This window comes from Bacillus sp. A260 (assembly GCF_009861435.1).
In the GTDB taxonomy this organism is placed as follows: Bacteria; Bacillota; Bacilli; order Bacillales; family Bacillaceae_G; genus Bacillus_A; species Bacillus_A cereus.
Genome location: NZ_CP046398.1, coordinates 1939880 through 2401252 on the forward strand (window position 1 = coordinate 1939880; position 461373 = coordinate 2401252).

Genomic DNA, 461373 nt, shown 5'->3' on the forward strand with positions numbered 1-461373 from the left:
AGATGATTGCTAATGTAGGCGGAGAGATTACTTATACTGACATAGCAAACCTAACAGGGTACAACTTGAGAACGGTAAAACGCCACGTAGAAGAGTTAGTCTTGAAGGGTTACCTCCATATCAAGCGAGGAGTACACGCAAACTCGTACTACATCGGCAATGACATGAGAGCGACTAACAAGCCTAAGAAGAGTATTCGCTTTGTGGAAACATTCGAGTGGAAGAATGGCATTGAAGATATCTCTGGAGAGGTTACTATAAAGGATGTTGTCTCTGAGACGCACATCACTACTTACAATATCGAGAACTTGTTGGATTGTACCAGAGAGTTCAGCTGTGAGGTGGGTAGTCCTTTCTACTGACGGCATACTACAGGAAGAGCTGGTTAGTCAAGATTAAACAAAAGGGAGAGATGGAGAGAATGACAAATAACTTACAGGTAACTAACCAAGAGGTAAACTACATTGATAGCTTAGAAGTTGCTGAGATGGTAGGGAAACAACATAAGCACCTATTAAGAGATATTGATAAATACTTAGAGGTGTTTTTAACCAACCCAAATATGGACTCGTTAAAATACTTCGTAACAGCTAAGTACCTCGACCTCAAAGGTGAACCGAGAAGGAAATATCTTCTTACTCGTAAAGGGTGCGAGCTAGTAGCTAACAAGATGACAGGTGAGAAGGGTATTCTCTTCACAGTAGCCTACATTGATCGCTTCCACGAGATGGAAAAGGCTATTGAACAGCCAGCTCTACCGACCACCTACAAAGAAGCGCTACTGCAGTTAGTCGAACAGGTGGAGGCTACAGAGAAGTTACAAGCTCAGTTGAACGAGCAGGCACCAGCTATCGAGTATCACGACAAAGTATTGTCAATTGAGGGCTTCATGACTATAGATGAGACAGCTAAAGAACTCGGTCTCAGAAGTGCCCAGCAGCTAAATCAGATGTTGAAAGACAAAGGAGTTATCAAACGATCAGGCAGAGGCTCATGGTTGCACCGAGCAGGATATGAATACTTGGAGGATGGCTACATCAATTACAAGCCTATTGAGAAGAAGAAACTACAGATGCTTGTTAGCCAGAAAGGTGTCAAAGAGTTCGCTAGATTGCTAGACCTGATTTAATCCCCTAACCTTATTGCTTCACAGGCTACCCCTTAGCCGACTCAATACAAAATAAGCCCAAATTAAAAGGAGAAGATGACAAATGATGAACACTTTTAAAAACTTATTAGCAGGTAACACAAAGGTAAAGACAGAGGAGCAAGCAAACAAAGAGGTTGAGAAGTTACAAGTTCAAGAGAATGACCTACAAGGAAAACTCCAAGAAGCACAAGCAGGACACGCCAAAGTATCGGCCGCACTAGACATTATTTCAGCCAGCCTAATCATTGATGAGACAGATAAGGTAGCTTTAGCCAACAAGAAGAAAGGTGAGGCTAAGCTAGAGGTGTTAACAAAAGAGATCGAATCTACGCAGTCTAAACTTGCAGAGATTAGCTCGAAGAAGCAAGAAGCGATTAAGGAATTGTATCGTTCTCGTGGAGAGAAAGCTCGTAAGTACAATGTAGAGCAACGACGCAACATGGTAGTTGCTGGCCGATTCAACAATGTATTCCGATTAGAGGATGCCCTACGATTGGTTACTGTCTATGATGCAAAAGGATACGACTTAGGAGTTGAATACGGAGTAGGCGCTACAGACAGTTTAGATCCTCGTAGTGAAGATTGGAATTTTATTGCAGACATGAATAACGAGGACGCTGCTGAGGCAGACAAACAAGCTGAAGTTATTTCTCGAGAGTTAGAAGAAGCTATCCTGTCAGTCTTCAAGAAACATAACATTGAGCTTGGACAACAGACGCTAGTTAACTTATCGAGAATCTAACCTCAGTAGGTTCCTATATAAGTAACACTCAGAGTCGGATGCTGAGTTAGCAATCGCTGAAGCTAGTATGGTGGAGGTTGCTAACTCGGTAGATCGACTCCACCAGAAAGCTACACGACAGATGAACAGCCGTAGCTCAGAAAGTGGCTTTCTCATACAGATTAAATAAGCGAGGAGGAAACGAACATGAACCCAAATCAACGAGTAGCACAAATGAAACTAGAGAGACGATTCAAAGAGTTTAACGAAAAGATTGACCGAATGAACAAACAACTTGAGGAAGACAAGCGAGCATTTGCTGAACAGAAGAAAGCTAACGAGAAGGCTAAGTTCCAAAAGGAATACGATGAGTACCTAATCAGCATCGGCAAGAAAGAAAAACCTATCGAGATGAGCAGGGAAGACCGAGCTTATTACGATAAGTATATGGCTAGCCTAGGTCTAGGCCAGAGGAAGAAATAATATGGCTAAAAAGAAATTAAGGAAGGATCTCCAAAAGTACATAGACAACATTAAATCAGGTCTAGTTAACGGAGATCTTAAAAAGGATTCTGAGGAGATGGCACTCGTTAAGGAGTTTCTCAAGAAGGAATCGTCTATATGCGGAGCTATCAAGGGTAGCGGAGAAGTGTGTGCTCGTATTCCTTCTAATGAGAAGAATCTGCGTTGCTGTTTCCATGGAGGTAAAAGCACAGGAGCAACTACAGAGGAGGGAAAAAACAAAATGAAAGAAAACTTAGCTAAAGGGAGGCAGCCTATACATGGGTTGTATCAGAAAGACTTCTTAGCAACATTAACCGAGGAGGAAAAGGACTGGTATAGCGACACTATGGAGTGGTACAAGAACAACTATGAAGACTTAGATCCACTAGACATTGCTAAACTTGACCTAGCTCTAATCAATACACTGAAGAGCTGGAGAAAGAATGGTAAGTCAATGAGTTATGCAGTTAATGAGAAAGTCTCAATGGTTGACTTTGAGAACAGAGCTATCAAGTTACTTGACGACTTAGGTATGTCTCGTAAGTTTAAGAAGTCTCGTGAGAACTCATCTAACTCTACGAACGTAAATGTATTCAATAGCTTGTTTGATGGGATGGAAAAATAAGAACTAGTGAGGACGGCTCTCTCTAGCCTACTTTGCAGGTGGGCTTATTTGTCGTTCTCATAAACATAAGGATGTGATTATCATAGCGAGTGTAATTGATATTATAATTCAAGCTCAAGATAGAGCGAGTAGTCAGTTTAGACAAACCTCATCAGAAGCCAAGAAGATGGCAGCCATCATAGGTGGAATCACGATAGCGGCAAGTGCAATGACTCCAGCTCTGTTGGGTGGATTAGGAGCAATCGCCTCTCTATTCGGTACTGCCGGTATAGCGGCTGCTGGGTTTGGTGCTCTAGCGTTTACTACCATAAGTAAAACTGTAGAGACAGCAAACCAATTAGAGGAAGCCCAACTCAAGGCTAACGCTGCCCTGATAGCAGGTGACACCAAAGGTTATGCCAAACAGATGGCTCTGGTGCAGGCTATCATGGAAGATCTCACCGAGGAGGAAAAGAAAGCTGTAGTAGCTATCAACAACCTCAGTGATGCTTGGCGAGAGATGGAAAATAAGATGACTCCTACTACGTTAAATCTCATAGCTAACTCCACAGATTTTCTTCGATTGACAATGACTAAATTGTTCCCTTCTTTCCAAGGAGTCGGACAATCATTCTCCAACATGATAGGCAAAATGAACGAAGGTATCACTCAAGGTAAAGCTGATAAGTTCTTCGAGCATATGAATACCTTCGCGGTTCCGATGTTCGAAATGGTAATGAAATCTGCCGGTAATATCCTCAAGGGGTTCAGCGACATCATGATAGCATTCACTCCACTAGGTATGGACTTAGGGAATGGCATGGTAGATCTGACTCAGAAGTTCGCTAACTGGGCAGCAGGGTTACAATCGAATACAGCCTTCCAAGACTTCGTTAATTTTGTTAAGACGAGTACGCCAGTCATTATGCAATTCATAGGCAACTTAGTGTTAACTCTGTGGGATATCATCCAAGCGTTAGCGCCAGTATCTATACAAGTATTCGAGTTAGCTAATAGATTCATGGAGTGGGCTAGGGAGTCAGGCGCTCTTAATACTGCTTTAGGTCTAGTGAGCGATGCTATCCAGTTCGTAGTAGATAATGCTAATTGGTTAATCCCTCTAGTAGCTGCTCTCTGGGCAGGGTTTAAAACATTCAGCATTCTTATTAGTGTAGCTACATGGATTGATGATACAGGAAAGGCTATCAATAAGGTAATTGAGATAGGTAAATTGTTTGGTTCGTGGATACTTGACGCTATCAAGTTGCTAGGTCGGTTGAGTATGACGCTGTTGGCTTCTCCTTGGTTCTGGGTGGTAGCAGCTATTGCAGCGGTAATTGCTATTGGTGTTCTCTTGTATCAAAACTGGGATGAGGTTAAGAAGTATGCTCAGGAGTTATGGGACAAGGTTAAGGATGCTTGGAACGGAATGACTAAGGCTATTGGTGATGCTCACGATCAGATGATTGATGCTGTTAAGAAGTGGTGGAATGAAACTAAGCAGAAATGGAACGAGACTGTAGACCATGCTAAACAGAAAGCTCAGGAGATGAAAGATAAAGTCGTTGAGAAGTATGAGGAGTTAAAACAAGAAGCTATCCGAAAACTACAAGACATCCTCAACGATAATGCCAAGAAGTGGACTGATATGGCTAACAGTGTTAAAAACAAAGCTCAAGAGATGAAGCAAGGAGCTATAGATAAATACGAGCAGATGAAGACTGACGTAGAAAACAAATTGAGACAGATGGTTAGTGACGCTCGTCAGAAGTGGGACGATCTTGTTCAATCTGCTAAAGACAAAGCTAGCTCTATGGGTGACGCTGCCAAGGATATGATGAAGTGGTTTAAGGATGGCCTTACTCAAGGGTTTGACGATGCTAAATGGAAAGTATCTGATGGAATGAGAAATATAGTAGACAAGTTCACTGGGTGGTTTAAGGACTTCTATAGATCAGGTAAAGGATTGCTTTCAGAGTTTACTAGCGGTATCACATCAGGCTTCTGGGATGCTGCTGATGCGGTAGCTAGAGGAATGAAAAACATCCGAGCTTACTTACCGTTCTCTCCTGCGAAGAAAGGTCCACTTAGTGACCTAGACAAATCAGGTGAAGCATTCTTCCCTACTTGGTACGAGGCAGCGCTAACTCAGGTATCAGCTATGGAGCGTGCTGTAGGAGGTGCTTTCCGAGGTGTAGCTAAAGAGGCTAATGTAGCTCTAGCAGGTACAGGCTTGGAGGCATTCACCGGAGGAAAGACGGCTATCACAGTTACCCACAAGCACGAGCATAATGTTAATGGCACTGTAGATGTAGACGGAGATGCTTTAAGAAGCACTGTAGAGCAGAGAGTCGCAAGAACAGCTTATGAGCAAGGCGTGAGCGGAATGGACTACACAGGTTTACAACAATCAATTAGAAAATACTAAGGAGACTTCGGTCTCCTTGGTTATTAAAAGGAGAGATGGACAATGAATTACTTTTGTATAGAGGTAGCTTACAAGCAAAACAATGAGAGATTCCTAGATAACCGTATGTTCCAAACTGAGGACGATATCAACGAGACGATGGAAGCCTACTCAGTGGCAACCAAACGAGCATACGAGAAAGCATTCGTTATTACTCAGTGCGATCTCATTAGTGTTACTCCTAGAGAAGTAAGCGAGATTGAATACAAAAGACACGCACTCTCCAGAGAAGGCAAGCGAGACCTTAACCTACAGAAAAGGGGTGTTAGACGATGAATTACTACCAAGTGAATGTTAACTTTATTGAGAACGGCGAACATATGGAAACTCAACAGTGTGTGGCTATGAAGGGTAACCCAGTATTGGCTGCAGTCCAACTGAGAGGAAACACAGAGAGGTTAGTGAGGGAGTCTATCGAGCCACTAGGAGGAACGCTCAACAGCGTTCGTACTCGTAAGGTATCAAGAAAGTATTTTGAATCCAACAAAGAACTAGTAATCTTAGAGGGAGGTCATTAATATGGCTACAGTGGTTGAAGTGAAGCTGGCTAAGTGGGGCAAGCGAGCTCTACTTGGTGAGATATCTGGCTAGAGAGTAGTGCTTGGTTGCTTGGGTAACTTCTATGCTGTACTCGATGTAATGCTGTAGCTGCAGAGGTGGCACTCTCATAGGTCGGTCGCCTAAAGGGTTACAAACAGACAAAAAGGAAGGTAAAACTAATGAGTGTACCACAGAAAAAGTCGAGGCTAAGTAAATTAGACCTAGAGAGTCGATCTCACAGGTGGAGATTGTATTTGTTTATAGCTCTAACGTATATAGTTTTAGCTGGCTCTATATGGTTTGGGTTGCAGAGTTTAGCATTATTACTCCCCATACTATTCACGATAGGGATGCTAACAAGATAGCCGTTTTAGGTTGTCTCATTTTTTTATGTCCATAGGGGAGGGTGTGCCTGTGAGAGGTAACCCTTCAGATAAAATACACATTTGTAACATAGGGTATTACCCCGGTAGACCAATCTCACATAGGGTATTCCCTTTGTTGGGTGACGACTCTATAATCATTTATGAGAGGTGGTGATAAGATGATAACTATGCTGAAATATAAAGACACTTTAAATCAAACTCTAGAAGTAGAGTTTATCTTAGGTTCAATTTATTTTACAATTAAGGATGAATACAGACGTTATGTCCATTGTATATTCTCGGGTGGAAGATCTCGTGAATTTGTGAGAATCTTAAGTGATGGAGAGATGGCTGAGGTGTTAGATCTTGGAGGAGATTCGTTGAGAGTTCGTCCTTTGAGAGATGACTATCTCGCTATTGAAATTGAATCGAAGGGGATGGAAAAGGGGTTTGTGTTAGATAAACATCAAGCCCAAGAGTTATCTAATTGGTTTCAACGAGTGCACAAATTATAATTTCAATTACCGTAATGATATCGATGAGGAAAAACAAAAGAGCCGACTCGATGAGAGTCAGCCCGAGGGGGAGTGTCCTAGAGGTTTTAGTTTCGTCCCCCTTAGTTATTATCTTCTCGATCCCACACTCTTAGTTTCCCCTTTTCGAATATCATGACTGCGAAGTCAATCTCGCCAGTTTCCTCACCGTCACCATCGTAGGTTACGTCTGTGTAGCCGTTAGAGCTGGTACGCTCTCCGTTGCCGCCCACAAGATCAGCAACCTCTGAGAGTGTCATCCCTTCCTCTAAGGAATTGTATTCCTCTTCGGAGATTGTTGAACTGTTGCAGGCGCTAAGTAGGATAATACTGGACAGGAAAACAACCGTTCGTTTTTTCATTGGTATTCCTCCTCAGTTATTTCGTTTAAATTAAAACTAAGAGTTTTAGAGATTTTGCCAGCTCGTAAGATAACTACATACGTAAGGCCTAGTTGGAATGTATCTACTTTGCAAACTTTATTAGTGATACGAGATAGTGAGTCTTGGAAGTTGGACACTAAAGTATCGATCTCCTCCATAGCGATATCTAAATTAGTTGGTTGAATAGTATTTGTTGTCATAAAAAATCTCTCCCTTTAGTTTTTATTTGTTTACACGAGATAGGTAATACTTACAGGTGTACAATCATGAGTGAAACGATGTAACCGGCTGCGCAAAGAAAGCTTATACTACCGCCAGCTACCAAGGTTGATGTAACCCACTCTTTAGGTTTCAACTTATTCGCCTCCTGTGGGGTCGAACCTTTACAGCTATTCCTGCTCGTGATAATATAGGGAGGAAAGAGCCTTATAGGTTCGACTGAATTGCGTAGCCTTGTTCGGTATACTCGCCAAAGTATAACTACCGAGTAGGGCTATTTTGTTTTGTATAGTTCTAGGTTAGTCGGTTAACTTCTTGCCAGCATACATTCGAGTTAACATTTTATCGATCTTATTAGCTTTATCTACTGTGTTAATCTTGTTGAGTTGATTAAAAGCTGTATAAAACCTCTTAGCATCCTCGATGGATTCCAGTTCATAGAAGTCTTTGACTTTGCCGTAAAACTTTTGTTGCTTACTTTCCAATTTCCTTGCTCACCTCATTCCCTGAGTGGCTTAATTATATATTAATTAAAAGTTCTAGAACCGTCAATGCTTTTATGAAAGTTTTTTAAATCCATTTCTTTGACTCACAATTTATCCTTACAACCAATTATATTATCTATCTATTTTGGGTTGCCAAAGTAAGCTTGAATAAGTGTAAAGCTATTTAGAGTGCGTACGAGCTTATTACACGTTAAATAACTTGTTTAGGTGCAAACGTAATAAGTTGGATAATAAAAACTCATACAAGGGAAAATAGAGCTTCGTTTTATGAGGTGGCTCGAAAATGGAGATGTTATTTTACATCATATGGCATTCAATCGAGCATATACCTAATCAGTTGCCAGACCGTTAGACACAACACACCGAGGACTATCTCTAAATTTGATCATCGTACAAGAACCAGATGTAATGACACCCCTAGTAATCAATCGGGCATAGCTAAATAGAGATACCTTCTATGTTAAAGAGCTATAAGACAGCAACCAGATAGGAGGGAATATTACTTACAGTAATCCTACTGAAGGAAGTTGAAAAGTTTGCATTTAAGAGATCGCTGAGCAGTAGATAACTTCTGAGCCAGAACTCCATAGAAATAACCATTAAAATCACGTACACGTTTAGATTTGCTAGCAAGAATGCTAGCTCGTAACCCTGAGATAGCTACCTCTACAGTATTAACTAAATCGGGTGCGTACTTTCGAGCAGCCAATTGAACACGACTCCATAGTTTGTACACCTCAGTTGCATCAAAGCAGGAGATAGCCAAGCTAGCGAACTCGGTAGGAACATCAGCAGCAATTAAGTCATCTATGCCTAGATCGTCTACGTATGTATTATCTTTAGAGCTTTTAGTTTTGTAAGTAATTGTATCTGTATGAGAAGGATGCTCCTCAATGTACTCAGGAGTAGGCTCTGCAGCTTCCTCGCAAGGTGACTTAACAAGGTGACTCTCATAGGGATTGATCACTGTTATTGAAGCGCTATATCCACCTTTAACAGGCTTGAATTGGTTGATACGAGTAATGATTCCTAAATCAGATAAACCCTTGAGAGCACGCTGTATAGTGCGCTTAGAGTAACCTGTGAGATCAGCTAAAGAGTCTACTTTGAGGTAGCTAACTCCTATGAATTTGCATGAGTAACAAGCAAGCTTCCATAACACTGTGTACTCTGATTCTTTAAGTTTGTACGCTGACAGGTATTCACTAATAGAATTGTCCATCTCAGTAATTGAATTAAAAGATTGGTATTTTCGTAGTTCCTTCATAGTAAATAATCTCCTTAATAGGAGTTACTTGCAGAGTGTACCTTAGGATAGTACAATATAAGCAAATAGCTCCATAGTTATTTTGTGAAAGAGTCCTGTCTGGCCGCCAAACTAGAGCAGGACTCTTTTGTGTTTACTTATAGGTCGAACCTATTGAGAGGGTTATACTTATCATTGGATTCAGCTAACGAGTTACCGAAAGCATGTAGGTAAACTTCAGTAGTTCTTATCTGGGAGTGATGCATAAGCTTACTCAAGGTGTATATATCCATGCCAGCTCTTAAACAGTTGCTCGCATAGGTATGCCTAAACATGTGAGCTGTAGTTTTGAAACCCATGCGTGAAGACAATCTGGTGAACATTAACTTGACAGCGTTCACTGTGAGTGGATTACCTCTGTGGTCATTAAACACATGAGCAGGCAACTTAATGTAGTACTTCTCACAGAATAATCTCCACTCGTACAACTCCCGAGCTACCTTATCCGTTAACGGAGTAGACAGGCTCTTACGATTCTTCCCGAAGATAGTGATAGTCTTATTGAGTAGATCTACGTAATCCCACCTCATGGATACCAGCTCGCCTAGTCTTATGCCTGTACCTGCAAGGACGACTATTATGGTATGACCTCTGTAGCTATACAACGTGTTTTCTCGAGAGCGCATCCTCCTGTAGTATCTAAGCATTTGCTTAATCTGTTCATCGGAGTGCACCTTGATGGCCTTGTCCGTCTTAGCAGGCTTAATCTTGTTAGTGGGATTGCTACGGATCTCTATAATGTCCTCATCCTCTAGGTATCTAAAGAATGTTTTCAAGTGCTGAAGCTTACCATTACGAGTAATTACTGTGTTTCCTCTCTCCTTGGAACAGTAGAGGAGGTAGCCCTTTATAATTTGTGGAGTAATATCCTCGATGTTAATGATCTCCTTCTCAGCAACGAGCCAGCGAGAAAACTCATTGAGTGTATCTCCGTAGCTCTGTATTGTCCTAGGAGCTAGCCCACTGAGTTCTTTATCCTCTAGGTAATCCTTAACCATAAATCTAAGTAGTGCCATTTAGTTTCCCCCTTGAGTACGCACAAAAAGACCACCTCCATAGGCTACTTGTGAGTAACCTAGAAAGTGGTCTCTTGTGAGAATATTGTTTCTGTCATAGACAACCATTCAGCTTGACCTTGTGAGGCTTGTCCTGCCTCGGGTGAATTAACTCGCCTGTCCTACCATAGCGGATAATGAATTTTCAGCGGAAGTAGAGGCGGATGCGATGATCACGCCATCTTTTTCAATATAGTATGTGCGTCCTGTATTTGTTTCGATAGCCTGCCTTAATATTTTCTCTGATTCATTGGTAGTCGGAAATTCAGCGATGTCACTTCGTAATTTCATAATTCGTTCTATATCATCTAGTGAGGCAAGTTTAATTGTTTCATGAATTGGTGTGCTAGGTAAGTTGTTGTCATTTAGACATTCGCAAAAATACATTTCATTTTTAGTACCTAGTTGTATATTTGAAGCAGTTTCAAATTGTTCTACGATAGTTGACTTACCAGAGAGTTTAAGTGGCTTATATGCGGAAAGAAGTGCCTCATAATCAGTGGTAATAAATTCTTCTTTACTATAGGGTATAAATGAATCGTGGAATCGGAGTAGAATTGATTTTAATGTTCCATTCTCTTTAAATACTCCCCATAATTCTTGAAAATCTGTGTCATAACCGAAAGCTTCAATATCTCCAATAATAAACAAGTTAAGGGCTGCTTCTTCTTTTAGATAAGCGAATACTTGTTCATGATCTTTCTTTGTTAATTTTCGCATCATAACGAATCGACCTCTTTTTTTATTTTTCTAAATATTACAACTTGAGTTTTTTGAAATCAATATAAAATTTTATGTTTAGTTCACAAACTTTCGGAAAAACTAGGAAAGATATGACAAAGGAGGTTATGAACGGTGGATCATCCAATTCAAGGGTTAATGAAAGCAGCAATGGAAAATTTAAAAGAAATGGTCGATGTAAATACGATTGTTGGAGAGCCTGTTCAAACGGCTGACGGTGGTGTAGTGTTAACGGTTTCTAAAGTAGCGTTCGGTTTTGGAGCAGGAGGTTCTGATTTCCAAACGAATGATGGACAAAGAGCGAACGGTAACCCTGCATTTGGTGGCGGTAGCGCGGGTGGTGTTTCTATTACACCAGTAGCATTTCTTGTGGTGAATAAAGATGGAGTAAATATTCTGCATCTACAAAATGCGACACATTTAGCAGAAAAAATGATTGAATTAGCTCCACAAACAATTGATAAAATTCAATCGATGTTCCAAAAAGAAGAAAAGAAAGAGGGAAATCATCATCCTCAAAACCCTGATGAAATCCTTTAAAAACGCCTGCTTATGAGCAGGCGTTTTTTCTTGTAATCACTATGTAATAAAACACATGAAATTGTAAATAGTTTTTGAAGTTTTTTCTATGTTTCTAAAATTTTTCATGTTAAAATATGCTATAGAATTGAAACATATAAAACGAAGGTGGCTAGGTGCTTTGTCTGGAGGATCTGACCAAGTAAAGAATATGATATATATTAATGGTAATCGTCGAGGTCATTGTTTTATTACATCAGGAATTACGTTTAAAGAGTTTGCGAGTAACATCCCTTCACCGCTTCATCAAGTGTTGCTTTTGAAGCACAACTTTGAATGGACGGATTTTCATTATCATACTTTATTTGAATATGTTGAGGAAGAAAATATACATAAGTTAATTCAAGCAGAGATTGATGAATTTGATGAATTTTGTTGGGTAGATTTTGATGATGCAAGCGATTTAGATGAATTAGAGCCGAAAGAAATTGCAGAATTATTATATTTGGCTCACAAAAAAGAACCACTTGCAAGAACATTCTTTCCGTTACTGAAAAATCGATTTGTTTATTTTTCACATGATGACGGATGGTACAACAAAGTGTATTATCGTAGAATTGCTGATTTTGTAGGAATGTTAAGTAAAGTCATTCCGTATAAACTCGGTGCTTTCGGTAAGAAACGTTTTTCTTTCTTCCAAAAATCAAAAATTTTCCCAGCGATTTCAAAAGAATTGATTATGGGACTTATTCCACTCATGGAAGATGGTCTTTACATAGATCTAGCAGGGAAGATTGAGTCAAGAAGAGGTCTTGAAATTCCGGTATATGTAGTTGGTTCGTATGAAAGTACGGATGAGGTGTTAGATAATATCGATGAATTGAAAGAGGAAGCAACAGAAACAGGTTGGCTCATTTTTGATAAGAAAGAACAAGAGTGGCAATGGGTTGTTGACTAAGAAAACTTGGCGTATGAAGTCAAGTTTTCTTGTCATTTGAAAGGAGTACAAATGAAGAAATATTATACAATTGTGGGTATTATAAGTATTATTCTCGTGGCAATATTACTTATAACTTGTCCGAAAGAATCAGATTTTAAAGTGTATGTACAGGATAAGTATGCGTTGAATTGTAATGAGAGTAGTTTTGAATGCACGCAAAATGTAGATGGTAAAAAAGAAAAACTACAATTTGAAAGTACAGATGCACGAAATGGTGTATTCTTTATGACTGTAAAGCAAACATTTAAAACAGAAGCTGGTGTTTCAAAAGAATATAGCGGAGTAGGAATGTTTGGTACATTTCTTTTTGTTTCAGAGAAGACTTTCTAGTAATAGAAGGTCTTTTTTTTATGCTTATGTTCATATAGATGAAGTAAGACAAGCATAGGAGGGGTATTGATGAAGAACACATGTATTGTTTGTGGCGGTGAGGAGTTTTTTTCCTCAACGTTATATGCACGTACGAAACAAGATTGGGCATATGCACCAAACATGTATCGATTTGAAAAAGTATTTATTGAGCATCGAGATGAAGAAAATTATCCAGTGTTTCAAGAAATTACAGCGAAACATTGTTGTGGATGCGGTCATATTATGTTGTATCATGAATGAACACACCAAGTATGACTTGGTGTGTTTTTTTAAAACGCTGACAAAGCAAGCGGATAAAGTAAAGTAAATAAAACAGAAAAACTACCAAAACCAATGGCTGTATATCCAAGTGTTCTTGCTCCGAAATTGACAGCTAATAGGCCAACTAAAATTGCTAGGGAGCCGAGCGTAACTGGATAAAAAGCAATGGAGAATAACGAAAGAAATAAAGCGACATAGCCTACCATTGCACCGGTATTTGTACCTTCTATCTCATTTGCAATTTCTTTACGCTTATGTCTAATTGGAATGCCAGCTGGTGATATTTCAGCTGCATACTCTTCGTTTTTTTCACCACTTTTAAAATGATGATTTCTCTTTCTTCGCATGTACATCCCTCTCTTTCAATTGGGTGTATCTATAGTATCTTTCAAAATGAGAAGAGCATGAGTATGAGTTAAACCCAAGTAAAGCAAAAATTGGAGAATACGCATTCCATCGTTAACATATCCATCTCCTATTGAAGATAAAGTGTGGGATTTTTTCCACTAGGACTGATTATCAGCCAGCAACAATTGGATTTTTATGAGCAGTTCTCTCCCATTAACTGATCCGCATCCATTGAATTTTGAGGTAGGTGTCTTACTGCAAGCGGGATAAAACAGGAATTTTGGAAAATGATGTAGAATGAAATGAGTGATAAAGCGTGAAGGTAGGGGAATGTATGACGAAATTTAATTGGCATGAATCAGCAGAAAAGAAATGGGATAGTAGTGCGGAGTTTTGGAATCAAAATAGTCAAGAGATGTGGGATAGCGGGAGTAGGAGCACAATTATTCCGTTTTTTGAACAGTATGTGAAGAAAGACGCACAAGTGCTCGATGTTGGATGCGGTGATGGGTACGGTACATATAAATTAAGTCGCGCAGGCTATAAAGCAGTGGGAGTAGATTTATCGGAAGTGATGATTCAAAAAGGTAAGGAGCGCGGAGAAGGACCAAATTTATCTTTTATAAAAGGAGATCTTTCTGCATTACCATTTGAAAATGAGCAATTTGAATCAATTATGGCAATTAATTCTTTAGAATGGACGGAAGAGCCATTACGAGCATTAAATGAAATAAAGCGTGTGTTAAAGAAAGATGGATATGCATGTATTGCAATTTTAGGACCGACAGCAAAGCCACGAGAGAACAGTTATCCTCGCTTGTACGGAAAAGACGTTGTTTGTAATACAATGATGCCTTGGGAATTTGAACAGTTAGCGAAAGAACAAGGTTTTGAAGTTGTAGATGGCATCGGCGTATATAAGCGCGGAGTAAATGAGAAGATGTTAGGTCAACTACCTACAGAGTTGCAACAATCGTTAACATTCTTATGGGTATTTATGTTAAAAAACGTATAAAGAAATGAAAGAATTTTTAGGAGGTAAATAAGTGCAGAAAATACAAAAAACTGATACAATATCATCAGAACCAATTAAAGGGGGACTAGGGTATATGACAACTACTACAACAGTGAAATCCGATATTGAAATCGCACAAGAAGCGAGTATGAAGAAGATTCAAGAAATTGCAGCTGATTTAAATATTTTAGAAGATGAATTAGAGCCATACGGTCATTATAAAGGTAAGTTATCTCTTGATATTTTTAAGCGCTTACAAGATGAGAAAGACGGTAAAGTTGTTTTAGTAACAGCGATTAACCCAACTCCAGCTGGAGAAGGTAAATCAACAGTAACAGTTGGTTTAGGTCAAGCTTTTAACAAAATTGGTAAGAAAACAGTAATTGCACTTCGTGAACCATCTCTTGGACCAACGATGGGATTAAAAGGCGGAGCAGCAGGTGGCGGTTTTTCACAAGTCGTACCAATGGAAGACATTAACCTTCACTTTACTGGAGATATCCATGCGATCACAACTGCCAATAACGCATTAGCAGCGTTTATTGATAATCATATCCAACAAGGAAACACACTTGGAATTGATACACGTAAAATCGTTTGGAAACGCTGTGTTGACTTAAATGATCGTGCCCTTCGTAACGTAGTAATTGGTCTTGGTGGACCTGTACAAGGTGTACCACGTGAAGACGGTTTTGACATTACAGTAGCATCTGAAATTATGGCCGTGTTCTGCCTTGCAACAGATATTCAAGACTTAAAAGCGCGTCTATCTCGCATCGTAGTTGCTTATAACTTTGCAAATCAACCTGTAACGGTTAAAGACTTAGGTGTAGAAGGTGCTTTGACACTATTATTAAAAGACGCATTAAAACCGAACTTAGTACAAACGTTAGAAAATACACCAGCTATTATTCATGGCGGACCATTTGCGAATATTGCTCACGGTTGTAACAGTGTTATCGCTACGACAATGGCAGCAAAATTAGGTGATTATGTTATTACAGAGGCTGGATTCGGTGCTGATTTAGGCGCTGAGAAGTTTTTAGATATTAAAGCTCGTGCAGCTGGCATTAAACCAGAAGCAGTTGTTATTGTTGCGACGATTCGTGCGCTTAAAATGCATGGCGGCGTTGCAAAAGATCAATTAAAAGAAGAAAATGTAGATGCATTAGCAAAAGGTATGGAAAACTTACAGAAGCATGTTGAAACAATTCAAAGCTTCGGTGTGCCTTTCGTAATTGCAATTAATAAATTCATTACAGATACAGATGCAGAAGTTACATACTTACAAGAGTGGTGTAATGAGCGTGGCTATGCAGTATCCTTAACAGAAGTTTGGGAGAAAGGTGGCCAAGGCGGAGTTGATCTTGCTGAAAAAGTACTAAAAGAAATCGAAAAAGGTGAAAACAACTACGCACCACTTTATGAATTAGAATTACCATTAGAAGAAAAAATTCGTACAATTGCTCAAAAAGTATATGGCGCAAAAGATATTGAATTTGCTCCGAAAGCACGTAAGCAATTAGCTCAATATGAAGGAGAAGGTTGGAGTAATCTACCAGTTTGTATGGCGAAAACACAATACTCTCTTTCTGACGATGCAACAAAATTAGGTCGTCCATCTGACTTTATCGTTACAATTCGTGAGCTAAAACCATCTATCGGTGCAGGCTTTATCGTTGCGTTAACAGGTACAATGTTAACAATGCCAGGTCTTCCAAAACAGCCAGCAGCACTTCAAATGGATGTAAATGAAGATGGAAAAGCAGTAGGTTTATTCTAAAAGGTTGTAATTCATCTCGTTTATCTGTAAACTATATATACATCAAGTGGCGCCTTTCCATCGAAAGGCGCCTGTTTTTTGGAGGAAATTATGTTTGATCCAACTGCTTTTGACAATTTAAAAGTAATCGTAGAAGGTGCTGTGTATGATTTTGATCTACATGGAGATATTCTTGTAACAGATCGAAAAGATATGATGGATCTTGCTTCATTAAGTCGTATATATCATATCTCATTTCAATTAACAGAACCGTTTGAACCATTAGTAGAAGCAACATTTTCATTATCTGTGGATGCAAAGAACTTGTCTGGTGAAATACTAGAAGTGCCTCAGTTTACACCAGGTTGTGAGATGAAGCTAGCATTTTCATTCCCGTTAGAACAACCAGAAGTAAAATGCGAAGAAATTGAAACATTAATGCGTTCTATATGGGGAAAAGAAAGAATGATTATGCAGAAAGTTTCATACGAATATAATAAGCAAGCGATTTCATATCATAATAAGGTAGAGGTTCTATTTCAAAAAGCGATTACAGAAGACCATGTTGATGATTTAATAGCTGTTATTTCACACATGATAGAAACGGTGCGAACAATACAGCATTTTCTTCAAAAATAGAGATAAAGGAGAAAAACAAATGATAAAAGATATGCAACCATTTTTACAACAAGCTTGGGAGAAGGCTGGTTTTAAAGAGTTAACTGAAATTCAAAAACAAGCGATTCCAACTATTTTAGAAGGACAAGACGTTATAGCTGAATCTCCAACTGGAACAGGAAAAACATTAGCGTACTTATTACCCCTTTTACATAAAATTAATCCTGAAGTAAAACAGCCACAAGTTGTTGTTTTAGCGCCAACACGTGAACTTGTAATGCAAATTCATGAAGAGGTTCAAAAGTTTACAGCAGGAACTGAAATTTCAGGTGCATCTTTAATTGGTGGTGCAGATATTAAGCGCCAAGTTGAAAAATTAAAGAAACACCCAAGAGTAATTGTCGGTTCACCAGGCCGTATTTTAGAATTAATTCGTATGAAAAAGCTAAAAATGCATGAAGTAAAAACAATTGTATTTGATGAGTTTGATCAAATTGTAAAGCAAAAAATGATGGGCGCAGTGCAAGATGTAATTAAATCAACGATGCGCGATCGTCAATTAGTATTCTTCTCGGCGACAATGACAAAAGTGGCAGAAGATGCGGCACGTGATTTAGCAGTGGAACCACAATTAGTACGTGTAACACGTGCAGAATCAAAAAGCTTAGTTGAGCATACGTATATCATTTGTGAGCGACGCGAAAAAAATGATTACGTAAGAAGAATTATGCATATGGGCGATGTAAAAGCAGTTGCGTTCTTAAACGACCCATTCCGTTTAGATGAAATTACTGAGAAATTGAAATTCCGTAAAATGAAAGCAGCAGCTCTTCATGCAGAAGCAAGTAAACAAGAGCGTGAAGCGACAATGCGTGCTTTCCGCGGAGGGAAATTAGAAATTCTACTTGCTACTGATATTGCAGCACGCGGTATCGATATTGACGATTTAACACACGTAATTCATTTAGAGTTACCAGACACAGTAGACCAATATATTCACCGCTCAGGACGTACTGGACGTATGGGTAAAGAAGGAACTGTCGTGTCTCTTGTAACACCACAAGAAGAGCGTAAATTACTACAATTTGCGAAAAAACTAGGCATCGTATTTACGAAGCAAGAAATGTTCAAGGGATCATTTGTAGAAACGAAACCGAAAGCACCAAAGAAAAAGAAACCAGCATTTACTGGGAAGAAAAAGCCTAGATAAATGATAGGGAAGGCGTAACTATTTGTAGTTACGTCTTTTTTGTTTGTAAACAAGCGATAATGGGAATTGTATTAGTGTTTTTAATGTGCCTATCATATATATGCTTCTACTGGGAGTATCGAAAAAAGGGTAGTTTATTTATTTGGTTTATACGAGGAAATAATATAAAAAAAGTCGAATATTAAACTGACACGAAATAATAAAAAGAAGGTACACATATGGATAGGAAATTAGGAATGTTTTTAAATACGAAACATATTGAAGTAAACGAAGGAATACAAAAAGCAAGGGAATGGGATTTAGAATATATTCAATTATATGCTATGAATAAAAACTTTAACTTAGCTAATATCTCAATGGTAGAATGGAATGCTTTAAAGAAAAGCTTATCTTTTAATGGAATAAAGATTCCATCATTAGCAATTAGTTTTGGAGAAAATGGAATTATGGGAATAGAAGCTGAGAGTGCAATAGATCAGTTTAAATATATTACTGACAGATGTTTGGGGCTTGGGGCAAAGATCATAACAGCTCATATTGGAAAAGTTCCAGATGATGAAAAAAGTGCCTACTATGATAAAATGCTACGTGTTTGTAATGAAATAGGGGACTTAGCGTTCAGATTTGGAGGCTTCTTCGCCATTGAGACGGGATCTGAAAAAGCAATAGTATTAAAACGATTTTTAGAAACTGCAAACTCGAAAGGACTAGCTGTTAACTTTGACCCAGCAAATTTAATAAGTGATGTAAATGAAAATCCGGGAGAAGGTTTGTTACTACTAAAAGATTATATAGTACAAACTCATATTAAAGATTGTACAAAGGTGAAAAGCGATAGTTCAAGTAAGTATATTGAAGTCGCAGCAGGGAATGGTGAAGTAGATTTCGATATATTCTTCAAAGTATTAGATAAAATTGGATTCGACGGATATAACATGATTGAAAGAAATGATTATTTTGATGAACTGGATGGGATGAGTCAGTCGATAAATTTTGCAAAGAAGTACATACCAACTCAAAAGGAATAACGATAGTATTTGTAGAAAGCTACATAGAATATAAAAACCATTAGGGGGAAATGTAATGATCCATAAAGTAGGACAAATTATGTTATATGTAAATAATCAAGATGAGGCAGTAAATTTTTGGACGGAAAAGGTAGGGTTTCATGTAGTAGCAGAGGAAGATAACAAGCAAGGAATGAGATGGATTGAAATTGCTCCGACTAACGGTGCAGAAACGAGCATTATATTACATAATAAAGAAGTTATTTCTAAAATGAGCCCAGAATTGAATCTTGGTACACCGTCCTTAATGTTCTTCTCAGAAAATCTTGATCAATTATATACAGATTTAACAAACAAAAATGTTACTGTTGGAGAAATGGTAACTATGCCTTCTGGTAAAGTGTTTAACTTTGCTGATAGCGAAGGGAATTATTTTGCGGTTATGGAGAAGAACCAATAATAATATTGCTATGTGAAAATCCCCCTCAAATATATTTGAGGGGGATTAAATTTTTGAAGTGGATTTTTCATTAGAGAGTTGTTTAATAAAAAATACTCCTTTTTCAATCGCTGTCTCAATATAGCCAACGATTTGGTCAAACGTAAATACTTGTAAGTCTTCATGCAAATGTTGCTTTGGATACAACATATCTTCAAAAAGATACTTTCGAAAAGCTAAAACGTTTTCTTTAGAAACCTCTTCAATATCCACAATGTGAGCCTCTTGATTGAGAAGAGAGAAAAGCTGTTGTTCTTGATCGTAATGATGAAGCAACTTTGCATTTAACAATTTAAAATCGTTATAGTACAGGGGTGCGATAGTTTCGTCATTCTCTATTCTATTTTTTAGCCAAGATAGAAAAAATCCACTTAGCCAATTATCATCGGCAATGAGATGGGTATAATAGCCTAAAACAAATGGGGAATCTATATGTGATTCATATTTATGAAAAAATGAATCATAATCTATTCTTCTCGTATAGTTCTTCGTTGTACCGGCATAAAAATGTGAGGTTCCTTTTTCTTTTTTTGAATGAACAGCATCAGGGGCTACAGCTCCAAGTAAGAAAGAAGTCTTATCGTGAATAGATAGTTTCTCAGCAATACCGTTAGCGATAATAACATGCATAATTCGTGATCCCATGAATGCCACCTCTGTTTCCAGTATTCATTTCAGGAAGAGGACTGAACAGTTAGTATTACTTTCCCTGTACTTTTTCTACTTTCGACCCATTCATGTGCTTTCCCTGCATCTTGAAGTGGAAAAGATTTCGTAGCCTTAATTTGTAAACGTCCGTCACGCAAATAACGGAAAACTTCATTTGCAGTTTCTTGGAGCAGTTCAGGACGCTTTTTTCGTGTGGTTCCAAAGCTAAAACCGAGTATAGAGCGGCAACTTGCATGTAAATCTTTCGTTTGAAAGTTACCAATTTCACCGCTAGCATTACCGAAATGAACGAGGCGACCGTAAAAAGCAAGGCAGTTTAAACTTCTTTCAGAAACAGTTCCAGAAATAGAGTCCAAAATAATATTCACTCCTTCTCCATTTGTCAGCTCATTGACTTTCTCTACAAAATCTTCAGTTTGATGACAAATTACATAATCAGCTCCAGCATCTAAAGCGATTTTTCTTTTCGTTTCACTTCCGATAGTACCGATAACTGTTCTAGCCCCTAATAGTTTTGCAAGTTGAATTGCGGTAGTACCAATCCCGCCAGCAGCTGCATGAATGAGTACAGATTCACCCTTTTGAATTCTTGCAACATTTGCGAGTAAATTATAGCTTGTAAAGGATACGATTGGACAAGCGGCTGCAGCTTGAAAGTCAACTTCATGGGGAAATACGAAAGTAAGATTTTCATTTGCAACAACGTATTCTGCGTAAGATCCATTTTGAGGAAAAGCAATGACACGTTGTCCAGGGTGAATATTTTTCACATGAGAACCGACACGTTCTACAATACCAGTGGCATCTATACCTGGAATAAAAGGTAGTGCTTTATTTCCTTTTTTGCCATAACGTGATTTAATATCAGCGAAATTTACACTAGTAGCAACTACGCGAATTAAAACTTGATCTTCTGAAATAGCCGGTATATCAAAATCTGTATATTTCATCACTTCAGGACCACCGAACGACGTTACAACGATAGCTTTCATTATATGTCCTCCTAAATTTGACTATATAAATTATTTTAAATCTTTATCAGAAATTGGAAAATTATATAATAGTTATGTGTGGTTATAAGTGAAGCTTATGAACTCAGTGGATCATTATATTAATTTATATAAAAAACTTTTTCGGAAAAATCGAACGAAATATGAATTACCTGCCAATATATAGTGTAAGACAAAGGAGGGCTGGAATATGAAGGGTGAAATAGATTACGCACATTTAATTCAATTAACTTTATCAGGCAATAAAGAAGCGTATAGCGAATTGTATGATGTAACGATTCAAGAAGTATATAAAACAGCACATTTTTTAATTGAAGATAAAACGGATGTAGATGATGTCGTTCAAGAAGTATACATACAGCTATATGAATCGCTTCGTAAATATGATAGCGAGAAGCCATTTCGCCCTTGGCTAATTGGGCTTGCGATTAAACAAATTCATTCTTATAGAAGAAAGAGGTGGATGCGACTACGAATTATAAAAAAAGCAGAAGAGCAAAGAAAGCCAGTGCAAATTGATTTTTCTAACGATGTTGTAAGTAAAATATCAAACCAAAAACTAATCGAACTCATTCATAAATTACCGTATAAATTGAAACAAGTTATTATCTTAAGATACTTACACGATTATTCACAAGAAGAAGTAGCACAAATATTACATATTCCAATCGGTACAGTGAAATCTAGAATTCATGCGGCATTAAAGAAACTACGTCAAAAAGAGCAAGTAGAAGAAATTTTTTTAGGAGAGGTAGGGAATGTGAAATGAGTTTAGATTGTAGAGTTAGGGAATCTATACAAGAAGAAGCAAAGGGTATTGTTGCCCCGCCGGATTTAAAAGAAAAAGTAATCGTGCAAATAAAAATGAAGCACGGCGGGAGTAAGAGGAAGAAACGCCTTATCGCAGGAGTACTTGCAGCAGCTCTTTTAATCCCGACGACAGGTTTTGCGTACCAATCTATTATGGCGGATGGTATATATGGATCTTTTGAGAATTTAAAAAAACATGCGGGAGCAATGACATTAGAAACGTATATGCGTTTTAATGCAAAATTATCAGAAGCGAAAGATGAAATGGGTGCGAAGGAATATGAAGAGTTTACAAAAGAACTGAAAAAATTAACTAATGCAAAGCTTGCGTACGGAGATTCGAACGGTAATATAGATTATGATGGATTATCACCAGCAAAAAGAGAAGAAATGAAAAAGGTAAGTATGGGCCTTCAACCATACTTTGATAAATTAAATGGTCATAAATCTAGTAAAGAAGTATTAACGCAAGAAGAGTTTGATCGCTATATGGAAGCTTTAATGACACATGAAATAGTACGAGTGAAGATAAAATCAACTGGTGCAATAAAAATAGAAGAAGTACCTGAGGCGTACAAAGAAAGATTTATTAAAGCGGAGCAGTTTATGGAGTATGTAGATGAAAAGGTGAGATAAGTAAAAAAACTCAAAGCTTTAGCTTTGAGCTTTCTTTATTAAAAGAAAATAGAGCATTCAATTATATTTTTTCATCGTTGCATTGTCCTTTTGTATAAAACAATCTAAAAGGGAATAACCAGCTATTAAACTAATAATCGTAACAAAAGTTGTATTTATTAGAATAATATTAACTAAATAAGGTAGGTATTCGGCAAGTGGTGAAAAGAGTAGTGCTGGGGAAAAGGAAATGAATAGTGTAGGCACTGTAATAGCAATAAATTTATCCGGTTGAAAGCTCCAGTTTTGTTTACTCGTTTCGCGATTAATAGATTGAAGGAATCGTAATAAAATGCCAACTATAAGAGGGAAGAGTGTAAAGTAGAATAATCTTGGATAAACGTTAAAGTTCACTTGTGCATCTGTATCTAAATAAAATTGAATTTTTACTCCTACAAATAATAATAAGACGATAAATAATGTGAAGCAGAGGTATAGCATCAATTTTTGCATTATATTCCACCATCCTTTACTCAAAATATATTCAAAAAAAGAAGAGATATACAATAACTACTGTTGTATATCTCTTCTTTTACTGTTAGTTAATAGTGGAGTTTGCTTTTTCTTGCTTCGTGAAATAATCAATAATGCCCATTGCGCTAATTTCTATATCTAAATGTAAAATATTATAAACGGAATGATCTGATGGAACGTTTAACTTTGTAAGATGAGAAGAGATTTTATCCATTAACAAAGTTTGTAAAGCTTTAGTCGCTTCATCGAAATCATTATACTTGTCAAAGACTTCCTTACCAGTCTGAACGAAAATAGGTAGCCAATGTTCCAATTGATTGTATACTTCTGTAACATGAGAGGATGCGCCGTAATGACCGAAATAAATAGTATCTACATTCATGCTTTGAATGTGATTTTTAGAAGCAATCATCGCATCTGGTTGGAATTGTGAAGGGGACGTTGATGGTAGATATAACTCTACATCAACGTCTGCGAGTTCTCTATAATAAATTCCAATTGTATCGCCAGTAAAAATCCCGTTTGTTAATGAATCGTGAATGCTAATATGGTGCTTCGCATGTCCTGGTGTATCATAAAATGTAAGGGTGCGGTCTTTTGCAATTTTTAACGTATCACCATGTTGTACAATATGAACACGTTCTTCTTCAATTGGAAGAATTGGGTAAAAGAGTTTATCGAAATCTTCTTTGTAGACAGCTTTTGCACCTAAAATAAGTTTTGTTGGATCAATCATATGACGAGCACCACGAGAATGCACATATAACGTAGCATTTGGACACTGTTCCATCATTAAACCAGCTGCGCCAGCGTGATCTAAATGCACATGTGTAACGATAATGTTTTTAACATCGTTTAAATCAATATGTAATTGTTGTAAGCCGTCTAAAATATACGGAAGAGAAGGGGCTGCACAAGTTTCAATTAAAGTAATATCGTCACCTAATAAAACGTACGTACCTGTTCGTTCATTATGCTGTAAATCGAAATCATCAATAAGATATAGGTGAGAAGATAATTGCTCTACTTTTTTCATAGTTACCACTCCTTATATACTGCATGTTTTTATTATACGCTAAAATAGAAAAAAGGCAGAAAACGAAGCTCGTCTTCTGCCTTTTTGTAATATTATTATTTCGTTTGTTGTTTATTAATAGACATAATGAACAGTCCAACAATCCCGCCTACTAATGGAAGCATAATCTCTCCTGCTAAATTAAAGTAGGAGCTTAAGAATAAACCATTTACATCGATTACCCAGCCAGTAACATACAATAACATCATATATAGTACGAAATAAAACTCGCGATTTGAAATCGTTTCATGTTGTGCAGTTTTCATAATGAACACCATCCTTTTTTTTATAATGGAATATAAACTGTCACATTTTGTTCACATTTCAATTGTAAAACTTTCCATCATAAAAGTCTAGTAGTTTGTGTCGAATTTTCGAACAGAAATAAAGCGCTATCATTACAACTTATAAGTACGTAATAAGAGCTGTATATTCACGAATGTAGTATAGTATAAACATAGAATGATAGTGAAGAGAGGGGCAAAGACAATGACAGTTTATGATTTTTCAGCTAAAACAATTACAGGTGAAGAAAAATCGTTAAAAGATTACAAAGGAAAAGCACTTCTTATTGTCAATGTAGCTAGCAAATGTGGTTTCACACCACAATATAAAGGATTACAAGAGGTATATGATAAATATAAAGACCAAGGACTAGAAGTACTCGGTTTCCCTTGTAACCAATTCGGGGGACAAGAACCAGGTACAGAAGCGGATATTACTAGTTTTTGTGAATTAAACTACGGTGTAAACTTCCCAATGTTTGCAAAGGTTGATGTGAAAGGTGATAAGGCTCATCCTTTATATACATACATGACAGAACAAGCACCAGGTTTACTCGGTATGAAAGCAGTGAAATGGAATTTTACGAAGTTTTTAATCGGAAAAGACGGGAAAGTAGTAGGGCGTTTTGCGCCGCAGACGAAGCCGGTAGATTTAGAAGTTGAGATTGAGAAGGTACTTGGAGAATAATTAGGAGTTTCACTTTATTAAAAAACGCCTCAAAGAACAATGTAGTTCTTTGAGACGTTTTCTTTAAACTCACATTTTCAAGATTAAATAACTGTATCAAAGCCATCTGATTTAGGCAGAGAAGCTGCTTTTTTCATAAGCACTTCCCATAAGTGTACAGATTTCTTCCATTCTTCTGCAGCCTGCTCCTGTTTATACATAGCGTTCTCATAACTGGCAGTAAGTTGTTGCATATCGGCCGAGTTGTAAAGTGTATCGATATGGAGAGCGTATTCTCGGAATGTTTGACTTTCACTCCGTGGTATGCCAATTCTCGCAAATTGTTTTAAAAGTGCACCGTAAGCTTTTTGATAAACAGCATCATTTTTTCGGTATTTATAGAAATGAATAATAAGAAATGTCATCCATTTCATTCTAGTGGTGAAGAGAATGTATCCTATAATACTAATTAGTATCGTAGAGAGGAATACGTACCACCAAGAAAAACTAGTTTTAGAATTTGTGACCTTTTTAGTAGAAGCTTCTTCTGTATTTTCTATTAAACTTTTAAGTTTTGCTTCATTATTTCGTTGTTGTATTTGCTCGTTATTAGAATTATTTGCTTCGCTATTTTGTGAAATAGGAGCAGGCGTATTATTTATAAAATTATAGGGATTGGTAAATCCTTTTGTTGGTTCGAATGGAATCCATCCGTATCCTGGGAAATATACTTCGACCCAAGAGTGTGCGTTATCGTTCGTGATTGTATAAACATCCGCACCTTCTGCAGAGGCAAGTGTATTGTCAAGAGTTCCTTCTGTATAGCCTTTTACCCAGCGAGCAGGAATCCCGGCAGAACGAAGTAGTACAATCATAGACGTCGAAAAATTATTACAGTAGCCGCTTTTTGTATCGAAAAGGAATTGATCTACATAATCTTGGCTTTTGGCAGGGAATAAGACATTCGTTGATTCGTATGTAAAAGAGTTGTCTGTGAAGTAATTTTCAATAGCTAATACTTTATCATATCGGTTGTCTTTATCATTTGTAAGATTGACAGCCAAGTCTTTTACGCGCTGTGGTAATGACTCGGGAAGTTGTGTGTACTTTGTCATAAAATAAGGGTTTGTTTCTTGACCTTCATTTGTTTTTACAGCTTTCAAGTTTTCTATGGAAAACTCAGGAATCTCATATGTTACTTTATACGAATGTAAAGTAGTAGAAGAGTCTTCATTCATTGTATAAATTTTTTCTGAAAACGGGTCAACACTGTATGATACATCAGAAGAAGCCTCAACTGATACTAATCCTGCTGGATAGGTAAGGTGAGGGTAACTTTTTTGCATGGTAATTGTTGCCTCAGTCGTTTCCGTTTTTGTATTTTGTTCGTACCAGCTTACGACGTCGTTTTTATTTTTAAAAGAAATCTTTTTCGGATTTTCAGAAATTTCCCAGCCTTTTCCTGTATAGAAATCTTTTGTTTCTACTCTCCAATAGTGTTTGTTTTGCGTTCGTGCTGTGAAAACAATTGTAGGATCCGCCTTAAAAGGACCACCTAATCGCGAGTCATCTAAACCATACCCAATTGTAGAAACTTTTTGTTCTTTACTTGCTTCAGATGTGTTGAGTTTTAAAAAATCCATTGGGTTTGGCCATTGAGGGCCAAATTTTGGAGCAAAGTATGCGATGGTTGCTAATAATACAATAAATATTGTAAGTGGTCTAAGTAATTTTGAGATTTCCCTAGCATAATTTTGTAAGTGTTCACGCTCTTTTATTCGTTCTACTTGAAGAAGACTAAGCATAAAAAATCCGATGACAACAGTTCGAATAATAGCGTAGTTTGCATTGTATAAATGTAAGTTATGAAAAGTTGCGATATAAATAATAGTCAATACAAGAAATAGAAACCCACGTTTTTTATGAATAATCCAAAATGAAGTGAAAGAACTCAAAAACCAAAATGAGAGAAAAAATAAAACGGTCGGAAAAACTGGAGAAATATCTAGTAAATTCCCTTGGAAAAATAGGGAGGAATTTCGAGACATATCAGAAAAGAATGTTGTTAGCCAAGATAGATTTATAAAAGCATTTTTATAATATAGGGAATGAATGATAAATAGGACTGTGACAATTTTTATTGGAATCTGCCACCTCGTCTGAAAAAAAGAGAGAGCGAAGCAAATTCCTATAAATGTTACGAAAATATCTAATCTACCTACATTTGTAATGCCTATAAGAGGTCTTAGCCATTCTAGTAAAAGAAGAAATACACATGCATGCATAAAGAATCTGTTCGTATCCCACTTGTATTTTGTTTGTAATGTTATCATTTGCTCACCTCAAAAAACACGTTTGTATACCGGTTTTCATAAACCGTGTTTACAAATATTTGTCGTTTTTTTAGAGTTTCTATTATACTGATTTCTCGGTGTGAAAGTTGATTCGCTTTTTCTTTCACGACAAAAACCATACATTTTCTATTTTTTATAGCAGCACAATCAGCCGCCTTTTGAATATCGGGAGAAAGATTACTGGTCACGAGTATAACCGTGACGGGCTCATAAATTTTTCTTAGTTCCATGTCTACACTCTGGGAGAGCGGGAATACACTGTCTGCTTGCACTTTTGCTAAATGACAAAGGATTTGTTGTAACTGCGTATCTCCATTGTCTAAAGGGAAGATAGTTTGTTCTTTTCCGATAGACACGAATGATGCTGGTGAATTTTGTTTCAAGACAGCCCTTACGATAGAGGCAGTAAATGTGACGACTGATTCGAATAGAGGAGACTCGGTTCTGTCTATGAATATCATGACATTATGGCTGCGCTGCTGTTCAAACTCTTTTGTCATAATATTGTTTGTTCGTGCAGTTGCTTTCCAATCAATCCATGAAAAGCGATCACCAGGTTTATAGTCTCTGACACCGACAGAGATTGTAGAGTCTTTTGCTGAATTTATATTTGCTGAAAGCGCTCCTTGTTCGAAATGATTTTCCAATTGTCGATATGCTATATCTACATACTGGGGATAGACTAAAAATGTATCTGGAACTGAAAAAGTTACTTCTTTCTCTATCATGCCGAATAAATCGCCGGTTTTGACACGAACGCTTGAAAAAGTGTGCTCGCCTCTAGGGATTGTGTCAATAACATATTGAAACGAAATATTTCGTTTCAATCCTGGGAAGAGTACTACCTTATTCATCTTTGTTTGTTTACAACTTATAAATTGTGGTGGCAGTTCATCTTCTATAACTAAATAAAGTAAGGGAAAAGGAAATTTTCTTTTTATTGTAATCGTGCTTACAAATTGTTCTCCTACTACATATCCATTCTGGTTTGTTATTCGCTTTACTTCAGCGTCCCGTAAAGCGTAGAAGGGGAGTAGTAGCGAATAAAGAGCAATGGGAATTATGCTGTAAAACAAAAACCAACTGACAAACCCGCCTTGAAACATAGCGTATATAAATGTTAAGACTAGGCATAAAGGGAGTAGCAATAACTTCATAACGTGATATAGCGCTCGCAGCATTCGTTTTATCAAGGGTTCATCGTCCTTTGAGTAGGCACGGTAGTTCGTGCAACGATTTTTCCGATAACTTGTTCTCCTGTTATTCCTTCAAATTTTGCTTCCATTTTTAGAATGAGTCTATGTGCTAAAACGTAAGGAGCTAAAAATTTAACATCGTCTGGAATAACATAATTCCTGCCATGGATAAATGCATAAGCTTGTGAAGCTTTCATTAAAGCAATCGAGCCACGTGGACTTGCACCTAACTGTATAGAACTGTACGTACGAGTCTGATTAACAAGCTTTACAATGTAATGCTTAATTGCTTTGTCCATACTTACTACCCGTACGCTTTGTTGTAAATAAAGTAATTCTTGTATTGTAGTAATGGTTTGTAATTGAGAGAGTGGATTTGTTTTTTCCATCCGATTTAAAATTTCAAATTCTTCTTCTGGTGTAGGATATCCCATTTTTAGTTTCAATAAGAAACGATCGAGCTGAGCTTCTGGTAGAGAATATGTTCCTTCATATTCGACCGGATTTTGTGTAGCCATGACAAAGAACGGCTTTGGTAAAGGTCTTGTAATACCATCTATTGTAATATTGCCTTCTTCCATACATTCAAGTAAAGCAGATTGTGTCTTTGGAGATGTACGATTAATTTCATCAGCAAGTACAAAATTCCCCATAATTGGTCCAGGCTTGAACTCAAATTGGAGCTCTTTCGGATTATAAATAGAAACTCCTGTTACATCTGACGGCAATAAATCAGGTGTAAATTGAATTCGCTTATAATCAGCATCAATGGATTTAGAAAGAGCACGTACTAGCATTGTTTTCCCGACACCAGGAACATCTTCTAATAGCACATGACCTTCAGCTAAGAGAGCTGTCAAAGCTAAGATTGTTTCTTTTCGTTTTCCGACCATTATTTTTTCAATATTATTGATTATTTTTTCTACAGTGGGATGTAATGAATCAAGCTGGGGCATCGTAATCCTCCTAATGTTATTATCGTTTTCTAATCAATTTAGTGGACATATTTCTAATTCTATATGTAGATAGTAAAGGTCTAACTTAAATTCTGAGAATATTCAGATTATTTATTTCAATTACATCTAGTATAATTGTTTCCGTAACTAAGGGCAATACAGTAAATAATGATTTGTAGTTTTATGTAAAATAAGACTCGATATAAAATAATAACATTGGGAAAAATATTTTTACATACAATTTATACTCTTTTCCTTATGGCAGTTTTGAAATAATATCAAAACTCTTTTTCTTTTGCAAAATAGTCGATACCTCAAAATACCATTCTCCTAATAATTAAGATTAACCATAATCTTCACAACGGAACACAAGATTTTCTCACAAACTTATTTTCTACTGAATTTTTGACAATCTCTTGAACTGTGCGAAATGTCACATCTGTATTTTACAACCTCTCTTATAGTAAGGGTATGTAAGAGAGACGTATTAAAGGAGTGAACAGTATGAAGAAAAAACCTTCAGCACTAATGAGACGTTTAAAATATTTTTCACCAATAGATCGTTATAACGATAATCATACACAAGAAACATATGAAGATCGCGAATGGGAAAATGTGTACAGAAAGCGTTGGCAGCATGATAAAGTAATTCGTTCTACACACGGCGTGAACTGTACTGGTTCATGTAGCTGGAATATATATGTGAAAGATGGAATTGTGACGTGGGAAGGGCAAGAGCTTAACTATCCAACGACAGGTCCTGATATGCCAGATTTTGAACCGCGAGGCTGCCCACGTGGAGCAAGTTTTTCTTGGTACATTTATAGTCCACTTCGTGTGAAATATCCGTATGTACGTGGTGTTCTTTGGAGTGTGTGGCAAGAGGAATTACAAAATAATGAGTCACCATTAGATGCTTGGAAAAGCATTGTGGAAAACCCTGAAAAAGCACGAAAGTATAAGCAGGCACGTGGTAAAGGGGGATTCATTCGTGCGAATTGGGATGAAGTGTTACAACTCGTTTCAGCTTCATTATTATATACAGTAATGAAATACGGTCCAGACCGAAATGTTGGTTTTTCACCAATTCCAGCTATGTCGATGTTAAGTCATGCTGCAGGCAGCCGCTTTATGCAACTTATGGGTGGACCAATGCTTAGTTTCTATGATTGGTACGCAGATTTACCACCAGCTTCTCCGCAAATTTGGGGCGATCAAACAGATGTACCAGAAAGTAGTGACTGGTATAACTCTGGTTACATTATGACATGGGGTTCAAATGTACCGATGACGAGAACACCAGATGCTCACTTTTTAGCAGAGGTTCGATATAAAGGAACGAAAGTCGTTTCTGTCAGTCCTGACTTCGCTGAATCTACAAAGTTTGCAGATGATTGGATTAGTGTGAAACAAGGTACAGATGGTGCACTTGCGATGGCAATGGGGCATGTGATCTTACAAGAATTTTACGTAGATAATCAAGTGGAATATTTCACAAAGTATGCGAAGCAATATACTGATTTTCCTTTCTTTGTCACATTGAAACAAAAAGGAGATCAATTCGTTGCTGATCGTTTCTTAAACGCTGCTGATATTGGACGCGAAACGAAGTTAGAAGAATGGAAACCTGTTCTTTGGAACGAGAACACGAATGATTTTGCAACACCTCATGGCACAATGGGCTCACGTTGGGATAACGAAAAGAAATGGAACTTGCGTTTAGAAGATGAAGAAACAGGTGAAAAGATTGATCCACGTCTTTCTTTACTTGGAATGGAAGAATCGATTGGAACGGTACAAATTCCGTACTTCTCTGATGATGGAAACAAAGTATTAGAACGTACAATTCCAGTGAAAAAGGTTATGACAGAAGAAGGCGAAGTGTTCGTTACAACTGTATACGACTTAACGTTAGCAAATTACGGTGTGAACCGAGGGCTTGGCGGACAAGAGCCGAAAGACTTCAATGATGACGTTCCGTTTACACCTGCATGGCAAGAGAAAATGACAGGAGTAAAACGTGAGCTTATTATTCAAATCGCTCGTGAGTTCGCACAAAATGCTGTTGATACGAACGGTCGCTCAATGATTATTGTCGGAGCTGGTATTAACCATTGGTTTAACTCTGATACGATTTATCGCGCCGTTTTAAATCTTGTACTTCTCGTTGGGGCACAAGGTGTAAACGGCGGTGGCTGGGCGCATTACGTTGGGCAAGAAAAATTACGACCAGCAGAAGGATGGCAAACAATCGCGATGGCAAAAGATTGGCAAGGGCCACCAAAATTACAAAATGGTACATCTTTCTTCTATTTCGTAACAGATCAATGGCGCTATGAAGATACACCAGTTGGACATTTAGCATCACCAGTGGAAGGAAACGCTCGTTATCAACATCACGGTGATTATAACGTTTTAGCGGCGCGACTTGGTTGGTTACCTTCTTATCCTACATTTGAGAAAAATGGAATTGAACTATATAAAGAAGCTGTTGCTGCTGGTGCAACAACACAAGAAGAAATCGGAAAATACGTTGCACAAAAACTAAAAGAAAAAGAACTGAAATTTGCGATTGAAGATCCAGATAACAAAAATAACTTCCCGCGCAACTTATTCGTATGGCGTGCGAACTTAATTTCAAGTTCCGGTAAAGGGCACGAATATTTTTTAAAACATTTACTAGGTACAACAAACGGATTAATGAATGACGATAGTGATTCATTACGACCAGAAGAAATTAAGTGGCATGAAGAAGCACCAGAAGGGAAGCTTGATTTACTTATTAATTTAGATTTCCGTATGGCTGGAACAGCACTGTATTCTGATATCGTATTACCAGCTTCAACTTGGTACGAAAAACATGATTTAAGTAGTACAGATATGCATCCATTTGTGCATCCTTTTAATCCAGCAATCGGTTCACCGTGGGAAGCACGCTCTGATTGGGACATTTTCACTTCACTTTCTAAAGCTGTGTCAGATTTAGCGAAGAAAATTGATTTTGAACCAATGAAAGAAGTTGTTGCAACACCACTTCTTCATGATACACCGCAAGAATTAGCGCAACCACTTGGCAAGATTAAAGATTGGAGTAAAGGTGAATGTGAACCAATCCCGGGTAAAACGATGCCACAAATTCATGTTGTCGAAAGAGATTATAAAACGATTTATGACAAAATGACTGCGCTTGGACCGAATGTCGGAAAACAACCGATTGGTACGAAAGGGATCTCTTGGTCTGCGGAAAAAGAATATGAGCAATTAAAGAGCAAATTAGGAGTTGTTCGAACGGATTCTATCGCGAAAGGTTGCCCAGACATCAAAGAAGCAATCAATGCTGCTGAAGCGGTATTAACACTATCTTCTACAACAAACGGTCATATGGCAGTAAAAGCATGGGAAGCACTTGAAAAACAAACAGATCTAAAATTACGTGATTTAGCAGAAGAACGTGAAGAGGAATGCTTCACATTCGAACAAATTACAGCACAGCCGAAAACAGTAATTACTTCTCCAGCATTTACAGGTTCAGAAAAAGGTGGACGCCGTTACTCACCGTTTACAACAAATGTGGAACGTCTTATCCCTTGGAGAACGATAACTGGTCGACAATCCTTCTACTTAGATCATGACATGATGAAAGAATTTGGTGAAACGATGGCAACATTTAAACCAATTCTGCAACATAAACCGTTCCGTAAATCACGGCCCGAAGTAGAAGGGAAAGAGATTACACTAAACTATTTAACACCGCATAATAAGTGGTCGATTCATAGTATGTACTTCGATTCATTACCGATGTTAACGCTATTTAGAGGTGGTCCAACTGTTTGGATGAATAAAGAGGACGCTGCTGAAGCGGGTGTTGCAGATAATGATTGGATTGAGTGCTTTAATCGTAACGGTGTTGTTGTAGCGCGTGCTGTTGTAACGCATCGTATACCGAGAGGAATGGCGTTTATGCACCATGCGCAAGATCGTCATATTAACGTACCTGGTACGAAATTAACAAGTAACCGGGGGGGAACGCATAATAGTCCAACTCGAATTCACGTTAAACCAACACATATGATTGGTGGATACGGTCAATTAAGTTATGGATTTAACTATTATGGTCCGACTGGGAACCAGCGCGATTTAAACGTTGTAATTCGCAAACTGAAGGAGGTAGATTGGCTTGAAGATTAAAGCACAAGTCGGAATGGTTATGAACCTAGATAAATGCATCGGTTGCCATACTTGTAGCGTAACGTGCAAAAACACCTGGACAAATCGTCCAGGTGCTGAATATATGTATTTCAATAACGTAGAAACGAAACCTGGCATTGGTTATCCGAAGCAATGGGAAGATCAGGAGAAATATAAAGGCGGCTGGGAATTGAAAAATGGTGAAATTCAGCTGAAATCTGGTTCGAAAATGAAACGTCTTATGAACATTTTCCACAATCCAGATCAACCAACAATTGATGATTACTTTGAACCTTGGAATTATGATTATGAAACATTAACAAATAGCCCACAGCGTAAGCATCAACCAGTTGCTCGTCCGAAATCGGCAATTACAGGCGAATTTATCGACAAAATTGAATGGGGTCCAAACTGGGAGGACGATTTAGCAGGCGGACATATAACAGGATTACAAGATCCGAACGTAAAGAAAATGGAAGAAGAAATTAAAACTGATTTTGAAAACGTCTTTATGATGTATTTACCACGTATATGCGAACATTGTATGAATCCATCGTGCGTATCATCTTGTCCATCTGGTGCAATGTATAAACGTGAAGAAGACGGGATTGTACTTGTGGATCAAAATGCATGTCGTGCTTGGAGATTCTGCGTATCATCTTGTCCATATAAAAAAGTGTATTTTAACTGGCAAACGAATAAAGCTGAAAAATGTACAATGTGTTTCCCACGTATTGAGGCTGGTATGCCAACAATTTGTTCAGAAACATGTGTAGGACGTATCAGATATATTGGGGTAATGCTATATGATGCTGATAAAGTAAAAGAAGCAGCGTCTGTTGAAGACGAAAAAGATTTATATGAATCTCAGCTTACTGTTTTCCTAAATCCAAATGATCCAGAAGTGGCGGCTGAAGCGAAAAAACAAGGCATTCCTGAAGAATGGATTAAAGCGGCACAAGAGTCACCAATCTATAAAATGATTATCGATTGGAAAATTGCTCTACCTCTTCACCCAGAGTATCGTACAATGCCAATGGTTTGGTATATCCCGCCGCTTAGCCCAATTATGAATATGGTGGAAGGGAAAGGAAGTAACTGGAAAGCAGAAGAGATTTTCCCTGCTATCGATAATATGCGTATTCCAATTCAATATTTAGCGAATTTACTCACTGCAGGAGATGAATCACACATTCGTCTTACATTGAAGAAAATGGCTGTTATGCGAACGCATATGAGAGCGCTGCAAATTAATAAAGAGCCAAATGAAGCTGTATTAAAAGAACTTGGTTTAACAAAACAGGATGTAGAAGATATGTATCGTCTTCTTGCTATTGCGAAATATAAAGATCGCTTCGTCATTCCGGGCACTCATCGTGAACAAGTGGCAGATTTATATAGCGAACAAGGAAGCTGTGGTTTAGCATTCGCAGGTGGTCCAGGCTCTTGTATGACAATTTCTTAAATAAAGGGGGCAGAAAAATATGAAACAAAGTTTACAAACTGCTTTTTCTTGTTCTTCATTCCTTCTCTCCTATCCTGAACTAGGGTGGAGGGAAGCTTTAACTGAATTACTAGAAGAGATTGAAGCGATTGAACAGGACGATGTTAAAGCTTCACTTGCAACATTTATAAAACAAGCGCTAAATAAAACGAATGATCAATTGATTGATAGTTACGTATATACATTCGATTTTGGTAAGAAAACAAATATGTATCTTACTTATATGAACACTGGTGAACAAAGAGAAAGAGGTATTGAATTACTGGAGTTAAAACAGCATTATAAAAAATCAGGTTTTGAAGTAACAGATAAAGAATTACCTGATTATTTACCGCTATTGCTTGAGTTTTTTGCAAATGCAAATGAGCAAGACAGTGAACCAATTATGAGTAAATACAAGGAGAACATACAAGCATTACACGTTCAGTTAAAAGAAGCAGGTAGTATGTATGAACCAATTCTTGCGGCTGTTCTACTCGCTATCGATACATGGGGTGTACAGACAAATTAGAAAGGAGAGTTGTTAAAATGATGGATCAATTTCTATGGGTATTGTTTCCCTATATCATTTTTGCAATCTTTATCGGTGGACATATTTTTAGATACAACTATGATCAATTTGGATGGACATCAAAATCTAGTGAACTATTAGAAAAGAAAATGCTCCGAATCGGAAGTCTATTATTCCACTTTGGGATTATGTTCGTAATTGGCGGTCATGTTATGGGGATTTTAATTCCAGAAGCTGTATACCGTTCAATAGGTATTTCTGAGCATATGTATCATGTAGTAGCAATTAGTTTTGGGCTTCCGGCAGGTGTTGCTTCTATCATCGGTTTAATTATATTAACGTACCGCCGCGTAACTGTAAAACGTATCATTGCAACGAGTACAAAGGGAGATTATATTGCGCTTATTTTATTACTTATCGTAATGCTAGCAGGACTTTCTTCAACATTTTTAAATATCGATTCAAAAGGATTTGATTATCGTACAACAATTGGCCCTTGGTTCCGAAGCCTCTTTATTTTCCAACCGAAAGTTGAATATATGATGGAAGTACCAGTATGGTTTAAAATTCATATTCTTGCAGGGATGGGTTTATTCGCAGTATGGCCATTTACAAGACTAGTACATGTATTTAGTGCCCCAATTAAATATGTAAGCCGTAGTTATGTAATTTACAGAAGACGTATTCCTAATGAATTGAAAAAATAATACTGCTGTAAACGGATAGGAGCTAATGGTTAAAACGAAACGAGGTCTAATATGGAAGGCCTCGTTTTTGTTTACAGAGGGAATAACCGTTAATAAATGGCTTAAATTGAAAAAAGATTAGCATCTAAATAAGACGCTAATCAATACTACAAACAGAAGCAGAACAATCTTCACAAGCAATTTCACATTTTAAAAATTGTAAATCGTGTATTGTAATCTTTCCTTTATGAATAGAAATTGTACCTTGCTTTTTTAATTCATTTAACATTCGATTTACACTTTCACGTGAAGTTGCACAGAAATTAGCAAGTTCTTGATTCGTTAATGGTAAATCGATGAGAATACCATTTTCCTTTAAAACACCATAACTATTTGTCATTCGTATGAGAGTAGAATATAGGGCACCTTTTTTGCCATGTAATACTAAATCTCGGAACTTCGTTTGCATTCTTCTTAAATGTTCACTAATCCATTTCATAAATTCAAATACAAGAGCTGGTTTTTGGAGTAATTCTTTTTCTAACGCTTCACGCTTTATAACGCCTACTTCAACATCTTCAAGGCATTTTGAATTTAATAAATACTTCGCATTATCCGTGAACAATGTTAATTCTCCAATAATGTCGTATGCCGAACAAATTCGAAGTGTTAGTTCTTGTCCGTCAGCACTAAGTTTACTAATTTGTACTTTTCCTGAGTGGATGATATAGAGTTCGGTTGCCTCCATACCTTCCTGAAAAATAAAACTACCTTTTTTAATTTGCATTTTATATTCAACAGATGCAAGTAATTCTTTTAAATCTTGAGATAATGTCATACTGTTTGCCACAGTGATCACCTTTCTTCTTATAAGCAATACATTTCCTATTTTGAGTGTAAATATGATGAAAATGCAAGAGCTATTTTAAAAATAAATTGAAATTTCAATGACCGTAAGGGGAAGAGATTTTCAGTTTTTAGTTTGAAAAATTCAATAGACAAAGTAGATGAGATTAAAGATGTGAACAAAATTCGAACGGATTTGTGAAAAAATTTTGAATGGGGAAAGTAATGTGAGAAAAGTCACATTGAATATGTAGCTTCTTTTTTATAATGAAGGCAAATAAAAAAATGAAAGCTTACTAAGGATTGTAGCAGAAAAGAAGGGATAGAGATGCACGAGAACATGAAAGATTCTTTAAAGCGGCCACTTCAAGATTTACGTATTTCAGTTATTGATCGTTGTAATTTTAGGTGTACATACTGTATGCCTGCTGAAGTGTTCGGACCTGATTATGCTTTTTTACAGGAAGAGCTTTTATTAACGTTCGATGAAATAGAAAGATTAGCGAGATTATTTATAAGTATGGGAGTAAATAAAATTAGGCTTACTGGCGGTGAACCTTTATTGCGTAAACACTTACCGACGTTAATTGCAAGACTTGCAAATCTAGAGGGCTTACAAGATATTGGACTCACAACAAACGGTATTCATTTAGCAAAACAAGCAAAGGCGTTAAAAGAAGTGGGATTAAAGCGTGTAAATATTAGTTTAGATGCGATAGAGGATTATGTCTTCAAAAAAATTAATGGACGAAATGTAAGCACAAAACCTGTATTAAAAGGAATTGAAGAAGCAAAGAAGGTAGGGTTAGAAGTAAAGGTAAATATGGTCGTAAAAAAAGGAATGAATGATAGTCAAATTCTTCATATGGCTCGTTATTTTAAAGAACAAGAAATTCAGCTCCGTTTTATAGAGTTTATGGATGTGGGCAGTACAAACGGCTGGAACTTTGAACAAGTTATTACGAAGGAACAATTAATAGAGAAAATTAATCGTGTATATCCAATTGAGCCCGCTCAGCCTCGTTACTTTGGAGAGGTTGCGAAATTGTATCGATATGTAGGGAGTAATGCAGAAGTGGGATTTATTACTTCTGTTTCTGAGTCATTTTGTTCTTCTTGTACGAGAGCACGTATTTCGGCAGATGGTAAGTTTTTTACGTGCCTATTTGGAGAAAAAGGAACGGATTTGCGAACGCTTCTTCGAGAAAATATTTCTGATGCCTCACTATTAAAAATTTTACAACATACATGGCGATATAGAACAGATCGATATTCAGATGAAAGAACGGTTGAGAGTGCAAGTAAACGTCCAAAAGTTGAAATGTCTTACATTGGTGGATAGTGAAAGGAGGATTTCTTATGCAAGAGCGTTATTCAAGACAAGTGTTGTTTTCTGGAATTGGTGAAATGGGACAAAGAAAAATAAGAGAAAAGCATGTGCTCCTAATCGGTGCGGGTGCACTAGGGGCTGCGAATGCAGAAGCACTCGCTAGGATGGGAATTGGGAAATTGACAATTGCCGATCGTGACTATGTCGAATGGAGTAATTTACAACGGCAACAGTTATATACAGAAGAAGATGCAAAACAATGCAAACCAAAAGCAATTGCAGCGGCAGAACATGTAAGAAAGATTAATTCTGAAGTGGAAATTGTACCAGTTGTAATGGATGTCACAATGCAAGAAATAGAAGAGTTAACAAAAGAAGTGGATCTCATTATAGATGCCACTGACAACTTCGATACGCGCCTACTTATAAATGATATTTCACAAAAAGAAAATATACCTTGGATATACGGTGGATGCGTTGGAAGTTACGGTGTAACGTATACAAGTCTTCCAGGAAAAACACCATGTTTTCGCTGCTTAATGGATCATCCGATGGGCGGTGCAACATGTGATACAGCGGGAATTATTCAGCCAGCTGTACAGATGGTTGTTGCTCACCAAGTGACAGAAGCAATGAAAATATTGGTGGATGATTTCGAGACGCTACGAGGAACAATGTTATCATTTGATATTTGGAACAATCAATTTCTCTCATTAAAAGTAAATAAACAGAAAAAAAGTACATGTCCATCTTGCGGAAATACACGTACGTACCAAAGTTTAACATTTGAATCACAGGTGAAAACGGAGGTGCTATGCGGACGGAATACAGTTCAAATCCGTTCAGGAATAAAGAGAGTTCTAAATTTAAACGAAATCCAAAAAAGATTACAAAAAATTGTACATGTCCAAAAAACGCCGTACTTACTATCATTTCTAATTGATGAATATCGTTTCGTTTTATTTACAGACGGTAGGGCATTTATTCATGGGACAAATGATGTGAAAATAGCAAAACGATTGTACGCAAAATATATAGGATGAACAGAGAGAGTTTCCCCCCTTATTAAAACGAGGTGAAAAAGAATGTTAGCAAAACGTATACCGATTCCAGTGGCAGAAGCAGTTGCACGAGTAATGAAATATGCTCATCAAGGTGAAACAGAAGAGGTTTCTCTTATAGAAAGTTACGGAAGAACGCTTGGAGAAGATGTTATTGCAGATCATGATGTCCCGCATTTTGATCGCTCTCCGTACGACGGGTTTGCGATTCGAGCAGAAGATACGAAAGAAGCAAGTAGTAGTAACCCTATTCAGTTTGAAGTAATTGGTGAAATTGGAGCAGGGGTTGTTTTTACAGAAGAAGTGAAAGCATTTCAAGCTGTCCGTATTATGACAGGAGCCGCAATTCCGAGAGGGTGTAATGCGGTTGTTATGTTAGAACTAACGGAAGGATTTGAAAAAAACGAAAAGACTTATATGACATTAAAACGCTGTTTCGCAGCCGGTGATAACATTTCTTTTAAAGGTGAAGATGTAAAACAAAATACTATCCTTGTGAAAGAAGGGACTGTTATTAACCCGGGAGTTGCAGCGCTTCTTGCTACGTTTGGTTATAGTACGGTATATGTTATAAAACAACCAGTGATTGGAATTGTAACGACGGGTAGCGAACTGCTTGAAGTACATGAAAAATTAAAGCCAGGGAAGATTCGAAATAGTAACTCCTATATGATAGCTGCTCAAATTGAACGAGCAGGGGGGATTGTACAGTATTATGGGCAATTCGCTGACGATTTTGAGACGTGTTATAACACTGTAAAAAAGGCGATAAAAGAAGTTGATATATTAATTACAACTGGTGGTGTTTCAGTAGGAGACTATGACTATTTACCTGCCATCTATGAGAGATTACGAGCTAATGTACTTTTTGACAAAATAGCGATGCGACCAGGAAGTGTGACAACTGTAGCTGAGGTAGAAGGAAAATTACTATTTGGTCTATCTGGTAATCCTTCTGCTTGTTATGTCGGTTGTGAATTATATGTTAGACCAGTGATTGGAAAATACTTGCATAGGGAAGATTCGCACATATATCGTGCAGAGGCAATTTTACAAAAAGACTTTCCGAAAGCAAACCCATTTACTCGTTTTGTAAGAGGGAGAGTGGAAATTGTAGATGGGCAATTACAAGTTACACCAGTTGGTTTAGATAAATCTAGCGCAATTTCTTCACTTGCAGAAGCGAATGCATTTATCGTTTTGCCAGGGGGAACGAGAGGATTTAAAGCTGGAATTACTGTTTCGGTACTGTTATTAGAATCAAACAACGGAAGTGAGTGGCCGTGGGAAGAGCCGCTTCGATCATACAAGTAATAGAAAAAGGGATTGCTAACTTATATAAAGATAAGAGGTGCAAAATGACACATACGTATTATGAAGTAATTGATACACCTATTTCAATTGAAGAAGTTACAAACAAAGTAATTCGTCGTGAGTGTGGTGCGGTTACTACTTTTATTGGTACTGTTAGAGAATTTACGAAAGGTCGACGTACACTTTGTTTAGAGTATGTAGCTTATAAGACAATGGCGGAGAAACAGCTTGAGAGAATTAGCATTGAAGTAGGAGAGAAGTGGCCGGGGACATATGTCGCTATTACACATCGCATTGGTACATTACAAATTTCTGATCTTGCTGTCGTTGTCGCTGTGTCTACACCACATCGGAAAGCTGCATATGAGGCGAACGAATATATTATGGAGCGTATAAAACAAATTGTTCCTATTTGGAAAAAAGAGTTTTGGGAAGATGGTGAATCATGGATTGGTGATCAGTTAGAGAAAACAGCATATGGTAATGGCCAGCCTGGAAAGGAGATGAGAATATGATTGAAGTACTATTATTTGCACATTTGCAAGAAGGAGCAAGTAAGCCGGCTTTGCATATAGACTATGAAAATATTACGGTTGCGGAATTAAAGGAAGTCCTCACTAAGAAATACAACATAGCAATTTCAAACGAGATTATGGTCGCGATAAATGAAGAATACGCAAATGAGGATGACATCATCCAAATTGGTGATGTCGTAGCAATGATTCCGCCAGTAAGTGGTGGTTGATTCTTTTCAGCCTAATGATGTTAGGACGTGATTGGGCTGGAGAGAATGAATTTAACTATGCATACATAGGAGGGAACAGGATGAAAAGTCCTAATTTTCAATTAAGTTTACAAACTTCTAATCTAATTATCGGTTTTATGGTATGGGTCATTTTATCATCATTAATGCCTTATATTAAAGCGGATATTCCATTAACTGCGGGACAAATTTCTATGGTCACAGCAGTACCTGTTATTTTAGGCTCTATTCTTCGTATTCCAATTGGTTATTGGACGAATCGTTTCGGAGCAAGAAAATTATTCTTTATTAGTTTTATTCTATTATTATTTCCTGTTTTTTATATTAGTGTTGCCAATTCTATGATGGATTTAATTATTGGTGGATTATTTGTAGGAATCGGTGGTGCTGTATTCTCTGTAGGAGTAACTTCTTTACCAAAATACTTTCCGAAAGAGAGTCACGGTTTTGTAAATGGTATTTACGGTGTCGGTAACGCCGGAACAGCAATTACTTCGTTTTTAGCACCTGTCATTGCAACTTCAGTTGGCTGGAGAACGACAGTACAATGTTATTTAGTTTTACTTGCAGCGTTTGCACTTATGAACTTTTTATTAGGTGATCGTAAAGAGAAAAAAGTGAATACACCACTAATGGAACAAATAAAAGGTGTATATAAAAATGAGAAACTTTGGTTTTTATGTATCTTTTACTTTTTAACATTCGGATCATTTGTCGCATTTACAGTATACTTACCAAACTTTCTAGTATCTCACTTCGGATTAGAGAAAGTAGATGCAGGTATGCGGACAGCCGGATTCATCGTACTCGCAACAATTATGCGCCCGATTGGTGGTTGGCTCGGTGATAAGTTTAATCCATTTAAAATATTAATCTTCGTATTTATCGGTTTAACACTTTCAGGTATTATTTTATCGTTTATGCCAAGTATGAACGTGTATACATTTGGTTGCTTACTAGTAGCATTTTGTGCAGGGATTGGTAATGGTACAATCTTCAAACTCGTTCCAATGTATTTCTCAGAACAAGCTGGTATTGTAAATGGTCTCGTATCAGCTTTAGGTGGACTAGGAGGATTCTTCCCACCGCTAATTTTAACATTACTATTCCAATTAACAGGTCATTATGCAATTGGATTTATGGCGCTATCAGAAGTCGCACTTGCTTGTTTAATCATTACAGTATGGATGTATAGCCAAGAGAAATTGTTAGTGATGTTAAAGAATCATTAATAAGGAAAAAGAACCATCCCAAAGTATATTGGGATGGTTCTTTTAGTAATAGGCTTCAACATGTTTTTATTGATATCTCAATAAACGCTTGTTTTCTATAAGAATGTGTTTTTAAAATGAAGAACAGAAGGCTTATGGAATTTTATTTTAAAATATAGAAGTCAAAAGTTATTCAATTAAAGGGTAGATTAGTGAAGGAAATCTTAAATCTATTCTAAAGATCGAACTTATTTTTAGAATGCAAATATTTAATTGAATCGGGATGTTTAGATGAAAAAAATATAAGTCCACTCAAGATAAACAAGCATCAGGTGTGTTAGGTGGTTTAAGCGACAAGTATGGGATTGATGTAAGTATTCTTCGCATAGTAACTGCAGTATCAGATTTTTTTAGGGCCAAATTTTTGGTAAGGCTAACGGATATTGTGAAAAAAGTACTACACTAAAGAATACAGTTTAGTTCGATAAGATAAAATTATGAATTTGTATAAATAATCCATAATTTTCTTTATGAGTTATATTTGATATGTTAAAGAAAAGAGAGGGGAGGGAAATGAAATAAGAATTTTTGATGAGTATTTTCATATTATCGATTTCAGTTTTCTGATTATTGAGAACTAAGGGTGTTTTCCGATGAATGAAATGTGTCCACATTTAGTAAAGCGTTTAATCCAACTAAAATATATTTAGAATGAGGTTTTAAATGTTTGTATTTATTATATTAGACGTAATATTACCGATATTAATATTGATGCTAATTGGTGCAAGCTTACAAAGAAAGTTCCAATTTAACTTAAAGCAGCTATCTACACTTATTACTTATTGCTTAATGCCAGCGGCTGTATTTGTGAATATATATGATATTCGTATAGAAACAGGTTTTTTGCTCCAGATAATATACTATTTAATGCTTTATAGTCTGAGTCTGATCATAGTAAGTCATTTCATTTCAAAAATATTAAAGTTAGAAAAAGGAGAAAGTGCAGCTCTAAAAAATAGCATTTCGTTAATGAATTCCGGTAATTATGGGTTACCAGTAAGTCAATTGATTTTCAGTCACAATCCAGTGGGGGTTTCCATTCAAATTTTTATTGTTATTTTCCAGAATCTTTTAACTTATTCATATGGGATATATAACTTACTATCAGCAACAAAAACAATCGGAGGTATTATTCAATCATTTCTAAGACTGCCTGTATTTCATGCGCTCGTATTAGGGGTTCTCTTTCAATCTTTTAAAATTCAAATACCTAATTCTATCTTGCTACCTCTTAATCAGCTTGCGAATGGTTTTGTTGCAATAGCACTCATATTGCTAGGGGCACAATTATCTAACATTAAACTTAATTTTTCCATCGAGTCATAACATGGGCTTTAATTGGAAGGTTACTGATGGGACCATTATTAGCACTTGCCGTAATATACATACTAAACATCGATGGTATTGTTGCACAATCATTATTTATTGCAAGTTCTTTTCCTACTTCAAGGAATACATCAACCATTGCTATGGAATATCAAATAGAGCCTGAATTACATGCACAAATCGTTTTATTTTCAACACTTTTCAGCATTATTACAGTAACTGTCGTTATTTATTTGTCATATATTTTGTTTTGAATATACGTGTTAAAACGAATAGATTTGAGGCGGTAAATGATGGCGGAAATCCCATAGATATGAGAAGAAAACAGTCTATGATATATTGGGTATCGTTTACAATTGTACCATGTCTGATAATCAAGTAGCTTAATTCAAAAAAAGGAAACTCGTTGCGGGTGATTTCGTATGAAAATCTTTAAAGCATCTACATATAGACTTGCGAAAAAAGACACAATTTCGCTTATAATTGACGTTACATGAGCTTAGTTTGATAGCGGTGGGGTGGAGTGTCAAGTAAGAAAATTTTCTTTATTGATTTTATGCGGTTTTTCCGCAAAATTGTAACTAAGGGGGATTCCAAGTTGAGTAAACAGAATATCAGCACAACAGTTTCAGGAGATATAATTGTTACCCATCTAGTTGGCAATATAAAAACAGATGATGTGTATGAATGGTTTAATGGTTTTGAGCGGGTTTGTCAGCAATTCATTTCTGAAGGGCGGAAATACAAATTGTTGGTGGATAGAAAAGGATACACGCCAAATCATTTTTCTGTTCAAAAAGTATGGAAAGAGAAGTTCTTCAATGAAATCATTTTGAATAACAGTAAGGCAATTGCATTTCTCCTTGAAGAGGGGGAGATAATGGATTATTTACAACAATCTAATACGAAAGAATCTGTGAGATTTTTTGATGATTATGAACAAGCGCTAATTTGGTTGAATGAATATCCAATATAAAACCTGTATTGAAGCAGTTGCTCTCAAGCAACTGCTTTTTTGTCCGTAATTGTTGCCGTTATTTTTCTTCACAGATTCTTGTCCAATTGTTTGTCTGATCCTAAAAAACGAAACTAAAGCAAAAAGAACAAACGCCTCTAAAAAACGTTTGTTCACAGTTAATTCCTATTTTAGCTAAGTGATAGATTACATTTTATGAGTACGAGAAAGTCTTTTTATAAGTTTAGGAAGGACAGAAGTTAATTCCTGTTTCATACGCTTCGTAAACGATGGGTCCTTACCTGAAGTCGAAATAGTGACAACATATTCATCATTTCGAATGACACCAGGTGTGTGAAACGATGATGCTGTACCATCACTTACAACGTTAACCCACTGGAAATCATGAGCGGCCTGTTTGACCATCATATTTACAGCATGTTGATTTGTAGCTGCATAAATTAGATGAGCATCTTTAATATCATCATTACTAAAAGTTTTTTGCTTCCAAGTAATATAAGGAAGTTCTTTCATTTCCTCGCAAATCTCGGGGCTAATAACGGTGACGAAAGCGCCTGTATCTTTTAATCCAGACGCTTTTCGATATGCAATTTTACCTCCACCAATGATAACGACCACTTTATTTTGCAGATTAAACATAAGAGGGTACATGTTATACATATATGTATTCCTCCATTCGTTCTAACAATGTTAATTTCATATATGTATCAAACTGTAGGCAATTACAAGTCGTCACGTGATCGTATTTTTTTGTATACAACTTAATTTTTTGAAGCAATAATCCGGTAAAGAGAAGGTAGGGCATGACATATACATGGGATGCAGTTGATGTTATAGTCTTTAGCTCAGCAGTAAAAGAGGGCGTTCCTTTCGTTAAAAAGGAGCATGATACTGGTAGACTGAGTTTTTGTTCGACAGCTGCTCCGATTTGTTGTAACTCATGTATCGGCTGGAAATCACTACTACCTCTCCCTACGAGTAAAACACTACTACCTTGCATTGGCATAGTTTCACGTATTCTTTTCACTACAAGTTCAACCATATGCGGATGCGTACTAAAAGGTTGTACAACTGAAAATGAGATATGTGGATATTGATTTTTCATTTTCGCTATCTCCAAAGGAATATCACGTTTATAGTGAGCTGCTGCAAATAATAAAACAGGTACAATCATTATTTCAGTTGCGCCCTCTATTATCGTTTCTGTAACTGCATCCGAAATAGTAGGTGTCGTTAGTTCTAGAAAAGCTAATTTTTGAATTCTTTCGTTTCGTTCTTTCATAACAGATTGAATAAATTGAATGAATTGTTCATTACCTTCTTGTAGCCGGCTCCCATGTCCAACATATACAATTCCTTTCATTGTCTCACCATGTCTTTCTTCATAAGAGTTTCTTGTAATTGATGATCTACGTTATGAAACCCAACTTTATTTGCATAGTGTAAAGTTGGAACGTCGGTATACGAGAATGGGAGAGTAAGAATATTGATAAAGCCAAGGCGTTTTATTTCTGCTAGAAACGTATCAATAGAAGCACGACCTTCAAATACAATGCTATCCCATGAGAATTCAGAAAGAATACGTGAATGAATTTCATCGAAGCGATGATCAATTGTGTACTCATGAGTCATCATATAGGAACCAGCACCAATTTTTTCTTGAATAACAGCAATTCGGTTAATGTTTCGTCCTAAATAAATCGTTGAATTCGAAGAAAATTGCGCAGGTTTACTGAACAATCCATATTGCATGAGCTTTTCTTGAATAGAAAGGTTCATATACTGAAGTTCTGCCTGTAAGGAACGAATATCTTTATGATATTTACTGCATGATTGCATTAAGATGTCTACACTGTCAGCGGAACAAAATACAAGACGATCAACGTTAAAAATCTTATTGATTTGTTCAGAGGTTACTGTATATTCTTCCTTTTTGAAAGTTGGAATTTGATATATTTCTGCACCAGCTTCTTGTAACCTTTGCTTCATTACACTTGTTTTATTTGTTGAGGATGTAAATAAAACTTTTTTACCATGTAATGGTTTACGTTCTTTCCAAGCGATTTGATTACGTAAGGAAACAACATCACCAACAATTGTCATAGAAGGATTAGAAATATTTTCGTTTTTAACAATAGAAACAATGGTAGACAGTGTCCCTGTGACAACGCGCTGTTTACCAGTTGTACCCCATTCAATGACTGCTACTGGCGTATCTTCTTTCTTTCCTGCTTGTCGTAAGTTTTCGCAAATTGTAGGTAAGTTTTTTATACCCATGTAGTAGGCAATCGTATCGCTATTGTGAGATGAATTATATTTTCCATGATCGGTTAAAGGACCTTTTGCATGTCCGGTTAGTAAAGTAACGCTATTACTGTAGTTACGGTGGGTAAGGGGGATACCTGCATAGCTACTAGCGGCGATGCTAGATGTAATGCCTGGTACAATTTCATATGGAATATTTGCTGCTGCTAAAGTTTCTGCTTCTTCACCAACACGACCAAAAATAGATGGATCTCCGCCTTTTAATCGGACAACAATTTTTCCTTCTTTTGCAAATTGAAGAAGGTGGGCGTTAATCATTTCTTGTCGTATAATATGATTCTTTGGCATTTTTCCGCAATACATAAGTTCACATGTTTGTTTTGTATAGCTAAGGAAGAAAGGGTTTAGTAAACGGTCATATAAAACAATATCTGCACGTTTTAAACACTCTATCGCTTTCTTTGTAATAAGCCCTTCATCACCAGGTCCTGCACCAACTAAATATACATATCCGTTCATATAATTGCACCTCATCTAGTTTTATTTAAAAGGAAGCCAGGGGGAGGCTTCCTTTTGTAAATTACATATTTATATAAATATCACCATTAATAATTTCTACATCGTACGTTTGAATACAACCGTCATCAGGTTTTTGAACTTCACCTGTTAGTAATGAAATCTTCCAATCATGCAGTGGACAAAAGACGAATTCTCCAGACACAAGCCCTTCTGCTAACGGTCCGTTTTTATGAGGACAACGATTTTCTACAGCTCGAATATCGCCATTTGAAAGGCGGAATAGAGCGATAGACATACCTTTCATTTGCACTTCTTTACCGATTTGAATAGCAAGATCTTCCGCACGCATAACTTTTATTTTTTCTTTCGTTTGTATCATTTAGATCACAGCTCCTTATTTCACAGTTTCTACTTCATACATCGCTTTTAATGATTTCGTTTCTAGTGCTTGTCCCCATGCTTCCGTATATGTTCTACGAGCTGTTTGGAAACGTTCATTTAACGTAGTAACCATACTTGCATCTTGTAGTATTTCTTTTATATGATCGAAGCCTAAACGTTCTGTCCAGTAGGCGGTACGCTCTCCGTAAATACCAGTTTCACGATAATATTGCATGTAAGCTGCAGCGATGCGAAGGACATCATCTTCAGTAGGGACAATCATTACAAAATCAGCTTCACGTACTTCTGTACCACCATTTCCGCCAATATAAAGTTGATATCCATTTTCGACACAAACAACGCCAAAATCTTTCGTCAGTACTTCCGCACAGTTACGCGGACAACCGGTTACACCCATTTTCATTTTATGAGGTGTATCTACCATTTCTAATGATTGTTCAAGGAGCATACCAAGTCCTAATGAATCTTTCGTACCGAAACGGCAAAAACGAGAGCCAACACATGATTTTACATTACGAAGAGACTTTGAATACGCATATCCAGAAGTCATATGTAAGTCAGCCCATACGTTAGGTAAATCTTGTTTCTTGACACCGTATAAGCCAATTCGGCTTGCACCTGTAATTTTCACAAGTGGAACATCATACTTCTTCGCAACTTCAGCAATTTTCATTAAATCATCAGCTGTTGTAACGCCTCCGTACATACGTGGAATAACAGAGAATGTACCATCGTGCTGGATGTTACCATTCATTCTTTCATTAACGAAACGGGACGATTTATCATCTTCATATTCTTCTGGAATCGCCATACGTAAATAGTAGTTTAAAGCAGGGCGGCATTTCGAACAGCCGTCTTCATGTGCAAAACCAAGAACATTTCGTACTTCTTTTGGAGATTTTAAGGCTTTTTCGTGAATGGCTGCTACGACTTCATCACGGGATAAAGGTGTACATCCACACATACCGGCAGATTGCGCTGAGGCATCAAAAGCATCTCCAAGTGTATGAGATAAAACTTGTTCCACAAGTGGACGACATTTACCACAAGAACCTGCGGCTTTCGTACAGCCTTTAACTTCTTCAAAAGTCGTTAACTCTTGTTCTAAAATGGCGTGAACGATTGAACCTTTCGTAACACCATTACATCCACAAATCGTGTCATCCGCACTCATTGTAGCAACGTCAAATTCACTTTCTTCACCAGCTTTGTGAAGAAGGGAAGCTGGTGTATATTCTTGTATATCTTCTTCCTTCTTTAACATGCTAAAGAGACGTGTACCGTCAGCTGTGTCACCATATAAAACGATACCGACGACTTTATTATCACGAATTAATACTTTTTTATAGGAACGTTTACATTCATCAAAGATTGATATTGCTTTCGTTTGATCATCTTCATAAATTTGACCAGCAGAGAATAAATCACAACCTGCAACTTTTAATTGCGTACCGACGATACTGCCCGAATATCCATCAGTTTGTAAATTTGTTATATGTTTTGCTAGTATCGCACCTTGTTCATAAAGAGGAGCAACAAGTCCATATGCGATACCGTCATGCTCTGCACATTCTCCAACTGCATAAATGGACTCATCATTTGTTAGCATATAGTCATTGACTACAATACCGCGATTTACAATTAAACCAGCATCTTTTGCTATTTGCGTATTTGGGCGTATTCCGACAGCCATTACGATTAAATCACAATCTACAACTTCACCATCTTCAAATTGAATGCCCTCAACATGGTCTGTACCAAGAATTTTTACAGTTTTCTTTTCCATTAGAAATTTCATGCCTTGCGCTTCTAAATCTTCGCGTAATAGAGAAGCTGCTTTCGTATCTAGTTGTTGCTCCATTAAGTTTGGCATTAAATGAACAACATGTACGTCCATCCCTAAGTCAATAAGACCTCTTGCGGCTTCTAAACCAAGTAACCCACCACCAATGACAACAGCCTTTTTCTTTTCATTAGCGGTATCAATCATAAATTGTGTATCTTCAATTGTTCGAAATCCTGTTACACCAGGGAGAGTGGAACCTTCTACAGGCAAAATAAAAGCACTAGAACCTGTTGCGATAATGAGTTTGTCATATGTAAGAGTACGATTCTTTTCTGTAATAATAATTTTTTCTTCTCGGTTAATACTTTGAACTTTTTCATTTGTATACAAAGTTATTTCGTTTTCTTCATACCAACTGTATTCATTCATAATGATATCTTGCATATTTGTTTTGCCTTGTAAAACATGAGAGAGCATAATACGGTTGTAGTTTGGATGAGGTTCATCTCCAAAAATAGTAATCTCATATGAATCACTATCATGTTTTAATATTTCTTCCATACAGCGTATGCCAGCCATACCATTTCCGATCATAACTAAACGTTTTTTCATTTTCGTTTCCCCTTTTTCTGTGAAATGTTGAACAAAGGATTATGTTTTTATTATAGAAAATCAAAAAAGGAAGAGATGTGATGTTTATCACATTTTTATAATGATTCACAAATTGTTAAAATTCGGATTTATTCGAGAGGGATGTGTATAGTCTTTACCAAATGAAAGAGCAGGACATAAGTATGTATACTCATGTCCTGCTCTTTATTTATGCTCTCGTAATGGCACGTGGAAATAAAATATTATTTTCTAAATGAATGTGCTCAAATAAATCAGACTCTAGCGCTTCAAGACGTTGGTAAACAAGTCGATAAGTACCGCAAGCTCCTTCTGGAGGAGTAAAGTCATTTGTAACTTTACGAAGTTCTTTAATAATGTTGCCTGCGTGGTTATGTTCATTTTCCAACTCATCTACTACTTTACGTAATTTCACATAGTTTTCGTCAATTGGATTTTGTTCTAATTCTAAAATTAATGGGAAATCTTCTGTTTCTTCTTTAATTAAATGCTGTTCTAATTCCATCTTTAATTCGTGAAATAGCTTATGAATTTGAGCTAAGTGAGGCTGACTTGCTCCGTGGACGCGTAATACTTTCGTCACATACGGACTTAACTGTGGTAATTCTTCATTTAAATAGCGATGATGCTTATTTATAACATAATCAATCAATTCACGATAAGAAGCATTTTTCCAATCAATTTCAGATTCATTTAATCGTTTCGTATTATTATAAAGTGTATTTAATTCTGTAAGTACTTCTGTTGCTGATAAATTTCTTTCATGAATTGCATCAATAAGTGGTTTATTACCACCACAACAAAAGTCTATTCTATATGATTTAAAAAGATTACTAGCTTTCGGAAATTGTGTAACAATCTCACCGACAATAGAAGTTTCAGTAAATGTATGTTCCATATGAATGCCTCCATAAAGTTTAAATGTAATATCTGAATTAAGAATAGCGATAAATTAAAATCTATGTAGTGATTGAAATCACTTATTCTGTGTCGTTTTTGAGAATAATAAGAAGAATGTTATTAAAATAAGGGGGAAAGTAATAAGTAGTAATATTTTACGGTAATAAAAAAGAAGCTTATTAGAAGCTTCTTTTTTATTACTATTTTTCACATGCAACTCCATCGCCATCACGATCAAGATGTGAGTCATAACCTGGTTGTCCTTTATATAGAGGAGCTTTCCCGGCAGCTCTAACTGCGGCACAATTTTTGTAATATGCACTACTAGTATTTCCTGAAGCGGGTTGTGTTTGAGCTTGCTGTGCTTTTTGCTCTTCTTGTTGTTTACGAGCTTGTTCATCAGCCTGACGTTTTTGCTCTTCTTGTTGTTTACGAGCTTGTTCATCAGCCTGACGTTTTTGCTCTTCTTGTTGTTTACGAGCTTGTTCACCAGCCTGACGTTTTTGCTCTTCTTGTTGTTTACGAGCTTGTTCACCAGCCTGACGTTTTTGTTCCTCTTGTTGTTTACGAGCTTGTTCATCAGCCTGGCGTTTTTCATCCTCTTGCTTACGAGCTTGTTCTTCGGCTAGACGCTTCTCATCTTCTTGCTTTTGAGTTTTTTCGTCCGCCTCTTTTTTTTCTAGATCTTTTTTCTTTTCGCTATCTTTCTGTTCCTCATTGTTAGAAGCAACTTTTGTACTAGTTGCTGTCGTTTTTTCAGAAGAAGGATCTGAAATACCTGATAGCGCAACAAAAATGACAAATAATACGGCTGTAATAATAAATTGTTTTTTCGCTACACCTGTTTTCTTAATAACAGATAAGATTGCTAGAACAAGGAAGAATATAAATAGAATGAAACTTAAAGTAGAAAAAAACTCGACGACGGGGTGTTCCGATTTTGTTGTACCGGCCGTTATTAATATAATAGAAATCATAAAAAAAATAACGGTAGGACGTCCATATTGTTTTGCTTTTCCATTTTTCTTAAAGAATGAAATAATACATAAGATTAAAAGAATAAAAGCAATAAAAAATAGAGCTGCACCAATATTACTCAAAATCACCATTTTCATACCTCCATTTGTAAGATTTTTCTTATTGATTATATAGGAACTTATTGAATATTACACGTTTTATATAAATTTAAAAAATTAATATTTTTACTAGACTTATAAACATTTATTTTGTATATAAGGAAAAATAGATATATTTCCTATTACGTTTTGAAAGAGATTTCATAAATTATAGTATATCGATTGAAAGGAGGAGATTTGAATGGAATTTCAATTGTTGGTAACTTGTATATTACAAGAAGGTAATGCTTACTTTTTAGTAACGAAGGTAGACGATGTTATTACGTTAAAAGTACCGATTACTGCGGGAGTAGCAGGTTTATTTTTAGCTTTAGGTGTACCAAGATGTTCTTAATTTAAATCTCTATAGTAGAAGGGGAAGGGACATGCCTTCCTTTTCTACTATTACATAATATAATTATGTAAACTTAAATATCATATTTGTGATAGCACGTTTGAAATGGACATGCATATACTATAATGTTTCATTGGATGTTAGCGGTGAAAGGTAGTTTTAATAAGTGCATCCAGTGATGTTTTTAAGTTATGAAAATAAAAGAGGTGCTATTATATATGAAAAGAAAAACATTGGATATTCCAGTTACATTGCGAAGAGAGTGGTTTTTAATAGAGTTAGCTCATTTAACGAAAAAATATGGAATTGAAATTGCAACTAGCAAAATGGAAGCTGCACCGTTTTTAAGAGATCAAGTTACGGAGTCAAAGATAGGGGAAGGGCTACAATATGATAAATATGATGATGAATATATAATTGAAAATTAAAGGGTAACAACAAAATTAAATTAATTTATAACAAAGTATAAAATAAAGCAGATTCTAAATATAGAATCTGCTTTATTATGAAGTACTTGTAGTCAACTAACCTCTTTCTAGTGTTTTTCCTACATATTTCTCTTGCGTTATTCCAAAAGATTCACGAAGAATGCGAGCATAATCTTTAGATTCTATTGGTCGTTTATTTTTAGTGCCTTTAAAGGTTTCTGTATAATTTTTATTTGTTAATGATATGTGACCATAAGTAGTTAATTTACAAGTGATAGCCCCTTTATTAAAAGGAGATTCTTTATGCTCTACAATCACTTTTTGAATGTTATTCACTTTTTTCTCATCTATTGGATCTACAGTGAAAGCATAGCCTATTTTCCATTCGTTTGAAGGTTCAGATTGTAAGAAACTTGTAGATTCCCCGTTAGCTCCTTTTCTCATTTCTAAAATATGCGTACCTTTTCGAGTATTTCGCTTACGAATTCGATATTCTCCTGTTTGAGAGGAGATGACTTCTCCGTTAAAAGGGACTGGATGTAAAGGGAGATGAGATGCAAAACCTGCATCCACAACATAATCTTTATCCTCATGACTTAATATGATAATGACATGACCATCATCGGGTTTCCATTTATTATCGTACAGATCATAAACAGTACCGGCTACTTTGTATACTTGAAACCCACAATCAATTAAAAAATAATACAATAAGGAGTTTAATTCATAACAAAGTCCACCTCGTTTTTGAATAAGTAACTTTTCTATTAAGTTATCTTTTGAGATATTTTTAATAGTACCAGCCATAATATCAAGATTTTCATAGGGGAGAATCATTCCCATTTTTAAGAGAATTTCATCTAAATCATCAAATGTTATTTCTTTTGCAGGAATTTTTAAGCGTTTAAAAAACTCCTTTTGTAAATTGGTCATCATAAAGTATTCTCCTTTCTTTTTACAGAATTTTCTTCTGCTCACCGATAGGTTAGTACTTCTAAAAAGTTAATTCAAGTGCGCGGAAATTATCATAATATATGTTTCTGGAAATGTGATTGTTTTTTCTGAAATTTCAGTTTAATTTTAAATCGTAGGAAAGTCTTATAATATAAGCTCCTTTAAAATTAGTTTGTATTTAATGAAAAGAAAGTACAGATCTTTATTATATTTTTAAATAACTAACTAGTAATAAAATGTTTTTTTACTAAAATTTTTTCAAGATTTGTATGCTTTATATAAACAATATTGATTTAAAAAATATCTGGATGTAGCTAAGTAAACAATTATTGAGAAACTTTTTTGTCGTATTCTATCAAAAGGAAGAGGTAGAAACAAAGAGAATAACGAGAGTTAAGAAAGAGGGTATACAACTAGTAACCTTCTAAAAATAGGGCTAACATCTTTTTAAAATAAAAGATTAGCTATTATTAAGGAAGGGAAAATATAAAATATTATAAAGAACACCTTCTTTCAAAAAAATAGGGGGAGTAATATGCGACTGATGAGAAGATGTGTGGCCTTACTAATTGTATTTTTTATCATGGCTCCAACGATTAGCACAAATGTACAGGCAGAAGTTGTAAAAGAGCTTGGAAAGGGGTTTCCTGATACAGAAGTATTCACACCTGGAGAATGGTTTTTAGGCCAAAAACCTGCTAATTATGATGAGAATAAACCGCCAATTCTCTTTGTACAAGGAAGAAATGGTAATGCTGATAGTTGGTATGGAAAGACAGTATATCATGATATAAATGATATGTATGATTATGCTTTAAAAGCAGGCTATCAAACAGTGTTTATACAATTGTATGATGCTGCGGGGAAAGGTTCGGCTAGTCAGTGGGATAACGGAAAATTGTTAGCACAAAAACTGGAAGAAATATATAATCATTTCGGTAAAAAAGTTAATATTGTAGCGCATAGTAAAGGTGGTATTGATACACAAGCCGCATTAGTTGAATATGGTGCGAATCGATTTGTTGGAAATGTTATTACACTTGCTACACCGCATCACGGCTCAAATTTAGCAGATTTGTCATATAGTTGGTGGGCAGGGTGGCTTGCTTCTATATTAGGTCAAAAAGATGATGGTACGTACTCGTTACAAATAGGTGAAATGGCAAAGTTTCGTTCAATAATAGATAACAACCCAGCAGCTAAATTAAACCGTTACTATACGGCTACTGGAACTAGCTGGGGGCCAACATTTTCTGCATTATCTATGGGTGGGTTATATTTATCATCGTACGGTTCAAATGATGGACTAGTAAATGAATGGAGTGCCAAGCTATCGTACGGTACACATTTATTTACAGATTCCAGATTTGATCATGACAATATAAGAAAAGGATCAGCTGTTTTTGCACGAATTGAACCATATTTACGTACGACAAATGTGGGATTACCAGCTTTAGTAGCATCCAGCACTAGTTCAAATGAAAATCTAGAACAATTAAATACAACTTCAAATCAAAATATTTTAGGAGGCGAATTACCACAAAATCAGTGGATAGAGCAAAGTATTTCTGTTGATAAAAAGGCTGAAGGAATAGTTTCTGTACTAACTGCTTCTTCTGATGTTGAAGTACAAATGGTATCTCCAAAAGGAAAAATCTATGCAAATAAAGATAGCGCTATAACTACTAGTGAAGGCGAATCTTTCTTTAATGGGGCGACAATTAGAACATTTAAGTTTGATAAATTGGAAGTAGGCGAATGGAAAATCAAAATGATGGCGAAGCAGTCGAAAGATGCATATTTAGTTGTAAGCGATTACAAGGATGGCGCGCCATTTGTTCTTCAAATGCCTACAAAAGTTAAAGTAAATAAACCTGAGTATAAACTGAAAAAATCACCTGTAGCACCTGAAATGAAAGGGGATCTTTCCATAACAGTAAGAGTCGTTAATAAAGAAGGTAAGTTAGTCTCTGAATTTAATGAATTACAAAATGTTAATACAAATACATTTACAGGTGCTTTGAAAGATATAAAACAACCGGGAGTATATAACGTTACGATGGATATAAAAGGGATGAATAAAGAAGGAAAATCATATAATCGTACGATTGTTAAGTCGGTTTATGTAGAGAAATAAGGAAGAATAAATAAGTATAATAAAAAAGTGCAGAAATCTTGTGTTAGAAAGAATTCTGCACTTTTTTTGCGTGATGAAAGATAATAAAAGTCGAAGAAAACTGTTATTCAATAAAAAAAGATGCTGAAATAGCATCTGAATGTAAAGAAATAATATTAACTTAGTTTTGTAACTGTTAATTCAACTGAATTTATACCATTGTCACAAGTTGCAATACTTTGACGATTAAAACCACTATTATTTCTAAGTTGAAGAGTTGAATTAGCAGGCACTGTAACAATCGTTTCGCCAACAAGTTGAAGACATTCGTTATTTGATGAAGTATTCATTTGAATAGCGAAGTCACCTTGACTATTAGCAAGTGGATTGTTATTTAAAAATATGGTTATGACTGGGATATGTGGAAATACAGGATTTAAAGTAGTATTAATACTGGAAATGAACGAAACTCTATAATCACCAGCTTGTCTAAAGTGTATAGTAGTGGGATTTAGTAAGGAAACGCCTCCTGCTAAAGGTCCAACGTGATTAAATGGAAAAGGATCGCCAAAAGGAACAGTTATAAATTCAGTTTGCCAAAAAGTTCCGTATGCAGGACAGCTGCGTTTATGTGAATGGTCACATGAACATTTTTTATACGAGTTTGAAGAATGATAGTATGAACCCAATATATTACCTCCTATTCTTAATAAATTTAAACCACATAGTAGTTTATGAAGGTGAATCACAATTGGCGTGTATGCTTGTACTATAAAAGGAGATAGATGTGGAATATAAAGTGGTCAAATGATGAAATGTAGTATTTGGGTATTACCTGTAACACCTTTTGAAGATGATAAGGTTCATAATTTGATAGAAAAATAAATGGAATTTCTAAATAGATTGAAGTAACGAGGAAACGTTTATCCCGCTATTTTCCGAGCAGTAAGACTCCCATCTCAAAATTCAGCGAAAGCAAAGAAGTTAGGTGGGGATGAACAAAACCCCCACTCATTAAAGTTTCACTTTACTATATTAATTTCATCTGACAAACAGCAATATTATCTTTCGCTGTATGGATGTTATCATTTGGTGAAGTTATGGCATTTAACTGTATGTATATTAGGTTATTTAGTTTATTTTTTTATTTGCGTAGCTGAGCAGGAAGAAGTCAGAAAATATAGAATAATGTACATATGAAGCATCGTTTGTTTTTGGTGTGAATAGTAATTAAAGATACGCTAAAATATTTAAAATTGTAACGAAAGAGAGATTAAATAATAGAGGGAGCAACTTACATGGAAAATATATTAAAGGTATCTTCAAAATCAAGCCCAAATTCAGTCGCGGGTGCAATAGCGGGTGTACTAAGAACAAGTGGTAATGTGGAAATTCAAGCGATTGGGGCTGGAGCTATAAATCAAGCGATTAAAGCAATTGCGATTGCAAGAGGGTTCGTCGCTCCAAGTGGTATTGACTTAGCCTTCGTACCAGCATTTCAAGAGATTTCTATCAATAATGAAGATAGAACAGCGATTAAATTAATTGTAGGTCCTAGAAAGAAAAGGTCTTAGTGGAAGAGAGTGTTACTATAAGGGGAAAAGACCAATAGACTTCCCATGTTAGATACGTTATTTTATGTAACCGATCCTTGGGTGTGGACATGGCATTATGCCGGACGCATGTCTGTTAAGTTTTCCTTAAACTTAGCGAGTGTTCTAGATACTTAAAAATGCCAAATCCTTTGTGACATAAGGGATTTGGCATTTTTGATGTTTTTAAAAATAAACAACCCTAAAACTGCTCATTTAGAAGATTTAGTTTTAGTAGCGGCCATTGAACGTTTTTATGATAGTTTACCTGATAAATAGAAGAGTTTACCAATGAAAAGTAACTGGGGGATTCAAAAAATGAATCAAACTATTTTAGAGAAAGTCCTAAAATTTCGGGATGATAGGAACTGGAAGCAGTTCCACAATCCTAAAGATTTAGCTATTTCTCTTTCTTTAGAGGCGAGTGAGTTGTTGGAGAATTTTCAGTGGAAAAGCAGTGAGGAAGCTGTAGAAACAAAAAAAGAAGACATGAAAGATGAGTTGGCAGATCAATTGGATATTGACTTAGAAGAGATTATTATAAACAAAATAGAAAAAATAATAAAAAATATCCAGTAGAGAAATCTCGAGACTCTAAAAAGAAATATAATGAAATTTAAAAAAGGTGGAATTAAATATGTTATATCTTTTTACTGCAAGTAATGATAGTGCTATAAAAAATTTGGAAGCTACTATTGAAAAAATATATCCTATTTCTACATGTTTAGCAGATTTAGATGCCGATACAGTAACTAAACTTAAAGATAATGAATTACATGAGAATGTATGTATGTGGGGAGCAACTCCTGGTTCTTCAAATGTTGATAGATGGGAAAAGTTAAAAGAGGGTGACGGGATTTTAGCATATTCTAAAGGGGAATTTAAGTTTTTCGGGACAATTTTTGCTAAGACTCATAACCCAGATGTGGCTAGAAAAATTTAGAAAACAAACGATAAGGATGAAACTTGGGAATACATCTATTTTATTAAGGACCTAAAACCTGTAAACATTAAAGCAATCGAATTCGCAGCTTTCTTTGGCTACAAATTGAACCATACACCACAAGGATTTACTAATATTGATTCGGATTTTAGTAAAGTAAAGATTGCAGAAGAAGAGAAATCGGAAAATCGAAAAAAAACTAAAATGGAATCTGGTAGGGAAGTATGGCCTCGTGATCCGAAAAAAGCTAAACAAGCTATTAAACAGGCAGAATTTAAATGTGAAATAGATGACACACATGAAACATTTGTATCGGAAGCCAGCCGAAAAAATTATATGGAGGCCCATCATCTAATACCGTTAAGAATGCAACATGATTTTGAAAATAGTTTAGATGTTGTTGGAAATATAGTTAGTATATGTCCGAACTGTCATAGGTTGATTCATTATGGAAGAGACAAAGATAAGAAAAAAGTTTTAGAACTTCTCTTTGAATAAAGAAAAGATTCTTTGAAGAAGTTCGGTATTGAGGTATTTCTCAAAGAGCTATTTGGATACTATGGAATTCTAAAATAAGAATATTCATAGCTATACGGAAGGTAGAATGTTTCATACTTAAACATAGGTATTATTGTGATGGAAATTTAAATTTCGTCTTTTGAAAGTATCAATAATTTGTATTATTTTTATAGGGTTATATATTTTTCTTTTGCTCTGCTGTATAGCAGAGCTCTTTTTTTGTCGTACAAAAGCCACCTATATATGTGAAGTGCACCCCAATTGTTAGGCTGTGTCTAACAATTGGGGTGCACTTCAGTCCTGTCGGGCGGCTTCTTTTAATTTATATTCACCAATTCATCAAACTTAAACTTAGTATTCAAACCAAAAGCATCTGTACAATATATAGTTTTCGTCATCGGTTCAATATGTAATACATTTATGTACATGTCTTGCACCATTCCATCACGATAGTATGAGATATGTATTTCTTCTTCCTCGTGAAAAGATTGCATTAACGCTCTTTCTATTCGTTCCATAGTATCTTGTGTTAAAAAAGGTTTAGGTACTTTATATTGTTCCTCAAACATTCTATGTATTTCCTCGTATTGCTCCGGTATTGAAGCAAACGGATTCCATTTCACCATACCTCTTCCACATACTACAGGAAAGCCGTTATATTCCATGATGTAATACCTCACTTTTGTTTTTTTAACTCCACTACAAACAAGCGTGTGTTCTTTTTTGGGGTTTGAAAAGGGACCATTTTGTTAACATGAATATTCAAAAATAATTTTTTCAAGTTAGAATATTCAAAAACTTATTTATGCAAACAAGCATGTCATGATAACATTTAACAAAAGGGGGTAGAAGTAGATGAGTGTTGACATTATTTCTAAAGAAGAAATCACAAAATTATTAAACGACTGGTATCAAGCTATGATTTCACAACGTGTATTACAGTCTCAGAAAATAAAAGAAGATATTGCAAATAAAATCAATAATATTAAGGAAGACCAAACAATATTAGTCTACTACGCTTTATTGAATGCACGGTATAAACTGCTAATTCGGGATATGGATAGTACAAAAGATATTCTGGACAAAATCGAGCCTTTACCAGAGTCTACAGAAACATTTTTAGAGTACTATCATCATTTATTTAAAGCAATTTACGCTATTAATAAAGCAAACCATAGTGAAGCAAGAATGCAATTTGAAAAAGCTGAAACGTTTTTAGAGTACATGCATGATGAAATTGAAAAAGCTGAATTTAATTATTGGCTTGCAGTCCATTACTATCACGTATTAAAACCGATCCTAGCAGTTCAATTTGCTACAAAGGCGAATGAAGTATTTTCAATTAGTCCAGGGTATGAATTAAAAACTACAGCATGCTTAAATACTTTAGGAATGGCACACATTCGACTAAATGAATTCGAAAGTGCAGAGGAATATTTACTTTCAGCACTAGGTACCTTCCAAAAATCTAATGATGAACTTCTTATTAAACGAGTTAAGCATAATTTAGGACTTTTATACGCAAGTCAAAACATGCCAGAGTTAGCAATTAAACACTTAGAGGATTCATTAGAAAATAACGCTAAAACTATGTTTCTTTTAGCAAGAGAACATTTTAAGTTAGGTTATAGTCATATCGCTAATGAATATATTGAGAATGGCTATAAGATTAGCGACTTATGTTATCGTCATCATTTCCGAATTTTAAAAGCAGTACATAACTATGTACCGCAAGAAGAATTAGAAAATGTGGTTATAGAAGGTATTTCGTATTTTGAAAAAGAAGAATTATATGATTGGGTAAAAGAATATGCTTCTCTTTTAGGTGAAATATTCTATGGTTCAGAAAATCACAGAAAAGCAAGCAAGTATTTGCACATCGCTTTAGATGCAGACAAAAAGAGCATAGAAAGAAGGGCGCTAAAATGAAAAAAGCAATCTTATTAATGATGATGTTATCCGCTGTTTTTACTTTTGGTCTTACTAATGCAAAAGACATACCACAAAACGAAGCAATTGAAGTGTTTATGGATCATGGAGAACATATTTAAAACCTAAGGAAGAGGGCGCTTATAGTGTCCTCTTTTTAATATCTATTATTTATATAATGAGGTTGCAGGTACGTCTTTTGGTTATTGTTTGATAAACGTAAGATGTTTCTAAAAATGTGTATACAAAGGTGTATTTTTGTACTGTATATGTTCACGTACTATATAAAAAAGTATAAAAATCTATAAAAATAATTATTTCAATAAAATTTGTTTTAGATATTAAAAAGTGCCAAAACCCTTGTGGTATAAGGGGTTTGGCACTTTTGTGTTTTTTATATTTTATCAAATAAACAACCCTAAAACTGCTCATTCTTCTCCCAAGATTCAACGATATAATGAGCAATCGTCGGATTGAAGCCTTTACCAACTAAAAACATAATTGCAGCAACTTCTGTTAATGCGTGTTCGTGTGATGTATGTTTTGCTTCATTTAAACCGTAATCTACCCATGGTTTTACGAAATCTAGTACAGGTTTCTTGAAAGGTAAAAATTGTGTACCGACAACTTGTTGAATTTGTTGTTGTGTTGGTTCAGTAATTGGTCCAGGTGGTAAGATTTGTGGTTGTGTAATGTCTAGTGTTGGTCCGGGCGGTAAAATTTGTGGCTGAGTTGGATCTATTGTTGGTGGTTTAGGTGGTGAGACACGTGCGTCGTAGTTTGGTTGATACATTTGTTGTTGATATTGCGGTTGTTGTGGTTGAGTTGTGTATGGGTTTTGTGGTGCTGCATATGGATTTTGTTGATATTGTTGTTCTTGGTTTTGTGGTGCTACATATGGATTTTGTTGATATTGTTGTTCTTGGTTTTGTGGTGCTGCATATGGATTTTGTTGATATTGTTGTTCTTGGTTTTGTGGTATTACATATGGATTTTGAGGATATCGCTGTTCTTGATTTTGTGGTGCTGCATATGGATTTTGAGGATATTCATAATTTGGACGTGTGTCATATGGATTTTGTTGAAATTCAGTTTCTTGGTTTTGCGTTGTTGCATATGGGTTTTCGTCATATTGTTGCTCTTGCTGTTGTAACTCTTGTTCTTCGTATTGTTCTGTGTATCTCTGTTCTTGTTGTTGAGGATACAATGGTTGCCTTGGATAAGGCGGTTGATTATTATAGAACATGTTTATTCCTCCTTCATGATGATGCCTACCACCTAGTGTATGGGCGGACAAGAAAATATGTGATGAAAAAATGCGGGCGTGTTACAATAAGTAACTGGGTGAAGATAAAATGACAAAACAAGAAAAAATTCAAAAAACAATTACTTTTGTAAAACATATTTTAGAAAAAGATGCGAGTGGGCATGATTGGTATCATATTGAACGTGTACATAAAATGGCGATTTCTTTATCTGAGCAAGAAGGTGGAAATCGTTTTATAATTGAAATGGCAGCATTACTTCACGATGTGGCAGATGAAAAGCTAAATGAAAGTGAAGAAGCAGGAATGAAAAAAGTTTCTGATTGGTTAGAAGAGCTACGTGTTGAAGAAGAGGAAAGTAAACATATTCTTCATATCATCGCCAATATGTCTTATAAAGGTGGCCATGGCGGCACAGTAGAGTCACTTGAAGGGAAAATTGTTCAAGATGCGGATCGTTTAGATGCTCTTGGTGCAATAGGAATTGCTCGTACATTTGCATATGGCGGGGCGAAAGGGAGATTAATGTATGACCCAACTATTCCACCGCGTGAAGAAATGACGAAAGAAGAGTATAGAAAAAATAATGATCCATCTTTAAATCATTTTTATGAAAAACTTTTGAAATTAAAAGATTTAATGAATACGAATGCAGCAAAACAAGAGGCTGAAATTCGTCATCTTTATATGGAACAGTTTATTGAACAATTTATGAAAGAGTGGAATGCACAAATATGAAAATGTTAACTGTGGAGAACTTATCAAAATCATATGGAGAAAAGCCGTTATTTGATGGATTATCATGTAGTATTACAGAAGGACAACGTGTCGGAATTATTGGTGTAAACGGAACAGGTAAATCGACATTATTAAAAATTATTGCGGGATTAGAAACTCCTGATACAGGTGATATGACGCATTCACGAGGGTATACAATTAGTTATTTATCACAGCAACCAGAGTTTGATGAAAAACTGACAGTATTAGAGCAAGTGTTCCATGGTGATACACCTTTAATTCGTCTTCTTCGTGATTATGAAAAAGCACTATTAAATATTGAAAAAGATCCAAGTAATGAAAAAGTGCAGGAACAATTATTTGCAGTGCAGCAACGTATGGATGCAATGAGTGCATGGGAAGCAAATGCAAATGCGAAATCTCTTTTAACGAAATTAGGAATTACGGACTTCACTGCAATTGTTGGGAATTTATCTGGTGGACAGAAAAAACGTATCGCAATGGCACAATGTTTTATTGAAACACCGGATTTATTAATTTTAGACGAGCCTACGAACCATCTTGACCACGAGACAGTTGAATGGTTAGAAGAATATTTAGCGAGATATACAGGTTCGGTATTACTTGTAACCCATGATCGTTATTTCTTAGATCGTGTGACGAATCGTATTTTTGAATTAGATAATGGTAAACTATATAGCTACGAAGGAAACTATAGTACATTTTTAGAAGCGAAAGCACTTCGTGAAGAGCAAGAATTGGCACAAGAATCGAAACGCCAAAATTTATATCGTCGTGAACTTGCTTGGATTCGTCGTGGTGCAAAAGCCCGTTCTACGAAACAAAAGGCGCGTATTCAGCGTTTTGATGAGCTAAAGGCACAAGAAGGACCAGCTGCAAAACAGTCAGTTGATATTGCACTAAGCGGAAGTCGTCTAGGAAAGAAAGTACTTGAGTTAAAAGATGTAACGAAAAAATTTGGCGATAAGACGGTATTACATAATTTTAATCATATTGTGAAACCGGGTGATCGTATCGGAATTATTGGGGCGAATGGAAGTGGGAAATCTTCCCTATTAAATATGCTTGCAGGTAAGTTATCTCCTGATAGTGGTGAAGTGGAAGTAGGACAAACTGTAAAAGTTGCTTATTATACGCAAGAAAATGAAGAGATGAATTTAAATCAGCGTATGATTGAATACATTAAAGAGATTGCAGAAGTTATTCATACGACAGATGGAAAAGTAATTGGTGCATCTCAAATGTTAGAACGTTTCTTATTCCCGACGCATTCACATGGTACACCACTTGGTAAACTATCTGGTGGTGAAAGAAGACGTTTATATTTATTACGTATTTTAATGGGAGAACCAAACGTACTTTTACTTGATGAACCTACGAACGATCTAGATACACAAACATTAACAGTACTAGAAGATTATTTAGAAGATTTCCCAGGTGTCGTTTTAACTGTATCGCATGACCGTTACTTCTTAGATAAAGTAGTAGATGAACTGTTCATCTTTACTGGCGGAGGCGAAGTGCGTGAGTTTCTAGGTAGTTATACAGATTATTTAGAAATGGAAAAAACGAGAGAACTTATGGAGAAAGCGGAAGTTCAAAAAGAGAAAAAAGTTGTAGAAGAAGCTCCAAAACAACAACGTAAACGTAAACTTTCATACAATGAACAGCGTGAATGGGAAACGATTGAAGATACAATTGCCGAACTTGAAGAGAAAATTGAGTCAATTGGAGAAGAACTTGCGAAAGTTGGATCTGACTTCACAAAGGCACAAGAATTATCTGAAGCACAGCAGAAAACAGAAGAAGAGCTAGAAAAAAAGATGGAAAGATGGAGTGAACTATCAGACATCGTTGAAGGATTAAAATAAAAACAAGCTGCATATATTGAAAAGTAAAGAGAAAAACTTTACACTATTGGTAGAACCTATTTTAGGAGGGAAAAAATGAGAACATCTAATCCAATGTTGAAAAAAGAGGCATTCCGTAAAGAGGGAGCAAGTGCTTCTGCGATGACGATTGGCGGAACAGTAGGCAAAACGTTCATTATGCTTATCTTGCTACTTGCAACGTCTGTCTATTCATACATACAGATGATGCAGGGGACGATGAAGATGCCAGTATTAATTGGTGCTTTAATCGTTGCGGCAATCATCGCATTTGCGTCTATGTTCTTCCCGCGTATTTCACCTTTTGGTGCACCAATCTATGCAGCGGTAGAAGGGGTTGTGTTAGGAAGTATTTCAGCAGTTTATACAATGAAATTTGGCGATTCTATCGTTTTAAATGCTGTATTACTAACAATCTCAATTCTATTTGCAATGTTAGTGTTATATGCAACACGCGTAGTAAAAGTAACGGATAAATTCCGTACAGGCGTGATGGCAGCAACACTTGGAATTATGGTTATGTATTTAGTCGTATTTCTACTAAATATGTTTGGTGTAACTGTTCCATACATTCACCAAGGTGGTACAATCGGTATTATTATTAGTGCAGTTGTTATTGTAGTTGCTGCATTAAACTTATTACTAGATTTCGATTTAATCGAAAATGGTGTACGTAGTCAAGCTCCGAAATATATGGAGTGGTATACTGCGATGGGATTAATGCTTACATTAGTATGGTTATACTTAGAAATTCTTCGTTTCGTTTCGTACTTTACGAAAAATGACTAATAAAAAAATCCTGCATGAAAAATGCAGGATTTTTTTATTTTCAAAGATATATTGAATGTATGGTATAATATGGATGATAGCAACTTGAAGTGAAGGAGATGGAATATGATGAAAGAGAAGAAGGGGATTATGAAAAAACTATTTTCTAAAAGTTTTTTCATAGAACTAGATGAAGCTTTAACGTATCCATCATCAAAAGTTATTACTTCAGCGATTGAAGGATATGCAACTGAATGCAATGAAAGACTAAAATTTGAGAGTAAAGTTAAACCGATTACTTTCTACTTAGAAAATGCAATGTACCGTGCTGAAATAAAGATGGCTCGCGGAGGATATTACATATCTTGTACTGAAGTGTAATAAATTTTGAAACCATACATGTTTGAACTATGTATGGTTTCTTTTTTTGTTTTGTAAGGTCTAAAATAATACTTTTTACTTACGGATATATCATTTTGTGCTTTTTACCATTCAAACATTTCTCCTTACAATGAAGAAAAACATGTGAGGTGGTATAACTTATGATGAATCGAGTTGTATTAATCGGTAGATTGACAAAGGAGCCAGAATTATACTACACAAAACAGGGCGTCGCTTATGCACGAATATGTGTTGCGGTGAATAGAGGATTTCGAAATAGTTTAGGTGAACAACAAGTCGATTTTATTAATTGTGTCGTTTGGCGCAAATCGGCTGAGAATGTAACTGAATATTGTAAGAAGGGGTCGCTCGTTGGGATTACAGGGCGTATTCAGACTAGTAATTACGATGATGAACAAGGCAAGAGAATATATAGAACTGAAGTTGTGATTGAGAGTATTACCTTTTTGGAGAGAAGGCGGGAGGGGGCATTGTAATAAAAGGTGATTTTAAGTAATAGCTTCGGAAAAAATTGTGGAAAGTATTTTAATAAACTTAATGGATAAAAAATAAAAATCATCGGAAACGAAAGCTTTTAAAATCCCGTTCCTAATTTAAAATGTAAAAAGAATGAAATAGTATGGTAGCGGGAAGAAAGTAGTAAAATTAAGCATCCGAGTAGGAGTATAGAGTGATAACATGTTACAATACAGCTAAGAACATGCAATAAAGGAGAGTTTTTTACGTGAAGATTAAAGCAATTGAACCGACGCCAAGTCCAAATACAATGAAAGTTATTTTGAATGAAGTATTACCATCAGGAGCACGTAATAATTATACAAATGAAAATAAAGAACAAGCACCAATGCAAGTGCAAGAAATTTTGAAAATTGAAGGCATTAAAGGTGTATATCATGTAGCCGACTTTTTAGCAGTGGAGCGAAATGCGAAGTATGACTGGAAAGTTTTATTACAACAAGTTCGTGCTGTTTTCGGCGAAGAAGTATTGGAAGAAAGTGAAGAACAACAACTTGCTCATTTTGGAGAAGTGAAAGTGTTTGTTCAAATGTTCTTTACAATTCCAATGCAAGTAAAGTTAACAGATGGAACGACGGAAGAACGTGTTGGTTTACCAGATCGTTTTAAAGAATCAATTATGAAAGTGCAAATGTCTGCACCAAACGTTGTAAAAGAGCGTAAATGGGTAGAACAAAGTACACGTTACGGTAATTTTGAAGAAATTGGGAAAGAAGTAGTGGAAGAGATTGTTGCTGCTTATTCAGAAGAACGTGTAAATGAAACGGTTAAAGAATTATTAAATCAAGCGGGTGCTGTTGAAGTAACGATTCAAAAGCGTGAGCCATATAAAGTAACAGAAGAGATGATGAAAGATTCTGACTGGAAAAACCGTTTTGCAGCATTAGAACAAATGGATCCTACTGAAGAAGATATTCCAGTGTTGAAGATGGCGTTAGACGATGAAAAAGTTTCAATACGCCGCTTAGCAACAGCGTATTTAGGTATGGTAAAAGGTGATGAAGTATTACCGTTATTATATAAAGCGTTGTTAGATCGCTCTGTAAGTGTTCGCCGTACTGCAGGAGATTGTTTATCGGATGTAGGTGATCCGGCAGCGATGTTCGTTATGATTAAATCTCTGAAAGATCCAAGTAAATTAGTACGCTGGCGTGCAGCGATGTTCTTATTTGAACTTGGAGATGAAAGTGCGATTCCAGCATTAAAAGCAGCGCAAGATGATCCAGAGTTTGAAGTAGCGATGCAAGCACGTCTAGCATTAGAGCGTATTGAAGGCGGAGAAGAAGCAAAAGGTTCTGTATGGAAACAAATGACGGAGTCACGTAAAGGGGAATAATGTATGATTGTTTTCTATGATAGTTGGTGTCCGATGTGTACGGCCGTTGCAGAACGTACGAAAAAATTAGATAAAAAGGGTAAGATGAAATTTGTTTCATTTCGAAATGAAGATGTAGTTGAGAAGTATGAGCTTTCTCAAGAACTACAAAGTAAGATGGAACAAAGACTGTATATTTTTAAAAATAATAAGTGGTATGACGGTATTCAGAGCATAGATGTATTAGCAAAGGCCGTTCCATCTTATTGGTTTGCAGTTCCTTTTATAAAGCTATCTATCGTACTTGGTTTTGGAAGTAAAGTATACGATTATATCGCTAATAATAGAAAACTTGTTCCAGTGGGACATTGCCGCGGTGGGGTTTGTGAAATCCCTACAAAAAAATGAAATCATCGTTATCTTTCTTTTGCACCTATTAATAGAGCGTGATATGATGAATTTGGAATGAAAGTTGAAGGAGAGATTACAAGATGTCAAATGCTTATGAAGAATACATGCGCCAAATGGTAATCCCAATGCGCCAAGAGTTAGTGCGTTCTGGGTTTGAAGAGTTAACTACAGAAGAAGCTGTAACAGAATTTATGGAAAATACATCAGGTACAACTTTAGTAGTTGTAAACTCTGTTTGTGGTTGTGCAGCTGGTTTAGCACGTCCATCAGCAGGTCAAGCGGTTGTTCGTGCTGAAAAACAACCTGATCATCTTGTAACTGTATTCGCAGGTCAAGATAAAGATGCTACTGCAAAAATGCGTGAATACTTCGGAGAAATTCCTCCATCTTCACCATCTATGGCATTATTAAAAGGAAAAGAAGTTGTTCACTTCATTCACCGTCATGAAATTGAAGGTGCAACTATGGACGAAATTATTACGAACTTAGAACAAGCTTTCGAAAAGAATTGCTAAAGAAGGGGGAGAGTAAATCTCCCTCTTTTCTTTATATAGAGGTGAAACAATGATCGTAACAACAGCAGGAAGAACGAATAAAGAAATGACAGATTATGCAAACGAGGTAGCAGCAGAATTAAATGCTTCTTTCGTTAAACGTAATGACATACCGGTACATAAGCTACATGAGCAGTATGAACAAGATGTGCTTGTCGTTGGGAAGAACCGATTAGCTATTTATCCAAAAGGTACGGAAGAATCGTTTTTCTTTCATCCGAACTCAGCGATGTTTCGTGTGAAAAGGTTAATGCGTGGAGAACACGATCCGTTTGTACAAGCTGCTAAATTAGAGAGCGGAATGACAGTGTTAGATTGTACGCTCGGGATGGCATCAGATAGTATTGTAGCTAGTTATGTTGTTGGGGAAAGCGGAAAAGTAACAGGACTTGAAGGCAATGAGTATATGGCTTATATTATGGAAAATGGTTTGAAAACATGGTCTTCATCTGTTTCTGAAATTGATGAAGCAATGCAAAGAATCCAAGTAAAGCAAACAGAGCATTTTTCATTTTTAGCGCAATGTGAAGACAATAGTTACGATGTCGTTTACCTTGATCCGATGTTTGAAGAAACTGTCATAGAATCCGATGGAATTAAAGGATTAAAACACTTCGCTTTGTATCATGATATTACTGACGAAACAATTGCGGAGGCAAAACGAGTGGCGAGAAAACGTGTCGTTTTAAAAGATCATTTTCGTAGTTCTAGATTTGAAAAACACAATTTTTATGTATACAAAAGAAAAAGTGCTAAGTTTCACTTTGGTGTAATTGACCCTTGCTAATTGTTTGAAAAGATGTATAATAAGCAATAATTAATTAAATATACTGTCTGTGATGAAGAGAGTAGTCTTTTTTAGAAGGAAAGCGAGCTAGGGATGGTGTGAGCCTAGTACGGAAGAAAAAGATGAAGCGCACTTCGGAGATGCTTCTTGAACGAATAGTAGAGAAAGCCGAGGCCCCCTGTCCTCGTTATAAACGGGAAAGTGGTTCGTAACGAACAACAAGGGTGGTACCACGGGTTAAAACTCGTCTCTTTTTTAGAGACGAGTTTTTTGTGTTTTAAAAAATAAGGAGGTTGTATCATGGATTATAAAATGCAGTTTGCGGAAAGTTTATCTAATATTTTCACGAATGAATTAACGCAAAAACAAATTTTAGATTTAATTGAAACACCGAAACAAGATGAATTTGGAGATGCAGCGTTCCCATGCTTTTCATTAGCGAAGCAATATAAAAAAGCACCAGCTCTTATCGCAAAGGAAGTTGCTGAGAAATTCAATGATCCGTTTTTTACGAAAGTAGAAGCCGTTGGTCCTTATGTAAATGTATTTTTCAATCGTGAAACTGTAAGTGATGCAGTATTAAAAACAGTTTTAGCGGAGAAAGAAGAGTTCGGTCAAAACCACTTTGGCTGTGAAAAAACAGTAGTAATTGATTATTCCTCTCCTAATATCGCGAAACCTTTTTCGATGGGGCATTTACGTTCTACAATGATAGGAAATTCGCTGAAACATATCGCTGAAAAATGTGGCTATGAAGTTGTAGGGATTAATTATATAGGAGATTGGGGAACACAGTTTGGAAAGTTAATTACGGCTTATAAAAAATGGGGAAATGAAGCAGTAGTTAAAGAAGATCCAATACGTGAGCTATTTAAGTTATATGTCCAATTCCATGAAGAGGTAAAAGACGACGAAGAACTAGAAGAAGAAGGACGTGCTTGGTTTAAGAAACTAGAAGAAGGTGATGAAGAAGCGGTAGAACTTTGGAATTGGTTCCGTCATGAGTCCCTTAAAGAATTTTCGCGCATTTATGAACTTCTCGGCGTAGAATTTACTAATTTTCAGGGAGAAGCATTTTATAATAATTTAATGGAAGATTTTATTGGGATTTTAGAAGAACATGAGTTGCTTGAAGAATCAGAAGGTGCATTAGTCGTTAATTTAGAAGAAGAAGGAATGCCGCCTTGCTTAATTAGAAAATCAGATGGTGCGACGATTTATGCAACGCGTGACTTAACGGCAGCTTTATATCGTCAAAACACTTATGGGTTTGATAAAGCGCTATATGTTGTTGGTCCAGAACAAAGCTTACATTTCAATCAATTTTTCACCGTATTAAAAAAACTTGGCTATACTTGGGTTGATGGTATGGAACATGTACCGTTTGGCTTCATTTTAAAAGATGGTAAGAAAATGTCGACACGTAAAGGAAGAGTTATTTTACTTGAAGAAGTACTCGAAGAAGCAATCGAACTTGCAAAACAAAATATTGAAGAGAAAAATCCAAACTTAAAACAAAAAGAAGTAGTAGCAAAGCAAGTCGGTGTTGGTGCAATCATCTTCCACGATTTAAAAAATGAGCGTATGCACAATATTGAATTCTCATTAGAAAACATGCTGAAATTTGAAGGAGAAACAGGCCCGTACGTACAGTACACACATGCACGTGCTTGTTCTATTTTAAGAAAAGAAAGTGTAGAATTTGAAACATGTACATTTGCTTTAAAAGACGATCATAGCTGGAGTGTCGTAAAATTACTAAATAAATTCCCGCAAATAATTGAAGCAGCTTTCAATAAAAATGAGCCATCGATTATTTCGAAATATATATTAGATGTAGCACAATCATTCAATAAATATTACGGTAATGTTCGTATATTAGAAGAGAGCAAAGAAAAAGACAGCAGACTCGCATTGGTTTATGCTGTGACGGTTGTATTAAAAGAAGGATTACGTTTACTTGGGGTGGAGGCACCTGAGGAGATGTAACATAGTAGTAAACTGACAAACTGGGTCTAGTATAAACCTGGTTTGTTTTTTTATTGGATATATATTTTTTTTGCAAAATCAATTAAAATCTTTTTAGAGAGGGTGATTCATATTGATTCGAACTTTTATTTTACAAATTCCTTGTCATAGAAGATTAGATAGGAGTTTTTTTAAACTACAAAAGTACATACCTTTATGTGCACGTTGTACAGGCATGCTTATTGGTATTTTAATGTTTCCAATTTATTTTTATATGACACCTTCATTTCTTTTGGCAATCATACTATCATTTTTCGCTCAAATTCCGTTACTTATCGATGGGTTCACCCAAAAGTGGAAATGGAGAAATAGCTCAAATTTGCTAAGAATAACTACTGGTGTATTAAGCGGTAATGGTATGGGATTATTCATTTCCTCTAGTGTTATATGGATATTATCTTAAGATATATAGTAATGGAGGTATTTACATAGATGTTCTGGATTTACTTAATTCTAATTTTTATTTCAGGCGGAAGTGGAATTGGTTTTATGACTCAAAATAACTATACAGAAGCAATAATAGCTTTTGTTATTTGTATACTATTGTTTGGGCTACTGTATTATTATCTTAAAAGAAACAAAAGAAAGAGAAAAGCAGATTGTGACGATTTAGACTGTACGGATTGTTTTGATTGTGATTGTACTTGTTAAATTTTTCTTCCAAATAAAAAGCTAGTGTATTATTAAAAATACACTAGCTTTTTGCTTTGAAATTTTAAGAAAAGTGTAGGAATACGACTATTCTATAGAGAATTTTAGTTTTGTATATTTAAGGAGTACCCTGATTCTCCAGATGAAGGATTAGCCTTTTTAAGTAAAATACCTATTATAGATGAAGAAGCAATTTGGGAAACTGATATAGATGAATCAAATTATTGTGCTATTCGAATCATGTTTACATATAAAGGTTGCAATTTAGGAGTTACGAATGTTCATTTAAATTGGAAATCTAATAGAAAAAGACAAGAACAAATGAATGCCGTGAATAATTGGATTACAAATAAAGTAAGTGATTACGAATTATTATGTGGTGATTTTAATGATGATCCATATTCAATGGTGCATCAATACTTAATTCGGAAGCATTGGATAGATGTAGCTCAGTTTAAAGAAATCGAAGAGAACATGATAGCTCAACCAACTTTAGATTATAGAAAGAATCCGAATTTAAAAGGTGATGTAAAGCAAGAAAAAAGATATGATTGGGTCATGATACAAGAAAATGCCGCAATTGAATTTCCTACGATTGAAAACGTATCTATATTTGGGGATTCGGTACTAACTTCAACTGGTGTGTTTCCTAGTGATCATTACAGTGTTTTTGTAGAGTTGAAATTTAATGAATGAGAAAAATGTCATTTTTTGTTGGTAAGTCGATATTCACCGTATAATCGCCGATATAATTTCATGTACTGTTTTTAACTAACAAAAGATAGGATACACATGTTACGTTATTCTATATAATCAAACAAAATACAGAGAAAGACAATCATTTTTACTATATTTTGTTATAAATTTGAATAATATTAATTAATACCATCCATTATAAGAGATTTTAGTTGAATACATACTATATGGTGTGTAAAATCTAAGCAAGTAGCAGTATAAATATAAATTCGAGGTGAATGCATGCTAGATTTTAAGCAGTTAGAAACTTGTTTAAAAGACAAGAGATTTGTAGATGGATTACAGGAAATAAATAATGAAATTGCATATATAAAAGAAACGAATACTTTATCCTATGTGAAGAATTGGCTTGCCAATATTCCTTCGCATAAGGAGTTCGATATATTAATTCGCCTTACTGATGAAGGGCTTATGCACCAATACAGTTCATTCCTCATTCGTTACGCTTATAAAAAATTCCCAAATATGAGAACGCTCTCTTTATATTGTGATGAGTTAATTGATGAGCGGAAAATTCTTGAAGCAGAGCAGTTGTTAAAATCTTCTTTAGAAGAGTTAAGTAAAGAAGAAATAGATGCAGATTTTTTAGCGAAAACATATTTTACGTTAGTACGATGTCTTTTAGAAATGAAACGAAACGAAGAAGCGTTAATGTATATGCAAAAAGCAGAGGAGTACAGTGCGCGCGCAGTGTTTGATAAATGGGGCTACGTTTATATGCATACAGGTGAATGGGAGAAAGCGGAAGAACAATTTATTGCTGGCATGCAGCATGAAGATTGTGAAGAGTTATCTACCTATTTATTATCACAATTGTATGCGAATAAAGGAGAACAAAAACGCGCGATACAGTTAATCGATGATGCGATTGTAAAATTCCCACAAGTACCATATTTTCATTTTGAGAAGATAAAGTATTTATTAGATTTAGAGCAATATGAAGAGATGTTAGCGGTAATAGATAACATAAATACTCAGCTGCCATATCATGCCTATAATACTTACTTTGTACATTTACGTGCAGAAGCACTGTACAAAATGAATAAATTTGCAGATTTACAAAAACTATTAAAAGAAGAAAAGAGTTTAAAAGAATCTTTATATCATAATTTAGAAAAAAATCCGGATGGAAAAAAGGTTCACTTGCCGATAGTTCCAATTGTACAAAAGGATAATTATTGTGTTCCGACAAGTTTAGAGATGATGTTGCGTATATGGGGAGAGAAACGTACACAAGATGAAATAGCAGAGTTTATTTTTGATATGACAGGATCGAAGTTTTCAGATACTGTTTCTTATTTAGAAGAATTAGGTTATGAATATCGTTATTTTAAAGGGAACGAAGAGAATTATAAGAGACTGATTGACGAAGGAATTCCTGTTTTATTAAGTATAGATATTGAGCATGCTTCACACGTACAAGTTCTATCTGGATATGATGATACATTGCAAGCTTTCTATGTTCAAGATCCAAACTTTATAGAACCAGTTCTTGTGGAATATAGTAAATTACAAGAAAAATATCGTTATACAGGCTGTTTAGCAATCACGTTTGTTCCGAAAGAAAAGAAGGAGCAACTAGCGTTTCTAAGTGAGGAAGAAAATCGTTACTTTAAATCTATTTTTTCTCTTACGGATCATTTAGATGAACATGACAAAGAGGGAATTAGTAACTTAGTACAATTTTTAAAAGAAACGAGTGATAATCCAAATACGTGGTTATATACGATAAAGCACTTAGATGTTGAAGTAGATAAAGAATTTATTTTATATTGTATCGATAAGTTAATGGAAAAGTTTCCGAACTCGGACTTTGTTAAATTGCATGGTGCACAATGTTTTATTCGTCTTCAAGAAGTAGAGAAAGCGGAGCAAATGCTGACAAGCGTTGAGAAGAAAAATAATCGTGCTTTATATCATTTAATAAACGGAAGATATGCGTTTGAACAAGAAAGTTATCTAGAAGCGATTTTAAGCTTTCGTTTATCGTTACAATTAGATGCAGATCAGCCTATTGCTTGGAGTTTTCTCGCTTTATCCTATATGTATATTGATCAATCTGAAAAAGCATTGCAATACTCTCAAGTTGCATTAGAGCGTAGTCCTGAAAGGTTCACTTTAACAAATCACGGTTTAATATTAATAGATTTAGAAAGATATGAAGAAGCATATGAAATCTTTAATGACTTGTTAAAAGAGTATAAATATGAAGCGCATGTATGGTATGAACGAGCGAGATGTGCACATCAACTAGGGAAATTATATTTAGCAATAAAAGGGCTTAAAGTAGCGATTCATTTGGATAGTAATGCACCTTACATTTATACGAAACTTTCGGAAATATACGAATCTGATTTGAAGGATGAGGAAAGTGCGAAAGAAATTTTATTAAACGGTATTGAGAATTGTGATGATAAAGCACCTCTTTACGTAAAATTAGGTGATTATCATTTTCAAAATGATAGCTTGGAAGAAGCAGAAGTATTGTATAAGCGTGCTTTAGAAGAAAATGATGAGGATGTTTATTCTCACTTCGGACTTACACAAGTTTATATGGCAAGAGAACAATATAAGGAAGCAAAAGAATATATACTTGGTCTTGAGAAGCAAATTGAAAAGAGCCAAGATTTCCTCATGAATGCAGGAATGGTTTTATGGGATGCTGAAATTGAACTTGGTGGAAATGAAGAAGGGTTTAAAGTAGCACTATCTAAGTTAGAAAATGGTATAAAGAAAAGTGATTATAATGTAGTAAGTGCGTTAGATGAATATGTGAATCGAATTAAAGGAACGGAATTTGTACAACGAGGTATAGCATTTTTAAGAACGTTACACAAAGAAAGAAATGAAGTAAGTGAGTACGGTTGTTATGCAGGTATTTTATATGAATCTATTGGACAGTACGGCCAAGCGATGAAAAGATATAATAAGGCGATAGAACAAATGGAAACGGCATTACCGTATTACCGAATTGGTGAAATACTTATGGCATTAGGGCAATTGACGGAAGCAAAACAAGCGTATGAAACATGTTTAGAGCTTGATGGGAATTTCGTAGGTGTACATTTACAGCTTGCGGAAATATACGAAAAAGAAGAAAACCGTTCTAAAGAACAAAGTCATATGGTTCAGGCGATGAAAGAAGAGCCGTTGCATATTAATATGGAATATTTAGCACAGCTTTCAGTAGATATGAATCTTCAGGAAGAATTGCTGACTGAACTAGAACAATTAGCGGACGAAGTACCTGAAATATGGCGTTTAGATGCGATTGCGTATGTGTACGGAGCGATGAATGAAATAGATAAAGAACAAGCACAGGTTGAATACGCACTACAATTAGATGGTGAGCATATAGAAGTTCTATATCATTATGCAAAAGTATTAGTGAAAAAAAGAAATGTAAAAGCAATTGAAGTTGCAATGAAAGTAATACAAAAAGATTTTGATAATGAACGTATATTTGATGTTTATGTAAAAGCAGTAGAGCAACATAAAAAATTGTCTAACATACGAGATTTTCTTCATACGTTAAAGGTGAAAAAAGCAGAAAGGAGTACAGCATTCATGTATGCTGCAGCTGCGGTTACGGAAATATGGATTGAACGCCAGCTGCATGAACAGCCAAAACGATCTATCATTACGAGAGCTTTTTATCGTATGAAAAATCGTGCGAAAGAAATTTCAATGGTTACTATGATAATTGATTTATATGAAATCTCTTTAAAGTTAAATCCGAAAAATAGTATGGCAGCACAGCGATTTGCGCTATTTTATGAGAATGTAGAGATGAATAAAGAAGCAATAGAGATTCTGCACACGTCACTAGAAAATAAATGGGATTATGACGTAGCGAAGCAACTTGTAAATCTTTTCGTTGAGTGCGAGGAAGAAGATATGTTAAGAGATGCTTTGGAATTAACGAAACAAATGGTTCGAGAACTACCAGATGATTATGATACTCTTCTTCTGCAAGCACAAGTATTCTTTAAAGCAGGGGAAGAAAGAAAAGCAGAAAAGATTATCTTACAATTAACAGAGCAAACACCGTTTGTAAGTAGAGCATTTCTTGCTTTAGGAGAAATATATCAAAGTCAAGAAAGGTTTGAAGAGGCAATTCATGTATTAGAAAATGCTTCTATACATCATCCAAATGAAACAGCAATTCTTCTTTCTTTAGCATCTTCATATCATGGTGCCGGCCAAACGATACAGGCAGAAAAAATAACAAATGAAGTATTAATAATTGACGCGAGTGATTTGTTAGCAAGATATGATCGTGCTTGTTATTTAGCGCAGTTAAATAGAAATGAAGAGGCGAAGGAAGAGCTTGAATTTGTCCTTCGTGAGGATGAATCGGGATTCTTTGCTGAACTTATTGAGGATGATGAAAATTTAGCAGCATTGCGAGAATTTGAAAAGTAATTGTATAAGAATAGGGAAAAAAGATAAGGATATATTTTGAATTAGTTGACAATTAGTTGCTAAATGGCATAAAATAACTTTTAACAAAGTATACAAATCTGAAGACGAGAAAGAGTAAAATAGTGAGCTGTTCTCCAGAGAGCCGGTATATTGCTGAAAGCCGGTGTGCAGACGTTATTTGAAAATCATCTCCGAGGAGCCGAGGCTGAAAGTAAGTAAGCCCGGACGGATGTCTACCGTTACAAAGAACACGTATGATAGTACGTTGCTAAGTGCTATTAGTGAAAATGCTAATAGAATTAGGGTGGTATCGCGGGTAAACCCGTCCCTACTTTATAGGGACGGGTTTTTTGTGTGCTTTAAAATATTCAAAGGAGTGATTGTATATGGAAAAAGTAGATGTAAAAGAATCAGCTGTAGGAAGAGAAATGCGAATTCGCAAACAGTGGAACGAACAAAATATTTTCGAACAATCAATTCAGAATCGAGAAGGCGCACAGTCTTTCGTATTTTATGAAGGACCACCAACGGCGAACGGACTACCGCATGTAGGTCATGCACTTGGACGAACAATTAAAGATTTAGTAGCAAGATATAAAACGATGGCTGGTTATAAAGTGTTAAGAAAAGCGGGATGGGATACACATGGTTTACCTGTAGAATTAGGCGTTGAGAAGCAACTTGGTATTTCTGGTAAACATGAGATCGAAGAATATGGTATTGAACCATTTATTCAAAAGTGTAAAGAGAGTGTTTTCACATATGAGAAGCAGTGGCGTGAATTCACTGAAAGTATTGGTTATTGGGTAGATATGGATGATCCATATGTAACTTTAAAGAATCCATATATCGAAAGTGTATGGCATATTTTGGGGACAATCCATGAAAAAGGATTGTTATATAAAGGACATAGAGTTTCACCATACTGCCCAAGCTGCCAAACCTCATTGAGCTCACATGAGGTTGCACAAGGGTATAAAACAGTAAAAGATTTAAGTGCAACTGTGAAGTTTAAAGTGAAAGATAGTGAAAATGAGTATTTCTTAGGTTGGACCACAACACCTTGGACACTTCCAGCAAACGTTGCGCTTGCTGTCCATCCAAATATGGAATACGTTAAAGCAAAACAAGAAAGTCATGTATACATTGTTGCGAAAGAACGTGTACAAGAAGTATTAAAAGAGAACTATGAAGTATTATCTGTTCATAAAGGCGAAGAATTATTAAACACATCTTATACAGCGCCATTTCCGATGAAAGAAGTTACAAATGGTTACCGCGTTATTGCAGCAGATTTTGTAACGGGAGATAGTGGTACAGGACTTGTTCATATTGCTCCAGCATATGGAGAGGACGATTATAGAGTTGTTCAAAGTGAAGGATTGTCATTCTTGCACGTTGTAGATGAAAAAGGTGAGTATACAGAGGCAGTACCATTTTTGAAAGGGAAATTTGTAAAAGATTGTGACGTGGATATCGTTCGTTATTTAGCGAAGGAAGGTTTACTGTATCATAAAGAAAAATATGAACATAGCTATCCGCATTGCTGGCGTTGTGATTCACCACTACTTTATTATGCAGGAGAAAGTTGGTTAATCCGAACAACTGCAATTAAAGATACATTTTTACAAAATAATGATTCTGTTACTTGGTATCCGGATCATATGAAACATGGGCGCTTTGGTAAGTTTTTAGAAAATATGGTGGACTGGAATATTAGCCGAAATAGATATTGGGGAACGCCATTAAACGTGTGGGAATGTGAAAGTTGTGATCATCAGTTCGCACCGAAAAGCATTGCCGAATTAAGAAAGCATAGTACGAAAGAAACACCGGAAGATTTGGAATTGCATAAGCCGTATGTAGATGAAGTGCAAGTCTGCTGCGAGAAATGCGGAGGAACAATGAATCGTACACCAGAAGTAATTGATGTTTGGTTTGATAGTGGTTCTATGCCATTTGCACAATATCATTACCCATTTGAAAATAAAGAGTTATTTGAAGAGCAGTTTCCAGCGGATGTTATTGCAGAAGGAATTGATCAAACACGCGGCTGGTTTTATAGTTTATTAGCAGTCTCAGCACTATATACAGGAAAAGTACCGTATAAACGAGTGTTATCATTAGGGCATGTCTTAGATGAAGAAGGACAGAAAATGTCTAAAAGTAAAGGGAATGCACTAGACCCAGTTGATTTAGTAGATAAGTTTGGTGCAGATGCGCTAAGATGGGCTTTACTTGTTGATAGTGCCCCGTGGAATGCGAAGCGTTTTTCTGAAAGAACAGTACTGGAAGCGAAATCTAAATTTGTAGATACATTAGTCAATGTGTATAGCTTCTACGTTTTATATGCAAATTTAGATGAATATAATCCGAAAGAAACGTATGATGTAAGGCTTACAAAATTAGACGAATGGGTATTATCAAGATTGCATAGTACAACGAAAAAAGTAAGAACTGCACTTGATGATTATCAATTTACGAATGCAGCTCGTGAAATTGCAGCACTTGTAGATGAAGTGAGTAACTGGTATGTAAGACGCTCACGTAATCGTTTCTGGGAATCTGGTATGAACGCTGAGAAAGCAGCTGCGTATGAGACACTTCATGAAGTGCTTGTAACAATTAGTAAATTAATTGCACCATTTACACCGTTTGTCGCGGAAGACATTCATCTAAATTTAGAAGGAGGCAGCGTTCATTTAGCTGATTATCCAGTTGTAAATGAATCACTACTTCAACCGAAATTAGAAGCGGAAATGGATGCTGTTTTACAAGTTGTTGAACTTGGAAGAAGTAACCGTAATCAGCATTCTTTAAAAGTAAAACAGCCGCTAGCAGAACTTGTATTACTTGAGCATAACGAGAATGATATGGATTGGGAATCTTATCGTGATATCGTTATGGATGAGTTAAATGTAAAAGCATTCCATGTTGAACTCGATGAAACAAAATACACATCATATCAATTGAAGCTTAATTTTAAAACAGCGGGGCCGAAATTCGGTAAAAATGTGAATGCAGTGAATGGTTGGCTAAAACAATTATCACAAGAAGAAGTACAAAACTTTGTATCAACAGGAAGAGCAGTTTACGAAGCAACACCAGGAGAAGAAGTAGTTGTAACTGCTGAAGATGTGTTAGTTGAGAAAGTTGCAAAATCAGGATTCTCTAATACGACTAACGGACAATATACGGTTATGTTAGATACGAATGTAACGGAAGAATTGTTGCAAGAAGGAGTAGCGCGTGAATTCATTCGTGCGGTTCAAGAATATCGTAAACAGTTGAATTTACCAGTTAATTTACGAGTGGATGTTATTCTTGATACAGAAGTAGAGCTACAGCGAACGTTAACGAACCATAAAGATTTATTGGAAGAAAACTTACTCGTTAAACAATTTACATTTGGTCACTTAACGAACGAAGACGATGAACTTTCTTTAGGTGAAACGAAAGTTCGAATTAAATTAAGCGCGGCTCATTAAAGGAGAAGGAAGTTGGAATGATTCCAACTTCCTTTTTGTATGATGGAAATTTATCCGGCTAATTTCCTCATAATCCATTCGATAGGACCTCTAGAAAATTTCTTTCTCCATAACACACTAATTAAAATGCTGAAAATGAAAAATGCAGTAGCAAATAATAAAACGAATAGTAGTGATTGATTTTCCATTCTATTTAATAGAATTAATGTCCCAATACCGATAAATACATGACTGACATAATGAGTTAATGTTAATTGTCCTGTTTGTACAATGGAAGTGACAAACCAATTATTTCTATATTTTTCAGCGATATAGAGGCAAATGATTAATATAGCAATAGAGGATCCTGTAGCAGATAAAATATATAATACATTTGGTAAGATGGGTCCTGTATTAAATAAAAATGTGGCGGCCTCTCTGCCGATGTATGGAATAAAAAAGTGTGTAAGTCCTTTTGATAAAAGTTCTGTCAATATTGTGATTGTAATACCGAGTAAGAGTAATCTTTTTTTTATTTTTTTATTATGAAGATCTAACCTGCCAATTAACATACCGATTAAGAAGAACGAGAACCAAGGGAAAATAGGGTGATAGCCATTAAAGAATAAGTTGCGAAGAAAACCCTTTATTGTCCAGAAGTCTACATAATTTATAAATGGAGTTGGACCTACCCAACCCTCGAAAGTATTGAAAGTAAGCTGAAGAGATTGTGCGAACAATAAAATAATGATAGAAAGAAAAAGTAATAGTTTTTTGCGTACTGTCATGAGTAATGCAGCAACGAAAAGGTAAACACCATAGTAGTGTAATATATCCCCAGTCCACTCCATTACATATAGTAGTAATCCTAAAATAAATAAGAAAAGTGATCGTTTCCATATGGTCTTTCGGCTATTAGAAATTTTTATTTGTTCATTGCTAGCAACGGCTGACCTAGTCATTAAAGTTATACCGATGCCAGCAAGTATAACAAACAAAGCAGAGGCTCTACCTTCAAATAGTGACATGAAGGTTATTAAAAAAGGGGGACCATTTCCTTCTGCACCTGTTATCACCATGAAATTAACAAGTAGCATACCAAACATCGCCCAAGCTCTAGCAAAATCTAAGCCGATAATGCGTTTTTTTATATTCACTTCAACCCCTTCTTTCAAAAATGTTATTTACAGCTTCAATCCAAATTTGTTTATAATCTATCTTTGCATCAATCATCATAAAATTTCCGATATTATCAAGCACTAATGCTAACATATGAGCTTTTGAAACTAGATTTTTATTTTCAATTAATTGAAGTTCATTTGCTTTTGTAAGGAGTACTTCAAATCCATGTAAATATTCTGTTTGCACAGTTAGTAATCGATCTTTGTACATCTTGTTTCTTGAAGATAGTAATACATATTCTTGTAGCACTCGGTTAAAATAAGGGTCGTTTCGCTGTTCATCAATTATTTTAAGGCCAATTGCAATACATTTTTCAATAAAATTTGATTTTGTAAACTCTTCTGTATGGAAATACGAAGAGAACTGCATAGCTTTACATAATTCAGTAAAAATACATTCAATTAAAGCATCTTTAGACTTAAAGTAGTAATATATAGATGGTTTTGCGATACCAACCTCCTCACCAATCATTGTATAAGTTGTTTTAACAATACCGTACGTAGCAAAAAGGCGATAACTTGCTTCCATTATTGAAGAGAGTGTTTCTTCACTTTTACTCATATAGATCCTCCTAAAAAAAGGTTATTTAAATCGTATCATTTACAAGTGATTTTTTCAACCTACCGTTAGGTAAAAAATAGCCTATTTTTTTAAACAGTAATATGAAAAGCTTTAGGGATAAGGAATGGATTTAGAAATTTCTTTCTAAAGTATTGTGTTCACTTTACACATAAATATTGAGAAAATTTCACTTACCCTAAATGGAAAGGTAATAGAAGTGTTCATAGAGAATTACTCGTAGATTCAATTTTTATCCATCCGTTTTGCGGGGAATCATTGCCTAGTGGTAATGGGATAAGGTTGAGCTACTTTATTAGGGGGAGTGGTTCTATGTTTAATAAAAAAATGGTGGCAATGGCAATGACTGTGCCGTTAGTAATGGGGACAATTTCTACGGTTTCGGCATTGGAAAAACAACAGCAAGTAAAGTTAGAAGCTTATTCGCCACAGAAAAAAGCAACTGAATATTTAAAAGAAAATGCTGCGCAGTATGGATTGAAAACAGATCTTTCAGACTTGCAATATATTTCTACAACAGAAACGTCAGTAGCTTCATATGTTAGGTTCCAACAAGTTGTTAATGGTGCACCTGTATTTTCAAAACAAATAACAGTTACGCTTAACGGAGAGGGAAAGGGAGTACTCGCTGTTTCTGATTATCAGCCTGTTACAGGTGTGAAGGAAGTAACGACAAAAATTAGTGAAAAAGATGCAATACAAAAATCAATGGCGTATGTTGGAGAAGCAAGTGAGCAAAATTTATGGGCTCCTACAGATAAAGAGTTCGGATATATTGTTGAAGAAGGAATTGCTCGTCCAGTATATAAAGTTGTAGTCCATTCTAATAATCCATTTGGTGCATGGGAAACATTTATTGATGCAGAAAATGGAAAGTTAATTAAAAAGGTTGATATAAACCGAAAAGCTGAAGGGTCAGGAAAAGTATTTTTACCTAACCCAGTCGTATCTAGCGGTAGTAAAGTAGGCTTAAAAGATAATAACGATGCAGATTCAACAGCTCTAACGAACCAACTGAAAACTGTTACGTTAAAAGGTTTAGATGGAACAGGATTTTTAATTGGAGAATATGTAACGATTTCTTCAAAAGCGAAAACAAAATCTACGAATTTACAATTTAACTATACACGCGCAAATGATAGCTTTGAAGATGTTATGTCGTACTATCATATCGACACATTGCAACGTTACATTCAAAGTCTAGGTTTTAAAAATATTAATAACCGTTCGATAAAAGTGAATGTTAATGGTACAACTGATGATAACTCATTCTATTCTCCATCAACAAAAGCTTTGACTTTCGGTACTGGCGGTGTTGATGATGCAGAAGATGCTGGTATTATCGCACATGAATATGGGCATTCGATTCAAGATAACCAAGTTCCTGGCTTTGGTAGTTCAGCGGAAGGTGGAGCGATGGGAGAAGGATTTGGCGACTTCTTAGGTGCTACATATGAAGATGCAGTATCGACTACTGGATATGGTAAAGCATGTGTTGGAGAATGGGATGCGACAGCTTATTCTAGTTCAGATCCAACATGCTTACGCCGATTAGATACGAATAAAGTATATCCGAAAGATATAACGAATGAAGTGCATGATGATGGTGAAATTTGGGCTCAAGGCCAATACGAAATGGCACAAGCTTTTGGCCGTGATGTAGCAACAAAAATCATTTTACAATCACACTGGTCATTAACACCAAACTCTAAATTCAGTGATGGAGCGAAAGCGATTAAGCAAGCGGATGCTCTTTTATATGGCGGACAACATGCTGCTGATATTGATCGCATTTGGGCAGCGAGAGGCATTAGTACGAATTAATATAAAAAGTCGTGGCGTTTATAAGCCACGACTTTTTAATTTGCTTACGAACTGGTACTAGTAAATAAAGCTATATCAATGATAGTGTGAATATATCCGTATCCCATTTATTTTTTAGCTTCTTTAAAAACAAAATGCTCTTTAAATTTTCTAGACTCAACTTTTTGACCATTTCTCATGGAGCGGAAAGGGTGTTCTTGCCATGTAATAATTACATCAACCTCATCCGCTTTTGTAGCAACAGGTAAATTAGCGTGTTCAAATCCAGTTTTTCCACTTGCCAAACGACTTTCCTTTAGGGAAAAGAGTTCATATTTCGTTTTCTTATTTGGTTCGTTGCGGAATACTTCGACGTTTACATTATATACTTCATTATTCCCGACATTCTTTACTGAAAAATGATATGTTTGAAATTCATCTTTTTTAGCTTGAAGCATATTCTTGTTTGTTTTTTTCGGTTTATCAATATTCACTTGCCATTGATCAGAGTTTTGAGAGATTGGTAAAGATTTTGGTGAATAGGCATACGTTTCGTTTACTACAATTAAGCAAAACAAAAGGAGAAAGAAACTAATTGCTTTTTGCATAAACACACCTCGCTTTAAAATTTTTATTAATATGCGTAAATGAATTAGTTTTTATGTAAAAATTGGAAAATATTAAAGGTGTAATTTTGGATTTAATACATAAGAATATGTATTACAAAATTAACTTTTCACACTTTAGAAGAATCTAGGAGTTAGAAAATCAGAATGTTTTAAAAAAGGCTTGCATTTTATAAAGTAAGGAGTTAGAATACTCTGTAAATATAAAAAGTGATGATCAGGAAAAGTACATGGTGCAAAGATCTACAGAGAGCAGCCGGTTGCTGGGAAGGTTGCGATACCGCATGATGGAAAGACACCTGTGAGTGTTGCTTTGAACGTGATTATTAGTAAAAGCAAACGGTACCTACCGTTATCAGGGCTAAGATGGTCAGTATGACAATTTGGGTGGTACCGCGGAAAAAAATCCGTCCCTATTTATAGGGGCGGATTTTTGTATTCTTTGAAAGGGGGTGAGTGACCGTGGATGATGACGATGACAACAATAACGTAAATAAATATAAAATTACTGGAGGGAAAAATAATGGATTCAATAATGAAGCGTTCACTCACAAAAGAATGTACAAAGCAAAGTGGAAAGGTTGTATTACTTCAAGGATGGGTAAAAAAAATTCGGCACCTTGGAAATGTTAGTTTTTTATTATTACGGGACAGAACAGGAGTAATTCAATGTGTATTAGAAAATGAATTGGCCGGATATAAAGTTGATGTAGAAAGTGTTGTCCATGTAATCGGTGAGATAGTCGAGACATCGAAAACAGAATTGGGTGTTGAAGTACTTGCTCATGAAGTGAAAGTAATAAACGGTGCAGAGCCACTTCCATTTGAAATAAATAAAAAGAAGTTACAAGTTGGCTTAGATCAACTACTTAATGAGCGAGTAATATCATTAAGGCATGAGCGAACCGCAGCGATTTTTAAAGTGAAATCTACACTCGTTCAGAGCTTTAGTGAATTTCTTATAGAGAACGATTTCATACGGATCTTTACGCCGAAAATTGTTTCGCAAGGGGCAGAAGGAGGAGCAAATGTTTTTAAGCTTCCATACTTCCAAAAAGAAGCTTATTTAGCACAATCACCACAGTTTTATAAGCAAATGATGGTGGCAGGTGGGTTAGAACGAGTTTTTGAAATTGCACCTGTATATAGAGCGGAACATCATAATTCTTCCCGTCATTTGAATGAATATATATCGTTAGACGTAGAACTTGGTTTTATTCATGATTTTTATGAAGTGATGCAACTAGAAACGGATGTTTTACGATATATGTTTCAACAAGTAGCGAAAAAATGTGAAATAGAACTACAACTATTACAAATAGAAGTACCTGTTATTACTGAAATACCTAAAATTACATTGTTAGAAGCACAAGAAATTTTGAAAAGTAAGTATCGTAAAGAATCTCCTGTAGGGGATTTAGATACAGAAGGTGAAAAGTTACTAGGGAAATATGTAAAGGAAACATATAATAGTGAATTTGTTTTCATTACACATTATCCGAAAGAAGCGAGACCGATGTATACGATGCAAAATAAAGAGAATCCAGCTATTACTGATTCATTCGACTTATTATATAAAGGGCTAGAAATAACGTCAGGGGCACAGCGAATTCATAATTATGAATTGTTACTCGCTTCGTTTAAAGAAAAAGGATTACATCCAGAGAAATTTCAATCTTATTTAAATACATTCCGATATGGTTGTCCACCACATGGAGGTTTCGGAATTGGGTTAGAAAGGATTGTATATAAACTATTAGAATTAACAAATGTACGAGAGGCTAGTGCTTTTCCGAGAGATTGTACTCGTCTTATACCATAAAAAGAATCTTTGCGATTATCGCGAAGATTTTTTTTTAGTTCGTTTGAAAAGATGAAAATATAGACCCTTTCTTTTGCTAATAAGCTTAGTAAAAGTGAGTTATCAATATGAACCATTTCGACAAAAAATCAATATACCCCTTGACAGTTACAAATATAACCGATATACTTCATATTAATTTCAAAAGAAAATATATTCTAAATATTACAATGTGTTGAATAGGAGTAGTAAGGTCATGTATTTGTACAGAGAGCTATGGGTTGGTGTGACATAGTCAAATGACATCCTGAACTCGCCTAGGAGCAGTAAGGTGGAACGGAATTACATTCTTAGTAAATCTTAACGGTTAACCTTCGATATTAGGTTTGTAATCAAACGATTACTACTAAGGTGGATTCATAATGGAATCAATAAGGGTGGTACCGCGTTAAGTAAATGGCTTAGCGTCTCTTTATATAGAGATGCTAGGCCATTTTTTTATTATATGGAAGAAGAAATGGAGGGTTTATTTGAATAGGTTTATAAAATTTATTTATTTATATAAAAAGATTTAATTAGGAGGAAAATGAGATGAAACAGACGGAGCAATGGACTTCGAAATTAGGTTTTATAATGGCGGCAGCCGGATCAGCAATTGGACTTGGTGCGATATGGAAGTTCCCTTATATCGCTGGGAAGAGTGGGGGAGGAGCGTTCTTTTTAATATTTATATTATTTACTGTTTTAATTGGACTACCGCTACTTATAGCTGAATTTATGATTGGACGCAGTACGCAGAAACAAGCAGTTGGAGCATTTAAAAGCATCGCACCAAATACAGGATGGCATTGGATTGGACGCCTTGGTGTTGGAACGTGTTTTATACTACTTTCATTTTATAGTGTTGTAGGTGGATGGGTATTAATTTATTTATTCAGAGGAATAACTGGACAACTGATTACGCCAGGACAAAATTACGGCACATTATTTACTGAAACAATTGGGAATCCTGCTTGGGCTATTATGGGACATTTCGCTTTTATGTTCATTACGATATGGGTTGTATCAAAGGGTGTACAAAACGGAATTGAAAAAGCAAGTAAATATATGTTGCCAGCATTGTTCGTTTTATTTGTCGCTCTTATTATTCGTTCGTTAACACTTGATGATGCAATGAAAGGTGTGAAGTTTTTCTTACAACCAGATTTCTCAAAGATTACTTCGGAAAGTATTTTGTTCGCAATGGGGCAATCATTCTTTGCAATTAGTATCGGGATTTCAATTATGGTTACGTATAGTTCCTATTTAAATAAAAAAGAAAGTTTACCAAAATCAGCAATAACAATTGTTGGATTAAATTTATTTGTTTCATTATTTGCAGGTCTTGCTATTTTTCCAGCCGTATTTTCATTAGGAATGGAGCCAACAGAAGGACCTGGATTACTATTTATCGTATTACCATCTGTATTTAGTCAAATCCCATTCGGTGGATTTTTCTTAACAGTATTTCTTGCACTATTTACATTTGCGACATTAACATCAGCATTTTCTCTACTAGAAACTGTTGTTTCAGCATTAGCAAATGGTGAACAAGAAAAGAGAACGAAATTATCATGGCTGATCGGTTTCGGCATTTTCTTAGTAGGTATACCATCAGCGTTATCATTTGGAGTATGGAGTGATATTACGATTTTCGGAAAGAATATTTTTGATGCAGTAGACTTCTTATCTAGTAATATATTAATGCCACTTGGAGCACTATTTATTAGTATTTTCGTTTCATTCAAAATGGAGAAGAAGGTACTAGAAGCAGAGTTTTTTGTAGGTGGAAATTATGGAAAGAAAGTATTTACTTGTTGGGCATTTTTACTTCGATTTGTAGCACCACTTGCAATAATTATCGTCTTCTTAAATGTAATAGGAATTATTTAATATTAAATGTTATAATATTCAGTAAAAAAAGGGGTGGTGATCATAAAGGAAAATTTGATAGAAGCAGGGAAATACATGAATATTAGAGGGAAAAAGCTATACGTTGAAACACATGGAAATCCTAAAAATAAGCCAGTCTTATACTTGCATGGTGGACCAGGAGAAAGTTGTTATGATTTTTCATTTCATCAAGCGGAACGTTTAAAAGATTCTCTATATGTAATTATGATAGATCAAAGAGGTGTTTGTCGCTCAGAAGAAATTACTGAAGACGAAGCTTTTGGATTAAATGATTTGATTGAAGACTGTGAGGAATTAAAAAAAGTATTACAAATTGAGAAGTGGTCTATAATTGGACACTCTTTCGGTGGATATGTAGCATTGCTTTATGCGTCGATATATCCAAGTTCAATAGAGAAAATAATATTTGAAGGACCAACTTTTAATTTTGCATTAACAAGTAGGGCTTTGTTACAAAAAACAGGGCATTTATTAAAAAAGTATGGAAAAGAAGAAATAGCAAAAGAATGCTTTGCTTATTCATCTAGCGATGCTAGTTCAGAAGAGTTGTTAGAAGCTTATATAAGATTAAGCGCTGAATTAGAAGAAAAAAGAATGGAGATTTACAATAATAAGGAAGATAGGACAGATGAGAGTTTATACAGTGATGAAGAGTGGGAAATATTTTCAAATCGCTCCAAAATTCACTTTGATAGATTAAAATTAGAGGGAGCATGTCATACATCATTATTATCAAAAATAAAAGATGTACAAAATCTAATGTTATTAATAGTAGGAAAACATGATGTAGTAACGTGTGAAGAACAAATTAAAACATTTAATAAAGATGCCCGAAACGGCAAGTATATCGTATTTGAAGAGAGCGGTCATTCACCTCATTATGAGGAAGCAGATAGATTTGCAGAAACAGTCATACATTTTTTGAAATGAAGAAAAGGGTGCTTCTATAAATGAGAGGCACCCTTTCTAAATTTCTGGATATGTGATTGTGATGCTAGGCCACTTACTTTGCCAATTCTTTTTTATAACTCTGTTTTTGTACATATGTAATCGTTCTTTCGATTTAAGAAAATGAGCTGTTGGTTTCACTTGTAAGGAAAGGACATCTTCAATACCACATGGGGCTGTTAAGATAACGTTGTTTAGTTCATCAAGTGTAACTCCTAAAGCCGTTGCTGTTTCAGGGAATTTAGATATAGCATTAACAGAAGAAGAATATGGTGGCATATTATTCACTACATGCATACGAGCTTGATTTTTTACAGACCAAGGGATAGTAGCATCAATATTCATTAATTTCGTTTCTAATGATTGTTCGTATATCTCATCTTGATGTAGACTATCATAATAAATCACATCAACATCAGGCATAGCCGTTTTAGCTTCATAGTCATGTAAAGTATCCCAAATTTTGGAACGAACAAATCCGGCACAAATCCACCAATCAGGTAGCTCTAGTGATTTTGCCATTTGTAATACATTCATCATCCATTCGTCGTTTTCTATTAAGCGAATGATATCTTGTTCTGTTTGTATAGTCATTTGTTATCTCACCTGCTTTTTTTTAGAGAGTAAATTTAATTCATAAGCTTTATAATCCATGTAATCCAGTAAGCACCTGGTATGAATAACAGTTGAGCAAGTAATGTACCAAAAAGTCTAGAAATCATTAGCCAAGCATACATTTTACTCATTGCTTCAGCACCTTCTTCTGATTGAAGAGCTCGCTCTGTTAAAAGAGCAATACGTGGATCCAGTAGCACTGTTAATAAAATAGTAGCAAAACCATTAATAAGACCAGAAGCTGTAGTGGCTTTTGTTGCGAAAGCTGGAATTAAAAAAGAAGCATATAGTGCGGAAAGAACTCCCGCTGTATAAATTGCAGTAGCGAACATGTTAATAAGCATTATACGCTTTGGAATACCGCCGATACGCAGTCTATGAATCATTTCTAACTTTGGAAAGCGGACATATTTTTTTGTGTACTTTAATTTTTGAATGTTATTCGTTTTCATCATTCGAATGAAAGAACCGTCTGTTTCAAAGTTTTGAATGACATATCCAAATAGTTTTGTCAAAGTTGGATACAGTATAATCGCAAGCAATGTACCGATAGAAGCAGATAATAGTACAAGACGTATAATATGCTCTAAATCAATAGAAGGATCTAGTTTTGCTTCGTCCACAATCCCGCCAAGTAAAAAGGCTTGTAGTAAGTTTGACGTTCTTGAAATGAGTAATACGATTCCTACGACGGATAATGCGACAGCAATCTTCTTTAAACGAACCCCCGCTAATCGAATACTATAAGAGCTTGTTTCAACTGCGTGGATTACAATTGTGAAAGCCATTATAAAAATTAACGTAATTGACATTTGTTTCACCAGTTTCTATTAAAATAATTGTAACTTTTTTACTTTATCATATCTATCGTATTTTGTAACTGAAAGTATGTGACATATGGAAATTGATTTTTCGAAAAAATAGATAATGATAGTATAATAGGGAGAAGTGGAAGAGATGTTAGCAGTTATTTATACAGCAAATTAAGTGGAGGAATGAAACATGTATAAAACATTTCTATTTGATTTAGATGGAACTTTAACGGATCCGAAAGAAGGAATTGTAAATTCGGTTTTGTATGCGTTAAAAAAAGTAGGAATTGAAGAAGTACATATAAGTGAGTTAGATTCATTTATAGGTCCTCCTATTCAGCAATCATTCGTAGAGAGATATAATATGAGTGAAGGAGAGGTTGAACGTGCAGTTTTTTACTTCCGTGAGTATTTAAAGCAGCGTGGATTGTTTGAAAATAATGTATACGAGGGGATTCTGAAGCTCTTGCAACAATTAAAAAGTTCAGGGAATCGCATATTTGTAGCAACTTCAAAGCCCACTGTATTTGCGAAACAAGTTATAGAGCATTTTCAATTAACGAATTATTTCGAAGACATCATTGGAAGTAATTTAGATGGTACGAGAATAAAAAAAGAAGAAATAATTGCTCATATTTTACAAAAAAATGAAGAACTAAATAAAGAAGAAATGATAATGATTGGTGATAGAAAGCACGATATAATAGGTGCAAATCAGAATGGAATTGCTTCAATTGGTGTTTTATATGGCTATGGCTGTGAAAAAGAACTGACTGAAGTTAGTGCGACCTACATAGTGAAAGATGTTGAAGAACTGTATCATTTTTGTGTAGAGAAAAATTTAATACAGCAGTAAATATAGATTCTAGCAATCCCTTTATAACGTATGACGATGAATTCGTTTCTGTTTAAAGGGATTTTTCATATGTAATCGAATAATTATAATTAGACATTTTTAGCATAAAAATTTGTATGAATAAGAGGAGGGATGTCAGAATTAAAAGGTTAGTAGAAATTTATCAATAAAATTTAGAATATTCTGTTTAATGGAGGGGTAAAATTGGAGTTAGTTATTATATTATTAGCACTAAGTTTACTTATGTTCGTAGCATACAGAGGTTTTTCTGTTATTTTATTCGCACCGATATTTGCATTATTTGCAGTATTTTTGACAGAACCTAGTTATGTATTACCTTTCTTTTCTAATATCTTTATGGAGAAAATGGTTGGATTTATAAAATTATATTTTCCTGTGTTTTTATTAGGAGCAATATTTGGAAAAGTAGTGGAAATGTCAGGAATTGCAGATTCTATCGCAAAAACAATTATTGAGTTAGTTGGTGAAAAACGTACTATATTAGCGATTGTATTAATGGGGGCTATTTTAACGTATAGTGGTGTTAGTGTGTATGTAGTAGTGTTTGCTGTTTATCCGTTCGCAGCTAAGTTGTTTCGACAAGCTAATATTCCAAAGCGTTTAATCCCTGGAACGATTGTTCTTGGAGCAGTAACGTTTACAATGGATGCGTTACCTGGATCACCACAAATTCAAAATGTAATACCTACAACATTTTTTAAAACGGATATTTATGCTGCACCGATACTTGGGATTGTAGGAGCAATTTTTGTTCTTACAGTAGGTTTACTATATTTAGAGAGTAGACGTAAGAAGGCAAAAGCGGAAGGTGAAGGATACTTTGGTTTTAATGATGGAAATACTGAAATGGCAGCATCTTTGCAAGTAGAACAAAAAAATATGCCATTAACTAATAACATTGAAATCACAAGAGCACAACAACTTATTGCATTTATACCACTTATTTTAGTAGGTGTAATGAATAAAGTGTTTATTATTATGATACCGAAGTGGTATCCAAGCGGTTTTGATTTTTCTGCAATTGGTATGAAAGCATTTGGAAAAGTAGAATTAAGTGCAGTAGTAGGAATTTGGTCTGTAGAATTGGCACTTATTATAGGGATCTTAACAACGTTATTATTATATTGGAAGCGAGTAGTAACAGGTTTCCAAGCTGGATTGAATACAAGTATTGGTGGAGCGCTACTTGCAACGATGAATACAGGAGCTGAGTTTGGATTCGGTGGTGTCATTGCAGCACTTCCAGGTTTCGCAATTATGAGAGATGGCATCTCTGCTACTTTCACAAATCCGTTAGTGAATGGTGCAGTAACGACGAATATTTTAGCTGGAATTACAGGCTCGGCATCAGGAGGAATGGGAATAGTATTAAGTGCAATGGGAGATAAATTTATTGCAGCGGCCAATCAATTTGATATTCCATTAGAAGTTATGCACCGTATCGTATCAATGGCATCAGGAGGAATGGATACACTACCACATAACGGGGCTATTATTACTATTCTTACAGTAACAGGATTAACACATAAACAGTCATATAAAGATATATTTGCTATTACAATTTTGAAAACGGTTGCTGTATTTTTAGTTATCGCATTCTATACTTTAACAGGACTCTATTAAAAAATTTGAATCGTAAAGATTCATCAAATCGATAATTTATGTTATAAAATATTAATTAGGATAAGAAGGGGTGGGGGACTTGCAAGAGGTTTCTGAGTTTCGTATGCCAAAGTCGGTATTATATGGAAGGAATTCGCTTGAAAAACTGGGAGAACAATCAAAAAAGTTAGGGAAAAGAGCTTTTATAGTTACTGATACAATTATGGAGAAATTAGGATATGTTGAAAAGTGTATGCAACAACTAAATAAGAAAGGTATTACTGTTAGTACATATAATAAAGTGGATGCTGAGCCTACAAATATACACGTATTAGAAGCGTTATCTCTTTGTAAAGAGGAAAAGTGCGATTTTATTATCGGTATTGGTGGTGGAAGTTGTATTGATGCTGCGAAAGCGGTAGCGGTTTTATATACAAATGGTGGAGAAGTTGAGGATTATGTCCAAAAGGATATTAAAATAGAAAACAAGCCACTACCACTTATTGCAATTCCAACAACTTCTGGTACTGGATCGGAAGTTACAAGTGTAGCAGTAATTACGAATAAAAAAACAGATGTAAAAATGATGATGAAGCATCCTAGTTTTATACCGAAAGTAGCAATTATAGATCCAGTTTTGACAAGTTCGTTACCCCCACAAATTACGGCAGCAACAGGAATAGATGCGTTATGTCATGCGATTGAAGCTTATATTTCTAAATTTTCACAACCACTTACAGATGTACTTGCTCTTTCAGCTATTGAAAGTATTATGAAATATTTACGTATAGCATATGAAGATGGACGTAATATGGAGGCAAGAGAAGCGATGATGATTGCTTCTTTACAAGCTGGAATTGCATTTTCTAATGCATCAGTTACATTAGTTCATGGAATGTCAAGGCCAGTGGGAGCATTATTTCATGTACCGCATGGAATATCAAATGCCATACTATTACCTACAGTGTTAGAGTTTACAAAAACAAGTGCAATGAAAAGGTTAGCAAAAATTGGACGTAGTTTAAATAAGGATTTGTATTCGAATTCTGATGAGGAAGTAGCAGACTACACACTTGGTGAAATAAAAAAACTTTGCTTTGATCTTCGTATTCCAAATTTAAAAGAATACGGAATCGATGAAATTGAATTTGAAAATGCTATTTCTAAAATGGCATCAGATGCAATTGAAAGTGGTAGCCCAGCTAATAACCCACGTGTTCCATCATATGATGAAATCAAAGAGCTGTATCGAGAGTGTTTTAATTATAAGTATAAAGAATTTATAAAAACATCAGATTGTTAATTTCAGAATATTCTATAAAAATTTCCTTGGAAATGAAAGTAGAATTATTCTTTATTATTTCCATATTTCCGTTAAAACAAGACTTTATATTCCAAACTTAAAGTCTTGTTTTATTGTGTATAATATACACAATAAAACGTTGTTATTAGTTTTATAAAAATAGTTTAGGTAGGTGTTTATATGAAAACGATAGGTCTTATAGGTGGCATGAGTTGGGAATCAACTTCTGAATATTATCGAATTATTAATGAAGAAATAAAAGAGAGATTAGGAGGGCTACATTCAGCAAAATGTTTGATTAATAGTGTGGATTTTGAAGAGATTGAACGATGTCAGTCTAGCGGAGATTGGGATGGTGCTGGAGAAATTCTAGGGAATGCGGCATATTCATTACAAAAGGGAGGAGCAGACTTTATAATCATTTGTACAAATACAATGCATAAGGTAGTTGAAAAAATAAAGGAAAAAATTGATATTCCAGTCTTACATATTGCTGATGCAACTGCAAAAGAAATTAAAAGAAAAGACATTCAAAAGGTTGGTCTGCTTGGAACTAAATATACAATGGAGCAAGATTTCTATAAGTCACGTATTGAAGAGCATGATATAAAAGTAATAGTACCATCAGGAACAAATAGAGAAAAAGTAAACGAAGTAATATATACAGAATTATGTTTAGGAAAAATAGTAGTTCAATCTAGAGAGTATTATAAAAGGGTTATAGAAGAATTAGTACAAGAAGGAGCACAAGGAATTATATTAGGTTGTACGGAAATAGGTTTATTAATAAAGCAAGAAAACGTATCAGTCCCGATATTTGATACGACCCATATACATGCAATTGAAGCAGTCAAGGTAGCTTTAGATAAATAGATTATAATTATATTATGTAAACTTAATTCGTATATCTGGAAAACATTCAGAAAATACTTTATAATGTAAGTGGTTACATTTGAGGGGGAATGCGTATGTTTTCAGTTCAACCAATCGCATTTGTACATAATGAAAGAAAGGAAATAAAAGATGATGAGTGGGGAGAAGTAAGATCCCGTATAACTTTAACTGAAATGTATGCAGAAAAAAGTATACAAGGGATTGAAGATTTTTCTCATATTGAAGTTGTTTTTTATTTTCATAAAGTAACTGACGAGCAAATTCAGTATTTTGCTAGACATCCTAGAAATAATAAGGATTATCCTGAAGTAGGTATTTTTGCACAGCGCGGGAAAAATCGTCCGAATCGCATAGGTGTAACAATTGTAAAGGTGATCAAAAGAGAAGGTAAATCAATTATTGTTGAGGGATTAGATGCTATTGATGGCACTCCTATATTGGATATAAAACCAATAATGAAAGAGTTTATGCCGACAGAAGAAATACACCAGCCTAAATGGGCAACGGATATAATGAGACAGTATTGGAAGGGGAATGTAGTAAAATGAGAATATATGAAGCAACAATTGCAGATTTAGATGGACTGGCATCAGTTTTTAATAACTATCGCATGTTTTATAGACAAGATTCTGATTTAGAAGGGGCAAAAGTATTTTTACGAAATCGAATTGAGAGAAAAGAGTCTGTTATTTTCGTAGCAGTTGAAGACGACGAATATATTGGATTCACGCAACTATATCCATCATTTTCTTCCATTTCAATGAAAGAATTATGGATTTTAAATGATTTATTTGTACAAGCGACGAAGCGTGGAGCCGGAACAGGTAAAAAATTATTAGAAGCTGCTAAAGAATACGCATTAGAAAATGGAGCAAAAGGTGTAAAATTGCAAACAGAGATTGATAATTTATCAGCACAACGATTATACGCTGAAAATGGCTATTTGAGAGATAATCGTTATTTCCATTACGAATTAACGTTTTAAAAAATTAAGTTGAAAGAGGCATTTTCAAGAAAAAGAATTTCTTTGTAATGAGAAATTCTTTTTTATTTTTGCCTAAATTAAAAAACATGACAAAAATAAAACGATATTTATTTATTGTTAAACAATAAATGTTGTGATAAAATTATGTTGCCATTAAATAAGTGAGGTATTGTAAATGAATCTTAAACGAAGTTCAACAATGTTCTTAAAAGTAATTATTTTTCTTGCTGGAATTTCAGTGCTTGCTTTATGCATATTTTTAGTGCCAGAAATGGCGGATTTCACAGCGAATTTGTATCCTAACATTGCTCCGATAAAATATCTTGTTTTCATTGTAATGTATGGAGCAGCTGTGCCTTTTTACGTTGCTCTTTATCAGGCTTTCAATCTTTTACAGTACATTGATGAGAACACAGCGTTCTCGGAATTATCAGTAAAGGCGTTAAAGAATATAAAGTGCTGTGCAATTACAATCAGTGGTTTGTATGTATTAAGTTTGCCACTTTTTCATTTTATAGCGAAAAAAATGGATCCTCCTATTGGGTTAGTGGGACTCATTATCGTTTTTGCTTCGCTCGTTATCGCCGTTTTTGCTGCTATCCTCCAACGACTTCTACAAGAGGCAATTCACATAAAATCAGAAAATGATTTGACGGTTTGAGGTGGCGGATATGACAATCATTATTAATATTGACGTCATGTTAGCAAAACGAAAAATGAGTGTAACGGAGCTTTCAGAGAAGGTTGGAATTACGATGGCGAATCTTTCTATTTTGAAAAATGCGAAAGCAAAAGCGGTTCGTTTTTCAACATTAGAAGCGATATGTAAAGCTTTGGAGTGTCAGCCAGGGGATATTTTGGAGTATAAAAACGATGAGAATACTCAATAAAAACAGATAACAAATGTAAATAATAGAAGTCAATAAAGAAGGGATAGCCACTAAGCTATTCCTTCTTTACGTTAATTGCTGTTACTAATAAAAAATATAATTTGAATTGCAATGTTTGCGTATCAAAAGGGAACTTGCTACCTTTTGAGGTGATCCGTTTTGTGGAATACAATTATTTGCCAAAAAGGCTATTTTAACTATGTTTTAAATTATTTCGGGTGAATCAAAATTTTCATTTGTATTATAGTTGATTTAAAACCCAGTTTGTTGCATCTTCAAAGTTATCTGCAATGTAGTTTGGTTCAATATGTGCCCATTTGTCTCGGTACGTATGCAAAGCATCATACCCAGCGCCTGTTCGGACTAGAATCGTAGTCGCATTTACTTTTGCTCCTGCAACAATATCAGTCCAACGATCACCAACTACAGCACATTGTGTTAAATTAAGTCCATGTTTTTTTGCTGCTTTAAGCAGCATGCCTGTACTTGGTTTACGGCATTCACAACCATCACCGTGTTTATGAGGACATACATAAATATCATCAAAACCGAAGCCTTCTAATTCTTGTACAAAATCGGCTACAGTTGCTATTCCATCTGCGATACCGGGTTGATTTGTGAAAGAGAAAATTTTTATATTTTTAGCTTTTAGTTTTTGCAAGGATGTTTTTGTGAATGGAAATAATGTAAAAGATCCTGGATAATGTATTGTAGTGTCACCACCAATTGTACCGTCACGATCAATGAAAATTGCTTTAATGTTTGTCATAGTTATAGTCCCTTCACTTTATAAAGTAGTTTAAAAATATTTTACAAATCGGTAGCCATTTACTTCATAACCTAATTTTTTGTAAAAAGGATGAGCTTCTACTCTTTTTGTTCCACTAACTAGCCATGTGCCAATGCAATTATGTTTCTTTGCTAATTGCTCGGCATAATCCATCAAAACTTGTCCAATGCCTTTCCGTCGTATGTTAGAATCAACGCTAATAATTGAAATCTCTCCATAACGTGTTACATCTTCTAAATTTTCACGTATACGAAATCCAAGTAATCCAAATATAGCTTCTTCTTCCTCGTAAACATATAAAAAATCAAACGGACTCATTTGTACGAATTGTAGGCGGTTGTTCATATCTTCATAGGAAATAGAGGAACCTTTTAATTCTTTCGTTAAAGAACAAAGTGCGTCTATATCATCTATCGTTGCTTCACGAATTTGAAAAGACATATTATCAACTCCAATAAAATGTAATCAAACATTTAATATTCTGTTAAAAAATGTTTTTTCCTGCTATGAAAATAAATATTTTATAATGATATATAGATAGTTATATGTTATTCTTTTCCTTGATTGTATTGGAAATGGAAAGAAGGGGAATGCATGTTAAAAGTAAATATCCGCTCAGCTGGATATGAAATAGGCGAAAAAACAATTCATGATATAGTTTTTTCTATCGAAAAAGGTGAACTAGTTGCTCTTATTGGAGCAAATGGTGCTGGGAAAAGTACGACGATTAAAACGATACTCGGATTACTTGTAAATATGGACGGTGAAATATCATTCGGTGAAAAGAAAAATCCGTATGCATACGTACCAGAACATCCAACATACTATGATTACTTGACGCTCTGGGAACATATTGAATTATTAATGGCAGCTCGTGGAAGTGAAATGGGAAGTTGGGAAGAACGAGCGGAACAATTATTACATACTTTTCGAATGAATAAGCATAAACATGAGTATTTATCAAAGTTTTCAAAAGGCATGAAACAAAAGTCTATGCTAATATTGGCGTTTTTAACTGAGCCAGATTTTTATATCATTGACGAACCTTTTATCGGTTTAGATCCAGTAGCTACGAAAGAGTTTTTAAATTATTTATATAAAGAAAAAGAGCGCGGGGCAGGAATTTTACTTTGTACGCACGTATTAGATACTGCTGAAAAAATTTGTGAAAGATTTTTACTCATTTCACAAGGTACATTAGTCGCAGATGGACATTTAGAATCTATTCAAATATTAGCGGAAATGCCGGGTAGTTCATTATTAGACTGCTTTGATGTAATTGTAAGGCGTGAACAACATGATTAAACAACAATTTTATAAGAGATTACGCCATGAACTTGAGCGGAAATGGAAGTCTATACGTTCGGTAACAGATTGGACAGTCGCATTATATATTATTATTCCAGCACTTATATTTATGGGAATCTATTATCGATCGCTATGGATAAATGAATTATCAACGGAAGAGACGATTTATTTCGGATTAGGATTACTCGCATTTTATCTAGTAACATATCCAAGAGGAGTTCGTTCATTTTTTGAGCAAGCGGATAGTTTATTTTTAATTTCGTATGCAACACATATGCGAAAATTAGTCCAGTATGGCATGATGTACACATTTGTTCGAATAGCGATAACGAATATAATAGTAGTCGTTATTATGTTACCAGTGTTGATGAAAAGTATCGAAGTAACAGAGATACAAGTCCTATTATTTTGGGTATTCTTTACTATATTTCGATTTATGTTGTCGTTGTTAACGAGATTTGTTCATGTACATGTGGGGAAACGATGGGTTTTATGGATTGTAAAAAATGTAGTATTTTCTATGAGCGTGTCCTTTTTTGGAATTAGTTTATTTTTTATTTATAAAAATCCGTTGTATTCAATTCTATTTATCGGTCTAGTAATTTTCTTAAGTAGTGTATTAGTAAAAGAGAAAATGAATTATAAAAAGTTCTTTTTTAAAGAAATCGAGAAAGAAAAGGAGGAAAGCATGCGCTGGACGAGCGGAATTATGCAAGTTGGTGGTCATGCGGCTAAACCGAGTAGTTCGAATAAAAAACCGTGGATGTTTCCGCGCTCTAAAAGACTTTTAGGGAAAAAAGCTGATTCTCGTATTGTCGAATCTTTTTTGAAAGAATTTTTCCGTACAAGTACTGCACGAATATTTTATATTCAAATTGTATGTATCAGTACTGCAAGTATAATTATGACTCCAAGGTGGATTGCAGCTATTGTTCTCGTATTTGCTGTAGTTGCAATTTCTCGCTATGCACGTGATTATTGGAATGAATTTACGAATAAGATGTTTCTTCGTTTATATTGTGATGAAGGGAAATTACTATTGTTAAGATGGAAGGCAGATCGTTATTTACTACTACCAGCAATACTTTTATATGGAATAGTTATACTTTCACAGTTTTATTTATTGTCAGCTGTGGTAGGCAGCGTTGTTTTTATTTTATTAATTGTATGGATTGTATTTGTACCAGTAAAAAAGAGCCAGTGACGGCTCTTTTTCTAGTCTGTAACACATTGATAAATAAAATATACTAAAACGAGTATACTTGCGGCGGAATACATGACATCTAAAGTCATCTGATCGCCTCCTTATTGTTGTTGTATTTTTATTGTATGAAATCTTACAATTTCATATTCAAGTGAAAAATATGTGAACGTTAACAAAATTGTAAAGTGCAAAAATTACAATCATTTTGTATAATAGAAGAAACCACCGTTATATAAAAAATAATGAGTGAAAGGGGAGGGAACATAAATGCCAAATTGGTTTAGAAAAACCTTAGTCGCATTAATTACCGTGTTTACATTTGGTTTAGTGACGCCTCCTTCCATATTACTTGATAATGCCAAAGCTGCGGACAAGCCTACGAGCACAGCTGGGCAACAAAGTTTGGAGAGCACGTCCTATACATATGAAGAAACGAATGACAGGTTAACCACCGATACTTTTATTACTTATGCAATGCAAGAAGCAGAGAAGCAGTCGATGCAAAAGTTTGGTACTAAAATTGGTCCAGTAATTGAAGATGAGTTTAAAGATGTAATATTACCGAAAATTGAAGAGGCAATTGCTGAGCTTGCTAGTGATGTACCAGAAGATTCACTACAATCATTAGCGATTTCTCAAAAACCAGCTGGTGGAAATAATGAGAAGATTTTTCACGTCTACGATACGAAATCTGGAAATGATTTATTGCGTTTCCATGTAAGAAGAGATCATCCACCGCAAGATGGTTATTATTTTAATTTCCATTACCACCGTTTTGATGATGGATACTCTGGACATCATGAGTTAGGAAATATTTATTGGAATACGAATGTACCACCGAAATGGTTGTCTTAAAAAGAACAAGAGAAAATCTTGTTCTTTTTTATTTTTATAGAAGGGACAGACAACTATGTTGTTGAATAACATAGGTTTAGAAAAAAGAAGCAAAGGGAGTATGGGAATGCAAAAATATATTGTTTTTGACTTTGATGGCACATTAGTAGATTCACAAAATATATTTGTACCGATTTATAATCAACTTGCTGAAAAACATGGGTATAAAGCAGTAAAGGAAGACGAAATTGAACATTTACGTAAATTAACGATGCCAGAGAGATGTAAACAACTTAATGTACCACTGTATAAACTACCGATATTAGCGTTGGAATTTTATAAATTATATCAGCCTGCTATAAAAAATCTCGTTTTGTTCCATGGGATGAAAGAAGTATTAGATGAACTACATAAAAAAGGCTACGGAATTGCAGTCATATCATCGAACTCAGAAGAGCATATTCGGGCGTTTTTACACAAGAATGGTATCGAAAATATTCAAGAAGTGTATTGTTCTAAAAATTTGTTTGGTAAAGATAAAATGATAAAAAGATTTTTGAAATCAAAAAAAATAACAGAGAAAGATATGTTATATGTCGGTGATGAACAGCGAGACGTAGCAGCGTGTAAAAAGGCTGGAGTGAACGTAATTTGGGTATCTTGGGGATATGATGTTATTGAAACAGTGAAAAAAGATGCACCAGATTACATGGTTCATAAGCCGATGGAAATTGTGCAAGTAGTACAAGGAGCGTATTCTTAATATGAATACACTGCGAGCAGGCATTCATCATATTGAATTTTGGGTAGCAAATTTAGAGGAATCCATTTCTTTTTATAATAAGTTGTTTTCCATAATTGGGTGGAGAAAGTTAAATGAAGTAGCATATAGCACAGGAGAAAGTGAAATATACTTTAAAGAAGTAGATGAGGAAATTGTAAGGACGTTAGGGCCTAGACATATTTGTTATCAAGCTATTCATAGAGAAGTAGTTGATGAAGTAGCAGATTTTCTTTCTAGTACGAAAGTCAAGGTAATACGTGGTCCAATTGAAATGGATCATTATTCGGAAGGTTATTATACGATTGATTTTTACGATCCGAATGGATTTATTGTAGAAGTTGCCTATACACCAAATGCAGAAATGTAAGGGGAATAGATATGAAGATAATTACAGCATGGCAAAATAATATACAAATAGTAAAAGATGCAGTGGATATTAAAGAAATTTCTAAAGGTTTTTCGCCTGATAAGAAATATATAATTACGAGTACGAATAATGAAAAATATTTATTGCGGACAGGCGATATAAAAGAGTATGAAAGAAAGAAAATAGAGTTTCAAATTTTAAATGAAATGCAAAATCGTAGTGTGCAAGCACAAAAACCAATTGAAATGGGTTTGTTGGCAGAAGAAGGTTTATGCTATGGCATTTTTTCATATTTAGAAGGGGAGGATGCGAAGAAGCTATTGCCTACGTATTCACCAAAAGAACAATATGATATTGGTATAGAGGCAGGAAAAGATTTAGCAAAAATGCATACATATGAAGCTCCTAATAATATACTTCCATGGTATGAAAGAGCAATGAAAAAACATAGTAAATATTTAGAGGCATATAAAACATGTGGAATAAACATAAAAAATGATGATAAAATCATAAAGTTTATTGAAGAAAATGAAATATCTTTAAAGAACCGCCCAAATCGATTTCAACACGATGATTTTCATTTAGAAAATATAATTGTACGGGATGGAAAATATGTAGGTGTTGTTGATTTTAATGGCTACGACTGGGGCGACCCACTTCATGATTTTGTGAAAATTGCACTGTTTGCAAGGGACATTAGTATTCCGTATTCAATCGGACAAATAGAAGGATACTTTAATAGGAAAATACCAGAGGAGTTCTGGAAATTATACACAGTGTACGTTGGCATGACAGTTTTCTCCTCAGTTGTCTGGACATTACGAGCAGCACCGCATATGTTAGAGGATATGTTAGAGCGTCTTACTATAGTTTTAGAGGATCATAATAACTTTGAGTTATCGAAGCCAATTTGGTTTCAACCAGATAAGATTGATATGAAATAGAAAAGGTAGGTGTGATTCGCACCTACCTTTATTTTTTACCATCAAAATACTTATTTAATTTTCTTAAATGTAAGCGGCTGAGTACTTAATGTAGCTGGTACATGTAACTGAAGGGATGGGAATTCACCACTTACATTCATTTCATAAGCGAATAATAAGCTCATTTTCATTTGGAATAAGTCAACTTTTGCAGAGAAGATGTCGTAATGATGATGCCCTAATTGAATATCCATTTCCATAAATTGTGCATATAACGAATCATCTCGTTTGTATACTTGTAATGTTCCGTATGCAGGATGTTCAAAAGTACCAGTATAATCCTCTAACTTGTGCGAAGGTGTAGTCCCTTTAATTTGTTCAGGGAGGGATTCAGTTGCTTCTTTCATCATTTCCTTCATTTTTTTAGTATCTTCTACAGCACGTTTATGCCAATCAATGGATTCTAATTCAAGTAGTTCGTCATAAATTTGATTAGCGAGATAAGTAGGAAGTAATGTTCCTCCAGCATTCGTTAAAATGACAAGGCCTATGTTTTCTGTTGGTATGAATGAAACAAGCGCTGAAAATCCATCGATATTACCGCCATGATGAATCACTTTTTTACCACGATAAGCGCTAATAAACCAACCAAGACCGTAACTATTTAATGGAGATTCAGGGAGTGATAAAACCGGTTGGTCTGGAATTGAATTGTGTGGTGTATACATTTGTTGTAATAATTCAGAGGAGATTAATTCATGATCTCCAAATTTTCCTTCATTTAAGTGGAGAAGTACCCAATGTGCCATATCTTCAATTGTGGAATTAATACACCCAGCAGCGCCAACTGTATCGATGTTACGGAATGGAACTGCTTTTATTTCACCGTCATTTTCAATGTAAGGTAAAGCATAATCATCTGTAGTTTGTGAATCGTTAACAGAGAAGTTTGTATGTCTCATATTTAAAGGTTCTAAAATATGTTCTGTAGTGTACTGCTCCCACGTTTGATTTGTAATGTTTTCAACAATGTAGCTAATTGTTGCATACATTAAGTTGTTATATAGAAATGCAGTCCGGAACGGTGCATCAAGTGGTAAATGTTTTATTTTTTCAACGAGATCTTTTCGAGATAAGGAAGAACTGTACCAAAGAGCCTCATGACGACTCACTCCAGTTCGATGAGAAGCTAAATCCCGTCCTGTAACTTGTGAGCTAGCAAGTAGTTCAGATAAAGTAAAGTTAGGTATATAAGACTGGATAGGGGTATCCCAATTAAACTTTTTTTGCTGTGCTAACAAGCTTAATGAAAGTGTGCCAAATGCTTTCGTTGAGGAACCGATTGCGAATCGAGTATTCGGTGTAACAGCCTCTTTTGTTTCTATATTACGATAGCCAAAACCTTCTGAAATAATAACTTCACCGTCTTTTATAACAGCGACAGCAGCACCAGGAACATTTAAATCCTTCATCATTTTTTCAACCGTTGTTTGTAAAGAAGTCATAACAGGCGTTTCAATTTTAGACATACTTCTAACCTCCAAATATAAATTTTGTTCTACCGCACTATACTTTCGGTAATAGAAAATGAAAACCTTTTTATATTCGGAAAGTTAATAATTTTGTAAGAATTAGCACAAGAAATTTTATTAATTAGGATTATTAAATTTATCATTTTTCATGTTATGATAAATTGCATATACGATTGAAAGAAGGTTTTCCTACATATGAAACATGCTGAAAATGAATACTTAAATTTATGCCGCCATGTAATGGAACATGGTACGAAGAAAGAAGACCGTACAGGGACAGGCACTGTATCTGTATTTGGATATCAAATGCGTTTTGATCTAAGTAAAGGTTTTCCTTTATTAACAACAAAGAGAGTACCGTTTCGCCTTGTAGCAAGTGAACTGCTTTGGTTTATGAAAGGTGATACAAATATTCGCTATTTATTGCAGCATAATAATAACATTTGGAATGAATGGGCTTTTAAGAGCTGGGTAGAAAGTGATGAGTATACTGGTCCTGACATGACTGATTTTGGTCTTCGCTCACAACAAGATGAAGAATTTAAAGTACAGTACGACGAGCAAATGGAATTGTTTAAAAAGAACGTTTTAGAAGATGATGAGTTCTCAAATAAATATGGTTATTTAGGAGACGTTTACGGTAAACAGTGGCGTGCTTGGAAAACGACAGCTGGTGAGACACTTGATCAATTAAAAGATGTAATTGAAATGATTAAAAAAACACCAGACTCACGTCGTTTAATCGTTTCTGCTTGGAATCCAGAAGATGTACCAAGTATGGCCTTACCGCCTTGTCATACGCTATTCCAGTTTTATGTAGCAGATGGAAAGCTTTCTTGTCAGTTATATCAAAGAAGTGGTGACATATTCCTTGGAATTCCATTTAACATTGCAAGTTACTCACTACTAACACATTTAATTGCACATGAATGCGGACTTGAAGTGGGAGAATTTGTTCATACAATTGGTGATGCACACATTTATACAAATCATTTTGAACAAGTAGAAAAGCAATTGGCACGTGAACCACGTCCATTCCCGAAACTTACATTAAATCCAGATGTGAAATCTGTTTTCGATTTTGAAATGGAAGATTTAACGATTGAAGGATACGATCCGCATCCAGCAATTAAAGCACCGGTTGCAGTATAATTGTAGAGGAGATGAAAAAATGATTGTTTCATTTATGGTCGCTATGGACGAAAATAGAGTAATTGGTAAAGATAATAATTTACCTTGGCGTTTACCGAGTGAATTACAATACGTGAAGAAAACAACGATGGGTCACCCGCTTATTATGGGAAGAAAGAACTATGAAGCGATTGGTAGACCACTGCCTGGAAGACGTAATATTATTGTAACTCGTAATGAAGGGTATCATGTTGAAGGCTGTGAAGTTGTTCATTCTGTAGAAGAAGTGTTTGAACTATGTAAAAATGAAGAAGAGATTTTTATTTTTGGTGGAGCGCAAATTTACGATCTCTTTTTACCTTATGTAGACAAGTTATATATAACAAAAATCCATCATGCATTTGAAGGAGATACATTCTTCCCAGAAATAGATATGACAAATTGGAAAGAGATTTTTGTAGAAAAAGGTTTAACGGATGAAAAAAACCCATATACGTATTATTACCATGTATATGAGAAACAACAATAATAAAAAAGATTGATGTGAGAATTCGCATCAATCTTTTTATTTATATTCACCAATATAAGTTTATAGATGAGATTCGATAGTGCTATAATGATAGGTAGCATGTAAAAATGCTAAAATTTTCAAAAGTACTAATATAGAAAGAGGAGGAGAATCGATTGAGAAAGATATGGGGGATTCTTTTTCTTTGCTTAACATTCATGTTAGTTGGATGTGGTAAAGAAGAAAAACCACAAGAAGCGTTTGATACATATGTAAAAGCGTGGAATAAACAAAAATTTGCAGATATGTATGATCAACTATCAAAAAATGCAAAAAAAGATATTTCAAAGAAAGAGTTTACTGAGAAATATGAAAAAATTTATTCTGGTATCGAAGTGAAAGACTTAAAGGTAGAAACAGGGGAAGTAAAAGAAGATAAAAAAGATGAAGGCCCTGTTCCTTTTAAAGTAAGCATGGATACAGTTGGTGGTAAAATTACATTTGGTCATGAAGCAAAAATGGTGAAAGAAAAAGATGGAGATAAAGAATCTTGGAAAATAGATTGGACTCCTGATTTTATTTTCCCAGGCATGACGAAAGATAGTAAAGTGCGTATGCAGACAACACAGCCAAAACGTGGTGAAATATACGATCGTAATGGAAAAGGTCTTGCAACGAATGGGAAAGCTTCTGAAATCGGATTGATTCCTGAAAAGTTAGGCGATACTGCTCCGCAAACGAAAGAAACAGTAGCGAAGTTATTAAATATGTCTGTAGAAGAAATTGATCAAAAATTAGCTGCTAAATGGGTAAAACCAGGGTATCTCGTACCAATTGGAATTTTGCCTGAAGGGGCAACACAAAATACGTACATTGATTTACCAGGTGTTTCAACAAAACCTGTAAATGTTCGTACATATCCGTTAGGGGAAGCGGCAGCTCATCTGACTGGTTATATTGGAAAGGTAAATGCTGAAGATTTAAAAACGCTACAAAAGAAAGGCTATCAAGCTGATGACCCAGTTGGGAAAGCTGGTTTAGAGCAAGTATTAGAGGAAAAGTTACGCGGTAAAAAAGGTGGCCGTGTCTTTGTAGAAGATGCGCAAGGAAAAGAAATTAAAAACTTGGCAAAAACAGATGCTGTTGATGGAGAAAATGTAACTTTAACTATTGATAGTGCTGTTCAAGAAAAAACGTATAATGAAATGAAGGGTGAAGCTGGTTCAAGTGCAGCAATTAATCCGAAAAGTGGAGAAACAATTGCACTAGTAAGTAGTCCAGCATATGATCCTAATATAATTGCACGAGGGACATCGAAGGCACAACGCGAAGCTTGGAATAATGATCCGAAAAAACCAATGACAAATCGCTTTACACAATTGTCGGTACCAGGTTCTGTATTTAAACCTATTACAGCTGCAATTGGTCTTGAAACGAAAACGATTGATCCAAAAGAAGAGTTGAAAATTGAAGGATTAAAATGGACAAAAGATTCTTCTTGGGGTAATTACTATGTAACGCGTGTGAAAGATGCAAATCCGATTGATCTTGATAAGGCGATGAAATACTCGGATAATATTTACTTCGCACAAGAAGCTTTGAAAATCGGAAAAGACAAGTTTATGAGTGAAGCAAAAAAATTCGGATTCGATGAGAAACTACCAATTGAATATGGATTCCCTGCTTCTAAAATTGCAAATGACGGCATTAAAAATGATATTCAAATGGCAGATACGGGATATGGACAAGGACAAGTATTAATGACTCCTCTTCATTTAGCTTTAACGTATGCGCCAATTGTAAATGATGGAACGATTCCGTCACCGTATATTATTAAAACAGATAAACAACCAAAAGCTTGGAAAGAAAATGTAATTTCTAAAGGAAATCAGGATATATTAAAAACTGCAATGACGAAAGTAATTAATGATCCAGATGGTACAGGGAAAATTGCTAAAATTGATGGCATGACTCTTGCTGGAAAAACAGGTACAGCGGAATTAAAAGTATCAAAAGAGGCCGAAGGAAAAGAACTAGGTTGGTTCGCTGCATTTGATTTAAATTCCCCAGATATGGTCATTACAATGATGATTGAAGATGTAAAAGGTAGAGGCGGAAGTAATATTCCAGCTGAAAAAGTAAAACATGTATTTCAAAAATAATATGTAATAGTAGGCTATCTCTATAAGTTGTAGAGGTAGCCTATTTATATGAAAGAGTTTGTAATATCCGTATACTAAATTTTAAGGAAACAAAGTAAATCATTAACTTACGAAAAAAAAGTAGCTATTTTTTATTGACATTGATTAAAACTTTTTGTATTATACTTACATAAGGTAAGTTATTAACTTTTGAAAAATAAATCTTGAATTAAAGATAAAGAGAAAAAAGGGAGAGAATACAATGACAAAAGTACTATTTATCACAGCAAATCCAAATTCAGCAGAAGGTTCTTTCGGAATGGCAGTAGGGGAAGCTTTCATCGAAGCTTATAAAAACGAACATCCACAAGACGAAGTTGTAACAATTGATTTATTCAACACTACAGTACCAGCAATTGATGCAGATGTATTTGCTGCTTGGGGTAAATTTGCAGCAGGTGAAGGCTTTGAAGCTTTAACTGAAGTTCAACAACAAAAAGTAGCAGCAATGAACACAAACTTAGAAACATTTATGAATGCAGATCGTTATGTATTCGTAACTCCAATGTGGAACTTTAGCTATCCACCAGTAGTAAAAGCATACTTAGATAACGTAGCAATCGCAGGTAAAACATTCAAATATACTGAAAATGGTCCAGTCGGCTTATTAGAAGGTAAAAAAGCGCTTCACATTCAAGCAACAGGTGGCGTATATTCTGAAGGAGCATACGCAGCTGTAGACTTCGGTCGCAATCACTTAAAGACTGTATTAGGATTTGTCGGTGTAAATGATACTGAATATATTGCAGTTGAAGGTATGAATGCAAACCCTGAAAAAGCACAAGAAATTAAAGAAGCAGCAATTGCTAATGCTCGTGAATTAGCAAAACGTTTCTAATATAGAATGCTTAAAAAGTCCGAACACTTGCTGTTTGGACTTTTTTTCTTCTTTTTCCTTCGTTTGTCTAGTATAATGAAGGTCGGAATGATAATAGGTGGGGGTTCTGTATGATTCAAACGTTTTTTAAAATCTTTTATTTAATTTTAATCGTAATTGCGATTACACCGAGAATGTGGCGTCTTAAAAGACAAGTAAATACGATGGCGCCAAAAGAAAAAGACAATGCTGTGTATAAAACGACAAATTGGTTTGGTAAGAAAATGGTACGTGTAGCTGGAGGGGCAGTAGAAGTGAAAGGACTTGAAAATGTTCCGAAAGACAAGCCAGTACTAGTTGTAAGTAATCACCAAAGTAATATGGATATCCCTGTTTTACTAGGTTACTTAAATAAACCAATTGGATTCGTTTCAAAAGCAGAGATTAAAAAGTTCCCAGTTGTACCAACTTGGATGGAACTGATGAATTGTGTATTTATGGATCGTAGCGATCGTCGTCAATCTCTTCAAGCGATTAAAGATGGAATTGAACTATTAAAGAATGGACATTCTATCGTAATTTTCCCTGAAGGAACGAGAAGTAAGGGTGGCGAAGTTGGAGAGTTTAAGGCTGGTAGTTTTCATCTGGCAGTAAAGTCAGGTGTAGCAATTTTACCTGTAACATTAGATGGTACATATAAGATGTTTGAAGCGAATGGAAATCGTATGAAGCCAGCTCATGCAACAGTAACAATTTCTAAGCCGATTACACCTGAAGATTATGCGAATATGGATATTAAAGAATTAACGAAGCATACACAGGAAGTTATTGCCTCACAATTACATAAGTAATAAAAAAGGATTCAGCTTATCGTAAGCTGAATCCTTTTTTATTATGCTGTAGGTAAGACATAAAAGAGTACACAGAAGAACATCATCGCACTACCACCTAAAACGAACAGGTGCCATATGGCATGGTTGAAAGGTAGCTTTTCCCAAAGGAAGAATATAGCTCCAACAGAATATAAAATTCCACCTGCTAAAAGTAGTGAAAAACCATGTCCAGTTAGATTTTCATAAAGTGGTTTAATAGCAACGATTATGAGCCATCCCATAATGATGTAACATAAAGTTGAAGCCTTTATAAAGCGACGTACAAAGAAAATTTTGAAGACGATACCTCCGATTGCTAGTGTCCATATTATAGCAAGCAACGTCCATCCTAATGGGCCACGAAGTGTAATAAGTAGAAAAGGAGTATACGTGCCAGCAATCAATAAGTAAATGGCTGAATGATCTAAAATAGTAAATATTTTTTCTACTTTAGGATGATGAATGCTATGTAGCAATGTTGAAAACAAGTACAGTAAGAACATACTTACACCATAAACAGTAAATGCAACTACGGCTGATGCGGTACCGTGCTTAGAAGCATGAATAATCAATATGATTAAGGCAGGGATGCTTAAAATGGCACCGATACCATGTGTAATTGCATTTGCAATTTCTTCTTTTACAAATTGGGTCATTCGTGTCATTTTTTCAGTCATAATGCAAATCCTTTCTACTATCATAAAATAATATGTCATTTCCCTTACCATATCATACACAAGAGCAATAGAAAATGAAATTTGTATAATTGATTATATTTTTGAATTTTTTTGACAAAAGACAATGGATTTGTTGACGTTTTCAAACTTTTTTGACAAAATAAAATTATGTAATAGTAGGACAAGGAAACTACTAATAAAGGGGATGGGGAAATGTTTTCAAATATTGGCTTTCCAGGGTTAATTTTAATTTTAGTAGCAGTACTCATTTTATTTGGACCTAAAAAATTGCCGGAAATCGGGAAGGCTTTAGGGGAAACGTTAAAAGAGTTTAAAAAATCAACGAAAGAATTGACAGATGACGCATTTCAAGAAAAGGAAAAGAAAGAAAAAATGTAGTGTATTTTCCTTGTAATGGATAAATAAAGTGTGGTGAACGAGATGGAAAATCGGGAAATGAGCGTAGTAGAACATATTGTTGAGCTTCGAAAAAGAGTAATATATACGGTGTTATCCTTTGTACTATTTTTAATTATTGGATTTACTTTTACAAAGGATATTTATTTTTGGCTTGTAAAAGATTTACCAATGAAATTAACTGTTCTCGGTCCAAGTGATGTATTGTGGATTTTTTTCTCGATTGCTACAGTATTTGCTATCGTTTGTACAATTCCTTTTGCTGCTATACAAATTTGGTTATTTGTAAAACCGGGTTTACATCCAAATGAACAAAAGATGACAATAATGTATATACCGGTATTGTCTATATTATTTATCGCAGGTTTATGTTTTGGATACTTTATTGTAATGCCGTTTCTATTTCACTTTTTAACTACGATAGGTAATGAAATGTTTAATACGATGTTTACGACAGAAAAGTATTTTCATTTTGTACTTAATTTAACAGTTCCATTTGCTGTGATTTTTGAATTGCCAGTCGTTGTAATGTTTTTAACTAGTATTGGAATACTTACGGCGGAATTTTTAATAAAAATAAGAAGGTATGCTTACGTAGCATTAATTATCATTGCATCTTGTATATCACCGCCAGACTTTTTATCTCATAGTTTAGTTGCAGTGCCGCTTATTTGTATTTATGAAGTAAGTATTGCGTTATCAAAGGTTGTTAGTAAGAGGAAAAAGAAAAGAGAAGAAATGCAGTCGAAAAGTGCCTCGTTATAAAGGCACTTTTTTATTTATTTGTTATACTATAGCTATAAACGTATACAATATATAGAAGAAAAAAATTATAGAATCTCCAAAATTTAGACAAACTTTGCGCTTTTATAAGCTTATACTAAATGTATTAAACAATTGATGGATAATGAGATTCCCGTCTCAGAGATATTTAGAACGGGAAGGTGAATTAGGTGGAGATGAATAGAGTATAAATCTTCTAGCCATAAGGACTACAGAAATCATATAAGTCTGATTTTACTCCACTTTAAACAACGTGTTACAGCGCAAAGTAGAGGAAGTTCAAAAATCCAATGAAAAAGAGGATTGATATTGTGATTACGAAAAGTTTTTATTTCACTCATTCAACAGGGGATTGCATTAAAATATTTGAAATCCCTGTCCTACAGGCACAGCATCCATTATCGTTTCTAATTCAGTCTCGTCTTCAATTATTTATTGCAAAAATTCAAAAACAAAAACACCCAAGATTTTCGTATTCTTTCCGTGAATATTTACAAAATTGTTTGAAGTGGAATGATTATTTAAATGTATATAAAACAAATACCCTTGAAAAAAATGCATGATACGAAGTACGGACAGGGTTAGTAAACTCTGTCTTTTTCATTTTAGATATGAAAATATAATTAATTTGATGAAATTTCGTTCCAAATTGTTGAAAGCAATGGGAATACTAGTATAATAACAAGGAGAGCGTATTGGAAAGGGAAGAAGTATAGTATGCAAAAAATTAAAATTGTAACAGATTCAACGGCAGATTTATCACAAGACGTAATCGAAAAGTATGACATTCATGTTTTACCATTATCAATCTCTGTAAATGGACAAACATATTTAGATCGCGTTGATTTACAACCTGACGAATTTATTGAAGAAATGATTAAATCAGAGGAATTACCAAAAACATCACAACCAGCTATGGGTACATTTGTAGAAATGTATGACAAGCTAGGGGAAGATGGAAGCGAAGTCCTTTCTATCCATATGACAAGTGGAATGAGCGGTACTGTAGCAACTGCAAATAGCGCTGCATCAATGACTGATACAAAAGTAACAGTTGTTGATTCTCAATTTATTACACATGCTTTAGCATATCAAGTAATTGAAGCTGCAAAAATGGCAAATGACGGACGCTCACTAGAAGAAATTTTAAAACGTGTAGATGAAGTAAGAAAGAATACTCGTTTATATGTAGTAGTGGATACATTAGAAAACTTAGTGAAGGGTGGACGTATCGGTAAAGGAAAAGCGTTTATCGGTTCGCTACTTAATATAAAGCCAATTGCTAGTCTTGAAGACGGTGTTTATAATCCTGTAACGAAAGTTCGTAGCCAAGGCCAAATTGTAAAAACATTAGCTAAGTTATTTGAGCAAGATACGGCTGGAAAAGTCGTAAAAGCTGTTGCAATTCCGCATGCGAAAGCAATTCCTTTAGCTGAAAGTATGAAAGCGGCGGTTGAAAAAGTGAGTGGATTTGCTCAATCAGAAATTTTCTATACAACGCCTATTATTAGTACTCATACAGGTCCGGGCGCAATCGGATTTATGTATTTAGCAGAGTAATAAAAAAGCTACTTGAAAATATATTTCAAGTAGCTTTTTTATGTAAATAGAAAGTAAGAAATAAGAAGAGCTACACAGGCACTACCGCTAATGATATAGCGAGTCTGTAAATATTCATTCATAGAAAACACCCTTTATCCCGCTATTTGCGGACAGTAAAACTCTCTACCTCAAATTTAGCTGGAGCAAAGAGGTTAGGTAGCGGGCTGCCCGTAAAAGCTTGATTGGTGAAGGCAAATAATCAGTGGGGATGAAGAAAACCCACTAATTAAATTTTCACTATAGGATTTTCTATATTATATGTTGGATATAGAAAATCAGTCATTACGTTACACATGTAAAGTTTCAATTTTTTCGTTTATTTGCTTATTATTTGTTGCGTTACTATAAATAAAAGTTTGACCTAAAAAGAGTACATGCAGTTGTTCCCACGGTAACATGCGCAAATTCCAATTATTTCGAAGTCTAGTTATTGCTTCACGAGGTGTTTCATCGGCGAGTGCAAAAGCTCCGTAATGCATTGGTATAAAATGCGTAGCGTTTAAGTCTAAATAAGCTTGCACGGCCTCTTCAGGTGAAACATGAGATACTTTCATAAACCATTCTGGTTCATAAGCGCCAATGGGCATAAGAGCAATATCAATTAAAAAGCGTTCACCAATTTCTTTGAAACCTTGGAAATAGCCACTGTCACCACAAAAATATATGGTTTCCATAGTCGTTTCATTATCAATAATCCATCCACCCCAGTGAGACGTATTCATATCAAATAAGAATCTTCTCGTCCAGTGCTGAGCAGGTACGAAGTGAAAAGAAACTGCGTTAATTATCGTACTTTCCCACCATTTATACTCTTCTACATGTTTAAATTTCTTACGAGTAAATAATTTTTTTAATCCAATAGGTACAAGATATAGAACATCATCATTCAACTGACGAAGAGTTGGAAAATCTAAATGATCATAATGACCATGTGAAATAAGGACAATATCAATTTTAGGTAGTGCTTCTATAGAGAGTCCAGGTTCTGTAAGTCTTGGAACTAGCTTTAATTTATTAGCCCATACTGGATCTGTTAATATATTAAGTCTATTCGTTTGGATAAGAAAAGTGGAATGCCCAATCCATGTGATAGTCGTTTTTTCAACATTACTTTGCAAAAATGCACTTTGTTTAACGGGTGATTGTTCTACTAAGAAAGAAAAATCTTTTTTGTTTTGCTTTCGTTCTTTACGCCAGCGTAAAAAAGAGCGAATTGATTTTTTTGTACTAACATTATCCATATTTTCATAGCGCTTTGCCATGAACATCACCTCATTTAAAATCGTTGTATTTGTATTGTACCGAAATGTTGTTAAGGAATACAGTGTAAAACATGGATTAATGTTTAAGGAATTGTTAAAAAATAGGGAGAGGTATTTACAAAAGTAACAATAAAATTAGTTTTATCACTTTTATTTATAGAAATAATAGTAAAAAAATATATTTTGTCTAGTAATTCGCTTGAAATAAAGAAGTAACATACGTAAATTCGTACGATTTCGTGAACAAATGTAGTAAACAATTTTCTCGTAGTGTTAACTTTTGTTATTATAAACATAACCTATTTAAATTTAGGATAGAGAAAAGAGGTTTATAAATGAAGCGTTATCAAAAAATAATTGGTCTTATGGTTGTATTTTGTCTCTTTGTACTTGCTGGATGTAGTGAATCAGGTTCAAAGCTTCGTAAACCATTAAATTGGGATTTAGAAACCTTCCAATTTACAAATCAAGATGGAAAGCAATTTGGTACAAAAGATTTAAAAGGGAAAGTTTGGGTTGCAGATTTTATGTTCACAAATTGTCAGACAGTTTGTCCACCAATGACTGCAAATATGGCCAAGCTTCAAAAGATGGCAAAAGAAGAGAAATTAGACGTTCAGTTTGTTTCATTTAGTGTAGATCCAGACCTTGATAAGCCAGAAAATCTGAAAGCTTTTATTCAAAAGTTTACAGAGGATACTAGTAACTGGAATTTATTAACGGGGTATTCGTTAGAAGATATTACAAAGTTTTCAAAAGATAATTTCCAATCACTTGTAGATAAGCCGGAGAACGGTCAGGTCATGCATGGTACATCATTTTATTTAATTGATCAAAACGGAAAAGTAATGAAAAAGTATAGTGGCATTAGTAATACGCCATACGAAGACATTATACGTGATATGAAGCGATTAGTGGGTTAAAAATAAGGGTGCATAGCACCCTTATTTTTTTGCATTAGTCTATCGATAAAATGTCATGTTGCTGGGGAAGTTTCGGCGCCCGAATTTCTAATACGCCGTTTTGATAAGAAGCTTTTGCCGCTTTTTTATTAATTGAATACGGCAATTTAATCAATCTTGATGCTTCTGAAATGGAACGTTCTCGGCGATAATAGTTATGGGATGTTTGTTCTTCTTCCTCTTCAAGTATCTCTTCTTTTACAGAGACTTTTAAGTATTCACTTTGTATTTCAATTTGGATTTGTTCTTTTTGTATACCTGGTAGTTCAGCTGTAACAACGAGTTCTTCACCAACTTCATATAAATCTACAGGGAATGTTAATAAACGGTTTCCTTTTTGGAAAAAATGATTTAAATCAGCGATTACATTGCGAAGAGGTGTTTGCTCGAAGAAATCATCAATTTGCTTTAAGTAATTACGAACCGGTGGGCGAGAAGAATCTTTTTTTTCTTCACTCATGGTATTCCCTCCTAGAAATCAATTTGCAATATCATATGACAAAAGCGGAGAAAGGTGAGTGCCTAGTTTTCATGTTTTCATAAAAAATTGTTAAAAATGTGAAATGGAGTGATTTTTTTATAGTTTTTGGTCGCCATATTCAGTTGATTATGCTAGTATAAATAGGGTTGATATAGTAGTATAGAGACAGAATGAAAACTGAAAGAGGGTAAGAAGTATGTGTGGTTTTGTAGGATGTTTATGTGAAAACCCTAGAGAGTTTTCAGAAACAGAAAAACATCAATTTGAAAATATGAACACGATGATTTTCCACCGTGGTCCAGATGACGAAGGATATTTTCGTGATGAACATGTACAATTTGGCTTCCGCCGTTTAAGCATCATTGACTTAGAGGCAGGACATCAGCCGCTAACTTATGAAAATGATCGATATGTAATTATTTTTAATGGTGAAATTTACAACTATGTAGAATTACGTGAAATGTTACTTGAAAAAGGTGCAACGTTTGCAACGCAATCTGATACAGAAGTTATCATTGCATTGTATGCACATATGAAAGAAAAATGTGTAGATTACCTTCGTGGTATGTTTGCATTTATGATTTGGGATCGTGAAGAAAAGAAACTTTTCGGTGCACGTGACCACTTCGGTATTAAACCTTTATACATCGCACAACAAGGTGATACTACATTCTTCGCATCTGAGAAGAAAAGTATTATGCATGTGATGGAAGATAAAGGCGTTAATCCAACGTCACTACAACATTACTTTACGTACCAATATGGTCCAGAGCCAGAAACTTTAACAATTGATGTTAATAAAATCGAGCCTGGTCATTATTTCGTAAAAGAAATCGGTAAAGAGATGGAAATCCATCGCTACTGGAAACCTTATTTCAACGCTTCAAGTGCAACGAAAGAGGAGCATATCCAAGCAATTCGTGATGTGTTATATGATTCAGTAAAAGTGCATATGCGTAGTGATGTACCAGTAGGTTCATTCTTATCTGGTGGTATCGATTCATCTATCATCGCTTCTATCGCAAGAGAAATGAATCCAAATCTTTTAACATTCTCTGTTGGTTTTGAGCAACGTGGTTTCAGTGAAGTTGATGTTGCGAAAGAAACTGCTGAGAAATTAGGCGTTAAAAACCATAACGTATTCATTTCAGCGAAAGAATTTATGGATGAGTTCCCAAAAATCATTTGGCATATGGATGATCCTTTAGCTGATCCAGCAGCTGTACCATTGTACTTCGTTGCGAAAGAAGCACGTAAACATGTAACAGTTGTTCTTTCTGGTGAAGGCGCAGACGAGCTATTTGGTGGTTATAACATTTACCGTGAGCCAAATTCACTAAAAATGTTCTCTTACATTCCTAGCCCAGGTAAGAGCGTTCTAAAAGCATTAAGTGGTGCTCTTAAAGAAGGATTTAAAGGTAAGAGCTTCCTAGAGCGTGGATGTACACCAATTGAAGAGCGTTACTATGGAAATGCTAAAATCTTCCGTGAAGAAGAAAAAGCTGAATTAATGAAGTATTACAATGAAAGTGTTAACTATATGGATATCACGAAACCATTGTATAACGAGATTAAAGATTATGATGATGTAAGTAAAATGCAGTACATTGACATGTTCACATGGTTACGCGGTGACATTTTATTAAAAGCTGATAAAATGACAATGGCAAACTCATTAGAACTTCGTGTACCGTTCTTAGATAAAGAAGTATTCGATGTTGCATCTAAAATTCCAACTGAATTTAAGATTGCTAACGGAACTACGAAAGCTATTTTACGTGAAGCAGCACGCGGAATCGTTCCAGATCACGTATTAGATCGTAAAAAACTTGGATTCCCAGTACCAATTCGTCACTGGTTAAAAGACGAAATGCATGATTGGGCTATAAATATTATAAACGAAAGTAAGACAGAGCATTTAATCGACAAACAGTATGTATTAAACTTACTGGAAGCACATTGTGCAGATAAAGGCGATTATAGCCGTAAAATTTGGACTGTACTTGCGTTTATGGTATGGCACCAAATTTATGTTGAGCATAAATACGATACGAATAAGTTCCATGAAGAAACAAAACGTGCGTATAGCTTAGTTTAATTAGAAAAACCTTAAGATCGCATACGGTCTTAAGGTTTTTTTCATAAATAGGAAGTATTATTGATACAATAATAGTAAAAGGATGGACAACATATGATTACGTTTGAGAAAGTTACTGTAGAAAATGAAAGCGTTGTTAAAGAAATGTTTAAATCGCATAGTTTAGGTGAGAAAAAGGTACAGTACTGTGTGAAAGTTGATGATACATATATTGGTGTAATAGATTATAGTGTACAAGAGGAACGGGCTGTTTTATCACAGCTAATTATTCATTTTGATTACCAAGGTTACGGTTATGGTACAAATACGTATTTTACATTTGAAGAAATGATGAAACAAAGAAATGTGAAAGAAATAAAAGTGCTACAAGAGAAATTAACAGAAAAGGCGAAGTCTTTCATAGAGAGTTTTGGTTTTACTTCAGAAGATGAAGAGTATGTAAAGAAAATATAACGATGATTATTTATGCGATACAATAAATATAAGGCAGGTGGATGTATGACGATGACTTCTGGTCTTGTATTAATTGGAGGGTGCTTTATAGTAGCAGAATTATGTCATATAATCATTCGGAAAAGAATGATTAAGAAAAAAAAGCCGTATGAATTACAATACGTCCCTGTCTTTTTCATTATGTTTTGTATGCTTAGTACATTACAAAATCTAATAAACTTTCCACCACTTGTAAATGTTTTTTTAAAGTTCGGTTTACTTTATAGTGGTGTTGGAATAGCACTTTTATTTATTTTATTTTGCATACGTTATGTTCACTATCAATCGTATATATTTATTTTAAATTGGTTAAAGCAAGATGATAGAAACCGCCTTACATAAGGCGGTTTTTTTATTTGCAATTGTAACAGAACTTGTATATTTCACATAAAATAGGACGAGTAGAAATGCAAACATATTACAAGAAAGGGGCGGGGCAATAAAATGAAACTTGTTATAGACGCAGGGCACGGTGGATATGATTCTGGTGCTGTTGGTAATGGTTTAGTAGAAAAAAACTTAACACTTCAAATTGCTAGACGCGTTCGAGACATTTTAACGGTAAATTACCCAATTACAATTAAAATGACACGTGATAGTGATGTGTTTATTTCTTTATCTGAACGTGCTAATATTGCTAATGCTTTCAGTGCGGATTATTTTATTTCATTTCATATTAATAGCGGCGGGGGTACAGGTTTTGAAAGTTATATTTATAATGCGTTATCCAATAGCAGCACTGCATATGCAAAGCAACAAAAAATGCATACAGCTGTCAATCCTGTATTAACAAAATATAGTCTTCGTGATCGAGGAGCAAAAAAAGAAAATTATGCGGTATTAAGAGAAACCGCAATGGATGCAATTTTAACTGAGACTGCTTTTATTGATACAGCTTTTGATGCAAATTTATTAAAAAATCCACAATTTATTGAAGATTTAAGTCAAGCGTATGCAAATGGAATAGCAGCTATTTTTGGAGTAACTCCAAATCCACAACCGACACCTCAAACGAAGGGAAGCGCTTATGTTCTTGGGAAAAATGTAAATTTAAGAAATGGTCCATCAACTTCTTCCTCAGTTATTCGTCAATTAAATTCTCCAGAATCTTACGTTGTATATCAAGAAAGTAATGGATGGCTAGATTTGGGGAATGGACAATGGGTGTATAATGATCCTTCTTACATTAATTTTGTAAAGACAAGCAATAGTGATGGAAGCCCAATTGGGGTTGCATATATACAAGGGATGAATGTAAATTTAAGAAGTGGTCCATCAACTACATCTGCAGTTATCCGCCAATTAAATTCTCCAGAATCTTATTTAGTATATATAAATGAAAATGGTTGGTTAAACCTTGGGGGAAATCAGTGGGTATATAATGACTCAGCGTATATTAAGTATACTCAATATTAGGAATTAAAATGATAGTGCAATATGGATGCGTATCCTTGTTATGTATAACAAGGGTACGCATTTTAATAACAACATTTTTTTTCATACTTATGCACTATGTTTTAAAAAGAAACATTAGAAAAGCGGATAGAATCTAAATAGTATATATTAAAAAAGTTTTCTGATATACATTGACAATGTATGTAAGATACATTAATCTTTAAATGTTAATGATAATCGATTTCATCTAGGGAGGACATATGATACATACTAAAAAACTAATTATGTTCTGCATTATGATACTCATGGTTGTAATTGCAGGATGTAGTAAAGAAGAGAAAAAAGAAAATAATATATCAGCGAAAGCAAAAGATTCATATACGGTAAAGCATGCAATGGGTGAAACGACAGTAAATGGTACACCTAAAAAAGTTGTTGTTTTAACAAATGAAGGCGCAGAGGCTCTCCTAGCTGTGGGCGTAACGCCAGTGGGGACTACGAAACCACGTGCTGGTGATGAATGGTATCCTCATTTAGCGAAAGAGTTAAAAAACACGGAAGTTGTAGGAACTGAACGTGATATTAATTTAGAGGCTGTAATGAAGCTTAAGCCAGATTTAATTATCGGAAATAAAATGCGTCATGAAAAAATATATGATCAGCTAAAAGAAATCGCACCAACTGTTTATGCAGAAACATTACGCGGTGATTGGAAAGAAAACTTTACACTTTATACAAAAGCTGTAAATAAAGAAAAAGAAGGGCAAAAAGCTCTTGATGATTATAAAAAACGCATTGAAGGAATGAAAGAGAAGTTGGGCGATAAATTGAATTCTAAAGTTTCTATTATTCGTTTCGTGCCAGGTGATGTTCGTATTTATCAAAAAAACTCATTCTCGGGCGTTGTTTTAAATGATATTGGATTTAAACGACCACCATTACAAGATAAAGATGATTTTGCGATAAAAGGAATTACAAAAGAGCAGATTCCAAATATGGACGGAGACTACTTATTCTATTTCACGTCTGATAAAGATGCAGATAAGAATAATGAAGGAAATTCGTTAGCGAAGGAATGGACAGAAGATCCACTCTTTAAGCAACTACAGGCTTCTAAAAATAATAAAGTATTCCAAGTAGATGAGGTAATTTGGAATACAGCAGGCGGTATTAAAGCTGCGAACCTTATGTTAGATGATATTGAAAAATATTTCCTTAAATAAATGATAAAATACATCACTTTTACGAAGTGATGTATTTTTAGTTTATAAAAATACAGAAAATTCCTTCTTTCAGGGTGTCATAAGTTGTACAATAAAATCAATCATGTGATAAAGGAGTGGTGAAGAATGAAAGCTATTCATAAAGATTGGATCTTGTTTAATGGGAGAATGATTAATACGAAAGAAGAACAGCCGATGGTAGCATTAGAAGAGCGAGGCTTCCAATTTGGTGATGGGATTTATGAAGTATTTAGACTATACGATGGCAAGCCTCATTTATTAGATTTACATTTGGAACGATTCTTTAACTCTATGGCAGAAATAAAACTAATTCCACCATTTACGAAGGAAGAATTAGTAGAAGAGTTATATCAAATGATTGAAAAAAATCAATTTCAAGAAGATGGGAATGTATATTTACAAATATCAAGAGGTGCACAACCGCGCAATCATGTATATGAATCAGATTTACAACCGACATATTTTGCAAATCTTGTTTCGTTCCCAAGACCAGTTGCTTCAATGGAGGCAGGGATTAAGGTGACAGTAGAAGAGGACATCAGGTGGAAGTTTTGCCATATAAAATCTTTAAATTTGCTTCCTAATATCATGATCAAAAACAAAATAAATGAACAAGGGTATCAAGAAGCAATATTAGTACGAGATGGTATTGTGACTGAAGGGTGTCATTCCAATTTCTTTATCGTGAAGAATAATAAGTTGATTACACATCCAGCGGATCATTTCATTTTACATGGTATTACACGTCACTATGTAATTACATTAGCGAAAGAGTTACATATCGATGTAGAGGAACGAGAGTTTTCATTACAAGAAGTATATGACGCTGAGGAGTGCTTCTTTACAGCGACGCCACTTGAAATATTCCCAGTCGTTCAAATTGGTGATGAACAGTTCGGGGCTGGTGAAAGAGGACCAATTACGAAAAAACTACAAGCTGCATACGAAGAGAGTATTCGTTTGTTTAAAGTGACAAATTAATCATGAAGAAAAAAGCTGGTATTCTTCCGGCTTTTTTTCATGATATAATTCAAGCATAGGACAAGTTTTGAAAACGCTGTAAAAAGGGGATTTAATATATGAATTATGAAGATTTTAAAGAAGTAATTCACGGAAGACGAAGTGTTAGAAAGTTTACAGATCAAGAAGTATCTACTAATGATATAAAAGAAATAATTGATTGTGCTCGTTACGCACCAAGTGATACGAATTCACAAACGTGGGAATTCTTAGTTATCATGAATCGAGAGAAGATTAAAGAAATTGAACAAATGACGTGGGATGCATTACATAAACTTGCGGCAAAAGCAGCAGAAAATGGAGAAGAGAAAGCAGGGAAATTACTTACACGTTCTTTCGGACCATATGCAACAGCTTTCTCGGAGGCACCAGTATTAATCGTATGTTTGGCAACACCATATGAATCAAAGTTCCGTGAAAAGATATTTGATCCAATTGCTTTTGTTCCAAATTCAGTTTGGGAGGAAGAAGGCATTAAGAGTAGCTGTTTAGCGGCACAAAACTTAATGTTAGCTGCACATGCAAAGGGACTTGGTACTTGTCCAATGACAGGGCCAGTATTGCTAGCTCAAGATGAACTGCGCCAATATTTACAAGTTGAGCCTGAAAAACAAATAAATATGGTTATTTCACTCGGATTTCCGAAAGATAAACCGAAGAAACTTCCAAGAAAAGAAGTAGATGAGATTACAACGTTTGTTTTTTAATTGCTGTATAGAAAAGACATTGAATTAACAATGTCTTTTTATTTTTGAGGGTATGTAATTCATATGTTGGGCTAAAATGATAGATAAGAGGAAATTACTATTTATTTCATAAAAAAAATTAATGTTCTATTAAGGAAAGTATGATACATTAATCGTGAGCAAGATTCTATTTGTTCATGAAAGTGTTGAAAGTAGTCTCAAAATTTAAAAGTTATTTTTGTATAATAAATTATAATGAAGTTACAGGGGGGATGAATTTTGAAAAAATTCATAATCACTGGATTGTCTGTATTGTTATTAGTTGGTTGCGGTGCTCCACAGGAAAAAGAGGACGCGCAATCAAAACAGGAAGAACAAGTTGTAAACGCAAGTGATGAGAATATGGTTGTATTTCCTGAAGGAGCAATGTCAATTGGAGAAGGGAAAGTAAAAGTTATTACTCCAGATGGTACTTCTGAAAACGGCAATATACCGACTGTATTCATCAAAAAGGATACGTTAATTCAGCAAGTTGAATTAGAACTTTCTAATTTTCAAAGTGATAAAGAAACATTCGTATTTGTAGATCAAATGTATACAGATAAACATCAAGTAACTAGTACAACGCAGACAACAGTGCAGTTAAAAGAAAAAACGCTGGAAACAGGTAGTCATACAATTACTGCAGTTCAGTATGAAAACAATGATCCGAAAGGAAAGGTTATTAGTTTTAATCAAGCAACATTTGAGACAAAACCTGCGTCTTAATAAGAATAAAAAGTACATTACTCAAAAAGTAGTGTGCTTTTTTGTTTGGACTAGAGTGTGCAAGAGTGAATAACTTATTTCATTTTCTAATACGATTAAATAGGAAGTAATCACTTGTTACTACTATGACAGAGAAAGAGGTTGAATACGTGAATCGGTGTATTCGTATCATTTTGATTAGCCTAATGATGGCAGTAATTTGGTTTACGATACAAGAGTTTATGCAAATAACGCTCAATTATCAAATTCATGACTTGTTAATAGGAGCTATTTGTTTTACCATTGTTTATCTATTATATGATAAACTCGGACTAAGGTAAGTTTCAGAAGAAAAATGTAGGTATTTCATTTGAAATGTCGAATAGTACATACGATGTCGTAATAACAAATTTTCTATTGTTTACTGTGAAACAGAAGAAGGAGAGATAGTGGTTATGAAACGAGCTCTTATTAATATTGATTATACATATGATTTTGTAGCGGAAAAGGGTGCTTTAACTTGCGGGAAACCAGGACAGGAAATTGAGAAGGAAATTGTACATATAACGAAGCAATATATTGAAAATGGAGATTACGTTGTCTTTGCTATTGATAAACATGAAGAAAATGATGTATATCATCCAGAATCAAAGTTATTCCCGCCCCATAATATAGCTGGTACAAGTGGAAGAGATTTGTTTGGTGAATTACAAGATGTGTACGAAACATATAAAAATGCAGAGAATGTATATTATATGGACAAAACGCGATACAGTGCGTTTGCTGGAACGGATTTAGATATGAAGCTAAGAGAAAGAGGAATAGAAGAAGTTCATCTTGTAGGTGTTTGTACTGATATTTGTGTTCTTCATACAGCAGTAGATGCTTATAATAAAGGGTTTAAAATTGTTGTTTATGAAAAGGCGGTTGCATCTTTTAATGCACAAGGGCATGAATATGCACTTGGACATTTTAAGTCATGCTTACATGCAGAAGTGAAGTGAAAAAAGAGGCCTTTAAAAAAGGTCTCTTTTATTTGTCCATGTTCATTGAAAACAGCTACAGCAGAGTGGTCTTGATCCGACAACTTTTCTAAGTTCTTCAATATATCCCATTGTATGTAACCTCCGTAAGAAAAAATAAGAGCAAATAAACTATTCGTTATTATGTAAATATATTCCTCTTTATAAGGGGAGAGATGACATATAACTTATTTGTTTTATTTGGTAAAATATACATCAAAAAAGGTCAAACAAAAATTTTGACCTTTTTTGACCAAATGTTATAATAAAGGCAGAAAGAGATAATCTTTCATTCATAAATAATAAGGAGGAAAAAATATGCGTAATTTATTTCCAGAGATAACAAAACGTCAAAATGGCATTTTTGATTTTGGGCCTTCTTTATTAGAAGGGATGACAGATGCTTTCTTTAAGCCACTGAACATGGATACTTTTAAAGTAGATGTTCATGAGCAATCTGGTAAATATACTGTGAAAGCAGATTTACCAGGTTTTCAAAAAGAAAACATTCAAGTTGATTTTGAACAAGATATATTAACGATCCAAGCAACGAATCATAATGAAGTAGACGAAAAAAATGAGAATGGCACATATATTCGTAAAGAACGTTCTATAGGTTCTGTAACTCGACGCTTTAATTTTAAACAAGTTGAGGAAGAAAATGTTAAAGCAAATTATAAAGATGGCGTACTGACAATTGAATTGCCAAAATTGAAAGAAGAAAAAAGTAGTAAGACAACAATTAATATTGAATAAAAGAGCTGATAAATTCAGCTCTTTTTTTACGTAGTTAATGAATAAATGAGTTGAAATCGTAATGAGATGAATAAAGTTTTAACGTATAAAAAAATTTCACGATTCGCTCCCCCTTAGGTTATTAAAAAGGGTATATTTAAAGGGAAAGGAAAAAGAACACCTAGACATACTGTTTAAGGTGAATTAGTAATAGAGTCAAAATACATAGTAAGGATAGTGGCATTTTAGATTAGGATAATAGATTTTTCTGGAACAAACTTAGGCGATTATGAATTTTTTAATTAGTAAGGAAGTGGTTAAATGAGCTTATTAACGTATACTGAAGAATTTTTTAATTATGTAAGAGAGTTTTTACTTTTAAGATTTTTACTATTTGCTTTAGTTTTAATCATTATTTCTTTTGTAATAAACCGTATTATTGATTGGTTTTTTAGGAAATCAAGCTTTTTTGATGAAGAGGTAGAGCAGACGATTCAAAGTGTAATTCGATCTATTTTTAGATATATTATTATCATCAGTCTTATCATATATTTAATTAGCCAATTTGTAGATATAAAAAGTATTATTGCAGGTGCAGGGATAGCTGGAGTTGTCATCGGTTTTGCTGCACAACAGATGCTAAAAGATGTTATATTAGGCTTTGCAAGATTAGCGGACAAAGAGTTTCGGGTTGGTGATTTTGTAACTTTTAACGGAACAAATTCAGGAACTATTGAAGAGATTAGTATTCGTTTTATGCAAATTCGTGAATGGTCAGGAAAACTACTTACCATCCCGCACGGAGAGATTAGAACGATACAAAATTTTAATAAAGGATGGATGCGTGTAATTGAACGCATAACGGTAAGTTATCAGGAAGATCCAACAAGAGTGAAGGAATTGTTAGAAGAAGTATGTATTATATGTAATGAAGAATTGAATCAAACTCTTTATAGAGTAGAGGATGAGGCTGTTGAACCATTTAAATACGTCGGTGTTACAGACTTAAATCCTAACTTGAAATATGTTGGCTATGAATTTTGTATTACAGGTTTAATAAAGCCAGAAGATTATTTTGAAACTTCTAGACAAGTAAGATTTGAATTAATGTCTATGTTCCATAAGAATCAAGTGCAAATGCCAGCAGCGAATATGGTTGTTACTACTGAAGGTTTACAGCATATCCATGGTGGACAATCTTTATCGGACAGCTAAAGTAGAATCGTTTGTTAACAAAAATTCTGCTTCCAACATTGGATAGAATAACAATAATAAAATGATTGATATAAAGAAAGGGCTGAAGGAATTCGGTTCTTTTTTTATTTATAGAATTTAGAAATTTCTTAATGTTATAATTGTAGTTGGTGATGAGAATGAACTTTGAAGAAAAAGAGATGCGTCGTTTAGAAGCATTAAAAGAAATTGCTGAATTATTAAATGAAGCAACAAACTTACAGCATATGTTGGAAAAAGTGTTGCATACATTGTTACAAGTAATGAATTTACAAACAGGGTGGATATTCTTTATTGATGAAAGTGGAAAGCACAGCATGCTTGTAGACGAAAATTTACCAGAGGCTCTTACGTGGCAAAAGAAGAAGCCGATGTGTGAAGGAAACTGTTGGTGTGTAGAACGTTTTGTGAATGGGAGATTGGAAAAAGCGACTAATATTATTGAATGTAAGCGAATAGAAGATGCAATTGAATGTAATTGGGGAGAGACAGAAGATGTTACACATCATGCGACAATTCCGCTTAGGTCTGGATCAGAAAAATTTGGTCTACTAAATGTGGCTGCACCTCATAAGACTCATTTTTCTGAGGAAGAGTTAGCGTTATTAGAATCAATTGCATTTCAAATTGGAACGACAATACAACGTATTCAATTAGTTGAGAAAGAACGTAAATATGTAGTGGTAGCGGAAAGAAATCGACTTGCACGTGATTTACATGATTCAGTAAAACAATTGTTATTTTCTATTATGCTAACAGCGAAAGGTACTCTGAATATGACGCAAGATAGAGAATTGCAAGAGATGTTAAGTTATATTGGGGAATTATCACAAGAAGCATTACAAGAGATGACGCTATTAATTTGGCAATTAAGACCTGAAGGATTAGAGAAAGGATTAGCAGAAGCAATTCAAAATTACGGGAAGTTATTAGGAGTTCAAGTGGAAGTTCGAATTGATGGGATGGTTTCAATTGGGGATGAAATAGAAGAAGTTTTATGGCGTATTAGCCAAGAGGCGCTACATAATTGTAAAAAGCATGCTTCGTGTGAAAAGGTACATATTCTTTTGAAAATAGAAAATAACCAGTTACATTTTTATATAGAAGACAATGGAATAGGATTTATACAAGAACAAGTAAGGGAATCAGCACTTGGCCTGAAAAGTATGAAGGAACGTATTCAGTTAATGAAGGGATCGTTTCAAATTATAACAGAGCTGAAAAAGGGTACAAAAATAGAAATTCAATTGCCGATTTGAAGGGGAGAATAAGGTTGAAGATTAAACTGCTACTAGTTGAGGATCATCATATCGTTCGAAGAGGACTTGTATTCTTTTTGAAAACGAGAGAAGAATTTGAAATTATTGGGGAAGCGGAAAATGGCGAAGAGGCATTACATTTCATGCAAAAAGAAAGACCAGATGTCGTACTAATGGATGTATCGATGCCGAAAATGGATGGAATTGAGGCAACAAAACGTCTAAAGCAATATGATGAGACAATAAAGGTACTTATATTAAGTAGTTTTTCAGAGCAAGATTATGTTATACCAGCACTTGAAGCTGGAGCAGATGGTTATCAATTAAAAGAAGTACAACCTGAGCAACTTGTCGCTTCTATTATTGCAGTACATCAAGGAAATGCGAATTTTCACCCGAAAGTAACACCTGCATTAATGGGGCGTTCTGCAGTAAAGAAGGAAGTAGAAAATCCTTTTTCAATGTTAACGAAAAGAGAGCAAGAGGTACTTCGCGAAATTGCGAAAGGAAGAAGCAACAAGGAGATTGCAGCAGAACTTCATATTACAGAACAAACTGTGAAAACACACGTTTCAAACGTTTTAGCTAAATTGGAAGTGGATGATCGTACGCAAGCCGCATTATACGCAGTGAAACATGGAGAGAATTATTCATAAGCATGAATAATTCTGTTATATCGTATGACAGAATACATAGGAGCAATTAAAATTTATAGTAATCCCTAATATAGGTTTTTCTTCTTTCGATAATTAGGTACAATAAAGTGAAACTCTAATCAGTGGGGGACCATCCCCACTGATGATTAGTTTAACTAATCGGTTTTTACAGGATAAAGCTACGATGGAAGGGGAGGATATGCTATGCCTGGTACAAGAAGTGGGATTGGAAAGATTCAGGCTTCGTTAAATGGTTTATCACCGAAATTGCGAAGTATTGCCGAACATATTTTGAAACATCCACAAGATGTTGTACATAAATCTATTACAGAATTAGCTGAAGTTACGAATAGTTCCGAAGCTACGATATTCCGCTTATGTAAAAACCTTGGTTTGCAAGGTTTTCAAGATTTAAAGATTACATTAGCTCGTGAAATTGTACATACACCGATGCAAAATATTCATGAAGAGGTATCAGCAGAAGATAGTATGGTAACTGTTGCTAAAAAAGTTTTTCATTCGCATATTACAGGACTGCAAGATACTTTACATTTGCTTAATGAAACGGCACTTGAGCAGGCTGTACGAGCCTTACAAGAAGCAAGTCGAATTGAGTTTTATGGAAATGGTGGCTCTGGTATTATTGCAATGGATGCGTATCATAAGTTTATGAGAACGGGCATTTCTTGTATCGCTCATACTGATTCGCATTTTCAAATTATGGGAGCAGGTTTACTCTCAGAAAATTCAGTTGTTATTGGTATTTCTCATTCTGGTAGCAATAAAGGATTACTTGAAGCGTTAGAAGTAGCGAAAGCAAGAGGAGCCAAAATTATTGCGATTACGAGCTATAAGAAATCAGCATTAAGTCAACTTGCTGATATAACGTTATATACATCAACACGTGAGACTGAATTCCGCACAGAAGCAAGTTCATCACGATTAGCACAGTTAAGCTTATTAGATACTTTGTATGTAGGGTTGTCGTTGCAGCGACAAGAGGAAACTCTAAAAAATTTACAAAGTATACGTGAAACGATTTCGATGAAGCGAATATAAAAAAAGCTCTTCAAATGAAGAGCTTTCAGACTGTAGACAAACTATTTTTGGAGAGTTCAAATGCTAAAAATAGTTTGTTTCTTATTTTAGGGATAATTTATCCAATGGAATTTATATGTAGTGCTTTCTATACTATAATTTACTATAAGTGAGGAAGATGTCTTATGAAAATATCTGTTTATGTTGCAAGTGCATTTAGCAAGGAGCATAAAGGCGGAAATAAAGCAGGAGTGGTATTTATTGAGAATACAAATACATTGACCACTACTCAAAAAATCGAAATAGCCAAACAACTGGGTTATGCGGAAACCGCATTTATATCAGAATCTGAAATTGCTGATTATAAATTTGAGTATTTTACTCCAAAAGAAGAAGTTGATTTATGTGGTCATGCCACAATTGGCTCTTTCGCGATACTGATGCATTTAAATAAACTTTTCAGGAATCGCTATACGATTGAAACGAACAGCGGTGTTCTTACTATCACTATAAAAGATGACATCATATTCATGGAACAAAATAAACCGAGATTCTATGATGTTGTATCTCCAAACGAGTTCACCGACTGTTTTGATAGTAAAGATATAGACAATAAATACCCAATTCAAATTGTCTCCACTGGCTTAAAAGATATTTTAATTCCTATAAAAAGCGAAATACAATTACATGCACTGCAACCTAATTTTGAAAAAATTAAAGAAATCAGCAAGTATTATAATGTTGTCGGGATGCATTTATATACTTTTAATGACAATCGAATTATATGCAGAAATTTTGCTCCACTATACGACATTAATGAAGAAGCAGCGACTGGAACTTCAAACGGTGCATTAGCTTGCTATCTTTATGAACAGCACTATTTGCAAAAAGAAGTCTATGTATTTGAACAAGGTTATTCTTTACACTCGCCTTCCGAAATATTAGTTAAATTAGCAACCAATACCAAGAATAAAATAGAAAAAGTTTATGTTGGTGGCAAAGGCTATTACTGTGAAACTAAGTGTTTAAATATAGAAAATATTGAGTGAAGAGCTTTTTTATCGATGAGAAGTTTGTTACTTTATTTTCTTTTAGAAATGTATGACTTACTTATAGTCAGTGATAAACTCTCATTTTTAAAAATTTAAAATAAAGACCGATTTATGTAATAATTCAAATATTGTTCATAATTTCACAAATTGTTTATGAAGTGTCATGTTATGATGAAGATGTAATGATGATTGAACACTTAAATTTGGTACAATAACTAGCCAAAGTAGTGAAGAAAGTAGTTGTGAGATAAACTCATTAAAATGCTAAAACACTAAAGGGGAGATCACATATGAAAGCAGTAGTGGTTAATAAAAACAGCAAAGCAAACATCGAAGTGATTGAAAAAGAATTACGTCCGTTACACTCAGGTGAAGCGTTAGTAGATGTAGAGTATTGTGGAGTTTGCCACACTGATTTACACGTTGCGAATCATGATTTTGGTAACACTGATGGCCGTATTCTTGGTCATGAGGGTGTAGGTATTGTTACGAAAATAGCTGATGATGTTACTTCACTAAAGATAGGTGACCGTGTAAGTATTGCATGGATGTTCCAATCTTGTGGACGTTGTGAATATTGCGTAACTGGTAGAGAAACATTTTGCCGTGAAGTTAAAAACGCTGGTTATTCAGTGGATGGTGGTATGGCTGAACAATGTATCGTTACAGCTGATTATGCGGTAAAAGTACCAGAAGGATTAGATCCTGCTCAAGCATCATCAATTACTTGTGCTGGTGTAACTACATATAAAGCTATTAAAGTATCAGATATTAAACCTAGTCAACCTATTGTAATCTATGGCTGCGGTGGATTAGGTAACTTAGCTATCCAATATGCTAAAAATGTATTTGGTGCAAAGGTAATCGCAGTAGACATTAATGACGATAAATTAGCCTTAGCGAAAGAAGTTGGTGCTGATATGACTATCAATCCAATTTCTCAAGGTCCTGCTGATAAAATTGTGCAAGAGAAGTTTGGTGGCGCTTATGCTGCGGTAGTAACAGCAGTCTCTAAAGTAGCCTTTAACTCAGCAGTTGATGCAGTACGTGCTTGCGGTAAAGTAGTTGCAGTAGGGCTACCAGTAGAAACAATGGACTTAAACATCCCACGACTTGTACTGGATGGAATTGAAGTAGTTGGTTCTCTAGTTGGTACTCGTAAAGATTTGGAAGAGGCGTTTATGTTTGGGGCAGAAGGAAAAGTAGTGCCGGTTGTTCAAACTTGTTCGCTAGATAAAGTACAAAATGTATTCGAAGAAATGGAACAAGGTAGAATTCAAGGGCGTATGGTAATTGATTTTAAAAAACATAATTGTGATTGCAAATAATTCACTTTAAATATAAAAAACATGAGTCTAGCAAAGGACATGTAAAAAAGTTAGACAGCATAAGAAGATGATCCCTGTATTTAATAGGGATCATCTTCTTTATTTTCTACTAATATCGATGCCAATTAATACTTCATTAATGAGAAATGATTAAAGGTTTACTTTATTTGCAAACGAAAAGGAATCTTTATGTTTAACAAATTTTTTATGATCTGGAACGTTTTGAATTGCTACAATTTGCGAATCTCTTGCTTTCAGTGCATCTTGAATCCCGATGGTCATAAGCTTAATAAATAGAATCGTAATAAAGAATGAAGCGAGAGTATAAAAAATAATCCACCATGAAAGATTCATTTCATTACGATTTAATCCAATAAGACCTGCCCAATCATTAGATAGAGAAACAGGTTTGAGCACTCCGTCATAGAGTTCACGCATTTGTATGCCGCCAATTACAATGTTAAGCAACGCTAAATGGATAACGAGTATGAGTGTTTGGACGATATGTTCCATAAATAATACAAATAAGCGGTCAAGTAATAAGACTCGTAAGTGTTTTTTTATAATATGAAAACGACTAGCCCCCAGTAATTGTGAACTTAAGATGTAATCTTGTTTCATAAATTCATCAACCTCTGAGGATATGTATAAAGAAAGTGTAGGCAGAGCGACGAAAATAAGTACGAGTACTTGATAAAACGTAAATGAAATATTTGGATCTACCCCATCAGCATTTGATGTGATTATAATATTAACGGGCGTGATGAGTATGAATGCGATAAATAGAGTTGGAATGTAATAAAAAACTTCTGAGCATGACTGGAAAAATCTCTTGAGTTTTGGAGCAAATAAACTTAAGAGGATTCCTATACATGTTCCGCATAAAATTCGAAAGAAGCTAATTGCCATGGCTAATAAAATAGTGAATTTTGCTCCTTCTACAATTTGTAAGAAAACAGACTCTCCAAAACGATCAGATCCAAAAGGTGGAATTAACGATGGCGGAAAGGGGGCCTTTCCAAGTAATTCGTTATTGTCATTGTAAAGTAACTGAGGAGGTTTTGGGATGTTATCTTTAAAGAACCAACTATAAATAAAACTAGCTGAAATAAGTATGAATAGATAAGTAAAGCCGATTAAAAAGCGTTTTGATTTCCAAATAGATTTCATAATGATACTCCTTTCAATTGCTTTTTCCATCTATTCATCATGAATGAGACTATTTGGAAAATAGCATAAAATGGTAAAATAATCATAACAAGTATGATAAATGCAGCTGGAGGTGAAACAAACGCCTTATTAAATAAAAATTGAATAATGCCTTCCATATTAAAAACAAATTCTAAAATGAATAAATTAGAAAGTAAGAAAACAAAAATCGTTTTTAAATGGTGGAAGAAGTGGATAGATATATTTTTGAATAAATGAATGCGTAGTATATAACTTGATGAAAGGCCTTTTCCATATGCAACCTCTACGTAATGTTTTCCTTGCTCTTCTTTTATGTATAACACCATCATCCGAAACATTTGTAATGTAGGTAAGACAGCTAATGATAAAATAGGGAGTAAATAAGCTCGATTTTCATTAAAGGAAATAATAGTGACAGGAGATTCCCCAAATTTCTGAAGTACCCATATGAAAAATATTTGCAAACAGATCATCATCATCATATCAGGGACAGCTTCTAATATGAACACAATTCGGTTTATCCATTTTTTTATATAATCTTTTGCTAAAAAATAAAAAAATGCCATGCTAGATGATAAAAAGAGAGCAAGAAAAAAGGCTAAAAATAATATAGTAAATGAATATAGGTAAGGTTCTAAAACAGTTGGAAATAATGGTGTTTTTTTGAAATGGCCAAACTTCGGGTCTGATCCTATAATCACTAATGATTCAGGGGAAAAAACTTGTTTTAACATAGTAACGGTCTGATTAAAAAAATAAATTGGTTGAAAGGTAAATCCTTGTTGAGTGATAAATAAATAAGGTAAATTTAATAATAGTAAGAGTGATAAAAGAATTGATGAAAGCTTAATTGTGAATTGAGATATTTTATTTAACATTAAATCCCTCCGACATCTTTTTACAACATTATACAATAAATTTCGTGTTATTGTTTTTATTTTTCTGAAAAATAAAAATACTTTTCGGTTTTATAGTATGCAAGATATATTTACAAGATAAAAAAGTGATAGTAGGGGGCCACGCTCTATGTTTATCAAGATAAAAGACTAGTGAACCTAAAACAATAAATATGAGTAGAATGCACAGAATTCTCATTCTGCGGTTAGTTACTTTTCTTGGCTTGATGGTGATGTTACGTGACCGCTAAAAATGAATATTGCTTTTCAACTTTTTCTTCAAGCAAATAAGTAGAACGTATGGAGGATTATGTATGTGTTGTTAATGAGAGGAAAGAGTGTATTGCGTAACGAATATAACGTAATTTTACCGCATGGAAAAGCTAAATTTAGTATATAATTGAAATGGAATGAGGGGATTTATTTTTGGTATGAAAAAAATTTTCTTTTTATAACTTGATAAATGAAAAAATATTTTATATACTAATTCATGTAAACGGTTTACTAAATCGTATTTTGCTAGTAATGAAGGGAAGATTCGCATGGAAACAAGGGGGAGAGTAATCGGGATTGATATCGGTACCACAAGTACAAAAACGGTTGTGTTCACAGAAAAAGGAAAAGTCATTGCATCACATGCAATCGATTACCCAATTATTCAACCGAATGTAGGATGGGCTGAGCAAGATCCTGATGTAATATGTGCCGCTGTATACAAAAGTGTAAGCGTTGCCATCGAAAAAGGTAATGTATTACCAGAAGATATTTCTTCAATCGGTATTAGTACAGCTATGCACGCATTAATTGCAGTAGATGAAAATGGTACGCCATTAACGCGTTCTATCATTTGGGCAGATAATCGAAGTACGAAGCAATCAGAAAAATTATTACAACAAATGAATGGGCATGAAATTTATAGACGTACAGGTACACCGATTCATCCGATGTCACCACTTTCTAAATTGTTATGGATGAAAGAAGAGGAACCAGAGTTATATACAAGTGCCTATAAATTCATTTCCATTAAAGAGTATGTGATTTACCAATTATTTTCACGCTACGTAGTTGATTATTCGATTGCTTCTGCTACAGGGTTATTTAATTTAGAAACATTAAACTGGGATGAAGATGTTTTAACTATGTTACATGTGTCATCAGAAAAATTATCAACCCCTGTACCAACTACATATATTTTATCAGGTATGAAGCCAGAGTTAGCACAGAAGATGGGGATAAGTGCAGAAACACCAATTGTCATCGGAGCAAGTGATGGGGTTCTTGCAAATGTAGGAGTTGGTGCGATATCACCGGGTGCGGCTGCAATTACGATTGGAACGAGTGGTGCGGTTCGAACAATCTCATCAAATATAAATACAGATGAGAAAGGGAGAACGTTTTGTTACGCATTAACAGATGAGCACTGGGTAATCGGTGGTCCAACGAATAACGGCGGAATATTACTGAGATGGTTACGTGATGAATTTGGTAGTCCAGAGCAAGAAGTAGCAAGAAAGCTCGGCATTGATCCTTATGATTTATTAATTAAATATGCAGAAAGCGTACCAGCTGGAGCGGATGGGCTATTGTTCTTACCTTTCTTATCTGGAGAACGCGCACCTTACTGGAATGCAAATGCTCGTGGTACATTCTTTGGAATCAATCTTCAACATAAGCGAGAACATTTTATACGTGCAGTGATGGAAGGTGTTTGTATGAGTGTATATTCAGTAGCACTCGCAATCAGGGATTGTACAGGGCCACTTACTGAAATACGAGTTTCAGGAGGGTTTGCAAAATCTGCATTTTGGAGACAAATGTTGTCCGATATGATGGGAAAAGAATTGCTTGTACCTGAAAGTCATGAAGCATCTGCGCTTGGGGCAGCGGCAGTTGCTTTATATGCTGTAGGAAAAATTGATTCTCTTGAAGAGGTAAAGGATTGGATTGATATTGTCCATCACCATGTACCGAATAAAGAAAATACGGCTATATATTTAGAAATGTTTTATATGTATGAACGACTTTACAATCGCTTGAAAGAAGAATTTGATTGTATAGCTGCTTTCCAACGTAAACAATAGGGGGATTGGGAGAAATGGTAGTTGGGATTGTACTAGCGGCAGTTGTCATACTACTTTTACTTATTACGGTAGTAAAATGGCATCCATTTGTCGCATTAATTTTAACAGCAATTGGTGTAGGATTAGCAATGGGAATGCCTTTAATTGGAACTTCACCAAAAGATCCAGGGATTATTGATTCTATTAAACTAGGGCTTGGTAATACATTAGGGTTTTTAGCAATAGTTTTAGCACTAGGAACGATGCTTGGAAAAATGATGGCCGAATCTGGTGGTGCTGAACGTATCGCTAACACATTAATTAATCGTTTTGGGAAGAAACGAGTTCACTGGGCGATGATGTTCGTTGCATTTTTAGTAGGGATTCCGGTATTTTTCCAAGTTGGATTTGTACTATTAATTCCGTTAGTATTTACAATTGCGTTAGAAACTGGGGTATCACTTATTACAATTGGTATTCCGCTAGTAGCAGGACTATCAGTCGTACACGGACTTGTTCCACCGCATCCAGCGGCAATGGCGGCAGTTGGTATTTTTAAAGCAGATGTAGGGAAGACAATTTTATATGCGTTAATTGTCGGACTTCCAACTGCAATTATTTCAGGTCCACTTTACGGGAAATGGATTGGTGCTCGTATACATAAGGAAGTACCATTAGATATAGCGGAGCAATTTGTTGAAAAAGATAATAAAAAAGAGCTTCCTAGCTTTTGGAATACATTGTTTACAATTTTACTTCCAGTATTTCTTATGCTTGGTGCATCAATAGCAGAAGTTGCATTAAATAAAACGAGTCAACTAGCACAAGTATTACACTTTATTGGAGATCCGATTGTGGCTTTATTAATTGCAACCATTTACTCTTTCTTTAGTCTTGGATATGCAAAAGGTTTCTCAAAAGATAAAGTGTTACAATTTACAAATGATTGCCTTGGACCTATTGCAAACATATTGTTAGTGATTGGTGCAGGCGGCGCATTTAATAAAGTATTATTAGATTCTGGAATTGGAACGACAATTGCAGATATGGCGAAAGAATCACATATTTCACCGATATTATTAGGGTGGGGAATTGCGGCACTAATCCGAATTGCAACTGGATCGGCAACTGTTTCTATGATGACAGCAGCTGGTATTGTTGCGCCGATTGCAGCAAGCACACCAGGTGTAAATGTTGAATTATTAGCACTTGCAACTGGTGCAGGGTCATTAATTTTATCACACGTGAATGATTCAGGATTTTGGATGATTAAAGAGTATTTCGGAATGACTGTGAAAGAAACATTATTAACATGGACTGCAATGGAGACTATATTATCTGTAGTAGCACTTGGGCTAATTTCGATATTAAATATATTTGTATAGAATAGGAGATTGATTAATATGAAACTAGGTTTAATTGGATTAGGAAAAATGGGATTTCCATTAGCTGAACACTTATATGAAGACAAGCATGAAGTAGTTGTATACGATGTAAATAAAGAGCTTGTTGAAAAGGCAGGAAAACTAGGAATTACTGCACGTCATACATTAAAAGAAATGATTGCTGAACTAGAAGCTCCTCGTACAATTTGGGTAATGGTGCCTGCAGGAGAAGTTGTAGAGTCAGTACTAAAAGATGTATATCCATTATTAGATGAAGGTGATATCGTTATTGAAGGCGGAAATTCATTCTATAAAGATACGTTACGCCGTGCTGAAGAAGCAAAAAGCTTCGGATTACATTATGTAGATATCGGTACATCAGGCGGTGTAGAAGGAGCTAGATACGGTGCTTGCTTAATGGTTGGTGGAGAAAAAGAAATTTACGACCAATTAGAACCTTTATTTAAAGATTTAGCAGTAGAAAATGGCTATTCTTATGCTGGCCGTGTTGGTAGTGGTCATTTCTTGAAAATGGTTCATAACGGTATTGAGTACGGCATGATGCAAGCAATCGCTGAAGGATTTGAAGTACTAGATAAGAGTGACTTTGATTTCAATTATGAAGATGTTGCAAAAGTATGGGCTAACGGATCAGTTATCCGTGGTTGGTTAATGGACTTAACTGAAAAAGCATTTGCAGAAGATCCGAAACTAGATGGCATTAAAGGTGTAATGAACTCTTCAGGAGAAGGAAAATGGACTGTTGAAACTGCACTTGAACTTCAAGCTGCAGCACCAGTTATCGCTATGTCATTATTTATGCGCTATCGTTCTCAGGAAGATGATACATTCCATGGAAAAGTAGTTTCAGCATTACGTAATCAGTTCGGTGGACATGAAGTTGTGAAAAAATAAGGATGTTTTTAAAAAGAAACTTGTGTATAAGCGCAAGTTTCTTTTTTATAGTTTAAGAAATTACTAATTTAAAAATACCAATCAATCATCGTTTTTTTGTCACAAATGATAGCTTCAACGTTCATTGAATGAACAATATATTCTATATTTTCTTCTTTAGCTAATAATAAGGTTGTAAAGGAATCGTATATACTCATAAACGCATACTCATTATCTTCGCCAGTAATAATTAACTCATTATTGCTAATGTCCCAAATATCTAATGGAGTAGTATTATTTACCTGTAATAATCCGTTTGTATCAAGAATTGGTTCAGAGAAATATAGATTTTTTGCACCTTTAGAACCGAGGAGTTTAAGTAATTTGTGTAATAAAAATATAGACGTATAATCTTCTGTTGGATAATAAAGATCTTTTTTTAAGTTTGAATGTAGCTTTTCAGCTAAATCCTCTCTTTTATATTCTTCTGAAAGGGCACTAATGGAAGTCAACATGGCCATTGCTAGGTCTGCGTATGAATGTAATCCACTACAAGACATCATTTCCTTCCAAGAAACGGATTTCCCATTATAAATGATTTCTTCAGCGCTAGGATAGATGTGCTCATATGGTCTTTTTCTCACAGACTTTTCCCATCCTAAAGGCATTTGGATAAAAGGATGTAGCAATATAGCTGCAGATTTAAAGTTTCTTGGTAGTTGTTCTAAAATTGGTGATTTGTCATCTAGCCAAATGTAATCCAACAAAATATAACCTCCTCTTAGACTTTGAAATGTACGGATTCCCGTATTATGTTTTTTGTATTGATTGTATCAAATATAAAGCGAAGCATGAAATATGTCCCAACATAAAAGTAAGAATAAATAAAATGAAGTTTTCATAAATAGTAAAAGGGTGCTTATGTCATCAGTATAGCTAAGAAATGTTGTTACATATGAGAAGAGCGTGTTAATAAAATATGAGGTGGTTAAATGGGAAATGAGCAAGTGAAGTCTGTAAAGGAAGAAAAAAAGTTATGTCTTTGTATGATCGTTAAAAATGAGTCTAGAATTATGGAAAGATGTTTAAATGCAACAAAATCAATTGTAGACTTTGTTTCTATTTGTGATACTGGATCGACGGATAATACGCCTGAAATTATTGAAAATTGGTGTAAGGAAAATGAGATACCTGGGACGGTTCATCATGAGCCGTTTAAAAACTTTGGTTATAACAGAAGCTTAGCTGTTTCGTTAGCGCAAAAAACATATCCAGAAGCAGATTATTTATTAATATTAGATGCGGATATGATTTTAGAGGTTGATCCGAATTTCGATAAAACGAGCTTAACGGAAGATCATTATCTTACATTACAATATGATGTTCATATTAAATATTGGCTTACACGTCTTTTAAAAGCTTCTTTACCATGGAAATCTGTCGGTGTTACTCATGAGTATTGGGATATAGATCGTTCAAAAGTTGGAGCGAATTACAATACGAGGGTAGCTCGGTTAGAGACTCTTGTCGTGAATGATCCCGGAGATGGCGGGAGCAAAGCTGATAAATTTGAAAGAGATGAGAGGTTGTTGTTACAGGGAATAAACGACCCAGAAACAACGCCAGATTTGCATATAAGATATTTATTTTATTTAGCTCAGACTTATTTTCATTTAAGTCAATTTGAGAATTCAATTAAATGGTATAAAAAACGTGTGGAAGCAGGAGGATGGGTTGAAGAGGTATTCTATTCGTTATTGCGAATAGGATTTTGTTATGAGCAGTTAGCAAATCGTTCAGCAAATAAACAAAATGAAGTGACAGATGCTGATGAAAAAGAAACTGTTAAAGGGCAAGAAGAGCAATATTTAGCGTTAGCTGTTTTTTATTTTCAAAAAGCTTGGGAATATAGACCAACCCGGGCTGAACCATTATACCAACTTGCAAGGTTGTATCGATTACGATCTCAAAACAATATTGCTTTGATGTATGCTCTGCAAGGGAAGGAAATTCCTTTTCCAAAGGATGATCTACTATTTGTAGATTATCATGTGTATGATTACTTATTTGACTATGAAATTTCTATTAGTGCTTTCTATATACCTCATAAAAAGCATTTAGGGGCGGTGTCGCAAAAGTATTTGGAATCGATAAAAGAAAAGATTCCATTTCATATAGCAAATATAGTAGAGAATAATGCGAAATTTTATTAAATACATTTTCGATTAAAGGAGTAGTGGAGTAATCATGGAATTAATACGATGGGCGATTGAACTAGGAGAATCGGTGCATGGAAATACGTATGAAGAATTGATGCCACTACTAGACTATTATTATGATCGTGATCATTTAAAAGCGTATTGTATCGCAAATCTTCTTTTAAACATGGATGTATTAGATGAGGACCGGGAAAGAATCGAATTAAGAAGATGCATCGCTGCTTATTATGCTGGATTATATAAAGTAGCAAGAAAACATGCAAATGAGTTGGTACTTAAACATCCGGATGTAGATCTATATAAAAATAATTTAAGATTAATGGAAGTTTATTTGAATAAAGAATATGATTATTGTCTTTTTATATGCCCAAAGACATACGGTAGTTTCATAGATGTTGCGCGAGCTTTAAAGTGGAGGTTGGAGCAGGAGGGAAATACAGTAATTATATCAGAAACAATACTGGAAAATGTAAAGAATACAGTTGTTTTTGGAGCACATACATATGCATATAACCCGAACCTTCTTCCGAAAGATGCAATTGTTTATAATTTAGAACAGCTATACGAAGGAAGTCCATATGCGCACCCCCTTTATTTAATATTATTAAAAGATAGAGTGATTTGGGATTATAGTAAACAAAATATAGAATGGCTTAAACAAAAAGGGGTAGGAAAAGAAATAAAACATGTAGAAATGAACTATGCTCCAACTTTGGAAATAAAAAAAGATGCGTTTGAAGATGAAATTATTGAAGATATTGATATTCTGTTTATAGGTGCTCTTAATCCGAGGCGACAAGCTATTTTTGATCATCTAAAAGCGATTGCCCCGAATTTAAATATAGTTTTTAAAAATAATGCGTGGGGAATTGTTAGAAATGAATTGATTGCTAGAGCTAAAATTATATTAAATATTCATTTTTATTTATCAGGAATTCTTGAAACACCTCGCGTGTCTTATGCAGTCGCAAATAAAAAATTTATTATTTCCGAAAATAGTAATCCAGAAGATGAGGTAGAGTGGCCAGGAATTGTGTTTACTCCGTACGAAAAAATAATTGAAAACGTAATGAAATATATAGAATTACCAGAAGAACGGAAAAGATTAGCGGAAAAAGCATATAATCATTTTGAAGCAAATGAAAGTTTAGGTACATTGAGCATGAGAGATGAAACAAAGTAATTGTACAAAACTCATACGAAAGTATGAGTTCTTTTTTGTTTATCATACTATTTTATGAAACAAGTTAACTCTTTATATTGTGTTTTGTATAGAAATTTCTGATAATATATAAGTAGAACTTGAAAACAAAGGGGAGAAATAATCATGAAACTAGTCGTTATTAACGGTACACCAAGAAAATTTGGTCGAACTCGTGTGGTGGCAAAATATATTGCGGATCAATTTGAAGGGGAATTATATGATTTAGCAATTGAGGAGTTACCTTTATACAATGGAGAAGAGTCACAACGTGATTTAGAGGCAGTAAAAAAATTAAAAACGTTAGTGAAAGCTGCGGATGGGGTTGTATTATGTACACCAGAATATCATAATGCGATGAGCGGTGCGCTGAAAAACTCTTTAGATTACTTAAGTAGTAGTGAATTTATTCATAAACCAGTTGCATTGTTAGCGGTTGCTGGTGGCGGTAAAGGTGGAATAAATGCATTAAACAGCATGCGAACGGTCGCTAGAGGTGTTTATGCAAATGCAATTCCAAAACAAGTTGTGCTTGATGGATTACATGTGCAAGATGGTGAACTTGGAGAAGATGCAAAACCATTAATTCATGATGTAGTTAAAGAATTAAAAGCATATATGAGCGTATATAAAGAGGTGAAAAAACAACTAGGAGTGGAATGATATGTCCTCACTTTATCATGATTCTCGCTTGTATTACATTCTAGGAGCCAATAGTCTATCTGCTATTGGTTCCGGAATTGTTATGATAACGATTCCTTGGCTGTTAATTAAAGAGAGTGGAGGAGAGACAACATTTGGTTATGTTTCTATCATTGCAACCCTCATTATGTTTTTATTAACACCATTCATTGGGCAAAGTATTGATCGTTTTTCAAGAAAATCTTTATTGCTATGTAACGAAGGAATCGGAATAGCCGTAATCGGAATAATGGTTATATGGGGATTTGCTGGGCAACCTTATCATTCTATTCACTATATTCTTATTTATATAGCCGGATCATTCTACTATTTATTGTTTTATCCTACAATATTTGCGTTCAACCAAGAGATATTTCAAGCAGAACATTATAAAAGTTTAAGTGGAACGATGGAAATACAAGGACAGTTAACACAAGTTATTTCTGGAGCGGCTGCGAGCTTCTTAATTGAAATTGTATCTTTGAAGTGGATTTTGTTAGTAGACATGTTAACTTTTGCTGGAGCATTTTTTCTTTTCTTATGTATACCGTACGTAAAGAAAAAAGAAGTGAAAAGAAAAATAACATTTAAGAAGCAATTGTTTGAAGGAATTGACTTTATGAAAAAACGTCCTAAGCTCTTTTGGTTCTTACTGGCCACTTATATGCCGTTTATAGGTGTTATGATGGCAAATTATTTAATACCAGTTTATATTTCGGATATACTTAAAGCCAATGCCTCTGTATACGCAATAGAGGGCACGATGTACGGTGTCGGAGCGGTTGTTGCAGGAATCTGTATTCCACTCATAATGAAATATGTAAAAACAGAAGTTTCAATCGTTATGACGATGTTCATTTATGTAATTTCAATTACCGTAATGATTATTGAACCTTCCGTAATTTTCTTATATGGACTTGCAATTTTTCATGCAGTTGGAAATGCGGGTACAAGAGTGGCGAGAAATGTATTGATGATGGAGGAAATTCCAAACGAAGTAATGGGACGTGTAGACAGCTTATTTCGCCTAATTGGTACTGGAATACGAATTGTATTATTAATGCTGTTTACAGCGGGTGTATCTAAAGCCGGAGTAATGCTTCCGTTTTACGTATTAAGCTGCATATTGATCTTCTCATTAGGAATCGCTATTTATTATGTACTATCACAACGTAAAGTAGCGGCGAATGTTTCTAATAAATCAATCGTTTAAAAAACACTTCTGCCGCCCTTTCTTTTTCTGTATAATAAAAAGAAAGGGAGTGCAAACTTATTTATGAACAAATGGATCTTTCTTATCATTTTATTATTACCGCCACTATACATCATTTATATGACGTTTAGAATGAACAAAGTTGCTCGTGAAAAGTTGAGCTATCACTCTCCGTACGTTCTTATACTGGGTGCAAAGTTATTTGGAGATAGACCGTCTTTATCTCTTCAAAATCGTTTGGATGTAGCGGTGGAGTATTTATTTTCCCATCCTGAAGCGAAAGTAATTGTTTCAGGTGGTCAAGGAGAAGATGAAGATATACCGGAAGCTCACAGCATGAGAAACTATTTAATGGTACACGGTATAGATGAGAGTCGTATTTTAATAGAAGATCAATCTACAAATACGTATGAAAACTTAAAGTTTAGTATGGATTTATATAATGTGAAACATGCAGTAGTTGTAAGTAATACGTATCATTTATATCGAACGAAAATAATTGCAAAGCGTTTAGGCATGAAGATGGAGGCACTAGCTGCTGAAACACCAATTCGTTCTAAGAGAAAAATGTATGTTCGCGAATATGCTGCTATTATGAAAACAATATTGTTCGACCGTTAGAGCTCAAATGTGAGCTCTTTTTTAATTTAAAAGCGTATCATTTGAAATGAATGCCATATTCCATCAAAATAAAGGAAACAACATTAAAGGAGTTGTATTTGTGATTCAATTTAATCATGTGTCAAAATCGTATGAAGATGGCACGAAAGCAGTGGATTCATTGCATTTAGAAATTAAAAAGGGAGAATTTTTTGTTCTCATCGGTCCGAGTGGATGCGGGAAAACAACGACAATGAAGATGATTAATCGTTTAATCGAAACGACTGAAGGATCGATTTTAATCGATGGGAAAGATATTCAACAATATAATATAAACGAATTACGTTGGGATATAGGATACGTGTTGCAACAGATTGCTTTGTTTCCTCATATGACAATTGCTGAAAATATTGCAATTGTTCCTGAAATGAGGCAATGGAGCAAAAAAGAAATTAAAGCACGCGTCGATGAATTGTTACATATGGTTGGATTAGATCCGGATATTTATCGAAATCGTATGCCTGATGAATTGTCAGGAGGACAAAAACAACGTGTCGGTGTCGTGCGAGCATTAGCTGCAAACCCGAAAATCGTTCTTATGGATGAACCATTTAGTGCGTTAGATCCATTAAGTAGGGAACAGCTTCAGAAGGATATTGTACAGTTGCAAAAAAAGATTCAAAAAACAATCGTATTTGTAACACATGATATGCAAGAAGCATTATCACTTGGAGATCGCATTTGTATTATGAAAGAAGGAAAAGTTGTTCAACTAGATACACCAGAAGGAATTATACATAATCCGAAAAATGAATTTGTAGAGGAGTTTATTGGAAATCGCGGACGAACTTGGTATCAGGGGAAAAGTATAGCAGATGTATTGCCGCTTGATCAAAGTGTGCAATTAGAAGGGCAGGCGCTATCATTACATTCTTCTTTACAAGAAGCGTTAGTTCGTGTGCGTGATGAGGAGGTCGTTCCAGTTGAAAAAAACGGTCAATATATTGGAGCGTTAACAAGTCGTCATATTGTCAATTACATTGTTGAACAAATGAAGGAAAGAGGCTAAACAGTGACTAATTTTATACAAACGTTCCAAGAACGAAAAATAGAATTACTAACTGCATTAAGTGAGCATTTACAAATATCGCTTATTTCATTATTTTTTGCAGTAATTATAGCGGTGCCACTTGGCATCTTATTAACAAGAAAAGAACGAATGGCTGAATTTATAATAGGAACTTCTGCAGTAATGCAGACAGTGCCATCACTTGCATTACTCGGACTATTAATTCCATTAGTAGGAATCGGAAAACTTCCAGCGATTATCGCATTAGTTGTGTATGCACTATTACCTATTTTACGAAATACATATACAGGAATAAGGGAATTAGATGAATCTCTAATAGAAGCCGCGAAAGCTATGGGGATGAATAGTTGGAGAAGATTGTGGAAGGTAGAACTTCCTCTTGCATTGCCTATCATTATGGCCGGTATTCGTACAGCGATGGTATTAATTGTTGGAACGGCTACATTAGCAGCTCTCATTGGTGCTGGTGGGCTCGGTAAGCTTATACTATTAGGTATAGATCGAAATGATCATGCACTTATCATTTTAGGGGCCGTACCAGCCGCGTTACTCGCTTTATTCTTTGATATAGTACTTCGCATACTTGAACGACCGAAACGCTCTTCTAAGCGTGTTATATTGACGATATGTATTGTTTGTATAATGATTGCTTCTCCATTTCTTTGGAGTACAGAAAAGAAAGATATTGTTATTGCGGGCAAACTTGGATCAGAACCTGAAATTTTAATTCAAATGTATAAGCAGCTTATTGAACAAGATACAGATTTACACGTACAATTAAAACCAGGTCTTGGAAAAACAGCATTTGTATTTGAAGCGTTGAAATCAGGGGAAGTAGATATATACCCAGAATTTTCAGGAACAGCTTTATCTACTTTCGTGAAAGAAGAACCAAAGAGTACAAATCGTGATGAAGTATATGAGCAGGCTCGCATTGGAATGGAAAAGAAATATAATATGATTATGTTGAAGCCAATGGAGTATAACAATACATATGCACTAGCTATGCCGAAAAAAATAGCAGATCAAAAGAATATAAATACAATTTCTGATTTAGGGAATGTTGCACAGGAAGCCAAAGTAGGATTTACATTGGAATTTGCTGATCGTGAAGATGGTTATAAAGGAATGCAAAAATTATATAACTATAAGTTCTCGAATGTTAAAACGATGGAGCCGAAGCTGCGTTATAGCGCAATTGAATCTGGAGATGTTAACGTAATTGATGCATATTCAACAGATAGTGAATTGGAGCAATACGGACTGAAAGTGCTGAAAGATGATAAAGGGTTATTCCCACCTTATCAAGGAGCACCATTATTAAGAAAAGAAACGTTACAGAAATATCCTGAACTTGAAAAGGTATTAAATAAATTATCTGGAAAGATTACAGATGAAGAAATGCGAAAAATGAATTATGAAGTTAACGTAAATGGTAAAAGTAGTGAAGAAGTCGCAAAACAATTTTTACAAAAAGAGAAGTTACTTCGTTAAATTTACAAGAAATATACAAATTTATATGTTTGAAATGACCGTTCATTACAAAATGAGCGGTTTTTTTGTGCATACTTATACATTTTTTCAAAAAAGTATTCCATTTTTGCTCATTTTCTTTTAGAATAAGTAATGTTTTCCTGAAAAAATATAAGAGAAACGTCTATTAGAGAAAAAGGTGACTTTAATAGTTGAACGAACATAACACCTAGAATGACAGATGGGGTGGTACAAATAGAAAAGAAGTTAGGATTTTTTCCATTAATCGCATTAGTAGTTGGAACAATGGTTGGTGGCGGTGTTTTTAGTTTACCGCATGATTTAGCAGTAGGAGCAAACAGTGGTGCAATAATAATTGGCTGGTGTATTACAGCGATGGGAATGATTCCACTTGCGCTCGTATATCAAACTTTAGCAAGACAAAAACCGGAACTTGAAGGTGGAATTTATAGTTATGCACGTGCTGGTTTCGGTGAATATATTGGATTTAATAGTGCTTGGGGATATTGGCTAGCAGGAATCTTAGGTAATGTCGCAACAATTATGTTACTGTTTAGTACATTAGGTTATTTCTTTCCAATTTTCAAAGGAGGAAATAATGTTGCGTCTATCGTTGGGGCATCACTTTTATTATGGACACTTCATTTTTTAATTTTATTTGGAATCCGTGAAGCTTCTATTATGAATGTGATCGCAACAATAGGGAAGTTAGTTCCAATCGTTTTATTTATTGTTGTAATGGTAACAGCCTTTCGCTGGGACACATTTACACATGATTTTTGGGGAGAAGGAACGATCTCACTTTCCGCTATACTTGGTCAAGTGAAAAATACAATGCTTGTAACACTTTGGGTTTTCATTGGAGTTGAAGGAGCGGTTGTATTATCTGGAAGAGCGAAGAATAGTCGAGATGTTGGTAAGGCAACAGTATTGGGACTTATTTTAGTAATGTCCATTTATATTTTAATTTCTGTCCTGTCAATGGGAGCTATGACAAGAGGCGAACTTTCTGTGTTAGAAACTCCGTCCATGGGACATGTATTAGAGCACGTTGTTGGTCCATGGGGTGCAGTTGCGATTAACATCGGATTAGTTGCTTCACTTGTCGGTACATTAATTGGCTGGTTTTTACTTGTTTCTGAAATTTCTCATGTAGCAGGAAAAGATGGCGTATTTCCGAAAGTCTTTACGAAAACAAATAAGAAGCAAACACCGCACATGGCATTATGGATTTCAAATGGTGTTGCCCAAATTATATTTATCATCGTTTTGTTTTCGGAATCAACATATCAAATTATGTATTTCATTGCATCAACATCAATTTTATTACCATATTTATTATCAGCGTTATTCCAATTTAAATTAGTCATTACAAACGAACTAAAAGACGCTAAATTAAAAAACGGAGCGTTAGCTTTAATTGCTTCTATTTACTCTGTATGGCTTCTTTATGCAGCTGGTTTAAAGAATTTACTACTCGTTTCAATTGTGTATGGAATTGGAATTATTGTTTACACGTTTGCAAGAAAAGAACAAGGGAACCGTTGCTTTGTAGGTGCAGAGAAGTATGTGATGTGGGCAATTATTGTTGCGGCTATCACATCAATATATATGTTATTAACTGGAAATATAAAAATGTAAAAAGTCCTTTTGATTTAAAGGGCTTTTTTCTTTGTTTAGAGAATATTTACTACATAAGATATTCAGGAGGGATGAGAATGGAAGAAAAAGAACAGTTGTCTAGAATAATTGATTTAGCTAGTGAGTTAAGGAAAGTATTAGTGCAAGAATCTTTTTTTAATCATCATCCTGAACTAAGAGGAGTCATTGAAAATTTAGCAAGTTCTGTTGAAAATTTGGCGGAATTACAAATAAGTAAAGATGAAAACGCTGAAGATCGATTACGTTACGTACTTGCGAAAATGAAAATTGCTCATAATGCAATTTTACAAGAGAAAAAAGCATTTCCTTCTCATTAATATAAGTTTTTATTTTGAACCTGGCGGATAACGTCAGGTTTTTTATTTCTAGTTTTTCGTTTCTTTCATACACTAAGAATAGTATGAAAAAAGAAGGTGACTAAGGTGAAATTACATAAAGCTCTTCAGCCAAGTTTTATAAAACGAATGTACTATATGAGATTTTTAGGGAAATTTACAAAAGCTGAGAAAGAGAAGAGTGGAGAGAATTTCTTTGTACACTGCTTATCGCCAATACCATTCACTTTACAGGAACAATTTACAAATGAACCATATGTATTTGAAGGGTTATGTAGCAATAAAAAGAATGAAAAAATCTTTTCGGAATTAAAGAAGAGGAAATTAGAAAAGCAATTAGTAATGTTTCGTCTTTATTATGAAAGAGGAAATGTATACGTGGAGTTAATATGTACAGAAGAACCGAAAGAAATAGCAAGCAGCTATAAAATGATTCCGGCACCTAAAGTTACAAATCATAAAAAAAGAGAATCTTTAGAGCGAAAACTTAGCAACGGTTATTTATCATTTCTTATGCCAAAATTCCCGAAAGACTTTGAGCCTCCCGAATTATTGTGGCACGATGGAAGACTGTACGGAAACATATCCCTAAAGTCATCAATTAGCTCAATCGCCTATTTTGAACAGAAACGTGAATGTAAATATATAAACTGCAGTGACTGGACGAAGTATGTAGAAATAGCGGTAGAAGATCAATTATATTTTGTAAGTGATTATGTATATGAGCAATTAAAAAAACGAATGCATGAAGAAGGTAAGCTAGTTGAAGTAGAGGATATAAAAATACAAAAAGATGAATGGGAATGGGATGAGCGTGAATCGTCCTTTTTACAGTATGTACAAAGTATGGTGCATAATAAAGGGTTATATTTGGATGAAACGGATATTTATAATTTCCATATAAGTGTAAAAACAAATATGTTAACGATTCTTGGTGGTATACCGGGCGTTGGGAAATCACGTTTTGTGCAAACTTATGCAGAAGCATTAGGGTTACAGTATGGGGAAGAGTTGGTTTGGATTCCAATTTCGCCATCGTATCAAGAACCACATGATTTACTTGGTTACCTTCATCCAAATGGTACTTTTATTGAATCTGAAGCGAAGTTAGTTAGGACGTTAATGAAGGCGAAAGAAAATCCAAATCAACTGTATATAATCGTTTTTGATGAAATGAACATGTCTCATATTGAGCATTGGTTTACTCCGTTTCTATCTGTTCTTGAACTTGAAACAAAAAATCGTATTTTAAACTTGTATGAGGGTGTACAGGACATAGAGAATTCAATTCCATCAACAATTGAAATTGGAGAAAATATTATATTTGTAGGTACTGTAAATTTTGATGAAACAACGAAAGAGCTCTCTGATCGATTATTAGACCGAACGAACCTAATAACGTTACAGAAAATTCCGTTTTGTGAGATGGGCATGGAACAGGGGAAAGTCGTATTACATCCACCTTTGAAAGTAACGGCGGGAGAATTTCGGATAAATTGGATGAGAAATAAATCGATGATTGAAGTGTTTTCTGAAGAAGAATTAGAGCTATTAGATAAGTTGCATGTCGTATTGTCATCACATGACGCGTCTAAGGGAATTTCTTTCCGATGTGCAAATGCAATTGCGACTTATTTGCAAAACATACCGTTTCAAAATAACCATACCTATATGATTAGTAGAGAAGAGGGGTTTGATTTACAAATAAAGCAGCGTGTATTGACGAAAATCAGAGGGACCGAAATGATGGTTGGGCCTTTACTTTCTGAAGAAGCAAAAAGGGGGGCAACCTTAGTACCTCTTTTGCAATCTACACTTGCAAACAGAGTATCTACATTTGAACACTCTTTAGCATATATACGAGAAAAACGTAGAGAACTGGAGTTGTATGGATATGCAAAATGAAGGGCGTTATGAAACAAAAATCGTTGATACGAATGAAACGCTCCCTTTTGTATTAAAGTTAATCATTGGAAATGAGGGGAAAGGAGATTATATTTTATTAAATCGTCTTTGTACATCTACTACAGCATTAGTTCAATGTATTTATAAAGTACAAGAATTAAAACCAATAAGATTGCAGTACAATTATGAAATCCCAATGAATATTACTTTTATATGGAATAAAGTATATGAGGGACAGAAAAATATAAAAGAGGCTCAATATGAAATAAATGAAAAAAAACAAAGAGTATTAATATATGAACACGGGAAAACAGAATTCTTTTATCCATGGCGCTGTGGTCTATACCATTTTGAAGTGCGTATAGAAGATACAACGTATTATGGCGCATTTCAAATCGTACCGAAAAACTTTTTTGATGATCAATTTGAAATGATTCAAGACTATGTGAAGTCAATTTTAAATGAGTTGATTTTGGATAGAGGTTACTATAAAAAAACCTTCTCTGCACTTAGCGATATTGAGGATTCTTCTTATTTAGTGTTACTTAGAAAGTTACCGCAAAAAATGAAAATGATAAAGCAAATCTTTAAGAAAATAGAATCAAGCTCAAAATTTATAAATGAATATAAATGGGAAGGAAAAGAGCGAAAGCCAACAAGAAAAGGAACTATAGTGGCAGAACGAAAACCTTATGCCAAACATTATAATCGTAAGTTTATGGAACAAAAAAATAGTAAGGAAAATGCATTTCTTAAATATAAAGCGATGCAATTTTATCATTATTTAATTGAAGCTAAAAGTTTTTTACGTCAAACAATTGAAATATTAGAAAGAGAAAAAAAGAAAAAATCAGAAGAGTTTCAAGCTGTAAAAACGATTATACAAACAATTGAGCGTAATGGATCAGTAACCGATAGAGAGAAGCAAAAATATAAAAATATACATTTACTAAAAGAAGCCGATTTACGAAAGAGCTCAATGAAAATACAAGAATATAAAATATTGGCGCATATTGTGCATGAAAATGTACAATACTTTCAAATGTTAATGCACTCTTCATTTTGGAGGGAAGTTACTGAAACAAGTAACATGAACTTACATGATTTATCGATACCACATCAACAATTACTACATCATTTAGAAGTACTCCCGCAATATACGGATCAATCTCCATCATTATTATTTGTTTATAAGCCAACGTTTTTAGTGTATGAATATTACGCTTTTTTTATCGTTATTTCACTTTTAGAGCAAATTGGTTTTGAGGCTAGAAACTCCATCCGTGAACAAATACAAGAACATTTTTATGTAGATGGATTACAAGATGGAACGACAGTAGTTTTAGAACGAGATGATATAAAGGTGCATGTCGCATTTAATGACTTAATTGAAACACATCCTCTTATTGCATTAAGTAAAGGTAGTAATTTTTACAATGGTGAGGATACGAAGAAGCCAGATATTCGCTTAGACTGTTATGTAAAAGAAGATGGGAAATACGTATATAAATCTTCTATTATTATTGAAGTGAAGTATAGTCCAATGTACAATATTTTTCAGCACGTCGGAAATACGAAAGCAACTGAGCAAATGTATAAGTACTGGTCTATAAAGTATGTAGAAGAACAGGATGGAAAGCGAGTCTATTATCGAAGGTCAATTTATGAAGTCATTTGTGTATATCCAGGAAGCCATATGCATAGTAAAAAAATTGAATCTGGATGCGGTGTTTTCTTGCAGTTATATCCATATAAGACGAAACAAGGGGAAGAGAAATTAGCTGGAAAACATGGGATGGTACAAATTTTTGAAAAATGGCTAAAAAGCATTAAGAAGTAAAAGAAATCCTTTTTCATAAAGGATTTCTTTAGATTAAGAAGAATTATATGCTGTATGGAAAGAAACGTAGTGTAATTTAGATTTGAAAAGTGCTACAAATGTGTTATTAAAAGGAATGTGAGCGCGGGATAAAAGTCGATTAAATTGGAATCTAATTCATTTTGCAGAATATAATAAGTCATAAATATTTTTAGTTGCATACGAAGATTTGTTCTTATATGATAGATAGTGAAAGCGTTATCAAAAAACAGAGCGGCGATGGGAAAGGCGGTTAAATATGTTCCAGCGTGTTCAAACAAAGGAAGAACATTTTGGGTTCGAGCAACTATGGGGAGATTTTTGTGAAGAAAGAAACTTAATGTTCGTAGAACGTAATTTAAATCCATCACGATTTTTATTAATAGAAGATGAACATCCTATTGGTACAGTAGAATGTATTAAGTATACGGTACCTGAACAATCGAATTCTGAGTTTTTCTATCCGTTTTCTAAAAATGATTTAGTAAAAGATTTGAAGAATGTATATGAAATAGGCAAGTTAAGTATTTCGAAAACGTCTCGTGGAAGAGGACATTTCAAAAGGCTAACAGCTATTTTATTTATACATGCGTTAGAAACAAAAGCTGAATGGTACATTGCAGCAGTAACAAAAAGAATGTATATGTATTTACTTACACTTGGTTTTCCAATTGAACCAATAGATAATCCTTTTCAGTTTCATGATACTTTACAAGGTGTACCAGTAAGAATTCATGCTCGAAAAGGGGTTACGCATTTGTATTCTTTAAAAGAATTTCGTGATGTGATTCAAGGGAATGCTCATGCACAGGCATTAATTACAGAATACAGTAAAAATATTATGTTAACGAAATAAAGCGAAGTGAATATGTATAATAAAGAGAATAATATTTGTATAGGATATAACTCTTCATTAAAAAAGACCCTTATTATTTTAATAAGGGTCTAAAAATTATAATCCAAATATACTAAAAATCATTTTGCGGCGCTTCGGTTTCTTTTCTCGTTCATATGTTGGTTTTGAATCCGGAGTAATATAAATGGGTTCTTCTTTCGTTAGGGCAGCTTCTAACTTTTGAATTCGCTCTAACATTTCCTCCATTTCACGACGGTGTTGTAAAAGTTGGTACGTGACGACATCATTTGCCTTATCTTGCATTTGTTCTTCCATTCGATCAAGTCTTCTCGTAATAGTGTTTAATTGATTAGCTAATTGCTCAAAATCATTCGATGATATGTTTTGAACAATTGTATTAACTTGAGTTTTTAATTCCTCAACTTCATTTGAGGAAGCCTTTTGAGTAGATTGAGAATTTTGAGATTGCTCTATTTGAAATCGATGGTGTTCTAACATTTGATCGACATCCTCTTGTGTGAAAATAAAGTGGCCATATTTGTTTTTCTCTATCGTAAGATTTAATTGTTGCGCGATCCGGACAACAGCCTTTGGGCTAACACCTAATTTCTTTGCGATAAATGGTGTTTTATATTCCAAAATAATCCCTCCTATATATATCCTGTTGAATGATTTCGAGCTATGAAGTAAGTTCCCTTCTAGTGCGACAAAAGAAGTGTGGAATCGGCAAAGAAAGTGTTTTTTCACGAAATTGAGTTGAGGAGAATAGTTCTTTTAAATAAAAATTTATTATCGTAACATTTAGAATAATTTGACGAGTGTAAATGAATTAGATTATCATAATGATAAATATCTTTTTTATGTATGCATATAATATATAAAAAGGTGGTTGCTAATGTAGAATTTTGTTAGAGTATTAGAATGCTTACTTCACTTGAATAAAATTAAGTAGGAGGTGGCTTCCTTGCTTACAAAGTAAGTAAGGAAAAGTATTTGGACATATATAGTATAAGTATAGTGATTGTTTTAATTGCCTTAACGGCATTTTTCGTTGCAGCAGAATTTGCAATTGTTAAAGTGAGAAGTTCACGAATTGACTATTTAATTGCAGAAGGAAATAATCGTGCAACATCGGTCAAAACAGTCATTACAAACTTAGACGAATATTTATCTGCTTGTCAGTTAGGAATTACTGTTACAGCTTTAGGAATTGGGTGGTTTGGTAAACCTGCGTTAAAGCAAATGTTTGATACGCTTTTTGCAAATTGGAATATCTCTACTCAACTAGCAGACATTTTTGCTGTAACTTTAGTATTTTTGTTAATTACTTTTTTACATGTTGTAATAGGGGAATTGGCCCCAAAAACATTTGCAATTCAAAAATCTGAACAAGTGAGTTTGCTTGTTTCTAAGCCGTTAATTTTCTTTTATCGTATTGCATTCCCATTCATTTGGCTATTAAATGGTTCAGCTCGAATCATTACGAAGCTGCTAGGGCTGAAACCGCCGAAGGGGCATGATGAGGTTCATTCAGAAGAAGAATTACGGTTGTTAGTTTCAGAAAGTTATAAAAATGGTGAGATTAATCAATCTGAATATAAATATGTAAATAAAATTTTTGAATTTGATGATCGGATTGCAAAAGAAATAATGGTACCTCGAACTGAAATGAATATTATAAGTAAAGAAATGCCTGCTGAAGAAGCTTTGCAAAAAATGTCTCGCGAAAAATATACAAGGTATCCAGTTGTTGATGGCGACAAAGACCACGTAATAGGTTTTGTGAATTTTAAAGATATTTTTACTGAGTTTGTACAACATAAAGCTGTTAATAAGAAGACAGTAGAGCAATATATGAGACCAATTATTTTAGTTATCGATTCTATTCCAATTCATGATTTGTTTTTAAAAATGCAAAAAGAAAGAACACATATTGCTATATTGATAGATGAATATGGTGGGACATCTGGACTTGTTACTGTTGAAGATATTTTGGAAGAAATTGTTGGAGATATTCAGGATGAGTTTGATACGGATGAGCAGCCAGAAATTCAACAAGTTAGTGAAACGAAGACGATACTAGAGGGAAAAGTACTTGTTAGTGAAGTGAATACGTTATTTGGTTTAGGGATTGATGATGATGGTGTTGATACAATCGGTGGTTGGATTTTAACGAAGAATATAGAGATTGCTGAAGAGGATTCCATTGAAATTGAAAATTATAAGTTTTGTGTGAAAGAATTAGATGGACATTATATAAAAAGATTAGAAGTTACAAAGATAGTAGAATCGATTGTTATTTTAGAAGATGAAAAACAAATTTCGTTACAAGAGCAAATTAGCTCGTAAACTCTGCTATATAGCAGAGTTTTTTTGAGCATAATGTTTTTTGAGGGATAAGGGCTATGATACAATGACATAAGTCAAACCTTTCACTAGGTGAAGTATTGTTGTATACATATATTTGGAAGGAGAAGAAGTATGAAAAAGCATTTATATATAAATGGAGATTGGAAATCTGTAAACACGTATAAACCATTATACGCACCATATTCTGAAGAAACATTAGCGGAAATTGCACAAGGCACGGAAGAAGATGTAAAAGAGGCTGTTACCGCTGCAAAAAATGCAATGACAAAAATGAATAAATTATCTGCATATGATCGTGCGACTATTTTAGAGAAAGTTGCACAAAAAATGGATGAAAGAAGAGAAGAATTTGCAGAGATTATTGCAAAAGAAGCTGCAAAACCAATACGTGCTGCAAGGGGAGAAGTAGATCGTACTGTTCAAACATACAAATTTGCAGCTGAAGAAGCGAAGCGTATATATGGTGAGACATTGCCATTAGACGCCGCACCTGGTGCAGATGGGCGTATTGCATATACAATCCGAAAGCCGATTGGGGTTATAGGGGCTATTACACCATTTAATTTCCCATTAAATTTAGTAGCGCATAAAGTTGGACCAGCAATCGCTGCCGGAAATACAGTTGTATTAAAGCCAGCTGATCAAACGCCATTATCATCTTATGCATTAGTTGAGTTATTTGAAGAGGCAGGATTGCCAAATGGAGCTTTAAATATCATTTCTGGCCCTGGCCCCACGGTTGGTGAGGCAATCGTCAAAAATGATTACGTTGCTTCTATTACTTTTACCGGAAGTCCAAAAGTTGGAATCGGAATAAAACAAAAGGCTGGGCTAAAACGAGTTACGTTAGAACTAGGCTCAAATGCTGCTGTTATTATTGATGAAGATGTAGAGTTAACAGATGAAATAATTGAACGTGTAAAATGGGGAGCATTTGTTAATAATGGGCAAGTTTGTATTTCAGTACAACGTGTTTTTGTACATGAAACGAAAATACATGAATTTCTCTCAAAGCTAAAGAAAGCGATGGAATCAGTTGTTGTTGGTGATCCATTGCTTGAGGAAACGGATGTATCAGCTTTAATTTCAAAAAAAGATGTAGAGCGAATTGATATGTGGGTTCAAGAAGCAATTAAGGAAGGAGCAACTGTTTTATGTGGTGGTAAGAAGCAGGATGCAAGAATTTTTGAACCGACTGTATTAACAAATGTTCCAGATCATGTATCTGTGCAGTGCCAAGAAGTATTCGGTCCACTCATGACAGTAAATACATTTAAAGAATTTGATGAAGCGATTGAGCAAGTAAATAATTCGCGTTACGGCTTACAGGCAGGAGTATTTACAAATAATTTATTTAAAGCAATGCGTGCAATTGATGAGCTAGAGGTTGGTGGTGTCATGATTAATGATATTCCAACGTTCAGAGTAGATCATATGCCTTATGGTGGTGTGAAAGAAAGTGGCACGGGACGCGAAGGAATTAAATATGCAATAGAAGAAATGACAGAAATGAAATTAGTATGTATTAAAAAATAAAGTGGAAAAACTTAAAACTTGCACTAAAAAACGAGTAGGAAATGTTTACGATTCCATACTCGTTTTTTACGCTTCTAGTAACTATTTAATTAAGTGTAACTTTTACTTCATTTCTTGTTTGAAAATAGTATCTTCTACATAAATTCGTTCTTTATCTATAGCAGTAGCATGAGTTAATACTAAACCGATTGGTGTTTTTGTATCTTTATTTTGAACAATTGTAAAAGGAACATTTTTTTCGTTTGCTAATTTAATGTATTTTGATAAATGTGGGTAAGCAATGCCACCATTTAGGAGGAGTTGTAATGATTGAGAAGAGCGCATGCTACCCGCCACTTCAGAGTATACATTACTTTGCATTACTTGACCGATTGTTAAAGCGATTTCCACACGCTCACGTAATGTAGTTAAATACATATTACGTTCTTCTGGTTTGTTTTGCTTTTGGCCGTAAATGCCTTCTTGGAGATAATCTTCCACATTTTTATTTACCATATTTTTCACACCTTTCATTTTCTATTGTACGCAAGAATTAAAAATGATGCAAAAAAAGTCGTTTTGACTACGGAAATAATGAAAATATGTGAAGGAAAAAGGGGATTTGTATACAATTAGTTAAATAAGAAAGAAAAAATAATTTTATCAACAGAAATTAACAAAATGTGACAAAAATCTATTAACGAATCGTATTTTTTGTGTTAATATTCAAAATATAAAGGGTATTCGTCGTATGGAAATGGAGGGAATGGAGGTTTTTCCAATCGATAAGGATATTAAAGAAATATTTTGTTCACACTTGAAAAACAATAGGCACCAATTCGTAGAGAACTGGAAAAACAAAATGATAATTTCCGAAAAAGATCCATTTAAACTAGAAGTAGTTCAAAATGGAGAGGATTTACTAGAGTTAATTATCGAACTTACTATGGAAGATAAAGATATAAATTATCTTCAACCGTTATGTGAGAAAATTGCTATTGAACGTGCTGGAGCAGATGCGAATATTGGAGATTTTGTTTATAACGCAAACGTGGGAAGAAATGAACTTTTCGAAGCGATGTGTGAATTAGATGTTAGCGCTCGTGAATTGAAACCAATTATGGCAAAAATACATACTTGTTTTGACAAATTAATTTATTATACCGTTTTAAAATACTCGGAAATTATATCGAAGAATTTAGAGGAAAAACAGCAATATATTAACGAAACACATAAAGAAAGGCTGACGATTTTAGGGCAAATGTCAGCTAGTTTTGTACATGAATTTCGTAATCCGCTTACTTCCATTATGGGGTTTGTTAAATTATTAAAGGCGGATCATCCGAGTTTATCGTATTTAGATATTATTTCGCATGAATTAGATCAATTAAATTTTCGTATTTCGCAATTTTTACTCGTATCGAAAAAAGAAATGTGGAATGAATCGGAACGGTTTTGGCTTAATGACTTGTTTCAAGACATTATACAATTCTTATATCCGAGTTTGGTCAATGCGAATGTTTTGATTGAAAAGAATTTACCGTATCCAATTCCGCTTGTTGGTTATCGGAGTGAAGTGAGACAAGTATTTTTAAACATATTAATGAATTCAATTGATGCTCTTGAATCAATGAAAGAAGAACGAAAAATTATCATTGATGTATTTGAAGAAGATCAAGCTATTCGAATTGTGATAAAAAATAATGGACCAATGATTCCAGCTGAAAATGTAGAAACGATTTTTGAACCATTTGTAACTACTAAAAAGTTAGGAACTGGTATTGGATTATTTGTATGTAAACAAATTGTGGAAAAACATAATGGATCCATTATGTGTCGATCAGATAACGATTGGACAGAATTTCAAATTGCATTTCAAAAATAAACAGTCTACACCAAATGAATGGTGTAGACTGTTTTAATTTGTGAGTATAACGGCTTCTAATTTAGGATCTTTAGTTGAATAACCTACTATTGAAATTGTATAAATAACATTTGGTTCAACATTGAATTTTGGTATAGTCAATAAAACGTTTTTATTATCTGCTAGTGAAATTTCAATATCTGCTGTACCAGGGCTAACTTGCAAAAAATCTGTTATTTGTTTAAAGAGTACATTTTCAAATAAATGATCCCCATCTTTTAAATCTACGTTTACAACAGGGGTATCTGGAGAGAAATGTGCAAACCGTATTTTGGCTTGACCAGCTGGTAAATGTGTATTATCAAGTATAGGCTGTAATTGTAGGTGATTATCACTATTTATTGCAGCAAGAGTATAAGTATGATTTCCCATTATTGGTACCAACGCTGAAAAGATTGGAGTTTCATTTCCGACAGGAACAATATCTATACGGTATTTACCTTGCACTAATGATAAATAAGGGCTGAATTGCTTAAATGAAATATTTTTAATAACCTTTTGTCCGTTTACTAAAATGTCAACCGCTGGTATATTTGGATCGGCATGAAAAATTCTTATATGTGACGGTAAAGCAGCTTCTTGTGAGTCTCTTGTTTCATACGCCTGTACAAGTTTTGATAGTGCATCGTAATATTTCATATATAATTCTATATATTTTTTAGGATTACGAAACTGATAGTAACGTGCGAGTTGTTCGTATTGTGTAACTTCTTGTCCATATTTTTCGATTTCAGATTGAGACATGAACATTCCTCCTTTGTCATCATTAAAACTATATGCGAAGCAAGAAAGCGGTTATGCAAAAAAATGATTTTATAAAGGGAAAATTAAAAATTGACAACAAATATGTTTTCATAAAGAGGTGCTGGTGCTTACGAGAATTTCGCAGAGTAAAGCAGTACATATGACTGTACGAAAGTAAAATAAATGCCAAATTGAAAGTGCATTTCAATTAACATATTGAATACATGTCCAAAAATCGCTAGAAAACTAGGGATTTTTTTAATTATAGGCAAATACACATACAAAGTGATAATTGTCCTACATAAATTATAAAGGAAAGATACTTTGAATCTGAGGAAAGGAGTGCCACTTCGGGATAGGGATATCCCGATAGTAATTGTGAATGAAGTTATGAAAAGGTTTTGTGTTATAGGCTGTAGGATGAATTTGTAAACTTCATTTTTCTATTTATTTTAGCAATTGACAGTATTAACCCATAAGAGAGCGTCATGACGAACTGATTAGTGTGGTTAATCGGTTCTTTTTTTATAGTTTAAAACTGAAAAGTTTACATAATGAATAGGAATCTGAATTGATTAGTAAGGTGGGTGTCGAAATTTGTTTTAAAATATGCAATTTAAAGTAGGATAATAGGAAGGAGTTTAACGGGAGTTCCGTCGAAGTGTACAGAATGTCGGCATTTAAGGACAGCTGGCATTATGCTATAAAAACATTTGGTGATGTAGTCATTTCATATAAAAAGGAGGGTTATTTGGGCGTATAGAAAAGGGTTGGTCTTCGTTTTTTAGTTCTGAATTTTCTGTTTTATAAAAATTTTTAAGCACTCATTTGTATATTTTATAATAGTTTTTTGATAAATTCACTGCTTTTGCAGAGGATTCTTTTTTATGAAAGAAACGTCAATTTTCTTCATATATATATACAAATTGGAGAAATGGGGGAGCGCTATGCGCGATTACTTAATTAAACCACTTGTTGGTCAGCCGTATCCAATGATTTCACATGGAAAAGGTGTTTATTTGTATGATCAAAATGGCAATAAATATTTTGATGGTTCGTCAGGAGCAATTACGGCAGGTATTGGGCATGGCGTAAAGGAGATTGCAGACGTTATTAAAAAGCAAGCTGAGGAGATTGCTTTCGTTTATAGATCACAGTTTACGAGTGAACCAGCTGAAAAATTAGCGAAGAAGTTAAGTGATTTAAGTGTAGGAGATTTGAACTGGAGTTTTTTTGTAAATAGTGGTACGGAAGCGAATGAAACAGCTATGAAAATTGCAATTCAGCATTTTCAAGAGCGAGGTATTCAAGGGAAACATAAAATTTTATCAAGATGGATGAGTTATCACGGTATTACGATGGGTGCTTTATCGATGTCTGGGCATCCACTACGTAGACAACGTTTCGTATCTATTTTGGAAGATTATCCGACTATACCAGCTCCATATTGTTTCAGATGTCCTGTTCAAAAGGTATATCCAACTTGTCAGCTGGCATGTGCGACTGAACTAGAAAGATCAATTGAAAGAATTGGTGCAGAGCATATTGCTGCTTTTATTGCTGAGCCGATTATCGGAGCAGCTGGAGGCGCGGTTGTTCCGCCGAAAGACTATTATAAAGTCATTAAAGAGATTTGCGACCATTACGATATTTTATTTATTGCGGATGAAGTAATGACTGGGCTTGGTCGTACTGGAGCATGGTTTGCGATGGAGCATTGGGGCGTAGAGCCGGATATTATGACACTTGGTAAAGGGTTAGGAGCGGGATATACACCGATGGCAGCGACAGTTGTAAGTGATCGTGTTATGGAACCAATATTACGTGGATCACGTTCAGTAATGAGCGGTCATACGTTAAGTGCAAATCCATTGTCTGCAGCAACGGCTTTAGCTGTTATTGAATATATGGAGAAACATAATCTTCCTGAAAAAACAGCAGAAAAGGGAGAGTATTTAATAAAAGGCTTACAGAAAGTTCAGCAACAATCGACAATCATTGCTGATGTGCGCGGAAAAGGGTTGCTAATCGGAGTAGAATTGCAACCGTTTACAAAAGCGTCAGAGCTTATTTCAGTTGCAGCTAAAAATGGTCTGCTTTTATACCAAGCAGTTTCAGGGCAAGCAGGAAAAGAAGATAGTGCACTGCTTGTAGCACCGCCAATGACAACTACATATTCCGAGTTAGATGAATTACTTTCAATTTTCTCTAAAAGTGTGGAAGAGATGATGCAAAAAGGAGGGCATAGTATCGCATGACAACTATTACAAATACATTCGGTAAATTAAAAGAAATTGAGGAAGTAATTTCTTTGTTCCATGATGATATGACATTGATGTTTGGGGGATTTGGAGGGATTGGATCCCCTCCATCTTTAATACAGGCAATTTTAGAAAAAGGCGTTACAAATTTAAATTTAATTGGAAATGACACTGGATTTCCTGATGTAGGTATCGGTCGTCTTGTTACAAATGAAAGAGTTAAATCAATAATTACTTCTCACATTGGCTCCAATCCAAATGCAGGAAGGCAACTAAACGAGGGAAGGTTACAAATTGAGTTTTCTCCGCAGGGAACATTAGCAGAGCGTATTCGCGCTGGTGGCGTTGGTCTTGGTGGTGTTTTAGTTGATGTTGGTGTTGATACGATTGTGGAAGAGGGAAAACGAACAGTTGAAATGAATGGTAAGACTTACTTAGTTGAAACAGCATTAACTGCTGAAGTTTCAATTGTATATGCGAAAAAGGCAGATCCGTTTGGTAATCTTGTATTTGAGAAAAGTGCACGAAATATGAATCCCCATGTAGCTATGGCTGGGGATATAACAATTGTAGAAGCAGAAGAAATAGTCCCGCTTGGAAGTTTAGATCCAGAGGAAATTGTCGTTCCAGGTGTTTTCGTAAATTATATTGTACCGTCGGAAGGAGTGAACTGGAAATGGGTATGGGCGTAGAAGTGAGGGATAAGATTGCTAGGCGTGCGGCGAAAGAAATACAAAATGGTATGATTGTAAATTTAGGTATTGGCATACCATCGCTTGTACCAAATCATTTGCCTGACGATATAAATGTTATGTTTCATGCGGAAAATGGAATCGTCGGCATGGGACCAACGCCAAGTAAAGGGAATGAAGATGAAAATTTGTGTAATGCAGCAGGTTTACCAACTTCTCTTATAACAGGAGCGAGTTATTTCGATAGCTGCACAGCGTTTGGGATGATTCGAAAAGGTTTGCTAGACATAACGATTCTTGGTTCATTACAAGTAAGTGAAAATGGTGATTTAGCAAACTGGATTGTACCTGGAAAACGTGTTCCAGGTATTGGTGGAGCAATGGATTTAGCACAAAAAGCGAAGCGGGTCGTTGTTGTGATGAATCATGTTGATAAGTACGGAAATGCAAAAATTGTTTCAGAGTGTACATTGCCATTAACTTCAAAGAAGTGTGTAGATTTAATTATTACTGATATGGCAGTCATGGAGGTAACTCCGAGTGGACTTATATTACAAGAATTAATGAGCCCATACACAGTAGAAGATGTAAAACGACATACAGAAGCTGATTTTCAAATTAGTTCTAACTTACTAGTAATTGAATGAAGGGAGATGTAATATATGGAGCAATTAAAAAAGCAAGTTTGTGATTATATTGAGAGCCATGAAGAGGAAAGTGTGAAATTTTTAAAACGATTAATTCAAGAAAAGAGCGTATCTGGTGATGAAAGCGGTGCGCAGGCAATTGTGATTGAAAAATTACGTGAATTAGGTTTAGAGCTCGATATATGGGAGCCTTCTTTTTCTAAAATGAAAGATCATCCTTATTTTGTATCACCCCGTACAAGTTTTTCAGATAGCCCAAATATTGTAGCAACTTTAAAAGGAAGTGGCGACGGGAAATCTATGATATTGAATGGGCATATTGATGTAGTTCCAGAAGGGGATGTGAATCAGTGGGAACATCATCCTTATAGCGGTGAGAAAATCGGAAATCGTATATATGGCCGTGGAACGACGGATATGAAGGGCGGAAATGTCGCACTTATGCTTGCGATGGAAGCGATTATTGAATCTAACATTGAATTAAAAGGAGACATCTATTTTCAAAGTGTAATAGAAGAGGAAAGTGGCGGAGCAGGGACATTAGCAACTATATTACGAGGATATAAGGCAGATGGTGTCATTATTCCGGAGCCTACTAATATGAAGTTTTTCCCGAAACAACAAGGTTCCATGTGGTTTCGTCTACGTGTAAAAGGGAAAGCTGCACACGGTGGAACGCGCTATGAAGGGGTTAGTGCAATTGAAAAAAGTATGTTTGTTATAGAACATGTAAGAAAGCTAGAGAAGAAAAGAAATAGTCGAATTACAGATCCGTTATTTAAAGAAATTCCGATTCCAATTCCAATTAACATTGGGAAAATTGAAGGAGGGAGTTGGCCAAGTTCTGTTCCCGATGAATTAATTTTAGAAGGAAGATGCGGTGTTGCGCCGAATGAGACTATAGAGGCGGCAAAAGAAGAGTTTGAGAATTGGATTGCTGAATTAAATGATGTGGACAATTGGTTTGTTGAAAATCCAGTAGAAGTAGAATGGTTTGGAGCGAGATGGGTTCCTGGTGAACTAGAAGAGAATCATGAACTCATTACGACACTTCATCACAACTTTGTTGAAATCGAAGGGAACGAACCAATTATTGAAGCATCTCCGTGGGGGACTGATGGAGGTTTATTTACACAAATTGCAAACGTACCAACAATAGTATTTGGTCCAGGAGAGACGAAAGTAGCACACTATCCAAACGAATATATAGAAGTTGATAAAATGATAGCTGCCGCAAAAATTATTGCATGTACATTACTAGATTGGTGTGAGGTGAAAAAATGAAATACTATGAATCTTTTAGAGAACAGACGAATTGTTATACAGTAGAAGGTGTTTTAGATTATTTTAATAAGCGTATTCGGGTAGATCACTATACAGGAAATGTTGAAAGTATTATACAGACAATTGACGAACTAGCAGAGAAACATTCTTTCACTAAATGTATTATTAAAGGAAAGGGAGAGCATGTTTCAACATGGCTCTCTTTCGGTTTTTTGTTGGAAGCAACGATACCTCATTATTTTCAAGGACACGATGCATACTTTTTTGTGAAATATAATAATGATGAAAGACGAAATAGTATGCATTGGATTGAGGAAGATACTATATTAAGCGGTGTAAAAGGAAAAGAAATAAAAGAAAAAGTAGTTCCAGAGAAATTTTTGCTGAGAAAAGCGACTGAAGAAGATGCAGAAGAATTAGCAACTGTATTCGGAAAAGTATTTGAAGTGTATCCGACACCTTTAAATGAAGCGAGTTATGTATTACAGACGATGAAAGAAGACGATACAATTTACTACGTGTATGAATTTGAGGGGAAAATTATTAGTACAGCATCTGCAGAAATGAACATAAAGGAAGGGAATGCAGAATTAACGAATTGTGCTACTTTACCTGAATACCGTAAACATGGATTTATGAAAAGTTTACTAATTAAATTAGAGGAAGAACTTCAAGAAAGATCTATTTTCTGCTCCTATACAATTGCTCGATCGCTTTCTTTCGGAATGAATGCTGCCTTTCATCAATTAGGCTATACGTATACAGGAAGACTGGCGAATAATTGCTACATTTTCGATAAGTTGGAAGATATGAATATATGGGTGAAAGATCTATCTAGCTATTCGAAAGCAGTAAAACTTCCGCCTCAAAATTTGGCTGTAAAGCAAAACAGTTAGGTGGAGCTGGGTGTTTGAAAAAGCCGTACTAATTAGAGTTTCGAGTTATCTAATGAAAATATAAAATTGATTAAAATTATAGAACGGAATCGTCATGCTTACAATCGCACATAGGTGTGCCGAAAATTCGGCATGTAATTGCTGGATTTTCGGCAAAAGGGGGGATGACATTGCTAGCAGTTTCGACACAAGAAGTCATTGAAGCGATTTTGGGCAGTATTGATGAGGCTATACACGCTGTAGATGAAAATGGAATTACAATATTTTATAATTCTGTAGCTGCAAAACACGATGGATCGAAGATTGAAAAAGTGTTAGGGAAACATCTGTTAGAAGCGTTCCCGTCTTTATCAAGGGAAACGAGTACATTGATGAAAGTACTAGATACAAAAAAACCTATCGTACATCAGGTACAACATTATCAAAATTTAAATGGTGAAGATGTTTGTACAGTAAATACGACGTTACCTATTTTTATAGATGGGAATATTGCTGGGGCTGTTGAAATTGCAAAGGATTACTCTACAATTCAAAAGCTTACTGACACAATTGTTGACTTACAGTCGAAAATAAAGCGATCATCTAGAAAAAAAGTGATTAAAAAGCACGCTGCATTTGAGACGATAGTGACAAATGATACGCGGTTTAAACAGACGAAAGAGTTAGCACAAAAAGTAGCACCAACAGACGCGAATGTTTTAATATATGGTGAAACAGGAACAGGAAAAGAACTGTTCGTACAAGCAATTCATGAAGCTTCTAAAAGAAAAAACAAGCCATTTATTGCACAAAACTGTGCAGCTTTACCAGAGTCGCTATTAGAAAGTTTATTGTTTGGAACGACAAAAGGAAGCTATACGGGAGCGATTGAAAGAGCTGGGCTATTTGAACTTGTTGATGGTGGGACATTATTTTTAGATGAACTGAATTCAATGCCTCTTGATTTGCAGGCAAAAATGTTACGAGTGTTAGAAGATGGAGTCATTAGAAGAATTGGTGATAATAAGACGAGAAAAGTAGATGTTCGTGTTATTACCGCGATGAACCAGCCTCCAGAAATATGTTTACGAGAGAATAAAATTCGCACTGATTTATATTATCGCTTAAACGTATTTTCATTATATATCCCACCGCTTCGTGAAAGAACTGAGGATGTACTATTATTAGCATCTTATTTTTTGAAAGAATATAATAAAAGTTATAAAAAAGGTGTACTTCAAATTGATGAGGAAGCGAAAGATAGACTGCAAGCTTATCAGTGGCCTGGAAATGTACGGGAGTTAAAACATACGATTGAACATGCTGTTATTATTGCAGAAGGGAATACATTAACAGCCAATTGTTTACCACGTACATTTCGGAAAGAGAAGTTTTCGAAGAAGAAGGGTATAATGCCACTTAGAGAAGCACTTCATCAAACAGAAAAAGAATTAATAGATCAAGCGTTGATTGAAACGGAAGGGAATATATTACAAGCCGCAAAAATGTTGGGTATCCCTCGTCAAACGCTTCAATATAAACTGAGCAAGTACGACAAAACCGCCGAATAATCGGCGGTTTTTGTGTGTTTGCACCAATAAAAGAGCGTTTACATATATAAAAAGTAATGAATATGATGTTAAGTATTGATTTCATACAACGCTTAAAAATATTTTTTCGCTTATGTAATAGGGTTCTCCGCACATTTACTTATCAACAATGTAAAGTTGGCATAACTATTGCTTATATAAAGGATGAGCGTATAAAAAGGGGGAATAGCAATGTTACATGATGTATACAAACCAAATCGTCACTGGAAGGATATCGAATTATGGAAAGATGTTACTGAAGAGCAATGGAATGATTGGGTTTGGCAATTAACGAATACGATCAAAACGTTAGATGACTTAAGAAAAGTGATTAACTTAACACCTGAAGAAGAAGAGGGCGTTAAAATTTCAACGAAAACGATCCCGTTAAATATTACACCGTACTATGCTTGGCTAATGAATCCTGATGATCCACGCTGTCCGATTCGGATGCAATCAGTACCGATTTCGGAAGAGTTATATAAAACAAAATATGATTTAGAAGACCCACTTCACGAAGACGAAGATTCACCAGTTCCAGGGCTAACACATCGCTATCCAGACCGTGTACTATTCTTAGTAACAAATCAATGTTCTATGTATTGTCGTTACTGTACACGTCGTCGTTTTAGTGGACAAATTGGAATGGGTGTACCGAAGAAACAATTAGATGATGCAATTGCTTATATTCGTGAAACGCCACAAGTACGAGATGTATTAATCTCCGGTGGTGACGGACTTCTAATTAACGATAAAATTTTAGAATATGTATTAAAAAATTTACGAGAGATTCCGCATGTTGAGATTATTCGTATCGGAACGAGAGCACCAGTAGTATTCCCACAACGTATTACAGAAAACTTATGTAACATTATTAAAAAATACCATCCAGTATGGTTAAATACACATTTCAATACATCTATTGAAATTACTGAAGAATCGAAAAAGGCATGTGAAATGTTAGCGAATGCTGGTGTTCCAGTCGGAAACCAAGCAGTAATTTTAGCTGGTATTAACGACAGCGTTCCAATTATGAAAAAACTTATGCATGACTTAGTAAAAATCCGTGTACGTCCATACTACATTTATCAATGTGACTTATCTGAAGGTATCGGTCACTTCCGTGCACCAGTATCTAAAGGTCTTGAAATTATTGAAGGTTTACGTGGACACACATCTGGTTATGCTGTTCCGACATTCGTTGTTGATGCGCCAGGTGGAGGCGGTAAAATTGCACTTCAGCCAAACTATTTAATCTCACAAAGTGCAGATAAAGTTGTACTTCGTAACTTTGAAGGTGTTATTACGACGTATCCAGAACCAGAGAGCTATATTCCAGGAAGAGCGGAAGGATACTTTAAAGAGATTTATCCGAACTACGAAGAAAAACGTTCAGATGTTGGTATCGCAGGTCTTATGAGCGATAAGAAATTTAACCTCGTTCCAGACGACTTACAGCGTATGAACCGTCGTAAAGACTACGAAGATAATGATACTCATGCATCTTTAAAAGATAAACGTGATAAGCGCGATCAATTAAAAGATAAAAAATATCAAGCACAAATGGCTAAGTTAGAAGAAAACGACAAAAAAACTGAGGGTGATGCAGTATGAATTGTATGTGGTGTGACAGTACAGAAGCGAAAGAAAGCTTGAATACTGTATATTGGGAATTACCAGATGGTACGAAAGCCATTGAAATCCAAGAGACACCATGTATTTCTTGTTCCTCGTGCGGGATGGACTATCAATCAGACCATACAGTAAAAGAAATTGAAGATCAATTATTCTTAATTTACACGAAAGATTTACCAAAACAACTAACATATGAAGAATTAATGGGAAGACCGCGTCTATTAAAAAGAAATTATTTCGACTTTTAACCAGCTTTTATGCTGGTTTTTTTCTTTTTTGCCTTGTATAATGTACCCAAGTTAGAAAGGTAGGGAATATTTTTGAAAAAGACATTTTACCATTATATGATGAAGCATCGTGCAGCTTTATTTAGAAATGAAATTTCAGATTTAGCAGAGGCGATGTATGATGATTTAAGTTTTCCGAAGCAATCTGAAGACTATGATGAAATTAGTTCATACTTAGAGTTGAGCGGAATGCTAGAAAGTATGTCTATATTTGATGAAGCCTGGGATTTATACATACAAGATAGATAAAAACTATTTGAAAACATACAGAATACATTACTTTATTTAAAGTGAAGTATTCTGTATGTTTTTTTATTATGAAATTTGTTGATTTGAAGCTAGTCTAGTTACTAGCTTTTGTTTGAGTGTAATGTAAATTTTATAAGATTATATTTTTTATTGAAAAAATTTATGAATATAAGCTTCTGTGATAAGCGTTTTTATGTAGGTTGCATATACTGATATCAAAATCACGACGTCAAAAAAAGGAGAGATAGAGATGGCAAGAAAAAAACAACCTAAATACAACGTAGGGGACATAGTCGTGATTACGCTATATGGAACCGTTGGGAAAATCACAAATATGAAGGTTTTAGATGGAGTTTATGTATACGAAGTCAATAATCACGATGGATTTTACGTAGAGCAAACATTGCAGCACGTTACAGAGCAAGATATGAAAAAGGGCGATACGGAGTGGATTGAATTAAATTATAATTTCACGTTTGGTGATCTTGTGCAAGTAACTGGATATGATAAAGATGTTTTCCGTATTGTTGGTTTTCGTACAGAAGTATGGAGATATAAGAATGACGCATGGGAAGATACAATTTATGAATTGTCACGGATTACGGATGGTGAATGGTTAGAAGCGGATGAATCAGATTTAACGTTACTCGCCAATGCTCAAACGGCAAATGCAATTTTGAAGAAAATGAAACAAGATAAAGCCGGTATGAATAAATTAGATTTAGGAAAGTTAAAGTCAATTAACAACTCGAAAAAAGTGAGTGTTAAGACGAATCGTCAAGAAATCATTGATGGATTACTTGATATTTATAACGATTATCAATTATTGTTCGATACATTTAAAGATGAAGAATATAAAATTGTAATGGATGTTGTTCATAATTATTTAGTTAAATTGACAGAGAAAAAATAGTTAACTAGAAAGAGAGAATAAATTGAACAACAACATATGCAGTATAAGGTATGCCTACAACTATTAAAAAAATAAAAAGCCACTTTATAAGAGAGTCTGCCCATTGATCTTCATGCATGAACTCTTCTTTTGTTTGTCCTACTTCATATTGATTTTCCATTATTATTTCCCCCTTTGAATAGCTTGTACTACAATCGTATGCATCTCGTCCAAAGCTTATGACCTATAAAAAAATAAAATCTATTTTTCTAATCTCATATACATAATTTTGAGATTTTTTCATAAAACAGAAATAAAGGAGTGATGCTCATGAAGGAAATTGAAGTCGTGATTGATACGGAAGAGATTGCGGAGTTTTTTTATGAGCAACTAATTGAAAGAGGGTACGTCCCAAAACGAGAAGAAATTGAAGATCTCGCAGATATTACATTTGAGTATTTATTAGAGAAATGCATGATTGATGAAGTTTTTGATGAAGAGGATGAATGAAAGTAACGACGGGCATAACTCGTCGTTTTTTACTCTTTACAAACCTGTCACAAATATAGTCAATAATTATTGGTATAATGAAAAGGAAATTTTACTCAAGAGGTGAAGGAATGTTCAAAAAAATTATTGATTCTTTATTAGGAAAGAAAAAATATCGTTCGTATTCAAGTAGTGATTATCGTCGTAGAGGGCGCTCGTATTCAAGTAGCGATTATAAACGACGTTCATCTGGTTATGGACATCAACATTATAAAAGAAAACGTAAAAGCCGTAGCTTCTTTTCAAGTAGCTGATGAAATGGCGTCGTGTACTAGCATTATTTGATAGACCACTGCGAAAAAATACAATTGTTGCAGAGCGTTATAAAATTGAATCAGTAATTGGAATGGGCAGTTATGGGGTTACATATGTCGTTAATGATTTACAAATAAATAAATATAAAGTCTTAAAACAATTAAGACAAAGTAAACAAAGATATGAGTCTGGTAGAAAATCATTTGAACAAGAGAAAATGATCTTACAAACATTAAATCATCATGCAATTCCTAGTCTATATGATCATTTCCTATGGGAGAAAAAGAGCTTCTTTGTGATGGAGTACATGCCTGGTAAAAATTTTGAAGATTATATTTTCATAGATGGGTATGTATATACAGAACGTGAAGTTTTTGAGATTTTATATGAAATATTAGAAATTGTATCGGTGTTTCATAGTGAAGGCATTATTCATCGAGATTTACGCATTCCAAACATACTAATGAAAGAAAATCAAATTAGTATTATTGATTTTGGATTGGCTAAATGGAAAGGTGAGGATGATGAGCGAGCTACAACTTACGAAGGTGAACAAGCTTTGATGCGAGAAGTTCACTTTCGTAGCGACTTTTATGCGCTCGGTCATTTCTCATTATTTTTATTATATGCAGGATATGAATCTAATGAAAAACAGGAAAAACCATGGTACGAAGAATTAACTTTGGAACATTATAATCGTGAAATGCTTATGCGAATGTTACAAATAAAAACGCCGTACTATGAGAATGTACAAGATTTAAAACAAGATGTAGCTTCTGCTTTAGAAAGGATGGAGACTCCATGTTTCAAAAGTTTTTAGCAAGCGTTGGTATTGGAAGTGCAAAGGTAGATACTGTTCTTGAAAAAGATGAGTATATTGTTGGGGAAGAAATAGTTGGAAAGGTTCATATAACTGGAGGTTCAGTTAGCCAACAAATTGAAAGCATTTACTTAACATTATCGACGTCGTATGTACGAGAAGTGGATGATAAAAAAGTAACAGCAACATATGATTTAGAGCGAGTACGCTTAACAGAACCTTTTTCTGTAGAACCGAATGAAAAAGTTGAAATTCCATTTTCTTTTCCAATGCCAATTGAAGCACCACTTACACTTGGTATGAAAACGGTTTGGATTCATACAGGTCTTGATATTAAGCGTAGTATAGACCCAAGTGACCGCGACTACGTTCAAGTGTTACCTAATGCATTATTAAGTAGTGTTTTAGATAGTGTAAATGAATTAGGGTTTAAAGCACGTCATATAGAATGTGAAGAATTACCGCATCGATTACGTAAGCAAGTTCCATTCGCACAAGAATTTGAGTTTATTTCGGTTTCTGGAGAGCATTATGGGAAATTAGATGAATTAGAATTATTAATCTTGCCACGTGCATACGACCGACTAGAAATTATTATGGAAGTAGATAGAAAATCCCGTGGTTTAGCTGGATTATTCGCTGAGGCGCTTGATCTTGATGAGAAGGTGATTCGTTTTACCGTAACAAGAGAAGATATCCCTGAGATGAAGCAAAAAATTAATAATTATATTTTTTAATAAACTATGCATAAAAAAGAAATGGAGAGGAAAACTAAAACAACCGCTCCATTTTTTTGCATAGTGAGGTTATGTATGTGAAACGATATCGACATTTATACTTGCTAAGTTTTACGTTACTCATTTGTTTTGTCGTATTATCACTTTCGTATCATACCGCTTGTATTGAGAACTTTGACAATATAGTCGCACATTTTATTCAAAGCTTTCGAAACGATTATTTGACGACCTACTTTACTTGGGTGTCTTTTATCGGTTCCAAAAGAATATATTTTCCATTACTCATTATTCTTGTAATGTATTTTCTCGTTAGAAAAAAGTTACTTAGTGCGTTACTTCTAACAATTAATTACTACGGATCTCGTTATTTAAACAGTATGCTTAAACTATGGTACGAACGAGCAAGACCTGATGTCACGCAGCTTGTTACTGCAACTGGATATAGTTTTCCGAGCGGTCATACGATGAATGCTACTGCTTTTTTAGGATTTATTGCATACGTCACAATTACTGAAGAGCGTATTTCGTTGCATAAAAAATTGTTAATTATTCTTATAGCAAGCTTTGTTGTATTATCTATTTCAGTTAGCCGAATATATCTTGGCGTGCACTATCCATCTGACATATTAGCAGGATGGGCAGCTGGCGGTAGCTGGCTCGTTTTATGTGTTATATTCCATAAAACGTTCATAAAAAAAGAACCTATGTCATAATAGGTTCTTTTTTCATTGGCTCAACATGAATGTGTGCATGGTAAATTCCAAATTTTTTGCGCAGCATAGCTTCGATGTTGTCGGTAATACAGTGACTTTCTCCAACATCCATGCGAGCATCTACTTCAATTGTAATATCAACGTACGTTTGATTCCCATACATACGTGCTCGAATATCTACAATGTTTTCCACACCGCCAATATGCTCAATAGCATCAGCGTATTCTTCCATTTTATCAGGATCAATTCCATCTGTTAGCATATGAGAAGATTCTACGAAAATCTCCCATGCAGTTTTACAAATAATAAGACCGACAATTAAAGCGGCAATAGGGTCTAAAATAGGCATTTGGAACTGAGAACCGACAATACCTACTACGGTACCAATACTTACGAGTGCATCTGATAAATTATCCTTTGCAGCGGCTTCTAATGATTTACTTTTTGTTCGTGCTGCAATTTTTTTCGTATACAAATACACGCAGTACATAACGACAGCAGAAAATAAAGCAACCCATGCAGCGAGTACATTAGGCGCTGCTTGTTTCGGATTTAAGAAAGATTGAATGGCACTAATAACAACTTCTAATCCGACTGTTGCCATAATGAAGGACGCAACAAGTGATGCGATTTGTTCGGCACGCGAATGCCCATACGGATGATCTGGGTCACGAGGTTTACGAGATATTTTTAGACCAATTAATATCGCTAAAGAAGCACCGATATCCGTTAAGTTATTTAAACCGTCAGCGCGTAATGCGCTAGAGAGGGTAATATAACTGATGATGATTTTCATAGAGGATAAAAATATGTAGGCCATAATGCTGACAATAGCACCTTTATCAGCTTCTTTATGAGAAAGAGTATCCATTTTAATCACTCACCTTTCTTTAAAGGAATTTCTTTCTATAAATAGAGTATCAAACGAAAGTCGTGTGGGTCTATACAAACATTGTTGACGTTTTATAGCTTTTTAAGAAGGGGATAACAAAGTTTCGTAAAGGAAAAATATGTTGAAAAGTACAAAGTCAAGGTGTGAACCTAATTGGAGTTTATTTACTAAAGAGATAGGAGGGTAGATGGATGAGGAAACGAATACTTTTCTTACTACGTATTATTCTTATCATGACAAGGTGTAATTCATTAAACGATGAAAAACTTCAAAAGATAATTGTGAAAATAGATGAAAACCCTCTGAAAAATATTTTCCAGAGGGCTTTCATTTTAGTATGCTTCTAAAAACTCAGTAACTTGCTCTTCTGTTTTTGCATTAGCACTATGTAAGTGGCCTAGCTTCTCACCGTTTTGGTATACAAGTAAACTTGGAATACCCATTACTTGATACTCTTCAGCGATACTTGGAAACTCATCTTTATTGATAGAGTACCATTCAAATTTATTGAACTCTTCCATTACATCTCCGATAAAGTTGTCCATACGTACGCAATCTGGGCACCATGTAGTAAAGAACTTAACAACTACAGGCTCCTCGCTTGCGATGATGTCTTTGAATTCTTGTTCTGTTTTAATTTCTTTCATAAGTAAAACTCCTTTCAATATCACACGAATTTATATGCAAAATTCGTATTTGCAAACATGTTGCAAACTTATTATTTGTTTTTTAGTTTTGTAGTTCGTTCACACTTATAAAATTATATGTAACATGACTGCGCTACTAAGTGTGAAAATAATGGAACCTCACTTTTCTTTATAAGCTTTTTCCAGGATTGTGTCAAACTTTTGAATTTTATACAGAAATTAAAGAAGCCCACACTTTGATTGAGTATGGGCAGAGTGACTAAAATTAATCGCTTATTAATTTCGAATAGATATTTAAATCGATAAGCTTTCCAGCTGATTTTTCGCTCTTTCTCAGAATCCCTTCTAGATTAATTAACTTTTATTATACAAGAAAATAACTACATTGAACAAAAGCGTTAATTGGAGGTAACGAAATGACAAACTCATCAATTGAATATTGCGTTCAGTGTGATTAAGAAAGTGGTGTATAAAGATGGGACGAGATGAGAGTTACTTCCGAGCTAAAAAAAGAGTAGATAATTTAAAATCATTTTACATGCATTTAACCATTTACATACTAGTCAATCTGATGCTTTTTTACTTTTTAAGTAGTGAATTAGCTATTTTTTATTTTATAAAGAAATAACTCCGAAGCTCATATCCTTTCATGATAATATAAGGTGAAGAAGAGGGCCTTCCCTCTAATTATTAGTACACACTAATAAGGTTTTACGGGTAGTTAATTTTTTATCTAACTTCCTCGTATGTACTGAATTTTAATGTGAAAATGTTCGTTAATAGGAGATAAAAGAAAAAAGAGGATATATGAATGCTTGTATTAGGTTTTATATTAATTGGTTTAGGTGTTTTTATTGTTTGTCTGACTGTAATTGATGGAATCAGAGAGACAAAGGAACATAGTTTCAGTGGGTTTAAAGATTTTATTATTATTGTGCTGGTGCATATTATAGAAATAATCAGTGATTTATGGGGATTCCGATTGCTATTTATATTGATAGGATTGGTTTGCATCGGATTTGGCGTTGCTATTTTAATAGTGGAATTGTAGTGGAAGATAAGTAAAGGGCATCTAATTAAGATGCCTTTTTATATTAATTCCAAAAATTGAATAAGGTTAGAAATTATATGGTTGTAATGGGAATTGAGGGATATGAATAAAAAAATTTTATCCCGCTATTTGTCGGGCAGTAAATACCTCCACCTCAAAATTCAGCGGAAGCAAAGAAGTTAGGTGGGGTCGGGCTGCCAGTAAAAGCCCGATTGGTGAGAGCTGATTAAAGTTTCACTTTATTAGGGATTTGCCTTAAACATTTATTACAGTCAAGAATATTTATAATAATATGAACTAAAAAAGGTCCAATTTTTGTAATGTTGGAGGGGATTATTGTGGACATAACTCAAAGCGTATCAAGAATAGTGGTTAATGGGAAAGACCTTTCTTTCACTTCAGTTCAAACCTCTGCATGGAATCATGGACCTGTAAATGATTTAATCGTTACGACGAATCAGAGAGTGAATGAGCTTTATCAATTCATGTGGTCGCAAGTACCGGTTACGATTTCGGTATATTTCCTTCAAGGAGCGGATTTACTTAGGTTCGTTAGGGTTGCGGGAATTAATGAGCGTGTAACAGGAGAATATGTATATCATTTCATTTGGTAATAAGAAGGAGTCAAAGTAGTCTAGCAGCTACTTTTTTATTTTGTCATTTGAATATAAGCGAGCGGACTAGCTTTATAGTACCCACTGAAATAAAGAATCATAATATAATTTGTAATAACTTATACGGGAAGGGAGCTGAAAATCATGTTTTATTCATATTTTAATTCTGAAACTGGTATGCGACCAGCGTATGGTACATCTATAACGTATAGTGGAGCACAAAGTACAGTCCAAGCTATTCAACAAGCATTGCAAATGCAACAACAATTGCAAATGCAGCAGCAAGGTGTACAACCGTATTATTCATCCGTAGAGTATTTTTACCCAGTACATCATGTTACACCGTACGGAAGTTCTTTTCTTACTATTCCATATGGAACTGTATACAACTTATAACTAATAAGGAATGCAGTGGTGTATATAAATAAGGGTGCAGGTTAATAGCGCCCTTATGAATAATAAAAATAGCTAGTCCAAACCTTATAAATCAATCTTACATAATATGTAGTAATAAGTTTGAAAGGGGAATTAGTATGTCTTGTTATTACTACTGTAAGTATTGTAAGGAGTATAAAAAGAAGCATCATGATTGTTGTAAGAACACTAGTAAGTGCCATGATAACAAGGACAATCTTGTTAGAGCATCCGCATTTAGAGCTAGAAATACAGTAAATCAAAATGTTCCTGCTAATACTTTTGTGAAAGTGTTATTTCAAAATGAACAATTTGATTTAGCGAATGAGTATAATCCAGCAACATCTATTTTTATGCCGAAGACTAAAGGTGTATATTCTATTATTGGAACGATTGGTTTCTTTCCAAACGATCCAACTTTAAATTATAGAGCGCGTGTAGAAATTCGTGTGAATGGAAACGCAGCGATAGCTATAGATAATGACTTTTTTGGTCCAATAAGTTTTGGAAATGTCGTAAGTGTTTCGACGATTGTTCAATTGAATGCAGGGGATGAAGTTGAGATTTATGCACAAAGTAGTATAGATGGAGTTTTAAGTCCTTTAGAAGATGGTGCACATTTTGAAGCAGCAAGATTTCCTTCTCCAATTAAATAAAGTCATTAAACAATGAGTTTGCAGAAGCTTAAAGGTAAACCCTCACCGAAATGGTGAGGGTTTTTTAATCTATTAAAAATAGTAACAGGTCGTCCAAGCTATTCTAATCTATATAGCATACTATGTAAAAATAAGTGTAAAGGGGGACTAACTATGTCTTATTATTACTGTAAGTATTGTAAAGATTACAAAAAGGAAAGTCATGATTGTTATAGGAAAAGTAGTAAATGTGATAGGAAGTATGTAAAGGTGAAGTGTTGTGATGATAAGAAAGAGGAGCTTGTAAGGGCATCGGCATTTAGAGCTGTGAATACAGTTAATCAACCTGTTCTAGCAAATACTCCTGTTAAAGTATTATTTCAAAATGAACAATTTGATCTAGCGAATGAATATAATCCAGTAACGTCGATTTTTACTCCGAAAACTAGAGGGGTATATAGTGTATTAGGAAATATAACATTTTCTCCAAATGATTTTAATGTAAATTACAGAGCTAGAGTAGAAATTCGTGTAAATGGCAATCCGGCAATAGCGATAGATAATGATTTCTTTGGAACAGGAGTATTTTTTAATAATGATGTTTCCGTAACTACTATTCTTCAATTAGAAGCAGGAGATTTAGTTGAAGTTTTTGCAGAAAGTAGTATTGCTGGCGTAATTGTACAAAATGTTAATGGTGTAAATACGGTTCACTTTGAAGCGGCAAGATTTCCTTCTCCAACTAAATAAAACTGATTATTAAATGTTTTTTAGTAGGTTTAGTTAATCCCCTTACCAAATGGTGGGGGATTATTATTGTTTTTCTAAAATATATAAGTAAATAGGTAAAGCGTAGATTAATTTGTAGGGGCTTCAACCTTCTTCAGATAATAAACAGAATAATAAGTAACATGCTTGTAAAAACACATTGTTAGTAAGTTTACTAGTTTTCTTATAGAACAAGAAAGACGGAATACATAAAAGATCGTATCATTATGTTTTTTCTTTACTATATAGAAATTATATATTGAACATAGATTTGTGTAGGGAATGCTAATACACTGAAAAGAATAGCATAAAGGCGATTACACTATATAAAAACAAAATCAATCCTAAGATGAGTAGTATTGGATGCAACTTGAACATATTTGACCTCCTTGAGTATATAAAGAATTTTAATATATTGTTGGTCAATTTAGAAGGGGGACGGTTACATAAAAAAAGAGCATACATAAAAAGTACGCTCCAAAGAAAGATAGGTTTTATGAGTGGATAATCTCCATACGATAATATATGTTCTTTTCATAAAAACGTGTAAAAAATCAATGAATTATCAATGGAATATCATAACATGAGTAATTTTAGTCTAGGAATGCAGTTATTTTCTTTCTCGGTTATTTTAGGTAATAAAGTTGTGAAAATCGTGCATTATGCGGACTAACAACGGGATAGCGATCGTACTTCCGTTACATATTTCTTAAAGTCTGGGTATTGCGTGATAGTTTGACATTTAGGGGTGCATAGTTGATTAATTATAGACACATTTGTAATTACTTCGTTACAAGGACCGAAAAATGTAATTTTTAGCTTTGAATTTGGTGGGATTTTGAACACGATAGGTTTTTTTTCCATGAAATCAGCTCCTAATATTGAGTATTATAATTTAATGGATATAGAGTCGTATTAGTATAATATGAAATTTCAGTGGATTTGCTTATAATAAAGAATTTTATAGTAGTAAAAGTGCTTAAAGATGTAAAGAGGAAATTGAGAATGGGAAATAAAATGTTTAATTAATATAATCAATAAATACGCAAATGGTTAATATAACTAATGCATTTTTTTGTTTGTTACATATTATGTTAGTAAGAATGGTATAAGGGGGTAGTATAAAATAGTGGAAGAAAATGTACAAGCTCAGCTTTCGCCACCGTGGATCACATATTTTAATGAATTAAAAAATTCAATAGGTGCTGATCCAACTGTTACAGTTGGGCCGCTTATTCCTGTTGGTGGTAATTATATTATTTTAGTGCATGCGTTAAGCAACGAAAAAGCGAGAGCATTAGCAACGCTTTTAAAATCTTTTGTACAATTTGGGAATGTAAGTGTGACAGTTATTGTAACGAATAATGAGAATGAAATTGTAAATCCATTTCCTTGTCCACTAGATGCATTTGAAATAGCTCATTTATTTCAAGTAGCACTAGAAAATAATCCTTATTTTGAACAAGTTGTGGTACAGCCTCAGTTCCCTGGCGGACCGAATGTTGTTTTTCCGGTTTTCGCTGCGGAAGTCATTCAGTTTTTCAATGACGATATTTCTAACTTATGTCAAACGTTTACAGGTGTTGCGGCCAATGTGTTTCGTGATGTAATGAATGATGAGGTTTGTGGTATCCCAATTCTATTTTCCACAAGTTGTGTTATGAGCAGTGAAAACTCACAATTACAAAATACAGATTTAGCACCAAAGTTGTTTTATTAAACTGTAAAAAGACATTTTCAGTAATAGAAAATGTCTTTTTTATGCACCAATAGTGTTCAGGTTGGAAAATTGCAATTTAATAGGAGTAAACTTCAATTAATTAAAATTTTTCTAAATCTCAAATTTCATGTAGAGGTAGTAATTTTGACTTAAGAATATATAGAAAATGAGGGATGAAATTTTTTAGTTGAAAGGAAATCGATACTGAAAGTTATAATTTAATAATACAGGAGATTTTTTTTAATATCTGTAAAAATGATTGATAGGACGAGATTACATAATAAATGAATAGTAGGGTATATTTCGAATGTTTTATGTGGCATACATGTTAAAGTTGATAGAAATATTTCTGAAAGAGAATATATTTTGAAAAACAGTAAAGATTCTTTTTATTTATATTATAGATAGCTAGTTTTAGAGAGAGGAGGCTTACAATAAAACAAGCTATGAATAAGACATTCAAAAGGAGCTGGAATGTATGGGGTATATTGTAGATATTTCAAAATGGAATGGAACTATTAATTGGGATATTGCAGCATCTCAGCTAGATTTAGTGATTGCTAGAGTTCAAGATGGCTCTAATACGGTGGATTTTATGTATCAAAATTATGTTAGTGAAATGAAAAAGCATAGTATCCCATTCGGTAATTATGCTTTTTGCCGTTTTATATCTATTGCTGATGCAAAGAAAGAGGCACAAGATTTTTGGAATCGTGGTGATCAATCAGCTAAGTTTTGGGTGGCGGACGTAGAAGTTCAAACGATGGCAGATATGCAAGGCGGGACACAGGCATTTATTGATGAATTACGCCGTTTAGGTGCGGAAAAAGTAGGATTATACGTAGGGCATCACACGTATTTATCATTTGGAGCATGTAATATTGAAGCTGATTTTGTATGGATCCCTCGTTATGGAGGGAATAAGCCAGCATATCCATGCGATATGTGGCAATATACGGATTCAGGGAATGTTCCTGGGATTGGGAAATGTGATCTGAATCGATTAGTAGGAAATAAGTCACTTTCTTGGTTTATAGATTCCAACAAAGCAAATCAATCTAACATAGTGTATACACAGCAACCGAATGGCATTGGTATTGCAGTTTCGAAATATCCTGATGGATACGGAATAAATTTATATGAAACTCCCATGACCCCTCACTTTACAGGTGCACTCACTCAGAAAATTCCATATTTAATCTTAACAGGTTATTGGGGAGGCGGTGAGCAAGATATGATTTGTTTAGAGAACGATAAGCAGTGGGCATATTTAAAACATTTTAATGTGAAATGGTTTTATGCAACTTCGAAATATCCTGTCGGTTACGGAGTAAATTATTATGAAGAGCCTGAATGTATGAATTATAAAGGGAATATAGATGGATCGACATCTTTTCGAGTGTGGGGTAGAGTGGGAAATGCGGTAGATATCGGGCAGAATAGTTGGATACCTGAAAAACATGTAATTATTAAGTAACTATAGCGGCAGTATTGTTTTTAAGGAGTATGTAAAGAGTCTTCTTACTATACATAATAGTAAGAAGACTCTTTACGTTTAAAAATGAAAATACATGATACATAGTCTACTCATATGAAATGAATTACATGTAGAAAACACACTGTTTTCACAATGACTGTGTATAGTTAATTTGCATAATGATAAAAGTGAGGTATTTGAATTGAAAAAGAAAAAAATATTTATTGGAACAATTATTTCATGCGTGATGCTAGCATTATCTGCATGTGGTTCCTCAGACAACGTAGTAACATCAAAAGTAGGGAATGTTACAGAGAAAGAATTAAGTAAAGAATTACGACAACAATATGGAGAAAGTACTTTATATCAAATGATGTTAAGTAAGGCATTGTTAGATAAATATAAAGTTTCAGATGAGGAAGCAAAAAAGAAAGTAGAAGAAGCAAAAGATAAAATGGGTGAGAACTTTAAATCGACTTTAGAACAACTTGGATTGAAAAACGAAGATGAATTAAAAGAAAAAATGAAGCCAGAAATTGCATTTGAGAAAGCGATTAAAGCAACAGTTACAGATAAAGATGTGAAAAATAACTATAAACCAGAAATGAAAGTAAGTCACATTTTAGTGAAAGATGAAAAAACGGCTAAAGAAATAAAGGAGAAAGTAAATAATGGTGAAGATTTTGCTGCCTTAGCAAAACAGTATTCAGAGGATACTGGTTCAAAGGAACAGGGCGGGGAAATATCTGGTTTTGCTCCTGGGCAAACAGTGAAAGAATTTGAGGAAGCTGCGTATAAATTAGATGCAGGCCAAGTAAGTGATCCGGTTAAAACAACTTACGGTTACCATATTATTAAAGTGACGGATAAAAAAGAATTGAAGCCATTTGATGAAGTAAAGGATAAAATTCGTAAAGATATAGAACAACAAAGACTACAAGATACGACAGGTAAATGGAAACAACAAGTAGTCAATGATTTATTGAAAGATGCTGATATTAAAGTGAATAATAAAGAATTTAAAGATACATTTAAATTTCTAGAAAAGAAATAATGACTGTAATCATAATTAGAAAAGGGAACTCATATAGAGTTCCCTTTTCTAATTAGTGTGTGAGTTATAAATAGATAGTAAGACAATACAATATTACATTTAAATATTAAGAATTACAATGGGAAATTATGGTTTATAATTATTTCAACGAAAGTGGATATTTTACGGTTTTCATTATGCAAGTTTATTACATATATTTACTCTTTAATAATGAATATCGAACATAATTTAAAAAATAATACATATAATGTTTTTGAATAAATATTTAACATGGATAATTAGTAAAAAGCTGAGCATTCGATTGGAAAGGATGTTCTTTTTGTTGTGAAAATTTTAGGATAAAGAATGAATCGTTTTAAACGCATCATTTACCACATCAATAAATTAAGGTGGGGAGAATATATGAAAGTAATCTTTCAAGGAGAGGGCGGAGCGAAAATTTTTGAGTCATATGATGAAAATATAAGTGATTTATTAGTTATATTAAAAGAAACGAAAGGGATTAAAATTGGGATGGTTGAGTATAAAGTGTTAAAGTACGAACTTAATTATTTTCGTCATCCGAAAAAAGCGGATACAGAGAGAGAGTTACATATAATAGTACAACCTAAGTATATGTAATAAAATATAATAATAAAAATCACTGATTCAGTTTTGTAAAGTTCCATAGAGTATGTAAGAAAAGAGAGTGTTGTAAATGCTCTCTTTTCTTATGCTTTGTGAGTTCGTTCATCATAGTATATGTTTTCAGTTATAGATGGTTAATAAACGATAAAAATTTAAAACTTTTTCGTTTAGGCAGGGATTTTATATTTGAGTAAATAAATATACTATGAAGTATTTTTTATACGAATATTGAAGGAGTATAAAATGAGTTTAGCAAGTTACATAGGCTGTAATGTAGAAATTCCGTTAACGGATCCAGATTCTAATGATGTAATTGTTTTTGGACCGTGTTTTTCAGATGAAAGTATGCTTGAAATTGTACAAGATTATCAATTCCAAACAAATTACACATATGAGGTTTCAACTAATTGGGGAATTGAACTGGTCGAGTGGCAAAATGTAAAGGAAAAAAAGAAGCGAAAGAAAAACTTTTAACTTTATGCAAGATTATGGAAAGTTATTTGGAAGATGGAGACTATTTCGAATTATTTAGTTGTTGGGTTGGTGATGAAGATGAGGAACGAGTAGGGGAATTGAACTTAAAAATAAATCATTTTAATATAGATGAATTATGTATTCCAGAAAGAACATTAGTTAGGATAGAAAAATAAGCTTTGAATATTTTTTAGAAAAAGGCGATTTCACTTTGTGTGAAGTCGCCTTTTAGTTTTTATATGCATTTTATATAAGAAATGAAAAGTTTATTTGATAAAGGAAAAAATATGGAGATAAATAAAATTATGTTTTTTGTTAAGAAATAATAAGTATAGCTCTTCTCAAAGGAACGTAAGTTCGTGTATAATAAGAACGAATGTTCTTTTGAGAGGTAACCTAATTATAGTTTAGAAGTAAATTCGAGTTTAGTAAGTATTAAAAATAACTAAGGGATAGCATGAATAAATAAATGTATAAATGATCAAGGAGATAAAAAATGAACGATGTAAAGATACAAAAAGAAGAAAGAGAGTGGGTTCCGTTTACAGTAATGTCCGAACAACTTTTAAATATGAGAAAGATTATTGGAGAGAAATTAAAAGTACAAAAACCGCTTTTAACAAATGAAGCAAAAGAGAGGATTTCTGATAAATTATTAACGTCATTACTGTCTGAGAAAGAAATATTGGTAACATATTTTGAAGATGGTTACATATTAACAAGCTACATGACTGTTGTACATATCAATCCGGTAAAACAAATTGTAATTTGTACAGACGCCTTTTATAAAACTTACGTATTTAACGCTATGGATATTATTGAAATAATTTAAAAGAAGCTGAATATTAAATGGCAGCTTTTTTTATTTCTGATTTATGAGACAAATAATATAAGAAAAAGCAGCTAGCTTTGTGCTAGCTGCTGAGCCCCAGGGAAAGGGAGAAAAAGATAGGGTACTCCAAAATCGATAAGAGCTGTCAAACAGCCTGATTATAGTATAGACAAATTAAAATTTTCTATACAAAAAGTTGAACATAAGATTAGGCTGTACCCACTTGGTTTTGATCTGCAAGGTCAGAATCAAATGTATTGGTCGCGCTAACACCGCTAAAAGTATTAACAACAAAACCAACGTTTGATGCGCCGGAACCATTATAAGCTTTCGTATTTTCTTTCGGAGAAACGTTGTAGAAATCACCTAAGTTAAATGATCCATTACTATTTTGTACAACTAAATTTCCTACAACTGATGGCATAATTTTCACCTGCTTTATAAAAAGTTGTTAACATTACTATATGGAGTTATAGTCCAGATGGTTCATATAATAAAAATTGTGGAATAGTAAAACGTTTGGAGCATGGATTTCAATAAAAGTGTGTTAAAATTAATATAATAAAGTTGAGTAATTTTTTTAAAAAATTTGTATAATCGATATATATGAAAATAAAGGAGGCAAAATGTAATGAAAGATATTATGAAAAAAGTTGATTTAACAGATGCCAAATCAAGTAATCTTGTTGCACTAATTTATAGTAATGAAGTTATATTAGTTGAAGACGCATTTTGTCCAAATGAAATAAAATTAAAGTTTAATGAAATTGCAATTTTATCTGCAATTAAAACAGCTCATATTGCGAAAGTGTCTATTAGGAAAGAACTTGAAGCGCTTTTTCATGATACGGGTGTTATATTAGTGAAACAAAATGTTGATTATGGTAGTAGCCAATCTATTACCATGCATTTTGAGCAATTTAAAAAGTTGCAAGATGAGATTGAACATTTAAATAAAAGTATGTAATAAAGCAGCTAAATAAAGGTTCTATCATAAAGGTGGAATGTGTTGTGTTGAAAAAGTGGTTTAAAAATTATTTGGGTGAATCGCATTGTAAACATAAATATATTTTTATTAAGATGCAGGATAATGAGGATTTTAAAAAAAGGTACATTAGGTGTAGTTTATATTTACCAGTGTGAGAAATGTGGAAAAGAGAAGTTGAAATGTAAAAACAATAATGAAATAAACAATGAATTTTTAGATATATAGCAAAAAGTAACCATGATGGTTACTTTTTTTGTTTATGTATACAATATCAAAACCATTACTAAAGTATGAGTTGAGTTAATACTATAGTAAATCGCTGAATAAAAATGAAGAGAGTAAGATATAGGGAAGGAGGATGAGAGAAATGAAGCGAAAAGAAATTAGTAAATCTGTAATTATTACAGGCGTGACACAAGGGTTAGGGCGTGCGATGGTTGATCGATTTCATGAATTAGGGTGGAACATATATGGTTGTGGACGTTCAAAAGATAAAATTGAAGAACTAAAAAAACAGTACAGTAAAATACATGATTTCCAAGTAATTGATGTTTCAGATTCTCAGCAAGTTAACAATTGGGCAAATTATATACTTAATACACATACAGCTCCCGATATGATAATAAATAATGCATCGATTGTAAATCAAAATGCACAACTTTGGAAAATTACGGCTCAAGAATTCGAAAATGTAATGAATGTAAACGTGAATGGTGTAGTAAATGTAATAAGAGCATTTGTTCCAGCGATGGTAGCTAGGAAAGAAGGAATTATCATTAATATGAGTTCTAGTTGGGGGAGAGAAGGTGAGGCTGAGCTTGCGCCATATTGTGCCTCGAAATTTGCTATTGAAGGTATCACTAAATCTATGGCCCTGGAATTACCCCATGGCATGGCTGTAGTTGCTTTAGATCCTGGAGGGAGTATTAGTACTCCAATGCTGAAGTCATGTGCGCCACAATATATAAATGAATCGCCTACACCTGAAACTTGGTCACATAAAGCAATTGAATATATATTGAATATAACAATAGATAAAAATGGAGATTCATTGACATGCCCAGCATGCATATAAAAAGCACCTTTAAGGTGCTTTTTATATTAGTAGCACATTATATCATTCACAAAATTACATCTAAAAAATAAAATAAAAGATTAAGGGTGAGATTTGTTTGTTTTGAAAGCTTTAGAAAATATTTAAATAGGTGATAAAAATGAATCCAAGCAGTTTAAAAGTGACAGGGGCATGGTTTCAAGTGGGAGGGAATCTTACAGCTGCTATTGGAACGACAAGAGGATTTATTGGAGAAGAGAAAGTTGAATCGGATCTTGTTATTGTAGGAAGCTCATTACAAGCCCTCGGATATATATTACAAATCATTGCGAGCAATTATGATGATGGGGAAGAAAAAAGAGAAAATCAAAATATAGGCTTAGAGAATCAAAGTAAATTACTTGATCAAATAGGAATTGAGTTATTAGCATTAGGCAATATATCAAATGTAATAGGAACATATTTTAATATAAATGAACAATTGAAAGAAAATGATTATCTTATCATTACAGGGAACAGTTTACAATCGATCGGTGCTTTTTTAGGAGTAGAAGCAGCTTTGTTGGATATAAATGTATTACAGAAAATTATTATACTGGGTAACTCCATGCAAAGTTTAGGGGCTGGATTACAAGCGTATCAAGGTGTTTCAAATGTATTGAAAGATGAGAGAGAAAATGAAGATAATATTTTTGATAAGAAGGATGAGAGAATCATTGCACTCATTGGTATTTGGATACAAGCGATAGGAACGTTAATTTCTGCAATTGGAGTAACTGCAATAGAGGAAGAAAATAGGCTAGAAAACAATAAAAAGTCTGAAATACTTATTTAAATAGAAGGAGATACATTGATTTTAGAGGTAGGTTAAGATTAAAATGGTAGTAGGTTTTTTTGCGTATATTTTGAAAAGTGATATATAAAATACAAAATAAGGAGTTTTCAAGGGATGATGTATTTATTAGCAATTCTTCTTCCACCTGTTGCTGTATTATTTTGTGGAAAACCAATTCAGGCAATCATAAATTTCATATTAACATTAATATTTTGGGTTCCAGGAGTTATACATGCAATTCTTGTAGTGCATGATAAAAAAGCTGATCGGCGTTTGAAAAAACAAATTCAAGCATATGATGAAATTAATAAGAGGAATCGAAGATAATTCATCTGCAAAATGTTTTTAAAAGAAAGGAGGATTAACCTCCTTTCTTTTTTAGTGGTTGTTAAGTTTAGATTTTTGTGTGGCGGAAAGAATTTTTAATGTAAGTATTATGATAATAACTTTTAGATTGTGCATGTAATAGGCCAGTATAAATACTTTCTGGTACATTAAAGAAATCGTACATACCATTCTTTAATTGGATTCGCAAAATCATAGAAAAAGGATTATAACCAACAGCAACTATATTTTTTGAAATTACGGGAGATAGCTTCATCATTACGCAACTCCTCACTTTTCATTTTTAATACTTTTTTGTAGATGTTGAGGTTGTGATGTTGAAATCCTTATAATTTAAGAGGTATTATACTTATATGCAATATATTAAATGTTTGTTATACGTAATTATAAGGAAGTTCACACGAAGTACATATCGTTGTGCTATTTTTATTTCACCTTTGATTTATAAATAAGAAAATATTGACCATTTGAAAAAAAGGTATATTATTTATACGAGGTATTAAAAATTCACTTTTTACATTCTATGCTTCAAGGGGCAGCGTTATTAGGAAAAATAGAAGTGAAAATAGTTTGTATAAGAAGTATTCTAAAATTTATAATCTGTGAATTGGGAAAATATTGAATGCTCCAGGTCAATATACTTTCTTAATCAAATTTATTTTAGAAAGTGACCTCAATATTTTTAAGTAAATCAACGGGAGAATTGAAAGGCAGGAGAAAGTAACATGTCAGAAAATTATCGTTCTCGAGAGGAACGACGACAAGTTAAAAAGAAAAAACAACCAGCTTCTAAAACACAAAAGCCAAAAGGTAAAACATCATTCTTTCGCAAGTTTTTAATTACTTGTTTATTACTTGGTATTGTTGGTTTAGTGGCGGGGGTTGCTACCTTTTTCGTAATGATTAAGGATGCACCAAAACTTGAGAAAGCAAAACTTGTTAATCCGTTATCCTCAAAAATTTATGATAAAAACGGGGATTTGGTATATGAATATGGAAAAGAAAAAAGGACGAATGTTACGTATGAGCAAATACCTAAATTAGTAGAAAATGCATTTTTAGCGACAGAAGATTCACGTTTTTATGAGCATAGCGGAGTAGATTTTAAAGGTACTGCCCGTGCTGTTCTAGTAAGTCTTAAAGGGGATTATGGTTCTCAAGGTGGAAGTACGATAACACAGCAAGTTATAAAAAACTACTTCTTATCAATGGACAAAACACCAAAGCGTAAAGCGCAAGAAATATATTTAGCTTATAAGCTAGAACAACAGTATTCAAAACATGAAATATTAGAGATGTACTTAAATAAAATTAACTTAGGAAACCGTTCATACGGAATCGCAACAGCAGCACAAAACTACTATGGTAAAGAATTGAAGGACTTAACATTACCAGAAGTTGCGATGCTTGCTGGTTTACCGAAAGCACCGAATAACTATGATCCAACGAAAAAAGAAAATGTTCAAAAGGCAACAGAAAGAAGAAATGTTGTTCTAAACTTAATGAACCGACATGGATATATAACAAAACAGGAAATGGAAGAAGCATCAAAAGTTGACGTAGAAAAGGGGCTTAAGCCTGCAGCTCAACTACAAACAATGCCATACCCTGCATTTATGGATGCAGTTGTGAAAGAAGTAGAAAAAGAATTACCAGATGCTAATATCGGTTCTGACGGTTTAGAAATTTATACAACGTTAGATCCGAAAGCACAGAAACTTGCTGATAATATTTTAAATAATAATATCATTGATTATCCGAACGATAAATTCCAAGGTGCATTCACATTTATGGATACGAAAACAGGAGAAGTTCGTGCTATAGGTAGTGGCCGTGGAGAAAATAAAGCTGTATTTAAAGGGCATAATATGGCAATTGAATTAGATCGTGCAGCTGGTTCAACGATGAAGCCGATTTTCGACTACGCTCCTGCAATTGAATATTTAAAATGGGCTACGTACCATCAAATTGATGACTCTCCATTTAAGTATTCAACGGGACAAGAAGTACGAAATGCAGATAGAAGTCATATGGGTCCAATTACAATGCGTGAAGCATTAAAAATGTCGCGTAATATTCCTGCAATTAAAACTGCAAAAGAAGTAGGGATTAGTAAATCGAAAGAATTCTCTGAGAAACTAGGTATTACATTTAATACAGCACCGACAGAATCGACAGCGATTGGTACAAATGAAGTATCGCCAACTGAAATAGCGGGTGCTTATGCGGCATTTGGTAATGAAGGTAAATATACGAAACCGCATTTTGTTAAGAAAGTCGTTTATCCAGACGGTAAGTCACAAAGTTTTGGACAAAAACCAAAACAAGTTATGACAGATTCTACCGCATACATGATTACTGATATGCTTCGTTCTGTAGTTGCATCAGGTACTGGTACATCGGCAAATGTAGCATCTTTAGATGTAGCTGGTAAAACGGGTACGACAAACTATTCATCAAAGCAATTAGCTCAATATAAAATTCCAGAAAGTGCAACTCGTGATAGTTGGTTCGCTGGATATACACCGCAATATACGATGGCAGTATGGACTGGGTATATGAAAGATGGTAAAGACGAGTATATTAGTAGTAAAAATACGAAAATTGCACAGTTGATCTTTAAAGAAATGATGAGCGAAATGGCTACAGATAAATCACGCTTTAAAATGCCAAGTAGTGTTATTCAAGAAGGTAGTGAGCTACGTATAAAAGGTGAAAAACGTGATTCATCGCCAAATACTAGCGTACCGGATACAACGGAGCAACCAAAACAAGATCAACAGCAAAAAACTGAAGAAGAGAAAAAGCAAGAAGAATTAAAGAAACAAGAAGAACTGAAAAAACAAGAAGAACAAAAGAAACAAGAGGAACTTAAGAAGCAAGAAGAACAAAAGAAACTAGAAGAGCAAAAGAAACAAGAAGAACAAAATAATGGAAATGGCCAAGGAACGACACCTCCAGCAAATAACGGAGGAGGTCAAGGAAATACGACACCTCCAGCAAATAATGGAGGAGGTCAAGGAAATACGACACCTCCAGCAAATAATGGAGGAGGTCAAGGAAATACGACACCTCCAGCAAATAATGGAGGAGGTCAAGGAAATACGACACCTCCAGCAAATAACGGAGGAGGTCAAGGAAATACAACTCCACCAGCGACCACACAACCAGAGACTGGCGGTAATGCAGGAGAGACCCCTGCTAATAATGGGCAATAAGAAAAATTTATAAAAAATATTAAAAAGCACTTAAGATTTGTGAAAATTACAATCTTAAGTGCTTTTTTCGTTTAAATGTAGTAGCTATGAAATGATGTGTTTTAAATGTTAAACGTACCATAAAAATTTTGAAAATAAATTGATGGGAAATGATAAAAGACTTGAGCCTGAGGTAGTGGAGCGTGGCTAGGATGATAAAAGGTAGTGCTACTTGGATGGGCACCATGATGCCAAAATGAAGGGGTAGCTTGACCTGGTGATTGGTATTGTTGCCAAATTGCTGGAAGTTCAATGCCGACATCGGAACTTGCTGTATGAACGGCGGGGGCATGTATTTCGGGTATCGAAGGAACCGCGACAGTTACTCTTGATGATAATACCCACATAAAATAATCACTCCTAAGTTGTGATAATAAATTAGTATATTCTTTTCACACGTATAAAGGTACATATATAGGACTTTCGTTTAAAATATGCGTACAAAGTCTTAAGACTAATGTAAGCTGATGGTGGACTATTTAATATGAAAAGATACGTCTATTTGCGGAGGGAAAAGAGATAAAAAAAATATACAATGAGGGTGTTAATCGTAATATTTTACGAGTGTATGGAGGTATTTTTATGGAACGATTATGGACGAAATCATTTATTCAAATGACTTTCGCAATGTTATTTTTATTTACAGGATTTTATTTACTTGTTCCAACGCTCCCGCTCTTTATTAAAGAGATAGGTGGCAATGAATCGCAAGTTGGACTTATGATGGGGATGTTTACAATAGCTGCTGTTGTAATACGACCGATTATTGGAGGAATGTTAGATCAATATGGTAGAAGATCCTTTATTATTTTCGGACTCATCTTTTTTGGCTTAACGATGTATTCCTATAATATAGCATCGACTATTGTCCTTTTAGCTGTTTTACGTGTTATTCACGGAGTAACATGGGCTGTTTCTACAACAGCTGTTGGAACAGCAATAACGGATATTATTCCAGATTCACGCCGCGGTGAAGGTATGGGTTGGTACGGGATGGCGATGACAATTGCAATGGCGATCGGACCTATGATTGGATTATGGGTTGTGCAAAATTATTCATTTGATGGTCTATTTTTATTAGCGACGTTGTTATCTTTTATGGCAGTCGTATTATCATTCATAACGAAGATCCCATTTACGCCACAAAAAGAAAAAGGGAAAATTCAGCTATTTGAGAAATCCGTATTAACAATCACGATTGTAGTATTCTTTTTATCGTTTGCATATGGAGGAATAACAACCTTTTTACCGTTATTTGCATCATCAATTCATGTAAACCCGGGAACTTTCTTTCTTGTATATGCAATTGCATTAACAATTGTAAGACCAATTTCAGGGAAACTATTAGATAAGTATGGAGAAGTATTCATTATACTTCCAGCATTATGTATTACTATTTTAGCTATAGTTGTTTTAACTATTTCAAATGGTTTGATAGGTGTAATTATCGCAGCAACATTATACGGTATTGGATTTGGTTCAGCGCAGCCAGCTTTGCAAGCGGCAATGCTTACAATTGTCGATCCGAGTAAAAGAGGAGTTGCAAATGCTTCATTTTTTACAGCGTTTGATTTAGGAATCGGGTTAGGTGCTATTTTACTTGGAGTTGTTTCACAAATGTTTGGTTATCGTATTTTATTTTCAGGGAGTGCAATTTCAGCATTGATAGCCTTAATTATTTTCGTCTTCTTTGTAAAACAACGATTAGGAAAAAAAGAGTTTGCGTAAACTGGAGGAATAAAGATGAGAATTTCAATTGATCGTAAAGCTCTGCAATGGTTCCAGGAAGAATTACGTATAAAGCACGGTGAATCTGTACGTTTTACTGTAAGGTACGGAGGGGATAGTTCAATTCAGCCCGGATATTCTTTAGGGGTTGTTGCTGAGAAACCCGATGGCGAAATAGTGTCAGTTGAGAAGGAAGGTATTATATTTTTTGTAGATTCTGATGATCTTTGGTATTTTCAAAACTATGATTTATTTGTAAGTTATCATGAGGAAATGGAAGAAATTCAATTTAATTATGTAAAATAATAACTTTATTAAAAATGAATAAGTTTTATATAAAAATTATATTTAAGAGATAGTGAAATAAATATCATATAGTAACGAGCTGTATTTATGTACAGCTCGTTTTTTCTATTTCTCAAATAAAATTAGAATAATTGTATATTTGGCGGTGTTATATGAAAAATCTTTATATCTTGTTTTTGAAAATACGCAAAGAAGTCTATCCTTTCTTTATAAAATATAAGAATTATTTTCAAAAAATTGTATTGTTACAGTAAGAAAAGTGTAGGAAACTTATCATTATAAAATAAATTGAAATCTTCTAAAAACTCTGATACATTGAAATAGAAATGTAGTTTCACAATATTGTAAAGGCTTACAGTTATGTGCACGAAGATCTATTAGGATTGGAGGAAATAATGATGAAAGCTGAAGAGAAATTTTCCCCGGGATTAGATGGTATAGTGGCAGCGGAGACGAAAATCTCGTTTCTTGACACAGTAAAAGGTGAAATTGTAATTCAAGGGTATGACTTAATCGAACTCTCAAAAACAAAAGAGTATTTAGACATTGTGCACCTTTTATTGGAGGAACACCTACCGAATGAAGATGAAAAAGTAACACTTGAAAAGAAATTAAAAGAAGAATATGCAGTACCAGAAGGTGTATTCAACGTACTAAAGGCATTGCCTAAAGAGACGCATCCCATGGATGGATTACGTACAGGTGTGTCAGCGTTAGCTGGTTACGATAATGATATCGAAAACCGCTCGTTAGAAGTGAATAAAAGCCGAGGGTACAAGCTGTTAAGTAAAGTGCCAAACATTGTAGCGAATAGCTATCATATTTTAAATAATGAGGAGCCAATTGAACCTCTTAAAGAATTATCTTATAGTGCGAATTTCTTCTATATGTTAACTGGTAAAAAACCAACTGAACTTGAGGAAAAGATCTTTGATCGTTCCCTTGTTTTATATAGTGAGCATGAAATGCCAAACTCTACATTTACAGCTCGCGTTATTGCATCAACACAATCAGATTTATACGGTGCTTTAACAGGTGCAGTTGCATCTTTAAAAGGAAGTTTACATGGCGGTGCAAATGAAGCGGTTATGTACATGCTTTTAGAAGCTGGTAATGTTGAGAAATTTGAAGAGTTATTACAGAAGAAACTATATAACAAAGAAAAAATTATGGGCTTTGGACACCGTGTTTATATGAAGAAGATGGATCCAAGAGCACTTATGATGAAGGAAGCTTTAAAACAGTTATGTGATGTAAAAGGTGATTATACACTATATGAAATGTGTGAAGCTGGAGAAAAGATTATGGAAAAAGAAAAAGGAATTTATCCAAATCTTGATTATTATGCAGCTCCAGTATATTGGATGCTAGGTATTCCAATTCAACTTTACACACCAATCTTCTTTAGCTCTAGAACAGTGGGGTTATGTGCGCACGTTATTGAGCAACATGCAAATAATCGTTTGTTCCGTCCACGTGTAAATTATATTGGCGAGCGACATGTACTTAGTAAATAAGAACAACTGGGGAGTTGTTAGCGCCGCCCGCCAGATGGGTGTTTGACCGACACCCATCATTAATAATAACGAATTTTCGACAGAAAGGGAAGAATAGCATGATTAAAACAAATGAAATTAAGCAAAAAGATGCATTATTAGAAGAGATTACCGATTATGTATTAAATAAAGAGGTTACTAGTGCAGAAGCATTCAGTACAGCTCGTTACGTATTACTTGATACACTTGGATGTGGAATTTTAGCACTGCAATATCCAGAATGTACGAAATTACTAGGACCAGTTGTGCCAGGAACAATCGTGCCAAATGGTACACGTGTACCAGGTACGTCTTATGTACTAGATCCAGTAAAAGGTGCATTTAATATCGGATGTATGATCCGTTGGTTAGACTATAACGATACTTGGCTTGCAGCAGAGTGGGGACATCCATCTGATAACCTAGGCGGAATTTTAGCAGTTGCAGATTATATTAGCCGTGTTCGTATTTCAGAAGGAAAAGAAGCTTTAAAAGTACGTGAAGTATTAGAAATGATGATTAAAGCACATGAAATTCAAGGCGTGCTTGCTTTAGAAAACAGCTTAAACAGAGTTGGTCTTGACCATGTATTATATGTAAAAGTAGCAACAACTGCAGTAGTTGCGAAAATGCTTGGCGGAACACGTGAAGAAATCTTTAATGCATTATCACATGCGTGGATTGATAATTCTAGTCTTCGTACATATCGTCATGCTCCAAATACGGGCTCACGTAAATCATGGGCTGCAGGTGACGCAACGAGCCGCGGTGTTCATCTTGCAATGACTGCTCTAAAAGGTGAAATGGGTTATCCAACAGCATTATCTGCGCCAGGATGGGGATTCCAAGATGTATTATTCAATAAACAAGAATTAAAATTAGCAAGACCACTAGAGTCATATGTAATGGAAAATGTATTATTTAAAGTGTCATATCCAGCAGAATTCCATGCACAAACGGCTGCAGAATGTGCAGTGAAGTTGCATCCGGAAATTAAAGAGAGATTAGATGAAATTGACCGTATTACAATTACAACTCATGAATCAGCAATTCGTATTATTGATAAAGAAGGTCCATTAAATAACCCAGCTGATCGTGATCATTGCTTACAATACATTACGGCAATTGGTTTATTAAAAGGAGATATCGTTGCAGACGATTATGAAGATGCAGTAGCAAACGATCCACGTGTAGATGAATTACGTAATAAGATGGTTGTTGTTGAAAACAAACAGTACAGTTTAGATTACCTTGACCCGAACAAGCGCTCAATCGCCAACGCTGTTCAAGTTCACTTTAAAGATGGCACAGTAACAGAAAATGTGGAATGTGAATATCCGCTTGGTCACCGCTTCCGTAGAGACGAAGCAATTCCAAAAGTTGTTCAAAAATTCACTGCAAATATGGCAGGTCATTATTCTAGTAAGCAACAAGAACAAATTCATGAAGTTTGTTTAAATGAAGAAAAACTAGAAAATATGAATGTAAACGAATTTGTAGATCTATTCTTAATTTAATAATAGGGGGGAATTTAGAATGGCTTGGGTTGTGAAAAAACAGTCAACACAAGAGGAGCTTGCGAATCGATTCCGAGCTTTAGTAGAAGCAAATGAAATTTTGCAAATTCCAGGTGCTCATGATGCAATGGCAGCTCTTGTTGCGAAAAATACAGGTTTTTCAGCTCTTTATTTATCAGGAGCTGCTTATACTGCAAGTAAAGGTTTACCAGATTTAGGTATCGTGACGTCTACTGAAGTGGCTGAGAGAGCAAGAGATTTAGTAAGAGCTACAGACTTACCTGTTCTTGTTGACATTGATACAGGATTTGGTGGTGTACTAAATGTGGCGAGAACAGCTGTAGAAATGGTGGAAGCGAAAGTAGCAGCTGTCCAAATTGAAGATCAGCAATTACCAAAAAAATGTGGACATTTAAATGGTAAGAAACTTGTTACTACAGAAGAATTGGTTCAAAAAATTAAAGCGATTAAAGAAGTTGCACCGAGCTTATACATTGTAGCACGTACTGATGCTCGTGGCGTTGAAGGATTAGATGAAGCAATTGAAAGAGCAAATGCATATGTAAAAGCAGGTGCAGACGCAATTTTCCCTGAAGCGCTTCAATCAGAGGAAGAATTCCGTCTATTTAATAGTAAGGTAAATGCACCTTTGCTTGCGAATATGACTGAATTCGGAAAAACTCCATATTATAGTGCAGAGGAATTTGCGAATATGGGTTTCCAAATGGTTATTTATCCTGTAACTTCACTTCGCGTTGCAGCGAAAGCGTATGAAAATGTGTTTGCTTTAATTAAAGAAACAGGTTCTCAAAAAGATGCACTTTCTAATATGCAAACGAGAAGTGAATTATACGAAACAATTTCATATCATGACTTTGAAGAGTTAGATACTGGTATTGCAAAAACAGTATTATCAGAAGATCAATAGATAAAGCAGCGAAGGCGATGAAAATACATCTTTGGCAAAATAAAATGCTTGATGTGAAAAATCATCGCCTTCTATTTTCAAAAAAGATATTCCACTCATCGTAGACGAGCATAAGCAAAAAGCTATGAAAGCCGAATGATAGGGGGATACATATGGAGAAAACGAAGTTACCATGGGATGAATTCTTTTCACTTAATAAAGATATAAATCATACTTACTTTACACCAGAAGATTTTTCAGGTGATGAAGATTTAATCGCAAAAACGACAGAACAATTCGTTAAACAAGAAATTGTTCCACAAATGGAGAATATTGAACAACATAACTATAAAGTTTCTCGTCAATTATTTGAGAAAGCTGGGGAACTTGGATTATTAGGCATTGAGGTACCAGAAGATTATGGCGGGTTCGAGTTAGGAAAGGCTGTCTCAGGTCTTGTAGCAGAGAAAATGGGTTACGCTGGTGCGTTTAGCGTTTCTTTTAATATACACGCTGGTGTCGGTACATTGCCTTACATATATTATGGAACGAAAGAGCAAAAAGAAAAATATTTACCGAAAATCGCATCGGGAGAATGGATTGGGGCTTATGCTTTAACAGAGCCAAATGCTGGTTCGGATGCATTAAGTGCAAAAACAAGCGCCGTATTGAATGAAGAGGGAACAGCTTGGAAGTTAAATGGTGAGAAGCAATGGATTACAAATGCTCATATGGCAGATGTATACGTTGTTTTTGCGAAGACAAATAAAGGAATGACAGCGTTTATTGTCGAAAGAACATGTGAAGGTGTATCTATTGGATTAGAAGAAAAGAAAATGGGGATTAAAGGTTCTTCAACAGCGACTCTTATTTTAGAAGATGTTGTCATCCCTGCTGAAAATGTTTTAGGGGAAGTTGGGAAAGGGCATCACGTAGCCCTTAATATTCTTAACTTTGCTAGACTTAAACTTGCTTTTGGAAATATTGGAACAGCAAAACAAGCAATTGGTTTGTCGGTTCAATATGGAAAAGAGCGAAAACAGTTCCAAACGGAATTAGTAGACTTTACGATGATTCAAGAGAAAATTGCAAATATGATCATTGCTACATATGGAGCCGAAAGTGCAGCTTATCGTACGGCAGGTGTAATCGATGAAGCAATTCATGAGAGCGATGAAGATCTTATGAAGAAAATGTCCCAATTTGCAATTGAATGTGCACTGAATAAAGTAAATGCTTCTGAAACACTTGCTTATATCGTAGATGAAGCTGTACAAATTCATGGTGGTTACGGTTATATGCAAGAGTATGAGGTAGAACGATTATATCGTGATGCTAGAATTAGTCGTATTTTTGAAGGAACGAACGAAATTAATAGATTAACAGTTGCCAAAATGTTAATGAAGCAAATCGAACAATTAGAAGATACTGAAGTAGAAAGTGATGTAGCAAATGTAGAAAGAAACCATCATTACATTTTATTAGCGAAAAAATTGTTGAAACAATCTTTGAAAACGCTCTCTAAAACTCCAGGTCTAAAAATTGACCAAGAACAAGAATATTCACGTGTAATTTCAAATATGTTGACGGACGTGTACGTCATGGAATCAGCGTTTTTACGTACGAGAAAAGCGGTAAGTAAAAATGGTGAGGAAAAAGAACGTACGAAGCAATTAATAACGGATGTTATTTGTGAAGAAGGATACCGTAAAGTAGAAGAAGCGGCGATTTCTGTACTTTCAGCGGCTGTCACAGAAGAACAAGGTAGACATGTGATTTTAGCTGAAATCCGTCAATTATTAGTGCCTTTATACACGAACGTATTTACGAAGAAGAGAGAAATTGCGAAAGCTATTATAAATCGCGGGAAATATATTGTGTAAATAGGAGGAAAGCGATATGAAAAAGATTGGTTTTATCGGTTTAGGTAACATGGGCCTTCCAATGTCAAAAAATCTAGTTAAATCAGGTTACACAGTGTATGGCGTGGACTTAAATAAAGAGGCGGAAGCGTCCTTTGAAAAAGAAGGCGGAATTATCGGTCTATCAATCTCAAAACTAGCAGAAACATGTGATGTAGTTTTTACAAGTTTACCTTCACCTCGCGCTGTTGAAGCGGTATATTTTGGAGCAGAAGGATTATTTGAAAATGGTCACTCGAATGTAGTTTTCATTGATACAAGTACGGTATCGCCGCAGTTAAACAAACAGTTAGAGGAAGCTGCAAAGGAAAAGAAAGTAGACTTTTTAGCAGCACCTGTGAGCGGTGGTGTAATCGGAGCCGAAAACCGTACATTAACGTTTATGGTTGGTGGATCAAAAGACGTATATGAGAAAACGGAATCTATCATGGGCGTACTAGGCGCGAACATTTTCCACGTTAGTGAGCAGATTGATAGTGGTACAACTGTTAAGTTAATTAATAACTTATTAATTGGTTTTTATACAGCTGGTGTGAGTGAAGCTTTAACATTAGCGAAAAAGAATAATATGGATTTAGATAAAATGTTTGATATTTTAAATGTAAGTTACGGTCAAAGTAGAATTTATGAACGTAATTATAAAAGTTTTATAGCACCTGAAAACTACGAGCCAGGATTTACTGTGAACTTATTGAAGAAAGATTTAGGATTTGCAGTTGACTTAGCTAAGGAAAGCGAACTCCATTTACCGGTAAGCGAAATGTTATTAAACGTATATGACGAAGCGAGTCAAGCTGGATATGGTGAAAACGATATGGCTGCTTTATATAAGAAAGTTAGCGAGCAATTAATTTCTAATCAAAAATAAATTATACAAAGGAGAGAATACAATGATTACAACTGAAATTAAACGAGTAAAAAATCACATTAACGGTGAGTGGGTTGAATCGACAGGTACGGAAGTAGAAGCAGTTCCAAATCCAGCGACTGGAAAAATTATCGCTTACGTTCCACTATCTCCAAAAGAAGATGTTGAAAAAGCTGTTGAAGCGGCAAAAGCAGCATTCGAAACATGGTCTAAAGTACCAGTTCCAAATCGTTCAAGAAATTTATATAAATATTTACAGCTATTACAAGAAAACAAAGATGAGCTTGCAAAAATCATTACGCTAGAAAATGGTAAGACGCTAACGGATGCAACAGGTGAAGTACAGCGTGGTATTGAAGCGGTAGAACTTGCAACATCTACGCCAAATTTAATGATGGGTCAAGCACTTCCGAATATCGCTAGCGGAATTGATGGATCGATTTGGCGCTACCCAATCGGAGTTGTTGCTGGTATTACACCGTTTAACTTCCCGATGATGATTCCGTTATGGATGTTCCCACTTGCAATTGCTTGCGGTAATACATTCGTATTAAAAACATCTGAAAGAACGCCACTTTTAGCGGAGCGACTTGTAGAATTATTCTATGAAGCAGGTTTCCCAAAAGGCGTATTAAATTTAGTGCAAGGCGGAAAAGATGTTGTAAATAGCATTTTAGAAAATAAAGATATTCAGGCTGTTTCGTTCGTTGGCTCTGAGCCGGTAGCTCGTTACGTATATGAAACAGGTACGAAACACGGAAAACGTGTACAAGCATTAGCAGGTGCGAAAAACCATGCGATTGTAATGCCAGATTGCAATCTTGAGAAAACAGTACAAGGTGTAATTGGATCTGCATTTGCAAGTAGTGGAGAGCGCTGCATGGCATGCTCAGTAGTAGCAGTAGTGGATGAAATTGCTGATGAATTTATTGATGTATTAGTAGCAGAAACGAAAAAATTAAAAGTAGGCGATGGCTTTAACGAAGATAACTATGTTGGACCATTAATCCGTGAATCTCATAAAGAGCGCGTTTTAGGCTATATTAATAGCGGTGTAGCAGATGGGGCAACTTTATTAGTAGATGGCCGTAAAATTAATGAAGAAGTTGGAGAAGGTTACTTTGTAGGTGCGACAATCTTTGATGGCGTGAATCAAGAAATGAAAATTTGGCAAGATGAAATTTTTGCTCCAGTATTAAGTATTGTACGTGTTAAAGATTTAGAAGAAGGTATTAAACTAACAAATCAATCTAAATTTGCAAATGGTGCGGTTATTTATACGTCAAATGGTAAACATGCACAAACATTCCGTGATAATATCGATGCTGGTATGATTGGTGTAAACGTAAACGTTCCAGCACCAATGGCATTCTTCGCATTTGCAGGAAATAAAGCTTCATTCTTTGGTGATTTAGGTACAAATGGTACAGATGGCGTTCAATTCTATACACGTAAAAAAGTTGTAACTGAGCGCTGGTTTTAATATAGAGTAAACAACCAAATCAGTTATTAGATGAAAACCACCACTATTAATAGTGGTGGTTTTCGTCTTGTTAATTATTTTTTTCAAAAGCTAGTTTAATACCAAATCCAATTAGGACGACTCCTGTTAGCCCTTGAATATAACGTTGCGTCTTCGGTTTTTTCATAAAAGCACTAATTTTATCAATTAAAAATATATAAAATGCAAACCAAATGACTGTTAAAACGAGGTAAGTAAGGCCCATTACAAGAAGTTGAATAAATGTATTATGATTTGGATTTAAAAATTGTGGTAAAAAAGTTAAAAAGAAGACTGCTACTTTAGGATTTAATAAATTTGTAAGAAATCCTTGGCGAAAGCAAGAAGTATGTTCGTTTTCATTATTCAAAGATAGATCATTTGTATCTAAGTTTTCTTTGTTTCTTACTGCTAAAAGGGCTTTAATACCGATATATATTAAATAGAGAGCCCCAACGTACTTGAAAATAGAAAATAAAAGAGCTGACTTTACAATAAGTGCAGAAAGACCAATTACAGCAGCTAAAGTATGAATTAATAGTGCAATACATGTACCAAACACTGTTTTCACTCCACCGACTTTACCAGCAACCAATGTATTTTTCGTAGCCATTGCTGTATCTGGACCAGGTAAAATGATAAGGCAAATAGACATAATGATGAAAAGAAGATAATTTTCTATCATAGCCGCCCCTCCTTTTTATTTTTAGAATATTTGATTAAAATCAGTGTAGCACAAAAATGGATTTAATAAAATTAAATTTTATTAAAAATAATTAAATAAAAAAGGCTATATAGTAGCTGTAATTACACTACTATATAGCCTCGATTTTATACCGCTATTTGCGGGTAGTAAGATTTTCACCACACAAGATTTAGCTGAAGCAAAGAAGTTAGGTGGGGGATGAACAAAATATCCCCTCATGACAATTTCATTTTATGCATTAAGTAAGTTAAAGAAACGATTCACATCTTCTTCTGAAACGTCACTTAACTGTTTATATTTATAATTCGGATTTTGATCTTTATCAACGACAACGGAGCGTACTCCTTCGAAGAAATCTTCATGTCTCATGAAGTTTTTAGCAAGTATAAGGTCCGTAGCGAAACATTCTTCAACGGATTTATCTTGTCCATCAATAAACTGTTTTAATGTTACTTTTAGTGAAATAGGGGATTTTGATAACAGTGTTTCTTTCGTTTTTAGAGCAAAGGAACTTTCATCTTTCTCCAATGAATGGATGATTTCTTCAATTGTATTGAAAGCAAAATGTGAATTGATTACTTCTAATGAAGGAGCGAGCTCGCTTTCTAAGTTTTGAGCAGTTGCAAATGTACGAATAACTTCTTTTAAATTAGTATGTACATCATCTTCTTTATGCCAATTTACACTTTCAAGTTCAGTAAGAAACTCTGGTAATGAATCAGATGTCATAAAGTAATCTGCAGCATTAATAAATAATACGTCAGAAGCTTTTAAAATAGATGCTGTTAAAGCAACGAATCGTCCTGTATATCCAGGCGCTTTATTTAAGAAATATGCAGCTCCGACGTCTGGGAAGAAGCCGATATTCATCTCTGGCATTGCCCATTTCGTACGCTCAGTTACAATGCGATACTTCGCACCATTTGTAAGACCGACACCACCGCCCATTACAATTCCATCTAAACAAGCAATAATCGGTTTTGTATATTGATAAATATATGTATCAATTTCATACTCTTCTTCAAAAAAACGTTCTGCATGTTGCAATGCCACTTCATTGGAACGCGCTTCATAAAGAGTTTTAATGTCGCCACCTGCACAAAAACCTTTTGTGCCAGCTCCTTTTAACACGATAAGTGCAATACGCTCATCGTGTTCCCACTCTTTAAGTTTTTGTCCGATAGGTTGTAACATGTCATAAGATAAAGAATTAAGTGCTTTTGGACGGTTTAAAGTAATTGTCGCAACGCCGTTTTCACTAACAGAAAATAAAACTTGTTCAGTCATAATGCATCCTCCCTTACATATCTTCTTATTCTTAATTCTTGATATGTACTGAAATGTCCTTTATAAATTTTGTCAAAAGTTGACGGTAAATATTAATTTGGTCACTGCATATTTTGACGAGTTATCTTTGCAGGATTTCAGAGACTGAGGGGGAATATTACAACATTACTGTAAGTGTAATTATTTGAAGTTATAATGATAAAAGCGCTATTATATAGGTGTGAAATGTTCATTATCAATTCTAAAAGTGTGTTTGAAGAAAAAATAAATCGTACAATTGTAATAAAAAATTTTACATTGAATTAGAAATAGAGAAAGGAGAAATCGGAATGCCAGGACCTTTACTATTGTCGGTTATTATTTTGTCTTTTTTAATGATAGGAATAACGCAGTATTTTCATCATACAGATACGACAGAAGAAGTGAAGGATAAAGTACGTCTCGTATTTCCGATTTTTATAATATCTATTTCATTCTGTATTTTATTAAATAAAGATGGCTACATTGTCGCAGTGTTCTCATTTTTCGTCGCAATCGTCTTAATTACCGTTTTATATTATGTAATGAAAGACTTTATACAAAAATAAAGATGTCACAATAGGCATTTTTATTTTGGGGGAAATGTAAAATTTCACATACCGTATTTTATATAAAATACATAAAGCATATAACAATAGAAAAGTGTGTACTTTGCTGTGTATGTACTTGTCAATCTTGCATAGCCACTATACTATTAAAATGTAGAGATTATAAAAAGGGGTTGTATCTATCATGAAATTTGAGATGCACACAAAAATTATTTCAAATGAAAAAGAAGTAAGATTACATATTGAAGAAAATATATTTCAATTAATATTGGATGGTTACCACTTATTTACAATTAAAGAAATATTGCCTTTATATAAATCAAATGAAGAAAGAATTGGAAGTGCAACGATATTGAAACTAGAGTGGGAGAACGGAAAAACTACAATAAACTATCAACTCGTTTCACTAAAATCAGTAAATTAAAAGGAGTAGAAAAATATGAAGTTATTTCATACAGCGGATTGGCATTTAGGAAAGCTTGTTCATGGCGTGTATATGACTGAAGACCAAAAGATTGTATTAGATCAGTTTGTACAGGCTGTTGAAGAAGAAAAACCAGATGCTGTAATTATTGCAGGGGATTTATATGACCGAGCAATTCCACCTACAGAAGCAGTAGACTTATTAAATGATGTGCTGCAAAAAATAGTTATTGATTTACAAACACCAGTTATTGCAGTAGCTGGTAATCATGATAGTCCGGATCGTATCCATTTTGGAAGTAGTTTAATGAAAAAACAAGGATTACATATTGCAGGTCAATTTCAATTCCCGTACGAACCTGTTGTACTAAATGATGAATATGGAGAGGTTCACTTCCATCTAATACCGTATGCAGACCCAAGCATAGTTAGACACGTGTTGAAAAATGAAGACGTACGTTCTCATGATGATGCGATGCGCATTTTTATGAATGAGCTCTCTGAAACGATGGATAAAGAAGCTAGACATGTATTTGTTGGACATGCATTTGTAACTTCTTCAGGAGAAGCGGAGGAGAATACAAGTGATGCAGAACGACCACTTTCAATTGGTGGTGCTGAATATGTAAATAGTCATTATTTTGATAAGTTTCATTACACAGCGCTTGGACATTTACATCAAGCGCATTTTGTACGTAATGAGACCATTAGATATTCAGGTTCACCACTTGCCTATTCAATTTCTGAAGAGAAACATAAAAAAGGTTATTACATTGTAGAACTGAATGAAACTGGTGAAGTAGCAATTGAAAAAAGGTTACTTTCACCACGTCGTAAAATGCGAACAGTAGAAGCGAAAATAGATGAATTATTACAGCATCCAGTAAGTGAAGATTACGTATTTGTAAAATTATTAGACGAAAACCCTGTCTTACAGCCAATGGAGAAAATACGATCTGTATATCCAAATGCAATGCACGTTGAAAGAGCGATGCAAAGGCGAGAACTCACAGATACAAATGAAGTAACGGTTTCAAGACATAAAACGGATGATTTATCTCTTTTAAAGGCTTTCTATAAAGAAATGAAAGGGTTAGATTTATCAGAAGAGAAAGAACGCCTATTTATAGATGTATTACAAACAGTGCAAGAACGGGAAGGTGAACGAGGATGAGACCGATTCAGCTTATTATGACAGCATTCGGGCCATATAAACAGAAAGAAGTAATCGATTTTGAAGATCTTGGAGAACATCGTATTTTCGCTATTTCTGGGAATACGGGAGCTGGAAAAACAACGATTTTTGATGCGATTTGTTATGTGTTATATGGTGAGGCTAGTGGAGAAGAACGTAGTGATACGAGCATGCTTCGAAGTCAATTTGCTGATGATAATGTTTATACAAGTGTTGAATTAACCTTTCAGTTAAAAGGGAAACGCTATGAAATAAAACGGCAACTTGGACATAAAAAACAAGGGAATAAGACCATTACAGGACATGCAGTAGAATTATATGAAGTTATTGATGGAGAAAACGTTCCAGCCGTCGATCGTTTTCATGTAACAGACGTAAACAAAAAAGTGGAAGATTTAATTGGGTTAAGTAAACATCAATTTAGCCAAATTGTTATGTTACCCCAAGGGGAATTCCGAAAACTATTAACATCTGAGACGGAAAACAAAGAAGAGATTTTACGTCGTATTTTTAAAACGGATCGTTATAAATTAATGCGTGAGTTACTTGATCAAAAGAGAAAACAATGGAAAGATGTCTTGCAAGAAAAACAAAAAGAGAGAGAGCTCTATTTCCGTAATGTTTTTAAATTACCAATCCGTGATGGAGCATTATTAGAGACATTAGTGGCACAAGAACATGTAAATACGCATCAAGTAGTAGAAGCGTTAGAACAAGAAACAACCGTGTATAAGGCAGAGGTTGAGCAATTACAAGTAGAACAAGATGTTCAAACGAAGCAATTAAAGGATGCAGAAACACGTTTTCATGCAGCAAAATCTGTAAATGAGAAATTTATAGATTTACAACAAAAGAATGAGAAATATAACACTTTACAAGAGAACCGTGCAGCAATTGAAAAGAAAGAAAAATCCTTTAAACGTGCGGAACAAGCAAAGCGCTTATTACCATTTGAACAATGGTATGAAGAAGCGATGGAAAATGAGCAGAAAGCTGAAAGTTTGTTAAAACAGATAAGCGTCAAACAAGAACAGATAATGAATAGCTTTGAACTTGCTCAGGAGAAGTATGAAGTAGTAAAGAATAAAGAAGCTGAGCGAGAAGAGGCTAAAAAACTTGTTCAAAGATTAGAAGAGTTACAAGCGATTATTGAATCATTAGCTGAGAGAAAGCTGAATTTACAAAATACCGAAATCCAAATAGGGAAATTAAAAGAAAGTATGCAAAAGTTAGATCAACAACTAGAAGAGCATACAAACAAAAAACAGAGAATGTCTGATGAATTGCAGCAATTAGAACAAGCACTTGAGCAATATGTAGCTAAAGTAGAAGAACTAACGAATATGCGAGAAGATGCAAAAGTTTTAAAGCAAGCATATGATGTTTGGCAAGAAAAACAAAAATTCGAGCAAGAAAAAGAAGCGGCAAATAATAAAATGCAAGTGGCAGTTCGTGCATATGAAAACATGGAGCGCCGCTGGTTAAGTGAACAAGCTGGTATATTAGCTCTTCATTTACATGACGGTGAATCTTGTCCGGTATGTGGTAGTACGAATCATCCGCAAAAAGCTACAGAGCAAAGTAATGCGATCGATGAAAAAGAGTTAAACGATTTAAGAGATAAGAAGAACATTGCTGAAAAATTACATGTGCAAGTAGAGGAGAAATGGAATTTCTATCGACTACAATATGAACAAGTGATAGAAGAAGTTGTGAAGCGCGGCTACAACTCGGAAAAATTAGCTGAAACATATAGTGCACTTGTTCAAAAAGGAAAACAATTAGCTGCAGACGTTAATACGTTAAAAGCAAGTGAAGAAACACGTAAGCAGATTGCTGCGAACATGAAAAGCGTAGAAGAAAAAATAGAAGAACTTCAGAAACAAAAACGAGAAGTGGAAACAATGCAGCACCGTACAGAAATGGAGTGTATGCAACTTCGTACGTCATATGAACATGATAAACGAAATATTCCAGAAAACTTACAAACAGTACAAGCTTGGAAAGCACAGTTTGACCAAGCTATGCAGGAACTTAGGTTAATGGAGGACGAATGGAAGAAAGTGCAGGAAGCGTATCAGCATTGGCAAAATGAAAATATACGTATTCAAGCAGAACAAAAAGGTGCTTCTAATCAATTTGAAAGTGCAAAATTAAAGAAAGAAGAGACTTTCGCACGCTTTATGAAAGAGCTAGAACAAAGCGGGTTTACAGACGAATTCACGTATAAAGAAGCCAAATTAAGCGATCACGAGATGGAAATGTTACAAAAAGAAATTCAAGGTTATTATTCATCGCTTGAAGTGCTTGCAAAACAAATTGAAGAGTTACAAGCTGAATTAAAAGATAAAGAGTATATGGATATTACAGCGTTAGGTGAACACATAACAGAATTACAAATTAATCTCGATATCATTAAAGAAAAACGTCAACGTGCGCAAAATGCGGTAACATATATTTCTGATTTACATGAAAACATTAGACGTATTGATGAGCAAATTCATGAGGAAGAAAAAGCTTTCCAAGAACTTGTTGACTTATATGAAGTAATGAAAGGTGATAACGAGAGCCGTATATCATTTGAACGTTACATCTTAATTGAGTATTTAGAACAAATTGTTCAAATTGCAAACGAACGATTACGTAAATTATCAAACGGACAATTTTATTTAAAACGAAGTGAACGAGTTGAAAAGAGAAATCGTCAAAGTGGATTAGGCTTAGATGTGTACGATGCATATACTGGCCAAACACGCGATGTAAAAACACTATCCGGCGGAGAGAAATTTAATGCATCACTTTGCCTAGCGCTAGGAATGGCAGATGTCATTCAAGCATATGAAGGTGGTATTTCCATCGAAACCATGTTCATCGATGAAGGGTTCGGTTCATTAGATGAAGAATCATTAACGAAAGCAGTAGACGCCTTAATTGACTTACAAAAATCAGGCCGATTTATCGGTGTCATTTCACACGTACAAGAGCTGAAAAACGCAATGCCAGCTGTATTAGAAGTAACGAAGCAGAAGGATGGGTGTAGTCAGACTAGGTTTGTGGTGAAGTAAGCTTAGAAAATGGAGTAGGGAATCTATCGATACTTTTAGTGTCATATGTATGAATAATAAAACGTCGTCTCTTCATTGGAGGCGACGTTTTATTTTATAAAATATCTATGAATTATCTGTAGAAGGCGGCGTATTCTCCAAACGATTATAAGCTTTAAAAGCTGAAATTGCCGATATAACCCCGCCTACTAAAAATAAAGTCGATCCTCCAACTAAGATGATACGACTGACATATGTTTCCCGTGCTTCTTCGACTTCTTCTTGTAACGCTGTAGGCATATGAATCCCCCTTTATAAAAGTTGTGTTATCTCGCTATTTGCCGTGCAGTAAGACCCACATCTAAAAATTCAGGGGAAGCAAAGAATTTAGGTGGGGCCCTGCTGCCCGTAAAAGCCCGATTGGTGAGGGCTGATAAGCAGTGGGGGATGAACAAAAGCCCCACTGATTAAAGTTTCACTTTATAAATAGTATATACAAACGCCTAAAATGTGTTAAAATAACTGATGATTTTACGCAGTGAGTAATTAGATGAGTAGGATGCGAGTGGCTAAGTAAATCTTCATCACAAATTTATGTGAACTTCACATAGAGCACATATTAACATTGTATTATGTATATGTACCAAATAAATAAATAAATAAAGTGAATGTAAGTTCTGTTTTCAAAAATTTAAAATCCTTTTATTTCTATATGAAAGTTTTAATCAAGGGTTTTAAAAAATTTGGAAATAGATCTTATGAATATGGAATTCATATAAAAGGGGAATGTCTTATGACAACATATACGAGTGAAATGAGAAAAACTTTAGTTTCAGAAGAAGATGTAGATATTTTAAAAATTATGGCGCATCCAATCAGACTGCAAATTGTAAATGAATTAAGTACGAGAAAAACTTGTAATGTAACACAATTAACAGAGTTACTGAATATTCCGCAATCTACTGTTTCACAACATTTATCAAAAATGAAGGGTAAAGTGTTACGAGCAGAGAGAAGAGGTTTAGAAATTTATTATCATATTAACAATTTAAAAGCGAGTAAGATTGTTAATGTTTTAGGGTATATAAACTAGTGAAATATTTTTATATAAAATAGCCCCTGCTGTTGAGCAGGGGCTATTTTGTGTTGTTTTATGTATTTGTATTTAAAACTTTATAGTTTTTATGATTTACAATTGTTCGATCAAATTCAAAAGTACCACCGCTTACATTTGTAATTTCAACTAAGACCGATTCAGTATAAAGTTTTAATACAGATCCTGTAATCTTTAAATTATTTCGTTGAAAAAGTATAGTATCCCCTACGTTTGCTTTCATAGTACCTCCTCATTAAAGACAGAAATATTTTTTTATTATATATATTAAACCACGGATAGATATATTAGTGAATATTTAGTTTTATTTATTGGGAAAAAATTTGTTCTCTAATAGAAGAGTATAAAGTACTCTTATGTTAAAAGTTATATTTTATTTAAGTTTATCCCGCTATTTGCTGGGCAGTAAGACCCCCACCTCAAAATTCAGTGGAAGAAAAGAAGTTAGGTGGGGGCCCTGCTGCCCATAAAAGCCCGATTGGTGAGGGGTGATTAAAGTTTCACTTTATTATAAGTAAATTGTTTTCAGCATTAGCGAAACAATATTTCTATGTAAATACTGCAGGGAAGCAAATTATTCAAAAAACAGACACTATGTAGCACAAAACGTAAAGTAGATAAGTAAAGTTTTTTTCAGGAGTATAAGAAAAATATACGTTTATTAATAAGATCTCTAATTGGTAAAATTCCAATTAAAAACATAGAAAAACTTTAATATAAAAAGGTAATCAATTAAAAATGGAGAAGTAATATATACGAAAGGAGAGATTTATATGAATAAAGGGAAAAAACAAGTTAGTCAACTTAGTTTTCTGGTGAATTTTATGAACGACAAGGGGAGTCTTGTGAAAATTTAATAGTATTATAGTATCCCCTTGTGAAAAAATGGTTGGGGGAATATATAAATGATAACAGAAATGAATATTAAAGTAGTTTGTGAAGAATCGTTTTCAAAAAGAGAAATAAAAATTTTAGAGACGTTTCTTTCAACTTTATCGGGGCATTCTAATGCTCTCGTTACAAAAGAGGGGATGTTTTTAAACCCATTAAGTAAAGAGAAGAGTGTGATTTATTATCACAACTTTGTATTTGTAAAATCACTTACAGAAGAAATGTGTGCAGAATTAAAAGAAGTTTTAACAAGACGTATTAAAAATGCTTTCATTATGATGGAATTTGTAGAGCCAATTGTTACATTTGAAGAAACAATTATAAACGTATAAAAAAAGTCAGGCTTATGAATTGACCTAATAAAACCGTCTCTTTAATAAATAGTAAAGAGACGGTTTTATTGTTTCACTTTTAAAAAAAGAGTTCAAAAATAAATGTAAATCGATCTTATACAAAAACTACTTATTAAATAAGTGTTACGTATTTAATAAGTAGTTTTTGTATTTCATCCTTCGTTTTTTGTAACTGATTCTACGTTTTTGACGCTCTGTCTTGTAAGTGCTTACATAAACAAAAACATCTTATACAATGAAGGTGTCAAATCAAAAGAGGTGACCAAAATGAACATAAAAAAAGTAAATTTAGCGAATAGCATTGAAATAGAAAGAGGAGGCGGAAAGGTATGAAAAAATCAACTGTTAATCCATGGTTTGTTGTCCTTGGCACAGTTATAGTACAAATGGGGCTTGGGACGATATATACATGGAGTTTATTCAATCAGCCTTTAGTTAGTAAATACGGTTGGAGTCTTAACGCTGTTGCGATAACTTTCTCAATTACTAGTCTTTCTTTAGCATTTTCAACTTTATTTGCGAGTAAATTGCAAGAAAAATGGGGACTTCGTAAACTTATTATGATAGCTGGATTAGCATTAGGACTAGGATTAATACTTAGCTCACAAGCATCCTCATTAATATTACTTTATGTACTAGCGGGAGTTGTTGTAGGTTATGCAGATGGTACAGCATATATCACTTCACTATCAAATTTAATAAAGTGGTTTCCAGAGCGTAAAGGTTTAATTGCTGGTATTTCTGTCTCTGCATATGGTTCAGGTAGCTTAATCTTTAAATACGTTAACGCACAGTTGATTGAATCAGTTGGTGTATCGCAAGCATTTATATACTGGGGTTTAATTGTTACAGCTATGATTGTAATTGGTGCTTGTTTAATCCATCAAGCTGCAGATCAAGGAGCAGTTCATGAAACAAAAACTAAGGAATACACAACGAAAGAAATGTTAGGCACAAAACAAGTATACTTATTATTTATCATGTTATTTACATCATGTATGAGTGGCTTATACTTAATCGGTATGGTAAAAGACATTGGTGTTCAACTTGTAGGACTTAGCGCAGCAACAGCAGCTAATGCGGTGGCTATGGTTGCAATCTTCAATACATTAGGTCGTATCATTTTAGGACCGTTATCGGATAAAATTGGGCGTTTAAAAATCGTTACTGGTACTTTTGTTGTTATGGCGAGTTCAGTCTTAGTTCTAAGTTTTGTAGATTTAAATTATGGTATTTACTTCGTATGTGTAGCAAGTGTAGCGTTTTGCTTTGGTGGAAATATCACTATTTTCCCAGCTATTGTTGGTGATTTCTTCGGTATGAAAAACCATAGTAAGAACTACGGAATTGTGTATCAAGGATTTGGATTTGGGGCGCTTGCAGGTTCCTTTATCGGTGCACTTCTAGGTGGATTCAAACCAACGTTCATGGTGATCGGTGTATTATGTGTCGTGTCATTCATTATCGCAATTTTAATTCAAGCACCTAAACAGAAAAAAGAACAAGAAGAAGAGTATCGCAGCGTAGCATAAGTATACAAATCTTCTATAACACTATGATTACGAAAAAGCATCCTATTCTATTAATTAGGATGCTTTTTTTATGAGTTATTTTAACAAGGTTAAATTACTTTTGTGATTTTTATAGATGTAAAAGTGAGTGGAATACCCATTTGGATTATATTGGAATATGATAAATTGATACATCATATTCGAAATATATATTAAATCTTAAATGATAAAGAAGACATTCATTAGTATTTGTAAGATATATTTTCAGAAAAATATTGAGAAAATATATACTTGAGTTTTTCATAAAGCATTGTAAATGAACGTATCTCTAGTTTATCTTCTTCAATTTTAAAAAGAGGAGTTTGAATTTTATTTATAATATAAGTACATTTAATGCGTTTAGGTATGATTTTATTAAGAAGCATTAAAATACTTTATCTGAAAAATAAAAAAAGATTGACAAGTTTATTGAGAAACATTATCATTTCGGTGTAAGATAGTAAATGAAAAACATTATCAATAAAATGGATTTTAAAGTAATGCGCACTTGACCAATTAGTTTAGTAAGTGTATTATTTTTTACAACATGAATGATAATGAAAATCAATATCATTTATGTTACTTAATGAAATTAATGTTTATGTGAAAGGATAGAGAAAATGAACTTAGGGGAATTTGATGGGCAAACAGTTTTAGTAACAGGTGCAGCACAAGGCATAGGCAGTGTTGTTGCCAAAATGTTTTTAGAAAGAGGAGCCACAGTTATTGCGGTCGATCAAAATGAAGAGGGGTTAAATGTACTCTTAAATCAAAATGAATTAAATAAAACACGTATGAAAACGTTTCGTTTAGATGTGAGTAATAGCGCTGCTGTTGAAGACATGGTAAATCATATTGCAAATGAAATAGCGCCAATAGATATTTTAATAAATGTTGCAGGGGTTTTACGTATGGGACCAATTCATTCGTTAAGTGATGAAGATTGGAATAAAACATTCTCTGTAAATACTACAGGGGTTTTCAATATGTCCCGAGCGGTAAGTAAAAATATGATGTTAAGAAAATCAGGGGCAATTGTTACAGTCGGTTCAAATGCGGCAAATACGCCGAGAATGGAGATGGCTGCGTATGCTGCGTCAAAGGCTGCAACGACGATGTTTATGAAATGTTTAGGACTAGAGCTTGCGGCATACAATATACGCTGCAACTTAGTTTCTCCAGGTTCTACTGAAACTGAGATGCAAAGATTACTATGGGCTGATGAGAATGGAGCTAAAAATATAATTGCTGGTTCTCAAAATACATATAGACTCGGAATTCCATTACAAAAAATTGCACAACCTTCAGAAGTTGCTGAAGCCGTGTTATTTTTAGCCTCAGATAGAGCAAGTCATATTACAATGCACAATTTATGTGTCGATGGCGGTGCTACGTTAGGAGTTTAATCAAAATTCAGGAGGTTATTATATTATGAATGAACATATAGCTGTAAAGGAATTGTCAGAAAAACTTTTAGGAGATTATAAGACTGAATCTTCATTCTTTTTTGCTTCACCAACTCGAACGATATTAGCAGAAGGAGAGTTTACTACAGTAAAGCATCGTGAAATTGAAAATTTCCCAGAGCTTGTGCAAGCGACATTAAGTAATGCGAAACAAGCTGGAAATCCAAATCCTATCGTTGTGGGTGCTTTGCCATTCGATCGTAGAAAAGAAGTCCAACTTATCGTACCAGAATATAGTAGGATTTCTGAGCGTTTACAATTGGATACAACAAATCAGCTTGAAACAAATGAGAACGTAACATTTGAAATGACGCCAATGCCAGACCCTGAAGTTTATATGAATGGTGTGAAGCAAGGAATTAAAAAAATACAGGACGGTGATTTAAAGAAAATCGTTCTATCTAGATCGTTAGATGTTAAATCTTCGGAAAAGATTGATAAGCAAAAACTTCTGCGAGAATTAGCAGAGCATAATAAGCATGGTTATACATTTGCTGTGAATTTACCGAAAGATGAAAAAGAGAACAGTAAGACGCTAATTGGAGCAAGTCCTGAATTACTTGTTTCACGTAATGGTATGCAAGTTATTTCTAACCCGTTAGCTGGTTCAAGGCCACGTAGTGAGGACCCAGTAGAAGATAAAAGAAGAGCAGAGGAATTACTTTCTTCTCCAAAAGATTTACATGAACATGCGGTAGTAGTGGAAGCGGTTGCCGCTGCACTTCGTCCGTATTGTCATACATTACATGTTCCAGAAAAGCCATCAGTTATTCATAGTGAAGCGATGTGGCATTTGTCTACAGAAGTGAAAGGTGAACTGAAGGATCCAAATACTTCTTCTTTACAATTAGCAATTGCCCTTCATCCTACGCCAGCAGTTTGCGGAACTCCGATGGAAAAAGCAAGAGAGGCTATACAGCATATTGAGCCATTTGACCGCGAGTTCTTTACAGGAATGCTAGGATGGAGCGATTTAAATGGAGATGGAGAATGGATTGTTACAATTCGTTGTGCTGAAGTACAAGAAAATACACTGCGTTTATATGCAGGAGCTGGAGTTGTTGCTGAGTCAAAACCAGAAGATGAGTTAGCAGAAACATCAGCTAAGTTCCAAACAATGCTAAAAGCTTTAGGGTTAAGAGATAGTTCACTTAATGAAAAATAGGGGGAAGAAAGAATGCTAGTAGGTTATACAGAATGGCCAAAAGAATTTGCCGATCGTTACCGAGAAGAAGGATGTTGGCTTGGTGAAACATTTGGAGGAGTGTTAAGAGAGCGGGCTGAGAAATATGGAGATCAAATCGCGGTTGTAAGTGGTAAGAAGCATATAACATATAGTGAACTTAATAAAAAGGTAGATCGTTTAGCAGCAGGTTTACTGAATTTAGGAATAAAGAAAGAGGACAGAGTTGTAATCCAGTTACCTAACATTATCGAGTTTTTCGAAATATGTTTTGCACTATTTCGAATTGGAGCGCTTCCTGTCTTTGCACTGCCGTCACATCGAAGCAGTGAAATTAGTTATTTTTGTGATTTTGGCGAGGCGAGCGCTTACGTTATTTCAGATAAGGCTCTCGGTTTTGATTATCGAAAACTAGCAAGAGAAGTGAAAGAGAAAGTGCCAAATTTACAACATGTAATTGTAGTGGGAGAAGAAGAAGAGTTTGTGAACATAAATGATCTGTATATGGATCCCGTCTCATTACCAGAAGTTCAGCCAAGTGATGTTGCGTTTCTCCAATTATCAGGAGGCACAACAGGTCTTTCTAAATTAATTCCTAGAACACATGATGACTATATTTATAGTTTACGTGTTAGCGCTAAAATTTGTAATTTGAATGCAGAAAGCGTCTATATGGCAGTTCTTCCAGTAGCACACAATTACCCAATGAGTTCTCCAGGGACATTTGGAACTTTCTATGCGGGTGGAAAAGTGGTATTGGCAACTGGTGGTAGTCCAGATGAGGCATTTGCTCTTATCGAAAAAGAAAAAGTTACAATTACAGCGCTCGTTCCGCCATTAGCAATGATTTGGCTTGATGCTGCATCTTCTCGTAATACCGATTTATCGAGCCTAGAGGTTATTCAAGTAGGTGGTGCTAAGTTTAGTGCTGAGGTAGCAAGACGTATACGCCCTACATTTGGATGTACGTTACAGCAAGTATTCGGTATGGCGGAAGGATTAGTGAACTATACAAGATTAGACGATCCGGAAGAAATTATTATTCATACACAAGGTAGACCAATGTCTGCACTCGATGAAGTACGAGTTGTTGATGAAAATGACAACGATGTACAACCGGGCGAAGTAGGTAGTTTATTAACACGAGGTCCATATACAATTCGTGGTTACTATAAAGCCGAAGAGCATAATGCACGATCATTTACAAAGGATGGGTTTTATCGCACAGGTGATCTTGTAAAAGTAAATGAACAAGGATACATCATTGTAGAAGGAAGAGATAAAGATCAAATTAACCGTGGTGGTGAGAAAGTTGCTGCGGAAGAAGTTGAAAATCATCTATTAGCACACGATGCGATCCATGACGTAGCAATCGTATCTATGCCTGACGATTATTTAGGTGAACGCACCTGTGCTTTTGTTATAGTTCGCGGACAAGTTCCGGCAGTAAGTGAATTAAAAATGTTTTTAAGAGAACGTGGTATAGCGGCTTATAAAATTCCAGATCGAATTGAATTTATTGAATCATTCCCGCAAACAGGAGTCGGAAAAGTCAGCAAAAAAGAACTACGTAAAGTCATTGCTGAAAAACTTATTACAGTAAAACAATAATAAAAATCGGAAGGAAGTGATTAGATGGCCATCCCATCTATTTCAGTATATAAAATGCCAATTGAATCAGAACTACCAAAAAATAAAGTGAATTGGACACCAGATCCGAAACGTGCAGTACTTTTAATTCATGACATGCAAGAATACTTTCTTGATGCATATAGCGATAAAGAATCACCAAAAGTAGAACTTATTTCAAATATTAAAATGATAAGAGAAAAATGCAAGGAACTTGGTATACCAGTTGTTTATACAGCACAACCTGGTGGGCAAACGTTAGAACAACGAGGTTTATTACAAGACTTTTGGGGTGACGGTATACCTGCTGGACCAGATAAAAAGAAAATTGTTGATGAACTTACTCCTGATGAGGATGATATATTCCTAACAAAATGGAGATATAGTGCATTTAAAAAGACAAATCTATTAGAAATTTTAAATGAACAAGGAAGAGATCAACTCATTATTTGCGGTATTTATGCGCATATTGGCTGTCTTTTAACAGCTTGTGAAGCATTTATGGATGGTATAGAGCCGTTCTTTGTAGCAGATGCAGTTGCTGATTTTTCACTAGAGCATCATAAACAAGCATTGGAGTATGCATCTAATAGATGTGCAGTAACGACATCAACAAACCTACTGTTAAAAGATTTACAAAGTGTAAAAGATGATGAGAGTGAAGGAATTACTATACAGGAAGTGCATGAACTAGTTGCACAACTACTTCGTGAGCCAGTAGAGAGTATTGATATTGATGAAGGCTTATTAAATAGAGGGCTTGATTCGGTCAGAATTATGAGTTTAGTAGAAAAGTGGCGTCGTGAAGGGAAAGAAATCACTTTTGCAGATTTAGCAGAACGTCCAACTGTTGCAGGTTGGTACAGTTTACTATCTTCACAAACAGCACAGGTGCTGTAACAAATAGACTACATAATAAAGGGGTAGTAAAGAATGCCTAACAGTCAAAAGATTCGTCATTCGTTATCATCTGCGCAGTCTGGTATGTGGTTTGCGCAACAATTAGATCCGCTTAATCCAATTTATAATACTGGGGAATATGTAGAAATAAACGGAAATATTCATCAAGACATTTTTGAATTAGCTGTACGTAAAGTTGTAATGGAAACAGAAGCACTTCATGTTCGCTTCGAAGAGGATGAAATTGGCCCATGGCAAGTTATTGAAGAATCACAGTTTCATATGCATTTTATTGACGTTCGTAAAGAAGAAAATCCTGAAGAAGCTGCTAAAGTATGGATGAAAAATGATTTATCTATGCCAGTCGATTTGAAAAAAGATACTTTATTTACTGAAGCACTTATTCAAGTTGAAAATAATCGTTTCTTTTGGTATCAGCGCATCCATCACATTGTGATGGATGGCTATGGATTTTCACTTCTTAGCCAAAAAGTAGCGAATGAGTATACATCACTTATAGAAGAAACAAACAAGAATGAAAAACCATTTGGTTCTCTTGCAAAAGTCGTGCAAGAAGATATTGAGTATCGTGAGTCTAAACAATTTCAGGAAGATCGTACTTTTTGGTTAGAAAAGTTTGCAGATGCCCCAGAAGTTGTAAGTTTGGCAGAACGAGCACCGAGAACATCAAATGGATTTTCACGAGAAACAGCTTATTTATCTAGTTCTAGCACGAAAACTTTACTAGAAGATATCAATATTTCGTTAACAAGTTGGCCGGAATTCATTGTGGCTGTAACAAGTATTTATATGCATAAATTAACAGGTGAAAATGATATTGTTTTAGGTTTACCGATGATGGGACGTCTAGGTTCTGTATCTATTCATACACCAAGTATGGTAATGAATTTAGTTCCACTTCGTATTACAGTAACTCCAAATATAACTCTTGCGGAATTATTGCAGCAAGTTTCTAAAGAAATCCGAGATGTACGTCGCCATTATAAATACCGTCATGAGGAATTAAGAAGAGATTTAAAGTTACTAGGTGAAAATCAAAGGTTGTTTGGACCGTTAGTGAATGTTATGCCTTTTGATTACGGGCTTAATTTTGCTGGAAATCGTGGTATTACGCATAACTTATCAGCAGGACCTGTCGATGATTTATCGATAAATGTATATAAACGTTTTGATCAAAATGAGATAATGATTCATTTTGATGCAAATCCTGAAGTATATAATAACGCGGAGCTAGCATTGCATAAAGAAAGATTTATGAATCTATTTGAATTAGTAATAAATAATTATGAGAAAAACGAGTCGATTGGAAAAATAAACATTACTCTGCCTGAAGAAAATCATAAAGTTTTATTGGAATGGAATGAAACGAAGGAAGACGATGAATTAATCAGTCTGCCTATATCATTTGAAAAACAAGTGAAAAAAAATCCCAATAAACTAGCGATTACTTGTGACGGTGTAATCCTTACGTATAAAGAGCTAAATGAACGAGCGAATGAACTAGCACATTATTTAGTAGAAGAAGGAATACGACCAAATCAGTTTGTAGCTTTAGTATTCCCTAGATCAATAGAAATGGTAGTTAGTATGCTAGCAGTCTTAAAGGCTGGTGCAGCGTATTTACCAATAGATCCAGAATACCCAGCAGATAGAGTTACTTATATAGTAAATGATGCAAAACCAGTTTGTATCATAACACATTCATCTGTTTCATCTAAGTTAGTTATAGAAAAGGATATGAAAAAAATTGTATTAGATGACGAAGAAACGAAACTAGCGTTACATACATATTCTCGTATGAATATAGCATGTAAGAATGATGTATCACTGTTAAACCCAGCCTATACAATATATACTTCAGGCTCAACAGGAAACCCAAAAGGTGTAATTGTTCCTATGAGAGGTTTAAGTAACTTTTTAATGGCTATGCAACAAAAGTTTTCATTAAATGAAAATGATCATTTATTAGCAGTTACAACGTTTGCATTTGATATTTCTGCACTAGAAATTTATTTACCTCTTATTAGTGGTGCAAGTTTAACAATTGCGCAAAAAGAAGACATACAAGAGCCTTCTGCATTAACGACACTTTTACATGAAGAAAGAGTGACCATTATGCAGGCTACACCGACGCTTTGGCAGGCGTTAGTAACTGATTATCCAGAGAAGCTACAAGGGCTAAGCATACTTGTTGGTGGTGAAGCTCTTCCAGCGCATTTAGCAAATAAATTACGAGAATTAGGTTGCTCAATAACTAATTTATATGGACCAACTGAAACGACGATTTGGTCTACTTTCATGAACATTGATGAAGGTGAAAAGGGCATACCTCCTATTGGAAAACCAATTTGCAATACAGAAGTGTATGTATTGGATGCAGGGTTACAACCAGTGCCACCTGGAGTTATTGGGGAATTATATATTGCAGGGGAAGGACTTGCAAGCGGATATTTAGGAAAACCTGAGTTAACAGCTGAACGGTTTGTTGCAAATCCTTATGGAGAATCAGGGAAGCGCATGTACCGTACAGGAGATCTTGTGAAATGGCGTAGTGATGGTGCGTTAGAGTACATTAGTCGCGCAGATCATCAAATTAAAATTCGTGGATTCCGAATTGAATTAGCTGAAATTGAAACGGTATTACAACGACATGAAAATATTCAACAAGCGGTAGTAATGGTACGAGAAGATCGTGCAAATGATAAACGCATCATTGCGTATATCGTTGCAGAAGAAAAGGAACCGATTAATCTTTCAGAAATTCGTTCTTATGTTTCAGAAAGTTTAGCGAATTATATGATACCATCGACATTTGTTGTGCTAGAAGTATTACCATTAACGCCAAATGGTAAGGTTGACAGAAAGAAATTACCTGCTCCTGATTTTAATGGAATGAACAATGAGAGAGTTGCTAGAAATCCGAAAGAAGAAATATTATGTGATTTATTTGCAGAAGTACTTGGTGTTTCTCGAATTGGCATTGATGATAATTTCTTTGAAATGGGTGGACATTCACTTCTCGCATCTCGTTTAATGGCAAGAATTCGTGAAACGTTAAGTGTGGAATTAGGAATTGGGAAACTATTTGAATCACCAACTGTTGCCGAACTGGCGAAACAATTAAACCATGCAAAAAGCGCAAGACCAGCTATTCAGAAAGCAAGTAGGCCAAATGAAGTTCCACTTTCATTTGCACAGCGCAGGTTATGGTTCTTAAATTGTTTAGAAGGTCCAAGTCCTACTTATAATATTCCGCTAGTCATTCGTATGAATGGAATATTGAATCGGGAAGCATTACAAGGTGCTTTTTATGATGTAGTTGAGAAACATGAAACACTTAGAACAATTTTCCCTAACGTATTAGGTAGTTCCTATCAGAAAATTTTAGATATGGAAAACTTAAATTTAGAAATGGTTATAACTAATACATGTAAAGATGAATTAGAAAGTGTACTTTCAGAGGCGGTAAGATATAGCTTTAACCTCGATTTTGAGCCGGCAGTTCGTTTGCAACTTTTTACAATGAGTGAAAACGAACATGTATTATTAATTCTATTACATCATATTGTAGGTGATGGCTGGTCATTACAGCCGTTAACGAGAGATTTTACAGCGGCGTATAAAGCGCGAAGTCAAGGTGACAGAGTTCAGCTGGAGACACTACCAGTTCAATACGCAGATTATGCACTTTGGCAACAGCAATTGCTAGGTGATGAAACGACAAAAGAGAGTCTTATTTCAACACAATTAGATTTTTGGAAAGAAGAACTTAAAGGTTTACCAGACCAAATGGAGTTACCTACAGATTTCCAGCGTCCAATTGAGACGAGTTACCGCGGGGAAACAATTCATTTTCATATAGATGAAGGTATGCATAGTAGGTTAGTAGAGCTTGCACGTAAAAATGGAGTTAGTTTGTTTATGGTATTGCAAGCAGGGCTTAGTGCACTATTTACAAGATTAGGTGCAGGCACTGATATACCAATTGGAAGTCCGATTGCTGGAAGAAATGATGATGTACTTTCAGATATTGTTGGTTTATTTGTAAATACATTAGTGTTACGTACAAATACTTCAGGAGATCCAAGTTTTAAAGAATTATTAAATAGAGTGAAGCAGGTAAATCTTGCAGCTTATGAAAATCAAGATGTTCCATTTGAAAGGCTTGTTGAAGTATTAAATCCAGTACGTACTCGAAACAGCCATCCGTTGTTTCAAGTTATGTTAGCTTTTCAAAATACACCAGAAGCAACGTTTCATGTACCAGGTTTAGAAGCGAGCCTTGAAATTCAAAGCGTTGGTTCTGCAAAATTTGATTTAACATTTGAAATTAGTGAGAGTAACGGGGTTGATGGTACTCCGAACGGTTTACATGGATTACTAGAGTTTAGTACCGATTTATATAAACGTGAAACGGTTCAAAAACTAATAGAACGATTCATTTTGTTATTAGATGATGCAACTACAAATCCAGATCAATCCATTGGCAGATTAGAAATATTAACTTTAGCAGAGAAAAATACAGTGTTAGAAAAGTGGAATGGTGGTTTTCAAATTGCACCAGAAATGACATTGCCACAATTGTTTGAAAAGCAGGCTCATATAAATCCAAATTCTATTGCTGTTGTCTTTGAAGATAAGAAATTAACTTATGAAGAGTTAAATAGAAAAGCAAATAAAATAGCTCGATTCCTAATAGCAAAAGGGATTGGTCCTGATCAACTCGTTGCTTTAGCGATGCCAAGATCATTAAACATGGTTGTAAGCTTATTAGCTGTTCTTAAAGCTGGTGCTGGATACCTTCCGTTAGATCCAGATTACCCAGCAGACCGTATTTCATTTATGCTACACGATGCGAAACCATCATGTGTTTTAACGAATTCAGAAGTGGAAATTGAATGTAATGAGGCACTAAAAGTTTTAGTTGATGATGTGAAAGTAATAGCAGAGGTTGAGAAATATAGTGAAGACAATATTGATGAAGTGGAACGAATTAAGCCATTATCTCCATCACATATTGCTTACGTTATTTATACGTCAGGGTCAACGGGCAGACCGAAAGGCGTTATGATACCTCATCAAAATGTAGTGAGACTTTTAGGAGCAACTGATCATTGGTTCCAGTTTGACGGAAACGATGTTTGGACGATGTTCCATTCATATGCTTTTGATTTCTCGGTTTGGGAAATTTGGGGACCTTTATTATACGGAGGGCGTTTAGTTGTAGTCCCACATACTGTAAGTCGCTCGCCGAAAGAATTTTTACAGCTTCTTGTTAAAGAAAAGGTTACGGTTTTAAACCAAACTCCATCAGCGTTCTACCAATTGATGCAAGCAGATCGTGAAAATGAAGAGATTGGCCAAAAATTATCTTTACGATATGTTGTTTTTGGAGGAGAAGCACTTGAGCTAAGTCGCTTAGAAGATTGGTATAGTCGACATCCTCATAACGCACCAAAGCTTATTAATATGTATGGTATTACAGAGACGACAGTACATGTTAGTTATATTGAATTAGATGAAACTATCGTCTCTTTACGGGCAAATAGTTTAATTGGGTGCAGTATACCTGACCTTAAAGTGTATGTGTTAGACAACTATTTACAACCAGTCCCACCTGGAGTAGTTGGAGAAATGTATGTTGCAGGTGCAGGACTTGCGCGTGGATATTTAGGAAGAGCAGGATTAACGGCTGAACGCTTTATCGCAGATCCATTTGGCAAGCCAGGTACAAGAATGTATCGTACAGGAGACTTAGCTCGCTGGCGTAATGATGGGACGCTAGATTATATAGGACGTGCAGATCATCAAATCAAAATTCGTGGATTCCGAATTGAATTAGGAGAAATAGAAGCAGTCATAATGAAGCACCCTAAAGCTGAGCAAGTAGCCGTTATTGTACGTGAAGATCAACCAGGGGATAAACGGTTAGTTTCTTATATCGTTGCATCAAATAATGAAGCAATTGATACGAATGAAATGCGTCAGTTTGCTAGTGGTAGTTTACCAGATTATATGGTTCCATACGCTTTTGTAGTAGTAAATGAGTTACCTTTAACTCCAAACGGTAAATTAGATAGAAAGGCATTGCCAGCTCCAGCATTTATCGCATCATCTTCTAGTCGTGGTCCAAGAACACCGCAAGAAGAAATGTTATGTGACTTGTTTACAGAAGTGCTAAGTGTACCTCAAATTGGAATTGATGACGGATTCTTTGATCTTGGTGGTCATTCACTCCTTGCAGTGCAGCTTATGAGCCGCATGAAAGAGGCGCTTGGAGTGGAACTAAACATTGGTACTTTATTTGCAGCACCGACTGTTGCAGGGTTAGCTGAAAGACTTGAGATGGGGAATGGTCAAAGTGCACTTGATGTGTTGCTTCCATTACGAGCAAGCGGGGATCAATTACCACTATTTTGTGTACATCCAGCAGGTGGATTAAGTTGGTGCTATGCAGGACTTATGAAATCTTTAGGAACAGATTATCCAATTTATGGTGTGCAAGCACGTGGTATTGCTAAAAATGAAGAACTTCCAAAAAGTTTAGAGGAGATGGCGGCGGATTACTTGAAACACGTTCGTGAAGTACAGCCTCATGGACCATATCGTTTATTAGGTTGGTCGCTTGGAGGAAATGTTGTGCATGCAATGGCGGCGCAATTACAAAATGAAGGGGAAGAAGTAGAATTACTCGTTATGCTTGACTCTTATCCTGGACACTTCTTACCGAATACGGAAGCGCCTACTGAAGAGGAAGCGTTAATTGCATTACTTGCTTTAGGCGGATATGACCCAGATAACATGGATGGTAAACCACTTACAATGGAAAGTGCAGTTGAAATCCTTCGTAAAGATGGAAGTGCATTAGCAAGTCTTGAAGAAGAGACTATATTGAACTTGAAAGAAACATATGTAAATTCAGTAGGGTTGTTAGGGAAATATGTACCGAAAGTTTATAACGGAGATATCCTGTTCTTTAGATCTACTGTTATACCAGACTGGTTTGATCCTATTTCTCCAAATACGTGGCTAAATTATTTAGACGGGCAAATTGTGCAGCACGATATTGATTGTAGACATAAAGATCTATGTCAGCCAGGTCCGCTTACGGAAATTGGACAAGTATTAGCGAAATATTTGCAGAATAAGAAAGGGGTAAGTAGAGTATGACGAATCCATTTGAAAATGATAATTACACATATAAAGTATTAATAAATGAGGAGGGCCAGTATTCTCTCTGGCCTGCTTTTCTCGATGTACCTATTGGCTGGAATATCGTATATGAAGAAGCTAGTAGGCAGAGCTGCTTAGAATATGTTGAATATAACTGGAAAGATTTGAATCCAAAAAGTAATCAAGTTCGCGAAAAAACATTAGCAGGAAAACGATAATGAAAGAAAAACTAAATCCAAAAGTAGTTGTAAGTATCGTTTATATAACTGCGATGTTTATGGCTGCGATGGACGCAACGATTGTAAATGTAGCACTGCAAACGATAAGTAGAGAACTACAAGTACCTGCATCTGCAATGGGGACGGTTAATGTTGGGTATTTAGTTAGTTTAGCTGTTTTCCTTCCGATTTCTGGTTGGTTAGGAGATCGATTTGGTACGAAAAGAGTATTTTTAATTGCTCTTTTCGTATTTACAATTGCCTCTGCTTTATGCGGAATGGCTAACGATATTACTTCATTGAATATTTTCCGTATTATTCAAGGTGCTGGTGGAGGGCTTTTAACGCCGGTCGGAATGGCAATGTTATTTCGAACATTTTCACCAGAGGAAAGACCGAAGATTTCTCGGTTCATTATACTTCCAATTGCTGTAGCACCAGCAATTGGTCCTATCATCGGTGGTTTCTTTGTAGATCAAATGTCTTGGCGTTGGGCATTTTATATTAATCTACCGTTTGGAATCGTTGCATTGCTATTTGGACTTCTATTTTTAGCAGAGCATGTTGAAAAATCAGCTGGTCGCTTTGATTCGCTCGGCTTTATTTTATCAGCACCAGGATTTGCGATGCTCATATATGCGCTCAGCCAGGGACCATCAAAAGGGTGGATTTCTCCAGAAATTATGAGTACTGGGATAGCTGGGGGGGTATTCATTACATTGTTTATAATCGTAGAACTGAAAGTAAAGCAACCGATGTTAGATTTACGTTTATTAAAAGAACCAGTGTTTAGAAAGATGAGTCTTATATCATTATTTTCATCAGCTGGTTTACTAGGAATGTTATTTGTTTTTCCACTTATGTATCAAAATTTGATAGGAGTTTCCGCGCTGGAATCAGGACTTACGACATTTCCAGAGGCGATTGGATTAATGATTTCTTCACAAATTGTGCCATGGTCATATAAAAAATTAGGAGCGCGAAAGGTAATTTCTATTGGATTAATTTGTACCGTGGTTATCTTTGTTTTATTAAGTTTTGTAAATCACGATACGAATCCGTGGCAAATCCGCGCATTATTGTTTGGTATCGGTATTTTCTTAGGTCAATCTGTCGGTGCGGTTCAATTTTCTGCCTTTAACAATATCACGCCGCCTTCTATGGGGAGAGCTACTACTATATTCAATGTGCAAAATCGATTAGGTTCAGCAATAGGAGTAGCTGTTTTAGCTAGTATACTAGCTGGTTTTGGAAGTAATAACGCTCAATCCGATTTTTTACCATATCAAGCAGCATTAATTGGATCAGCAATATTTTTGCTCATAGCACTACTATTTTCTTTACGTATTTCCGATAAAGAGGTAATGTCAAAGAAGAAAGAAAAAACATTATCTGTATCAGAAAAAGAGAAAGTACTTGTCAATGAATAACAATATACGCATGCTTTCTTATGAAAATTGATATTCGTTGAATAAAGGAGAGTTTACATGATAGAAAGTAAAGTTGTAGATTCTATTCCAACTTTGAATGAGAATGATTGTCAAATATGGTGGGCAAGAATTTCGGATTTACAATCATGGCATTACAATTTACTAAATGATATAGAGCGAGAGAAAGCAAATTCGTATCATCATTCGGCAGATCGAGCTCGTTTTATAATAGGTTGCGTAATAAGTAGATTAGTTCTCGGTAAGATACTTTCTATGTCACCAGTCCAAGTACCAATTGATCGAATGTGCTCAGTATGTAAAGTGCAGCATGGAAGACCACAATTACCAGAAGGTATGCCGCAATTATCCGTTTCGCATTCAGGTGAGTGGGTTGTCGTTGCTTTTACAAAATCTGCACCTGTTGGCATAGATGTAGAACAAATGAATCCAAATGTAGATGTTATGAAAATGGCAGAAGGTGTATTAACAGACATTGAAATAGCGCAAGTTATGAAACTGCCAAATGAACAGAAAATAGAAGGATTTTTAACATATTGGACTCGAAAAGAAGCGGTGCTGAAAGCGACAGGTGAAGGACTAATGATTCCGCCAGTACATATTACAGTATCAGCTCCAAATGATCCTCCAAACTTGTTGGTTTTTAAGGATAGACAAGAGTTATTAAATAATACAATGATGGAAGATGTAAAGCCTAGTTTAGATTATAGGGCCTCTGTTGCAATATTCAGTAAGGAAGTAACTGAAATTACGCAATTAGATGCGGCAGCACTTTTAAATCTTAAATAAAAAAATTATAGAAGAGGTGTTCCTCATGTTAGTAGCGGAAAATAGAAAGAATGAATTCACTTATAACGTACAAGCAATTAAAAATATTTTATTTTCTGGAGATACATCATCTATTCATGCTTTAGAAAAGCTTTTAAATGATACAGTTCAGTTTGATGTTCTTGAACAAGAGGCACTTGGTAGACAGTACATTCCGAAAGAAGCAAAGAATTTCTTTGATAAAGATGGAACATTTCTTTACCGTGTATCTAATGTTAGTTATAAAGGCAAGGTGTTATCTGAAAATCTAATTTTTGCAGACACTTCGTTTTTACCGGACGCAATAAAGAGTGAATTAGAGAGTGGAAATATTCCTGTTGAAAAGCTTATAGAAAAGATGGAAGTAAGAAGAAATGTATTATATGAAGGATATCAGCCATCTGGAAATATTATCGAATTGTTTGATGGATGTTCTGTTACAGCGAATGTGTATCCAACTAGAAAGTATCAAATTGTAAGTAAATGCAAATGTGTATTTTATATTTGTGAAGTGTATCATGCAGAGAATATAAAGCAATTGCTTAAATAAAAACAAGAAACCAGCCTATAAAATGGCTGGTTTCTTGTTTATTTAACAGCTTCTTTTAATTCTTTACCTGCTTTAAATGCAGGAACTTTACCAGCGGCGATTTGAATTTCTTCGCCAGTTTGCGGATTACGTCCTGTACGAGCAGATCTTTCGCGCACTTCAAAAGTTCCAAAACCGATTAGTTGAACTTTATCTCCAGATTGTAATGCATTAGCAATTGTGTCAAATACGGATTGTACAGCTGCAGAAGCGTCCTTTTGAGAAATATCAGCTGATTGAGCTACGTTTTTAATTAATTCTGTTTTGTTCATGTTTTCACCTCATAAAAAAATTTTTGGAATGAATGTTTTAGTATAATAGATAGTAAAGATAAAGCTATCACTATGATTAGATAGAATACTATATAATTATGTTAATTTCGTTGCAAGAGACTGAATCCCTTCTATTATTTAGGGATTAATTAAGAATCGATGCATATAAAAAGCTTTAGTATGAGGATGAGGGGGAGTATATGAATGATTTTTCGTGAAAAAAATGAGAAGGAAAGTATATTAATTCGTCAACATGACCATGGTTTTTTAGCTGGAGAGATTGCAAAACATATAAAAGAAGACTTTTTTGAAAGTAAAACATATTTAAAAGAAACAGTTGATGCAATATATGAGCATGACAGAGGATGGATAGAGCTTGATAAAGTACCAATTTTGAATGATGCTAAAAATATTCCATATACATTTATGGATTGTCCAAGCCCATTACGTTTTGTTTTTTATACGATTGGTTTGAATGAAATTGAAAATTCTAATCCATACGGGGCATTGCTTTGTAGTAAACATTTTTTATCATTTCCACTAAACGAGGAAGATGAAGAGATGATGTCATTTTATAAACATGAATTAGAACGACAAAAAAGAATCTTGAAAACGTTAACAAAAGAACAGTTTGCGATGTTCGATAAACATTATAAATTATTAAAGTTTTGTGATGAACTTTCTTTATACGTATGTATGAATAAGCCTGGTGTCAAAAAGAAAGATGAAATTGATTTATTTAAAGATGGTTTTGAAGGAACAGAAATGTTTAATAGTGAAGAGGAGAAACTTATTCAAGCTGAATGGGTGGACGAGGAAACAATTCGGATTACACCATTTCCATTTCAAACGGAATTTTATACGTATGTAAAATATAAAACGATAAATAAGCATGAAATGAAAGAAAAAGGGATTGCAAAGGCTGATAGAGAATCAGAAATGAAGAAACAAACCATTCGTTTCATACAATAAGGAGGTAATATAAATTGAAAGATTATATATTAAAACAGTGTGATTATCATGCTTGGGCCAATACAAGATTATTCAATCGATTAAAAGAGTTACCAAACTATGAGACGATTTTTAATGAGCAGATACAGAGTGTATTCCCATCCATTAAGGATACTTTTGTGCATATTTATATTACAGATCAAGTGTGGTTACATATATTGCATGGTAAAAGTATGAATGAAGCAATACAAGACCGAGAAGATTTACGAAAACAAATTGAAACTAAATCGTTACATGAATTAGAAAAAATGTTTGAAAACATGGCAAATCAATATAAAGATTTTTTAATTACAATACAAGATGTGAATGCTGTATTTGTTATTGAGAATCCATATGTAGGGAAATTAGAAACTTCGATTTTAGAATTAGTGCAACATGTCGTAAATCATGGTACATATCATAGAGGAAATATAACAGCGATGATCCGTCAACTTGGTCATTCGTCGACAATGATGGATTTTGTACTGTATTTACATATGGTTAAAAAGCAGGGAGAGTAATATAGTTTGTAAGAAGGAGAGGCTTTAATTATAGAAGTCTCTCCTTCTATTTTATTCCGCATTCATGGTAGATCGACTGATTAAAGTTTTCTTAAGAAGCTTTATTTTCTTGTAATTGCTTAGCGTATTGTACAGCCTTATATGCATTGACTCTACCGTTTTTCCAGTACGTACCTGTACCACTAATTTTATCAGAAGTTGACTCAATAATTTGGCGAATTTGTGTATTACTATATCCTTGATTTGCTAAAAGAGCAGCGACTCCTGCAACATGAGGTGTTGCCATAGATGTACCACTTAATGATTGATACGTGCTTCCTTTATATGTTGAATATATATTTGAACCTGGTGCTGCAACATCTACCCAGCTACCATAAGTAGAGAATGAAGATTTTCTATCTGATTGATCTGTAGAACCAACTGCAATTACTTCGCTGTAATAAGCAGGGTAATTAGCTTTTGTATTTCCAGCATTTCCAGCAGCTGCAACTATAACAGAGCCTTTATTCCATGCATATTGAACGGCTTGTTGTAATGCAGTACCACCATTTGGAGCTCCTAAACTTAAACTAATTACTTTTGCACCCGAATCAGCAGCTTCTCGAATACCTTGCGCTACAGCATCAAGAGTACCACTTCCTTGATTATCTAATACGCGGACAGCATAAATTGAAGTTTGTGGGGCAACACCAGCAATTCCGACGCTGTTATTCGTAAGTGCTCCAGTAATTCCAGCGCAATGTGTACCATGACCATTACCATCATCAGATGTATTGTCGTTATCAACATAATCATGCCCGTAAATTACTTTCGAAGCCAGATCAGGGTGTGAGCCTTGAACTCCTGTATCAATAATAGCTACTTTTACACCCGGATCACTTCGTTGGCTATCCCAAGCTTGTGGAGCTTGAATCTTTTGTAATCCATATTGATTATTAAAATATGGGTCGTTTGGAGTCCAAAAGGCGTGAACGTAATAATTTGGTTCTGCATATTCCACATCTGGATTATTTTTATAACTCTTTATTTTTTCTTTTACAGTACCTTTTGAAAATTGTACGACTTCAAAACCTAACTTATCATCTTTAGATAAGACATTAGCTCCGACAGATTTATGAAAAGATTGCACATTACTTAAAGATGCATTTTGTTTGAACTTAACGATTAATTGGTTAGGAACATAATCAGTAGATGATGTTTCAGCACTTGAAGTATTCGTGTTAAAGAAGAAACCACCAATAATAAATGATAAAACAGATAGGAAAACAATGATTTTGTTTTTCAAAAGATTTTTCCTCCCTTTTCTTGGATGAGTTTTTCAGCGACACTTTAATGTCGCATTCCTTTTCAACTATATAGTTAGACCATACGATTTATGACATTTATGTGAAAAACTTTTGGAGGAATAAAAAGGAGTAAATATTGATATAAATATATTTTTAATGATAGTAATTAAGTAAAAGAAGGGATGAAAAAAGGAATGCTCATCATGTATGAGTCATTCCTTTTTTCATAGATTAACTTGCCTGTTTTTTATTATTTTCTTTCAATTTCTCTGCTTGTAAAAAGCGATTCGTTTCAGCAACAACAATACTACTTAATCCAATCAGACCAATCAAGTTTGGAATTGCCATAAGTCCATTTGCAATATCAGCAAATGTCCATACGATTCCTAGCTTTAAATTAGCACCAATTGCAATCATGAAAATAAAGATTGCTTTATAATATTTAACTGCACTTTCTCCGAATAAATAAGCTACACATTTTTCTCCATAATACGACCAGCCTAAAATAGTAGAGTAGGCAAATAAAATAATTGCGATACCGAGAATCATACTACCAGCAGTACCGAATACAGATTGGAATGCAAGTGTTGTAGCTTCAACACCAGTTTTACCTGATTTCCAAGCGCCTGTAGTAATTAATACTAGTCCTGTAATTGTACATACAATAAACGTATCTAGAAAAGTACCAGTCATTGAAACTAAAGCTTGCTTTGCAGGCGAATCGGTTTTTGCCGCCGCCGCCGCAATTGGTGCACTCCCTAAACCAGCTTCGTTCGCAAATACACCACGCGCCATTCCGATTTGGATAGCTGATGCAACTGTTGCCCCAATAAAACCACCAGCAGCTGCTGTACCATTAAATGCACCAGAAAAAATAAGTGAAAATGCTTCTGGAATTTGGTCGTAGTGATAGAAAATAATTATAAGACCAGCAATTATATAAAAGAAAGCTTTAATAGGAACGACATATCCCGTCACTTTCCCGATTTTTTTTACACCGCCTAAAATAACAATTGCGATTAAAAATGACATTACTATACCAGTTAAAGCAGAAGGGAAAGAGAAATTAATTCGCATTGCCTCTGCAACTGAGTTAGATTGCACCATATTACCAATACCGAAAGAAGCAGTTGTACCAAATATAGCGAATAATATAGCAAGCCATTTCTTACCTAAACCACGCTCTAAATAATACATTGGTCCACCTGAATATTCACCATTTTCATTACTAACACGATATTTCACTGCAAGTATTGCCTCTGCATATTTTGTTGCCATACCGAATAAAGCGGTAATCCACATCCAAAATATTGCACCAGGACCACCAATTGTAACCGCTGTTGCAACACCGGCTATATTACCCATACCAATCGTTGCGGCCATAGCTGTCATGAGTGCTTGGAAGTGACTAATATCTCCAGAAGAAGAAGTATCTTCTGATTTTTTAAACGCTAGTTTGTGAGCGTATAATAGTTTACTAAACTGTAAACCTTTCAAACGCACTGTGAGAATGATACCTGTTCCAACGAGTAGCAACAAAGTTGGTAATCCCCACACGTATTGATTTAGTTGTTCTAATACTTTACTTACTGTCTCCATCTTTATTCTCCTTTTTTAGAAAAAATAAAAACCACTTCAAGTAAATGAAATGGTCTCTGGAGAAACAAGGGATAGAAAAATAAACCGATACAATCGGCTTTTTCTTTCGCTTGTCTCTGTCCTTTTACCTGAGAGATTATCCGCTAAAGTAGCGGATTTGCTCCTTCGGTGCTCGTTTTCCTCCGCGCTCTATGAAAGCGAGAGGGAGTCTCTCCAGAGATTCGTCCCCATGCAGTTCTACTTGTAACCAAGACCTGAGAGTTTCAAAGCTGGTATAACAACTTTTTGCCCCGTCGGTAGATCAATAGACCTTCTCCTGAATGGTTCATCCGAATTATAAAATTTATAAACACATTGATTGTAAATCAATAAAAACATTATAGACATACAAATTGTGAATTGCAATCATTTTTTATTTTAAAATAGTAAATAGTTTTATTTTTTTGTAAGTCCTAATTTATCTTCAACTTCATTTAAAGTAGATAAAGCGATGACAATATGTTGATCCGCAAGTCCTAAAGCTTGTTTTGTTTTTTCAATAGTTTCATTGGTTGGAGTAGAGTTATTTGCTCCGTCTATAATCAAATTTGCTGCATTTTTCATGAAATTTGATGCGGATTTAAACTGAGTTGTGAATTGAAGTAGTTGTTTTTGTATATCTATATCTGTTATGTTTTCTTCAATTTTAAGCGTGTCTATTTCGTTCATAATTGTTTCGTACTGTTTGGAAACAGCACTCATTGTAACTAATAGTTTATTTCGATCTACTGAATCTCCATTCGTGTTAATCTCTTCCCAGGCAGGTAACCAATCTTTTTCGATGATGTCATTATAATGAGTAGTCAATTCATGAATTTTAGGTTGTAATTTCGTTTTGAAAGTTTTTGTCTCCGCTGTTTCTACAGTTGCTTTTTCGTTGTTATTTTTAACATTAGTAACATAGAAAATCGTACCGAAAATGATGAAAATAGAAATAACAACTGTCCATTTAGTAAAAAGTAATTTCTGCAATATGTAACGCCTCCAAAATTTAAAAACTTATAATTATAATATATAACAATAATGTTGTTTAAAGTAGAGAAAATAGGTTAGAAATAATTTAAATTATGTCTTTTCTATACACGAATAATTAAATTTAGTAAAATGATGAAAGCTATATGCGAGAAAAGAGGGTTTTTAGTGAAAATGAATAGAAGAAAACTGGTTTTAAGTATTTCAATGGCTATGTTATTAGTTGGTTTATTTGCACTCATATATGTAGACAAAGAATCTAAAATTAAAGATTTTCCAGTGCCAATGTCAGCAATCCATATTAACGATGATAATGAAGAGGACTATCAATATATAAGTGTAATGCCTATTACAAAGGCAAATGGATGGGAGAACTTAGGGGAAAACGGGCATACTGTTAGTTTTAAAAAAGGGGAAAGGAAGGTAGCAGTAGTACATTATCCGGGAGAAATTACGTATTATTTATTTGAGAAAAAGATGAATAAGGGAGATTAGCTAAAGATGTAATTCATTAAGAGTTACATCTTTTTTTATTCTGAATCATTTGAAATTAAATTCGATAGATGTTTTGATAGATGTAGTGATAAATATGATTAGTTCTATATGTCTATAAAGAGTATTAGGGTGATTATAAAAATATTATGTGAACTAATTATTGTGAGAAGAAGATAAATTATATGCTAAAGGGGGAATTAAAAATGTTACTAAAAACAATCTACTGTAAGGTGGAAGAAGAGAAAAAGGAATTGTTTTCAAATGCGCAAGAAAAATGGAGTGATATACGGCATCTAGATGGTTTTCATGGACAATTTGGTGGATGGTATGAAGATGAGGCATGTGTATTTACTTTATGGGAAGATAGAAGTACATATCAATCATTTATGAATGGTGCTCACGATACAATTTATTTAAATAGTAATCAAGAGGATACGTTTCTTTCGTGTGAAATTGAATTATTCCAAACGTTGTATGATATAACTGATACGCATTTGAAAGACGTTGTTACAGAAGGATCATTCGTAAGAGTTGCTATATGTGATGTAAAGGTGGAAAAGGAAAAGTATTTTTTACATAAGCAAGAAACAATTTGGAATAAAGGAATGGAAAAAGCAAAAGGAATGTTAGGTGGAGTAGTTGGGAAGTCTTTAAAAAATGAAAATCGTTACATAGTGTTAACGTATTGGAAAGATGAACAGACGCATCAACATTATGTGGAAGAGATTTTCCCAGATTTATATAAATTAGCTAATATTCATGAAGATATAGAAGAGATAAAAGGAAAACAAGCTGTATGTAAGGAAGAATGGCTTGTATATTAAACGCTGAAAAAGTGTATAAATGAATGTATAATAAAGATATTTTCTTATAAACAAGTAATTAATAGAAGACGTTATATACCCTTCCATGTTAATATATTTAAGTTATAATAGGAGGCTTACCCTTTTGTATTGTACGGTAGAAGCAGTGTGAGCTTGAAATTTTTTTAGAAAAGGATGTGCCTAATTTGCGTATCAATAAATTTATTAGTGAAGCTGGAAAAGCGTCTCGACGTGGAGCGGATAAACTAATTAATGAGAGAAGAGTAATTATTAACGGTAAGGTTGCAAAAATTGGTGACCAAGTGAACCCAGGTGATGATGTACGAGTAAATGGAGAGCAGCTTCGAATTGCTCGAGACCACGTATATATCGCTTTAAATAAACCAGTAGGTATTACATGTACGAGTGAAAAATCAGTAAAAGGTAATATTATCGATTTAGTGAATCATCCTTTAAGAATTAGTCACATTGGACGTCTTGATAAAGACTCTGACGGTTTAATTTTGTTAACGAATGATGGCGATATTGTTAATGAGATTTTACGTGCTGAAAACAAACATGAGAAAGAATATATCGTTTCAGTAGATAAGCCAATTACACCTGATTTCTTAGAGAAAATGGCAGCGGGTGTTAAAATTTTAGGAACAAAAACGCTTCCTTGTGAGGTTACACAGTTATCAAAATATGAGTTCCAAATTATTTTAACACAAGGGCTAAATCGTCAAATTCGCCGTATGTGTGAAGCTTTAGGTTATCAAGTATACACGTTAAAACGTACGAGAATTATGAATATTGAATTGAATAATTTACCAGTTGGGCAGTGGAGAGATTTAACAAAGAAAGAGAAAAGACGTCTATTTGCAGACTTAAATTACGAACCACAAGATTGGTAAAATTGTGAAGTGAAACCAAAAAAATTTGGTTTCACTTTTTTAATTAAATAAATAATTTTTTTAAACACTTGCAAAAATAAAATGAATAAGATATATTAAATAACAATAAATGGATGTTTTACAAAAAGCAAAGAAAAGGACACGAGTTATTTTACCCGGTTATACAGAGAAGGAAGGAAAGCTGAGAACTTCCTAACGCAGAAAAATAACTTACCACCTTAGAGCTGCACTAGGGAAATTAAGTATCTAGTGCCGTGTATGCGACGTTATCGCAAAAGAAGCCATTATGTTTTTTGTGATGGGAATCTGGGTGGAACCACGGATATAAGCATATTCGTCCCTATATTTAGGGATGAATATGCTTTTTTGCATTCAATTTCATAATAAGCGAAGAAAAGGACACGAGTTATTTTACCCGGTTATACAGAGAAGGAAGGAAAGCTGAGAACTTCCTAACGCAGAAAAATAACTTACCACCTTAGAGCTGCACTGGGGAAATTAAGTATCTAGTGCCGTATAAACGACGTTACCGTAAAAGAAGCCATTGCATTTTGTGATGGGAATCTGGGTGGAACCACGGGTAAAAGCACGCTCGTCCCTATGTTAGGGATGAGTGTGCTTTTTATTATGAAATGGAGAGATGAAAAATGAAAGAACAAATGATTGAAATTAAATTTCCAGATGGTAGCGTGAAAGAATTTGTAAAAGGAATTACTTTAGAAGAAATTGCGGGATCCATTAGCAGTAGTTTGAAAAAGAAAGCAGTCGCGGGGAAAGTGAATGATGGGTTATATGATTTACGCCGAAATATTGAAGAAAATGCGGAAGTAGAAATCATTACTATAGATTCAAATGAAGGTGTAGAAATTACAAGACACTCTGCGGCACATATTTTAGCGCAAGCTGTAAAAAGAATGTATGGTGATATAAATCTTGGGGTGGGGCCTGTTATTGAAAATGGATTTTATTATGATATGGATCTTCCAAGTAGTGTAAACGTAGAAGATTTACGAAAAATCGAAAAAGAAATGAAAAAGATTATAAATGAAAATATAAAGATAGAACGAGTTGAGGTTTCTCGAGAAGAAGCAGCAAAACTGTTTCAAGAAATGAACGATCGCTTGAAATTAGAACTTTTAGAAGCAATTCCTAGTGGGGAAAGTGTAACACTATATAAACAAGGTGAGTTTGTAGATTTATGTAGAGGGCCACATTTACCATCAACAGGTTATTTGAAAGCATTTCAATTAACTCACGTTTCCGGTGCATATTGGCGAGGTGATAGTAATAACCAAGTGCTTCAGCGCATATATGGTGTTGCATTCTCTTCTCAAAAAGAATTAGAAGAGTATTTACATTTCGTTGAAGAAGCAACAAAAAGAAATCATCGTAAGTTAGGCAATGAGCTTGAGTTATTTATGTTTTCTGAAGAGGCTCCGGGAATGCCGTTTTATTTACCGAAAGGACAAATGATTCGTAACGAATTGGAAGCATTTTTAAGAGAAATTCAAAAAGAGTACAATTATCAAGAAGTACGCACTCCGTTCATGATGAACCAAGAAGTATGGGAGAGATCAGGGCACTGGGGACATTATAAAGATAATATGTATTTCTCTGAAGTAGATAATAAAAGTTTTGCATTAAAACCGATGAACTGTCCAGGGCACATGCTTATGTTTAAAAATAAATTGCATTCTTATCGTGAATTACCGATTCGTATGTGTGAATTCGGTCAAGTACATCGCCATGAATTTAGTGGTGCGTTAAACGGATTATTAAGAGTACGTACTTTCTGCCAAGATGATGCACATTTATTTGTAACTCCAAAACAAATTGAAAATGAAATCAAATCCGTAATGGCGCAAATTGATTACGTATATAAAACTTTTGGATTCGAATATGAAGTAGAGCTTTCTACTCGTCCAGAAGATTCAATGGGTGACGATAAATTATGGGAGCAAGCAGAAGCAGCATTAGAAAATGTATTACAATCGCTAAATTATAAATATAGACTAAATGAAGGTGACGGTGCATTTTACGGGCCGAAAATTGATTTTCATATTAAAGATGCTTTAAATAGAAGTCACCAGTGCGGAACAATCCAGCTTGATTTCCAAATGCCAGAGAAATTTGATTTAAATTATATAGATGAAAATAATGAAAAGAAAAGACCAGTTGTTATTCACAGGGCAGTTTTAGGGTCATTAGATCGCTTCTTAGCAATATTGATTGAGCACTTTGGAGGTGCGTTCCCGGCATGGGTGGCACCAGTTCAAGTGAAAGTAATTCCAGTTTCAAATGCAGTACATGAACAATATGCCAATGAGATTGCACTTAAATTAGCACAAGCTGGAGTTCGTGTTGAACAAGATGCACGAGATGAAAAATTAGGATATAAAATAAGAGAAGCACAAATGCAAAAAGTACCGTATGTTCTTGTTATTGGGGATAAGGAAATGGAAAACGGAGCTGTAAATGTACGTAAATATGGAGAAGAGAAGTCAGAAGTTATTGCACTAGATGTATTTGTGGCAACTATTGAAGAAGAAATAAAGAATAGAAAATATTGATTGTAAAGAAAACACACTATTAGAAATTAGCGTGTTTTCTTTTTTATCTTACAAAAATGTAAGGTAAATGTAAGCGAAATCGAGGGAACGAGTTGTAGAAAAATGAGAATATGAAGTAGGAAATAGGTTCATGTTACAGGTGTAACTCTTATTGAATGAATAATTAAAAAAATCTTAAGGATTTACATGACAAAATAATAAGAAATATGTGAGAAATTAATTTTATACAAAAGGGATGGAGTGAAAGAGATGTCAACAAATGTAGTTACTGTAGAAAGTGTAGAAAAAACGTATGGAAAAAGAAATGAGAATCAGTCAAAAGCATTAAGGGGTGTATCGTTAAGTATTAAAGAAGGAGAATTTGTCGGGATTATGGGTCCTTCTGGGTCTGGAAAAACGACTTTACTTAATGTGATAAGTACACTTGACCAAGCGACAGGTGGTAGTGTGACGATAGCTGGTACAAATATTACTTCTATGAAGGGCAATGCGTTATCTGATTTTCGCTCTCAAAAATTAGGTTTCATTTTTCAAGATTTTAATCTACTAGAAAACTTATCAATTTATGAAAATATAGCTTTACCACTTTCTCTGCAAGGCGTACCATCAAGTGAGATTACTGGAAAGGTAAATGACGTTGCGAAGAAATTAGGAATTACTGAAATTTTAACAAAATATCCAACTGCTGTTTCTGGTGGACAAAAGCAAAGAACAGCGGCGGCAAGAGCTTTAGTACATAATCCAGCAATTGTATTAGCAGATGAACCGACAGGTGCGCTTGATAGTAAAAACGCAAAAAGTTTATTAGAAGCAATGCAAGATTTACATGAAAATCACAATGTAAGTATTTTGATGGTTACACATGATGCATTTAGTGCAAGTTATTGTGAGCGTATTTTATTTATTCAAGATGGTCTTCTTTATAAAGAATTAAATCGTCAAGGCACTAGAGAGAATTTCTATCAAGACATTTTAGGTGTGCTCGCTCATATGGGCTCAGCTGCTGAGTCTAAGTAGGGGGCGAAACTATGTTATTTAAATTATCACGTCATAGTATGAAAAAAATGTTAAAAGATTATATGGTTTTACTTATTGGCCTCGTTATTAGTATTAGTATTTTCTATATGTTCCAAACGATGGCGATGAATAGTGAATTTACGAAAGATAATAGCCTAATTAGTAGTATTAGACTCGTCTTTTGGGTAGGTGCAATACTATTATCTTTCATTACTGTATTTTATATTATATATGCCAACTCTTTCTTACTCACGTTAAGAAGAAAAGAACTCGGTATGTACATGATGCTTGGTGCAAAAAAGAAAAAAGTAGCACAGTTATTATTTATTGAAACATTCGGTATGGGTATTGTCAGTATTATTATCGGTATTTTAGTAGGGATGTTACTTGCAAGTGTAGCAGGAAACTTTTTAATGAATGGAATGGAAATTTCAGCAAAAGGTAGTTATGCATCTGTATACACACCAGCAATTTTAGTTACAGCTATTTTCTTCTTAATACTATTTTTCATTACTGGCTTAATGAACAGTGTCCGATTGTTACGTAAAACTGAACTAGAGTTAATTCGTGAAGATGAAACACTAGATGAAGTCAAGAAAAGTAAAACTCGCATTATTATAATGACAGTACTTGGTGTATTACTAGTAAGTATAGGGTACTATTTTATGATGAATGTAAAAATATATGCTGAATTAGGTTTTATTATAGCAACCATCGTTACAACACTTGGAACATATTTTATCTTTAGTTCATTACTCCCATTTTTTGTGATGAAAATTAAGGGGAATAAAAAACGAAATGAAACTGGTCTAAATAGTTTTACATATGCACAGCTACGCTTTCGAGTAAATAGTTTATCGAGAGTATTAGGTACTGTAGCGATGTTAATTGCATTAGGCGCAGGTGCGATGACGGCAGGTATGGCTTTCCAAAAAAATGTAGGTATTATGACAGACTTTTCTCGTGTATATGATGTTGTAATTCATGATCCGAATGATCAAGACAAAGCTGCCTTAAAAAAAATGGAAATTGTTGAAGAAAGCAAGTACAACTATAAAGTAGATGGAGAAGCGGTTTATTATTTACGTAACGACTTAACTGCGAAACCACCACTTGTTTCAGACCATTTTGATACAAAAACGTTAAAAGAGCCTGTTCGTAAACGTGTGACTGAACCTTTAACAGAACCTGTATATTCAGCTTTAGAGGCTCCTGAATTAGCAAAATTCCCTCGTATGCCAAAGGATTGGGAAGACGCAGTTGTAAGAGAGATACAAATTACGCATAATCAATTTAACGGAAAACCAGTAAGAATTGCAGACGAAGAGCATTATAAAGGAATTCAAGGAACAGAACACACTGTAACATTAGCAAAAGTAGATGATATGAAAAAATATAAACCGTTATTGATCGAAATAGACAAGAGACAAAAAGCACAAATTGAAAAAGCAACAGGTGAAAAGGTAGACTTATTTACGAAAATGACAATTTATCAGTTTATGAACAGCTTCATGAGCGGAACAATGTTTATGGGATTTTTCCTCGGAATTGCCTTTTTAGCAATGATGGCAAGTTCCCTTATGTTCAAGATATTAACAGGTGCTTCTCGCGACGTACGCCGTTATGAAATGTTACGAAAAATTGGTGTGAGACGCAGTATGTTAACGAAAAGTATATATAAAGAAATTTCATATTTATTTATCTTCCCAGCAATCATTGGCATTTCTCACGTTTTAGTAGGGCTTAACTTATTCAGCTTTATATTAGTTGACCCGTTTGTAAAAGTGTGGGTGCCAATTGGGATATTCTTAGTCATTTATTTCATCTATTACTGGATAACTGTTCAACTTTATAAAGGTATGGTAATGCCGAAAGAAGAGGTAGCTAAATAGTTTATGAAAAGAGTCCTTGTGTTGAGAATAAGGGCTCTTTTTTTATGTTTTTTATAAAGAAGGAAAAGATTGGATAATGGTCGAAAAATATATGTAACTTCCAATAAATGACTAAAACAATACTATTTTGTCGAGAGGAAGGATACGAAGTATGAAAGAAATGCTACAGTTATTTCGCAACAAAGTGTATGCACGTTTTTTCTAGCAAATATTTTAGAGCGACTCGGTTCTATGATTGCTGGAATTTCTTTAATGTTTTACTTGTTAGATCAATACGGAAAACAACCAGTTTACGCAACGATGACAAAAATTATGATTGCATTACCTGCATTAATCTTTTTTCTATTAGTAGGGACAGTAGTGGATCGATTTGATAGACAACGTATTTGTACAGTAAGTAACATATGTTGTTCGCTCTGTAATATTGGAATCCTAATTTCGCTTTATTACGGGATGATTATACTTGTCTTTATATTTTTATTTTTGGAAAATGCATGTATACAATTTTTCTCTCCATCAGAACAATCGATGATACAGGGAGTAGTTGAATCAGACCAATATGGTGCAGCAGCGGGTATTAATCAAATGGTAAATAGTTTGTATGCTTTGTTTGGTGTAGGAATTGCAACGATGGTGTACTGGACTTTTGGAATTTACGGGAGCATTTTAGTAAATATACTTACTTTTATTACGAGTGGTATTTTGATTCAAACGATCTCCATTCCAGAAAAAGTTCGTTTACCAAATGGTAGAACAAAATGGAAAGAAGTTAATTTGAAGATGTTAATAACAGAGTTTAAAGAAGGGATTAGGTATATATACCAAAATGAAACTTTAAAAAAATTACTTTTGGGATTTATCGTGTTTGGTTGATTATTTTTTGTTACGTGTTTATTCCAAGCTATTTTACTAAGTGGGAAAAAGAGAATTCAAGGTGTGGTTAAAGAGGTTTATTTTTTCTGAATATTCTTTTTAAAGGGGGTAATAGTTATGTTGATGCGAACTGCTAAGTGGTGTGGGATTACTTGTTTACAATTATTCGCTGCAATTCTATGTATAATCTGTTTAGGTGCGCTTCCTCGATTATTTAAGGGATTACAAATTGATTTAATTGGTTTTTGGAACACGATTGTGTTTATTGGAGGAAAGTTACTCCAACCTTGGGAAATTACATATGGATTTCGAGATTCGAGGAAATTATTTCCGCAAATATGGATTCATTATTTAGAGACAATGTTTGTATTTATTTCGGCATTTTTACTGTCATTACTTATTGCGTATGTTCTCGTTGTGTGGGTATTACAACGGTCTCAATCAAAGCAACGAATGTGGAATGGGATTTTTGTCGTACTTGAAAGCATCCCAGATATTTTAATAATTTTATTATCGCAACTTCTAGTCGTAATAATCTTTCAAAAGACAGGCTTTATGCCAGTGAAACTAGCGGGGATTGGGGAGGAAAGGGCTCACCTATTGCCAATAATATGTCTAACTTTGCCTACAACACTATTATTTATTAAGCTACTACTATTACGTTTCAGAGAAGAATTAGAGAAAGATTATAGTATATTTGCTAAAAGTAAAGGGCTTAGTTTACGACATATTTTAACAAATCATATTTCAAGAAATGTTTTGTTAACAACAATCTATTATGCAAAAACAAATATTTTATTTATGTTATCAAATTTATATATTATTGAATGGATATTTAATACGTACGGTATGTTTGTTTTTGTAAAAGAAAATTCAAAATTAGAAATATTTACAGTAAGTTTAATTATATTATACGTACCGCTTTTTATACTATTTCGTTTATTACATACGTTTTTACAAAATGTAATAAAGGAGCGTGTTTAGCATGTGGCAAGTTGTAAAAAGAGATGTGAGATTTTGGTTTGGTGTTACTTTTTTAAGCGTACTTATGATTGTTAGTATTGGAAATACTTTATTTTTCGATGGGAATATCCGTGAACTTACGATGATGTATAACGAAAAAGGAGAACTAGAGGCTGCTCCGTTTTCACCGTCGAATAAATTTTGGTTCGGTAGTGATGAGAAAGGACGCGATCTTTTCCAGCTAATAATAGAAGGAGCGAAATGGACAGTTGGTGCGAGCGTAATTATAGCGATTCTACGAGTTATAGTTGGAGGAGGTATTGGTTTGCTTCTTGGTATGTATAGCAAACGTTCTTTTCCAGTTATAGCATCTTTTTTTGATCCGTTCAGCATTGTACCTATGGTTATGATTTCTTTTTTTGTGTTAAAGGAAGTTTTAGTGTTTGAAAATGGGACAGTACCAGAGCCGTTTCATTTAAGGGTAATATTTCAAATGGTTATCCTTACATGTTTAGCGGTACCAACAATTATGTTATATACAGCGCAGGAAGTCCGTCGGATAAAAAGAGAAGAATTTATGATGGCAGCAACTGTGCTTGGGGGCAGTAAATGGCATAGAGTGAAAAATCACGTATGGCCACACGTATTACCATCATTTTTTTTACTTGTTGCTCAACAATTTGTGAGTACTTTATTACTTCTCTTGCATCTTGGCTTGTTAGAGTTATTTTTTGGTGGAACAATTATCTTTGGTACAGAGGCAGATAGTGTAACAAAAGAATGGACCGGCCTAATTGGTCAAAACTTCCGTCATTTAACTACTCATACATGGATTGTACTTATACCGATTGCTTTTTATAGTATGACAATTTTAGCTGGAAATCTAATTAGTAATGGCATGCAAGATGCGATTAAGTTAGGAAATGTGAGAAAGCTAGAGAGGGAAAGTAAAGAATTACAAGTAGAGAAACAAGTACAACCAACTATGAATGACTTTTCTTTTTATAGAGAGATACAAAAATAAAAAAGATAGCTGAAGACAAATTGTTTTCAGCTATCTTTTTTCGATTAAAGTGGAGGTAAATCAATCTTACCTTCTTCAAATAATTCTTTTATCATATGCTTCGTATAACCAGCGGCTTGACCAAATGTGATTTTTGCTGGCATTGGTGCTTCGTTAGCATCTACAACTACATCAATAATACACGGTTTATTTTGTTTTACTGCATTTTCGAAAGCGGGAAGGAGTTCATCTAAATTCTCAACACGGTATCCAATACCTCCACACGCCTCTGCATATTTTGCAAAATCAGGGTTCGTTAAATCTGTTTCGAATTCGATATTACCCATAACTTCTTGCTCGAATTTAATCATCGCAATTTTATTATTGTTTAATACGACGACAACGATTGGCAATTTATATTTTACAGCTGTTACGAAGTCATTCATCGTCATTCCAAATCCGCCATCACCACAAACTGCAAATACTTGTTTATCCGGGAATGCAATTTTTCCAGCAAGAGCACCAGGTAAACCGCAACCAAGTGTTGCGAGCCAGCTAGAAATGACAAATTGCTGGTTTGTCATACGGAAGTGTCTTGCGGTCCATACTGTTACATTTCCGACATCGACTGATAGAATTGCGTCATCATGTGCTACTTGCTGCAGAGCATGCATAACGCGTTGTGGTTTAATTGGAATGGAAGAGTCTTCTTCTTGATCGTGTAATTTTTCTTCCCACTTTTTCATCATTTCTTGGTGATGTTCTAAGAAGGAATGGTCTGTGTGTTCTTCAACATTTTCAATTAACCATCGTAATGTTTTATCAGCATCACCAGCTAAACCAATATCTGTCGCATAACGTTTCCCGATTTGGGCAGGATCTGTATCGATATGAATTGTTTTTGCTTTTTCAGGTAAGAAGCCGGTGAACGGATAAGAAGTACCGACCATAATTAAAGTATCTGCATGCTTCATTGCTTCATAAGAAGGTTTCGTTCCAATTAATCCTAATCCACCAATACAAAGAGGGTGTTCATCAGGAATAATTCCTTTAGCTGGTAATGTAAGTACGATTGGAGCACCAATATGTTCTGCCAATGCAAGTAAAGATTCTCTCGCATGTTTTGTTCCTTTTCCAGCTAAAATCACAGGCCTTTTCGCTTCATTTATTGCGAGTTTCGCTGCATCTAAATCGTTTTTTTGTGGAAACAACTCAGGCAAAGTAAAAGAAGTATTTGTAACACGGGCACCATTTTTTACTTCGAATTTAGGGACATCATCTGGAATTGTAAGAACGGATACACCTTTTTTCGTATAAGCCATTCGAATTGCTTGATTCACTACGGCAGGTAGTTGCTCTGCTGACATAATACGCTGGTTATAAACCGCAACATCATCAAACATTCTTTCTAAATTTACTTCTTGGAAAAAGTCCGTTCCAAGTAAATCGGTTTCTACTTGACCTGAAATTGCTAGAACAGGGGCTTTATCGAGTTTCGCATCATATAAACCATTTAATAAATGAATAGCACCAGGTCCTGCAATTGCCATACAAACGCCAAGTTTTCCTGTTAATTTCGCATAGGCAGCCGCTGCTAATGCACCAGCTTCTTCATGGCGAACTTGAATGAATTTAATTTTATCTTGTTTTTTTCTTAAAGCTTCAATGATAGAATTAATGGAATCTCCAGGCATGCCGTATATGTGTTCTACTCCCCAGTCAATTAATAAATCAACTAATGCTTCACCGGCTGTTTTCCCAAACATAATTGTTCCTCCTTATAATAGGTAGATAACATTATGTTTTGGAAAAATAGGAAAAATATACAAATAAGAAAATTTATCTGGTTATTTGTAATCCAAGAATCAGTGTGGGAGGAACAAAAGTTTCACTTTAGCAACTTTAATGATGACCAGCGAATAAAGTGAACACTGTTATTAGTAAAAAACCACTAGTTGCCCACATTAGAAATGTAAGGAAAGAGAGCTGTTTCTTAGCTTTCCAAAGCATTTCATGAATTGTGACATATCCAAGTGAACCAATAGCACTTCCCATAATGAGGCCTTGCAGGTGAAGAGCTTTTCCTTCCATCAAAATGCCAAAAACTGTGCCAGTACCGAGAATAAGAGAAAGTAATAAAGTCGTTAATAAAAAGGAAATATATTTATGTTTTGTAAAAAGAAATGGAATAATTAAAGCTAATCCTTCTGGAATATGGTGAACGACGATTGCTATTAAAAAGGGAATGGCAGAGTCATTATGATTTATAAAAGCTGTACCTAACGCAAATCCACTCGGTATATTATGAATAAATATAGCGAAAGAGAGAAAAAGAAAGGTTTGCCATGCTTGTTGATCTTTTTTATGTATCATTGGATGGTGACAATAGTTATCTAATAAGCCCATAACTAAAATACCGATAGCTATACCAAGTATAGGTCCAATCATTTCATAGCTTGAAAATGTTTCAGGAATAATTTCAAGTGACAATAACCCAAACAAAATACCGCCACATAATGCGTATAAACGATGCATCTTTTCTTCAATGAGTTGGCGTGTTGCTACTCCAACAGCACCGCCTAATAGTAATCCACCGAACGAAAAAAATGTTACAATCATTGGGATCCATAAACGTTCCATAGTATCACACTCCGATTCTATTCCCTTATTTTTAGCTTACGAAAAGAAAAGTTAGATTAGTCCAAGTAATTGTGTTTGAGTATAGAGAAAAAAGTAGTGATTCGTTATAATCTATATATTAAACTTAAGTGAGGAAATGAAAAGGGGAATTGGTTATGCAACAAATTAAAAAAATAGGAAACTCATTTTGGTATATGACACCTGTTTCTGAAACAGATAGACCTATATTAGGAATGGTTGTTGGAAAAGAAAAAACGTTAATGATCGATGCAGGGAATTCAGAAGAACATGCACAATTATTTTTAGAAATGTTAAAAGAACAAAATGTATCAAATCCTGATTTTGTAGCACTAACGCATTGGCATTGGGATCATATTTTTGGATTATCTGTATTACGGAATGCATTAACTATTTCGCACGCTGAAACGAAAAAAGAAATGCAGACAATAGTATCTTATGAATGGACAGATGAAGCGTTGGATGCACGCGTAAAAGAGGGTACTGAAATTGAATTTTGTGCGGATTGCATCAAGAAAGAGTTTGAAGAAAAAGCGAGAAATATTAACATTATTCCTCCGGCCTTAACGTTCCAGGATCAAATGGAATTAGATCTTGGTGAGGTGACATGCGTGTTAAAACATGTGGGCGGAGATCATGCACATGATTCAGTTGTTATGTACATAAAAGAAGAAAAGATATTGTTTTTAGGGGACTGTATATATGCAGATATTTTTTCCTCGAAGTGGAACTATACGACGAAAAGAACGTTTGCATTAATAGATGAATTAGAAAAATTTGATGCTGAGACATATATTCTTTCTCATGGGGAAGCGATAAATCGAGAGGAGTTTTTACAAGAGATTCGCATGTTAAAAGCAGTAGGAACTTATACAGAAGCTCATAAGGGCGATGAAGAGAAGATAAAGGCAGCGTACAAACAAGAACTAGATAGAGAATTAAATGAAGATGAGTTAGAAAAAATAACGTATTTTGTCAATGGTTATGAAATGAATAATCTGTAAGACACTACATTAATCAAATATAATTAAATTGCACAAAAAGAGTATTGAAATTTAATTCAATACTCTTTTAAATATTAAGTCCCAAGCAATTTCTAAATTTTTTGGCTGGTTCATCATCTGGATTTATACCACTTTCAAAACTGGTAGTGAAAGGTAACCACTGCCAATCTTCGCATCCTACAAAAGCTATTCTTGACCAATTCTCAATGAATTCAATGAAATTATTCGCAATCTTATACCCATGTCCTTCTCCATCGTCGTGGCTTAGGTAAATTATTGGAGCATCTATATCATCTTTCATATCAAATGCTAAATAATCTCCATTTCCCACTTCACAAAATGCTAATTTGTTGTGCCAAACTACATCATATTCATCATCTAAATTTGAAAAAAACTCGTCAACCAAGTCTTTACGTTCTTTTTCGAATTTAGAAAGACTTTCTAAACTCCAGTGGGGTGTTCCGCAAAAAATATCAGTAAATTCATTTGGTAGCTCTACATCGTCAGGTAAAAACCAGCGTAAGCTAAAATTTCCTGAGAACTCTAAAAGTACTTTTTTGAAGCTATTTGGTAGTTTAATATCCAGTTTTTCTTCTACTTGGATTATTTGTTCAAGGGAAGATGGTTCATCTATACAAACTTCTTGAACTTCACCACCTATGTATTTAATTCTAGAAGTTATAATTTCTATTCGTTCTTTTAGTAACTCATAATCCATCTTATCACCTCATGTTATATTAATTAAAGTATATCATTCTTAATAAATTTTTTTCGTGTTATTGAGGTTTCAAGTAGCAGCTTTTTTAGCTAATTTAGTAATATATTCAAAGAAAACATCGTGTTTTACATCGTAAACGACATTTACAGGTCGTCCATCAGCAGTTTCCTCTGTACGTCCTTGGCTTGGTCCGTATGTATGAACGATACTATTAATTGTTTCAGTTTTTGCAAGGTTAGTGTTTCCGACAAGCGCGGTAGTTAGTACATCCCATAAATAGTAGGTAGAGTTCGTTGAGAAGTGAACGAGAGGGGGAACCATTGCATAGCATTGACCAAGGAAATCCATACCAATATACTTTCGTTCTTTTGCCCATTGTTCACGTATGTCTATAGTTAACGGAACTTGGTTTGTACTTTCTAGTGTCACTAAGTCGATTTTAATTTTTGCATCCCATACACGAGCCACTGCTTCAGGGTCCCAAAACGAATTCCACTCAGATGTTCCATCATGCTCTGGTTCATGTACATTGCCTGCTGTAAGAAATGTACCACCCATCCAAACGAGACGTTCAATTTTATCTTCTATGATGGGAGTTTCATATAATGCACGAGCAAGGTCAGTTAGGGGCCCGGTAAATAATAAAGTTGTTTTTCCTTCCGTTTGTAGAAGTGTTTCTATTAAATGGTGATGTGCAGGCTTTGCCACCACGGGTGTTACAACTTTTCCAGACTCATTTAAAATTGGTAGAGCATCTACATAAAATGCATGCATCCGCCAGTCTTTTGGAAACGGGTTTTGCCCGCGAGAGTTTGAAGCGGCTACTGCAATATTACCTTTGCCGAAGCGATCAATAATTTTACGACTTGCAGACATTGCGGGTTCTAAATAGCAGTCTGCTGGGATAACAGATACACCGGTAAGTTCAACGTTTTCCATTTGAAGTAATAAAAATAATGAAATTAAATCATCTACGCCGCCATCATGATTGAAGTACACTTTTTTCTTCATTGTAATCTCCATCCTATATGATTTAGTTAGAAATTAAATATGAATTGAGGAGAAGTCATCAATAATTTCCACCACTTCAATTTCTCCATTAATCAGTAGCTCAGGAAGTTCATTTCTAATATTTCCTTTCCAATACTTTCTAGCTTGTTCGATTTTTTGAGAAAAAGGAATACCATCTTCTTTTGGTAAAAGATTCCCGTCACCTTCAAAAGAACTTCCGATTACTCGTAGTTTAACAATCTGTAAAACTTCTCGATTGTAAGAATCAAATAATGCTTTCCATTTTAAAGCATCTTCATAGCTTTTTGCAGCGTATAAACAAGATAACCTGGAAGGATATTCAGGGAATTCTTGTAGTCTAACCATTTCTACAATGGTTTCTCTAGCTGCTCTAATTGTTTGATCCATATAACTTATAACTACTTTAGCATTTTCATTATTTATATGTAATTCGTCATTTTTATAGTGATTATTTAAAATTTGTATGCCATCTTCACCATTAGCATTTAATTGTTCTCTTTCAAAAAAGAAGTGATATAGAGTATTGTGTTGATTTTTGTTAAAAGGAATCATTTGTCCGATATGCATTTTTTTCCTTGTTACGATGTGATATGCGTAAAATTCTGTTTCATTCATGGTTATCCTCCTAGTAATAATGTAATGCAATGTTAAATTTAGTAATTCAACATTGAAATATATAAAACCTTTATAAGTAAAAGTGAGAATTTGAGTTGAAAGTAAAGAAAATACATGAAAACGTTTTAAATTTGTTCACAAAATGTTCACTTACGAAGGGGGTTCCAATGTCGATATAATGACAAAGACTCAAAGAGAGAGGATGATGAAATTTGCCAACAACAAGAAAAGAAAACCTCCAATTTGGCATGATGATGTGCCTTGGAATGGTTATCGTAATGACGTTTTACAATTTACTAATGAATGAAACAGGAGGACCAATTTATATTAAAGAGATTGCATTAGAACTATTAATTGGCTTTATTATTGCGCTATTAATTGAAATAAGTATAGTTGGACCTTGTGCGAAAAAAATTGTATTCATGTTGCCATTTGATAAATCTAAGAAAATAAATATTATCGTTGCGATGGCGACAACTATGGTAATCGGAATGGTGTTCTTTATGTCATTTTTCGGTATGGCTATGATGCATTTACATGGTGGACTACAAGGAGCTTCATTTGTTTCAATTTATTTTTCGATTTTTATTAAAAATTTCATAATGGCATATCCATTACAATTAATTATTATGGGACCGCTTGTACGTTTCTTATTTGCAAAGTTTGTTATGAAAAAGAAATCTTTTAATGTAGCGTAATTTTCATTTATAAAACAATATATATAAATAAAAAACACATCTCGCATTTTTGAGGTGTGTTTTTTTTCATTCCAAGTTATTTTCATAGTGATGTGACATTTGTCCTTTTGTCATTATAGGATGATGGTTTTTAATTAAGTCAGAAATAAAGGATGAGGAGATGATTTTTTGAAAGGTATTCTATTTGCTGTTTTTGCGGGGATATTTATAACACTTCAAGGAACCTTTAATGCGAAACTTAGTTCACATATCGGTATATGGTCGACGAGTATTATAACCCATTTAATTGGATTCATTATTGCAACAACTGTATTTTTGTTAAAGAAAGAAGAGAAAGTAACGGATTTAAAGAGTGTAAAAAAAATATATTTAGTAGCGGGTGCATTTGGTGGATTCATTATTTGCGCAGAAACTATGGCGATATATTCACTAGGAGTTACATTGACAGCTGGCACACTAATGGTTGCTCAATTGTTAACGGCAACAGTTATTGAAATGAAAGGACTGTTTCATATAAAAAAGATACAGATGGAGAGATATCATATTGTGGGAACAATAGTAATGATTATAGGTATTGTTGTATTTAATATGTAAATGAAAGGAGGAAATGAATATGGAGAATAGATCAAGTTTAATTACGCATTATTTGAAAATCAATAAAACGCTCGAGGTTTTTTCAGAAATAGATACAGCATATTTTCAATTAAATCACTTTGAAAAAGGCGAGCTTATTTGCAATATAGATGACGAAATGGATCGTTTATATTTTGTTGTTAAAGGGAAAGTAAAAGTTTATACGATTACACCTGAAGGGAAGAAACTAATTCTTCGCTTTATCAATCCATTGGCCATTGTTGGTGATATTGAACTAATTCAAAATAGCAAAGCACATAATGTCGTTGAGGCTTGTTCAGATGTTGTAGCAATCTCTATTTCTAATACGGTTATTAGAAACAAGTTATTACATGATCCTATATTTATGAAGTTCTTGCTTGAAAACATTGCCAACACGTTAAAAATATCGACTCGTTTTACTGCTCTTAATTTACTTTATCCTGTAGAAGTACGTGTAGCTAGTTATTTGCTTTCAATTTCAACAGATAGTAACGGGAATATGTATAAAGGGGATTTGGATGCAACTTCAGTAACGAGTATTGCAGATTTTATAGGGGTAAGTTATAGGCACGTAATTCGGGTATTACAAAGATTTTATAATGAAAAACTAATTGAAAAGAGTAATGGAGTTATTGTAATTAAAGATTTTTCTAGAATGAAGGAAGTCGCTAAAGATAATATATATGAGCAATGAAAGGGAGAGGAAGATTTTGATTGGATTTAGTTTAGCTATATTAGCAGGAATATTAATTAGCGTACAATCTGTTTTTAATGCAAAAGTAAATGAAAATGTAGGACAGTGGTTAACAACTACATGTGTCCTTGGAATAGGTCTCATTAGTTCTATTCTATTTTATATCATTACAGAAAACAGTATTAGCATTAAAGTGTATACTGCAAATTATTTGTTTTATGTAAGTGGACTGTTTGGCATCGGGTTAATTATTTGTATAATGGGTGCAATAAAGAGTTTAGGTCCAGCATATACGGTGCTAATTAGTCTTATTACTCAATTGGTCGTTGCGTTATGCATTGATACATTCGGATTATTTGGAATGGAGAGTGTTCCATTACAAGTAAATAAATTAGTTGGTATAGGTTTATTAATTGTGGGAGTAGGAATTTTTAAAAATCTATTTTTGAATAAGAAAGCTATTCTTATAAATGAGGATAGTGTCTAAAGAATATAAAGGGAAAAAGTGTAAATGGTCAGAACTTATATATTTAGATAGTAATAAGTGAGCGATGAGGAGAGAAGATAAATGAATCAGTTAATGTTGCAAGATGGTATACACTATTTGAAAATCAATGGGATTATGCATTGGTGTAAAGTTGCAGGGACAGCTCATAATACAGTCCCTCTTATTATAGTACATGGTGGTCCAGGTGGTAATCATTATGTATTCGAAAGAACGCTTGGTTTGAAGTTAGAAGGAAATATGACTGTAGTTTATTACGAACAAAGAGGTTGCGGACGAAGTGAGGCACCACAAGATGACGGTGAGTACTCAATCAATACTCTAGTCGAAGATTTAGAGGAATTAAGAAAGCAATTACATGTAGAGAAGATAAATTTGTTAGGCTACTCTTTTGGTGGACAACTTTGTTTAGAGTATGCTTTGAAATATTCGAAAAATGTTGAACAAATGGTATTACAAGCACCATCGTTAGATGATTTTAATGATATGTATACTGTGCAGATAGAAGGTTTTCTACAAGTAACGAAAGGGGAAATGAAAGAACAAATATTGAAAATAAGTAAGTCGAAAATTGCGCTAAAAGAAAAATATAATCAAGTTTGGAGTATAGTTGATACAGAAAATGTAGATCGACTATTGTTTAAAAATGAAGAATTTGCAAAGCTAAATAGAAGGTTTTGGGAGGAAAGTCAGTTAAGTAATACAGGGAAGATGAGCAAAGTTATTTTTGGAACAAAAGCATCTTTACCGCTTATTGAGCGTATTAAAGGTTTAGAAATTGATACGTGTGTCATAGTTGGAGCGCATGACTATAACACGGGTGTAGGAATGAGTTATAGAATAACGAGACAATTGAAAAATGGTAAACTTGTTATATTTGAAAATAGTGGACATTTCCCAGATATCGAGGAGATGGATAAAGTCTGTGAAACGATTATTGAGTTTTTGGAACAAAAGGGGGATATTAAGGTCGAACCGAATTAATAGAGTTGAATTGGCTATTGGGATATTAAATCATGTAATATGCTAATTGTTTACTTGTAATTGAGGAAGAATCAATTAGTGTATTTGGAAAATAAGTAAAAAAGATCTCGTAAGGTGGAGGTCTTTTTTACTTATTATTTAATATTTTGAACTTATATGAACTGAAGTAGAAGAGTATGATAAGCACTTTCAGGGAACGAGAATATAACCGAAAATAAAATATTACTAAACATATATAACTAATGAATACAATGTCTTTTTCAGTTATTAAGTTGTAAATCATTTTATGATAAAATCTTTTACATAATTTAATAAAGGGGTAGTATTCAATGGGTTATTTCTCAAATGGTTTATTAGTTTTGTTTGTGCTAATCGTATGCAGTTGTATATTTTTTGGTTGATAATATAATGAGAGTCTTATATAAAAGAAGTTATCTTAAGTGAGATAACTTCTTTTTACTTTATATTGAGAAGGAATTCTATCTTTCTTATTGAAGTTTGTTCTAGTTATTTTTACATCAATCAGATTTGTGTAAAGGGAATTTTATGAAATATAAACAAGCCAGAGAATAGGGAATATTGACATGGAAAATAGTATACGCTACATAAGTGAACATCCTACAGATTTTAATGGATTATTATCCTTATACGAATCTTTAGGATGGAATTCTCTTAAATTAACGGTTAACGAGTTAGAACGAATGTGTAAGCAAAGTTGGTATGCAATTTATGTTTTTGATGATAAGAGGTTAGTAGGGATGGGGCGTGTCATATCAGATGGAGTCATAACAGGCATTATTTGTGGAGTTGGTGTATTGCCAAAATATCAGTCTAGTGGCATCGGAAAAGAAATAGTGAAACGATTAATCCAACACTGTGAACAAAACAAGGTTATTCCACAACTTATGTGTGTAGAAAAATTGCAATCTTACTATGAATCTATAGGGTTTGAAGCATTCTCTATTGGGATGACAAAACATATTATAAGATAGAGGTGCTTTATCCCGCTATTTGCCGAGTAGTAAAAGCCCCACGGATTAAAGTTTCACTTTATATTTTCAGTTTACTCGTACATATTTTCAAACTTCAACATAAAGGAGAATGGCTGTATGGAGATTGCTAAAGGGATAGAAATGTTACAACTTGAATTTCAAGAATTTGTTATTCATCCAATTCTTTTATGGGATGATGAAATGGCAGTATTAATAGATACGGGTTTCCCAGGACAAATTGAAGATATACAAGTAGAGATGGAAAAGGTTGGGGTATCATTTGATAAGTTAAAAGTCGTGATTTTGACGCATCAGGATATTGATCATATAGGTAGTCTTCCGGAGTTGTTGCAGCGCTGTCGAAGTAATATTAAAGTTTATGCGCACGAACTAGATAAGCCATATATCGAGGGGGATTTACCTTTATTGAAGGACGGAAATGTAGAGAACCGACCAAAAGGAAAAGTGAGTGATACTATGATTGACGGGCAAGAACTTCCGTATTGCGGTGGAATACTAATTCTTCATACTCCAGGGCATACCCCGGGTCATATTAGTTTATATTTGAAACAAAGTAAAATTCTTGTTGCAGGAGACTCTATGTATAGTGTGAATGGGATGTTAGGAGGAATTCACGCCCCAACAACTATAAATATTAAGGAAGCACAGCAGTCTTTGAAGAAGTATTTAAATCTAGATATTGAATCTGTAGTTTGTTACCATGGGGGATTAAGTAAGGGGAATATAAAGATTCAACTTCAAAATTTATAAAAGTCGAAGATAATAATTTTTAGATAATGGATGCTAAATTATAAAAAAACATGTTTGAAAAAAATTCAAACATGCTTTTTTATTAAAGGAAATCTGTTTAATATGAATGACCTAATCCGTTCCAATAAAAAGAAACGATTTCTTGTGCTAATTCATCTATATTTGCAAGAATAGGATTGTGATTTTCATCTTTAAAATTCCCAATAGATAATAAAGATACGAAAGCATGAGCCGCAAATTTAGCGTTTCCTTTCGGAATTTCTCCGATGTGCATCGCATTATCGAGTGCTTTTTCTAGTACTTCATACATATTATCTTCAGCATTTTTTAATTGTTTCAATTGTTCTTCAGATAACGACAGTTTTGCATCTTTCATAAAATTTTTCATATCAATATCCATCGTTGCGTGTAAGTAAACTTTAGCGAAGTCTAATAATCTTTCTTCTAAAGTTTTGTTTGTAGAGAGTATTTGAGACATATTCTCACGTATACGTACCATCATTTCGATCATAGTAGCGGTAAATAAATCGGCTTTTGTTGAATAGTAATAGTAGACAGTTGCTTTCGTAACACCACAAACTTTTGCGACCTCATCCATAGAAACGACTTGATAATTTTGTGTAAGAAATAAGCGGGTTGCTACTTCTAAAATGGTTTCTTTTGTAGATTTTGTATTTTTATTTTGACGCGGCCTTCCGAGAGGACGTTGTTTTTGTTCCAAATACATTCGCTCCTGACATTTATGATTGAGATAATTATAACATAATTTTCAATCATTCTTGATTAATTAACCGACCAGTATATATAATTAATAATGGAGGAAAAAAGGAAGGTGGGTTTTTATGAAAAAGCACCCGTTACATATGTTAGGGAGGCTTGTAGCAGGGAGAAATACGCAGTGGATCACTTTATCGGTGTGGGTTCTTATTACATTATTACTTTCATTTACGTTACCACAAGTAAACAGTACGAAAGAACCGAATCCGAAAAATTTACCTGAAACAGCTATGTCACAGCAAGCGGAAGCGCTTATGAAAAAAGAGTTTCCGAATAATGCAGGGAATCCATTGTTAGTAGTATGGTATAGAGATGGTGGATTACAGTCACAGGATTATAAACTCATACAAGATGTTTATAAAGAGTTAAAATCTAGTCCTTTAAAAGAACAATCAACGTTACCACCATTTGATACAATCCCAGAGCAAGTATTATTAAAAAGTGCGTCAAAAGATGGTACATCATTTGTTACACCGGTATTTTTTAATAAATCTGCTGGTACGGATATATTAAAAGGAAATCTTGAAGAGTTTAGAAAAATAGTGAATAGTAAGGTGGATGAAGATCCATTTAAACAAAAAATAAGTGAATCTGGTTTACATGTTCGATTATCAGGACCTGTAGGTATTCAAACGGATGCAGTTAGTTTATTTAGTCAAGCAGATGTGAAATTGTTAGTGGCTACTGTACTACTAGTGTTAGTTTTGTTAATTTTACTGTATCGTTCACCAATTTTAGCGATTTTACCTATACTTGTTGTTGGCTTTGCATACGGTATTATTAGTCCTACACTCGGTTTTTTAGCTGATCACGGATGGATTAAAGTAGATGCCCAAGCGATATCAATTATGACAGTATTATTGTTTGGCGCTGGAACGGACTATTGTCTATTTTTAATTTCGAGATATAGAGAGTACTTGTTAGAAGAAGAAAGTAAATATAAAGCATTGCAGCTTGCGATTAAAGCTTCTGGCGGTGCAATAATAATGAGTGCGTTAACTGTTGTACTTGGATTAGGAACATTACTACTTGCTCATTATGGTGCCTTTCATCGATTTGCAGTACCATTTAGTGTTGCTGTATTTATAATGGGAATCGCGGCTTTAACGATTTTACCAGCACTATTATTAATTTTCGGTAGAATTGCATTTTTCCCGTTTATACCGAGAACAACTTCAATGAATGAGGAGTTTGCAAGAAAGAAAAAGAGGGCTGTAAAAGTTAAAAAATCAAAAGGCTCCTTTAGTAAAAAACTTGGAGATATTGTAGTACGAAGACCATGGACAATAATTATGCTAACTGTATTTGTATTAGGCGGATTGGCTTCATTCGTACCACGTATTCAATACACATATGACTTATTAGAGTCGTTTCCAAAGGATATGCCTTCTCGTGAAGGGTTTACGTTAATTAGTGATCATTTCTCAGCTGGTGAACTAGCACCAATAAAAGTTGTTGTTGATACGAAAGGCAAAGAGCTTCCTATTAAACAAGAACTAGAGAAATTTTCTTTCGTAAATACAGTGAAAGAGCCAAAAGAGGGAAAAGAAAATAAGCAAATACAAATGTATGAAGTTTCTTTAGCGGAAAATCCATACGCAATTGAAGCATTAGATCAAATTCCTAAATTGAAAAACAGTGTGGAAAAAGTATTAAAAGATGCTGGGATTAGTAATGCTGAAGAGCAATTGTGGATTGGTGGAGAAACAGCTTCATTATATGATACAAAGCAAATTACGGAACGTGATGAATCAGTAATTATTCCAGTAATGATTAGCATTATCGCTTTACTATTACTTGTCTATTTACGATCGGTTGTTGCAATGGTTTATTTAATTGTAACTGTTGTCTTATCATTCTTCTCAGCGTTAGGAGCAGGATGGGTATTACTTCATTACGGTATGGGAGCGCCGGCCATTCAAGGTGCGATACCGTTGTACGCATTCGTATTTTTAGTTGCTTTAGGTGAAGATTATAATATTTTTATGGTTTCAGAAATATGGAAAAACAGAAAGACACAAAATCACTTGGATGCAGTAAAAAATGGTGTAATACAAACAGGTAGTGTTATTACATCGGCAGGTTTAATTTTAGCAGGAACTTTTGCAGTGTTAGGTACACTTCCAATTCAAGTATTAGTTCAATTTGGCATTGTAACTGCAATTGGCGTATTACTAGATACGTTTATCGTAAGACCGTTACTTGTACCCGCGATTACAGTAGTTTTAGGCCGATTTGCTTTTTGGCCAGGTAAACTTTCAAGAAAGAGTGAAGAAATACAAAAGGTGGATGCATAGTTAAAAAAGCCAAGGATATTTTCCTTGGCTTTTTTCAATGTAGTTAATTAATTTTTTGAAGTCAAACCATCAGCTGCAGCGTGATCAGCATCTTCAATTGTTGTTTCGGGCATCCCGTATAAGCCGTTCATTGCTTGTTCTTCGATAGTAAGATTTGCAGTATTATTATTTTGAATAGATGTAGTGTTTTCAGTAACATTTTCTTTTTTATTCATATTTTTGTTATTCATGTATGTATCCTCCAAATTTCATTTGATTTATCTATAGTATGTGGATGGATTTCCAGAAATATGTGAATTGATTCTTACATATGTTATATAATTAAATGAATAATTAGGGTGAGTTGTAAACTGTTAGGAGTGAACAAGTATGGTAAGAGCAAGGGAATTAGCCTTCTAAAATAAAAAGAAAATTTTAGGAGGCTATTAGAATGAAGTTTCATGTAATTGATAGAGAAGATTGGAATAGAGAGCGGTATTTTGAGCATTATTTTAAGTTGAAATGTACATTTAGTATGACTGTGAATGTTGATATCACGATGTTATTAGAGGAAGTATATCAAAAGGGAATAAAATTTTATCCCGTTTTTATATATTTAATTTCTAGAGTAGTAAATAATCATAAAAAATTTCGAACATGTTTTAACGATGAAGGAGTTTTAGGCTATTGGGAGGAAATGATACCGAGTTATACAATCTTTCATAAAGATGATAAGTCTTTTTCAAGTATATGGACGGATTATTCAGGTGATTTCCGCACTTTCTATAAAAATTATGAAGACGATATGAGATGCTATGCTAGTGTTCATGGTTTTTTCACGAAAGAAAATATTCCGCCTAATGTATTTCCAATTTCTAGCATACCTTGGACTAGTTTTACTGGATTTAATCTTAATATTAATAATGATGAAAATTTTCTATTGCCAATTATAACTTGTGGGAAATATTTTAACGAAGGAAACAAGGTTATGCTACCAGTTTCATTACAAGTACATCATTCGGTTTGTGATGGATATGATGCGAGTCAATTTATAGAAGATTTACAGCAGTTAAGTAATACTTGCAACGAGTGGCTTAAGTAATATCTAATTTTTAATTATATAAAGTGAAACTTTAATCAGTGGGGTGTCAGCCCCCGCTGATTATTAGCCCGAACCCCAACTAACTTCTTTGCTTTCGCTGAATTTTGAGGTGGGGGTCTTACTGCCCGGCAAATAGCGGGATAAAATTGAAAATGAATAAAAGAAGAGAACATGTTTATATTACATGGTCTCTTTTTATTATTCATTAATACTAAGTAATCGTGGAAAATATAGGGTGATTTGTAGTTTAATAGTAAAGAGGGTGATTAGTGTTAATTTTCTTTGTTTTTAAAAATTTAAGGATATAAATGTTTTAATAGGGGGTAATAAAGTGAAATTCATAAGCATTGAAAAAGATGAGATCCTAATTGGGAATATGGCAAATTTGTATTGTAAAGTATTTGAGAAAACAAATTTCAATGAAATGATCGAGCGAATGAATAGGCATATAGAATATACAGGTTTTAAAGGTATAGTAGCAATAAATGATGAAAATGAAGTAGTTGGTTTTACTTATGGTTATCGCTCAATGGAGGGACAGTACTATAATCAATTAATGAGAGAAGCGTTACATCTAGAGCAAGTAGACGAATGGTTACAAGATTGTTTTGAATTTGTAGAGTTAGCAGTCCACCCAGAATATCAAAATGAAGGTCTTGGAACGAAATTACATAATGAATTACTAGAAGGGATTCCAAATAGAACGAGTGTTTTAACAACACAAATAAACAATGAAAAAGCACGTTCGTTATATGAAAGATTAGATTGGGTAAATGTATTAGAACCATTTCATCCAAGTAAAAATGATGTTCCATATGTAATAATGGGAAAAGCATTAAAAACAAAAGTGAATTGATAATTATGCCATTCACAAAAATGGTTGGTTTGTAATAATGAAGGGGAAAACGAAAATGACGAAAATATCTATAGAAAAAGCTACAATTTTAGATGCTGAGAAATTAACAGAAATAATGAAAAGAACATTTGATGCAGAAGCAAAACAATGGCTATATGGCCAAGATGATGTCATTGATTATAACATTCAACCGCCAGGATATTCTTCAGTTGAAATGATGGAATATTCCATTGAAGAATTGGATTCTTTCAAAGTTGTAATGGATAAAGAAATAATCGGAGGGATAATAGTTACGATTTCTGGTAAGTCGTACGGTCGAATTGATCGTATTTTTGTAGATCCTGTTTATCAAGGAAAAGGAATTGGATCACATGTTATGAAATTAATAGAAAAGGAATATCCGAACATAAAGATTTGGGATCTCGAAACATCTAGTAGACAAATTAACAATCATCACTTTTATAAAAAGATGGGTTACCAAATGATTTTTGAATCGGAAGATGAGTATTGTTACGTGAAAAGAATAAAAACAAGCTCAAACAAAGCGAGTGTAGTTACAAATAAAGATATGAAAAATAGTCAATACGAAAACTGTAATTTAGCAAATACAGAGTATTATCAAGTGAATTTAAAAAACAGTTCATTTGTTGGTAGCAATATAATGAATATGAATATGAGTAATTGTAATGTAAGTCAATCCAAGTTTAGAAATATAAATTTTAGATGGTCATCATATGCAGATTTAAATCTTTCTGGTAGTAAATTTAATTTGGTGACTTTAGGTGGAGTGCAATTTAAAAATACAAGTCTTGGAGATGAGAAGGAACCTATTGTATTCGATAAATGTGATTTGGAATGTAGCACTATAAGTAATAGTAATCTGAAAAATATTGAAATAGAAAATTGTGATATAGTCGGCATGAAACTAAATGGTATTTTAATTGAAAATTTGCTTGATTTATATAACAAGGTGAAAAGTTAACCAAATCCATATCCATATAGTCTTTAATCTTTTTGGAAATTAAGTATTATATCGAAATAATTATGTAAAAATGACATAAAGAAATCCGGGCGAGAAGGTCATTCGTGAACGTTTCTAGAATAACACACAAATATATTGTTATTTATATGGAGGAGAGAAAGATGGGAATCAACGTTAGAGCAGTAGAAATACAAGATGCTAGAGCAATTCATCGTATATGTATACAGGATGACGTTTTACCGTATATGGTTTTCTTACCTAGCATGCGTGTAGAGGCTATGGAAAATAGAATTCGAAATTTAGCACCAAATCAATTTGAATTTGTTGCAGAATATGATGGAGAAGTTGTTGGGTTTGTAGGTTTAACACAAAGTCCGGGCCGAAGATCTCATTCAGGCGATTTATTCATTGGGGTAGACAGTGAATATCATAATAAAGGAATTGGGAGAGCACTTCTTACGAAGATGCTTGATTTGGCTGATAATTGGTTAATGTTAGAGAGAGTAGAACTAGGTGTATTAGAAACGAATCCAAAAGCAAAAGCTTTATATGAAAAATTTGGATTTGTAGAAGAGGGAGTAAAGATAGGGAATTTGAAAGCTCATGGAAAGTTTATTAATGAAATTATGATGAGTCGTTTTAGACCGAATGGTTTAATTGTACATAATGAATAGTTAAAAGCATGACAGTATACTGTCATGCTTTTTTATTAGAACTTGGCTGCAATAAAAATAATACTAAACCAATAAAAATAACGGTAATTCCTAGTCCTTGTTGTAAAGAAATGGTCTCATGTAATATAAAGTACGCTAGTATACAAGTGCCAATTGTTTCACCTAAAATACTCATTGAAATTACAGTAGCACTCATCCATTTTAATAACCAATTAAAAATGGTTTGTCCTAAAATTGTAGCAATGAAAGCTAATCCAATAAAGCACAACCAAGTTTGTGTAGAGTAATGGATGAAAGATTCTTGTTGCGTGAAAGCAAATATGCCAAGAAAGCCAGCACTACTTCCATAACTAATTACTGAATAGGGTATAAGTGACAAATCTTTACGAACGTGTTGGCTAATGAAAAAATAAGCAGTAATGATACCGGCAGCAATAAATGCTAAAATATCTCCATATAAAGCTTCTCCACTAATTTGGAAATCTTGCCAGCCAATGATGATACTACCTGAAATAGCGATGAGGCAACCAATAACCGCTCCTTTCGTAAATCTTTCCTTAAATAAAAAATAACCACCAATCATTGAGAACAAAGGTTGTAACGTTACGATAACTGTAGAGCTTGCTACAGAAGTATATTGTAATGATTCAAACCATAGTACATAATGTGCAGCTAAAAATAGCCCAGATATGAATCCGAATGTCCATTGTTTTTTCGTTAAAGTTTTTAGCTCATTTCGACTATTTTTATTAAATAGTAATAACGGTAACAGGATCAGTGTGGCAAAGAATAATCGGTAAAAAGCAATGATTGTCGCAGGAGCATCTGCCAATTTTACAAAAATTGCTGAAGTTGATAAGGCGAATACACCAAAAAATAAGATGAAATATGAAAGAATAGGTGATTTCAAAGTTTGTCCCTCCTATAGAATGTTTATTATAATAAACTTAATACGATATAATGTACAAAGGTAAGTATATAAGTCCCGGAGATAATAGGAAAGGATTATTTGCCTTTGTTTAGTATGTCAGCACAAAGACAATGAAATATGCATTATGATGGATGAAAGGAAGTTTTACTATGATACATGATAGGCTTGGACAAACAGTATTAAGTTATCGTAAGAAAAATAATATGACAATTCGTGAATTCGCTGATTATGCAGGAATTAGTACATCACTAATTAGCCAAATTGAAAGAGGACATGCTAATCCTTCTTTAAATGTTTTGGAGTTAATTGCAAAAGCATTAAATGTACCGCTGTTTACACTTTTTATTAATGATATCGATACAGATTCGCTCATTTCTAAGAAAAAAGATCGAAAAAAAGTATATCGGGAAAACAATGATCACATTGTATATGATGTATTAACACCTGATTTTATGAAAGCACGTATTGAAATGTTAATGATGGATTTAAATAAACGAGCAAACACAACAGAAAGCCATTATTCCCATGAAGATAAGGAAGAGATTGCTGTTATTATGAAAGGGGAAGTGTATGTGGAATTGGAGGGAAAAGAATATTATTTAGAAGAAGGCGATGTTGTACGTATTCCACCGAATGTGAAGCATCGATTTTTGAATAAAAGTGATGAATCGAATCACATTTTATTTGTACTGACACCATCTTTAGGATGAAAATATAGTGATTTTTAATAGGGGAGAAAGAAAATGGAAAAAAGTATTTTGAAAGGCGGTCTTTCAATTATTTCTCAATGTAAAAAAGAAACAAATGATATTTGGCATGCACATTTTGGAGCAGCTGCAATTGCTAGTTATTTTTTTATGAAAGATAATAATATTGATGAAGAAACAGCTCGTAATATGTATTCGCAAACAAGGATGATGCTGAACAAGAAAAAAATTGGTGAGATGATTGATGATAAAAAAGAAATAGATTTTAAAATTGCGGAAAATATGATTATAAAATCTTTAGAACAAACGATTGATGAGCTTCATTGGGTGGGGCATAACGTCATTTATGCGTCATTAAGTTTATTAGCTATGAAAGAGCTACAAAAATGGGGTAATAATCAAGCAATTGAAGGGATTACTACTCTTATTTTATCATTTCGAAAAACAATTCCAGGTAGATCGTGGATTGGTTATACGACGAAAGAAGTAAAACAATTAAGTTTTGAAGAGGAGATACAAAGTGAATTGAGTAATCCAACACAAGTATCTCAGTTCATTTTAAATGAGTTATCGAAATTTAATAGTATTTATCGAGCGGAATCACATCATGATTTAATTGGGCATTTGCTTACATACTCCCACGCAATTAATATAATGTACGATTTAGGACATATAGATATATTTCAACGAGGGATACGTCCGCTGTTAAAACTAGTATACGTACTAAGAGCTAGCCAAAAGCTCAAGCTGAATACGGAAGTAACTTTACACTCACCTATAGATCGATTACCTTTAATTCAATCTAAACGTGCAAATATTTTACCAACTGAAAATATATTTTGGATAAAAGACTATAGTGAATTCGATTGGGATTTTGGTCATGTATTTAAATTCTCATATAGTTATTTTAATCATATACAGAGAGCTCCAAATTATAAAGATATCACATTAGAAAAATTCCGTTATGTTATTCATTCTTAATGAACGCTAATGATCTGTAAAAGGATGTTTAATCTAGTTTCTTTTTTTGTTAGTAGTATATTATTTTTTCAAATATGTAAGATTTTACATGCGTATTTTACTTTTACTAATTATGTAAGTAGGCTATACTGAAATACATACATTTTATTTTTGGAGAGATGTAAAACGACATGGAACTAGCGAAATTGGAAAAAGTAATTGAAATAAAAAAAGAAGAACTTTTATATTTAGTATCGGATTATGGAATTCAACATGAAAAAGTATTGGCATTGAGTCAAGAACTAGACAAATTAATCAATTACTTTATGTTTTTAAAATAAAGAGAACTATGACGGGGTTTGTAAATGTTATAGTTCTTTTTTATTAGGTAATTTGAAAATATATTAAAATATATTGTCTAATTTCTTACAGAATGCGCAACTTGCTAGTCGAATATAAGGACTTTTGGTTATAATAAAAAGGAATTATTAATTGTATCGGTTAGGAGCGCAGCACATATGAAAACAGTTGTTGTTATCGGTGGAGGTATAACGGGACTTTCTACTATGTTTTATTTAGAAAAATTAAAAAAGGATTATAATATCGATTTAAATTTAATTCTTATTGAGAAAGAAGAGTATTTAGGTGGTAAAATCCATAGTGTGGAAGAAAAGGATTTCATTATGGAGTCAGGAGCGGATTCAATCGTTGCTCGTAATGAACACGTTATGCCACTTGTAAAAGATTTAAATTTAGAAAATGAAATGGTATATAATGAAACGGGTATTTCTTACATATATTCTGAAAACATGTTACATCCGATTCCTTCTGATACTATATTTGGGATACCGATGAGCGCCCAGTCGTTGTTTAGCAGTACGCTAGTCTCAACGAAGGGGAAAATCGTAGCTTTAAAAGATTTCATAACGAAAAATAAAGAGTTTACGAAAGATACATCACTTGCTTTATTTTTAGAAAGCTTTTTAGGGAAAGAGTTAGTGGAAAGACAAATTGCTCCTGTGCTTTCAGGTGTATATTCTGGTAAATTGAATGAGCTTACAATGGCATCTACATTACCGTATTTACTGGATTATAAAAATAAGTATGGAAGTATTATTAAAGGTTTTGAAGAGAATAAAAAACAATTTCAATCAGCAGGAAATAAAAAATTCGTATCATTTAAAGGTGGACTATCTACGATAATTAATCGCTTAGAAGAAGTGCTGACTGAAACTGTCGTAAAAAAAGGTGCTATAACGACGGCTGTAAGTAAACAAAAAGATCGATATGAGATTTCTTTTGCAAATCATGAAACAATACAAGCTGATTATGTTGTTTTAGCAGCTCCACATGATATTGCACAAACTTTATTACAGTCTAATGAGTTAAATGAGCAGTTTAATACATTTAAAAACTCATCTCTTATAAGTATTTATTTAGGATTTGACATACTAGATGAACAACTACCAGCTGATGGTACGGGGTTTATTGTAACGGAAAACAGTGATTTACATTGTGATGCTTGTACATGGACAAGTCGAAAGTGGAAACATACATCGGGTAAACAAAAATTATTAGTTAGAATGTTTTATAAGAGTACCAATCCGGTATATGAAACAATCAAGAATTACAGTGAAGAAGAATTAGTACGAGTCGCTTTATATGATATTGAAAAGAGTCTCGGAATTAAAGGTGAACCAGAAGTAGTTGAAGTTACAAATTGGAAAGATTTAATGCCGAAATATCATTTAGAACATAATCAAGCGGTTCAAGCATTACAAGAAAAAATGACGAATCTTTATCCAAATGTATATTTAGCTGGTGCCTCATATTATGGTGTTGGAATTGGTGCGTGTATTGGAAATGGAAAGAATATAGCCAATGAAATAATGGATACATTAAATAAATAATACTGTAGAATAAATAAAAACTGTCCCTTCAGCAAAATGGAGGAACAGTTTTTATTTATTTTATTTGAATGGAAATTGTATTGTTTTTTACATTGTTTTCTTTTATTGTTAATATTATTTCTCCAGACTCTTTAAATGAATACGGTGATAGTTGATAAATATCTTTTATATCAAGTTTTTCTTGTAATTTATTTACCGGTATTGATACGATATTTGGCTTCCATGTTTCTTGTTTTCCTGAAGGATATTCTATAAGTATTACCGGATTTTTTAACTTTATTGTTTTCCAAGAGACGAAATATAGTTGTACTTCTGTATCTTTTTTTAATAATTCTTCGGAGAAATAACCGAATTCGCCTACATTACCGAAAACAGTATAGTTTTGATTTTTTAATTTAATATCTAAATAACTAGGTTGATATGTTACTGCATGATAAGTTCCATATGAAAGTGAGAGTATGGCAGCGATTAAAATACCGATTGAAAATGTCTTAAAGCTATTGCCTTTAAAGCTAGTCATCATGAATGAGTTTGGTGTAAATTTTTTTGCGAATAAAAAAATAAGTAATATGAGTAAGAGGGATAAGCCGATGAATATATACATAGATTTTTACACCTCCATAGCGTAAAATGGATTAACTATATTTTACCATAAATGTATGGGTTAGGGTGGTTGTTTAGAAGGGAAAAATGAAGAAACAAATTCTTTACAGTTCTTGATAATTTAAAATTTGATTTATGGAAATTATAGCGTCATGTTTGAGTCCCAATCAGAAGGTATCCAATTCGTGTATATAGAATAAAGAGGGAATGCGCCATTAGAAATGTTTGACTTATGGAACAATAAGGACTTTACTAATTATACATATTTTTTCTGATATAATGAATGAGTAGAGAGAAAGGAGTGATCCTATGGCATTTCCTATATTAGAAACAGAACGCTTACGTTTAGTTGAAATAGAACAATCTTATTGTCAAAAAATATATGAAATCTTTTCATTGGATGAAGTGACGTGTTATTACGGTATGAATTCTTTTACGGAGTTTGGACAAGCTTCACGTATGATCGAATCTTTTTCAAAAAATTACTTTGAGAAAAAGGCAATACGATGGGGAATTGTGTTAAAAGAAACGAACGTTTTAATAGGAACAATTGGACTAAACAATTTACAATTATGGAGTAAACGATCTGAGATTGGATATGATCTGCATCCTCGTTATTGGGGAAATGGTTACGCTTCGGAAGCAGCTCGAGAAATTATTGATTATGGATTTAAAGATTTAGGTTTGTTTAGAATTGGAGCTATTACATATCCTGAAAATGATACTTCTTGTAGAATGTTATCTAAAATTGGCTTCCAAAAGGAAGGTCTATTGCGTGGATATATTCATCAAGGAAATAAGCAACACGATGCATTATTGTATTCTATAGTACGAACTGATATTGAGAACATAAATTTATAATAAAAAAAACCTCTTAATTAAAAGAGGTTTTTTTTATTATAAATTAACCTAATTTAGGTAATAAACGTTCTCCGCTTTTCATGCTACTTTTACATAAAGGGCATTTAGGCTCTTCTTCAAATGAAAAGTTCTTTCTCATCCATCCTAAACAATCCTCTGATTCACATTCCCAAACAGGGGTTTGTTCTGGTGGTACTTCTGCTACATCGTTCTTTCGATTGCGATACATGTAACCACTCCTTTTATGTAAAAAATTTTAGTTATATATTAAAAAGGTTGTTAACCTTGCTGGTAACAACCTTTTTATTGTTTGAATTATAGCTTTACAACGTTTTTAGCTTGAGGTCCGCGGTTACCTTCTTCAACTTCGAAGCTAACTTCTTGACCTTCGTCAAGAGACTTGAAGCCGTCGCCAGTGATAGCTGAGAAGTGAACGAATACGTCGTTACCGTCTGCAACTTCGATGAAACCGAAACCTTTTTCGCTGTTAAACCATTTTACTTTACCTGTTAATGTCATGGTAATGCCTCCTAAAAGTAGAAAAATTACAATATGATCGGCCTTATTTGAATGAAAATAAAAGTTCACATATTATCAAAAATCCATAAGGAGTACAAAATGTCCCTGATTGATACTTGATAATATGCAAAGAAAATATAGTGTTAAATTGACCTTAATTACTATCTTACAACAAATGGTTGGAAATAGCAAGTGCTGGTAATACCACTGAGTAATCTGGGTGATAATAGTAAAGGCACAAAGGCACCTCTTTTATTTATATATTATTCCTAATTTGGATTTATGCAAAATCATGTAAGAAAAACTTAGAGTAAATATTAATATTGCATTTTTTATGGTAAAATATGGTTGTTGACTGGTAGTAGTTAAATATTATAAAAGGAGAAAAGAAAGTGAAAAATAATTCATTTATAATAATTGAAGCAGCAAAAGCAGGGAGAAAAAAGGTGCATCCAGTCTTTGCTGTAATATTAGCCATTATATTTTTGACTTTAGGCGAACTTTTTATGTTATTTATGTTATTTTTACCAAAAGCTGAAACGATATTCATGAAAGGTATTTATGACAATGTTAGAATGGTGTTAACGTTTGGCGGAGCTATATTTATTTTATTTATATGGGTTCGTTTTGTAGAAAAAAGACCTTTTTCATCCATTGGCTTTTGGAAAGAGAAATGGATGAGAAAGTATTTAAAAGGTGCGTTAATAGGGTTTGTATTTATTTCAACGCCAGTTATTCTACTATTATTAATGGGGAGTGTGAAATTGCAAGTACAACATATTACCTCAACAGTAATAGTAGGAATAGTAGGATCTCTAGTTGCATTTTTTATACAAGGGGCAACGGAAGAAATTATTGTACGAGGTTGGTTATTCCCGGTTCTTTCTGTTAGAAGTCGTATATGGGTTGGGATTGTTGTGACGTCTTTCTTATTTGGTTTTCTTCATTTACTTAATCCAGGTATTACAATTCTTTCAATATCGAATATAATATTAGTTGGTGTATTTGCAGCTTTTTACGTTTTAAAAGACAGTAGTCTGTGGGGGATTTGCGCATGGCATTCCATTTGGAATTGGGCACAATATAACGTCTACGGTTTTGCAGTTAGCGGGATGACCATATATTCAACTCCGCTATTTAAACCTGCAACAAATGGCCCTGAATTCCTTCATGGAGGCTCGTTCGGAATTGAAGGTAGTATCATTACAACAATCATGCTCACTATCGCTTCAATTGTTTTATGGAGAAAGTTATGGGGAAGAAAAGCGAAACAACGAAATTTTAGTTAATGAAAGAGGGGGAAACTATGGGGATAATAGCATTTGAGGGAGCAAGCGCTGTTGGTAAAAGTACCACGTGCCGTGAATTAGAAAAGAATTATGGTGCTTATATAATACCTGAAGTGAATTCTTTATTTGAAAGGCCAAAAAATGAACATAGAACATGGTATTTTGAAAAACAAGTTGAGCGCTGGAATATAGCTGTTCAGAAGTCAGAGCAATATGAATTAGTAATATTCGATGGGGATATATATCAACCACTTAGTTATAATTGGTGCTTTCATTTTGATATATTTAATCAGCCATTATCTTTAATAGAAAATTTTTATAAAGAAAAGATGATAAATAGGGAAATTGGTTTTCCGGATCAATATTTTTATTTATATACGAACGATGAAGAACTTAGAAAGCGGAAAGTATCTGATGAGACGAAAAGAAGAAGAAACTTTGAAAAACATTTACATATATCAAAATCGTTTCAGCGTTATTATGAAAATTTAAATACTGTTACAGATGGGTATTGTAAATTAATTGAGGCGAAAAGTGTAAGAAATAATGAATTAGAAATAGTGAGAAACTCAAAAAATTTGAATGTGTGTGAAGAAAGACGTTTTGATGTTTCGAGGTTAGATGCTATTACGAAGTGGTTAAAAGAAAATCGTGCATAAAGTAAAAACAACGAGTGTTGTAGAACGCGCTCGTTGTTTTTTTGTTTCTTTATAAATATAAAGGAAAAATTTGTAGAATATTTTCATTATTTAACAGAATAATCTTTCAATTTTAAAGAAAAAGAAATACAATATGAGGAAGTATATATAAATAATATGATAGGGGATGCGATGCGATATTTTGAATGAAGTAACAGTTTTTATATAAGAAATAATTAGGTAGTCAGAACAGAGATATTTGGGAGGAAACAAGCGAGATGAAAACATTTTTGAAAATAATAGGTGTTATAGCTGGTATGGCGGTAATCGGAGTAGGTTTAACATATGGTATGCTGCATTATTTAAATAATAGTAAACCAGCTGCGAAAAAGGCATCACCAGCTGCTCCAGCAGTAGAAGTATTAGCTGATAGTAACGTAAAAGCAGAAGATGCAAAGCTTTTAGAAAATGGCAATTATTCATTGCCAAATAGTGGTTTTAATAAAAATTTTAAATGGACAGATGAGAACATACAGACAGCATTACATGAAATGGCACATCAAAAAGCGAAAGCTGATCAAAAGTGGGGCTATATTTTTATTACACAAGAGCGGATTGAAAGCTTAATTGATATTGTAAAGAGTAATGATCTTGTGCGGGGAAGTACATATGTAGAAATTTTAGAACGATGGAAACAAGGGAAATATGAAAAGGTTGATGGGGATCACAATAAGATTTGGAAATTACAAAGTGGGAATTTAGGAGAAGGAAAAGGAGTAATGTCGGAAGCTGAGCAAAAAGAATTAATTAATCAATTGTTTATGAACAAAGGTACATATTCAGGTAGTAAATTAATTGCAGGTGGGGGACAGACTAATAAATAGTATACTAATTAATGAAAGAGAGTAATTGCTTATTAGGCAATTACTTTTTTTATATGTACGTCTTAATATTTTAGTCTCGTTCAAGTAAGGAAAGAAACGACTGTAACACCGGGGAAATCCATCTAGATTTATGATAGATTACATGACTTTGAATAACTGTTGGAGTTTCGATAGGCTGAAAACATAGTTGTTCTTTTTGACAACTTTCTTGTACAACGATATAAGGAAGAATTGAAATGCCTAACTCACACATAACGGATTGTTTAATGACTTCAACATTGGAAGTTTCAAATGTTTTAGCTGGAATATTTCCGCTTTGACGTAAAAAACGATCTACCATTGTCCTATAGCCGCAGCTTTGTTCTGTAAAAATGAACTGGGTTTCCTGTAATAACTGGAATGGATTTGTATGTGCAGCGGAATAAGCTGGTAAAATCCATCCAAATGTTTCATTACTAAAAGTACGCGTAATAAAATCATTATGTTCTATACTTTCTCCAATTATGAAGACAACGTCTGTTTCTCCTTCACGTAATTTTTGTAATGCTTGTTCATTTGTGTTCGTTTCAAGTACGATATTTACTTTCGGATTTTTCTGTTTGTAAGTACGTAATAATTGTGGTAATCGGTATACCGCTAATGATTCATTAGATGTAATACTTAATGTACCTTCTAAATAATCTGTATTTTGGGGGATTTCTTGCGCTTTTTCATATATTGAAAGTAATTCTAATGCATAAGGATGAAATTGATGACCGGCTTTTGTAAGTAGCACTTTTTTCCCTAACCGATCGAAAAGAGGAATATGTAAATCGTTCTCTAAAGCTTTCATATGTGCTGTAACAGTAGATTGCGCATAACCTAGCGCGTGCGCAGCTTTAGAAAAATTACCATACTTCACAATGGCGCAAAATGTTTTAACATGTCTCATTTCCATAAGCGATCCCTCTTTTATTATCATGATTTGTGAATGATTATATCATGTATTTTAATTTTCCAAATGATTAAATTCTGTATAAAATGAAATTGTAGAAATATTCATTCAGGTGATATTGGAGGAGAAAAGATGATCAAAAAGGGCTATCATGTAGCTGTTGTTGGGGCTACAGGTGCGGTAGGGCAAAAAATTATTGAACTGTTAGAGAATGAAATGAAGTTTAATATAGTTGAAGTTACATTGCTTTCGTCAAAACGATCCGCTGGTAAGAAAGTAAGATTCAAAGGACGAGAGATAATTATACAAGAGGCAAAAACAACTAGCTTTGAAGGTGTAGATATTGCCTTTTTTAGCGCTGGGGGAGAAGTATCTAGACAATTTGTAACTCATGCAGTTTCTAGTGGTGCGATTGTAATTGATAACACAAGTGAGTACCGAATGGCACAAGGTGTACCGCTCGTTGTTCCGGAAGTGAATGCGCACACTTTAAAACAGCATAAAGGTATCATTGCAGTTCCAAATTGTTCAGCACTACAGATGGTAACAGCACTTCAGCCGATTCGAAAATCATTTGGTTTAGAAAGAATTATCGTTTCAACATATCAAGCTGTATCGGGTTCTGGCATTCATGCGATTCATGAATTACGAGAGCAGGCTAAGTCTATACTTGCAGGTGAAGAAGTGAAGAGTGATATATTACCGGTGAAAAATGATAAAAAACATTATCCAATAGCATTTAATGTACTGCCTCAAGTAGATATATTTACAGACAATGATTTTACTTTTGAAGAAGTCAAAATGATTCAAGAAACGAAGAAAATATTAGAAGATGAAAACTTGAAAATGGCAGCTACTTGTGTACGTGTTCCAGTTGTATCGGGGCATTCAGAATCGGTTTATATAGAACTGGAAAAAGAAGCAAGCGTTGCGGAAATCAAGGGAATACTAATGGATGCACCAGGTGTTATTTTGCAGGATAACCCTAGTGAACAGCTGTATCCAATGCCATTATATGCAGAAGGGAAAATAGATACATTTGTCGGAAGAATACGTAAAGATCCTGATACGCCAAACGGATTCCACCTCTGGATTGTTTCCGATAACCTATTAAAAGGTGCGGCTTGGAATTCAGTTCAAATTGCAGAGACTTTAGTGGAAAAGGGGATACTTTAATATAGTTTAAAAAACTGGGGAATCGTTAATGACTCCCCAGTTTGTATTTCATAATTGTTTTCTTTATTTCGGCCGACTTTAATTAAAATTAGTCGTTATTGAATTTTTATAAATGTCTACTTTATGTGCAGTGAAGCGTAAGGTTTTTGATTCTGCATGAATTGTAAGATTAATAATAATCGATAACGGCATTTCGACCGTTTTCACAATATCTTCTATAGCAATATACTCATTTTTTGCTTCCTTATAATAAACAACAGAACGAATTACGGCCTCGTCACCTTCAATATCAATTTCACACATCATAGGGAATTTTTCACCATTATGTAAGAATAATTCGCCTAGTACGATTGAACCGTTTAATTCTTCTGTAAAATTAGTAGTTGCCGCTGGTTTTACCCATGTTTCGTCATGTTCTTCGTTTTCCTCTTCATCTATTCCCCATTCCCAAATGGGGTTTTGTTTTAGGTCCTCAATAGTTAATTTATCAATTGGTTTGCAACTACTCATACATAAATTCTCCTTTTATTTTGATAAATAAGTTTTTTGATTTCATGAATTAGATGATTGCTTATAAGTGGGTTTAACAAAGTATTTTGCTCATTTGATATCCAAACTACTTTATTTTGAAATAAAGCTATTACAGCAATATTAACAAAACTTTAATTGTCTAGTAAATAATTATTAGTGGAGATATTAAAATGGGATGGTGTTAAAGAAAGATAGTAAAAAACATCAAGGATGAATGAAATCCATTTGGTACGATATGGATATATCCAATGTGAGGGGGAGTTTGATGTATCAAGTAAAGGGGTATTTTTCATCATTAAAAGGAAGTTATTATGAGATTGGAAAGCAACAAGGGGAATTCGTGAAACAAAATCCGTATCTCATCCCGCAATTTATACACGAAGAAAATGTAATATCTAATAACCATTGGACAGAATCGAGAAATATACTAAACAAACATTGTCCAGGCATAAATGAAGAAATTGAGGGGGTTTGTGAAGTGTTAAAAATTCCTTCAAAAAATATGATGTATTACTATCAAACACTATTGAAAGCAGGTTGTAGTCATTGTGCAGTATTACCTAAAAAGACCGATTTAGAGCACACATATGTATTAAGGAATTATGATTTGTCACCAGTAATAGATGATATGCGTTTTTGTTCAACTCATGTTGAAGGTGCGTATGCACATAGTGGCTTTTCTACTCAATATTTTGGCCGAACGGAAGGGATAAACGAGCATGGATTAGCTGTTACATTTTCAGCATGTGGTCAACCAGTAGGAAATATTGCAGGTTTAAGAAAGCCAATGGTGAGTGGTTTACAATGTTTTGCGGTAATTCGATTGTTGTTGGAGAAATGTAAAAATGTGCAGGAAGCTAAGTTACTAATAGAAGAAATCCCAATTGCTAGTAATATTAATTTAATAATAGCTGATCCTTTAAATGCAGCATATATTGAAATATTTGACGGTCATAAATCCACAATAATGATTGATGATGAAAAACAAGCTTTTATTGTATCAACAAACCATGCAGTTAGTTCATCAATTCAGAAATTAAATAATAGGAAATTAGAACAATCAACAAAGAGATATTACCTTTTACATGAGCATTTAAATAGATGTGAACAAGTAAGCATAGAGTCTTTAAAAAAGTTAGTAGAAGAAGAATATCCTGCTGGACTTACTGTGCATAACTATGAAGAATGGTTTGGAACTTTACATTCTGTATTATTCGATTTACATGATCGTACAATGAAGATTTGTTTCGGATCACCACTTTTAAACGACTGGTATTCATTGAAAGTTGGAGGAAGTATGCCGTTTTCTGAGGTGAACGTGAACTTTAAAAATAAAACTTATACTGACTTTTGGAAGGAAGATAAGAATGAATTGATACCTAAAAGATAAATGGGATAAGATGGTGATGTAAAGAGTGCATTTATACTGGAGGGATTATCAATACTAAAGGTTATGTTACCATTTGTTCTTATCTTTTTTCTTGTCATTGCGATGTATATTGCTTATCAAAAGAGAAAAAAGTCTGGGATAAAAGGATTGAAAAGTGCGGTAACTTCTATTTGCTTCTTTTCACTTGCAATCTTAAATATGTTTGCATATTGGTTTCATTTTGGCGGTGCTTTTACTTGGTTATTTTCAATTGTATTATTGCTAGTTGGTGCATATTTTACTAAATATATTCCAATATCTAAAAAGGTACATTAAAGTTTATAAGAGTTAAATATAATGTTTACTTTGTTTTGAAAAGAGATTATTCTACTAAATTGTTGTGAAACGGTTTCATAGGATAATCTCTTTTGTTTAGTTTTGGAAAGAACGTACTGTGATTTTTAGTTGCTCAATAAATTCTCGAGTTGCAGCACACATATATTTATCTTTTCTATAAATTAGCCCTATTTCAATTATTGGAGTAGGGTTTTCTATTTTAATAGCTTGAATGTTTTTATTTTGTAAAAAGTCTATATATGGTTTGGGTAACACTGTAATTCCCATTCCTTTGGAAACCATTTGGATTAAAGATTCCATCGTACTAATTTCTAAAATTGGCCTTGGTTTAAAGTTTAACTTTTGACAATGAGATGTAATTAGTTCGGTTAAAAAGAAATTTTTAGGTAAAAGAATTAAAGGGTAGTTCTGTAATTCAGCAATAGATACATGATTACGTTCAGCTAATCGATGACCAGTGGGCACGACCAATGTAAGATCGCTTTTGTATAGAGGGATGGAGATAATCTCTTTATCTTGCACCGGGAGAAATGTAATTCCAATATCTAGTTCGTTTTGTAATAATTTTTCACGAATATCTCCTGTACGAAGCCCTAATACAGAAAGCTCTATATTAGGATATAAATTATTAAAATTTAAAATAGCTGGTGGTAGTAAATAATTTACGACGGTTAACAAAGCCCCTATTGTTAAGGAACCTTGCTGTAATCCGTTTAGGTCTTGAATAGCTGAACGAGCTTGTTCGACTTCATGAAAAATGGTTTTACTATGTGATAATAAAACCTTCCCTGCTTCAGTTAAAGATATTTTTTTACCAATTCGATCGAAAAGTGGCATTCCTACTTCATGCTCTAATGCACGTATTTGTTGACTTAGTGAAGGCTGTGAAATATTTAATTTCTCAGCTGCTTTTGTGAAATGTAATTCTTTTGAAACAGCTAAAAAGTATTCAAGTTGTCGTAATTCGATTGGAATCACCTCAAGTATAATAATAGGTTATACCTATCATTATTATATAAATAATTGAATTGAACAATGATTTTAGAGGTTTTATAATCATCTTTATATAACAGAGAGGTTTGTAAAAATTAATCGAGAGAAAATACATGTAACACCTTTAAAGGAGGAAATAGAATGGCTAATGAATATCAATTATTATCTTTAAATATAGGATTACCAAAAGAGGTTACATACGGCGGAAAAGTAATTCATACAGGCATAAATAAGAAACAAGTAAAGGAACCGGTATATTTATCCTTTGTAAAATTTAATGGGGATGGACAAGCTGACTTAGTTCATCATGGAGGAGTAGATAAAGCAGTTTGTGTTTATACTGGTGATCACTATCCATATTGGGAAAAAGAATTGAATCAAGATTTTGTATATGGGGCTTTCGGAGAAAATATAACAGTTAGTGGTATGCGCGAAGAGGATGTTTGTATTGGTGATACGTTTGAGCTAGGACAGGCAATCGTACAGGTAACACAACCAAGGCAACCTTGTTTTAAATTAGCAAAAAAATATAATATTCCAAAGTTACCACTATATTTTCAAGAAACAGGATATACAGGATTTTATTTTCGTGTATTAAAAGAAGGATGGGTATCATCAGTCGATACCTTAAAAAAACTACAGTCTGATCCAAAAGGTGTTTCAGTAGCGTTTGCTAATCGTATCATGCATAAGGAAAAACAAAATATTGAAGGGGTAAAAAGGATATTAGAAGTAAATGCACTTTCATGTAGTTGGAGAAAGTCTTTTGAAAAGCGTATAAGTGGAGAAGAAATTAATACGAAGGAAAGACTTGAAGGAATAAAAGACTAAAAATATTTTATTATAAATAGTGTATTTCTATTAGTAAAAGCTAATTAGAAAGCGCTATTTTTGTATAATAAACTAATTAATATCCAAAAATCTTAATATCGTTTTATTCGACTTATTTTCAAATAGTCAAAACATAAAATTAATTAGACTTTTTTTTTATGTTTTGTGATAGTATATTGATTGGTAAGACCTCTATTTTTAAGAGTAGGTCATATAAGTATATCTAATTTAATGGAATTTAACATTTGGAGGTACAACATGGGGAATGTTGAAAAATTGGCAAGTCTTCTAATAGAAGAACCGAAAAGAGAGCAGTTATTTCCTTTATTTGAAGAAGTGTTTGGAATTACAACTCAAACATTGAATGATTTTTCGGATAAAGGATATTGGGATGATACATATAAAGCTTTATCATTTTTACAAGAAGATAAAGTGATTGCAAATGTTGCGGCATTTTCACTCCCATTATTAATTAATGGTGAAAAAATAAATGCAGCGGGTATTCAATCAGTAATGACACACCCTAATTTTCGTAGACAAGGGTTAATGACACAATTAATGGGTAAAATGATAGAAGAAATCGATAAGAAATGTGAATGTGCATTATTGTTTACGGAAAACCCTGAACTATATACAGCATTTGGATTTAAAGTTGTGCAGGAATATTTGATGACTATACCATATGATAAAAATATTAATAATAACGATTCACTACTTAAAAAGTTAGATTACTATAATATAGAGAATAGACAGTTAATACATGAAACTATTGATAGTAGCCAAAGACTTTCAAATAGTTTTTCAACTTTAAACTTCCATCCTTCATTTTATTTGAATATGTATGATTCGGAATGGAATGAGAAATTGTATTATTCAGAGAAACTAGATGCTCTAATCGTTTATGAAGTAGAAAATGAAAAGTTGAAATTATTTGGAGTATTTGCGCCAGTACTTCCGGTTTTAGATGAATTATGTGGAGAAATCAATGAAAGGTTTACGGAAATCGAATTTTATTTTTCTCCGGATCAATTAGGGGTTGAGGAAGTACAGTTTACAGAAGTACAGTCTAGCAAGTATTTAATGGTTCGAAGTGATAAAGAGTTAGATTTTAAAGGTTATAAATTCCCAGTATTAGCGGAGTTTTAAATGTCTATATAAATGCTTTATTATGGAGGAGCTATGAATATATCGTATATACCAGAACATATTGAGCAACTCACTATAATGAATGTACCTGAATACTATAAAATTAATGATAATCATGCGTTTATTGTCCGTTCGAAAGCAGAAACTGATTTTTGGCTTAAAACACATTATGGTTTTGAAGTAATGAATGGTCATGTATTTTATAATGAGATGATGACAGACTTTCAAGCTGAAGTTCAGTTACGTATGAATCCAAATTCAAAATTCGATCAAGCAGGTCTTTTTGTTATGATTTCGGAGAACTGTTGGCTAAAAACATCTTTAGAATATATCCCCGAAGGGCCATCTCACTTAGGTGCTGTCGTAACGAATAATGGATATTCTGATTGGTCAACGCAAGATTATCCAACTGAAGCAGCTAAGCAACAACTTCGTTTTCGAATTATTCGAAAACGCGGTGATTATACAATATATGTGAAAAAGAGACATCAATGGGAACAAATAAGAATCGCTCATTTAATGGAGGATATAGGAAATGAGCCTATTAAAATAGGTTTTTACACGTGTAGTCCTTCTAAAAATAAGGGATTTGAGACTGAGTTTTTACATTTTACAATTGAAGAATTATAGATGAAAAACCGTATTCTTTTCATTAAGAATGCGGTTTTTGTATTTACATAATATAAAGCATATGTATTGACCAGAAAGTCATTAATACTTATCATTTAATAATGTTAAATATTAATTTACATAATATAATAGAAGTAATGAAGAAATTACAAAAAATATCGCTTAAATAAGGAGGGATATGAATTATTCAGTGGTAATTTCATGGGAAAAGGAGACTATGTATGAAATCATTTCGTAAGTTATTACAGTATTTAAAACCATACATGTTCTTCGCTATTATTGGACCGCTATTTATGGTACTTGAGGTTGCGATGGACTTAATTCAACCGACTATTATGCAACATATCATTGATGTTGGGATTGCAAATCGGGATTTAAATTATGTAATAAAAATGGGGCTTCTTATGATAGGAGCAGCAGCACTCGGTTTAGTTGGAGGGCTTGGGTGTATGATGTATTCTACAAAAGCAGCTGTTAATTTCGCTACTGACATACGAAAAGATGTGTTTGCGAAAATAGAAACATTTTCTAGTAATAATCGTGATTCATTTGGAACAGGTAAATTATTAACGATCGTGACGAATGATATCACTTCCATTCAATCAGCAATGACGATGACATTACGTGTTCTCGTTCGTGGTCCGCTGTTATTTATCGGAAGTATAATTATTGTTTTTGTAACAGCAAGAGAGTTATTTCCAATATTACTTGTAGTTGTTCCGATTTTATTACTTGCGATTATTTTAATTGCAAGTAAAGCAAGTGGTACATTTAAAAAGGTGCAAGAGGCATTGGACAAAGTGAATACAAAGTTACAAGAAAATTTATCTGGTGTACGTGTTATAAAAGCGTATGTAAGACAAAAATATGAAATCGCTCAATTTGGAAGTGTAAATACAAATTTAACGAAGATAAATATTCGAGCTGTGCAGCTTATTTCTTTAATGATGCCAATCATTATGCTAGTTGTAAGTGGCGGGATTGTCGCAACATTATGGATTGGTGGAGAAAAAGTATTCAATGGAACGCTTCAAGTAGGAGCGATTTTGGCATTTATTAATTACTTGAATATCATTTTAATGTCACTTATGTCGATTAGCATGGTATTTATTCAAATTGCGAGAGCTTTTCCATCTGCGGATCGTGTACAGCAAGTGTTAAATACCGAGGTTGATATTATAAGCGAAGCGAATGCGATCGAACCTGAGAAAATTGAAGGAAATATCGAATTTAAAAATGTTAGTTATAGCTATACGAAAAATAATGAATACGTTTTAAAAGATATTTCGTTTAGCATACAAAAAGGTGAAAAAGTAGGGATTATTGGATCAACTGGAAGTGGTAAATCTACCTTAGCGAAACTGTTACCACGTCTATATGATGTGGATCATGGTGAAATATGTATAGATGGAATAGATGTTAAAAAATATGATTTGCAAAAACTCCGTGCTTCAATAGGGTTTGTACCTCAGAAGGCGTTGTTGTTCTCAGGCAGTATAGAAGAAAATTTACGTTATGGTAAAGAAGATGCAACACATGACGAGCTGGAAGTAGCAGCTGCATCAGCTTGTGCGACTGAGTTTATCAATAAGCTCGAAGAATCTTATCAATATAATTTAACACAAGGCGCGACAAATCTATCAGGTGGACAAAAACAACGTGTATCAATTGCAAGGGCACTTGTGAGAAAGCCACCGATTCTCATATTAGATGATTCTACATCAGCAGTTGATGCAAAATCAGAGGCTACTATTCAAATAGCTTTAAAAACAAAATATAAAGGCACAACAACTTTATTAATTGCGTCTAAAATTTCTTCCATAATGGATGCGGATAAAATACTTGTATTAGATAATGGTGAATTAGTTGGCAATGGTACACATGAACAATTGTTAGAACGAAGTGAGGTTTATCAGGAAATTTATCTTTCCCAAGGTGGTAATTTAGATAAAGAAGGTGGGGAAGAACATGCGTAATTTTCAAGGGCAATTTGCTAATAAAGGTGGACGAAACACCCCAAAGATGGGAAAAGCTAAAAATGCTCAAGGAACTGTAATGCGGGTATGGAACTATATGGGCTATCAAAAAGCTGCTCTTATGTTTGTTATATTTCTAGTCGTTGTTACTACATTACTTGGATTATTAGGTCCCTATTTTATGGGAGTTATTATAGATCAATATATTGTACCGAAAGATTTAAGTGGTACAGCAAGAATGTGTATGTTACTTATCGCGATTTATGGTGTAACTGTACTTTTAACATGGTTACAAACGTTTGTCATGATTAACGTTGCATTAAAAACAATTCAAAAAATACGACAAGATATTTTTGAGAAAATCCAAACGCTTTCTTTACGGTTCTTTGATGTGCGTTCTCAAGGTGATTTAATGAGCCGTGTGACAAATGATATAGATAATTTGAATCAAGCTTTGACACAAAGCGTTGTACAAATTATTTCATCAGCATTAACTTTTATAGGTGTAACGATTGCAATGTTCGCCTTAAATTGGATTTTAGCAATTGTAACTTTAATTACAGTACCTATTATGTTTTACGTTACAAAAAAACTAGTTGCATATAGTGGTAAAAACTTTGCGAAGCGTCAAAAAGATTTAGGTGAATTAAATGGATTTATTGAGGAAGCAATTACAGGTGCGGATGTTACAACGTTGTACGGAAAAGAAAAAGAAACTGTACAAAATTTCAATAAAATTAATGAACAGCTAAGAGTTTCAGCTACGAAGGCTGATACATTTTCAGCTTTTATTTTTCCAAGTATGAACTTTATTAATAATTTAGGTATGGGCCTTGTCATTGGGACTGGATCAGTTATGGTCTTAAACGGAATGACAACAGTAGGAGTTATTGCGGCTTTTATTAATTATTCTCGTCAATTCTCAAGACCGCTAAGTCAATTTGCGACTTTAATGAATACAATTCAAGCGGCAGTTGCTGGTGGAGAACGTGTTTTTGAAATTATGGATGAGGTACCAGAAATTCAAAATAAAAAAGACGCATTCGTTGTACAAAATTTACAAGGGCATGTTGCACTTGAGAATGTTTCATTTGGCTACGCAGAAAATAAAACGATTTTAAAAGAAGTGAGTCTTAAAGCGCAGCCAGGAGAGACAATTGCTTTAGTTGGTCCGACTGGATCAGGGAAAACAACAATCATTAATTTGTTAACTCGCTTTTACGATATACAGCAAGGACAAATTCATATTGATGGAAAAGATATAAAAGATTATGATATTAATTCTTTACGAAGTAAAATAGGAGTAGTTTTACAGGATACGTATTTATTTGCTGGTTCGATTATGGATAATATCCGTTATGGAAGCTTAGATGCTACTGATGAAGAAGTTATCACTGCAGCTAAGGCAGCATCTGCACATTCTTTTATTAAGCATTTGCCAAATCAATATGAAACAGAAATTGCTTCAGAAGGATCGAATTTAAGTCAAGGACAAAAACAACTTCTAGCGATTGCACGAGCAATTTTAGCAGATGCAGATATATTAATTCTCGATGAAGCGACATCAAATATTGATACAAGAACAGAATTACAAATACAAGCAGGACTAAATAATTTAATGAGAGGTCGCACAAGTTTTGTGATCGCTCATCGACTTAAAACAATTGAAAAAGCAGATCAAATTCTTGTTATAAAAGATGGAAATATTTTAGAAAGAGGGAATCATGAATCTCTCATGGAAGATAGAGGGTTTTATTTTGATTTGTATACGAGTCAGTTTAAAATATAGTAAAAGCATTGATATGTTGCGGTTTCTCTTGAGAGGAGAAACCGCATTTTTTATATTTGCAAATATTACTATCCAAATGGTCTTTCACTACATATTTTAACAGCATCCACCTGCATTCCAGGCAAAACATGTGAATAGCGATTTAATGTTATGAACATATCTTTATAACTGAAGTGTTCACTTACAGTCTTTGGATGTATACCTTGTTTCAAAAGTAGCGTAGCATGTGTATAATAACGTAAATCATAAAATCGAATTTTAAAAATCGGAGTTTAAATAAAAAGAGCGCTGTTAAAAGCGCTCTGAGACAAACCATACATTTAGAGAGGAATCAAGATAATATATGGATATTGTGTGAGGATGTTGTAGGTTTTAATTAAAAATAAAGCACACATATAAGTGTGCTTTTATGAACGCTTTAGATTTGTATGACTATATAGTCATACAATAAAATATGCTTGTTTAATATAAATGTGTGTCAAATCTATAAAAAGATATTGTGTATAAGGAACAATAAATATTAATTAGCTAAGTCTTTTGTTTTTATCCTGCTATTTGCCGGACAGTAAGACCCCCACCTTAAAATTTAGCGGAAGCAAAGAAGTTAGGTGGGGGCTGGACTGCTCATAAAAGCCCATTGGTGAGGGCTGATTAAAGTTTCACTTTATTAACGAATTTGCACAACTGTTAACGCTGCAGAACGAATATCTACTGTACCTATTACTTCAACGGGGACAATTTGAATTAAATCACCAGGGTTTAAGTTAATTAGAATGACCCCACTTGATACATCGACTTCACCAGTTCCGATAATATTAGAACGGACTGCGGATCCGGATCCTGCAATAATATTAGTCGATGAATTTAATGTCAAGAAAAAGCGAGCTGCTTCCGGGGCTAATGGGACGTTATCAAGGCTAATCGTTAATGTATAGCTAATTTGATAAATACCAGCTACCTGAATTTTAATACCAGTTCCAGTACTAATTGTATCATTAATTACAGGGACAGTAATGTTAGGATTTGGGCCTGTACTAGGTAATAGTAGTGGTGTAAATAATGTTGCAAATTGAGGTGAAGTAGCATTGAAGGCAAAACCTAGGGCAGGTAGTGAACTAGGTGCTTGTGCTTCACAATTAAAATTAGCGAATTTACGAATGGATGAGCGCATATTTTCACTCCTTTCTTGTATTTAGATTTCGTGAGTATTAACTTCACATTTTGGACAAGCATAATACAATATATGAAAATTTATAGTAGATAGTGCACAAGCATTACTATTACGGATAAAGCTATGAATAATAATAAATACTATATGGAAAAAGCAGTTAGCTAATTTAACTAACTGCTTAGTCGGTTCTCCAAGAGCAAATAGGCGAAAAATTATTGCGCTATATAAAAGATCGCTATAGATAAGTGCTCTTTTTGAGAGTGAGTATAAAATTCTATCATTCTATCTAGTATGTGCACTGTATTATGTAGTTGCTACTAAAATTGATGTGAATTTTTAAAATTAGAGGTTTCTTTCAATGAAACCTCTAAAAAGACAACTAAATTTACGTTATAGTAAATTCAATTGCGATAGGAGTGCCTCCATCTAGGACTGCTCCTCCTACAATAGTAGCAGCTGTAGTAGTCACACCAGTAATAGTATCACCTGTTTGAATAACACCATTAATATAAAGTGTTAAAAAGGCATAAGAAGCAGGGAATGTTGTTACAGCACCAGTGTCATCAGTGAAGTCTGTGTTAGCAAAAGTTAAATCTGCTCCAGCAGCAGTTCCTGTTGCTGCTGTACTTACAAATCGTCTTCCTGCTATAAAAGGTTTAACGATAGGCATTTATATTCACCCCTTTTTGAGAATTAACTTAGACAAGTTTTTTGAAAGTTTTGTCCTGTATCGTATATTATGCTGTGCTTCTACTAAGAGATACGGCTTGTATACTAGTAAATAAATATAATTATTATGCGTTTTATAAGTTAGGTTCTTATAAGTAATTAAGTGGTTAAGGTTGGATTTTGTATATGGTATGTTTATGTTAAAAAAGAGAGCTCTTTTAGAAAGAGCTCTTAATCAAATTATTATCTTAGTGTTGGAGGGAACTGGCGGCCTCAGTGACAGATGGTAGAAATAATTTACGTGGTATTGTAATAAATTCAAGTGCAATTTGCTTTGGATAAAAAAGTATTTGAGTTAAATCTAGAGCATGTATTAATAGTATCATGAAGCTTGTAAGAATGATAAAACTACCCCAAAAGAAACTTTTTGAAGTGTTGCGGAAATCTTTTATTAAAGAAAAGAATGAAAAAAATGCGGTAACAATGAGAATAAAAAATTTATACTTATCAGCCATTGTGATCCTCCTAAAGAACAGTAATTTATATTATATCGTATTTTTCAATATTATTATAAAAAGATTTTAAAGTGAATAATAAGAAAAAAATAAAGCCATAACTTAAAATCTTAGTTTAGGTTCTATTGTTTGAATTCTTTGTTTTAGAAGGTATAAAATCTGAAATTGAAAATTTTCCAAATGAACTACCATTTTTTATTTCTGATCCAACATCAAGTGCTTAATGAAATGGTATGAAAGATTATAGGCTAGTGATACGAGATTAAATAAGAGGAATTTCCGTGCAGCAAGAGTTCTAGCTCAGATTTCTACTAGAGAAAAGTATTTAGTTGGAGTTGGTATGTTAATAAAAAACGGATGGATGTCGGAACTAAATATTCATGACATTAAGGACAAAGATCAGGAAATATAATTTGGTATTCTGGGAATAACCGGAGATCCGTAGTTAAGGTTGCATAGTATTTGTATTTTTTTTCTAATTTTTCAATTGTTGTTAAGTGATGAGAACCTAATCCGCGTCGTACACTATGTTGAGAAAGAGTAGGCCCGATTTGTAATTTTCGTTTTTTCATTGCATCGTTCCATGGACTATAAAAAAATTTAAAAATAAAAGCAGGTTCCATGTAAATGCTATAAGGATAATGCGAACCATGTCTCCCGACTCTATAGTTCCCGTGCGAATTATTGTGAATTAATCTACCGTTAAGATATAGTTGGTTTGGATTAGGTTGAATTATTATGCCGTGATAACGTTGTTTAACAAGCGGAGAGCTATATCTTGGATTAGTGTAGCCATGAGTGGGTTCATCAATCATCATAATCATTCTTATTGAAAACATATTGCCGCCCATAGTGTTAAGTGATTTGAAAAATTGTTCTTTATTATAACAGCATAGGAATTCTGTCGTATTCAATACCATTTTCCATCCTGTAATTTCTCTTTCAATTTCCATAACTTCTTGATCAACTAAATAAGCATCAAATTCGAATGATTTTGAGTTTCGTATTTCCCAATTAGGAGCGAATGTTTTACAGATTTCAACTGAACGATCAGTGGATCCACGGTTAATAAGAATGCCATGATCAAATAGCTTTGTATGGTGCATTAACCACCACGGAAGTAAATATTCTTCATTGTAAAAATGAGAAATTAAAGTAGTCTTAATCAAAATCACCTCCGTATTTAACCTGCTTCTTATTTAATATAATATGGAAGGAAACCTATTGTTAGAAGGTTTCCTCTTAAAAGTTTTAAACCACATAGGGTATGTGCATGGATTAGTATGTAAAGTAGTCTGAATGATAAAGAGTGGTATTAAAAAGTACAAAATCTAAAATGAGCATCGAATTAGTGTATAACGATTGAAACGGCACTGAAAACTAATAAAACAGCCATAATGATGTTAAATAATTGATTATGTTTTAATAAAAGTTTTTGGAACATGGAACCAAAAAGGCTCCAACTAAATGTACTCAGTAAACCGACTATACCTAGAAATAATGAGAAAAGTAGAAAACTTGAATATGAATTGTAGTAAGGGAGTATAAAAGTAGAGACTACTGTGAGTCCGAATAATATTCCTTTAGGGTTAATAAATTGAAGGAAAATACCCACTGTAAATAAGTTTTTATTATTTTTTTCATTGTGACCGGCACCGCCTTTACTAGTAATTATTTTAAAGGCTAAATATAGCATATACGCGACACCTAAAATTTTTAAAGGAAATTCAATTATAGGGATAATATTAATTAATACAATATTAAAGAAACTGCATAAAGAAGTGAGGATGAAAAAACCGAATGCTACTCCAAAGCAAAAGTTTATGCTTCTCTTTAATCCATGTTGATTTGCGTATGTCATAGCTAAGAAATTGTTGGGACCAGGTGTGAAGCTACTTATAAATACAAATAACAAAAAAGAAAATATAGGCATTTCAAAACCCCCTATTTTTTGTGTGTTATAATGACCGAAAAGAACAATATAACGTGTGCTTTTTATTATACATAACGGTCGTTATATTGTATACAGTGTAGGAGTGTTTTTTATGGAAGAAATTCAACTTATTCTGGCAAAAAATTTAAAATCAATACGTGAAAAAGAAAAATTAAGTTTAGAAAAGGTCTCTCAATTAACAGGTGTAAGTAAAACAATGATTGGACAGATAGAAAGAGGAGATTCAAGCCCGACACTAACAACAATATGGAAAATTGCTAATGGTTTGAAAGTATCATTTACCTCTTTAATTAATAATCCACAGCCTGATACGAAAGTAGTTTTACGAAATGATGTTCAAGTATTGTCTGAAGACAATGGGAGATATAAGGTGTATCCCTCATTTCCTTTCCAAGATAATAGGAATTTTGAAATCTATATGGTTGAAATTGATACAGGAGGGAAATTAAGTTCAGAAGCGCATAAAGAAGGAACAGAAGAGTTTATAACGGTATTTGAAGGGAAATTGACAATTGACATAAACGATTGTCAATATACGTTAAATAATGGAGACTCAATTCGCTTTAAGGCGGATAGACCGCATACTTATACTAATTCAGGAAGAACATTAACGCGGTTAAGTATGACTATTTATTATCCAGCTTTATAAGCTGGCAATAATATAAAGAGTAAATGTGTATTGTTAAAACCATCTATAAGAGATGGTTTTATTTTTTGAATATAAAAAAAGACACTCAATTGAGTGTCAATATAGTATTGCTCTCGCGTATAGGATTGGAGATGTTCCTCAAATACATATTGAGATGGTCTGTAAAGAAGAAACGATCTTCATCTTTAATGTAACACCGACATGGGGGAAGTGTAAATTGATAATATATATACGGAAAATTTAGTATAGATGTTTTCTACTATGGATATAGTACAATTTATTTTTATTACGTCATCACTCTCGTAATATTTACCAATTGAGTATTTAGATTGTTTATTATAAAAAGAATGAATCATTTTTTAATCAATTCGTATAATTGTAAGAGAGGCACCTGTTGATCCACCTCCAACTAAATTCACGACAGATAATATACCAAATAATTGTAGTGAAATTGTATTACCAGCATTTAAATTAGTAATTAAATTATTACTATAATTTGAAGTTGATAAAGCGGGAGAAAAAATAGAGCCAGGAATTGGCGTAGAAGCGTTTAATAGTAGTCTAGTTCCAGCAAGTAGAGCGGTTGTCGTATTAACTTGATAGGTTAAATGATATCTTCCAGTTACAGGAATTGTAAATACGTCATTTGAAGCGTTAACTGTAAAATTACCAAGACTTTGGTTATTTGAAAGTGGAATGTTTGTTCCTCCTAATATGACTGAAACAGGACCACCTGATGTATTATTAGCGAACATAGAGTTTGTTGTAACGATAGACCCAGTACTTCCGGTAGGCCCAGTACTTCCGGTAGACCCAGTACTTCCGGTAGGCCCAGTACTTCCGGTAGGCCCAGTACTTCCGGTAGGCCCAGTACTTCCGGTAGATCCAGTACTCCCGGTAAGCCCAGTACTTCCAGTAGGCCCCGTAGGTCCAGTAAGCCTGTAAGGGAAAATAATGTCAAGGGCCATTGACATTATTTCTTTTTTTCTAATTTCATTATTATCTTGAATATAAATCACCTCATCTTTTTAAATAAGAATGTAATAGATTTAGTACTTTTTAAATAGAATGATTAATTTATTATATTAATTAAAGCGGTTATAGCAACGGTAAAATGTTTAATATATGTAATAATTCTTTGGGAAGAAAAAAGAGAATAGTTATAAAGTTATTCTTTAATGATAGGGTCATAATGATGTGTATGAATTAAAAAACATGTGGAATGAGGTATTAAATTGAAACGCAATGACAATTTATCATTGAATAAGGGGATGATAGGCCCAGAAAATATTGGACCTACATTTCCGATTCTTCCACCAATTTATATTCCAACCGGAGCAACAGGCCCGACTGGAATAACGGGGCCGACCGGAGAAACGGGGCCGACCGGAATAACAGGCCCAACCGGAGTAACAGGCCCAACCGGAATAACGGGCCCGACCGGAGCAACAGGTCCAACTGGAGAAACGGGCCCGACTGGAATAACGGGACCAACCGGAGCAACAGGCCCAACCGGAATAGCGGGCCCGACCGGAGCAACAGGTCCAACTGGAGAAACGGGACCAACCGGAGAAACGGGGCCGACCGGAGTAACAGGCCCGACTGGAATAACAGGCCCAACCGGAGCAACAGGCCCGACTGGAATAACGGGCCCGACCGGAGCAACAGGCCCGACTGGAATAACGGGCCCGACCGGAGCAACAGGCCCAACCGGAATAACGGGCCCGACCGGAGCAACAGGTCCAACTGGAGAAACGGGACCAACCGGAGCAACAGGTCCTACCGGGGGGATTGGCCCTATAACAACCACCAATTTGTTATATTACACTTTTGCGGATGGAGAGAAGCTTATATATACAGATGCTGACGGGATACCTCAATATGGTACAACGAATATTTTGTCTCCTAGTGAAGTTTCTTATATTAATTTGTTTGTTAATGGAATACTGCAGCCACAACCATTATATGAAGTGAGTACTGGTAAATTAACTTTATTGGATACGCAACCACCATCGCAAGGATCTTCAATTATATTACAATTTATTATTATTAATTAAAAGGACAGATCCTTAATGAAAAGGAATCTGTCCTTTTTGTTTTATATTTAAATAGTTAAAATTAAGTGAAGGTACATTCAATTTCTAGCTGTCATAAATGGTTGAATGATAGGAATTTTAACTTCAATTCTTTTCATAGTGTATTGGAATAAAATATAAAATGAATTTTTCAATATAGTATATGAGAGTTCTCTATAATACAAAGGGCTTCATGTTTAAAAAGAGAACACAATCTTAGTAAAGAAATAATGTATATTTATATGAAAAAATGGCACTGTTAATTGTTGAGTATATTCAAATTAATATGTGTATTTAAACCTAAGAGATAAACGTGGAAAAATAAAATAAACCCGTAAGTTTAGGTATTTAATCTAAGCAGTCAATTATTAAAAACATATAATTAATATGTGAGTCATGAACATAATTAAATAACGTTTTTAAGTTTAATTATATTTCATGTTTCCTATTTTAAGTCAATATATAACACATACTCTTTTACAACTTTATGATCCTTATAATAGGAAAAACTCAAATATAAAACAAGTAAGGAGGACATAAATGACAAGTAATAATTGTTTCGGTCATAACCACTGTAATAATCCGATTGTTTTCACTCCAGATTGTTGTAACAATCCACAAACAGTTCCGATTACTAGTGAGCAATTAGGTAGATTAATTACTTTACTAAACTCTTTAATTTCGGCTATTGCAGCGTTTTTTGCAAATCCAAGTGATGCAAACAGATTAGCTTTACTCAATTTGTTTACTCAACTATTGAACTTACTAAATGAATTAGCACCTTCTCCAGAAGGGAATTTCTTAAAACAATTAATTCAAAGTATTATTAATTTACTACAATCTCCTAACCCAAATCTAAGTCAATTACTTTCTTTATTACAACAATTCTACAGTGCTCTTGCACCATTCTTCTTCTCTTTAATTATTGACCCTGCAAGCTTACAACTTTTATTAAACTTATTAACTCAATTAATTGGTGCTACTCCAGGAGGCGGCCCAACAGGTCCAACAGGTCCAACAGGTCCAGGAGGTGGAGCAACAGGAGCAACTGGTGCAACAGGAGCAACAGGAGCAACAGGTCCAACAGGAGCAGGAGCAACTGGTGCAACAGGAGCAACAGGAGCAACAGGTCCAACAGGTCCAACAGGAGCAACAGGAGCAGGAGCAACAGGCCCAACAGGAGCAACAGGCTTAACAGGAGCAACAGGTTTAACAGGAGCAACAGGCCCAACAGGAGCAACAGGAGCAACAGGTCCAACAGGAGCAACAGGTCCAACAGGGGCAACAGGTTTAACTGGTGCAACAGGCTTAACAGGAGCAACTGGTGCAACTGGTGGCGGAGCTATTATTCCGTTTGCTTCAGGTACAACACCATCTGCGTTAGTTAACGCGTTAATAGCTAATACAGGAACTCTTCTTGGATTTGGATTTAGTCAGCCTGGTGTAGCTTTAACTGGTGGAACAAGTATCACATTAGCATTAGGTGTAGGTGATTATGCATTTGTAGCACCACGCGCAGGGGTTATTACGTCATTAGCTGGTTTCTTTAGTGCAACAGCTGCTTTAGCTCCATTATCACCTGTTCAAGTGCAAATACAAATATTAACTGCACCTGCAGCAAGCAATACGTTTACAGTACAAGGCGCACCTCTTTTATTAACACCAGCATTTGCCGCAATAGCGATTGGTTCTACAGCATCAGGAATCATTGCTGAAGCTATTCCAGTAGCGGCTGGAGATAAAATACTACTGTATGTTTCATTAACAGCAGCAAGTCCAATAGCTGCAGTTGCTGGATTTGTAAGTGCAGGTATTAATATCGTTTAATTTGTTACAATGTTTAGTAGGAAATTAAACAGGGGGTTTGTATATAGTCCTTCCTAATAAATTTAGGAAGGACTATATTTTTTGAGGAAATAAGTAATAAATCAATTGAACAATTACTCTTTATTAAGTTCGTATAAAAAAGTATAATTTACCCTTTCTCATTTAAGGCATAAGTTATGTAACTTTAAAAATTTCCGATCAGCAAAAAAAGATGAATTCTTTTAAAAAAGAATTCATCCATAAAATAAACTATTTATTTTTATTACAGTTACATCCTTTTTTCTTTACATAGCCTTGCTCGGCTAAGTCTCTTTGCGATTGGGAATTGGAAGATTGAGAATTGGAAGATTGAGAGGATGCTGAAGAGCTACTATTTTTATTATAAGAGTAGTTTTTTCGATAGTTATAATTACTCATAGTACTATCACCTCCAATTTAATATATAAATATTATATGTATGTACACTATCAATTGTTACTATTATTAATAGGAAGAGAACATACAATAAAAAAATCTCCTCGGTATTTTCCTAGGAGATAAATGATGATTCTTTTAAAAATTTACAAATTAATAGCCCCAGTAAAGAGGAAAGTAATAAGAATCTTGGGGATACGGATTATGTTGTTGAGGGAGGGGCTGGGTTGGGTAATTTTTCATTCCACGGTTTTGATTGCAGTTTGCCGGAGGGCCAATAACAGTAGTTGATTGAATAGGAGAAACCGCTTGTTTCCATTGTTGTTCATTGAGGCAGTAAGTATGGGCCATCATATGAGCCGGAGTTAATCTTAAAATATCAGAACCGAAAATAACTTCTGGCGCTGGGGCATTGAAAATAGCTAATAAATGAGTATTATCAGCTGTAGCAATTTCATAATGCCACCACGCTTGTGGAATGTTGGCAACTTGCCCCGGTTTTATCGGTAAGTTTAATATTTGATTCGTAAATGGATTAAGTAAAGAAACAACAGCAGACCCTGAAATACAATAAACAAGTTCAGCTGCATTTTGATGAATATGTGGTTCTACAACATTTCCTGTACTTAAATAAATATCTAATAAAGAAGTATTTTCTAAAGTGTTTAATTGTTTAATACCAAGTACATTTATATAATTTTGGGCATCTTTCCGAAAAAAATTACTTTTATTTACATCATAAGTAAAATTGGTTGAGGGGGAGGTATAGTCGATGTTGGCAGTCAATTGTATTACCCGCCTTTCTATAGGTAAGTTAGGTTACAAAATTAGGATATGTGTCTAGTCTTTGTTTTGTGCTGTTGTCGGTAGCTTAATAAATTCACTTATTCCATAAAGAATAAAGTATAAAGATTAAACTATATTCGTATTCCCATTCATACTTTGGATTGATGGAAAAAAGTAATGAAAATGTTAATTTAAAAGTACATCAATCATTTATAAGGAGTGAATGTTCATGTCATTTAGTGAAATGATTAGAAATGAAGTACTCAGCTGGGCGGGTGTTTCTGAAAAGCCGCATCGATTTGGTGGTATTGAAATAAATTATGGTAAGAAAGAACTTGGCCATCTTCATGGTGATAAATTAGCTGATTTACCATTTCCGAAGTTAAAGCGAGATGAATTAGTGAAGCAAGGATTGGTAAAACCACATCACGTATTACCTGAATCAGGATGGATCAGTTATTATATAAAGAGTGAAGAGGATATTCCATTTGCAATTGAGTTATTTCGTATGCAATATGACCGAATTAAAAAGTAATGAAATAAAGTAGGGTAATAAAAATTTATTTTCATGTCACATCCCTCCTTAATCGTTCGTCTTGTATGTAGAACGATAAGGAGGGATTTTATTATGAATACATTTGATGTAGCAATTGTTGGCGGTGGGCTTGCTGGATTAACAGCATCTATATATTTAGCGAAAGCTGGAAAGAAAGTGATTGTATTAGAAAAATCCAGTCAATTCGGTGGCCGAGGGATGACTATAAATAAAAATGGAATCTGCATGAATCTTGGTGCACATGCTTTATATAGAGGCGGGGCAGCGTTTATAACTTTTAATGAGCTCGGTTTGAATCTTCCAGGTGGAATACCATCTACAAAAGCACATGGAATATGGAAAGGGGATATATTCACCATCCCAACAGATTTTCGCTCAATTTTATCAACACCACTACTTTCGTGGTCTGCAAAAGTACAATTCTCACGTCTTATGATTCGTTTAGGAAATTTAGATGTAGGAGAAGTTCCGAAAATGAGTCTAACTACATGGGCAGAAAATGAAATAAAAGATCCAATGGTTCGTAATATATTTTATGCGCTATGCCGGACAACAACATATACGTTTGCTCCTACAATACAATTAGCATCATCTGTACTAAAGCAAATACAGCTTTCTATAAAAGAAGGAGTACTTTATGTAGATGGTGGTTGGGAGACGATAATAACAAAATTAAGAGATTTAGCGAATGATGTCGGGGTAAAATTTTTGGCTAAAAAGCATGTTTTGGAAATAGAGCATTATGAAGATAAACAAAGAATACATTGTGTTGATGATGAGGTTTTTGCAGTAGATACAGTCATCGTGACGACTCCGCCAAAAGAGGCTTGTAAAATAATAAAAGGTGCAGAAGGAACAAGTTTGCATAGATGGAATGAACAATCGGTACCGGTTACTGTTGCTGCATTAGATATTGGCTTGAGACAATTACCCAATCCTACACATCAATTTGTATTAGGATTAGATCAACCTATATTTTTCACAAATCAATCGAGAGCAGCTAAATTAAGTGAAGATGGATCAATTGCAGTGAGTCTAATTAAGTACCATAATCCTGTGCTAGAGATGAATCATATTCATGAAGATAAAGAACAGTTGGAAAGTACGATGGAGTTGTTACATCCAAATTGGAAAAGAGAAGTTGTTGCACAGCAATATTTACCGAAAATAACAGTAGTACATGATTTTCCTCATATTGACCGTGTTGAAAAGCCGGGTCCTAATATACCTGAAATGCCAGGTGTTTATGTTGCAGGAGATTGGGCAGGGCATGATGAAATATTAGCTGATGCTGCGGTAGCAAGTGGGAAACGAGCAGCGTTACACATTTTAAAGCAATATGAAAGTGAGGCAGTTCATCATGGAAACGGAGCAGTTATATGAAGCGTATCAACCATTATTATTTTCGTTATCATACAGAATCCTTGGGAGTGTTATGGATGCTGAGGATATCGTTCAGGATGTATTTATCTCGCTAAATAATATAGAAGATCCTCAATCTATAGAAAATATGAAAGCATATTTATGTAAGATGGCGACAAATCGTTCAATTGATAAATTACGATCGGCAGCGCATAAACGTAACGTGTATGTAGGGATGTGGTTACCAGAGCCACTTGTAGACGAGAGTGATGAGCCATCAAAGTCATTTATAATGAAAGAATCCCTTTCCACCGCATATTTATTACTTTTACAACAACTATCTGAGGTAGAAAGGATTGTTTTCATATTAAGAGAGGTTTTCAGTTATGAATACGAAGAAATAGCTTCAATTGTTGATAAGAGTAGTGTGAACTGCAGGAAGATCTTTCAACGTGCACGAAAAAGCATGTTGGAGAAACCGAAGCAATCAAAATTAAGCACGGAGAAAATGGCTTCTTATGTTGAAAAGTTTGTAGCATCATTACAGTGTGGGGATACGGAAGGTATGTTGGAAGTATTAAAAACAGATGCTATACTCAAAGCTGATGGTGGAGGTAAAGTTACAACTGCGATCAATCCGATTTATTCTGCAGATCGAATTATTCGCTTGTTCTTTGGGATTGCACAACGATTGACAGAAGAGTACACTGTTGATTTTAAAATGGTAAATGGTATACCAGGAGTTATAGTTACAATAAATAATAAAGTAACGTATGTTCTTTCGTTTGCATTTGAGGATGAGAAGATTTCAAATATTTATATGATGGTTAATCCTGAAAAACTTATGCATTTAAATGTAAAAATATAAAAAAGCGCATTTCTTTAGAAATGCGCTTTTTTATTATTTTTCTAACATTTCAAGAGGTACATCTTTTTCGCCAGCTACCTCAAATTTAATTTCCCCGTCTTCTTCATAAATACGTGTAATAATCGGTATAGTAATCATTAATTTTTTATGCTGCTTTCGTTTTCGAGCAGCATCTAAGCTAATCACGTTCATTTGTAAGCATCCTTTCTTCTGGAAATATATAAACAAAGAAAATGCGTCCGAAAAGGGCGCTTAATTGAATTTGAAATACCGATTCATTTAAATGGGGTTTATATAATTTAATAACTGCAATTTTAATATGAAATAATATGAATGGAATAATTGCACGTAGAAATTAACTTTACCAAAAAACGAAACAATATGCTATAAAAAATTATAAATCTTTGTCATATAACGGGAAAAAGGATTTCGTTTCGCATATAATAAAAGTAGACGGGCAGCAAGAGCTTTTTCATCATATTGCTTGGAAAGGCGATGAAAAGAATGGATACGTTAGATTCATTATTACTTCAACTTGAACAATATGGAGAAGAGCATGATCGGAATAAAAAAATACGGGAAGAAAAATTACGGAATATTTCTCGTGAGATGGGGCAATTTTTATCAATTTTAGTAAAAGGGTGTAATGCAAAAAACATTTTAGAAATCGGAACTTCTAATGGTTATTCTACATTGTGGTTAGCTAATGCGGTAGAAGAAACAAATGGAAATGTAACAACTGTAGAGCTTTCTTCAGAACGAGTTGGAGAGGCACTTGTCAATTTTGAAAAGGCAAACCTTTTACAAAGGATTGATGTTCACAATCAAGAAGCAGGGGCATTTTTAGATTCCCAATTAGATCATTCATTTGATTTTATTTTCCTAGATTCAGAGCGCACGCAATACATGTGGTGGTTTGAGCATATAAAACGTATGTTACAGCCAAAAGGTTTTCTTGTTGTTGATAATGCAACTTCTCATGCAAGTGAATTAGATGAGTTTATAAAAATGATTGAAGAAGATGATACGTTTGAAACAGTGTTATTAGCGTTTCAAAAGGGAGCATTTGTAGCTCGCAAAAATAAATAGAAGTGAGTGTAATAGAATTATCACATTGAAAACGGGTGAATGTCAAAAGATTGAGTGTAGCACGATTAAAAGAACGTAAATTATTTAGGAAATATATGAAGAATCCGCCTTCAGCATGTAGTTCTCTAGGTCTTAAGTCTGAGGAAAATTATGTTGATTACAGGTATACTTATAGTAAGAAACAGGGAATGACTGCATAAACAGACATTTCTAAAAAAATCGATTTCAAGCAATCAGAATGTGTATGAAATACGATATAATTGATGAAATATAGTGCATATAAATTCGCACATATAAATAAAGGAGCGATTTTGTTGACTGAACTCGAGAAAAAAGAACCTGTATCCATTGTGAAAGATAATAATGTAGAAGTAGTGGTTGATACAGTTATAAAAGATGAAGAACTTGATGAATTAAATAAAGAAGCCGATCTTTATGTACAAAAGTTAAATAGCGAGCAAAATACAGATTTATCAAAAGTATTGTCGCAGCTAGGAGATTTGGGGGATAAAGAACAACAAGCAGCAGGACAAACGTTATCAGCATTAAAACGTCCTGTCACAGCGATGATGAATGGAAAGAATGAAGAAATTCCAAATACATTGTTAGAATTACGCAAAGTAGTATCAGAGCTTGATCCCAATTCACTTAAAGCAAGTGGTATGAAGAAAATTATGTTTAAAGTATTTAAGAAAAATCCACTTGAAACATACGTGCATAAATATCAATCTATAGATAAGCAAATTGAGGAAATTATTAGATCCCTTCTAATTGGTCGTGATAACTTACAAGAGGATACAGTTGGTCTTGAAATGTTAAAAGAACAATCGCACGATAAAATTCATGCTCTTGATAAACAAGTATACTTAGGGAAAAAGCTTGCTGGCATGCTTGAAGCTGAGAAACAAAACCCAGAGCGTCAAAGGGATATTCCGTTAATTAACGATGCATTAGAAAAGATACTTGTACGTACACGTAATATGCAGCAAGCGAAAAGTGTATTATTACAATCTATAGCTTCTGTAGACATCATTAAGAAAAATAATGAAAAATTAACAGAGGCGATACGTAATGCGATTACGATGACACAAAACGTTGTAACAGTTTCAGCTGCTATTCAGCTTGCATTAACGAATCAACGGAAAACAATTGATGCCGTAAATGCGACGAATGAAGCAATTGAATCGATGGTATTAAGTAATTCTCAAGCGTTAAAACAAAATACAGAAGAAACGACGAAATTGCTTGAAAACCCTGCTATTAGCATGGATAAATTACGTGAATCATTCCAAAATGTGTTCGCTGCAATTGAAGCATCTGAAAAATCGTCAGAACGTATTATTGAGTCAAGCAAGAAGTTCGTTATTGAACTAGACACATTTAATGATGAGATGAAGCAGAAACTCATTCAGCGTCCAAGGAAATAACGGATTATTAGAGGAGGTGAACAAATGAGTTTCATTCAAACAGTACTATTACTACTCGGTACATTGCTTTTAATAGCATTTACTGTCGTTGTTTTAGTCGTATACTTCGGGCGGAAACTGTATTTTTCATGGACGAAGCCATATAAAAGAGCGCAAGATTCTTTAGATAAGATATCAAACAAATCAATACCGTTTCTACAAGAATTTACACAACATCCACTGTTTTATCGCTGGATTCGCACCGAAGGAAAGAAAGAACAAAATACATTAAATACTCTATTTTGTGCATCAGGTCAACGTACGAGAGAGCAAGTCTTCTCGATGTTACCGAAAGAAAAGCAGAAAAAAGTGCATGTAATGGCAAAAACTACGAAAAAGCTTACAAATGAAGATATTGATGTGGCTGCGATGAAAGTGAAAGATTTCTTAAGACAAGAAGCGCAGCAAACTGTAAAACCGACAGACTTATCATTTTACAAATTGTATTTTTATGACCGTTATCCAGACGCATTAAATACAATTCAAGCGTATAAACGCTCAATAAATCCTTCATTACAAAGAACGGTTGATGATATTACAATTTCAGTATTAAATGCACTTCCGTACTATCAAGAGCAACGCATGTTTGAACAACAACATAAACTTGAAACATTCTTAATGAAAGATTTAACGGCCATGTTATCGTTGGTAGTACAATTACCACCTTCACAAAGACCAGAGAAGGAAGAAGAACTGAAAATCTACTTGGAAAATTTCCAAAAAGAAATGGAAGTAGTAGAGCGAGATATTCGCGACTCAATTGATCACGATTTAAATGTGAAGATGAGAGCAGCGACTGAGAAGTTTAAGAATAAATAACAAAAAGCGCCTTAAAAGCTAAGTATCACGGCTTTAAGGCGCTTTTTTTATGAGGTTTTATTTTGCTCTAACGGTAGTATGACTAGAAGCCACACTTTCATTATGCAATCGATCAACTGCAGTTACGACATAGGTATACGTTTCTCCGGAAATAGCGGTTTTATCTACATAAATTTCTCCAAGTTTTGTTTTTCTTACAGTAGTAAGTAAATTTTTGGGATTTTGTATATCCACTTCATTTTTCCCATTCACGCGGTAAATAGCGTAATAAGCAGAATCATTATCTCTATTGTCAATGATACCGATTGCAATACCTTCATCTCTTGGAATGGCGCCTTTTAAAGTCGGTTGTTTTGGTGGATCATGATCAAGCCAAGGCATAGGCGGGATTAATGCAGGATGTTTATATATGTTTTTTGAAAGGCTATCTTTAACTCCGAGTGGATTGTTATTAATATCTTTTAAGCTAAAATGCATACTACCTTTTATATCAGGATATAGCCGGTTTAATGCAATTTGTTTTGGATATTCTTCTGGATCAGACCAAGCAGGGACGGAGTTATTATTAATTTTATAGGCCGCTTGACCGATGTATAGGTGAAGCGGTTTGTTATTTGTTTCTTTAACCCACCAATCTACTAATATGTCATATGCAGCTGGGGTGAAACCTATATTCCAATATATTTGCGGTGTAATGTAGTCAATATATCCTTTTTGTATCCACTCACGTGTGTCAGCATAAAGGTCATCATAGTTTCTTTGGCCTGCGGTTGTGTTAGAGCCAGTGGGATCGTCAGCTATATTTCGCCATACGCCGAACGGACTAATGCCAAACTTTACATATGATTTTTCTTGTTTTATAGCAGTATTTAAATCTTTTACAAGTTCATTTACATTATTACGTCGCCAATCTTCTATATTTGTAAATCTACCATTATTATATGTTTCGTATGTTTTCTGATCTGGAAATTCTTCACCGGCTACTTTATATGGGTAAAAATAATCATCCATATGCAGCGCATCAATATCGTAATTTTGTACGATTTCTAAAGCACCTTCTGTTATAAATTTTTTCACTTCCGGAATACCGGGATTGTAATATAACTTTCCGCCATAAGGGACAACCCAATCGGGATGTTGCCTTGCAGGGTGATTATTTGATAATCGATTTATATCGGTGTGATTCATCGTTATTCGGTATGGGTTAATCCAAGCGTGGAATTCTATATTTCTTTTATGAGTTTCTTCAATCATAAATGCGAGCGGGTCATAACCAGGATCTTTTCCTTGTGTTCCTGTAATGTATTCAGACCAAGGACCGTAATTTGAAGGATAGAAAGCATCAGCGGTTGGTTTAATTTGTACAACAACTGCATTCATACCAGTGCTTTTTACATCGGCTAATAATCTTATAAATTCTTGCTTCTGTTTTTCAATAGGTAAGCCAGTTTTTGAGGGCCAATCAATATTCAGAACTGATGCGATCCATACAGCACGTAATTCATGTTTTTTGTACGTAGTATTTACTTCAGCATAAGTAGAGTGAGGGGGAATGAAAGAGAAAGGGATGAACAAGATAACGATACAACATATCATTAATAAACGTTTAACGATCATTTATACGCCTCCCTATCATATGATTATTTAAAATAATATCTGAGGCGAGGTTGACCTTGCAATAGAGAAAATTGCATATTGAAACATTAATTTAATAAGAAAAATATTTTTAATGAAATTTACTTTCATTATAACTAAATTCATTTACTACTTCATATGCTTGTTAGTAAAGTGAAACTTCCTTTCATTTGAAGGGTAATAAATTATAAGTATAGGAGGATTAATAAATGAAAGTTTTGTTCGTCTGTTCTGGAGGAATGTCCAGTGCAATTGTTGTAAACGCTTTAAAAAAAGAAGCGGAGAAAAATGGTGTGAACATGGAAGTGCATGCAATTGGAACGAATGAGGTAGAGGAAGAAGTAAAGAATGGCTGGGATGTCGTAATGGTGGCACCTCAAATAAGACACCGATTTGACTCTGTAAAAAAATTTGCAGAGGAGGAATCTATTCCGTGTGGCATCATACCGCCGCAAGCATACACACCGCTTGGCGGCCCGACTTTATTAAAAACTGTAAATGAATTAATCAGTTAGGGGGAAACGTTATGAATAAGTTTGTCACGTTTCTTGATAAAAACTTATCTGGACCGATGGCAAGGCTTTCTGAGCAGAGACATTTACAAGCAATCCGTGATGGAGTTATTTCGGCGTTACCATTTATTATAGTAGGAAGCTTCTTTTTAATAGTAGCATTTCCACCACTGCCGAAAGATAGTTTCATATCAGTTTGGGCATTAAAGAATCAAACAAGTATATTGATACCATATCGTTTAACCATGTTTATTATGTCTTTATATATCGCATTTGGAATAGGATATAATTTAGCGAAAAGTTATAAGTTAGATGCTTTATCAGGAGCACAGCTCGCGGTATGTTCACTACTTTTAACATTAACGCCTGAGTTAATTGATAAAAAAGGATTCATGCTTCCGATGACAAATCTCGGAGGTCATGGATTATTTGTGACGATGATTGTTTCTATTTTATCCGTAGAGATTTTAAGATTTTGTAAGAAGAAAAATGTAATGATTAAAATGCCAGAACAAGTACCGCCATCTGTATCGCGTTCATTTGAAGCACTTATACCTGCAGCATTCGTTATTATTATAATGAGTCTAGTAACTGTCGTTTTTAGCATTGATTTACACCATGTTGTTGATAAATTAGCAGCACCATTAGTAAAAGCTGGGGACAGTTACTTCGGTGTAATGATTCCAGTGTTTTTAATTACGTTTTTTTGGTCATTCGGAATCCATGGTGTGTCGGTTGTTGGAACTGTTGCTAGGCCATTATGGGAAGTATACCTAGGGAAAAATGGTGAAGCAGTTGCTAGTGGAGCAGATCAGTTGCCATTTATTTCACCAGAGCCGTTATATCAATGGTTTATATGGATTGGCGGTTCTGGTGCGACGTTAGGGCTTGTATTAGCTATGATTATATTTGGTCGATCGAAATATTCAAAAGCATTATCAAGAACTTGTATTGTTCCAGGTATTTTTAATATTAATGAACCAGTCATATTCGGATTACCGATTGTACTAAATCCAATTTTAATTATCCCATTTATCATTACACCACTTGTAACAGCAACTGTTGCATATTCAGCAACTGCGATGGGATTTGTAACACCAACGCATATTATGCCGCCATGGACACTACCTGCTCCAATTGGTGCATATTTAGCAACAGGTGGAGATTGGCGTGCGATTGTATTAGTTTTTATAAATATAGCAATATCATTCCTTATTTATTTACCATTCTTTAAAATGTACGACAAAAATATGCTTGAAATTGAAAAAAATGGTGACGGGGAATCTGTTAATCCTTAATCTGCACGCTGTTATTTTGAGTGATAGACTTTTTGTCTATCACTTCTTTCACATTAAAACTAGAAAGGGGGAAATAGAATGAATATAAAATTTAGTTATAAAGGCGTATTTTTATTATTATTTGGAGTGATTTGTGCAAATTTACTTTTTGTCCCTTTATTAGGCATGCTAAATCTATCACAAATGCATAGTATCTGGCTTGTTACAAGTATTGCGGCAAGCGTTTTGCTTACGGTAGTTGTTTCTTTCATTGATGGATCGTTTGCATCGAAAGCTCAGTTGTTTTTTAGATTTATATTGTTTTCGATTTGTTGTACGTTCGTTACTTACATGATTGTTTTTTAGTAAATAGGAGGTCATGCACGTTATGTATATTGCAGGGGTAATGTCTGGTACTTCATTAGATGGAATAGATGTAGCGCTCGTTCATATAGAAGGAAGTGGTGTAGATTCTAAAATCCAACTCATCCATTTTACTACTGTTCCATTTTGTAATGATATGAAAAATGAGATCCAACAAGCGTTATCAATTGAAACTTCGAATGTCCAACTTATATGTAGTTTAAATTTTAAACTTGGTTTATGCTTCGCCAATGCTGTAAAGGAAGTTTGTAAAGAGGCCAATTTTCCTTTGAGACAATTAGATTTAATAGGCTCTCACGGACAAACGATTTATCATCAGCCAAAGCAAGAAGGGAATATTATTTCTTCAACATTGCAAATTGGGGAACCAGCAGTAATAGCATATGAAACGAACACGACGGTTATCTCGAATTTCCGAACGATGGACATGGCGGCAGGGGGACAAGGTGCACCACTTGTACCATATTCAGAGATTATTTTATATCGGCATCAAACTAAAAATAGACTACTACAAAATATTGGTGGGATTGGTAATGTTACAGTGGTTCCAAGTAAACGAAGTAAAGAGAGTGTTATTGCTTTCGATACTGGACCAGGCAACATGGTAATCGATGAAGTATGTCAAAAATTATTTCATGTACCATATGATCAAAATGGTTGGATTGCAAAGCAGGGGGTAGTTGTAGATGAAATTTTAACATACTGTATGAACCATCCATTTTTGAACATGAAACCACCAAAATCAACAGGTAGAGAACAGTTTGGAGAAGCGTTTGTGACTGAATTATTGAATCAATTTAAAAAGCATAGTAAAGAAAATATATTGGCAACTGTCACGATGTTTACAGCATGTTCAATTGTTCATCATTATAAGGCGTTTATTTTGCCGTATTATGAAATTGATGAGGTGATTTTAGGTGGTGGTGGAAGTTATAATAATACACTTGTTGAAATGTTACGGAATGGATTAAGAGAAGAGAAATGTAGCATATGTATACAAGAAGATATTGGTCATTCTTCAGCAGCGAAAGAAGCAATTGCATTTGCTATTTTAGCAAACGAAACGTATCATCGTAATCCGAGTAATGTGCCGAGCGCAACAGGTGCTAAGAATTCCATAATTTTAGGGAATATAACATTCCCTCCATACGCAAATGAAAATGAGGCGAACATATGAAGTATATGATTGGAGTAGATGGCGGGGGAACGAAGACCGAGGCAATTGCATTTGATAAAGACGGAAATGAACTTGTAAGAGCTACCAGTGGTTTTGGAAACATATTAATAGATTTTGAAGAAGCTCTTGTGCATATTATGGAAGCAATTAATCAATGCCAGAAGAGTTTAATAAATGGGCATTGTGTTTGTGTTTGTTTAGGATTAGCTGGTATAAGCGGAGCGAATACAAATGAATTAACATTACGTTTAAAAAAGAAATACGGAACAAAAATTGAAATTTTTAATGATGCAATGATCGCACATGCAGCTGCTTTAAAAGGTAAGGATGGAATATTAACTATAGGTGGTACAGGTGCAATTTGTATAGGAAAAAAAGGAGAAGTATATCAGTATAGCGGTGGATGGGGACATATTTTAGGAGATGAGGGGAGCGGATATTGGATTGCATTACAAGCTTTAAAGAAAATGGCAATTCAGTTCGATCAAGGAATCAGTCTTTGTCCATTGAGTTTGAATATTCAAAGGCAGTTTCAACTTTTGACACCGTCTCATATAAAAAGCTTAGTATATACTTCTTCTAAAGATAAAATTGCAGCAATCGCCCCATTAGTTATTCAGGAAGCGAGAGATGGCAATGATGATGCGCATGAAATTATGATGCAAGCTGGAAAGGAATTAGCAAGGATTACAGTAAATGTTTATAACAAGTTGAACTTTAAGCACTCAACGCCAATTGCAGTAAGTGGCAGTATATTGCGTTTAGTTCCTGAAATATTTGCTGTATTTAAGAAATGGTGTGAAGAAAGTATGAAAGAAATTACACTCGTATCACAAGCAGAAATGGCAGTGAAAGGAACATATTATTTAATGAGGGATATATATTTTTAAAAATAGGTATGAGAATTTTTGTATGATTTGTAAAAATATGATGTTAAAATGTATAAAGGGATGTATGTTAAAAACGTACAATATACGTAGTAATTGAATATTGTATATGTATTCCCATGTAGAAAGTGAATGATTACATGATTAATAGTATGCAGTTTTTATATTTGGTGGCTTCTTATTTAATTGGAAACATATTGACCGCTTATATAGTAACAAAATTGAGACATAACGTTGATATTAGGGATGAAGGAAGCGGAAATCCTGGCGCAAGAAATATGGGGCGCGTATATGGAAAAGGGTATTTCATTGCTACATTTTTAGGTGATGCAATTAAAGGGGCAATCGTTGTTGCTGTAGCAAAATACCTTTTTGAAGATCCTACATTCGTAATGTTAACATTATTGGCCGTTATTATTGGACATATTTATCCAGTTTTATTTAAAGGCAAGGGCGGTAAAGGTATTTCAACATTTATAGGAGGACTAATCGCATTTGATTATTTGATAGCGCTTACTCTCTTAGGCATTTTTATTGTATTTTATTTAATATTTAAAGGGTTTACGAAGCCAGGACTAATTACGATTGCTTGTTTACCAATTTGTATGATTCTTTATTCTTATTCTATTGTTACCACTATATTAAGTGGAATAATTATTTTACTCATTCTATATGTAAATCGAGAATAAAATGAATGTTTAATAAGTGGGGATAATCTCCACTTATCATTTTTTATTAAATAGATAAAGGAGATAAGGCATGGGGTTAATTTATAAAGTTGCTGATCAAGATTGGGAATTTGAAAGTATACATAAATTAAATTATAAAACTTTTGTAGAAGAGATACCACAACATGAAGAAACGAAAGAACGGTTTCGTATAGATCGGTTTCATATAGAAAATACATATTTAATTTGTTTAGATGAGGATAGATTAATAGGTATGGTCGCAGTGCGGGGAAAACGACCATTCTCGTTAGATTATAAAATTTCAAATTTAGATATTTATTTGCAAGAGCATGGAGAAAAAGTGTATGAAATTCGTTTACTTTCAGTAGAACGTGAATATAGAAATGGAAGAGCGTTGTTAGGATTAATTCGTTTTCTACATCGTTATTTGCTTCTAAATGGATATGAATTAGCACTCATTTCTGCAACAACACGTGAACTAGCTTTATATGAGCAAATGGGATTCAAATCTTTCCATACGTTAGTTGGTACAGAAGAAGCAGCCTTCCAGCCAATGTATGTTACCCCTGCTATGTTTGAAGAGTCGAGTGTTGGGGGGATTATGACGAAAGAATATACGTTTTTACCTGGTCCAGTAGATATTGAAGAGAACGTTCGAAAGGCATTTTCTACGCGACCTATTTCCCATCGCTCTAAGTCATTTCAAGTGATGATGGACAATGTGAAAAAACGGTTACTTCACATGACAAAAGCAAAACATGTACAGCTTATGTTAGGAACAGGGACGTTAGCAAATGATGCGATTGCTTTACAGTTACGTTCTTTAAAAGGGAAAGGACTAGTATTAACAAATGGGGAATTTGGTAATAGATTAGTTGGACATGCAAAACGAGCACGGTTACATTTTGATACGTATAAAAAGGAAATGGGAGATCCATTTATTTATACCGAATTAGAAGAAATTATGACAACTGGAAATTATGAATGGATTTGGTTTGTTCATCATGAAACATCTACTGGAATGTTAAACGATTTAAACGAGCTAAATACTCTTTGTAACGAGAATCAAATGAAACTGTGTGTAGATTGCATAAGCTCAATTGGAGCAATACCATTAGACTTGAAGGATGTGTATTTTGCAAGTGGTGTTAGCGGTAAAGCGATTAAATCATATACAGGAATTTCTTTCGTTTTTCATAACCACATTGTAAAAATAAACGAGGCTGTGCCGGCCTATATGGACATTGGCATGTATGAAGAAAATGAAAGTATTCCATACTCACAATCATGGAATTTAATTTATGCATTGCAAGAAGCGTTGAAGAGATTTGAAGATGAAAAGGCATTTGTAAAAATTAAAGAGACATATGATTATGTTGAAGAAGTTATTACTGATATGGGTTTAAAGCTTGTTTCACCTAAAGAACATGCCGCGCCAATTATACTTACTATTGTATTGAGCGAAGATTATTCTTCTAAAGTAGTAGGCGATACATTAGCATTACAAGGATACATCGTTCATTATGAGTCATCTTATTTACAAAAGAATAATTGGATCCAAATTGCATGTTTAAATCATTATAAAGAACGCGATATGAAGAGGATGTTAAATTGTTTGCAAATGTGTTTATTTCAGAGTGGGGTACATATATAAAGACTTTTTCTTTTCGTATAAAGGAGCTACGACTTACGAAAACTTAGGAATAGAACATTGGAAGAGGTGTCAGTATGATAACTAGAAAACTACCATTACATATAGACGATATTAAAAAAGCTCACAAAATTCTAGATAGAAATGCTCGTAAAACGCCATTAGTAAAATCTTTTTACTTGACTAGTAAAACGGGTGGAGAAATTCATTTGAAATTAGAAAATATGCAATTAACGGGTTCTTTTAAATTTCGTGGCGCATTTAATAAAATGTCGCGGCTCACGGATCAAGAAAAAGAAAGAGGTGTAATTGCATGTTCAGCAGGTAATCATGCACAAGGAGTTGCATTATCTGCTCATTTACTCGGTATTAAGAGTAAAATTGTTATGCCAATTTCTGCACCTCAGGCAAAAGTTGAAGCAACAAAAGGATATGGATCTGAAGTGATTTTACATGGTGAAACCTTTGATGATGCAAAGGTAAAATGTGAAGAAATTATAAGGGAAACAGGTGAAACATACTTACATCCATATGATGATGTAGAGGTAATGGCTGGTCAAGGTACAATTGGATTAGACATTCTTGATGATATGTGGGATGTAGATACTGTCATTGTACCAATAGGTGGAGGCGGAATTATTTCTGGTATTTCTGTAGCATTGAAATCTTTTAATCCATCCATTAATATAATTGGTGTCCAAGCAGATAATGTTCATGGAATGAAGGCATCTTACGATAAAGGAGCAATCGTAGAACACTATGAGGCGCCTACTATTGCAGATGGTTGCGCAGTTAAAATACCAGGTGAATTAACATTTGAAATTGTAAAAGAATTAGTAGATGATATTGTAACTGTATCAGAAAAAGAGCTGGAAGTAGCGATGAAAGATTTATTACAACGTGGGAAAGCTGTTGTAGAAGGTGCAGGTGCATTAGCAACTGCTGCACTTCTTGCAGGAAAAGTTGATAGTTATATAAAAGGGAAAAAAGTAGTGGCTGTTATATCTGGTGGGAACGTGGACTTACAGCGCATATCAAGTGTATGTGAGCACTTTTTTGTCGCTAATGAAGTGAAATAGTTTTATGAAAGAAGAGCTAAGAGAAATGATCTTAGCTCTTACTTTTTGTCTACCGTTTACTGTAAGTAGAAATAAACTTGCAAAATTTGCTGTTTAAAAATTATTTTATTTAAGCGCCTATTTTCACACATATCTTTAATGTTATAATAATTATTTCAATATTGTCGAAACGTAAGCAGAAATTTAATATAATAGTTTTAATGTGCTAATGAGCGGTGAGGAGGGCAGGGCATGAATAAAGAAGAACAGGTCATGAACGGTTTCAGGGAATTATATAATAAGCTGGTTTGGCTTAATAAAGATAAGATGGAAGAGGGTCTTAAAGGTTTTAAGTCTTCTGAAGTCCACTGCATTGAATATATTGAAAACAATGCAGATTCTAACGTGACACAACTCGCAGAGGCTTTTTATGTGACTCGCGGTGCTATAAGTAGAATGACTAAGAAGCTCATACAAAAAGGCCTTGTTGAAAGCTACCAAAAGTCAGAAAATAAGAAAGAAATTTATTTTAGGCTTACCGAACAAGGGAAAGAAATTTATAAAATCCATGAAAATTTGCATAAAGAGTTTCAAGAGCGAGATAAAGCTGTATTTGAACAAGTGACTGAAGAAGAATTCAACAGTATAATTAGCTTTGTGGAAAAGTATAGTAGACATTTGGATGCAGAAATAAAGAAACAAGGTATACATATTAAATCGTAATATATTTTAATAATAAAGTGAAACTTTAATCAGTGGGGGCTTCATCTCCACTGATTATCAGCCCTCACCAATCGGGCTTTTACGGGCAGCCTTACTCTAATGAGAATAGGCTGCTTTTTTATTATTTTATTTTTGTTGACTAATCAACAAAATTTTTAGGAGAGAAGTTAAATGTCTATATTTAGATCGAAAAATGAAAGGGGAACTGAAAAAAGCATAGATAAACATGCTTTACTATTCGGACTTATTTCTGTATTTCTTTGTGGTATAGGTTTCAGTATCATCATGCCTGTAGTCCCATTCTTAGTACAGCCATATACAAGTAATCCGGAAGAACAAGCATTGGTTGTTACACTACTAACTTCCGTATATGCGGCCTGCGTGTTTTTAGCTGCACCAGTACTCGGAGCTTTAAGCGATAAGTATGGCCGTCGTCTATTACTTTTAATATGCTTATTTGGTTCTGCAATTGGGTACTTAGTTTTTGGAATAGGAGGAGCTTTATGGGTACTATTTGCTGGACGCATAATAGAAGGAATAACAGGCGGGAGCATAAGTACTATCTTCGCATATTTTGCAGACATCATTCCAAAAGAACAGAGAACGAAATATTTTGGATGGGTGAGTGCAGTTGTAGGTGCGGGAACTATCATTGGCCCAACCATTGGGGGGATACTTGCCAAGTTTGGTGATACTGTACCTATATATTTTGGTGCAATCATAACGTTAATAAATGTTGTATATGGGATCAAATATATGCCTGAGAGCCTTGAAAAAAATAATAGGTTGAAAGAGATTACGTTTGTAAGGTTAAATCCTTTTGTACAGCTAGCAAACATACTTTCCATGAAAAATTTAAAGTGGTTACTTGTCTCAGCGTTTTTACTTTGGATACCTAACGGATCTTTACAAGCAATTTTCACGCAATTTACAATGGATACTTTCAGTTGGAAACCTGTATTAATCGGACTTATGTTTTCAATTTTGGGCTTTCAAGACATTGTTTCACAAAGTTTTATCATGCCAAAGCTTTTGATCAAGCTTAGTGATAAACAAATAGCAATTCTTGGGATGGTTTCGGAGATTATAGGATACAGTTTTATTGCGGCATCAGCTTTGTTTTCACTCTATCCACTACTTATCGCTGGGATGCTGATGTATGGTTTTGGGGATTCAATTTTCGGACCTTCATTCAACGGGATGCTTTCAAAGTCTGTCAGTTCTAGTGAACAAGGAAGGATTCAAGGTGGAAGCCAATCTATTCAAGCTTTAGCAAGAATGATTGGTCCTATTCTTGGAGGACAAATCTATGTATCACTTGGTCATGCCGCACCTGCTTTTATGGGTATGATTCTTATAGTAGCGGCAATAGCAGTTTTATATAAGGGAACGCATGAAACTGTATAACAGATAGATATAAGAATAAATAAAAGGGAGTCAGAACTTAGGAACAAGTGCTGATTCCCTATTTGTTTACGGTTTGAGGACTAAGAGAAATTCTTTTACTGTTTAGGAATTTATTCTGCAATGCTCTCATGGTAAATGACTAGATAGTTTCATTATGCTTGTGCTGAAGTAAATAATGACTCCATCTTTACTTTGCTCTTCTCTCGAATTTCAGCATCTGCGTGTCTCATCACGTATTTATGCGCTACAGCGATTGCTAAAACATCATCTAATAAGCCGATCCCAATAATAGCAGCTATATCTGGAATGAAATCGATTGTTAATACGTAATAAGATAAAGCGGCTAATATTATGAATTTTGCTTTAGTAGGTAATTCTTTCTTTTTCATTGTGTAGAATAAAATAATACTTTCATATACGCTGGATTTACCGAGGTTTACAGAGCTTTTTCTGAACTTTTTCCAAAGTGTCTGTTTCTCCATATAAACACTCCTTTTACAAAAACATAGATTTTTTAAAAGGATGGACAAAGAAGTGAGAGATTAATCAATTTTATTGTTTTTCTTAATTATATATTTCCATAAAAATAGGGGAATACCTGTTCAAAATATTATAATGTGGATTATTTTGAACAGTGTTCCGTTACATAGTATGTGTTCGTTCCAAGTAAAGGTACTACGCAGGTAACGTTTGGTGGTAATACGTATTAAAGTTCATTTTCTACATTAATCTCTGCATTCGTACAATATTGAATTACTTCTAAATAATCTAAGGGTGCATTTATTGATGAGAACTTTTGTAATTCTTAAATAGCCTCTTTACTCGGTGGTGATTCATAGGCTTCTAATGTAATTCTGGTATTAATTGCAAGATTAGCCACTTCATCTAGCATTTCAGGTGTTACTTTGGTTCGAACCATTTTTCCTCTCTTTTCTCCCATTTTTTTAAAAGTTGTCGCTTCGGTGATGGCTTTTTTATTTTCTCAAATGAAGCCGATGAGTTTGAGTTTGAGAATTTTATCGTGGTATTATTTATGTAACAAGGGGATGTTGTAAGAAAAAATACAATTTGAGGGGAAAATGAGAATGGGAATTTATAATTATGAAGCGAAAGAGGGTTTGCAAGTAGGAGAAGTTTGTTTAGAACGAGATATTTATGAAATTATAAATTTTTATAAGAAAGGGTCAATAGTTTTATGTGATTCAGTATCTCGTTTCAGTGCGAATTCAGACAGAATGTTTAAAGTGATAAATAGGATAGAAACATATATGCATAAAAATGAAGACTATACATATCAGGTTTCGGATAGACCCAATTTGATTTATGTAGTTGAGCAGGTAAGATAAGGAAGTATCCATAACGGGTGCTTTTTTCTTTGTTATATAGAAATTACACATTAAACGTGAATTCTAACAAAATGGATATTTGGATTCAAATTATTTGTGATATGTACAGTAAAATGTATGTGTATGATTTAGTTATTATTATGCATTTTATAAGCGGTATGGGGGAAGAAAAATGAAAATAATAGAACTACCAATTGAATTCGAATTTAACGGGCAAAAACAATGTATTTATCCAAGTTTAATTATATTACATAATGAATTAACGTTAGTTGATACAGGATATCCAAGTTTTTTACCTTTAATTGAAAATGCAATATTAAAACATGGATATGAGATGAAAAACTTAAAGAATATAATTATTACCCATTATGATGACGATCATATAGGGGCTGTATATGATTTTAAAGTGAAATATCCAAATATTAATGTTATTGCTAGTGAAATTGAATCTAACTATATTAATGGTGATATAAAATCAGAGAGGTTAGTTCAAGCTGAAGAAATGTTAGAACGTATGCCAAATGAAGAAAAAGAATTTGGCAAATGGTTTATACAACAGTTAAAAAATATAAAACATATTTCCGTCGATGAAAAAGTACATGATGGTCAAATGATTTTGAATAATGAATGTCAAGTAGTGGCAACGCCAGGACATACCTCGGGGCATATTTCATTATATTTTCCGAATTTAGACTGTGTAATTACAGGAGATGCAGCGGTTCAAGAGAATCAAGAATTAGTTATAGCTAATCCGAATTTTTGTTTAGATATAGAAAGGGCGGAACAGTCTTTAAATAGGATTAAAAGTCTTAAAGCAGCACAGTATTATTGCTATCATGGAGGAAAACTTACTGTATAAAATAATAAAAAACCAATCTTTTTGATATAGAAAAGATTGGTTTTTTGATTCATAGATTCTGCAATTTGAATTAAATCCTTTACGTTATATTTACCTTGTATATAGCGTTTGTTACCAATTGCAATTGTATATTGAAAACCATTCTGCTGAAAGATAAGCTCATATGCTGAATCAAAATGAGGATTATATAATGCTTTTATATTATTTTTTAAGCTGTAGAACTTAGCTCCACTAGGTACATAGAAGCCTAATTTGTTTTGAACTGGTGAAACAGTGATTTTAAAAATCCCATTAATATCTTCATTGTAGTATTGGAGGTTTAAGTAATCGTTATAAATGTATCCTTGAAATTCGTGAATTTCGAACGGGAATTTTGTAGGAGTAAGTATATGTTCCTTACACTTCACTTCATATTCTTTTACGATAGTAGCTTCTTTCATAAGTGGATTCCCATCATAAATTTGATTGATTTGAGATATTTTATTATTTTTTGTTACTATTTCTAAAATGAAACCGACAGTAAATTCATCATTAGTGCCTTTGAAATAAGAAATAAGAAATAAGAATTGTAGTATCTTCTTTTGGAGATGGTACTATTTTAATTTCATGAATAGGTTTTTCCTTTTGGAAAGTAGGTAGTTCAACTCCTTCTGTTACATATGACTGCATTAATTTTTTATCATTTTTGAGTAAAGCTTGTTTAAATTCACTTATCACATTTGTTCGAGATTTTGCCATAATAATTGAGGTCGACTGAAAATATAGTAAGAAAAATATGCAAAATATCTTTATGAATGTAGTGTTCAATTCCATCACCCTTTAACTATGTTTCCGTAAATTTGAAATATATATGTATAGGAGGGGAGAAGATGAGTTTATTGCTTGATGTAATAATGGATATAATTTTGTTTTATCCTCGAAATGACATGAAATTGAAACACCATATTGCAAAATTAAGTGAATTAGAGTGGTTTCGAAATCTACATGAAGATCCGAAGTATACAAGTTTAATTTGGAGTAATAGAAAAATTAAAAAGTATATTTTGTCTTCTACTAACATGGAAGCATTAATAAAATCTGAGAAAAAGCAAAAAGAATTTGTTCATCTAGTACAGGATGAATATAAAAAAAGAAGATAAGAATTTTTTTATTTTTCATATTTGGCGAAACAAATGGTACAATGAAAGCTAATGTGAAAAATAAGGAAAAGAAGTGGTCTATTTGAAAAACTTTTTAGAATTAGGAATTAGTGAAACTTTTAATCATACATTACGTGAAAATGGAATTACAGAAGCAACACCAATTCAAGAGAAGGCAATTCCATTTATTCTGTCAGGTAAAGATATTATTGGGCAGGCGAAAACAGGAACGGGTAAAACGTTAGCATTCGTGTTACCGATTTTAGAAAAAATTGATCCAGAGTGTAGTGATGTCCAGGCTTTAATCGTTGCGCCAACAAGGGAATTAGCCCTGCAAATTACAACTGAAATTAAAAAAATGCTTGTTCAAAGAGAAGATATTAATGTACTAGCGATATATGGTGGACAAGATGTTGCGCAACAGTTGAGAAAATTAAAAGGTAATACACATATTGTTGTAGCAACACCGGGACGATTATTGGATCATATACGCCGTGAAACAATTGATTTAAGTAATCTTTCAACAATTGTATTAGATGAAGCGGATCAAATGCTTTATTTTGGTTTCTTATATGATATTGAAGATATTTTAGATGAGACACCAGGTAGTAAACAAACGATGTTATTCTCAGCAACGATGCCAAAAGATATTAAAAAATTGGCGAAGCGTTATATGGATGAACCGCAAATGATTCAAGTACAAAGTGAAGAAGTAACGGTTGATACAATTGAGCAGCGTGTCATTGAGACGACAGACCGTGCAAAGCCAGATGCACTTCGTTTTGTTATGGATCGTGATCAGCCATTTTTAGCTGTTATTTTCTGTCGTACAAAGGTTAGAGCGAGTAAGCTTTATGATAATTTAAAAGGATTAGGTTATAATTGTGCTGAACTTCATGGTGATATACCTCAAGCGAAACGTGAAAGAGTTATGAAGAGTTTCCGCGAAGCTAAAATTCAGTACTTAATCGCAACGGATGTAGCAGCTCGTGGACTTGATGTAGATGGTGTAACGCACGTATTTAACTTTGATATCCCTGAAGATGTAGAAAGTTATATTCACCGCATTGGCCGAACAGGACGTGCAGGTGGATCAGGTCTTGCAATTACGTTCGTTGCAGCGAAAGATGAAAAACATTTAGAAGAAATTGAAAAAACGCTTGGTGCACCAATACAAAGAGAAATAATCGAACAACCGAAGATAAAACGTGTAGATGAAAATGGAAAACCGGTACCAAAGCCGGCTCCGAAGAAATCAGGTCAAAATCGTCAAAGAGATAGCCGCGAGGGTTCAAGAAGTGAATCAAGACGTGATTCGAGAAATAGCTCGAGAAGTGATTCAAGAAATAGTTCGAGAAATAGTTCTAGAAATGAAAATAACCGATCATTTAATAAGCCAAGTAATAAAAAAGGTAGTACAAAGCAAGGTCAGCAAAGACGTGGCCGTTAAATAGTTATAATTGTAAAAGAGTCGCAAAATATTGTGGCTCTTTTTTTGTTTGTATACAACAAGGATGATGGCAAGAAAAAAACAAAAATTTCATTCACCGTATTTGGAATTTATAAAGGAAATTTTATAGTCCAAAACCATTAGAGCGAGGGTATTACTATCATTCAGCAGAACACTTTGGTTAAAAAAAGGTATTGAAGCGAGCGAGTATTTTCATTACACATTCCGCAATTATCGAAATAGAACAAGAGAAGTTTATGAAGGATTAAACTCGTATTGGTGTACGATCGTTGGAAACTGGAAAACTAATTTGTTAGTTTTGATCGATGAGGAACTCGAGAAGCAACACTGCCATCCTTATGAGGAAATTGCTTACGACGATGAAGGTAATGTAGTGATAATATGCGAAATAAGAAAAAAGGACTAGCAGTCGTACCTGCCGTCCTTTAATAGGAGAAAAAGTAATCTTATTTAGAACTACGCATAAACAGAAAATCTGCTTGTAATTAGTTTTACCCTAAATATACGTGTCTATACAAAAAAGGGATAAGTAAAAAATACTTATCCCCCGGAAGGGAAATCCCAAGTACAAAAATGGCTCGTATTGGTCTGCAGGTTCAAAAGTAGTATATGTAAAACGAAAAATCTCATACAAAAAGCAGACAACGATTTTGGTTGTCTGCCAGTGAGTTCAATGAGTTAGCTAATTGTGATAATTTGCATCCCCATTGCGAGAAGAGTGAAGCTGCTAGTTCAAACAGCTTGTTGGTATTATTTTCGATTTCTTAAAAAATATACAGAGAAAGCAGATAAGTGAAGAACCTACCTGCTTTTGCTGTAACAAAAGAAAGAGGTATTAGCCGTGGACACGGCGGCTTGAAAATAGTATGTATTTTTATTTGAAAAATATTCACGGGGTGAAGAAACGTGGAATGTTTGATAAAGGTGTTTGTGAAATTAATCGGCTAATTAGTAAAACAAAATAGTTATTTGGGAGAAAGAGAAAATGAATATGAGATGAATTGAAGCTGTTGAAGAATTACTTGAAGTGATGAAAGAATGCTTTTGGAACGGAACATCTTTAAAGGGTGAAGCTAATGATTTTAATATTGTATCTTGGCTGATTGAAGAAGCGACGCGTAAAACAAAATAAAGATTTCATCTTGTAGCAATGGGGAATAGATATGTGTACTTATTGGGGGAAAGTAGATAAAGAGTTCTTTAAGAGGCAAGAACCGGAACAAAATAAAAGAGCGGCTAGCAAAAGCTAACTGCTCAATACAAGGAGATACAGAGAAGACTACTTTAAATGAATGTTGGCATACAGCCTACATACAGTATTGACCGAATATTTATTTTAAATTCAATTTATTTAAAGTAAACATTCCAACAGATAAAATGGTTGCGCCTGCTACAGAACCTAGCCAGTCTCTCCAGCCTAATGTATTTAAAGATGCATCTGTTAAATCCGTAATTAAGAAGATAGCAAACATTAATACACCAAATGCTAAGCATCCCCAAAATGTTTGCAAATATTTAATCATTTTCTTTCGGAACTTGCTCATATAAATCACCCTTATTAATAATTTATATTTTTATAAATAAATTATCGCATGTGCAAAAATTAAAAGTACAAAATATGCAATATTACATATTGGAACTCAACAAAATACTCCATTGATAAGAACATAGATTGAACGGAGGGGAACCGTGTCGTATGAATCAATTGTCATTTTTTGAAGTCATCGATGTAAAGGAGATGCGCTGACTCGTGGTGAAGGAGCTGAAAAACTACAAAGTGTTGTGCGTCTGGATGAAGAATCGAGAAAAATAGGATCAAGCGGAGGGCATCGTTCTTTTCCTAAAATGAAAGATGACGATAAAAAACATGAGATACGTTTTAAACAAATTGAGCGTACGTTAAAAAATAAAAATTTATAAAGGAAATAGAAAGTAGGATGTTGTATATACAATAATAGGAAACTTTTTGCAAACTAAACATATAATTTTAATAGACCGACAGTCGGTCAGGTGGGAAGGAGAACTTGAATGCGAATTGTAAAGGAGTATGAGGAGCGTAGAAAGGAAATTTTAGAAACAGCTGAGCGTTTGTTTCTTACGAAAGGTTATACGAAAACAACCGTAAATGACATTTTAAAAGAAATAGGTATAGCAAAGGGGACGTTTTATCATTATTTTAAGTCGAAGGAGGAAGTAATGGATGAAATCATTATGAGGATTATTAAAGAGGATGTCACTAAGGCGAAAAGGATTGTCTCCAATCCCGATATCCCCGTTTTAGATAAGTTATTTCAAATTTTAATGGAACAATCACCAAAATCAGGAGATGTAAAAGAAAAAATGATTGAACAATTCCATCAACCGAATAATGCAGAAATGCATCAGAAAAGTTTAGTACAATCCATTATACATTTATCTCCTGTATTAACGGAAGTTTTAGAGCAAGGAATAGAAGAAGGCATATTTTCTACTCCATACCCACGAGAAACAATTGAATTATTACTCTCTTCAGCACAAGTCATATTTGATGATGGTTTATTCCAGTGGAAACCGGAAGAAATGATAAACAGAGCTAAAGCTTATATCAAAATGATGGAAGCATCTGTCGGAGCGAAAGAGGAATCTTTTGATTATATGATGGAAGTTTTAATTAAACAGAAATAGTGATTTTCTGTTTGAGTATTATCGACCAGCAGTCGGTCTAACTAAATGAAGGATGTGATGAGGATGCCAGCAAGTATTCAATCTTCCTTGAAAGATTTTCACTTAATGGTAAGTGGTCAAATTATTACTATTTTAGGTTCAACACTATTACGTTTTGCTCTCTCACTATATGTGCTAGATATAACAGGGCGTGCAGATATATTCGCAGGGTTATATGCGGTAACGAGTATTCCGTTTCTGCTAGCACCTCTTGGCGGAGCAATAGCAGATCGTTTCAACCGCCGTAATGTAATGGTCATTTTTGATTTTATAAACGCTGCTATTGTATTAAGTTTTATAGTTTTGTTATTAACTGAATCGGTATCTATTTTATTGATTGGAACAATTATGTTTTTACTAGCAGTCATTAGTGCAATGTACGCACCAGTTGTAATGGCGAGTATTCCGCAATTAGTTCCAGAGAAAAAGTTAGAACAAGCAAACGGTATCGTAAATGGTGTGCAAGCATTATCTAATATAGTTGCACCTGTACTAGGAGGAATATTATACGGCATAATTGGTTTGAAAATGCTCGTAATAACAAGTTGTCTTGCTTTCTTTTTATCTGCGATTTTAGAAATGTTTATTACAATACCATTTATAAAAAGAATACAGGAAGGCCATATCGTACCGACAATTGTAAAAGATATGAAAGAAGGTTTTCTTTATGTTTTAAAGCAACCTTTTATTTTGAAGGCTATGTTACTTGCAGCTTTACTAAACTTAATTTTGACACCGTTATTTGTTGTTGGGGGACCTATTATGTTACGAGTAACTATGCAGAGTAGCGATACGATGTATGGAATTGGAATGGGATTAATTGATTTTGCAACCATATTAGGGGCATTGTCAATCGGTTTCTTTGCTAAAAAGTTACAGATGAAAACATTATATAATTGGATGCTTATCATAGCTTTATTAGTAATGCCAGTGGCACTATCAGTTACACCGTTTATTCTTAATTTAGGATACTATCCACCATTTATCCTCTTTATACTTTCTTCTCTTTTAATCGCAATGATTATGACAATTGTATCCATCTATGTGATTACTGTAGTCCAAAAGAAAACACCAAATGAAAATCTAGGAAAAGTGATGGCAATTATAACAGCGGTATCTCAATGTATGGCACCAATTGGGCAAGTCGTATATGGTTTTATGTTTGAAGGATTCAGTACGAAAATTTATTTACCTATATTTGCTATTAGTTTCATAATGATATTAATAGCTATAGTGACGAAGAAAATATTAAGAAATGAAGGGAACTAGCTTCATATGATTAGGAGAATGTTAAAAAGAGATTTCTCTAAAAATAAAATGATAATTATCATTTTATTTATGTTTATCAAGTTATCAAGTTTTTAATGGCTAGTGCTTCAAGTAACGTTATAAATCTATGATCGATTGTTTAAAGTATCAAGCGCACCGCACGTCGTACAGATTCATACCGGAGAAATAAATCAAAAGTCAATGGATTCATTTGTAGAAAAAACTCCTTTTGTAAAAAAGTAGCAAACGGCAGAGATGATCCAAGTACAAGTAAACGGGTATAACATTTTTATACAAAATAAAAATAAGGCGAACATAATAGCGTAATAGATATTAGTTCCGTGAAACAAAACGCTAATTTTAATTTTTTATTAGATTTAAATAATAAAGTGATACAGATTAGTAAAGGGGAAATAGGTGTACCGATTTATTTTATGCAAAAATACAATCTGCATATTGGAGATGAAATATGGATTATAAAAAATAATATAGAACAAGAATTTACGATATCAGCATGTGTTCGTGATGTTCAAATGAATCCATCAATCGTTAGTTCAAAGCGATTTGTAATAAGCAATGAAGACTTAGAAAGATTAAAACGAAATTTGGGAGAAAGAGAATATCTTATTGAATTTCAGTTAACAGATGTAAATTAGATAAATGAATTTGAAGATTTATACCAGTCATCGAACTTACCTCAAAAAGGATTAGGAATTTGCTAAATAGAAAGGGGAAAATAAAATGAACGCTATGGAAAACGGTGTATATGAAACAACCAGATTAGTTAGTGAATCAATGGAATGACAAGCTGTAATGAATATCAATCAAATTTGTGAATTAGATCAATATCAAGAAGCGACATTATGTACATGGAATACAAATAACGATTTTGGTAGAGTTGTTTTAAATGCAGCATTAGGGCTTACGGGAGAAGTTGGTGAGGTTGCTGATGTTGTAAAAAAAGCAATTTTTCATGGTCATGGATTTGATCCAGCTTATTGTCCAGGAAAAGAAGAAGGAAATACACATAAAATCGCTTTAGAGATAGGGGACATCTTGTACTACATTTCAATCATGTCTCACGAAAGGGAATATACCCTAGGAGATATTGCTCAAATGAATATATCTAAATTAGCAACAAGATATCCAGACGGATTTAGTCGAGAAGCTAGTCAAAATCGTGTAGATGTGAAATGAAAATCGTAATAAAAAAGAGCCATGAGTGGAAAGGCTCATGGCTCCTTATATAAGGGTAATGATTTTATAGGTAAATATTATTATGAAATCCCAAAAAATTAAATATAAGTCAATTAATTGGTATAGAATTTGGATTTTATTTAAAAGAAGGAACGGAGGAATATGTAAAAGACTTTGAAAGGTCCATAAAAAAAGAATTCAGTAAAACTCTGAATTCTTCTACACGTGATTTTATTTGTTAATCCATTTAGAAATAATAGGATAATGAAACTCTTTTTCTTGTAGCGCATATAAAATCCCTTTTATAGGCCCGAAAATTAACAAAAGGAACAGTATTAGATATAAAGGAGCTATGCCGAAAATAATCAAAGTATTATTTGAAGTCAAGTCTAAATTAGACAAGGATAGCATTAAGATTCTTATTGCGAAGAGATTCCAAATTACTGTAATTATCCAAATGAATAGTTGATAAAACACAGCTTCAAGGATATTTTTTTTGAATGTTTTGTGATTTGTATACAAAATAAAAAATCAACGGTATATAAAAAATTGTGATGCTAAAGAAAATAAGAATAAAAAAAGATAATAAGGTAAGAAAATGCATAATTAATTTTATGTTCTTTTCTTGAGCTAGAATCATTAAGGTCCTCCTATATGTATGAGATTTGTTGTAGCTATTATATTTTAAGATTTTCATTATGGTAATAATGCGCTACTAAAAAAAATTACTACTGCCTACAGTTAAAGTTCCGCTTTCTGCTGCAGAAAATTGTATATCTATTGTTTGGCTAGCAACGGATACTAAATTTTTTCTTATAGTTATTCTTAGAGTAGAAGTCGTACCTAAAGTTGGATTAAATCCTATATTGGCACTGAATAAATAGATACCATTTATAGGGGCTGTAAATGTATTCGTTACTGAAGAATACCCTCCACCATTATTAAATATTATATTACCATACGATACTTGAATATCTGCAGGAGGAGTAAAAGACTGTGCACCATTTTTTTCTGCACGAAAATTAATGTTAAATGTGGGTCCGGTAGGTCCAGTGTCGCCGGTAGGCCCAGTGTTGCCAGTAGGTCCGGTAATTCCAGTAGGCAGAGTAAATGATGGGATTGGTGGGAAAGTAGGCCCGACTAGGTCGGGAGAAATTGAAATTTCAGATTTTATTTTAGGTGAATTGAATCTGTCTTTTCTAGACATATGTATATCATCCTCTCTAAGAATAGCAGATTATATCCAGTAGATGCATGATATGAATTGGGTGTGATTGTATTTTGAGATAATAAGAAATAAATTTATCTAATCTAACTATAAAAATTAGAACTAAACAAAAGCGTTAATTTATTATAAAAAATGGGTGACTCAGCAATTGTGTCAGCCGAGTCACCCAATACTATTGATTTTAGATAATAATCTTTTTCTATATGTAGTTATAGTGAGTTCTAAGAGGTTAACTCCAAACCGCAGTTAAAGGACAAAGAAATTTATTTTAGAAAGTATTAGATTTAACTATGTTAATGCTACAACAGCAAGAGTCAAGCCCAATGTATTTAATGTATTAGAATATGGTCCTACATTAATAGTAAGAGTACTTGTTATACCTGAAGGTGTAGTGAAAATTGCGGGTGCTGATACAGAAGTGAATCCTGCAGTATATCCCAGAGAAGTACCAGATCCAATGATTGGATTATTATTAAGATACATAGTGATACCTGCCAAATTACCTCCTGGTTGAATGATAACTTGTACTTCATAGATTGCCAAATAGGTTCTTCCACCTTCAAGTAAAACAGTTGTTGGTGGTGTGAACGAGATTGCTGTACCATTAGAATTTACCACGGTATCTAGTGGAATCGCGGAATTTACAGAAACTATTGATGGGGTAGTTTGAACAACATTTAAACTATTAGCCGTGGGGGATGGACAAGTGCAAGGTTTGTGAATGTTAGAGTTGTTATCATTTTGGAAATTCACAAATAATCAAGCTCCTTTGCGTAAAAAAATTTTTATCCTATATAAAACGTAGCTTTTTTGTATCTAAGTTATTTTTAATAAATTTTTAAAGATAAATCGAATATTGTTGGTCAGTCGACTCATAAAAGTATTCGATACTCTGGGATTTCAAAGTGCATCTGATAAATATATATGAATGTTTTTTTAAGGACATTACTGTAAGTTAGGAAAACATAAATCTGGAAATAAAACTTGATATTCCGGGTTTAACCGAAGATCAGTAGTTGAGGTTGTAAAGTGTATATAATTTTTTTCTAATTTATCTAGTGTTGCCAGATGATGAGTACCTAAGCCACGCTGGATGCTATGTTTAGAAAGAGTAGGCCCAATTTGTAATTTTCGGTTTTTCATAGCAGTATTCCAGGGACTGTAAAAGAATTTTAAAATGAAAGCAGGATACATGTAAACGATAAATGGATGAGGTGACCAATGTCGCCCTGCCCAATAGTTACCATGCGAATAATGGTGGATTAATCTACCACCATAGTATGGAGCAGGTGGATTAGGAGGGATTATTCTCCCATGATAACGCTGTTTGACAAGGGGAATTCCGTATCTGGGATTGGTATAACCGTGAGCAGGGTCATCCACCATCAGAATAGTTCTAATAGCATACATCTTTTGCCCTAAATTGGCAAGAGATGAGAAAAAGGCTTCCTTATCAACACAGCAAAGAAATTCAGTGGTATTTAGTACCATTTTCCATCCCGTAATTTCTTTTTCTATGTTCATTACTTCTTGATCAACTAAAATGGCATCAAACTCTAGTACCTTTGATTCACGGATTTCCCAATGAGGTGCAAATAATTTGCATAATTCAACCGAACGATCAGTAGACCCACGATTAATAAGAATGCCATGATCAAATAATTTTGTGTGGTGCATTAACCACCACGGAAGCAGATACTCTTCGTTATAAAAATGAGAAATTAAAGTAGTGTTAATAAAAAGTCCTCCTTTCAAAATTTTGTGGAATATATCCTTATCTAGTAAGATATGTTACTTGATCTAAAAAGAATGAAGAAAGATTTTTAACAAAATAGTTAGTTTAATAAAAACCGGAAAATGTGGGGGAGTTAAAGGAGAAGAACCCTTTATATAAAGGGTTCTTCTGGTGATTTAATCTATCAATTACATTCGTGGTAATATTTATCACATGAATCGTTATTATCGTTACAGCATATACAGAATGTTTTTTGAACAAATAAACTAACTACACTAGTAGAACCTTCTTGCTTTGTAAGAGTAAGACTTTGAAAATCTTCAACTTGAAATATTTTTGTTTGAACAGGTTGTAATGTAGTAGTAATTGGTACGTTAGATCTTCTTGTTAGAATAGTTACTTGAACGGGTGCACTCATACCGACAACGAATAACTGAATTAATGTTTTATTATGATTGTTTGTAAAATCCTCAAATACAGTTTGTGGAGCGGTGGTTTCAAGGAAAACAGATACAGGTATATTCCCATTTGCATTTTCTACAGAACCAGCTATCGTATGAGTTTCAATAAAACAGTTGTTTTTTTGATTGTTGGAATGCGATTGATTTTTATAATATTTTTTACCATCTTTATAAAAGTAATCAGCCATATGAATTTAAAGCTCCCTTCTTTTAGATATCTATATAGTCTATTTAATAAAGTGAAGTAGTGCTTGTACGACATAATAAAATCCGCTCTCGTAATTACCTGAAAATGTTATTTAGAAATTAAAGAGCGCCATTCAAGGCGCTCTCGGATAAAAAATAATATTGAAAAAGAATACCACATTATATTTTATGCATGTTCTTAATAAATGTGTAGTTTTTAACAAAATCCTTATTTGAAAACAAGAAGCCCTAGATTTAGGGCTTCTTGTTTTGGTATTCTCACATGGTTTTTCAAAAAGAATAGAACATATTGAAGATAACATGTGAATGTTTCATAAATGTATCAAAAAAGTGAACAAAATCGTTATTTTAATTAGTTCAGCCCCTTGAAGGGCGCTCCAAGGGGCGAAGATTCGAGAACTTGTAAACTCTTGTTTAATTACATGAAAACTCCCTAAGGAGAATCTATGATATTTTAACACTCAACTAACTATTTTGACAAATATATATTGATAAAAGAAACCCCGATTGTCCGCGGGGCTTCTAAGGGGAAGTGCCAAGTAATGACGTACTTGACTAATTAACCATATCATGAATTTTTTGGTAAAAATACTAGTAAATCCGTCCAATTGTATGATCGTTAATTTGAACAAAAACTCTATTTTGTAGAGCTTTAATTCCATGGGAAAAGAGCACTTTGTAAAAGTGCTCTTCTGACCAAAATCCATTTTGTAAAAGAGAGGAATAATATCATATGAATTTATTTTTAAATGTGTTTAAAATCGTATAAAAACTTCATTTTGCACAACAAAGCAGCCAGCTTAATTAGCTAACTGCTTGTTGTACAAAAGAAGATTAGGCCCTACAAGTAAATGATATGTAACTTTAAGTTACAACTATATTATAAGCAGAATTAAACATGTTATGCGGTAGTAAAAATAAGCTTAATCAAACTTTCATTTTGTATTAAGTTGGAATATAAAAAGAGCACTTAGTAAAGTGCTCTCGTGACGAGTCTCATTTTATAACGACTATTTTATAAAGAAAGGAACTCAGGATATTATATGTGCGCCAGTCAATTGAGTACCTTGTACAAATAAAGAGCAGCTAGCAAAAGCTAACTGCTTATATAAGGAAATCGGAGAAAGATAACCATGTGTCTACAGTATTGACGGAATATTGGTTTTTATTCGTGAAGAACTACGATTAACTTAATGCATAGCCCACAATCAAAGTTAGTGTTAAAAACACTGATAATAACATTGTTAGTAGAACTGTTACTATGCTTCTAAGCATTGATATCCAATTATCTACTTTAGAGAATCCTTTAATACCAGCAAAAAAAGTTCCTATTGAAAAAATGAGTACGAAAAATAAAGGGTGAAAATAAACGGCGTTTATAAAAGATGCATTTATTTCAGGTGTACATACTTCAAGATATAAAAGAAAACAAGCAATACAAACGAATGAAAAAATAAAGGACCATAGATTTATATTATGTTTCATAGGTTGCTCCTTTGTTATCGGAATATTTCTATTAAATTTTAATGGGAAATATAAGAAAAAGATAGTGTTTATAAGTTAGAATGAATTTTTTAACAAAATAATCCTTTTAAAGTAAAACAAACAGAATATAGTCCGGCTAGAAAACTAGAGGGCACCAATTCATTAAAGCAGCAATTAAAGCTGTTTTAGGAATAGGTGTTCTTTTTATTTTGAAAAGAGGGATGGGGAAATATGAGGGCACTAAAAGAACAATTACGCGAGTGGAAAAAGCAATCCAAGCAAGGAAAGAAGAAAAATAAGAAAAAACAAAAAGAGAAATTAAGTACTCGTGAAATTGGTGATTTAATGGGAATACATAGACCTTGTTATGAACGAAGACACGGAGCATTAAGACAAAAATAATTTAAAAATAAAAAGGAGTGGTCTTACATGACTAAACAATTATTTTTCTTATCAAAAATCGATAGAGTAGCAACGCAGAAAAAATTAGAAGTTGCTCTCGAAAATGTACATTTATATAGACAGTTTGGAATGATGCGTGAAGAAATGAAAGTTACTCCTTCTTATGAAATTAGATATCACGGATCTACAAATGATGTAGGAAAGCCATTAGAAGATGTAGCGATGGCTAATATTCAACAAAGTAAAAGAGAAGAATGGATTAAGCAAACATCATTTCGTATTGACCAGTTTCTTAGTCGTTTGGGTAATGGGCGTGCAGGAAGGGAGCAAAGAGACATCATCATTAAGCGTTATCTAGAAGATGAAGATGTATGTGATTATATGGTATATAACGAAATCGGCATGAGTGAGCGTACTTATCGACGTGTTAAGGCTAGAGTATTTTATAAACTTGCTTTTGCTCTTAGATTAGAAGTTTATGAGACTGAAGAAACTGGAGGTAATGAATAATGAATTTTGTTCAGCCAATACGTGATCCAGAACAAATACAGCAGCTTAAAGAGTATTTTAAGGAAAAGAGCTTACGCAATTACATCCTCTTCATTATGAAAATCAATACAGGCCTGAGAATCTCGGACATTTTGAAATTGAAGGTAGGAGATGTTAAAAGTAGTCATATATCTATGAGAGAAATGAAAACTGGGAAACAGAAACGAATACAAATTACTGCAGCACTGAAAAGAGAGCTTAAATGGTTTATCGAAGAAAGGGAAGATAATGAGTATTTATTGCAAAGTAGACAAGGTAGGAATCGTCCAATTGGTCGTAGTATGGCATATAAGATATTAAGCGGAGCATTGGCAGAGTTTGGATTAGATGAAATAGGAACACATACATTGAGAAAAACATACGGGTCTCACATGTACATGCAAACGAAAAACATAGATTGCTCATGGAGATATTTAATCACTCGTCAGAGAAGGTCACGTTACGTTATATAGGTGTAAATCAAGATGCAATGGATAAGGCAATGACTAGGTTTAAAATTTAATCATTGCTTTTTCTTTTGGGATAGTTTAAAACCTTAGCCTGATTGCGATGGGATCGCCACATCAAAAAAATTCGCATGTTACGTTAAGACACATTTTAGGCAGAAAATCAGTAGTTCTCTGAAGAACTACCATTATCAATCCTGTTTTATTGGATAATCTTGAGAAAATATTTATCTGGATGAAAAATTAACATTTTTTCAATTTCCTGTAATTATAATTAAAGGTATTCTGTTAGTGTTATACAAATGTATCTTTCAATCTATTCCATGTATGAATCTAGTCTGGCTATCAACAGAATATTTCACACACAATTGAAAAAGGGGGAATGTTTATGCAAAGAATTTTAAAGTTCCTGTTCATGTTCGTTTTTTCTTTGATTTGTGTTTTGTATGTTCAAACGAACGCTTTTGCCGCACCTGCATACGAGGGAGTTGTCAAAATGAAGCAGCCGTCAGGCGAAACTTTTGAAGGCACGTTACATGGAGATGAATGGTTCCACTGGGTAAGTACAAAGGATGGCGACATACTTTTACAAGATCAGAAGGGATATTGGAATTACGCTGAGCTTACATCAGATGAACTGATATCAACGGGTACAAAATATAAAATCGATAAGAAGCCTTCAATGGCGTTAAATGAGGACAATTTGAATAAGTGGATAAAAAAATACAACCCTCAAGCAAAGAAAAAACAGGTGCACATGAATAAATTACAAAAAGAATCACCAAAAAATATTGATGGAACTGTCACTCCAGTTGTAGGAACCAAAAAATTACTTGTTTTGTTAATTGGGTTTACAGATGTTGATATTGCATATAACGATAACGACTGGAGTAACAAATTCTTTTCTACAAATCAAAAGTCAGTTAAGAATTACTATAATGAAGTAAGTAACGGAAAAGTACAGATAACTCCAGCTCCTGAAACATATGGTACTCAAAATGATGGAGTGGTTAAAGTGAAATTAGATTACGCTCATCCGAGTACATCGGGAAAAAGTATGGGTACGGTTATAACAGATGCACTCGCTAAAGCTGATTCTCAAGTGAATTTTGCTAGTCTTGATACTAATAATGATCAAGTCATTGACTCTAAAGATGGCTTCTACATTGTAAGTTTTCTTGCTGGTAATGAACAGGCTGCTCCTGGTGCTCCACTTCCTTATATTTGGGCACATCAGTCGTATGCTCCAAATACAAATCACGATGGTGTTACGGTATCAGGCATGTATACGGCGCAGGGTGAAAAACAATATGGTCATATGGCAACAATTGGTATCCCTGCTCATGAGTTAGGTCATTCCTTTGGCCTGCCAGATCTATATGGTGATAATAATCGTGTGGGTAGCCTAAGTATAATGGGTAATGGATCTTGGAATAGTCTACAAGGAGAAGATTATGGAGCTACACCGGGTCATATGGATGCTTGGTCAAAAGTAAAATTAGGATTTGTAACACCAAATGTAGTAAATACCACTAATAACTTTACTCTAAATGCTATCCCAAATAATTATAATGTGTTAAAGATTCCTTTAAAGGATAATACGTATTTTTTAGTTGAGAATCGCGCAAAGGTTGGGTATGATGCGAGCTTACCAACAAATTCTGGTGGTATTGCAGTTTGGCATATTGATGAATCCATGAATAATAATTCCAGTGATCCGCATCCTTTCATTGATATAGAACAATCAGTCAGTGAATACCAAGACCCGTTCTATTACACGAATCAAAATCATGCTGCTACCTTTGGTCCAGACACTAATCCGAATAGTAATACCTACACGGGAGAAAAATCAGGAGTAACGATTACAACGACAAGTACAAGTAATTCTGCTATGAATGTAGCAGTCACAACAAAAGAAGCTAGTTTAATTCCGCAAACAAACTGGACACTAAAATATGTAGATAGTTATAATTGGTACAATTTAGGTACGTATGCCTTTGATGGAAACAAAGACACATTTTGGCATACAAACTGGAGCCCCGTAGCTCCAATGCCGCACGAGATTCAAATTGATTTAGGTGCAACTTATAACCTCTCCAAATTCAGCTACTTGCCAAGGCAAGACGGCCAAATAAATGGAACGATTAAGGACTATGAGTTTTACGTCAGTAGTGATGGAGTAAACTGGGGAACAGCGGTATCCATAGGTGCTTTTGCAAACAATATTAACTTGAAAGAGGTCAGCTTTGTAAACAAGACAGGTCGTTATATTAAACTACGTGCATTAAGCGAGGTAAACAACAATCCATGGACAAGTGCCGCTGAAATTAATGTATTTGGGGTGGTTCAATAATATATTTGTGAGGTTATCTAATTAAATTATTGATACGCTAGTTCAAAGGGTTATCATCTGCTGAGAGTTCCCTCGGCATTTGATAACCTTTTGTTCTATACTAGCCAATATGCAAAAGAAAAACATGGATTGATAAAATTCATATTCTTAGCTTGGTAGCAATGTGGTGGTATTCCTTACAGTTACTCATAAATTTTGTACTATGTAACTCAAAAAAGAAAGTGTTATAAATTCAATGATACCAAGGGATTCAGCAAAGGGTTCAGTTACACACAATATAAGATATGGGTAAGTCATAGAGAACTTGAAATAATATATTAATTACTTAGTGAAAATAGTATGGATTAAGAAGATAATGATTTCAAATCGTCAAAGTAGAGAAAAAGATACGAATGATTAAATTTAAATGTGGGTTATAAAATTATTAATATAAATATAACGATTTTAAAAATGGTCAATGACATTTTCCTCAAAAATGGAAAAGTTGATATAAAAGCACATAACCGTTTACAGCCCAATACATATAGTGTCAGTGTAGTGATAAGCAAGTACAACATGACTGCAATGAAAAATTATTTTTCTGTTAGCTTGTTTTCATTACGAGTTAAATTAATAGAACTTCTGTTAGTTATTATGAAACGCATCTTTGTTATAGGATCGGGGGGGAATATCTTGGCTGCAGAAAAAGGATATAGAAGTGGTTGTGGTTATGGCGGAGGATTTGCATTACTAGTCGTATTGTTTATCTTGCTTATTATCGTTGGCGCTGCTTGTTTTTGCTAGTTTATGAACTTCATTTTTTTCTAGAGAGGAGGAGTGTATCTTGGCTGCAGAAAAAGGATATGGAAGTGGTTGTGGTGGTTATGGCGGAGGATTTGCATTACTAATCGTATTGTTTATCTTGCTTATTATCGTTGGTGCAACTTGTTTTTGCTAGTTTATGAACTTCATTTTTTTCTAGAGAGGAGGAGTGTATCTTGGCTGCAGAAAAAGGATATGGAAGTGGTTGTGGTGGTTATGGCGGAGGATTTGCATTACTAATCGTATTGTTTATCTTGCTTATTATCGTTGGTGCAAGCTGGTGCGGATATGGTGGTTTTTAAGTAACAACCTTCTTATATCACCAAGAATAAATAAAGGGTTGCTTCACGTAGTGTGAAGTAATCCTTCATTAATATAGTTTAATATATGTTTAGAATATATAATGTGTTCGTTATGAAAGGAGAAAAAAATGGGATCTAGCCCATATTTTAATAAAAATGTTTCGTATCAAACTTCATCTATTCCAATAACCGAAGTAACTCAGAAGAAAAGTCGAATAATAGCGGCCGAAGCTGTTACACTTTCCAAAACGAATAATGAAACAACCAATGAAGCAATCAATGGAACGACTGATGAAACATTAAAAAAACAGAAAAATAATTCATCTGATTATTCGCCATTCCAAATTAATATTCCTTATTTTAATATAAAAATAACTTCGACAGAGATATTAGGTGTTGCTAAATCCGTATTTATGCAAGCTCTTATTCAAAAGGTTCAAGATCCGGTATTTTTAATGAATCTTTTGAATAGTGAAGGTGGAAAGAAACTACTTAATTTAGCAGGTGATTTTTTTAAAGATACTGCTACGAAATCAGAAAATGATAAAGATGAAAACTAACATCAGCCTTTATTGATATACATCTCTTTGATAGCTCTAATTTCATAAATACTACAATCACAAAAGATAGGGATTAAAAATAATCCCTTCTTTTGTGAGCATAATTGCATTTTTCATTGTAATTATATGTAAATCAGATAATAAAAAGTGAAAGGGTTATGGCCGTTTTTTGGCAGGAAATGTGCCGGTCGTTTTGGAGTTAACATGATATATTTGTATTGTGAGAAGTGGCGGAAAACACAACTCATAATATACCTTTATAATCTATAAAATCAATTAATGGATAATATGAGCCGTATGATGGCTACTTCCGCAAGCCAATTAGGAGGATTAAAGACCGTCATGAGTGGTGTATATGGAAGTATGTCAAACAGTAGACAAGCCATGACAAATAGTGTATCAAATCAAGTCATTAATAATTCTTTCGGATTATCTGGCGGTGGAGTTATTCCAATGCTTGGTGGAGATTTATTGAAGTACCCGTAAATTTAGAAGGAAGAGACGTGGCACGCGGTACTTATCGGCTATACAACCGAGTATCAAGAAAGAGAAGAAAAGAGAAACTCAGCCTTTTAGGTTTGGGTTTCTTTTATTTTATAAAAAAACGGAGTGTCAAAATGAGCTCTTTTACATTCAACAATCAACGAAAAGAATATATCCAACTAGAAAGAGGATGGAGCCCGCCAACATGGGAACCTCTAAAACGTAAATTCTTAAACACGCCTGGATATCCAGGCGCAAGATTATTAGGAATGGAAACAGATTCTCGTCGACTTTCTGTCCCTGTGGGAATTATCGTTCCAGATGGAACAGATTTAGAAACGTTAAAAGAAGAAATAGCGACATGGTTAATTACTGAACAAGCAACCGAGCTAACTTTTGATACAAAACTAGATAGAACATATATAGCTGTTATTGATGAAGATTTTAATGTTGATAATTTTATGAGTTTAGGAAAAGGCACCTTAAAATTCATTTGTCCAATGCCTTATAAACTAGGCCCAAGGAGAAAAATAGATTTCAAATTACAAGGAAGTAGATTAATTACAAATATATCGAATAATGAGAGTAAATATTCTGATCCTACGTTCATAGTTAAGGTAGAAACTCCCTCTACTTTTATTGATATTTCACGAAAAAAGGAAGAAGAAATTCAACATTTTCGTATGGGATACCCTGTTTCTGTGGAAGAACGAACAGTCGAGAAAGAACAGCTTGTTATGCACGATGAAATGAAAACAATGGTTGGTTGGAATCAAAATGGTCCAAACACTAACGAAGGTGAAAACACAGGAACTCTAAAGTCAGATAGTGAGCGCTTTGTTATAGATAACTTTGGTGCAGGTAGTACATGGCATGGCGGAGTGGCTAGGAAAAGTTTAAAAGAACCGCTACAGGATTTTACTGTTGAAGCAAACGAAGAAACAGGTGAGTATCTAACTTTTGAAAAGATTAACGGTGGGAAGTTATACGTCGCTGATGCAGATGCCTTACAACGTTGGACAGAAGATGGTTCACACAAATATGACATCTATAGTCCACAAACAGAAGATCAAAATATGTCAGCCGAAAGATTAAAACAACTAACGGAAGCGGAACTAAAGAAACGTATTAATAGCACTGTACAGTATGAAGTAACTCCAATTGCATTAGAAAAGATATTTGGTTTATCTCATGAAAAAGTAAATAAGGGCGATATTGTCCATTTCAAAGATACAAAATTTACGCCACCTTTGTTTTTAGAAGCACGTCTTATCGCAGCGGATGAATGTGATACAAATGCGGCAAATGATAAATATTATTTTGTTGATTTTAAAGAAGTAGAAGATACGAGAAGTCTGTTAGATCACATGTATGCCCAAGTTATGGGCAGTCTAGCTGGAAAAGCAAATAAAGGCTTGTTAGATAAGTTGGAAGAACTTGTGAAAGAGACAAATGAACAAGTTGATGTTGTGAAAAAGGAATCAGAAGCAGCAAAAAAGTTAGCAGAAAAAGTACAAGAAAACCTTAAAAATTATCAAACAAAAATTATTGAAAGCGCAAAACCACCGACAATCGGTTTAGAAAATGGAAAAACCTTATGGTTAGATATTTCAAACGGCAAGCCTGGCATCCTCAAATTATGGAAGAATGGCAATTGGGAGTCGGTTGTTCCTGATATGGACAAAGTAAAGGAAGATACCTTAGAGCAAGTCAACAAAGATATTGAAACCACAAAAACAGAGTTGAATAAAAAAGTTCAAGAAGCACAAAATCAAGCAACAGGACAATTTAATGAAGTGAATGAAAGATGTTGAAGATTACGTTGGTGGAATTGGTAACCAAACGGTTTTACGCAATGTCTTGTAGAAGAACGACACGAAATATTGGCAATTAACTTCAAACGCAGTAAGAGATACACAAGTCACTTATAAGAGGTGCAATTCACTTAGTGTTATTACTACAGGTAATATGACTTATTTTTTATCCTGTTTCTTTCTTAGTTGTACCTAGCGCGTTTTTATAATTCTTTATTTAATTCCTAATTTAAAGAACAAACTATCCAAAATAACATGATTTATATGACTATGTATACTATTTTTGGAAAATATTGTAATTAATTAACATTTGAAACTATAACACAAATTATTTAAATAATATATCTAAATTTATCGTCATCACAATGGTGCTTGTCTTTAAATTTTCAGCAATCATTATTCCAGGAAATCTTTTATGCCTCCCTTCAATTAGGGTCAGTATTATTCTATGTTTTAGTAAAAAAACTGCTTGTTTATTAACCTATTATTATACTTTTATATGATAGAGAGCTTTCTACTAGATATAGAATTCATAAAAACTATGCTAATTTTTAAGGGAGAGTGGATAGAACTACTGATTATGAAATTAATCAACACACATTTATCAAAGAAAATATTCTAATTTAAAATAATTTCTTATTTTGGAGTATACTGTCTTGAATGTATATTTCAAAATTGAATAGGTAAAAGATTTTATGTAACAACAAATAAAACTTCAGTATATGTAAAGCGATTTTTTACGAATATATAGCTTGATAAAAATAAAAATCATCATTTGGTAACCATGTTCATATCGTGATATCCAAAATTAAATTCAAGATAACTCATGTAATAAAGACTTCATAATTTTACCGAATCTGCGAGATACGTTGAAAACAGAATTTGTATTCCTCTAAAAATATTAATTTTCAGAATTTTCAATAAAAATGATTAGATTATACTAACTTAATGATAATGATTAAAAAGGCTACTATAGAACCCAAACATTAGTAGAAGAAAGACATATACAAGTATTATGAGTTTGAAAATTTCATAAACTCTAAAATCTTATAAAAAGAGGAGCATAAAACATGAGCGAACAATGTCCAATTAATGTACCATGTCAGGTAGCGGGACAAACCCAAACACCATTAAGTGATGAGACTGCAACACCAATTGTTACTCCAGGAGCACCTATTGTAAAGATTCCAGTTGTATTAGCTGAAAGAACGCTTCAAATTGTTGTAGAGTCCGATATTTCATTAGAGCCTCCAGCAGTCGAAATTAAACGCATCTTAAAAAACGTATTTTTAACACAATGTAAGTTAGTGCCTGTAGCATTCGTACCAGTACCAGGTACACCTTACCGACGAGTTACAAGAGCGAAATTATTTGTACAAGGCTATATTCGTAAAAATATTGAATATGCAAATGACGAGTGTAATGGAGTTCTATATGATCGTATTGCAAATGTTCCATTTTCTGGTTTTGCAGATCTGACAGAAGGTGATTTTCTATCATTAGCTTTAGTAGCTTCTTCTTCGGACACTACTTCTCATTTTATAAATCCTAAAAACGGTGATTTACCACGTCTAGACAAATATTTCTTTGAAAATGCAGTTTTTTATAACGAACAACCATATTGTGAATTAGTAAGCGCTCAATTTTTTGAATTAGACTTTTCACCTTGTCCTACAAACCTAAACGAACCATTTGATACGCTTCGTGAAAAAATTGTACTAGATCTTACTTTAAAAGTTTTACAAGTACAACAAGTACAAGTAGCACTATAAAAATAAAAAGAAATTGTCTTTGTTAAAAAGACAATTTCTTTTTTATTTTTATACAACATATATAATGATGAAATGGTCACATACAAAAAACAAATTTTTTGAATTTCATCAGACGGGGGGATGGTGATGAAAAATCCATGGATTGGTAAGGGGATATGGGATGAAATTTACAAGTATAAAAAACTGAATATACAAGATAATTTACACGAAAAAAGAGGGGGAAAAGAAGAAATACCACCTGAATTAAAGGGAGAATATGTAGCATCAAAATTAGAGAAAGAAGGTAAAGCGTCTGGATCACAAATAGGGCCTTTAATACGCTCACTGGTGGTCAAAACTCCATTTTCTATTTTTTCAGAAGTAACTAGTTTTAAAATATTTCCAAAAATAAATGTTAAAAATCAAGAAGCATTTGTATTTAGGAATGAAAAAGGTGTAGAAGGGCGTGAATTAGATTGTAAGTTATTAACTACAGTGCAACAATATTATTCGGATAGTTATTGTAAATTAGTTTCTTTAAATCTTCATGAGAAGAGAATTCATTTTGAATTATATAACCAAAAAAATAAAGGGAATAAAGAAGAGAATAAGGTAGAGGCATCTTCATGGATTCCTATTCACAGTATAATATTAGAGAGTGAAAATGGGGAAGACGTAAATAATTTTATTACAGCGAAACTACCAATAGAAATAGGAAGATATAAAGGTGAAATTAGTTTACGAGAAAAGGTTGTATTTAAAGAAAAAGTCATTGGAATAAAAGAGGTTGAACAGGAGATTATTTTGACAAAAACCGAATTTTTAATACCAAAGGTAAAAAAGAATGAGCAAAATACACTTACAGTTGAAAAAGGGAGCTTATTGGTAGAAGGGTATATATATCAATGTATTGAATACATATCAGAACAAAGTAAACTTCATGATAATGAGCATCAGTTAATACAAAATATTGTATTGGAGTTAATCATTCAAGTAATACAAGAACAAGAAGTACAAGTGCGAATTAAATAAAAATAATTATATTCCCTCGATTAGCTGATTATTTTTATTCGTAGTGTATCGATGGGTATTCTTTTGTAAATCATTCAGTGCTGCAAACTATTTGTTAAATGGTTTATCCTTGATAAATACAATTTTACATTGTTACTAAATTGTATGAATCTCCTCTGGTTTAAGTTTTAAAAAAGTGCTAACAAGTTTGCAAACGATCTTGCTAACACTTATACAGAATAGACATAAATTATCGCTGATATGTCGTTTTTAAAAATAGTCTTAATCAGTTAAATCACACTTATACGAAATGCTCATAAAAACCGTCTTAGTATCAAGAATATAACATGTTAGGTCAAACAAACCTTGATATAACAATGTTTGTTTAACTTAAATTTGTAAAACATTTACATTTTATAAATGCAAGTTATCCAAATCAACGTAATTATAAACATAAACATGATTAACACCAATCGGTTTACGTGACATTCGTATATTTTAAGTCTTTGATAAATAATACAATTTAAATTTTGCAGATCAGTAGAATGAGGAAATATGCTTAGAGTATTAGCGAAACCCAATCCTAATCAATTCTTTATCATTTATTTCAATTACGAATCTATATTCTTTGTCTAATATCCAGTAATAAAAACTGACTGCATCAACGTCAACTAGTGATTGGAATACTTTATCAAGATTTGTACTTACTACAGGGATTTCATAGTTATCCCATATTATAAAAATCTGTTCGTCAAAATCTAGTTGGTTTGCTCTAATAAGGGAAATTAGTTGTTCTTTGTTCGAAGCTATGAATTGGTTATCTATCTGTTCCCAATCTATTCTTCCCGAGACAGTTATAGGAAATGAATTCATTAAAATAATAGCAATCTGCTGGCTTTTTTCTTGGGAGAAAATGAGAGTTTCGTTTCCTAGGGATTCAAGGCATTCACTAAACAAAGGGTTTGTGTCATTGTTGTTTTTGGTTTTCAGTGCTCTTAACTTTTGTCGCAATTTCCATTGTCTTGACGATCTATCATCCATTTTTAACATTCCTTATACAATTATTTAAGAATGAGTATAGCATATAAGGGAAGTCTTTATGAAAAGGAACTTTTTAAATATAAATTAAATAAAAGCGTTATTTGAAAAAAAGCCTTTTAAGGAAAGATAAGAGGCCATCAAAAAATATAACAACATGAAAATTTTATATTATGTATATACAATTTAAAGAGTTAGTGGAAATAATAAAATGTATAAAATTCTTATAAAAAAGCCCTAGGATTAGGGGATCTAGGGCTTCCTCTGTTGGTATATCTCACACGACATTATAAAAAGAAAAGAACTTAATGAAGGTAACACATGAATGTTTCGTAAATGTATCAAAAAAGTGAACAAAAGCGTTATTTTATTAGAAAAGTATGATTGTATGAAATAACATGTATGAAAGAAGAGGCGTTAGCAAAAATATCCCTTAACGAAATCGGCTTTATTTTTCAGCAAAGTAACCTTCTTAAGTGACTCATGTTGTATAGGTAGCAGAGAAAACAGAAAGAGTTCTTTTTATGGAGGACGGAGAAGTTGTTAGTGAAATACAACTAGGCAAGTTTAGGAATGATGATTTAAAAGCGCGAGAAGAGAAATTGTTAAAATGGTTAGCTGTACTCGGATTTTAAAGACAAAAACTCCTATTGAATATAGGAGTTTTTTCTTTGTTTGAAAGTTCGAAAAGATATATAATAATTTTCTGACTATTAATTTATGGAGGGGTATTAATGAAAACTGAAACGTTACACACACAAGAAGACATTTTAAAAATGCTTGATTCATTATTAAGACCTGCAGAACCATTTTGGAATGAGTTTTATGAGAATAGAGAAAAGGATGTTCCGTTTTTTGAAAATATTCCAGATGAGAATCTAGTTTCGTATATACAAAAAGAGAGAGTTTCAAAAGGGAAGGTATTAGAACTTGGATGTGGTCCAGGTAGAAATGCCATTTATTTAGCGACTCAAGGATTTGATGTAACAGCAGTGGATTTATCTGTAGAAGGCATTAATTGGGCTAAAGAAAGGGCATTGGCAAAAGGGGTAGCAATTCATTTTATTTGTGATTCAATTTTTAATTTAGAGGTTCAAAACGAATTTGATTTTGTATACGATTCGGGCTGTTTGCATCACATTCCACCGCATAGAAGAATAAATTATGTGGATTTAATTAAAAACTCATTAAAATCGGGTGGTTATTTCGGATTAACATGTTTTGCGGCAGGCGATTTAGATGAGCGAAATGGATCGGAAATAACAGATTGGGATGTATATAGAGGATGGAGTCTACAAGGTGGTCTTGCATACTCGGAAGAAAAGTTAAGAGAGATATTTAAAGAATTTGAGGTAATTGAGATTAGAAGGATGAAACAAATGAAACAACCGAAAGAAATGTTTGGAGAATCATTTCTTTGGACAGCATTATTTAAGAAGAAATAATAAAGTAGATAATTGACAAACTCATCGTTTTTATAGACAATACACTTATAGGAATGTACGTTCGGTTTTTTGCCGACTTATGTTTTACATAAATATATAACAAGGGGCTGTCTCCATATGAGTAACACAAATCAAAAAATTACTACGTTTTTAATGTTTGAAGGCAAAGCTGAGGAAGCAATGAATTTTTATACGTCGCTATTTGACCAATCGGAAATTGTAAGTATTTCTCGCTACGATGAAAATGGACCTGGTAAAGAGGGAACTGTAATTCATGCAACTTTTACGCTAAATGGCCAAGAGTTTATGTGTATTGATAGTTATGTAAATCATAATTTTACATTCACTCCAGCTATGTCTCTTTATGTAACTTGTGAGACAGAAGAAGAAATTGAAACGGTCTTTCATAAACTAGCGCAGGATGGAGCAATTCTTATGCCTTTAGGTTCTTATCCGTTTAGTAAAAAGTTTGGCTGGTTAAATGATAAGTATGGTGTATCTTGGCAGTTAACTCTTGCTGAATAAAAAAGAAAAAGCGTAGCTTATTTTTGTTTGTAAAAGATGTTCATCTTGTATGGAATGAAGTTTCTAGGGTTTTAAAGAATAAGGGTATTCTTATTGCTGGATTTACAAATCCGTTACTATGGATTTTTGATGATAACCAAGAACAAAAAGGTATTCTTGATGTTAAACATTCAATTCCTTCATCAACATTGGATTATTTACCAGAGGATGAAGTTCAAGATTACATCGATTCAAATCAAACAATAGAATATGCACATACTTTAGAAGACCAAATCCAAGGCCAAATTGAAGCTGGTTTTGCTATAACAGGTTTTTATGAGGATGATTTTGGTGGAACAAGGATATTAGATAAGCATATTAAAACATTTATTGCGACAAAAGCTATAAAGTTAAAGATGGATTAAGAATTTTTGCTTGTCGCACGGGGCGTTAGTCGAAAAACGCTCTTAAAATAGAAAAGGATGGTGTTTTCCATCCTTTTCCTTATGTATTTTGATTGTCGAAACTATTCTCAAAACAAGTTTTACACTACCAATTGTATAATTAGGTTATGCTTTTATATTAAGAATTTTGCTGACCAAATCTTTTCCCGAGTTTAGCTAACAATTCAGGTTGATCGCTTTGGCTCATTATAACTTCAATAAAGATAAGTTGATTCTTATTAAAAGTTATATTTGTTAAGACTTCTGCTAATTCTGATTCATTTTCTACTTTAAATGTTAGACTTTTTTCTTCTGCCACAAATACCATTGATAGTTTATTGTAATCCCACATTTGTATATCATTATAAGGTTGGTTTTGGCCGTGAATGGCACGTTCAACAGTGTATCCGTTGTTATTGATTAAAAATATAATTGGTTTTAAATTTTGACGTAATATAGTTGATAACTCTTGGGCAGTTACTTGGAAAGAACCATCACCAATAATTAAAATGTTGCGCCGTGATAAATTGGCGAGCTGTGTACCAAGTAGAGCAGGCAGTGTGTAGCCGATAGATCCCCATAACGGTTGTCCTACATATGCAGTGTTATTAGGTAGAGGGATAGCAGCACTACCAAAGAAAGGTGTTCCTTGCTCTACAATTAAGACGTCGTTTTCTTGTAAGAAATGGTACATTTGCTGCCAAAAACGTTTTTGTGTGACCATTTGTGCTTTTGGAATGAACTCTTCAGTAAAAGGTGAGGATTCTAAAATAAATGGCTTAACGTCAAGGGTATCTTTATTACGATGCTCAATTGAATCACTTAAATGTTGTAAAACATCCTGCATTACAACTGGACCGTATTTTTTATCTATAATTTTCACAGTGTAGGGATGGATTTCTATAACTTGTTCTTTTGTAAAACCTTGTGTGAAGCCGCCTGTAATAGTATCAGTTAACTTCACACCAATACTAATAATACAATCAGATTCATCAATTCTTTTTCGCAAGTACGGAGAACTTACATCACCAGTATAAATCCCTATAAATTGAGGCTGTTTTTCTGGGAATATTCCTTTTCCCATACTTAACGTCGCGATGGGAAACCCAGTTTTTTCTACGAATTGATGTAAATTTTCTTTAGCGTGAAATCGATCTACTTCAAAATCAGCTAAAATAACAGGTTTTTTGGCACTATTTATTTGTGAAATGGCATGTAGAAGCATTTTATTTAATGCTTCTTTATTACTTAAAATAGGTTTATTTATAATAGGTTCTGTCGGTTTATTAATTGGTTTATTATACACATCAATTGGCAAATTAATATGAACAGGGCGTTTTTCATTCCAACATGCACGTAATACACGGTCAATTTCCTCAGCTGCATGCTCAGGTTTTACATTTGTTTGTGCCACAGTGATTTCTCGATACATATTGGAAAAGTGATCGAACTTTCCATCTCCTAACGTATGATGGACGATTGCTCCATTTTCCATTACTTTTGTTGGTGGCGTACCCGTGATTTTTATAACTGGCACGTTTTCCGCATATGAGCCAGCAATACCGTTAATAGCGCTTAATTCTCCAACTCCGAAAGTAGTAATAAGAGCAGCGATTCCTTTTATGCGAGCGTACCCATCTGCTGCATATGCAGCATTTAATTCGTTACAATTGCCAATCCACTTTAAATTTTCATGTGCTACCACATCATCTAAAAAGGCAAGATTATAATCACCAGGAACCCCAAATATATGTTCAATTCCTAATTCATGTAGTCTATCCAATAAATATGTACTTACAGTATATTGTTTTTTCAAATGAATCATCTCCTAATTATGCAATGAATGTTTCAATAGACTAAATAAGTTCTAATGCGTTGATTAAAATATTCATTACTAGATTGTGGTATAATTTACATACAGGGGGAAAGTAGATGACACAACATAAAGAAGAACAGATGAATGAGGCATTAGCATTATTTTATTTTGCATATAAAACATTTACTGAAAAGCCAGATGAAATTATAAAAGAATATGGCATTCAACGAGTACATCATCGAATTTTATTTTTTATCGCACGTTTTCCAGGGATAAGTGTAAATGAGTTATTATCACTATTAGAAATAAGTAAACAAGCTCTCCACGGACCGCTACGTCAACTTGTGGAAAAGGGCTTAATTGAGAGTAATGAAGCTAAGCATGATCGACGTGTGAAACAGTTGTCTTTAACAGAAAAAGGTACAGATTTAGAGAAAAAACTGAGTGATGTACAAAGACAACAAATGGGTGCTATTTTTTCAAAATTTGGTGAATCATGTGAGGACAATTGGCACCAAGTTATGAATGAAATGGCAAATAGCCGATCAGGTTTTGATGCTTGGATAACGAAACGTGAACTACCAGTCGATCAAAAATAATGAAAAAACTTCTGTTTTTATCGTTTGAAAAAGAACAAATTTTATCCATACATTTGGCAACTATGATTTGGTCATAGAGTGAATGGATAAAAAGATACATTACTAGATACTTTATACGTGTACGCAATGGAACAATAAAATTCACATTTCCGAAAGGGGAATTATAATGATAAAACTTGTACTTATTCGTCACGGACAAAGTTTATGGAATCTTGAAAATCGCTTTACTGGATGGACAGATGTTGATCTATCAGAGAATGGATTAAGTGAAGCGAGAGAAGCAGGAGCAATATTAAAGAAAAACGGATATACTTTTGATGTGGCTTATACATCAGTATTAAAACGCGCAATTCGGACGTTATGGATTGTACTTCATGAGATGGATCTTACTTGGGTTCCAATACATAAATCTTGGAAGCTAAATGAAAGACATTATGGTGCATTGCAAGGGCTGAATAAAGATGAAACTGCACAAAAATATGGTGAGGAGCAAGTTCATATTTGGAGAAGAAGTGTTGATGTAAGACCACCGGCTCTCACTGAAGACGATCCTCGATATGAAGCGACCGATCCAAGATATAAAACACTCAAAAAAGGTGAATTTCCATTAACTGAATGTTTAGAGGATACGGAGAAGAGAGTACTTGCTTATTGGCATTCAGAAATTGCGCCGACATTAAAAAGTGGTAATAAAGTAATTATTTCATCACACGGTAACACAATTCGCTCGCTAGTAAAATATTTAGACAACCTTTCAAGTGATGGTGTAGTTTCATTAAATATTCCCACTAGCATTCCGCTTGTTTATGAATTAGACGAAAACTTACGTCCGATTCGTCATTATTATTTAAGTATGGATGGAGAAGTACCTGAAGGGGAAATTCCGAAACATATTTCTTTTTAATACGAAAATTTGAAATGAATGCTTGTCTACATATACAATATAGACTCATGGTAAAGTGAAATTTTAATCAGTGGGGGTCTTATTTCCCACAAATAACAGGATAAAAGACGTGGTACTTTCTAATATATATGCGATGTAGCTAATTTTAGAAGCTTGTCCACGTCTTTTGTCATAAAGAGAGCAGCTTGCGCATGTAATGATATCGTGAGTAGTTTTTGAATGGAGGGTGATGTGATTAATGATCTCTAACATTCGAATTGGCTTATTTGTTTTAGCGATTGTCTTTGTAGTCCTTGTTTTCTTTTATTGGAAAAATGAGGAGTTGTACGAGGAGAAAAAGCAACGTATTAGAAAGACTTGGTATGGTTTGTTTATCATATCTGTCACCGTGTATTTCATGATAAAAGGAATTGATTTAACCCTCTGGAAAAATCTTTTAATGTTTACTGCAATGGTTATTTTTGTTGATATTGCGTTCATTTTAACGCCTAATATTTCAGAAATATGGGGTGCGAAATTTAGCGATATTGGCAAGACAGTTCAATCAATAAAACGATCATTAATTGCATCTAAAGCGAGAGGGGAAATATACACGACAATTATTCAAAATGTTAATCCAGCAGTATTCGGTACGATGGAATGGCATACGGAAGAGGAATATACAAAGAGCTTAAATGCATTTTTAGATTCATATGGGGAAAAGATTGGCGCGAAAATTGTTGTTTTTGAAGCCGCGAAGGAATTAAATACAAACTTTCGTGGTATTCGCTCGCAATTTAGTATTATCGTTCCGTTAGAACATATCGAGCAATTGAATGAGCAGAAAGCGGTGCAAGTAGAAAATGTCGGGATTATACCAGCAAAAATAGTAAGTGACGTTTTCATTGTTATTGATGGAAAGAAAAATAACCTGCAAGATCGGGATTTTGAAAATGTATATAATTTAACAATACATCATAGTTATTTTAGTAAATAAGGACAGAATCTTTTTCTGTCCTTTTCTTCTATACATAAATTAAAAACAAAATCCGACAAAGTTGAATAAAATTGGACAATCATTCCTACACTAGCATGTAGAGGTGATTGTAGTGGTAAAAGATTATGACAATGATTTTTTTAAAGAAGGTAACGAAGATACAACAGATTTCTCTTTAATAAAAGGGGATACGTTGCAGCAAGTAGAAGAATTAGAAGAAGAATTAAAAAGAAAATCATAAGTGTACACTCTTTCTACATTTGCTATATAATATAAATAAAAGGTTGTATCTTTTTGAAAAGGGGGAGAAGAGATGGCTGAAGTCAATGTGCAAAAGTCTTCGTTTTTTAAAGAAAAAAAAGAAGAATCAAATACAGATTTCTCTCTTGTGAAAGGTGCATTAACGGAGAATATAAATCGGTTAGAGAAACTGATGAATAATAGTAGTTCAAAATATATACAGGTGAAAAGAACAAAAGAAAATGCATAGAGCATTTTCTTTTTTTTATTTAATAGTAAACTTTTCTCTTATTTTTTCAGGCAAATCTGCTTTCTGAATCTCTTCATAGGACTTTACTTCAATTGATGATATTTCATTTTTATTATTATCATCTTGATCTACATAAAGGCGTAAAAACGCGTCTGCATTTAATTTATGATTGTTTTCTTTTTTTGTACTTCTAAATGTAATTTGTTTTTTGACGCCATCTTCATCATATGCGGGCAGCGTATAGTTTCGTAAGTTTCTACCATCTACCTTTTCGATAGTTCCTTCGCCTTTTATCTGCATGTAATATACATCTTTACCAATTCTATTTAGTGACGCTCTCTCACAGCCAATAGTAAAACTAGAAAATAATAAACATAGTGTAATAATTGCTAAAAACTTTTTCATTTTCTTTATCTCCTTTAATGTGTTTCTTTAAAAAGTATACGGCTATTATTAAATGAGAAAAATCGATATAGATTACAATGCCCTTACAATGTTGTAAGAGTGTTTTACATAAAATGAACAATAAAAGTTAAAAGAAAGGTAAAATAATAAATCATGGTATAATGATAAAAGACTTACATACTATTTTTTCATTTTGAAAGGAGCTTGAAAAATGTATTCTACTTTAGAACAATTAACAAAGCACCCTGTATTTTATCATTTTGCAGAAATTTCAAAGATTCCTAGAGGATCAGGTAATGAAAAGGAAATTAGTGATTATTTAGTGGGCTTTGCAAAAGAGCGTAACTTAGAAGTCATTCAAGATGAAGCATTAAATGTCATTATTAAAAAAGAAGCAACAGCTGGTTATGAAAATGTACCAGCTATTATTATTCAAGGTCATATGGATATGGTTTGCGAAAAAAATCAAGCAACAGTACATGATTTTGAAAAAGATCCAATTGAATTAAGAATCATTGGGGATATGTTATATGCAAATCAAACAACTTTAGGTGCTGATAATGGTATTGCAGTTGCGTATGCATTAGCTTTATTAGATTCAAAAGAAATTACGCATCCAGCACTTGAAGTCGTTATCACTACTGAAGAAGAAACGACAATGGGCGGGGCTTTTGCTATTGATCCAAATCATTTTGAAGGAAAGATATTTATAAATATTGATTCTGAAGAAGATCATAAATTACTTGTAAGTAGTGCAGGTGGTGCGAAAGCTGTTGAAACAATTCCCGTAATTTGGGATGAAACGCCAGCGAATATGGATGCATACCGTCTATATATTGGTGGTCTAAAAGGCGGACATTCTGGTATGGAAATTGATAAACAACGCGGTAATGCGAACAAAGTATTAGGACGAGTATTACGTGATTTATCGGCACATACGGAGTTTAACATAAGTGAAGTTCACGGCGGATTAAAAACGAATGCAATTCCGCGTGAAAGTGTAGCTACACTTTTAATTCGTACAGAAGATGTAGGACAAGTAGAAGAAAAACTAGAATCATGGACACGTGTATTACAAGAAGAAATGCGTGCTGTTGATCCAGATGTTCATGTTACACTGACAAAATTGGATGAAAAAGTTGAAAAAGTATTTGCTAAAGAGACACAAAAGCAGCTTATTTCATCATTATTCTTAATTCCAAATGGCATTCAAAGTATGAGCATGGATATTAAAGGTCTTGTAGAAAGCTCAACAAATTTAGGCGTTATTGAAACGTTGCAAGATGAAATTAAATTACGTAACGAAGTGCGAAGTTCTGTAAGTAGTTTAAAACAACATGTTACAGAAGAAATCAAATATATTGCTGAATTAGTTGGTGCTACATTTGAAATAGAGTCAGAGTATCCAGAATGGCCATACAATCCAAACTCACAAATTCGTAATTTATTTGAAAAAGTGCATCAAGAAAAATACAATAAAGAAATTGAAATCTTCGCTGTGCATGCGGGGATTGAGTGTAGCGCATTCGTTCAAAAAATGCCTGAATTAGATGCAATTTCATTCGGACCAGACATTTTTAACGTCCACACTCCAGATGAACATATCAGTATCTCTTCTGTAGTGAATAACTGGGGATTCTTCATTGATGTAATGAAGGGTACAAAAGAATTAGCTAAGTAATAACGAAGAAATAAAAAGGAGTCTATAAAAATTTATAGGCTCCTTTTTTGTATTGGAATTTATCTCGCAATTTGCCGGGCAGTCCGATTGGTTTAACTAATAATCAGTGGGGGATGAATAAAACCACTACTGATTAAAGTTTCACTTTATGAGAAGTCATTTTTCGTTAGTATGTAATATTAAGCTTGAACAATTAATAAGGATGAATTGTTGATGTTTTTTAGTACTGATGAAGGGGTGGAGAAATGAAGGAAAGAAAGCATTTTATTGTTTGTATGTTTTTATTGTTTTTCACATTTAGTTTTATTGGTGTTCAGAAAATAATAGCAGAAGAAGTTGAATTTTCAGGAACAACAGCTCCATTGAATGTAAATGTTAGAGAGGCAAAAAGTTTAAATGCAAATATTGTAGATGTGATTCCCGGAAATACAAAAGTATCTTTTAAAGGATGGGAGTATGGTGAAACGGTTAAAGATTATTGGACAGGAAATTTAGATAATCGTTGGTTTTATTATTTTAAAGATGGAAAAAAAGTATATGTAACGTCAGCGTATATTAATGGAAATCCTCCAAATACATCAATAGATCGTAAATTATTTGTACCTAACATATTACAAGAAAGATCAAATTGGTGTTGGGCAGGCACTTCGGTTTCAGTTTTAAATTATTTTGGGAAAACTCCTTCACAAGATCAGTACGTTAGGTATGTTAAGGGTGGATCATATAATAATCCTGCAACTTCACGTGAAATACAATATGGATTATCAGGATACGGTGTTAGCTCAGCTATAAGTTCTGGAGCAAAATCTTATGATTGGTTCAAAAGTCAAATTAATAGTAATCAGCCGATGATTGCACTCATTATGTGGCAAAATGGAGCTAACATCGGACACTTTCTAGTACTTGATGGGTTTTATAAAGGGACAAATGGAACAGATTATATAACGTACATGGACCCTTGGTATGGTGATCATTATAATCATAATTTCAGTACGTTCCATAACAATAATAATTTTTGGTGGAGTGAAACTGTTTATAATATCCATGCAAACTAATAATATTAAAAGCGGGGGTTCATAAATGGGAAAACTACTTAAGCTTGTGATATTGTGCATGTGCTTAATGACCGTTATTATTTTCGCTAGTAAAATTAGTTATGCATCAAAAAATAAAAGTGAATCAGTACAATCGATCGCATTAAAAGATTATCAATATAGTAAGGGAAGTTCTTCTGAAAATTTAAGTTTTGAAAAAATAACAACATCTCCATTTTCGTTACCAATCTATGCAACAATTCCAGCACAGCAAATTTTAAATAGCTCTGAATTTAAGAATTTACTATTACCAACAAATGAAAAGCTGTGGTTTATTATGAAGGGTGAGCAGCCAGAAGGACTAATTGTTGCGAATGATACTGAACCGATTCGAACGGGCGGAGAAAATAGAAGTAAAGATTTATATGGATTATATACAGCAATAAAGAATAATACAAATGAAACAAAAGATATTAGTTATTTTGAATTTGAAGGGCAAGGAATATTGGTAGTAAATCAAAATAATGATCAAGAAATATACCTTAGTAAAGGTGCCGCTGCCATATTAAAACTTCCTGCTGGTCAAAAAGTATTGAGCAGTGAAGTATTACAGAAAATGAAAGAGAGAATTGTAACTGCTTTTGAATAGTTAATTATAAACTGAATAAATATATATGTATTTAGTATGAAATTTCATGTACTGTATTATTTTCAAAAATAATACAGTACATGGTATAAAAAGGATAACAAGAGAAAAGAGTGTAAGATATTATGAAAAATGATGATTATAGTAGGAAGAGTTGATTCTTACTTGTTTTGTATAGAGTTCGATCAAATTGCACTTCACATTTAAAATATTTAAATAATTCAAATAGAAAAGCTTGACCTTCACACTATGTAAAGGTTTACAGTAAGACAGAAAAGGAGGTTAAGAAATGAAAAAAATAACGAATTTGTGTATGAGTGCTATACTAACCACATCTATTTTCGGTGGTTATGCTCTAGGGAAGGGGATTGAGAAAGTTCAGGCGAAGGAAATTGAAAAAACGCAAAGAAAAGATATGAAGAAAGTAGAGGTGCGAAAACAAGTAGGAAAGTATACAATGCCAGATGAAAAAAGCAAACATGAAGGAACATGGTTACAATGGCCTCATGAATTTACATATGGGCAAAAATATCAGCAAGAAGTAGAGCCAATTTGGATTCAAATGACAAATGCTTTAAGCAAAGGCGAAAAAGTTCATATTGTTGCATATGATCAAGAAGAAAAAGAAAGAATTACTGAGGTTTTAATAGATCACGGGGTGAATATGGGGGAAATTGATTTCTTTATCGCACCTACTGACGATGTATGGACAAGAGATACTGGACCAATTTTTGTTTATGATAATGACAAAAATCTAAAGATATTAGACCCAGGATTTAACGGATGGGGAAAGAAAACACCATATAAGAAAGATGCTCGTCTTCGTGAGAATCTTAGTAAACAGTTAGGAATTGAAAGAATTGATTGGAATAAATTTGTTCTTGAAGGTGGCGCATTTGAATTAGATGGTAATGGAACTGTTTTACTAACTAGAAGTGCTGTGACGAATAAAAATAGAAATGCAAAATTGTCAGAAAAAGATATTGAAAAATATATTAGTGACCTTGGGGTAACAAATTTTATTTGGTTAGATGGAGTACCTAACTTAGATATTACTGATTTTCATATTGATGGATTTGCAAAATTCCACGATAAATCTACTATTATAACGTTAAACAAAAAAGATTTAGCTGAATGGGGAACGTCTGATAAAGATATTAACAAGTTGTTGCAGGCAAAAGATGCTGAGGGTAATAAGTACAAGTATGTATATCTGCCGTTAAGCAAGCATAATGTTACATTAAAAAACGGAAAGGAACTTGATTATAAAGGTTCATATATTAATTATTATATAGCGAATCAAGTTATCTTAGTTCCTAACTATAATGACCCTAATGATAAAATAGCAAATGAGATGATTCAAAAACTTTATCCTGATCGTAAAGTCGTGGGGGTTGATGTAAGAGAGCTTTATAAAAATGGTGGTATGATCCATTGTATTACTCAACAACAACCAATTAATTTAAAATAATATATTTATAGTGTTTAGGGAAGTTTTCTATTTCTTATGAGAACCTGTTTATCCATAGGATAGGTAAAGATGCGATGGCGTTTTTACCTATTTTATTGTATTTTTTATCCTGCATTAACGGGCAGCTTGAATGATTAAAGTTTCACTTTATAAGTTAAGTATACCTTTCCTATAAACTGAAGAAACCCACCCTTTTTGAAAAAAGCTTAATCAAAATGGATGAATTTTCTACATTAAAAGCTATACTTGCTGTTACGGAAGAAACATTATCTAAGGTATGTTTTTACCTTTTAAAAGTCGTTTGAAGCCCTTCAATAAACCGTCTAAAGAGTCCTCTATTATTGGAATTTTAAAAGTTTCTGGTACAATTAGTCTTACTAAAATATCTAAATACAATCTATATTTTTTCTTTTAGCAAGTCATACATGCCCATTACCTTCAGAATACAGAATTACCTTGAATAATAAAAGTTCAGCGACTTTTCTGTTTTTATTTGTAAATGAAACACATTATACTTGGCCAATTATTGTGCAACCTTTTCGAATAAATGATTTTCTTTATTTGAAAATAAGGGTGCATCTATAAAACCATAATGATACACTAAAATACCTAATTCCACTCTAGAATTAATATGCCATTTTTCTTTAATATGATTAATTATCGTTGAAATTCTTCGAGGGGTAACATATATTTTTTTTGAAATTTCTACATCTGTAAATCCTTTTGCTACATAAATAGCCACTTCTAACTCTCTTTCGGTCAACATTCTTTTCATAAAATACGCTCCTTCGAAATTATTTATATAAAAATCAAAAGAAACTATTAAAAGAAATAAAGGTGAAAAATCATATTTATTTTAATCAAGCTATTTGCGGATAGTAAGACTCCTACCTCAAAATTTAGATGTGGCAAAGAAGTCGAACTCCCTGTAAAAGCCTGCCTGGAGTGGACTAATAATCAGTGGGGGGGAATAAAACTCCCATTAATTATTAGTGAACCATATTTTAATAATTTCTCGTATTGTGATATAAGTTTGTAAAAGAAACTATAAATCCATATAATTAGTAATTGTAACTATATTAATTTTACATTACATTAAAAGTTGGGAAATATTCTTATACTCATAAAGTGTTACATTTGAGGGAGGAAAGATGGAATTCTACAATCTTGGTATTATTATTAAAGAACTTAGAAAGAAAAAAAACATGTCACAATCTGAATTATGTCATGGAATATGTTCACAAAGTCAAATTAGTAAGATAGAAAAAGGTATTATTTATCCATCTAGCATATTGTTGTATCAATTATCTGAAAGACTTGGTATTGATCCAAATTATATATTCGCACTAACCAAAAATAAAAAAATAAAATATATTGAAAATGTAAAATGTGTAATGAGAGATTGTGTGAAACAAAAACAATATAATGAGCTTTACGAAATAGTAAAAAAAGAGAAAGATGAGAATAATTTTCAATCAAAAGAAGATAAACAATTTCTATTATGGCATGAAGCGATTGCTATATATTATGTAAATGGAGCAACAAGTAATGCCTTTGACATTTTAAATAGAGCACTAAAACAAACCTTAAGTAGTAGTAACTTTTTATCAGAAAAAGAAATAAGCATAATGAATTCAATTGCTATAATACATGCAGAAAATGAAGAGTATGAGAAAAGTATAAATATATTAAAACAAAGTTTAATTAATTTTAATAAGATAGAATTTCCTAGAGAAAAAGAAATCAAATTAAGACTCATTCATACGTTAACAAAATGTTTACACCTTGCAAATCAATATGAAGAAGCAATAAAGTATAGTGAAATAGGTATAAAATTAGCGATAAATATGAATACTTTATACTTATTAGGTGAATTATTTTTTGAAAAAGGTGCAATTTTATTGAAAGTTCAGCACTCTAATGAAGTTGGTTTAACAGACATAAAAAAAGCATTATTTATATTTGAACTAACTGAAAGAAAACAATATATAAAAATGATCAAGGAAAAATATATTAAAAATCAAGAATAAACAAGAAAGAATTCTAACATAAACTATTCCTAATTGTTATTTATTTCTAAAAAAAGTACTGTAATACGAACTATTCCTAATTGTTGTTTATTGCTAAAATAAATACCGTAATATTAGATAAATATAAAGGGTGGCATTTTATGAAATCAAGAGGAATTACTCGTAAAGCAGATAGCATGGGGCGTATTGTTATTCCAATGGAAATAAGACGGAGTTTAGGAATTGTAGAAAAAGATTCTCTTGAAATGTTTATAGAAGAGGACCAGATTATTTTACGAAAATATCAATCTCCAAGAGCTTGTGCACTTACAGGGGATATTTCAGACAGCAATATTTCGTTAGCGAATGGGAAGATTATTGTAAGTCCAAACGGGATGGAACTGTTAATAAAGAAGTTACAGCAATATCTTTTAAAATAAAGTGAAACTTTAATCAGGGGGAGTTTTGTTCATCCCCACTGATTATTAGTTGAACCAATCGGACTGCCCGGCAAATAGCGGGGTAAAAGGTAAGTAAGAACTTTAAAATAGAATATACTTGAAAAAAATTCCTCTATCAATTTAGGGGTTTTTTTATTGTTATCAATAAAATTGAGGGGCCGTAGTTCGTTCAATGGAATACGAATTACTTCATGAATAATCTGACTATTTTTTATAAAAAAACTATTCATTTACATTTTTTGGTTTCGTGTTATATTTTTAATGTTAACATAGTTGTATTGAAAATTCTGATTTTAAAATTAGGAAAACTTTAGAAAATGAAAGAGATTTTTAAATTAAATTTACCAATTCAATAGAGGTTCGTCGGGGAAATGTACCTAAGAAGAAATCTCTTATAATCCACGTTTTTTATTTGTAAATCGGTAGTTCTAATAGCTCTGACGAAAAGCGAAGGAGCAAAAAAGAAATGGATAGTTTGTTTAATAGAAGATAGGGTATAAAAAATAAAACAACGGAGGTTTTATAATGAATAAAGGAATACTGCAGATTACAGAAATTGAAGAAATTAGCATTCCTAATGTATTGAAGGATAAAATGAAGAATCTGATAGAAAATGAATTGAAAACTCATAATCCTTATACTTGTGATCAAGAAATAGCAGCATATTTTTCAAAAGAGTGGCTTAATTGTTTGATTGACTATTCAAAGAAAAATCCGAATTCAGATATGAAAAACCTACTACATATAATAAAAATAGCGAATTGTGGCGGAAACGTACCACCTACTCTTATTAAAAATACTCCATGTGATCCTATGGAAACACTATTACCTGGGGAAAATCGCAGAGGTTTTAATTATGGCGAAGACGAACACGATAGAATGAAAAAATATTTTTATGCAGAATGGGTCACATGGCTTTTTGCCACACTTTTTAATTATGATGCTTTAATTCACCCATCCGAACATGCAGGGAAAAATAGATTTCATCTTATTTCACCTTTAAACAACGATGAAGTTTTGCGAAATGTCGGTGCAAGCACCGGTGGCGGGAACTTTTATCAACATAATGATGCCACAGTGTATACAGATATGAAAGACCAATCAGATATTGAAGCAAGATTGAAAACATTCAATACGAATTTAGAAATTGTATCAAATAGACTTAATAAATCCGTGGAACGAATAGTGTCTGAAATTACTTGTGGAAAATTTACTAGAGTTGATGCTCTTTTATTAAAAGGAGTGTTAAATTTAAAAACTCAAACTCATATTGGAACGCCAAAATTACTGCAAAAGCATCTTGAAGAAAATCACTTCAGTAAAGATGACATATTGGCGGTAAGTAAAATGCCTATTGCTCATATCGCAGGAATGGCTGATGGTGAAATATCGGGATTTGTAGGAGAAATAAACCAAATTATATTTTTAGATGATAATGGTGATATTATTGCAACTTGTTTGAATGGAGCGGAAAATAGATTAATTTATGTGGGAGAAAGTGAAGAAGAAAAATTGAAATTTGACATGTTTTTAGAACTCTTACGAACAACGCCTACTTATAAGGTTCCACTTACATCTGAAGATTTATTACTTATACCAAATTCATACTATGGTAAACAAACAAATGTAACTCATGGTAGGGAAAGGTTATCTGAGGAAGAATATAAAATCCCGATTGGAAACAATAAATATGGAAGAAGAATTGTTTGCAGACAATACGTTTCCAGTCGATTACGTGATCAAAAAGAAAGTTACTTTACAGATTTAATTAACTAGTTTAAAGAGAGGAGGGACGATGGGGAGGTTTGGGTTATAATAGCTCAAGCCTCCCCATATTCTTTGTATGGATTTTACTATTGAATTACTTATACTACTATTTTTAGTAGCTGTATTAGCAGGATGGATAGATACGATTGCTGGGGGCGGTGGTATGATAACTATCCCGATAATGTTATTAGTAGGTATGTCTCCTTCTGTAGCGATAGCGACTAATAAACTACAAGGGAGTAGCGGAACTCTCATGGCAACAGTGTTTTTTATTAAGAAGAAAGAAATTAATCTTAAAGAAATGCGTTTGTCCATCTTAATGACCTTTTTGGGATCAGTTTTGGGTGGATGGCTTGTTTTACAGATACGAGCAGAATATTTAATCATGATATTACCTTTTTTACTTATTATTATTGGTCTTTATTTTCTATTATCTCCAAATATAGCAAACGAAGATCGACCGAGAAAAATAAGTATGTTGTTGTTTGCGTTAACAGTGGCTCCATTCCTTGGATTTTATGATGGTTTCTTCGGCCCAGGAACAGGTAGTTTAATTGCTTTAGCATTCATTCTTTTATGTGGATATAGTGCTACGAGAGCAACTGCAAATGCTAAAATCTTGAATTTTACAAGTAATTTCGCTGCTTTGTTATATTTTATTATTTTTGGCCAAATCGATTGGACAATTGGGTTGATTATGATGCTTGGTCAAATTATAGGATCGTATATTGGAGCGAAGATGGTGCTTACAAAAGGGACGTCATTAATACGACCAATAGTGGTTATTGTTTGCTTTGTCATGGCAATTAAAATTTTTTTACAAAATATAAACTGAATGTAATCAATATATTATTTGGATCAAAGTTAGAGTGTTTTCATGTTCTTATTGCAGTATTACGCTGTTTAAGATGTGTTCAAAATTACACAATTTGACTAGTGTAATGTATTGCGTTATGCTTTTTTTAGTATAAAAGAAAGGCTTGAAGATAATGATTCGTCGTTTGAGAAAGCTAAAAAATGTAGCTGTCGTAGTAAGCTTCTAAGTAAATAGCAAAATATATAATACTTAGAAGCGAGGAATAAAGTTATGAAGTATCCATTATTTAATCATTGGTCAGAAACAAAGTATATAAAAGATATAGTAACAAATCCACTCATTGAAGTAGGAGAGTACTCCTATTATTCAGGCTATTATAGCCATCAAAATTTTGAAGATGGCTGTGTAAGGTATTTGTGGGGAGATGCTAAGTCTCAAGCACTTTTCAATCCAATTGAACAGATGGGATGGCATCTTGATAAACTCATTATTGGGAATTATGTTTGCATTGCAAGTGGGGTAGTCATTTTAATGGGTGGTAATCATAATCATCACTCAGAATGGATTACAGTATATCCATTCGCTGAGCAAATCAAACAATCATATGAACCAAAGGGCGATACAGTCATTCAAAGTGATGCTTGGATTGGAATGAATGCTATAATAATGCCTGGCGTTACTATTGGTGAAGGGGCAATTGTTGCTGCAGGATCTGTCGTAAGTAAAGATGTTCCGCCGTATACAATAGTTGGTGGAAATCCTGCTAAGGAAATAAAGAAACGATTCACTGATATAGAGATAAATATGTTAATGGAAATGCGTTGGTTTGATTGGGATAGGAAATTGATCGAGAAGGCAATTCCGCTGTTATCTAGTCCATCCATCGAACCATTATTTGCTTTTTATAAAAATGAAGTGAAAAATAAATAAATCAGTTAGAAAAACTACATCCAGTATAGGGTGTAGTTTTTTTATTACAAAAAACTAATAGTTTAGACTAAATAAAATTCATCTCTAATATAGGTCTAGCAAATAGCTGAATTGAATAATTAAAATCCTTGATAGCTAATAAAGCATTAACGGGCAGTAAGACTCCCACTGATTAAAGTTTCACTTTATTTTTTGTAAATATGGAACAAATGTAGCATCTAGATTGTCTATTAATTGTAATCCTAAAAAATATGAAAGTGCGAATCATTTTGAAAAATATAAGGGGATTAAAAATAGGGATATGTGTGGGAGTACAAAGTATCAGGGCACCTAAAAGTGTCGGATGAGATGGTCTATATGAAAGCGATCCTAACGTCTAATATGTATATATAATTTGAGAACACTGTCTATTTTTTTGAGATTATGTTAGAATAACGGTTTTTTTGAGTACAAAGGTATTGGAGGTAACAGAAGTGAAAGGTATGTTTTGCAAGAGATTTATTGCAATAGTAACAGTGCTTACACTATTTTTTAGCATGTTCGTTACATTTGGAAGAGCAGCAGCGGAAACAGTTTCTGCTATAGACGTTGAAGCGGGATCAGCAATTTTAATAGAAGCAAATTCCGGAAAAATTTTATATGAAAAAAATGCAGATGAATCATTGGCAATTGCTAGTATGACAAAAATGATGAGCGAATACTTAGTTCATGAAGCGGTGGATAAAGGAAAACTTAAATGGGATCAAAAAGTTAAAATCTCTGAATATGCACATAAGATTTCGCAAGATCGTTCATTATCAAACGTTCCATTAGAAAATGGTGGCTCTTATACGGTAAAAGAGTTATATGAGGCAATGGCAATTTACTCTGCAAATGGTGCAACAATTGCTTTAGTTGAACAGATTGCTGGTAAAGAAGTCAATTTTGTAAAAATGATGAACGATAAGTCGAAAGAGTTTGGAATGAAAGATTATAAATTTGTAAACTCTACAGGCTTAACAAATCAAGATTTAAAAGGATATCACTCAGAAGGGACAACTCTAGACGAGAAAAATAAAATGTCTGCAAGGGATTGTGCAATTTTAGCGCAACGTCTTATTCAAGATTTCCCCCAAATATTAAATACAGCAAAAATCCCTAAAAAAACATTCCAAGAGGGTGGTAAATATCCAATTGATATGGCGAACTTTAACTGGATGTTAAAAGGTTTAATTAAGCAATATGAAGGTGTAGATGGTTTGAAAACAGGAACGACTCCAGAAGCGGGAGATTGTTTCACTGGTACAGTAGAAAGAAATGGTATGCGCCTAATTTCTGTAGTGATAAAAGCAAAATCTCATACGGCACGTTTTGATGAAACAAAGAAATTATACGATTATGGATTTGCGAATTTTGAAGTGAAGAATTTCTATGGAAAAGATTCAGTAATAAAAGGATATGAAACAGTTCGAGTGGCAAATGCAAAAGACAAAGATGTAGTAGTTCAAACGAAGCAAGCTGTTTCACTTCCAATGTCGAAGGGCAATAAAGACATTTATAAAAAAGAATTTAAAGTATTGAATAAAGAACAAGAAGCGCCTATTAAAAAAGGTGTAACAATTAGTAAAATGATTATTTCGCCTAAAGATAATACAGATCCTGGGTTCTTATCAGGTAAATCATTACAAATAGACCTTGTAACAAAATCTGATGTGGAACAAGCAAAGTGGTTTACACGTTTTATGCGTAAAACAGGATCTTTTTTTAGTGGTATGTGGGATAGTGCGATTGATATAATAAAAAGCTAATTTTATAGGATACAACTAAATGTTTCACTTTATAAAAATTTAATAAAATCTTTTCTTTGTATTAAATGTTTTGTTTTAAATTATGTATATAAAGAAATGGAGGTAAAATTAACTTTGTACTGCTTATATTAGAAATTTAAAGAAACAATATGTACAATTCTACACTACATTCTTATAGTGGCCTTTATGAACAGCAAGATTTATATTTTACAAGGAGAACATTTTATGAGTAAGAGAATAAAAGAATTAGATTCGATACGAGGGTTAGCGGCACTTACTGTGGTATTTGGACATTTTTGTTTAATGCTACCATCGTTGCCTAATTCTATTAAATTTTCCCCGCTTAGGTTTTTATGGGCGGGTGGGGAAGCTGTTATCGTTTTTTATGTACTAAGTGGTTTTGTGTTATCTATAGCACTTTATCATTCAAAAACAAATTATTGGGGATATTTAATTAAGAGATTTGTAAGAATCTATATTCCTTATTATTTTTGGATAATCGTTACCTTTGTTTTATTTATTTTATTTTCGTCGTATGAAGTGGTAGGATTACGGGATTGGTTCTATGATAGGTGGCAAGGGTCTATAACAAAATTAGATATTCTAAACCACTTTGTGCTTCTTAATAACTTTTTTACGGAAAATTATAATCCAGTTATTTGGTCATTGGCTCAAGAAATGCGTATATCTATTGTGTTTCCTTTGTTATTCCTTCTTTTTTATAAACTGAATTGGAAGAAAACGATACTATTTGCTTTGAGCTTTTCATTAATTAGTGTTGTTCTTAATATGTTGCATATTGGGAAAGCTGAAGGATTTTATAATGGTTATGCTGATACACTGCATTTTACATCTATGTTTATGGTTGGAATGTTACTTTTTAAGTATCAGGAAAAACTTATCTACTCATATAGGAATATGAAAAAATTTAAAAAAGGATTTCTTATTGCATTAGGGGTTATCCTATATTTATATTCCATTTTAATTTATGGTTTTTCCCGTAATGATACAACTTTCTTATTAAAAGATTGGGGTGTCGTAATGGGGGTTAGTATATTTATTATAATGGCTATGAGTAACCTAAAAGTAAAAGCATTTCTAAATAAGAGTGTATTTGTATATTTAGGAGAAATTTCATACAGTATCTATTTGTGTCATTTTCCAATCATGATGGTACTATTTAAACTATTGTATACAAAGATACCTATCTTTTTCCTTCTTACTTTGTGCATTGCAATGACACTACTTTTTTCTATAGTTTCATATCATTTAATCGAAAAGAAATGTATCAACTGGGCAAAACAAAGAACAATAAATTTTTTGAAAAAAGTATAATTCCTAGATAGATTTTATTTCTTTAGTAAATATATGAATATGACCGATTCCTAAGTATACTTAGGAATCGGTCAATTTTAGATTCTAAATGTAAATATAGTAAAGTGGAATATAATTGAAATCGAAAACCACTTAGAAATAACAATTACGGTGTGAGCTATTGTATAGTATAGATATGGTTAACAATAAAGGGGGAATACATATGTGGAAGCGATTTGTAGCAATTGGCGATAGTTTTACAGAGGGGATAGGGGATGAAGTTGAGGGAATTGCATTAAAAAGCTGGGTAGATCATTTTGTTCAACTGTGTGAAAATGATATAGAATATGCCAATTTTGCAAAGCGTGGGTTAGTAACTAAAGAAATTCAATCGCAGCAATTGGAAAAGGCGCTAACTTTTAATCCAGATTTGGTTAGTCTCATTGCAGGGGCAAACGATGTTTTAAAAGGACGTTGGAATCATGATGCATATAAGAACGATATGGAATTTATGATAGATACATTAAGTAAAGCAGGGGCTGATATTATTATAGCAAACCTTCCCGATTTTACAGTTAGGCTTCCTTTTGCTTCTGAAAAAAAACAAGTAATAAAAGAACAATTATTAGAGGCAAATGAAGTTATACATTCACTGAGCAGAGAGTATAAGCTTCATCATGTTGATTTTTGGAATCATCATTTAGTTAATGACAATACGCTTTGGTCTAAGGATTTAATTCATCCAAACTCAAAAGGATATGTAAAAGTTGCTGAATTAATTTTTAGTAGTTTGCCTGTACAGAAGACAAAATAATAGTTTGCAATGTAACGAATATGATATTAATTGTATGAAGCTATGTTTTTTAGTAAATAGAAAGAACTAAACATTTAGCAAACAAAGCGTTTCTACGATATATTTCTACAGTAGTGCACAAATACAGAATCACAAAGAAAGATCACTTATGGAAATAGGTGGTCTTTAAATGTTTTTATAACTAAATTAGTATATACTGTATTACTAACAGTTTCGTACTACATAAAAATTAAGTTCTCTTATAGAAAAACTGATTTTATATTATCTTAAAATATAATAAAACGTTCAAATCATATTTTGGGTATGTATCTTAATTGTGAATGATGTGTAATTTTTTTTGAAGTATAAATATCCAATAAATAAAATAGGTAGTAGCTGCAGAAGTATTAATACTATATTATTCAATTCTTGTTATGAGTACATTAGTGATTGGTAATATTATATTTTTATTATCAACTTTAGTTATTGGAATTAATTTGCATAGAAAATATGTAGGATTAGAAAAAATATACTTTATTGTATATTTTTTTTGTTTAGTTGGATTTACGGTCTCTTTAAACTATTATGTTAATAAAATTAAAAAACTTAATTCTTAATACCCTTATGGTTAAAGCTATCTATAAAATGAAAATATAACTAAATAATAGTTTGTTATGATTTGTGGATTTGGTTTTTTATCCGAATTTTCTGATTCAAATATTTCAACTTTATGAATATAGTAGGTGAAATATTTGTGTGATAGTATTTGAGATAGAAAAAAGCCAACTTTAAAAAGGATGTGAATTGAATGTGTAAACGACTGTAAAGGGTTATATTAAGGCAACGTTTAGCTGTTATTAGTGTAAGGTAAAGATATATTTTGTAACAGTTGATATAAAAATGAAGGAATAGGTACGCTTTCGTTTGTCTGACTATTTTAAATATACGAAAAATAAGACTGATTTGAGTTTTGACGAAGTTAAATTCTAGGTGAGGTGTCAATACTGATTAATTAGGTTTAATAAAGAGGTACCTTATACGCAAAAGCGTTTATATTAGTAACCTAAGGAGCTTGCTTTTATGAAAACTACTGATTCAAAAGGCCTATTAGGAAATAGGGTTTATTTACAAGTTTTCTCTGCCTATTCATTGCTTATGCTTGGTGTTTTTATTGATATGTTAGCGATTATGACTATAGTTGGGTTTGAATGGGAAGTAGATCCTACTATGATTGGATTGATTCCTGTTGCATATGCACTTCCTGGAATTATTTTTGGCTCATGGGCAGGTGTTATTGCGGATCGTTTTAGAAAAATTCCAATTATGATGTTCTGTAATCTAATGGTTGGTCTAATAACAATTGCTCTTTTATTTGTACAAGATATCCACTGGCTCTTAGTGGCATTAATGATTCGTTCTATTTTTATTGTTTTCTATTATCCTGCACAGCAAACACTAACAAGACAGATTGTATCCCCGGACTTGCTTACTAAAGCAGTAAGTATCAACGGAATAGTAGAGCAGGGTACAAAGATAGTAGGCCCACTTATAGGGGGCATGTTGCTGAGCTGGTTTCAACCAGAGTTCTGCCTCATTATAAGAGCTATAAGTTGTTTATTAGCTACCTTAGTTCTCATACCCACAATAAAATTTAAAGAAACTATATCGAAAGAATTTGTTGAAAAGCAAAAACAAAGTACTTGGACCGCTTGGGTACAAGGGTGGGGTTATGTGTTATCTAATCGGATAATATTATCAACCATGATTTTCGTTACAATAGCCATGGCAGTATTACAATTAGTAGACTCACAATTCCCAACTTTATTTAAGAGCTTATTCCCACATGATAAAAGTAAAATGGGATATATCATTTCTATTATTGGTCTTGGCGGAATACTTGGTGCATTACTAACTCAGAAATTAAAACAATTTCAATATGGCTGGGTAGTATGTGGAGGTATGGTTTTAATGGGAATTGGTTTTGGGGGGATTGGTTTGATAACGCCCGGTACGGTCTTCGTTTTAGCTTATTTAATTAGTTTTATCGCTGGTATCGGAAGTGGGCTGATGCTTGTATCTAATCAAGTCATTTTACAAATAGAATCCGATCAAGATCAAGTAGGAAGAGTATTTGGTATACAAAGCAGTTTAACAAACGCAGTTCTAATTATTTCTCCTGCTATGAGTGGTCCATTAGTGCATTTGTTTGGAGTAACTCAACTCTATGTTTATGGAGGGATTGGACTTGTTATTATTGGAGTAATTGGAGTTTCACTGCAGAAATATTTATGGGCTAAACATAAACACGAACCTATAAGAGCAAATAATTTTTGAAGGGAAGATTTTTATGACCAATGAGGAATGCTATCCATTAAGCCATCCGCAGCGAAGAATATGGTATACAGAAGTTATTCATTCTGATAAAGGAATATGTAATTTAAGATTTTTATTTAAACTTCATCGGAAAATGAATTATTCAAAATTAAACCAAGTTGTGAATCGCGTTATCAGTGAAAATGACGGTCTGTGCATTAGGTTAAAAGAAAATGGGCATCAGGAACCGAAACAATATTTTATTAAACATGAAGAACAAGAATTTGAGTTTTTTGATTTCAGTAATGTGGAGAATACAAATTTGCTTGAGGAATGGATTGAGCAGAAAACAAAAGAAACATTTACATTATTTAATTCGAATTTATACTATTTTGCTTTAATAAAATTAAACGATAACGAATGTGCAGTCTTTGGAAATGTTCATCATATTATTATGGATGGTTTATCAATTCAAATATTTACTGAGCAGATTGCAAAATATTATTATGACATGCATAACGAGAATGAGGAAGGCGAAATTAAAAATTCATATGTTCAATTTCTGACCAACGAACAAACATACTTGAATAGTAGTCGCTTTCAAAAAGATCAAAAATTTTGGTTAGAGGAATTTAAAACACTGCCATCTGTGACTGGATTGAAGCCTTATAATACGTACCAAGTTAGTACAAAAGCATCACGTGAGACGTTTATATTAACGGAACATTTGAAGAGAAAGATAGAAAAAATTTCTGAAGATTACAAAAATAGTTTATATACTCTTTTTGTTGCTGCTTTTTCGTTGTCCATGTATCGGTGGACCTCATCGCTTGATATTGGTTTAGGAATGGCTTACGGCAACCGTATGACTAAAATGGAACGAAAATTGATTGGAATGATGGTGAGTACAGTTCCTTTAAGAATGGATATTGATCCAGAAGAAGAAGTACTTTCATTTATTAGTAGAGTGTCCAGAAAACAAAGTAAATCATTAAGACACCAGAAATATCCATTTGATTTGTTATTAAAGCAGATTAATAAAGAGAATAACAGTAATGTGAGACTTTTCGGAACTACGATTGATTATAGGGATCGTGATGAAAGTGGTGACTCACTATGGATTCCAAACCGTGAAGAAGTACAAGATTTTGCAGTTCATATTGAAAATCTAATTGATATAGACTCTTTACATGTACATATTGATTATCGTGAGGAGCTATTTTCTAAGGAAGAGATAGAACGATTCTTTAACGTTATGCTAGTGATACTGGAAAATATTTTTGAAAACCCAAAGCAGAAGGTGGCTGAAATAGAAATCATTTCTGAGGAAGATAAAAGAAAAAGTTTAGTTGAGTTCAACAATCCTAAACTGGATGTCCCACCTCAAGTAACTATTCATGAAATGTTCGAACGGCAAGCGATGATTTATCCAAATGCTATTGCAGTTACGTATGAAAAAGAAAAAATTACTTATAAGGAGCTTAATGGACGTGCAAACCAGTTAGCTCATTATCTGCAGAAAAAAGGAGTAGGACCTGATACTTTAGTTGGACTGTGCGTTGAACGTTCCCACGAGATGATTGTAGGTATTTTAGGGATTTTGAAGGCTGGTGGGGCTTATGTCCCACTTGATCCAACATATCCAGAGCAACGACTTCAATATATTTTAGAAGATGCTAGCATTCAGTTATTCGTAACGCAAGAAAGTTTAAAAGAATTGAACTGGTTACCAGAAAATGTTGAGTCGATTTGCCTGGATCGTGATCAAGATGAGATTGGGAAAGAAAGTAAGACTTTGCCGGTTTCTAGTGTCGGTCCCAAAAATCTGGCATATGTAATCTATACTTCGGGATCAACGGGAAATCCAAAGGGCGTTATGATAGAACATCACAATGTCATTCGGTTATTTAAATCGACGGATTGTTGGTATCAGTTTAATGAAAAAGATACTTGGACGCTTTTTCATTCGTATGCATTTGATTTCTCAGTATGGGAAATTTGGGGAGCGTTATTATATGGTGGAAAATTAGTTGTTGTTCCGTACTGGATTAGTCGATCACCTAAGGATTTTTATCAATTATTGGTGGAGGAAGAAGTCACAGTTCTAAATCAGACACCTTCCGCATTTCGACAATTAATACAAGTGTGTGAACAAGAAGATAAGAATAAAAATTTGCAGCTGCGTTATGTCATATTTGGCGGAGAAGCGTTAGAATCTACTAGCTTGTTACCGTGGTTTCAAAGGTATGGGGAGAAAAACCCACAGTTAATTAATATGTATGGAATTACAGAAACTACAGTTCATGTTACATATTATCCAATTACTTTAGATGATGTGCAGCAGGCTTCAAGAAGTAATATTGGAAAGCGGATTCCCGATTTAGAAGTGTATATACTAGACGCTTATCAACAACCTGTTCCTATAGGTGTTGATGGTGAACTTTATATTGGTGGGGCAGGGCTTGCACGTGGGTATTTAAATAGACCTGAATTAACAGCAGAGCGTTTTATATCTCATCCATTTAGTAGTGATCTGAAAGCAAGATTATACCGGACAGGAGACTTAGCGAGGTATTTGCCAGATGGGAATCTAGATTATCGTGGAAGAATTGATCATCAGGTTAAAATACGTGGTTTCCGAATTGAGATTGGGGAAATTGAGTCTACTTTAAATACATATGCATATGTAAAAGAGGCAGTTGTAATTGTAAGAGAAGATCAGCCGGGCGATAAACGATTAGTAGCATATGTTGTAGGAGATGGAAATGTAGATGCGTGGAGAGAGTATCTTAAAGCGAAACTACCAAGTTATATGGTTCCTTCGGGATTTGTGGCGATGGAAGCTATTCCACTTACAGCTAACGGTAAAGTTGATCGTGAGGCCTTACCTATGCCGGAGGAAAAGCAGATTAATAGTGAATGTGTTGGCCCTCGGAATAGTAACGAACAGATACTAACTACCATTTGGAAGAGAGTATTAGGTGTTAAAAAGGTGGGAATCTATGATAATTTCTTTGAAATTGGTGGCGACTCAATTCTCAGTATTCAAATTATATCTCAAGCAAGTCAAGTGGGGTTAAAACTTACTCCAAAGCAAATGTTTGAATGCCCAACTATCGCTGAGCTGGCACAAGTGGCTATAGAAACGCAGGGAGTACAAGCGGAGCAGGGAATTGTGATAGGTGATGTGCCTCTTACTCCAATTCAGTGCTGGTTCTTCGAGCAAGAACATCCACATACAGAGCATTGGAATCAATCAATGCTTTTAAGAGTAAAAGAAAGATTGGATGTGAAATTACTAGAGGGAGCGATATTAAATTTACTGAAACATCATGATGCTTTACGTTTCCGGTACGAACAGTTACCAAACGGAACGTGGAGGCAGAGAAATGAAGGGACTGATGAGCTGTCAGTACTCCATGTTGTAAAACGGAATCAAGTTAATGAAAAAGAGTGGAATAAAATAATACAAGAAGAGATGAATATTCATCAAGCTAGTTTCAATTTAATTACTGGTCCGTTAATGAAAGTAGTGTACTTTGAAGATAACTTGACTGAAAATGATCGAATATTCTGGGTGATACATCATTTAGTAGTAGATGGAGTGTCATGGAGGATTCTATTGGAAGATTTACAGGTGGTATATAACCAGATGAAACAAGGTCAAGAAATTCGCTTACCTGCGAAAAGTACATCTTTTAAAGAATGGTCTGAACGACTTCAGACATACAGTGATTCGGGTATTTCAAAAGAAGTAAAGGATTATTGGAATGAACAAGTAGAAAAAGAAACGATGAAAATTCCAATGGACTATCCAATACAAGAAACGACAGAAGAATCGATTGATCAAGTGACGAGGACTTTAGGAATAGAAGAAACACAAGCATTGTTATACGAAGTTCTAGTCACTCATAAGACAAGGATTGATGAGGTACTATTAACGGCATTAGGACAAGCTATCGTCGATTGTACAAATCAGCAAACCGTTTCTATTCATCTAGAAGGACACGGAAGAGAAGAGATGATTGAAGGTATTGATTTATCAAGGACAGTGGGCTGGTTCACGAGTATTTATCCCGTTCATCTCAATTTTCAAGGAACTCAGACACCTATTGAAGGGTTAAAGGCAGTCAAAGAACAATTGCGTCGAATCCCAAATCGCGGAGTAGACTATGGTATTTTACGTTACTTGAATAAAGGATTACTTCCGTTTTATCAGCAAAAGCCTTCAATAAGCTTTAACTATTTGGGCCAATTTGATCAGGTGTTTTCAAGGGACTCTTTGTTTATGCAAGAGACAGGATTTACATTTTTAGATCATGCTCCAGATTCCAAACCATCTCATCTAATTGATGTTATCGGAATGTTGAAGGATGAAAAGTTACATTTTATTTGGCTGTATAGTAGGGAACAGTTTTCTAAATTAAAAATTCAAGTGATAGCAGATGGTATGTTGAGGCATCTTCGTCAACTTATAAATAAACCAACAACAGAGTCTGCTTTTACGGTATCAGATTTTGCTGATGCAGAGGATCTTACGGAAGAAAGCTTGAGCAAAGTATTACTTAAATTAACAAAGAAGAGGGTGTAAAAATGGGAGACGTTATTGATATATATGGTTTATCACCTTTGCAAAAAGGAATACTGTTTCATACTTTATACGATCAAGATGATGAATATTCTTTTTCCTATATTGTACAAGTAGGTTTCTTGCTCGGGGGGCAATTGGATGTTGCTACTTTTGAAAAAGCTTGGGAATATGTTATTCAACGACATGAGGTTCTGCGCTCAGTATTTGTTTGGGAGGAAGTAGAAAAACCTCTACAAGCAGTTTACGAACGTCTTCCTTTTACTATTCATCAAGAGGATTGGAGTACCCATTCGCATGAGGAGAAGGAGAAGAAATTACACCAGTTTTTGACTGCAGATCGTAGCAAAGGATTTTTATTGGATGAAGCACCATTGATGAGAGTCACTGCGATTAAAGAAGCAGAAGGGGAAACGAGAATTATTTGGACACATCATCATATTTTACTAGATGGATGGAGTGTGTCATTGGTCTTTAGTGAAGTGATGGAAGTTTATCTCAAGATGATAAAGGGAGAATTGTTGAATCTTCCTAAATCTCTTCCTTATAAAAAATATATCCAATGGATAAATAAACAAGATCAAAGTCAAGCAGAGGAATTTTGGAAAGAAGAATTAAAAGGGTTCTATGCACCTACTCCATTAGCAATGGAAAGAAAGGATCAAGGACAAGAGAAGGGTTATGGGGAGTTTGCTTATCAAGTATCTGAGGAACTTACTGAGAATTTACAAGAGTGGGTACGAAATAGTCGATTAACGTTGAATACGTTAGTACAAGGTGCATGGGCTTATTTGATGAGTAGGTATAGCGGTGACAGTGACGTCGTATTTGGCGTAACTAGCGCTGGACGTCCTACTGATTTAATAGGAGCAGAGAATATGGTCGGGCTATTTATTAACACATTGCCTACCAGAATTCGATTAGCGGATAATACATCAGTAGTAGATTGGCTTCGTAAAATACAAATGAAAGAAATGGAACGAAGACAGTATGAGTATAATTCGTTGATAGATATTCAAGGCTGGAGTGAGGTTCCGCGAAATAGCTCCTTATTTCATACCTTGTATGTGTTTGAAAATTATCCAATTCAAGGTGAGAGAAATGATGATTTAAGATTACTAGATGTTACAAGCACGGAACAAACAAATTATCCTTTAACACTCATTGTAATGCCCGGTAAGAAAATTACTTTAAAGTTGATGTATGATCGAAGCTATTTTAATGAAGAAGCAATAAATCGGATTCAGAATCACTTATTGCAAATATTAATTCAGATGACGAAGAGCCTAGATTCAAAACTATTTGAAATTACTCATTTAACAGAAGAAGAACAGATACAGTTACTAGAGGAATGGAATCATACTCAAGTTAATTATTCGGCTGAAGGCATGATTCATACGATGTTTGAGGAGCAAGTTAAAAAAACACCGGAAGCAATCGCGGCTAGTTACGAAAATGAACAAATTACCTATAAAGAGTTGGAGAAGCGTGCAAATCAGCTAGCTCATTATTTACAAAAGCATGGTGTAGGCCCAGAGTCTCTAGTTGGGGTATATATGGAACGTTCATTACAAATGATGATAGCGTTATTAGGTATTCTAAAATCAGGAGCAGCGTATGTTCCACTTGACCCTACTTATCCAGAGAGTCGACTTCGATATATATTAGAGGATGCTGGAATCGAAGTACTAGTGACGGAAGAGAATTCTAAAAATTTGTTTGTATCTGAAAATATTGAAACGATTTGTATGAATAAAGATTATACTGCAATTGAAAAAGAAGAAACAACCCCATGTATAAGTGGTGTAACAGGAGAAAATTTAGCGTATGTTATGTATACTTCAGGATCTACAGGGAATCCAAAGGGAGTAATGATTGAGCATCATTCAGTAATTAATTATCTAGAATGGATGCAACATAAATATCCGCTCTCTGAAAAGGATGTGGTCTTGCAGAAAACGCCATTCTCATTTGATGTCTCTGTTTGGGAATTGTTTTGGGGCATTCACGTTGGTGCAAGTGTATCTTTCCTACCTCCAGGTGGAGAAAAAGATCCTTCTATTATAGCTGAAGTGATTAAACAACATCAGGTTACTATAGTTCAATTTGTACCTTCGATGTTATCTGTTTTCTTAGATCACTTCAATCATATTGAAATGAACATGAATTGTTCGTCCGTACGCCATGTATTTTCTGGTGGAGAAGAACTAAGTTCAGGGTTAGTTAGACGATTTCAACAGAAATGGAATTATAGTGGACAAGTGAAATTAACCAACTTTTATGGACCAACTGAAGCCACTATTTATGTGAATGCATTTGATATTCAGCCTAATCAAGAATTTGTTTCTATTGGGCAGCCAATACAGAACACGCAATTATATGTATTAGACCAAAATCAACGCTTGCAATCAATAGGAACTGAGGGTGAGTTATATATTGGTGGTGCTGGTTTAGCGCGTGGATACTTAAATCGTCAGAATCTTACTACTGAAAAATTCATTTCGCACCCATTTCGATTGGGGGAACGACTATATCGAACAGGAGATTCAGTAAGATATCTAACTGATGGAAATATAGAATTTATAGGTAGAATGGATCATCAAGTCAAAATGCGTGGTTTTAGGATTGAATTAGGAGAAATTGAAGCCACTTTAGAAAAATGTTCGTTTATTAAAGAGGCTGTCGTATTAGTTAGAGAAGATCGTCCAGGTGATCAACGATTGGTTGCATATGTAATAAGCGATGGAAATACCCAAGAGTGGAGAGAGTATTTACAAAACCAATTACCGAATCATATGATTCCAGCGCACTTTATAGAGTTAGAACACTTCCCGCTTACTCCGAATGGGAAATTTGACCGAAAGGCCTTGCCAGCACCTGATGAGCAAGCTATTGAAGATTTAAATGTGCTACCTCGGACGCCATCGGAAGAGCTTATTGCCTCGGTTTGGAGCCAAGTGTTAGGAACAGAAAATATTGGTATTCAAGATTCCTTCTTTGAACGTGGTGGGCACTCACTACTTGCTACTCAAATTGTCTCTCGATTGCAAGAACTGTTCCAAATTAAAATTCCATTACGTGAACTTTTCAAGCACGATACAGTGGAAGCATTGGCGAAACGGGTGGATCAGTTACGAAAAGAAGATAAAAAACGAGAGGTTGCTCCCCTTGTACCTATGAAACGAGAAGAAATTATCCCACTTTCCTATGCGCAGAAACGTCTATGGTTTATTGATCAATTAATGCCAAATAGTGCTATGTACAATATTCATGCAGCGTGTCGCTTAACAGGTGAATGGTCAATTGAAGCATTGGAGGCCGGATGGAATCAATTGTTGGAGCGTCATGAATCATTAAGGACGATAATTCTAGAACAAGAGGGTGAACCTTTTCAACAAGTTCAATCTCATGTATTCAGACATATTCCTCAAACGAATCTAACAGATCTCTCTTTGGAAGATAGGGAAAGAGAAATGAAACGGCTCATTCAAAACGAAGCTGAGGAACCATTTCATTTTGGACAAGATCCTCTGATTCGAACACGAATATTGAAAGTGGACAGGGAAGAATGGATTCTCATTTGTACGATGCATCATATTATTTCAGATGGATGGTCAATGGGAATCTTACTTGAAGAATGGATGGCTTTTTATGAAGGAGCATTAAGCGGCAAACCGGCGGAATTGAAGGAATTATCTATCCAATATGCAGATTTTGTCATGTGGCAGAAGGAATGGCAAAAAGAAGAAAATTTGAATCAGCACCTTCAATATTGGAAGGAAGAATTATCTGGGGAACTACCGGTTTTACAATTACCGATGGATCGTCCTCGACCTGCAGTTCAAACCCATCGTGGTGCAAGTCAGTCCTTAATAGTGGCGAATTCCCTACAGGAAAAGCTCAAAGATTTAAGTCTGCAAGAAGGATGCACTTTATTTATGACATTGATGGCAGCGTATCAAAGCTTCCTTTCTCGTTATACAGGACAGGATGACATCTTGGTTGGAAGCCCAATCGCTAATCGAAATGTGAAAGAGATTGAGGGATTAATAGGTTTCTTTGCAAATACGTTGGTTTATCGAGCTGATTTCAGTGAAAATCCGTCGTTCCAAGAACTTTTGTCGCAGGTAAGAAAAAAAGCACTAAAAGCATACGAGTATCAGGACATCCCATTTGAGAAAGTGGTAGAATCCGTAAAGCCGGAACGGAATACAAGTCATTCACCAATATTCCAAACTATGTTTACTTTACAGAATGCGAAGCAAGAATTTCCTCAGCTATCTGAAAGACAAATGGAACTCATGGAAAGCCATGCTTCTGTAGCGAAATTTGATTTGAGTTTATTTGTTACTGAGACGGAAGAAGGATTATCACTAACCTTTGAATACAATACTGATTTGTTTGATGATACAACCATTGAACGTATGGCAAGTCATTTTGAGCATTGGTTAAATCAAATTGTCTCTCATCCAAAAGGTGTATTATCAGAACTGAATATGTTATCGAAAGTAGAATATAAGCAACTACTAGAGGAATGGAATAAATCGCGTGTTATAGATATGGAAGAAAGTACGATTCATACAATGTTTGAAGAACAGGTGAAAAAAACACCAGAAGCAATTGCAGTAGTGTGCGAAGATGAAGAACTAACATATCGAGAGTTGGACGAACGCTCGAATCAGTTGGCACATTATTTACAAAAAAATGGTGTAACATGCGAATCATTAGTTGGGATTTGCGTCACACGTTCATCTGAGATGATTGTCGGTCTCTTAGGAATTATGAAGGCGGGAGGAGCATATGTCCCAATTGATCCAGCGTATCCGGAAAGTCGACTACAGTACATTTTAGAAGATGCTCAAATAAAGGTACTGGTGACACAGGAAAAGTTACAACAAAAAATGGTTATACCTAAATTCGTCAACGTGATTTGTATTGATAGTAATCGAGCAGAAATAGAACAAGAAGTAACTACGGTATGTACGAGTGAAGTGACGGGCGATAACTTAGCCTATATTATCTATACTTCAGGTTCCACTGGAAATCCAAAGGGAGTAATGATTGAGCACAGGAATACAGTAACAATGATTCATTGGGCGCATCATACGTATTCCCGAAAGGAATTAGCGGGAGTGTTAGCTTCAACTTCGCTATCTTTTGATTTATCCGTTTTTGAAGTATTTGTTCCCTTAACGATGGGTGGTAAGGTGATTGTCACTGAAAATGCTCTACATCTAGAGAAGTTGTCTACCAAAGGTGTAACTTTGGTTAATACTGTACCATCGGCAGCGAAGGAACTGGTTCGAGCAAAAACAATCCCTTCTTCGGTAAAGGTGATGAATTTGGCTGGAGAACCATTGCCATATTCGCTTGTTCAAGATTTATACGAGAGAAGTACGATCGAAAAGGTGTACAACCTATATGGACCGTCCGAAGATACTACGTATTCCACGTATATGGAATTAGAAAAGTGTGACATGCATAGGGTACCACCAATTGGTAAACCAATATTCAATACAGAAGTATATGTACTGAGTGCCGAACAAAAAATGGTTCCAATTGGTGTAGTTGGTGAGCTATACATTGGTGGATCAGGGTTAGCGCGTGGATATTTAAACCGCCCTGACTTAACGCAAGATCGTTTTATACCGCATCCGTTTAAAGAAGGAGAGCGAGTATACCGGACTGGAGATCTAGTAAGGTATTTACCAGATGGAAATTTGGAGTATGTTGGACGAATCGATCATCAAGTGAAAATTCGTGGGTTCCGGATTGAACTAGGAGAAATTGAAGCGACATTACAAAGGCATACACTGGTTAACGAAGTTATTGTGATGGTGCAGGAAGATTATCCTGGCGATCCGCGTTTGATCGCCTATGTTGTAGGAGACGGGGATGCTCAAAAGTGGCGTGATTATCTCAAGGATCAACTACCAAATTATATGATTCCAGCCTATTTTGTTGGATTAAATGCATTTCCACTCACTCCTAATGGGAAAATTGATAGGAAGGCCTTACCAGCACCAGAGAGACAGGAGATAGCAAGTGGTTATATTGCTCCTCGTACGTCTACGGAAAAAACAATCGTTTCGATATGGCATGAAGTTTTAGGTATGGAAAACATCGGAATTCAAGATTCATTTTTTGAAATTGGTGGCCATTCACTACTCGCTACGCAAGCTGTTTCCAATCTTAAAGAGGCTTTTGGAATCGAGATACCATTGCATGATTTATTTATGTTTCATACGGTGCAGCAATTGGCAGAACAGATTGATCAATTGCTCGATAACAAAAATCAAGAAATGCAGAATGATAGTAAGGAGAATGTAAGTCTTCAAGACTATGTTCAAAAAGAAGCAGAAGTCAGTAATGATGAAGAATTATTGGAACTACTTAAGCAATTAGAGGAGCTATCAGAGGAAGAAGCACAAGGGATATTCGAGAGTAATTTGATTGAGGAAGGGGTAAAAAAATGAGAAGTGATTTACTTGCAAAGCTGAGTTCACTTTCTCCTGAGAAGAGAGCATGGCTTCAGAAGCAAATGCAAAAAAAGGAGAATAAAGAAGCACTCCCGTTGTCTTATGCACAACAACGCTTGTGGTTTATGGACAGATTTAATCCAAACAGTTCTTTATATAATATTCCAACAGTATGGCATCTAAAAGGAAATTGGATACCTGAAGCATTAGAAAAGGGATTCAATCGACTCATTGAACGCCATGAATCATTACGAACTGTTTTTAAAGAAGTAGGAGAACAACCCGTGCAACAAATTGTCGAATTCCTTCCTAGAGCATTACCTGTAAGATATTACTCTCAACTTCCTCTAGAAGTAAAAGAAAAAGAGGTAGATAGTTTAATTGCGAGAGAAGCGCAAGAACCATTTGATTTAATGAATGGTCCTTTAATTCGTAATCAGCTTGTTCAATTAGAGAAGGATGAATGGTTATTACTGTGTACGATGCATCATATTATTTCTGATGCTTGGTCCATTGGTATATTCATGAATGAATTACTTGCTTTCTATGAAGAAGAAACGGGCGGAAATCATGCTAAATTAAGTTCACTATCCATTCAATATGCAGACTTTGCGAAGTGGCAAAAGGAGTGGTTGCAAGGTGATGTGCTAAATCGTCAGCTTACGTATTGGCAGGAAGAATTGTCTGGTGAACTTCCTATCTTACAACTGCCAGTGGATCGACCTCGACCGGTTAAACAGACTTACTCTGGGGCTACGCATCATGTAATTTTTCCTTATAAATTGCTCAGTCAATTGAAGGATATAAGTCGACAAGAAGGATCTACTTTATTTATGACTTTAATGGCCGCATACCAGAGCTTTCTTGCTCGTTATACGGGACAAAAAGATATTCTAGTTGGTAGTCCGATTGCAAATCGAAACCATAAGGGAGTAGAAGGATTAATTGGTTTCTTTGTTAATACGTTGGTTTATCGATCAGATTTGAGTGGCACCCCTACTTTTCGAGAGATTTTGAACCAAACAAAGAAAAAGGCGTTAAAAGCTTACGAATATCAAGATATACCATTTGAAAAAGTAGTAGAAGCTGTGCAACCTGAACGAAGCATGAGTCATTCCCCTATATTTCAGACCATGTTTACGCTACAGAATATAAAACAAGAACGACTAGATTTGCCTGATAGAAGTATTGAAATGGTAGAAAGTAATATGTCTATTGCTAAATTTGATTTGAGCTTAACTGCCTATGAAGTGGAAGAAGGTCTATTCGTCTCATTTGAATACAACACGGATTTATTTGATAGTAGTACCATTGCACGTATGGCAGGACATTTTGAGAACTGGCTAAATGAAATCACGTATCATCCAGATGAATCATTTACAAAGCTGTCAATGTTATCGGATAATGAGCAAAAACAACTCCTAGAAGAATGGAATGATACGGACGTAGTTTATGGTCATGATTGTATGATTCATGAGCTATTTGAGCAGCAAGTTGCACGGACACCTGATGCAGTGGCGGTAGTTTATGAGGGTGGAAAGCTAACGTATCAAGAACTTAATGAAAAATCGAATCAATTGGCACGTTTTCTACAAAAACGAGGTATCGGACCTGAATCATTGGTCGGTATATGTATTGAACGTTCTCCTGATATGATTATCGGTCTCTTTGGGATTTTGAAGGCAGGTGGGGCTTATGTCCCACTGGACCCAAGTTATCCCGAAAACCGCCTGAGATATATTTTGGAGAATTCACAAATTCAAGTGCTGTTAACAAAAGAAACACTACAGGACTGGTTACCTAAAGATATTCAAGCAATTTGTTTAGACCGGGATCAAGTGATGATTTCTAAAGAGAGTAATTTAGCTCCGGTAAGTGGAGTAACAGCAAATAACTTAGCCTATATCATATACACTTCGGGTTCGACGGGAAATCCAAAGGGGGTAATGATTGAACATCATTCCGTTATCAATCGCCTACAGTGGATGCAGAAAAAATATCCATTGTCCGAGGAGGATACAATCCTACAAAAGACACCGTTTTCGTTCGATGTTTCTGTCTGGGAATTATTTTGGTGGTCATTTGTAGGAGCACGTGTTTGTTTACTTCCACCAGGAGGAGAGAAAGATCCTGCGGTGATTGAGGAGTATATTGAACGATACCGTGTATCCACCATGCACTTTGTTCCGTCGATGTTATCTACTTTCTTAGATTATATGGAACTATATAATTCGAAAAGGGATGTCTCGTCTTTAATTCAAGTTTTTACTAGTGGAGAAGCGTTAAACACTGAGCAGGTTCGCCGGTTTAAGGGGATCTTTTACAATGCTCAGCAAACAAAGTTAATTAACTTGTATGGTCCTACTGAAGCAACTGTGGATGTGACTTATTATGATTGTGATTTAGAAAAAGAAGCAATGCTTATTCCGATTGGTCGTCCGATTGATAATACAGAGTTGTATGTGCTAGATCAATATCAACAAGTCGTCCCGATTGGTGTGGCAGGGGAACTTTACCTTGGAGGAGTAGGATTGGCACGTGGCTACTTCAATCGACCGGATTTAACTACTGAACGTTTTATTTCGCATCCTTTTAAGGACGGGGAACGATTATATCGAACGGGTGACTTGGTGAGATATATGAATGATCGTAACTTAGAATATATTGGAAGAATAGATAACCAAGTTAAAATTAGAGGATTCCGAATTGAATTGGGAGAAATTGAAGCAGCTTTACATGATTACTCATCTGTAAAAGAGGCAGTCGTGTTGGTGAAGGAAGATCGACCAGGAGATAAGCAGTTAGTAGCTTATGTAGTGGGTGAAGGGGATACTGGAGAGTGGCGTGAATATCTCAAGAAGCAACTGCCACATTATATGGTTCCGGCATACTTTTTCAAAATTGAAGGTATGCCACTCACTCCAAATGGTAAGGTGAATCGGAAAGCCTTACTGGAATTAGAAGAACAGTTCATAAGTGAAGATATTACTTCATCACGAACACCAGTGGAGGAGCTTATCGTTTCCGTTTGGAGTCAAGTGTTAGGAATAAAAAATATTAGTGTTCAGGATTCCTTTTTTGAAATCGGTGGTCATTCACTACTAGCTACTCAAGTAGTGTCACGTTTACAGGGAATTTTTCAAATCGAATTACCAGTACGTGAACTATTTGAATATACAACGGTGGAGTCACTGGCAAAGCGATTAGATCAGTTACGTAAAGGAGATAAAAAACGAGAGATTCCGCCGCTAATACCAATGAAACGAGGAGAAGCTATCCCACTATCTTATGCCCAACAACGCTTATGGTTCATTGATCAATTTACACCTAATAGTGCCCTTTACAATATGCCAATGGTATGTCGCCTTACAGGGAATTGGCTACTTGAAGCATTGGAAACGGGATGGAATCAACTAATAGAACGTCATGAATCACTGCGGACGGTCTTTCACGAAGTGAACGGTCAACCCGTACAGCAAATTGAACCGTATGCTTTTCAATCAATTCCGAAAACGGATTTAACTATGCTTTCTTCTGAAGATCAAGAAGAAGAAGTTAAACGTTTAATTCAACAAGAAACAGAAGTGCCATTTGATTTAACAGAGGGTCCATTAATCAGGACAAGTATTTTGCATGTGGGAGAGGAAGAATGGATACTCCTTTGTACTCTACATCATATCATTTCAGATGGATGGTCAATGGGAATCCTACTTGAAGAATGGATGGCATTTTATGAGAAAGCAACGGATGGAAAGGTAGCGGAACTTGAACCATTACCGGTTCAATATGCCGACTTTGCTCAGTGGCAAAAAGGATGGCTAAAGGAGGAGGTGCTTGATCAACAACTCCAATATTGGAGGGAAGAATTGTCTGGGGAGCTTCCTGTACTCCAACTTCCTGTGGATCGCCCGCGTCCCGCAATACAAACTCATCACGGGTCGACATACACTATGGTTCTGCCAAGCACGCTACATGATAAATTGAATGAACTTAGTCGAAAAGAAGGGGCTACACTCTTCATGACGCTTTTAGCTGCATATCAAAGTTTTCTATCTCGTTATACGGGACAAGAAGATATTCTGGTCGGAAGCCCAATTGCGAATCGGAATTATAGAGAAATTGAAGGACTAATTGGTTTCTTCGTTAACACGCTGGTTTATCGAGCTAATTTGAGTGGTAGGCCGACATTTCAAGATGTACTGTATCAGGTTCGTCAAAAGGCATTGAAGGCGTATGAATATCAAGATATTCCATTTGAAAAAATTGTAGAAGTTGTGCAACCGGAACGAAGTACAAGTCATTCGCCAATCTTCCAGACTATGTTCATCTTGCAAAATATGAAACAAGAATTACCGGTGTTGTCTAGTAGAAGTATTGAAATGATAGAAAGCTATAGTCCAATTGCAAAGTTTGATTTAAGTGTAATGGCAGTTGAGACGGAAGAGGGATTACTTTTTACTTTTGAGTATAATAAGGATTTATTCAATGCTACTACTATTGAACGGATGGCAGGACACTTTGAGAAATGGCTACATGAAGTTTCTTATCGCCCACAAAATCCGTTGCATGACCTGAGCATGCTATCAGAACCCGAGCGTACTTTGTTATTAGAAACATGGAATGACACTGTAATGGAAATGTCTCATCAGGGTCTTATTTGCGACAGATTTGAGGAGCAAGTAGCAAGGCGTCCGGATGCGATTGCGGTAGTTGATCAAACAAAACAGTGGACTTATGGTGAACTGGATGCACAAGCAAATCAGTTGGCAAATGTTTTACAGCGAAAGGGAGTAGCCCCAGAGTCAGTGGTAGGAGTTTATCTTTCGAGGTCAGCTGAGCTGATGGCAAGTTTACTAGGCATTTTAAAAGCTGGTGGAGCTTATGTCGTTTTAGATCCGTTGTATCCAAAATCAAGGTTAGAATACATGATTGAAGATGCAGGAATTCAATTTGTAGTGACGGCGGAAGGACAAGAAGGACATTTCGCACACGTCGAAATGGTGAGGTTAGAAGAATTAACGATGGAAAGCGTAATCGCACCTACACGTCAAATAAATCCAGAGAACTTAGCCTATATTGTCTATACCTCTGGTTCTACAGGAAAACCGAAGGGTGTCATGGTTGAATATCGCTCATTAATGAATATGGTTTCTTGGCATCAGGAAGTTTATCATATTTCAGCAGAGGATCGTGCGACTCAGATTGCAGGGGTTGCTTTTGATTCGGCTGTCCAGGAGATTTGGCCGTATCTAACTGCTGGTGCAGCACTCTACTTGTCAACAGAGGAACTGAGAATTAATCCAGAAGCACTAAGGGACTGGCTCATCGATTCACGAATAACAGCTAGCTTTGCACCTACGCCTATTCTGGAAAGGCTCTTGAAATTATCTTGGCCAGATAAAACGGATCTTCGTTTTATCATTACTGGTGGGGATCAATTAACGCAGTACCCATCTAACGATATTCCTTTTGCGGTAATTAATCAGTATGGTCCATCGGAAAATACCGTTGTTACCACAGATTGTTATGTACCTGTAGGAGTGACAACAGGTACGCCATCGATTGGTCGACCGATTGCGAATACAGAAGTTTATGTGTTAGATTCTCATCTTCAGCTAGTACCAATTGGTGTAATTGGAGATCTCTATATTGGAGGGAAGAGTCTTGCACGTGGATATGCTAATCGTCCGGATCTTACAAAGGAAAAATTTATTCCACATCCTTTCAAGTCAGGAGAACGTCTCTATTATACAGGAGACAAAGCAAGTTATCTTTCTGATGGTAATCTCCAGTTCCATGGACGTATAGATGACCAAGTGAAAATTCGTGGTTTCCGGATTGAATTGGGAGAAATAGAAGCTGTTTTGCAGGCACATTCTTCTGTGAAGGAAGCAGTTGTATTGGTACGAGAGGATAATCAAGGTAACAAGAGATTAGTAGCTTATGTAGTTGGTGAAGGAAGTTTACATGAATGGCGAGAACATCTACAAACACATTTACCTAATTACATGGTTCCAACAAACTTTATTGAGATGGAATTTTTACCACTTACACCGAATGGAAAACTTGATTTGAAGGCATTGCCTATACTTAGTGAACAATCCGTCGAAAATACTGTATACCCACGAACTCCGCTGGAAGAACTTATCGCTTCAGTGTGGAGTCAAGTGCTAGGAATAAAAGAAATTGGTGTTCAGGATTCTTTCTTTGAGCTCGGTGGTCACTCTCTACTTGCTACACAAGTGGTCTCACGCTTACAGGAAGTCTTTCAAATCAAATTACCGGTACGTGAACTGTTCGAATATTCAACGGTCGAGGCATTATCGAAACGAATAGATCAGTTACGTAAGGGGAGCGAAAAACGAGAAATTCCACCATTGGTGCCGATGGAACGCGGAAATAATATTCCACTATCTTATGCCCAACAGCGCTTATGGTTTATTGATCAATTTGCACCTAATAGTGCACTTTATAATATGCCAATGGCATGCCGCCTTACAGGGAATTGGTTACCTGAAGCATTGGAGTTGGGATGGAATCAGTTGATAGAGCGTCACGAATCTTTGCGGACTGTATTTTATGAAGAGGATGGCTATCCTGTGCAGCAGATTCAACCGTACGTTTTCCGTCCGCTTCTCCAAATGGATTTAACTAAGCTTTCATTAGAGGAGCGAGAAAGAAAGTTGGAGCAATGGATTCAAACTGAAGTCGAATCTCCATTTGATTTAGAACAAGGGCCATTGTTCCGTGGGAAACTCATAAGAATTTCAGAAGAAGAATGGGTTCTTCTGTGTAATATGCATCATATTATCTCAGATGGATGGTCGATGGAAATCTTACTTCAAGAATGGATGGCATTTTATGAGAATGCGATTGGTGAAAAACAAGCAGAGCTGGAACCACTACCAGTTCAATATGCCGATTTTGCTCAGTGGCAAAGAGAATGGTTGAAAGATGAAGTACTATATCAACAACTTGCATATTGGAAGGAAGAATTATCTGGTGAGTTACCAGTCTTAATGTTGCCAATGGATCGTCCGCGTCCGCCAGTGCAAACCCATCATGGATTAACTCATAATGTTTTGTTGTCACGCTCATTACTGGATAAATTAAACGAACTAAGTCGTCAAGAAGGGGCCACACTTTTCATGACCTTATTGGCATCGTATCAAAGTTTCCTTGCTCGTTATACGGGACAAACGGATATTATTGTTGGCAGCCCAATTGCAAATCGAAATTATCGAGAAATTGAGGGGCTAATTGGTTTCTTTGTCAACACCTTGGTTTATCGAGCTGATTTAAGTAATGCACCGGCATTTCAAGAGTTGTTATCTCAAGTACGGATAAAAGCATTGAAGGCGTATGAGTATCAAGATGTTCCGTTTGAGAAAATTGTAGAGGTTATCCAACCTGAACGAAATACAAGCCATTCTCCGATTTTCCAAACCATGTTTACTTTGCAAAATACGGGACAGAAGCTACCAGAACTACATGGAAGAAATATAGAAGTAATGGAAAGTAATGCTCCAATCGCTAAGTTTGATTTAAGTTTAACAGCTGCAGAAGTGGAAGAGGGTTTATTACTTACTTTTGTTTATAGAACTGATTTATTTGACAGCTTAACTATTGAATCCATGGCTGAACATTTTGGAAACTGGTTGAATGTAATCGTGGAGAATCCTGATAAATCATTAGCTAAGTTGCCTATATTATCAGGATTACAGCAAAAACAGTTGGAAGAGTGGAATAATAATGCTGTAGCATATCTACGGGAAAGTACGATTCATCAGTTGTTTGAAGAGCAAGTAAATCGTACACCTGATGCGGTAGCAGTGGTAGATGAAAAACAGCAGTTAACATATCGAGAGCTGAATGAAAAAGCTAATCAATTGGCCCACTATCTTCAGCAATGTGGGATTGGGACTGAATCATTAGTTGGAATTTGCTTTGAGCGTTCAGTTGAGATGATTGTTAGTATTATGGGGATCTGGAAGGCTGGAGCAGCGTATGTTCCATTGGACCCATCATATCCAGAAAGTCGCATACAATATATTTTGGAGGACACTGAAATTCAAGTATTAGTTACGAATGAGTCATTAGAAGGTTGGATCCCCAAAGAAGTCAAGGCAGTTTGTCTAGATAGGGATCAGGCAATGATTTCAAAAGAAAGCATTCTTTCACCAAAATGTGAAGTAACAGGAGAAAACCTAGCGTATGTTATCTATACTTCGGGATCGACGGGGAACCCAAAGGGTGTCTTGATACAGCATCATTCTGTAATAAACTTGTCGCATGGTTTACAAAAAGAGGTTTTCGAACATGAGATACCATCTAACATGCATGTCGGTTTAAATGCGTCAATTGCCTTTGATGCATCTATTCAGCAATTACAAATGCTGCTTTATGGTTCAAGTTTGTATATTATTCCAAGCGAAGTACGAAGTGATCCGGAGCAGTTTGTAGCTTATATTAGGGAGAACAAGTTAGAAATCTTTGATATAACACCTTCATTGCTTCAATTACTTATAGATGTCGGATTGTTAGAAACGTGCGATTGCGTTCATGTTCCAAGTAAGGTACTGGTTGGTGGTGAAGCAATTATGCCGTCATTATGGGAACAGCTAGTAGAGACTGATAAAATCCAGTTTTATAATGTATATGGTCCTACAGAATGTACGGTTGATGCAACATACTATCATATCAAAAAAGATAGTAAGAGAGTAACAATTGGGCGTCCATTGCCTAACATCCAAACTTATGTATTAGATAGAAATAGGTTGCCAGTTCCAGTTGGTGTGATGGGGGAACTTTATATCGGAGGAGCAGGTCTAGCAAGGGGGTACTTGAATCGTCCAGAGTTAACATCCGAACGATTTATTTCTCATCCATTCAAAGAAGGCGAGAGGTTATATAGAACAGGTGATCTTGTGAGATATCTTCCTGATGGTAATATAGACTACTTGGGAAGAATGGATAATCAAGTGAAGATTAGAGGATTTCGAATTGAACTTGGAGAGATTGAGTCGACTTTACAAGAGCATGACTTGGTAAAAGAGGCAGTTGTAATGGTTAGGGAAAATCAGTCGGGAGATAAGAGGCTGGTAGCTTATGTAGTGGGCGAAGGCAATTTAGAAGAATGGCGAGAGTATCTTAAAACAAAGCTGCCAATCCATATGATACCTTCCTACTTTGTCGAAATGAAAGAATTACCGCTAACCATAAATGGAAAGATTGATCGGAAATCGTTACCTATACCAGATTATCAAGGAACACAAGAAGGATACGTGGCCCCAAGAAATGAACGTGAACATAAGCTTTCTATCATTTGGGAACGTGTGCTAGGTTCAAAACGTATTGGTATGAATGATAACTTCTTTGAAATTGGTGGAGATTCAATTCTTAGCATTCAGATTGTCGCGCGCGCGAAGCAAGCTGGTTTACAATTGACACCAAAACAAATATTTGAACACCAAACGATTGCTGAGTTGGCGCAAGTAGTCAAAGAAGAACAAGGTGTACAAGCTGAACAAGGAATTATAACTGGAGAGACGATACTTACACCTATTCAGCAAAGGTTTTTTGCACAAAATCATCCTAACCCACATCATTGGAATCAATCCATGTTCTTCAGAACGAAAGAGAAATTGGACATAGGATCACTGGAAAAGGCGGCAGGTAACCTTCTACTTCATCATGATGCTCTGCGTTTAAGATATGAACGTTTACCTAATGGGGTTTGGAAACAGTGGAATGAAGGAATAGAAGAACAATTGATGCTTACTGTCATTTCATTAGACGAAGTGCCGGAAGCGGATTGGCATCAGGTTATTCAAAAAGAGATTAATGTTGCACAAGAAAGTTTGAATTTACATGAGGGTCCGCTAATGAGAATGGTGTATTTTGATGAAGGTGAGCACGCTGGCCGATTATTTTGGACAATTCATCATTTAGCCGTGGATGGTGTTTCTTGGCGAATTTTATTGGAAGATTTGCAAACAGCATATACGCAAGTAGTCCAAGGTCAGAAAATTCAATTACCTATGAAGAGTACATCTTTTAAAGAATGGTCGGAGAAATTACATCATTACGCTGAAACTGGACTATCAAAAGAAGTGCTACATTACTGGGAGGAGCAGGCTGAACAAGACGTAGTTAAATTGCCGGTAGATGGTACTATAAGTAATCCAGTAAGCGCAGTAACTGAGGAAATTACTGTGGTGTTAAATGAGAATGAGACCCGTATGTTATTGCAAGAGACTTTAAGCATTCACCGTGTCCAAATCAATGAAGTATTATTAGCAGCATTAGTACAAGCTACGGCAGCATGTACGGGGCAGCCGATATTGAGCGTAGATTTAGAGGGACATGGTCGAGAAGAGATTATTGAAGATGTTGATTTATCGAGAACTGTGGGATGGTTTACAAGTATTTACCCAGTTCATTTAAATATTACTAGTGCTAATACCCCAATTGCAGCATTAAAAGCAGTTAAAGAACAAGTTCGCAAAATTCCTAATAAGGGTGTTGATTATGGGGTGTTGCGTTACATGAACACAACAATGTGTGAGCCATTAAGCTCCCAATATACACCGTCTATTAGTTTTAACTATCTTGGACAATTTGACCAAATGTTTTCTAGCGATGCAATGTTTATTCCGGAGAACGAATTTAAGCGTTTAGATCATGCTGCCAGTTCCAAGCGATCGCATGTAATTGATGTAATTGGGGTTGTAACGGATGGAAAACTTCAGTTCACTTGGGTATACAATGTTGGACAATTTGCCAAATCAACGATTCAAAGTATTGCACAGAATATGCTATATCAACTGAGTACATTGATTCAATTTTCAGATAGAGAATCTGCACTGACCATTTCGGATTTTGCAATGGCTAATCTTAGCCAAGAAGGTTTGACAAATGTACTAAACAAAATGCATCGCGGAAAGAACAATCAGATTACTGATTTATATCCACTATCACCTTTGCAAGAAGGTATGATTTTCCACACATTGCATGACCAAGGGGATGAACATGTTGCACCGTATATAGTGCAATTGAGTTTTATGATTCGAGGGAAAATGAATATTTCTACATTTGAGCAGGCGTGGAAATCTGTAATTCAGCGGCATGAAATTTTTCGTACAGCATTTGTATGGGACGAAATTGAAGAACCTGTACAAGTGGTGTATGAAAATATCCCATTTAAAGTGAACAAAGAAGACTGGCGTACAATGACAAGTGAAGAGATAGAGGAAAAAAGAAAAGTCTTTTTGGCATTAGATCGAAAACAAGCCTTCCAATTTGATGAAGCACCATTGATGCGGGTAACAGTCATTCAAGAAGGTGAGGAAGAATATCGGATTGTTTGGACCCATCACCATATTTTACTGGATGGATGGAGTTTACCATTAGTATTTAATGAATTACTTACAGTCTATCAGAAGAGAATGAATGGAGAAGCTGTGAAGTTACCTAAGTCCTCACCATATAAGAAATATATCCAATGGTTAAGAGAGCAAGATAAGGAGCAGGCGGAACAATTCTGGAGAGAGAAGCTAAAAAGTTTTACTGCGCCAACTTTGCTGGGCTTAGAAAGTAAAGAGGAAGAAAAAGGTTACACAGAGAAGGTTACGTATTTATCAGAAGAGCAGACTCAAGCGTTACAAGGATGGGCGAAACGCAATAAACTTACTTTGAGTACAGTAATTCAAGGTGCATGGGCATATCTCATGAGCCGATATAGTGGAGAAAATGACATTGTTTTTGGTGTAACAAGCTCAGGGCGTTCTACGGAGATTATTGATGTTGAAAACATCGTAGGTCCTTTCATTACAACGTCACCGACGCGAATTCAATTGATGGATGATATAAAATTAATAGATTGGTTGCAGAAGATACAAGAGGAAGAGATAGAAAGAAGACAATATGAGTATGCTTCTTTGACAGAGATTCAGGGGTGGAGTGAAGTTCCTAGAGGAATACCGCTGTTCAATAGTTTATATGTGTTTGAAAATTATCCAGTGAAAGAGGAGTCTTCAGAAAATCTGGAAATTGGTGAATTGGAAGGGGTAGAACAAACCCACTACCCATTAGGGTTAGCTGTAGTTCCAGGAATCCAGTTATCGTTAAAGTTAATGTATGACCGTAGTAAGTTTAATAGAGTAACCATTGAACGAATGCTGGGTCATTTACACCAAGTGTTAATGCAAATGCTCAAAAACATTGATCAAAATCTATCGGAGCTAGTATATATTACGGAAGCTGAACAAAGAAAGCTATTGGAAGAATGGAATAATAATACTATATCCTATCCACGTGAGAATGCAATCCATCAACTATTCGAAGAGCAAGTAAATCGTACGCCTGACGCGTTGGCAGTGGTAGATGAAAAACAGCAACTAACATATCGAGAGCTGAATGAAAGAGCTAATCAATTAGCCCATCATTTACAGAAATGTGGAATTGGGACAGAGTCATTAGTTGGCCTTTGCTTTGAGCGTTCAGTTGAGATGGTTGTTGGTCTCATGGGAATTTGGAAGGCTGGAGCAGCCTATGTTCCATTAGATCCATCGAATCCGGAAAGCCGCCTGCAATATATTTTAGAAGACACGGGAATTAGAGTGTTAGTTACAAATGAGGTATTACTAGGATGGATACCTAAAGACATCAAGACAGTTTGCCTAGATAGGGATCAAGCAATGCTTTCTCAAGAAAGCAAACTTTCACCAATATGTGAGGTAACAGGGGAAAACTTAGCGTATGTTATCTATACTTCTGGTTCGACAGGGAATCCAAAGGGGGCTTTAGTACAGCACCATTCTGTAATAAACCTCTCCTATGGTTTACAAAAAGAAGTTTTCTCACATAACATACCTAGTAATATGCGCGTCGGTTTGAATGCGTCAATTGCCTTTGATGTATCTATTCAGCAATTACAAATGCTGCTGTATGGTTCAAGTTTATATATTATCCCAAGTGAAGTTCGCACTAATCCGGAACGATTTGTGTCTTATATTAGGGAGAATAAATTGGAAATGTTTGATATGACACCTTCATTACTTCAATTACTTATAGATGGAGGATTACTAGAAACAAGTGCTGATGTTCATGTACCAAGTAAGATATTAGTCGGTGGTGAAGCAATCATGCCGTCATTATGGAAACAGCTAGTAGAGACTGAAAAAATTGATTTTTATAACGTATACGGTCCTACAGAATGTACGGTTGATGCAACGTGTTATCATATCGAAACAGATAGTAAGAGAGTTACAATTGGACGTCCGTTGCCGAACGTTCAAACTTATGTATTAGATAAAAATTTGTTACCTGTTCCAGTTGGTGTAACAGGTGAGCTATATATTGGTGGTGCAGGTATAGCGCGAGGATACTTGAATCGTCCAGAATTAACAACAGAGCGATTCATCCGTCATCCATTTAATGAAGAAGAGCGTTTATATCGTACGGGAGATTTGGTTCGTTATTTACCTGATGGTAATTTAGATTACTTGAGAAGAATTGATAATCAAGTGAAAATTAGGGGCTTTCGTATTGAACTTGAAGAGATTGAAGCGAGTATAGAGAAGCATCCATTGGTAAAAGAAGCAGTAGTTTTGGTAACAGAGGATAAATTAGGAGAGCAGAGATTGGTTGCTTATGTAGTTGGAGATGGAAGTATGCATGACTGGCGTGAATATCTCAAGACACAAGTACCGAATTATATGGTTCCCGCACACTTTATAAAGGTAGACAAGATTCCTCTTACACCGAATGGAAAAGTTGATCGAAAGGCATTGAACAGTTTAACAATTCAAAGAGAAAATAATTTGTCTACACCAATCATTCCAAGGGATGAAATTGAATATCAGTTGATTAAAATCTGGCAGGATGTGTTACAGATAGAAGATGTCTATGTAAATGATGATTTCTTTAATAGAGGGGGACATTCTCTCCTTGTAATTAAATTGATTTCAAAAATTAAGGAGAAGTTTGGAAAAGAGATTAAGGTGTCTACAATGATTAAGAATCCAACAGTGGAAGGAATCGCATGCCTTATTCGTGATAAGCATGATATGACAAAATCTGTATCAGCGCTAGTTCCACTACAAGAATCAGAGAAAAGACCTTTCTTCTGCGTTCATCCGTTTATGGGGAATGTATTCTGTTACATTCAACTAGCAAGATTGCTTAAGAACCATTGTTCATTTTATGGTTTACAGAATCCTCTTATAGAAAAGAAAGAAATTGACGAGTTAACTTTGCCGGAAGTAATTCAACTTTACATCGAAGAAATAAAACGTGTTCAGCCAGAAGGTCCATATCGTCTTGGAGGATGGTCTTTAGGCGGTGCAATTGCTTATAAAATCGCAACTGTACTAAAGAATCAAGGTGAGGAAGTTGAGTTGTTGATACTAATGGATACTAAAGTACCTTCAGAGCAGGACTATAAAACAAGAGAAGAAATGCGCTCATATATATATGAGCATTTCATTCCTAGAGATTTTACTGAGCAGGAAGAAGGCCTCATCCATAAACAAGATATGCTTGTGGAGCGATTAATTATGGAGGGAGTACTCCCGCCTGATGCAGATCTTATGAATTTGAAGCAAGTTATCAATGCTCATAGGAAATGCCTGAACTTAATGGCAGAGCATGATTTAATACCATACTCTGGAGAAGTTCTCTACTTTAGTGCTGAGGAAGGAAAAGAGTTGTTTACAGATTGGGGACCTTTATTAAAAGGTAGAGTAAATAGGTATTCAGTCCCTGGATCACATGAGGAAATAGTAGATTCACCTGCAGTTGAAAAAATAGCTATGTATCTACTAAATGAATTTGAAGGAATAAAAGAGAAGTCCATTTTATTAACGGAAAAGTAGAGGGTATAAAAGATGCAAAGCTATGAACGAAAAGGGCAGCCCAATAACTGCATATCAAGTGTAGGGAATAATGAATATATTAAGAGCATTACTTTTTAAGGGGATAATGTAAAAAGTAATTGGTAGAGACATAGAAATCTTTGTAATAGAAGCGAATGCCTGATGATATTACTGAGGGAAGGTGCATATTTTCATTGATATGTAAATATGCACCTTTTCTATTGTATATGCAATTTAATAAAGTTAATTTGAGTTTCTGTAACGTTCATATATGAAGCCATTCTTTAAAAAAGGACGTGATTTATCATACAAATTCACGCTGTGAAAATACCAAAGAATATTGAAAGTCATTTGTTTAAGAAACTTAGTAACTTGGTTTCAAATGGGAAGAAAGAGCGAATGAAGCGATTATTAAATTCATGCGACATTAATAGGACCCTGATAGGGGATTTACTAATCCGATCTCTAATCTGCCAAAAGTATAAAATTAATAATGAAGAAATTAGATTTATATATAATGAGTATGGAAAACCTTTTGTTGAAAACTTTTCTGACTTTCATTTTAATGTGTCTCATTCAGGAGAATGGGTGGTTTGTACTACTGCTAATTTTAATGTGGGTATTGATATAGAAAAAGTTTCAGAAATAGAGGCTTTTAAATTAGCAAAAGAATTTTTTTCAGCGGAAGAATTTTATGATATATCTAATATGAATTCTGATGAACAAATTAATTATTTTTATGATTTATGGACATTAAAAGAAAGCTATATAAAAACGATTGGAAAAGGGCTTTATACCCCATTAAATTCATTCTCTATAAAAAAAGAATCACGAACTTCAATTTCATACAAGCATATACCTAAAAACTTTTACTTTAAACAATATAACATTGATCCAAATTATAAGTTATCTGCTTGTGCAACAAGAGATGAATTTCCTCAAGAGATAATAATTAAAGACATTTATACAATTTGCCAAACTATATACAAATTTGAAAGTAAGGAGAAAATCAATGCAGAAGACTAAACTTTTTTGCTTTCCACATGCTGGGGGATCTGCGTTTAGTTACGCAAAATGGAAAAATCACTTTAATCCATATATTGAGGTAGTCCCGGTAGAGTTAGCTGGTAGAGGATATAGAATTGAAGAAAACTTGTACCAAAGTATGGAAGAGGCAGTAAATGATGTCTACAATAAAATAGTTATGCAGATAGATGATTCGCCCTACATTCTATTCGGGCATAGCATGGGAAGTTTGATCGCCTATGAAGTAGCCAGAAAAATAAAAGATTCTAAAAACGTATCGCCTGAATTTCTTGTTTTGTCCGGTAGAAATCATCCAAATAGTAAAATAAGAAATATCCGACATAATCTTTCTAATGAGCAATTTAAAAGCGAAGTTATTGCAATGGGAGGTACACCATCTGGGGTACTGCAATCAGAAGAATTAATGGAGATCTTTCTCCCTATTCTAAGAGCAGATTTTAAAATCGTTGAGACGTATATTCATGACAAAAATACACAACCATGTGATATTGATTTTCTTATATTTAATGGGAAAAATGATGAATTTACTACATATGATCAAGTAATAAAATGGGAACGATACACAAGTAAAACGTGTACTTTTCATTCTTTTGAAGGTAATCATTTCTTTCTAAATGAAAATATTGAAGAAATAGCAAATAGTATTAAAAGAAAGTTAGATTCTAAAAGATTATCAAATAGTTTTTAGAGTTTTATAAGTATGCTCATAGCTAAAAATATTAAAGGGTTTGAAGTATACACTTCTTGTGCAGATATGCATGGCAAAAAGACAATCGAGTACATTCGGTGGTCTTTTTCTATTTTTATGGAGTTTGTGGCGAAATGCTAGACTTGCTAGATTGTGGATCTAGTAGCCGTTGAATGTGCGGGTTCAAGTCCTGTCATTCCGACCACGAGGGGGTATAATTTAAGGGTAAAACAGGGGCCTCCAGAACCTCTGATGTGGGTTCAATTCCCGCCATCCACTTATACTTGTTCATTAAAAGGTTTCACAAACAATATGTAATATGTTATGGGTACTTACATAAATTTATTGATTTTCAGTTAAAAAGTATTGTGCGATTATACACGTTATGTTACAGTAATATTACTAAGTTGTTACAATATATCATAAGTGTTTCGGTATTATTTCTTGTTATTTCCGTAATGTTACAAAAACTATAAATATTGTTATGTGTATAGGAGTGTGTGTAGTAAAAAGTCTGAGTTGAAAGTACGTGCACACTTTAAATTTCCTTTTTGTCTGAATGAAGAAGACTACCAACTAATTAAGGGCTTTAAAGTAACCACTTTAAATAAAATGTGCTTCCTTTCCCACACACAATTGAGTACATATTTAAAGTACAGTCTAATTGCTACACAGACTCTTGTACATATAAACATTAAGGCGAAATAGAGATAAGAATTCATTACATAAAAAGCATTACCAAGCTAAACGTACAAAATATCATCTGTGCATTTTGATGAAATGTTAAAATGCCTAGATGATATTTTTTTGAAGAATTCTTGGATATGTTTATGAATAACAATTCCTAATACTTAATGATTCTCTACTACTAAAACATCCGATAATTTATGTAATTAGATTTATAGGGTGTATGTACATTCACTTATATAGGGAAAATGAGGTTTTTCATATGAAGTATAGTTATAAAGTGTTTATATTTATTTGGACAATTATTTTATTGTTTTTTCTACTTTATTTTGGTTACAGTGAAATTTCCGAAAACGAGCAAATGCCAGTCATAACAATCAAACAATAAAAATAAGAAATACTACAAAAGCAAAACATAATAAAAATAGATACCCGAAAATGTTTAAGAACAGGAACAATTACATGCATAAACAACCTTACGATTTCCATGCATACCCCACGTCATTTGGGCAATAGGGGAAAAGTATTATTATTTGGCGTGCGCAATCTTCCATCACTAGTAGAAACGGAAAGTTCCGTATACCTGCTGAAGGAGGAAGATGTCTACCTGCCAGGGGGCGGATCTATTCAGCATCTAGAAATATTGGAATTAAAAGTGTAGAAAACAAATAGTGAAAAGGGAACATATCTTGTGATTCCTTTTTTATTCTTGTAGATAAGTCTGGGGAGAAAACGGGGATTTCTGCACGCAACATAGATCTCATCGGTATACTAATTGTGTTTTACGTATAGCTGGGAGTTGGTGTGATGGTATTTGCAATGGATGTGAGATTCCGTCATTCTTTTCATGAAATTGAATCATTAGACATTCCAAATATATTGTTTCCGAGTCAGTGCAGGAAATTGTATCAAGTGATTGGAATCGGCATTCAAGAAGAATTCCGCAATCCCTATGTCATTATAAAAGAGCAACATGGTTCCGTTACATTCCGATTACCAGAAGAATTATCAACATGGGTGCAGAACAAATTATTACTTGTTAAAGGGGGCCAGTTTGTTTCCATACTGCATTTCAGTTAGCCATGCGAAGTTTTGTGCCATTTTTTGATCTCGGATATAAAAAGAATAGTCTGTCAGGTTAGGTGAGGAGATGCCACCTCTGACTTTCACATCATACGTAGGATGTGGTGTAACTTGAATCAATTCAGATTTATGATTCTGAATAAACATTCTAACCTTTTCAAACTTGTTAATTACGGGCTGTATCTCCATTTTAAACCGATCATAGGGATATGTTTTATTTTTATTGTAATACCTATCCAGTTCAATCAACTCTGACACTGCTGTATCAAATTCACTCTTTACTTCAGGATTTACTTTTTGCAACCATTCTTTTGCATAAGAGCGGAATGAAGATCTATAAAACAAATTCATATCAAAACCAGCTAATGTGAGTGGCTTTCCTTTTTCTTTTTGTTCTTTCATATAGGTAAATAATTGTTCAAGTTCCTCAGTTTTCCATACAGAGTATAAGGATTGTTTCATCGCTTCTGTAGCGGTTGAGTTATCAAAATTTTGCTGAACAGCTGCTGCTTCCCAAAGCCCTGTTTCAAATGCAATCACATTATATTCCAGGTGTAACAGCTTGAGAGGAAGTGCTGGAAGACGGGATCCCTAAGAAAGCAAAAAAACTAGGTGTGAAATAATCAGTTATTTGTGATGGTGGATTCTCCTAGGTGGAGGGTTCGCCGTTTTTTATTATATGTTATGTTGTGGTTTTTATATAAAGCATATTGAAAAGATGGATTAAATCTTCTGGAATGATGTCTCCATAATTAATAACTTGTACAATAACCTTTCAATTATCACTAAATCCATTCATATCAACAAGTTGTCCCATATATCCCTTTGTAGCAATATCTTTTAAAGTACGCTAAAAAATACCCTTTATTTTATCTTTATCTTATCTTTACCTTATCTTTAAATTTTTATATTAAACTTAAAACCTTAAAGTATTGATGTTTGAGTCTAAAAAGGGCGGGAGATAGATGTTCATTACATAGTTTGTAAATAACCAATTACCTTTGAAAAATTAAATTTTTTATACGAGGAGGAATATATGAAGGATACAAGTAAAAAACAAATTATAAAAGTGTTCCTTATTAGTATTTTAGGCTTAGTAATAATACTTGGAATGCTATATTTTAATCATAAAACCAATATTCAACAAAATAAAGCGCAAGCCACCGAAAAACGTGTATTGCAATATGAGTCTACCTTAAAAAAAGAATTAGAAAAATATAATTTAGGAGAGAAAACACCAATTTTATTAGGAATTATGTATCAAGAGAGTAGAGGTGAGGGAAACGATCCTATGCAGTCATCTGAATCACTTGGATTAAAGCCAAATGAAATTCAAGAGACAAGCTTGAGCATTGAACAAGGGGTAAAACACTTTGCTAAAATGTACAAATATGGAACGGACAAGGATGTTAGCATGGATACAATTATTCAAAGCTATAATATGGGGCCAGGTTATATTGATTTTGTTGCTAGTCAAGAAGTTAAACAACACTCGGAGGATTCAGCCAAAAAGTTTTCTAAGATGAAAGTTGATCAAAATCCAGCGATGTATACTTGTGGTGGAAATAAAAATAATTTTAGGTATCCATATTGTTATGGTGATTTCACATATGCCACAAAGGTAAATGAAAAAACAAAACTTATTGAAGAACTTCTTCGAAATGTACATAGCTCTTCTAAATAAGTTGCAGAATAAAATATAATGATACCGTCAGTTAATAATAATAATAGCTAAGAAAAAACTACTTCCTTTCTTAATTCACATAATTTTCAAAAATAAATCCTGTGGATGTTAATATTTGTTATATAATATATTTGTCAAAGCATTACCCCTAAAGTTTCTACAGTCAATCTGTAAGATAGTTTGTTTGGCTCGTATATTCACCTTAAAACAAAAAGAACTTGTAGAGAGTCCTACAAGTTCTTTTTGTTTTAAGGGTTAAATGTGGATTTAAAATATAGTTGCAATTTTTTGAGGGGGAAAAGTAAATGTTTATAAAAACAGAAAGATTATTAATACGGAAATTTGAGTTCAAAGATTGGCAAGCTGTTCATGAGTATACATCAGATATCAATGTTATGAAATACATACCTGAAGGGGTTTTTACTGAAGAAAATACAAGAAACTTTGTGAATGAAAACATTGGTGAAAACGCTAAGAACTTTCCTGTAGTATTAATTCATAAAGATATTCTGATTGGTCATATAGTTTTTCATAAATATTTTGGTGAGCATACATATGAGATTGGTTGGGTGTTCAATCCTAAATATTTCAATAAAGGATATGCTTCTGAAGCAGCACAAGCTACATTGGAATATGGCTTTAAGGAAATGAAATTACATAGGATTATAGCTACATGTCAGCCACAAAATACCCCATCATATCGAGTAATGGAGAAGATTGGAATGAGAAGAGAAGGCTATTTCAGGAAGTGTATACCACATGGGAATGAATGGTGGGATGAATATTATTACGCTATTTTAGAAGAAGAGTAGTGTTTCAGAATGCATTATTTAAATTGACACTCTTATTCCTAAATAGGCAAGTTGACTATCTTTATTGGGGATTCTTGCTACTAAAGGCGAAGTTTATTTCCGGTATCGCTGACGTGCAAAACTTTGTATAATCTGATCTTATCTCTAAATCACAACTGTTACCCCATCACCATCAAGTTAAAGTTTCGTTTTATTTTGCTAACTTGATGGTGATGTGACGTAACCTTAATTATTTAAAAATTTAAAAAAGGCCCCTTAGTCATGTTAAAGGGACCTTGATCACGCAAATGACCTGTAAACCAATTCATTTTTGATATACAGATCATTTGTATAATAATTTTTATAAATAATTGCTAAATAGTGAATTTACATAAATGCTTTTAGTAGTTCTTGAATTAATGGGATTGCTCCACCTATAAATTTTAAAACTGCCATTGCGATTTCCATATTATTCTCTCCTCTTTTTCGTATTAAAATGTAATAAATCTTTATAACTTTATTATAGTAAGCGCTTACAATAATAACAATACATTTCCGTATGCAATATTGCATATTTATACATTAGATCTCTATTATTCATTTTTTAATGGTACTATAGCGAGGTGAGAGTCTTTAAGGGTTCTCCTTAATAGGAGGAAATATGGAAAGAGTGCAAGCGATTTACAGTAATCAAAAATTTAAGAGTTGGGTTAAACAGGTATTAGCTGTAGGAGGAGTAATAGGGTGCTGTTATTTGGTGTTATATGTTTTCTGTTTCTTAGTTATCATGTAAATAGTATACAACTAAACTAGTAGAGTCTTGCCTAGAGAGGTAAGGCTCTTTTATTGTAGTACCTGGAGATGAGCAAACTACATACAATATCTCTCAGGTTTTTCAGATCACTTTGTAGGATTCCTTGTTTAGAACACTAATTAATATCATTGAAAACAGAATTCTATGGATAAAAAATATGTTTTTACTAGATACATACTAAAAAGATAAGCATAAATTATATTAGATTTTGGCAAAATCTTTTTGAATTGGAAAAGGATTTAAATCTTACTTATAGACTTGATTCCTTTTTATATAATATAATCCTTATATTGATACGTAAATATAATACAGTAATAATAAATTAAAAGCAAGAATTTTAGTAGCGGTACGTTCACACATCCATCAACTTAAGATTTTCAAACAAAAAATTCTTTTTTTAATTGATTAATAGTAAACGAGAAAGATTGGCAAATTAACAACTAAAGAGATTTCTTCAGGTAAAATCTATCAAAAGGTCCTTTACAAAATTTATACATAAGTCAATTATAAAATCATGTAAATATTATGTATTTTTGTAAAAGAAATTCATTGACACTTGTGTATATAAGTAACTATACTCGTTACATCAAATTGAATGCGTGATAATACGATTTTATTATTATTACAAACATGTAAATATAAAAATAGAAAATCTCAATTTGATAAATACAATGGTAGAGGTGTTTATTTTAATGAAGCACAAATTAATTGCAACAGGTATCCTTGCAGGAGCTATATTATCCTATTCTTCTAATATTTTAGCAGATACTCATAAATTCCCTGATGTTCCTACATGGGCTGATAAATCCGTTAACTATTTAGTTGATAAACAGGTATTAAATGGTTATCCAGATGGAACTTTTGGTTCAAATGACTCCTTAGACAGAGCTTCGGCTACAAAAATTATGACAAAAGTTTTAGGTATAAAAATTGAGCCTAATGCAAAACCATCTTTTACAGATTCACAAAACCACTGGGCTACTCCTTATATTGCTGCTGCTGAAAAAGCTGGTATTGTTAAAGGTGAAGGTAATGGAATCTTTAATCCATCCGGAAAAGTAACTCGTGCTGCTATGGCTACCATGCTAGTAAATGCATATAAACTACAAAGCACAGCAAATCATAACGAGCAGGTTAGATTTGAAGATTTAAAAGGGCATTGGGGAGAAAAACATGCCAATATTTTAATAGATTTAAAAATTTCTAATGGTACCGAGAACGGTTGGCAACCAAATAGATTTATAACACGTGCTGAAGCTGCTCAACTTACTGCAAAAACAGATATGTTACAACAAAATTTAAACGATGAAAAAGAGGTTATTACTGCTACCTCATATGAAGATTTAAATTTAACAGTGGCTTCGAAAATTACAGCTCAAGAGATTGATAGTTTTATTGCAAAATATCATTCAGATAGTCCCTTAGTTGGACATGGACAAGATTTTATCAATGCGCAAAATCAATATGGCGTGAGTGCTCATTATTTAGCGGCGCATGCGATTTTAGAATCTGGATACGGAAAATCAGAAATCGCATATCAAAAACATAATTTATTCGGTCTACGTGCATATGATGGAGATCCGTTTAAATATGCGAAATATTTACCAAGCTACGGCGATAGTATTGCTTATAACGCTAATTATGTACGAGAAAGATATTTAGAAGAAAGTGGTATGTATTATAACGGGTCAACATTAACTGGCATGAACGTGAAATATGCATCAGATAAAGGCTGGGCTAAGAAAATTGCGGGTATTATGGAACGTATTAAACCGTTTCGTGTAGAAGACTATACATATGCAAAAAAATTACCAAAGAATCCTGAAACATTAGATGTCGACGCGTTATCTAATGAAATTCCATATAAAATGTATGCAGACGGTTCAAGCTCAAATGTTGTATCATCAGCTACTTACTATCAGGTACCTTATCCATTTAATTTAAAAATTAAAAGTAGACCAGATGTAGCTGTCGAGGAGAATAAAGTTGGTACAGTAACTCCTGGAACAACCATCTTTATTTATCGTGAAGATCCGAATGGATGGGTAGAATTCTCTTTTGAAGCTAATGGAGAAAAATATTGGACATTAAAAAATAAATTAAGTATGTAATTAAAAAGATCTATTTCACTAGTTTTAAAAGTATGGGATTGGACAATTGATTCTCTAGATTGGAAATACAATAAATTACCCGTTGATGTAGCAGCTGCAAAGATTATTCAAAATGTCTTAGCAGGTGCTACATCCGCATACTTTTTCGGGAAAATGTTGCGCAAAGTAGGTTCATTTTCAACACTATCTCCTGGTTCACCGTAATCTTCAATGATGTAATATTCTTTATCTTTAATGTATATATTGAATATACAAATATATTGTGTTATGATGTGAATTAGAAACTCGCGTGTTTCAAATACAACATTTTTATCTTTTTGATGACCTCTTATCTTTCCGTAAGAGGTCCTTTTTTATCCCTCCGTATTGCATAGCCGCTAAAATACTATGAAAAGATACTAGAGACTACTACAATGTGATATTCTCTAGTATTTTTTCTTTATCCATATTATCTATTGTTGGGTAATTGATGAATTGTTAATTTTTGTATAATTTTCACAAAATAACTTTGAACCATTATTTATTTCAATATAAAATAATAAAGGTATATATATGAATAGGTATGTCCTTTTTATGTGATGATAATGCGAATTGAAGCGTAATACTGAAACGGTAAACGAGAAGAATCAGGGCCGAAACAGATAGTAAGGAGCAGACAATACTTATAATGAAAACGTTCATAATGGACTGTCTATGGATGGAGAAAAAATACGAAAAGATAAAAGGGGCAAATGAATATGAACAGAGCCTTTAAAGGTACCGTATTAGCAGGGATAAGTGTGGGTTTCTTGCTAGCTGGTTGTACAATAGAAACATATGTCCTAACGCAGTCCAGAATATAAGCAAGTAGATTAAGTATTCTAAGCAGATAAATGAAGACTATAGCGATGAAGAAATTGAAAGACAACTAAGAGGTATAGCATCCTGACTTTCTAAATAACATGAGTGTTTCTATAGAATGAATCCTTAGGAGGGCTATTGTGGAACCTTTAATCAATGCTATTTTATACTTTGTATTTTTATTTGGAGCACTGTTTCTTATACTGGGTACTGCATTGGTTTTATTAATCGCGGCTGCATTACCAGTAATCTGGAAGAAAAATCTATCATTCCTAATGATTAGCTTAGGTATAAATATACTTGTCATTCCATTGTCTTTTTTTATTGGCGGGATGGCAACAGATTCCCCTGGTAGTACGATGCACGATTTTTGGGAAGTATTTTTGTTTATTCAGATATTTCCGTTTCCCCTAGTACTGCTATCTTTAGTTTGGTGGCTTGTGCGTCGAAAAAAAGAAAAAGTTCATGTGTAGCGTTTTTAATGCAAATAAGCTGTCCGTTTGGGCAGCTTATTATATTTATTACTAAGCGTGATTATTTCCAAAATGAATGCAATACCACTATACAGTTAAATTGAAGGTGAACCATATTGAAATCTTATCAAACTTTAGCCCACTTGTATGCATTAGGACTAGGCTGCGGACTTTGGAATAGAGAGGAGGTTATTTCATGGTGCGATAGGTTGATTGAAGCAAATGATCACCCGCCATATGAAATTATGGAGATATCTTTAATGTCTAAAGCAAAGCTGATATATATAGAATCGGCTTTACTGTCATATAGCCGCATAGTTGATGAAAACCCCTCGGTAAACATCCTTCTTTCAGTCTTAAATGAAAAGTTAGTAGCTCAGAAATGGAATATTAAACAAGCTATTACTTGCTCTACTCGATTACTAGTAAATAGAGGCCTGTATTGGGAAGAAGAATATTTTGATTTATACAGCCTTAATGATAGCTATGACTTAGCACAGGAAGGTATCCATTTTAATGAAAAAGATGTGATTTCTGCTTATATCGATACATTAGGTGTTTTTCGCGTCCCTTTTAACGAGTTTGAAGATCTCTATTTACAAGTCATGAAACAGAAGTGGCAAGGGTAGAAGGCAGGAAAAAGAATCATTGAATCGTAAGAGTTACTTCCTGTATTTATCACCAAATTTATCTAGCCAAGACAAATCTGTCTTCGTGTTGATGAATTTTTGTCTCTTAATAACTTAATGCTATCGTTTTTATTTTTTCCGACAGCAAGCTAAGTTAGCATGTTTAATGCATAATGAGACGCCTGTAAATGAGCATTACTATTTAAATTTTTACCAGAGAGTAATTTAGTTAATTAGTAGAAAAAGGAAGGGGCCTATTTGGCTCCTTCCTTTTTCTCATACATACATAACGCTTGTTGACAACTTATGAAATAATAGCATTCATCGCTATTAAAATATAACATTAAAAGCAATTAATTAGATATGTAATTTTGCATATATTGTACTATTTCATGAATAGGAACAAAACTATTTATCTCTTTCTGTATGGAGACAAATAGATTTAGGTTTACTTAAGTTAAGAAGATCTGATCATTGATTACTGGTTAAACCATATTTCTACGTATTTGAAAAAAATTATATTTGATGACGGATCTATTGTCTTTAAGACGGGAGATAAAGTAACAGAAGAAAAAATTAAGAGATTATATTGGGCAGCCAAGGAAGTAAAAGCACAATATCACCGTGTAATTGGAAATGATAAAGCACTAGAACCGGGTAATGCTGATGATGTACTAACAATAGTAATTTATAATAATCCAGATGAATATCAATTAAATAGACAATTATATGGATATGAAACAAACAACGGTGGAATTTATATTGAAGAGAAGGGGACTTTCTTTACATATGAGCGTACGCCAAAGCAGAGTATTTATAGTTTAGAAGAGTTGTTCCGTCATGAATTCACTCATTATTTACAAGGAAGATATGAGGTTCCTGGTTTATTTGGAAGCGGAGAAATGTATCAAAATGAACGGTTAACTTGGTTCCAAGAAGGGAATGCAGAATTTTTTGCAGGATCTACACGTACAAACAATGTTGTTCCACGTAAAAGTATAATAAGTGGCTTATCATCTGATCCAGCAAGCCGTTATACAGCAAAGCAAACTTTGTTCGCCAAATATGGATCTTGGGATTTTTATAAGTATTCTTTTGCACTACAGTCTTATTTGTATAATCATCAATTTGATACATTTGATAAGCTTCAAGATTTAATCCGTGCAAACGATGTGAAAAATTATGATGCGTATCGTGAATTATTAAGCAAAAATACACAATTGAATGCAGAATATCAAGCATATATGCAGCAGTTGACTGATAATCAAGGTAAATATAATGTACCTCAAGTAACAAATGATTATTTAATTCAACACGCACCAAAGCCGTTAGCTGAAGTGAAAAACGAAATTGTAGATGTAGCAAATATAAAAGATGCAAAAATTACAAAACATGAGTCGCAATTCTTTAACACATTTAGCGTGGAAGGCACGTACGTTGGTGGGATATCAAAAGGTGAGTCTGAAGATTGGAAAACGATGAGTAAACAAGTAAATCAAACTTTAGAGCAGTTATCCCAAAAAGGGTGGAGCGGTTATAAAACAGTTACAGCCTATTTTGTAAACTATCGTGTGAATGCAGCTAATCAATTTGAATATGATATTGTTTTCCATGGTGTTGCGACAGAGGAAAAAGAAAAAACGACTACTATAGTAAATATGAATGGACCATACAGCGGGATAGTAAATGAAGAAATTCAATTCCATAGCAATGGTACAACAAGTGAAAATGGAAAAGTTATTTCTTATCTATGGAACTTTGGGGATGGTATAACAAGTACAAAAGCGAATCCTACCCACATATATGGAGAAAAAGGAACATATACTGTGGAACTAACTGTGAAAGATAGTAGAGGAAAAGAAAGTATAGAACAGACAAAAGTTACTGTAAAACAAGATCCGCAAACAGGCGGGTCCCTTGAAGAAGAGAAGATACTCCCGTTTAATACGCTTGTAAAAGGAAATCTGGTTACTCCTGATCAAACAGATGTTTATACGTTTAATGTTACAGATCCAAAAGAAGTAGAGATTTCTGTGGTAAATGAACAAAATATTGGGATGACATGGGTACTTTATCATGAATCAGATATGCAAAATTATGTAGCTTGTGGTGAAGATGAAGGAAATACTATAAAGGGAAAATTCGTAGCGAAACCAGGGAAATATTATCTGAATGTGCATAAATTTGATGATAAAAATGGTGAATATTCACTATTAGTAAAATAAATTCATTTCCGATATGTATACGAGAGTTGTATTTTAGGAGGAGTCTGTCACGATAGGCTCCCCCTATTTTTTTATTTATAAGGATGAAACTAAGCTTCCAACCTGTGTTCCGATTGGGAGGCATACAGGTGACACTCCAGGATTTAGTACTTTTGCTGAAGTACACTTGACGGAGAACGCATGCTTGTTATCAGGTTTGAGTAATACGAAAAGCGCTAACAGTCAGGATTCTTCTTCCATTTGGTGAAAAGGAAAAAATTTTCATGGAACAATAATTTCTCAAGTAGAATATTTTGTTATGTGGAAAATAAAGTAAAATGAATATTTACGTTATAGAAGAAGCGCTGTAAAATATTGTTTATATTAAGATTTTTTGTATATTTCAATAATTAATTCTATTGGCTTTCATTCCAATCAAAAAACTGTCATAAAAAAAGAGGGGGAAGACATTGTTTGCTAAAATTTGTTTGTAAAAGCTTTTAACCTGTTAAGAGCAATCCTAAGGTAGACTATTAATTTCTTTAATAATTTTTGCTTTCCTTTAGTACTTGGCATAATGCATTAAAAAGTTTAAATTTTGAAAGGAGAATTTGACATTTTATATATATAGTATTTTTTATTGTATTCCTAACCATTCAAAGAGAAGGGGATGTGATTAAGGTGAATAATACATATAATGAAAAGACGCATACATTGATTAAACAATTATTAAAAAAGTTTTCACCAAAAGTTCCTGGCTTTGCATATATGGCCAGTTTTGATAGCGGAGTAACGTATAAAGGTGCAGTTGGCTTAGCTTCTATAGAGGAAAATCTACCGATAACCACAAAGAGCGTTTTTAATATCGCCTCAGTTTCTAAACAATTTACAGCGTTTTCTATATTACTCTTAGAACAAGAGGGAAGATTGAGTTTAGATGATTCAATTGTAAAGTTTGTCCCTTCTATAGGAACATATGCTGAACCAGTAACATTGAGGCATCTAATTCATCATACTGGCGGACTAGTTGATTATATGGAATTGGCTCATGCGGAAAATATTGAATTTACTGATATATTAACTGTGGAACAATCGCTAAAACACCTTAATGGTCATCAAATTGCAAGGTTCCCTGTTGGCACAAAATTTGAGTATAGCAATACAGGATATTTTTTATTGTCATTGGTGGTAGAGAAGGTAAGCGGGAAGTCTTTACGTCAGTTTGCAAAAGAACGTATTTTTGATTCTTTAAATATGAAAGACACAACAATTGTAGATTGCTACCCAACTACTATATCAATTGCTAGGGGGTATTCAAAGAATGAACAAGGAGCATATATGGTCTATGAAAGCCCTTGGGAACATACAGGTGATGGGGCAGTTCATGCAACAGTCGAAGACCTGGTAAAGTGGGGAGAAAATTTAACTACAGGTACCGTTGGCGGAAAAGAACTTGTTAAAAGAATGAGCGAAATAGGTCCGGAAATTTCTCCAACTAGGGAAACGATTATTGAAAATGAAGATTATGCTTTTGGGCTAAGGCTTGCAGAAGGTTTTAACTGTCGATACTTGGAACATTCAGGTAGCTGGGCAGGTTATCGTTCATACTTCATGCGGTTTCCAAAAGAATATTTGACTGTTGTAGTACTAAGTAACTATGATGGATTTGACTCTAAAAAATATGCTAATGAAATAGCAGGAATTATTTTAGAAAAGTAAAAAATAGGGTGTAGAAGAGTATCTGGATTTGGTTAACCACACGTTGTTTTAGGGTGTAATTGATTTTGGGAACGGAAGGCAGGCATATATTTATGCCTGCCTTTTTTGTATTAAAATGAACATAGATATTAATTTTTTTGTAAATATGGAACAATGTCATTACTTACACTGTCTATTAAGCGTTAAAACATTTTTTATTAAATAAATTACGAAAGGAATCATCATTTTTAACTAAGGGAGAAGATTGAATTGAAAAAATTATGGATGCTGCTTTTCGTTTGTTTCGCAGTTTTGTTGGTAGGATGTAATAAAAACGAACCACCAAAACAAGCATTTGAAGAATATATCAATTTATGGAATGATAGAAAATTTGCAAATATGTATGATCATTTATCAGACCATGCCAAAAAATCGATTTCTAAAAAAGAATTCACAGAAAAATATCAAAAAATCTATGAGGGGATTGGAGCTAATAATTTAAAAGTTAAAATGAAAGGAGAGAATACGAAAGATAAAGAGCTTTTTCTTTTTGAAGTTAAGATGGATACGGATGTAGGACCAGTTTCATTCATCCATGAAGCAAAACTTGTGAAAGATAAAGAGTCTTGGGAAATAGATTGGACACCAGACTTCATCTTCCCAGGTATGAAAAAAGATTACAAAGTACGTATGCAAATAGAGCAAGGAAAACGCGGAGAAATATATGATCGAAATGGAAAAGGGCTTGCAACGAATGGTAAAGCGACTGAGGTTGGAATTATTCCAGAGAAACTAGGCGAAACAGCAGCGCAAACGAAAGAAATAGTAGCACAATTACTTGATATGTCTATAGAAGAGGTCGAACAAAAGCTCACAGCGAAATGGATAAAACCAGACTCCTTTGTACCAATTGGCATTTTAAAAGAGGGAACCAGACAGAATGATTATATTGAATTAGAAGGAGTTTCATCTCACCCAGTAAATATTCGTACGTATCCATTAGGTGAAGCAGCGGCACACTTAACTGGATATATAGGAAAGGTGAATGCGGAGGAGTTAAAATCACTTCAAAAACAAGGTTATCAAGCAGATGATTTAGTAGGTAAGACTGGTTTAGAGAAAGTGTTAGAAAATAAATTGCGTGGTGAAAAGGGTGGACGCGTATTTATAGAAGATGAGAAGGGGAAAGAGATTAAAAACGTAGCAAAAAAAGAAGCAAAAGAAGGAGAAAATGTTACGTTAACAATTGATGCTGCAATTCAAGAAAAAATCTTTAATGAGATGAAAACTGAAGCAGGGTCTAGTGCAGCGGTCAATCCTAAAACAGGTGAAACAATCGCACTTGTAAGTAGCCCTGCTTATAATCCAAATATAATAGTTAGAGGAGCATCGAAAGCCCAACGAGAAGCATGGAGTAACGACTCGAAACTACCAATGACGAATCGCTTTACACAAGCATTTGTACCAGGTTCCGTATTTAAAACGATCACAGGTGCAATTGGTTTGGAAACAAACACAATAAATCCGAAGGAAGAATTTAAAATTCAAGGATTGAAGTGGACAAAAGATTCATCTTGGGGAAATTACTATGTAACGCGTGTAAAGGATGCAAGTCCAATTGATTTTGATAAGGCAATGAAGTACTCTGATAATATTTATTTTGCTCAACAAGCTTTGAAAATAGGAAAAGATCAGTATGTAAATGAACTGAAGAAATACGGTTTTCATGAAAAATTACTAATCGAATACGAATTTCCTATTTCAATCATTGCAAGAGATGGGATAAGAAACGATATCCAACTAGCAGACACAGGCTATGGACAAGGACAAGTATTAATGACACCACTTCATTTAGCATTAACATATGCACCGATTGTGAATGAAGGGAATATTCCGTCGCCACATCTTTTAAAAGAAGCAAAAGTAGCAGGGAATTGGAAAGAAAATGTGGTTTCTAAAAAGAATCAAGAAATATTAAAGAGTGCATTAATCAAAGTCATTAATGACCCTGATGGTGCAGGGAGAATTGCAAAGGTTGATGGTGTAACGCTTGCTGGTAAAACTGGTACAGCAGAACTGAAAGAGTCGAAAGAAGCAGACGGAAAAGAACTGGGATGGTTCGCAGCTTTCGATGCAAATGCGCCAGACATGATTGTTACAATGATGATTGAAGATGTAAAAGGAAGAGGGGGAAGTAACGTTCCAGGTGAAAAAGTAAAACATGTATTTCAGAAATAATACTTAATTATAAGGTGAATTTTTTGACTACATTTATTACATGTTTGCTTAACTCAAAGATATAAATTGGGGAAAATATAGAGCAATGAAATTTCGAAAAAGCATTCTTTCTAATCGAGAATGCTTTTTTGTTGCGACTCTAGAAAGTTAATACCTTATCTTAATTTTCATTTCTGAAAAGTTGGCATTGCTAATGGTAAATAGAAGAGTATAGCAAGTTGAAATGGACAAGTGGAGTGTTACGTTAAATTCAAAAAACAGATTTTCATGAGTAGAATTTTATCATTGTATGCTTTACTTGTTTTTTAGTAGTATTATTCTGCTTGAAAAAAGATAAACAATGGAACAAATGAAACTTGTATCTTGTCTATATATTGAAACCATAATAAAAGTGAGGGCAGTTTTTATGTTTATTCAAATAAGTTTGAGGTGTGGAAATGGAACAGACGTTTATTGAAAAGTGTAATCATGATGAGCTGGACTATGTTATAAAAGACTATTGGCAAGATGTATGGAATTATTCATTTATTATTACGAAAGATCCACACTTATCAGATGATATCACGCAAGATGTATTTATAAAGGTGTTTAAAAATTGGAATTCATTTCGAAAGGAGTCATCTATTAAAACGTGGATTTTAAAAATCACAAGAAATACGGCAATAAACTATTTGAAATCCTCCTATTTTAAAAGGATATCTTTAATAGGATTTTTTAGTGACGATAAGCAATCCCTGTCAGCAGAACAAGAATTTTTTAACCAAGAAGAGATGAATGAGGTGTGGAAGGTTGTATTAAAACTACCTAAAAAGCACCGTGAAATAATTATATTGGACGCAAAATATGAATTATCATATGAAGAAATGGCTGAAACATTAGGAGTATCCATTGGAACTGTAAAATCGAGATTAAGTAGAGCGAGAAGTAAGGTTTCAAAATTAATAGGGGAGGGTAGTAGTGATGAACAATAAACAAAATCCTGACTGGTATAGAAAAATAAAAAAAGGCCCAATGGAGAATCGTAAAGATGAAGAAGAATTTATTTCTAAAATAAAGCAGTCTATATACGAAAATAATGAAGTGGATTTTGTAAAACATAAAAGACCATTTCGTAAAAAAGCATTACCTATTGTAGTTGTTTTAGTTTGTACAATGTTATTTTTTATTGTTCAACAACCTTGGCTTGATGATAATAAATCACCAGTACAAAGTAGTACTCAAATTAAGCCTAAAACAAAAGATGAGTCTGCTCAAGATCCATCATTAAAACAATTTATGAATGAACTATATCAAAGTACGAACTCAAAAAATGAAAATGACCTGTACAAAGCGTTAAATGATGAAGTTCTATTTAAAGGGAAGAGTTATAAGAAGGATGAACTGAAGTTTGATGAAGATATTTTTCATGAGTTGCAAGTCGCCCTTACAATGGGGGGAGAGTTTGGAAATGATACAAAGCAAGTATATAAAGTACCAAGTGGATTGACGGAAAGTAACCAACCAAAGCAAGCACATTTTATATATGCAACTGTTACTGGAAATAAAACAAAAATTTTAGCAGAACCAAAGCGAGAATCACAAGTTTTATATGAAGTATCTAATGAAATGGTAAAAGCTTGGATTCCAGAAAAAGTGCAGAATGATGGATATATAAAAATATCGACAATTAACGGTAATACTGGATATGTACAGAAAGAGTACATTTTAACTGATATTAAATATTCATTTATGTTCGAAAAGAATAATGAAGGTATATGGAAAATAATAAATATAGATTCTATATGGTAAAAGAGGAAGGTTCACTTTAATGAACCTTCCTCTTTGTTTTTATTCTCTTTTTGAAGAGTATTCCAGTACTCTAAAATTTCTGATGTAACGAGAGCGGCAATGTTTTTTTCGGAATTACTGCCAGGAATAACGACAGAAACGGCAATTTGTGGATCTTCAGTAGGAGCATATGCAATGAAAAGAGAATGATTTATCATTCTTTCTTGCTCATTTGGAAAACCTGTAATACCTGTTTTACCTGCGACGTCAAAGGGCAACTTTTTAATTTCCTCTATATTTTGACTCATTCCACCTTGCACGACACTCCAAAAGTTCATCGGGTAACGATTTGAACTTTCTAAAATGGTTTTAAACTTTTTGGTTTCCTTACCATCTTGACCAATAATCGCACTTACGATTTGAGGTTTATATTTATCACCTTTACTTGCCAATGTTGCTGCATATTGAGCGAGTTGAAGAGGAGTATGCACTTCATTTCCGCCCCACGAGGCATTTAATAAAGCGGAGATTCCATTTTCAAACTTATTAGAAGGATGGAATTCATACTGACCGTCTTCTTCAAAGGGTAAATCAATCCCGGTTTTAGAACGTAGGCCGAATTGCATTAAATAATCTGTCCATATATGTGCCACTTTTTCTACATTTCCATTATTTTGGTTAAATAATGGTAGAGCTACTTTTGCTGTCATAAATGTGTTAGATGAATTAATGATAGCCTGCCTCGGTGTAATCTCACCTGTTGGTGTTCCAGGTGCATTCGTAATGTTATTTTGATTATCATACTGAAAAGTACCTTTATCTAAATAAGTATCTTCGGGTTGAAAAAGTTTTTCGTTTAATCCAATTAAAATAGTAAGTGGTTTTATAGTAGAAGCCATATTTACATAAGATTCACCATACTTTAATTTTTGAATCGCTTTATTTTGCGAAAGAGATTTAATATTTTCTTTTCTAGAAGATACATGTGTATTTAATATATTTGGATCAAAAACTGTCGAGTTGACCATAGTTAAAATCGCGCCAGTTTTTGCATCGCTCACTACAGCATAACCAGCTTTAGCATCAGGTGTTTTCTTAATTTGCGATCTTAATGCTTCTTCTGCCTTTTGCTGCAACTCAGAGTCTAAAGCTAGCCGTACATCTTTTCCTTTTTGTACTTTTTGAATGTTCCATAAGAACTTTTTATTATTCAATTTAAAAATAAGAGTTTTACCTGGTTTTCCTTTTAAATCATTTTCATATTGCAGCTCAATCCCGCTTTTTCCAACAGCCATATGCTTTGAATTAAGGTCATTTTCTACATACCCAATTACTTGTGAACCAATTTCGTGTTTAGGATAATATCGAATCCATTCATCTTTAATTATTACATTATTGGGTTTGTTTTTGTTTATGAATGCAAGTTCATTCTCAGTTATATCAGAGTATAACGGTATATCATTCATAGTCTGCTTTTTACAAGATTGTTGTAATTGAGATTTTATGTTCTCTGTAGAAATATCATGTTGAAACTCGCTTGAAAATTGATTAAAAAAAGCTAATGTGCTTGATGTATCTTGTTTCGATAGCTTTTCATCATTAGAAGTGCAATATAGAGACTTAGCTTTCTTATTTGTAGCTAGTATTGCACCATTTCGATCAAAAATCTTTCCTCTTTCAGCTGAAGAAGTTGCGATAGTAATTGAAATGAAGTTGATTTTTAATAAAATTAGTAAAATCAAACCTACAATAGAAAGAACCGCAAATAATCTCCATCTTTTTGTATGTAACATATAACCCTCCCTTATGTAGCTTACTTCATCTTATATTTAATTATTTTTTTTGTAAATGTGGAACAACTGTATTGTTTAGGTTGTCTATTAAGTATTACAACATGAAGAAAGGAATAATCAATATGAAAAGTTACTAGCAAGCCTATGTGTAAAATATAATATGAGTCACATTGCAAGCGACAAAAAACAAGTGAGAAAAAAGGAAGGGAGATTTATCAATTACGCGGCTATACAAAAAGGAATTAATACTTACAAAGATTTAGAAAAAAAGATAAGACACTATTTATAACCGAATAATGGTTTCAAATATATAGGGAACGTTTAAGTATTAGTGAGGAGTTCCGGAAGAATTATATGGAGGATTTATGAAAGAACAAAAAGGAAAGAAACAGAAGACATATATATCTATTCGGTTAAATATTATGTTCCTTTGCATATTTTTACTATTCTCAGCTATTATTATGCAGCTAGGAAAGGTACAAATCGTTGAGGGAGAGGCTTATAAGAACCAAGTGGAAAGTAGTCAAAATGCAATAACTAGTATTCCAGTTCCACGTGGACAAATTTTAGATCGAGAAGGGAAAACAGTTGTTAATAATAAATCTCTTCGCACAATTACGTATACAAGGGTGAAGGGAATTACGAGTGAAGATATTTTAAAAACAGCAAAAGACTTGGCGAAAGTACTTGAAATGCCTGAACAAGATATAAATAAATTAACAGATATCGATAAAAAAGATTTTTGGATGCAGTTGAATTTGAAACGTGCGGAGACAAAGATTACTAAGAAAGATATAGAAAAGTTTAAAGAAAAGGGTATAGAGGGAAAAGAGTTAGATAAAAAAATAGAAGACTTAAGACGAGGTCGTGTTACAGAGGTAGAATTAGCAGAATTAACAGCACAAGATTTAAAGGTGTTAGCTATTAAAAGTAAAATGAGTTCAGGTTATCAACTAACACCACAAATTATTAAAAAAGATGTAACAGATGAAGAGTATGCGCGGATAAGTGAAAACCTTGCGAATTTTCCAGGAGTAGATGCAACTGTTGATTGGGAACGTAATTATGTAAATGGTAATTTATTTCGTTCTGTATTAGGAAATATTACGAGTAGTGAAGAAGGATTACCGAAAGAAAATTTAGATTCTTATTTAGTACGTGGATATAACCGTAATGATCGTGTTGGAAAAAGTTATATTGAACAACGATATGAAGATGTATTACACGGCACAAAAGAAGAAGTGAAAAATATTACTGATAAATCAGGAAACATTGTTAGCACAGAAATAATCTCTAAAGGAAAAAGTGGTAATAGTTTAACATTAACGATTGATATGGAATTACAAAAGAAAGTGGAAGAAAGTATAGAGAAAAACTTGAGAGCTTTTAAGAGTTCAGAGCCACTGCTCGATCGAGCTTTTGTTGTCATGACGAATCCAAATAACGGACAAATTTTATCAATGGCAGGCAAAAAGATTGTAGAAAAAGAAGGAAGAATAGAGGTTGAGGATTTGGCATTAGGTAACATGACAACTTCGTATGAGCTAGGGTCAGCTGTAAAAGGTGCTACTTTATTAACTGGATATGAGACAGGGGCAATACATCCAGGAGATCAATTTTATGACGCGCCGATGAAATTTAAAGGTACACAAGCTAAGAAATCGTGGAATGTATCCGGATTTGGTAATATTAATGATTTACGGGCTTTACAAGTATCTTCGAATGTATACATGTTCCAAACAGCTTTAAAAATTGCGGGAGTTAATTACGTACCAAATGGCTCATTGGATATTAAACAAGGAGCATTTGATACGATGCGCTATTATTTCAAGCAATTTGGTTTAGGTGTCCCAACAGGTATTGATTTACCGAATGAAATAATTGGACAAACGAGAAAAGTAGATAGTCAACCTGGTTTTTTACTAGATTTTTCTATCGGTCAGTATGATACGTATACGCCGTTGCAATTAGCACAATATATTTCAACGATTGCGAATGGTGGTTATAGAATGCAACCTCAAATTGTACAAGAAATACGAGAACAATCAATAAAAGAAGAGGTTGGCAAAGTTATACGGTCCATAGAGCCTGTCGTATTAAATCGAATTGATATGAAGAAAGAACATATTGATCGGATAAAAGAAGGGTTTAGATGGGTATTCCAAGAAGGTGATGGAACTGGCGTGAAGTATTTCAAAAACGCGCCATATAAACCAGCAGGAAAGACAGGGACAGCCCAAACTGTATATGGTGGAGATGACCCGATTGGCAGAAATGCAAAAGGAGAACGTATGGAATGTTACAACTTAACGTTAATTGGATATGCTCCATATGATAATCCAGAAGTAGCATTTTCTGTAGTAGTTCCATGGCTTCATGATGATAAAAATGGAATTAATTCTATAATTGGAAAGGAAGTTTTAGATGTATACTTTGATTTGAAACAGCAACGTATACATGGTGAATCTACTAGTACAGGTAGTTCTAAGCAAAATTAAGATACTTTTCTCAGGGAAGAGAACCTGTTTGTATAAAGCCATTTATAAGAAAAAATGAAATGTGAAATAAGAGATAGCGGCGATCATAGCTACTATCTCTTATTTTGTTAATAACTCTCATACTAGCTATAAAATTTTTTTCAGTTTATGGAACAAATTTGGTTCGGTGATTGTCTATTATGTGTACGTATAAAAAGGTACTAAAAATTTGGAAGGAATGATGATTTTGAAAAATAAGAGGATGCTAAAAATAGGAATATGCGTTGGTATATTAGGTTTAAGTATTACAAGCCTAGAAGCTTTTACAGGAGGGGCACTGCAAGTTGAAGCGAAAGAAAAGACTGGACAAGTGAAACATAAAAATCAGGCGACGCATAAAGAGTTCTCTCAACTTGAGAAAAAATTTGATGCTCGATTAGGTGTATATGCGATTGATACTGGTACAAATCAAACAATCTCTTATCGATCTAACGAAAGATTTGCCTTCGCATCAACCTACAAGGCTTTAGCAGCAGGAGTATTACTACAGCAAAACTCAATTGATTCATTAAATGAAGTAATCACATATACGAAAGAAGACTTAGTGGATTATTCACCTGTTACAGAGAAACATGTAGATACTGGAATGAAACTAGGAGAAATTGCTGAGGCATCTGTTCGTTCAAGTGATAATACTGCAGGGAACATTTTATTTAATAAAATAGGAGGACCTAAAGGATATGAAAAAGCGCTTAGGCATATGGGGGATCGGATTACTATGTCTGATCGCTTTGAAACAGAATTAAACGAAGCTATTCCAGGAGACATTCGTGACACTAGTACAGCGAAAGCTATTGCTACGAATCTTAAAGCTTTTACGGTCGGAAATGCACTTCCTGCTGAAAAACGTAAAATTCTTACAGAGTGGATGAAAGGAAATGCTACAGGAGACAAACTTATTCGTGCAGGCGTACCAACTGACTGGGTAGTTGGAGATAAATCAGGTGCTGGCAGTTACGGGACAAGAAATGATATTGCTATCGTTTGGCCTCCAAATAGAGCACCAATTATCATCGCAATTTTATCTAGTAAAGATGAGAAAGAGGCAACTTATGATAATCAACTCATTGCAGAGGCAACTAAAGTTATAGTTAAGGCTCTTAGGTAATAGTATTTTAGTTTTCGCATTTTTAACATGAAAGTATTAAAAGTATAAAGTTAGAAAACGACTCTTTTCGTGTGATAAGAGTCGTTTTTGTATTCTTATTATTAAAAAGGTAAAAGTAAAAATATAACGAATATATATGACATATCTCATATGAAATTTCATGTACTGTATTATTTTATTAATTTAAATAAATTTCAAGAAAGTATAATATAATTCAGTTAGCATATAGAAGTGTTTGATGAGAATGTAAAGGAGAAAATATGAAAAAGAAGATTAATAGAATTGTAATGATTATTTGTATATTAGTAGGTTTTACAATCTTTTTATATTTACAGAACAATTTAATAAGTATAACTGAGGTTAAAATAACCTCTAGTAAAATACCATCCTCTTTTAAAGGGTAAAAAATTCTACAAATTTCAGACTTACACAATAAAAAATTTGGCGATAATCAAGATGTGTTAATTCAAAAAATAAAAAGTATAGACCCAGATATTATTGCGATTACGGGTGATTTAATTGACAGTAAATCATACGATGCAGAAGTTAGTATGCAATTAATACGAGAAATTGTAAAGAAATATCCTGTATATTTTGTGACAGGAAACCATGAACAATGGTCTGGAAAGTATAACAGTTTAGAAAAAGAGTTGAAGAAATATGGTGTCAATGTTTTAAGGAATGAACATGTAGGCATTCGAAAGGGTGAGCAAGAGATAAACTTGCTAGGTATTGATGATCCAGAGTTTGGTACTGGAAACCGTGATGAAGGAAATATTATAATAGATGAAATTAAAAAAGCAAAAATTGAAATGCAGCCAGATAGATATAATGTATTATTATCCCACAGGCCTGAATTTATAAAGGAATATACGAATGAGCGGTTGGATTTGGTTTTATCGGGACATGCTCATGGAGGGCAAGTTAGATTGCCATTTATCGGTGGATTAGTTGCTCCAAATCAAGGTGTTTTACCTAAATATACAGCGGGTTTATATGTAGAACAAAATACATCAATGGTAGTGAGTAGAGGATTAGGAAATAGTATCATTCCGCAAAGGATTTTGAATAGGCCAGAAATTGTAGTCGTGCAGCTAAATTAAGCTGTACGATTTTTTTATACAAAAATGAGTAAAGGGGCTTTCTGTATTTTGTAGGAGTAAACATTACAATTTTGTTAAAAATTTTCTACGTTACATAAAGTAACAAAATTTGACCCTCAGTGTTTGTTATAGTGTAAATAATCAAAAAACTTAAAATTTGTCGAGTGAAAATTGTGATAAATAATTCATATAAAAAACTTAAAGGGGTGTACACATGCATAAAGAATATGAAATTGAAGAATACACGGCGATTGAGGAACAAATCCATTATTATTGTAAATGTTTATTAGTAAGTCATCCTGATCAAATAATAAAGTATTTAGAAAAAAGGTTAGAAAAATATGCAGAAACATTACAATATGCACATTTATATCCTGACACAGTTATTTTACCGTTACAGCAATTAGTTATCGAATATTCTTTAGACGTTGCTAGAATTCGGAAGTATATGAATTTAAAAACGTAAAGTGAAATTTATAGTTTAAATGAAACAGAGTCGACTTTAGGAAATGAAATTCTAATGTCGACTCTGTTTCATTGTTTAATATCGGTGATTGAACATACATACTAATCAACGAAGTTTGACATATAATTAAGCAAGAGTAAAATAAAAGTGAGTACTCACTCATTTTTATTAGAAAAGGAGGATGAAACGTGCAACAACCTTCAATTATTTTACGGACTGTATCAAAAAGTTTTGGAAAAAAAGAAGTGTTACACAATCTTTCATTGCAAGTTGAAAAAGCAGAGATTTTTGGTTTTGTTGGACCTTCTGGATCGGGGAAAACAACGCTCATTAAAATGATTGCAGGTATTAATGAGGCAACGAAAGGTGAAGTGCTTGTTAATAATACTAATATGCCTAATTTAAATGAGATGAAACGAATTGGTTATATGGCCCAGGCGGATGCATTATACGAAGAATTATCAGCATATGAAAATGCAGATTTTATAGCAACGATGTATGGACTAAAGGGAAAACGTAAAAAGACAAGAATTGCAGAGGTTTTTGAACTTGTACAATTGTCACAGTATATGAAAAAGCAAGTACAACAATTTTCAGGTGGAATGAAAAAACGCTTATCATTAGCAATAGCGCTCCTTCACGAACCAGAAATATTAATTTTAGATGAGCCTACAGTGGGGATAGATCCGCTTCTTAGAAAAACGATTTGGGAAAAATTTTATGATCTTAAAAAGAAAGGCACAACGATTATTGTAACGACGCACATTATGGATGAAGCTGAATTTTGTGAGCGTCTAGGGTTAATTAGAGAAGGGAAACTAGTTGCGGTTGGAACAACTGAAGAATTGAAAAAACGCGTGTCATCTGGACGGATTGAAGATGTCTTTTTGCTAGAAGAGGTGGTGCCATCATGAGAGTTACTGGTGTAATCATACGTATTATTCGTCAATTTTTTCGAGATAAGCGTTCGTTAGCAATGATGTTTGGAGCACCGATGTTATTACTTTGGCTTTTGTCACTAGTGTTTACACAGAAAGACTATATACCGCAAATTGCTGTTGTTGATATGCCCGCTCAAATAGTAAAAGTGATGAAAAATCAAGAAGCGTCAATTTATGAATACAGTAAGGAAAAGGCGATTTCTGAGTTGGAAAAACAAAAGGTAGATGCAGTATTTCGAATAGAGAATGGAAAAATGAAACTTCTGTTGGAAGGTAGTGATTCGTCAAAAAATCGTGCTGTACTTCAAGTATTGCAAAAAAGCACAGAGAAGAATGATGTATCGATTATGAAACCTGAAGTAAATTATTTACATGGCTCTAAAGACTTTACGATGTTTGATGGGCTTGGTCCTGTATTAATTGGTTTCTTTACATTTTTCTTTGTATTTATATTATCAGGTGTATCTTTCGTAAGAGAACGTTTAAGTGGTACGCTAGAAAGGTTATTATCCACCCCAGTAAGAAGATGGGAAATAGTCGCAGGTTATATTATTGGTTTTGGAATCTTTGCCTTTATACAATCCATTATTATCGTAAGTTTTTCCGTTTATATTTTAGATTTATACGTAGCTGGCTCCATATGGCTAACGTTACTTATTACATGTATGCTCTCTTTAACTGCACTAACATTAGGTACGTTTTTATCGGCATACGCAAATAATGAGTTTCAAATGATTCAATTTATACCGCTTGTTATTGTGCCACAAATCTTCTTTTCTGGATTGTTTCCAATGGAATCTATGAACAAGTGGCTACAAATGTTAGGGAAAGTATTTCCACTCACATACGGCGCTGACGCAATGAGACAAGTGATGATTCGGAATCAAGGGTTTACAGAGATTGCATTAGATCTTACTGTGTTATTACTTTTTGCAATATTATTTGCAGTAGGAAATGTATTTGCTTTAAAGAAACATCGCAAAATATAATAATGACAAAAAGGAGCTTTATAAATGCAGAAGGATTGGCTGGAGGAATTAATAGCTGCAACTAATACGGATAAACGAAATGAACGTCAAATGCGTATATTAGAGGCGGCTGTTGATATGTTTGGAGAAAAAGGATACGCTTCAACTTCAACAAGTGAAATTGCAAAGCGTGCTGGTGTAGCGGAAGGAACCATCTTCCGCTACTATAAAACAAAAAAAGATTTATTACTAGCGGTCGTAATGCCAACTTTAACTAAGTTCGCTGCACCATTTTTCGTACAAACCTTTGCAAAAGAAATATTTAAATCGGATTATGAATCATACGAAGGACTTTTAAGGGTTGTAATTCATAATAGGTTTAAATTTGCTCAAAAACACTTTCCTATGATAAAAATATTAATTCAAGAGGTGCCATTCCAACCAGAACTGAAAAATGAAATACAGCAATTAGTAGAAACAGAACTGTTTTCACATTTCAAAAAGTTGATTGTGAAATTTCAAGAAGAAGGGGAAATTATTGAGATACCACCATCTTCCGTACTACGTCTTACTTTATCAGCTGTATTAGGTTTATTATTAACACGATTTTTATTATTGCCTGAAGAAAAATGGAATGATGAAGCGGAAATTGAAAATACGATTCAATTTATATTGTATGGATTAACTCCACGATTTTAATCGTTGAAGTGTGAATTACATACATTACTTTTAAGTAAAAATAAATCGCCTTTAAAAAGGCGATTTATTTTCATTATATATTTTTGATAAATAAGTACTTGTTTACTAAAAACATTCTAAATCAGCGTGTTTCTTTGTCTCTTCTTCTAAGACCTAATAATCCTGCTAGTCCTAATAAACCAAGCCAAGCCCAATTATTATTTTTATCACGATTATCATTTAAATCATTTGTTGTATTTACATTTCGAGTTCTTACATCATTATTAACTCTGTCTAAGTTATTGTCATTTACTCGAGTTGAAATATCAGTGTTATTAACTCTATTCATATTATTTCCATCGTATTCAGCTTGCGTAGATGTACCTAAAAACATAATAGATAGTGCTAAAACACTTAAAATAGATGATAATTTCTTTTTCATAACAATCCCTCCTTTCTTAATCATTAATTTCTCCGAAGCATGTGTGTATTATTCATTTCACAATATCTAAACCCTCATTAATAGGGCGCACATTTATAGAAAATAGAGTTGAATGATTGTTAATATATCATTGGATATATATTTCTCATAAAAATAACTGAATCAAACTTTGCTTAAAATGTTAATCTTAGTACAATTTATATTATACGGGCTAGCAATAAGGAGGTAATAAGATGCGACAATTTGCAAAACCTACAATCGTCGTAAGTAAATGTTTAGAATTTGATGCTTGTCGTTATAATGGAGAGATGATTCCAGATGTAACAATACGAAATTTGCAGCCATTTGTTACATTTATACCTGTTTGTCCAGAAGTGGAGATTGGATTGGGGACTCCTCGTGAAACGATACGAATTGTAGAAGAAAATGGTGAGAATAGACTTGTGCAACCGTCGACACGAGAAGATGTAACTGAAAAAATGGAGCAGTTTTCAAATGACTTTTTACAAACGATACCGGATGTAGATGGTTTTATTTTAAAGAATCGTTCACCAAGTTGTGGTACGCGTGATGTGAAAATTTATTCTGGTTTTGAAAAAGCGCCAGCAAAGGGAAAAGGAGCTGGCTTATTTGGCGGAGCAGTAGTAAAAAAATTTTCGCATCTTCCTATTGAAGAGGAAGGTAGATTGTCGAATTTTATTATTAGAGAGCATTTCTTTACAAGGTTATTTACAATCGCATATTACAAAATGATTAAACACAATAAAAATATGAAAGAACTTGTATCGTTTCAGTCGGACAATAAATATTTATTTATGGCATATAATCAGGTGAAACAAAAGGAATTAGGTCGTATAATTGCAAATCAAAAAAATGAAAAGATTGAAGTGGTATTTGAAAACTATGAGAAGACTTTATATGAATTATTTATGCGTGCGCCCCGTTATACATCGAATGTAAATGTATGCGAGCACATTTTTGGATATTTTAAAACAAAGTTAAAAAAACAAGAAAAAGATCATTTTATAGAACTGTTACAAAAATATGCAGAAAAGAAAATACCACTTAGTAGTTTACTTACAATATTAAAATCATGGGCTATTCGATTTGATGAAAAGTATTTATTAAGACAAACGTATTTCGAACCATACCCTGAAGCATTAGTAGAAATTTCTGATTCGGGAAAAGGTAGAGATTATTAAACAATAAATTACATAATTCGACACAAAATCTCCTATGTTGTTGTAGAACAATGTAGGAATTTTTTTGTGCATTAGTACAGAATCTGTTTTAAAATTAAGTTATGACAGAATTGTAGCAATTGTCTAACTAATATTCTTGTCTTTTAAGTTGTTATGTTTGTAGTAGAAACTCGCACGCTGTCGAAACTCAATATTCGATAAGGGGTGTGTAGCGGAATGGAATTTACTCTAACTCGCGAAAAACAAATGATTAAAGAAATGGTACGTGACTTTGCTGAAAAGGAAATCGCACCGAAAGCTGTATATTATGACAAAACTGCAGAGTTTCCATATGAAACATTTCAAAAAATGGGCGAACTAGGATTATTAGGCATCCCATTCCCAGAAGAATATGGAGGTTCAGGTGGCGATACGGTATCGTATGCGTTAGCAGTTGAAGAAATTGGTCGCGCTTGTGGTGGCACCGGTTTAAGCTATGCTGCAACAATTTCATTAGGTGCTTCTCCAATTTATTATTTCGGTACAGAAGAACAAAAACAAAAGTATTTAGTTCCAATGGCGTCAGGTAAAACATTAGGTGCCTTCGGATTAACGGAGCCGAATGCTGGATCAGATGCAGGTGGTACTCAAACGAAAGCGGTATTAGATGGTGATGAGTATGTAATCAGTGGTGAGAAGTGTTGGATTACAAACGCAGAGTATGCAAATACAATTATTGTAACCGCTGTCAACGGTATTGAAGAGAATGGTAGAAAACGTATTTCTGCATTTATCGTGCCTACTACGAGTGAAGGATTAACGATTTCAAGTCCTTACGATAAGATGGGTGTTCGCGCTTCTAATACTTGTGAAATCGTACTTGATGGCGTTCGTGTACCGAAAGAAAATATTCTTGGTGATGTAAATAAAGGCTTTAAACAATTTTTATATACACTTGATGGAGGGCGTATTTCAATCGCAGCATTGGCAGTTGGTATTGCGCAATCAGCCTTTGAACGTGCATTACAATATGCGAAAGAACGTCAACAATTTGGAAAGTCAATCTCTAATTTCCAAGCGATTCAATTTAAATTAGCTGATATGGCGACTGAAGTAGAGCTAGCACGCAATTTAGTACATAAAGCAGCTTGGTTAAAAGATAACGATAAACCTTTCGGCAAAGAAGCGGCAATGGCAAAACTATTTGCATCGGAAGCAGCAAGCCGTATTGCGAATCAAGCAGTACAGATTCATGGTGGATATGGTTATATGCGTGAATATGAAGTTGAACGACATATTCGTGATGCGAAACTATTAGAAATTGGTGAAGGAACTTCTGAAATTCAACGTCTCGTAATTGCTAGACATTTAGGATGTAGATAAAAGGGAGGAATCACTATGTTTCAAAAAATATTAATTGCGAATCGCGGGGAAATCGCTGTTCGTATTATGAAAACTTGTCAAAAACTTGGCATTCGCACTGTTGCTATTTATTCTGAAGCAGATGAAAATGCCCTTCATGTGAAAATGGCAAATGAAGCTTACTTAGTAGGTGGACCGCGTGTTCAAGAAAGCTATTTAAACCTTGAAAAAATTATTGAAATAGCTAAGAAGACAAATGCAGAAGCCATTCATCCGGGTTATGGTTTATTATCAGAGAATCCGTCTTTTCCGGTTCGCTGCAAAGAAGAAGGAATCGTATTTATCGGTCCTTCAGAAGAAATCATTACGAAGATGGGAAGTAAAATTGAATCACGTATCGCAATGCAAGCAGCAGATGTCCCAGTAGTCCCAGGTATTACTACAAATATTGAAACTGCTGAAGAAGCAATTGAAATTGCAAAACAAATTGGTTATCCATTAATGCTTAAGGCATCCGCAGGCGGCGGAGGCATTGGTATGCAGTTGATGGAAACTGAGCAAACGCTCACCAAAGCGTTTGAAAGTAATAAAACAAGAGCGCAAAACTTCTTCGGTAACGGAGAAATGTATTTAGAGCGATATATAGCAGATGCGCATCATATTGAAATTCAGCTTTTAGCAGATACACATGGTAACACAGTGTATTTATGGGAGCGTGAATGTTCGGTACAGCGCCGAAATCAAAAAGTAATCGAAGAAGCACCTTCACCATTTTTAGATGAAGGTACACGAAAGGCGATGGGAGAAGTTGCTGTACAAGCTGCCAAAGCACTTGGCTATACAAATGCAGGTACAGTTGAGTTTCTTGTAGATAATCAGAAAAATTTCTATTTCTTAGAAATGAATACGAGATTACAAGTAGAGCATCCAGTGACAGAAGAAATTACGGGATTAGACCTTGTAGAACAGCAACTCCTTATCGCAAGTGGAGAGAAACTATCATTTACTCAGGATGATGTAAAACGTAGTGGTCATGCCATTGAAGCTCGTATTTATGCAGAGGATCCGAAAACATTCTTCCCGTCACCTGGGAAAATTACAGATTTAACATTACCGTCAAATGTACGAATTGATCACTTCTTAGAAAATCATGTAACGATTACACCTTTCTATGATCCAATGATTGCGAAAGTCATTGCACATGGCGAGACTCGTGAAGAAGCAATTTCGAAATTACATGATGCTCTAGAAGAATTGAAAGTAGAAGGTATTAAAACGAACACGCCAATGCTACTGCAAGTTTTGGAAGACGAAGTGTTCAAAGCGGGTATTTATACAACGGGTTTTGTAACGAAACAACTCGTTAAAAAATAAGATCTAACAATATTAAGGGGGAAAAAATGATGACGAAAGTATACGCATCGATGGCAGGAAACGTTTGGAAGATTGTTGTAGGAGTAGGAGATACAATAGAGGAAGAGCAGGATGTCGTCATTTTAGAATCTATGAAAATGGAAATTCCAATCATTTCAGAAGAAGCCGGCACAGTTATGAAAATTAATGTGCAAGAAGGCGATTTTGTAAATGAAGGAGATGTATTATTAGAAATTGAATAGGGAGATATAGGGGGAAGCGAATTGAAACTACCTAATTTTGCTGTCATTAAAGAAGTAGGACCACGTGATGGTTTACAAAATGAAAAAAAGATTGTTGGCACAAAAGATAAAGTAAAATGGATTCAACTACTTACAGAAGCAGGATTGTCGTATGTTGAAGTTTCCTCATTCGTTCACCCAAAATGGGTCCCAGCATTAGCGGATGCAAATGATGTGTTTTCTGAGCTGAAAAGAGATCCAAATGTTACATATGCTGCGCTTGTTCCGAACCAAAATGGTTTGGAACGAGCTTTTTTGCAAAATGTAGATGAGGTGAATGTTTTTTTATCAGCAAGTGAATCTCATAATAAAAGTAATATTAATAAATCGATTAAAGAAGCGTTAGTTGTAATCGAAGATATAACAAAACAGGCATTATTCGAAGGGAAAAAGGTAAGAGGCTATGTTTCTACTGTATTTGGATGTCCTTATGAAGGGGATATAAGTGTCACAGCAGTTGACGAATTATGTAATCAACTATTTTCATACGGCATTTATGAAGTTTCTCTTGGGGATACAATCGGTGTAGCGAATCCATTACAAGTAGAACAAGTATTAGAACATCTATTAAAGAAGTATGATGCTTCGCAGTTTGCCATGCATTTTCATAATACGTATGGAATGGCTCTAGCAAATGTAGTTAAATCATTAGAATACGGTATTACAACATTTGATAGTTCTTGTGGTGGACTCGGGGGCTGCCCTTATGCACCAGGAGCATCAGGTAATGTTGCTACTGATGACCTAGTACATATGCTCCATAAATTAGGAGTTCAAACGAATATAGACGAAGAAAAGTTATTGCGAGCTAGTCAATTTATTCAAAGTAAGCTAAATATCCAATTACCGAGTCATGTGTATAGAGCGCTTCAACATAAAACGATAAGTAGGTGAGAAGATGCTACAATTACAAAACATTTCAGTTGATTATGTAACACCTCACGTTGTAAAGATTTCGTTATATCGTGAAAGACAAGCAAACTCATTATCTTTAGCGTTATTAGAAGAGTTACAAAACATATTAACTCAAATAAGTGAAGAGTCCAATACGCGTGTAGTTATTCTAACAGGTGCTGGTGAAAAAGCATTTTGTGCTGGTGCTGATTTAAAAGAACGTGCTGGTATGAATGAGGAACAAGTTCGCCATGCTGTTAGTATGATTCGCACGACTATGGAGATGGTTGAACAATTACCACAGCCAGTTATTGCTGCTATAAATGGAATCGCACTTGGTGGTGGTACGGAATTAAGTTTAGCTTGTGATTTTAGAATTGCTGCTGAATCTGCAAGTCTTGGTCTTACTGAAACGACACTTGCAATTATACCAGGAGCGGGTGGTACACAGCGCTTACCGAGATTAATTGGTGTTGGTAGAGCGAAAGAATTAATTTATACAGGTAGACGTATTTCAGCGCAAGAAGCAAAAGAATATGGTTTAGTAGAATTTGTTGTACCAGCTAATTTACTTGAAGAGAAAGCGATTGAAATAGCAGAGAAAATTGCTAGTAATGGACCTATTGCTGTTCGATTAGCAAAAGAGGCAATTTCAAATGGTATTCAAGTTGATTTACATACCGGATTACAAATGGAAAAACAAGCGTATGAAGGTGTAATCCATACGAAAGATAGATTAGAAGGATTACAAGCATTCAAGGAAAAACGCACACCAACGTATAAGGGGGAGTAAATATGTTAGATCAAAAACAACAATCTAATTCATTTGAAGAACGAGTTGAAACGATTAAACAAGGCGGCGCACCAAAGTATCATGAACAAAATAAAGCAAAAGGAAAATTATTTGTTCGAGATCGTTTAGCGCTTCTATTTGATAATGGCGAATATGTAGAAGATGCATTATTTGCTAACTGTGAACAAACAGGCTTACCTGCGGACGGCGTTGTAACGGCAACGGGTAAAATACATGGTCGTACTGCATGTGTAATGGCCAATGATTCTACTGTAAAAGCTGGATCATGGGGATCACGCACAGTTGAAAAGATTTTACGTATTCAAGAAACAGCTGAAAAACTACGTGTTCCGTTATTTTATTTAGTCGACTCTGCTGGAGCGCGCATTACAGATCAAGTAGAAATGTTCCCAGGGCGCCGTGGTGCAGGAAGAATCTTCTATAATCAAGTGAAATTATCAGGTAAAGTTCCTCAAGTATGCTTATTATTTGGACCTTCTGCAGCTGGTGGTGCCTATATTCCAGCCTTTTGCGACGTTGTAATGATGGTAGAAGGAAATGCATCTATGTATTTAGGATCTCCTCGTATGGCTGAGATGGTTATCGGTGAGAAGGTAACTTTAGAAGAGATGGGCGGAGCTCGTATGCATTGCTCTGTATCAGGATGCGGAGATGTTTTATGCAAGACAGAAGAAGATGCGATTACACAAGCAAGACAATACATTTCATATTTTCCAAATAACTACTTAGAAAAGACTCCATTGGTTACACCTCAAGAACCGAAACAATTCGATAAAACGTTAGAACAAATCATTCCAGAAAATCAAAATGCTCCTTTCAATATGAAAGATCTCATTAATAGAGTTATTGATGAAGGTTCCTTCTATGAAGTGAAAAAATTATTTGCTCAAGAGCTAATTACAGGCTTAGCACGTATTGATGGTAAGCCTGTTGGTATTATTGCAAATCAGCCGCGTATGAAGGGCGGCGTATTATTCCATGATTCAGCTGATAAAGCTGCTAAGTTTATTAATTTATGTGATGCATATCATATTCCATTATTATTCCTTGCGGATGTACCAGGATTTATGATTGGAACAAAAGTAGAGCGTGCTGGTATTATTCGCCATGGTGCAAAAATGATTTCTGCAATGAGTGAAGCAACTGTACCGAAGATTTCTATCGTTGTTCGTAAAGCATATGGTGCTGGTTTATATGCGATGGCAGGTCCAGCATTTGAACCAGATTGTTGCCTGGCATTACCGACAGCCTCTATTGCGGTAATGGGTCCAGAAGCTGCGGTTAATGCTGTATATGCAAATAAAATTGCAGCTTTACCAGAAGAAGAGCGTGCTAGCTTCATTGCTGAAAAACGTGAAGAGTATAAGAAAGATATTGATATTTATCATTTAGCATCAGAGATGGTGATTGATGGTATTGTTCATCCAAACAATTTACGTGAAGAATTAAAAGGACGTTTCGAAATGTATATGAGTAAATATCAAGTATTCACGGATCGTAAACATCCTGTATATCCAGTTTAAAAGCCCTATTTAGGGCTTTCTTGCTCAAAAAGTTAAGGAGGGGAAAACATTGAAACAAGCAGTTTGGTTTCCAACAGAAGAGTACAAGGAAAAAACACGTTTATATGGTTGGATGAAATCATTGGGATATGAAGATTATGAAACTTTTTATAATAAATCTATCGAGGAAACAGCTTGGTTTTGGGGAGAGGCAGAAAAGGCAGTAGGCTATCAATGGATGAAACCTTATACAGACGTGTTAGATTTAGAAAATGGTACACCGTTTGCACAGTGGTATAATGGCGGAACATGTAACGTTGTAGAATCAGCTTTATCCCGCTGGCTTGCGGATGAAGAGACGAGAATACAGCCAGCACTTCAGTACGAAGGGGAAAATGGAACTTCAAAATCATTTACATATGAAGAGCTTGACAACTGGGTAAGTCGTGTTGCAAATGGTTTGAAACACGCGGGTATTGAGAAAGGTGACCGTGTAACAATTTATATGCCGATGATTCCAGAAACAGTTGTTGCGATGCTAGCTGTAATGAAAATCGGAGCAATTATTTCACCAATATTCTCAGGCTTTGCGTCTGATGCAGTCATGACACGTGTGCAAGCGGCAGGTTCAAAAATGATTATTACCGCAGATGGATTTTCACGCCGCGGTAAAATTGTTTCTTTAAAAGATGAAGTAGATAAAGCTTGTGAACATTGCCCAACTGTTGAAAAAGTTGTTATCGTTCGTCATGCAGGAAATGATTTTACACCACATAACTATGACTTTTCGTGGAGTACGCTAGAAAAAGAAAAACCATTCATACATGCCGAGGAAATGCAAAGTGATGATCCATTAATGCTCATTTATACATCAGGAACGACTGGTAAGCCGAAAGGAACAGTACACACGCATGCAGGATTTCCTTTGAAAGCAGCTTTTGATGCAGGATTTGGAATGAATATTAAACAAGGTGATCGTGTATTATGGGTAACTGATATGGGCTGGATGATGGGGCCGTTTCTATTATTCGGTTCACTCATTAATGGAGCAACGATGGTTATGTACGAAGGTGTTCCAGACTTCCCAGAAGCAGACCGGTTATGGGAGACAGTTGATAAATATGAGATTACTCATCTAGGTATTTCGCCAACGTTAATCCGAGCATTGATGGCAAAAGGTGATGAGTATGTCAATAAACATTCTTTAAAGAGTTTGGAAGTATTCGCATCAACAGGAGAACCTTGGAATCCTGATCCATGGATGTGGCTGTTTGAAACAGTTGGAAAAGGAAATGTCCCAATCTGTAACTACTCAGGTGGAACTGAAATCTCTGGTGGGATTTTCGGTAATGTTCTTATTAAGTCAATAGCACCGATTAGTTTTAACGCATCTTTACCAGGAATGGCAGCTGTCGTACTGGATGATCAAGGTAAACCAATTCGAGATGAAGTCGGAGAATTATGCTTAGAGAAACCTTGGGTAGGTATGACGAAAAGCTTCTGGGAAGATGATGAACGTTACGTAAACACATATTGGTCGCGTTTTGAAAATAAATGGGTCCACGGTGACTGGGTCATTTACGATGGTGAACAATATATCATCACAGGGCGTTCAGACGATACGTTAAATATTGCAGGTAAACGTATTGGACCTGCTGAATATGAATCTATTCTTGTGAAACATAACGATGTAATCGAAGCTGCTGCAATTGGTGTACCTGACGAAGTAAAAGGTGAAGTTTGTCATTGTTTTGTAGTGTTAAGAGATCATGTAACATTCACAGGAGAATTAAAGAAAGAATTAATGAGTTTAGTAAACTCTCATATTGGAAAAGCGTTGTGTCCTAAAGACATCCACGTTGTAGAAGATTTACCGAAAACACGTAATTCTAAAGTAATGCGCCGTGTTATTAAAGCAGCTTACTTAGGAAAAGAATTAGGTGATTTATCATCGCTTGTAAATCCTGAAGTAGTTCCGTTTATTCAGGGGTTACAGTCTAGTAAATTATAAAGTTAGAAAGGATCTCTATATAAATAGAGATCCTTTTTTTTATGTTTATAAAAAGAAAAGAAGTGAATTTGATGAAGAAGAAAAATTTTACTATTAGTGTTAAGTATGTTTTTTAGTTTTAATCAAAATACGATATTATGGAATGTCTATTCAATGTAGAAATACTAATTTACAACAACAAGGTGATGATAAAGCGTGACTGCTTATATGTCTGTTTAAACCTTTACGTGTTAATATATAAAAAGCTGACTATAAGCAGTCAGCTTTTTATATATTACATTCTAGTATTTGCCGGGCAGTAATGCCCCCATCTAAAAATTCAGCAAAAGCAAGGAAGTAGGTGAGGGATCAACTTTCCGGAAAAGCCCGATTGGTTCCAAAAGACATATTCTTTCCTTTACGTTGACATTAAAAATATTACCAATTTTTTCTTTTACAATGGCAACAAATAAAGAAACATTTACAACGACACTTATTTCGTTTAGAACTCCAATCATCATCACGATGACACTTTTCTTTAGATTTCCACCAATCATCATTACAATGTTTTTCCTGAGAACTCCAATCGTCATCACAATGACACTTTTCTTTAGATTTCCACCAATCATCATTACAATGTTTTTCCTGAGAACTCCAATCGTCATCACAATGACACTTTTCTTTAGATTTCCACCAATCATCATTACAATGCTTTTTCTGAGAACTCCAATTATCATCACAATGATGCTTTTCTTTAGATTTCCACCAATCATCACAACAATGCTTTTTCTGAGAACTCCAGCAATCATTTTTCCAGGACATTTATTTCTACCTCCTTTCAATAGTGTTCATATTATTCTATGTTTTAATAAAAAAATGGCTTGTTTATTAACCTACTATTTTATCTTTATATGATAGAGTGTCTTCTACTCGATATAGAATTCATACAAACTATGCTAATTTTTAAGAGAAAGTGGAGAGAACTACTACTAGTTATGGTATTTTTCAATAAACACTTGTTGAAGAAAATGTTCTGATTACAAATAATATCTTATTTTCGAGTACGCTTTTTAAATGTATATTTCACAATGAAAAATGGGAAATCCACAAATAAAGTCTATGTATATGTGAGTTAATGGGGAAATCTAGTGTGTTTTTAAGGGGCGTCTTATTTAAAAGAAAAAAGGTTTGTTTTAGAAAGTGGTGTCTAAACATTAAATGGAGTAGGACTAAATTCACGGCCGCTCATTAAAAAGCTTTTAATTAGGAGAAGTCTGTTTTTATAATGAATAATGAAAAGAAAGTTTGGTACAATTGTTTGTTTTTTTCTTTTTATGTGTTTGCCTCGTACCCTTTTAAGCTAGTGGACATACTTTACTAATAGAAAGGATTAGGGGGTGAGGTATTGGGTTCTCGATTTAATAATTGTAAAAAGAAGTGTACATGTAAACAAGATGATTGTTGGGAAGTATTCGAAGAGTGTAAAAAAGAACAGCATGAGAAATGTGATAATTCTTGTGTACAAGGAATTAGAGATGAACTTAAGAAATTAATTAATCGAACAGTTCAAATTAATACAGAGGGACGTACTTATGTAGGTACTGTTTCGTCTGTAAGTTGTGATGTAGTTAGGCTTGCGGCTATTCCTGGATCGGTTGGAGTAATTATTTCCATTTGCAAAATTGAAGCAATTTTCCCACCGGTTACAACGGTTACTGCTGACTTTGATTTTAATGGTATTGATGTAGCAAACAAAGCATAATTATGCTGCTTTTTTGTAAAGCCATTCACATGAATGGCTTTATTTTAATTTTATATAAAAGGAGAATATATTCTTTATATAGAAATAAGTTTGAGGTTATAAAGCATGATGTACGAAAGGAGCAAGGAAGTGATTAAACTAGAAAGCTTTAAGAAATCTGATTTTAAACAATTAATAAATTGGATTAATTCCGAAGAATTTCTAATACAATGGTCAGGAAATGCATTCACATTTCCTTTAGATGAACAGCAATTAGAGAAGTATATAGAAAGTGCAAATACACTCGCTTTCAAAGTGGTAGATGAAGAGACTTCAGACGTTATTGGACATATTTCGCTTGGCCAAATAGATAATATTAATAAGTCCGCTAGAATTGGAAAAGTATTAGTTGGTAATACGAAGATGAGAGGACGTTCTATAGGAAAACATATGATGAAAGCAGTACTTCATATTGCTTTTGACGAATTAAAACTACATAGAGTAACTCTTGGTGTGTATGATTTTAATACATCGGCCATTTCATGTTACGAAAAAATAGGGTTTGTAAAAGAAGGCTTATTAAGAGAGTCAAAAAGAGTAGGAGAAACGTATTGGAATTTATGGGAAATGAGTATGTTAGAATATGAATGGAAGAAGTAGCAACGATAGTAATTTATAATTATATTATGTTAATAAAGGGGTTTGGTGGGTATAGTGGATAATAAAACAAAAATAATTTCAATTGCAGCTGTTTCGGGAGGAGGTAAAACTACAATTACAGAAAGATTAAAGCATAAGTTTAAAAACTCAAAAGCTCTATATTTTGATAGTTATACATTTGATAACTCTCCTGCTGATATTTGTAAATGGATTGATGATGGGGCGAATTACGACGAGTGGGTATTAACACCATTAATTCATGATATTGAGCAACTTATACAAAATAATACCTTAGACTATATTATTGTAGATTATCCTTTTGCATACTTAAATAGTGAGATGCGAAAATTCATTGATGTAACTATATTTATTGATACGCCTTTAGATATTGCGATGGCTAGAAGGATTTTGCGAGATTTTAAGGAAGGTACAATAGATGAAATACATAATGATTTGGAACATTACATGACATATGCGAGAAAAGCTTATTTAGAGGCAATTCATACTGTTAAGCCGAATTCAGATATCATATTGGATGGTTCTTTATCTGTAAGTGAAATAATTAATCACGCTGTAGAGGAACTTGGCCGAAGAGAAGTGATTGTCAATGGTTAAATGTATAACAGATGCTGTTAGGTGGATAATTGAAGTAAGAGAGAGATAAATGTGTACACTTTATTTCAATATAATTGGCAAGTAAGAGATGATTGGTTTAAGTGGTGTGAACAACTTTCAGAGGAAGATTTACTTTGCAAACTGGGGGTATTTTAGAAACATTATTTCATATTGTAGATGTAGAGTATAGTTGGATTAGTGCTCTTCAAGGATAAGAAGATAGAGAACCGCAATTTAAAGATTATCAATCGATTCAAAAAGTGAAAGCGTTATCTGATTTATATAAACGAGAACTTGAAGTTTTTTTTGCAGTCATGATCATCTAGCCTAGAATGCTAGCACACTTAAAATAAGCCGTATAAAAAGTTAATCATTGTGTGCTTTGATTATATAACGTCGGCGAAATAAATAGTGTGAGGGACAGCTATTCTAACAAGTATTTTATGTAACGTTCGTATATTTAAATTTTCTTGTAATTAATCGAATTCTAATTTTTTAGAAACGGATAATGAGGTATGGGTGGAGCTCTTTTTTATTGAATAAAATGGGTTAATTTTTCGGATTTTCATTACAATATAAAAAATAAAATTTAAATTTTGTTTGTTTTTAAGAAAAGGTGAGAAGAAAATAAAAAAAGAGGGCTAATGCCCTCTTTTTTTATTAATTTGGTAATTAATCACAGATTGGTATCCCAAGCACTCTTAGAGCTAATGCTACTTGAAGGGAAATCTCTAATCTAGCAATTTCAATACCAGCTACTGAAAGAACTAAAAAAGGTTGTCCGTTTACAAATACAACGCAACTATCCATAGTTAAGCCTCCTTTCTAGTAATCTACTATAGTATATGAGTAGAACTTTAAAGTGTAATAGTTCAATTGTTGGATTTAATAGAATTAATAGATTAACCCATTTAAACTAAACAAACGAACACAACGAAAGGAAACAGAGATGGATGTATGCCTCAAAAAACATAGGTTTTAAGACATGTAATGGGATATTAAATTTATCATATTGGTCAGCTATCTATATGGGCGAGAGAGTTAAACTTGCAACCAGTTTCAGCAAATTTGCTTGGAAGAGGATGATAGAATTAAAAACCGACTTGCATCTCAAGCGCAAGTCGGTTCTATATATAAGAAGATTTCTTAATTGAAATCCTCGGATTTTTTCTGACGTATATGTAAAAACATTAAGGTGGTAATGATTAAAAAAATCATTATAGTTTGTATAATTAAATTTTTAAACTGAAGCAATATTGTCCAAGATGTAAGGGCGTCTTTAAAAGCTTGGAGTGCAGAGTACGAGGAAGGATCAAAACCATACTGTAGCAACTTTTTTGTTTCAATAAATGAAATGTTTTCTTCATCTGCATCTAATATTACTGAAATTAGTCTAGTATCTCCAAGTTTTGCTGTACTGACAAAACTATAATTACCGTTAGTTGAAAAACTAGTTTGTAAGCCATCAACACCTTGAAGTTTAATGTTTTCATTAAGGGAATATATCATTTTATTCGTATTGAAAACCTGGGAATCTTTGAAGGTAAATTGGTAAGAGGTTAGTTTCGTAATATTCAATACATCTGGAAAATCTTTTACTAATCGTGCTGCTAGTTTAGCTGCGTCTATCGCTGTTGTAGTTGATTGTTTATTTGTATTATTATTAATTCCAGTAGAGTTTAGAAATGGAGATGGTTGTAATAACTTTAGTTCTTTTGCTTTTTTATTCATTAATACTGTAAAGTTATCTTCATTTCCAGCAATGTGTTCTGCTAGAGCGAGTGCAGAACGATTATTCCCTGCCAGTAGCAATGCATGAAGTAAATCACGAACCGTTGTTTTATCATTCGATGTTACTTGTATAGGGCTTGTTTCTACTCGGAAAACTTCGTTACTTATTTGTACGAAGTCATCTAACTGTATCTTTTTATCATTTAGTTGCTCCAATACGATATATTCTGTCATTAATTTAGATAAAGCAGCTGATTGTACTGGGGTTTCTTCATTTTTTTTATAAACAATTTCACCTGAATTAGCATTTATTAAAATAGCTGATTTAGCTTGAATAATCGGACCATTTACATAAAGATAAAAATATAAAACGATAAGTGCAGTAATAAAAAAAGATAATAATAAAATAGCGAATTTCTTTAAGAATTGCATAAGCGATCCTCCTATTATGACATCAATAATAGTATTGTAAAAAGGAATGCTTAATTAGGAAGAAAGAAAAGGTAAAGAATTTCTAAAGAATTATAAAGGATTATTAAATTTAGGGTAATTATGGAAAAAGTTCAATTTCTTATATGGTAAGAAATTGAACTTTTTATTTGTAACATTAACATTTGTATGGGAGTAGTTTTACAGTGAATGTTGTTTTTTCGTCATCACTATATACTTCAATTGTTCCTTTATGCAATTCGACTATACTTTTTGCAATTGCTAATCCAAGTCCAGATCCACCAGTGTTTGTAGAGCGAGATTTCTCAACGCGATAAAAACGTTCAAAAATATGAGGTAAATCCGTACTAGGAATAGGTTGTCCGTAATTTGTTATATCAATTGTAATCATATTATTACTTTCATAAGCAGTAAGGTCAATATAGCGACCTTCGCTTCCATAAGCGATAGCGTTTATAATAAGATTTTCAAACACACGCACTAATTTGTCACCATCAGCTAATACCATGAGCTTTTGAGACGGGAAAGAAGGCCGACATTCTATATTAGCTTCTTGAACCTGTATGCGGAATTGAACAGTTAATTGTCCAAGTAACTCTACAATATCAATAGGAACAGAATACAAGCTTAATTCTTTATTTTGAACACGTGTATATTCGAACAAGTCATTCATTAATGCATTAAGACGAGTTACTTTATCGTAAATGACTTGAATATAGTATCGCAATTCCACTTCATCTCTATAATTATCATGATGGATTAAATTTACGTATCCAACTATAGAAGTAAGGGGAGTGCGTAAGTCATGTGATACATTTGTAATAAGTTCACTTTTTGCTTGTTCCGCTTGTCTTTCTTCATCAATTGAGACTTTTAATTGTTCAACAATTTCATTGACCCCGATTGCTAATTCTTCTAGATAATTATGATTTACAATAGAAACTTTATGATTGAAGTTTCCATTTGCAATATAACGAATTTCTTCTATCATTTTTTTTATACAAGTTTCATAATAAAGTTTTTTCTCGTGACGATAAAAAATGTAAAGATAGGATGAAAAAATAGAAAATAAAAACAAATAAGATACAATCATCATCCATAAAGACTCTTTAATCCCTTTATACTTTTCATAACCAAAAATTCGAATGAATTCTTTACCGAGTTCGGTTAGAGTAAGTGAACTTTCAATTACACTCGTAACGAGGCGATAAATAATTAGTTCAGTAATAGGAGTGAGTGTGATAGCTAATAAAAGCCAAAAAATAAGTTTCCATTTAGGAATATCTTTTAATATATCAAATGCTTCATTTCTCAATTTTATAGCCAACTCCCCAAACAGTATGAATAAATTTTTCTCCATTTATTACTGTTTCAAGTTTATCTCGTAAGTTGCTAATATGGACCATTACCGTCTTATTTGAACCATAACCATCTTCATTCCAAACGCGTTCGAAAATTTCTTCTGAACTAAATACTCTTCCTGTATTACTCGCAAGTAAATATAAAATATCGAATTCAATAGAGGTTAGTTTAATGTACTCTCCATTTACTTTAACTGTATGATTATGTTTGTGTATTTCAACAGAGCGAATACGAATAATACCATCTTCATTCTTTTGCGAAGTAGCATTTTGGAAAGAGGATCTTCGTAATAAAGCTTTCACTCTAGCTACTAATTCTAATGGATTGAATGGTTTGATCATATAATCATCAGCACCTGTCATAAGGCCTAATATTTTATCCATATCTTCTGCTTTTGCACTAAGCATTAGAATTGGTACAGTATTATTTTCACGCACTTCCTGACAAACTTCTAATCCGTTTCGTTTTGGCATCATAATATCCAAAATCATAAGGTCAACTTCATATGTAGAAACCTTTTGCAATGCTTCATCGCCATCATAAGCTTTATAAATGTTATAGCCTTCATTTCGCAAATAAACAGCAAGTAATTCAACAATTTCTTTATCATCATCAATAATTAATATATTTTTATTCATTGTGTAGTTCCTTTCCTTACAAATCATCAACATTACTATAATATCAAACATTTATGTACTTGTAGCGATGATTCTGTATAAAATTTCATGTAACGTATTAAAAAGGAGTAAAAAGATTAATAACGAATATAAAATAACAAGGATATTTAGATTCTACATTATAATGAAAGTTAGTTATAAGGGGGATTTTCTATGTTATGTAATGATATATATTCATTTACTCCAACTGGAAAAATAGACAATGATATTAAAGCTTTTCTACTAAAATATAATAAAGAGTTTACATATAAACATTCAATTCGTGTGGCAAATGAGGCAAAAAAGATTGCAGAAAAGTTTCACGTAGATAAAGAAAAAGCAGCAATTGCAGGATATTTACATGATATTAGTGGCATTTTTCCAAACGAGGAGCGGATTGCAGTTGCTGAAGAATTTGGTGTAGCAATAGTGGAAGCGGAAAGAAAGTTTCCTATGATTATTCATCAAAAATTATCGAGGGTAATCGCAAAAGAAATATTTAAAATCGAAGATGAAGAGATTTTAAATGCAATTTGTTGCCATACAACGTTGCGTAAACATGCAACGAAGATGGATTTAGTATTATTTGTTGCAGATAAAATAGAATGGGATCAAAAAGGGACACCACCATATTTAATAGAAATAAAAAAAGAATTGGGAAAATCTTTGGAAAAAGCAGCTTTTGTATATATTTCATATTTGTGGGAAAGGAAAGATACATTGAAAGTTATACATCCGTGGCTAGAAGAAGCATATTGGGATTTAAAAAGAATTGTACAGTAGAAAGGACAAGGAAATGCAATTAAAAGAATATATGAATCAAACATTTCCAGGAGTTACATTAGGACCCTACTTATATTCTCAGTGGGAAAATCATTTACATTTTGATTTCGGAAAAGATAAATATCAAATTGTAGAAGGAACCGACGATTTAAATATGGAATACTTTTCTCAACTTTGAAGACATATTTTCAAAAGAAGATGTAGTGTTTGTAGTGACAAATGTTTATAGATTTAAAAAGGAAAACATAAAAACTTCACAGAAAATAAATATATACAATAAATATATTAAGAAAAGAGATTTAAGATTTCATATAAGATAAGAAACGTTACCGTTTTTATTTGAAGATGAAGAAGCAGATTTATCCCGCTATTTGCCGGGCAGTAAGACCCCCCACTGATTAAAGTTTCACTTTATATTGTACATATCAATTTTCTTTTAAATGTCTTGCGGAAGATATTAAATATGAACCGCTGATACAAGCTGCTAATCATGAGGATTTTTCTGATCTGTATCTTCGATTTGGACGAAAAAAAGAAATCTCTTATCCAGATGTATTTCTCATAAATGCAAAGAAAGATATTGTGATGTTTATGTATGATGATAGAGGATGTGAAGTAATTGCGAAGAATAAAGAAATAATACGAGATTCATATAAGAAATACAAAGAATGGATTCCAGATTATGAACGAGAAAGTATAGATAACTTATTTAAATGACAATAGGGGAAGTGAAGCGTGTAATGAAACGTATTGCAATTGTATCTGCATGGGAACCAGAACTGACGTATTTGCATCAACATTATCCGAGTGAACGTGTTGAAAAAAGAGCAGCTTGGGAATTTCATTTTCATACTATTAATGAGCTGGAAATTATATCAGTTGTTACTGGTGTCGGTAAAGTAAGCTGCGCTAGTTGTGTACAATTGTTAATTAGTGAGTTTCAGCCAGATGAGTTGTTTATGACAGGAATATGCGGAAGTTTATCAAACAAGGTGAAAAACGGTCATATTGTAGTGGCACTAAACGCAATACAACACGATGTTACTGCAGCTGGCTCAGGGGAAGATGTTTTTAATTTATATAACGGTAGAACAGCACCTATTGAAACAACAAAATCACTTGTAAGAAGAATAAAAAAAATACGATCATATGATCCAATACATTTCGGTACATTTTTATCCGGAGATCAACGTATTCGTAGTTCAGAAATGAGATATTTACTCCATACCGTATATGGAGCATTGGCAGTTGATCAAGAAGTAGCAGCTTTCGCCTATGTGTGTCAAATAAATAAAAAACCATTTCTCTGTTTAAAAGCTGCTTCAGATCAAGCAAATGATAAAACGAAAGAAGAACAAAAAATCTTTAAAATGCTAGCATGCGAAAGAGCATGTGAGCATTTAATTGCCTTTTTACGTGTTTATGAGATTAATGTAGTAAATAATAGATAGTTAGAGGGTTTTAACATAAGTAATTGGAGGCATAATTATATTATGATTCAATATAAAAGGTGTAGTGATGTAAATATTGATTTAGTATATGAAGCTTTTAAAGTTGGATTTTCAGATTACATTATTAAAATGGAAGTTTCAAAAGGGGATTTTATACAACGTTTTTTGGGACCAGAAGGTAATTTGCTAGAACATTCTTTTCTTGCTTTAGAAGAAGGCAAACCTGTTGGCGTAATACTAGGTGGTATAAAGGATTATGAAAGTATTAAGACTATGCGCTGTGGAACATTAGCGGTTCATCCTAATTACCGCGGTATTGGTGTGAGTCAAAAATTATTTGAACTGCATAAAGAAGAGGCGATTCAACATGGATGTAAGCAACTTTTTCTCGAAGTCATTGTAGGAAATGACCGAGCGATTCATTTTTATAATAAGTTGGGCTATGAAAAAGTGTACGATCTTTCTTATTATAATTTAAATGATTTGACTAAAATAATGAATAAAGATTGTAAGGATATTGAAGTAAAACAATTAGAATTTCCAACTTTTAAAGATGAAATTCAGAAATGGTTAAACTTCCATATAAATTGGCAAAATGATATTGATTATATCAAAAAAACAAATAATGTATTTTATGGTGCATATGTCGATAATGACTTAAAAGGCTCTCTATGTGTAAATAAACAAGGTAAAATTAGTTTTATTTTCGTAGACAAAGATTATAGAAATATTGGTGTTGGGATGAAATTATTACAAGTAGCAAGAGAAGAATTAAATTTATCAAGTTTATCAATTGGGTTTCCTAACAATAATTTACTGGAAGGTTTTCTTAAGAAATGTGGATTTGAAAAGAATTCTTTAGCGCAATATGAAATGTATTTATTACTCTAAGAGCGGAAAGATTTATTCTTTTCGCTTTTTATTTTGCTGTTATGTTGGTAAATGCTCCGCAACTATAATTTATAATGAGAGGGATTTTGTTTATCCTTAAGTTATTTTTTAAATTGTCAATTTCATGCTAATAATTTTCTTTGTATAATATTCTAATTTTATGTAGAATAGATACGATGGGAGGGGATGAAATGAATAATGGATTAAAGTTTAAGATTTTTGAATTGCATTGTCTCGTTCAAAAGACTTATTCTGATATTAAAATAGCGTGTGATATTGCTATTTATCAAGAAAACACTTCTAAATATTTAATTTCATTAGGATTTTTAAATAAATCATATATGACTTATATAGAAGCAAAAAGATTCTATCGCGAAAATGAAGAGCTTGTAAGTGTAGAATTTGATAATTTCTTTGATATGTATGATAAATTAGAAAACGAATTAAAACAAGTTATTTCAACTGAAGATAAAAATCCTTCATTGTTACATAGCAGACTTGATCAGTTTCAGCAGAAAGTTGAAAATATAAATGACTTAATAAAAGTATTGCAAAATGCTCGTTAATGAATGCTTTTTTCTGTTCGTATAGAAATTATGTATTAAAAACATTTTAGGGATATTACATATTGAAGAGGTGGCTTTTGTAGATTACAAAAGTCATCTTTTTATGTTAGGAATAGATTGTATACATTTTAGCAGTTTCATATAAATAATAGAAATTTATACGAGGTAAATATCATGGGAAATAAAAAAGAAATAGCTATAGTTGCATTAACAACAGGATTCGTTTTAACAAGTGTAACACCATATGGAGTAGGGCATGCAGAGGAACCTGGTCAAATGCAAGTTGAAATTCAAGAGGATTCGTTCCGTACAGGTGATCTGACACAACCATCAAAAAAGGCACCAGAGAATGTAGTGAAAGATGCACTTAAGGAAAATACGGAGCATGCTTTGTCTCCAAAACAAGTTAGTGCAGAAACAGGAGTAGATTACAAGGTTCTTCAAAAACGTGGTTCTTATGATGGAACTACACTTGTGCGCATGCAACAAATATATGAAGGAAAAGAAGTATATGGCCACCAGTTGACTGCTCACGTAGATAAAAAAGGTATTATTAAAAGCATTTCAGGAGCTAGCGCACAAAATTTAACACAAGAAGATTTAAAGAAACCTATTAATTTATCAAAAGAAGAAGCAAAACAATATATTTATAAAAAGTACGGAAACGATACTAAATTTATTTCTGAGCCAGAAGTTAAGGCAGTTATTTTTGTTGATGAAAATCATGGGCAGGCTAGCAATGCATATCAAGTTACATTTGCTGCTACAACACCAAATTATGTATCTGGAACTTATTTAGTGAATGCTCATAATGGTGAAATGTTAAAAGATATGGTACAAGAATCAAGTTTGAAAATAAGTGAAGAGTATGTTGAATCCGTTAAGGAAAATAAAACTAGCAATTTTACATCATTAACTGGAACAGGAAAAGATGATTTAGGCGTAACTCGTACATTTGGTATTTCTAAACAGACCAGTGGGAATTATGCGCTTGCTGATTACACAAGAGGACAAGGAATTGAGACATATGATGTAAATTATAGAGATATTACAAATGAAGAAAGTTATTATCCTGGTATACTAACAACTAGTGTTTCAACAACATTTAATGATCCAAAGGCGGTAAGCGCTCATTTCTTAGCAACAAAGGTATACGATTTTTATAAAGAAAAATATAAGCGTAATAGTTTTGATAATAAAGGAAAAAAAGTAGTTTCAGTTGTACATGCATGGGATTCTGGAGGAACAAATGATCCTGAAAATTGGGAGAATGCATTTAGTACTAATATTAATAACATTAGTATGCTTTTATATGGAGATCCCATGGTAAAAGCGTTCGATATAGCCGGTCATGAATTTACACATGCAGTTACATCAAGTGAATCTAACCTTGAATTTTCAGGAGAATCTGGGGCAATTAACGAGGCATTATCGGATATTATGGGAACGGCTATAGAGAAATACATAAATAATGGGGAATTTAACTGGACAATAGGAGAACAAACTGGATCGACTTTTCGTAATATGAAAAATCCAACTGCAATTAATTTTTCAGAAGGACTACCGTATCCGGATGATTATAGTAAATATAATGATTTAAATGGAGAGGATTATGGAGGCGTTCATTTTAACTCAAGTATTATTAATAAAGTTGCGTATTTAATGGCACAAGGTGGTACTCATAACGGTGTAAATGTAAATGGTATTGGTGAAGATAGAATGTTTGATATTTTCTATTATGCAAATACTGATGAATTAAATATGACTTCTAATTTCTCTGAATTGAAATTGGCATGCCTTAAAGTGGCAACTAATAAATATGGAGCGAACTCAATTGAAGTTCAAGCAGTCCAAAATGCTTTTGATGCGGCAAAAATTACAGGAACGGTGAAAGAGAACGAAAAAACAGCAGAAAACCAAGCTCCAGAGTTAACTGTACCGTTTACGATTACACTACGTGTAGGTGATACGTTTGATCCAATGAGAAATGTAAAAGCTGTTGATAAAGAAGATGGTGATTTAACAAATAAAGTAAAGCATAAAGGCGATGTAGATACTTCAAAACCAGGTACATACATTGTGGAATACTTGGTCGTTGATTCCCAAGGGAGAAATACAACGGCTAGACAGACTGTAATTGTAGAGGGAAATGGAGAAACATCAGATTTAGAACCTAAATTAATAGTGCCTGTTGGAGCGACAATTCATGTTGGAGATTCATTTGTTCCAATGGCAGAAGTATTAGCTATCGATAAAGAAGACGGTGATCTCACTTCTAAAATCAAAGTTGATGGTGAAGTAGATACAACTAAAGCCGGTACTTACGTATTAACGTACACGGTTACAGATTCTAAAGGTCATGAAGTAACGGCGAAGCAAACTGTAACGGTCAAAGTTAGAGAAGAAGTTAAAAATGATAAACCAATACTAAAAGTACCTGCTACAACTTCAATTACTGAGGGTGATCAATTTGATCCATTGGTAGGGGTATCAGCTACTGATAAAGAGGACGGTGACCTTATTTCTAAAGTAGCGTATGAAGGAACTATAGATACAACTAAAGCTGGTACTTATGAAATAATATATAGTGTTAGAGATTCCGTGGGTAATGAGGTAAATGCAATACAAAAAGTATTAGTGAAAGATAAAGAAACTAGCAAAGCTAATGGCCTTGCTAATAAGGAAAATAAGAGTAATATCTCAAACAACAGTAATAGCGATAAAAAAGAATATACATATAAGGAGCTTCCAAAGACGGGTGTAAGTACAACTAACAGTGCAGCAATCGGCATATTGATGATTATTACAGGCACAGTACTCACTTTTGTTCGCAAATTTAGAAAGATACAAAAATAATAGTAGGGATCATTCGTTTGAAGAAAAGAGTTCATTATTCAAAAGAAATAAAGTAGAAAGTAAGTAAAACAAAATATGGATTTTTTACTTAATAAGATTTTAGTAGTTAAGCGGTGCATTTGGCTTCTATAAAAATTTGTAGTTGGATCATGTTCTGTCTACAAAACTACATTACATAAAAAACACGTTACTATTCTCATTAAAATAAAAGAATAGTAACGTGTTTTTTGGTTTGGAAAAAGCATAAATCCTATAGTTCATGAATCTGGGAGTGCTTCTAATCTGCTATTGATGAGTTACTGAAAACATTTTGTTTTAATGGAAGTTTCACTCTAAATGACAACATGAGATTTTCGATATTTACCAGGTGTTTCATTGGTGAATTTTTTAAAAATTTTAGTGAAATAACTTTGATCGCTAAAATTAAGCGAAGCGCATATGTCTGATAAAGGATAGGTGGTGAAAGTTAATAATTTCTTTGCTTCTTCGATTCGTTCACGTTGAATGTACTCAATTAATGAAATACCGACTTCTTTTTTAAATAATATAGATAAATAATCTGAATTCACATTTGCAAATTTAGCAACTTGTTTAACAGATATTGGATTGTAAATATTTTTAAAAATGTAGTTTTTGCAAATAGCAATAGTCTGTGAATGTTGCTGTGTTTTTTGTGCCTTTACACGGTCTGCAAAGGTACAAAAAGCATTTTTTAATAAATCCCAAACAGATTCTTTGTCTTTTAAATCTTCTGTTCTTTGAATATGTAAATCATAAATTTTGTAAGCAATCCCAGATGGAAGTCCCCCTTTTATCGCATATCTAGTAGCGAGCGTGATGGATGAAATACAAATGTTTTTATGACGTCTTAATTGATGGAATGAAGATAAAGATGAAAGAGTCTCTTGTTGGAATTCGTAATAATATTTGAGTACGGTTTCTTTATCCCCGTGTTCTATAGAACTAAGTAGTTGCTGCTCTATATATAAATTATGATAAATGGATTCGTCTTTTTGCATTGAAATATATACATCTTCGTTTAAGATGCTGCTATGACTTATATGAAGTGAGTCACTGTTATTTGAAAAGGTGCTTACATCTGAATTTTTTTTATAGAGAATGTTATAGAACAATATCGCTATATTTACAAAGAAATTTTGATCTTTGACTGACAATGAAAAATAATGGTCTCTTGTTCTTTTATAATTTGGAATAAAATTAAGGTTACTATCCGCTTTACTTGTAGAAGAATTCACATGTGTCAAGGGCCCAATAATAACAGTACCGTTCACCATATAATCGCTCTTTATGTGAATTAAAATAAAGTGCCCTAGATATTCGTGAGTTCTGAAGATGGGGGAATTATATGTATCATTTCTCTGAAAAAGCATATGTAACTCTTCTATTTTTGATGTATATAACGAATGTGAATCATTTTTTGATTTAAATTCTAAAAGAATATTTTTGTTACAATCTAAAAAACAAACTGGAATTTCGAAAGATTGAAAAAACATATTGCAAATATACTCTATCTCAACTAGACTGAGCTTTTTAGTCATATTCTTCCTCCTTACAGTTATGCGTAATAGTTAAATAAACATATATTCCTTTTTCATAAGTAGATACGGAAAACCTTTATCAATAAAAAAATATAAATAAAAGTTATAAACTTCTAAGAATAATACCATAATTTAACATGAATAGCACATATTATTTGAATATACAGGTAATAGTTTTGGACAGTAACGTAAAATATGAATCGTCACACTTATTTGTTGGTTATTACTTATATGTATTAAAAAATGATTAAGATTGGATTTTAAATAGGGATAGGAAGTGAGAAATGAATAGATTGACAGTAAGTGAATAGTCGAAATTAGCGGTGAAAGCTATTATGTAACAAATGTAATGATTCTTGAAATAGGGATATACGTGTAATTTAGGGGAGAAAATTACATATATCATGTGGAGAGACAACGTAATAATAGAAGATAAGAAAAGTGAATAAGTGATTGTAAACAATGGATTGTTGGACGACTATGTTTTATGTTATTCGTTTAAATCTGATACTTGGCACACTATTGCTTTTAAGAAGGTAATAGTAATAAAGAAATTTTTAAAATGATAGAAGTAGTAAAGGGGATAAGAGAAATGAAAAAAATATTTAGTGTGCTTTTAGTGTTATTCTTAACATTTTCTACATGGTCTAGTGTATTAGTAAAGGCAGATTCACCATCTAAAGGTACTTTAACGATTCATAAGTATGAACAAGAAAAAGATGGAGCGCAGGGACTAGAAGGTGACGGTTCTGCAAATCAAGAGGTGCCAAAGGATGTGAAACCATTAAAAGGTGTAACGTTTGAAGTAAAAAGGGTTGCTTCTTTTGAAAAAATTTCAAACGATGGGAAAATCGTAAAAGAAGACGTGAAACCTGTAATGGGAGCCACTCCAAATCAAGTAGTAACAGATGATAACGGACAAGCTGTATTAAAAGATCTTCCGCTAGGACGTTATGAGGTGAAAGAAGTGGCAGGACCTCCACATGTTAATCTAAATCCCAATACGTATACAGTGGATATTCCATTAACAAATAAAGAGGGTAAGGTGCTAAACTATGATGTTCACATGTATCCCAAAAATGAGATTAAACGTGGTGCAGTGGATTTAATAAAAACTGGTGTAAATGAAAAAGCATTAGCAGGTGCATTATTCTCTTTATTTAAAAAAGACGGTACAGAAGTGAAAAAAGAGTTAGTAACAGATGCTAATGGTCATATTCGCGTGCAAGGATTGGTGTATGGAGAATACTATTTCCAAGAAACAAAAGCTCCGAAAGGCTATGTAATAGATCCAACTAAACGTGAGTTTTTTGTTAAGAACTCCGGAACAATTAATGAAGATGGAACTATTACTTCTGGTACAGTAGTTAAATTAGAAGTGAAAAACTATGAAGAACCAACAATTGATAAAAAGATTAACGGAAAATTGGAAGCGTTACCAATCAATCCGTTAACTAATTATAATTATGATATTAAAACATTAATTCCAGAAGACATTAAGGAATACAAAAAATATGTGGTAACAGATACTTTGGATAATCGTTTAGTGATTCAAGGAAAGCCAATCGTGAAAATTGATGGAGCAGAAGTAAATGCAAGCATTGTAGAGGTAGCTATAGAAGGTCAAAAAGTAACAGCTACAGTAAAAGATTTCACAAAATTAGATGGTAAAAAAGAATTTCATTTGCAAATTAAATCTCAAGTAAAAGAAGGAGTACCATCTGGTTCGGAAATTTTCAATACAGCAAAAATACATTTTTCAAATAAAAATGATGTAATTGGAGAAAAGGAATCTAAACCCGTAGTTGTTATTCCGACAACTGGAATAATTGAGTTAACAAAAATTGATGGTGCTAATAAGAATAAATTAAAAGGTGCAGAGTTTGTACTTAAAGATAATAATGGAAAAATAGTTGTCGTAGCAGGAAAAGAAGTAACAGGTGTATCAGATGAAAATGGTGTTATTAAATGGTCTAACATTCCATATGGAGACTATCAAATTTTTGAAACGAAAGCACCAACATATACAAAAGAAGATGGTACAAAAGCATCTTATCAATTATTAAAAGACCCCATTGATGTAAAGATTAGTGAAAATAATCAAACAGTTAAATTGACGATTGAAAATAATAAAAGTGGATGGATTCTTCCGGTAACGGGTGGTATAGGAACGACTCTTTTTACTGTAATAGGCCTTACTTTAATGCTTACAGCGGCATTTGTTTTCTTTAGAAAAAAGTTTGCTAGAAATTAAGATTTTAGGAACATGTAACCATATGAAAAGGGGAGAAGCAAAATGCTTTCCTCTTTTCGATATTTAAGCGTATACAGAGGTGGAAATATGAAACGAAATCTTGTTTTGGGAGGTATTTTCTTATTTGGATTAGGTATTTTTTTATATCCTACTATTAGTAATTGGTTGGCGACCCGTGCACATTATTCTGAGATTAGCTCTTACGATAAGAAGATTAAAGCATTACAAAAGAAAGAAGTCGAACGTAGGGAAAAAGAAGCAGCCGAATATAATAAACAAGTTCAAACTTCTGCGAAAATATTTACAGATCCATTTTCTGAAAAAAAAAGTAATCATCAAGCGTATGCTGATGCGTTAAATTTAGGAGATGTAATGGGGTATATTGAAATATCGAAAATTAATATAAAACTGCCAATCTATCAAGGGACCTCTGAGGAAGTATTAAGTCGCGGGATAGGTCATTTAGATTTTTCTTCGCTCCCGGTAGGTGGAGAAAATACGCACACTATTTTAACAGGGCATCGTGGTTTACCATCAGCAAAATTATTTACAGATTTAGATAAGTTGAGTGAAGGAGATCTTTTTTATATTCATTCTTTAGACAAAGTTCTTGCTTATAAAGTAGATCAAATTAAAGTAGTGTTACCACACGAAACGGACGATCTACAAATTGTAGAAAATAAAGATTATACAACTTTAATTACGTGTACGCCTTATGGAGTAAACACCAATAGATTGCTAGTTCGAGGTGAGCGTGTGGAGTTAAACGAGAAAGAAAAACAAAAAGTGAGTACAGAGATATTTATGTTTAATAAGTGGACTGTAATAGTTCCACTCCTATTGTTATGTGTGTTTCTAGTCGTAATTTATAAGAAAAGGTTTACTCGATAGAATGTATGTATTTATCCTGCATTAATGGGAAGTGGGATCGTAAATTCAGAGATAAGTAAAGAAGGTATATAGGGGATTGAAGTAAATCATCATTAATAAAAATTTCATTTTATTCGACTATAGAAAAAATACGGTAAAGGTGGGAACAAAGGAATTGAGGCTACGATTAAAGCTGGTAAGTATTCATTTTATTGTTTTGTTAATGTTAAGTGTAAGTTTTGTCATATATGTACCAAAAGAAGTATATGGATCCACGACAAACTTAGAAGGTCTAGGTGATATATCGCGCTATAATGCTGTTGTCTTTGGTAACCATAAAGCAATAGGTGGCGACATTGAAGGAGCAATTGCAGTTCAAGGTGATATGGATGCATCGGGGTATACAATTGTAGGTGCTGCAGCGGGAACATCTAATATAGTAGGTGAAAAATGGGTTGATGAGGGATATCCGTCCTTGTTATTGTCTGGAAAATTTAAGAAATCAAGAGAAGAATCTTTTATCATTCAAAACGGAATAGTCGTAATGACAAAAGAGAGTGATCCAGATCGCATCATACAATCCTCTTATGATCGTATCGTTTATAAAGAAAAACTAGAAATTGACGCGAAATTTAATGAATTTCGCAATATAGTGAACCAAGTCAGTAAAAATGCAGGTCAATATAAAACAAATACCCCAATTCCAAATATGAGTCATGGAATCGGAAAAGATATAAACAATCCTAATATTTATGTTTCATCAGAATTGACAGGGAAAATTAATTTAGATATAAGAGATGTATTTTTACCGAGTGCTAAGGACAAAGATTTTATTGTTATGTATTCGGATGCAACAGAGGTTACATTTAAAAATGGGTCTATTCTATATGACACGAACAATATTGGAAGGGCTACAGATATAGTTCCTACATCACAACCATATTCTCCTAATTCCCCGTTTACTGAGCTATATGGGAAAGTGATTTGGGTTTTTCCAAATGCGAAAAAAATTATAACAGAGGGATATGGTGTCGTTGGTAGTGTGTTTGCCCCCAATGCTGTATTAGAAACAAAAGGCGGTTCGATTAATGGACAAGCATTTGTCGGTGCGGTACAACAAACTGGTGGATTTGAATTTCACAATTTCAAATTTAACTGGCAACATTGGAACAAGCCTAGTACAGGAAAAATAAAAATAAAAAAGGTTGATAGTAATAATGTTAATAAAAAATTGATCGGAGCAAAGTTTCATATAGAAGATTCAAATAAAAAAGTAGTTGGAGAACTAGTAACAAATGAAGAAGGAGAAGCGATATCAAAAGACTTACCAAAAGGAAACTATACCCTTGTAGAAATAGAAGCGCCAAAAGACTATGAATTATTAAAAGATAAAATAGCTGTAAAAGTAGAAAAAGATGCAGTAGTAGAAATTAAAATAGGAAATAAGAAATTGCCAGATCCAATGGGAAAAATGAAGTTAGTGAAAGTAGACATAAGTGATAAAAATAAAAAGCTAGCAGGGGCAAAGTTTCATATAGAAGATTCAAAAGGAAAAATAGTTGGAGAACTAGTAACAAATGAAGAAGGAGAAGTAATATCAAAAGACTTACCAAAAGGAAACTATACCTTAGTGGAAGTAGAAGCACCTAAAGGTTACGAATTATTAAAAGAAAAAATAACTGTAAAAATAGAAAAAGATGCAGTAGTAGAAATTAAAATAGGAAATAAGAAATTGCCAGATCCAATGGGGAAAATGAAGCTTGTGAAAGTAGACATAAGTGATAAAAATAAAAAACTAGCAGGGGCAAAGTTTCATATAGAAGATTCAAAAGGAAAAATAGTTGGAGAACTAGTAACAAATGAAGAAGGAGAAGTAATATCAAAAGACTTACCAAAAGGAAACTATACCTTAGTGGAAGTAGAAGCACCTAAAGGTTACGAATTATTAAAAGAAAAAATAACTGTAAAAATAGAAAAAGATGCAGTAGTAGAAATTAAAATAGGAAATAAGAAATTGCCAGATCCGACTGGGCAATTTGAAATTGAAAAAGTTGATGATATGGATAGTGAATTAAAGCTAAAAGGCGCTGTATTTCAAGTGTTAGATAAAGAAGGGAAAGAAGTTAGTAGATTAATAACGGATGAAAAAGGAAAGGTGATTTCCAACCAATTAGCAATTGGAAAGTATACGATTAAAGAAATAAAAGCACCGAACGGATACATGTTACTTAGAGATCCAATAGAAATAGAAATTACAGAAGCAGTAAAGACACAAAAAATAACAGTGAAAAATGCGAAGAATAACTGGGTAATTCCTAATACTGGTGGGAGTGGAACAACAATTTTTTACGTAATTGGTATTATGCTAATGTTTGCTGTGCTATATTTCTATAAGAAAAATCGTATATTATGAACTAATTTTATAGAGTTAGACAGATCGTTGCGTTAGAGAGTTTTTAGGACATGAGTTCGGTATTGTACTGGACTCATGTTACTAAATTTGTTGAAGGAGGAAGGATAATAGTAAACATAGAATATGTTAATGAATTAAAATATTCAAGAGGTGAACATGGTGGCAATAAAACAAGACGAAATTAAAGTAGTTGTCGGAGCTGGAGTGTTTAATAATAATCCAGGTTGGATTCAAACGCAAGAAGATGAACTTAACTTACTAGATAAAGCTACGTGGGAAGGAAGATTTGAATACAACTCTATTTCAGCTATTTTAGCTGAGCATGTATGGGAACACCTTACTTTTGAAGAAGGTGTAAGAGCAACTGAAATTTGTTATGAATTTTTAAAACCATCTGGTCATATTCGGTGCGGAGTCCCTGATGCATTCTTTCAGGATGAGGCATATCAAAATATAGTTCAAATAGGGGGCCCCGGTCCGAAAGATCATCCAGCAGCAAGTCATAAAATCGTTCATAATTATATAACATTAACGAAAATGTTTGAAACTGCTGGATTCGAGGTAGTTTTACTTGAATATTGTGATGAAAATGGTCGGTTTTATTACAACGAATGGGATGCAAACGACGGTGTTATTTTCCGTTCGAAAAGGTATGATTCTAGAAATAAAGGCGATAAACTTGGTTTTCCATCGCTAATTGTCGATGCGATTAAGCGCTAATCATTCAACAAAAAAGGAGTTAATCCTATGATTTCATAAGTCGCAAATGCGGCTTTTTTATTTGTACATAAATCTATATTTAATTTTCAATATTATATAACTCGATTTAGAAAATATTTAAGTTTTTCTCAGCACCATTCACTTTAAATTAACACTTCGTTGACATAAATATTTATTTTATATTTATATTCGTGTAAAATGAAATGGGAACATATATTCTATATAAGGAGACAATCAAAATGATAGCTGAAATTAGGAAACTAACTGATGGATATATTGTAAAATTTGAACGCCAATTTCCATATACGGCAGAAGAAGTTTGGTCTGTATTAACAGAAAACAGTAAGCTGAAAAAATGGATGCCCAATTTACAGATTGAAAGCCTTAAAACTGCTGGAATAATAAAGTTCGACATGATGGACGGTTCATTCATAAATATTGATATTTTAGAGTGTCAACTAAACTCAGTACTTGAATTTACTTGGGATAAAGACCGTGTCAGATTTGAAATACATAATGAGGAAAATGGTACTCTTTTACTTCTTAAAGAGTACATTCATGAATTAACAGATCATACACCGAGAGATGTAGCTGGTTGGCATATTTGTTTAAATCTTTTTTCTTTCGTTTTAGAAGGAGAAGAGAAAGAATTTTCTAAAGATGAATGGCAACAGTGGTTTGAAATATACAAGGATAAGATTCATGAAGTGAGAGGATAATTGCATAATAGGTAATATTCATTATGTAATTATTATATTGTAAAATTGCTTTTGTGAATAAATAAGAATAGAGGTTAATATGAAAGTAAATCAATTAATTGCTAATAACATAAATAAATTAGATGCAACTATACCGTTTAATAAATCGTTTGGAATTGCTGGTTTATCTGGATCGGGTAAAACAACTTTTTGCCAAACAATTGGTGAAGAATCAAAAAAACGATTAGTTTCTTTATTACCAAAGGCTGAATATCAATATTTATTTCCTAACATTATGGAAACAAATTTTAGTGCCATTAAGATGGAAGAAATGCCTTTAGTACTTTTTCTAGGAAAATCATCGATTTCGTCTAATCCGCGTTCAACGATTGGTACTCATACTGGTGTTTTTACAGAGGTTCGGGAAAAACTTGCTGAAGTATTTAATCTTTCTCCAGAGGTCTTTTCATTTAATAATCAATTAGGCTGGTGTACTGGTTGTAAAGGCCGTGGTACTACAAAAAATGTTGAGTGTAAAAAATGTAAGGGAAAACGTTATAGTGAAGAAATTGAACAACATGAAATTGATTTGTTGGCCAAGCCACATTCAATTTCAAATATTAATGATTTAAGTGTTGAATCTATTCTTTCACTAGCAAAAGAGTTAAATATTAGTGAAGAAAAACAGCATATACTGCAAAATATTATTAATATGAACATTGGTTATTTAACATTAAATCGAATTATGGGTACGTTATCAGGTGGAGAGTTAACACGACTTTATTTGGCCGAATTCATGGCAGTAAGTGAAAATGCTGTAATTATTATTGATGAGATTTCAGTTGGACTTGATCATGAAACTTTATTACAAATTTTAGAAGAGATTAAACGATTAGGGTGTAAAAATCAAATTTGGCTTATTGATCATTCAGATACAGTACTAGATACATCTGATGAGCAATTGTTCTTTGGACCTGGTAGCGGAAAATATGGCGGGAAAATTGTGGAAGAATCACCAAGACCAAAGTCAATACTGTGGGATCGAAATAAAGAAATACCAACAGAATTTTATAGATTCTATGATTTATATTGCCGTAATATCCAAATGGAGGAGTTTCAAATTCCTAAAAACAGGCTTGTAACAGTTACAGGAGAATCAGGATGTGGGAAATCTACACTTGTCAACGAATGTCTAGCTACAGATTTTTTGAAACGATATCCAAAAGATAAATTAGTTATGGTAGGACAAGACCGAAATCAATCAATTACAAGTCGATCAACTGTAGCAACTTTCCTAGATATTAAAAAGAAACTGACAAAGTATAGTGAAGACATTGATGATATTTTTGAGCGCTCGATTGAGGATATTATTGATGAACTTCCAAATGAAGATATCGCTTATAAACGTTTGAGCCTACTAATTAAATTAGGACTTGGCTATTTAACATTAGAGAGAAAAACACAAACATTATCGACAGGTGAGTTTCAATGTGTTCATTTAGTTTCGGAATTATTTGCAAACACTAGAAATCCACATACATTATTCATTTTTGATGAGCCTTCAAAAGGTTTATCACAAAATATTTTAAATCAATTTATCGATAGTATTAGAGGTATTCTGCAAGATGAATCAGTTTCTATCATTATGATTGAGCATAATCGTTACATGTTAGAAAGCTCTGATTATATAGTTGATTTTGGAAAAAGGCAGAATGAATCTGTAGAGCATTTGGATGTTGTTAATCATGAGGATTACTATCGTCAAAAAAGTAATGTGAATAGCACAAAGAAAATAAATATCTCTTCAATGCTTAAGCAGAAAAAAGGAGTTCACTATTTAGAAGAAAATCATATTAACTATTTTAAAAATGCCGAAAATGTTTATAAGGGCGGTATTTTAAAAAGTTTATCATCAATGGCTAGGTTAATTTATGGTGAATATGAATCTGATACAATCGCACCTGTTATTGCTATTGATCTTGAAAGACATTTATATAGTCAATATAGTTTCTTATATGAGATTGGTGGATTAATTAATCATATTGTAGCTACTCATCCAATTAATAAAGATACGAGAAGTTTTGATTTCTATTCACAGGACAATCATTGTCCATCTTGTTCTGGACGTCTTCAAATTGAAGTTTTTGATAAAGATATTGCCATTCAAGATAAAAGTGTTCCATTTTGGGATGGGCTATTCGATCCAGAAATCATGAAGGTATTAAAATTTTATCAGCATGAAAAAATAGAATTTCTATTCGAAGAAATAAAAAATGAGCTTGGTCACGATTTGTCAAAGAGCTATAATGATATGTCAGAAGAAGAAAAGCATACGTTTTGGTACGGATATTTTGAAAAATCATTTTATGATAAAAAAGGAAAGACACGCAGAACATGGGTAGGTTTTAATACAATTATTGGTGGATATATTGTTATTTCAAAAGCACCTATTAAAGAAGAAATTAAGAGTTCAAAAAAAATGATGAAATGTCCAATTTGTGAGGGGACGGTTTTAAATCATCATAAGCCACTTAAATTTGGTAACGTAGATATTCGTGAAATAATCAATCAGCCTATTAATAAAGTATTGAAAACAGTTGGTGATTTACCGGCACTTGTTAAATTGAAGTCTATTGTTGGTGGCGATATGGTATTGACAGAAGATGTTTCTTTATTGCCAAGAAAAGCACAAGTTGCACTGAAGATGTTTGAATTAGAACAAGCAAGCTTTTCAAACTATGAAATGGTGTTACAAAATGTCTTACCATTCTGGGGCGAAATAAAAGGAAATATCGAATCCATTAGTATTAATAATCAAGTAACTGTTTGTGATTTCCCTAATGTTTATGAAACGAGAGAAACCATTATAGATAAGTATTTCACAAATGGTAAATATAAAAAACTTACGTATGTATACGAAGCGTTTGGATACAAAAAATTAGTTACCCAAATTAATAAAATTAAAAAGAGTAATCCATGTCCATTTTGTAAAGGTAAGAAAGTGATAACCGAAGATAATCTACATGATGGTGTCTTTAAACTAACAATTCCATGTGTAACTTGTAATGCAAGTGGTATTAATGACGAAGGGTTAAAAGAAGTTGTTGAGGGCGTGGATGTACAAACGTGGTTAACTGGAAAAGTAAGTGATGTTGTGAATGAAAGCTTATTAACAGAAGCTGTTGGACAAATACCAATTTTTAATCGCATACGTGAGTTGGATAAACGAGATATGATGGCGGTTTATGAATGTCTTGAGAAAAATAACTAGTGATGGATTGTCAATTGCAGTAGTCATAAAAACAGGAATATAGGTTTTTAATTATATAAATATAACATGTTAAATTGTTATTTAAATCGTTAAAAATAGTTGACCCTCACACAATGTCATTGTTTAAGATAAAGTTGAGCTTCAAAGTAGATGTAACTTATAGGAGGAAATCATGTTTAAAATAGGGGATTTTTCAAAACTATCTTCCATTAGTATACGAATGTTGAGACACTACGATAAAGTGGAATTACTACAACCGGTAAAAGTCGATGAGCAGAGTGGATATCGATTTTATTCAGCAGACCAATTAAAAAAAGTAAATCAAATTCAAACGTTAAAAGCTATGGGGTTTAATATTGCTACCATCAAAGAAATAATAGAATGCGATAATATAGATACCATAAAAGAGCAATTTTTAAATCGTAGTGCTCAAATTAAAGAAGACATGAATAACCTCCAAAAACAATTACGTCTCCTCGAAGACTCAATGAAAACGATGAGAGAGGATGTTGTTGAGATGAATTATCATGTTTCAATAAAAGAAATTCCAGAAAGAACTGTAGCTAGTGTTAGAAAGATTATTCCATCGTATAATTGCGAAGGTGATTTATGGAGTGTATTAATGCAAGAAATTCAAATGAAAAATATTAGTATTGCCCAACCGAGTTATAGTATTGCGGTTTTCCATGATCGTGAATACAAAGAAAATGATGTAGATATAGAAATACAGCTAAGTATTCTAGGTAAGCACGAAAATACAAAAGACGTTACATTTAAAAATATGGAATCGACTAATGTAGCTTCTATAACAGTTAATGGAAGTTATGAACAGATGACAGCTGTAAATGAGGCTGCGGCAAAATGGATTGAGACAGAGGGTTATAAATTAGCAGGCCCGATGTTTAATATTTACCATGTGAGCCCAGCGATGGAAGCGGATCCTAATAAGTGGGTTACAGAAGTTTGTTATCCAGTTAAATGAAGATAAAGAAAAAAGGCATTATTTATATGTCTTTTTTCTTTATAAACTTATCCATAAATATCAAGATAAATTACTTCTTGATTTGATTCGTCAACTACTAGCACGATTGAATTTGCAAATGTACAAAATGAGCGGATTATAATGGATTCCTTTAATGAATCTTCTAAAAACCAACCTGTTGGTAATAAAGAAATGCAACCATCTTTTTGGAAATTTCAGCAATGTTTACATTAGCAACAAAATCCACCGGAATAAGGGGCTTTTCTCTTAAATAATTTAATGGTATGTGTACCCTCCATCAGGAAATAATACATTACCCGTAGTAAAACTATTTTGCATTAAATATAGGACAGTATGTGCAATTTCATCATTAAATCCAGCTCGTTGTACAAGTGAAAGAGATTTATAAGCTTCGTAAGCAACTAGTCTATTTTCATTTTGTTCATTTTCTCTTTGTATTGTTCCAGGAGAAACCACATTAACTCTAATAGGAGCTAATTCCACAGCTAAAGCCTTCCCTAAACTTTCAATAGCACCATTGCAAGCTCCATAAGCAGGAGCGCCTTTAAGTGGTCTTTGACTAAATGCACCAGACATTAACACAATCGATCCAGAGTTTGAAAGAAAAGGAATTGCATATTTTACGGCATAATATTGAGGCCAAAACTTTCCGATGAAGCTACTTTCAGCAATTTCCTCTGTAGAGGTAATCGGTCCAAGTGTGTAAGAGGCTCCCGGTGTGAATAAATGATCAAAGTTCCCAACTATCTTGAAAAAATTTTGTAATTGCTCTTTATTTTGATTATCCAATATATAAGTTTGAAGATGATTGTTATTTATTACTTCTCGAGCAACTTTTAATTTTTCTTCCGAGCGTCCGGCAATAATAACATGTGCGCCTTGTTTAATTGCTTGTGTTGCTGTTGCTAATCCAATACCAGAACTCCCGCCAATGATAACAATACGGCTATTTTTTAATGTAGTAATAGACATATTTTAGCCACTCCTTTAATAAAAAATTTAGAATATAACTAACTGTGCTATGCTTTTATTATTCGCTAAAAGGGAGCAAGTGAAAAGTACGCACTTTATATGTACATAGTCGCAAATTTCGTACTAATCGCTATACATGCGGATAAGTAATAGGAAAAATTTCTAAATATGGTTTATCCCGCATTAACGGGCAGTAAAACTATCACCTCAAAGTTAGGAAAATGCAAGGAAGTTAGGTAAGAGATCAATTGCCCGTAAAAGCCCGATTGGTTCAACTAATAATCAGTGTGGGATGAACAAAACCCCCACTGATTAAAGTTTCACTTTATGATATCTGAGGAGAGGTGAGAAAAATGGATTTACAAGAAACGAAGTTAAAAGGGGTAATAGCAACATTACAAATAATCGGTGGGAAATGGAAGTCACTCATTTTGTTTATTTTGCTAACAGATGGAATGAAACGTTTTGGTGAATTAAAGCGATTGATACCAGATATATCTCAAGGGACGTTAGCGAAGCAATTACGTGAATTAGAGCAAGATCAACTAATAAAACGCGAAATTTATCAAGAAATACCACCTAAAGTAGAATATAGCTTAACTGAACATGGAAAAACAGTCAGTACTGTTTTGGATAGTATGTGTAGTTGGGGAAGAGGGCATTTAGAATATATAGATAAAGATAAACCATAAAAATGTTATGTAAACTTATTGTAGTGTGAAGGGAAATGTTGTTTTAATAATTTGTATTTTATAATATATAATTAAAGAGTGTCGTAGGTTATTATACATATTTAATTTATTTTTACAAAGGGGAAGTAATAAGATGAACGAATTAGAGTATAAAAGCTTCTATGATAAAGTAGGAAGATTAAATGGATGGGATTTTAGCAAAATAAAATGTGAAACTGTAGGAGATACATGGGACTTTTATAGTGAGGTAAAAGAAAGGTGTAAACCATCACATATTTTACTTGATGTTGGTACAGGCGGAGGAGAAAATGTACTTAACATAGCATCATCAGCTAAATTGTTGATTGGAATTGATAATTCTAACGGCATGATTGCAACGGCACATTCTAACTTGAAAAAATCAGGTGTACAAAATGTTGAGTTTCTTCAAATGGGTTCTGAAGCTTTAACATTTCCACATGCACATTTTGATATTGCTTCAAGTTGTCATGCCCCGTTTCTGGCATCTGAGTTAGCGAAAGTAATGAAAAAGGGTGCCTTTTTCTTAACACAACAAGTAAGTGAGCATGATAAATTAAACCTGAAAGAAGCATTTGGTAGAGGACAATGCTTAGGTGAACGGGATGGTACTTTAAAAGAAAATTATATGAATGAACTTATTAGTGCAGGATTTGATCTCGTGCAAGTACGTGAATATGATGTTACTGATTATTACAGTAGGTCTGAAGATCTCATTTTCTTATTAAAACATACCCCTATTATTCCTAGATTCGGAGAACAGGAAGAGGATTTTACTATTTTACAAAAGTTCATTGATACGTATAGTTCTGAAAAAGGGATTCGTACTAATTCAAAAAGATTTATGATTATTGCTGTTAAATTATAATGTATTTTAGTGTAAAAGCTGCTTTTCATTTAAAGAAAAGCAGCTTTTTGTGTGGAAAAGAATACAGGAAATACTTGAAAATAATAGAAATAAATAAAGTGTAAATTAAAAAATCAAAATATGGAGGATAAATGTTTTGAAACGTTACTATATTAGCAATGAAAAAATAAATGTACATATTACTGAATGGGGGAATAATGAGAAGCCCGTTATCTTTTGTTTACATGGATTAGGTAGTACGAGTTTAAGTTTTATAGAAATTGCTGAGGAATTAAAAGAAGAGTATAGATTTATCTCCGTTGATGCACCTGGACATGGTAAAACACCCCCATTTGAAAGAACAGAAGATTATGAGATGCACAATTTAGCAAATTGGTTAAATGAAATAATAAATGAATTGAGAATCAAATACTTCTATTTTCTATCACATTCATGGGGAAGTTTTGTAGCGTTATTTTATTTGTTAAATCATCCAGAAAAAGTACAAGGAAGTATTCTTATTGATGGTGGATATCAAACAAAAAGGCTTCGAGAAGAAACGTTGGAAGAAGAAATTGCTTATTATGAAAAGGACTTTGATGAATACGTTTTTAATAATTGGGACAAATTTTTCAAAAGTGAAAAAGAAGCTTATACTAGGTGGTCTTCATTGTTAGAAGTTGCTGTAAAGGATCTAGGGATCGAAATGGATAATAAAGTATGGTGGCATGCCAGGGGAAATACAGCTAGTAATATAATAAGAGGTATGCATAAAGATGAAACAATAGATATATATGAGAAGCTACCGGCTAATATTGTATTACTTCGAGCTACAGTCCCACAAGTTTGGGCGGATTATAGAGATAAGACAGTAAATATTTTTAAAGAGAAAACGGACAGTATAGTAAAAGTAATTCCTGATACTACACACATGTTGCACTGGGATAAACCAGAAATTGTTATAGCGGAAATAAAAAATAATTGGAGCTAACATATTCATACTAAAGTTGTAGTTTCTATATGAAAAATCCATCCTTCCGTTTGATTTTATCTATTTATAATTGTAATACAATACGAATAGATAATAAGAAATGAGGGGGAATGTAAAGTGATTACACATATATCAGATATAAAACTACAAACGGTTTCCATAGAAGGGGTAAAACAAGTTTATAAGGACATATTATCTTTTCCAATAAAAAAAGAAACAGAATCCTTCATTCAATTTGAAGTAACACCTTATACAAAAATTAGTTTTCAAGAAGTGTATGAACCAATCGCACCTGCACATTTTGCTTTTGAAATCCCATATTCAAAATTCCATGAAACAGCAAGGTGGTTAAACGACTCTGGATTACTCATTGTGAAATGGCAAAATGGAAATGTAATTGGTGAAGAGAATGGTCTATTCAATTTATACTTTAAAGACGGAGATGGAAATCTACTCGAAATTATTGCGCATAGTTATGTTAAAGAAGATGTATTAGTACCATATTCACCTTTAAACATTTTATACGTAAGGGAAATCGGTCTTCCCGTTAAGAGTGTACCTGTTTTTACGGAATGGTTAAAATCAAATCTAAATATGAAAACGATGGAAGATGGGGATATTTTTAACTTTGTTATAGGTGGCACTGCATATATCGTCGCGACTTGGTGGCAGCGACCTTGGATTCCAATCGCGATGAAAGCTCTATCACCGAAAGTACACGTTTCTTTCGGAACACCAGACGTCGCATTTTTACAGCGAATCCATAATAACTTTAAGATAAATAATGTTCCCTTTGAATGTAAAAATAATGAAGTATCATTTATTGAGCAGGGATATTCATTTTCTATTGTGTATACACCAGAGTTTCATTCCAATATTCCTAAAGAACTAAACTTACCACTTTCTATTTAAGGATAGAAAGTGGTAAGTTTTTTATATCTTCGTGAAGAAGGTTTTCGTTATGATTAGAGTGAATGCAAAGAAAAGGATTAAGCGTTATTCAAATTTATTTTAAGGAGAGAAATGAATCTAGGTAATCCAATTGCAAAAGGGAATACTGCAGAAATTTATTTAACTGATGATAAGGTTGTAAAATTATTTAAAGATTACCTCCCAGATACAGAGTCTATGAATGAAGCAAAAAAACAAAAATATGCGTATTCATGTGGGTTGCCAGTTCCAAACGTATTTGAAGTGAAAAAGATACAAAATAGACAGGCAATTATTATGGAACATGTAAAAGGGGACAACATTGGTGATCTTCTGCTTAATAATTTAAATGAGGCAGAGCGTTATATCAGCCTTTGTGTTAATGAGCAAAAAAAGATCCATGCTATACATGTAAATACAGATGAAATGGAGTTAATGAGGGAAAGGTTAGAGCGTCAAATTAAATCTGTGCATAAATTGGATGAACGCAAAAAGAAGGATATATTACAAAAATTAGATTTTATTACATTTGATTTTAGGCTATGTCATGGAGATTTTCATCCATTTAATTTGATTTTGAGTAAGGAAGAGAAAGTGAAAGTTTTAGATTGGGTAGATGCTAGTTCAGGTGATATTCGCGCAGATGTATTTCGAACATATTGGTTGTACTCACAATCTTCGGTAGAATTAGCTGAGATGTATTTACATATATATTGCAGTCGTACCGGCTTATCAAGAGATGAAGTTTTTCAATGGGCTCCTATAATTATTGCAGCTAGATTTTCTGAAAAAGTATCACCGCAAAATGAAGTGTATTTGAGAAGATTATTGAATCAGTATTTATAAGTCATAAAAAAGGTTGTCAGCTAATTAATAAATGCTGTTGTTTAACCAAAGTTTCCTTGCAGTTAAACAACGGCATTCTTAAATATTGATATAGGTATTCTTATTTTCGATCTTCATCCTATAAAGGTTCATAATCCGTACTTGTTCCTCCGTTAATTCTTCTTTATCCCAATACATATGCATTAAGCTATATTCAAAAATCTCCTTTAATTTAATAAATAACGGAAACTTGTCTTTCATCTCTTTTGGTAGCTCATTTTCCTCTTGGTAGCCTTCAAATAGTGCTTTTGTAATAGAATACTCATAGTCAACGATATTCCCATTTCCAGCAAATGAATATTCTATCGCACTATAAATAGGAACGGCTAAATCGAATATGTAAAAATGTTTTTGGAATGAATCCAAGAGAATATCAACTTAACAAAATGCCTATCCAATCATTTGTTAAACTAAATTTAAATAAAGAAGGGGCGTTTAAAATGAATATTTCTAGAAAAATAGAGTTTGAACAGTTACGAAATAGGAAGAGTGAGCTATTTGATAAAGAGGTACTTAACATATTAAATGGTCAAGTTATGTATGAAGAATTTAAAAATAAAAAGCTAATGGGTGATTCTGATTATGCACCATTTAATGAGGCAATGTGTGTGAACCCTGCTACTACACAAGTTTTTGATGAGGATTTTATTAAAACAAGAGCGGAAGGACATAACAGTTCCGTAGAAAGTTATACAAAAAAGGTTATAGATCCGTTAGAAAAACTTTTTACGAAAAATTATAAATGTATTGTTTTATGGTTTGGTGAAGA

General features: G+C 34.1%; 421 protein-coding genes, 21 pseudogenes, 1 riboswitch and 6 other annotated features (2 of these 449 only partly in view). Of the genes and pseudogenes, 334 read left to right on the forward strand and 108 right to left on the reverse strand.

The window, feature by feature from the left end; translation table 11 throughout:
* The 7 genes from GD442_RS09925 to GD442_RS09955 all read left to right on the forward strand — a co-directional run.
* On the forward strand, positions 1-362 hold the 3' portion of the coding sequence (locus tag GD442_RS09925; protein WP_159365087.1) for a helix-turn-helix domain-containing protein. It extends 211 nt beyond the left edge of the window; the window shows 362 of its 573 coding nt (coding positions 212-573); its start codon lies off the left edge, out of view; the stop codon is at positions 360-362.
* A 59-nt stretch (positions 363-421) separates the two neighbouring features.
* Complete coding sequence (locus tag GD442_RS09930) at positions 422-1129, forward strand: Rha family transcriptional regulator (protein ID WP_159365088.1); 708 nt, start codon at positions 422-424, stop codon at positions 1127-1129.
* An 82-nt stretch (positions 1130-1211) separates the two neighbouring features.
* Complete coding sequence (locus GD442_RS09935) at positions 1212-1892, forward strand: hypothetical protein (RefSeq protein ID WP_118961749.1); 681 nt, start codon at positions 1212-1214, stop codon at positions 1890-1892.
* A gap of 186 nt (positions 1893-2078) precedes the next feature.
* Positions 2079-2354, forward strand: coding sequence for a hypothetical protein (locus tag GD442_RS09940; RefSeq protein ID WP_089607409.1), 276 nt, complete (start codon positions 2079-2081; stop codon positions 2352-2354).
* Between the two features lies 1 nt (position 2355).
* Positions 2356-3000 carry an HGGxSTG domain-containing protein gene (locus tag GD442_RS09945; RefSeq protein ID WP_159365089.1) on the forward strand — a complete coding sequence of 215 codons (645 nt, stop codon included), beginning with the start codon at positions 2356-2358 and terminating at the stop codon, positions 2998-3000.
* Positions 3001-3166: 166 nt separating this feature from the next.
* Positions 3167-5407: a phage tail tape measure protein gene (locus GD442_RS09950; RefSeq protein ID WP_236582430.1), complete on the forward strand. Its 2241-nt coding sequence runs from the start codon at positions 3167-3169 to the stop codon at positions 5405-5407.
* A 1123-nt stretch (positions 5408-6530) separates the two neighbouring features.
* Positions 6531-6866: a hypothetical protein gene (locus tag GD442_RS09955; protein ID WP_089607413.1), complete on the forward strand. Its 336-nt coding sequence runs from the start codon at positions 6531-6533 to the stop codon at positions 6864-6866.
* A gap of 101 nt (positions 6867-6967) precedes the next feature.
* Here the strand turns inward: GD442_RS09955 and GD442_RS09960 are convergent, their stop codons facing one another.
* The 6 genes and pseudogenes from GD442_RS09960 to GD442_RS09985 all read right to left on the reverse strand — a co-directional run.
* Positions 6968-7246, reverse strand: a complete 279-nt coding sequence (locus tag GD442_RS09960; RefSeq protein WP_159365091.1) for a hypothetical protein — start codon at positions 7244-7246, stop codon at positions 6968-6970.
* Positions 7243-7467, reverse strand: coding sequence for a hypothetical protein (locus tag GD442_RS09965; protein ID WP_000210744.1), 225 nt, complete (start codon positions 7465-7467; stop codon positions 7243-7245). Before GD442_RS09965 ends, GD442_RS09960 begins: the two co-directional genes overlap by 4 nt.
* A 318-nt stretch (positions 7468-7785) precedes the next feature.
* A complete protein-coding gene (locus GD442_RS09970) occupies positions 7786-7971 on the reverse strand; it encodes a hypothetical protein (protein ID WP_000444252.1) in 186 nt (61 codons plus the stop codon).
* Positions 7972-8506: 535 nt separating this feature from the next.
* Positions 8507-9259 (reverse strand): helix-turn-helix domain-containing protein, encoded by a 753-nt coding sequence (locus tag GD442_RS09975; RefSeq protein WP_159365092.1) that lies wholly within the window; start codon positions 9257-9259, stop codon positions 8507-8509.
* 137 nt (positions 9260-9396) lie between these two features.
* Entirely contained in the window at positions 9397-10314 is a 918-nt protein-coding gene (locus GD442_RS09980) for a tyrosine-type recombinase/integrase (RefSeq protein WP_159365093.1), read from the reverse strand.
* A gap of 162 nt (positions 10315-10476) precedes the next feature.
* Positions 10477-11076: pseudogene (locus GD442_RS09985) on the reverse strand (GNAT family N-acetyltransferase); the annotation flags it as partial.
* A 132-nt stretch (positions 11077-11208) separates the two neighbouring features.
* Between GD442_RS09985 and ytfJ the strand changes: the two are divergent.
* From ytfJ to GD442_RS10005, 4 genes are all read left to right on the forward strand, one after another.
* Entirely contained in the window at positions 11209-11634 is a 426-nt protein-coding gene (gene ytfJ / locus GD442_RS09990) for a GerW family sporulation protein (RefSeq protein ID WP_000349991.1), read from the forward strand.
* Positions 11635-11794: 160 nt separating this feature from the next.
* Positions 11795-12571 carry an oxalate:formate antiporter gene (locus tag GD442_RS09995; protein WP_000014087.1) on the forward strand — a complete coding sequence of 259 codons (777 nt, stop codon included), beginning with the start codon at positions 11795-11797 and terminating at the stop codon, positions 12569-12571.
* A gap of 51 nt (positions 12572-12622) precedes the next feature.
* Complete coding sequence (locus GD442_RS10000; protein WP_000761174.1) at positions 12623-12943, forward strand: hypothetical protein; 321 nt, start codon at positions 12623-12625, stop codon at positions 12941-12943.
* A 69-nt stretch (positions 12944-13012) separates the two neighbouring features.
* Complete coding sequence (locus GD442_RS10005; protein WP_000798747.1) at positions 13013-13225, forward strand: hypothetical protein; 213 nt, start codon at positions 13013-13015, stop codon at positions 13223-13225.
* A gap of 29 nt (positions 13226-13254) precedes the next feature.
* On the opposite strand, the gene GD442_RS10010 is transcribed toward GD442_RS10005, so the two are convergent.
* Positions 13255-13593, reverse strand: a complete 339-nt coding sequence (locus GD442_RS10010; protein WP_001253201.1) for a hypothetical protein — start codon at positions 13591-13593, stop codon at positions 13255-13257.
* A 335-nt stretch (positions 13594-13928) separates the two neighbouring features.
* Here GD442_RS10010 and GD442_RS10015 point away from each other — a divergent pair, with 335 nt between their 5' ends.
* The 6 genes from GD442_RS10015 (at position 13929) to GD442_RS10040 (ending at position 19666) form a co-directional block, all read left to right on the forward strand.
* Entirely contained in the window at positions 13929-14609 is a 681-nt protein-coding gene (locus GD442_RS10015) for a class I SAM-dependent methyltransferase (RefSeq protein ID WP_000160025.1), read from the forward strand.
* A gap of 94 nt (positions 14610-14703) precedes the next feature.
* The gene (locus tag GD442_RS10020; protein WP_014482011.1) at positions 14704-16392 is read left to right on the forward strand and encodes a formate--tetrahydrofolate ligase; all 1689 of its coding nucleotides are present in this window, start codon (positions 14704-14706) and stop codon (positions 16390-16392) included.
* Positions 16393-16482: 90 nt separating this feature from the next.
* Complete coding sequence (locus GD442_RS10025) at positions 16483-17010, forward strand: hypothetical protein (protein ID WP_000460219.1); 528 nt, start codon at positions 16483-16485, stop codon at positions 17008-17010.
* Between the two features lie 19 nt (positions 17011-17029).
* The gene (locus GD442_RS10030; protein WP_000588619.1) at positions 17030-18199 is read left to right on the forward strand and encodes a DEAD/DEAH box helicase; all 1170 of its coding nucleotides are present in this window, start codon (positions 17030-17032) and stop codon (positions 18197-18199) included.
* Between the two features lie 218 nt (positions 18200-18417).
* Positions 18418-19227: a sugar phosphate isomerase/epimerase family protein gene (locus GD442_RS10035; protein WP_000375202.1), complete on the forward strand. Its 810-nt coding sequence runs from the start codon at positions 18418-18420 to the stop codon at positions 19225-19227.
* Between the two features lie 55 nt (positions 19228-19282).
* On the forward strand, positions 19283-19666 hold the full coding sequence (locus tag GD442_RS10040) for a VOC family protein (protein ID WP_000581478.1): 384 nt from the start codon (positions 19283-19285) through the stop codon (positions 19664-19666).
* A 45-nt stretch (positions 19667-19711) separates the two neighbouring features.
* On the opposite strand, the gene GD442_RS10045 is transcribed toward GD442_RS10040, so the two are convergent.
* Positions 19712-20350: a hypothetical protein gene (locus GD442_RS10045; RefSeq protein ID WP_000535622.1), complete on the reverse strand. Its 639-nt coding sequence runs from the start codon at positions 20348-20350 to the stop codon at positions 19712-19714.
* Positions 20351-20379: 29 nt separating this feature from the next.
* A complete protein-coding gene (locus GD442_RS10050) occupies positions 20380-21366 on the reverse strand; it encodes a quinone oxidoreductase family protein (RefSeq protein ID WP_071740439.1) in 987 nt (328 codons plus the stop codon).
* 208 nt (positions 21367-21574) lie between these two features.
* Here GD442_RS10050 and GD442_RS10055 point away from each other — a divergent pair, with 208 nt between their 5' ends.
* Together GD442_RS10055 and GD442_RS10060 are read left to right on the forward strand one after the other, a co-directional pair.
* Entirely contained in the window at positions 21575-22153 is a 579-nt protein-coding gene (locus tag GD442_RS10055; RefSeq protein ID WP_000675556.1) for a sigma-70 family RNA polymerase sigma factor, read from the forward strand.
* Positions 22150-22830 (forward strand): DUF3600 domain-containing protein, encoded by a 681-nt coding sequence (locus GD442_RS10060; protein WP_000050672.1) that lies wholly within the window; start codon positions 22150-22152, stop codon positions 22828-22830. Before GD442_RS10055 ends, GD442_RS10060 begins: the two co-directional genes overlap by 4 nt.
* 57 nt (positions 22831-22887) lie before the next feature.
* On the opposite strand, the gene GD442_RS10065 is transcribed toward GD442_RS10060, so the two are convergent.
* From GD442_RS10065 to GD442_RS10075, 3 genes are all read right to left on the reverse strand, one after another.
* On the reverse strand, positions 22888-23322 hold the full coding sequence (locus GD442_RS10065; RefSeq protein ID WP_001170914.1) for a hypothetical protein: 435 nt from the start codon (positions 23320-23322) through the stop codon (positions 22888-22890).
* Between the two features lie 85 nt (positions 23323-23407).
* Complete coding sequence (locus tag GD442_RS10070) at positions 23408-24379, reverse strand: MBL fold metallo-hydrolase (protein WP_000754978.1); 972 nt, start codon at positions 24377-24379, stop codon at positions 23408-23410.
* A 95-nt stretch (positions 24380-24474) separates the two neighbouring features.
* On the reverse strand, positions 24475-24684 hold the full coding sequence (locus tag GD442_RS10075) for a DUF3925 domain-containing protein (protein ID WP_000844984.1): 210 nt from the start codon (positions 24682-24684) through the stop codon (positions 24475-24477).
* Positions 24685-24907: 223 nt separating this feature from the next.
* Between GD442_RS10075 and bsaA the strand changes: the two genes are divergently transcribed.
* A complete protein-coding gene (gene bsaA / locus GD442_RS10080; RefSeq protein ID WP_000219441.1) occupies positions 24908-25390 on the forward strand; it encodes a glutathione peroxidase in 483 nt (160 codons plus the stop codon).
* An 83-nt stretch (positions 25391-25473) separates the two neighbouring features.
* On the opposite strand, the gene GD442_RS10085 is transcribed toward bsaA, so the two are convergent.
* The 3 genes from GD442_RS10085 to GD442_RS10095 are packed head-to-tail and all read right to left on the reverse strand — an operon-like array spanning position 25474 to position 29875.
* Complete coding sequence (locus GD442_RS10085) at positions 25474-27702, reverse strand: transglutaminase TgpA family protein (protein ID WP_000631788.1); 2229 nt, start codon at positions 27700-27702, stop codon at positions 25474-25476.
* Positions 27699-28913, reverse strand: coding sequence for a DUF58 domain-containing protein (locus GD442_RS10090; protein ID WP_033666560.1), 1215 nt, complete (start codon positions 28911-28913; stop codon positions 27699-27701). The genes GD442_RS10085 and GD442_RS10090 overlap by 4 nt, the downstream gene beginning before the upstream one ends.
* Positions 28913-29875, reverse strand: coding sequence for an AAA family ATPase (locus GD442_RS10095; protein ID WP_001135812.1), 963 nt, complete (start codon positions 29873-29875; stop codon positions 28913-28915). Before GD442_RS10095 ends, GD442_RS10090 begins: the two co-directional genes overlap by 1 nt.
* 504 nt (positions 29876-30379) lie before the next feature.
* On the opposite strand from GD442_RS10095, the gene GD442_RS10100 reads away from it, so the two are divergent.
* From GD442_RS10100 to narI, 4 genes are read left to right on the forward strand one after another with little or no spacing between them, the layout of a single operon-like run.
* Entirely contained in the window at positions 30380-34063 is a 3684-nt protein-coding gene (locus GD442_RS10100; RefSeq protein ID WP_086407919.1) for a nitrate reductase subunit alpha, read from the forward strand.
* Positions 34053-35528 carry a nitrate reductase subunit beta gene (narH, locus tag GD442_RS10105; protein WP_000692679.1) on the forward strand — a complete coding sequence of 492 codons (1476 nt, stop codon included), beginning with the start codon at positions 34053-34055 and terminating at the stop codon, positions 35526-35528. Before GD442_RS10100 ends, narH begins: the two co-directional genes overlap by 11 nt.
* Positions 35529-35547: 19 nt before the next feature.
* Complete coding sequence (gene narJ, locus GD442_RS10110) at positions 35548-36078, forward strand: nitrate reductase molybdenum cofactor assembly chaperone (RefSeq protein ID WP_000814216.1); 531 nt, start codon at positions 35548-35550, stop codon at positions 36076-36078.
* A gap of 17 nt (positions 36079-36095) precedes the next feature.
* Positions 36096-36785, forward strand: a complete 690-nt coding sequence (narI, locus tag GD442_RS10115; protein ID WP_000969213.1) for a respiratory nitrate reductase subunit gamma — start codon at positions 36096-36098, stop codon at positions 36783-36785.
* A gap of 136 nt (positions 36786-36921) precedes the next feature.
* Here narI and GD442_RS10120 read toward each other — a convergent pair whose 3' ends face one another.
* Positions 36922-37614, reverse strand: coding sequence for a Crp/Fnr family transcriptional regulator (locus GD442_RS10120; RefSeq protein ID WP_000013859.1), 693 nt, complete (start codon positions 37612-37614; stop codon positions 36922-36924).
* Between the two features lie 324 nt (positions 37615-37938).
* Between GD442_RS10120 and moaA the strand changes: the two genes are divergently transcribed.
* From moaA to GD442_RS10165, 9 genes and pseudogenes are all read left to right on the forward strand, one after another.
* Positions 37939-38952, forward strand: a complete 1014-nt coding sequence (moaA, locus tag GD442_RS10125; RefSeq protein WP_000545031.1) for a GTP 3',8-cyclase MoaA — start codon at positions 37939-37941, stop codon at positions 38950-38952.
* Positions 38953-38969: 17 nt separating this feature from the next.
* Positions 38970-39983 carry a molybdopterin-synthase adenylyltransferase MoeB gene (locus tag GD442_RS10130; RefSeq protein ID WP_159365094.1) on the forward strand — a complete coding sequence of 338 codons (1014 nt, stop codon included), beginning with the start codon at positions 38970-38972 and terminating at the stop codon, positions 39981-39983.
* Between the two features lie 42 nt (positions 39984-40025).
* The gene (locus GD442_RS10135; protein ID WP_000880212.1) at positions 40026-41315 is read left to right on the forward strand and encodes a molybdopterin molybdotransferase MoeA; all 1290 of its coding nucleotides are present in this window, start codon (positions 40026-40028) and stop codon (positions 41313-41315) included.
* A 44-nt stretch (positions 41316-41359) separates the two neighbouring features.
* Positions 41360-41830 carry a molybdenum cofactor biosynthesis protein MoaE gene (locus GD442_RS10140; protein ID WP_000149964.1) on the forward strand — a complete coding sequence of 157 codons (471 nt, stop codon included), beginning with the start codon at positions 41360-41362 and terminating at the stop codon, positions 41828-41830.
* Positions 41827-42060, forward strand: coding sequence for a molybdopterin converting factor subunit 1 (gene moaD / locus GD442_RS10145; RefSeq protein ID WP_000573692.1), 234 nt, complete (start codon positions 41827-41829; stop codon positions 42058-42060). Before GD442_RS10140 ends, moaD begins: the two co-directional genes overlap by 4 nt.
* An 80-nt stretch (positions 42061-42140) precedes the next feature.
* The gene (narK, locus tag GD442_RS10150) at positions 42141-43310 is read left to right on the forward strand and encodes a nitrate transporter NarK (RefSeq protein ID WP_000841841.1); all 1170 of its coding nucleotides are present in this window, start codon (positions 42141-42143) and stop codon (positions 43308-43310) included.
* A 313-nt stretch (positions 43311-43623) separates the two neighbouring features.
* Positions 43624-43755, forward strand: coding sequence for a hypothetical protein (locus GD442_RS10155; RefSeq protein WP_071740442.1), 132 nt, complete (start codon positions 43624-43626; stop codon positions 43753-43755).
* A gap of 257 nt (positions 43756-44012) precedes the next feature.
* A pseudogene (locus GD442_RS10160) lies at positions 44013-44929 on the forward strand (AEC family transporter).
* Positions 44930-45231: 302 nt separating this feature from the next.
* On the forward strand, positions 45232-45651 hold the full coding sequence (locus GD442_RS10165) for an STAS/SEC14 domain-containing protein (RefSeq protein ID WP_074553699.1): 420 nt from the start codon (positions 45232-45234) through the stop codon (positions 45649-45651).
* 186 nt (positions 45652-45837) lie between these two features.
* Here GD442_RS10165 and GD442_RS10170 read toward each other — a convergent pair whose 3' ends face one another.
* The 7 genes from GD442_RS10170 to GD442_RS10200 all read right to left on the reverse strand — a co-directional run bounded on the left by GD442_RS10170 (position 45838) and on the right by GD442_RS10200 (position 53262).
* Entirely contained in the window at positions 45838-46311 is a 474-nt protein-coding gene (locus GD442_RS10170; protein WP_000282590.1) for a precorrin-2 dehydrogenase, read from the reverse strand.
* Positions 46304-47014, reverse strand: a complete 711-nt coding sequence (locus GD442_RS10175) for a sirohydrochlorin chelatase (RefSeq protein ID WP_000676480.1) — start codon at positions 47012-47014, stop codon at positions 46304-46306. The genes GD442_RS10170 and GD442_RS10175 overlap by 8 nt, the downstream gene beginning before the upstream one ends.
* On the reverse strand, positions 47011-48435 hold the full coding sequence (locus GD442_RS10180) for a uroporphyrin-III C-methyltransferase (RefSeq protein WP_001014942.1): 1425 nt from the start codon (positions 48433-48435) through the stop codon (positions 47011-47013). Before GD442_RS10180 ends, GD442_RS10175 begins: the two co-directional genes overlap by 4 nt.
* Before the next feature lie 61 nt (positions 48436-48496).
* Entirely contained in the window at positions 48497-48814 is a 318-nt protein-coding gene (nirD, locus tag GD442_RS10185; protein ID WP_000616678.1) for a nitrite reductase small subunit NirD, read from the reverse strand.
* Between the two features lie 15 nt (positions 48815-48829).
* A complete protein-coding gene (nirB, locus tag GD442_RS10190) occupies positions 48830-51235 on the reverse strand; it encodes an NADPH-nitrite reductase large subunit (RefSeq protein ID WP_000746939.1) in 2406 nt (801 codons plus the stop codon).
* Positions 51236-51443: 208 nt separating this feature from the next.
* Positions 51444-52151: an iron-sulfur cluster repair di-iron protein gene (ric, locus tag GD442_RS10195; RefSeq protein WP_000401375.1), complete on the reverse strand. Its 708-nt coding sequence runs from the start codon at positions 52149-52151 to the stop codon at positions 51444-51446.
* A 202-nt stretch (positions 52152-52353) separates the two neighbouring features.
* Positions 52354-53262 carry an excalibur calcium-binding domain-containing protein gene (locus GD442_RS10200; RefSeq protein ID WP_086407920.1) on the reverse strand — a complete coding sequence of 303 codons (909 nt, stop codon included), beginning with the start codon at positions 53260-53262 and terminating at the stop codon, positions 52354-52356.
* A gap of 208 nt (positions 53263-53470) precedes the next feature.
* On the opposite strand from GD442_RS10200, the gene exsG reads away from it, so the two are divergent.
* Positions 53471-53623: an exosporium protein ExsG gene (exsG, locus tag GD442_RS10205; RefSeq protein ID WP_000395679.1), complete on the forward strand. Its 153-nt coding sequence runs from the start codon at positions 53471-53473 to the stop codon at positions 53621-53623.
* Between the two features lie 218 nt (positions 53624-53841).
* Entirely contained in the window at positions 53842-54051 is a 210-nt protein-coding gene (locus tag GD442_RS10210) for a hypothetical protein (RefSeq protein WP_000824208.1), read from the forward strand.
* Positions 54052-54147: 96 nt separating this feature from the next.
* Here the strand turns inward: GD442_RS10210 and GD442_RS10215 are convergent, their stop codons facing one another.
* A complete protein-coding gene (locus tag GD442_RS10215; protein ID WP_000988903.1) occupies positions 54148-54987 on the reverse strand; it encodes an arylamine N-acetyltransferase family protein in 840 nt (279 codons plus the stop codon).
* A 553-nt stretch (positions 54988-55540) separates the two neighbouring features.
* Here GD442_RS10215 and GD442_RS10220 point away from each other — a divergent pair.
* Positions 55541-57142, forward strand: coding sequence for an esterase/lipase family protein (locus GD442_RS10220; RefSeq protein ID WP_001238704.1), 1602 nt, complete (start codon positions 55541-55543; stop codon positions 57140-57142).
* A 155-nt stretch (positions 57143-57297) separates the two neighbouring features.
* Here GD442_RS10220 and GD442_RS10225 read toward each other — a convergent pair whose 3' ends face one another.
* Positions 57298-57810, reverse strand: coding sequence for a hypothetical protein (locus GD442_RS10225; protein ID WP_000536147.1), 513 nt, complete (start codon positions 57808-57810; stop codon positions 57298-57300).
* A gap of 609 nt (positions 57811-58419) precedes the next feature.
* Here GD442_RS10225 and GD442_RS10230 point away from each other — a divergent pair.
* The 4 genes from GD442_RS10230 to GD442_RS10245 all read left to right on the forward strand — a co-directional run bounded on the left by GD442_RS10230 (position 58420) and on the right by GD442_RS10245 (position 60154).
* Entirely contained in the window at positions 58420-58695 is a 276-nt protein-coding gene (locus GD442_RS10230; protein ID WP_000427799.1) for a stage V sporulation protein S, read from the forward strand.
* A gap of 309 nt (positions 58696-59004) precedes the next feature.
* The gene (locus GD442_RS10235) at positions 59005-59292 is read left to right on the forward strand and encodes a nucleoside triphosphate pyrophosphohydrolase family protein (protein WP_002025705.1); all 288 of its coding nucleotides are present in this window, start codon (positions 59005-59007) and stop codon (positions 59290-59292) included.
* Positions 59293-59350: 58 nt separating this feature from the next.
* A complete protein-coding gene (locus tag GD442_RS10240) occupies positions 59351-59656 on the forward strand; it encodes a hypothetical protein (protein ID WP_000966110.1) in 306 nt (101 codons plus the stop codon).
* 105 nt (positions 59657-59761) lie between these two features.
* On the forward strand, positions 59762-60154 hold the full coding sequence (locus tag GD442_RS10245; protein ID WP_001016941.1) for an HNH endonuclease: 393 nt from the start codon (positions 59762-59764) through the stop codon (positions 60152-60154).
* Between the two features lie 338 nt (positions 60155-60492).
* Here GD442_RS10245 and GD442_RS10250 read toward each other — a convergent pair whose 3' ends face one another.
* Positions 60493-60840, reverse strand: a complete 348-nt coding sequence (locus GD442_RS10250) for a YolD-like family protein (protein ID WP_000456178.1) — start codon at positions 60838-60840, stop codon at positions 60493-60495.
* A gap of 190 nt (positions 60841-61030) precedes the next feature.
* Here GD442_RS10250 and GD442_RS10255 point away from each other — a divergent pair, with 190 nt between their 5' ends.
* Together GD442_RS10255 and GD442_RS10260 are read left to right on the forward strand one after the other, a co-directional pair.
* On the forward strand, positions 61031-62104 hold the full coding sequence (locus GD442_RS10255) for a response regulator aspartate phosphatase (RefSeq protein ID WP_000109857.1): 1074 nt from the start codon (positions 61031-61033) through the stop codon (positions 62102-62104).
* Positions 62101-62226, forward strand: a complete 126-nt coding sequence (locus GD442_RS10260; protein WP_000709201.1) for an aspartate phosphatase — start codon at positions 62101-62103, stop codon at positions 62224-62226. Before GD442_RS10255 ends, GD442_RS10260 begins: the two co-directional genes overlap by 4 nt.
* 296 nt (positions 62227-62522) lie before the next feature.
* Here GD442_RS10260 and GD442_RS10265 read toward each other — a convergent pair whose 3' ends face one another.
* Positions 62523-63350, reverse strand: coding sequence for a hypothetical protein (locus tag GD442_RS10265; RefSeq protein WP_000499733.1), 828 nt, complete (start codon positions 63348-63350; stop codon positions 62523-62525).
* Between the two features lie 109 nt (positions 63351-63459).
* Between GD442_RS10265 and GD442_RS10270 the strand changes: the two genes are divergently transcribed.
* From GD442_RS10270 to ileS, 15 genes are all read left to right on the forward strand, one after another.
* Positions 63460-64107, forward strand: coding sequence for an HD domain-containing protein (locus tag GD442_RS10270; RefSeq protein WP_000165965.1), 648 nt, complete (start codon positions 63460-63462; stop codon positions 64105-64107).
* Positions 64104-65999, forward strand: a complete 1896-nt coding sequence (locus tag GD442_RS10275; protein WP_000783169.1) for an ABC-F family ATP-binding cassette domain-containing protein — start codon at positions 64104-64106, stop codon at positions 65997-65999. Before GD442_RS10270 ends, GD442_RS10275 begins: the two co-directional genes overlap by 4 nt.
* A gap of 75 nt (positions 66000-66074) precedes the next feature.
* Positions 66075-66806 (forward strand): Bax inhibitor-1/YccA family protein, encoded by a 732-nt coding sequence (locus GD442_RS10280; protein ID WP_001260655.1) that lies wholly within the window; start codon positions 66075-66077, stop codon positions 66804-66806.
* Positions 66807-66911: 105 nt separating this feature from the next.
* Positions 66912-67166: a DUF4318 domain-containing protein gene (locus tag GD442_RS10285; RefSeq protein WP_000975138.1), complete on the forward strand. Its 255-nt coding sequence runs from the start codon at positions 66912-66914 to the stop codon at positions 67164-67166.
* A gap of 161 nt (positions 67167-67327) precedes the next feature.
* Entirely contained in the window at positions 67328-67663 is a 336-nt protein-coding gene (locus GD442_RS10290) for a single-stranded DNA-binding protein (protein WP_000982017.1), read from the forward strand.
* Between the two features lie 248 nt (positions 67664-67911).
* Positions 67912-69039, forward strand: a complete 1128-nt coding sequence (locus GD442_RS10295) for a conserved virulence factor C family protein (RefSeq protein ID WP_000692564.1) — start codon at positions 67912-67914, stop codon at positions 69037-69039.
* 3 nt (positions 69040-69042) lie between these two features.
* Positions 69043-69426, forward strand: a complete 384-nt coding sequence (locus GD442_RS10300; protein ID WP_000634884.1) for a thiol-disulfide oxidoreductase DCC family protein — start codon at positions 69043-69045, stop codon at positions 69424-69426.
* Positions 69427-69509: 83 nt separating this feature from the next.
* The gene (locus GD442_RS10305; protein WP_000063706.1) at positions 69510-69944 is read left to right on the forward strand and encodes a BrxA/BrxB family bacilliredoxin; all 435 of its coding nucleotides are present in this window, start codon (positions 69510-69512) and stop codon (positions 69942-69944) included.
* A 49-nt stretch (positions 69945-69993) separates the two neighbouring features.
* Entirely contained in the window at positions 69994-70770 is a 777-nt protein-coding gene (locus GD442_RS10310) for a class I SAM-dependent methyltransferase (RefSeq protein ID WP_000637455.1), read from the forward strand.
* 40 nt (positions 70771-70810) lie between these two features.
* Positions 70811-71025: a binding site (T-box leader), on the forward strand.
* A 45-nt stretch (positions 71026-71070) separates the two neighbouring features.
* Positions 71071-72759 (forward strand): arginine--tRNA ligase, encoded by a 1689-nt coding sequence (gene argS / locus GD442_RS10315; RefSeq protein ID WP_000384907.1) that lies wholly within the window; start codon positions 71071-71073, stop codon positions 72757-72759.
* Between the two features lie 112 nt (positions 72760-72871).
* A complete protein-coding gene (locus tag GD442_RS10320) occupies positions 72872-73201 on the forward strand; it encodes a DUF2085 domain-containing protein (RefSeq protein ID WP_000621474.1) in 330 nt (109 codons plus the stop codon).
* Positions 73202-73230: 29 nt separating this feature from the next.
* On the forward strand, positions 73231-73449 hold the full coding sequence (locus GD442_RS10325) for a hypothetical protein (protein WP_000498606.1): 219 nt from the start codon (positions 73231-73233) through the stop codon (positions 73447-73449).
* Positions 73450-73563: 114 nt separating this feature from the next.
* Positions 73564-74145 (forward strand): hypothetical protein, encoded by a 582-nt coding sequence (locus GD442_RS10330; protein ID WP_346725509.1) that lies wholly within the window; start codon positions 73564-73566, stop codon positions 74143-74145.
* Between the two features lie 282 nt (positions 74146-74427).
* Positions 74428-78630 (forward strand): bacteriocin-processing peptidase family protein, encoded by a 4203-nt coding sequence (locus GD442_RS10335; RefSeq protein WP_000883844.1) that lies wholly within the window; start codon positions 74428-74430, stop codon positions 78628-78630.
* 92 nt (positions 78631-78722) lie between these two features.
* Positions 78723-78963, forward strand: a binding site (T-box leader).
* A 53-nt stretch (positions 78964-79016) separates the two neighbouring features.
* Entirely contained in the window at positions 79017-82118 is a 3102-nt protein-coding gene (ileS, locus tag GD442_RS10340; protein ID WP_000416533.1) for an isoleucine--tRNA ligase, read from the forward strand.
* 50 nt (positions 82119-82168) lie between these two features.
* Here the strand turns inward: ileS and GD442_RS10345 are convergent, their stop codons facing one another.
* Positions 82169-83254 (reverse strand): DUF418 domain-containing protein, encoded by a 1086-nt coding sequence (locus GD442_RS10345; RefSeq protein WP_001022158.1) that lies wholly within the window; start codon positions 83252-83254, stop codon positions 82169-82171.
* Position 83255: 1 nt separating this feature from the next.
* Complete coding sequence (locus GD442_RS10350) at positions 83256-83840, reverse strand: TetR/AcrR family transcriptional regulator (protein WP_000045224.1); 585 nt, start codon at positions 83838-83840, stop codon at positions 83256-83258.
* Between the two features lie 330 nt (positions 83841-84170).
* Between GD442_RS10350 and GD442_RS10355 the strand changes: the two genes are divergently transcribed.
* On the forward strand, positions 84171-85682 hold the full coding sequence (locus GD442_RS10355) for a M36 family metallopeptidase (protein ID WP_000482274.1): 1512 nt from the start codon (positions 84171-84173) through the stop codon (positions 85680-85682).
* Positions 85683-85789: 107 nt separating this feature from the next.
* On the opposite strand, the gene GD442_RS10360 is transcribed toward GD442_RS10355, so the two are convergent.
* Positions 85790-86269: a hypothetical protein gene (locus tag GD442_RS10360; protein WP_001167906.1), complete on the reverse strand. Its 480-nt coding sequence runs from the start codon at positions 86267-86269 to the stop codon at positions 85790-85792.
* 222 nt (positions 86270-86491) lie between these two features.
* Positions 86492-86705: a binding site (T-box leader), on the forward strand.
* A gap of 105 nt (positions 86706-86810) precedes the next feature.
* Here GD442_RS10360 and aspS point away from each other — a divergent pair.
* The 3 genes from aspS (at position 86811) to GD442_RS10375 (ending at position 90971) form a co-directional block, all read left to right on the forward strand.
* Complete coding sequence (gene aspS / locus GD442_RS10365) at positions 86811-88109, forward strand: aspartate--tRNA(Asn) ligase (protein WP_000377341.1); 1299 nt, start codon at positions 86811-86813, stop codon at positions 88107-88109.
* A gap of 205 nt (positions 88110-88314) precedes the next feature.
* Positions 88315-88563, forward strand: a binding site (T-box leader).
* Between the two features lie 116 nt (positions 88564-88679).
* Positions 88680-90020 (forward strand): sodium-dependent transporter, encoded by a 1341-nt coding sequence (locus GD442_RS10370; protein ID WP_000814537.1) that lies wholly within the window; start codon positions 88680-88682, stop codon positions 90018-90020.
* Positions 90021-90095: 75 nt separating this feature from the next.
* Positions 90096-90971, forward strand: coding sequence for an alpha/beta fold hydrolase (locus tag GD442_RS10375; RefSeq protein WP_001026102.1), 876 nt, complete (start codon positions 90096-90098; stop codon positions 90969-90971).
* 36 nt (positions 90972-91007) lie between these two features.
* Here GD442_RS10375 and GD442_RS10380 read toward each other — a convergent pair whose 3' ends face one another.
* Positions 91008-91583 carry a nucleotidyltransferase family protein gene (locus GD442_RS10380; RefSeq protein ID WP_000155287.1) on the reverse strand — a complete coding sequence of 192 codons (576 nt, stop codon included), beginning with the start codon at positions 91581-91583 and terminating at the stop codon, positions 91008-91010.
* A gap of 35 nt (positions 91584-91618) precedes the next feature.
* On the reverse strand, positions 91619-92416 hold the full coding sequence (locus GD442_RS10385) for a lipid II flippase Amj family protein (RefSeq protein WP_000028911.1): 798 nt from the start codon (positions 92414-92416) through the stop codon (positions 91619-91621).
* Between the two features lie 190 nt (positions 92417-92606).
* Between GD442_RS10385 and GD442_RS10390 the strand changes: the two genes are divergently transcribed.
* The 8 genes from GD442_RS10390 to GD442_RS10425 all read left to right on the forward strand — a co-directional run bounded on the left by GD442_RS10390 (position 92607) and on the right by GD442_RS10425 (position 98967).
* Positions 92607-93272, forward strand: coding sequence for an HAD family hydrolase (locus tag GD442_RS10390; protein WP_000278485.1), 666 nt, complete (start codon positions 92607-92609; stop codon positions 93270-93272).
* Positions 93273-93476: 204 nt separating this feature from the next.
* Positions 93477-94916 carry a GntP family permease gene (locus GD442_RS10395; protein WP_086407996.1) on the forward strand — a complete coding sequence of 480 codons (1440 nt, stop codon included), beginning with the start codon at positions 93477-93479 and terminating at the stop codon, positions 94914-94916.
* A gap of 79 nt (positions 94917-94995) precedes the next feature.
* Positions 94996-96198, forward strand: a complete 1203-nt coding sequence (locus GD442_RS10400) for an iron-containing alcohol dehydrogenase (RefSeq protein ID WP_001158673.1) — start codon at positions 94996-94998, stop codon at positions 96196-96198.
* 180 nt (positions 96199-96378) lie between these two features.
* A complete protein-coding gene (locus GD442_RS10405; protein WP_000848563.1) occupies positions 96379-97071 on the forward strand; it encodes an aspartate/glutamate racemase family protein in 693 nt (230 codons plus the stop codon).
* 95 nt (positions 97072-97166) lie between these two features.
* Positions 97167-97640: an SAM-dependent methyltransferase gene (locus GD442_RS10410; protein ID WP_000493258.1), complete on the forward strand. Its 474-nt coding sequence runs from the start codon at positions 97167-97169 to the stop codon at positions 97638-97640.
* On the forward strand, positions 97637-98077 hold the full coding sequence (locus tag GD442_RS10415; RefSeq protein WP_001223869.1) for a GNAT family N-acetyltransferase: 441 nt from the start codon (positions 97637-97639) through the stop codon (positions 98075-98077). The genes GD442_RS10410 and GD442_RS10415 overlap by 4 nt, the downstream gene beginning before the upstream one ends.
* 175 nt (positions 98078-98252) lie before the next feature.
* The gene (locus GD442_RS10420; RefSeq protein ID WP_001050140.1) at positions 98253-98738 is read left to right on the forward strand and encodes a DUF2975 domain-containing protein; all 486 of its coding nucleotides are present in this window, start codon (positions 98253-98255) and stop codon (positions 98736-98738) included.
* A 10-nt stretch (positions 98739-98748) separates the two neighbouring features.
* Positions 98749-98967, forward strand: a complete 219-nt coding sequence (locus GD442_RS10425; RefSeq protein ID WP_000152532.1) for a helix-turn-helix domain-containing protein — start codon at positions 98749-98751, stop codon at positions 98965-98967.
* Between the two features lie 241 nt (positions 98968-99208).
* Here GD442_RS10425 and GD442_RS10430 read toward each other — a convergent pair whose 3' ends face one another.
* Both GD442_RS10430 and GD442_RS10435 read right to left on the reverse strand, forming a co-directional pair.
* Positions 99209-99736: an HAD-IIIA family hydrolase gene (locus GD442_RS10430; protein WP_000181785.1), complete on the reverse strand. Its 528-nt coding sequence runs from the start codon at positions 99734-99736 to the stop codon at positions 99209-99211.
* A gap of 30 nt (positions 99737-99766) precedes the next feature.
* A complete protein-coding gene (locus GD442_RS10435) occupies positions 99767-100198 on the reverse strand; it encodes a GNAT family N-acetyltransferase (RefSeq protein ID WP_000009777.1) in 432 nt (143 codons plus the stop codon).
* A gap of 153 nt (positions 100199-100351) precedes the next feature.
* Here GD442_RS10435 and GD442_RS10440 point away from each other — a divergent pair, with 153 nt between their 5' ends.
* The 6 genes from GD442_RS10440 (at position 100352) to GD442_RS10465 (ending at position 105198) form a co-directional block, all read left to right on the forward strand.
* Positions 100352-101062, forward strand: a complete 711-nt coding sequence (locus GD442_RS10440; RefSeq protein ID WP_000921912.1) for an ABC transporter ATP-binding protein — start codon at positions 100352-100354, stop codon at positions 101060-101062.
* Entirely contained in the window at positions 101055-102269 is a 1215-nt protein-coding gene (locus tag GD442_RS10445) for an ABC transporter permease (RefSeq protein WP_000595444.1), read from the forward strand. Before GD442_RS10440 ends, GD442_RS10445 begins: the two co-directional genes overlap by 8 nt.
* Before the next feature lie 267 nt (positions 102270-102536).
* The gene (locus GD442_RS10450) at positions 102537-103124 is read left to right on the forward strand and encodes a YpjP family protein (RefSeq protein WP_001134421.1); all 588 of its coding nucleotides are present in this window, start codon (positions 102537-102539) and stop codon (positions 103122-103124) included.
* Positions 103125-103230: 106 nt separating this feature from the next.
* Positions 103231-103866, forward strand: coding sequence for an HAD family hydrolase (locus tag GD442_RS10455; RefSeq protein WP_025687389.1), 636 nt, complete (start codon positions 103231-103233; stop codon positions 103864-103866).
* Position 103867: 1 nt separating this feature from the next.
* The gene (locus GD442_RS10460; protein WP_001094666.1) at positions 103868-104254 is read left to right on the forward strand and encodes a VOC family protein; all 387 of its coding nucleotides are present in this window, start codon (positions 103868-103870) and stop codon (positions 104252-104254) included.
* Positions 104255-104265: 11 nt separating this feature from the next.
* On the forward strand, positions 104266-105198 hold the full coding sequence (locus GD442_RS10465) for an aminoglycoside phosphotransferase family protein (RefSeq protein WP_000692085.1): 933 nt from the start codon (positions 104266-104268) through the stop codon (positions 105196-105198).
* A gap of 50 nt (positions 105199-105248) precedes the next feature.
* Here GD442_RS10465 and GD442_RS10470 read toward each other — a convergent pair whose 3' ends face one another.
* Entirely contained in the window at positions 105249-106706 is a 1458-nt protein-coding gene (locus GD442_RS10470) for a serine hydrolase (RefSeq protein WP_000034343.1), read from the reverse strand.
* A gap of 198 nt (positions 106707-106904) precedes the next feature.
* Here GD442_RS10470 and GD442_RS10475 point away from each other — a divergent pair, with 198 nt between their 5' ends.
* The 5 genes from GD442_RS10475 (at position 106905) to GD442_RS10495 (ending at position 112217) form a co-directional block, all read left to right on the forward strand.
* Positions 106905-107861 (forward strand): thymidylate synthase, encoded by a 957-nt coding sequence (locus tag GD442_RS10475; RefSeq protein WP_000679609.1) that lies wholly within the window; start codon positions 106905-106907, stop codon positions 107859-107861.
* Positions 107862-107880: 19 nt separating this feature from the next.
* Positions 107881-108369, forward strand: coding sequence for a dihydrofolate reductase (locus GD442_RS10480; RefSeq protein ID WP_000637205.1), 489 nt, complete (start codon positions 107881-107883; stop codon positions 108367-108369).
* A 155-nt stretch (positions 108370-108524) separates the two neighbouring features.
* Positions 108525-110510 (forward strand): penicillin-binding protein 3, encoded by a 1986-nt coding sequence (pbpC, locus tag GD442_RS10485; RefSeq protein WP_001227243.1) that lies wholly within the window; start codon positions 108525-108527, stop codon positions 110508-110510.
* Positions 110511-110751: 241 nt separating this feature from the next.
* Positions 110752-111387: an FMN-dependent NADH-azoreductase gene (locus tag GD442_RS10490; protein WP_000170025.1), complete on the forward strand. Its 636-nt coding sequence runs from the start codon at positions 110752-110754 to the stop codon at positions 111385-111387.
* A gap of 110 nt (positions 111388-111497) precedes the next feature.
* The gene (locus GD442_RS10495; RefSeq protein ID WP_000616577.1) at positions 111498-112217 is read left to right on the forward strand and encodes a lysophospholipid acyltransferase family protein; all 720 of its coding nucleotides are present in this window, start codon (positions 111498-111500) and stop codon (positions 112215-112217) included.
* Positions 112218-112258: 41 nt separating this feature from the next.
* Here GD442_RS10495 and trhA read toward each other — a convergent pair whose 3' ends face one another.
* On the reverse strand, positions 112259-112915 hold the full coding sequence (gene trhA / locus GD442_RS10500) for a PAQR family membrane homeostasis protein TrhA (protein WP_000136889.1): 657 nt from the start codon (positions 112913-112915) through the stop codon (positions 112259-112261).
* A 213-nt stretch (positions 112916-113128) separates the two neighbouring features.
* Here trhA and GD442_RS10505 point away from each other — a divergent pair, with 213 nt between their 5' ends.
* The 4 genes from GD442_RS10505 (at position 113129) to GD442_RS10520 (ending at position 115675) form a co-directional block, all read left to right on the forward strand.
* The gene (locus tag GD442_RS10505; RefSeq protein ID WP_000492443.1) at positions 113129-113314 is read left to right on the forward strand and encodes a twin-arginine translocase TatA/TatE family subunit; all 186 of its coding nucleotides are present in this window, start codon (positions 113129-113131) and stop codon (positions 113312-113314) included.
* A gap of 42 nt (positions 113315-113356) precedes the next feature.
* Positions 113357-114097, forward strand: a complete 741-nt coding sequence (gene tatC / locus GD442_RS10510; protein WP_000431523.1) for a twin-arginine translocase subunit TatC — start codon at positions 113357-113359, stop codon at positions 114095-114097.
* Positions 114098-114426: 329 nt separating this feature from the next.
* Positions 114427-114678 (forward strand): DUF2535 family protein, encoded by a 252-nt coding sequence (locus GD442_RS10515; RefSeq protein WP_000629012.1) that lies wholly within the window; start codon positions 114427-114429, stop codon positions 114676-114678.
* A 154-nt stretch (positions 114679-114832) separates the two neighbouring features.
* A complete protein-coding gene (locus tag GD442_RS10520; protein WP_001169470.1) occupies positions 114833-115675 on the forward strand; it encodes a DegV family protein in 843 nt (280 codons plus the stop codon).
* A 329-nt stretch (positions 115676-116004) separates the two neighbouring features.
* On the opposite strand, the gene GD442_RS10525 is transcribed toward GD442_RS10520, so the two are convergent.
* Complete coding sequence (locus GD442_RS10525) at positions 116005-116979, reverse strand: MBL fold metallo-hydrolase (RefSeq protein ID WP_159365095.1); 975 nt, start codon at positions 116977-116979, stop codon at positions 116005-116007.
* A 335-nt stretch (positions 116980-117314) separates the two neighbouring features.
* Between GD442_RS10525 and GD442_RS10530 the strand changes: the two genes are divergently transcribed.
* Complete coding sequence (locus tag GD442_RS10530) at positions 117315-117902, forward strand: SCO family protein (protein ID WP_000833335.1); 588 nt, start codon at positions 117315-117317, stop codon at positions 117900-117902.
* A gap of 34 nt (positions 117903-117936) precedes the next feature.
* On the opposite strand, the gene GD442_RS10535 is transcribed toward GD442_RS10530, so the two are convergent.
* Entirely contained in the window at positions 117937-118401 is a 465-nt protein-coding gene (locus GD442_RS10535) for an Hsp20/alpha crystallin family protein (protein ID WP_001288085.1), read from the reverse strand.
* A 217-nt stretch (positions 118402-118618) separates the two neighbouring features.
* Here GD442_RS10535 and asnB point away from each other — a divergent pair, with 217 nt between their 5' ends.
* The 17 genes from asnB (at position 118619) to adhP (ending at position 134427) form a co-directional block, all read left to right on the forward strand.
* The gene (asnB, locus tag GD442_RS10540; protein WP_000333816.1) at positions 118619-120520 is read left to right on the forward strand and encodes an asparagine synthase (glutamine-hydrolyzing); all 1902 of its coding nucleotides are present in this window, start codon (positions 118619-118621) and stop codon (positions 120518-120520) included.
* Between the two features lie 93 nt (positions 120521-120613).
* Positions 120614-120973 carry a GNAT family N-acetyltransferase gene (locus GD442_RS10545; protein WP_000627523.1) on the forward strand — a complete coding sequence of 120 codons (360 nt, stop codon included), beginning with the start codon at positions 120614-120616 and terminating at the stop codon, positions 120971-120973.
* 51 nt (positions 120974-121024) lie between these two features.
* Positions 121025-121354, forward strand: coding sequence for a hypothetical protein (locus GD442_RS10550; RefSeq protein WP_000200455.1), 330 nt, complete (start codon positions 121025-121027; stop codon positions 121352-121354).
* Between the two features lie 102 nt (positions 121355-121456).
* Positions 121457-122428: an N-acetylmuramoyl-L-alanine amidase gene (locus GD442_RS10555; protein WP_000779896.1), complete on the forward strand. Its 972-nt coding sequence runs from the start codon at positions 121457-121459 to the stop codon at positions 122426-122428.
* Positions 122429-122667: 239 nt separating this feature from the next.
* Positions 122668-123630: an ABC transporter substrate-binding protein gene (locus GD442_RS10560; protein ID WP_000581989.1), complete on the forward strand. Its 963-nt coding sequence runs from the start codon at positions 122668-122670 to the stop codon at positions 123628-123630.
* Positions 123631-123756: 126 nt separating this feature from the next.
* Positions 123757-124632 carry a D-amino-acid transaminase gene (dat, locus tag GD442_RS10565; protein ID WP_000643833.1) on the forward strand — a complete coding sequence of 292 codons (876 nt, stop codon included), beginning with the start codon at positions 123757-123759 and terminating at the stop codon, positions 124630-124632.
* A gap of 98 nt (positions 124633-124730) precedes the next feature.
* Positions 124731-125378, forward strand: a complete 648-nt coding sequence (locus tag GD442_RS10570) for a nitroreductase family protein (RefSeq protein ID WP_001105288.1) — start codon at positions 124731-124733, stop codon at positions 125376-125378.
* Between the two features lie 258 nt (positions 125379-125636).
* A complete protein-coding gene (locus tag GD442_RS10575) occupies positions 125637-126125 on the forward strand; it encodes a putative periplasmic lipoprotein (protein ID WP_000713496.1) in 489 nt (162 codons plus the stop codon).
* Positions 126126-126250: 125 nt separating this feature from the next.
* On the forward strand, positions 126251-126445 hold the full coding sequence (locus GD442_RS28375) for a hypothetical protein (protein ID WP_017674122.1): 195 nt from the start codon (positions 126251-126253) through the stop codon (positions 126443-126445).
* A 114-nt stretch (positions 126446-126559) separates the two neighbouring features.
* Complete coding sequence (locus GD442_RS10580) at positions 126560-127108, forward strand: cysteine hydrolase family protein (protein ID WP_000816761.1); 549 nt, start codon at positions 126560-126562, stop codon at positions 127106-127108.
* 336 nt (positions 127109-127444) lie between these two features.
* Positions 127445-127882 carry an Hsp20/alpha crystallin family protein gene (locus GD442_RS10585; protein WP_001245055.1) on the forward strand — a complete coding sequence of 146 codons (438 nt, stop codon included), beginning with the start codon at positions 127445-127447 and terminating at the stop codon, positions 127880-127882.
* A 300-nt stretch (positions 127883-128182) separates the two neighbouring features.
* Positions 128183-129076 (forward strand): mechanosensitive ion channel family protein, encoded by an 894-nt coding sequence (locus tag GD442_RS10590; protein WP_000055426.1) that lies wholly within the window; start codon positions 128183-128185, stop codon positions 129074-129076.
* Positions 129077-129234: 158 nt separating this feature from the next.
* On the forward strand, positions 129235-130353 hold the full coding sequence (casK, locus tag GD442_RS10595; protein WP_001008471.1) for a two-component system sensor histidine kinase CasK: 1119 nt from the start codon (positions 129235-129237) through the stop codon (positions 130351-130353).
* Between the two features lie 14 nt (positions 130354-130367).
* A complete protein-coding gene (gene casR / locus GD442_RS10600) occupies positions 130368-131009 on the forward strand; it encodes a two-component system response regulator CasR (RefSeq protein WP_000694623.1) in 642 nt (213 codons plus the stop codon).
* 204 nt (positions 131010-131213) lie between these two features.
* Complete coding sequence (locus tag GD442_RS10605; RefSeq protein WP_001119646.1) at positions 131214-132068, forward strand: MurR/RpiR family transcriptional regulator; 855 nt, start codon at positions 131214-131216, stop codon at positions 132066-132068.
* 164 nt (positions 132069-132232) lie between these two features.
* On the forward strand, positions 132233-133096 hold the full coding sequence (locus tag GD442_RS10610; protein WP_000704349.1) for a PhzF family phenazine biosynthesis protein: 864 nt from the start codon (positions 132233-132235) through the stop codon (positions 133094-133096).
* Between the two features lie 293 nt (positions 133097-133389).
* Positions 133390-134427 carry an alcohol dehydrogenase AdhP gene (gene adhP / locus GD442_RS10615; RefSeq protein ID WP_000649120.1) on the forward strand — a complete coding sequence of 346 codons (1038 nt, stop codon included), beginning with the start codon at positions 133390-133392 and terminating at the stop codon, positions 134425-134427.
* A 150-nt stretch (positions 134428-134577) separates the two neighbouring features.
* Here the strand turns inward: adhP and GD442_RS10620 are convergent, their stop codons facing one another.
* Positions 134578-135597, reverse strand: coding sequence for an ABC transporter permease (locus GD442_RS10620; RefSeq protein WP_000836565.1), 1020 nt, complete (start codon positions 135595-135597; stop codon positions 134578-134580).
* Positions 135594-136496 (reverse strand): ABC transporter permease subunit, encoded by a 903-nt coding sequence (locus GD442_RS10625; RefSeq protein WP_000932685.1) that lies wholly within the window; start codon positions 136494-136496, stop codon positions 135594-135596. Before GD442_RS10625 ends, GD442_RS10620 begins: the two co-directional genes overlap by 4 nt.
* 560 nt (positions 136497-137056) lie before the next feature.
* Here GD442_RS10625 and gntK point away from each other — a divergent pair.
* The 3 genes from gntK to gnd are packed head-to-tail and all read left to right on the forward strand — an operon-like array spanning position 137057 to position 140874.
* Positions 137057-138595 (forward strand): gluconokinase, encoded by a 1539-nt coding sequence (gene gntK / locus GD442_RS10630; protein ID WP_000450008.1) that lies wholly within the window; start codon positions 137057-137059, stop codon positions 138593-138595.
* Between the two features lie 14 nt (positions 138596-138609).
* Positions 138610-139959, forward strand: coding sequence for a GntP family permease (locus GD442_RS10635; RefSeq protein WP_000260208.1), 1350 nt, complete (start codon positions 138610-138612; stop codon positions 139957-139959).
* Positions 139960-139977: 18 nt separating this feature from the next.
* Complete coding sequence (gene gnd / locus GD442_RS10640) at positions 139978-140874, forward strand: phosphogluconate dehydrogenase (NAD(+)-dependent, decarboxylating) (RefSeq protein ID WP_000765995.1); 897 nt, start codon at positions 139978-139980, stop codon at positions 140872-140874.
* Between the two features lie 68 nt (positions 140875-140942).
* On the opposite strand, the gene GD442_RS10645 is transcribed toward gnd, so the two are convergent.
* The gene (locus tag GD442_RS10645; protein WP_000888154.1) at positions 140943-141620 is read right to left on the reverse strand and encodes a DUF2711 domain-containing protein; all 678 of its coding nucleotides are present in this window, start codon (positions 141618-141620) and stop codon (positions 140943-140945) included.
* 225 nt (positions 141621-141845) lie between these two features.
* Between GD442_RS10645 and GD442_RS10650 the strand changes: the two genes are divergently transcribed.
* The 12 genes from GD442_RS10650 to GD442_RS10705 all read left to right on the forward strand — a co-directional run bounded on the left by GD442_RS10650 (position 141846) and on the right by GD442_RS10705 (position 155967).
* Positions 141846-143066 carry a glycosyltransferase gene (locus tag GD442_RS10650; RefSeq protein WP_000526219.1) on the forward strand — a complete coding sequence of 407 codons (1221 nt, stop codon included), beginning with the start codon at positions 141846-141848 and terminating at the stop codon, positions 143064-143066.
* 34 nt (positions 143067-143100) lie between these two features.
* Positions 143101-144255, forward strand: coding sequence for a CgeB family protein (locus GD442_RS10655; protein WP_000420431.1), 1155 nt, complete (start codon positions 143101-143103; stop codon positions 144253-144255).
* Between the two features lie 144 nt (positions 144256-144399).
* Positions 144400-144936 carry an NADPH-dependent FMN reductase gene (locus tag GD442_RS10660; RefSeq protein ID WP_000780355.1) on the forward strand — a complete coding sequence of 179 codons (537 nt, stop codon included), beginning with the start codon at positions 144400-144402 and terminating at the stop codon, positions 144934-144936.
* Position 144937: 1 nt separating this feature from the next.
* A complete protein-coding gene (locus tag GD442_RS10665; protein WP_000097157.1) occupies positions 144938-146167 on the forward strand; it encodes an MFS transporter in 1230 nt (409 codons plus the stop codon).
* Between the two features lie 63 nt (positions 146168-146230).
* Positions 146231-146788 carry a YdcF family protein gene (locus GD442_RS10670; RefSeq protein ID WP_001045715.1) on the forward strand — a complete coding sequence of 186 codons (558 nt, stop codon included), beginning with the start codon at positions 146231-146233 and terminating at the stop codon, positions 146786-146788.
* 100 nt (positions 146789-146888) lie between these two features.
* Positions 146889-147836, forward strand: coding sequence for an ABC transporter ATP-binding protein (locus GD442_RS10675; RefSeq protein WP_000614069.1), 948 nt, complete (start codon positions 146889-146891; stop codon positions 147834-147836).
* Positions 147837-147839: 3 nt separating this feature from the next.
* Complete coding sequence (locus GD442_RS10680) at positions 147840-149351, forward strand: ABC transporter permease/substrate-binding protein (RefSeq protein ID WP_000181014.1); 1512 nt, start codon at positions 147840-147842, stop codon at positions 149349-149351.
* Positions 149352-149564: 213 nt separating this feature from the next.
* Positions 149565-150992, forward strand: coding sequence for a basic amino acid/polyamine antiporter (locus GD442_RS10685; RefSeq protein ID WP_000129444.1), 1428 nt, complete (start codon positions 149565-149567; stop codon positions 150990-150992).
* A gap of 77 nt (positions 150993-151069) precedes the next feature.
* A complete protein-coding gene (locus tag GD442_RS10690; RefSeq protein WP_000391445.1) occupies positions 151070-151330 on the forward strand; it encodes a hypothetical protein in 261 nt (86 codons plus the stop codon).
* 105 nt (positions 151331-151435) lie between these two features.
* Positions 151436-153253 (forward strand): AAA family ATPase, encoded by a 1818-nt coding sequence (locus tag GD442_RS10695; protein WP_159365096.1) that lies wholly within the window; start codon positions 151436-151438, stop codon positions 153251-153253.
* Complete coding sequence (locus GD442_RS10700) at positions 153243-155093, forward strand: hypothetical protein (protein ID WP_001178731.1); 1851 nt, start codon at positions 153243-153245, stop codon at positions 155091-155093. Before GD442_RS10695 ends, GD442_RS10700 begins: the two co-directional genes overlap by 11 nt.
* Positions 155094-155370: 277 nt before the next feature.
* Complete coding sequence (locus tag GD442_RS10705; RefSeq protein WP_000487796.1) at positions 155371-155967, forward strand: hypothetical protein; 597 nt, start codon at positions 155371-155373, stop codon at positions 155965-155967.
* Between the two features lie 96 nt (positions 155968-156063).
* On the opposite strand, the gene racA is transcribed toward GD442_RS10705, so the two are convergent.
* Complete coding sequence (gene racA / locus GD442_RS10710) at positions 156064-156606, reverse strand: chromosome-anchoring protein RacA (protein WP_000456023.1); 543 nt, start codon at positions 156604-156606, stop codon at positions 156064-156066.
* 354 nt (positions 156607-156960) lie between these two features.
* Here racA and GD442_RS10715 point away from each other — a divergent pair, with 354 nt between their 5' ends.
* Together GD442_RS10715 and GD442_RS10720 are read left to right on the forward strand one after the other, a co-directional pair.
* Complete coding sequence (locus GD442_RS10715) at positions 156961-158316, forward strand: hemolysin family protein (RefSeq protein ID WP_002164551.1); 1356 nt, start codon at positions 156961-156963, stop codon at positions 158314-158316.
* Between the two features lie 132 nt (positions 158317-158448).
* Positions 158449-159873, forward strand: a complete 1425-nt coding sequence (locus tag GD442_RS10720; protein ID WP_000716453.1) for an aldehyde dehydrogenase family protein — start codon at positions 158449-158451, stop codon at positions 159871-159873.
* Between the two features lie 102 nt (positions 159874-159975).
* On the opposite strand, the gene GD442_RS10725 is transcribed toward GD442_RS10720, so the two are convergent.
* On the reverse strand, positions 159976-160368 hold the full coding sequence (locus GD442_RS10725; RefSeq protein WP_000247559.1) for a YueI family protein: 393 nt from the start codon (positions 160366-160368) through the stop codon (positions 159976-159978).
* A gap of 235 nt (positions 160369-160603) precedes the next feature.
* On the opposite strand from GD442_RS10725, the gene GD442_RS10730 reads away from it, so the two are divergent.
* The gene (locus tag GD442_RS10730) at positions 160604-161737 is read left to right on the forward strand and encodes a BA2291 family sporulation histidine kinase (protein WP_000425086.1); all 1134 of its coding nucleotides are present in this window, start codon (positions 160604-160606) and stop codon (positions 161735-161737) included.
* A gap of 33 nt (positions 161738-161770) precedes the next feature.
* Here the strand turns inward: GD442_RS10730 and GD442_RS10735 are convergent, their stop codons facing one another.
* The gene (locus GD442_RS10735; protein ID WP_000083284.1) at positions 161771-162520 is read right to left on the reverse strand and encodes a DUF4397 domain-containing protein; all 750 of its coding nucleotides are present in this window, start codon (positions 162518-162520) and stop codon (positions 161771-161773) included.
* Between the two features lie 947 nt (positions 162521-163467).
* Here GD442_RS10735 and GD442_RS10740 point away from each other — a divergent pair.
* The 10 genes from GD442_RS10740 to GD442_RS10785 all read left to right on the forward strand — a co-directional run bounded on the left by GD442_RS10740 (position 163468) and on the right by GD442_RS10785 (position 172952).
* Positions 163468-164778: an aspartate aminotransferase family protein gene (locus tag GD442_RS10740; RefSeq protein WP_001205882.1), complete on the forward strand. Its 1311-nt coding sequence runs from the start codon at positions 163468-163470 to the stop codon at positions 164776-164778.
* Complete coding sequence (gene atoD, locus GD442_RS10745; RefSeq protein ID WP_000208104.1) at positions 164775-165473, forward strand: acetate CoA-transferase subunit alpha; 699 nt, start codon at positions 164775-164777, stop codon at positions 165471-165473. The genes GD442_RS10740 and atoD overlap by 4 nt, the downstream gene beginning before the upstream one ends.
* A complete protein-coding gene (locus GD442_RS10750; RefSeq protein ID WP_000525278.1) occupies positions 165458-166120 on the forward strand; it encodes a CoA transferase subunit B in 663 nt (220 codons plus the stop codon). The genes atoD and GD442_RS10750 overlap by 16 nt, the downstream gene beginning before the upstream one ends.
* Positions 166121-166135: 15 nt before the next feature.
* On the forward strand, positions 166136-167404 hold the full coding sequence (locus GD442_RS10755; protein ID WP_000436702.1) for a peptidase: 1269 nt from the start codon (positions 166136-166138) through the stop codon (positions 167402-167404).
* A complete protein-coding gene (gene ablB, locus GD442_RS10760) occupies positions 167401-168300 on the forward strand; it encodes a putative beta-lysine N-acetyltransferase (protein ID WP_000878594.1) in 900 nt (299 codons plus the stop codon). Before GD442_RS10755 ends, ablB begins: the two co-directional genes overlap by 4 nt.
* A 164-nt stretch (positions 168301-168464) precedes the next feature.
* A complete protein-coding gene (gene rocR, locus GD442_RS10765; RefSeq protein WP_011110073.1) occupies positions 168465-169850 on the forward strand; it encodes an arginine utilization transcriptional regulator RocR in 1386 nt (461 codons plus the stop codon).
* 210 nt (positions 169851-170060) lie between these two features.
* Entirely contained in the window at positions 170061-171482 is a 1422-nt protein-coding gene (gene kamA, locus GD442_RS10770) for a lysine 2,3-aminomutase (RefSeq protein WP_000902142.1), read from the forward strand.
* Positions 171479-171751 (forward strand): YokU family protein, encoded by a 273-nt coding sequence (locus tag GD442_RS10775; protein ID WP_000995763.1) that lies wholly within the window; start codon positions 171479-171481, stop codon positions 171749-171751. The genes kamA and GD442_RS10775 overlap by 4 nt, the downstream gene beginning before the upstream one ends.
* Positions 171752-171823: 72 nt before the next feature.
* Positions 171824-172039, forward strand: a complete 216-nt coding sequence (locus GD442_RS10780) for a YozE family protein (RefSeq protein WP_000750717.1) — start codon at positions 171824-171826, stop codon at positions 172037-172039.
* 250 nt (positions 172040-172289) lie between these two features.
* Positions 172290-172952 carry a hypothetical protein gene (locus tag GD442_RS10785; RefSeq protein WP_000101499.1) on the forward strand — a complete coding sequence of 221 codons (663 nt, stop codon included), beginning with the start codon at positions 172290-172292 and terminating at the stop codon, positions 172950-172952.
* A 4-nt stretch (positions 172953-172956) separates the two neighbouring features.
* On the opposite strand, the gene GD442_RS10790 is transcribed toward GD442_RS10785, so the two are convergent.
* Positions 172957-173112, reverse strand: coding sequence for a DUF3930 family protein (locus tag GD442_RS10790; RefSeq protein ID WP_000431486.1), 156 nt, complete (start codon positions 173110-173112; stop codon positions 172957-172959).
* 149 nt (positions 173113-173261) lie between these two features.
* Here GD442_RS10790 and GD442_RS10795 point away from each other — a divergent pair, with 149 nt between their 5' ends.
* The 5 genes from GD442_RS10795 to GD442_RS10815 all read left to right on the forward strand — a co-directional run bounded on the left by GD442_RS10795 (position 173262) and on the right by GD442_RS10815 (position 176005).
* Positions 173262-173441, forward strand: a complete 180-nt coding sequence (locus tag GD442_RS10795) for a YozD family protein (protein WP_000658451.1) — start codon at positions 173262-173264, stop codon at positions 173439-173441.
* Positions 173442-173551: 110 nt separating this feature from the next.
* Entirely contained in the window at positions 173552-173734 is a 183-nt protein-coding gene (locus GD442_RS10800) for a hypothetical protein (RefSeq protein ID WP_000473371.1), read from the forward strand.
* Positions 173734-174555 carry a serine/threonine protein kinase gene (locus GD442_RS10805; RefSeq protein ID WP_000872054.1) on the forward strand — a complete coding sequence of 274 codons (822 nt, stop codon included), beginning with the start codon at positions 173734-173736 and terminating at the stop codon, positions 174553-174555. The genes GD442_RS10800 and GD442_RS10805 overlap by 1 nt, the downstream gene beginning before the upstream one ends.
* Positions 174537-175292 (forward strand): sporulation protein, encoded by a 756-nt coding sequence (locus GD442_RS10810; RefSeq protein ID WP_000486628.1) that lies wholly within the window; start codon positions 174537-174539, stop codon positions 175290-175292. The genes GD442_RS10805 and GD442_RS10810 overlap by 19 nt, the downstream gene beginning before the upstream one ends.
* Before the next feature lie 77 nt (positions 175293-175369).
* Entirely contained in the window at positions 175370-176005 is a 636-nt protein-coding gene (locus tag GD442_RS10815; RefSeq protein ID WP_000833370.1) for a phosphatase PAP2 family protein, read from the forward strand.
* On the opposite strand, the gene GD442_RS10820 is transcribed toward GD442_RS10815, so the two are convergent.
* Both GD442_RS10820 and GD442_RS10825 read right to left on the reverse strand, forming a co-directional pair.
* A complete protein-coding gene (locus GD442_RS10820; RefSeq protein ID WP_000380385.1) occupies positions 175995-176876 on the reverse strand; it encodes a cation diffusion facilitator family transporter in 882 nt (293 codons plus the stop codon). The genes GD442_RS10815 and GD442_RS10820 overlap by 11 nt on opposite strands.
* Before the next feature lie 353 nt (positions 176877-177229).
* Complete coding sequence (locus GD442_RS10825) at positions 177230-177544, reverse strand: thioredoxin family protein (protein ID WP_000658787.1); 315 nt, start codon at positions 177542-177544, stop codon at positions 177230-177232.
* Positions 177545-178019: 475 nt separating this feature from the next.
* Here GD442_RS10825 and GD442_RS10830 point away from each other — a divergent pair.
* The 6 genes and pseudogenes from GD442_RS10830 to GD442_RS10855 form a co-directional block, all read left to right on the forward strand.
* Positions 178020-178124: pseudogene (locus tag GD442_RS10830) on the forward strand (2TM domain-containing protein); the annotation flags it as partial.
* A 231-nt stretch (positions 178125-178355) separates the two neighbouring features.
* Positions 178356-178595, forward strand: coding sequence for a hypothetical protein (locus GD442_RS10835; protein ID WP_000960640.1), 240 nt, complete (start codon positions 178356-178358; stop codon positions 178593-178595).
* Positions 178596-178933: 338 nt separating this feature from the next.
* Positions 178934-179209, forward strand: a complete 276-nt coding sequence (locus tag GD442_RS10840) for a hypothetical protein (protein WP_000355695.1) — start codon at positions 178934-178936, stop codon at positions 179207-179209.
* Positions 179210-179353: 144 nt separating this feature from the next.
* Positions 179354-179605, forward strand: a complete 252-nt coding sequence (locus GD442_RS10845) for a DUF3947 family protein (protein WP_000500095.1) — start codon at positions 179354-179356, stop codon at positions 179603-179605.
* Between the two features lie 137 nt (positions 179606-179742).
* Positions 179743-180279, forward strand: coding sequence for a C1q-like domain-containing protein (locus GD442_RS10850; protein WP_001278088.1), 537 nt, complete (start codon positions 179743-179745; stop codon positions 180277-180279).
* 153 nt (positions 180280-180432) lie between these two features.
* Entirely contained in the window at positions 180433-181008 is a 576-nt protein-coding gene (locus GD442_RS10855; protein WP_000122943.1) for a complement C1q domain-containing protein, read from the forward strand.
* Positions 181009-181695: 687 nt separating this feature from the next.
* Here GD442_RS10855 and GD442_RS10860 read toward each other — a convergent pair.
* The gene (locus GD442_RS10860; protein ID WP_000412555.1) at positions 181696-181890 is read right to left on the reverse strand and encodes a hypothetical protein; all 195 of its coding nucleotides are present in this window, start codon (positions 181888-181890) and stop codon (positions 181696-181698) included.
* 265 nt (positions 181891-182155) lie between these two features.
* On the opposite strand from GD442_RS10860, the gene GD442_RS10865 reads away from it, so the two are divergent.
* From GD442_RS10865 to GD442_RS10890, 6 genes and pseudogenes are all read left to right on the forward strand, one after another.
* Complete coding sequence (locus GD442_RS10865) at positions 182156-182746, forward strand: hypothetical protein (protein WP_000392281.1); 591 nt, start codon at positions 182156-182158, stop codon at positions 182744-182746.
* A 478-nt stretch (positions 182747-183224) separates the two neighbouring features.
* Positions 183225-184223 (forward strand): glycoside hydrolase family 25 protein, encoded by a 999-nt coding sequence (locus GD442_RS10870; protein ID WP_159365097.1) that lies wholly within the window; start codon positions 183225-183227, stop codon positions 184221-184223.
* Between the two features lie 202 nt (positions 184224-184425).
* On the forward strand, positions 184426-185277 hold the full coding sequence (locus GD442_RS10875; protein WP_000727348.1) for a peptidylprolyl isomerase PrsA: 852 nt from the start codon (positions 184426-184428) through the stop codon (positions 185275-185277).
* A gap of 402 nt (positions 185278-185679) precedes the next feature.
* On the forward strand, positions 185680-185898 hold the full coding sequence (locus GD442_RS10880; RefSeq protein ID WP_000864275.1) for a hypothetical protein: 219 nt from the start codon (positions 185680-185682) through the stop codon (positions 185896-185898).
* A gap of 249 nt (positions 185899-186147) precedes the next feature.
* Positions 186148-186554 (forward strand): annotated as a pseudogene (locus GD442_RS28385) (hypothetical protein).
* Positions 186555-186874: 320 nt separating this feature from the next.
* Positions 186875-187210: a YolD-like family protein gene (locus tag GD442_RS10890; RefSeq protein WP_086407999.1), complete on the forward strand. Its 336-nt coding sequence runs from the start codon at positions 186875-186877 to the stop codon at positions 187208-187210.
* A 208-nt stretch (positions 187211-187418) separates the two neighbouring features.
* Here the strand turns inward: GD442_RS10890 and gerPF are convergent, their stop codons facing one another.
* Complete coding sequence (gene gerPF / locus GD442_RS10895) at positions 187419-187634, reverse strand: spore germination protein GerPF (protein ID WP_001141569.1); 216 nt, start codon at positions 187632-187634, stop codon at positions 187419-187421.
* A gap of 207 nt (positions 187635-187841) precedes the next feature.
* On the opposite strand from gerPF, the gene GD442_RS10900 reads away from it, so the two are divergent.
* The 5 genes and pseudogenes from GD442_RS10900 (at position 187842) to GD442_RS10920 (ending at position 190414) form a co-directional block, all read left to right on the forward strand.
* On the forward strand, positions 187842-188177 hold the full coding sequence (locus tag GD442_RS10900) for a hypothetical protein (protein ID WP_000651907.1): 336 nt from the start codon (positions 187842-187844) through the stop codon (positions 188175-188177).
* 44 nt (positions 188178-188221) lie between these two features.
* A pseudogene (locus GD442_RS10905) lies at positions 188222-188423 on the forward strand (hypothetical protein).
* Positions 188424-188565: 142 nt separating this feature from the next.
* Positions 188566-189273 (forward strand): SDR family oxidoreductase, encoded by a 708-nt coding sequence (locus GD442_RS10910; protein ID WP_000823062.1) that lies wholly within the window; start codon positions 188566-188568, stop codon positions 189271-189273.
* 139 nt (positions 189274-189412) lie between these two features.
* Entirely contained in the window at positions 189413-190087 is a 675-nt protein-coding gene (locus tag GD442_RS10915; RefSeq protein ID WP_001070037.1) for a DUF6944 family repetitive protein, read from the forward strand.
* Positions 190088-190201: 114 nt separating this feature from the next.
* Complete coding sequence (locus GD442_RS10920) at positions 190202-190414, forward strand: YqaE/Pmp3 family membrane protein (protein WP_000990233.1); 213 nt, start codon at positions 190202-190204, stop codon at positions 190412-190414.
* Positions 190415-190481: 67 nt separating this feature from the next.
* Here GD442_RS10920 and GD442_RS10925 read toward each other — a convergent pair whose 3' ends face one another.
* Entirely contained in the window at positions 190482-190691 is a 210-nt protein-coding gene (locus GD442_RS10925) for a KTSC domain-containing protein (RefSeq protein ID WP_000977081.1), read from the reverse strand.
* A 466-nt stretch (positions 190692-191157) separates the two neighbouring features.
* Between GD442_RS10925 and GD442_RS10930 the strand changes: the two genes are divergently transcribed.
* Complete coding sequence (locus GD442_RS10930; RefSeq protein WP_048538750.1) at positions 191158-193650, forward strand: PBP1A family penicillin-binding protein; 2493 nt, start codon at positions 191158-191160, stop codon at positions 193648-193650.
* A gap of 101 nt (positions 193651-193751) precedes the next feature.
* Here the strand turns inward: GD442_RS10930 and GD442_RS10935 are convergent, their stop codons facing one another.
* Positions 193752-194036 carry a hypothetical protein gene (locus GD442_RS10935; RefSeq protein ID WP_000270101.1) on the reverse strand — a complete coding sequence of 95 codons (285 nt, stop codon included), beginning with the start codon at positions 194034-194036 and terminating at the stop codon, positions 193752-193754.
* Positions 194037-194271: 235 nt separating this feature from the next.
* Between GD442_RS10935 and GD442_RS10940 the strand changes: the two genes are divergently transcribed.
* The 8 genes from GD442_RS10940 to GD442_RS10975 all read left to right on the forward strand — a co-directional run bounded on the left by GD442_RS10940 (position 194272) and on the right by GD442_RS10975 (position 203955).
* Positions 194272-195417: an MFS transporter gene (locus tag GD442_RS10940; RefSeq protein ID WP_000440659.1), complete on the forward strand. Its 1146-nt coding sequence runs from the start codon at positions 194272-194274 to the stop codon at positions 195415-195417.
* A 15-nt stretch (positions 195418-195432) separates the two neighbouring features.
* Positions 195433-195723, forward strand: a complete 291-nt coding sequence (locus GD442_RS10945) for a HesB/YadR/YfhF family protein (RefSeq protein ID WP_001222842.1) — start codon at positions 195433-195435, stop codon at positions 195721-195723.
* Positions 195724-196118: 395 nt separating this feature from the next.
* Positions 196119-197240 carry a citrate synthase gene (gene mmgD, locus GD442_RS10950; RefSeq protein ID WP_002041090.1) on the forward strand — a complete coding sequence of 374 codons (1122 nt, stop codon included), beginning with the start codon at positions 196119-196121 and terminating at the stop codon, positions 197238-197240.
* A 98-nt stretch (positions 197241-197338) separates the two neighbouring features.
* A complete protein-coding gene (gene prpD, locus GD442_RS10955) occupies positions 197339-198775 on the forward strand; it encodes a 2-methylcitrate dehydratase (RefSeq protein ID WP_000598123.1) in 1437 nt (478 codons plus the stop codon).
* Positions 198776-198794: 19 nt separating this feature from the next.
* Positions 198795-199703 (forward strand): methylisocitrate lyase, encoded by a 909-nt coding sequence (gene prpB, locus GD442_RS10960; RefSeq protein WP_000312639.1) that lies wholly within the window; start codon positions 198795-198797, stop codon positions 199701-199703.
* Between the two features lie 152 nt (positions 199704-199855).
* Positions 199856-201565, forward strand: coding sequence for an acyl-CoA dehydrogenase family protein (locus GD442_RS10965; RefSeq protein ID WP_000415990.1), 1710 nt, complete (start codon positions 199856-199858; stop codon positions 201563-201565).
* Positions 201566-201581: 16 nt separating this feature from the next.
* Positions 201582-202472, forward strand: a complete 891-nt coding sequence (locus GD442_RS10970) for an NAD(P)-dependent oxidoreductase (protein ID WP_000719409.1) — start codon at positions 201582-201584, stop codon at positions 202470-202472.
* 22 nt (positions 202473-202494) lie between these two features.
* Positions 202495-203955, forward strand: coding sequence for a CoA-acylating methylmalonate-semialdehyde dehydrogenase (locus GD442_RS10975; protein WP_000633344.1), 1461 nt, complete (start codon positions 202495-202497; stop codon positions 203953-203955).
* A 70-nt stretch (positions 203956-204025) separates the two neighbouring features.
* On the opposite strand, the gene GD442_RS10980 is transcribed toward GD442_RS10975, so the two are convergent.
* Together GD442_RS10980 and GD442_RS10985 are read right to left on the reverse strand one after the other, a co-directional pair.
* The gene (locus tag GD442_RS10980; protein WP_000572360.1) at positions 204026-204658 is read right to left on the reverse strand and encodes a LysE family translocator; all 633 of its coding nucleotides are present in this window, start codon (positions 204656-204658) and stop codon (positions 204026-204028) included.
* A 252-nt stretch (positions 204659-204910) separates the two neighbouring features.
* Complete coding sequence (locus tag GD442_RS10985; RefSeq protein WP_000139781.1) at positions 204911-205966, reverse strand: enoyl-CoA hydratase/isomerase family protein; 1056 nt, start codon at positions 205964-205966, stop codon at positions 204911-204913.
* 329 nt (positions 205967-206295) lie between these two features.
* Between GD442_RS10985 and GD442_RS10990 the strand changes: the two genes are divergently transcribed.
* From GD442_RS10990 to GD442_RS11005, 4 genes are all read left to right on the forward strand, one after another.
* Complete coding sequence (locus GD442_RS10990) at positions 206296-206553, forward strand: hypothetical protein (protein WP_001119404.1); 258 nt, start codon at positions 206296-206298, stop codon at positions 206551-206553.
* A 184-nt stretch (positions 206554-206737) separates the two neighbouring features.
* Entirely contained in the window at positions 206738-206977 is a 240-nt protein-coding gene (locus GD442_RS10995; protein ID WP_000667342.1) for a DUF2584 family protein, read from the forward strand.
* Between the two features lie 15 nt (positions 206978-206992).
* Positions 206993-208150 (forward strand): exonuclease SbcCD subunit D, encoded by a 1158-nt coding sequence (locus GD442_RS11000; protein WP_000765150.1) that lies wholly within the window; start codon positions 206993-206995, stop codon positions 208148-208150.
* Complete coding sequence (locus GD442_RS11005) at positions 208147-211236, forward strand: AAA family ATPase (RefSeq protein ID WP_001247463.1); 3090 nt, start codon at positions 208147-208149, stop codon at positions 211234-211236. The genes GD442_RS11000 and GD442_RS11005 overlap by 4 nt, the downstream gene beginning before the upstream one ends.
* Positions 211237-211341: 105 nt before the next feature.
* Here the strand turns inward: GD442_RS11005 and GD442_RS27720 are convergent, their stop codons facing one another.
* A complete protein-coding gene (locus GD442_RS27720) occupies positions 211342-211515 on the reverse strand; it encodes a hypothetical protein (RefSeq protein ID WP_001141668.1) in 174 nt (57 codons plus the stop codon).
* Between the two features lie 493 nt (positions 211516-212008).
* Here GD442_RS27720 and GD442_RS11010 point away from each other — a divergent pair, with 493 nt between their 5' ends.
* Positions 212009-212308, forward strand: coding sequence for an ArsR/SmtB family transcription factor (locus GD442_RS11010; protein WP_000214801.1), 300 nt, complete (start codon positions 212009-212011; stop codon positions 212306-212308).
* 58 nt (positions 212309-212366) lie between these two features.
* Here GD442_RS11010 and GD442_RS11015 read toward each other — a convergent pair whose 3' ends face one another.
* Complete coding sequence (locus tag GD442_RS11015; RefSeq protein WP_000646793.1) at positions 212367-212552, reverse strand: YkvS family protein; 186 nt, start codon at positions 212550-212552, stop codon at positions 212367-212369.
* A gap of 682 nt (positions 212553-213234) precedes the next feature.
* On the opposite strand from GD442_RS11015, the gene GD442_RS11020 reads away from it, so the two are divergent.
* The 11 genes from GD442_RS11020 to GD442_RS11070 all read left to right on the forward strand — a co-directional run bounded on the left by GD442_RS11020 (position 213235) and on the right by GD442_RS11070 (position 230518).
* The gene (locus tag GD442_RS11020) at positions 213235-213552 is read left to right on the forward strand and encodes a hypothetical protein (protein WP_000627302.1); all 318 of its coding nucleotides are present in this window, start codon (positions 213235-213237) and stop codon (positions 213550-213552) included.
* Positions 213553-213902: 350 nt separating this feature from the next.
* Complete coding sequence (locus tag GD442_RS11025; protein WP_000750111.1) at positions 213903-215105, forward strand: L-lactate MFS transporter; 1203 nt, start codon at positions 213903-213905, stop codon at positions 215103-215105.
* A gap of 638 nt (positions 215106-215743) precedes the next feature.
* The gene (gene dhbA / locus GD442_RS11030) at positions 215744-216529 is read left to right on the forward strand and encodes a 2,3-dihydro-2,3-dihydroxybenzoate dehydrogenase (RefSeq protein WP_001048437.1); all 786 of its coding nucleotides are present in this window, start codon (positions 215744-215746) and stop codon (positions 216527-216529) included.
* A gap of 25 nt (positions 216530-216554) precedes the next feature.
* Entirely contained in the window at positions 216555-217754 is a 1200-nt protein-coding gene (gene dhbC / locus GD442_RS11035; protein ID WP_001002080.1) for an isochorismate synthase DhbC, read from the forward strand.
* Positions 217755-217766: 12 nt separating this feature from the next.
* Complete coding sequence (locus tag GD442_RS11040; RefSeq protein WP_000960124.1) at positions 217767-219383, forward strand: (2,3-dihydroxybenzoyl)adenylate synthase; 1617 nt, start codon at positions 217767-217769, stop codon at positions 219381-219383.
* A gap of 24 nt (positions 219384-219407) precedes the next feature.
* Complete coding sequence (locus tag GD442_RS11045; protein WP_001007256.1) at positions 219408-220301, forward strand: isochorismatase family protein; 894 nt, start codon at positions 219408-219410, stop codon at positions 220299-220301.
* A 33-nt stretch (positions 220302-220334) separates the two neighbouring features.
* The gene (locus tag GD442_RS11050) at positions 220335-227492 is read left to right on the forward strand and encodes an amino acid adenylation domain-containing protein (RefSeq protein WP_001133910.1); all 7158 of its coding nucleotides are present in this window, start codon (positions 220335-220337) and stop codon (positions 227490-227492) included.
* On the forward strand, positions 227489-227713 hold the full coding sequence (locus GD442_RS11055) for an MbtH family protein (RefSeq protein ID WP_000184055.1): 225 nt from the start codon (positions 227489-227491) through the stop codon (positions 227711-227713). Before GD442_RS11050 ends, GD442_RS11055 begins: the two co-directional genes overlap by 4 nt.
* Positions 227713-229143, forward strand: coding sequence for an MDR family MFS transporter (locus GD442_RS11060; RefSeq protein WP_000660188.1), 1431 nt, complete (start codon positions 227713-227715; stop codon positions 229141-229143). The genes GD442_RS11055 and GD442_RS11060 overlap by 1 nt, the downstream gene beginning before the upstream one ends.
* A gap of 57 nt (positions 229144-229200) precedes the next feature.
* On the forward strand, positions 229201-229950 hold the full coding sequence (sfp, locus tag GD442_RS11065; protein ID WP_000573004.1) for a 4'-phosphopantetheinyl transferase Sfp: 750 nt from the start codon (positions 229201-229203) through the stop codon (positions 229948-229950).
* Positions 229951-229975: 25 nt separating this feature from the next.
* Complete coding sequence (locus GD442_RS11070; RefSeq protein ID WP_000959125.1) at positions 229976-230518, forward strand: hypothetical protein; 543 nt, start codon at positions 229976-229978, stop codon at positions 230516-230518.
* 38 nt (positions 230519-230556) lie between these two features.
* Here GD442_RS11070 and GD442_RS11075 read toward each other — a convergent pair whose 3' ends face one another.
* Positions 230557-230829: an HU family DNA-binding protein gene (locus GD442_RS11075; protein ID WP_001043905.1), complete on the reverse strand. Its 273-nt coding sequence runs from the start codon at positions 230827-230829 to the stop codon at positions 230557-230559.
* Between the two features lie 204 nt (positions 230830-231033).
* Here GD442_RS11075 and GD442_RS11080 point away from each other — a divergent pair, with 204 nt between their 5' ends.
* On the forward strand, positions 231034-231801 hold the full coding sequence (locus GD442_RS11080) for a DUF3891 family protein (RefSeq protein ID WP_000577296.1): 768 nt from the start codon (positions 231034-231036) through the stop codon (positions 231799-231801).
* A gap of 14 nt (positions 231802-231815) precedes the next feature.
* Entirely contained in the window at positions 231816-232340 is a 525-nt protein-coding gene (locus GD442_RS11085; RefSeq protein WP_000656267.1) for a DinB family protein, read from the forward strand.
* A 91-nt stretch (positions 232341-232431) separates the two neighbouring features.
* Here the strand turns inward: GD442_RS11085 and GD442_RS11090 are convergent, their stop codons facing one another.
* The 3 genes from GD442_RS11090 to GD442_RS11100 form a co-directional block, all read right to left on the reverse strand.
* A complete protein-coding gene (locus tag GD442_RS11090) occupies positions 232432-233625 on the reverse strand; it encodes a S8 family peptidase (RefSeq protein ID WP_000790938.1) in 1194 nt (397 codons plus the stop codon).
* A gap of 232 nt (positions 233626-233857) precedes the next feature.
* Positions 233858-235225, reverse strand: coding sequence for an alanine/glycine:cation symporter family protein (locus GD442_RS11095; RefSeq protein WP_000451038.1), 1368 nt, complete (start codon positions 235223-235225; stop codon positions 233858-233860).
* A gap of 106 nt (positions 235226-235331) precedes the next feature.
* Positions 235332-235452: riboswitch (glycine riboswitch) on the reverse strand.
* A 208-nt stretch (positions 235453-235660) separates the two neighbouring features.
* The gene (locus GD442_RS11100) at positions 235661-236236 is read right to left on the reverse strand and encodes a hypothetical protein (RefSeq protein ID WP_001170889.1); all 576 of its coding nucleotides are present in this window, start codon (positions 236234-236236) and stop codon (positions 235661-235663) included.
* A 132-nt stretch (positions 236237-236368) separates the two neighbouring features.
* Between GD442_RS11100 and GD442_RS11105 the strand changes: the two genes are divergently transcribed.
* From GD442_RS11105 to GD442_RS11145, 9 genes and pseudogenes are all read left to right on the forward strand, one after another.
* Complete coding sequence (locus GD442_RS11105) at positions 236369-236731, forward strand: hypothetical protein (protein ID WP_002197739.1); 363 nt, start codon at positions 236369-236371, stop codon at positions 236729-236731.
* A gap of 203 nt (positions 236732-236934) precedes the next feature.
* The gene (locus tag GD442_RS11110; RefSeq protein WP_000925164.1) at positions 236935-237555 is read left to right on the forward strand and encodes a YdbC family protein; all 621 of its coding nucleotides are present in this window, start codon (positions 236935-236937) and stop codon (positions 237553-237555) included.
* Positions 237556-237740: 185 nt separating this feature from the next.
* On the forward strand, positions 237741-238448 hold the full coding sequence (rluF, locus tag GD442_RS11115) for a 23S rRNA pseudouridine(2604) synthase RluF (protein ID WP_001222171.1): 708 nt from the start codon (positions 237741-237743) through the stop codon (positions 238446-238448).
* Between the two features lie 121 nt (positions 238449-238569).
* Positions 238570-238793 (forward strand) — a binding site (T-box leader).
* A 36-nt stretch (positions 238794-238829) separates the two neighbouring features.
* Positions 238830-239051 (forward strand) — a binding site (T-box leader).
* Between the two features lie 44 nt (positions 239052-239095).
* Complete coding sequence (thrS, locus tag GD442_RS11120) at positions 239096-241018, forward strand: threonine--tRNA ligase (protein ID WP_000663062.1); 1923 nt, start codon at positions 239096-239098, stop codon at positions 241016-241018.
* Between the two features lie 249 nt (positions 241019-241267).
* Complete coding sequence (locus GD442_RS11125; RefSeq protein ID WP_000106426.1) at positions 241268-242035, forward strand: ABC transporter ATP-binding protein; 768 nt, start codon at positions 241268-241270, stop codon at positions 242033-242035.
* Between the two features lie 11 nt (positions 242036-242046).
* Positions 242047-243927 (forward strand): FtsX-like permease family protein, encoded by a 1881-nt coding sequence (locus tag GD442_RS11130; protein WP_000897857.1) that lies wholly within the window; start codon positions 242047-242049, stop codon positions 243925-243927.
* Between the two features lie 151 nt (positions 243928-244078).
* Positions 244079-244797: pseudogene (locus GD442_RS11135) on the forward strand (MFS transporter); the annotation flags it as partial.
* A 120-nt stretch (positions 244798-244917) separates the two neighbouring features.
* A complete protein-coding gene (locus GD442_RS11140; protein WP_000929103.1) occupies positions 244918-245784 on the forward strand; it encodes an ABC transporter permease subunit in 867 nt (288 codons plus the stop codon).
* A gap of 1 nt (position 245785) precedes the next feature.
* Complete coding sequence (locus GD442_RS11145; RefSeq protein ID WP_000267876.1) at positions 245786-246787, forward strand: ABC transporter permease subunit; 1002 nt, start codon at positions 245786-245788, stop codon at positions 246785-246787.
* A gap of 44 nt (positions 246788-246831) precedes the next feature.
* Here GD442_RS11145 and GD442_RS11150 read toward each other — a convergent pair whose 3' ends face one another.
* Together GD442_RS11150 and GD442_RS11155 are read right to left on the reverse strand one after the other, a co-directional pair.
* Positions 246832-248532, reverse strand: coding sequence for a pyruvate oxidase (locus tag GD442_RS11150; protein WP_000467241.1), 1701 nt, complete (start codon positions 248530-248532; stop codon positions 246832-246834).
* A gap of 136 nt (positions 248533-248668) precedes the next feature.
* Positions 248669-249406 (reverse strand): ZIP family metal transporter, encoded by a 738-nt coding sequence (locus tag GD442_RS11155; RefSeq protein ID WP_000440615.1) that lies wholly within the window; start codon positions 249404-249406, stop codon positions 248669-248671.
* A 155-nt stretch (positions 249407-249561) separates the two neighbouring features.
* Between GD442_RS11155 and GD442_RS11160 the strand changes: the two genes are divergently transcribed.
* Positions 249562-250428, forward strand: coding sequence for an MBL fold metallo-hydrolase (locus GD442_RS11160; RefSeq protein WP_001184098.1), 867 nt, complete (start codon positions 249562-249564; stop codon positions 250426-250428).
* A gap of 67 nt (positions 250429-250495) precedes the next feature.
* Here the strand turns inward: GD442_RS11160 and GD442_RS11165 are convergent, their stop codons facing one another.
* The 3 genes from GD442_RS11165 to GD442_RS11175 all read right to left on the reverse strand — a co-directional run bounded on the left by GD442_RS11165 (position 250496) and on the right by GD442_RS11175 (position 252793).
* A complete protein-coding gene (locus tag GD442_RS11165; protein WP_000384347.1) occupies positions 250496-251146 on the reverse strand; it encodes an SMI1/KNR4 family protein in 651 nt (216 codons plus the stop codon).
* Between the two features lie 69 nt (positions 251147-251215).
* The gene (locus GD442_RS11170; RefSeq protein WP_002041101.1) at positions 251216-252169 is read right to left on the reverse strand and encodes a nucleoside hydrolase; all 954 of its coding nucleotides are present in this window, start codon (positions 252167-252169) and stop codon (positions 251216-251218) included.
* A 21-nt stretch (positions 252170-252190) separates the two neighbouring features.
* Positions 252191-252793, reverse strand: coding sequence for a DUF2441 domain-containing protein (locus GD442_RS11175; protein ID WP_001005956.1), 603 nt, complete (start codon positions 252791-252793; stop codon positions 252191-252193).
* Between the two features lie 212 nt (positions 252794-253005).
* On the opposite strand from GD442_RS11175, the gene GD442_RS11180 reads away from it, so the two are divergent.
* The 7 genes from GD442_RS11180 (at position 253006) to GD442_RS11210 (ending at position 258052) form a co-directional block, all read left to right on the forward strand.
* Complete coding sequence (locus tag GD442_RS11180) at positions 253006-253491, forward strand: DUF2798 domain-containing protein (protein WP_001143404.1); 486 nt, start codon at positions 253006-253008, stop codon at positions 253489-253491.
* Positions 253492-253659: 168 nt separating this feature from the next.
* Positions 253660-254085 carry a DMT family transporter gene (locus GD442_RS11185; protein ID WP_000676258.1) on the forward strand — a complete coding sequence of 142 codons (426 nt, stop codon included), beginning with the start codon at positions 253660-253662 and terminating at the stop codon, positions 254083-254085.
* 19 nt (positions 254086-254104) lie between these two features.
* The gene (locus GD442_RS11190) at positions 254105-254800 is read left to right on the forward strand and encodes a Crp/Fnr family transcriptional regulator (protein ID WP_000431609.1); all 696 of its coding nucleotides are present in this window, start codon (positions 254105-254107) and stop codon (positions 254798-254800) included.
* Between the two features lie 16 nt (positions 254801-254816).
* Positions 254817-255287 carry a DMT family transporter gene (locus GD442_RS11195; RefSeq protein ID WP_000579028.1) on the forward strand — a complete coding sequence of 157 codons (471 nt, stop codon included), beginning with the start codon at positions 254817-254819 and terminating at the stop codon, positions 255285-255287.
* Positions 255288-255368: 81 nt separating this feature from the next.
* Positions 255369-256289, forward strand: coding sequence for an alpha/beta fold hydrolase (locus GD442_RS11200; protein ID WP_001072682.1), 921 nt, complete (start codon positions 255369-255371; stop codon positions 256287-256289).
* A gap of 584 nt (positions 256290-256873) precedes the next feature.
* Positions 256874-257281 carry a GNAT family N-acetyltransferase gene (locus GD442_RS11205; protein ID WP_000431726.1) on the forward strand — a complete coding sequence of 136 codons (408 nt, stop codon included), beginning with the start codon at positions 256874-256876 and terminating at the stop codon, positions 257279-257281.
* A 117-nt stretch (positions 257282-257398) separates the two neighbouring features.
* Entirely contained in the window at positions 257399-258052 is a 654-nt protein-coding gene (locus GD442_RS11210) for an MBL fold metallo-hydrolase (RefSeq protein WP_000401476.1), read from the forward strand.
* A gap of 97 nt (positions 258053-258149) precedes the next feature.
* Here the strand turns inward: GD442_RS11210 and GD442_RS11215 are convergent, their stop codons facing one another.
* On the reverse strand, positions 258150-258773 hold the full coding sequence (locus tag GD442_RS11215; protein WP_000436025.1) for a TetR/AcrR family transcriptional regulator: 624 nt from the start codon (positions 258771-258773) through the stop codon (positions 258150-258152).
* Positions 258774-258894: 121 nt separating this feature from the next.
* On the opposite strand from GD442_RS11215, the gene GD442_RS11220 reads away from it, so the two are divergent.
* Positions 258895-261126: an MMPL family transporter gene (locus tag GD442_RS11220; RefSeq protein WP_000716593.1), complete on the forward strand. Its 2232-nt coding sequence runs from the start codon at positions 258895-258897 to the stop codon at positions 261124-261126.
* A 47-nt stretch (positions 261127-261173) separates the two neighbouring features.
* Here GD442_RS11220 and GD442_RS11225 read toward each other — a convergent pair whose 3' ends face one another.
* The gene (locus GD442_RS11225) at positions 261174-261356 is read right to left on the reverse strand and encodes a DUF4021 domain-containing protein (RefSeq protein WP_001060658.1); all 183 of its coding nucleotides are present in this window, start codon (positions 261354-261356) and stop codon (positions 261174-261176) included.
* Between the two features lie 200 nt (positions 261357-261556).
* On the opposite strand from GD442_RS11225, the gene catA reads away from it, so the two are divergent.
* The 4 genes from catA to GD442_RS11245 all read left to right on the forward strand — a co-directional run bounded on the left by catA (position 261557) and on the right by GD442_RS11245 (position 264719).
* Positions 261557-262207, forward strand: coding sequence for a type A chloramphenicol O-acetyltransferase (gene catA, locus GD442_RS11230; RefSeq protein ID WP_000668540.1), 651 nt, complete (start codon positions 261557-261559; stop codon positions 262205-262207).
* A 331-nt stretch (positions 262208-262538) separates the two neighbouring features.
* Positions 262539-263063 carry a GNAT family N-acetyltransferase gene (locus tag GD442_RS11235; protein ID WP_000668806.1) on the forward strand — a complete coding sequence of 175 codons (525 nt, stop codon included), beginning with the start codon at positions 262539-262541 and terminating at the stop codon, positions 263061-263063.
* A gap of 37 nt (positions 263064-263100) precedes the next feature.
* On the forward strand, positions 263101-264045 hold the full coding sequence (locus GD442_RS11240) for a GNAT family N-acetyltransferase (RefSeq protein WP_002025165.1): 945 nt from the start codon (positions 263101-263103) through the stop codon (positions 264043-264045).
* A 161-nt stretch (positions 264046-264206) separates the two neighbouring features.
* Positions 264207-264719, forward strand: coding sequence for a GNAT family N-acetyltransferase (locus GD442_RS11245; protein WP_000512619.1), 513 nt, complete (start codon positions 264207-264209; stop codon positions 264717-264719).
* A gap of 22 nt (positions 264720-264741) precedes the next feature.
* Here GD442_RS11245 and GD442_RS11250 read toward each other — a convergent pair whose 3' ends face one another.
* Positions 264742-265629 carry a DMT family transporter gene (locus GD442_RS11250; RefSeq protein ID WP_000841810.1) on the reverse strand — a complete coding sequence of 296 codons (888 nt, stop codon included), beginning with the start codon at positions 265627-265629 and terminating at the stop codon, positions 264742-264744.
* Between the two features lie 170 nt (positions 265630-265799).
* Between GD442_RS11250 and GD442_RS11255 the strand changes: the two genes are divergently transcribed.
* From GD442_RS11255 to GD442_RS11270, 4 genes are all read left to right on the forward strand, one after another.
* Positions 265800-266360, forward strand: coding sequence for a helix-turn-helix domain-containing protein (locus GD442_RS11255; protein WP_000581032.1), 561 nt, complete (start codon positions 265800-265802; stop codon positions 266358-266360).
* Positions 266361-266393: 33 nt separating this feature from the next.
* Positions 266394-267338: a hypothetical protein gene (locus tag GD442_RS11260; protein WP_000415696.1), complete on the forward strand. Its 945-nt coding sequence runs from the start codon at positions 266394-266396 to the stop codon at positions 267336-267338.
* Between the two features lie 170 nt (positions 267339-267508).
* A complete protein-coding gene (locus tag GD442_RS11265; RefSeq protein WP_000417698.1) occupies positions 267509-267658 on the forward strand; it encodes an aspartyl-phosphate phosphatase Spo0E family protein in 150 nt (49 codons plus the stop codon).
* Positions 267659-267835: 177 nt separating this feature from the next.
* On the forward strand, positions 267836-269227 hold the full coding sequence (locus GD442_RS11270; RefSeq protein WP_000860352.1) for a protoporphyrinogen oxidase: 1392 nt from the start codon (positions 267836-267838) through the stop codon (positions 269225-269227).
* Between the two features lie 55 nt (positions 269228-269282).
* Here GD442_RS11270 and GD442_RS11275 read toward each other — a convergent pair whose 3' ends face one another.
* Complete coding sequence (locus GD442_RS11275; RefSeq protein WP_000275240.1) at positions 269283-269831, reverse strand: hypothetical protein; 549 nt, start codon at positions 269829-269831, stop codon at positions 269283-269285.
* Between the two features lie 308 nt (positions 269832-270139).
* On the opposite strand from GD442_RS11275, the gene GD442_RS11280 reads away from it, so the two are divergent.
* A complete protein-coding gene (locus GD442_RS11280; protein WP_000885397.1) occupies positions 270140-270691 on the forward strand; it encodes a GNAT family N-acetyltransferase in 552 nt (183 codons plus the stop codon).
* A 43-nt stretch (positions 270692-270734) separates the two neighbouring features.
* Here GD442_RS11280 and GD442_RS11285 read toward each other — a convergent pair whose 3' ends face one another.
* Complete coding sequence (locus GD442_RS11285) at positions 270735-270920, reverse strand: cold-shock protein (protein ID WP_000286203.1); 186 nt, start codon at positions 270918-270920, stop codon at positions 270735-270737.
* Between the two features lie 86 nt (positions 270921-271006).
* Positions 271007-271210, reverse strand: a complete 204-nt coding sequence (gene cspD / locus GD442_RS11290; protein WP_000176366.1) for a cold-shock protein CspD — start codon at positions 271208-271210, stop codon at positions 271007-271009.
* Between the two features lie 392 nt (positions 271211-271602).
* Between cspD and GD442_RS11295 the strand changes: the two genes are divergently transcribed.
* The 3 genes from GD442_RS11295 to GD442_RS11305 all read left to right on the forward strand — a co-directional run bounded on the left by GD442_RS11295 (position 271603) and on the right by GD442_RS11305 (position 274021).
* Positions 271603-272499 (forward strand): CPBP family intramembrane glutamic endopeptidase, encoded by an 897-nt coding sequence (locus tag GD442_RS11295; RefSeq protein WP_000794821.1) that lies wholly within the window; start codon positions 271603-271605, stop codon positions 272497-272499.
* Positions 272499-273158 carry a DEAD/DEAH box helicase family protein gene (locus tag GD442_RS11300; RefSeq protein WP_002024134.1) on the forward strand — a complete coding sequence of 220 codons (660 nt, stop codon included), beginning with the start codon at positions 272499-272501 and terminating at the stop codon, positions 273156-273158. The genes GD442_RS11295 and GD442_RS11300 overlap by 1 nt, the downstream gene beginning before the upstream one ends.
* A 257-nt stretch (positions 273159-273415) precedes the next feature.
* Positions 273416-274021, forward strand: coding sequence for a PRK06770 family protein (locus GD442_RS11305; protein ID WP_000846986.1), 606 nt, complete (start codon positions 273416-273418; stop codon positions 274019-274021).
* Positions 274022-274091: 70 nt separating this feature from the next.
* Here GD442_RS11305 and GD442_RS11310 read toward each other — a convergent pair whose 3' ends face one another.
* A complete protein-coding gene (locus GD442_RS11310; protein ID WP_000425899.1) occupies positions 274092-274958 on the reverse strand; it encodes a LysR family transcriptional regulator in 867 nt (288 codons plus the stop codon).
* Positions 274959-275087: 129 nt separating this feature from the next.
* Between GD442_RS11310 and GD442_RS11315 the strand changes: the two genes are divergently transcribed.
* Positions 275088-276131, forward strand: coding sequence for an aspartate-semialdehyde dehydrogenase (locus tag GD442_RS11315; RefSeq protein ID WP_000591712.1), 1044 nt, complete (start codon positions 275088-275090; stop codon positions 276129-276131).
* Positions 276132-276209: 78 nt separating this feature from the next.
* On the opposite strand, the gene GD442_RS11320 is transcribed toward GD442_RS11315, so the two are convergent.
* Positions 276210-276641: a hypothetical protein gene (locus tag GD442_RS11320; RefSeq protein ID WP_000093112.1), complete on the reverse strand. Its 432-nt coding sequence runs from the start codon at positions 276639-276641 to the stop codon at positions 276210-276212.
* Between the two features lie 286 nt (positions 276642-276927).
* Between GD442_RS11320 and GD442_RS11325 the strand changes: the two genes are divergently transcribed.
* Positions 276928-278052 carry a C45 family autoproteolytic acyltransferase/hydrolase gene (locus GD442_RS11325; RefSeq protein ID WP_000285236.1) on the forward strand — a complete coding sequence of 375 codons (1125 nt, stop codon included), beginning with the start codon at positions 276928-276930 and terminating at the stop codon, positions 278050-278052.
* A gap of 63 nt (positions 278053-278115) precedes the next feature.
* On the forward strand, positions 278116-278367 hold the full coding sequence (locus GD442_RS11330) for a hypothetical protein (protein WP_000936604.1): 252 nt from the start codon (positions 278116-278118) through the stop codon (positions 278365-278367).
* Between the two features lie 96 nt (positions 278368-278463).
* Here GD442_RS11330 and GD442_RS11335 read toward each other — a convergent pair whose 3' ends face one another.
* Positions 278464-279366, reverse strand: coding sequence for a LysR family transcriptional regulator (locus GD442_RS11335; RefSeq protein WP_000612248.1), 903 nt, complete (start codon positions 279364-279366; stop codon positions 278464-278466).
* Between the two features lie 156 nt (positions 279367-279522).
* Between GD442_RS11335 and GD442_RS11340 the strand changes: the two genes are divergently transcribed.
* The 5 genes from GD442_RS11340 (at position 279523) to GD442_RS11360 (ending at position 285753) form a co-directional block, all read left to right on the forward strand.
* On the forward strand, positions 279523-280212 hold the full coding sequence (locus tag GD442_RS11340) for an MOSC domain-containing protein (protein ID WP_001262990.1): 690 nt from the start codon (positions 279523-279525) through the stop codon (positions 280210-280212).
* A 258-nt stretch (positions 280213-280470) separates the two neighbouring features.
* Positions 280471-281358, forward strand: a complete 888-nt coding sequence (locus tag GD442_RS11345; RefSeq protein WP_000528674.1) for a GNAT family N-acetyltransferase — start codon at positions 280471-280473, stop codon at positions 281356-281358.
* A gap of 33 nt (positions 281359-281391) precedes the next feature.
* On the forward strand, positions 281392-281988 hold the full coding sequence (locus GD442_RS11350) for a DUF1349 domain-containing protein (RefSeq protein WP_001027672.1): 597 nt from the start codon (positions 281392-281394) through the stop codon (positions 281986-281988).
* 221 nt (positions 281989-282209) lie between these two features.
* The gene (locus GD442_RS11355; RefSeq protein WP_000834785.1) at positions 282210-283964 is read left to right on the forward strand and encodes an ABC transporter ATP-binding protein; all 1755 of its coding nucleotides are present in this window, start codon (positions 282210-282212) and stop codon (positions 283962-283964) included.
* Positions 283957-285753 carry an ABC transporter ATP-binding protein gene (locus tag GD442_RS11360; protein ID WP_001243562.1) on the forward strand — a complete coding sequence of 599 codons (1797 nt, stop codon included), beginning with the start codon at positions 283957-283959 and terminating at the stop codon, positions 285751-285753. Before GD442_RS11355 ends, GD442_RS11360 begins: the two co-directional genes overlap by 8 nt.
* Before the next feature lie 667 nt (positions 285754-286420).
* Here the strand turns inward: GD442_RS11360 and exsF are convergent.
* The 5 genes from exsF to GD442_RS11385 all read right to left on the reverse strand — a co-directional run bounded on the left by exsF (position 286421) and on the right by GD442_RS11385 (position 290041).
* The gene (exsF, locus tag GD442_RS11365) at positions 286421-286924 is read right to left on the reverse strand and encodes an exosporium protein ExsF (protein WP_001257871.1); all 504 of its coding nucleotides are present in this window, start codon (positions 286922-286924) and stop codon (positions 286421-286423) included.
* A 385-nt stretch (positions 286925-287309) separates the two neighbouring features.
* Positions 287310-287594: a DUF4183 domain-containing protein gene (locus tag GD442_RS11370; RefSeq protein ID WP_001123247.1), complete on the reverse strand. Its 285-nt coding sequence runs from the start codon at positions 287592-287594 to the stop codon at positions 287310-287312.
* Between the two features lie 247 nt (positions 287595-287841).
* Positions 287842-288108, reverse strand: coding sequence for a hypothetical protein (locus tag GD442_RS11375; RefSeq protein ID WP_000774117.1), 267 nt, complete (start codon positions 288106-288108; stop codon positions 287842-287844).
* A gap of 386 nt (positions 288109-288494) precedes the next feature.
* Complete coding sequence (locus GD442_RS11380; protein ID WP_000598280.1) at positions 288495-289277, reverse strand: glycosyltransferase family 2 protein; 783 nt, start codon at positions 289275-289277, stop codon at positions 288495-288497.
* Between the two features lie 179 nt (positions 289278-289456).
* Positions 289457-290041, reverse strand: coding sequence for a LysE family transporter (locus GD442_RS11385; RefSeq protein WP_001121273.1), 585 nt, complete (start codon positions 290039-290041; stop codon positions 289457-289459).
* 55 nt (positions 290042-290096) lie between these two features.
* Between GD442_RS11385 and GD442_RS11390 the strand changes: the two genes are divergently transcribed.
* Positions 290097-290711, forward strand: coding sequence for a helix-turn-helix domain-containing protein (locus tag GD442_RS11390; protein WP_002197759.1), 615 nt, complete (start codon positions 290097-290099; stop codon positions 290709-290711).
* Positions 290712-291070: 359 nt separating this feature from the next.
* Here the strand turns inward: GD442_RS11390 and GD442_RS11395 are convergent, their stop codons facing one another.
* Positions 291071-291730 (reverse strand): BclA C-terminal domain-containing protein, encoded by a 660-nt coding sequence (locus tag GD442_RS11395; protein ID WP_002041115.1) that lies wholly within the window; start codon positions 291728-291730, stop codon positions 291071-291073.
* A gap of 216 nt (positions 291731-291946) precedes the next feature.
* Between GD442_RS11395 and GD442_RS11400 the strand changes: the two genes are divergently transcribed.
* Together GD442_RS11400 and GD442_RS11405 are read left to right on the forward strand one after the other, a co-directional pair.
* Complete coding sequence (locus GD442_RS11400) at positions 291947-292768, forward strand: DUF4183 domain-containing protein (RefSeq protein ID WP_144572644.1); 822 nt, start codon at positions 291947-291949, stop codon at positions 292766-292768.
* 558 nt (positions 292769-293326) lie between these two features.
* Positions 293327-294613: an exosporium glycoprotein BclB-related protein gene (locus tag GD442_RS11405; RefSeq protein ID WP_000203319.1), complete on the forward strand. Its 1287-nt coding sequence runs from the start codon at positions 293327-293329 to the stop codon at positions 294611-294613.
* A 567-nt stretch (positions 294614-295180) separates the two neighbouring features.
* Here the strand turns inward: GD442_RS11405 and GD442_RS11410 are convergent.
* Entirely contained in the window at positions 295181-295813 is a 633-nt protein-coding gene (locus GD442_RS11410) for a cupin domain-containing protein (protein WP_000126322.1), read from the reverse strand.
* Between the two features lie 229 nt (positions 295814-296042).
* Between GD442_RS11410 and GD442_RS11415 the strand changes: the two genes are divergently transcribed.
* The 3 genes from GD442_RS11415 (at position 296043) to GD442_RS11425 (ending at position 298599) form a co-directional block, all read left to right on the forward strand.
* Entirely contained in the window at positions 296043-296348 is a 306-nt protein-coding gene (locus tag GD442_RS11415; protein WP_000010317.1) for a luciferase domain-containing protein, read from the forward strand.
* A gap of 93 nt (positions 296349-296441) precedes the next feature.
* Positions 296442-297752, forward strand: coding sequence for a phytoene desaturase family protein (locus GD442_RS11420; protein ID WP_001091208.1), 1311 nt, complete (start codon positions 296442-296444; stop codon positions 297750-297752).
* Positions 297730-298599: a sigma-70 family RNA polymerase sigma factor gene (locus GD442_RS11425; protein WP_000447158.1), complete on the forward strand. Its 870-nt coding sequence runs from the start codon at positions 297730-297732 to the stop codon at positions 298597-298599. Before GD442_RS11420 ends, GD442_RS11425 begins: the two co-directional genes overlap by 23 nt.
* Positions 298600-298632: 33 nt before the next feature.
* Here GD442_RS11425 and GD442_RS27725 read toward each other — a convergent pair whose 3' ends face one another.
* A complete protein-coding gene (locus GD442_RS27725) occupies positions 298633-298791 on the reverse strand; it encodes a hypothetical protein (protein WP_001100984.1) in 159 nt (52 codons plus the stop codon).
* Between the two features lie 303 nt (positions 298792-299094).
* On the opposite strand from GD442_RS27725, the gene GD442_RS11430 reads away from it, so the two are divergent.
* The 3 genes from GD442_RS11430 to GD442_RS11440 all read left to right on the forward strand — a co-directional run bounded on the left by GD442_RS11430 (position 299095) and on the right by GD442_RS11440 (position 301973).
* A complete protein-coding gene (locus GD442_RS11430) occupies positions 299095-299688 on the forward strand; it encodes an O-methyltransferase (protein WP_016124554.1) in 594 nt (197 codons plus the stop codon).
* 314 nt (positions 299689-300002) lie between these two features.
* Complete coding sequence (locus tag GD442_RS11435; protein WP_000137402.1) at positions 300003-301115, forward strand: toxic anion resistance protein; 1113 nt, start codon at positions 300003-300005, stop codon at positions 301113-301115.
* A 24-nt stretch (positions 301116-301139) separates the two neighbouring features.
* Positions 301140-301973: a DUF3974 domain-containing protein gene (locus tag GD442_RS11440; RefSeq protein ID WP_000008371.1), complete on the forward strand. Its 834-nt coding sequence runs from the start codon at positions 301140-301142 to the stop codon at positions 301971-301973.
* Positions 301974-302030: 57 nt separating this feature from the next.
* Here GD442_RS11440 and GD442_RS11445 read toward each other — a convergent pair whose 3' ends face one another.
* Positions 302031-303590, reverse strand: a complete 1560-nt coding sequence (locus tag GD442_RS11445; RefSeq protein WP_159365098.1) for a glycoside hydrolase family 10-like protein — start codon at positions 303588-303590, stop codon at positions 302031-302033.
* A 227-nt stretch (positions 303591-303817) separates the two neighbouring features.
* Between GD442_RS11445 and GD442_RS11450 the strand changes: the two genes are divergently transcribed.
* The 10 genes from GD442_RS11450 (at position 303818) to GD442_RS11495 (ending at position 313373) form a co-directional block, all read left to right on the forward strand.
* Complete coding sequence (locus GD442_RS11450; RefSeq protein ID WP_000865907.1) at positions 303818-304123, forward strand: PTS sugar transporter subunit IIB; 306 nt, start codon at positions 303818-303820, stop codon at positions 304121-304123.
* An 11-nt stretch (positions 304124-304134) separates the two neighbouring features.
* Positions 304135-305418, forward strand: a complete 1284-nt coding sequence (locus GD442_RS11455; protein WP_001032277.1) for a PTS sugar transporter subunit IIC — start codon at positions 304135-304137, stop codon at positions 305416-305418.
* A 78-nt stretch (positions 305419-305496) separates the two neighbouring features.
* Positions 305497-305763 (forward strand): hypothetical protein, encoded by a 267-nt coding sequence (locus tag GD442_RS11460; protein ID WP_001021962.1) that lies wholly within the window; start codon positions 305497-305499, stop codon positions 305761-305763.
* Between the two features lie 22 nt (positions 305764-305785).
* Positions 305786-306958: an anhydro-N-acetylmuramic acid kinase AnmK gene (anmK, locus tag GD442_RS11465; RefSeq protein ID WP_000274978.1), complete on the forward strand. Its 1173-nt coding sequence runs from the start codon at positions 305786-305788 to the stop codon at positions 306956-306958.
* On the forward strand, positions 306955-307848 hold the full coding sequence (locus GD442_RS11470; RefSeq protein WP_000876589.1) for a BadF/BadG/BcrA/BcrD ATPase family protein: 894 nt from the start codon (positions 306955-306957) through the stop codon (positions 307846-307848). The genes anmK and GD442_RS11470 overlap by 4 nt, the downstream gene beginning before the upstream one ends.
* Positions 307849-307985: 137 nt before the next feature.
* The gene (plsY, locus tag GD442_RS11475; protein WP_000610869.1) at positions 307986-308534 is read left to right on the forward strand and encodes a glycerol-3-phosphate 1-O-acyltransferase PlsY; all 549 of its coding nucleotides are present in this window, start codon (positions 307986-307988) and stop codon (positions 308532-308534) included.
* Positions 308535-308604: 70 nt separating this feature from the next.
* Positions 308605-310188, forward strand: a complete 1584-nt coding sequence (locus GD442_RS11480; RefSeq protein WP_000523055.1) for an aminotransferase class V-fold PLP-dependent enzyme — start codon at positions 308605-308607, stop codon at positions 310186-310188.
* A 74-nt stretch (positions 310189-310262) separates the two neighbouring features.
* Entirely contained in the window at positions 310263-311264 is a 1002-nt protein-coding gene (gene tdcB, locus GD442_RS11485) for a bifunctional threonine ammonia-lyase/L-serine ammonia-lyase TdcB (RefSeq protein WP_000632959.1), read from the forward strand.
* 231 nt (positions 311265-311495) lie between these two features.
* The gene (locus GD442_RS11490; RefSeq protein ID WP_001030904.1) at positions 311496-311966 is read left to right on the forward strand and encodes a MarR family transcriptional regulator; all 471 of its coding nucleotides are present in this window, start codon (positions 311496-311498) and stop codon (positions 311964-311966) included.
* 171 nt (positions 311967-312137) lie between these two features.
* The gene (locus GD442_RS11495; RefSeq protein WP_000021787.1) at positions 312138-313373 is read left to right on the forward strand and encodes an MFS transporter; all 1236 of its coding nucleotides are present in this window, start codon (positions 312138-312140) and stop codon (positions 313371-313373) included.
* A gap of 152 nt (positions 313374-313525) precedes the next feature.
* Here the strand turns inward: GD442_RS11495 and GD442_RS11500 are convergent, their stop codons facing one another.
* Positions 313526-313855, reverse strand: coding sequence for a YkvA family protein (locus tag GD442_RS11500; protein ID WP_000415094.1), 330 nt, complete (start codon positions 313853-313855; stop codon positions 313526-313528).
* A gap of 603 nt (positions 313856-314458) precedes the next feature.
* On the opposite strand from GD442_RS11500, the gene GD442_RS11505 reads away from it, so the two are divergent.
* Positions 314459-314719: a hypothetical protein gene (locus tag GD442_RS11505; RefSeq protein WP_000513521.1), complete on the forward strand. Its 261-nt coding sequence runs from the start codon at positions 314459-314461 to the stop codon at positions 314717-314719.
* Between the two features lie 172 nt (positions 314720-314891).
* Positions 314892-315578, forward strand: a complete 687-nt coding sequence (locus GD442_RS11510) for an MBL fold metallo-hydrolase (protein WP_000691157.1) — start codon at positions 314892-314894, stop codon at positions 315576-315578.
* A gap of 47 nt (positions 315579-315625) precedes the next feature.
* Here GD442_RS11510 and GD442_RS27730 read toward each other — a convergent pair.
* Positions 315626-316385 (reverse strand): annotated as a pseudogene (locus tag GD442_RS27730) (hypothetical protein); the annotation flags it as partial.
* Positions 316386-316447: 62 nt separating this feature from the next.
* On the opposite strand from GD442_RS27730, the gene GD442_RS11520 reads away from it, so the two are divergent.
* Together GD442_RS11520 and GD442_RS11525 are read left to right on the forward strand one after the other, a co-directional pair.
* A complete protein-coding gene (locus tag GD442_RS11520; protein ID WP_000054894.1) occupies positions 316448-316717 on the forward strand; it encodes a hypothetical protein in 270 nt (89 codons plus the stop codon).
* Positions 316718-316790: 73 nt separating this feature from the next.
* Positions 316791-318167: a DEAD/DEAH box helicase gene (locus tag GD442_RS11525; RefSeq protein ID WP_002041129.1), complete on the forward strand. Its 1377-nt coding sequence runs from the start codon at positions 316791-316793 to the stop codon at positions 318165-318167.
* Positions 318168-319519: 1352 nt separating this feature from the next.
* On the opposite strand, the gene GD442_RS11530 is transcribed toward GD442_RS11525, so the two are convergent.
* Positions 319520-319732, reverse strand: a complete 213-nt coding sequence (locus GD442_RS11530) for a hypothetical protein (protein ID WP_000033159.1) — start codon at positions 319730-319732, stop codon at positions 319520-319522.
* A gap of 484 nt (positions 319733-320216) precedes the next feature.
* On the opposite strand from GD442_RS11530, the gene GD442_RS11535 reads away from it, so the two are divergent.
* The 4 genes and pseudogenes from GD442_RS11535 (at position 320217) to GD442_RS11550 (ending at position 323357) form a co-directional block, all read left to right on the forward strand.
* Positions 320217-320852 carry a TetR/AcrR family transcriptional regulator gene (locus GD442_RS11535; protein ID WP_001223584.1) on the forward strand — a complete coding sequence of 212 codons (636 nt, stop codon included), beginning with the start codon at positions 320217-320219 and terminating at the stop codon, positions 320850-320852.
* Positions 320853-320915: 63 nt separating this feature from the next.
* Positions 320916-322160 carry an MFS transporter gene (locus GD442_RS11540; protein ID WP_001111720.1) on the forward strand — a complete coding sequence of 415 codons (1245 nt, stop codon included), beginning with the start codon at positions 320916-320918 and terminating at the stop codon, positions 322158-322160.
* Positions 322161-322166: 6 nt separating this feature from the next.
* A pseudogene (locus GD442_RS28055) lies at positions 322167-322876 on the forward strand (ABC transporter permease); the annotation flags it as partial.
* 25 nt (positions 322877-322901) lie between these two features.
* Positions 322902-323357, forward strand: a pseudogene (locus GD442_RS11550) (nucleoside triphosphate pyrophosphohydrolase family protein).
* A 231-nt stretch (positions 323358-323588) separates the two neighbouring features.
* Here GD442_RS11550 and GD442_RS28060 read toward each other — a convergent pair.
* The 6 genes and pseudogenes from GD442_RS28060 to GD442_RS28065 all read right to left on the reverse strand — a co-directional run bounded on the left by GD442_RS28060 (position 323589) and on the right by GD442_RS28065 (position 328473).
* A pseudogene (locus GD442_RS28060) lies at positions 323589-323997 on the reverse strand (magnetosome magnetite crystal formation protein family).
* A gap of 75 nt (positions 323998-324072) precedes the next feature.
* A complete protein-coding gene (locus GD442_RS11555) occupies positions 324073-324564 on the reverse strand; it encodes an exosporium leader peptide-containing protein (RefSeq protein WP_000087353.1) in 492 nt (163 codons plus the stop codon).
* A 309-nt stretch (positions 324565-324873) separates the two neighbouring features.
* Positions 324874-325338, reverse strand: a complete 465-nt coding sequence (locus GD442_RS11560; protein WP_001010966.1) for a hypothetical protein — start codon at positions 325336-325338, stop codon at positions 324874-324876.
* A gap of 192 nt (positions 325339-325530) precedes the next feature.
* Positions 325531-326262 (reverse strand): hypothetical protein, encoded by a 732-nt coding sequence (locus GD442_RS11565; protein WP_000546545.1) that lies wholly within the window; start codon positions 326260-326262, stop codon positions 325531-325533.
* Positions 326263-326504: 242 nt separating this feature from the next.
* Positions 326505-326969: a hypothetical protein gene (locus GD442_RS11570; RefSeq protein WP_000796395.1), complete on the reverse strand. Its 465-nt coding sequence runs from the start codon at positions 326967-326969 to the stop codon at positions 326505-326507.
* 1204 nt (positions 326970-328173) lie between these two features.
* The gene (locus GD442_RS28065; RefSeq protein WP_000682208.1) at positions 328174-328473 is read right to left on the reverse strand and encodes a hypothetical protein; all 300 of its coding nucleotides are present in this window, start codon (positions 328471-328473) and stop codon (positions 328174-328176) included.
* A 231-nt stretch (positions 328474-328704) separates the two neighbouring features.
* On the opposite strand from GD442_RS28065, the gene GD442_RS27735 reads away from it, so the two are divergent.
* From GD442_RS27735 to GD442_RS11625, 12 genes and pseudogenes are all read left to right on the forward strand, one after another.
* On the forward strand, positions 328705-328875 hold the full coding sequence (locus tag GD442_RS27735) for a hypothetical protein (RefSeq protein ID WP_001202055.1): 171 nt from the start codon (positions 328705-328707) through the stop codon (positions 328873-328875).
* Between the two features lie 27 nt (positions 328876-328902).
* On the forward strand, positions 328903-329385 hold the full coding sequence (locus GD442_RS11575) for an ArpU family phage packaging/lysis transcriptional regulator (protein WP_000166130.1): 483 nt from the start codon (positions 328903-328905) through the stop codon (positions 329383-329385).
* Positions 329385-329926, forward strand: a pseudogene (locus GD442_RS11580) (site-specific integrase). Before GD442_RS11575 ends, GD442_RS11580 begins: the two are co-directional and overlap by 1 nt.
* A gap of 332 nt (positions 329927-330258) precedes the next feature.
* Positions 330259-332223: a M6 family metalloprotease domain-containing protein gene (locus tag GD442_RS11585; RefSeq protein ID WP_001188938.1), complete on the forward strand. Its 1965-nt coding sequence runs from the start codon at positions 330259-330261 to the stop codon at positions 332221-332223.
* Positions 332224-332895: 672 nt separating this feature from the next.
* On the forward strand, positions 332896-333006 hold the full coding sequence (locus GD442_RS11590) for a YjcZ family sporulation protein (RefSeq protein WP_000718602.1): 111 nt from the start codon (positions 332896-332898) through the stop codon (positions 333004-333006).
* A gap of 40 nt (positions 333007-333046) precedes the next feature.
* Positions 333047-333160, forward strand: a complete 114-nt coding sequence (locus GD442_RS11595) for a YjcZ family sporulation protein (RefSeq protein WP_000718600.1) — start codon at positions 333047-333049, stop codon at positions 333158-333160.
* A gap of 40 nt (positions 333161-333200) precedes the next feature.
* Positions 333201-333326 carry a YjcZ family sporulation protein gene (locus GD442_RS11600; protein ID WP_000718599.1) on the forward strand — a complete coding sequence of 42 codons (126 nt, stop codon included), beginning with the start codon at positions 333201-333203 and terminating at the stop codon, positions 333324-333326.
* A 128-nt stretch (positions 333327-333454) separates the two neighbouring features.
* Positions 333455-333886 (forward strand): hypothetical protein, encoded by a 432-nt coding sequence (locus GD442_RS11605; RefSeq protein WP_000535863.1) that lies wholly within the window; start codon positions 333455-333457, stop codon positions 333884-333886.
* A gap of 270 nt (positions 333887-334156) precedes the next feature.
* Positions 334157-334462: pseudogene (locus tag GD442_RS11610) on the forward strand (phage tail tape measure protein); the annotation flags it as partial.
* Positions 334463-334503: 41 nt separating this feature from the next.
* Positions 334504-336183, forward strand: coding sequence for a distal tail protein Dit (locus GD442_RS11615; protein ID WP_002041139.1), 1680 nt, complete (start codon positions 334504-334506; stop codon positions 336181-336183).
* A 1070-nt stretch (positions 336184-337253) separates the two neighbouring features.
* Positions 337254-337955 carry a CsxC family protein gene (locus tag GD442_RS11620; protein ID WP_001294982.1) on the forward strand — a complete coding sequence of 234 codons (702 nt, stop codon included), beginning with the start codon at positions 337254-337256 and terminating at the stop codon, positions 337953-337955.
* A 126-nt stretch (positions 337956-338081) separates the two neighbouring features.
* Positions 338082-338966 carry a BC_2427 family protein gene (locus GD442_RS11625; RefSeq protein WP_000795504.1) on the forward strand — a complete coding sequence of 295 codons (885 nt, stop codon included), beginning with the start codon at positions 338082-338084 and terminating at the stop codon, positions 338964-338966.
* A 546-nt stretch (positions 338967-339512) separates the two neighbouring features.
* On the opposite strand, the gene GD442_RS11630 is transcribed toward GD442_RS11625, so the two are convergent.
* On the reverse strand, positions 339513-339986 hold the full coding sequence (locus tag GD442_RS11630) for a CDI toxin immunity protein (protein ID WP_000342724.1): 474 nt from the start codon (positions 339984-339986) through the stop codon (positions 339513-339515).
* Positions 339987-340477: 491 nt separating this feature from the next.
* Between GD442_RS11630 and GD442_RS28505 the strand changes: the two are divergent.
* From GD442_RS28505 to GD442_RS11650, 4 genes and pseudogenes are all read left to right on the forward strand, one after another.
* Positions 340478-340618 (forward strand): annotated as a pseudogene (locus GD442_RS28505) (ABC transporter ATP-binding protein); the annotation flags it as partial.
* A 99-nt stretch (positions 340619-340717) separates the two neighbouring features.
* The gene (locus tag GD442_RS11640) at positions 340718-341428 is read left to right on the forward strand and encodes a class I SAM-dependent methyltransferase (protein ID WP_000846294.1); all 711 of its coding nucleotides are present in this window, start codon (positions 340718-340720) and stop codon (positions 341426-341428) included.
* A gap of 117 nt (positions 341429-341545) precedes the next feature.
* Positions 341546-341953, forward strand: a complete 408-nt coding sequence (locus tag GD442_RS11645; RefSeq protein WP_000072495.1) for a VOC family protein — start codon at positions 341546-341548, stop codon at positions 341951-341953.
* A gap of 23 nt (positions 341954-341976) precedes the next feature.
* A pseudogene (locus tag GD442_RS11650) lies at positions 341977-342357 on the forward strand (SAM-dependent methyltransferase); the annotation flags it as partial.
* 157 nt (positions 342358-342514) lie between these two features.
* Here the strand turns inward: GD442_RS11650 and GD442_RS11655 are convergent.
* Complete coding sequence (locus GD442_RS11655; RefSeq protein ID WP_002041140.1) at positions 342515-344200, reverse strand: alpha-keto acid decarboxylase family protein; 1686 nt, start codon at positions 344198-344200, stop codon at positions 342515-342517.
* 107 nt (positions 344201-344307) lie between these two features.
* On the opposite strand from GD442_RS11655, the gene GD442_RS11660 reads away from it, so the two are divergent.
* From GD442_RS11660 to spoIISB, 5 genes are all read left to right on the forward strand, one after another.
* Entirely contained in the window at positions 344308-344790 is a 483-nt protein-coding gene (locus GD442_RS11660) for a MarR family winged helix-turn-helix transcriptional regulator (RefSeq protein WP_000191885.1), read from the forward strand.
* Positions 344791-344956: 166 nt separating this feature from the next.
* Positions 344957-345694, forward strand: a complete 738-nt coding sequence (gene gpmA / locus GD442_RS11665) for a 2,3-diphosphoglycerate-dependent phosphoglycerate mutase (protein WP_000594152.1) — start codon at positions 344957-344959, stop codon at positions 345692-345694.
* Positions 345695-345932: 238 nt separating this feature from the next.
* Positions 345933-346670 carry a type II toxin-antitoxin system SpoIISA family toxin gene (locus GD442_RS11670; RefSeq protein ID WP_000624977.1) on the forward strand — a complete coding sequence of 246 codons (738 nt, stop codon included), beginning with the start codon at positions 345933-345935 and terminating at the stop codon, positions 346668-346670.
* A 112-nt stretch (positions 346671-346782) separates the two neighbouring features.
* Positions 346783-346911 (forward strand): hypothetical protein, encoded by a 129-nt coding sequence (locus GD442_RS11675; protein ID WP_000237819.1) that lies wholly within the window; start codon positions 346783-346785, stop codon positions 346909-346911.
* A gap of 72 nt (positions 346912-346983) precedes the next feature.
* The gene (spoIISB, locus tag GD442_RS11680) at positions 346984-347160 is read left to right on the forward strand and encodes a stage II sporulation protein SB (RefSeq protein WP_000852629.1); all 177 of its coding nucleotides are present in this window, start codon (positions 346984-346986) and stop codon (positions 347158-347160) included.
* Between the two features lie 15 nt (positions 347161-347175).
* Here spoIISB and GD442_RS11685 read toward each other — a convergent pair whose 3' ends face one another.
* Positions 347176-347565 (reverse strand): YxeA family protein, encoded by a 390-nt coding sequence (locus GD442_RS11685; protein ID WP_000713869.1) that lies wholly within the window; start codon positions 347563-347565, stop codon positions 347176-347178.
* A 211-nt stretch (positions 347566-347776) separates the two neighbouring features.
* On the opposite strand from GD442_RS11685, the gene pepD reads away from it, so the two are divergent.
* The 4 genes from pepD to GD442_RS11705 all read left to right on the forward strand — a co-directional run bounded on the left by pepD (position 347777) and on the right by GD442_RS11705 (position 352397).
* Positions 347777-349246 (forward strand): beta-Ala-His dipeptidase, encoded by a 1470-nt coding sequence (gene pepD, locus GD442_RS11690; RefSeq protein WP_000287546.1) that lies wholly within the window; start codon positions 347777-347779, stop codon positions 349244-349246.
* 245 nt (positions 349247-349491) lie between these two features.
* Positions 349492-350301: a papain-like cysteine protease family protein gene (locus GD442_RS11695; RefSeq protein WP_000664544.1), complete on the forward strand. Its 810-nt coding sequence runs from the start codon at positions 349492-349494 to the stop codon at positions 350299-350301.
* 25 nt (positions 350302-350326) lie between these two features.
* Positions 350327-350929: a hypothetical protein gene (locus GD442_RS11700; RefSeq protein WP_000517259.1), complete on the forward strand. Its 603-nt coding sequence runs from the start codon at positions 350327-350329 to the stop codon at positions 350927-350929.
* Between the two features lie 286 nt (positions 350930-351215).
* Complete coding sequence (locus tag GD442_RS11705; RefSeq protein ID WP_000724488.1) at positions 351216-352397, forward strand: agmatine deiminase family protein; 1182 nt, start codon at positions 351216-351218, stop codon at positions 352395-352397.
* 523 nt (positions 352398-352920) lie between these two features.
* Here the strand turns inward: GD442_RS11705 and GD442_RS11710 are convergent.
* Entirely contained in the window at positions 352921-353172 is a 252-nt protein-coding gene (locus tag GD442_RS11710) for a response regulator transcription factor (RefSeq protein ID WP_000827555.1), read from the reverse strand.
* A 376-nt stretch (positions 353173-353548) separates the two neighbouring features.
* Here GD442_RS11710 and GD442_RS11715 point away from each other — a divergent pair, with 376 nt between their 5' ends.
* From GD442_RS11715 to GD442_RS11785, 15 genes are all read left to right on the forward strand, one after another.
* Entirely contained in the window at positions 353549-354427 is an 879-nt protein-coding gene (locus GD442_RS11715) for a helix-turn-helix domain-containing protein (protein WP_000397979.1), read from the forward strand.
* A 140-nt stretch (positions 354428-354567) separates the two neighbouring features.
* Positions 354568-354846 carry an AbrB/MazE/SpoVT family DNA-binding domain-containing protein gene (locus GD442_RS11720; RefSeq protein WP_000842216.1) on the forward strand — a complete coding sequence of 93 codons (279 nt, stop codon included), beginning with the start codon at positions 354568-354570 and terminating at the stop codon, positions 354844-354846.
* A gap of 546 nt (positions 354847-355392) precedes the next feature.
* A complete protein-coding gene (locus tag GD442_RS11725; RefSeq protein ID WP_001032358.1) occupies positions 355393-356643 on the forward strand; it encodes a hypothetical protein in 1251 nt (416 codons plus the stop codon).
* A gap of 67 nt (positions 356644-356710) precedes the next feature.
* Positions 356711-357469: a TSUP family transporter gene (locus tag GD442_RS11730; RefSeq protein WP_000347994.1), complete on the forward strand. Its 759-nt coding sequence runs from the start codon at positions 356711-356713 to the stop codon at positions 357467-357469.
* A gap of 252 nt (positions 357470-357721) precedes the next feature.
* A complete protein-coding gene (locus GD442_RS11735) occupies positions 357722-358381 on the forward strand; it encodes a CatB-related O-acetyltransferase (RefSeq protein WP_000876937.1) in 660 nt (219 codons plus the stop codon).
* 473 nt (positions 358382-358854) lie between these two features.
* The gene (locus GD442_RS11740; RefSeq protein WP_000677651.1) at positions 358855-360168 is read left to right on the forward strand and encodes a D-alanyl-D-alanine carboxypeptidase family protein; all 1314 of its coding nucleotides are present in this window, start codon (positions 358855-358857) and stop codon (positions 360166-360168) included.
* Positions 360169-360354: 186 nt separating this feature from the next.
* On the forward strand, positions 360355-361503 hold the full coding sequence (locus tag GD442_RS11745) for an acyltransferase family protein (RefSeq protein WP_086408036.1): 1149 nt from the start codon (positions 360355-360357) through the stop codon (positions 361501-361503).
* Positions 361504-361705: 202 nt separating this feature from the next.
* The gene (locus tag GD442_RS11750) at positions 361706-362296 is read left to right on the forward strand and encodes an SGNH/GDSL hydrolase family protein (RefSeq protein WP_000265880.1); all 591 of its coding nucleotides are present in this window, start codon (positions 361706-361708) and stop codon (positions 362294-362296) included.
* Positions 362297-363355: 1059 nt separating this feature from the next.
* On the forward strand, positions 363356-364609 hold the full coding sequence (locus tag GD442_RS11755) for an MFS transporter (RefSeq protein ID WP_000858613.1): 1254 nt from the start codon (positions 363356-363358) through the stop codon (positions 364607-364609).
* A gap of 13 nt (positions 364610-364622) precedes the next feature.
* Entirely contained in the window at positions 364623-369179 is a 4557-nt protein-coding gene (locus GD442_RS11760) for a non-ribosomal peptide synthetase (RefSeq protein ID WP_000180433.1), read from the forward strand.
* Between the two features lie 2 nt (positions 369180-369181).
* Positions 369182-375652 carry a non-ribosomal peptide synthetase gene (locus GD442_RS11765; RefSeq protein ID WP_000503051.1) on the forward strand — a complete coding sequence of 2157 codons (6471 nt, stop codon included), beginning with the start codon at positions 369182-369184 and terminating at the stop codon, positions 375650-375652.
* Complete coding sequence (locus GD442_RS11770) at positions 375649-390531, forward strand: non-ribosomal peptide synthetase (protein ID WP_001255764.1); 14883 nt, start codon at positions 375649-375651, stop codon at positions 390529-390531. Before GD442_RS11765 ends, GD442_RS11770 begins: the two co-directional genes overlap by 4 nt.
* Before the next feature lie 321 nt (positions 390532-390852).
* On the forward strand, positions 390853-391557 hold the full coding sequence (locus GD442_RS11775) for a 4'-phosphopantetheinyl transferase family protein (RefSeq protein WP_002042141.1): 705 nt from the start codon (positions 390853-390855) through the stop codon (positions 391555-391557).
* The gene (locus GD442_RS11780; protein WP_001172948.1) at positions 391544-392266 is read left to right on the forward strand and encodes a thioesterase II family protein; all 723 of its coding nucleotides are present in this window, start codon (positions 391544-391546) and stop codon (positions 392264-392266) included. The genes GD442_RS11775 and GD442_RS11780 overlap by 14 nt, the downstream gene beginning before the upstream one ends.
* A 1494-nt stretch (positions 392267-393760) precedes the next feature.
* On the forward strand, positions 393761-394033 hold the full coding sequence (locus tag GD442_RS11785) for a hypothetical protein (protein WP_002164541.1): 273 nt from the start codon (positions 393761-393763) through the stop codon (positions 394031-394033).
* Here the strand turns inward: GD442_RS11785 and GD442_RS11790 are convergent.
* Positions 393986-394576, reverse strand: coding sequence for an erythromycin esterase family protein (locus tag GD442_RS11790; RefSeq protein WP_002042143.1), 591 nt, complete (start codon positions 394574-394576; stop codon positions 393986-393988). The two genes, GD442_RS11785 and GD442_RS11790, sit on opposite strands and share 48 nt — an antisense overlap.
* Before the next feature lie 496 nt (positions 394577-395072).
* Here GD442_RS11790 and GD442_RS11795 point away from each other — a divergent pair, with 496 nt between their 5' ends.
* Positions 395073-395720: a lysozyme family protein gene (locus GD442_RS11795; protein ID WP_000655735.1), complete on the forward strand. Its 648-nt coding sequence runs from the start codon at positions 395073-395075 to the stop codon at positions 395718-395720.
* A gap of 305 nt (positions 395721-396025) precedes the next feature.
* Complete coding sequence (locus GD442_RS11800) at positions 396026-396532, forward strand: GNAT family N-acetyltransferase (protein WP_000470150.1); 507 nt, start codon at positions 396026-396028, stop codon at positions 396530-396532.
* Between the two features lie 366 nt (positions 396533-396898).
* On the opposite strand, the gene GD442_RS11805 is transcribed toward GD442_RS11800, so the two are convergent.
* On the reverse strand, positions 396899-397084 hold the full coding sequence (locus GD442_RS11805) for a hypothetical protein (protein ID WP_001987408.1): 186 nt from the start codon (positions 397082-397084) through the stop codon (positions 396899-396901).
* A 933-nt stretch (positions 397085-398017) separates the two neighbouring features.
* Here GD442_RS11805 and GD442_RS11810 point away from each other — a divergent pair.
* Together GD442_RS11810 and GD442_RS11815 are read left to right on the forward strand one after the other, a co-directional pair.
* A complete protein-coding gene (locus GD442_RS11810) occupies positions 398018-399436 on the forward strand; it encodes an S-layer homology domain-containing protein (RefSeq protein ID WP_000680977.1) in 1419 nt (472 codons plus the stop codon).
* Between the two features lie 24 nt (positions 399437-399460).
* Positions 399461-399574 (forward strand): annotated as a pseudogene (locus GD442_RS11815) (polysaccharide deacetylase); the annotation flags it as partial.
* Here GD442_RS11815 and GD442_RS28080 read toward each other — a convergent pair.
* A pseudogene (locus GD442_RS28080) lies at positions 399562-399669 on the reverse strand (peptidase M56); the annotation flags it as partial. The pseudogenes GD442_RS11815 and GD442_RS28080 overlap by 13 nt on opposite strands.
* A gap of 747 nt (positions 399670-400416) precedes the next feature.
* Here GD442_RS28080 and GD442_RS11820 point away from each other — a divergent pair.
* The 7 genes and pseudogenes from GD442_RS11820 to GD442_RS11850 all read left to right on the forward strand — a co-directional run bounded on the left by GD442_RS11820 (position 400417) and on the right by GD442_RS11850 (position 409306).
* Entirely contained in the window at positions 400417-400749 is a 333-nt protein-coding gene (locus GD442_RS11820; protein WP_000433519.1) for a hypothetical protein, read from the forward strand.
* 116 nt (positions 400750-400865) lie between these two features.
* Complete coding sequence (locus GD442_RS11825) at positions 400866-401378, forward strand: hypothetical protein (protein WP_000844535.1); 513 nt, start codon at positions 400866-400868, stop codon at positions 401376-401378.
* 509 nt (positions 401379-401887) lie between these two features.
* Positions 401888-403603 (forward strand): annotated as a pseudogene (gene colA, locus GD442_RS11830) (collagenase ColA); the annotation flags it as partial.
* 660 nt (positions 403604-404263) lie between these two features.
* Complete coding sequence (locus GD442_RS11835) at positions 404264-405301, forward strand: serine hydrolase domain-containing protein (RefSeq protein ID WP_159365099.1); 1038 nt, start codon at positions 404264-404266, stop codon at positions 405299-405301.
* 249 nt (positions 405302-405550) lie between these two features.
* Positions 405551-407518, forward strand: a complete 1968-nt coding sequence (locus tag GD442_RS11840; protein WP_000737757.1) for a penicillin-binding transpeptidase domain-containing protein — start codon at positions 405551-405553, stop codon at positions 407516-407518.
* Between the two features lie 437 nt (positions 407519-407955).
* Positions 407956-408489, forward strand: coding sequence for an RNA polymerase sigma factor (locus tag GD442_RS11845; protein WP_000438330.1), 534 nt, complete (start codon positions 407956-407958; stop codon positions 408487-408489).
* Positions 408479-409306: an SH3 domain-containing protein gene (locus GD442_RS11850; protein WP_001060762.1), complete on the forward strand. Its 828-nt coding sequence runs from the start codon at positions 408479-408481 to the stop codon at positions 409304-409306. The genes GD442_RS11845 and GD442_RS11850 overlap by 11 nt, the downstream gene beginning before the upstream one ends.
* A gap of 11 nt (positions 409307-409317) precedes the next feature.
* On the opposite strand, the gene GD442_RS11855 is transcribed toward GD442_RS11850, so the two are convergent.
* Positions 409318-411078, reverse strand: coding sequence for a peptidoglycan D,D-transpeptidase FtsI family protein (locus tag GD442_RS11855; RefSeq protein WP_000903362.1), 1761 nt, complete (start codon positions 411076-411078; stop codon positions 409318-409320).
* A 365-nt stretch (positions 411079-411443) separates the two neighbouring features.
* Here GD442_RS11855 and GD442_RS11860 point away from each other — a divergent pair, with 365 nt between their 5' ends.
* The 7 genes and pseudogenes from GD442_RS11860 (at position 411444) to GD442_RS11890 (ending at position 418900) form a co-directional block, all read left to right on the forward strand.
* Positions 411444-413576 (forward strand): peptidoglycan D,D-transpeptidase FtsI family protein, encoded by a 2133-nt coding sequence (locus GD442_RS11860; RefSeq protein ID WP_000662977.1) that lies wholly within the window; start codon positions 411444-411446, stop codon positions 413574-413576.
* Between the two features lie 220 nt (positions 413577-413796).
* Complete coding sequence (bla, locus tag GD442_RS11865; protein WP_033666214.1) at positions 413797-414723, forward strand: class A beta-lactamase Bla1; 927 nt, start codon at positions 413797-413799, stop codon at positions 414721-414723.
* Positions 414724-414983: 260 nt separating this feature from the next.
* Positions 414984-415826: pseudogene (locus tag GD442_RS11870) on the forward strand (metallophosphoesterase).
* A gap of 214 nt (positions 415827-416040) precedes the next feature.
* Positions 416041-416292: a hypothetical protein gene (locus tag GD442_RS11875; RefSeq protein ID WP_000548621.1), complete on the forward strand. Its 252-nt coding sequence runs from the start codon at positions 416041-416043 to the stop codon at positions 416290-416292.
* A 188-nt stretch (positions 416293-416480) separates the two neighbouring features.
* The gene (locus GD442_RS11880; RefSeq protein ID WP_001187071.1) at positions 416481-417206 is read left to right on the forward strand and encodes an ABC transporter ATP-binding protein; all 726 of its coding nucleotides are present in this window, start codon (positions 416481-416483) and stop codon (positions 417204-417206) included.
* Complete coding sequence (locus tag GD442_RS11885; RefSeq protein ID WP_001266727.1) at positions 417203-418222, forward strand: ABC transporter permease; 1020 nt, start codon at positions 417203-417205, stop codon at positions 418220-418222. The genes GD442_RS11880 and GD442_RS11885 overlap by 4 nt, the downstream gene beginning before the upstream one ends.
* 24 nt (positions 418223-418246) lie before the next feature.
* On the forward strand, positions 418247-418900 hold the full coding sequence (locus GD442_RS11890; protein ID WP_001168184.1) for a TetR/AcrR family transcriptional regulator: 654 nt from the start codon (positions 418247-418249) through the stop codon (positions 418898-418900).
* A gap of 121 nt (positions 418901-419021) precedes the next feature.
* Here GD442_RS11890 and GD442_RS11895 read toward each other — a convergent pair whose 3' ends face one another.
* Positions 419022-419321: a WGxxGxxG family protein gene (locus GD442_RS11895; protein WP_000728157.1), complete on the reverse strand. Its 300-nt coding sequence runs from the start codon at positions 419319-419321 to the stop codon at positions 419022-419024.
* Positions 419322-419554: 233 nt separating this feature from the next.
* Here GD442_RS11895 and GD442_RS11900 point away from each other — a divergent pair, with 233 nt between their 5' ends.
* From GD442_RS11900 to GD442_RS11935, 8 genes are all read left to right on the forward strand, one after another.
* Positions 419555-420523, forward strand: a complete 969-nt coding sequence (locus GD442_RS11900) for a YbgA family protein (RefSeq protein WP_001248638.1) — start codon at positions 419555-419557, stop codon at positions 420521-420523.
* A gap of 216 nt (positions 420524-420739) precedes the next feature.
* Positions 420740-421885, forward strand: a complete 1146-nt coding sequence (locus GD442_RS11905) for an acyl-CoA dehydrogenase (protein ID WP_000397279.1) — start codon at positions 420740-420742, stop codon at positions 421883-421885.
* Between the two features lie 15 nt (positions 421886-421900).
* The gene (locus tag GD442_RS11910) at positions 421901-423238 is read left to right on the forward strand and encodes an acetyl-CoA carboxylase biotin carboxylase subunit (RefSeq protein ID WP_000486749.1); all 1338 of its coding nucleotides are present in this window, start codon (positions 421901-421903) and stop codon (positions 423236-423238) included.
* Between the two features lie 26 nt (positions 423239-423264).
* Positions 423265-423480 (forward strand): acetyl-CoA carboxylase biotin carboxyl carrier protein subunit, encoded by a 216-nt coding sequence (locus tag GD442_RS11915; RefSeq protein ID WP_002041151.1) that lies wholly within the window; start codon positions 423265-423267, stop codon positions 423478-423480.
* Between the two features lie 21 nt (positions 423481-423501).
* Positions 423502-424413: a hydroxymethylglutaryl-CoA lyase gene (gene mvaB / locus GD442_RS11920; RefSeq protein WP_000775436.1), complete on the forward strand. Its 912-nt coding sequence runs from the start codon at positions 423502-423504 to the stop codon at positions 424411-424413.
* 4 nt (positions 424414-424417) lie between these two features.
* Positions 424418-425206 (forward strand): enoyl-CoA hydratase, encoded by a 789-nt coding sequence (locus GD442_RS11925; protein ID WP_000939818.1) that lies wholly within the window; start codon positions 424418-424420, stop codon positions 425204-425206.
* A gap of 2 nt (positions 425207-425208) precedes the next feature.
* Positions 425209-426750 (forward strand): acyl-CoA carboxylase subunit beta, encoded by a 1542-nt coding sequence (locus tag GD442_RS11930; protein ID WP_000886744.1) that lies wholly within the window; start codon positions 425209-425211, stop codon positions 426748-426750.
* A gap of 49 nt (positions 426751-426799) precedes the next feature.
* Positions 426800-428740 carry an AMP-binding protein gene (locus GD442_RS11935; protein ID WP_086408040.1) on the forward strand — a complete coding sequence of 647 codons (1941 nt, stop codon included), beginning with the start codon at positions 426800-426802 and terminating at the stop codon, positions 428738-428740.
* A 311-nt stretch (positions 428741-429051) separates the two neighbouring features.
* Here the strand turns inward: GD442_RS11935 and GD442_RS11940 are convergent, their stop codons facing one another.
* Complete coding sequence (locus GD442_RS11940; RefSeq protein WP_306460326.1) at positions 429052-429561, reverse strand: hypothetical protein; 510 nt, start codon at positions 429559-429561, stop codon at positions 429052-429054.
* Between the two features lie 563 nt (positions 429562-430124).
* On the opposite strand from GD442_RS11940, the gene GD442_RS11945 reads away from it, so the two are divergent.
* The 4 genes and pseudogenes from GD442_RS11945 to GD442_RS27740 all read left to right on the forward strand — a co-directional run.
* Entirely contained in the window at positions 430125-430481 is a 357-nt protein-coding gene (locus GD442_RS11945; protein WP_000535577.1) for a hypothetical protein, read from the forward strand.
* A 105-nt stretch (positions 430482-430586) separates the two neighbouring features.
* Positions 430587-431120: a GNAT family N-acetyltransferase gene (locus tag GD442_RS11950; protein WP_000990082.1), complete on the forward strand. Its 534-nt coding sequence runs from the start codon at positions 430587-430589 to the stop codon at positions 431118-431120.
* Between the two features lie 45 nt (positions 431121-431165).
* The gene (locus GD442_RS11955; protein ID WP_000513268.1) at positions 431166-431735 is read left to right on the forward strand and encodes a nucleoside/nucleotide kinase family protein; all 570 of its coding nucleotides are present in this window, start codon (positions 431166-431168) and stop codon (positions 431733-431735) included.
* Positions 431736-431786: 51 nt separating this feature from the next.
* Positions 431787-432049, forward strand: a pseudogene (locus GD442_RS27740) (DinB family protein); the annotation flags it as partial.
* A gap of 358 nt (positions 432050-432407) precedes the next feature.
* Here the strand turns inward: GD442_RS27740 and GD442_RS11965 are convergent.
* A complete protein-coding gene (locus GD442_RS11965) occupies positions 432408-432545 on the reverse strand; it encodes a DUF3956 domain-containing protein (protein WP_000376554.1) in 138 nt (45 codons plus the stop codon).
* Positions 432546-432710: 165 nt separating this feature from the next.
* Here GD442_RS11965 and GD442_RS11970 point away from each other — a divergent pair.
* Positions 432711-432821 (forward strand): annotated as a pseudogene (locus GD442_RS11970) (DinB family protein); the annotation flags it as partial.
* Between the two features lie 60 nt (positions 432822-432881).
* Here GD442_RS11970 and GD442_RS11975 read toward each other — a convergent pair.
* From GD442_RS11975 to GD442_RS11985, 3 genes are all read right to left on the reverse strand, one after another.
* Positions 432882-433898: a D-alanyl-D-alanine carboxypeptidase family protein gene (locus GD442_RS11975; RefSeq protein WP_001160045.1), complete on the reverse strand. Its 1017-nt coding sequence runs from the start codon at positions 433896-433898 to the stop codon at positions 432882-432884.
* Between the two features lie 175 nt (positions 433899-434073).
* Positions 434074-435231, reverse strand: a complete 1158-nt coding sequence (locus GD442_RS11980) for a sensor histidine kinase (RefSeq protein WP_001243312.1) — start codon at positions 435229-435231, stop codon at positions 434074-434076.
* Positions 435221-435916, reverse strand: a complete 696-nt coding sequence (locus tag GD442_RS11985; protein ID WP_001038807.1) for a response regulator transcription factor — start codon at positions 435914-435916, stop codon at positions 435221-435223. The genes GD442_RS11980 and GD442_RS11985 overlap by 11 nt, the downstream gene beginning before the upstream one ends.
* A gap of 192 nt (positions 435917-436108) precedes the next feature.
* Here GD442_RS11985 and yqeK point away from each other — a divergent pair, with 192 nt between their 5' ends.
* From yqeK to GD442_RS12015, 6 genes and pseudogenes are all read left to right on the forward strand, one after another.
* Positions 436109-436717 (forward strand): bis(5'-nucleosyl)-tetraphosphatase (symmetrical) YqeK, encoded by a 609-nt coding sequence (gene yqeK / locus GD442_RS11990; protein WP_000882440.1) that lies wholly within the window; start codon positions 436109-436111, stop codon positions 436715-436717.
* 13 nt (positions 436718-436730) lie between these two features.
* Positions 436731-437434 (forward strand): annotated as a pseudogene (locus GD442_RS11995) (DUF3885 domain-containing protein).
* Positions 437431-438168: a 5'-methylthioadenosine/S-adenosylhomocysteine nucleosidase gene (gene mtnN, locus GD442_RS12000; RefSeq protein WP_000151939.1), complete on the forward strand. Its 738-nt coding sequence runs from the start codon at positions 437431-437433 to the stop codon at positions 438166-438168. Before GD442_RS11995 ends, mtnN begins: the two are co-directional and overlap by 4 nt.
* Positions 438169-438210: 42 nt before the next feature.
* Positions 438211-439059, forward strand: coding sequence for a GNAT family N-acetyltransferase (locus GD442_RS12005; protein ID WP_000617041.1), 849 nt, complete (start codon positions 438211-438213; stop codon positions 439057-439059).
* 191 nt (positions 439060-439250) lie between these two features.
* Complete coding sequence (locus tag GD442_RS12010) at positions 439251-439625, forward strand: hypothetical protein (RefSeq protein ID WP_001059022.1); 375 nt, start codon at positions 439251-439253, stop codon at positions 439623-439625.
* A gap of 174 nt (positions 439626-439799) precedes the next feature.
* Complete coding sequence (locus GD442_RS12015) at positions 439800-442481, forward strand: M4 family metallopeptidase (protein WP_000527069.1); 2682 nt, start codon at positions 439800-439802, stop codon at positions 442479-442481.
* Between the two features lie 332 nt (positions 442482-442813).
* On the opposite strand, the gene GD442_RS12020 is transcribed toward GD442_RS12015, so the two are convergent.
* Complete coding sequence (locus GD442_RS12020; RefSeq protein WP_000162828.1) at positions 442814-444040, reverse strand: helix-turn-helix domain-containing protein; 1227 nt, start codon at positions 444038-444040, stop codon at positions 442814-442816.
* A 592-nt stretch (positions 444041-444632) separates the two neighbouring features.
* On the opposite strand from GD442_RS12020, the gene GD442_RS12025 reads away from it, so the two are divergent.
* The 7 genes from GD442_RS12025 (at position 444633) to GD442_RS12055 (ending at position 455248) form a co-directional block, all read left to right on the forward strand.
* Entirely contained in the window at positions 444633-446294 is a 1662-nt protein-coding gene (locus GD442_RS12025) for a SpaA isopeptide-forming pilin-related protein (protein ID WP_000719302.1), read from the forward strand.
* Positions 446295-446381: 87 nt separating this feature from the next.
* Positions 446382-447185 (forward strand): class C sortase, encoded by an 804-nt coding sequence (locus GD442_RS12030; RefSeq protein WP_002041156.1) that lies wholly within the window; start codon positions 446382-446384, stop codon positions 447183-447185.
* A gap of 154 nt (positions 447186-447339) precedes the next feature.
* Complete coding sequence (locus tag GD442_RS12035) at positions 447340-449577, forward strand: MSCRAMM family protein (RefSeq protein ID WP_086408042.1); 2238 nt, start codon at positions 447340-447342, stop codon at positions 449575-449577.
* A 156-nt stretch (positions 449578-449733) separates the two neighbouring features.
* Positions 449734-450297, forward strand: coding sequence for a class I SAM-dependent methyltransferase (locus GD442_RS12040; protein ID WP_000225733.1), 564 nt, complete (start codon positions 449734-449736; stop codon positions 450295-450297).
* A gap of 239 nt (positions 450298-450536) precedes the next feature.
* The gene (locus tag GD442_RS12045; RefSeq protein WP_000559863.1) at positions 450537-451016 is read left to right on the forward strand and encodes an SRPBCC family protein; all 480 of its coding nucleotides are present in this window, start codon (positions 450537-450539) and stop codon (positions 451014-451016) included.
* A 79-nt stretch (positions 451017-451095) separates the two neighbouring features.
* A complete protein-coding gene (locus tag GD442_RS12050; RefSeq protein WP_000867747.1) occupies positions 451096-454266 on the forward strand; it encodes an excinuclease ABC subunit UvrA in 3171 nt (1056 codons plus the stop codon).
* 172 nt (positions 454267-454438) lie between these two features.
* Positions 454439-455248: a MerR family transcriptional regulator gene (locus GD442_RS12055; protein ID WP_000472640.1), complete on the forward strand. Its 810-nt coding sequence runs from the start codon at positions 454439-454441 to the stop codon at positions 455246-455248.
* Between the two features lie 276 nt (positions 455249-455524).
* Here GD442_RS12055 and GD442_RS12060 read toward each other — a convergent pair whose 3' ends face one another.
* Positions 455525-456241: an SDR family oxidoreductase gene (locus GD442_RS12060; protein WP_000029108.1), complete on the reverse strand. Its 717-nt coding sequence runs from the start codon at positions 456239-456241 to the stop codon at positions 455525-455527.
* Between the two features lie 353 nt (positions 456242-456594).
* Here GD442_RS12060 and GD442_RS12065 point away from each other — a divergent pair, with 353 nt between their 5' ends.
* From GD442_RS12065 to GD442_RS12085, 5 genes are all read left to right on the forward strand, one after another.
* Complete coding sequence (locus tag GD442_RS12065; RefSeq protein WP_000365541.1) at positions 456595-456933, forward strand: winged helix-turn-helix transcriptional regulator; 339 nt, start codon at positions 456595-456597, stop codon at positions 456931-456933.
* Between the two features lie 133 nt (positions 456934-457066).
* The gene (locus GD442_RS12070; RefSeq protein WP_001003869.1) at positions 457067-457819 is read left to right on the forward strand and encodes a class I SAM-dependent methyltransferase; all 753 of its coding nucleotides are present in this window, start codon (positions 457067-457069) and stop codon (positions 457817-457819) included.
* Positions 457820-457955: 136 nt separating this feature from the next.
* The gene (locus GD442_RS12075) at positions 457956-458789 is read left to right on the forward strand and encodes an alpha/beta fold hydrolase (protein ID WP_000833456.1); all 834 of its coding nucleotides are present in this window, start codon (positions 457956-457958) and stop codon (positions 458787-458789) included.
* Between the two features lie 117 nt (positions 458790-458906).
* Positions 458907-459701 (forward strand): VOC family protein, encoded by a 795-nt coding sequence (locus GD442_RS12080; RefSeq protein WP_000627942.1) that lies wholly within the window; start codon positions 458907-458909, stop codon positions 459699-459701.
* Positions 459702-459812: 111 nt separating this feature from the next.
* On the forward strand, positions 459813-460565 hold the full coding sequence (locus tag GD442_RS12085; protein WP_001048504.1) for an aminoglycoside phosphotransferase family protein: 753 nt from the start codon (positions 459813-459815) through the stop codon (positions 460563-460565).
* Positions 460566-460643: 78 nt separating this feature from the next.
* Here the strand turns inward: GD442_RS12085 and GD442_RS12090 are convergent, their stop codons facing one another.
* Positions 460644-460970 carry a hypothetical protein gene (locus GD442_RS12090; RefSeq protein ID WP_002006075.1) on the reverse strand — a complete coding sequence of 109 codons (327 nt, stop codon included), beginning with the start codon at positions 460968-460970 and terminating at the stop codon, positions 460644-460646.
* Between GD442_RS12090 and GD442_RS12095 the strand changes: the two genes are divergently transcribed.
* Positions 460961-461373, forward strand: the 5' portion of a protein-coding gene (locus GD442_RS12095; RefSeq protein ID WP_001069557.1) for a hypothetical protein. Its footprint extends 400 nt past the window's final position; the window shows 413 of its 813 coding nt (coding positions 1-413); its start codon is at positions 460961-460963; its stop codon lies off the right edge, out of view. The two genes, GD442_RS12090 and GD442_RS12095, sit on opposite strands and share 10 nt — an antisense overlap.

What these genes read in the sequence shown, in the direction of transcription:
- GD442_RS09930 (WP_159365088.1), top strand. Translation starts at nt 422, where the DNA reads ATGACAAATAACTTACAGGTAACTAACCAAGAGGTAAACTACATTGAT.
- GD442_RS09935 (WP_118961749.1), top strand. Translation starts at nt 1,212, where the DNA reads ATGATGAACACTTTTAAAAACTTATTAGCAGGTAACACAAAGGTAAAG.
- GD442_RS09940 (WP_089607409.1), top strand. Translation starts at nt 2,079, where the DNA reads ATGAACCCAAATCAACGAGTAGCACAAATGAAACTAGAGAGACGATTC.
- GD442_RS09945 (WP_159365089.1), top strand. Translation starts at nt 2,356, where the DNA reads ATGGCTAAAAAGAAATTAAGGAAGGATCTCCAAAAGTACATAGACAAC.
- GD442_RS09950 (WP_236582430.1), top strand. Translation starts at nt 3,167, where the DNA reads ATGGCAGCCATCATAGGTGGAATCACGATAGCGGCAAGTGCAATGACT.
- GD442_RS09955 (WP_089607413.1), top strand. Translation starts at nt 6,531, where the DNA reads ATGATAACTATGCTGAAATATAAAGACACTTTAAATCAAACTCTAGAA.
- GD442_RS09960 (WP_159365091.1), bottom strand. Translation starts at nt 7,246, where the DNA reads ATGAAAAAACGAACGGTTGTTTTCCTGTCCAGTATTATCCTACTTAGC.
- GD442_RS09965 (WP_000210744.1), bottom strand. Translation starts at nt 7,467, where the DNA reads ATGACAACAAATACTATTCAACCAACTAATTTAGATATCGCTATGGAG.
- GD442_RS09975 (WP_159365092.1), bottom strand. Translation starts at nt 9,259, where the DNA reads ATGAAGGAACTACGAAAATACCAATCTTTTAATTCAATTACTGAGATG.
- GD442_RS09980 (WP_159365093.1), bottom strand. Translation starts at nt 10,314, where the DNA reads ATGGCACTACTTAGATTTATGGTTAAGGATTACCTAGAGGATAAAGAA.
- GD442_RS10000 (WP_000761174.1), top strand. Translation starts at nt 12,623, where the DNA reads ATGAAGAAATATTATACAATTGTGGGTATTATAAGTATTATTCTCGTG.
- GD442_RS10005 (WP_000798747.1), top strand. Translation starts at nt 13,013, where the DNA reads ATGAAGAACACATGTATTGTTTGTGGCGGTGAGGAGTTTTTTTCCTCA.
- GD442_RS10010 (WP_001253201.1), bottom strand. Translation starts at nt 13,593, where the DNA reads ATGCGAAGAAAGAGAAATCATCATTTTAAAAGTGGTGAAAAAAACGAA.
- GD442_RS10015 (WP_000160025.1), top strand. Translation starts at nt 13,929, where the DNA reads ATGACGAAATTTAATTGGCATGAATCAGCAGAAAAGAAATGGGATAGT.
- GD442_RS10020 (WP_014482011.1), top strand. Translation starts at nt 14,704, where the DNA reads ATGACAACTACTACAACAGTGAAATCCGATATTGAAATCGCACAAGAA.
- GD442_RS10025 (WP_000460219.1), top strand. Translation starts at nt 16,483, where the DNA reads ATGTTTGATCCAACTGCTTTTGACAATTTAAAAGTAATCGTAGAAGGT.
- GD442_RS10030 (WP_000588619.1), top strand. Translation starts at nt 17,030, where the DNA reads ATGATAAAAGATATGCAACCATTTTTACAACAAGCTTGGGAGAAGGCT.
- GD442_RS10035 (WP_000375202.1), top strand. Translation starts at nt 18,418, where the DNA reads ATGGATAGGAAATTAGGAATGTTTTTAAATACGAAACATATTGAAGTA.
- GD442_RS10040 (WP_000581478.1), top strand. Translation starts at nt 19,283, where the DNA reads ATGATCCATAAAGTAGGACAAATTATGTTATATGTAAATAATCAAGAT.
- GD442_RS10045 (WP_000535622.1), bottom strand. Translation starts at nt 20,350, where the DNA reads ATGGGATCACGAATTATGCATGTTATTATCGCTAACGGTATTGCTGAG.
- GD442_RS10050 (WP_071740439.1), bottom strand. Translation starts at nt 21,366, where the DNA reads ATGAAAGCTATCGTTGTAACGTCGTTCGGTGGTCCTGAAGTGATGAAA.
- GD442_RS10055 (WP_000675556.1), top strand. Translation starts at nt 21,575, where the DNA reads ATGAAGGGTGAAATAGATTACGCACATTTAATTCAATTAACTTTATCA.
- GD442_RS10060 (WP_000050672.1), top strand. Translation starts at nt 22,150, where the DNA reads ATGAGTTTAGATTGTAGAGTTAGGGAATCTATACAAGAAGAAGCAAAG.
- GD442_RS10065 (WP_001170914.1), bottom strand. Translation starts at nt 23,322, where the DNA reads ATGCAAAAATTGATGCTATACCTCTGCTTCACATTATTTATCGTCTTA.
- GD442_RS10070 (WP_000754978.1), bottom strand. Translation starts at nt 24,379, where the DNA reads ATGAAAAAAGTAGAGCAATTATCTTCTCACCTATATCTTATTGATGAT.
- GD442_RS10075 (WP_000844984.1), bottom strand. Translation starts at nt 24,684, where the DNA reads ATGAAAACTGCACAACATGAAACGATTTCAAATCGCGAGTTTTATTTC.
- bsaA (WP_000219441.1), top strand. Translation starts at nt 24,908, where the DNA reads ATGACAGTTTATGATTTTTCAGCTAAAACAATTACAGGTGAAGAAAAA.
- GD442_RS10085 (WP_000631788.1), bottom strand. Translation starts at nt 27,702, where the DNA reads ATGATAACATTACAAACAAAATACAAGTGGGATACGAACAGATTCTTT.
- GD442_RS10095 (WP_001135812.1), bottom strand. Translation starts at nt 29,875, where the DNA reads ATGCCCCAGCTTGATTCATTACATCCCACTGTAGAAAAAATAATCAAT.
- GD442_RS10100 (WP_086407919.1), top strand. Translation starts at nt 30,380, where the DNA reads ATGAAGAAAAAACCTTCAGCACTAATGAGACGTTTAAAATATTTTTCA.
- narJ (WP_000814216.1), top strand. Translation starts at nt 35,548, where the DNA reads ATGAAACAAAGTTTACAAACTGCTTTTTCTTGTTCTTCATTCCTTCTC.
- narI (WP_000969213.1), top strand. Translation starts at nt 36,096, where the DNA reads ATGATGGATCAATTTCTATGGGTATTGTTTCCCTATATCATTTTTGCA.
- moaA (WP_000545031.1), top strand. Translation starts at nt 37,939, where the DNA reads ATGCACGAGAACATGAAAGATTCTTTAAAGCGGCCACTTCAAGATTTA.
- GD442_RS10130 (WP_159365094.1), top strand. Translation starts at nt 38,970, where the DNA reads ATGCAAGAGCGTTATTCAAGACAAGTGTTGTTTTCTGGAATTGGTGAA.
- GD442_RS10135 (WP_000880212.1), top strand. Translation starts at nt 40,026, where the DNA reads ATGTTAGCAAAACGTATACCGATTCCAGTGGCAGAAGCAGTTGCACGA.
- GD442_RS10140 (WP_000149964.1), top strand. Translation starts at nt 41,360, where the DNA reads ATGACACATACGTATTATGAAGTAATTGATACACCTATTTCAATTGAA.
- moaD (WP_000573692.1), top strand. Translation starts at nt 41,827, where the DNA reads ATGATTGAAGTACTATTATTTGCACATTTGCAAGAAGGAGCAAGTAAG.
- narK (WP_000841841.1), top strand. Translation starts at nt 42,141, where the DNA reads ATGAAAAGTCCTAATTTTCAATTAAGTTTACAAACTTCTAATCTAATT.
- GD442_RS10165 (WP_074553699.1), top strand. Translation starts at nt 45,232, where the DNA reads ATGCGGTTTTTCCGCAAAATTGTAACTAAGGGGGATTCCAAGTTGAGT.
- GD442_RS10170 (WP_000282590.1), bottom strand. Translation starts at nt 46,311, where the DNA reads ATGTATAACATGTACCCTCTTATGTTTAATCTGCAAAATAAAGTGGTC.
- GD442_RS10175 (WP_000676480.1), bottom strand. Translation starts at nt 47,014, where the DNA reads ATGAAAGGAATTGTATATGTTGGACATGGGAGCCGGCTACAAGAAGGT.
- GD442_RS10180 (WP_001014942.1), bottom strand. Translation starts at nt 48,435, where the DNA reads ATGAACGGATATGTATATTTAGTTGGTGCAGGACCTGGTGATGAAGGG.
- nirD (WP_000616678.1), bottom strand. Translation starts at nt 48,814, where the DNA reads ATGATACAAACGAAAGAAAAAATAAAAGTTATGCGTGCGGAAGATCTT.
- nirB (WP_000746939.1), bottom strand. Translation starts at nt 51,235, where the DNA reads ATGAAAAAACGTTTAGTTATGATCGGAAATGGTATGGCTGGCATACGC.
- ric (WP_000401375.1), bottom strand. Translation starts at nt 52,151, where the DNA reads ATGGAACATACATTTACTGAAACTTCTATTGTCGGTGAGATTGTTACA.
- GD442_RS10200 (WP_086407920.1), bottom strand. Translation starts at nt 53,262, where the DNA reads ATGGTGATTTTGAGTAATATTGGTGCAGCTCTATTTTTTATTGCTTTT.
- exsG (WP_000395679.1), top strand. Translation starts at nt 53,471, where the DNA reads ATGGAATTTCAATTGTTGGTAACTTGTATATTACAAGAAGGTAATGCT.
- GD442_RS10210 (WP_000824208.1), top strand. Translation starts at nt 53,842, where the DNA reads ATGAAAAGAAAAACATTGGATATTCCAGTTACATTGCGAAGAGAGTGG.
- GD442_RS10215 (WP_000988903.1), bottom strand. Translation starts at nt 54,987, where the DNA reads ATGATGACCAATTTACAAAAGGAGTTTTTTAAACGCTTAAAAATTCCT.
- GD442_RS10220 (WP_001238704.1), top strand. Translation starts at nt 55,541, where the DNA reads ATGCGACTGATGAGAAGATGTGTGGCCTTACTAATTGTATTTTTTATC.
- GD442_RS10230 (WP_000427799.1), top strand. Translation starts at nt 58,420, where the DNA reads ATGGAAAATATATTAAAGGTATCTTCAAAATCAAGCCCAAATTCAGTC.
- GD442_RS10235 (WP_002025705.1), top strand. Translation starts at nt 59,005, where the DNA reads ATGAAAAGTAACTGGGGGATTCAAAAAATGAATCAAACTATTTTAGAG.
- GD442_RS10240 (WP_000966110.1), top strand. Translation starts at nt 59,351, where the DNA reads ATGTTATATCTTTTTACTGCAAGTAATGATAGTGCTATAAAAAATTTG.
- GD442_RS10250 (WP_000456178.1), bottom strand. Translation starts at nt 60,840, where the DNA reads ATGGAATATAACGGCTTTCCTGTAGTATGTGGAAGAGGTATGGTGAAA.
- GD442_RS10255 (WP_000109857.1), top strand. Translation starts at nt 61,031, where the DNA reads ATGAGTGTTGACATTATTTCTAAAGAAGAAATCACAAAATTATTAAAC.
- GD442_RS10260 (WP_000709201.1), top strand. Translation starts at nt 62,101, where the DNA reads ATGAAAAAAGCAATCTTATTAATGATGATGTTATCCGCTGTTTTTACT.
- GD442_RS10265 (WP_000499733.1), bottom strand. Translation starts at nt 63,350, where the DNA reads ATGTTCTATAATAATCAACCGCCTTATCCAAGGCAACCATTGTATCCT.
- GD442_RS10270 (WP_000165965.1), top strand. Translation starts at nt 63,460, where the DNA reads ATGACAAAACAAGAAAAAATTCAAAAAACAATTACTTTTGTAAAACAT.
- GD442_RS10275 (WP_000783169.1), top strand. Translation starts at nt 64,104, where the DNA reads ATGAAAATGTTAACTGTGGAGAACTTATCAAAATCATATGGAGAAAAG.
- GD442_RS10280 (WP_001260655.1), top strand. Translation starts at nt 66,075, where the DNA reads ATGAGAACATCTAATCCAATGTTGAAAAAAGAGGCATTCCGTAAAGAG.
- GD442_RS10285 (WP_000975138.1), top strand. Translation starts at nt 66,912, where the DNA reads ATGATGAAAGAGAAGAAGGGGATTATGAAAAAACTATTTTCTAAAAGT.
- GD442_RS10290 (WP_000982017.1), top strand. Translation starts at nt 67,328, where the DNA reads ATGATGAATCGAGTTGTATTAATCGGTAGATTGACAAAGGAGCCAGAA.
- GD442_RS10300 (WP_000634884.1), top strand. Translation starts at nt 69,043, where the DNA reads ATGATTGTTTTCTATGATAGTTGGTGTCCGATGTGTACGGCCGTTGCA.
- GD442_RS10305 (WP_000063706.1), top strand. Translation starts at nt 69,510, where the DNA reads ATGTCAAATGCTTATGAAGAATACATGCGCCAAATGGTAATCCCAATG.
- GD442_RS10310 (WP_000637455.1), top strand. Translation starts at nt 69,994, where the DNA reads ATGATCGTAACAACAGCAGGAAGAACGAATAAAGAAATGACAGATTAT.
- argS (WP_000384907.1), top strand. Translation starts at nt 71,071, where the DNA reads ATGGATTATAAAATGCAGTTTGCGGAAAGTTTATCTAATATTTTCACG.
- GD442_RS10325 (WP_000498606.1), top strand. Translation starts at nt 73,231, where the DNA reads ATGTTCTGGATTTACTTAATTCTAATTTTTATTTCAGGCGGAAGTGGA.
- GD442_RS10335 (WP_000883844.1), top strand. Translation starts at nt 74,428, where the DNA reads ATGCTAGATTTTAAGCAGTTAGAAACTTGTTTAAAAGACAAGAGATTT.
- ileS (WP_000416533.1), top strand. Translation starts at nt 79,017, where the DNA reads ATGGAAAAAGTAGATGTAAAAGAATCAGCTGTAGGAAGAGAAATGCGA.
- GD442_RS10350 (WP_000045224.1), bottom strand. Translation starts at nt 83,840, where the DNA reads ATGAGTAAAAGTGAAGAAACACTCTCTTCAATAATGGAAGCAAGTTAT.
- GD442_RS10355 (WP_000482274.1), top strand. Translation starts at nt 84,171, where the DNA reads ATGTTTAATAAAAAAATGGTGGCAATGGCAATGACTGTGCCGTTAGTA.
- GD442_RS10360 (WP_001167906.1), bottom strand. Translation starts at nt 86,269, where the DNA reads ATGCAAAAAGCAATTAGTTTCTTTCTCCTTTTGTTTTGCTTAATTGTA.
- aspS (WP_000377341.1), top strand. Translation starts at nt 86,811, where the DNA reads ATGGATTCAATAATGAAGCGTTCACTCACAAAAGAATGTACAAAGCAA.
- GD442_RS10370 (WP_000814537.1), top strand. Translation starts at nt 88,680, where the DNA reads ATGAAACAGACGGAGCAATGGACTTCGAAATTAGGTTTTATAATGGCG.
- GD442_RS10375 (WP_001026102.1), top strand. Translation starts at nt 90,096, where the DNA reads ATGAATATTAGAGGGAAAAAGCTATACGTTGAAACACATGGAAATCCT.
- GD442_RS10380 (WP_000155287.1), bottom strand. Translation starts at nt 91,583, where the DNA reads ATGACTATACAAACAGAACAAGATATCATTCGCTTAATAGAAAACGAC.
- GD442_RS10385 (WP_000028911.1), bottom strand. Translation starts at nt 92,416, where the DNA reads ATGTCAATTACGTTAATTTTTATAATGGCTTTCACAATTGTAATCCAC.
- GD442_RS10390 (WP_000278485.1), top strand. Translation starts at nt 92,607, where the DNA reads ATGTATAAAACATTTCTATTTGATTTAGATGGAACTTTAACGGATCCG.
- GD442_RS10405 (WP_000848563.1), top strand. Translation starts at nt 96,379, where the DNA reads ATGAAAACGATAGGTCTTATAGGTGGCATGAGTTGGGAATCAACTTCT.
- GD442_RS10410 (WP_000493258.1), top strand. Translation starts at nt 97,167, where the DNA reads ATGTTTTCAGTTCAACCAATCGCATTTGTACATAATGAAAGAAAGGAA.
- GD442_RS10415 (WP_001223869.1), top strand. Translation starts at nt 97,637, where the DNA reads ATGAGAATATATGAAGCAACAATTGCAGATTTAGATGGACTGGCATCA.
- GD442_RS10420 (WP_001050140.1), top strand. Translation starts at nt 98,253, where the DNA reads ATGAATCTTAAACGAAGTTCAACAATGTTCTTAAAAGTAATTATTTTT.
- GD442_RS10425 (WP_000152532.1), top strand. Translation starts at nt 98,749, where the DNA reads ATGACAATCATTATTAATATTGACGTCATGTTAGCAAAACGAAAAATG.
- GD442_RS10430 (WP_000181785.1), bottom strand. Translation starts at nt 99,736, where the DNA reads ATGACAAACATTAAAGCAATTTTCATTGATCGTGACGGTACAATTGGT.
- GD442_RS10435 (WP_000009777.1), bottom strand. Translation starts at nt 100,198, where the DNA reads ATGTCTTTTCAAATTCGTGAAGCAACGATAGATGATATAGACGCACTT.
- GD442_RS10440 (WP_000921912.1), top strand. Translation starts at nt 100,352, where the DNA reads ATGTTAAAAGTAAATATCCGCTCAGCTGGATATGAAATAGGCGAAAAA.
- GD442_RS10445 (WP_000595444.1), top strand. Translation starts at nt 101,055, where the DNA reads ATGATTAAACAACAATTTTATAAGAGATTACGCCATGAACTTGAGCGG.
- GD442_RS10450 (WP_001134421.1), top strand. Translation starts at nt 102,537, where the DNA reads ATGCCAAATTGGTTTAGAAAAACCTTAGTCGCATTAATTACCGTGTTT.
- GD442_RS10455 (WP_025687389.1), top strand. Translation starts at nt 103,231, where the DNA reads ATGCAAAAATATATTGTTTTTGACTTTGATGGCACATTAGTAGATTCA.
- GD442_RS10460 (WP_001094666.1), top strand. Translation starts at nt 103,868, where the DNA reads ATGAATACACTGCGAGCAGGCATTCATCATATTGAATTTTGGGTAGCA.
- GD442_RS10465 (WP_000692085.1), top strand. Translation starts at nt 104,266, where the DNA reads ATGAAGATAATTACAGCATGGCAAAATAATATACAAATAGTAAAAGAT.
- GD442_RS10470 (WP_000034343.1), bottom strand. Translation starts at nt 106,706, where the DNA reads ATGTCTAAAATTGAAACGCCTGTTATGACTTCTTTACAAACAACGGTT.
- GD442_RS10475 (WP_000679609.1), top strand. Translation starts at nt 106,905, where the DNA reads ATGAAACATGCTGAAAATGAATACTTAAATTTATGCCGCCATGTAATG.
- GD442_RS10480 (WP_000637205.1), top strand. Translation starts at nt 107,881, where the DNA reads ATGATTGTTTCATTTATGGTCGCTATGGACGAAAATAGAGTAATTGGT.
- GD442_RS10490 (WP_000170025.1), top strand. Translation starts at nt 110,752, where the DNA reads ATGACAAAAGTACTATTTATCACAGCAAATCCAAATTCAGCAGAAGGT.
- GD442_RS10495 (WP_000616577.1), top strand. Translation starts at nt 111,498, where the DNA reads ATGATTCAAACGTTTTTTAAAATCTTTTATTTAATTTTAATCGTAATT.
- trhA (WP_000136889.1), bottom strand. Translation starts at nt 112,915, where the DNA reads ATGACTGAAAAAATGACACGAATGACCCAATTTGTAAAAGAAGAAATT.
- GD442_RS10505 (WP_000492443.1), top strand. Translation starts at nt 113,129, where the DNA reads ATGTTTTCAAATATTGGCTTTCCAGGGTTAATTTTAATTTTAGTAGCA.
- tatC (WP_000431523.1), top strand. Translation starts at nt 113,357, where the DNA reads ATGGAAAATCGGGAAATGAGCGTAGTAGAACATATTGTTGAGCTTCGA.
- GD442_RS10520 (WP_001169470.1), top strand. Translation starts at nt 114,833, where the DNA reads ATGCAAAAAATTAAAATTGTAACAGATTCAACGGCAGATTTATCACAA.
- GD442_RS10525 (WP_159365095.1), bottom strand. Translation starts at nt 116,979, where the DNA reads ATGGCAAAGCGCTATGAAAATATGGATAATGTTAGTACAAAAAAATCA.
- GD442_RS10530 (WP_000833335.1), top strand. Translation starts at nt 117,315, where the DNA reads ATGAAGCGTTATCAAAAAATAATTGGTCTTATGGTTGTATTTTGTCTC.
- GD442_RS10535 (WP_001288085.1), bottom strand. Translation starts at nt 118,401, where the DNA reads ATGAGTGAAGAAAAAAAAGATTCTTCTCGCCCACCGGTTCGTAATTAC.
- asnB (WP_000333816.1), top strand. Translation starts at nt 118,619, where the DNA reads ATGTGTGGTTTTGTAGGATGTTTATGTGAAAACCCTAGAGAGTTTTCA.
- GD442_RS10545 (WP_000627523.1), top strand. Translation starts at nt 120,614, where the DNA reads ATGATTACGTTTGAGAAAGTTACTGTAGAAAATGAAAGCGTTGTTAAA.
- GD442_RS10550 (WP_000200455.1), top strand. Translation starts at nt 121,025, where the DNA reads ATGACTTCTGGTCTTGTATTAATTGGAGGGTGCTTTATAGTAGCAGAA.
- GD442_RS10555 (WP_000779896.1), top strand. Translation starts at nt 121,457, where the DNA reads ATGAAACTTGTTATAGACGCAGGGCACGGTGGATATGATTCTGGTGCT.
- GD442_RS10560 (WP_000581989.1), top strand. Translation starts at nt 122,668, where the DNA reads ATGATACATACTAAAAAACTAATTATGTTCTGCATTATGATACTCATG.
- dat (WP_000643833.1), top strand. Translation starts at nt 123,757, where the DNA reads ATGAAAGCTATTCATAAAGATTGGATCTTGTTTAATGGGAGAATGATT.
- GD442_RS10570 (WP_001105288.1), top strand. Translation starts at nt 124,731, where the DNA reads ATGAATTATGAAGATTTTAAAGAAGTAATTCACGGAAGACGAAGTGTT.
- GD442_RS28375 (WP_017674122.1), top strand. Translation starts at nt 126,251, where the DNA reads ATGACAGAGAAAGAGGTTGAATACGTGAATCGGTGTATTCGTATCATT.
- GD442_RS10580 (WP_000816761.1), top strand. Translation starts at nt 126,560, where the DNA reads ATGAAACGAGCTCTTATTAATATTGATTATACATATGATTTTGTAGCG.
- GD442_RS10585 (WP_001245055.1), top strand. Translation starts at nt 127,445, where the DNA reads ATGCGTAATTTATTTCCAGAGATAACAAAACGTCAAAATGGCATTTTT.
- GD442_RS10590 (WP_000055426.1), top strand. Translation starts at nt 128,183, where the DNA reads ATGAGCTTATTAACGTATACTGAAGAATTTTTTAATTATGTAAGAGAG.
- casK (WP_001008471.1), top strand. Translation starts at nt 129,235, where the DNA reads ATGAACTTTGAAGAAAAAGAGATGCGTCGTTTAGAAGCATTAAAAGAA.
- GD442_RS10605 (WP_001119646.1), top strand. Translation starts at nt 131,214, where the DNA reads ATGCCTGGTACAAGAAGTGGGATTGGAAAGATTCAGGCTTCGTTAAAT.
- GD442_RS10610 (WP_000704349.1), top strand. Translation starts at nt 132,233, where the DNA reads ATGAAAATATCTGTTTATGTTGCAAGTGCATTTAGCAAGGAGCATAAA.
- adhP (WP_000649120.1), top strand. Translation starts at nt 133,390, where the DNA reads ATGAAAGCAGTAGTGGTTAATAAAAACAGCAAAGCAAACATCGAAGTG.
- GD442_RS10620 (WP_000836565.1), bottom strand. Translation starts at nt 135,597, where the DNA reads ATGAAATCTATTTGGAAATCAAAACGCTTTTTAATCGGCTTTACTTAT.
- GD442_RS10625 (WP_000932685.1), bottom strand. Translation starts at nt 136,496, where the DNA reads ATGTTAAATAAAATATCTCAATTCACAATTAAGCTTTCATCAATTCTT.
- gntK (WP_000450008.1), top strand. Translation starts at nt 137,057, where the DNA reads ATGGAAACAAGGGGGAGAGTAATCGGGATTGATATCGGTACCACAAGT.
- GD442_RS10635 (WP_000260208.1), top strand. Translation starts at nt 138,610, where the DNA reads ATGGTAGTTGGGATTGTACTAGCGGCAGTTGTCATACTACTTTTACTT.
- gnd (WP_000765995.1), top strand. Translation starts at nt 139,978, where the DNA reads ATGAAACTAGGTTTAATTGGATTAGGAAAAATGGGATTTCCATTAGCT.
- GD442_RS10650 (WP_000526219.1), top strand. Translation starts at nt 141,846, where the DNA reads ATGGGAAATGAGCAAGTGAAGTCTGTAAAGGAAGAAAAAAAGTTATGT.
- GD442_RS10655 (WP_000420431.1), top strand. Translation starts at nt 143,101, where the DNA reads ATGGAATTAATACGATGGGCGATTGAACTAGGAGAATCGGTGCATGGA.
- GD442_RS10660 (WP_000780355.1), top strand. Translation starts at nt 144,400, where the DNA reads ATGAAACTAGTCGTTATTAACGGTACACCAAGAAAATTTGGTCGAACT.
- GD442_RS10665 (WP_000097157.1), top strand. Translation starts at nt 144,938, where the DNA reads ATGTCCTCACTTTATCATGATTCTCGCTTGTATTACATTCTAGGAGCC.
- GD442_RS10670 (WP_001045715.1), top strand. Translation starts at nt 146,231, where the DNA reads ATGAACAAATGGATCTTTCTTATCATTTTATTATTACCGCCACTATAC.
- GD442_RS10685 (WP_000129444.1), top strand. Translation starts at nt 149,565, where the DNA reads ATGACAGATGGGGTGGTACAAATAGAAAAGAAGTTAGGATTTTTTCCA.
- GD442_RS10690 (WP_000391445.1), top strand. Translation starts at nt 151,070, where the DNA reads ATGGAAGAAAAAGAACAGTTGTCTAGAATAATTGATTTAGCTAGTGAG.
- GD442_RS10700 (WP_001178731.1), top strand. Translation starts at nt 153,243, where the DNA reads ATGCAAAATGAAGGGCGTTATGAAACAAAAATCGTTGATACGAATGAA.
- GD442_RS10705 (WP_000487796.1), top strand. Translation starts at nt 155,371, where the DNA reads ATGTTCCAGCGTGTTCAAACAAAGGAAGAACATTTTGGGTTCGAGCAA.
- GD442_RS10720 (WP_000716453.1), top strand. Translation starts at nt 158,449, where the DNA reads ATGAAAAAGCATTTATATATAAATGGAGATTGGAAATCTGTAAACACG.
- GD442_RS10725 (WP_000247559.1), bottom strand. Translation starts at nt 160,368, where the DNA reads ATGGTAAATAAAAATGTGGAAGATTATCTCCAAGAAGGCATTTACGGC.
- GD442_RS10730 (WP_000425086.1), top strand. Translation starts at nt 160,604, where the DNA reads ATGGAAATGGAGGGAATGGAGGTTTTTCCAATCGATAAGGATATTAAA.
- GD442_RS10735 (WP_000083284.1), bottom strand. Translation starts at nt 162,520, where the DNA reads ATGTCTCAATCTGAAATCGAAAAATATGGACAAGAAGTTACACAATAC.
- GD442_RS10740 (WP_001205882.1), top strand. Translation starts at nt 163,468, where the DNA reads ATGCGCGATTACTTAATTAAACCACTTGTTGGTCAGCCGTATCCAATG.
- atoD (WP_000208104.1), top strand. Translation starts at nt 164,775, where the DNA reads ATGACAACTATTACAAATACATTCGGTAAATTAAAAGAAATTGAGGAA.
- GD442_RS10750 (WP_000525278.1), top strand. Translation starts at nt 165,458, where the DNA reads ATGGGTATGGGCGTAGAAGTGAGGGATAAGATTGCTAGGCGTGCGGCG.
- GD442_RS10755 (WP_000436702.1), top strand. Translation starts at nt 166,136, where the DNA reads ATGGAGCAATTAAAAAAGCAAGTTTGTGATTATATTGAGAGCCATGAA.
- ablB (WP_000878594.1), top strand. Translation starts at nt 167,401, where the DNA reads ATGAAATACTATGAATCTTTTAGAGAACAGACGAATTGTTATACAGTA.
- rocR (WP_011110073.1), top strand. Translation starts at nt 168,465, where the DNA reads ATGACATTGCTAGCAGTTTCGACACAAGAAGTCATTGAAGCGATTTTG.
- kamA (WP_000902142.1), top strand. Translation starts at nt 170,061, where the DNA reads ATGTTACATGATGTATACAAACCAAATCGTCACTGGAAGGATATCGAA.
- GD442_RS10775 (WP_000995763.1), top strand. Translation starts at nt 171,479, where the DNA reads ATGAATTGTATGTGGTGTGACAGTACAGAAGCGAAAGAAAGCTTGAAT.
- GD442_RS10785 (WP_000101499.1), top strand. Translation starts at nt 172,290, where the DNA reads ATGGCAAGAAAAAAACAACCTAAATACAACGTAGGGGACATAGTCGTG.
- GD442_RS10790 (WP_000431486.1), bottom strand. Translation starts at nt 173,112, where the DNA reads ATGGAAAATCAATATGAAGTAGGACAAACAAAAGAAGAGTTCATGCAT.
- GD442_RS10795 (WP_000658451.1), top strand. Translation starts at nt 173,262, where the DNA reads ATGAAGGAAATTGAAGTCGTGATTGATACGGAAGAGATTGCGGAGTTT.
- GD442_RS10800 (WP_000473371.1), top strand. Translation starts at nt 173,552, where the DNA reads ATGTTCAAAAAAATTATTGATTCTTTATTAGGAAAGAAAAAATATCGT.
- GD442_RS10805 (WP_000872054.1), top strand. Translation starts at nt 173,734, where the DNA reads ATGAAATGGCGTCGTGTACTAGCATTATTTGATAGACCACTGCGAAAA.
- GD442_RS10810 (WP_000486628.1), top strand. Translation starts at nt 174,537, where the DNA reads ATGTTTCAAAAGTTTTTAGCAAGCGTTGGTATTGGAAGTGCAAAGGTA.
- GD442_RS10820 (WP_000380385.1), bottom strand. Translation starts at nt 176,876, where the DNA reads ATGGATACTCTTTCTCATAAAGAAGCTGATAAAGGTGCTATTGTCAGC.
- GD442_RS10825 (WP_000658787.1), bottom strand. Translation starts at nt 177,544, where the DNA reads ATGAAAGAAATTAAAACAGAACAAGAATTCAAAGACATCATCGCAAGC.
- GD442_RS10835 (WP_000960640.1), top strand. Translation starts at nt 178,356, where the DNA reads ATGCTTGTATTAGGTTTTATATTAATTGGTTTAGGTGTTTTTATTGTT.
- GD442_RS10845 (WP_000500095.1), top strand. Translation starts at nt 179,354, where the DNA reads ATGTTTTATTCATATTTTAATTCTGAAACTGGTATGCGACCAGCGTAT.
- GD442_RS10850 (WP_001278088.1), top strand. Translation starts at nt 179,743, where the DNA reads ATGTCTTGTTATTACTACTGTAAGTATTGTAAGGAGTATAAAAAGAAG.
- GD442_RS10855 (WP_000122943.1), top strand. Translation starts at nt 180,433, where the DNA reads ATGTCTTATTATTACTGTAAGTATTGTAAAGATTACAAAAAGGAAAGT.
- GD442_RS10860 (WP_000412555.1), bottom strand. Translation starts at nt 181,890, where the DNA reads ATGGAAAAAAAACCTATCGTGTTCAAAATCCCACCAAATTCAAAGCTA.
- GD442_RS10870 (WP_159365097.1), top strand. Translation starts at nt 183,225, where the DNA reads ATGGGGTATATTGTAGATATTTCAAAATGGAATGGAACTATTAATTGG.
- GD442_RS10880 (WP_000864275.1), top strand. Translation starts at nt 185,680, where the DNA reads ATGAAAGTAATCTTTCAAGGAGAGGGCGGAGCGAAAATTTTTGAGTCA.
- GD442_RS10890 (WP_086407999.1), top strand. Translation starts at nt 186,875, where the DNA reads ATGAACGATGTAAAGATACAAAAAGAAGAAAGAGAGTGGGTTCCGTTT.
- gerPF (WP_001141569.1), bottom strand. Translation starts at nt 187,634, where the DNA reads ATGCCATCAGTTGTAGGAAATTTAGTTGTACAAAATAGTAATGGATCA.
- GD442_RS10900 (WP_000651907.1), top strand. Translation starts at nt 187,842, where the DNA reads ATGAAAGATATTATGAAAAAAGTTGATTTAACAGATGCCAAATCAAGT.
- GD442_RS10910 (WP_000823062.1), top strand. Translation starts at nt 188,566, where the DNA reads ATGAAGCGAAAAGAAATTAGTAAATCTGTAATTATTACAGGCGTGACA.
- GD442_RS10915 (WP_001070037.1), top strand. Translation starts at nt 189,413, where the DNA reads ATGAATCCAAGCAGTTTAAAAGTGACAGGGGCATGGTTTCAAGTGGGA.
- GD442_RS10920 (WP_000990233.1), top strand. Translation starts at nt 190,202, where the DNA reads ATGATGTATTTATTAGCAATTCTTCTTCCACCTGTTGCTGTATTATTT.
- GD442_RS10925 (WP_000977081.1), bottom strand. Translation starts at nt 190,691, where the DNA reads ATGATGAAGCTATCTCCCGTAATTTCAAAAAATATAGTTGCTGTTGGT.
- GD442_RS10930 (WP_048538750.1), top strand. Translation starts at nt 191,158, where the DNA reads ATGTCAGAAAATTATCGTTCTCGAGAGGAACGACGACAAGTTAAAAAG.
- GD442_RS10935 (WP_000270101.1), bottom strand. Translation starts at nt 194,036, where the DNA reads ATGTGGGTATTATCATCAAGAGTAACTGTCGCGGTTCCTTCGATACCC.
- GD442_RS10940 (WP_000440659.1), top strand. Translation starts at nt 194,272, where the DNA reads ATGGAACGATTATGGACGAAATCATTTATTCAAATGACTTTCGCAATG.
- GD442_RS10945 (WP_001222842.1), top strand. Translation starts at nt 195,433, where the DNA reads ATGAGAATTTCAATTGATCGTAAAGCTCTGCAATGGTTCCAGGAAGAA.
- mmgD (WP_002041090.1), top strand. Translation starts at nt 196,119, where the DNA reads ATGATGAAAGCTGAAGAGAAATTTTCCCCGGGATTAGATGGTATAGTG.
- prpD (WP_000598123.1), top strand. Translation starts at nt 197,339, where the DNA reads ATGATTAAAACAAATGAAATTAAGCAAAAAGATGCATTATTAGAAGAG.
- prpB (WP_000312639.1), top strand. Translation starts at nt 198,795, where the DNA reads ATGGCTTGGGTTGTGAAAAAACAGTCAACACAAGAGGAGCTTGCGAAT.
- GD442_RS10965 (WP_000415990.1), top strand. Translation starts at nt 199,856, where the DNA reads ATGGAGAAAACGAAGTTACCATGGGATGAATTCTTTTCACTTAATAAA.
- GD442_RS10970 (WP_000719409.1), top strand. Translation starts at nt 201,582, where the DNA reads ATGAAAAAGATTGGTTTTATCGGTTTAGGTAACATGGGCCTTCCAATG.
- GD442_RS10975 (WP_000633344.1), top strand. Translation starts at nt 202,495, where the DNA reads ATGATTACAACTGAAATTAAACGAGTAAAAAATCACATTAACGGTGAG.
- GD442_RS10980 (WP_000572360.1), bottom strand. Translation starts at nt 204,658, where the DNA reads ATGATAGAAAATTATCTTCTTTTCATCATTATGTCTATTTGCCTTATC.
- GD442_RS10985 (WP_000139781.1), bottom strand. Translation starts at nt 205,966, where the DNA reads ATGACTGAACAAGTTTTATTTTCTGTTAGTGAAAACGGCGTTGCGACA.
- GD442_RS10990 (WP_001119404.1), top strand. Translation starts at nt 206,296, where the DNA reads ATGCCAGGACCTTTACTATTGTCGGTTATTATTTTGTCTTTTTTAATG.
- GD442_RS10995 (WP_000667342.1), top strand. Translation starts at nt 206,738, where the DNA reads ATGAAATTTGAGATGCACACAAAAATTATTTCAAATGAAAAAGAAGTA.
- GD442_RS11000 (WP_000765150.1), top strand. Translation starts at nt 206,993, where the DNA reads ATGAAGTTATTTCATACAGCGGATTGGCATTTAGGAAAGCTTGTTCAT.
- GD442_RS11005 (WP_001247463.1), top strand. Translation starts at nt 208,147, where the DNA reads ATGAGACCGATTCAGCTTATTATGACAGCATTCGGGCCATATAAACAG.
- GD442_RS27720 (WP_001141668.1), bottom strand. Translation starts at nt 211,515, where the DNA reads ATGCCTACAGCGTTACAAGAAGAAGTCGAAGAAGCACGGGAAACATAT.
- GD442_RS11010 (WP_000214801.1), top strand. Translation starts at nt 212,009, where the DNA reads ATGACAACATATACGAGTGAAATGAGAAAAACTTTAGTTTCAGAAGAA.
- GD442_RS11015 (WP_000646793.1), bottom strand. Translation starts at nt 212,552, where the DNA reads ATGAAAGCAAACGTAGGGGATACTATACTTTTTCAACGAAATAATTTA.
- GD442_RS11020 (WP_000627302.1), top strand. Translation starts at nt 213,235, where the DNA reads ATGATAACAGAAATGAATATTAAAGTAGTTTGTGAAGAATCGTTTTCA.
- GD442_RS11025 (WP_000750111.1), top strand. Translation starts at nt 213,903, where the DNA reads ATGAAAAAATCAACTGTTAATCCATGGTTTGTTGTCCTTGGCACAGTT.
- dhbA (WP_001048437.1), top strand. Translation starts at nt 215,744, where the DNA reads ATGAACTTAGGGGAATTTGATGGGCAAACAGTTTTAGTAACAGGTGCA.
- dhbC (WP_001002080.1), top strand. Translation starts at nt 216,555, where the DNA reads ATGAATGAACATATAGCTGTAAAGGAATTGTCAGAAAAACTTTTAGGA.
- GD442_RS11040 (WP_000960124.1), top strand. Translation starts at nt 217,767, where the DNA reads ATGCTAGTAGGTTATACAGAATGGCCAAAAGAATTTGCCGATCGTTAC.
- GD442_RS11045 (WP_001007256.1), top strand. Translation starts at nt 219,408, where the DNA reads ATGGCCATCCCATCTATTTCAGTATATAAAATGCCAATTGAATCAGAA.
- GD442_RS11050 (WP_001133910.1), top strand. Translation starts at nt 220,335, where the DNA reads ATGCCTAACAGTCAAAAGATTCGTCATTCGTTATCATCTGCGCAGTCT.
- GD442_RS11055 (WP_000184055.1), top strand. Translation starts at nt 227,489, where the DNA reads ATGACGAATCCATTTGAAAATGATAATTACACATATAAAGTATTAATA.
- GD442_RS11060 (WP_000660188.1), top strand. Translation starts at nt 227,713, where the DNA reads ATGAAAGAAAAACTAAATCCAAAAGTAGTTGTAAGTATCGTTTATATA.
- sfp (WP_000573004.1), top strand. Translation starts at nt 229,201, where the DNA reads ATGATAGAAAGTAAAGTTGTAGATTCTATTCCAACTTTGAATGAGAAT.
- GD442_RS11070 (WP_000959125.1), top strand. Translation starts at nt 229,976, where the DNA reads ATGTTAGTAGCGGAAAATAGAAAGAATGAATTCACTTATAACGTACAA.
- GD442_RS11075 (WP_001043905.1), bottom strand. Translation starts at nt 230,829, where the DNA reads ATGAACAAAACAGAATTAATTAAAAACGTAGCTCAATCAGCTGATATT.
- GD442_RS11080 (WP_000577296.1), top strand. Translation starts at nt 231,034, where the DNA reads ATGATTTTTCGTGAAAAAAATGAGAAGGAAAGTATATTAATTCGTCAA.
- GD442_RS11095 (WP_000451038.1), bottom strand. Translation starts at nt 235,225, where the DNA reads ATGGAGACAGTAAGTAAAGTATTAGAACAACTAAATCAATACGTGTGG.
- GD442_RS11105 (WP_002197739.1), top strand. Translation starts at nt 236,369, where the DNA reads ATGATGAAAGCTATATGCGAGAAAAGAGGGTTTTTAGTGAAAATGAAT.
- GD442_RS11110 (WP_000925164.1), top strand. Translation starts at nt 236,935, where the DNA reads ATGTTACTAAAAACAATCTACTGTAAGGTGGAAGAAGAGAAAAAGGAA.
- thrS (WP_000663062.1), top strand. Translation starts at nt 239,096, where the DNA reads ATGAAAGAACAAATGATTGAAATTAAATTTCCAGATGGTAGCGTGAAA.
- GD442_RS11125 (WP_000106426.1), top strand. Translation starts at nt 241,268, where the DNA reads ATGTCAACAAATGTAGTTACTGTAGAAAGTGTAGAAAAAACGTATGGA.
- GD442_RS11130 (WP_000897857.1), top strand. Translation starts at nt 242,047, where the DNA reads ATGTTATTTAAATTATCACGTCATAGTATGAAAAAAATGTTAAAAGAT.
- GD442_RS11140 (WP_000929103.1), top strand. Translation starts at nt 244,918, where the DNA reads ATGTTGATGCGAACTGCTAAGTGGTGTGGGATTACTTGTTTACAATTA.
- GD442_RS11145 (WP_000267876.1), top strand. Translation starts at nt 245,786, where the DNA reads ATGTGGCAAGTTGTAAAAAGAGATGTGAGATTTTGGTTTGGTGTTACT.
- GD442_RS11150 (WP_000467241.1), bottom strand. Translation starts at nt 248,532, where the DNA reads ATGTTTGGGAAAACAGCCGGTGAAGCATTAGTTGATTTATTAATTGAC.
- GD442_RS11155 (WP_000440615.1), bottom strand. Translation starts at nt 249,406, where the DNA reads ATGGAACGTTTATGGATCCCAATGATTGTAACATTTTTTTCGTTCGGT.
- GD442_RS11160 (WP_001184098.1), top strand. Translation starts at nt 249,562, where the DNA reads ATGCAACAAATTAAAAAAATAGGAAACTCATTTTGGTATATGACACCT.
- GD442_RS11165 (WP_000384347.1), bottom strand. Translation starts at nt 251,146, where the DNA reads ATGGATTATGAGTTACTAAAAGAACGAATAGAAATTATAACTTCTAGA.
- GD442_RS11170 (WP_002041101.1), bottom strand. Translation starts at nt 252,169, where the DNA reads ATGGAGATTACAATGAAGAAAAAAGTGTACTTCAATCATGATGGCGGC.
- GD442_RS11175 (WP_001005956.1), bottom strand. Translation starts at nt 252,793, where the DNA reads ATGAATGAAACAGAATTTTACGCATATCACATCGTAACAAGGAAAAAA.
- GD442_RS11190 (WP_000431609.1), top strand. Translation starts at nt 254,105, where the DNA reads ATGGAGAATAGATCAAGTTTAATTACGCATTATTTGAAAATCAATAAA.
- GD442_RS11200 (WP_001072682.1), top strand. Translation starts at nt 255,369, where the DNA reads ATGAATCAGTTAATGTTGCAAGATGGTATACACTATTTGAAAATCAAT.
- GD442_RS11205 (WP_000431726.1), top strand. Translation starts at nt 256,874, where the DNA reads ATGGAAAATAGTATACGCTACATAAGTGAACATCCTACAGATTTTAAT.
- GD442_RS11210 (WP_000401476.1), top strand. Translation starts at nt 257,399, where the DNA reads ATGGAGATTGCTAAAGGGATAGAAATGTTACAACTTGAATTTCAAGAA.
- GD442_RS11220 (WP_000716593.1), top strand. Translation starts at nt 258,895, where the DNA reads ATGAAAAAGCACCCGTTACATATGTTAGGGAGGCTTGTAGCAGGGAGA.
- GD442_RS11225 (WP_001060658.1), bottom strand. Translation starts at nt 261,356, where the DNA reads ATGAATAACAAAAATATGAATAAAAAAGAAAATGTTACTGAAAACACT.
- catA (WP_000668540.1), top strand. Translation starts at nt 261,557, where the DNA reads ATGAAGTTTCATGTAATTGATAGAGAAGATTGGAATAGAGAGCGGTAT.
- GD442_RS11240 (WP_002025165.1), top strand. Translation starts at nt 263,101, where the DNA reads ATGAAGGGGAAAACGAAAATGACGAAAATATCTATAGAAAAAGCTACA.
- GD442_RS11245 (WP_000512619.1), top strand. Translation starts at nt 264,207, where the DNA reads ATGGGAATCAACGTTAGAGCAGTAGAAATACAAGATGCTAGAGCAATT.
- GD442_RS11255 (WP_000581032.1), top strand. Translation starts at nt 265,800, where the DNA reads ATGATACATGATAGGCTTGGACAAACAGTATTAAGTTATCGTAAGAAA.
- GD442_RS11260 (WP_000415696.1), top strand. Translation starts at nt 266,394, where the DNA reads ATGGAAAAAAGTATTTTGAAAGGCGGTCTTTCAATTATTTCTCAATGT.
- GD442_RS11265 (WP_000417698.1), top strand. Translation starts at nt 267,509, where the DNA reads ATGGAACTAGCGAAATTGGAAAAAGTAATTGAAATAAAAAAAGAAGAA.
- GD442_RS11270 (WP_000860352.1), top strand. Translation starts at nt 267,836, where the DNA reads ATGAAAACAGTTGTTGTTATCGGTGGAGGTATAACGGGACTTTCTACT.
- GD442_RS11275 (WP_000275240.1), bottom strand. Translation starts at nt 269,831, where the DNA reads ATGTATATATTCATCGGCTTATCCCTCTTACTCATATTACTTATTTTT.
- GD442_RS11280 (WP_000885397.1), top strand. Translation starts at nt 270,140, where the DNA reads ATGGCATTTCCTATATTAGAAACAGAACGCTTACGTTTAGTTGAAATA.
- GD442_RS11285 (WP_000286203.1), bottom strand. Translation starts at nt 270,920, where the DNA reads ATGTATCGCAATCGAAAGAACGATGTAGCAGAAGTACCACCAGAACAA.
- cspD (WP_000176366.1), bottom strand. Translation starts at nt 271,210, where the DNA reads ATGACATTAACAGGTAAAGTAAAATGGTTTAACAGCGAAAAAGGTTTC.
- GD442_RS11300 (WP_002024134.1), top strand. Translation starts at nt 272,499, where the DNA reads ATGAAAGAGGGGGAAACTATGGGGATAATAGCATTTGAGGGAGCAAGC.
- GD442_RS11305 (WP_000846986.1), top strand. Translation starts at nt 273,416, where the DNA reads ATGAAAACATTTTTGAAAATAATAGGTGTTATAGCTGGTATGGCGGTA.
- GD442_RS11310 (WP_000425899.1), bottom strand. Translation starts at nt 274,958, where the DNA reads ATGGAAATGAGACATGTTAAAACATTTTGCGCCATTGTGAAGTATGGT.
- GD442_RS11315 (WP_000591712.1), top strand. Translation starts at nt 275,088, where the DNA reads ATGATCAAAAAGGGCTATCATGTAGCTGTTGTTGGGGCTACAGGTGCG.
- GD442_RS11320 (WP_000093112.1), bottom strand. Translation starts at nt 276,641, where the DNA reads ATGAGTAGTTGCAAACCAATTGATAAATTAACTATTGAGGACCTAAAA.
- GD442_RS11325 (WP_000285236.1), top strand. Translation starts at nt 276,928, where the DNA reads ATGTATCAAGTAAAGGGGTATTTTTCATCATTAAAAGGAAGTTATTAT.
- GD442_RS11330 (WP_000936604.1), top strand. Translation starts at nt 278,116, where the DNA reads ATGTTACCATTTGTTCTTATCTTTTTTCTTGTCATTGCGATGTATATT.
- GD442_RS11340 (WP_001262990.1), top strand. Translation starts at nt 279,523, where the DNA reads ATGGCTAATGAATATCAATTATTATCTTTAAATATAGGATTACCAAAA.
- GD442_RS11345 (WP_000528674.1), top strand. Translation starts at nt 280,471, where the DNA reads ATGGGGAATGTTGAAAAATTGGCAAGTCTTCTAATAGAAGAACCGAAA.
- GD442_RS11350 (WP_001027672.1), top strand. Translation starts at nt 281,392, where the DNA reads ATGAATATATCGTATATACCAGAACATATTGAGCAACTCACTATAATG.
- GD442_RS11355 (WP_000834785.1), top strand. Translation starts at nt 282,210, where the DNA reads ATGAAATCATTTCGTAAGTTATTACAGTATTTAAAACCATACATGTTC.
- GD442_RS11360 (WP_001243562.1), top strand. Translation starts at nt 283,957, where the DNA reads ATGCGTAATTTTCAAGGGCAATTTGCTAATAAAGGTGGACGAAACACC.
- exsF (WP_001257871.1), bottom strand. Translation starts at nt 286,924, where the DNA reads ATGCGCTCATCCATTCGTAAATTCGCTAATTTTAATTGTGAAGCACAA.
- GD442_RS11370 (WP_001123247.1), bottom strand. Translation starts at nt 287,594, where the DNA reads ATGCCTATCGTTAAACCTTTTATAGCAGGAAGACGATTTGTAAGTACA.
- GD442_RS11375 (WP_000774117.1), bottom strand. Translation starts at nt 288,108, where the DNA reads ATGGCTGATAAGTATAAATTTTTTATTCTCATTGTTACCGCATTTTTT.
- GD442_RS11385 (WP_001121273.1), bottom strand. Translation starts at nt 290,041, where the DNA reads ATGCCTATATTTTCTTTTTTGTTATTTGTATTTATAAGTAGCTTCACA.
- GD442_RS11405 (WP_000203319.1), top strand. Translation starts at nt 293,327, where the DNA reads ATGACAAGTAATAATTGTTTCGGTCATAACCACTGTAATAATCCGATT.
- GD442_RS11415 (WP_000010317.1), top strand. Translation starts at nt 296,043, where the DNA reads ATGTCATTTAGTGAAATGATTAGAAATGAAGTACTCAGCTGGGCGGGT.
- GD442_RS11420 (WP_001091208.1), top strand. Translation starts at nt 296,442, where the DNA reads ATGAATACATTTGATGTAGCAATTGTTGGCGGTGGGCTTGCTGGATTA.
- GD442_RS11425 (WP_000447158.1), top strand. Translation starts at nt 297,730, where the DNA reads ATGGAAACGGAGCAGTTATATGAAGCGTATCAACCATTATTATTTTCG.
- GD442_RS27725 (WP_001100984.1), bottom strand. Translation starts at nt 298,791, where the DNA reads ATGAACGTGATTAGCTTAGATGCTGCTCGAAAACGAAAGCAGCATAAA.
- GD442_RS11430 (WP_016124554.1), top strand. Translation starts at nt 299,095, where the DNA reads ATGAAAAGAATGGATACGTTAGATTCATTATTACTTCAACTTGAACAA.
- GD442_RS11440 (WP_000008371.1), top strand. Translation starts at nt 301,140, where the DNA reads ATGAGTTTCATTCAAACAGTACTATTACTACTCGGTACATTGCTTTTA.
- GD442_RS11445 (WP_159365098.1), bottom strand. Translation starts at nt 303,590, where the DNA reads ATGATCGTTAAACGTTTATTAATGATATGTTGTATCGTTATCTTGTTC.
- GD442_RS11450 (WP_000865907.1), top strand. Translation starts at nt 303,818, where the DNA reads ATGAAAGTTTTGTTCGTCTGTTCTGGAGGAATGTCCAGTGCAATTGTT.
- GD442_RS11455 (WP_001032277.1), top strand. Translation starts at nt 304,135, where the DNA reads ATGAATAAGTTTGTCACGTTTCTTGATAAAAACTTATCTGGACCGATG.
- GD442_RS11460 (WP_001021962.1), top strand. Translation starts at nt 305,497, where the DNA reads ATGAATATAAAATTTAGTTATAAAGGCGTATTTTTATTATTATTTGGA.
- anmK (WP_000274978.1), top strand. Translation starts at nt 305,786, where the DNA reads ATGTATATTGCAGGGGTAATGTCTGGTACTTCATTAGATGGAATAGAT.
- GD442_RS11470 (WP_000876589.1), top strand. Translation starts at nt 306,955, where the DNA reads ATGAAGTATATGATTGGAGTAGATGGCGGGGGAACGAAGACCGAGGCA.
- plsY (WP_000610869.1), top strand. Translation starts at nt 307,986, where the DNA reads ATGATTAATAGTATGCAGTTTTTATATTTGGTGGCTTCTTATTTAATT.
- GD442_RS11480 (WP_000523055.1), top strand. Translation starts at nt 308,605, where the DNA reads ATGGGGTTAATTTATAAAGTTGCTGATCAAGATTGGGAATTTGAAAGT.
- tdcB (WP_000632959.1), top strand. Translation starts at nt 310,263, where the DNA reads ATGATAACTAGAAAACTACCATTACATATAGACGATATTAAAAAAGCT.
- GD442_RS11490 (WP_001030904.1), top strand. Translation starts at nt 311,496, where the DNA reads ATGAATAAAGAAGAACAGGTCATGAACGGTTTCAGGGAATTATATAAT.
- GD442_RS11495 (WP_000021787.1), top strand. Translation starts at nt 312,138, where the DNA reads ATGTCTATATTTAGATCGAAAAATGAAAGGGGAACTGAAAAAAGCATA.
- GD442_RS11500 (WP_000415094.1), bottom strand. Translation starts at nt 313,855, where the DNA reads ATGGAGAAACAGACACTTTGGAAAAAGTTCAGAAAAAGCTCTGTAAAC.
- GD442_RS11505 (WP_000513521.1), top strand. Translation starts at nt 314,459, where the DNA reads ATGGGAATTTATAATTATGAAGCGAAAGAGGGTTTGCAAGTAGGAGAA.
- GD442_RS11510 (WP_000691157.1), top strand. Translation starts at nt 314,892, where the DNA reads ATGAAAATAATAGAACTACCAATTGAATTCGAATTTAACGGGCAAAAA.
- GD442_RS11520 (WP_000054894.1), top strand. Translation starts at nt 316,448, where the DNA reads ATGAGTTTATTGCTTGATGTAATAATGGATATAATTTTGTTTTATCCT.
- GD442_RS11530 (WP_000033159.1), bottom strand. Translation starts at nt 319,732, where the DNA reads ATGAGCAAGTTCCGAAAGAAAATGATTAAATATTTGCAAACATTTTGG.
- GD442_RS11535 (WP_001223584.1), top strand. Translation starts at nt 320,217, where the DNA reads ATGCGAATTGTAAAGGAGTATGAGGAGCGTAGAAAGGAAATTTTAGAA.
- GD442_RS11540 (WP_001111720.1), top strand. Translation starts at nt 320,916, where the DNA reads ATGCCAGCAAGTATTCAATCTTCCTTGAAAGATTTTCACTTAATGGTA.
- GD442_RS11555 (WP_000087353.1), bottom strand. Translation starts at nt 324,564, where the DNA reads ATGTCTAGAAAAGACAGATTCAATTCACCTAAAATAAAATCTGAAATT.
- GD442_RS11565 (WP_000546545.1), bottom strand. Translation starts at nt 326,262, where the DNA reads ATGCACCACACAAAATTATTTGATCATGGCATTCTTATTAATCGTGGG.
- GD442_RS11570 (WP_000796395.1), bottom strand. Translation starts at nt 326,969, where the DNA reads ATGGCTGATTACTTTTATAAAGATGGTAAAAAATATTATAAAAATCAA.
- GD442_RS28065 (WP_000682208.1), bottom strand. Translation starts at nt 328,473, where the DNA reads ATGAAACATAATATAAATCTATGGTCCTTTATTTTTTCATTCGTTTGT.
- GD442_RS27735 (WP_001202055.1), top strand. Translation starts at nt 328,705, where the DNA reads ATGAGGGCACTAAAAGAACAATTACGCGAGTGGAAAAAGCAATCCAAG.
- GD442_RS11575 (WP_000166130.1), top strand. Translation starts at nt 328,903, where the DNA reads ATGACTAAACAATTATTTTTCTTATCAAAAATCGATAGAGTAGCAACG.
- GD442_RS11585 (WP_001188938.1), top strand. Translation starts at nt 330,259, where the DNA reads ATGCAAAGAATTTTAAAGTTCCTGTTCATGTTCGTTTTTTCTTTGATT.
- GD442_RS11605 (WP_000535863.1), top strand. Translation starts at nt 333,455, where the DNA reads ATGGGATCTAGCCCATATTTTAATAAAAATGTTTCGTATCAAACTTCA.
- GD442_RS11615 (WP_002041139.1), top strand. Translation starts at nt 334,504, where the DNA reads ATGAGCTCTTTTACATTCAACAATCAACGAAAAGAATATATCCAACTA.
- GD442_RS11620 (WP_001294982.1), top strand. Translation starts at nt 337,254, where the DNA reads ATGAGCGAACAATGTCCAATTAATGTACCATGTCAGGTAGCGGGACAA.
- GD442_RS11625 (WP_000795504.1), top strand. Translation starts at nt 338,082, where the DNA reads ATGAAAAATCCATGGATTGGTAAGGGGATATGGGATGAAATTTACAAG.
- GD442_RS11630 (WP_000342724.1), bottom strand. Translation starts at nt 339,986, where the DNA reads ATGGATGATAGATCGTCAAGACAATGGAAATTGCGACAAAAGTTAAGA.
- GD442_RS11640 (WP_000846294.1), top strand. Translation starts at nt 340,718, where the DNA reads ATGAAAACTGAAACGTTACACACACAAGAAGACATTTTAAAAATGCTT.
- GD442_RS11645 (WP_000072495.1), top strand. Translation starts at nt 341,546, where the DNA reads ATGAGTAACACAAATCAAAAAATTACTACGTTTTTAATGTTTGAAGGC.
- GD442_RS11655 (WP_002041140.1), bottom strand. Translation starts at nt 344,200, where the DNA reads ATGATTCATTTGAAAAAACAATATACTGTAAGTACATATTTATTGGAT.
- GD442_RS11660 (WP_000191885.1), top strand. Translation starts at nt 344,308, where the DNA reads ATGACACAACATAAAGAAGAACAGATGAATGAGGCATTAGCATTATTT.
- gpmA (WP_000594152.1), top strand. Translation starts at nt 344,957, where the DNA reads ATGATAAAACTTGTACTTATTCGTCACGGACAAAGTTTATGGAATCTT.
- GD442_RS11670 (WP_000624977.1), top strand. Translation starts at nt 345,933, where the DNA reads ATGATCTCTAACATTCGAATTGGCTTATTTGTTTTAGCGATTGTCTTT.
- spoIISB (WP_000852629.1), top strand. Translation starts at nt 346,984, where the DNA reads ATGGCTGAAGTCAATGTGCAAAAGTCTTCGTTTTTTAAAGAAAAAAAA.
- GD442_RS11685 (WP_000713869.1), bottom strand. Translation starts at nt 347,565, where the DNA reads ATGAAAAAGTTTTTAGCAATTATTACACTATGTTTATTATTTTCTAGT.
- pepD (WP_000287546.1), top strand. Translation starts at nt 347,777, where the DNA reads ATGTATTCTACTTTAGAACAATTAACAAAGCACCCTGTATTTTATCAT.
- GD442_RS11695 (WP_000664544.1), top strand. Translation starts at nt 349,492, where the DNA reads ATGAAGGAAAGAAAGCATTTTATTGTTTGTATGTTTTTATTGTTTTTC.
- GD442_RS11700 (WP_000517259.1), top strand. Translation starts at nt 350,327, where the DNA reads ATGGGAAAACTACTTAAGCTTGTGATATTGTGCATGTGCTTAATGACC.
- GD442_RS11705 (WP_000724488.1), top strand. Translation starts at nt 351,216, where the DNA reads ATGAAAAAAATAACGAATTTGTGTATGAGTGCTATACTAACCACATCT.
- GD442_RS11710 (WP_000827555.1), bottom strand. Translation starts at nt 353,172, where the DNA reads ATGAAAAGAATGTTGACCGAAAGAGAGTTAGAAGTGGCTATTTATGTA.
- GD442_RS11715 (WP_000397979.1), top strand. Translation starts at nt 353,549, where the DNA reads ATGGAATTCTACAATCTTGGTATTATTATTAAAGAACTTAGAAAGAAA.
- GD442_RS11720 (WP_000842216.1), top strand. Translation starts at nt 354,568, where the DNA reads ATGAAATCAAGAGGAATTACTCGTAAAGCAGATAGCATGGGGCGTATT.
- GD442_RS11725 (WP_001032358.1), top strand. Translation starts at nt 355,393, where the DNA reads ATGAATAAAGGAATACTGCAGATTACAGAAATTGAAGAAATTAGCATT.
- GD442_RS11730 (WP_000347994.1), top strand. Translation starts at nt 356,711, where the DNA reads ATGGATTTTACTATTGAATTACTTATACTACTATTTTTAGTAGCTGTA.
- GD442_RS11735 (WP_000876937.1), top strand. Translation starts at nt 357,722, where the DNA reads ATGAAGTATCCATTATTTAATCATTGGTCAGAAACAAAGTATATAAAA.
- GD442_RS11745 (WP_086408036.1), top strand. Translation starts at nt 360,355, where the DNA reads ATGAACAGCAAGATTTATATTTTACAAGGAGAACATTTTATGAGTAAG.
- GD442_RS11750 (WP_000265880.1), top strand. Translation starts at nt 361,706, where the DNA reads ATGTGGAAGCGATTTGTAGCAATTGGCGATAGTTTTACAGAGGGGATA.
- GD442_RS11755 (WP_000858613.1), top strand. Translation starts at nt 363,356, where the DNA reads ATGAAAACTACTGATTCAAAAGGCCTATTAGGAAATAGGGTTTATTTA.
- GD442_RS11760 (WP_000180433.1), top strand. Translation starts at nt 364,623, where the DNA reads ATGACCAATGAGGAATGCTATCCATTAAGCCATCCGCAGCGAAGAATA.
- GD442_RS11765 (WP_000503051.1), top strand. Translation starts at nt 369,182, where the DNA reads ATGGGAGACGTTATTGATATATATGGTTTATCACCTTTGCAAAAAGGA.
- GD442_RS11770 (WP_001255764.1), top strand. Translation starts at nt 375,649, where the DNA reads ATGAGAAGTGATTTACTTGCAAAGCTGAGTTCACTTTCTCCTGAGAAG.
- GD442_RS11780 (WP_001172948.1), top strand. Translation starts at nt 391,544, where the DNA reads ATGCAGAAGACTAAACTTTTTTGCTTTCCACATGCTGGGGGATCTGCG.
- GD442_RS11785 (WP_002164541.1), top strand. Translation starts at nt 393,761, where the DNA reads ATGGTATTTGCAATGGATGTGAGATTCCGTCATTCTTTTCATGAAATT.
- GD442_RS11795 (WP_000655735.1), top strand. Translation starts at nt 395,073, where the DNA reads ATGAAGGATACAAGTAAAAAACAAATTATAAAAGTGTTCCTTATTAGT.
- GD442_RS11800 (WP_000470150.1), top strand. Translation starts at nt 396,026, where the DNA reads ATGTTTATAAAAACAGAAAGATTATTAATACGGAAATTTGAGTTCAAA.
- GD442_RS11805 (WP_001987408.1), bottom strand. Translation starts at nt 397,084, where the DNA reads ATGCAATATTGCATACGGAAATGTATTGTTATTATTGTAAGCGCTTAC.
- GD442_RS11810 (WP_000680977.1), top strand. Translation starts at nt 398,018, where the DNA reads ATGAAGCACAAATTAATTGCAACAGGTATCCTTGCAGGAGCTATATTA.
- GD442_RS11845 (WP_000438330.1), top strand. Translation starts at nt 407,956, where the DNA reads ATGGAACAGACGTTTATTGAAAAGTGTAATCATGATGAGCTGGACTAT.
- GD442_RS11850 (WP_001060762.1), top strand. Translation starts at nt 408,479, where the DNA reads ATGAACAATAAACAAAATCCTGACTGGTATAGAAAAATAAAAAAAGGC.
- GD442_RS11855 (WP_000903362.1), bottom strand. Translation starts at nt 411,078, where the DNA reads ATGTTACATACAAAAAGATGGAGATTATTTGCGGTTCTTTCTATTGTA.
- GD442_RS11860 (WP_000662977.1), top strand. Translation starts at nt 411,444, where the DNA reads ATGAAAGAACAAAAAGGAAAGAAACAGAAGACATATATATCTATTCGG.
- bla (WP_033666214.1), top strand. Translation starts at nt 413,797, where the DNA reads ATGATTTTGAAAAATAAGAGGATGCTAAAAATAGGAATATGCGTTGGT.
- GD442_RS11875 (WP_000548621.1), top strand. Translation starts at nt 416,041, where the DNA reads ATGCATAAAGAATATGAAATTGAAGAATACACGGCGATTGAGGAACAA.
- GD442_RS11885 (WP_001266727.1), top strand. Translation starts at nt 417,203, where the DNA reads ATGAGAGTTACTGGTGTAATCATACGTATTATTCGTCAATTTTTTCGA.
- GD442_RS11890 (WP_001168184.1), top strand. Translation starts at nt 418,247, where the DNA reads ATGCAGAAGGATTGGCTGGAGGAATTAATAGCTGCAACTAATACGGAT.
- GD442_RS11895 (WP_000728157.1), bottom strand. Translation starts at nt 419,321, where the DNA reads ATGAAAAAGAAATTATCATCTATTTTAAGTGTTTTAGCACTATCTATT.
- GD442_RS11900 (WP_001248638.1), top strand. Translation starts at nt 419,555, where the DNA reads ATGCGACAATTTGCAAAACCTACAATCGTCGTAAGTAAATGTTTAGAA.
- GD442_RS11905 (WP_000397279.1), top strand. Translation starts at nt 420,740, where the DNA reads ATGGAATTTACTCTAACTCGCGAAAAACAAATGATTAAAGAAATGGTA.
- GD442_RS11910 (WP_000486749.1), top strand. Translation starts at nt 421,901, where the DNA reads ATGTTTCAAAAAATATTAATTGCGAATCGCGGGGAAATCGCTGTTCGT.
- GD442_RS11915 (WP_002041151.1), top strand. Translation starts at nt 423,265, where the DNA reads ATGATGACGAAAGTATACGCATCGATGGCAGGAAACGTTTGGAAGATT.
- GD442_RS11925 (WP_000939818.1), top strand. Translation starts at nt 424,418, where the DNA reads ATGCTACAATTACAAAACATTTCAGTTGATTATGTAACACCTCACGTT.
- GD442_RS11930 (WP_000886744.1), top strand. Translation starts at nt 425,209, where the DNA reads ATGTTAGATCAAAAACAACAATCTAATTCATTTGAAGAACGAGTTGAA.
- GD442_RS11950 (WP_000990082.1), top strand. Translation starts at nt 430,587, where the DNA reads ATGATGTACGAAAGGAGCAAGGAAGTGATTAAACTAGAAAGCTTTAAG.
- GD442_RS11965 (WP_000376554.1), bottom strand. Translation starts at nt 432,545, where the DNA reads ATGGATAGTTGCGTTGTATTTGTAAACGGACAACCTTTTTTAGTTCTT.
- GD442_RS11975 (WP_001160045.1), bottom strand. Translation starts at nt 433,898, where the DNA reads ATGCAATTCTTAAAGAAATTCGCTATTTTATTATTATCTTTTTTTATT.
- GD442_RS11985 (WP_001038807.1), bottom strand. Translation starts at nt 435,916, where the DNA reads ATGAATAAAAATATATTAATTATTGATGATGATAAAGAAATTGTTGAA.
- yqeK (WP_000882440.1), top strand. Translation starts at nt 436,109, where the DNA reads ATGTTATGTAATGATATATATTCATTTACTCCAACTGGAAAAATAGAC.
- mtnN (WP_000151939.1), top strand. Translation starts at nt 437,431, where the DNA reads ATGACAATAGGGGAAGTGAAGCGTGTAATGAAACGTATTGCAATTGTA.
- GD442_RS12005 (WP_000617041.1), top strand. Translation starts at nt 438,211, where the DNA reads ATGATTCAATATAAAAGGTGTAGTGATGTAAATATTGATTTAGTATAT.
- GD442_RS12010 (WP_001059022.1), top strand. Translation starts at nt 439,251, where the DNA reads ATGAATAATGGATTAAAGTTTAAGATTTTTGAATTGCATTGTCTCGTT.
- GD442_RS12015 (WP_000527069.1), top strand. Translation starts at nt 439,800, where the DNA reads ATGGGAAATAAAAAAGAAATAGCTATAGTTGCATTAACAACAGGATTC.
- GD442_RS12020 (WP_000162828.1), bottom strand. Translation starts at nt 444,040, where the DNA reads ATGACTAAAAAGCTCAGTCTAGTTGAGATAGAGTATATTTGCAATATG.
- GD442_RS12025 (WP_000719302.1), top strand. Translation starts at nt 444,633, where the DNA reads ATGAAAAAAATATTTAGTGTGCTTTTAGTGTTATTCTTAACATTTTCT.
- GD442_RS12030 (WP_002041156.1), top strand. Translation starts at nt 446,382, where the DNA reads ATGAAACGAAATCTTGTTTTGGGAGGTATTTTCTTATTTGGATTAGGT.
- GD442_RS12040 (WP_000225733.1), top strand. Translation starts at nt 449,734, where the DNA reads ATGGTGGCAATAAAACAAGACGAAATTAAAGTAGTTGTCGGAGCTGGA.
- GD442_RS12045 (WP_000559863.1), top strand. Translation starts at nt 450,537, where the DNA reads ATGATAGCTGAAATTAGGAAACTAACTGATGGATATATTGTAAAATTT.
- GD442_RS12050 (WP_000867747.1), top strand. Translation starts at nt 451,096, where the DNA reads ATGAAAGTAAATCAATTAATTGCTAATAACATAAATAAATTAGATGCA.
- GD442_RS12055 (WP_000472640.1), top strand. Translation starts at nt 454,439, where the DNA reads ATGTTTAAAATAGGGGATTTTTCAAAACTATCTTCCATTAGTATACGA.
- GD442_RS12060 (WP_000029108.1), bottom strand. Translation starts at nt 456,241, where the DNA reads ATGTCTATTACTACATTAAAAAATAGCCGTATTGTTATCATTGGCGGG.
- GD442_RS12065 (WP_000365541.1), top strand. Translation starts at nt 456,595, where the DNA reads ATGGATTTACAAGAAACGAAGTTAAAAGGGGTAATAGCAACATTACAA.
- GD442_RS12070 (WP_001003869.1), top strand. Translation starts at nt 457,067, where the DNA reads ATGAACGAATTAGAGTATAAAAGCTTCTATGATAAAGTAGGAAGATTA.
- GD442_RS12085 (WP_001048504.1), top strand. Translation starts at nt 459,813, where the DNA reads ATGAATCTAGGTAATCCAATTGCAAAAGGGAATACTGCAGAAATTTAT.